Raw genomic sequence first — 457,965 nt, 5'->3', positions numbered from 1 at the left:
GGGACGAACGTGTTCTACCGCGACGGCACGCGCATCTTCCGCACCTATTTCGTCAAGAGTCGCGGCGACGAGCAGATGGGCGGCACCTGGAACTACCTCGACATCACCCCGCTCGGCCGTCAGGAGGTCTGGGAGGATTCGCCGCCAGGCTATCCGCAGACGCCGACCTACAAATGGTGGAACTGGCATGACAGCTACACGGAAGGCGCCGAGCCCGACAAGAAGTGGGTCGAGATCTCCGACGCCGGCGAGAAGGCCTTTCGCAAGGAGGCTGCGGAAGGACGTGACTAGTCCCGCCAGCGCAACCGCCGGCGCCGCTCGCGACGGCGTTGTGACGGCGCGCCATCTCGCCAGGTGGCTGGCCTTGTGGCTGGCCTTGGCGGCGACACCGACCTTCGCGATCATGGCCGTGCTGACGGTCATGATCGGGGGTGGGCCGGCAGACCTGCTGTGTGCCGCCGGGCAGGGCTCTCTGCTCGGCGGAATGGTGCCGATGTATCTCTTGATGAGCGCGTTTCACTCGGCAGCGTGGCTGAGGTTGATCGCGGAGCGGCGGGCGCGTCCGTGTCGTCCGTCCGTGTGAACGTCTCGCCCTTCGAGACGACCGCTCAGCGGGCTCCTCAGGATGAGGCTAACTACCAGCGGTCCCGCGGCGATATGTTGCCGCACACTCAGACCTGAGGGTCCGCCGCAGGCGGGCGTCTCGAAGGATGACTTGATGCGCGCTTTGCCAATTCATGGAGTTCGGCAAAATTGCCGCGCATGAAGGCTTCCTTCTTCGCGCGGCTCCACTTCTTGGGTTTCCGCTCGCATTCGATCGCGTCGGGATGCAATCGAACCATTGCGAGAAGATCAGCGTCACGGGGCGACGTGACTTTGTGTAGCCCTCGAACGTGCCGGCGTTATGCTGCGCAACCCTGATCTCGAGGTGGGTGCGCGTCGTGCCGATGTAGTAGCTGCCGTCCCGACATTCGAGAATGTAGAGCCACGCCCCGTCCGTCATCGTGAACGCCTCGTCCTTCGAGACGCGCGCCAGGGCGCGCTCCTCAGGATGAGGCTAACCGGCATCTTCGCCTTGGTGCAAGCGCTTCGTAGGGAAAGGCGACCGCACACTCCGCTCCTCATCCTGAGGGCCCGCCGCAGGCGGGCGTCTCGAAGGATGGCCACGATCGCCGACACAAAACGACCCGCTTCGCCTAGGTCGTTACTGCGAGGCCGACTGCAGATACGCAATCACCTTCGCCGCTTCCTCCGCCGAGACGCCGCCATAGGGCTGCATCTTGTTGCCCGACACCACGTCGTCCGGCTTCACCATGAAGCGCGTCAGCTTGTCCTGGTCCCAGACGAAGCCGGCTTCCTTCATCGACGAGGAGTAGTTGTAGTCCGGCAGCGAGCCGGCCTTGCGCCCGACGATCTTGTTGAGGTTGGGGCCGAGGCGGTTGTCGCCTTCCTTCGCCGAGTGGCAGGTGCGGCAGGAATTGTTGAAGGCTTGCTTGCCGGCCTCGTCGCTGGTCGGCTGCTGCGCGAGCGCGGAGGGAGCGGACACGAGCAGCGTCAGTGCTCCGACGATCGCGTGCAGCCGAGGGCTCGCTGGGGATTGCAGCCGTGATTGCATTTGCGCCTCCATGGAGGACCCGCGCCGCGGCGCGCGCGCCGGCATGAGAGCAAACGAAAGCGGCCCCGACGGGGTTCCGGGGCCGTTTGCGTCACAATGTCCAGACGGTTCAGCGCGTCGCGGTTCCGAGCTCCGCGCGGCGCTCGGTCATCGGCAGCACGATCACCTTGGTGCCGACGCTGACACGCGAATAGAGGTCGGTGACGTCGTCATTGGTCATGCGGATGCAGCCGGACGAGACGCGCTTGCCGATGGTCTCGGGAGCGTTGGTGCCGTGGATGCGGTAGATGGTGCCGCCGAGATACATGGCGCGGGCCCCTAACGGATTGCCGGGGCCGCCGGCCATGTGGCGCGGCAGATAAGGCTGGCGGGCGATCATCTCCGCCGGCGGGGTCCAGGCCGGCCACTCGGCCTTTCTGGACACCGACTGGACGCCCGACCAGGTGAAACCGTCGCGGCCGACGCCAATGCCGTAGCGCAGGGCCTGGCCGTTGCCGAGCACGTAATAGAGATAGGTGTTCGGCGTATCGATGATGATGGTGCCCGCTGCTTCGCGCGTCGCGTAAGCGACGGTCTGGCGGCGGAAGCGGGCAGGCATCTCGACGACGTCTTGATCCTCGGACGGCTCAGTCTGATAGGTCGGCGTCTGATAGGGTTGGTAGGGCTGGAACGGCTGCGGCGCGGCCATCGGCGGCAGCGGCTGGGAGAAGGGGAATATCTGCACCGGCGCGGCCTTGGCGCTACCCGCAAATGCGATTGCGGAGACCGCGACAGCACCTAGCGCAACGGCGCGCGAAAACGTCTTGAAAATATCCAGATTGAACATGTGATCGCCCCTGTTTGCTTGGTGGTTCTCGGCCACCATGGCACCGTTGCGGTGCTCTGTTGCGTAGATCACTAACGGCAAAACGTTTCGGGACATTTGCGCGGAAAACCCAAAACGGTTTCACGGCGGCAAGGATTGTTTCATGACAGTTTCGTGGCTCGGCCCGCCGGAGAGCGTACAAAACCGGCCGCCGACACTTCTGTGACGTCACACGCCTGAAATATCCATGGTTGATGGTCGAAAGCCGAGAATCATCAAACTCTCGGGATTTTCCCATGCGGGTATTAATCGCGACTGACGCCTGGCATCCGCAGGTCAACGGCGTGGTCCGGACGCTGACCTCGCTGGCAGGCGCCGCCAAGGCGCTCGATGTCGAGATCGACTTCCTGACCCCGGACGGCTTTCCGTCCTGGCCGCTGCCGACCTATCCGGGCCTGCGCATTGCGCTGCCGTCGGGAAAGGAGATCGCGCGGCGGATCGAGAGGTGCGCGCCGGACGCACTGCATATCGCTACCGAAGGCCCGATCGGCTGGGCCGCACGTGCCTATTGCCGCCGCAACCGGCTGGCCTTCACCACCTCCTACACCACGCGCTTTCCGGAATATGTTTCGGTGCGGACCGGCATCCCTGCGGCGGTCGGCTATGCCGTGCTGCGCCACTTCCACGATGCTGCCGCGATGACCATGGTGGCGACGCCGTCGCTGCGGCAGGAGCTGTCCGAGCGCGGCTTCAAGCGGCTCGGCTTCTGGACGCGCGGCGTCAACACCGAGCTGTTTCATCCCGACAGCCCGGCAAGGCTCGATCTGCTGGGTCCGATCTTCATGACGATGGGCCGCGTCGCGGTGGAAAAGAATCTCGAAGCGTTCCTCTCGCTGGACCTGCCCGGCACCAAGGTCGTCGTCGGCGACGGCCCGCAGAAGGCGGCGCTCGAAAAGAAATATCCCGACGCCGTGTTCCTCGGCGAGAAGAAGGGCGCCGATCTCACCGCGCATCTTGCCGCCGCCGACGTCTTCGTCTTCCCGAGCCTGACCGACACGTTCGGCGTGGTGCAACTCGAGGCGCTCGCTTGCGGCACGCCGGTCGCGGCGTTTCCGGTCACGGGTCCGAAGGACGTCATCGCCGATCATCCGATCGGCGCGATCGACCACGATTTGCGCACCGCGTGCCTGCGCGCACTCACCATGTCGCGCCAGCCCTGCCGCAACTTCGCACTGGAGCGCTCCTGGGAGAACAGCGCGCGCCAGTTCGTCGGCAACCTCACCTCACTTCAGCCCAGCCGCGTCTTGCGCGCCTCGCCCCGCATGGCGCGGCGGCCGGTGCGCGGTTGACCTTTCATTTGACCCACAGCGAGAACCTCATCGATGGCTAAGATCATGAACCTTGACGGCACCCAGCAGCTCGACCTCACGCGCGGCACGGTCGAGCAGGCTTATGACCGCTGGGCGCCCGTCTACGATCTCGTGTTCGGCGGCGTGTTCGCCAAGGGCCGTCAGGCCGCGATCGCGGCCACCAACAAGATCGGCGGCCGCGTGCTCGAGGTCGGTGTCGGCACCGGCATCTCGCTGCCGATGTACGCGCCGAACCTGCGCATCTTCGGCACCGACATTTCGGAAGCCATGCTCGACAAGGCGCGCCAGCGCGTCGCCGAGGGCAAGCTGAAGAATGTCGAGGGTCTTGCGGTGATGGACGCCGAGAAGCTCGAATTTCCCGACAATTCCTTCGACGTGGTGATGGCGCAATATGTCGTCACCGCCGTGCCGAACCCGGAGAAGGCGCTCGACGAGTTCGCCCGCGTGCTGCGTCCCGGCGGCGAGCTGATCATCCTGACCCGCGTCAGCGCCGATGCGGGCGTGCGCCGGTTCATCGAGCAGAAGCTGCAGCCGGTGGTACGTCCGCTCGGCTTCCGTACCGCCGAGTTCGCCTGGTCGCGTTATGCCAAGTGGCTGGCCGGTGCCCACGGCATCGAGCTTGCCGAGCGCCGCCTGATTCCGCCGCTCGGTCATTTCTCGCTGGTGCGCTTCCGCAAGGTCGACGTCGCGAAAGCGGCGTGACATCAGGCGCGTGTGTCGTGCGTCATCGCGCCGCTGCGTGTCATCACATGACAAGATGATGTTGTCACACGGCGTACATCGAATCCCTTTAACCCCGTACCCGAGAAGCATTTTGGGGAAGAGCATGATCAAGAATTATCTCGAGCAGCTGCGGATCCAGCGCTGGGACGACCATCGCTACTATCACCACAGCCGCATCAATCAGAGCCTGCACTTCGTCAGCGCGCTGAGCTTCCTCCTCGCCTATGTCTGGCTGTTCATCGATCCCGTGGTCTCCGCGCTGGTCGGCTGGCTGGTCTCGATGACCTCGCGCCAGGCCGGACACTTCTTCTTCGAGCCGCACACCTACGACCACATCAACCAGGCGACGCACGAGCACAAGGAAGAGATCAAGGTCGGCTACAACCTTCAGCGCAAGGTCGTGCTGATGGCGATCTGGGCGTTCTCGCCCCTGGTGCTGGTCGCCGATCCGACGCTGTTCGGCCTGTTCACGCCGTGGGCGAGCGCGACCGACTTCATGCGGCAGGTCGCCAAGATCTGGCTCGTGGTCGGCGGCGGCGGTCTGTTGTTCCGCACCGTGCACCTGTTCTTCATCCGCGACATCGAGACCGGCCTTGTCTGGATGACCAAGATCCTGACCGATCCGTTCCATGACCTGATGCTCTACCACAAGGCCCCGCTCGCCCTGATGCGCGGCGAGCTGATGGACCCCGGCCTGCACCTCAACCCGGAGCATACGCTCGGCCTCATCGGCGAGTCCTCGCTGGAAGAGCAGCACGCCTGAGCGCGCTGCGCACACAACACACTCCGATGTCTGATGGTTACGTCATGCCCGGCCTCGTGCCGGGCATCCACGTGTGGGGAGCTCTTATGTGCACCGTCATTCCGGGGCGATGCGAAGCATCGAACCCGGAATCTCGAGATTCCGGGTTCGGTCCTGCGGACCGCCGCGGAATGACGGCGATGATGAGGAGAGAGCCAGCCTCAGCGGCCAAAGCGCTTGGCCAGCATCTCTTTCAAGATCTGCCGCTTGATCTGCTTGTTGGTGAGCGCGCCGTCGTGCCACCAGAAGCCGTCGGCCTTCATCTTCTGCGCGGCGCGGACGAAGCGGTCTGCGACTTCGGCGAAGTCGGCGTCGGTGTAGTTGAGGCTGAAGATCAGCCGGCCGGTGCCGACCCAGCTCAAGGCCAGGCCCTCGGCGCGCAAGTAATATTGCAGCATCCAGTTGTAGCGGGACGGCGTGGTGTATTTCACCGTCCAGATCGAGGAGAAGTTGGCGAACCGGACCGGCAGGTCGGCGCTCTCCATCATCTGGTTGAGCTTCTGGACGCGGCCATTCCAGGTCGCCTCGAGGCCCTCATAGACCGCCCGAAAATTCGGGCTGGCGAGCCGGCTCAAGAACTCGTCCATCGCCGTCATGACGTAGGGGTGCGAATTGAAGGTGCCGCGGGCGAAGCAGATGTCGGCGGGACGGTCGTCGCGGAAGCGGCGCATCAGCTCGCGTCTGCCGCAGACGACGCCGACCGGCAGGGCGCCGGCGAGGCTCTTGCCGTAGGTCACCATGTCGGCCTTGACACCAAAGTATTCCTGGGCACCGCCGGCGGCGAGGCGGAAGCCGACGAAGACCTCGTCGAAGATCAGGACGATGCCGCGTTGGTCGCAGACCTCGCGCAGCTTCTTGAGCCATTGGGTGTAGGCCGGGCGATCGAAGTTGCCGCCGCGAGAGGAATCGACCAGCGAGGAATCGCCGGGCGCGTTGGCGTTGGGATGCAGGCCCTGCAGCGGATTGACCAGCACGCAGGCGATGTCCTTGCGCGTCTTCAGCACATGCAGCGTCTTCTCCGACATCTCGGCGAGCGTGTAGGTCTCGTGCGCGGGAATGGGATTGCCGACGCCGGGCTGCACGTCGCCCCACCAGCCGTGATAGGCGCCGGCGAAACGAACCAGATGCGCGCGCTTGGTGTGGTAGCGCGGGAGCCGCACGGCCTGCATGACGGCTTCCGTGCCGGACATGTGGAAGGAGACCTCGTCGAGGCCGGAGATCTGGCAGAGCCGGCTCACGTTCTCGAGGATCACGGGATGGTAGGGGCCGAGCACTGGGCCGAGCGCCTGTGCGCGCTTCTCGGCGCCCTCGATGCACTCCTTGTAGAAGTCGTTGCCGAAGATGTTGACGCCGTAGGACCCGGTGAGATCGTAGGAGGTGTTGCCGTCGACGTCCGTGACGGTGACGCCGCGCGAGGATTCCATGAAGGTCGAGGTGCCCAGATGCTCGCGGACGAGACGCGAGAACTGGAATGGCACGCGGTAGCTTTCGGTGAAGTTCAGATCGGAGATCTTCTCGGCCGCTTCCTTCGTCATCGCGCGGCCCTTGGGGTAGCGCTCGGCGTAAAGCCTGGCGAGACGGAAGAAGGCGTCCTTGCGCTGCTTCACGACGTTCGCCGGCGCGCCGTCGCAGCCGAAATATTTGTCGCCTTCGAACTCGTAGAACGGCAGCAGCCTCGCCCCCCGCCGCGACATCTTGGAGTGCCCGGCGAGCGAACGGTGCTTGGCGCGGGACAGTTCGACCCGTGCCTTGAGCTTCGGGAGGACGGCGGCAGCGGACGCTGCGGCGGCCACGGACATCGAGAGAATCGGGAGTGTCGTTTCCATGACAACAAGCGCTAATACTGTGAGCTGACAGATTCATGACAGTCAAAGCCCTCATCGCCTCTTTCACCCAGCAGGAAGATCTCAACTTCCTGTTGACCAACCGCATCCCCCGCGCCGCGCTGACCCGCTTCATGGGCTGGTTCTCCAAGATCGAGAATCCCCTGGTGCGAGACGTCTCGATCGCGCTGTGGAAGCTGTTCTCCGACCTCGACCTGTCGGAGGCGAAGAAGACCCATTTCAAGAGCCTGCACGACTGCTTCACCCGAGAGCTGAAGCCGGGCCTGCGGCCGTTCGATCCGGACCCCTCCATCGTCGCCAGCCCGTCGGACGGCATCGTCGGTGCGCATGGACGGATCGCCGACACGGAGCTGTTTCAGGTCAAGGGCGCGCCGTATTCGCTGCTCGATCTCGTCGGCGATTCCGCGCTGGTCGAGCAGCACCGCAACGGCTCTTTCGTCACGCTGCGGCTGACCTCGAGCATGTATCACCGCTTCCATGCGCCATACGATGCGCATATCGAGCGCGTGACGCTGATCCATGGCGACGTCTGGAACGTCAACCCGATCGCCTTGAAGCGGGTCGAGCGGTTGTTTTGCAAGAACGAGCGCGCGGTGATCCGCACGCATTTGTCGACCGGCGAGGCCGTGACATTGGTGCCGGTCGCCGCGATCCTGGTTGCCAGCATCCGCCTGCACTTCCTCGACATGGTGCTGAACGCGCAGACTCGCGGCCCCGTGAATTTCCCCTGCGATGTCAAGGTGGGCAAGGGCGAGGAGCTCGGCTGGTTCGAGCACGGCTCGACCATCATCATCCTCGCGCCCGGCGATTTCACCTTCTGCGACGGCATCGCCGAGGGCACGCGCATTCGCGCAGGCGAAGCGCTGCTCAGGAGAAAGTAGCCTTCAATCCGCCGTTCCCGCCGCCTATATGTTCGGCGGGGACGATTTGACGACACGGATGTGGCGATGGCGCGGGCGCCGGTCATGGCGGCGGGGGGGATTGTGTTGCGGCGAGGATCTGAGCCGCTGATCGCGGTCGTGCGCCAGCGCAAGCGCAATGAATGGGTCTTGCCCAAGGGCAAGCTCGACGACGGCGAGACGCCGAAGGAGGCGGCGCACCGCGAGGTGCTGGAGGAGACCGGCCACGACGTCGCCGTGCACGAATTTTTGGGCACGCTCGTCTATCAGTCCGGCGGGCGGTCCAAGGTCGTGCATTTCTGGCGGATGGAGGCCGACGGCGGGCCGGTCCGCAAGCTGATGAACGACATCAAGGCGGTGGACTGGCTGACGCTGGACGATGCGCTCAGCCGCCTCTCGCGCGAGTACGAGCGCGCTTTCCTCAACCAGGTCGGCCCGATCGCGCTTGCTTCAGCAGGGCTGGTGCCTGCGGCTGCGCCAACGCCTGTGCCGGAGCCGGCATTGGCAAACGACGATATCGATGCCGCCTTGCAGACGCTGACACCGGCGGAAGCCGCGTCCGTCGACGAGTTGCGTCACGGCCTGCTGCAGAAGGTGAAGGCCTGGCTGCGCGGCGAGGCGTGAGTTCTCGCTTCTCACCTCTCCGCCCTGCCGCGGGGAGAACTCGGATCGCGCAAGCGATCCGGGTGAGGGGCTGGGCACGTCATTGCCGAAAAGTGACGTCCATCGGATTCGCGCAACGATTGTCGAGCTGGATGCTCCGCCGACAATCGAGATCGAGCTCGCGGGAAGCAGCCCCTCTCACCCCAACCCTCTCCCCGCAAGAACGGGGCGAGGGAGCGCACCGAGCGCGCTGACGCAACGTCACCGCCGCTCTTTCTTCTCCTTCGAAGCGGGCGGCGGCTTTCGCGGCGCTGCGGGGCGAGGTGCGCCCGGCAGGCGCTGCTGGAAGCCGCCCGGGCGTTGCATGCCCGGCTGTTGTACCGCAGGCGGCTGGCCGGGCTGCATGCCTGTGCGCGGCAGTTGCGGCTGCGGGCCGGGCTGCGGTGGCACCACACCGCCAGGCTGAATCTGTCCGCCGCGCTGCGGTTGGGTTTGTGGCGCGCTGTTTGGGAGGGGGCTTTGTCCGGGCCGCGCTGGACGCCCCGCACCGTGCGGCTGGCCAGGCTGCTGGCCCTGCTGCCGCTGATTTTGCGGCTGTTGACCCTGACCCCCGCGCTGGCCACCCGGCTGCACGGCGCCTTGTCCTTGTCCCTGACCTTGGCCCTGCCGCTGCGGCGGCTGGGCGCCTTGCCGGCCCGGCGCGCTCGGCTGCTGTTGACCCGGGCGAGTGTCCTGGCCGGGCTGACCGTTCGGACGCTGCGGCTGCTGGCCCGGCGCCGCGTTTGGACGCAATTGCTGCTGCTGCGGCTGGAACGGCCGCGGGATGCGCGGGCTCGCGGCCGGATTGGCGCGGCGGGAGTCGCGCTGCTCGGTGACGATCTGCCGGCCGGCGGTCTGTGCCAGATGGACCTGGTTGACGAAGCCGCGGTCGCGCGCGATCTGCTGCGCGGGAATCGTGATCGGTACCGCGGCGAAGCGCATGATGCCGGCGGCGGCTGTGCCTGGCCGGATCGCAAAGCCGCTCGATGCTTGCGTCAGCGCGCCGAGCCGCGTGCCGCTGGTGCGGTCATCGACGTCGATGTGACCGACGCGGCCGTCGGCGTCGGGATAGAGCTTGATGTTGACGTTGCGCGCGCTGTTCGCTGCCGCGCCTTCAGGCACGTCGACGACGCCGGTGGTGCCGCGGATGCCGAGCGTCGCAGTCGGCGTCGTGATCTTCATGTTGCCGGTCTTTGCCACCGCGGCCGCAACGAAGGCGACGGTGCCCTTGCCGACGTCGAAGATCGCGGAGTTCTGCTTGCCGCCGTCCTCATAGACGTAATTGTCGATGGTGATCTTGGCGCTGGCGGAGAGATTGAACGTGGTCGCGTCGTTGAAGGTGATGCCGAGCGAGGAGTTCGACGAGGTCTGAACGACGTCGTTGAGATAGATGTCGTCGCGCACCCGCAGCGGATAGGAGTTCTTGTCGCGGATCACGGTCGCGATCCCCGTGACGGTCGCGACGTTGCCGATCGGCTCGACCGCGGCGGGTTGTGCGTCTGCGGCCGGTGCCAGCGAGACCGAGGGCGTCGGCGAGGGGGCCGGCGTCGGCTCGGCTTGTGGCTGCGCCTGCGCAAGCTCGATCGTGTCGGAAGCCGATGCGGCGCTCGCGCCCGCCAGCGGCAAGGCCAGCAGCGGAGCAGCAAGCAGGAAGCGGCGCCAAGCCACCATCAAAGCCACGAATGAAGTCCCGGTGAGAACGCGAGGTGAGGTCCACCGATATCAGCCGCGTCAGGCTGAATGGTGGATGAACATCTCTCGCACGGAAGGGGCGAACGTTCAAACGCCACGTCCCGGATGTCAGGGACGTGGCGTCATCATAAGAACGCGAAGGCTTGTCAGCCGCGATGTGTTCGCTATCAGCTCACGCGCTTCCAGATCTGGCCGCCGCAGAACATGCCGCCGAAGGCGCAGCCCTGCACGCGCATCGCATTCGGACCCTTCATCGCGATGGTCGAGTCGTAGTTGCGGCCGGAGTCGGGGTCGTGGATGCGGCCGCTCCACTTGGCGCCGTCGGGCTTCATGTTGATCAGGATGCGCTCGTTGGTCTTCTCGGCGTAACCGCAGAGATTGGCGCCGCACTGCTCGACGCGGACATTGCCCTTGTTCTCTTCGGTCGCCCACACGCCGATCGGCGAGTTCGGGGCGGCCACCGGAGCCGGGGCGGGGGCAGGAGCAACAGCAACGGGCGGGGCGATCGGAGCGGGAACTGCGACGGGCGCCGGCTGTGCCGTCGCGTCGACGGACGGAGCCGCGGCAACGGTCGGCGCGGGCGCGGCGGGCGCAACAACGGGCGCCGCCGGTGCGGTCGCCTGGACCGGCGCCTGCTGCACGGGCTGCTGCTGCACCGGACCCGGCGCGGGCTGCGCGGTCGTGGCCGGGGCCGGCGTGGTATCGACGTCGTCGTCCTTGAAGCCGCCGAGGCCCTTGAGGTTGATGTTGTTCAGCTTGATCGGCTTGTCCGACAGGCCCGGTGCGACGATGGTCACGCAATTGAGCGAAGCGCAGTTGCGCGGCGTCTCGATGCGGATGTGCTGGCCCTCGATCTGGAACGAGATCGAATTGCCGCCGGCATGCGCTGCGGCGGTTGACGCCAGGAAGAGCGCGGTGGCGGCGATGGTGAGCTTGTTCATGACAACCTCCGAAATGGCGTGGTCCCGATGGACTGAAGTCGCCGCTGGATGAAGCGTGGTTCGACCCTAGGCCGGGCGGACCGGGCGTTCTGTGATGAACCTCACAACGATCGCGCGTGGTCTTGATGACGCTGGAGAGCCCCGGCAAGCTCCACGTCGAAGCCTGCGTGTTCGGCCGTTTCAGGTGCTCCGGCAATGACTGGACACGTGTCGAGACATCGCGCGCAGCTCATCACGACGTCGGGGCAATGGGGTGCGCGGTCGTAGCATTTCGCTTAACGCTCCCCTGGAGGGCAAAGGCAATCGCATATGGGAGTGATATCGCTTGTGGCCATCCTTCGAGACGCCCGCCGTCGGCAGGCCCTCAGGATGAGGACCGCGTTGCGCCAGGTTCAAAGGGCTCTTGATGCCGCTTCGCCTCATCCTGAGGAGGCCGCGAAGCGGTCGTCTCGAAGGACGAGGCGCGTGTTCAGCTTTCGCAGAATGCCATAGGCAATAGCCCTTCCCTCCAGGGGAGGCTTAAGCAAACGCCGTGTGGTCGACTGCTGTCTTCTAGATCATGCCGAGCACGATAGCGCCGACGAAGGCCATGGCGAGGTACGCGGTGACAACACTCAGTCTCCCGGCGAACGTCATGAGGTCCCTCCATGCGCGTTCGTTTCGCGCAGGCATCATGGTTAACAGAGAGTCTCGTCGCGAAAAAGTCAGCCTTGCTGTCGCTCGCTCCTGCCGGGTTTTTCGGCAGCGCAGCCGGCATGGTTAAAGATCGATGAAATCAACGTGTTGAAGAGTCTTTAAGCAAATTCACCGAACCTGCGCGCATGACGCGCGGAGTTCGTTTGTATCTCGTCGGCTCCATCGTCCTTGTTTCGCTAGCGGGTTGCGGACGCGGCTTCTTCCAGGCCGAACGTGAGCCATGGCGGGCCGAGGCCGAAGCTGCATGCCTGAAATCCGGTGCGGTCAAGGAGACTGCGGACATCGTCCGCATCGACCCGATTTCCGGCCCTGGCCAGTGCGGCGCCGAATTTCCACTCAAAGTCGCGGCGATCGGCGAGGCCTCCGGCACCTATGGCTTTGCCGACGAGGAGCTGCGCCCGCCGGGCAGCATCGGCGCCCAGCCGCGCTGGCCTGTGACGCAGCCGCGATCGAATGACCCGCAGACCCAGAATTATCCGGCCTCGTCCTATCCGCAACGCTCGAACTATCCCGAAAGCCCGGCGCGCCAGCCCGCCGGCTATGGCGCCTCGTCCGGGCCGATGTCGCTGAACGCGCCCGGCGTGGCGACGCAGGAGGACGAGATCGACCTGCCGCCCGACGGCACCGACGCCGCCGGCGCGGCGCGCTACATGAATGCGCCGAGCTATCCTGCGCGGCCGGCGCCGTACTCGCAGGCGCCTGCGCAGCAGCAGCCGCTGCCGCGCCTTGGACCAGCGCAGGGCAACCCCGTCACGGCCGTCGGCCCGGTCGCGATCAAGCCGACCGCAACGCTGGCCTGTCCGATCGTGTCCGAGCTCGACCGCTGGCTCGCCGACACCGTGCAGCCTTCGGCGATGCGCTGGTTCGGCGTCCGCGTCGCCGAGATCAAGCAGATCTCCGCCTATTCGTGCCGCGGCATGAACGGCAATCCGCATTCACACATCTCCGAACATGCCTTCGGCAATGCGCTCGACATTTCCGCCTTCGTGCTCGCCGACGGCCGCCGCGTCACCGTGAAGGACGGCTGGCGCGGCATGCCGGAAGAGCAGGGATTCCTGCGCGACGTGCAGTCGGGCGCCTGCGCGCATTTCACGACCGTTCTCGCGCCGGGGTCGAACGTCTATCACTACGATCACATCCACGTCGATCTGATGCGCCGCGCCAGCCGCCGCCTGATCTGCCAGCCCGCCGCCGCCTCCGGCGAAGAGGTCGCCGCGCGTGCACAGTCGCGCAGCCCCTATGCCAATGCGCGCGATCCGTCCGTGACCGGCTCGCTGGGGTCACGCAAGAGCATGGCGCGCAAGCGCGAGGAAGACGAATACGCCGACGATTAGCACTGCCTCATGCCGGCTACGATCTACGCGGCCGGCTTCGACGGGACGGGGACCAGCCCCATGCATCGCTGTACCTCGCCGGGGACGTTGTAGGTGCGCATGATATGGCGGCTGTCGCGCAAGCCCGACGCCTCGCGTTGCACCACGAACATCCAGAGTGCCTGGCCGGCTTCCAGCACGAGCTTGCGCCTGGCCGGCTGCTTCGATGCCGGGACTTCCGCATGGGCGGCGTCGAACTCGCGCAATCGTGCAAGGCTCTGTTCGAGCGTGCGGCCCATTCGTCCAAGCGCGGAGGCCTGTTCCTGGACGATCTCGTAATGAAGGACATCGACAGGCGGGCGAAGATCACGGGGCATGGCCGCAATATAGTGCCGCCCGGCCCGACCGCGCAACGCGCGGCTATTTCGCCCGATACGCCGCCAGGAACATCCGCGTTGCGCTGTCGACCACCTCTGTCATGCGCTCTTCCGACGGCGCCGGCGCGGCCTGGAAGACAAAGGGCAGGAAGAGCGATGCCTTGCACAATTCCATGAACTGCGAGGCGGCAAGGTCGCAATCGTCGATGGCGAGATCGCCGGAACCAACGCGGGCCTGGAGATAGGAGGAGAGGCGGTTGATGCTTTTGTCGAGCACGCGCGCATAGTAGCGGCGGCCGACATCCGGCATGCGTTCAGCGATCGCCATCACGGTGCGGATCGCCGATCCGCCGCCGGGCCGGCAGACCAGGTGAAGGTAGGCGAGGCCGAACTCCTTCAGCGTGGTCTCGGCATCCCGCGCGGGATCGAAATTGAACACGACCTGGCCGTGCTGGAGCGCCTCCTGCTCGAGGATGGCTTCGAACAGCGCGCATTTGTCGGCGAAGTAGACATAAAGCGTGCCTTTGGAGACCTGCGCCGCACGCGCGATCTCGCCCATGCTGGCGCCGTCGAACCCGAGATCCATAAAGACCTTGCGGGCGCCGTCGAGGATCTGGCGGCGCTTGGAGCTGTCCTCCTCCTGGACGACGTGCAGATGTTCGCCGGCAGCTACAACCATTGGTTCAGGGTCTCGGAAGGTTTCTGGACGAGGTGCCAACCTTGAAACGCAAATAAAGGATTCGGGCCAGTAGGATCCGGCTAGGAATATTATGTATATTGACCGAACCGTTCGGTCAATGGTATTTAGGATCAGTGAGGGGAGCCGTCCCGCAGGACGGCCGTCCCTGACCGCACTTATTTTGGGGAGGCCGTGATGGCCGTATCGAGAGACCAGGCTGCGCGCGTCCTTCGCCAGGAAGCGGTGGAGGAGCAGGTGAGCGGCGATGATGCGTCCGAGGCATCCGCCCCCCCTAGCGAGCAGTTGCGTGCTCATGTGGCCGCGGAAACCAAGCGTCACATCGGCGAGAAGCCCGTGGCCGACAAGCCGGCCGCGCCCGAGGCGCCCGCCGCCGGTGCACCCAAATCCGGCAAGCGCAAATTCGTCCTGATGGGCGTCGGTCTCGTGCTGGCGCTCGCCGCCGCGAGCTATGCCGGCTACTACACGCTGGTCGGCCGTTTCTACATCTCCACCGATGACGCCTATGTGCGCGCCAATAGCACCATGCTGGGTGCGCGCGTTTCCGGCCACATCTCCTCGGTTCTCGCCGGCGACAACACCACGGTGCGCGCCGGCGACGTCGTCTTCCGCATCGACGAGGGCGATTACAAGATCGCCGTCGATGCCGCCGCAACCAGAATCGCGACCCAGCAGGCCACCATCGACCGCATCGGCCGCCAGGTCGCGGCACTCGACAGCCAGGTCGCACAGGCGAAGGCACAGCTCGTCTCCGCCGAGGCGGGCCTGAAGCGCGCCGATCTCGATTACGAGCGGCAACAGGCCCTGAGCACCAAAGGGTTCGCCTCGCGCGCCGTGTTCGAGAGCTCGGAAGCGGGACGCGATCAGGGCGCCGCCGCGGTCAAGGCCGCGCAGGCCGCCTACGATGTCGCCGTCAGCAATGTCGACGTCGCCAAGGCCCAGCAGGCCGAAGCGCAGGCCCAGCTCGCCGAGCTCAAGACCACGCTCGCCAAGGCCGAACGCGACCTCGGCTTCACCGCGGTGCGCGCGCCTGTCAACGGCACGTTCTCCAACCGCCTGGTCAACGCCGGCGACTTCGTCGCGGTCGGCCAGCGCCTCGGCAACATCGTGCCGCTGGACGACGTCTATATCGACGCCAATTTCAAGGAAACGCAGCTCAAGCGCATCCGTCCCGGCCAGCCGGTGACGATCAAGGTCGATGCCTATGGCATGCGCAAGTTCTCCGGCGTCGTCGACAGCATCGCGGCGGGCGCGGGCTCGGTGTTCACGCTGCTGCCGCCGGACAATGCCACCGGCAACTTCACCAAGATCGTGCAGCGCGTGCCGGTGCGGATCCGCGTGCCGAAATCGGTGGCGAAGCAGAACCTGCTCCGGGCCGGCATGTCGGTCTATGCAACCGTCGACACCAACAAGGGTGCCGCCGACGCCGACAGCGAGGTCGATCTCGACGATCCCACCGCGATCCACCCGCAGTAACCGCAAACCGAGCGCTGCGAGGTCAGACCATGGCCACCGCCACCACCGCTTCCCCTGCCATGATGGCGGCGCCGGCTTCGGAGCGCATCGCGCCGAAGCGGCTGTTTGCGTTCATCATCATGGTGTTCGGGATGTTCATGTCGATCCTGGACATCCAGATCGTCTCGGCGTCCTTGAGCGAGATCCAGGCCGGGCTGTCGGCAAGCTCCAGCGAGGTCTCCTGGGTCCAGACCGCCTATCTGATCGCCGAGGTCATCGCCATTCCGCTGTCGGGGTTCCTGTCGCGCGCCTTCGGCACGCGGCTGTTGTTCGCGATCTCGGCGGCCGGCTTCACCGCCTCGAGCCTGCTCTGCGGCTTTGCCACCACCATCGAGGAGATGATCCTCTGGCGCGCGCTGCAGGGATTCCTCGGCGCCGGCATGATCCCGACGGTGTTCGCTTCCGCCTATACCGTCTTCCCGCGCACGAAATTCCACATCGTCGGCCCCATCATCGGCCTGGTCGCGACCTTGGCTCCCACGATCGGCCCGACGGTCGGCGGCTACATCACCGACCTGATGTCCTGGAACTGGCTGTTCTTCATCAACGTCGTGCCCGGCATCGGCATCACAATCGGCGTGCTGGCGCTGGTCGATTTCGACGAGCCGCATTTCGAGCTGCTCGACCGCTTCGACTGGTGGGGCCTCCTCTTCATGGCCGGCTTCCTCGGCACGCTCGAATATGTGCTGGAGGAGGGCCCGCAATATGAATGGCTGCAGGATACCTCGGTCGCGATCTGCGCGTGGATCTGCGCCATCTCGGCGATCGCCTTCTTCTGGCGCGTGTTCACGGCGGCCGAGCCGATCGTCAATTTGCGCACCTTCTCCAACCGCAATTTCGCGATCGGCTGCCTGCTGCAGTTCTGCATCGGCATTGGCCTCTACGGCCTGACCTACATCTATCCGCGCTACCTCGCCGAAGTGCGCGGCTACAGCGCGCTGATGATCGGCGAGACCATGTTCGTCTCCGGCATCACCATGTTCCTGATCGCGCCGCTGGTCGGCCGGCTCATGGTGAAGTTCGACATGCGCTACATGATCGCCTTCGGCCTCGTCGTGTTCGCGATCGGCTCCTACCAGATGACGTGGATCACGCGCGACTACGATTTCTACGAGCTGCTGGTGCCGCAGATCCTGCGCGGCATCGGCATGATGTTCGCGATGGTGCCCACCAACAACATCGCGCTCGGCACGCTGGCGCCCGACAGGGTGAAGAACGCCAGCGGCCTGTTCAACCTGATGCGCAACCTCGGCGGCGCGGTCGGCCTGGCCGTCATCAACACCGTGCTCAACGACCGCACCGATTTGCACATTACCCGCCTGCAAGAGCGCGTGACCTGGGGCAACGCGACCGCGACCGAAACCCTGACCATGTTCATGCAGAAATTCCAGGGGCTCGGCGATTCCACGCTGATGGCGATGAAGCAGCTGTCCCAGCTCGTGCACCGCCAGGCCGTGGTGATGAGCTTCGGCGATGCCTTCTTCATCCTCACGCTGTTCTATCTCGGCCTCAGCCTGCTCGTGACGCTGCTGAACAAGCCGGTCTCGCCGACCGCCGGCGGCGACGCGCATTGACGGCAGCTATCTAGGGGGTGTCGTCGCCCGGCTTGCCGCCTTCGCTGAAGCTTCGCCGGCCGAGTATCATCGGGGCCCGGCGTTAGGACCGAGAGGCCGCGGCGTACTGGATTTCCCGGCTTCGCGGGGAATGACAGCGAGTGTGAGGCGACCCCGCACCAAATTGCAACACTCGTCCGTGAACTCGCGAGGGCCCCGTTGCAAATAGCCTGCGACACATCTATAAAGCGCACCTCATTCAATCGAACCGGGGAGATTTGCATGACTTCGTTGCTTTCGCAGATCGTACGCCCGCGCTCGATGATCTCCTGGTTCGGTATGTACGCGGCCTGTTAGAGGCCTCTTCCGCCAGTTTCGATTGGGCGCCACGTCCCGATCGCTCCGCTTCCCAAGTCAAAATCAGTCTTACGTGACGCCTCTCGGCCCTCGCGGCCAGCTTGCGTCCAGCGATGGAGCCGGCCCGCGCGATGCGGCCGGATGATGCCATGACCGCTCTGTCAAAGAAGCCCGCGGCTATCCGCGTGGTGTTGCCCTTCGTGTTCCGGCACTGGCTCAAGCAGCCGGGCCGCAGCCTCGTCGTGGTCGGCGGCCTGTTGGGCGCGACGGCCGCCGACCTGTTCATGCCGGTGTTCTCGGGGCATCTGATCGACGCGCTGACGCGCGGGCCGTCAGATCCTGATGCGCGCCACGCCGCCCTGGTCGCATTCGGCGCCATCGTGGCGCTGGGTGCGGCCTCGATGGTGCTGCGGCTGGCAGGGCTCCAGGCCATCGTGCCGTTCACGCTGAAAATCATGTCCGACCTGGCGCAGGATGCCTTCCTGCGCGTGCAGCGCTTCTCGACCGACTGGCACGCCAATTCCTTCGCGGGCTCGACCGTGCGCAAGATCACGCGCGGCATGTGGGCGGTCGACCTGCTGAATGACACCATCCTGCTGGCGCTGCTGCCGTCGCTGGTCGTGCTGATCGGCTCGATGATCCTGCTTGGTGTGCACTGGGCCTCGCTCGGCGCGGTGATCGCGCTCGGCGCGCTGGCCTATGTCACGATGACGGTGCTGTTCTCGACCCGCTACATCGCGCCGGCCGCGCGCGTCTCCAATGCCTGGGACACCAAGGTCGGCGGCACGCTGGCGGACGCGTTGACCTGCAACGCCGTTGTGAAGTCGTTTGGCGCCGAAGGGCGTGAAGATGCGCGGCTCGCCCGTGTCATCAGCCGTTGGCGCGTGCGGGTGCGACGAACCTGGTTCCGCTACAACTACACCGCCATGGCGCAGCTCTCGCTGCTGCTATGCCTGCGGGGGTCGGTGATCGGCGGCTCGGTGCTGCTGTGGATGTACGGGCATGCCTCGCCCGGCGACGTCACCTATGTGCTGACGAGCTACTACGTCATCCACGCCTATTTGCGCGACGTGGGCATGCACATCAACAACCTCCAGCGCTCGGTCAACGACATGGAGGAGCTGGTGGCGATCCATGAGGAGCCGATCGGGATTGCGGATGCAGCCGATGCGCGGCCGATCGCGATCGAGGGCGGCGAGATCGTGTTCGACGACGTCACGTTCCACTATGGCGGCCATCGCGCGCCGCTGTACGACGGCTTGTCGGTCAGGATCCGCGCCGGCGAACGCGTCGGCCTCGTCGGCCGTTCCGGCTCCGGCAAGACCACCTTCGTCAAGCTGGTGCAGCGGCTCTACGACGTCAGCGGCGGTCGCGTGCTGATCGACGGCCAGGACATCGCGCACGCCACGCAGCAATCGCTGCGCAGCCAGATCGCGATCGTGCAGCAGGAGCCGATCCTGTTCCACCGCACGCTCGCGGAGAACATCGCCTATGGCCGGCCCGGTGCCAGCTTGGAAGCGATCGAGCAGGCGGCGCGGCTGGCGAATGCGCACGACTTCATCCTGCGCCTGCCGAAGGGGTATGGCACCCTCGTCGGCGAGCGCGGCGTGAAACTGTCGGGCGGCGAGCGGCAGCGCGTGGCGCTGGCGCGCGCGTTCCTGGCTGATGCGCCGGTGCTGATCTTGGACGAGGCGACCTCGAGCCTGGATTCGGAATCGGAGGCAATGATCCAGCAGGCGATGGAGCGGCTGATGAAGGGCCGCACCTCGATCGTGATCGCGCACCGGCTGTCGACGGTGAAGAGCCTCGATCGGATCCTGGTGTTCGACCGCGGCGAGATCGTCGAGCAGGGCACGCATGCTCTGCTCGCGGGCAAGCCGGGGGGGATCTATCGCGGCCTGTTCGAGCGCCAGGTGGTGGAGCTCGGGCATATCGCGGCAGCGGAATGATGCGCGCGGCAGCAGGGCGAACGTTCTGCTGCCATCAAGGGTGCGCCCAAGGAATGCGTCGAGGACGGATTGACATGAAAGACCTGACGAACGGCTCCATCGTGAGACACATCCTGGTGATGGCGCCGCCGATCATGGCCGGCATGATCTCGATCATGGTCTGCCAGCTGGTTGACCTGTACTTCGTGTCGGGCCTGGGCGATGCCGCCGTGGCGGGCGTCGCCGCGGCCGGCAATGCCGGCTTTCTCGTCAACGGGCTGATGCAGGTGCTCGGCGTCGGAACGGTCGCGCTGATCGCGCATGCCGTCGGACGCAAGGACCGGCCGGATGCCAACCTGATCTTCAACCAGGCGATCGCGCTGTCGGTGCTGTTCGGCCTGTTGACCCTGGTCGCAGGTGCCGCGCTGTCGCGTGCCTACATGCGTTCGATCGCCGCGGATCAAGCCACGATCGAGGCCGGGACCACCTATCTGTTGTGGTTCATGCCGGCGCTCGCGCTGCAGTTCGCGACCCAGGTGATGGGATCTGCGCTGCGCGCCACCGGTATCGTACGTCCCTCCATGCTGGTGCAGGCGCTTGCCGTGGCCATCAATATCGCGCTGGCGCCGGTGCTGATCTCGGGCTGGGGCACCGGCCATCCGCTCGGGGTGGCCGGTGCCGGGCTGGCGAGTTCGATCGCGGTCGCCATCGGCGCCCTGATGTTGCTTGTCTATTTCCGAAAGGTCGAGCGCTACGTCGGCTTCGATCCGACGCAGTGGCGTCCACAGCTGCGCCATCTGAAGCGGATCCTCAATGTCGGCCTGCCGGCGGGCGGTGAGTTCGCGATGATGTTCATCTTCATGGCGGTGGTGTACTACGTGCTGCGTGATTTCGGCGCGGCGGCGCAGGCAGGCTTCGGCATCGGGCAGCGCGTGCTCGGCCTGATCAACATGCCTGCTCTTGCGGTCGGGCTGGCGGCCGGGCCGATCGCCGGTCAGAACGTCGGCGCCGCCAACGCTGCGCGCGTGCGGGAAACTTTCGTCAAGGCCGCTTTGATCGTCACGATCGTGATGGCCGGCTTCATGATCCTCGCGCAGGTGAAGCCCGAGCTGCTGCTTGCCGGATTCTCGAACGACCGCGAGACCATGGAGATCGCCTATCTGTTCCTGCGGATCATCTCGCTCAACATGGTCGCGCAGGGGCTGATCTTCACCTGCTCGAGCATGTTCCAGGCCCTCGGCAACACCAGGCCGGTGCTGCTGAGCTCGGCGACGCGCGTGTTCACCTACTCCCTGCCGGCGATCTGGCTCTCGACGAGGCCGGGCTTTCGCATGGAGTACGTCTGGTACCTCTCGGTCGCGACGACCACGTTGCAGGCGGGCTTGAGCCTGTGGCTGCTGCGCCGCGAGTTCAGGAAACGCCTGACACTGGCGCCCAAGGAGACGCCTGCGGAGCAGCAGAGCCCCGAACCCATTGCGCCTGTCGTCCGCGAGCCCGCGTGATGGCCTGCTGCCAGGCGGTGGTGATGGTGGGCTGCAGAAGAGCAATGACCGCAGTGACGAACGAGCAGCCTTTGCTGGCGGCATCCCCCGCCGCGAGAACATGAGGGCTAGAGCGCGGCGAGACTGTTCCAGACGAGGGTAAGACCCGACAGGAACAACAGGCCGAGCACGACATCGCCGAAATGCTTGTCGTTGAGGGCGTGATAGACACGCGCGCCGGCCCAGGCGCCGATCAAGGTGCCCGGAAATGCGATCATCGCGAGCCAGAGCACCCTCAGCTCGACGAGACCCGATGCGGTCTGCAGCACCAACGCGGTCGCGAGCACCGTGAAATTGAAGAGCTGGAAGATGCCGCGCCGTTCGTGCTTGTTCCAGCCGCGGATATTGGCCCACAGGATCGGCAGCGGCCCCGACAATCCGGCGAGGCCACCAAGGATGCCGCCGGCAAAACCGATCGCGCCGTCGGCGATGCGACCGCCGAACTTGAAGGCAAGCGGCCTCTTGTTCAGGTAGAGCGACGTCGAGAAGATCAGAATTAGAATGCCGACGCTCAGCTTGAACACCTTTGGATCGGCCGAGGCGATCAGCATGGTGCCAAGCGGCACGCCGATCAATCCGCCGATCAGGAACGGCCATACCAGCGACAGGTCGAAGCTCTTCCACATCGAGGGCAGCGTCGAGGTCTGCGCGATCACCGAGCAGATCAGCACCAGCGGCACCGCGAGCGAGGGCGGCAGCACGTAAAGCCAGATGCCGAGCGCCATCAGCGCCGTGCCGAATCCGGCCAGCCCCGAGACGAAACCGCCAGCCAATGCGCCGAACAGCAGCAGGACGTAGGTGAGCGTTTCCAACAGATTGTCCTTGTCGCCGGACCGATCCCGAATGGTTGATCCCGATTGCCCCCATAGCACGGGCCTTGCCGTGCAGGTCAATCCGTCCTGCACGCAAGCGTGATCTGCGGCGTCGGGCGTTCGCGGAAGACAGGCCTACATGATGGCCGTACTTCAATTCGGCCGGCCCGCCCGACACCATCGCGCACCGATCGGCCAGTTCCGAACGAGATGACGGAGAATGACCATGATCCGGACCAGCATCGCCGTTGCGGCTGCATTGTTGTCGGCAGCGGCCTTGATGCCGACAATGGCGCAGGCGCAGTTTTCCGAGCCGGCGGCCTATCAGGCCGCCCATCCCGACCGCGACGTGCTCAATGGCGGTCAGCTTACGCCTGCGGGACGCGCGGCCCGCGGCGAGATGGTAGCCCCGGCCGAGGCCTATGCGGCCTATCCGCCGGGTGCGACCCCGGCGGTTCGTCCGCGCCACCGCCGCCACCACCAGTAACCGGCAAGAAGAATCTAGACGATCTGCCTGGCGTCGGCGGGCGTGTGCAGCGCGCCGACCAGGATGCGCAGCGCTTCGGTCAATTCGGCCCTGTTGCGCGCCGCGCCCAGCGAGACGCGCGCAGCATGCGACGGCGTCCCGTCCACGGTGAAGGCCTCGCCGGCGACGACCGCAAGGCCGTTCCGCAGGAGATAGGCTGCCACATCAGGGCGTCCCTCCGGCAGCCGCAGCCATAGATGATGGGCGGCGGGCCTGGCGAGGAACTGAAACCCTTTCAGTGCGCGCTGTGCCAGTTGCTGGCGGCCGATGGCTTCGTTGCGAATGGCGGCGATGATGCGATCGGCAATCCCAGCTTCGATCCAATGCGTCACCAGTGCGACCATCAGCGGCGCCGGCATCTGCACCGTCGCCTGCAGGCATGTGCGCATCTCCCGCTGCGCAGCGCTGTCGGGCGTCAACAGATAGGCGACGCGGAGCGCCGGCGCGATGCATTTCGACAGCGTGGTCGCGAGATAAGTCCGCTCCGGAATCAGGTTCGCGATCGGTGCTGCCGAGCGGTCGAGCACGCCGTAGGCGTCGTCCTCGACCAGGATCGTGCCGGTATCGCGGATGATCTTTGCGATCGCGCTGCGCCGCTCGGGGAGAAGCGTCGCGGTGGTCGGATTGTGCAGCGTCGGAATGAGATAGACGGCCTTCGGCCGGTGCGTGCGGCAGGCCTTTGCCAGCGCATCGGGCAGGATGCCGCCATCGTCCATGGCGACGCCGACGAGCTCGATGCCGAGCCGCATCGCGGCCGCCTTGATGCCGGGGAAGGTCAGCGCTTCCGTCAGCACGATATCACCAGGCCGCGCAAGGTGTGCGAGCAGGTTGAACAGGATCGTCTGCGCGCCGGGAAAGATCACGAGCCTGTCGGCATGCGCGTGCGGAACGCGGGCGCGCATCCAGCGCGCGGCGACTTCGCGCTCATGCGCGCTGCCGCCGGGCGGCTGATAGTTGAGATACGCCGTCAGGCCCGATTGCGCGCGGATGGATTCCATTCCGGCGATGATGCGCTCGTCGAGCTGCGCCTCCAGCGGATGCGGCGGCACGTTCATGGAAAGATCGATCGCGACGGGATGCGGCAGGGCGACCGCGCGGCGCGCGCTGGTCTCCGACACGAACGAGCCCTGTCCGACCCGTGCCTCCATGAGGCCGCGCCGCCGCGCCTCCGTGTAGGCGCGCGTCACCGTGGTGAGATCGACGCCGAGCGCCTTCGCCAGCGCGCGCTGCGTCGGCAATTGCTGGCCGCGCACCAGCCGGCCGGCGGCAATGTCGGCTTCCATGGCCTCGACGATGCGCTGATAGCGCGGGCCTGACAGCTCCGAGATTGTCGGGATCAAATCCATGCAATGTTGGTCCATATCCTTTGAATGTATGGATGCAAGATATTATTGTATGGATCATCAAAACGGAAGAGGTGTGGTCATGGCGGCCGGTTCAGTCTCTCTGACGAAGGCGATGTGGCGCGGTTTCCGCGGCAAATGCCCGAATTGCGGCGAAGGGCATCTGTTCGGCCGCTTCCTCAAAGTCGCCCATAGCTGCGATCATTGCGGCGAGGAGCTGTTCCATCAGCGCGCCGATGACTTCCCCGCCTATCTCGTGATGGTCGTGGTCGGTCATCTCGTGGTGCCGGCGATCCTCGCGGTCGAAACCGCCTATGCGCCGCCGGAGTGGCTGCAACTCGCGGTGTGGCTGCCGGTGACGCTGTTCGCCTCGCTCGCACTGCTGCAACCGACTAAGGGCGCCATCGTCGGGCTGCAATGGCAGCTCGGCATGCACGGTTTCGAGCCGAGCAAGCTGCGGCGCGAGGCCGATGAGCTTGCACCGGTGCTGGTGAAGGCGGACGCGCGCGCGGCCTGAGCAGCCGCAGCGTTTACATCGCGCACCATGCCGCTACGCTCCATCGTATCAAGCAAGAACGATGGAAACGCCGATGGCCGCACGCGCGAAGACCTTCCTGCTCTGTCACGGCGCGTGGTCCGGCGGATGGGCCTGGAAGAAGATGCATCCGCTGATGGCGGCGGCCGGTCATCGCCTGGTGGCGCCGACCTATACCGGGCTCGGCGAACGCGTGCATCTCGCCAGCCCGGCGATCGATCTCGAGACGCATATCCAGGATATCCTCAACGTCATCGCCTTCGATGATCTCAGCGACATCGTGCTGCTCGGCCACAGCTACGGCGGCATGGTCGCGACCGCCGTCGCCGACCGCGCCCGCGAGCGCGTGACGCAACTGATCTATCCCGACGCCTTCGTGCCGCGCGACGGCCAATCGCTGTTCGACCTCAACGAGAGCGGGCGCGAGCCGATGCGCAAGGCGGCAGCGTCCGGTGACGGCCATCACATTCCGCCGAACCCGCCGCCGCCGGATACGCCGCAGGGCGATCTCGACTGGCTCAACGCGCGCCGGGTGGCGATGCCGATCAAGTGCTTCGAGGCGAAGCTGAAGCTCGCGCATGGCGAGCCGTCGATGCCGCGCAGCTACATCTACTGCACGCGCATCCCGCCGGGCGACGTGTTCGGGCAGTTTGCGAGGCGCACGAAGAATGAGGACGGCTGGCGCTATTTCGAGCTCGACGCGAGCCACGCGCCGAATGTGACGGCGCCGGAGGCGCTGATGAAGGTGCTGAACGCGATCGTTGCCTAGGTCAATGCAAGCTGGACGAACGCGAGATAGTTGGCCGCGAGTTTGTCGTATCGCGTCGCGATCCCCCGACAGTGCTTAATCTTGTCGAAGAACCGCTCGACCAGATTTCGCGCGCGGTAAAGATGCGGGCTGAAGCGCAATGCCTCAGTCCGATTTCTTCGGCGGGATATTCCCCCAGGCGCCGCACTGGCGAACAACCTGCCCCAACGGGGAAGTAATAAAGAGAGTTCCTCAAGGATCGACCTCTGGCGCGAGGAATTGTCTGGCTGAGGGGTCATGACACGAAGCCGATTGGTAGCGACAGACACTAGCGAAGATCAGAACTGGAGACAGAATGACAAAGTTCGCGCTGTACATTCCGCTTGAAGCCAAGCCGGGCAAGGAGAAGGAGGTCGCGGACTTCCTGCGGTCGGCGGTTCCTTTGGTGAAGGCCGAACCCGGAACGATCTCATGGTATGCGATTCAGGAAGGACCTTCCTCTTTCGCAATATTCGATACATTCGACGACGAGGCGGGACGCGAGGCGCATCTCAACGGAAAGGTCGCCGCCGGGTTGATGGAGAAGATCAAGGCAGGCGACATGTTCGCCAAGACACCGGAAATTCATAAACTGGGTATCATCGCGGACAAATCGGCGAAGTAAAGGGTGTTGCCATCTCTCCGGCAGCGGCTGCGTGGGTAGAGCGCACGCGCTACGCGCAGCACGAAACCATTCCTCCACCGACCCTGCAGCGCGATCCATTCCGGGCTCTCGCTTCGCGAGCCCTGGAATGACAGCGACGAAAATGGTGAGGGGTCCGATGCGGTTAGCATCGAACCCCTCGTCACTCTCGTAGGATGCGTCTTCTTCACGCGAACCGGAAACCCACTTCGCTCGAAAACGCCTTAGGATATCAGCCGGCCTGTAAGCCGGGTTCTGTAGGGCACCGTCCGCTTGCGCGAACGATACGTGACGGCCATTCCTCTGGGACCGTGTTTGCACATGGCCTCGAGCAACCTACCCGGACGGCGGGCCTGACATCGCCCCGCGGCGTTATCGCTCAAAGCGAACTGCCCGCTACGCCGTCCCTATTCGGTTTTGCTCCCGGTGGGGTTTGCCATGCCGGCTCCGTTGCCGGAACCGCGGTGCGCTCTTACCGCACCTTTTCACCCTTACCCCGCAAAGCCGAAGGCGAAGCGGGGCGGTTCGTTCTCTGTGGCACTTTCCCTGGGGTCACCCCCGCCGGACGTTATCCGGCACCGCATGTCAAGGGAGCCCGGACTTTCCTCCCCGGCGGCCTTTCGGCACCTGCCGGAGCGGCCGTCCGGCCGACTGACCGACAACGCATGGGGCATTTGTGACGGTTTCGTCAAGCCGATATCGCCACCCACCGGCGGTCCAAAATAATTTATCCTGAAGATGTCGTTTGACGCGTGGCCCGTTCGACTGGATGTCGGCGACCCAGCCGAACAACAGGAGTGAAGCGATGCAATATCTGCTGATGATCTACCAGAACGAAGTCGAGTACGCGAAGAACGACGCGGCCACCGCTCAGAAGCTGATGGCCGAATACCAGACCTTTACCCAAGGCATCATCCAGAGTGGCAATTTCAAGGCCGGCGATCGCCTGCGGCCGACCACGACCGCGACGACCGTCCGCGTGCGCGACGGCAAGGTGCTGACGACCGACGGTCCGTTTGCGGAGACGCGCGAGCAGCTCGGCGGCTATTACCTGATCGAGGCCAAGGACCTCGATGCGGCGATCGAGATCGCGGCGCGGATTCCGAGCGCGCGCATCGGATCGATCGAGGTGCGGCCGATCTGGGTGTACGACAAGTGACGGCCAGGCCGCGCGTCGGCGCATGACCCCGAGCGAGATCGAGACCATCTTCCGCGACGAGGCTGGGCGTGCGCTGGCCACGCTGATCCGCCTCGTCGGCGATTTCGATCTCGCCGAGGATGCGCTGCAGGATGCGTTTGCCGTCGCGCTGGAGCGCTGGGCGGCGGGCGCGGTCCCCGACAATCCGCGCGCCTGGCTGGTCAACGTCGCCAAGCACAAGGCGATCGATCGGATTCGCCGCCAGGCGGTCTTTCGCGGCAAGCAGCAGGCGCTGGTGCACGAGCTCGAGCTGAACGCGCAAACGGTCGACGAGCCTGCCTTGACGCTCGACGACGACGTGTTGCGGCTGATCTTCACCTGTTGCCATCCTGCGTTCGCAGCCGAGGTCCAGGTTGCGCTGACGCTGCGCACCGTCTGCGGGCTGTCGACCGCGCAGGTCGCGCGCGCCTTTCTCGTCGGCGAGGAGGCCATGGGGCAGCGGCTGGGCCGCGCCAAGCAGAAGATCAGGCTCGCCGGCATTCCCTACGAGGTGCCCGAGCAGGACGCGCTGGCGGCGCGGCTCGATGGCGTGCTCGCCGTGATCTATCTCGTCTTCACCGAGGGCTATGTCGCGACCGAAGGCGCGGATCTGATGCGGCCCGATCTTGCGACAGAGGCGATCCGGCTCGGCCGCTTGCTTGATCGTCTGATGCCGGATCGCGCCGGCATCAAGGGCCTCGTGGCCTTGATGCTGCTGCACGATGCGCGCCGCGCCGGACGCGAGACGACGGCCGGCGACATCGTGCTGCTCGAGGAGCAGGATCGCTCGCGCTGGGATCGCGCGCAGATCGAGGAAGGCCTGGGTCTGGTCGAGGACGCGCTGCGCATGCCCGGCCGGCCGCAGGCCTATGTGGTGCAGGCCGCGATCGCCGCGCTGCATGCGCGCGCGCCGAGCTTTGAGCAGACCGACTGGCCGCAAATCGCCGGGCTCTACGAGGTCTTGCTGCGCATCAACCCGTCCCCGGTCATCGAGCTCAACCACGCCGCGGCGCTGTCGATGGTCGACGGGCCGGCACGTGCGCTCGATCTCGTCGATGCGATCACCGCGCGCGGCGGGCTTCGCGGCTATGAGCTGTTGCCCGCGGTGAGGGCGGATCTGTTGCGGCGGCTCGGCCGCAAGGATGAGGCGCGAAAGGCCTATCGCGCGGCGACGGACGCGACGCAGCTGGAGCCGTTGCGGCGGCTCTATGCGCGGAGGATGAGGGAGATGGATTGAGGTTCCGCCATGCCCGGGCTTGTCCCGACCATGACGGAGCAAGAGATCACATTCTCGGAAGACGTCTGCTATTTCGACGCGACCGGCGTCCCCTCTGCCGGCAGGCTCGCCAGCAGCGCTCGCAACGTCGACAGCGTCGAGTGGTCCGCGACGCCGTCGAGCCGCGCCGGGCGGAAATGGCGCTGGAAGGCGGTGACGACTTCCATGGTCGCTGCGTCGTATTTGCCGGTCAGCGGAACGCCATAGCCGTATTTGGCGAGCGCCTGCTGCATGCTCAGCACCTCGTCGCTGATGGTGCCGAGCATCAGAGTCTGGCCACGCGTGATAGGAGCCGGCGTGACCCAATGACCGACGCCGGAGTTGGCGAGCGAGTGCCACGGAAATTTTTCGCCGGGGTCCTTCTTGCGTGCGGGCGCGACGTCGGAATGGCCGAGCACGCGGTGAGCCGGCACCTTGCGGCGGAGCATGATGCCGCGGCACAGTGCGATCACGGCGGCGATCTGGCGCAGCGGAAATTCGGGATAGCCCCAGTCATGGCCCCGATTGACGATCTCGATGCCGATCGAGCAGGAATTGACGTCGTCTTCGCCGGCCCAGGACGATACGCCGGCGTGCCAGGCGCGCATCGCTTCCGGCACGCATTGCACGATGCGGCCGTCCTCCAGCACGACATAATGCGCGGAGACTTCGGTGCCGGCCGTGCACAGCCGCGCCAGCGCGCCCTCGACATCAGGCATGCCGGTGTAGTGCAGCACGATCATGTCGGGCTGCCGTCCGTTGTTGCGCTCGCCATAGTTCGGTGAGGGGATGATGTCGGACACGATCGAGGAGTCCGGCTCGAACGTCCGCATGTTCGCCGCGGCCTTGGGAACCGGGAGAGCGCGCTGACGCTTCGAATCAGATCCAGACGGCGTGGACGAACCGGACGGCGGCATAGACAGCTCAAGTCGAACGAGAATGGGCCAAGCCCTTCTCTTTACTATTCCTTTACCCTCCCTTGTGCGCAATCGTCCGGCGCGGTTAACGGATCTATTTTGGCGCGGTGTGTGGATGAGGCATCACCGCTGCATCACCTTTTCGACTTGTCGCGAGCCGATCAACGCTTTCTTAACGCTAAGGGCCGTTACTGAGGGATGAAGAGCCGACCCGCGTCCGGAGGCGGCCAAAGCGTATTTTGGCTCGAAATCCCATGGCTGCCCGACAAATTCCACTGGCAACACTGGGTTTGCAGCCCGGGACGACCGGGCGCGATAACCATGCTGGACTAGGGCTTTGTCGTGGAACCGCCGCGACACGGAATGATTCGAGGCGTTATGGGCTTGTTCGTCCCCGATCTTGCTTGGACGTCAGGCCGGGCCTTCGGCAGGCTCAGGGTTGCAAGGCTTTGGGTCACAAGGCTTTGGGTCACAAGGCCTGGCGCATGAGCTCGGTCCCGCACATTCCCGTTCTCGGCCGCGAGGCCATCGCCCATCTCGCGCCGCGCGAGGGTGGCATCTATGTCGATGCCACCTTTGGCGCCGGCGGCTATAGCCGCGCGATCCTGGCGGTGCCGGGAACCCGGCTCATTGCCATCGATCGCGACCGCACTGCGATCGCGGGCGGTGCCGAGCTGGTCGAGCACTCCGCGGGCCGACTGACCCTGGTCGAGGACCGCTTCTCCAACCTCGCCGAGGTCTGCGCGGCGCAAGGCATCGAGGCCGTGGACGGCGTCGTGATGGATGTCGGAGTGTCCTCGATGCAGCTCGACCAGGCCGGTCGCGGCTTCTCCTTCCGCCTCGATGGTCCGCTCGACATGCGGATGGGGCAGGTTGGGCCGACGGCGGCCGACGTGGTCGCGCGCGCCTCGGAAGGCGATCTTGCCGACATCATCTATCAGCTCGGTGAGGAGCGGCAGTCGCGCCGCATCGCCCGGGCCATCGTTGCCGACCGGCAGGAGACGCCGTTCACGACCACGCGCGCGCTCGCCGATCTCATCGGCAGGATCGTGCGCTCCAAGCCCGGCGACATCCATCCTGCGACACGGACGTTCCAGGCCCTGCGCATCTTCGTCAACGAGGAGCTTGAGGAGCTGCAGACCGCGCTGGCCGCTGCGGAGCGCGTGCTCAAGCCGGGTGGCCGCCTCGTCGTGGTTTCCTTCCATTCGCTGGAAGACCGCATCGTCAAGAATTTCTTCGCCGCGCGTTCGAAGACCGGCGGCGGCTCGCGGCATCTGCCGGAGCTGGCGCAGGTTCCGCCCAGCTTCCAGCTGCTGACGCGGCGGCCCGTGATCGCCGGCGAAGAGGAAGTCGCGCAGAATCCGCGCGCGCGGTCCGCAAAGCTGCGCGCCGCCGAGCGTACCTCGGCACCCGCGCATCAGGATGACGAGCCATCGTCCTGGCCGAGACTCTCCGACGTGATGAGGGGCGGCTAGCGCATGCGCATCATCCACCTCCTCGTCATCGGCGCGCTGATCTTCGCTGCGGCCTATGTCTACCGGATCAAGATGGACTCCACGGCGCGCACCGAGAAGGTGTTGCGGCTGCATGCGGAGATCCGCGAGCAGCGCGACGCGATTGCGGCGCTGCGGTCCGAATGGGCCAAGCTCGACGCGCCGCTGCGGCTGCAAGGCCTGTCCGACCGGCATCTGCATCTGAAGCCCGTCAACGGCACGCAATACGATTCGCTGAAGAACCTGCCGGAGCGTCCGCCGCGGATGTTCAGGCCGGGCGAGCCCGATCCGATCGGAGCCATGCTCAACACCATCGAAGCCGCGAGCGATCCCGACAACGTGACGGGCTCCGTGTCTCAGCCCGAGGACAAGCAATGAGCGCTGCGACTTCGGCCAAACCTACAGAACCGTGGCGGCAGCGGCTGATCCGCAGCCTGCTCTACGGGCGCAATGTCGACCGCGCCGCGAAGGCGCGCGCGCGTGTGGGACTGGCGATGCTCGCCTTCGCCTCGATCTATGCCCTGATCGGCGGCCGACTCGTGATGTTTGCGATCGGTGCCGATGCCCATGGCGCCCGCCGCGCCGCGGCGCAGGAAGTGGTTGCGACCGCGCGCCCCGACATCGTCGACCGTAACGGCGCCATTCTCGCCACCGACGTCAAGGCGGCGAGCCTGTTCGGAGAGCCGCGCCGCATCATCGACAAGGACGAGGCGATCGAGCTGCTGACGGCGACCATTCCCGACCTCGACGAGGCCGAGGTGCGCGAGCGCCTGAGGACGCGCAAGGGATTCGTCTGGCTCAAGCGCGAGGTCACGGCGGCGCAGCAGCAGGCCGTCCACAAGCTCGGCATTCCCGGCATCGGCTTCCTGCGCGAGAACAAGCGCGTCTATCCGACCGGCAACGAGGTTGCCCACCTCATCGGTCTCGTCAACATCGACAACCAGGGCATCGCCGGCATGGAGAAGTGGCTCGACAATCAGGGCCTCGCCGATCTCCATCGCGCCGGCTTTGCCACCGACCGGCTGCAAAAGCCGATCGAGCTTTCGGTCGATCTGCGCGTCGAGCACGCGCTGCGTGACGAGCTGTTGAAGGCCAAGGACAAGTTCCACGCCAAGGCCGCCTCCGGCATCGTCTCGAACGTCAAGACCGGCGAGATCGTGGCGATGGTGTCCTTGCCGGATTTCGACCCCAACAATCCCAAGGAAGCGCACGACCCCGACCGCATCAACCGCCTGACCACCGGCGTCTACGAGATGGGTTCGACCTTCAAGGCGTTCACGCTGGCGATGGCGCTCGATTCCGGCAAGATCAATTTGAACTCGTCGTGGGACGCACGCGGAAATCTGCACTACGGCAAGTTCACCATCCACGACAGCCATCCGCTCGGACGCTTCATCAACACCAAGGAAGTGTTCACCTACTCCTCCAACATCGGCGCCGCGCGGATCGCGCTCGGCCAGGGCGTCGAGGCGCACAAGGCGTTCCTCGCCAAGATGGGACAATTGACGCGGCTGCGCACCGAGTTGCCGGAGAGCGCGGCACCGCTGATCCCGCGCCGCTGGAGCGAACTGAACACGGTCACCGCCGCATTCGGACAAGGGCTCTCCGTGGCGCCGCTGCAGGCGGTGATGGGCATCAACGCGCTCGTCAACGGCGGCTATTTGATTCCACCGACCTTCATGAAGCGCAGCGAGGCCGAGGCGGCGACATTGGCCAAGCGCGTGATCAAGCAGGATACCAGCGACAAGATGCGTTACCTGATGCGGCTCAATGCTGAGATCGGTACCGCCAAGACCGCCGACATCAAGGGCTATTACGTCGGCGGCAAGACCGGCACGTCTGAGAAGGTCATCAACGGCCGTTACGCCAAGAAGCGCGTGCTCAACTCGTTCACCGCCATTCTGCCATGCGATGATCCCAAATATCACGTCCTGATCATGCTGGACGAGCCGCAGGCGCTGCCCGAAACGCATGGTTTCATCACTTCGGGCTGGAACGCGGTGCCGACCGGCGGCAAGGTGATCGAGCGGATCGCGCCGCTCTTGGGCGTCGAGCCGCGGTTCGACCTGCCGCCCGCGGACCGCCTTATTCTTGCAGCATCCAGGACAACCCAGTAATCAACGGGTGGCCCATCGCCGCGGCTGAGTCGGGATTTTCCCCGGGGATTCGGCTTTCCGGCAGGCAAGTCGACTGGAAGACCATGAAGCTGCGCGACCTCTTAGGTCAGGATGTTCTGGGCCATGATACCGCGATCGAGCCCGCTGTCGCCGCGCTCGACGTGACCGGTCTTGCGCTCGACAGCCGCGCGGTCAGGCCGGGCGATCTCTTCTTCGCGCTCGCGGGCAGCAAGACCGACGGCGCACGCTTCATCGATGCCGCTGTGGCAGCAGGCGCGGTCGCGGTGGTCGGCGATCACGCGCCGGCCGCCTGCAAGGTGCCGTTTATCGCGGTGGCCAATCCGCGCCGCGCGCTGGCGCTGGCGGCGGCAAGCTTCTTCCCGTTGCAGCCCGCGACGATCGCCGCGGTGACCGGCACCAGCGGCAAGACCTCGGTGGCAGCCTTCACGCGGCAGATCTGGGAGCGGCTGGGGCACGCCTCCGCCAGCATCGGCACCATCGGCCTCGTCTCGCCCAGGCGCACGGTCTACGGTTCGTTGACGACGCCGGATCCGATCGCGCTGCACCGGCAGATCGACGAGATCGCGCGCGAGGGCGTCACGCATCTCGCCTTCGAAGCGTCATCGCACGGGCTCGATCAGTACCGGCTCGACGGCGTGCGCGTCTCCGCCGCCGGCTTCACCAATCTGTCGCGCGACCACATGGATTACCATCCGACGGTGGCACATTATCTTGCGGCGAAACTCCGCCTGTTCCGGGAACTGGTGTCCCCGGGCGGCGCGGCGGTGATCTCGGCCGACCATGATTGCTCGGCGGAAGCGATCGATGCCGCGAAGGCGCGCGGCCTGCGCATCATGGCGGTCGGCCGCAACGGTGACGGAGCAGGCGAGGGCATCCGTCTTGCCAGCGCCGATGTGGAAGGTTTTTCGCAGGTGCTCGCGCTCGAGCATCGCGGCAAGCGTTACGCGGTCAGGCTGCCGCTGGTCGGCGAATTCCAGATCGAGAATGCGCTGGTGTCGGCGGGGCTTGCCATCGGCACCGGCAGCGATGCCGCCGATGTGTTCGCAAGCCTCGAGCATCTCGAAGGCGCCAAGGGCCGCCTCGAACGCGTCGGCGAGCGCAACGGCGCGCCGATCTTCGTCGACTATGCGCACAAGCCCGACGCGCTGGCGAAAGCTCTGCAGGCGCTGCGTCCCTATGCCAAGCGCAGGCTGGTCGTGGTGTTCGGCGCCGGCGGCGACCGCGATGCCGGCAAGCGCCCGATCATGGGCGAGATCGCCGCTGATAACGCCGACGGCATCATCATCACCGACGACAATCCGCGCAGCGAGAAGCCGGAAGCGATCCGCGCCGCGATCCTCGCCACTGCGAAGGGCGCACGCGAGATCGGAGACCGCGCTGCGGCGATCCGCGCCGCGATCGAGGAATTGCAAGAGGGCGATGCGCTGCTCATCGCGGGCAAGGGCCACGAGACTGGACAGATCGTCGGCGGCCAGACGCTGCCCTTCAGTGATCACGAGGCGGTCGCCGCCGCATTGACGTCGAGGGTTACATGAGCGCGCCGATATGGACGGTTGCCGAAGTCGCGCGCGCGCTGGGCGCCGCCGGGTCGTTTCCGCAAACGGAGATCGACTTCGTCACGCAGGACAGCCGTCTGGTGAAGCCGGGCAGCCTGTTCGTCGCGCTCAGCGGCACGCCGAGCGGCTGCTTCATCTCGGCCTTCGCCAGCGCGCGCGACGGCTGGGAGTTCGCGGACAAGGCTGAAGCGTCGGGCGCGGTCGCGATGATCGTGCCGCACGAGATCGCGGGCATCCGCATTCCCCAGATCGTCGTCGAGGATACGCTGATCGACGGCCTCTGGGGCCTCGCTCGCGCCGCGCGCGCGCGCTACCACGGACCGGTGATCGGGCTCACCGGCAGCGCGGGCAAGACCAGCACCAAGGAATTTCTCGCCGCCTATCCGAACGCCTATGCCAGTCCGTCGAGCTTCAACAATTTCTGGGGCGTGCCGCTAACGCTGTGCAATGCCAGGCCCGATGCCAGCCTCTGGGTCGTCGAAATGGGTATGAACCAGCAGGGCGAGATCGCGCGGCTCAGCGAGCTCACGCGGCCGACGGTGGCGCTCGTCGTCAACGTCCAGCCCGTGCATCTGGAAAAGCTCGGCTCGCTCGACGCGATCCGGCGCGAGAAGGGGTCGATCGCGCTCGGCCTGCCCGAGGACGGGGTGCTGGTGCTGCCTGCGGGAATCAAGGCGCCCGACTGGAAGGGCAAGGTCGTGCGCTTCGGTGGCGAGCACGCCGAGGTGCACGAGGTCGCGCATGCGCCGCACGGCGACAGCTGGCAGGTCGTGGCCGCCATCGGCAAGAAGCAGATCGCCTTCAGCCTGACCCCGGGCGCGCCACACCGGGTGCACAACGCGCTGGCCGCGCTCGCCTCCATTCATGCCGCGCATCTCGATGTCGCGACGCTCGCGATCAAGCTCGACCGGGTCGGCATCATGACCGGCCGCGGCGTTGAGCAGGCGATCGGCGGCGTCACCGTGATCGACGACAGCTTCAACGGCAATCCGGCCAGCGTTGCCGCCGCGCTGCAAAGTCTGCAGGCGCGCAATGTGACCGGTGGCCGGCGTATCGCGGTGCTCGGCGACATGCTGGAGCTGGGCGATGATGCGCCGGACTATCACACCGCTCTTGCCAAGCATCTCGACGGCATCGACGGGGTCTACTGCGTCGGCCCGCTGATGCGCCCCCTCTACGATGTGCTCCCCGCCGGCAAAGGTCTCGGCTGGCACGACGATCCCGCCACGCTGAAGCCGGGCGAGGTCGCAAATCTGCTGAGGGCAGGCGATGTCGTGGTTGTCAAGGGCAGCAAGAAGATGTTCTGGGTCAACAAGTTTGTGCCGGGTCTGGTGGCCGCCTTGCAGGCAAAGGCGTAAACTGCTTGGAAGGCTGTTCCCGAATCCCACCCCTTGCGGCGCGAAGCCGTGCGGTTTCCCAGAGGTCGCGCGGCTCATGACGAAGACCAGCGAATGCGCTTGAGGCACGTAGAGGCCAGCATCAAGGCCGAGACAGCGTGCATCGGCGCCATAGGACCGACTGAATGTTTTACTGGCTGATCGAGCTCTCCAACACATTTCCGGGCTTCGGTGCCTTTCGCACCTTCCTGAACGTCTTCCGCTACATCACCTTCCGCACCGGCGGTGCTGTCGTCACCGGCGCGCTATTCGTGTTCCTGTTCGGGCCCTGGATCATCGATCACTTGCGCATCCGCCAGGGCAAGGGCCAGCCGATCCGGACCGACGGTCCGCAATCGCATCTTGCCAAGAAGGGCACGCCCACGATGGGCGGGCTGATGATCCTGTCCGGCCTCACCGTCGGCACCGTGCTGTGGGCCAATCCGCTCAACCCCTATGTCTGGATCGTGCTGGCGGTGACGCTCGGCTTCGGCTTCGTCGGCTTCTATGACGACTACCTCAAGGTGACCAAGCAGACCACAAGCGGGTTCGGCAGCAAGCTTCGGCTGCTGATCGAGGCGGCGATCGCGCTGGTCGCCTGCTACGCGCTGGTGCGGCTCAATCGCGATCCCGCATCGACCGCTTTGACGATCCCGTTCCTGAAGGACACCGTGCTGCATTTCGGCTGGTTCTTCGTCGTCTTCGGCGCCTTCGTCATCGTCGGCGCCGGCAATGCGGTGAACCTCACCGACGGTCTCGACGGCCTCGCCATCGTGCCGGTGATGATCGCGACCGCGAGCTTTGCGATGATCGCCTATCTCGCCGGCAACGCCGTGTTCGCCGAATATCTCCAGATCAAATACGTCGCGGGTACCGGCGAGCTCGCGGTGCTCTGCGGCGCGCTGCTGGGCGCCGGCCTCGGTTTTCTCTGGTTCAATGCTCCACCAGCTTCGATCTTCATGGGCGACACCGGCTCGCTCGCGCTCGGCGGCATGCTGGGCGCGATCGCGGTCGCGGTGAAGCACGAGATCGTGCTAGCGGTGATCGGCGGCCTGTTCGTGCTGGAGGCGGTCTCCGTCATCGTCCAGGTGATCTCGTTCAAGCTGACCGGCAAGCGCATCTTCCGCATGGCGCCGATCCATCACCATTTCGAGCAGCTCGGCTGGACCGAGCCGCAGATCGTGATCCGCTTCTGGATCATCTCGGTGATGCTGGCGCTCGCCGGCCTCTCCACCCTGAAGCTGCGTTGATGATGGTGACGGCCCTGTATCCCCATTCTCGTCATTCCGGACGGCGCGAAGCGGCGATCCGGAATCTCGAGATTCCGGGTTCTCGCTCTGCGAGCCCCGGAATGACGGGAGTAAAGTCATGATCCCGGTCACATCCTTCGCCAGCAAGACCGTCGCGGTGTTCGGCCTCGGCGGCTCCGGGCTCGCCTCCTGCCACGCGCTGAAAGCGGGCGGCGCCGAGGTGATCGCCGCCGACGACAATGCCGAGAACGTGGCCAAGGCCGCGCAGGCCGGCTTCGTCACCGCGGATTTGCGCAACGTCTCCTGGACGAACTTCGCAGCCCTCGTGCTCGCGCCCGGCGTGCCGCTGACCCATCCGGTGCCGCACTGGAGCGTGCTGAAAGCGCGCGAAGCGGGCGTCGAGGTGATCGGCGACATCGAGCTGTTCTGCCGCGAGCGGCGGCGCCATGCGCCGAACGCGCCGTTCGTCGCCATCACCGGCACCAACGGCAAGTCGACCACGACGGCGCTGATCGCGCATCTCACCAAGGTCGCCGGCTACGACACCCAGATGGGCGGCAATATCGGCACCGCGATCCTGTCGCTGGAGCCGCCGCGCATGGGCCGGGTCCACGTCATCGAGATGTCGTCCTACCAGATCGACCTTACGCCTTCGCTCGATCCCACCGTCGGCATTCTGCTCAATGTCAGCGAGGATCACATCGATCGCCACGGCACGATCGAACATTATGCCGCGGTGAAGGAACGCCTCGTTGCCGGCGTGCAGGACGGCGGCACCGCGATCGTGGGTGTCGACGACGGCTTTTGCCGCGACATCGCCGACCGGCTCGACCGCTCGGGCAAGAACGTGGTGCGCATCTCCGTCAAGAACCCGCTGGCATCAGGCATTTATTTCGAGCACGGCAACATCGTGCGCAGCTCGGGCGGTGCGCGCAGCGAGATTGCCGCGCTCGGCGGCATCGGCTCGCTGCGTGGGCAGCACAACGCGCAGAACGCGGCCTGCGCCGCCGCGGCCGCCCTCGCCATGGGCATCGGCCTCGATGTGCTGCAGAACGGCCTGCGCAGCTTTCCCGGCCTTGCGCACCGCATGGAGCAGGTCGGCCGCCGCGGCAACGTGCTGTTCGTCAACGATTCCAAGGGCACCAACGCGGACGCCACTGCGCATGCGCTGTCGTCCTTCGCCGATATTTTCTGGATCGCCGGCGGCAAGCCCAAGGCGGGCGGCATCACTGGCCTCACCGGCTTCTTCCCGCGCATCCGAAAAGCCTATCTGATCGGTGAAGCCGCGCAGGGATTTTCGGGAACGTTGGGCGCGCAGGTGCCGCACGAGATCAGCCAGACCTTGGACGTCGCGATCGAGCATGCCGCGCGCGATGCGGAAGCCTCAGGGCTTGCCGACGCCGTCGTGCTGCTGTCACCGGCCTGCGCCTCCTTCGACCAATATCGCAATTTCGAGATCCGCGGTACCAAGTTCCGCGAGCTGGTGCAGGCTCTGCCGGGCGTGAAGCCGGTGGTGTAGGGCCGTCTTTGTCCCACCAACTCGCTGTCGTCGTCCGGCTTGACCGGGCGACCCAGTATTCCGGGATGGTTGTGGGTCAGTCGAAAGGCTGCGGCGCCTTGGATGCCCAGTCGAGCCGGGGCGTGACAGTATGTTTTGTGACGGCAGTGAGGATCATCTCCAATCATCCGCGTTTCCTTAACCCCCCGGTAACCAACCTCGGCGACCAATGGACGGACCTCTGTCCGAAAGCGGCCGCCCATGCTCTCCCGTGAAGAACGCACCCCCTTTTCCGAGTGGTGGTGGACCGTCGACAAGCCGCTGATGGGCGCCATCCTGGCGCTGATGCTCACCGGCGTGATCCTGTCGCTGGCGGCGAGCCCGCCGGTTGCGACCCGCATCGGGCTCGATCCGTTCCATTTCTTCAGCCGCCACGTGTTGTTCCTGGTGCCGTCCTGCATCGTGCTGCTCGGCGTCTCCTTCCTGTCGCCGCGGTCGATCCGCCGCTCGGCGCTGATCATCTTCACCGTCAGCATCGTCCTGATCGTACTGACGCTTGCGATCGGCCCGGAGGTGAAGGGCTCGCGGCGCTGGATCACATTGCTCGGCGTCAACATCCAGGCGTCCGAGATCGCCAAGCCGTCCTTCGTCGTCATCGCTGCCTGGCTGTTCGCGGAATCGACCAAGCGGCCGGAGATGCCGGCGACCACCATGGCGCTGGTGCTGCTCATGATGTTGGTCGCGCTGCTGGTGATGGAGCCGGATTTCGGTCAGACCATGCTGATCCTGATGGTGTGGGGTTCGCTGTTCTTCATCGCGGGCATGCGCATGATCTGGGTGTTCGGGCTCGCCGGCCTCGGCGCGGCCGGCCTGTTCAGCGCCTATCTGTTCGTCCCGCACGTGGCGGGACGCATCAAGCGCTTCATGAACCCGGCCTCCGGCGACACCTTCCAGGTCGATACCGCCATGGAAGCCTTCTACAACGGCGGATGGTTTGGCCTCGGACCGGGCGAGGGAATTGCAAAACGCAGCCTGCCGGACAGTCACACCGACTTCGTGTTTGCGGTTGCCGCCGAAGAGTTCGGCATCATCCTGTGCCTGGCCATGCTGGCGCTGTTCGCCTTCGTCGTGATCCGCACGCTGTCACGGGCCTATGCCAACGAGGACATGTTCTCGCGCTTTGCCGCTTCGGGCCTTGCGATCCTGTTCGGCGTGCAGGCCGCAATCAACATGTCGGTGAACCTGCAGCTGATCCCCGCCAAGGGCATGACGCTGCCCTTTATCTCCTATGGTGGTTCCTCGATCGTGTCGCTGGCCTATGGCGTCGGCATGATGCTGGCGCTGACGCGGTTGCGCCCGCGTACCGAGGTCGAGGCCAGCGGCCATGCCGAGGCGATGCGGAGCTACGCCTGATCCTCCCCCTGACGAGCCGCGCTTTGAGCGGCATCTCGAAGGGCGAGGCCACCAGCCGGGCCTTCATCGTTCGAGACGCGCGTTCCGCGCTTCTCAGGATGAGGGTTTGATGGCGCCTTCGCTTCGCTCGCAATGCCCGAAAACTCCCTGTAAAACTCTCCACCATGGACACGTCCCCCCTGATTCTTCTCGCCGCGGGCGGCACCGGCGGCCATCTGTTTCCGGCCGAGGCATTGGGCGTCGAGCTGATCCGGCGCGGCTATCGCGTCCGCCTCGTCACGGACGAGCGCGCGCTGCGCTACAGCGGGCTGTTCAGCAAGGACATGATCGACGTCGTCAGAAGCGAGACCGCGCGCGGCCGCAATCCGCTTCAGCTCGCCTATGCCGGCCTCACGCTCGCCGCCGGCACGCTGTCGGCCTATGCCCTGATCAAGCGCCTGAGGCCCGTCGCCGTGGTCGGCTTCGGCGGCTATCCGACGCTGCCGCCGCTGGTCGCGGCGAAATTCGCCGGCGTACCCGGCATCATCCACGACGCCAACGCGGTGCTCGGCCGCGCCAACCGGTTCCTGTCGAGCCGCGTGCGCGCGATCGCGACGTCCTTGCCCGGCGTGCTCGACCGCGATCCCGCGTTGTCGGGCAAGACCACCACCGTCGGCACCCCGATGCGGCCGGCAATCCTTGCGGCCGCCGCGGTGAAATATGTCGCGCCCGAGGTGGGCGGTCCGCTGCGCCTGCTTGTCGTCGGCGGCAGCCAGGGCGCGCGCATCATGGCCGACATCGTGCCCGGTGCGATCGAGCGGCTCGAGCCTGCGTTATGGAGCCGCCTCGTCCTCACCCAGCAGGTGCGTGAAGAGGACATGAGCCGCGTGCGCGCCGTCTACGACAAGCTCAAGATCAAGGCCGAGCTTGCACCCTTCTTCACCGATCTGCCAGCGCGGCTCGCTTCAAATCATCTCGTGGTATCGCGCTCCGGCGCCGGCACGGTGGCCGAGCTTGCGGCGATCGGCCGGCCTTCGATCCTGGTGCCGTTGCCCGGCTCGATCGACCAGGACCAGTTCGCCAATGCCGGCGTGCTGGTCAAGGTCGATGGCGCGATCCGGATCCCGCAGACCGAGTTCACCTCCGACCGGCTGGCGTCCGAAATCTCCGCCTTCGCCGCCGAGCCCGCGCGCCTCGCCCGCATGGCCGAAGCCGCCCGCGGCGCTGGCCGGCTCGACGCGGCCGAGCGGCTGGCCGATCTCGTGGTCAAGATCGCGGGAATCTGACGCGAAAAAGCCCTTGTCTTCGCCTTCTAAAGCGGGGCATCCAGTAGGAAAGGCGCGCGGCTGATTTGGCCGTGACCTTCGCCAGATGCCGCCTGCGCAAGGCGGCGAGGTCAGGGAAAAGAGCATGAGACTGCCGCGCGAGATCGGACCCATCCACTTCGTCGGGATCGGCGGGATCGGCATGAGCGGCATCGCCGAGGTGCTGGTCAATCTCGGCTATGTCGTGCAGGGCTCGGACGCTTCCGACAATTACAATCTCGACCGCCTGCGCAAGAAGGGGGCGAAGGTCTCGGTCGGCCACAAGGCCGAGAATATCGACGGTGCCGAGGTCGTCGTGGTCTCGACCGCGATCAAGCGCGACAATCCGGAACTGATGGCCGCGCGCGAACGGCGCATTCCCGTGGTGCGCCGCGCCGAGATGCTGGCCGAGCTGATGCGGCTGAAGAGCTGCGTCGCCATCGCCGGCACCCATGGCAAGACCACGACGACGACGATGGTCGCAACGCTGCTCGATGCCGGCGGGCTCGATCCGACCGTGATCAACGGCGGCATCATCAACGCCTACGGTTCCAACGCGCGGCTGGGCGCCGGCGACTGGATGGTGGTGGAAGCGGACGAGAGCGACGGCACGTTCCTGAAGCTGCCGACCGATGTCGCGATCGTCACCAATGTCGACCCCGAGCATCTCGATCACTTCAAGACCTTCGACGCCGTGCAGGATGCCTTCCGTCACTTCGTCGAGAACCTGCCGTTCTACGGCTTTGCCGTGATGTGCATCGATCATCCGGTGGTGCAGAGCCTCGTCGGCAAGATCGAGGATCGCCGTATCATCACTTACGGCGAGAATCCGCAGGCCGATGCGCGGCTGGTCGATCTCACCGCGGGCGGTGGCGGCTCGAAATTCAAGGTCGTGATCCGCGACCGCAAGGCCGGCACCGCGCACGAGATCGCTGCCCTCGCGCTGCCGATGCCGGGCCGCCACAACGCCTCGAACGCGACGGCGGCGATCGCGGTCGCGCATGCGCTCGGCGTGTCGGACGAGGCGATCCGCAAGGCGATGGCCGGCTTCGGCGGCGTCAAGCGCCGCTTCACCAAGACCGGCGAGTGGGACGGCGTCACCGTGATCGACGATTACGGCCATCATCCCGTGGAGATCGCGGCCGTGCTGAAAGCGGCACGCGATTCCTACACCGGCAAGGTGATCGCCGTGGTGCAGCCGCATCGCTACCCCCGCCTGCAATCGCTGTTCGAGGAATTCTGCACCTGCTTCAACGACGCCGACGCGGTTGTTGTCGCTGACGTCTATGCCGCGGGCGAAGCGCCGATCGAGGGCATCGATCGCGACCATTTCGTCGAAGGCCTGCGCGCGCACGGGCATCGCGAGGTGGTCCCGCTGCCCAACGCCGGCGAGCTTGCCAAGATCGTCCACGGCATCGCCAAGAGTGGCGATCTCGTCGTGTGCCTGGGGGCGGGCAACATCACGCAATGGGCGTATGCGCTGCCCGGCGAATTGAAGGCGCTGGGATGAGCTGGCGAATGAGAGGTGCGCAGCCGGCGGCACGGCAAACTGCGCTCCCTCCCCCCTTGTGGGGGAGGGTGGGCGAGAGGGGTAGCCACAAACTTCGATCTCGCTTGGGGTTACCCCCCTCCCTGCCCCTCCCCCACAAGGGGGGAGGGAACGGAAAGAGCGTGCTTCCCTCACTCGAGGAAGCCGCATGAGCTTCCCCGACATCACCCCCTCACTCAAAGCCGCGATGCCTGACCTTCGCGGCCGGCTGCTCGCGAACCAATCGCTCGCCGAGCTCACCTGGTTTCGCGTCGGCGGCCCGGCGCAGGTGCTGTTCACGCCGGCGGACGAGGACGATCTCGCTTATTTCCTCGCGCATCTCGCCGCCGACATCCCGGTCTATGTCGTCGGCGTCGGCTCCAACCTCATCGTGCGCGACGGCGGCATTGCGGGCGTGGTGATCCGTCTTGCGCCGCGCGCCTTCGGCGAGGCAAGCGCGAGCGGCGATGTCGTCACGGCAGGGGCTGCCGCACTCGACAAGCGCGTCGCGGAGGTTGCCGCGTCGGCCAATATCAGCGGGCTCGAATTCTACTTCGGCATTCCCGGCACCATCGGCGGCGCGCTGCGCATGAATGCGGGCGCCAATGGCGGCGAGACCAAGGACGTGCTGATCGAGGCAAGGGGCGTCGGACGCGACGGCACCAAGCACGTCCTCTCCAACGCCGACATGAAATTCGTCTACCGCAACAGCGGCGTCGATCCCTCCATCATTTTCACCTCGGCGCGCTTTCGCGGTGAGATCCGGGATGCCGAGGCGATCCGCGCGCGCATGGCGGAGGTGCAAAGCCATCGCGAGAGCGCGCAGCCGATCCGCGAGAAGACCGGCGGCTCGACCTTCAAGAATCCGCCCGGCCACTCCGCCTGGAAGCTGGTCGACGCAGCCGGCTGCCGCGGCTTGCGCGTCGGCGGCGCGCAGGTCTCCGAGATGCACTGCAATTTCCTGATCAACACCGGCGACGCCACCGCGCGCGACATCGAGACGCTGGGCGAGACCGTGCGCGAACGGGTGAAGGCAAATTCCGGAATTGAGCTACACTGGGAAATCAAGCGGATCGGGATTCCTATTTAACAGTCATTCCGGGGCGCGCGACGCGCGAACCCGGAATCCATCGGACGGCAGCGACGGTGGAGATTCCGGGCTCGCGACTTCGTCGCGCCCCGGAATGACGAACGAGAGAGATTGCGGACTATGACCATGCGCATCACCATCCTCTTCGGCGGCTCCAACCGGGAGCGTCTGGTTTCCGTCGCCTCGGCGCAGGCGCTGCATCAGGCGCTGCCCGAGGCTGATCTCTGGTGGTGGGACGTCGAGGACAAGGTGCACGCCGTGCAGTCCAAGCAACTGCTCGAGCATGCCCGTCCATTCGAGGACGAGTTCAAGCCCGGTACGCGGGGGATTCCGCTGGCGCAGGCGCTCGACCAGGCCAAGGCCGAGGGACGCGTGCTGGTGCTCGGCCTTCACGGCGGACGGGCCGAGAACGGCGAATTGCAGGTGATGTGCGAAGCGCGCGGCGTGCCCTTCACCGGATCGGGCTCGGCGTCCTCGCATCTTGCCTTCGACAAGATCGCGGCCAAGCGCTTTGCCGCACTCGGCGGCGTGACGCCGCCGGCCAACCTTGCGCTCGATGACATCGACGAGGCCTTCGCCGAATACGGAAGGCTGATCGCGAAGCCGGCGCGCGACGGCTCGAGCTACGGCCTGATCTTCGTCAACGCCAAGCAGGATCTCGTTGCCGTCCGCAACGCGGCGAAGCACGAAGAGTACGTCATCGAGCCCTACATTGCCGGCGTGGAGGCGACCTGCGGCGTGCTGGAGCGCACCGATGGTTCGATCATCGCGCTGCCGCCGATCGAGATCATTCCGGGCGAAGGCAATTTCGACTACGCCGCGAAATATCTCCTGAAGTCGACCCAGGAGATCTGCCCCGGCCGTTTCGCACCCGAGATCACCGCCGCACTGAAGACGCAGGCGATGCTGGCGCACCGCGCGATGTCCTGCACCGGCTATTCCCGGTCGGACTTCATCGTCTCGGCCAAGGGCCTCGTCTATCTCGAGACCAACACGCTGCCCGGGCTGACCAAGTCCTCGCTCTACCCCAAGGCGCTGAAGGCCGAGGGCATCCAATTCGTCGACTTCCTGCACGGCCTGATCGAGCTCGCCGGGCAGAGCGTGCGGAAATAATTAGGACTGGTTAACGGCCGGACTGGTGAAATGGGCCAGTTTGGCGCCCAAAACCGGTAAAATGCCGGACATCGCGGCATAAATGCCTCACACGGCGGGGCAAAATGCGCCGGACGTTAACGAATTTTACCTTTTGTTTACCAGGACGTCCGAAGGTTAACGCTGGCGGCGCATATGGCGCTTTGGCTGCCGGCGCGTGAGCTGTCGCGGGTGATGTCACCTCCAGCGAACGCTGTGAAGGGGAGAGGCTTCATCTGCTGAAGACCAGCACCCGGCCCGGCACCCGGACGTCATGTTCGCCAGGATCCGCGCGATGTCGCGGGCAAACTGTTGACGAGCTCGTGCAATGGATGGAGCAGGAAGCCTCACCCGGTCGTTTTTCAGATCGCTGAGGCCCCAAGCTGACCTGAAGGCGGCCGCTGTCGGAGCGGTCGTGCTTCTGCGCGAGTGGATACAGGACAAGCGCGCCGAGGCGCGTGCCGCCGCCAATGACAGGATCAAGTCCAAGGCGAGGGCCAAGGCCGTCGTCGAGCGCGAGCCGCCGCCGCGTGTGGTCGCGCTGGTCGAGCGCTATCTGCCGCGCCGGGTCGGGATCAGCATGACCGTGCTGCTGCTGATCGGAAGCTGCGGCTTCGGCATCGTCAAGGGCGGCCATCTCCAGGATTTCGTCACCGCGGTCAGCGACGCGCGCAACGCGCTGGCCAATTCCGCCGGGTTCCGCATCACCTCCGTCGTGATCAACGGCCGCAAGCAGCTGACCCAGGACGAGATCCTGGCGATCGGCGGCGTCAGCGGCCGTTCCTCGCTGCTGTTCCTCGATGCCGAAGCCGTGCGCGACAAGCTCAAGGCCAATCCCTGGATCGCCGATGCCACCGTGCTCAAGCTCTATCCGGGCCAGCTCATGATCGAGCTCACCGAGCGCAAGGCGTTCGCGCTGTGGCAGGAGGCCGGCCGGCTCTCCGTGATCGCCGACGACGGCGCCGTGCTCGAGCCCTACGTCTCGCGTCGCTTCCTGTCGTTGCCGCTCGTGGTCGGCAAGGGCGCCGAGACCCAGGCCCGCGATTTCCTCGCGCTGCTGGCGCGCTATCCGCAGGTCAATTCGGTGACGAAGGCCGCGGTCTTCGTCGGCGAGCGGCGCTGGAATCTGAGGCTCAAGGACGGCCTCGACATCCGCCTGCCCGAGCAGGACGTCGGCAACGCGCTTGCGATGCTGTCCAAGCTCGACAAGGAGGACAGGCTGTTCTCCCGCGACATCGTCGCCGTCGATATGCGCCTGCCCGATCGGCTGGTGGTGCAGCTGTCCGAGGACGCCGCCAAGGCGCGCGAGGATCTGTTCAAGGACAAGAAGAAAAAGAAGGCCGGGGATTCCGCATGACCGGTCTCGATCGCACCCAGACGCCGAAGACGCGCCCGATGCCGCACAAGCGCGGCGGCCTCGTCGCCTGCCTCGACATCGGCACCAGCAAGATCGCCTGCATGATCGCGCGGCTGAAGCCGTCGCCGCCGAGCGATGCGCTGCGCGGCCGCACCCATGCGGTGGAGTTGATCGGTTACAGCCAGATCCAGTCGCGCGGCATGAAGGCCGGCGCGGTGATCGATCTCGGCGAATGCGAGCAGGCGGTGCGCCAGGCCGTCGCGCTGGCGGAGAAGATGGCCAAGGTGCGGGTCGAGTCCGTGCTGCTCTCGGTCTCCGGCGGCCGGCTCTCCGGCCAGCTGGTCGAGGCCGCGGCCGACATCCGTGGCGGCGCCGTGACGCAGGCCGATGTCAGCCGCGTCACCTCCACCGGTATGCGTCACGCCACCGGCGAAGGCCGCACCGTGCTGCACGCGCTGCCGGTCGGCTACACCCTCGATGGCGTCAAGGGCATCCGCGACCCCCGCGGCATGGTTGCCCATCAATTCGGCGTCGACATGAACGTCGTCACCTGCGACGCCACCGTGGCGCGCAACCTGATGCTGGCGGTCGAACGCTGCCACATCAATGTCGAAGCCATGGCGGCCAGCCCTTACGTGGCCGGCCTGTCGGTGCTGACCGACGACGAGGCCGACCTGGGCGCTGCTGTCGTCGAGATGGGCGCCGGCACCACCACGATTGCCGTCTATTCAGGAGGCCGGTTCGTGCATGCGGCGGGTTTTGCGGTCGGCGGGCAACACATCACGATGGATCTTGCGCGCGGACTCTCCGCGACCATTGCCGATGCCGAGCGAATCAAGACGTTATACGGGACCGTCATCACCGGCGGATCGGACTCGCGTGAGCTGATGTCTGTGCCGACAGCCGGTGACGAGCAGGATCTGCCGCAGATCGTTTCCCGCGCCACCATCGCCAACATCGTCAAGCACCGTGCCGAGGAAGTCTTCGAAATGGTTCGGGACAAGCTGAAGGATTCGCCCTTCGCCTCGGAGCCCAACGGCCGCGTCGTGCTCTCCGGCGGCGCCTCGCAGCTCACCGGCCTCGTCGAGCTCGGCACCCAGATTCTCGGCCGGCCAGTGCGGGTCGGACGTCCGCTCGGCTTCGGCCGGCTGCCCAACGAGGCGAAGAACGCCGCGTTCGCGGTGCCGGCCGGACTCCTCGTCTACCCGCAATATGTTCACCTCGAACATGTCGAACCGCGGCATACGCGGCAGCAGGTCAAGACAGGGACCGGCGGTTATTTCGGAAAGGTCGGACGATGGCTACGCGAGGGCTTCTGATGATTCATTTCCGCAATTCCCTGATTTCACCAACTCCCGCGGCCGCCGGCCGGGGCGAACCCACGCGCGCGTGATCGAGAGGCAACCATGACCATCAGCATCAATGTTCCTGATATTCACGAACTGAAGCCCCGGATCACCGTGTTCGGCGTCGGCGGCGCCGGTGGCAACGCCGTCAACAACATGATCACGGCCGGCCTTCAGGGCGTCGACTTCGTGGTCGCCAACACCGACGCGCAGGCGCTGACGATGTCGAAGGCGCAGCGCATCGTGCAGATGGGCACTGCGGTCACGCAAGGGTTGGGCGCGGGTTCGCAGCCGAACGTCGGCGCCGCGGCGGCGGAAGAGGTGATCGACGAGCTGCGCGACCATCTCTCGGGCGCCAACATGGTGTTCGTCACCGCCGGCATGGGCGGCGGCACCGGCACCGGCGCAGCCCCCGTGATCGCCAAGACCGCGCGCGACATGGGCATCCTCCCCGTCGGCGTCGTGACCAAGCCGTTCCACTTCGAGGGCGGTCGCCGCATGCGCACCGCGGAAGCCGGCATCGCCGAGCTGCACAAGGTCGTGGATACGCTCCTGATCATCCCGAACCAGAACCTGTTCCGGGTCGCCAACGAGAAGACAACCTTCGCCGACGCCTTCGCGATGGCCGATCAGGTGCTCTATTCGGGCGTTGCCTGCATCACCGATCTGATGGTCAAGGAAGGCCTGATCAATCTCGACTTCGCCGACGTCCGCGCCGTCATGCGCGAGATGGGCAAGGCGATGATGGGCACCGGCGAGGCCTCCGGCGACAAGCGCGCGCTGACCGCCGCGGAAGCCGCGATCGCGAACCCGCTGATCGACGACAGCTCGATGAAGGGTGCCAAGGGCCTCCTCATCTCCATCACCGGCGGCAAGGACCTCACGCTGTTCGAGGTCGACGAGGCCGCGACCCGCATCCGCGAGGAAGTCGACCAGGATGCCAACATCATCGTCGGCGCGACCTTCGACGAAGCGCTCGACGGCCTGATCCGCGTCTCGGTCGTTGCCACCGGCATCGAACAGGCCGCAATCGCCCGCAACAGCCAGGCGACCTCCGCGCCCGTCGCCAATGCCGCGCCGCAGGTGCAGCAGGCTCCCGCCGCGCCGGCGGCCGCCGCCGAGAGCCGTCTCGCCGACCTCACCGCGCGCCTGCGCGCCGACAATCAGCGCCTGGCCGAACGCGCCCAGAAGCTGGAAGCCCAGGTCCCGGCCGCCGCGCCGGCGCCTGCTGCTCCGGTCGCGCCGCGCCCGAACGTCGAGCGCGCAGCGCTCGCCGCCATCGCCGCTGCCGTCGCTGAAGTCCCCCAGGCGCCCGCGCCGCAGACCTATGGCGACGTCACCGTGCGGCCAATCGCGCAGAAGCCGACCCTGTTCCCGGAGCCTGACATGGCCCCGGTCGCGATGCAGGAGCCGATGACGCCGGAAAACTTCATCCCGCCGCAGGCCGAGCGTCCGCCGGTCCGGGCGCCGCGCATGCCGCGGATCGAGGAGCTGCCGATGCCGGCCCAGGCCGAGATTCGCCAGGCCCGCGGCGAGGTCGAAGAGGAGGTCCCGCAGAAGCCCCGCCTATCGCTGCTGCAGCGCCTTGCCAATGTCGGCCTCGGCCGTCGTGACGAGGAAAGCGAGCCGCCGGTCGCGGCCCGCCCCGCTGGTCCCGCCATGCCGCCGCTGCCCGAGCGCCGGTCGCAGAAGACCGTGGCGCAGCAGATCGCATCGAACGAGCCGGTATCTGAGTACGCCCGCCGTCCCGCGCCGCAGGGATTGGACATGCATGGCCGTCCCGCGCCTGTTGCGCCGGCGCCACAGGGCGACGACCATCTTGATATCCCGGCCTTCCTGCGGCGGCAGGCAACCTGAGGATTGTTACAATAAGGCAGACGAAAACGGGTCCCGGTAACAAGCTTGCCGGGACCTTTCCTTTTGGTCCGTGCATGCCCGGATTGCGCAGCCAAACAACTGATTTTAAATCATTAATTACGTGTTTGGGTGTTCAGTAAAATCGCCGGTAGCGCTCCAAAACCTCTGCGCAATTTGGTTAAGCCTTGGCGCGAATACGGCGGGTTTGGGGTAACAATCGGTAAAAAAGCGTGAGTTGGCGCTGTTTGGGGCAGTGACTATGGTTCGCCGTGACTTGGGGATACGGAGATTCGCAACCGGCGGCACTGACCGGCCAGGTGGGTCTCGTATAAGTCGCAATGGGTCGTAGTGGGGCGGGTTCTGATGAAATTTAGCCGGCAAACAACGCTTCGTGCGCAAGCCTCCGTGGCAGGCGTAGGCGTTCATTCCGGTCTTCCCGTAACTCTCACCCTCGGGCCTGCGCCAGTCGATGCGGGTTTTATTTTTGTCCGTACCGGCCTCGAGGGAAGTGATCGCGAAGTTCAGGCAACGGCCGGGCAAGTGGTCGCGACAGATCTGGCGACGGTGCTGGGTGACAGTGAAGGACCGCTGGTCTCCACGGCCGAGCACGTCCTTGCCGCACTGCGGGGCATGGGTGTCGACAACGCCACCATCGAGATCGACGGTCCGGAAGTGCCGATCATGGACGGCAGCGCCGCGGCCTTCGTTGCGGCGATCGATCAGGCTGGGATTGTCACCCAACCGGCGCCGCGCCGCTTCATCCAGGTTTTGAAATCCGTCTCCGTCGCAATCGGTGACTCCTTCGGCGAGCTGCGGCCCTATGCCGACGGCTTCCGCGCCGAAGTCGAGATCGACTTTGCCAATCCTGTCATTGGCCGGCAGAGCTACGCGCTGGACCTCGTGCCGGAGCGGTTCCGTCGCGAGGTCGCTCGCGCCCGGACCTTCGGCTTGATGTGCGATCAAGCGCGGCTTTGGGCTGCGGGCTACGGCCGCGGAGCCTCCTTCGGCAACACCGTGGTGTTCGACGAGGAACGGCTGCTCAATCCCGAGGGCCTGCGCTACGCCGATGAGTGCGCCCGCCACAAGGTGCTGGACGTGATTGGCGACCTCACGCTGGCCGGCCTGCCGCTGCTTGGCGCCTACCGCTCCGTGCGTGGCGGCCACAAGCTCAACCATGCCGTCCTGACCGCGCTGCTCGCCGACCGTACCGCCTGGCGGGTGGTCGAGGGCGAGGCGGCCCGCCGCACCACGCGTCCCGTGGGCGAGGTCGGTCGCGGCATCGTCGGCGGCCGGGTCGCCGCGGCCTACGGGCCGGACGTGTCCTGACCAGAGCTGTTGCCGCGGGCCTTTGGCCGCGACTCACCCCGGGAAACTCCTGGTAACCATGATCGGCTAGGATTGCGGCAAGTTCGCCTTAATCCGGGCGAAATGCCTGCCTATCCGATTGGTTAAAGATCGCTTTTCGGATCCATCGGCGTGGTCGCATGGCAGGCACCACGATTACATTTCGCGCCCGTGACGGAGTTCATGGGCTGGCGGGCACCGCATCACAGGGCGTCAGGTCTTAAACTCATGTCGGCACAGCGTATGACGCGCGAATATTTCTCGGTCTCGCCACGAGCCCGTGGGCTGCTTCAGGCCGTCACCTTCATGCTGCTCGCGCTGCCGCTGGCCGGCTGCGGCACCGGCTCGCTCTGGGACAAGTTCACCGCCAAGGACGATACCTTCGTCGAGGAGCCCGCCGACAAGATCTACAATGAGGGCCTGTACCTCATGAACGAGAAGAAGGACATGAAGGCGGCGAACAAGAAGTTCGAAGAGGTCGACCGCCAGCATCCTTATTCCGAATGGGCCCGTAAATCGCTGCTGATGTCCGCCTACGCGTCCTATCAGGGCGGCGACTATGACGGCTGCATCGGCGCGGCCACCCGCTATGTCACGCTGCATCCCGGCAGCCCGGACGCGGCCTATGCGCAATATCTGATCGCCGCCTCTCATTACGACCAGATCCCGGACGTCAGCCGCGACCAGGCCCGCACCGAAAAGGCGATTGCCGCGCTGGAGGAGGTGGTTCGCAAATATCCGAACTCGGAATATGCCACCTCGGCCAAAGCCAAGATCGAGGGCGCGCGCGACCAGCTCGCCGGCAAGGAAATGAATACCGGCCGCTATTACGCGCAGAAGCGCGACTACACGGCGGCGATCAACCGCTACAAGACCGTCGTCACGCAGTACCAGACCACCCGCCATGTCGAGGAGGCTCTGTTCCGGCTCACCGAGGCCTATATGGCGATCGGCATCGTCGGGGAAGCGCAGACCGCGGCGGCTGTGCTTGGGCACAATTTTCCTGACAGCCGCTGGTACAAGGACGCCTATAATCTTGTAAAATCCGGCGGTCTCGAACCGAGCGAGAATCAAGGGTCTTGGATCAGCCGGACCTTCAAGAAGATGGGTCTCGGCTAGGAAATTTGGTTCATGCTGGCGCGTCTGTCGATCCGTGACATCGTCCTGATCGAACGGCTCGATATCGAATTCGCCACCGGGCTCGCGGTTTTGACCGGCGAGACCGGTGCGGGCAAATCCATCCTGCTCGATGCCTTCGCGCTGGCGCTCGGCGGCCGCGGCGATGCCGGCCTCGTGCGTCACGGCGCGGAGCAGGGGCAGGTGACGGCCGTGTTCGATGTCCCGAAGAATCACCCTGCGACGAAGATCCTGGCCGAGAACGGTCTCGACGACACCGGCGAGATGATTCTCCGACGCGTGCAGTTCGCCGATGGCCGCACCCGCGCCTTCATCAACGACCAGTCGATCAGCGTGCAGACGCTGAAGGCGGTCGGCGCCGCCCTGGTCGAGATCCACGGCCAGCACGACGAGCGTGCGCTGGTCGATGCCGCCACCCATCGCCGCCTGCTCGACGCCTTTGCCGGCCTGGAGAAGGACGTCGCCGCGGTCGAGATGCTCTGGGACGCCCGCCGGATCGCCAACACCGCGTTGGAGGAGCACCGCGCCGGCATGGAGCGCGCCGCGCGGGAGGCCGACTATCTGCGCCACGCCTCCGACGAGCTGAAGCAGCTCGCGCCCAAGGACGGCGAGGAGACCTCGCTCGCCCATCGCCGCACCACCATGATGCAGGGCGAGAAGATCGCCTCCGATCTGCGCGAGGCGCAGGAGGCGGTCGGCGGCAACCATTCGCCGGTCGCGGCGCTGTCGGCAGCGGTGCGCCGGCTGGAGCGCCGCGGCGTCAACTCGCCGGCGCTGGTCGAGCCGGCCGTGAAGGCGATCGACGCGGCGATCAACGCGCTGGAGGAGGCCGACCAGCATCTCCAGGCGGCGCTGGCCGCGACCGATTTCGATCCGGCCGAGCTCGAACGTATCGAGGAGCGCCTGTTCGCCTTGCGCGCCGCCTCGCGCAAATATTCGACGCCGGTCGACGGGCTCGCCGCGCTGGCCGCCAAATATGCCGCCGACGTCGTGCTGATCGATGCCGGCGCCTCGCAGCTGAAGAAGCTGGAGCAGGCCGCCATCGAGGCAGATGGCCGCTACGCCGCCGCTGCCAAGAAGCTGTCGCTGGCGCGGCAGAAATCGGCGGAGAAGCTCAACAAGGCCGTCAATGCCGAGCTCGCGCCGCTCAAGCTCGAGCGCGCAAAATTCATGACCCAGGTCGAGACCGACGAGGCCGCGCCGGGGCCGCAGGGCTTCGACCGCGTCGAGTTCTGGGTTCAGACCAATCCGGGCACCAAGCCGGGCCCGCTGATGAAGGTCGCCTCCGGCGGCGAGCTGTCGCGCTTCCTGCTGGCGCTGAAGGTCGTGCTGTCCGATCGCGGCTCGGCGCCGACGCTGGTGTTCGACGAGATCGACACCGGCGTGGGCGGCGCGGTCGCCGACGCCATCGGCGGCCGCCTGGCGCGCCTTGCCGGCAAGGTCCAGGTGATGGCCGTGACGCACGCCCCGCAGGTCGCCGCCCGCGCCGACCAGCATCTGCTCATCTCCAAGGACGCCCTCGACAAGGGCAAGCGCGTCGCCACCCGCGTCAATGCGCTGGCCGCCGACCACCGCCGCGAGGAGATCGCCCGCATGCTGGCCGGCGCCGAGATCACAGCAGAGGCGAGGGCGGCTGCGGAACGACTGCTCAAGGCGGCGACGGCCTAGGCCACCATGTCCCGGACGCGGTGTGGCATGCGGTGCCACACCAAATAGCTGGGGAACAATGAAGCCAGCCCGCCTTTACCGCTCCGCCCGCTCCGTCGTATCCAAGCATCATGGCAAGAGCAGCAAAATCGAAACCGCTTCGCGACGTCGCCGACCTCACCAAGGCGCAGGCCAAGGTCGAGCATATGCGGTTGTCGCTCGAGATCGAGGGACACAACGAGCGCTACTATCAGGAGGATGCGCCCACCATCACCGATGCCGAGTACGACGCGCTGCGTCAGCGCCTCAACGCGATCGAAAAGCGCTTTCCGGAGTTCGTCAGCGCGGAATCGCCCTCGCAGAAGGTCGGTGCGGCGCCGTCGGGGCGCTTCAGGAAGGTGCGGCACGCCGTCCCGATGCTGTCGCTCGACAATGCCTTTGCCGAAGAGGACGTGCGCGACTTCGTCGGCCGCATCGTGCGCTTCCTGAAGCTCGACGACGACAAGGTCGATTTCTCCGCCGAGCCGAAGATCGACGGCCTCTCGATGTCGCTGCGCTATGAGGGCGGCGAGCTCGTCACCGCTGCGACACGCGGCGACGGCGCGGTGGGCGAGGACGTCACCGCCAATATCCGCACCCTCGAAGACGTGCCGCAGAAGCTGAAGGGCCGCAACGTCCCCGACATCTGCGAAGTCCGCGGCGAGGTCTACATGACCAAGAAAGCGTTCCTCGCGCTCAATGAGCGGCAGAAGGCAGCCGGCGACACCGTCTTCGCCAATCCGCGCAACTCCGCCGCCGGCTCGCTGCGGCAGAAGGATCCGACCATCACCGCCTCGCGGCCGCTCGGCTTCTTCGCCTATGCCTGGGGCGAGATGAGCGCGATGCCGGAAGAGACGCAGAGCGGCATGATCCACTGGTTCGAGCGTTGCGGCTTCAAGACCAACCCGCTAACCAGGCTCTGTCATTCCGTCGAGGAGCTGCTCACCTTCCATCATTCCATCGAGGAGCAGCGCGCACGGCTCGACTACGACATCGACGGCGTCGTCTACAAGGTCGACCGCATCGCCTGGCAGGAGCGTCTCGGCTTCGTCTCGCGCACGCCGCGCTGGGGCATCGCGCACAAATTCCCGGCCGAGCGCGCCATGACGGTGCTGCGCGACATCGAGATCCAGGTCGGCCGTACCGGCTCCTTCACGCCGGTCGGCAAGCTCGAGCCCGTCGGCGTCGGCGGCGTGATCGTGCAGAACGTCACGCTGCACAATGAGGACTACATCAAGGGCATCGGCAACAAGGGCGAGGTGCTGCGCGAGGGCCGCGACATCAGGATCGGCGACACCGTCGTGATCCAGCGCGCAGGCGACGTCATCCCGCAAGTGGTCGACGTCGTCCTCGACAAGCGGCCGAAGACGGCCAGGGAATTCCATTTCCCGAAGAAATGCCCGTGCCCGCTGCACACCGACGTCGTGCGCGAGGAGACCGCGACCGGCGAAGAGGGCTCCCGCGCGCGCTGCACCGGCGAGTTCGCCTGCCCCTATCAGAAGATCGAGCACCTCAAGCTGTTCGTCTCGCGCCGCGCTTTCGACATCGACGGGCTCGGCGAGAAGCAGCTCCAGTATTTCTTCGACGAGGGATGGGTCAAGGAGCCCGCCGACATCTTCACGCTCGAGAAGCGCAATTCCAAGCTCAAGCTCGAGGAGATCGAGGGCTATGGCGCGACCTCGGTGCGCAATCTGTTCGGCGCCATCGAGAGTCGGCGCAAGATCGCCCTGGAGCGCTTTATCTATGCGCTCGGCATGCGCCATGTCGGCGAGACCACGGCGCTGGCGCTGGCACGCGGGTACGGCTCGTGGGACGCCTTCCACGATGCCTGCCTTAAGGTCGCCAAGGGTGACGAGGAGGCGATGGCCGACATGGATGCGCTCGACCAGATCGGCGACACCGTGATCAAGAGCATCGCCGATTATTTCGGCGAGAGCCACAATCGCGGCATCGTCGAGCGGCTGACGAAAGAGGTCGAGATCGTCGACGCCGAGAAGCCGAAGGGCAATTCGCCCGTCGCCGGCAAGACCGTGGTTTTCACGGGGTCCCTGGAGAAGATGACCCGCGACGAGGCCAAGGCCACGGCGGAGCGTCTAGGGGCCAAGGTGTCCGGCTCGGTGTCGAAGAAGACCGATCTCGTCGTCGCCGGCCCCGGCGCCGGCTCGAAGCTGGCGGAGGCCAACAAGCACGGCGTCAAGGTGCTGACGGAAGAGGAGTGGCTGAAGCTGATCGGGGAGTGACGGGTTCAACCTCACATCATCCCGCTCTCTTCCTCCTCCGCCTGCTCGATCAGCGTCTCGCTCACCACGAGTTCGCGGCGGGGGACGACGAAGATCATCATGCAGGCGCAGAGCAGCGAAATGGCGAGGACGGCCGCGGTCAGCGGCAGCGTCGTGGCCGAGTGGCCGCCGAGATAGGCGCCGAACTGGGACATCAGCGCGCCGATGCCCTGCTGGAGGAAGCCCATCGCGCCCGACGCAGTGCCGGCCGCCTCGGGGCGGATGCTGATGGCGCCGGCGGCGGAGTTCGCCATCACGAAGGCATTGCCGACCATCACGATCATCTGCGTGCCGAACAGCCAGGCGGGAGCTTCGTTCCAGCCGGTGAAGCTCCAGAGCAGGTTCAGCAGGCTGCCGCAGAGCTGCAAGCCCAGCCCGAACCAGATCAGCTTCTCCAGCGAGTGCCGCGGCGCGAAGCGCACGCAGAGCAGATTACCGACCAGATACGCAAATCCCGTCGTTGCGAACCAGGCGCCGTATTCGGCGCTGGTCCGGCCCATTTGCGTGACGACGATGTACGGGCCGCCGCCGGCGAAGGTGAAGATGATCTGCGAGGCCAGCACCTGGCACATCACGTAGCCGATGAAGGCGCGGCTCTTGATGAGAGTGCCGACGTCGTTGCGAAATCCGCCACTGCCGGCTGCGCGGGAGCGGCGCGTCTCCGGCAGCGCGATCGCGATGCCGACGGCAACGGCGATCGCGCCGATCGTGACGGCGTAGAAGATCGCGCGCCAGCCGAACGCGGTCTCGATCAGGCCGCCGGTGAGCGGCGAGACCATCTGGCCGATCATCAGGGCGGCGATCACGAGGCTGATCATGGAGGCGACGCGGTCGCGCTCGTAGATGTCGCGGATGATGGCGCGGCTCACCACCATGCCGGAGGCGCCGCCGAGCGCCTGGAAGAAGCGCGCGGCAATGAGCTGCGGCAGGTCTTGCGCGAAGATGCAGGCGATGCTGGCCGCGACCATCAGCGCGAGGCCGCCAAGCAGCACTGGGCGCCGCCCGAACCGGTCCGACAGCGGTCCCATGATCAGCTGCGACAGGGCGATGCCGACCATGTAGAGCGACACCGTCATCTGCGCGATCGAGATGTCGCGGCCGAACGTGGTTGCGAGCACGGGCAGTGCCGGAACCAGTATATAGAGCGAGATCGGCGCGATCCCGGTCATGACGACCAGCAGCAGCAACACCACGCGCGAGGTCGCGATGTTCTTCGTCGCCACATCCGGCGGCCTGCTGATCATGCCGTGCATCGTCGTCCGTCTCTCGAAGTCGAATCGACTGTAGCGTGCTCACGCAAGACGGATATCGGCGTTTCGGAATGCGGCTATTCGGATTCCGGGACGGTTATGATGAGAGACGATGGCGACCGATTGGGCGCGTCGCTCGTGCCGCATCACAGGTGTCGTTCCCCGCGAAGGCGGGGAATCCCGTATTCCAGAGACGGCAAGGATTGAACCGAGAGGCTGCGGCCTAGCGGATGCCCTGCCTTCGCGGGACATGACAGCTGTGACTGGGGAAGCAGCATTGCGCAAATCGCGTAGTGCCATGCGCAATGACGAAGTTAGGCCTTCAGCTCCGCCGTCGCCTGATCGAGCCAGGCCTTCGTCGCCTCGTCGAGAGCCGGCCGCACCTCGGCCCGGACGCGTGCGTGATAGGCATTGAGCCAGTCGAGCTCGTCGCGGCTCAGCATTGCGACATCGATCAGCCGGCGGTCGATCGGCGCGAGTGTCAGCGTCTCGAACGCGTTCATCGGCTTCTCGGCGCCCTTGATGTCGGCGGCGACGACCAGCTCGAGATTCTCGATGCGGATGCCGAAGCCGTCGGTCTTGTAGTAGCCGGGCTCGTTGGAGAGGATCATGCCGCGCTTCAGCGGCGTGGTGCCGAGCTTCGAAATCCGTGCCGGCCCTTCGTGCACCGACAGATAGCTGCCGACGCCGTGACCGGTGCCGTGCTCGAAATCGACGCCGGCGGCCCAGAGATATTGCCGCGCCAGCGTGTCGAGCTGCGCGCCCGTGGTGCCGTCGGGGAAAATTGCACGCGCGATCGCGATATGGCCGCGCAGCACGCGGGTGAAGCGGTCGCGCATCTCCTCCGTCGGCTCGCCCACGGCCATGGTCCGGGTGACGTCAGTGGTGCCGTCCTCGTACTGCGCGCCGGAATCGATCAGCAAGAGGTCGCCGGGCGCGATCCGCCGGTTGCTCTTGCGGGTGACGCGGTAGTGCACGATGGCACCGTTCGGACCGGTGCCGGAGATGGTGGGAAACGAGACGTCCTTCAACGCGCCGGTGTCGCGACGGAACGTCTCCAGCGCCTCGACAGCGTCGATCTCGGTGAGCTTGCCGCTTGCAGCCTCGCGGTCGATGAAGGCGAGGAAGCGCGCCAGCGCCACGGCGTCGCGCCGGTGCGCCGTCTGCGTCCCCTTGACCTCGGTTGCGTTCTTGACCGCTTTGAGCAGGGCAATCGGATCGCTGCCGCGCACCGGCTTGCCGCCGGCGCTTGCGATCAGACGGCTGAGCGCGTCGGCCGCGGTGGCGCTGTCGAGTGCGATCGACCCGCCGCCCTTGGCGAGGGCCATCAGGGTCGGCGCCATCGCATCGGGTTCGCGCACGTCGGCGGATTGCTCGAGATGATCGCGCGTGAGGTTGGAGAGCTTGCGGTGGTCGATGAAGATGGTCGGCCGTCCGTCCCTCGGCACCAGCGCGTAGGACAGCGGCAGCGGGGTATGGGCGACATCGGCGCCGCGGATGTTGAAGGTCCAGGCGACCGCGTGGCTGTCGGACAGCACCAGCGCGTCGACGCCGAGCTTGCCGATCTCGCTTCGGATCTGCGTCAGCTTCTCGGCCTCAGTGATGCCGGCATGCTGGAGTCCGTGCACGGCGACGGGGGCGAGCGGCGGCTGCGGGCGGTCCTGCCAGATCGCGTCGACAGGATTGCTGTCGACCGCGACGAGCTCGGCACCGGCCCTGGCGCATGCGGCGGACAGGCGTTCGGCTGCCGCAAAAGTGTGCAGCCACGGATCAAATCCAAGGCGGTCACCGGCCTTCAGATGCGCCGACACCCAGCTTTCCGGCGGCGGGTCGATCAGCGATTCCACCGCCCAGGCCTTGGCATCGACCTGCTTGGCGGCTTGAAGGGTGTAGCGGCCGTCGACGAACACCGCGGCTTCCTGGGCCAGCACCACCGCGAGGCCCGCCGAGCCTGTAAAGCCGGTCAGCCAGGCCAGCCGCTCTTCCGATGGGGGCACATATTCGTTCTGCTGCTGATCGGCGCGCGGCACGACGAAGCCGGTCAGCTTGCGGCGGGCGAGTTCTTCGCGCAGTGCGGCCAGCCGTGCCGTCAATGCGACGCCGGCCTCCGGCTCCTCGAATGTCTGGAAGTGTGCTTCGAACATGGTGGATCACTTTAGGATCATGGGGGCGAGTCCGCAATCTGGACGCATTTGCATCGCATCTGGCATGGACTGTGCTTGAAATAGTTCCACTTGAATTGAGTGGAGTAAGGACGCGGCAGTCGCGCTTCGTCCGGATAACAGGGAAATTCGAGCAAGTGGTTCATCTCAACGACGAGGGGACACACGATGCCAGCGTTCACGTTTGAGAAGATTTCGCCACCGGCACGCCGCGCCCCGGCGGCTACGGCAGTACCGAAGAAGCCGCGCAGCGTCATCAGTCAGATGATCGAACGGATTGCCGAGCGCCGCGCAAGGCGCGCCTTGCTTGACGAGCGCGCAGTGCGTCGGGACGACAGGCCGGTGGAGTAGCGGCATCGAGAATGCCGTTGGGAGAGTTAGCCGAAGGCGTGACCCACCGCCGTTCTATCCGCGCAGACAGAAGAGGTGGGTTACGCCAAGGGACTGCGCGTCGCGCAGCCCGGGGCCAACCCACTCTACGAAAGCTTCCTCAACAACAGACTGCTCCACCCCTCGATCCGCAGATGCTTCAACGGCACGAGGCCGCGCGCGCGGTAGGCGGCGATCACGGCGGGGGCCTGGTGCGTCAACAGCCCGGAGAGGATGACGCGTCCGCCAGGCGCAAGATGCCGCGCCATCGGACCCGCCAATTGCCGCAAGGGGTTGGCAAGGATGTTGGCCAGCACCAGGTCGAACCGGCCGGCCTGTGCAAAATCCGGCGCGGCAAAGCCGGTGGCGCGGATCACCCGCACATGATTGCCAACTTCATTGAGCGAGGCGTTCTCGGCGGCCACCCGCACCGAGGGCGGATCGATGTCGGAGGCGAGCACGGCGCGATGCAGCGCCTTCGCGGCGGCGATCGCCAGCACGCCGGTCCCGGTGCCGAGGTCAAGCAGGCTCCTCGGGCGGGAACTCTTCAGGACATGGTCAAGCAGGAGTAAACAGCCACGCGTCGTGCCGTGATGGCCGGTGCCGAAGGCGAGGGCCGCCTCGATCTCGATGGCGAGCTTGTTCGGCGCCACGCGGTCGCGGTCGTGGCTGCCGTGGACGACGAAGCGCCCAGCCGGGACCGGGACGAGATCTTCCAGACTGGCCTTGACCCAGTCCTTGGCCTCGACGGTGTCGAAGGTGAGCGTTGCGGCGATCTCATTTCCTGCTGAAGTTACAACGAGTTCGCGCAGCCAAGCCTGATCGGGCGCATCGGCGAAATGGAGCGTGACGTCCCACTGTCCGTCCGGCCGCTCGAAGGCGGCGACCGCCGCATCGCCTTCGAAAAACACCTCGGTGAGCAGGTCGACGACGCGCTTGGCGTCGGCCTCGCTGCCGATCGAAAAGCTGGCGCGATGGGTAGGAGAAGGCTGCATTCGGGTGTCCGTTCAATTCAATTTTGGGAACTTTTGTCGCCAATGTTCCGAACAACTTGCGGTTCCCGGGTTAACCCGACCGAAGGGTGTGCCCCGTACATTCTCGGATGTCGAATTAAGGCAACACAGCCTGGAATTGAAACGGAGGCGAGTCTTGAAGAGCATGATTCAGAAGTTCTGGTCGGATGAGTCCGGTGCAACTGCGATCGAGTACGGCCTGATTGCCGCGGGTATCGCTCTGGCGATCATCACCGTGGTGAACAGCCTGGGCTCGACCTTGAACGACAAGTTCAGTTCGATTAGCAGCTCCTTGAAGTAATTTCCGCCTCCATTTCCCAGCGGGGGCTATTTTCTTCCGAGGTTATTCCTGATCAACGCCCGCGAGGGGGTCCCCCCTGGCGGGCGAGGTCGTTTCTACCGCGTGTGTTCCTCCGGGATCTTCACAGCTTGTCCCGCCTGTCGGCCGGGACTTATCCACCCGCTTTTCCCGTGATTGTCCTGACGATTTCCACCGACTTTTCCCCGGTTCGCCCCCGACCATCTGACCGAGCCATCCGCGGGCGGACCACAGACCTTTCGACAGCCTGTCCACAAGCCATCCACAGGCCTATCCACGGCTTCCGAACAGCGACCGGTGATCCCTCAAGATCGCCTGCGCGGCGTTATGACCGGGAGCGCCGGTGACGCCGCCGCCGGGATGGGCGCCTGAGCCGCAATGGTAGAGGCCCTTCAACGGTCCGCGATAATCGGCATGGCCCAGCATCGGCCGTGCCGAGAACAGCTGGTTCAAGGTCAGCGCGCCGTGGAAGATGTCGCCGCCGAGCAGGCCGAACTGCCGTTCGAGATCGAGCGGTGACAGGACTTGGCGGCCCAGCACGCTCGCCGCAAAGCCGGGCGCGTATTTATCCACCGTCGCGATCATGAGATCGGCGACCTCTTCGCGATGGTCGTCCCACGACCTTCCATCGGGAAGCTCCGGCGCGACATGCTGGCAGAACAGGCTCGCAACATGCTTTCCCGCGGGCGCCAGCGTGTCGTCGAGTGTGGAGGGGATCAGCATCTCGACGACGGGCGCGCGGCTCCAGCCCTGCGCCCGCGCATCGAGATAGGCATGGTCCATGTAGGCAAGGCTCGGCGCCAGGATGATGCCGGAAGAAAGATGATCGCCCTCGCCCGGCAGCGCCGTGAAGGAGGGGAGACGGTCCAGCGCCACATTCATGCGGAAGGTGCCGGAACCGTTCTTCCAGTTCCGGATGCGCGCGAGGAAGCCCGCAGGCAGGGCATCGGCCGCGACCAGCCGCGTGTAGAGCAGCTTCGGATTGACATTGGCCGCGACATATTTGGCGCGGACGGTTGAGCCGTTCTCCAGCACGACGCCGACGGCGCGGTCGCGCTCGACGATGATCTCACGGACGCCCGCATCGGTATCGATCACGACGCCGCGCTCGCGTGCCGCGCGCGCCATCGCCTGCGTGATCGCGCCCATGCCGCCGATGGCGTGGCCCCAGACACCCTTCTTGCCGTTCACCTCGCCGAAGGCGTGATGCAGCATCACATAGGCCGAGCCGGCGGCGTAGGGGCTGGCATAGTTGCCGACTATGGCGTCGAAGCCGAACAGCGCCTTGACCAGATCATGCTCGAAGCGCTCGTCCAGCAACTCGCCGGCGGAGCGGGTGAAGAGATCGAGCAGGCTGCGGCTCTGTTCCAGCGTGAGGCCGCGCAGGATGTTGGCGGTCTTCCAGGCGTTGAGGCCTTCGCGGACGGCCGCTGCGCCAAAACCGTCGACGAGGTTCGGCGGCGCGCGGAGCACGAACTGCCGCAGCACGTCGGCGATGTCTTCCAGCTCGCGCGAAAACCCGTCGAGCGCGCCTGCGTCAGGCGCGCTGAGCCGCGCGACGGACTGCTTCGTCCGTCCCTCGCCGGTGAGGAGATAGCTGCCGTCCGGCGCCGGCAGGAAGTTCTGGGCGCGCCGTTCGACGATCCGCAGACCCTGTTCGGTGAGCTTGAGGTCGCGGGCCACCTGCGGATTGAGCAGGCTCACGGTGTAGGCCGCGACCGAATTGCGGAATCCCGGGTGAAACTCTTCCGTGACCGCGGCGCCGCCGACCACCTTGCGGCGTTCGACCACGCGCACCCGCAGGCCCGCCATCGCGAGATAGGCCGCGCAGGTGAGGCCGTTGTGGCCAGCGCCGATGATGACGACGTCGGTTTCGCTCATGAGAGTTTCAAGTTGTTCCACCGTCATTCCGGGATGGTCCGAAGGACCAGACCCGGAATCTCGAGATTCCGGGTTCGCCTCTCCGAGGCGCCCCGGAATGACATCTCTATATCAAGCATTCCCCGCCGCAACATCACGACACCCTTTATTGCCCGTTCAGGCGCCTTGTGCTCCATTGCGCGCGCCCGGCGCCCGCTGGGTCTTGAGCCGGAGCTTCCATGGATTCGATCGTGCAACCCGCGGCCACGGAGCAGCCGTCCGCCTCGCGCAACCGGCTGCTGCTGACGGTCTACACCGCGGCGATCTTCGTCAGCGCGCTGCTGCTGTTCTCGGTGCAGCCGTTGTTCACGAAGATGGTGCTGCCGCGGCTTTGCGGCTCGCCGGCGGTGTGGTCGGTGGCGATGGTGTTCTTCCAGTCGCTGCTGCTGGCGGGCTATGCCTATGCGCATCTGTTGATGCAGGCGAGGAGCCGGGTCGTGCCGGTCGCCGTGCATCTGGTGCTGCTGATCGCGGCCTTCGCGACGCTGCCGCTCGGCATCGCCTCGGCCTACGGCGAGCCGCCGGCTTCCGGGTACGCGTTCTGGCTGCTCGGCTTGTTCGTGGTCTCGATCGGTCTGCCGTTCTTCGCGCTCGCCGCCAATAATCCGCTGCTGCAGGCCTGGTTCGTTCGCACCGGCCATCCCGCTGCGCACGATCCCTATTTCCTCTACGCCTCCTCCAATGTCGGCAGCTTCCTTGCGCTGCTGTCCTATCCCTTCCTGCTGGAGCCGGTGTTCACGCTGCATACGCAGAACCGGCTCTGGACTGGCCTCTACGGGCTGTTGATCCTCCTGATCGCGGCCTGCGGCGTGTTGCTGTTGCGCTCGCCGACGCTGCCCGTGGTTGATGCGCAAACCGAGAACGTCAATGCACCGGCGCCAACTTTCCTGACACGGCTGCGCTGGATCTTCCTCGCCGCGGTGCCGTCTGGCCTGCTCATCGCCGTCACCGCGCACATCTCGACCGATGTCGCGGCGGCGCCGCTGCTCTGGGTGCTGCCGTTGTCGCTGTATCTGCTCACCTGGGTCGTGGTGTTCCAGTCGCGGCCGCTGCTGCCGCACAAATGGATGCTGATGCTGCAGCCGGTGGCGATCGCGGGCGTGGTCGTCCTGCTTGCCTTCGGCGGCGAGCAGAACCTGCTGCTGACGCTCGGCGGCCACCAGCTCTGCTTCTTCGTCATCGCCATGGCCTGCCACGGCGAACTGGCGCGGACGCGGCCGGCCGCCAAATATCTCACCGGCTTCTATGTCGCCCTGTCGTTCGGCGGCATGGTCGGCGGCCTCTTTGCCGGTCTCCTCGCGCCCTTCACGTTCTCGTGGATCGCCGAATATCCGATCCTGATCGCGCTTGCGGCATTGTGCCGGCCGCCTGCCAACGAGCGGCTCGCCGGCATCGTCAAGTGGTACTGGCTGGTGCTCGCCGCGCTCGCGGTTGCGCTGGTTGCGCCGTCCACCACCACGGGCGGCCTCTCGACCTGGTTCGAGGATCACCGCGTCTGGGTCGCTGGCAGCGTCGGCGTGTTCGCCGCGCTGCTCGCGCTGGCGCTCAATGCCGGACGCTGGAAGATCTTCGCCACCGTCGTGCTCGCGTTGGCATTGATCCGCGTCTATCCGGCGGACGAGGGCCGCGTCACGACGGTGCGCAGCTTCTTCGGCGTGCACAAGATCGTGGTGACGCCCGGTGGCTACTTCCACGTGCTGATGCACGGCACCACCATTCACGGCGCCGAGCGCTTCCGCAACAATGACGGCACGCCGGTGACTGGCCGGCCCGAGCCGATCACCTACTATCACAAGGACGGTGGCATCGGTCAGGCCATCAGCGCGATCCGCGAGCGTAAGGGGACGCCGCTCAAGGTCGCCGCAATCGGCGTCGGCTCCGGCACGCTCGCCTGCGCCGCCGCGTCCGGCGAGGACTGGAAATTCTTCGAGATCGACCAATCCATGGTGGATGCCGCGCGTGACCCCAGGAATTTCCGCTACATCTCGAGCTGCCTGCCGGACATGAAGCCCGTGATCGGCGATGCGCGCCTGACCTTCGCCAAGGAGCCCGACGGCGCCTACGATCTCATCATCGTCGACGCCTATTCCTCCGATGCGATCCCGATCCACCTCGCCACCGAAGAGGCGATGAAGATCTACAAGGACAAGCTCGCGCCGCACGGCGCCGTGGTGATGCATGTGTCCAACCGGCACCTCGATCTCGAGACCGTCGTGGTCGGCATCGCCGATGCCAACGATCTCAAGAGCTGGGTCTTCAACGAGGATTCGGGGCGAGATGCCGACTACATCTTCTCGACCGACGTCGTCATCTCCGCGCGGGAGGACGCCGACATCGGCAGGCTCGCCTCGTCCAAGTCATGGGAGCAGACCGAAGCCGACGACAGGGTGCGGGTCTGGACCGACGACTATTCTAACATCCTGGGCGCGCTGTACCGGCGCTTGCGGGATGGGGAGTGATGGTCCATCCGGGTCACGAGGACAAAGGCCTACGGCTCGACCGGCGTCCCCGCCGGCAGCGCAATGCTCCTCTCGCCGGCCACCTCGCGCAACAAATCCGGCCTGTCCGAGATGATGCCGTCGACGCCAAGCTCGATCATCCGCGCCATGTCGTCACGCTTGTTGACCGTCCAGACCACGACGCGCAACCCGAGCGCTTGGGCTTCGGTGATCAATGACGCCGTCACATCGCCGAAATAGGGCGACCAGATCGCGCCGCCCGCCGACTTGATCGTCCGCGGCAACGAACCGCTGTGATCGGCAGGATTGAAGCCGGCCGTCCACCTGGTCGCCTTGTCCAGAACCACCGTCTGGCCCGCGCCGCGCTGGAGCGTCAGATACACCGTCGCCATCTTCGGTGCCTGCTGCTGGACGAGCTGCAAGGTCCGCCAGTCGAAGGACTGGATCATGACCCGGTCGGAAAATTTTTCGGCCTCGATCAGTCCCAGCAGCTTCGTGACGAAGGCCTGCGGGTCGAGCGTTTCGTCCGGATGGTTCGGATCGATCTTGGTCTCGATGTTGAAGCGCACGCGCGTGTTGCCGGACTTGCGCACCAGCGCGAACAGCTCGCGCAGCGTTGGAATGTGCGTCCCCGGCACGGCCCGCTGGTCGGGAAATTGTTTCGCGTAAGCACTGTCGGGGCGGATCTGGCCGACATCATAGGTCCTGACCTCGTCCAGCCGCAGCTTGACCAAAGGCGTGCCGGGCGCAGCAATGTAAGCGCCGTCGGCGCCGCGCGCGAGATCGGGATTGAGTCCGCGCTCGTGCGATATGACGACCTCGCCGTCCGCGGTTACGCCGACGTCGAGCTCCAGCGTGTCCACGCCCATCGACAGCGCGTTGGCGAAGGCCGGCAGCGTGTTTTCCGGCAGCAGCGCGCGCCCGCCGCGATGCGCCTCGATATCAAAGGCCATGGCTTGTCCTGCAGTGAGAACCGAGAGCACGATCAGAATGGTCGCGGCACGTGACGGCATCAAGGTTCGCAGCCCAAATGAAAAGATGAGCTTAGGAAATCTCTGCACGTTTCGTCCAGTCCAGCGGTTGACGGCGGCCACGAAAGGCGGAAACTGAGCCTCAAAAAAGCAACGGTGCAGGAGCCACTCACATGCGGCTTGTCTTCATCGCGATGATGGCGGTTCTCATGGTCGGACAGGCGGCAGCCGAGGACGCGCTTTCGGGCGCAAGACTCCATGAGGATGTGGCGCGCTATGCCTCCTTCGGTCTGCATCGCTTCGGCTCTGCGGGCGATCGCGCGACCGCCGACTGGATTGCCGGCGAGCTTTCCGCCGCGGGCTTTGCGATCAGCTTCCAGCCCGTCGTATTAGGCCGCCAATATGTCGTCGAGCAGGCCAGCGCCGAAGCCGGCGGCAGGACCATCGAGGCAACGCCGTTCTGGTGGCCGCCGGAGGACAGGGCGAGCTTCCAGCTCAGCGCGCCGCTTGCGCGGGACGGGGATGTCGCCGGCAAGATCCTCTGGGTGGAATTGCCGTTCGACCGGGGTGCCTATCTGGGGCCGGCCCATCGTGCGGCCATCGCCGCAGCGGCGGCGAAGAAGCCGGCTGCGATCCTGCTGATGATCGGCAATCCCGCCGATGATCGCTTCGCCTACAATGTCACGCAGGAGGATGCGCCCTGGCCGGTGCCGGTGATCGTGGTCGGCGGCAGTTCGCGAGCGACATTCGAGCGCGCGCTCGCCTCGGGCGCACCCGTCAGCTTCGACGTCAAGGGCCACTACGAACGCGATGTTGCCGGCCGCAACGTCGTCGCCGAGACCGGCGCCGGCCGGGGCCCGACCATCGTCGTCTCGACGCCGATGACCGGCTGGTACTCCTGCGTCTGCGAGCGCGGCCCCGGCATCGCCAACTTCCTTGCGCTCGCGCGCACAATCGCCGCCGAGAAATGGCCGGCGCATTTCGTCTTCATCGCCACCGCCGGTCACGAGATCGGTCATGGCGGCATGGAGCTGTTCCTGAAGCACGGTGCGCCCGCGCCTAAGGACACGTTGGCGTGGATTCATTTCGGTTCGTCGAACGCTTGCTATGGCTTTGCGGAGGGCGCCCGCACCGATCGGCCCGAGCAGGAACGCTATCTCGTGCTCAGCAAGTCCGCGGTCGCGTTGACCGACGAGGCCTTCGCTGGGGTCGAGGCAAGGCGCCTGGTGACGGAGAAGCAGGCGGTCGGCGAGCTCCGCGACGTGCACGCGGCGGGCTATGCCAATTTCCTCGGCATGGCCGGCCGCCACCGCACGTTCCACACGCCGTCGGACGATCTCGGCGCGACCGGACCCGAGATCCTCGCGCCGGTCGCGCGCGCCTTCGTCGATGCGGCGCGAAAGATCGTGGAACGCGGCGACGCCGCGTTCAGATGATGTCAGTTCTGATAGTAGTAGCCGCGCGGCTGATAAAGCTGCCGGGGCTGCGGCTGATAATAGTAGCCCTGCTGGCCGTAGCCCTGATTGTAATATTGCTGCGGCTGCTGCTGATAGACCTGCGCATCATAGAGCGGACGGCTGGCCGAGCGTGGCGCCGGGTAGCGCGCGCCTGTATCGCTGCCGTCGGCGGGATAGATGTAATTGTCGTCCTGCGGCATGTAGCGGCGTGCGGGCTGCGGCGGCGGCGCGAGATTCACGGGATCGCCCGTGTTGGCGTACTGCTCTTCGGTTGGCTGCTGCGGGGCGCGGGCCACTGCGGTGTTGGTGCGACCGCGCGGATTGCGCGCCAGCGCCACCTGCGCCGAGCCGGTCAGCGTCACCGTGGTGTTGAGCACGCCCTGCTGCTGCACCAGCGCATAGAGCGTCGATGCGTTCTGGCGCGACAGCCGCACGCAGCCGTGTGACGCCGGGGAGCCGAGCCGGCCGACTGAGTCGGTGCCGTGGATGGCGTGGCCGACCTTGGTGAAGAAGATCGCGTGCGGCATCGGCGCGTCGTCGAATTCCTTGGAGAAGTGATCCTCCTCCATGCGGAAGGCGCGGAACGCGCCGTTCGGGGTCTCGCGCGACGGAATGCCGGTCGACACCGGCCAGTGATAGCGCGCGACGCCGTCGACCGCGACGGTCATCTGCTGATTGTCCTTGTCGACGGTGATCTCGACCTTGGCCTGCGCGGTGCCCGCGCCCAAAAGCATCAGGGACGTGAAAGCAATGAAAAATGAACGCATCTGGAAACGCATTTGAAGTCCTGGCCTCCGGCCTGTTCACGCTAGGCGCCGCGGCTCTCCGTCCCCGGCGTGCAATATGTCTGCAATCCGGCTTTCGTTCCAGCGGCCTGACTGGGCATCGTTAACGCGATGCGGGGCGTAAGCAAGGCCGCTTTGTACCGCGCTGTGCGCGGCGGCGCTGACATTTTCGCGAGCGGATACGCATTCACAACGCCGACAATTCGTTACAAAGCGCAACCATTCAGCCGCCTCCGGCGTTGATGATGGCCGATCCAACGGCGGCACTCGCCGCCGTTTGCTCCTTTACTTCCCGTGGGACCGAAGATGAACAAAGCCCGTCTCGCCGCCGCGCCGTTGCCGGCCAGCTTGCCTGCCCGCCTGCTGTTTGCAGCCGCCGCCCTCCTGCTTGCGCTGCCGGCCCTGCCGCACGCCGGCCATGCCCAGGGCATCGTGCGCGGCGCGCAGGAGGGCTCCTATGAAGGTAACCGGATCGCCGGCCCCGTGGGCGGCGCAGTCGGAGGCGTCGTCGGTGCCGGTGTCGGCGGTGCAGTGGGTGCGGTCGAGGGCGTGTTCGGCATTCCCCATCGTCACTACCGTCACCGCTGCCGCGGGTATTATGACGGCTATCACCACTTCCACTGCTATCGGTGAATGCAACGCCGTCATTCCGGGCTCGCGCTACGCACGCCCCGGAATGACAGATCAATTCTTCAGCCGATAGCCAGTGCGGAAGATCCACCAGATGATGCCGAGGCAGATCACCAGGAACGCCAGCGTCATGCCGATGCTGACGGCGACGCTGACGTCCGCGATCTCGTAAAAGCTCCAGCGGAAGCCGGAGATCAGATAGACGACCGGGTTGAGCAGCGCCACCGTGCGCCAGGCCGGCGGCAGCATGTCGATGGAATAAAAGCTGCCGCCGAGGAAGGTCAGCGGCGTCACCACCAGCATCGGAATCATCTGCAGCTTCTCGAAACCGTCGGCCCAGATGCCGATGATGAAGCCGAACAGGCTGAACGTCACCGCCGTCAGCACCAGGAAGGCCAGCATCCAGATCGGATGGTGAATATGCAACGGAACGAAAAGTCCGGCGGTCGCCAGGATGATCAGGCCCAGGATGATCGACTTGGTCGCGGCGGCGCCGACATAGCCGAGCACGATCTCGAAATAGGAGATCGGTGCCGACAGGATCTCGTAAATCGTGCCGGTGAATTTCGGGAAGTAGATGCCGAAGGAGGCGTTGGCGATGCTCTGCGTCAGCACCGAGAGCATGATCAGGCCCGGCACGATGAAGGTGCCGTAGCTGACGCCCTCGACCTGGCTGATGCGGGAGCCGATCGCGGCGCCGAACACCACGAAATAGAGCGAGGTGGAAACCACCGGCGAGACGATGCTTTGCAGCAGCGTGCGCCAGGTGCGCGCCATTTCGAACAAATAGATGGCGCGGATGGCGCGATGGTTCATGACGTCCTCACGAGGTCGACGAAGATGTCCTCGAGCGACGATTGCGTCGTGTCGAGATCGTTGAAGCGGATGCCGGCAGTGCGGAGGTCGCCGAGCAGGCTGGTGATGCCGGTGCGCTCGCCCTTGGTGTCGTAGTCGTAGACCAGAGTGGCGCCGTTATCGCAGAGCTCGAGCTCGTAATGGTGGAGGCTCTCCGGCAGCGAGGCGATCTTGCCCTGCAGGTGCAGCGTCAGCCGCTTCTTGCCGAGCTTCTGCATCAAGGTGGTCTTGTCCTCCACCAGCACGATCTCGCCCTTGTTGATGACGCCGATGCGGTCGGCCATCTCCTCGGCTTCCTCGATGTAATGCGTGGTCAGGATGATGGTGACGCCGGACTGCTGCAGGGTGCGCACCACCTCCCACATGCCCTTGCGCAGCTCGACGTCGACGCCGGCGGTCGGCTCGTCCAGGAACAGGATCTGCGGTTCGTGCGAGAGCGCTTTGGCGATCATCACGCGGCGCTTCATGCCGCCGGAGAGCGTGATGATCTTGTTGTCCTTCTTGTCCCAAAGCGAGAGGTCCTTCAGCACCTTTTCGATGTGGGCAGGATTCTTCGGCTTGCCGAACAGGCCGCGGGAGAAGCTCACGGTCGCCCACACGCTCTCGAAGGCATCGGTGTGCAATTCCTGCGGCACCAGGCCGATCAGCGAGCGTGCCTTGCGGTAGGAGGTCTGGATGTCTTCGCCGCCGACGAGGACCCGGCCCTCGCTCGGGTTGGCGATGCCGCAGATGATGGAGATCAGCGTGGTCTTGCCGGCGCCGTTGGGGCCGAGCAGCGCAAAGATCTCGCCGCGCTTGATATCGAGATTGACGTTCTTGAGCGCCTTGAAGCCGGACCCATAGGTCTTCGACAGATTGGCGACGGAAATAATGGATGACATGATGGCCGCAAGGCTGAAGGGCAGGGCTGGGGAGGGGGGAGGCTGGAACCTGCCGCAAGGGCGGGTCAGCGGAACCCTGAAATAAGAACGCATTTGCCTGTCCGCAATTCCCCGGAGAAAAATGGTCTCAAAACCGGCTCTTCGGTGGCGGGTTTCGAGCAAGTGTTGCGCTATGGCCACGGGCTGCGGCTAAGATTGCCGTTCACGCGCCTCTTTGTTGCGTCTGCGAGCGGGCCATGGCTACGATTCCGGCCAATCGCAAAGCGTATTGTCCCCAGGGAAAAGATCGATGAGACCGAACGGCCGTCACACCGCCGGCGCCAGCCAATTGTCCGCCCTCCGCGTGTGGGCGATGGGCCTGCTCCTGCTGTCAGCTGTTGCCATGACTCCGGCCACCGCCAAGGCGGCGCCGACCCAGGCCGCGGTTGCGACCACGCATGTCTATCTGCTCCGCGGTGTGCTCAACATCTTCTCGCTCGGGCTCGACACGATCGGCGCCCGGCTCCAGGCCCAGGGCATCCCGGTGACCGTCGCGAACTTTGTGTCCTGGTCCTCGCTCGCCGACGAGGCCGCGACGGCCTACAAGGCCGGCCGTCTCAAGACCATCATCCTGGTCGGCCATTCCTCCGGCGCGACCGCGCTGCCCGACATGATCGCCAAGCTCAACCAGCTCGGCGTGCCCGTGAAGCTCGCCATCGGCCTCGACTCCGTGTTCAAGACCAAGCTCTCGACCGGCGCGGAGCGTTACATCAACATCTATATCGGCGATGGCCCCGGTGAGCCGGTACGGGCCGCAGCCGGCCTCCGCGGCAAGCTCGACAATGTCGACGTGCGCGGCACCGGCGTCGGCCACATCTCGATCGACAAGAACGAGGCGATCCAGCGCCGCGTCATCGCCGAGATCGACGCTGCGATCATGCGCTCGCGCGCGCCGGCGCTGCCGGTTGCTGAACCCGGCGCACCGCGGCAGGCCCGTTCGGCGGCGGCGACGGCGCCGGCGAGGAACTGAGCCGGTCTGCGCGACGGATTCGTCGCGCATTACTCTCTTGATAATGCCGACGCGCGCGAAGCTATCGCGCGGTCGTGCCTTCCGCCGTCACTTCAAGAATGCGCGGATGCTCGCCGCGATCTCTTTCGCATGCGTCTCCAGCGCAAAATGGCCGGTGTCGAAGAACTGCACCGCCGCGTTGGGATTGTCGCGCTTGAACGCCTCGGCGCCGGGCGGGATGAAGAACGGATCGTTCTTGCCCCACACCGCCAGGAACGGTGGCTTGTGCGTGCGGAAGTAGCTCTGGAAGAGCGGGTAGAGCGCGACGTTGCTCTTGTAGTCACCGAACAGGTCGAGCTGCACGTCATCCGAGCCTGGGCGCGCCAGGTAGAAATTGTCGAGGTTCTGGCCGTCCGGTGACACCAGGGTCGCGTCAGGGACGCCGTGCGTGTACTGCCAGCGCGTCGCCTCCGGCGTGAGGAAGGCGCGCAGCGCCTCGCGGTTCGCAGGAGAGGGATCTTGCCAATAGGCCTTGATCGGGGTCCAGCCATCGCTGAGGCCGTCCTCATAGGCGTTGCCGTTCTGCGAGATGATCGCCGTGATCCGCTCGGGATGGCTGAGCGCCAACCGAAAGCCCGTCGGCGCGCCATAGTCGAACACGTAGACGGCGAAGCGATCGAAGCCGATCACCTCGGTGAAGCGCTCGATCACATGGGCGATGTTGTCGAAATTGTAGACGAAGTCTTCGCGCGGCGGCATGTCCGACTGGCCAAAGCCGGGAAGGTCGGGTGCCACGATGTGAAACCGGTCCGCGAGCAGCGGGATCAGGTCGCGGAACATGTGGCCGGCGCTTGGGAAGCCGTGCAGCAGTAGCAGCTTCGGCGCGCCCTTGGGGCCGGCCTCGCGATAGAACACCTTGAAGCCATCGACGTCTTCGGTGCGGTAGTTGGTCGGGGTCATGAGCCGTCTCCAATAGTAACCTGTCAATAACGTTATCATAGGTTACTAACGCCTATCGTAACTTGTCAACTTCGGTTTTAGCGGTTACTTAGCCGTTGCCGCTCGCCGGCAGGTCAAGGACCCGCTCATGGACAGACCGCCCGCCATGTTCATCGCCGACTCGCTCGGCCTCGATTTCCTCAACTCGGTCGCCACACCGGTCGATACGCCTGTCGACTGGATCGACGATGGCGAAGGCCTGATCGACTGGCTGTTGCAGGCGAAGCTGGTGCCGGCGGGGGAGCTGGACGCGCTGAAGGCGCGGGCGAGGCCGGATGAGCTCGATGAGGTCGCCGGTCAGGCCCGGGCCTTGCGCGAGTGGTTCAGGGGCTTCGTTCTGAAGCATGCGGGGCGGCCTCTGTCCGCGCGGGCATTGCTGGAGCTCGGCCCGTTGAACAACATCCTCGAGCACGACGAGGCGTTCCTGCAGATCGTGCCGCCCCGCGGCGAGGGCCGACTTGCGCTGCAGCGGATGCGGCGCTGGCGCTCGCCGGAATCTCTGCTGCTGCCGATCGGCGAAGCGATGGCACGGTTCGTCTGCGACGAAGACTTTTCCGATGTGAAGGCGTGCGAAGGCCACAATTGCACGATGCTGTTCGCCGACCACACCCGCAGGCGTGCGCGGCGCTGGTGCACGATGGCGGTCTGCGGCAATCGCGCCAAGCAGGCTGCGCACCGGAGCCGACTCAAGGGCAAGCCGTGACGGCTGAGAGTGGGCGCATCCGGTCACGGAGCCTTGATGCGCGCGCGGTGCGTCGCGGCTCGGTTCCTGTGCCCCAAAATCCACCCAATCGGTGGTCACTAAGCCTGCCGGTGGAGGCCTTTGCCTCCCGTGGTGGGACTGCTGGACTGATGATTCATTCGAGGCGACTGGTCGCGTTGGCAGCAATCGTGCTGCTCGCCTTGAGCGGCGGCATGGCCGCTGCCTCACCTGCCAAGCAGAAGCCTGTCGCAGCCGCAGCCGCCCCGGCCGCGCCGCCGCCTCCACCGTTCGAGCCCTTGCCGCCGCCCAAGGTCTACCTATTCCGCGGCGCCATGGGCCCGATCTTCTCGACCGGCATGGACCGGCTCAGCGAGAAGCTGACCCAGGCTGGCTTCTCCGCTGACGTCTATGAATTCACGCTGTGCCAGCTGATCGGCAAGCGCGTGATGTCCAGCTACAAGGACAGTCCGGCGCCGATCGTGCTGATCGGCCACTCCATGGGCGGGCTGTGCTCGATCATCATCTCCGAGATGGCGGCCAAGGAGAACATCCCGATCAGCCTCGTCATCGCCATCGACCCCGCGCATGCGACCGGCGACGTGCCGCTCAATGTCGAGCGCTTCATCAACATCTTCCTGTCCGACAGCGTGCTCGGCGGCGGCGACGTCGTGGCCGTGCCGGGCTTTCGCGGCCACTACGCGAGCTACGACCTCAAGGAAAACAGCCGCGTCTCGCACATCAACATCGAGAAGTCCGACGACATCCATCGCCAGATCGTCGAGATGGTAACGCAGCTGCCGCGCATTCCGCCGCAGACCCCGGCCGATGCCGTGCCGCTACGCTATCTCGTGCCTGGCGATACCCTGGTCGAATTGTGGGATAGCGGCGTGCGGGTGCCGGTGCGCCGGGGCGACACCATGGAAAGCATCGCCGCCGCCAATCGCGTGCCGCTGTGGACGCTGGCGCAGAGCAATTCGCTTGCAGAGAACGCGCAGCTCACGCCGGGCCAGACCATCATCGTGCCCAGGCATCTGGCGCCGCCTGAGCCGGCGGCCGCGATGGCGACGCCGCCGCCGGCTCCGGCCAGGCGGCGGTAATCCGAGATCGTTGTCCTCTTCCGTCTGCGGGCGAGCCTCTTAAAGCATGATCCGGAAAAGTGCGAAGCGGTTTTCCGGAAAGATCATGCGCAAACAACAACCTAAAGCGCGATGACGATTCATCTAAATCTCATCGCGCTTTAGAACATTCCGGATCTTCTGCAGACCATTTCACACCAAGAGATCATGCGACGCATGAGCCCCGGCTAAGCCGAGAGCAACGTGAGCGCCGTGGTCCAGCTGCGAAACGTCGTCGGCGGCTGGTCTGCCATGCTCGCCGCCTGTTGCCGCGTGTTCGTGGTGATCGTGCGGCACCGAGAGATCGTCCAATATTATGGCGCGCAATTCCTCGATTGTCGGATCGTGCGGCGCATGAGCCTCGGCCAAGCCGGGGGCAACGTGAACACCGTGATCTAGCTGCGAAACGTCGGTGGCTAGCCTGCCATGTTCGTCGGCTGCTGCCGCGCGTTCGTGATGATCGTGCGCCGCCGCGGAATCGTCTGAGAATGTGGTCCGCGATCCCTCGATCACCGGATTCAGGAATTTGAAGGAGTCACCCAGTCCATGTGGATTTGCCTCCGCGTTTCCGGGTGAACCAGGCGCGCCACCGCCCGCAGGTTGCGATTGAGCAACGGGTTCGTCGTAGCCCTCGGTCGGAGCATGGCCATGTTTGCTGGTTTGAACGGGATCTGCGTGCGTGCCGCCGCCTCTTTCAGCTTCTTTCTGGGAAAGAGTATCCGGCGCATTCCCGGGTTCGGCAATGCTTGCCAGACCAGGGGCTTCTGCGGTCTTGCCGCCGACATGCTGCTCGGTTGAAAGGAATGCACCTGGCGTGACCCAAGAGACGTGCAGCATGGCATGATCGTCCTGTGCCATGCTGACCGAGCCGATTCCGGTGGTGTGGATGCCGTCGTTGGTCTCCCCCTGCTCGAAGGTGAATCTGAAGACGTCCATCGAGCGCGTGACGACCTTCGGTTCGGAGAGGATGAATTGCGTTGCAGTCTCGTCCGACGTGTAAGAGCTTGTCTCACGGCTCCAGCTCCAGGACTGGTCGACGAGGGAATAGCTCACATCGATCGCGGTGGAACTTTCGTCGAGCGAAAGTGTGCCGCTGCTGTCCGTCGAATTGGTCGAGGCGTCGGACGTGCTGGTCGTGACGAGCGCGGTGTCACTTTGCATTGCCGGGCTCGGATCGATGGCTGCGCTTACAGTCAGCGCCGGTGCCGCGGTCTGGTCCACGATGAAATCCGCCGAATCGATAGTAGCCACGCCCTGGAGATGGACTTCCAGCAGACTGGAATCGCCGATCTGGAGCGTGTGATCGGTCGGATTGACATACACGACGGTTTCGTTGGCTGAGCTGTCGTAAATCCAGGCGATGGTATGCGGTGGCACGGACGTGCTTGTGGAGCTTAGGGCCAGGATGACGAATCCGAGCGCGCCGAGAGCCGTCAAATCAATCCTGTCGGTTCCTGATGTGAAGTCGTTGATCGTGTCGAACCGGCCGGCGCTGGAATCTTGCACCGACAGATAGACGAAGACGTCATCGCCGTTGCCGCCCGTGAGCTTGTCCGCGCCGACCCCGCCGATGATCGTGTCGTTCTCGTTGCTGCCGTCGATAGTGTCTTGCCCGGAGCCGCCGTAGATGACGTCCGCCCCGTTGTTACCCTTGATGGTATCGTTGCCAGATCCGCCGAAAATGGTGTCGTTCACGCCGGTCCCGTTAAGGGTATCGTCGCCGGCGCCTCCATAGACGATCTGGGCAACGCTGCCGCCACCGGCGATGCTGTCGCTTCCAGGAGTGCCGTAGACAAATGGGGGAACGGATACGACGGTTGATCCTGTTGCCAGATCGTCGAAGTCATTGGGGTCCGCATCGCTGGCGCCATGGATGGCGATTGTCACCTCTTGTGTCGTGCCGTCGATTGTCGTGACTGTGAAATGATCTGTAAGCGTTTCGCCGGCGACCAGCGCGTCCACCACACTGTTGTTGTTGTCGAGCGTATAGGTCCACAGCCCGGATGCGGTCATCGTGAAAGTACCGTAGCCGCTATCGCTGGCCGTGGGCGAGGTCACCGCCGTGAAGGTGTTGGCCGGGTTGTCAAGATCGGTATCAGTGAGCGTGCCGGTCGCGACCGGCGCGCCGGAGGAGCTGCCGCCGGCTTCGAGCACCGATCCCGTCGTTGTCCCGGCAATGAATGCGGCGTCATTGCTGCCGTTGATCGTGATCGTCACCAACTGCGGCGTGCCGTCGATTGTGGTCACGGTGAACTGATCGATCAGCGTATTTCCGACGTTGAGCGCCTGCACTGTGGCGTTCGCATTGTCGAGCGTGTAGGTCCACGTGCCAAGCGCGGTCATCGTGAAGGTGCCGAAGCCGCCCGCGCTCGTCGTTGGCGTGGTTACCGCGATGAAGGTGTTGGCCGTATTGTCAGGATCGGCGTCGGTCAATGTCCCGGTCGCAATCGGCGCGCCAAGTGTGCCATTGGCGGCACCTCCGGCCTCGATCACCGAACCGGTCGCCGTTCCGGAGATGATCGCCCCATCGTTGCTGCCGTTGATGGTGATCGTGACCAGCTGGGCCGTGCCGTCGGCTGCGGTCACCGTGAAGCTGTCTGTCAGCGTGTCGCCATTGTTCAGCGCTTGCACCACACTGTTGTTGTTGTCGAGCGTATAGGTCCACAGCCCGGATGCGGTCATCGTGAAAGTACCGTAGCCGCTGTCGCTGGCCGTGGGCGAGGTCACCGCCGTGAAGATGTTGGCCGGGTTGTCAAGATCGGTATCAGTGAGCGTGCCGGTCGCGACCGGCGCGCCGGAGGAGCTGCCGCCGGCTTCGAGCACCGATCCCGTCGTTGTCCCGGCAATGAACGCGGCGTCATTGCTGCCGTTGATCGTGATCGTCACCAACTGCGGCGTGCCGTCGATTGTGGTCACGGTGAACTGATCGATCAGCGTATCGCCGGTATTGAGCGCCTGTACTGTGGCGTTCGCATTGTCGAGCGTGTAGGTCCACGTGCCAAGCGCGGTCATCGTGAAGGTGCCGAAGCCGCCCGCACTCGTCGTTGGCGTGGTCACCGCGATGAAGGTGTTGGCCGTATTGTCAGGATCGGCGTCGGTCAATGTCCCGGTCGCAATCGGCGCGCCAGGTGTGCCATTGGCGACGCCTCCGGCCTCGATCACCGAACCGGTCGCCGTTCCGGAGATGATCGCTCCATCGTTGCTGCCGTTGATGGTGATCGTGACCAGCTGCGCCGTGCCGTCGGCTGCGGTCACCGTGAAGCTGTCTGTCAGCGTGTTGCCATTGTTCAGCGCTTGCACCATGGTGTTGGTGCCGTCCAATAGGTAGGTCCACACACCGGCCGCTGTGATGGTGAAGCTGCCATAGTTTTGCTGGCTTGCCGTCGGCACGCTGACTGCAACGAACGCGTTTGCCTGATTGTCGACATCCGCGGCGAAAAGCGTGCCCGTCGCGATCGGCACGCCGGGCGAGGTGCTGCTCGCCTCGACGACCGAACCGGTCGTGGCTCCCGAGATGACGGCCGCGTCGTTACTGCCCTGGATCGTGATCGTCACGATTTGAGGTGTTCCGTCGATGCTGGTCACGGTCAGGGTGTCGGTCAGTGTGTCGCCGACATTCAGGGCCTGCACTGTGCTGTTGCTATCGTCGAGCGTGTAGGTCCACACGCCGCCGGCTGTCATCGTGAAAGTGCCGTACCCGCCGGCGCTCCTGGTCGGCGAGCTGAGCTCGGTGAACGTGTTCGGTGGATTGTCGACATCGGTATCTGTCAGCGTGCCGGTTGCGCTCGGTGCGCCCGTCGCCGAATTGGCAACGTCGCCGGCCTCGACCACCGCGCCGGCGGTGGTGCCTGAGATGATGGCAGTGTCGTTGACGCCTTGAATGTTGACGACGAAAGTCTGACTGCTCGAGAACTCACCGTCCGAAACGGTGATGACGAAACCCATGGTCGTCGACGACGACAGGGCGTTGATGGCAGCCGCATTCGGAACGAAGGCGTAGGCGCCGGATGCGCTATTAAGATAGAGGATGCCATACGGGCCGGTTTGCCAGAAATCGTATGTTTCTCCATTCAAGACCGTGATGCCGGCCGTCCCGCCGCTGAGACTGTAGGTAAGCCCGGCGTTGGACGTGCTGCTGGCCGTCAAGATTCCGGTTGTCGCCGAGAAAGTGTCGTCGAAGGCGGTCGTGTCGATTTCGGTGGGCCCGGCCGGCACATTCAGTGTCGGCGGCGGCCGTACGATCAAAGGCATGTCGACCGGCGGCAACGGCGCCGGAAGCAGATTGAGCGGAGCCGCCGAGTTATCCGAGTTGAAGTTGATATGCTGCAGCGGAAGTGCATTGATGGCAGGTGGCGTGCTGGACCCTGTCGCACCTCTCGTGAGATTGGTGAGCACGTCCTGTTGAGCTGCGTGCAACTCCTCCATGCGAGTAGCACTGTTGGTAACCTGATTCACGCTGATCGAGGAGCCGGCCCGGTTCAGGATGACGGTTTCACCTGGATCATCGACGATGATGTGCCGCGGCACCCGCTCCTTGGTGATGAGCTCGAAGGCGCCGTGCTGAAGGTCTTTGTAAGTGAGCGTATCGTTATCGAGAAAAGTGGCGTCGGGATCCGAGCCTTGCGCCTCGTCCACCATCGAAAAGGTCAGCGCCGCCATCGTCAGAAGGCCGAAGCCGTTTGCGTAGGAGCGGCCGCGGACGCTGCCCAGAGGCGTGTCGATCGTCAGCGTGCCGCTATTCGCCAGCCGGCCCGCCGCGAAAGCAAAGCTTCCGCTGGTGATTGCAACGATCGTCGAACGCGACGCGGTGTCGGTTTCGGAAGCGAACTCGCGCAATGCGACGCGAGCTCCGCTGGCGAGATTGAACACGGTATCGTCGAGAAGCCAAATCCCGATCTGCGCATCCGCAGCCGTTTCGATTATGTCACGGAGGCAGACAAAGTCGCCGATGTTGACCTGGATTGCAGGACCGTCATCACGCGTGAGCGTAACGTATCCCGACGCGCTTTGAATGATGCCGATGATCTGGAGGGGAAAAGCCTTGGTGACCCCATTCTGGAGTCCGACGTCGAAAGCAACTGACATGGCCGTGGCCTCGCGTGCCGAAAAATTCGGAGTCGGCGCGGTGCCGCGATCTTCTTGTCGGATTTGCTACGCCACGGGCGAAATGCGCATTTATTGGCGTTAGCAACCCCAGGCCTGCACGCCGAAGACACTTCGTAAAAAAATGATCTCTATAGGTCGAGCCGAGATAGTGGCCGGTTCAGCGGAGATGCCTCTCCGGGCTTGCAATTTGCGCTCTCAAGAAGTTGAGGGTCGAGCAACGAGAAATCTAGATCAGTTTCGCTAGCCAGGCAAACGGCTTGAGCCTAAGATCAAAATTGGAAGCATATTTTGCCTGGAGCGTATGCCGCCAGCACCGATCCAGGTCATAGATACTGACAATGCCTAGCTTGCAAGCCTGATCCTGAGTTCATTTAGCTCCTGTCAGGCTGCACGCAGACAAGATCTTCTCGGAAAGGGCTGATCATGTGCAGGCATGCAATTGCAGTTCTCGTGACGGGTTTCATCTGGGCATGGGCGGGTGTTCTTGCCGTGCCGGCCCAGGCTCAAGTCAGTCCCGTGGCGCGTGATCTTGACGGCGTTGTGCCAAAACCCATCGGCAAGATTGTCGCCATTGCAGGGTCGGTCTCGATCGAGCGGCCAGGTGCGGTCGTCGTTCAGGCCAACCTCGGCAATCCCCCTGCTCAAAGCAGGGTCGGGGATGCCGTGTATCTGCACGACGTGGTGCGAACCGACGCGGACAGCCGGGTCAGCATCAATTTCAGCGACGGCTCGTCTTTCAATCTGTCAAGCAATGCGCGCATGGTCTTGGATGAGTACGTGTACGAACCGGACGGCAAGTCCAACGCATCGTTTTTCAATCTGGCCAGGGGGACGGCAACCTTCGTCGCAGGCCAGGTCGCGAAGACCGGCGATATGAAGGTCGATACGCCCGTTGCAACGATGGGAATTCGAGGCACCACGCCGCATATCGAGATTTCGGATGACGGCGCGGTCAGGTTCTCGACGCTCATCGAAGAGGGTAAAAGCAAGTTGACGAAGAAGCGCGTGACGATTGCAGCGCCCGAACAGGGAATGGGTTTCGCGCCGAAAATCTGCCAAGGGTGTTGAAGCGAGAGGACATGCGGAGCAGGGGCGCCATCATCGACAGTGCAGCACTCGTTCTCGTGCTGCTGTCGCTCGGTTCGCCGGCGCACGCGCAGCCGCCGCAGAAGAATAGTCAGATCAAGAGCATTGAGCTGTGCAACGGTACGGATTCTACTCCGGTCCAAGCCCGGATCGCCGGCTGTACGGCACTCATCAAATCCGGTGATGCCAGGCCGGATGCGCTCGCTGTAGCCTATAACAATCGAGGCAGCGCCTATGTCGCAGCGGCGGAGTACGATCGCGCGATCAGCGATTTCGATCGGGCGATCGAAGCCGCCACTGGCTATGTCAAGCCGGTGAATAATCGCGGTGTGGCTTATCTGCGGAAGGGGGCGTATGAGGAGGCTGTCAGGTCCTTCGACGAGGCGATCAGGCTCAACCCCGACTATGGCGGTGCCTTCGCCAATCGCGCGGAAGCCCACCTGAAGCTGAACCGGTATGATCAGGCCTCGCGCGATTTCGACGAGGCCGTCCGTCTGGCTCCGAATTTGATCTGGGTCCGGAGCGGACGCTGCTGGACCCGAGCGGTCATCGGCGATCTGCAGGCCGGGCTCGACGATTGCGACAGGGCGATACAATCGGGATCGAACGATGCATCGACATACGATTCACGCGCGCTGATCCATCTCAAGTTGGGCCAGCTCGTTGCGGCCATTGAAGACTACAACTATGCCTTGCGCCTGGCGCCAAACCTGGCAAGCGCGCTCTATGGACGCGGACTTGCCAAGCTCAGGCGGGGCGACAATGCCGGTGGCGAGCGCGACATGGCGGCAGCTAAACTCATTGACGTCGGGATTGCCGATGCGTTCGTCCGCTATGGCGTGCATTGACCCCAGGAACAGCCCGCCGAGACTGGCCTTGATGTGCTAGACATTCGACCCGTGGATCGCGTCGATCACCGCATCCGTCACATCCTTCGTCGTCGCCTTGCCGCCGACATCGGGCGTCAGCACGCCGGCCGCGCAGACCTTTTCGACCGCCATCATCAGCCGTGCCGCTGCGTCCTTCTCGCCGAGATGCTCGAGCATCTGCGCGCCGGTCCAGAAGGTCGCGACCGGATTGGCGATGCCCTTGCCGGTGATGTCGAAGGCCGAGCCGTGGATCGGCTCGAACATCGAGGGGAAGCGGCGCTGCGGATCAATGTTGCCGGTCGGCGCCACGCCGAGGCTGCCCGCCAGCGCGCCGGCCAGATCGGAGAGGATGTCGGCGTGCAGATTGGTCGCGACGATGGTGTCGAGGCTCTTCGGGTGCAGCGTCATCCGCACCGTCATGGCATCGACCAGCATCTTGTCCCAGGTCACGTCGGGGAATTCGGTTGCGACTTCGGCGGCAATCTCGTCCCACATCACCATGCCGTGGCGCTGCGCGTTCGACTTGGTCACGACAGTCAGGAATTTCCGCGGACGCGACTGTGCGAGCTGGAAGGCATAGCGCATGATGCGGGTGACGCCGACGCGGGTGAAGACCGCGACCTCGGTGCCGACCTCTTCCGGCAGGCCCCTGTGGGCGCGCCCGCCCATGCCGGCATATTCGCCTTCCGAATTCTCGCGCACGATCACCCAGTCGAGATCGCCGACGCCGACATTGCGCAGCGGCGAGGCGACGCCCGGCAGGATCTTGGTCGGCCGCACATTGGCGTATTGATCAAAACCCTGGCAGATCGGCAGGCGCAGGCCCCACAGCGTGATGTGATCGGGGACATCGGGCGCGCCGACCGCGCCGAAATAGATCGCGTCGAACTTCTTCAGTTCTGCCAAGCCATCGGCCGGCATCATCACGCCGTGCTTCTTGTAGTAGTCCGAGCCCCAGTCGAACGTCTTAACGTTGAAGGCGAGGTCGCCGCTGCGCTTGGCAAGCGCCTCCAACACGCGGACGCCGGCCGAGATCACCTCGGGGCCGATGCCGTCGGCGGGAATGGCTGCGATCGAATGGGTGCGCATGGGAAGGCTCCGTGTGAGAAATGGCGCAGGCATATCCGACCGTCCGCGCCGGCGGCGAATCTAGAGCGGGTTCAGGGGCGGCTCAATTGCCGCTGGTTTATACAAAAAAATGATATAATCATCGCATCGCGCGGCGATGGGGATTTGCGGGATGGAATTGCATCAGCTTCGGTGCTTCGTGGCGGCGGCCGAGCAGCTGCATTTCGGCCGCGCGGCGCAGCAACTGCTGATGCTGCCCTCCGCGCTCGGCCGTCAGATCAGGCTGCTTGAGGAAGATCTGGGCACGCGGCTGTTCGCGCGAACCACGCGCGCGGTGTCGCTCACCGAGGACGGCGCGACGCTGCTGCGCGATGCTCGCGCCATCCTCGCCAAGGTCGAGGCGGTCGAGAGCAATTTGCGCAACCGCTCCCGCGCGGGGTCCGCGCGACGGCTGCGGATCGGCGCCATCGACAGCGCTGCGGCCGGGCTGCTGCCGCCGCTGCTGCGCGACTTCCGCGCCAAGCATCCTGACGTCGCGGTGCAGCTCCTCGAGGACAAGACGGTCCGGCTGCTGCCGAAGATCCTGACTGGCGCGCTCGATCTCGCTTTCGTCCGCCCGCCCGACCGCGCGGACAAGCGGCTCGAATTCCGCGATCTGCTGCAGGAGACCGCGATCGTGGCGTTTCCGCAGCGGCATGCGCTGGCCCGGCGCAAGTCGATCACGCTGGCCGACATCGCCGACGAGGCGATGCTGGTGCCGGACCGCCGCTCGCGGCCGCACAGCCACGACCTCACCATAAAGCTGTTCGAGCAGGCCGGCTTGACGCCGCGCATCGTGCAGGTCGCCGACGAGAAGCAGACCATCATCAATCTGGTGGCCACGAAGCTAGGCGTCGCGATCGTGCCGCGCTGGACCATGCGGATGGCGGTGTCAGGCGTGCGTTTCGTGCCGCTCCGCCCGAAGCAGAGCGGTCCCGTCGGCCGCCTGCCGCTCGCCGCCGCCTGGCTGCGCGGCTCGCGCGATCCGGCTCGCGATGCCATGCTGGCGGTGCTGGACACGCGCCTGCGCAGCTATGCGCGCGAGGCGTGACGGTTTAAAGACTTGGACCGCACAGAGAGGGACGCGATGACGGATCAAAAGGCAAAGAGCGATCTGCGGGTCGCCATCGCAGGCGTGGGCTCGATCGGCGCCAAGATCGCGACCGCGCTCGATCAGGGCATCGAGGGGCTGACGCTGTCGGCTGTCGCGGTGCGCGACCCCGCCAAGCATCAGGCTTTCATCAGGAGCCTGCGCCACCCGCCGCGGGTTGTGCCGGTCGACCAGCTTGGTGATGCCGCCGACATCGTGGTCGAATGCGCGCCGAGCCATCATCTGCGTGCCATCGTCGAGCCCGCGGTGAGGCGCGGCAAGGCGGCGGTCGTGGTCAGCGTCGGCGGCCTGCTCGAGAATTTCGATCTCGTCGATCTCGCCCGCGCCCATGGCGGCCGCATCATGGTGCCGACCGGCGCGCTGATCGGGCTCGACGCCGTCAACGCCGCCGCAATCGGCACCATCCATTCCGTGAAGATGGTGACGCGCAAGCCGATCGACGGGCTGAAGGGTGCCCCGTTCATCGTTCAGAACAACATCGACATCGACAATCTGCGCGAGCCGCTCAAGCTGTTCGAGGGCAGTGCGCGCGAGGCGGCAAAGGGCTTTCCGGCCAACGTCAATGTCGCCGTTGCCTTGTCGCTGGCGGGCATCGGGCCCGATCGCACCCAGATCCAGGTCTGGGCCGACCCGACCGTGACGCGCAACGTTCACCGCATCGAGGTCGAAGCGGACTCGGCGCGGTTCTCGATGGGCATCGAGAACATCCCGTCCGAAAATCCAAAGACCGGTCTGATTACGGCACTCTCCGTGATCGCGCTGCTCCGCAAGCAGCGCGCCACGTTGTGTGTGGGAACGTAATCCCCTACGCCCCCGTCACGCGCCAGATCACGTTGCCGACGTCGTCGGCCATCAGCAGCGACTTTTTGTCGGGGCCGATCACGACGCCGACCGGGCGGCCGTAGGATTCCTTCTCGTCCGGGGACAGGAAGCCGGACAGGATGTCGCGACCGGGGCCGGACGGCTTGCCGTTGGCGAACGGGATGAACACCAGCTTGTAGCCGGACAGCTTGCTGCGATTCCACGAGCCGTGCTGGCCGATCACCATGCCGTCGCCGAAGCCGGGCAGGGTGCCTGCGGGCATCCAGCACAGGCCGAGCGAGGCGGTGTGACCGCCGAGCGCATAGTCCGGTTGAATCGCCTTGGCGACCATCGCCGGGTCCTGCGGCACGCGGTCGTCCACCGTCTTGCCCCAGTAGCAATAGGGCCAGCCGTAGAAACCGCCGTCGCGCACGGATGTGAGATAATCCGGCGGGGTCTCGTCGCCGAGCCCGTCGCGCTCGTTGACGACGGTCCAGAGCACCTTCGTATTCGGCTCCCAGGCAAGGCCCACGGGATTGCGCAGGCCGGCGCCGAAAATGCGATGCGTGCCGGCGACGAGGTCGAGCTCGTAGACCGCGGCGCGGCCTTCCTCGACCTCGAACCCCATCTCGGCGATGTTGCTGAGCGAGCCGACGCCGGCATAGAGCTTCTTGCCGTCGGGGCTTGCAAGCAGGCTGCGCGTCCAGTGTCCGCCCGGCTTGAACGTCGTAAGCCTCTTGCCTGGCGCGGTGATGCGGTCGGCACCTGCGACATAAGGGAAGGCCATCACGCCATCGGTGTTGCCGACGTAAAAGGTGTCACCGACCAGCGCCATGCCGAACGGCTGGTTGAGGTTCTCCATGAACGCACCGCGATGTTCGGCGACGCCGTCGCCGTCCTTGTCGCGCAACAGCGTGATGCGGTTGGCGGACACGCCGAGCGCCGCGGCGCGCCGCATCGTCGCCTGCATCGCATAGTGGAACACGCTGCGCGGGGCGCCCGCGATCTGCGTTGCCTCCGCGATCAGCACGTCCCCATTGGGCAGCACCTCGATCCAGCGCGGATGGTCGAGACCGGTCGCGAACGCATTGACCTTGAGCCCGGGCGCCACCGTCGGCTTCTGGCCCTCGCTCCAGCCGCGCGCGGTCGGCATCTTCAAGGTCGGGATCGCGCCTTGCGGCTTGGCTTCGGGAATGGCGGGCTTCTCTCCCCAGGCCGGCGCTGGCTCGGTGCCCGTCATCTTGCGCCATTGCAGCGCGATGCCGCCGATGAACGCGACGAACTGCGCGAAGATGCTGGAAAAGGTCATGAGGAGCCCCTGTTTGCGGGCGCATCCAACTGGCTGACGGGGCCGACGTCAACCTATGCGGCATGGCGCCGGGGTCTATTCCTGCGGAATGGCTGCCGACCAAATTTGCATGGAGAGAGATCAGCGGCCGATCTGCCGCTCGAGCTGCCGTGCCGCGCGAAAATCATCGAGGTGATGAATGTTCGGCGCGAGCGCGGCCTCCCGCGACAACAGATGATAGACCCGCGCCACCGTGCGCTGCTTCTGCTTCGTCCGCCCGGGCGGCAGCGCCCGCGCCTTGCGGACGGCGGCAATCGCGTGCGCGCGAAAATAATCGTAGGCATCCGACATGGCTCGATGCTCTGCGGCAGGGAGCAGGTGTCGAGCGGACAACGGTCAGCGGCAGGGGCGGGTCCTTGGCACTACGGGTCTTGCGCTTAGGAGCTCACCGCGGCGACAGGAACGGGATGATCATCGGGACGCGGCGGCAATAGGCGCCGTAGGCGTCTTCGCCAAGCTCCTTGGAGAGGAACACTTCTTCCATCCGGCCCTTCTGCCACATGCCGAGCGAGATCAGGATCGCGCCGAGGATCGTCGTCACCAAGCCGATCGCAACACCGGTCACCAACATGCCGAAGATCAGCCCCGTGTAGATGGGGTGGCGCACGATGCCGTAGGGGCCCGTGTCGATGACACGGTGGTCTTCCTTGTGGGTGATGGTGTTGGACCAGAATTTCCCAAGATGCAGCCGGCCCCACCAGGCGAAGGCAATGCCCGCGGCCGAAAGGACCGCTGCAATGGCGATGCCCGTGTTGCCGAGCACCCAAAGCGGCTTCCAGCCCAGGATCTCCGCAACCCACGGCGTGTACAGGATGCCGCCGACCAGGATCGGCAGCCGATAGCGCTGCGACTCCAGCGTCATGACCTGCTTCTTGGTCCGCCCCTGCCAGAACGAGGCGCCGACCCAGCTGGCGAGAAAGGCCAGCCAAAGCAGAGCCAGAAGTTCGGTCGGCCAGGTCGTGGTCCAGCCACCCCAGGCGACAGAGAGAAGCTTGCTGAAATCGAAGGACATGAAGGTTCTTTGCGTTGGGCGGCGGCTTCAGCCGGCGCGCGAGGAGAGCGCGCGATGCTCGATGGCGCCGGAGGGCTGCTGGCCGTTGCGGGCGAGCAGATGGGTGATGGTTTCGCGCAACACGGGCTCGATCGGGCGCGGCGAATAGCCGAGCTCGTTACGGGCCTTGCCGATCGACAGATCGCTCGCGGCGAGCGCGATGCGCACGCCTTCGGCGGTGCCATTCGGCGGCCGGCGCGTGATGTGGTCGGAGATGGCTTCGAGCATGATCGCGGAGAGCTCGGCGATCTTGCCGGGCACGACGATCGGAAACTGCCGCCGGCCGCTCATGGCCGACATCATCCGCAGGATGTTGCCGAGCGGAACGCAGTCGCCGCCGAGGATGTAGCGCTGGCCGAGGCGGCCGCGCTCCATGGTCAGAACGAGGCCCATGGCGACGTCGCGGACGTCGACCAGATTGACCAGGAAGTTGAGATGCGGCTGCACCTTCTTCTGCAGGAAGTACCAGAGCATCGCGGTCGGCGGCGTCAGATTGTGGTCGGCAGCACCGATCGGCATGGTCGGCGTGCCGATCACGAGCGGAAAGCCACTGGCCGCCGCCTTGGCGGCATGATGCTCGGCGAGCGACTTCGAGCGCGTGTAGGCGCCGGGCATTGCATCGGCCGGCTGCAGCGCTTCTTCCGCGGGGACACCTTTCAGGTCGGAATAGGGGAACAGGATCGATTCCGTCGAGCAGTGCAAAAAGCGCGAGACGCCGCGCTTCATCGCGGCCGCGAGCACGATCTCGGTGCCCCGGCAATTGACGTCGTGGAAGTCCTGCTTGTTGGCGACCCACATGCCGGGCAGGCCGGCGAGATGATAGACCTGATCGACCCCGGCGATCGCGGCATCGACCGCGACGCCATCGAGCACCGAGCCGTGGACGTGTTCAACGTCGGCGTTCGCCGCTGCCGGCGCGCGGACGTCGAGAACACGCACCCGCTGCCCACGGGCGCGGAGCGCTTCGACGAGATGATGTCCGATGAAGCCACTGCCACCGGTAACCAGGACGAGAGCCATGCAGAAGGTTGCTGTTTCGCTTCTAGAGCTATCGGGTTGAAAGGGAATTGGCAGGAAGAGGCGCCAGAATCGCGGCAAGGTCGCGACGGAAGCCCAATGCAATGAACAATTTTGCCATCACGAACATCGGTCCGAGCAAAAGGTGCGACGGAAATGTGAACAGCGAGGCTTCGCGCCCCTCAAAAACCTTGTGGCCGATGGTCTGCGCGGCGAGGCCGAGCACGACCAGAGCGGCGAAAATCGCCCACATCATCGCGGTGCTGACCTGCGCCGCAATGGTCGTCGCAACCGAAAACAGCGCGATCGAGACCGCCAGAATACCGATCCCGAGCGCCACGTCGAGCAGCAGCCAATAGACCAGAACCGGCAAGGCCAGGATCACCGCCAGGCTGACATCGAAACCGAACAGCGGAAGCCTGACCAGGGTCAGCGGCAGCACGGCGCCGGTGAACAGCAGGAGAATACCGACCACATGCATCGCCGTGTTCCGGGGGTCGCGATGGTACTCGACGTAAACGGCAAGTTGGCGCTGGAAAAAGCCACCCATTTTGGTCTCATGCAGCATGGGGTCGGGAAGGGCGAACAGTCGCTATAGCACTGGACCGGGCGGTGCACAAACCGGTGCTTTTGTCGCGCAAAACCACATTCGTGCGCTCCGGACAGATAACAAAACGATCAGGACTTCAATGGGTTCCAGGCACGAAGCCGCGCTCGCTCAGCGCTTCTTGGCGGGCTTTTTCGCCGCAGGCGCAGGCGCGGCAGAAGGATGCGGCGCCTCCTCGGGCAGCTTGGCATAGGTCAGGATTTGCAACTGGCCGTTGACGGCTGACGTCGGCTTGGCCCGGTCGAGAAACTGCTCCTCGCCGAGACCGATCGGGTGCAGCCGCTTGGTCGAGATCTTGAACGTGTTCACCAGCACGTCGCGGATCGCATCGGCCCGCCGCTGGCTCAGGATTGCATTGGCCTCGCGCGTCTTCGCATTGGATTCGACGTGGCCGACGATGAGGAACGTGTAGGGCAGCAACGAGGAATGCACCAGCGCGTCCGCGATGCGGCCGACGGTCTGGTAGGACGCCGGCTGGATGATCGGCGTGTCGGCGTCGAACTGGATCTGCGCGTTGAAGGCGGGAAGCTTGGCGAGATCAGGCGCGATCGGCGGCCGGTTCACCGGACCGGGATCGTTCTTGATCCTGGCCTTGGCGCGCTCCATCACCTGCTGCTTCAGCGCGGGAAGATCGACCTCGGCGGCTTCCTCGAAATGGTTCAGCTTGCCGACGATGTCGTCGCGCGTCGGCGCCGCCGTCTGCGCGCTTGCGGCGCCAGCAAGCAAGGCGAGGCCGAGCGCGACCCATAGTCCGGTGGAAGACAGCCCGTTCGCGCGCATCAGCGATACCCCGCATCGTCGACGGCCTTCAGGCAGTTGTTGCTGATGCCCTTGGGCGTCGAGACCAGGCAGGGGACCGACTTGCTGGTCTCCTTCGTGGAGCCGCCGCAGACCTTGACGATCTCGCGCTGGCAGACATTCGCCACCGTGACGCGTGCCGCGATGCGCTTCTGGATGGCGTCGAAGACGCCGAGATAGTCGCTCGTGCACTGCGGCGACAGCACGTCGCGATTGCGCGACAGGCACTCCTTCAGGCGGGTCGAGTCCGGGTTGACGCCGCGGCAATTGGCGACGATTTCCGCACCGCAGCTCGCCGCCAGCTTTCCGATCGCGTCGCCAAAGCTCATGGTCTCCGCCGCCGCAAGCGACGGCATCCCCAATGCAAGCACGATCAGTGTGACGGAGCCCCGGACCATGATTGCATCTGATACGGGGAAGTTCGAGCTGGTCAAGGGCTGTTCGGGGGAGAACCGTCGAACGCCCGTCGAGTGCGGCGAACAGTCCTCACTCCGCGGCGTCGAGGGGCGGCCATTCGATCAGGGCGACGGTGTGGTTTCTGAGGTCGTCGGCCACATCAGGATCGGCCTTGAGCTCGTCCAGCGTTCGCGGCGGGGGAAGCTGGCGGCCGTCCGCGGTCAGCTCCTGCGCATAGAACGCCAGCGCCTCCGGCGCATTCTCCAGGGCCTCGTCGAGATCGTCGCCGCCGGAAATGCAGCCGGGCAGGTCGGGAAACCACAGGCTGACGGCGTCCGGATCGGCGTCCTCGATGATGGCAACGTACTGAGGCATGGCGGGGGTCACGCCCGCTGCACGAAGCTGTCCACGACCTTCTTCTCGCCGGCCTTGTCGAAGGCGATGGTGAGCTTGTTGCCGTCGATCTTGGTGACGCGGCCGTAGCCGAATTTCTGGTGGAAGACGCGGTCGTCGAGCGAGAATTCCGACGTCGTGCCGGTCGATTTGGCGACCAGCTCGCCTTCGATCGTCAGCGGCCCGCGCCGGCGCGAGGCGAAGCTGCCGAAATCGGGGCCGGATGAGGCGGAGGTCGAGAACGTCGCGGCCTCTTCCTCGAAGCCGCCGCTTCGGCCGCCGCCATTGCGACCGCCGCCGCGGTTGCGGTTGGCTTGCGCGCGCTGCCAGCCTGGCGTCGAATAGCTGGAGCCGAACGCCTCCATGTCGTCGAAGCGCGAGGCGCCGTAGCCGCCGGTGCCGCCCCAGGCCGAGCCGCCCTTGGATTCTGTGATCTCGACGTTTGCCGCCGGCAATTCGTCGAGGAAGCGCGACGGGATCGTGGTCGACCAGGTGCCGTGAATCCGGCGGTTGGTGGCAAAATAGATCATGGCGCGGCGGCGGGCGCGGGTCAGGCCGACATGGCCGAGCCGGCGCTCTTCTTCCAGGCCGGCGCGGCCCTGTTCGTCCAGCGTGCGCTGGCTCGGGAACAGGCCTTCTTCCCAGCCGGGCAGGAACACGTTGTCGAATTCGAGACCCTTGGCCGAATGCAGCGTCATCAGCGACACCGCGTCGTCCTCGGCGCCGCCCTCGCGGTCCATCACCAGCGAGATGTGCTCCAAAAACCCTTGCAGGTTCTCGAACTCCTCCATCGAGCGCACAAGTTCTTTCAGGTTCTCCAGCCGGCCCGCGGCGTCCGCCGAACGATCCTTCTGCCACATCTCGGTGTAGCCGCTCTCGTCGAGCACGATCTGGGCGAGATCGGTGTGTGCGGTGACCTCGCGCTGGGCGCGCCAGCGGTCGAACTGGGCGACGACGTCGCGCAGCGAGCCGCGCGCCTTCGGCTTCAGCTCGTCGGTCTCGACCACCGCGCGCGCTGCTTCGAACAAGGGAATGCGGCGCTTGCGGGCGTGGTCGTGCAGCATCTGAACGGTGGCGTCGCCGAGGCCGCGCTTGGGCACATTGACGATGCGCTCGAAGGCGAGATCGTCGGCCGGCGAGTTGATGACGCGCAAATACGCCAGCGCATCGCGGATTTCGGCGCGCTCGTAGAAGCGCGGGCCGCCGATGACACGATAGGGCAGGCCAAGTGTGACGAAACGGTCTTCGAACTCGCGCATCTGGTAGGAGGCGCGCACCAGGATGGCGATCTCGTTGAGCTTCTCGCCCCCGCGCTGCAGCTGCTCGATCTCCTCGCCGATGCCGCGTGCTTCTTCCTCCGAATCCCAGGAGCCCGTGACCGTGACCTTCTCGCCGTCCTCGTCCTCGGTGCGCAGCGTCTTGCCGAGCCGGCCTTCATTGTGTGCGATCAGATGCGATGCGGCGGCGAGGATGTGGCCGGTCGAGCGATAGTTGCGCTCCAGGCGAATGACCTTGGCGCCCGGGAAATCGTGCTCGAAGCGCAGGATGTTGTCGACCTCGGCGCCGCGCCAGCCATAGATCGACTGGTCGTCGTCGCCGACGCAGCAGATGTTCTTGGTAGGGGCGTTGGACGCAGCCGTCAAAGCCGCGCGCTCCGTCATTCCGGGGCGATGCGCAGCATCGAACCCGGAATCTCGAGCTGAGGACTCATCTCCGGATTCCGGGTTCAGGCCTTCGGCCTGCCCCGGAATGACGGCGGGAGTGGTTGGCTTCGCCGCTGACGGCGCCTGCGACAGCAACCGCAGCCACAGATACTGCGCGACGTTCGTGTCCTGATATTCGTCGACCAGGATGAACTTGAAGCGCTGCTGGTACTGCCGGAGGATATCCGGGTGCTCGCGGAAGATGCGGATGTTCTCCAGCAGGAGATCGCCGAAATCGGCGGCGTTCAAGATCTTCAGCCGCTCCTGATAGCTCGCATAGAGCTTGCCGCCCTTGCCGTTGGCGAAGGTGGCGGCTTCGCCCGAGGGCACCTGCGAGGGCATCAGGCCGCGGTTCTTCCAGCCGTCGATCAGGCCGGCCAGCATGCGCGCCGGCCAGCGCTTGTCATCGATGTTCTCGGCCTGCAGCAGCTGCTTGAGCAGCCGGACCTGGTCGTCGACGTCGAGCACGGTGAAATTCGATTTGAGCTGCGCGAGCTCGGCATGGAAGCGCAGGATGCGGCCGCCGATGGAGTGGAAGGTGCCGAGCCATGGCATGCCCTCGACGGCGTGGCCCAGCATCTGGCCGAGCCGGTGCTTCATCTCGCGCGCGGCCTTGTTGGTGAAGGTCACCGACAGGATCTCGGCGGGACGGGCGCGGCCCTGGCTCAGGATATGGGCGATGCGCGTCGTCAGCACCCGGGTCTTGCCGGTGCCGGCGCCGGCCAGCACCAGGACCGGGCCGTCCAGCGTCTCCACCGCCTCGCGCTGCTCCGGATTGAGCCCGGAGAGGTATTTCGGGCCCACCGAGGCGCGCGCACGCGCGGCGATGCCGCCGGCTGCAGGCTGGTGGTCGGGTACGCTTGTGATCTTGCTCGGCTCGGTCATGCGAATCATTGGCCCCACGATGGCACCGCGGGGAGGCGGAAGGGAGCCTTCTAACAGGGATCGGTGCCTATATGGGGCGGCTAAGAGAGGTTTTCCACGTGCGCGGCGGGCCAATTTGTTCCAGCGACAGGCGCGAATTTCGCCGTCAGGCGTGCCGGAACCATCGTTCCCGCCTCGAGATTGTCAGGGCAAGTGGCGCGGTCAGCCGCGTCGACGCAGACAACATCAAGACGAGGATTTGACCATGCTAGGCTGGGTTGTGACGTTTCTGGTTATCGCTCTGATCGCCGGCATCCTGGGCTTCGGCGGCGTTGCCGGCGCTTCGATCGAGATCGCCAAGATCATCTTCTTCATCGCGGTCGTCCTGTTCCTGGTCTCGGCCGTGGTCGGTTTGGCGCGCGGCCGCAACAGGGTTTAGGTGCTTCCCTGCGGCTCATCCTTCGAGACGCCCGCCTTCGGCGGGCCCTCAGGATGAGGGCAGAGTGTGGGGCGGCAGCTTCGACAGATGCTGCTTGGCCTCATCCTGAGGGACCGCGAAGCGGTCGTCTCGAAGGATGAGGCGCGCGCTCAGGTCGCTGCAAGATGCCGTGAACGATCGTCTGATTACCGCTTCGAGGGCATCGCCACGTTCCGGCCGATGCCCTCGGGGCGCGGCACCGCGCTGTGGGCCTTTGCGACGGCCGCGATGCGCTGGCTTATGTCGGGCGGAAACGGCGCGACGCGCCGGGCCGTCATGTCCATGTGCAGCGACATGTTCTCGGACGTGGCCGACAGCCAGCCTTCTGACGCGTGCCGCATCTCCTCGAACGTGTGCAGCCGCTTGTCGTCGGCCTCCAGCAGCCAGACGAAGATCTGCACGGGATCGCCGAGATGGATTTCGCGCAAATACCGCACATGGCATTCGGCGGTGAAGCTCGAGTTGCCTCGCTCCGTCATGTACGTCGGCCCCATCCCGAGCTCGAGCCAGAGCTGGTCGATCGCGCGGTCGAACATCACGTTGTAATAGGCCATGTTGAGATGGCCGTTATAGTCGATCCATTGCGGCTCGATCTGCATGACCGAAGCGCGGAACGGCTCGGGGGTAGGGGCGGGGGCGGCAGTCTCCGGCATGCTTCATTCCCTAGCTATGCGTCCGGTCGCTTGACTTGACCGGCTTTATGTCCTTTGCCACGGTTCTTCTGTCGGGAGGAATTCCGTGGGTACGACCATCACCAATAATCCGCCGCGGCCGGAGCCGAAAGCCCTCGCGAGCGCGCTGGAGCAGCTCGCCGCACGCTTCGGCAACCGCCTCATCACCTCGCAGGCCGTGCGCGAGCAGCACGGCCATACCACCACCTGGATTCCCAATCAGCCGCCTGATGGCGTGGTGATGGCACAGGAAACAGCGGACATCCAGGACGTGGTGCGGATCTGCGCCAAGAACCGCGTTCCCGTCATTCCGTTCGGGACCGGCACCTCGCTCGAGGGCCAGGTCAACGCCCCCGCCGGCGGCATCTCGATCGACCTGCGCGACATGAACAAGGTCCTCGCGGTGCATGCCGAGGATCTCGACTGCGTGATCCAGCCCGGCGTGACCCGCAAGGCGCTGAACGAGCACCTGCGCGACCAGGGCCTGTTCTTCCCGATCGATCCCGGCGCCGACGCCTCGCTCGGCGGCATGGCCTCGACCCGCGCCTCCGGCACCAATGCAGTGCGCTACGGCACCATGCGCGAGAGCGTGCTGGCGCTGAAGGTGGTGCGCGGCGACGGCGAGATCATCACGACAGGCACGCGCGCCAAGAAGTCATCCGCGGGCTACGACCTGACCCATCTGTTCGTCGGCGCCGAAGGCACGCTCGGCATCATCTCGGAGCTGACCATCCGTCTGCGGGGTATCCCTGAGACGATCGCGGCCGGCGCGGTGTCGTTCGAGACCGTGCACGGCGCCTGTCAGGCCGTCATCCTGGCGATCCAGACCGGCATTCCCGTGGCGCGCATCGAGCTGCTCAACGCCGCGCAGGTGAAGGCCTGCAACGCCTATTCGAAGCTGACGCTGCCGGAAACGCCGCTGCTGCTGATGGAATTCCACGGCAGCGAGATCGAGGTCGCCGAGCAGTCCAAGGCGTTTGGCGAGATCGCCAGGGATTGCGGCGGCGGCGATTTCTCCTGGACCACCAAGCCGGAGGACCGCACGAAACTGTGGCAGGCGCGGCACGATGCCTATTGGTCGGTGAAGGCGCTGCGGCCCGGCGACAGCGTCGGCGTGGTGGCGACCGACGTCTGCGTGCCGATCTCGCGGCTTGCCGACTGCGTCAGCGAGACCGAGGAGGATTTGAAGCGGCTCAACCTGCTGTCGCCGATCGTCGGCCATGTCGGCGACGGAAATTTCCACTGCTCGCTCGTGTGCGACACCAACGATGCGGACGAGATGGCACGCGGCGAAGAGTTCATGCATCGGCTGGTCGAGCGCGCGCAGGCGATGGACGGCACTTGTACCGGCGAGCACGGCATCGGCCAGGGCAAGCAGAAATATCTGAAGGCGGAGCTTGGCTCCGAAGCGCTCGATGCGATGCGGGCGCTGAAGAAGGCGCTGGATCCGCTCAACATCTTCAACCCCGGCAAGATCGTGCCGGAAGCATAGGCCGGCCGGTCCGACCCAGTGTCGGGCCGGAGGCCGTCCGGGTCGGGAACTTTCGGCAATCCTGTTGGTTCCCATTCCCGCCAAGTTCCGGTGCCTCAATGGCGCGGTTCGGCGGGAGGGTGCGATGGTGCGACCGGTCATTGGAATTGCCGCGATGGCACTGGCCTGCGTGCTGGCAGGCGCGGCTCTGGCCAAAGGGGGCCATGGTGGCGGACACGGCGGAGGGCATGGTGGCGGGCACGGTGGTGGCCATCACGGCGGAGGGCATTTCCGTGGTCACGGCCATGCGCATGGCGGCGGGTATCATCGCGGCGTGCGGTTCACCAGCGGTGCCCGGCGCGGCGGGCCTAACTTCGGTCAGATCCGTAACGCGGCGATCCGCCCCGCGAGCTTCCGCAACGCCCTGAACTCCAGCGCATTCCGCAATGGTCGGCTGATCAGCAATCCGGCGGCGCGCGCGCAGATCGCGGCCGCAGCCGCACTGGCCGGCTGGGGCGGCGCGAGCAGCGGATGGTGGCAGCATGCGGGGGGCGGCTATGGCTGGGTCGGGCCGCTGTTCTGGCCGTTCGCCTATAACGATCTCTACGACTACGCGATCTGGGGCGACGGGCTCGGCTTCTGGGGCTACGGCTATCCGGACGTCTATGCCGGCATTTTCGGGCCCTATGGCTATGATCGCCTGTCGGCCTATCTGCCGCAGCAGCCGCAGGGACGACGGCGGGCGCGTGGCGCGCCGCTCGATCAGCTGTGCGGCAGCGAGCGCCGCGACATCGTCGGCCTGCCGATCGACCAGATTGCAGCCACGGTGGAGCCGACCGACGCGCAAGGTGCCGAGCTCGATGCGCTCGGCAATGCTTCGATTGACGCTGCGGGGCTGATCCGCGCGTCCTGCCCGACGCAGGCGGCGGCGACGGCACCCGGCCGGCTCGCAGCCATGCAGCAACGGATCGAGGCGATGGAGAAGGCGGTCGATCTGGTTCAGCCCGCGCTGGAAAAGTTCTATGGATCGCTCAACGACGAACAGAAAGCGCGCTTCAATGCGCTCGCCGACGAGCAGCGGCGCGCAACCGCATCGAGCAATGCGGGCGGCTCATCAGTGCAGACTTGCACTGTGCCCGCCGCGTTCGATTGGCCCGGCGCCACGATCGAGGACAGACTTCGACCCAACGACACGCAGCGCGCGGCGCTGCAGGTGCTCCAGGATACCAGCGCCAGGGTCAGCGCATCGCTCAAGGCGGCGTGCGAGCCCAATGAGGTGATGACACCGCCGGCCCGGATGGCCACAATCCGCAAGCGGCTCGATGCCATGCTGGACGGGATCAAGTTGGTGCGCGCGGCGCTCGATGATTTCTACGCCACGCTCAACGACGAGCAGAAAGGGCAGTTCGAGGCGATCGGCCCGCGCCGCATGTCCTGAACGGCGCTAAGGCATGATCCGGAAAAGTGCGAAGCGGTTTTCCGGAAAGATCATGCGCAAACAACAACCTAAAGCGCGATGACGATTCATCTAGATCTCATCCGCTTTAGCCAACGAAGACCACGGGTGGGGGCAATGAGGTGGTTCGCAAGGCGGCAGCCGGCCGACATCTGGGATGAGCCGATCCAGGGAGCGATCGGCGACATCGAGGCGGCCGACCGCATTCGCAACATCTGCCAGGCGGCGAAGGCGATCTCCGAGAACATCGGAGAGTCCGCGCCGACCCGCGAGCGCTATGAACGCGCGGCCCGCGTCGCAATGGAGATCGCGATGAAGATGTCCGACGATCTGATGCGCGACGATGCGGTGCGCCGCATCGTCGATCTCTGCATGAAGGCCAACGATCTCAAGACAGCGCAGATCCTGTTCCGTGCGATCCAGGCCGGCTGGATCCGGGAGGCCGTCCAGCAGGACTATCCGGTGCTGTCGCAGTAGATCCGGCTCGCGCGCGAGCCGGATGCCGTGTTCGCGCCGGGCCGGCTCAGCTCAGTACCTGCGGTAGTCGCCGCGATAATTGTCACCACCGCCGCGGCCGCCCATTCCCATGCCGAGGCCGATCCCAACGCCGATGCCTTGCATCACAGCCTCCGGCGGCGGGCCGCGATCCGGTGGCGGCGCGCGCTCGTAGACCACTTGGTCGGACGGCCGTCGCTTGGGCGGCGTCTCGACCAGTTTGCGCTTCGGCGGCGTCTCGTCGACGCGCTTCTTGATCACGGGCCGGACCGAGGGGTTGACAGGCGTTGCCGGTGTCGCGGGCGTCGAGCACGGGCAGGTCGGCGCCATCGCGACCGCGACGGGCGTCGCGGCGGCGGCCGCCGCGGCCGCGACCGGCTGACCATAGTTGCGGTTCTGCACCCGCAGCAGCAGCCGGCGCGCGGTCGCGGCCAGATCGCTGTTGTCCCAATTGGCGAGATAGGCCTCGAACGAAGCGCGGGTATTGATCGCGGTGGCGCGCTCCCAGGCCAGCATCTGGCGCCGTCGTTCCAACACCCTGCGCAGGCGCGGCGTGCGGGTGTCCTGGGCGTACAGCTCGATATAGGCCTGATACGCCTCCACCGTGTCCTCGGTGATCACGAGCTCATAGGCGACCATGGCCGGCTTGCCCTGCAGCGTCTTGCGCCAGTCGTCGATGCTGCGCGTGCCGCTGGCGAGCGCCATCGCGTTGGCGCCCGGAAGGGCGGGTGTGCTGCCGCTGCTCTCGCCGAAGAACCTGAAGTCGGTCGTCAGCGACGAGCTTCCCCACGGGATCTGCCGGCTGTCGGTCGACTGCGCGACGGCGACGCGGATGCGCTTGAACACCTCCTCGATCGGCAGATTGGGCTGCTTGGCGATGGTCAGTGCGGCTGTGGTGTAGGGGCTGTCGATGCCGCTGCCGTCCTCGGCTTCGGCGCCGGGCGAGGTCGAATAGGAGATGAAGGAGCCGGGCGCGCCGGCCTTGGTATCGACGATCGCAAGCCCGTGGCCGGCGCCGCTCAGCGCCGGGAACGGATTGTTGCGGCAGGCATCGAGCATGAAGATGCGCGCCCGCGTCGGCAGCGCGCCGAGCGTGTTGAGCAGGTCGTTCAGCCGCACGCCCTGCAGCGGAATGTCGGCCTCGCGCTTGGGATCGAGATCGACCGGAACGAGATAGTTCTCGCCGTCGATCTGCAGGCCGTGGCCGGCATAGAAGACCAGCGCGACGGTGTCGGCGCCGCCGGCACTGACCTTGCCGGCGAAATCCGAGATCGCGGCGCGCATCTCGTTCTGCGCCAGATTGGCCGCCGTGGTGACGGCGAAGCCGGCATTGCCCAGCAGCTCCGCCATGCCCTTGGCGTCATTGGCGGCATTGGGCAGCTCGGGCACGGTGCGATAGGCGGATTGGCCGATCACTAGCGCGAGCCGCGCTTCGGCCGCGGCTTGCGTCGGGATCATCAACTGTGTGAGCGCAAGAAGGCCGGAAGCCAGAAGCAAACTGGAAAAGACTGGACGGCGCATGATGTCACCTCCATCCGCAATGCGTGCGATGATGTCACTTTTTCTAAGGAGCCGCCATGAGGCCGTCTGTGCTCTGGATCACGCTTGGCCGCGGCCAAATGGGGCAGGGTATCTGCCGGAGCGGAACGGCATCGTTCCAAGCTCATCCATGTGAATCGCGCATTGATCCATGCTCCATTTGGATTGATGCCGTGTTGTCGCGAAAAGATGCCTTTCGCAGAGCGGGCCGCAAGCCGATCATTGCAAGGAATCCCCGGGATTCCTCGGCGTTTTGCTCTGCGTGCGGACTGCGGGCAGGCGTCTCGCGCCGTTCTGCGATAGCCGGCGCCATGCTTGCCTGTGCCGTCGCTTTGGCCATACAGTCCGTGCAACAGGCGGCGGCAACGACCGCGGCGAACAAGAAAATGTGGGAGAGACCGCACCATGACCATCGTGCCCGTGAACCGTCGCGCGTTCATCAAGTCATCGGCGGCGGTCACCGCCGGTCTCGTGCTCTCCCCCGCCATCATCGGCCGCGCCGAAGCCGCGACGTTGAAGCTGAAATGTTCCTCCTCGCTGCCGAACGATCCGAAATATGCCAACGGACGCGTCTACTACGACAACCTGGTCAAGAGCCTGAAGGCGAACGGCCTCGGCGAGCAGGTCGAGGTCGCCTTCTTCCCCGACAACCAGCTCGGTCAGGAGATCGACGTCATCAACTCGGTGAAGCTCGGCGTCATCGACCTCATGGTGTCGGGCTCGTCGATATCGGCCAATCTGGTGCCGCTGGTCGGAACCTTCGACCTCGGCTTCCTGTTCTCGAGCTTCCCGCAGCAGACCAAGGCGTTCGACGCCGGCGCCGCCAAGCCGATCGAGGACGCGCTGCTCAAGGGCGGCAACATTCGCATCATCGCCTGGGCCTATAATTTCGGCTCGCGCAGCGTGCTGGCGAGGAAGCCGGTGAAGACGCCGGAAGATCTCGCCGGCCTCAAGATCAGGACGCTGCCAAATCCCGTCATCACGGAATGCCTGCGGCTGATGGGTGCCGCCGCGACGCCGCTGGCGTTCGGCGAAATCTACACGGCCTTGCAGGCCGGCGTGCTCGACGGCCTGGAGCACGATCCGCCGACGATCCTCGCCAGCAAGTTCTTCGAGACCGCAAAGTTCTACGCGCTGACGCAGCACAATTTCTCGCCGCTCGCGATCTATTTCAGCGACATGACCTACAACCGCATGGATCCGAAGCTGCGCGAGGGTTTCCTCGATGCCGCCAAGAAGGCCGCGGCCGACACCCGCGCCCATGGTCTTGCGGTCGAGAAGGAAGCGCTTTCGGCCTTGGCCGAGAAGGGCGTAACCGTGGCCGAATGCGACCGCGAGGCGTTCAAGAAGCGCGTTGCGCCGCAGACCGAGACCTTCATCAAGGCGAGGCCCGAATCCAAGGCCGTCATCGACATCGTCCGCGCCACGCAAGCCTGATGGCCAGGTCCGAGATGGTGATGCCCGCCGCCGTGCCCGTCGCGGGCGGCCGCCACGGCAGCATCGTCCTGCTGCTTCGGCTCAGCGACGCGATCGCGGCCATTCTGCTCGCCGCCGATCTCGTGGTGGTCTGCGTCTCCGTGCTGCTGCGATTCTTCTTCAACGCGCCGGTGGAATGGTCCGACGACGTCGCGCGCGGGCTGATGGTCGGCTCGGCCTTCTTCGGCGCGGCGAGCGCGCTGGCGCGCGGCGAGAATGTCGGTGTCTCCTTCTTCCGCGACCTCTTGCCGGTGCGGCTGCGCGCGCTGGTCGATGCCGCCAGCGCGCTGTTGATCGTGCTGATCTCCGGCTACGTCGCCTACAACGCCATCAAGCTGGGCTCGCTCACGGCCGGGCAGACCACGGGCTCGGGGCTGCCGCTGGAATTGACCTTTTACCCCATGGGTGTCGGCGCGCTGTTCATGACGGTGTTCGCGATCGATCATCTCTGCGCGCGGCCGCTGCCCGACATCGTCCGCGGCCTTGTTGCGATCGTCGCGGCGACCGGCCTTTATCTCGCTTGGGACTATCTGTCGCCGTCCTCGGTGCCGTCGGCGGGCACCTTGATGCTGATCGGCTTCTTCGCAACCCTATTCGGCGGATTGCCGATCGGCTTTGCACTGGCACTCGCCGCGCTGATCTTCATCTGGGTCGAGGGCGCGCTGCCCGGCGTCATCTTCGCCCAGCAGATGGCACGCGGCATCGACAATTTCGTGCTGCTGGCCATCCCCTTCTTCATCCTCGTCGGCTATCTCATGGAAGCCAACGGCATGTCGGTGCGGCTGATCGAGCTGTTGCAGCGCGCGGTGGGCCGCATGCGCGGCGGGCTGAACGTCGTGATGGTGGCGTCCATGGTGCTGTTCTCAGGCATCTCGGGCTCGAAGATGGCTGACGTCGCCGCGGTCGGCTCGGTGCTGATCCCGGCCGCGCGCCGTTCCAGGCAAAATCCGGGCGGCGCGGTGGCGCTGCTTGCGGCATCGGCGGGGATGGCGGAGACCATCCCGCCCTGCATCAACCTGATCATTCTGGGCTTTGTCGCCAATCTGTCGATCGGTGGCCTGTTCGTCGCCGGCCTGCTGCCGTCGGCGCTGATGGCGCTGGTGCTGATCGCGGTGTCCATCATCTTCGGCAAGCGGCCGGCGCGGGTCGAGGAGGTCGAGCCGCAGATGCCGGTGTCGGGCCTGTGGAGCGGCGCGATCGCCTCGTTCGGCCTGATCTTCATGATCTTCTTCGGCTTCAAGAGCGGCTTTGCCACCGCGACCGAGATCTCGGCCTTCGCGGTGGCCTATGCGCTCGTCGTCGGCAGCGTGGTGTTCCGCGAGCTCGGCTTCAAATCGGCCGCGCACAGTTTCGTGCAGGCGGCGACGCGCGCGGGCCTCGTGCTGTTCATCGTCGCCGCCGCGCAATCGCTGGCGTTCACGCTGACCCTGCAGCAGGTGCCGCACGCGGTCGGCGATTTCATGCTGGGGCTCTCCAAGACCTCCGGCGTCTGGCTCTTCATCCTGCTCGCCATCGCCGTGCTGATCGTGATGGGCTCGGTGCTGGAGGGCGCGGCCGCGCTGATCATCTTCGGGCCGCTGCTGCTGCCGGTCGCGGTGCAGCTCGGCGTCGATCCCCTGCATTTCGGCGTCGTCCTCGTCATCGCGATGGGCATCGGCCTGTTCGCGCCGCCGCTCGGGCTCGGGCTCTACGGCGCCTGCCTGATCGGCAACGTGCCGATCGAGCAGACGGTGAAACCGATCCTGGGCTATCTCGGCCTCCTGTTCGCCTGCCTGCTCGTCATCGCCTTCGTGCCCTGGCTGAGCACGGCGCTGCCGCGCGCGTTCGGTTATTGAAGGAGTTCGTCGTGAAGGTCCTACTCGCGCACACGCCGGAGATGCGGCGCAACTATTACGGCGACCGCAGCCTGACCGGCCTGCGCGCGACCGCGGAAGTGATCCTGCATGAGGGGGACGATCCGCTCGATGCCGCCGGCCTCGTGCGCGCTGCGCAACAAGCCGACATCATCGTCGCTGATCGCATGACCGAAGGGCGCGGCGAGATCTTTGCGCAATTGCCGCGTCTGCGGGCCTTCGTCCGCTGCGCCGTCGATATCCGCAACGTCAATGTGGACGCGGCCTCGGAGGCCGGCGTGCTCGTGACCCGCGCCGGCCCCGGCTTCGTTCAGGCGGTCGCCGAGCTCGCGCTCGGCTTCATGATCGACCTCTCCCGCGGCGTGTCGCGGACGACGGCCGACTACCAGGCCGGCCGCAAGGCGGAGGCGCGGATGGGCCGCCAGCTCGCCGGCAGCAGGATCGGCATCATCGGCTATGGCAGTATCGGGCGCTATCTCGCCGAGGTCGCAAAAGTCTTACGCATGGAGGTGCTGGTCTCCGATCCCTATGCAACCGTCCGCGATGGGGCGATCCGGCAGGTCGGTCTCGACGAGCTGCTCGCTGCTTCGGACTATGTCGTTTGCCTCGCCATCGCCAACGAGCAGACCGAGAACCTGATCGGCGAGGCCGCGCTGGCGCGCATGCAGAAACACGCGTTCTTCGTCAATCTGTCGCGCGGCAATCTCGTCGACGAGCCGGCGCTCGCGCGTGCGCTGCTGGAGCATCGCATCGCCGGTGCCGCGATGGACGTCGGCCGCGCGCCCGACCAGATGCCGACGCCCGAACTGGCGAAGCTGCCGAACGTCATCGCCACCCCGCATGTCGGCGGGCTGACGCCGCAGGCGATCGAATATCAGTCGCTGGAAACCGTGCGGCAGGTCGAAGCGATCGTCAAAGGCGAGGTGCCGCCGGGCGCGGTCAACGCCGATCGCTGGACACGGCGGCCCTGAACAGCCCTACAGCCGGCCCACCGCCTTGAACGTCCCGTCCTTCTGGATCACCGTCAAGAATACCTCCGGCGGCGTGTCGAGCGTGCGCATGCCGACGGTGATGGTGCTGCCGCTGATGTCGAAGCGGCCGACATCATTGATGGCGCGGAGCAGGCTCGCGCGGGGCGGTTTCGGCCCGGCCTTCTCCAGCGCGGCGGCCGCGAGGCGTCCGGAGAGATAGCCTTCCAGCGACACGAAGTCGGGAGCCAGCGTCGGATCGAACGCCTTCTGCGCCGCCTGGTAGTCGGCGACGAGCTTGAGCGAGCGGTCCCATGGAAACGGCACGACCTGCGAGACGATGACGCCTTCGCCCTCGGCGCCGAGCTCCATGGCAAGCGCATTGGCGCCGACGAAGGAGATGTTGACGAAGGTCGGATTGAAGCCGCTGCGGTGCGCGAGCTTGATGAACTCCGCGCTAGGCCCATAGGTCCCGACCATCACCACGGCTTCGGGTTCGGCGCGCTTGATCACTCGCAAGGCGGCCTTGACCGCGCGGGTGTTGCGCTCGAACGTGCCTTCGGCGGCAAGCTCGAGGCCACGCTTGGCGAGCGCGCGCTTCACGCCGACCAGGCCGTCGCGGCCGAAGGAATCGTCCTGGTAGAAGATGCCGATACGGGTGAAGCGGCGATCCTCGGTGAGGTGCTTGATCCACGCTTCGGCTTCCGCACCATAGCTCGCGCGGATGTTGACGACGTTCGGCAGCTCGAGGTCGCGCAGGAACTCGGCGCCGCTGAACGGGCCGATGAAGGGAACGTTCCTGGCGCTGGTGATGGGAATGGTCGCGATCGCGGTCGGCGTGCCCACTGCGCCGATCAACGCGAACACCTTGTCGTCCTCCATCAGGCGCAGCGTCTGCGCCACCGAACGATCGGGGTCGTAGCCGTCATCGCGGCTGATGAGCTGGAGCTTGCGGCCGTGAACGCCGCCCTTGGCGTTGATCTCGGTGAATGCGGCGACGATGCCCTGCCGCATGCGCTGTCCGAGCGCAGAGGAGGGGCCTTCCAGCGCGGCGGCCTGGCCGAACAGGATCGCGTCCTCACTGACGCCGGCCTCGTCGGCTTTCGCCGGAAGCATCGCTACGGCCAGCAATGCCATGGACAAGGCAAGATATGTCGCCGACCGCGATCGTGTCATGGGAATGGTTGCCGGGTGCTGGATGTGTCGGGAAGAACGATAAGTCTGCGAGGTTGAACAGGGTGCTAACTCCATGCCGCGCGGATGATCCGTAAGACTTCGGGGAAAACCGGCAACTTATCGCCAGACTGCGGTAACTTGCAGGGCAATCGTTAACTAAGCCGCGCAATGCGGAGCCGTCGGGTTCCGAAATTGTGCAGTTCTTAACCGCGATCCTGGTCCGATAGTCGCACCGGTCACTCAACCACAAGTTTGAGTCACCGCGTAATGGGGGACTTGCGGATCAAGATGGGCGATCGCGATCAGAATGACCGGGATCGGAGGCGTATGACCGGATGGTGGCGCGCCGCGCCGCTGCTCGGGCTCTATCGTCCTGCGCTCGTCGCGGTCGGGGTCGGTCTTCTGTTCTCGGTCGTGGGCGCGGCCGCGGTGGCGCGGTGGGAAGATCGCGTCAACAGGATCGAGTTCGAGAACGCGGCCGAAACCGAAGCGATCGTCATGCAGAACGGCATGGGCGAATACATCTCTCGGCTCGTCGCGCTGCGTACGCTGTTCGAATCGACCAACGACGAAGTCACCCGCAGCGAGTTCGAGACCTTCAGCGCCCGCCTGTTCGAGCGCCACCCGGGTATGCTGCGGATTGCCTGGCTGCCGCGCGTCAATCGCAAGGAGCGCTCCGATTACGAGGCCGCGGCGATCGCGGATGGCGTGTCCGGCTATCACATCAAGTCGCTTCAGGGTGAGAGCTTTACGACTGCACCGCAGAGCGACGAGTATTTTCCAGTGTTCTACTCGACCCAGCCGAAGACATCGTCGGTCTATGGCATGGATTACGCCACCGTTCCGGAGCGTCACGCGGCGCTGGAGCGCGCGCGCGACAACGACAAGGTCGCAGCCATTCGCACGCGGCTGTTCGAGCCGAGGGAGGGCAGCCGGCTGCCCGATGTCCTCGTTGCCATTCCGGTCTACGCCAAGGGAACGTCGCGCGAGACGGTGGCGGATCGGCGCCGCAATCTCGCGGGCTTCGTGGTCGGCATCTTCGACCTCCCGCTGCTGATCCAGGCCATTCGCGTGACCACCGGAGCAAGCCCTGCGGTCAGCATGAACGTCTATCCGCCCTTCACGGCGCAGATCGTCAGCCTGGAGCAGATGCTGCCGGATTATTCGTCCGCGGCCACGGCGCCGCAGTCGATGCGGGACGTCGCGCGGGCGCTGCACTGGTCGGGCAGTCTCAAGATCGGCGATACCGATTGGCAGGTGCGGGCTGTTCCCACCGCCGGTGGTCCGCTGGAGACGACGTATGATCGCGCCGGCGCGGTGCTGATCGTCGGCCTGCTGCTGACGCTGTCGCTGGCAACCTATCTCATGCTCGCGAGCCGCAATTCGCGGCGGCTGTCAGTGGCCAACCGGCGTGTTCTCGAACTCGCCCAAACCGACATCCTGACCGGACTACCGAACCGCGCCTTCTTTCTCACCCGGCTCGACGAGATGAACAGCCAGCTGGGCGTGCGTGGGCTGCCGTTCTCGATCCTGATGCTCGATCTCGACCGCTTCAAGAACGTCAACGATTCCCTCGGTCACGGCGCCGGCGATGCGCTGCTGCGCCAGGTGGCGCAGCGGCTGAAATCCGCCGTGCGCGCCAACGACGTGCTGGCGCGGCTCGGGGGCGACGAGTTCGCCATCATCCAGGAGGCCGGCGCGGATCAGCGCGCCTGCTCGACCGAGCTGGCGGCGCGGATCGCCAAGCTGTTGACCGAACCGTTCCTCCTGCCCGGCCATCGTGTCGAGATCGGCACCAGCATCGGCATCGCCATCGCGCCGGATCACGGCAGCGATCAGGAGCAGCTTCTGAAGAAGGCGGACCTTGCGCTCTATCGCTCGAAATCGGCGGGCCGCAACTGCTTCACCATCTACGACGAGGCGATGTCGGCCGAGCTGGAGGCCCGCAACACGCTGGAGGGGGATCTGCGCGACGCTATCGCGCGGTGCCAGCTGGAGGTCCATTACCAGCCGTTTGTCGACGCCCTCAGCGGCGCGCGGCGCGGCTTCGAGGCCTTGGTGCGCTGGCGACATCCGACGCGCGGCCTGATCCCGCCGGACCAGTTCATCCTGCTTGCGGAGGAGACCGGGCTGATCGTGCCGCTCGGCGAATTCGTGTTGCGGCGTGCCTGCGCGGATGCGGCCGGCTGGCCCTCCGACCTGACGGTCGCCGTCAACCTGTCGCCGATCCAGTTCAAGGAGGCCGATCTGTTCGAGATGATCTGCGCGGCGCTCGCCGATTCCGGCCTGCCGCCCCAGCGGCTGGAGATCGAGATCACGGAATCCGTGCTGCTGGAGCGCGGCGGCGAGAACCACGCCTTCATGCAGCGGCTGAAGCAGCTCGGCGTCGAGCTCGCGCTCGACGATTTCGGCACCGGCTATTCGTCGCTCAGCTATCTGACCGCGTTCCCTTTCGACAAGATCAAGATCGACAAGTCGTTCATCCGCAACCTCACGCATCAGTCGCGCAGCTCCGCCATCATCTCCTCGATCGTGACGCTGGCGCGCGGGCTGGACATGTCGGTCACCGCCGAAGGCGTCGAGACCCGCGAGGAGTTCGAGCGGCTGAAGGCGCTCGGTGTCAATTTTGCACAAGGCTATCTGTTCGGCCGCCCGCAGCCGATCGAGCGGATTCTGTTCGACGCTCCCGTCAAGCGGTCACGGCGCGACGCCGCTTGAGCGCGCGCCTTTTTGATTCTTGAACAAGAGCTCGTCATCCGGGCCTTCGCCTCGCCGAAGCGGCTTCGGCCGCGCAGGCGGCACACACCCGATCATGACGTTGTGATAGCATCGGATCTAGGCTCCGACATCATGTGAGTCCCTCGGCTCTCGCGAAAATAGCTTGACCCGGACGGCCCCGGATGTTCGGTAGAACCGTCTAGGGGTGAAACAATCATATCATGCGGCTTCCGTTCTTCTACGGCTGGGTCGTGGTCGCCGTGACCTTCGTCACCATGGCCATCGGCGTCAATGCGCGCACCGCCTTTTCGCTGTTCTTTCCGCCCATCATCTCCGAGTTCGGCTGGGAGCGCGGCGTCACCGCCGGCGCCTTCTCCTTCGGCTTCGTGGTGTCGGGTGTGGTCAGCCCGCTGATCGGCCGCCTGATGGACCGCGCCGGTCCGCGCGCGGTGATGGAGCTCGGTGTCGTGTTGATGGCCGGCGGATTGCTGCTTGCGCCGCTGACCAGCGCGCCCTGGCATCTCTATGTCACCATCGGTGTCATGGTCGGTGCCGGCTCGGTGTGTCTCGGCTATTCCGGCCAGTCGCTGTTCCTGCCGAACTGGTTCATCCGAAAGCGTGGCTTCGCCATCGGCATCGCTTTCGCCGGCGTCGGCATCGGCTCGGTGACGCTGCTGCCATGGGTGCAGCACATGATCGAGCAGACCGGCTGGCGCACCGCCTGCACCGCGATGGGCCTGCTCATCCTGGTCGTGCTGGCGCCGGTCAACCTGCTGCTGCACAAGCGTCCGCAGGACATCGGCCTCGAACCGGACGGTGATGCAGCACCGGCTGCGGGTGGCGCCCAACCGATTTCCAATGTCGTCGATCCCGTTTGGGTCAACACCGACTGGACGCTGAAACGCGCCGTCGCGACCGCGCGCTTCTGGTGGATCGCACTCGGCTATTTCTCCGGCCTGTACATCTGGTACGCGGTGCAGGTGCATCAGACCAAGTTCCTGCTCGACATCGGCTTCAGCCCTTCGGTCGCGGTGTGGGCGCTCGGTGTCGTCAGCCTGCTCGGCATTCCCGGTCAGATTGTGCTGGGCCATGTCTCCGACCGCATCGGACGGGAATGGGTTTGGGCGATCAGCTGCACGGGCTTCGTGATTTGCTTCGCGGCGCTGATCGCCTTGAGGTATCAACCCTCGCTCTGGCTCGTCTATGTCATGGTGTTCACGCAAGGCGCGCTCGGCTATGGCCTCACCTCGATCATGGGCGCGGTGGTGTTCGAGATCTTCCAGGGCAAGCACCAGGGCAGCATTTTCGGCACGATCATGCTGGCGGCGCTCGCGGGTGGCGCGGCCGGCCCCTGGCTCACGGGCCTGCTCTACGATCGCACCGGCGACTACACGCTCGCCTTTGCCATCGCTATGTTCGTGAGCGGCTTGTCGGCGCTCTCGATCTGGCAGGCTTCGCCGCGAAAGGTGCGGGCCGTCGCCGGCCGGCTGCAAGAGCTCCAGAGCCGAGCCTCGGGGTAGGTTTCGGGCATACCGCATTACCTGCGCGTCCTTCGCCGAATGTTAAGCATGTTGCGGCTTGGCAAATGCCGGGGCGATTGCAAAAACGTCTTGGACACCATCGGAGCGTTAGCCTCTGGCCGTTTGCCGTTTCTTCCCGATGCTTCGGGTCCACCGATGTCTGCCTCCGATAGTCCTGCGACAGAAAATCCGGACGTGCTGCTGGCTGCACTGGAATGCGCCGACGATGGCGTCGTCATCGTCGACGGCGCAGGTCGCATCACGCATTTCAACGCCGGTGCCGAGCGGATCTGGAAACTCGCGCGCGCCGACGTGCTCGGCCGCGATGCCGGAATTCTCGCTCTGAAGTGTCTCCAGGCCGATCCGACAGCGGAGTTCCGCGACGAGATCAGCCTCACACGTTGTGACGGCAGCCGCATCCGGGCGGCCATCTCGCTTTCGTCCATTGCAACCGGCGGGGTGATCCATCGCGTCGTGTTCGCACGCGACGTCACCGCGGATGCCGAGAGCCGCGTCAGAATCGGACTGCTCCACGCCGTCTCCGATCAGACCAACCGGGCGGTGATCATCACCGATACCGAGCAGAACATCGTCTACGTCAACTCGGCCTTCACGACGCTGTTCGGCTACACCAGCACCGAGGCCGAAGGCCGCCGCGCAGGCGAGCTCATCGCCGGCTGCTACACCGACCGTAAGGCGGTCGAGAAGCTCGTCAGGCGCCTGATGCATGGCGGCCGCCGCGGCGAAGCCGAAGTGCTTGCCTACGACAAGGACGGCGAGGAGATCTGGGTCTGCGCCAGGATCGACGCTTTCCGTGACAAGAAAGGCCGGGTCAAGCACATCTTCGCGCTGATCGAGGACATCACCGAGACCAAGCAGCTGCGCTCGCTGCAGCAGCTCATCATGAGCTCGCTCGCGGACGAGGTTCCGATTACCGATATTGCCGACAGGCTGTGCCGCCGCGTCGAGGAAATCGCGCCGGATGTCGTCTGCTCGCTGCTTCATGTCGACGCTGCGGGCCTGATCCATCCGCTCGGCGGCCCCAGCCTGCCTGACGTTTATTCTCGCGCGTTGGACGGCATCGCGATCGGCCCCAATGTCGGCTCCTGCGGCACTGCTGCCTTCTATGGCGAGCCGGTGCTTGCGACAGACCTCGAGACCGATCCGCGCTGGCAGCCGTACAAAGCGATGCCGCTCGCGATCGGCCTGCGTGCCTGCTGGTCGACCCCGGTCAAGGCCAAGGACGGCCGCGTCATCGCGACCTTTGCCTTCTACTATCGCGAGCCCCGCGCGCCGAGCAACTGGCACCGCCGCATCGTCGAGGCCTGCGTCAATCTCGGCGCCTTCGCGATCGAGCGCAAGGAGGCGCGCGCCGAGATCGCGCGGCTCGCTTACCACGATATCCTCACCGGTCTGCCGAACCGCGCGCAGCTGCGGCACCTGATCACCACGGCGATCGATGCCTGCCCGACCGGCAGCCATGTCGCGCTGGCGTTCCTCGACGTCGATCATTTCAAGGACGTCAACGACACCCTCGGTCACGCCGCCGGCGACGAGCTCCTGATCCTGCTCGCGCAGCGCCTGCGCGAGCAGATCGGCCCCGAGGACATGCTGGGACGGCTCGGCGGCGACGAATTCGTCATCCTGCTGCCGCAACGTAACGCCGAGAGTGCGGAGCGCATCGCGGCCGGCATCACCGAGGCGCTGGCTGCGCCCCTGCGGCTCGGATCGAAGCTGATGCAGATGTCGGCCAGCATCGGCATCAGCCTCTATCCTGATCATGCCACCGACATCGACACGCTGATGCAGCAGGCCGACGCCGCCATGTACATGGCCAAGCAGGCCGGACGCTCGACCCACCGCCTGTTCAGCCCCGAGATGAATGGGCTCACCGAGCAGCGGCTGGCGCTGATCGCAGCGCTCCGCGGCGCCATTGCGGAAGGAGCGTTGAGCCTCAGCTACCAGCCGCAGGTTCGCAGCTGCGACGGCGCGATCCACGGCGTCGAGGCGTTGGCGCGCTGGCACGATGCCGTGCTCGGCGATGTCTCGCCGGCAAAGTTCATCCCGCTTGCCGAGGAGTGCGGCCTGATCGAGCAGATCGGCCTGTGGTCGGTGCGCGAGGCTTGCCGGCAGATGGCGAGCTGGCGCCGCGCCGGGCTCAACATTCCCTGCGTCTCGGTGAACCTGTCGCCGATCAATTTCCGCAACGTCACCCTGGCTGCGCGGCTCAAGGACATTCTCGCCGAACACGAACTGCCGCCGGATGCCTTGATGCTGGAGATCACGGAAGGCGCGTTCATGCAGGACAGCGTCGCTGCGCTGGAGACGATGAACGCGATCCGGGCGCTCGGCGTCGGACTCTCCGTGGACGATTTCGGCACCGGCTATTCCAGCCTCAGCCGCCTCGCGCATCTGCCGATCCGCGAACTGAAGATCGACCGCAGTTTCATGCGCGACATCGAGCGTGACGCCGGCGCACTCGCGATCGCCACCGCGGTGGTGCGCGTCGGCCAGGGCCTCGGCATGACCGTCGTCGCCGAAGGCGTCGAGACGGAAGGACAGCGCAACACGCTGGCTGAGCTCGGCTGCGACGTCGTGCAGGGCTTCCTCTACGCCCCCGCGCTTCCCCCCGTCGCCTTCGAACGCTGGCTGATCGAGCACTGCGCCGAGCAAGCGAGGGCGATGCTGAGGCGGCTCGATGTGGCGGCAGGGAGCGATGCGGTGCGGCGGTCCGCTTAAGCGCAGCGTCGAACACAGGGCGCGAACTCACTCATGCGTTGAGCTCGCACCCCCGGTTCGGCTCTAACCCGACGAGCGGTCAGTAGTCCCAGAAGGCTGGCACCCAGCGAAAGTGGTCGCCGTCGACCGCCACCCGGCCGATGGACGGGAACGGCATGTGAGTGGCGACGAGGAGCTCTCCGTTCGCTGCCAGCTCCTGCAGAAGGCGGACGCGGACACGGGCAGCCTCTTCGGGATCATGCTCGAAGCCGTTGTGCCAGTCGGGGTGGTCGAACCCGACAGTGAACACGGCGTCGCCGGCGAATGTCAGCCGATCGCCGCCGGATGCGAGACGGACCACGCTGTGGCCGGGGGTGTGACCACCGGTGCGCGTGACCACCACTCCCGGCGCCACCTCGTGCTCATCCTCGAAAGTACGCAGCTGGTTGTGGTATTCTTTCGCGAACCGCTTGGCGGTCGCCCGAAGCGCGTCCGGGAAACCCGGCGGCATCGAGACGCGAGAGAAATCGGGCGCCTTCCAGAACGCGACCTCGGCGGCTGCCACGTGAATGCGCAGGTCCGGACGCAGCCGTTCCCTCACCTCGTCGACGAGCAGTCCGCCAATATGGTCCATGTGCATGTGCGTCAGCACCACGTCGGTCACGGCCTCGAGATCGATGCCGGCGGCATCCAGTCGCCTGCTCAGCTGCCCGGCCCGCGGCAGGTGCAAGTTCGGGTCGGATCCCAGGCCGGCGTCGACGAGGATCGTCTGGTCGCCGCTGCGCACCACGACCACGTTCAGGGCCCAATCAAAAGCATCCGGAGGCAGGAACATGTCCTTCAGCCACGCCGCGCGGACGGCCGGGTCGGCGTTATGGGCCAGCATTGCGCCCGGCAGCATCAGCACTCCATCGCTGATCACCATCACGTCGATCTCGCCGATCTTCAGCGCGTAGCGCGACGGAACCAGCTCTTGGGGCCCCGGCCCGTGGGGGCGTGTGGCGTCGTGCAGGTTCATGTTCGTCTCCTTCTGAGCGTTAGAGATCATCTGATTCATCTTTGAAGGCTCCTCTGTTCGCGTGCTTCGTGCTCTGGTTCTTGAAGGGCTGCGGTGGGGCCGCGCCCGCAGGGCGCGCGGCCAACATCAGGCCGGTGTCTACAGATCAGTTACGCGCTCCGGATCGGCGGACGCGAGCGCTGCGGCGCGCTCGGCGCGCGGCGGGTAGATCCAGACCGTGTTGATCTCCCGCTTCGTCTTCTTGGCGATGTCCCCGACCATCTCGACGTTGCGCTCCCAGCCGCGCGTGAACAGCGCGCCGGCTTCGCCGAGGTCGAGACAGGTGACGTAGGTCTTCTGGTGGTAAGGCCTGGTCGCGAGGCCGAGCAGCTCGGCCGCGGCATTGTTGCCGGCGAAAGCACCCATCCGCGTGGCGTGCTGGCACGACATCAGCGCGTAATTGCCCTCGTCGTCGCAGGCCGCACGCGCCGCGTCGCCGGCCGCGAAGACGCCCGGAACGCCGGTCACCTGCAGGCGGCGGTCGACCAGCAACCGGCCGAAACTGTCGCGCTCGGCGGGGATCTGCGTCGTCAGCGGCGCGGCGCGAATGCCCGCAGCCCAAATCACGGTCTCGGTTTCGATGTGTTCGCCACTCGACAGGTTGACGCCGGATTCATCGAGCGAGGCGACACCGGCGCCGATCCGTGTCTCCACGCCGACCTTGCGCAGGGCCTCCTCGATCACCGGGCGGGGGCCTGCGCCCATGTCGGGCGCGATCGCATCGTTGCGTTCGACGATGATGACGCGAGTCCTCGCGTTGGTGCCGAGGATGTCGCGAAGCCGCGCCGGCATTTCGGTGGCAGCCTCGATGCCGGTGAAGCCGCCGCCGGCGACGACGACCGTGTCGCGCCCGGTCGTCGCCGGTCGCTTGGCGAGGCCATGCAGGTGCTTGTCGAGCGCGATCGCATCGTCCAGCGAATCGACGCTGAAACCGTGCTCGGCAAGACCCGGAATGTTCGGACGGAACAGCCGGCTGCCGGTGGTCACGACGAGCCGGTCGTAAGAGAGCGTCTTTTTCGCGCCCTTCGCCGTGGCAATCTTCACCATGCTGGATTTGGTGTCGACCGTCTCGACCATGCCTTGCACATAGCTGACGTCGATGGCCTCGAGCACCCCCAGCAGCGGCGCCGTCAGGGTCTCCGGTTTCGGTTCATAGAGCCGTGGCCGAACCACGAGCGTCGGCTCGGGGGCAACCAGCGCGATCTCGAGCGCCTCTGGTGAGACGCCCTGGATCTCGCGCAGGCGGGCGGCGGAAAGGGCGGCGTACATGCCGGCGAAGCCGGCGCCGATGATGACCAGTCGCATGGGTTTTCTCCTTGATCTCTGCGTTTCGATGGTCTGCGCGCGAGCCGTCGCTGCCCCGCTCAAGGCAGCGTCCGGCGACGGCGCGAAGAGGTGACGTGAATCGCCGCTGTTAAGGCGCTAGACAGCGCGACAGCGGTGAACTCGGTGGCCCGTCTTGGCGAAACCAACCCTGGCGATGGACGACCGGCTGAGCCGTCCTCGGGCCCCGGTCCTGATAGGGAAGGCCGGTGCTATCCAGGGTCATGATGGAGACCAGCGGGTAGGTCGGGTGCATGGCGTGCGGCGGAATCTCGATCTCCTCGCCCGTCGCCGACGTGAAGCGAACGGCCAGCGAGAGTCCGTACAGGGTTGCGGTTGCAAGGCCTCGGCGGCGCGATGCGATCACCCGCCGGCCAATGAAGGTCTTCCAGGTCATCTTCGATCTCCCGTCGATTGGTCTGGACATGGTGATGGTCTAGCGGATCGAATCTGCCGCTGCGCCAGAGCGATTGCCGTGGCTGCATTGCGATTGCTGTTAACGCTGGCGCCTGCGCCAGTCGCTCGGCGTCTCGCCGGTCAGCTTCCTGAAGGCAGCTGCGAACGCCGTCTGCGACGAATAACCCAGCGCCGCGGCGATCGAGACGACCGTTTCGTCGCTGTCGCGCAGCATGTTCATTGCCTGCTCGAGCCGGTGTTGGCGCAGCCAGGCGTGCGGGGAGAGCCCGGTGCTTTCCTTGAAGGCGCGGCAAAAGTGAAAGCGCGATAGTCCGGCATCGGAAGCCAACGCATCAAGGGAGACGTCCGCATCGCTGTCCGAGCGCAACCGTTCGATCGCACGGAGCAAGACCTTCGGCGCCAGCCCGCCCACGGTCGGCTGGAGCGTGGTCGGCGAACCCGTGTGCGCAACCAAGAGGCGCGTGGCCAGAAGATCTGTCAGCTGATGCCGGAACAGCGTATCCAGGGCTTCATTGCCACCGAGCGTATCGGCCGCGCTCAAGAGCAGCCGGGACGTAATCGGATCAGGATGCGCCGTCCGTTCCAGCAAGTCGTCCGTTGCCGTGACCCCGGCTTCGCGAGCGACGCGCTTCAACGTTGCATCGGGAAGATACAGTTGAACCACATCGACGGGCTTCGGAATGTCCCATCGAGAGCTTGATCCTTCCGGAATGATGATCACGACCCCGCGCCGAAACGTACCGATCGCAACCGATTTTCCCGTCCGCCGCTCCATGCGCTGCATCACGCCGTTGTAGGCCATGATCACGTGGTGGTTCATGGGCTCGACGACGTCGTGCAATGGATCATGCTTCCAGTGAGCGATCCCGGCGCCGGAGGGCTCCAACGCGATGCGGAGTGGTTCGGTCCCGAGCACGCGCGCCATCTCCGTATCGGCGCGTCGCTCGGAACGCGAGCCATCGTGCGGCTGTGCGCCCGGCAAGGGCTTGTGCGAGGGATTGCGCATGAGTGCAGTGCTCCCGGTCATTGCGTGCCTCCTGCTGATCAGCTTCGAGCTTTCGATCAGTTGTCCGTATCCGTACGGGGCGGCGCGTGTTCTATGCGCTGCGAAGGCCCAGCGTATTTCCTGAAGCGATCATGCTTTGTCCGATCCTGCTCCAAGCTGGCGCGCGCTTTCACAAACGCACGATGGGCGGGTGACGCCTTGTCGGGGCGCTAAACGGAGACTGCGGAAAGGCGTCAAAGTTCTTTGAAATTGCTCGCGAAAAGCAGTTCGTGACGATGATGTGGCGAGCCGACGGACGGCTGTCGTTCTGGCGCGCCGGTCTGGACCGTCGCGTGACGATGCCCGATAATCGGGCGTGATTTGGCGATGGCGCTTGCGCTCTCCCAGTCTGCCCTTACGAGATCTACTCCCATGACACAGACGGGTGCCTTCGCGCAGAAGGTCGAACGGTTTCTGCATCTGAAGGATGCTCCGCCAACGCTGGTCACGCGTTCGCTGCGCAGCGCCGAGCTCGCTGTCACCGAAACGCGGGATGACCACCCCGTGGCGCGTCTTTCCGATTCGATGCCCTCGGAGGACGCCTATCTCGTCAGCCTCAAATTTCGCGATTTCGCCGATTGCGAGTGTTGGGAGCGCGGCCGTTGCGTGATCAAGCGCGATATCCGCGCCGGCGCCACGTACCTTTACGACCTGAAACGCGATCCGCGCTACGTGATCGACAAGCCTTTCCATTCTCTGTTCTTCCATCTGCCCCGTTCGGCGTTGGACGACATGGCAAGGCAAGGCGGCGCGCCACGGCTCGGTGAACTCGTCTATCAGCCCGGTGTCGGCCATGACGACATGACGATCCGTCATCTCGGCGCCTCGTTCCTGGCGGCGTTGCGCCAGCCTGATGAGGCCAATCAGCTCTTCGTCGACCACATGATGCTCGCGCTCACCGCACATGTTGCGGCGACCTACGGCGGATTGCGGCGCGCTGCCGAGCAGGCGCGGGGCGGCCTTGCCCCCTGGCAGGTCAAGCGGGCCTGCGAAAGGCTGGAGTCCGATCTCCGCGGAAAGCTCTCACTGGAACAGATCGCAGCCGAGTTCGATCTCTCCGTCAGTCATTTTTCGCGCGCGTTTCGCGTCTCCACCGGCCTGCCGCCGCACCAATGGCTGCTGCGCCGGCGCGTGGATACGGCCAAGCAATTGTTGACGGTGCGCGACCTGTCACTGTCGGAGATTGCGATATCGGCCGGGTTTGCCAATCAAAGCCACTTCACCCGGGTCTTTTCTGCGGTGGTCGGCATCAGCCCGGGAATGTGGCGCCGTGAGGCGCAGGGCGTGCCGGATAGCGAAACGTAGTCCGGGCTCGAGACGCCTTCCGCTCAGCGACGCCGTGTCTGAGAGATGGCGTAGGCGGCGCGCCGCGCCGCAAACATCTCGTCCGGCGGATGGCTTATGCCTTCGGCGAGATTGGCTGGATCGAACGCGGACCCGTCGCACGCTGCGTTGGATTCGATGCCTGTTATCACGATCGTTCCGAGGCGGACCGCTTCGTGCCCGTCCTCATCCGGCCAACGGATGGTCACGTCCATGACCGGGTCGGCGGGACGGCCGAGCAGCGCCATCACGCTGAACCTGACATCGCGTGCCGCGATCCGGGATTCGAGATCGCCGCACAGAAAGCCGGTGGATCTGGCCGCGACCGCGTCCACGGTCGGCCCGTCCGCTTCGCCGACCGGCGCGACCTTGAACTTGATGAACCGTGTCTCGCCCATGGCGTTGGTCGCAGGAAAGGCGTGCACGCCCCAATAGGTCGTGCGCGCAAGGCTTGCGGGCGGCGGATGCGCGGCAAGGTAACTTGCCTGGCGCCGTGTTTCGGGATTGGCGGCGGAGAATGCCTCCACTCGCGCCATGTCCGGCTTGCCGTCCTGCTCCGGCATGCGGGCCTGAAGGAAAGCCAGCATCTGGTCGAGCGTCCTGGCGAAATGAACCGGGGCGCTCTGAGTGAAAATGTCGGAGCGCTGGCCCTCGCTGCCGAGCCGGAAGCTGAAGCCACGCAGCGAGCACCTCTCGGTGTCCGCCGCGTTCGGGGGGCCGCCCTCCGTCGAGAAGCGCGCCAGCACCCGTGATGGCCTGGTGAAGCTGCGGGATGTGGTGATGTCCCTGGCTAGATGGGACGGGGCGTAGGTGCCGCGGACGCATAGGCCCCAGGCAAAGCTCGCGCGCGCCTTTGGCGGAAGCCCGGCAACCGCCTGCAGGGCATCGACAAGAGACGTCGGCGTGGCAGGGCCGCTGGGAAGTTGAGGCAGGACGGGAATCCTGGGTTCGAACGATGAGACTCCTTTGTGGCGCAGGGCAGATCGGACTTCTTTCCCAAAGCAGGCATGCCTTGTCCGATCCGGCGACAAACCTGGCAACCCGCTTGCACAGGGCGTCAGCGCCATGAAGACGCTCTTACTCCCCCGCCAGTCCCGTCCTCCGCCGCAGATCCGTGATCGCACGCAGAAAGCTGTCGGCCGGCGTTGTCTCGGGATCGATCAGCCGGTGCAGCCGAAAGCCGTCTTCGAGCGCGAGCACGACGGAGGCCATCCAGGACGGGTTCAGTCTGTCGTTCCTGCCGTTGCTCTGCAGCGTCGCCTCGATGATGTCGGCGATCAGCTTGCGCCGCGCGCGCAGGCGTTTTGCGAGCTCGGGGCGGCGCTTCTCGGCGCGCGCGACGAACAGGATCATCTCCATGTGCAGCAGCGGCGCACGGCCGAGCGGGTCCTGCTGCGTGCGGTCCATCGCCTTCAGCGCGGCGATGAAATCGTCGAGATTGTCGTGCTGCGCGAGGATGTCGAGGTTGCGCCGGATCGACTGCTCGACATGGTCCTCGAGCATGGCGATGATGAGTTCGTCCTTGCTCTTGAAGTTGGAATAGAACGCGCCGCGGGTGAAGCCGGCGGCTGCGGCGATCGCCTCGATGCTGGCGCCGCCGATGCCGTCCTCCTCGAACACGCGCGCGGCGGCCTCGAACAGCCTGTCGCGCGTATCGTCCCTGGTCGGCCTGGTTCTCACCCTTGACATCGGAGGAGGGTAGGGCAGAATGCAATTCGATACAACAATGTATCGAGTTATAAGCTCAAGGGATGGTTACGCCAGGCAGTGGGGCTGCGCTCGGCGTATTCGTGTCATGCGACAACCGATTTGAGGTCACCATGAACGAGCACGTGCAAGGCGCCGGCGGCGCGCCGCTGTTCAACCCGCTGTCGCCGGACTACATCCGCGATCCCTATCCGCACTACGAGCGATTGCGCACGGTCGATCCGGTCCATGTGACGCCGTTCGGCCAGTTCGTCACCAGCCGCCACGCCGACGTCAGTCTCGTGATGCGCGACAAGCGCTTCGGCAAGGATTTCGTCGAGCGCACAAAGCGCCGCTATGGCGAGAAGATCATGGACGAGCCGGTGTTCCGCAGCATGAGCCACTGGATGCTGCAGGCCGATCCGCCGGATCACACCCGCCTGCGCGGCCTCGTCGTGAAGGCGTTCACCGCGCGCCGCGTTGAGGACATGCGGCCGCGCATCCAGGCGATCGTCGACCAGGCCATCGACGCCGTGATCGACCGCGGCCACATGGACCTGATCGAGGATTTCGCCTTCCGCCTGCCCGTCACCATCATCTGCGAGATGCTCGGCATCCCCGAAGACCATCGCGAGGTCTTCTACAAGAGCTCGCGCGATGGCGGGCGGCTGCTCGACCCCGTGCCCTTGTCTGCCGAAGAAATCAGGAAGGGCAACGAGGGCAACCTGATGGCGCAGATGTATTTCCAGCAGCTGTTCGAGCTGCGCCGCAAGAATCCCGGAGACGATCTCACCACCCAGCTCGTGCAGGCCGAGGAGGACGGCAACAAGCTCACCAACGAGGAGCTGACCGCCAACATCATCCTGTTGTTCGGCGCCGGCCACGAGACCACGGTCAACTTGATCGGCAACGGTCTTTTGGCGCTCCACCGCAATCCGGACCAGCTTGCGCTGCTCAAGGCACGGCCCGAGCTGATGGAAGGCGCGATCGAGGAATTCCTGCGCTACGATTCCTCGGTGCAGATGACCGGCCGCGTCGCGCTGGAGGATATCGACGACCTCGGCGGCAAGAGGATCCCCAAGGGCGAGACCGTGCTGTGCCTGCTCGGCTCGGCCAATCGCGACCCGGCGGTCTATCCCGATCGGCCGGACCGGCTCGACGTCACCCGGACGAACGTGAAGCCGCTGTCGTTCGGCGGCGGCATCCATTTCTGCCTGGGGGCGCAATTGGCGCGCATCGAGGCCGAGATCGCCATCGCCACGTTGCTGCGGCGGCTGCCTGACCTGCGCATCGACGACGTCGAAAACCCGGAATGGCGGCCGACCTTCGTGCTGCGCGGCCTCAAGCAGCTGCCGGCGAGCTGGTAGGAGCTGACATCGCGGGCGCAGCTCCTCATCCTGAGGAGACCGCGAAGCGGTCGTCTCGAAGGATGGCCGCGGGCGACAGCCGGGCCTCGATGGCTCGAGACGGCGCTCCGCGCCTCCTCACCATGAGGGTCTTCCCCGTTAACCTCCGCGCGCAACAGTCGCTGTGACTTCGCCACACTTCCCCCTATATAAGGGGCTGTTCCGGCACGCCTGAAGTCCACGAAGGCCAGGGTTTGCAGGGCCAAGGTTTGGTCCGGGTGCCGGTTTGGCCGAGGGGAGACCCGTGCAGACGACGCTGCTCGGATTGGCGATTGCCTTCATCATTGCGCTGCTGGCCGCGCTGATCGGGCCTTACTACGTCGACTGGAACCAGTTCAGGCCCCAGTTCGAGGCGGAGGCCGGCAAGATCATCGGCGTGCCGGTGCGGGTCGCGGGCGAGCTCGACGCGCGGCTGCTGCCGGCGCCGACGCTGCGGCTTCGCCAGGTCACCTTCGGCGGCAACAACGATCTCGGCCGCCTGCGCGCCGACAAGCTCGATGTCGAGTTCAGCCTGGGCTCCCTGATGCGCGGCGAATGGCGTGCCACCGAGCTGTCGGTGGGCGGCATGGCGGTCGATCTCGGCCTCGATGCACGCGGGCGGGTCGATCTGCCGTCCACCGCGAGCGGCACCTTCAATCTGGCCTCGCTGGCCATCGAGCGGCTCAATCTCACCGGCCGCCTCGCCCTGCACGATGCGGCCAGCCGCTCGACGCTGGAGCTGAACGACATCGCCTTCTCCGGCGACGTCCGCTCGCTCGCGGGCTCGGTGCGCGGCGACGGCAGTTTCACCGCCAATGGGGTACGTTATCCGTTCCGTGTCTCGTCCGGCCCGAGCGCCGACGGCAACGCCACCCGTCTCCACCTCAACATCGATCCCGGCGAGCGTCCGGTCCTCGCCGATCTCGAGGGCGTGCTCGCCTTCGACAATCGCCAGCCGAAATTCGACGGCGCGCTGATGCTGGCCGTGCCCGCGGTCAAGAAGGCGGGCGAGACGGGGCCGACGCCCTGGAAGCTCACGACCAAGCTCAAGGCGGATCCCGCCGGCGCCAAGTTCGAGCAGATCGACGCGAGCTTCGGCACCGAAGACACCGCGCTGAAGCTCGGCGGCGTCGGCGACCTCAGATTCGGCGCCTCGCCGCTACTGCGCGCGGTGCTGTCGGCGCGCCAGGTCGACGCCGACAGGCTCGCCGCCAAGGACGATGCCGAGCCGCTGCGTATCCTGCCGGCGCTGCGGGCGGGGCTCGCCGCCATTCCACAGGCGCCGATCCCTGCGCAGATCGAGTTCAACTCCGACCAGATCATGCTCGGCGGCCGTCCGCTGCAGAACATCACCGCCGAGCTTGCGACCGACGGACGGTCCTGGACCTTCCGGCGGCTGGAGCTGCGCGCGCCCGGCATGACGCAGCTCTCGCTCAACGGCGCGGCTCCCGGTGCCGACAGTTTCAGCGGCCGTCTCAGCGTCGAATCCTCCGATCCCGATACGCTGGTGGCCTGGCTCCAGGGTCGCAGCGAGATCAACCGCCGCAGCACGCGGCCGCTGCGCCTTGCCGGCGACGTCACGATCGCCGCCAACCATCTCGCCATCGACAGGCTGAAAGCCGACATCGAAGGCGGTGCCGTCGAAGGCCGCATCGCCTTCGTGCAGACAGGCGCGAGCAAGGGGTCGCGGATCGACGCCGAGCTCAAGGCCGATCGGCTCGACCTCGACGCCGCCGCCAGCTTCGTACGCGCGCTCGCCGGCCCGCAAGGCGAGTGGCCGGAAGAGGCAAAGCTCTCGCTCGATATCGGCCGCGCCATCTCCGCCGGCCAGGAGCTGCGGCCGTTCGCGGCCAGGCTTGGCTACGGCCCCGCATCGCTGTCGCTGGAGCAATTGCGCTTCGGCCAGGCCGGCGGCGTCACCACCGAGGCGAGCGGCAGCTTCGACCGCGCCAAGGCCACGGGCAGGCTTGCGCTGAAATCATCCGCCAATTCGCTGCGCGAGCTCACCGCGCTGATCGAGCCGTTTGCGCCTGCGGTGCGCGCGCGCCTCGATACCCTTCCGTCGCTGCCCGGCGCCACGCGCCTCAAGCTCGACCTCAGCCTCGACAAGAACGCCGAGCATGCCGATCGCAGCAATGCCCGCGCCGTGCTCGATCTCGATGCGCCGCAGCTCAAGGCGACCGCGACGCTGGCCGCGCAGACGCCAGCGGCCGCCATTGGCGGCATCGACCTCGACCGCCTGCGCAACAGCGACTTCACGCTGGATTCGAAAGTCTCGACGCCACAAGCCGGCGCGCTGCTGGCGCTGCTCGGGCTCGATCGCGTGGTGGCTGCAGGCGAGGGCGGTTCGCAGTTCGAGGGCAAGCTCAGCGGTGCCTGGCAGCGTCCGCTGCAATTGAACGCAAAGCTGAGCGGTGGCGGGCTCGATGCCGATGCGCAGGGCAGCGTCGAATTGTCCGAGCCAAAAGCCAGCGTCAATCTGCGCGTGCGCAACGTCAATCTGGCGCCGCTGCTCGGCACCAGCCCGGCCGACAAATCGGGGCAGAACGTCAGCCTGTCTTCGCGCCTCACGCTGACGGGCAATCGCCTGACCTTCGACGATCTCGACGGCAATGCGGCCGGCTCGCATCTGCGCGGCCATCTGGCGCTGACGCTGGATCAGGACAAGAGCGTCGACGGCGAGGTCGGCCTCGATGCGCTCGATCTGGCGCCGGCGCTGGCGCTGGCGATCGGCGCGGCCGGGCACGACACGGGCGAGCCGCTGAGCGCGGGGCTCATCACCGGTTGGCGCGGCCGGATCGCCTTCCAGGCATTGCGCGGGATGTTGCCAGGCGGCATCGAGCTGCGCCCGTTCGGCGGCACGATCCGCAGTGACGGCCAATCGCTTGGGCTCGACGCGCTGAAGGGCGGCCTCGGCGGCGGCGAGATGTCGGGAAGCTTCGACGCGCGCAATGGCCCGGGTGGCCTTGCGCTGAACGCGCGCATCGAGCTCGGCAATGTCGATGCCGCCACGCTGCGCTACCGCGATCTCGCGCTGCCGAAGGGGCGCGCCTCGGTGCAGATGGCGCTGACCAGCCAGGGCCGCAGCGTCGCGGCGCTCACCGGCGCGCTCGCCGGCAACGGCACCGTGACGCTGGACTCCGCGGAAATCAGCGGCCTCAATCCGCGCGCTTTCGAGATCGCGATCCGCGCCAGCGACGGCGGCCAGGTTAGTGACGACAACCGCTTGCGCCAGCTGGTCGAGCCCGCGCTGGCCGCCGCGCCGATCACGGTGGCTTCGGCGCAGATCCCGTTCACCATCCGCGACGGACGCTTACGCGTCGGCGCAACGCCGCTGGAGGCCAAGAACGCCCGCGCCATCGTTTCGGGCGGCTACGACATCCCCGCCGACCAGGCCGATATCCGCGCCAGCCTGACGCCGATCATGACCGGCCTCTCCGGCGCTCCGCCGGAGATCCAGCTGTTCGCGGCGGGGCCTCCCGACAAGCTCAATCGCACCATCGATCTTGCGCCGCTGTCCTCGTGGCTTGCGGTGCGCACGATCGACCGCGAGACGCGCCGGCTCGATGCGATCGAGCGCGGCGAGCCGCCGCCGGCGACGGCGGCGCTGCCGACGCTGGTGTCTCCGGATGCGGCGTCCGAGCAGGCGCCTGCCAATGTGCCGGTGCCGGGGCAGGATCCGCGCCGCGCCCCGATGAAGCCCAAGGTCGAGCCCAAGGTCGAGCCCAAGGTTGAGCCCAAGGCCGCGCCGACGCCGAAGGCGCCGCAGGCGGCTCCCGCGGCCCCGAGCCCGCCACTCGCGAGCCAGCAGCTTGCGCCGCTGCCGCCCGCCATCGAGGTGAAGCCGGCCCCGGGCCCGCCGCCCGCAAAGCCCCGGCCGAAGCCTCCGCTGGTGCTGACCCCCCAGAATCCGTGAGGCGACGGTGCTCGCGGCTCGGCTTGGTCTTCACCTCTCCCCAGCGGGAGAGGTGAAGCAACACCTCTGCCGCCTCTTAATCCATTCGCTCGCATTTGAATGAATTTTGCCCGGCAAAACTGATTTGCCGATTTTACTGAATTCTCGCGTTTGATCTCTAGTCTTGGTTCCCAGAGGAATCCGGGGGCCCGCCACGAGCGAGGGATGGCTCGCCAGGAATAGCTCGCCAAGAATTGGGGTGATCGAGATGAACGGGGCGAAATCGCTTCTGCAGGATCTGGACGACGCGATCGCACGCGGCACTGAGGAAAGCCGGGCGAAGGCGTTGTGGCACGCGACCGACATTCTGATTACCGGCCGCTACAGCGACGACGAGATCAGCATGTTCGGCGAGGTCATCGGCCGGCTCGCCGAAGAGATCGAGGTCGCCGCGCGCGCGCAGCTCTCGGAGGTGATGTCGGCGTGCGATCACGCGCCCCTGAACGTCATCGAGAAGCTCGCGCTCGACGACGAGATCGAAGTCGCAGGTCCCGTGCTGCGCGATTCCAATCGCATCGACGAGAAGATGCTGGTCCAGAGCGCCATGACCAAGGGCCAGGCGCATCTGCTCGCGATCTCCCAGCGCCAGTCGATCGGCGAGGCCGTGACCGACGTGCTGGTCAAGCGCGGCAATCAAGAGGTCGTGACGTCGGTTGCGAGGAACGAGGGCGCGCGCTTCTCCGGCTCGGGTCTGCTGCACATGGTCCGCCGCGCCGAGGGCGACTCGATCCTCGCCGAGCAGCTTGGCCTGCGCAAGGACGTGCCGCGCCACATCTTCCAGCAGCTGATCTCGAAGGCCTCGGAAGACGTCCGCCGCCGCCTCGAGACCGAGCGGCCCGAGATGATGGCGCAGATCCAGAGCTCCGTGACCGAGCTCACCGGCGATCTCCAGTCCAAGTTCGGCCCGTCCTCGCGCAGCTATTTCGTCGCCAAGCGCGTAGTCACCACGCAATACCGGCAGGGCAATCTCAACCAGGATTCCATCTCGAACTACGCGCGCCAGCACCGCTTCGACGAGGTGCAGATCGGCCTGTCGCTGCTGTCCTCGCTGCCGGTCGACGTGATCGAGCGCGCGCTGATGGATCGCAACCGCGAGATGATCCTGGTCCTGTGCAAGGCGCTCGACTTCTCCTGGGACACCACGATGTCGCTGTTGTTCCTCGGCGCCAAGGATCATCTCATCACGGCGCGCGAGCTCCAGGACAACGAACGCGAGTTCGGCCGTCTCAAGATCGAGACCTCGCGCAGCATCTTGAAGTTCTACCAGTCGCGCAAGACCGGCGCGGGCGCCGACGCGGCCGGCCGTCAGCCCGAGCTCCAAGTTCACTGACAGGTACACTAAGGACAGGGGAGTATCTGCAATGTTGCCTCAATTCGGCACCGCCGTTCGCAAGAAGAGCCTCAACAACCCAGTCGCCGATCTCGGCGGCGGAGCACCCGACAAAGCCTCGGTGGATGCCGCCTGGCTCGCGCTCGAAGCCGCCAACGATCTCGGCGACCACGCCGCGATCGAAGCCTGTCGCCGCGTCATCGACGCCGAGCTGAACGGCACGGCGGCCCGCAGCGCGGATGTCGATCTCGTGCTGGGATATTTCCGGTAAGCTGTCTACACTGTCATTGCGAGTGCAGCGAAGCAGTCCAGACTGCCTCCGCGGAAAGATTCTGGATTGCTTCGCAGCGCTCGCGATGACGGAGTGCAGAGCGTGGTCCCCCTTCACAGGGTAATCAAGCTCTTGATCGCGCGCCGCTCGTCCATGGCGCGGTATCCTTGCCTCCTCCAACCGCGACAGCATCAGGTCGAACGCCTTGCCCGGCTTGATCTTGCCAGCGAGAACGCGGTCGATCAGGTCCGGCAGGAAGCGGAAGGCCGCGCCCTGCGGTGTGAGAGTCGGCATTTCAGCAAGGCACCCCTTCGATCCCGAATGGGCATGCGTCGAGCTCGCGCAATCGAAATCATGCTATCGTACTACCTGGGATAGCACTCGCTAATCCCTGGATTTGGGAGAGATAGTCATGAAGACCTTCGCGTTTCTCGTCGTCGGGCTCGCTGTCGTAACCCTGTCGATGCCGGCAGCCAATGCTCAATACAAGTGTTCCTGGAGCGGGGGCACCGTTTCCCCGGTCCCGTGTGCCAAGCGTTACGCCGTCAATTACGAAGCGTGCCGAAAATACGTCATTGAGCACGGCTCGACCTCGGCCGACGCCATGTGGTGGTGTACGAGCCAGGGTTACACGAAGTAGTTGCCCCGAAGTAGCTGGCCAAGCGATTTAATAGGCCGAGGCAAATCGATCGATCTGATGTCGGCCGGAGGCCGCCTCGCCGGGCGGCCTCATCCTTGCGTCCACATGTAAAAAAGGCCCGCCGAAGCGCGGCCTCCTTGTAGGCTCGCTCGCATCAATCGTCCTAATGATGATAACGGCGGACTACGACGCCGCGGGCTTGGCCTGCGTCCGTCGCGAGTCAACGATCGCCACCATCGCCTGTTGCAGGAACGGGCAAGAAACTTTCTTGAATGCTGTTCAGGTCGGTAGGATGGGTAGAGCGAAGCGAAACCCATCGTCCTCTCCGTGCGGCGATGAAGATGATGGGTTTCGCTTCGCTGTACACGTCCTGCGACGACAGGTCTTCACGGTCGAATACGATAGATCACCACGTCCTCGCCGTGACGGTTCGTGCTGCGCTCGAGGACGTAGTTCGATCTCTCCAGCACACGGCGGGATGTACCATTCGCAGCATTCACGATGCCGATGAGGGACGGCAGTTTCAATTGCGACAGGCCGATATCCGTCACCGCGGCCGCGATCTCGCTTGCAAATCCCCGGCCCCAGTACTCGCGCTTGAACGCGTAGAGGATCTCGATCTCGTCGATATCGTCGACGAGGATGTGCCGAATGCCCGCACGTCCCGCGAACGCGCCCTGCTTCGTTCGCAGTGTCCAGAGTCCGAAGCCGTGCTGGTCCCAATGCGCCATGTTGGTCGCGAGATAGGTCTTCGTGCCCTCGGCCGTTCGCCCCCCGCCGAGAAAACGGGAGACCTCGGCATCGAGATGCAGCGCGACGAGGTCGGCGAGATGACCCTCGTGCAATCGCTCCGCGGTCAGGCTCTCGGTGCTGAAATGGTCCATGGAGACAGTCACCGCTGCGGTGGCGGGTCGTCATTCACGCGGCTATTGCTGCGGGCTGATCATGTCATCATGCCCCTGTTTTGCCCGACCGGTCAATCAGGCTGGGCTCCATCCAAGCCGAGTCGAATGATGTCTCGCACAGGCGTAACCCATTGATTTCACAACCCCCGTCTACTGTGCATGGGGTTGTTTTCGCAGTTTTCGTTTTGGAAGAAGCTAGCCCGCGCCGAGCGCGACCGCGACATTGTAGGTCACGAGGCTCGCGGCATAGGCCAGCACCAGCATGTAGAAGAAGGTCACGGCCATCCAGGCCCAGCTGCCGGTCTCGCGCCGGATCACGGCCAGCGTGGAAGCGCATTGCGGGGCGAAGATGTACCAGGCCAGCATCGAAAGCGCGGTCGCAAGTGACCATTTCGTCGCCAGCACCTGGCCGATCTGCTCGGCCGCTTCCTTGCCGCCTTCGATCGCGTAGACGGTGCCGAGGGCGGCGACCGCGACCTCGCGCGCCGCCATGCCCGGGATCAGCGCCACCGCGATCTGCCAGTTGAAGCCGACCGGGGCGAGCAGCGGCTCGAGCGCCTTGCCGATCATCGCAGCCAGGCTGAAATCGATCGCGGGCTCGGTTGCGCCCGCGGGCGGCTGCGGAAACGAGGCCAGGAACCAGATCAGCACCATCATCGAGAAGATCGTGGTGCCGGCGCGGTACAGGAACATCTTGGCGCGGGTGAAGATGCCGATCGCGACCGATTTCAGGCGCGGCAATTTGTAGTCCGGCAGCTCCAGCATGAACGGCGCCGGTGCATAGTCGCGGATCAGGAAGAACTTGATCACGAACGAGACCAGTAGCGCGCTGACGATGCCGGTGGCGTAGAGCCCGAACATCACGAGGCCCTGCAGGTTGATGAAGCCCCAGATGTCCTTGGCCGGAATGAAGGCGGAGATGATCAGCGTGTAGACCGGAATGCGCGCCGAGCAGGTCATCAGCGGCGCGATCAGGATCGTGGTCAGCCGGTCGCGCTTGTTGTCGATGACGCGCGTCGCCATGATGCCGGGAATGGCGCAGGCAAAGCTCGACAACAGCGGAATGAAGGCGCGGCCGTGCAGGCCGGCGCCGCCCATGATGCGGTCCATCAGGAACGCGGCGCGCGCCATGTAGCCGAAATCTTCCAGCAGCAGGATGAAGAGGAAGATGAGGATGATCTGCGGCAGGAACACGATGACGCTGCCGACGCCGGAGATCACCCCGTTCTGCAGGAAGCTCTGCAACAGGCCGTCGGGCAGGGTGGCCTGCACCAGCTCCCCGAGCGCGTCGAAGCCGGACTTGAGCAGGTCCATCGCCGGTTGCGCCCAGGCGAACACTGCCTGGAACATCACGAACAGGATCAGCGCCAGCACGACGAGGCCGCCGACGGGATGCAGCACCACCGCGTCGATCCGGGCGGTCCAGGTGTCGGGCCTGGCAGGCAGGCTGACGCAGTCGGCGATGATGCGGTCGGCCTCGCGCTGGGTCGCGCGCAATTCGGAGACGCTGAGCGCGCGCCAGCTGTTCTTCTCCGCCTCGGCGGCGAGCTTGGCCGAGATCTCGTCGGTCAGCTTCAACAGATCGGCGGTGCCGCCCTTGCGCACCGCGATCGAGGTGACGACGGGCAGGCCTAGCTCCTTGGCGAGCCGCTCGACGTCGACGGTGATGCCGCGGCGGGCGGCGATGTCGAACATGTTGAGCACCAGCACCATCGGCCGTCCCGTGCGCTTGAGCTCGAGCAGCAGGCGGATGGTCAGCCGCAGATTGGTCGAGTCGGCCACGCACAGCACGAGATCGGGCACGGCCTCGCCGGAGGCCTTGCCGAGCACGAAGTCGCGGGTGATCTCCTCGTCCGGGCTGCGGCCGCGCAGTGAATAGGTACCGGGCAGGTCGACCACCGAGACCTGCCGTCCCAAGGGCGTGACGAAGAAGCCTTCCTTGCGCTCGACGGTGACGCCGGGATAGTTCGCGACCTTCTGCCGGCTGCCGGTCAGGGCGTTGAACAGCGACGTCTTGCCGCTGTTTGGCGTACCGACCAGGGCGAGATGCAGCAGGGGTGCTTCCATGGGATCAAAGGCCTGGGGGCAGATATCCGGTCGCTGTCTTACGCGACGATGATGGCCATGGCTTCGCGCCGGCGGACCGCGATCGTGATGCTGTCGACCCGCACCGCGATCGGATCGCGCCCGACCAGCCCCTCGTGCAGGACCTCGACCCTGGCGCCCTCGACGAAGCCGAGTTCGATCAGGCGGCTCTCGAGCTCGATGTCCGAGAGCGCCGAGCCCGCCTCGCGAGCGGACAGGTGCTGGATGACGCCGGTGTAGCCGCGCTGGGCCAGACCCAGCGGCATATGCGGGCGCGTGTCATTGGTGTCGGTCATGCCCTGTATTTTCAACGCAAGGCATTGAGGTCAAGCGGGCGCGCTCGTTGAAACCGCATCTTAGAGTGATTTTAAAGTGCGGTCGGCGGGGCGCCGTCCAAGGCGCCCCCTCCAGTTGGTTACTGGGCCGGGACCTTGTCGGGCTGGGTGGCCATGGCCCGGCTCTTGAAGTAGTCCAGCACGAACAGGCGGATCGCCGACGATAGATTGCCTTGCTGGCGGTTGTTGTCGATCTCGCCGACCAGCTCGGACAGCGTCATGTTGCGCAGGCCCGAGATCTCCTTCATGCCGTTCCAGAAAGCCTCTTCCAGGCTGACGCTGGTCTTGTGCCCGGCGACGACGATCGACCGTTTCACGACGGGCGACTTCATGGCTGCTCCTCGTGATCGATCTGATGCTGGTCCAGATGCGCCTTCGCCTTGTCCGCGCGCGCCTCCTCCGCCGAGCGTTCCGCCTTCGTGCGACCGAACTTCGTCCGGTTGGCGTCCGCCTGCTTCGCCGAGGCTTCCCGTTCGGCGCGCTTCCTGAAACGATTCAGGTTGATGACGTTCCCCATGCCGCGTCTCCATCATCCGATCCTCGTCAGGTTGGATGAAACATTCAGAAACAGGGTGCCGCGTTGCGCCCCAAAAGACTTGATCGCCATTCGCTCGTCCTCGTCAATCGGCCCCTCGGGCCATCAAACGATGAATTTTGCCCCCGTCGAGGGGCGGAAGGGCTGCGTAGCACGCCGTTCCGCCAGAACATTGACGGTAATCAAATCCCGCCCCCAAAGCCGCACATTTCTGGGCGTCGAGGCTCCGTATCATTACGGATGGCTATCGGAATTCGGAATTTTATCCCGGGCTGGTCATCTTCTCGGGGCGCACCAGGCGATCGAACTCCTCGGCCGAGACGAAGCCGAGCCGCAGCGCCTCCTCCTTCAACGTGGTGCCGTTGGCATGGGCCGTCTTGGCCACCTTGGCGGCGTTGTCGTAGCCGATCTTCGGGGCGAGCGCCGTCACCAGCATCAGCGAGCGCTGCATCAGCTCGTTGATGCGCTTTTCGTCGGCACGGATGCCGCTGACGCAATGCTCGGTGAAGGATCGCGCAGCATCCGCCATCAGGCGGATCGAGTGCAGCATGTTGTAGGCGAGCACGGGCTTGTAGACGTTGAGCTCGAAATGACCCTGGCTGCCGGCGACGGTGATCGCGGTGTGATTGCCGAACACCTGGCAGCACACCATGGTCATCGCCTCGCACTGCGTCGGGTTGACCTTGCCCGGCATGATCGACGAGCCCGGCTCGTTCTCCGGCAGGATCAGTTCGCCGAGCCCCGAGCGCGGGCCGGATCCGAGCAGGCGGATGTCGTTGGCGATCTTGAACAGGCCTGTCGCGACCGAATTGACGGCGCCATGCGCCAGCACATAGGCATCGTTCGAGGCCAGCGCCTCGAACTTGTTGGCGGCGCTGGTGAAGGGGAGCTTCGTGATCGCGGCAACGCGCCTTGCGAACAGCTTGGCAAAGCGCGGCTTCGAGTTGAGCCCGGTGCCGACGGCAGTGCCGCCCTGCGCCAGCGGATGCAGGTCCTTCACCGCGACCTTGAGCCGGGCGATCCCGCTCTCGACCTGCGCCGCATAGCCGGAGAATTCCTGGCCGAGCGTCAGCGGCGTCGCATCCTGGGTGTGGGTACGGCCGATCTTCACGATCTTGGAGAATTCCTTCTCCTTCTTGCGCAGCGCGCGGAGCAGTTCGCCGAGCGCGGGGATCAGATCGGCGGTGATGCGGCTTGCGGCCGCGATGTGCATCGCGGTCGGGAACGAATCGTTCGACGACTGGCTCATGTTGACGTGGTCGTTGGGATGCACCGGCTTCTTGGCGCCGAGCTCGCCGCCGAGCAGCTCGTTGGCGCGGTTGGCGATCACCTCGTTGAGGTTCATGTTGCTCTGGGTGCCGGAGCCGGTCTGCCACACGACGAGCGGGAAATGATCGTCCAGCTTGCCGTCGATCACCTCGCGCGCGGCGCGGATGATGGCATTGGCGCGGCGCCGGTCGAGCAGGCCGAGCTCCAGGTTGGACTGCGCCGCGGCGAGCTTGACGATGCCGAGCGCGTGCACGAGGGCGATCGGCATGCGATCCGTTCCGATGCGAAAATTCTGGCGCGAGCGTTCGGTCTGCGCGCCCCAATAGCGATCGGCGGGGACCTCGATGGGACCGAAACTGTCGGTCTCGGTGCGGGTCGCGGGGCGGGCGGGCTTCGAGCGTGACGTCTTTGCCATGAGCACATCCATTCCGCCGCACGAAATACCGCACGGCTCCTTCATGTGCTTCTCTATATAGGCAGTTTGGCGGGGCGCGACGGCTTCGCGGCCAACCTAGATCATTTCTTGCGGAAACGATCGAGCCGCACCACTTCGGCGCCGCCTTGGTTCGGCGGGAGCGGCTCTTCCGCGATCTCCGCCTTTTCAGCGGCGGCGGGGACCGATACGGCCGAAGGAGCAGGGGCCGCCGGCAAATTCTCCGGCGCGACCTCGGCGACGTCGGAGGTGTCGAACTGGAGGCCGAACTTCACGGACGGATCGAGGAAGCTCTTGATGGCGCTGAACGGCACCACCAGCCGCTCCGGAATGCCGCCGAAGGACAGGCCGACCTCGAAGCGGTCCTCGAGCACGGTCAGGTCCCAGAACTGGTGCTGCAGGATGATCGTCATCTCTTCCGGATATTGCGCGAGCAGCCGCGGCGACAGCTTCACGCCCTCGGCCTTCGACACGAAGGTGATGAAGAAATGGTGCTCGCCGGGCAGGCCATGGGTCGCGGCATCGGTCAGCACCTTCCGCAGCACGCCGCGCAGCGCGTCGCGGGCCAGCACATCGTATCGGATATGATCGGTCGCCATGGTGGTCCTGTTGCATCCCCGAAGCCGGACCCCGCGGGCTCGACTCGCAAAGCCGCAATACTATCGTGCCTGACGGGTCAGCAGGAGTCCCCGCCGGGTAAGAAATAAAGGCAAGTGGAGGCTTCTGTTGCCAGGTGCCTCCGAACCCCGCCTAGCGGAGCTTAACCCGCTAGGACTTTAGAGTGGTCTTTCAAACTGCGTTACGCAGCCTGAGCAACCGGAGCAAAGTTGTCGTTGGCAACTATTGCAGTAGCCCGATAACGGCGGAACAATACCGGGAAAAAGCACGCCCTTTACGCCCTCGTCGATCCTATTTCGCCCCCGCCAAAGCCCGCTTCCGGGATCGCCCGTTGGTGGGCTTTGGTGGAGGCGCCGGGTACCGCCCCCGGGTCCGAATGGTTTATTGCGACGACCGTTTATTTCCATAGCCGGCGAACCGGCACCCCCAATATAGGGGGCAAAGGTTTCGAAAAACAGGGGTTTTGAGCGACGATGCGCGGTTCCTTTTGGATAGGTTCCGCATGGCGGCTGATCTGATCTTGGTCGCACTGCGACCGCCGTTCTAAGCTTCTGAGATGTCCACCGATTCAGCACCGGCCGCGCAAAAGCCGGAGCAGCGGGCCTCACTTGCCGCTGCACCCAGCCTGGCCGGACTGTTCGTGGCCTTCGCCAGGATGTCGCTCGCCGGTTTCGGCGGGGTCCTGGTGTTTGCCCGGCGGGCCATCGTCGAGCAGCACCGCTGGATGACGGCCGACGAGTTCAACGAGACCTTTGCGCTCTGCCATTTCCTGCCCGGGCCCAACATCGTCAATCTGTCGATGGTGTTCGGATCACGGCTGCGCGGCATTGCCGGCGGGGTTGCCGCCCTTGCCGGGCTGTTGCTGCCGCCGACGCTGATCATGATGGTGCTCGCGATCATCTATGCCCGGTTTGGCGATCTCGACGTGCTGCGCCGCAGCCTCGCCGGCATCTCCTGCGCGGCGGTCGGCCTGTTGATCGCTGTGGTCTTCCGCATGATGACTCCTCTGCTGAAGCGGGCGGATCCCCTCGCGCTGATCCTGATGCTCGGCGTGTTCCTCGCTATCGGCGTGCTCCGCCTGCCGCTTCCCGCGGTGCTGCTGGTCGCGATCCCCGTCAGCATCGGCGCCAGTTTTTTCCTGCGGCAGAAAGTAGCAGCATGAATGCCGAGAACCCGATCTGGGCGCTGATCTCAACCTTTGGACTGATGTCGCTGTTTGCGGTCGGCGGCGCCGCGGCGGCGGTGCCCGAGATGCACCGCATCGCGGTCGAGGTGCAGCATTGGATGACCGACAAGCAGTTCACCGACGCCTATGCGATCGCGCAGCTCTCGCCAGGTCCAAACGTGCTTATCGTGACGTTAATCGGCTATGCCGTCGCCGGCATCCCCGGCGCGCTGGCGGCGACGCTGGCGATGTGCCTGCCGACCGCGCTGCTTGCCTATTATGTCAGCCGGCTGCTGAATCGGCCCAGCCAATCGCGCTGGCCCGGCCTGATTCAGGCTGCACTGGTTCCACTCTCGATCGGATTGATGGCCGCGAGTGCCTTGATCCTGGCCCGGTCGACCGATCGCACAATTGCTGCACTGCTTCTGAGCGCGATGGTTGCGGTGATCGCATCCGTCTCGCGCCTCAATCCACTGTGGCTCCTGCTCGCCGGGGGGCTGTTGGGTTTTGCTGGCATTGTGTGACGAAAATCGCTAGGCAGTGGTCCGGGCGGGGGATCCATTTCCAGCCGATTTAGAACAACAGTGCTCGTGACTTATGGGTCGCGGAGGAGACATGCATGGCCGATACGATGGGCCACTCAGCGACAGCCACCCGAAACACGCAGGTGGTGCTCGGATTCTGTCTGCTGGCGATTGCGCCGCAGATTTTCGAATTGATCTGGTCGATCGGGACGCTATTCGGCTGGGGCAGCGGCCGCGGCCCGGTCGCAGTCGTGACCAGCCACGTGACGGCGTTGCTCGTCGGAGCACCCGGCGCGCTGATCGGCGCGGCCAGCGGTGACACCAAGAAGTCGTCATCCGAGGTGCTGCTCGCGCTGATCTATTCCTACCCGCTGTTCGTGGTGGCGATCCTCACGCTGTTCATGACGATCCGGTCGGCGCAGGATTATGTCGGAGGCGTCGTCCTCATGGCGGTTGCCCTGTTCGCGCTGTGGGCAGGAAGCGACTTGCAGGGCATGCGGGGCTTCTCTTTCGGCGCCGGCACCGCGCCGCGCATGTTCGGCGGACTGCTGGTTGCCTTGTCGGCCGGCATCGCCTTGACCGGTCTTCTGTCCGATGGGCCTGCGATGGCCCATTATGCCTGGCGTGGGCCGCTGTTCGTGATGGCTGCGATCCTGTTCTTCGCGCTGGCGATCCGGCCGCTCGGCCTCGTGGTCACGGCCTTTGCCAGCTTCATGATCGCGGCCACGGGGTCGCACGAGACGCGCTGGCTGGAAGCCGCGATCGTCGGCGCCTGCCTGACGCTCGGCTGCGCAATCCTCTTTCCCTACGTGCTCGGGTTGCCGATGCCGATGTTTCCGCGTTTCCTGATCCAGTGAGGGTGTGATGGATATCTTTGCCAACCTCGCTCACGGTTTTGCCGTCGCGCTCTCTCCGATCAATCTCCTGATGTGCCTGATCGGCGCCCTCGTCGGCACGCTGGTCGGCGTACTCCCGGGCATCGGCACCATCGCCACGGTCGCGATGCTGCTTCCGATCACCTTCGGACTGCCGCCGGTCGGCGCGCTGATCATGCTCGCCGGCATCTATTACGGGGCCCAGTATGGCGGCTCGACCACGTCGATCCTGGTCAACATCCCAGGCGAGGCGACATCGGTCGTCACCGCCATCGACGGTCACCAGATGGCCAAGCAGGGCCGCGCCGGCCCGGCGCTGGCGATCGCGGCAATCGGTTCGTTCTTCGCCGGCTGCGTCGCGACCGTCCTGATCGCCATCCTCGGCGCGCCGCTCACGAAACTCGCGCTGGCGTTCGGGCCGGCCGAGTATTTCTCGCTGATGGTGCTGGGCCTGATCTTCGCCGTGGTGCTGGCCAAGGGCTCGGTGCTGAAGGCGATCGCGATGATCGTGTTCGGCCTGCTGCTGTCGATGGTGGGCTCGGACATCGAAACCGGCGCCTCGCGCATGGCCTTCAACATTCCGGAGCTCGCCGACGGTCTCGGCTTTGCGACGGTGGCGATGGGCGTGTTCGGCTTCGCTGAGATCATCCGCAATCTCGACCATGGCGCGGAGATGAACCGCGATCTCGTGCAGCAGAAGATCACCGGCCTGATGCCGACCAGGAAGGATTTGATCGATTCGACGCCGCCGATCTTGCGCGGCACCGTGCTCGGCTCGATCCTCGGCATCCTGCCGGGCGGCGGCGCGGTCATCGCCTCGTTCGCGGCCTATACGCTCGAGAAGAAGCTCGCCAGGAACCCGTCGCGGTTCGGCCGCGGCGCGATCGAGGGCGTGGCGGCACCGGAAAGCGCCAACAACGCTGCGGCGCAGACCTCCTTCATTCCGCTGCTGACGCTCGGCATCCCGCCGAACGCGGTGATGGCGCTGATGGTGGGCGCGATGACCATCCACGGCATCGTGCCGGGCCCGCAGGTGATGCAGAAGCAGCCCGATCTCGTCTGGGGCATGATCGCCTCGATGTGGATCGGCAATCTGATGCTGATCATCATCAACCTGCCGCTGGTCGGCATCTGGGTGCGGCTCCTGCGCGTGCCTTACCGGCTGATGTTCCCCTCGATCGTGATCTTCTGCGCGATCGGCATCTACTCGGTGAACAACGCGCCGGTCGACGTCATCCTCGCCGGCGTGTTCGGTCTCGTCGGCTACTGGCTGATCAAGCACGATTTCGAGCCGGCGCCGCTGCTGCTTGGCATGGTGCTCGGACCGCTGATGGAAGAGAACCTGCGCCGTGCGCTGCTGATCTCGCGCGGCGACTGGAGCGTGTTCCTGACGCGGCCGTTGTCGGCGGTGCTGCTCGCGGTTGCGGCCGGCCTCCTGCTGCTCACGGTGCTGCCAGTGTTGCGTTCGAAGCGCGACGAGGTGTTCACCGAATCCGAGAACTGAGGTCGCCGCCTTCCTGCGGCGCCCCCGCGCCCTGCGTCGGCGCGCCGCATGCGGAAGTCGGATCGACTTGTGTTACCGCTTCGTGAAATGAAAATGCCGGCCTTTGGGCCGGCATTTGTTTGTGTCCAAGGGGATCGACATGACCTTCACTCGCGCGCTCACGGGCGCATGCGCCGCGGCGCTCGCCTCGCTGTGCGCCATTGCTGCGCCGGCAGCGGCGCAGACCTATCCGACGCGCAGCATCACCACGATCGTGCCGTTTGCGGCCGGCGGCCCGACCGACGTCGTGGCGCGCATCGTCACCGGACACATGGCCCAGACTCTCGGACAGAGCGTCATCATCGAGAACGTGGTCGGCGCCGGCGGCACCACCGCGACCACGCGTGCCGCGCGCGCGGCCAATGACGGCTACACCCTGATCACCGGACACATGGGCACGCATGCGGCCTCTGTGCCGCTCTATCCGAAGCTCGCCTATCACCCCGAGAAGGACTTCGAGCCGATCGCGCTGCTCGCGGGCACGCCGATCCTGATCCTGGCGCGCAAGGACTTTCCGCCGAAGGATTTGAAGGAGTTTGTGACCTACGTGAAGGCCAACGCCGAGAAGGTCAACGCTGCGCATGCCGGCGTCGGCTCGGTCTCGCACGTCTCGTGCGAGCTCCTGCACTCGATCCTCGACATCAAGCCGGTCGGCGTGCCCTTCAACGGCACGGGACCTGCGATGAACGCACTGGTGGCGGGCCAGGTCGATTATATGTGCGACCAGATCGTCAACGCCGTGCCGCAGATCAATGCCGGCACCATCAAGGCCTATGCGATCGCAACACCGGAGCGCAATCCGTCGCTGCCGAACGTGCCGACCACCACGGAAGCCGGCCTGCCGAAATTCCAGGCCCAGGCCTGGAATGCGATGTTCGCGCCCAAGGGAACCTCGCCCGCGATCATCGCAAGCCTGAACGCTGCGGCCAGCAAGGCGCTCGACGACGAGACCGTGAAGAAGCGCCTGCTCGAGCTCGGCAGCGTCATCCCCACCCCGGCGGAGCGGACGCCGGAGGCGCTGGCCACCCTCGTCAAGAACGAGATCGCGAAGTGGACCCCGGTGCTCAAGCCGGCGACTTAAGCTGCACTTTCAAGCCGATAGGCAAGGGGCGGGACCTGAGTTCCGCCCCTTGCTGTTTGTGCGGGGGATGCTCACTTTTCCGGGTATAATCGGTGCGGACAGCGAATCGCAGCTGTTGCAGCGCGGGGGCGGCCGCTAAGTTCGCCGCCTCCCCAAAGGCTCATTGGCACATGCACCAGTATCAGGACCTGCTCGAGCGGATTCTTTCAGACGGCGCCGAGAAGACCGACCGGACCGGCACCGGCACGCTCTCGGTGTTCGGCCATCAGATGCGCTTCAATCTGTCGGCCGGCTTTCCGATGCTGACGACCAAGCGGCTGCCGCTGAAGGCGATCGTGCATGAGCTGTTGTGGTTCCTGAAGGGCGACACCAACATCAAATATCTGCGCGACAACGGCGTCACCATCTGGGACGAGTGGGCGGACGCCAATGGCGATCTCGGCCCGGTCTACGGCCATCAATGGCGCTCCTGGCCCACGGCCGACGGGCGCAGCATCGACCAGATCGCCAATGTCGTCGAGATGATCAAGCGCACGCCGGACTCTCGCCGGCTGATCGTCACCGCCTGGAATCCGGCCGACGTCGAGAAGATGGCGCTGCCGCCCTGCCACCTGCTGTTCCAGTTCTATGTCGCGAACGGCAAGCTGTCGTGCCAACTCTATCAGCGCTCGGCCGACGTCTTCCTCGGCGTGCCCTTCAATATCGCATCCTATGCGCTGCTTACCATGATGGTGGCGCAGGTCACCGGCCTGAAGCCCGGCGATTTCGTGCACTCGCTCGGCGACACCCATCTCTACTCCAACCATCTTGAGCAAGCGCGGCTCCAGCTCACGCGCGCGCCGCGCGCGCTGCCGGTGATGCGGATCAATCCCGACGTGAAGGATATCTTCTCCTTCCGCTACGAGGATTTCGAGCTCGTCGGCTACGATCCGCATCCGCACATCAAGGCGGAAGTCGCGGTCTAGCGCATGATCCGGAAAAGTGTGCAGCGATTTTCCGATATGATCATGCGGGCCCTTTAAAGCGATGTCGCTCAACATCCGCCGCGCACAGCCCGGGGAAGCCGGGCTCGTCCTCTCCTTCGTCCGTGAGCTCGCCGAGTACGAGAAGCTCTCGCACGAAATGGAGGCGACCGAGGCTGACATCGCCGACGCGCTGTTCGGCGAGCAGCCGCGACTCTATTGCGCAATCGCCGAGTGGAATGGTGAGCCCGTCGGCTTCGCGGTCTGGTTTGTGAATTTCTCCACCTTCAGCGGCCGCCACGGTATCTATCTCGAGGATCTCTACGTGCGGCCGTCGCATCGAGGCAAAGGTCTCGGTAAGGCGCTGCTGGTCTATCTCGCGAAGCAATGCGTCGACAACGGCTGGGCGCGCCTGCAATGGGCGGTGCTCGACTGGAATGCGCCGTCGATCGCGTTCTACAAATCGCTCGGTGCCGTCATGATGGACGACTGGACGCTGTGCCGCGTAACCGGGCCGGCGCTGACGCGGCTTGCCGGGAGCGCCGCCTGATGGAGATCGTTTTCGTCGTCGCGATCGCGGAGAATGGCGTTATCGGCACGGGCAATGCGATGCCGTGGCGATTGAAGTCCGACATGGCGCGCTTCAAGGCGCTCACCATCGGCAAGCCCGTGATCATGGGCCGCAAGACCTTCGAACCCCTGCGCCGGCCGCTGCCGAACCGCACCAACATCGTGATCACGCGCGATGCGGCCTATCGCGCCAATGGCGCCATCGTGACGACATCGGTCGCCGCCGCAGGTGCGGTTGCGCTCGGCGATGCCCTGCGGCGTTCGGTCACCGAGATCGCGGTGATCGGCGGTGCCGAGATCTACCGGCAATGGCTCGATCGCGCCGATCGCCTCGAAATCACCGAAGTCCACGCGCGGCCCGAAGGCGATACGCATTTCGACATCGACAAGGCAGAGTGGGACGAGGTTGAACGTGTCCGCCATCCTGCCGGACCCGACGACAGCGCGGACGTCTCCTATGTGACATATCGTCGGCGGCGCGGCCATTAACCGCTTTCGTCAATGTTTACATTGACTTTTTCGTGCCCGAGCATAGCTCGGAGGACGGTCAGGGCTGCGTTGTAAGGGACCTGCCTGTCCCCTATAAAGCCGGACCGGACAAAGCGGGCGGGGGCAATTCCACCCTGCCGAGGAGAGCGTCGAATGCCGTGGAAGAATCAGGGCGGTGGCCCATGGGGCTCGGGTCCAAAGGGACCATGGGGCTCAGGCCCGCAACCGGTCGGGCCGAGGCCGCCGGATCTGGAAGACCTTCTGCGGCGCGGCCAGGACCGCCTCCAGCAGATCATGCCGGGCGGTTATTTCTCCGGCATCGGCATCACGCTGATCGTGCTGCTGATCGTCGCGTTCTGGCTGTTGTCGGGCTTCTTCCGCGTCCAGTCCGAAGAGCTCGGCGTCGTGCTGCGCTTCGGCAAACATGTTCGCACGGTGCAGCCAGGCCTGAACTACCATCTGCCCTATCCGATTGAGACCGTGCTGCTGCCGAAGGCGCTGCGCGTCAATACCATCTCCATCGGCATGACGCTGATCGACGATCCGGCTCGGCGCGGCCGCTCCATTCGTGACGTGCCGGAAGAGAGCCTGATGCTGACCGGCGACGAGAACATCGTCGACGTCGACTTCACCGTGCTCTGGCGCATCAAGCCCGACGGCGTCGGCGACTTCCTCTTCAACATCCAGAATCCCGAAGGCACCGTGAAGGCGGTCTCCGAGAGCGCGATGCGCGAGGTGATCGGCCGTTCGCAGATCCAGCCGATCCTGACCGGCGCGCGCAACGTCACCGAGCAGGGCGTGCAGGAGCTGATCCAGAAGACGCTGGACAGCTACGGCGCGGGCATCCTCATCACCCAGGTGCAGATGCAGAAGGTCGATCCGCCGGCGCAGGTGATCGACGCCTTCCGCGACGTGCAGGCTGCGCGCGCCAATCTCGAGCAGTTGCAGAACGAGGCGCAGACCTACGCCAACCAGGTGGTGCCGCAGGCGCGTGGACGCGCCGCCAAGATCCAGCAGGATGCCGAAGGTTACAAGGAGCAGGCGGTCGCCGAGGCCAAGGGCCAGAGCGCACGTTTCCTGAAGGTTTACGAGGAATACAAGAAGGCGCCCGACGTGACGCGTGAACGGATCTATCTGGAGACGATGGAGCGCGTGCTCGGCGGCGCGGACAAGCTCGTCTATGACGGTGGCTCCTCGGGCCAAGGCATCGTGCCCTACCTGCCGCTCGGCGAACTGACGACCAAGCGGCCGCCTAGCGCCGGTCAGCCCTCGAGCGGAGGCACGCGATGAGGTCTCCGGTCACAGGTTTCGTCACGCTGATCGCGCTCCTGCTCGTCGTGATCGTCGGCTACATGTCGCTGTTCACGGTGCAGCAGACCGAGCAGACCATCGTGCTGCAGTTCGGCCGGCCCGTCGACGTCGTCACCGCGCCCGGCCTGCACTTCAAGGCGCCGTGGAACTCGGTGATCAACATCGACAAGCGGATCCTCGATCTGGAGAACCCGTCGCAGGAAGCGATCGCGTCCGATCAGAAGCGGCTCGTGGTCGATGCCTTCGCGCGCTACCGGATCAAGGACGCGCTGCGCTTCTATCAGAGCGTCGGCTCGATCCAGGCTGCCAACATCCAGCTCACCACGCTCCTGAACGCGGCGCTGCGCCGCGTGCTCGGCGAGGTCACCTTCATCAACGTGGTGCGCGACGACCGCGAGAAGCTGATGCTGCGCATCCGCGATCAGCTCGATCGCGAGGCCGACGGCTACGGCATCCAGGTCGTCGACGTCCGGATCCGCCGCGCCGACCTGCCGGAGCAGAACAGCCAGGCGGTCTATCTGCGGATGAAGACCGAGCGTGAGCGCGAAGCCGCCGAGTTCCGCGCGCAGGGCGGCCAGAAGGCACAGGAGATCCGCTCCAAGGCCGACCGTGAGGCGACCGTGATCATCGCGGAAGCCAATTCGCAGGCGGAACAGACCCGCGGCGCGGGCGATGCCGAGCGCAACCGCCTGTTCGCCGAGGCCTACGGCAAGGATGCCGACTTCTTCGCCTTCTACCGCTCGATGACGGCCTATGAGAACGGGCTCAAGTCGAACGATACCCGCTTCCTGCTGCGGCCGGAGTCGGATTTCTTCCGGTATTTTGGTAACCCGTCCGGTAAGACGGCGGCGACGCCGGCGAAGCCGTAAGCTAGACGGAGGGCGGCGGATTTCGCCGCCCTTCGTCCCGACAAGAACAGTGCAACGGGAGGTTCCAATCCGATGAGGTCCATAGCGTTTGCCGACTTCCTCATCGGCTTGGGCATCCTGTTCGTGCTGGAAGGCTTGATGTTTGCGGCAAGTCCAAACTGGATGCGCAAGGCCATGAAGAGCGCCATGGCCACGCCGGACAACATCCTGCGGGCCGTCGGCATCGGCTCGGCTGTGGCCGGTCTGATCCTGATCTGGGTGATGCGGCGCCCGGTTTAGCCGCAGAGCCAACGCCAAAGTGAAGGCGGCAGACGGGTTTTCGCCGTATTATCGGGGTCTTGAGGCCCGTTAAGCTCCGTGCTTGCGCCGTCCCCCTGTTCGAGCGCAGTCTGAGCGCCGAATCCTATTCTCTGGAGATCCCAATGCCCGCTGCCATCATTGCCCCGACCCGTTTGCGTTTAGGGCTGGCCGCGCTCGCCGTCAGTGCTTTCACTGCGTTCGGCACGCCGGCCCTGGCGCGCGGACCGGAGGGCATCGCCGACGTCGCCGAGAAGGTGATCGACGCGGTCGTCAACATCTCGACCTCGCAGACCGTCGAGGCCAAGGGCGGCGGCAGCAACACCATGCCGCAATTGCCGCCCGGCTCGCCCTTCGAGGAATTCTTCGACGACTTCTTCAAGAACCGCAGGGGTCCTGGCGGTGGCAAGGGCGGCGATAACGGCAGCGGCCCGCCGAAGAAGACCAACTCGCTCGGAAGCGGTTTCATCATCGACACCTCGGGCGTCGTCGTCACCAACAACCACGTCATTGCCGACGCCGACGAGATCCACGTCATCCTCAACGATGGCACCAAGATCAAGGCCGAACTGGTCGGCGTCGACAAGAAGACCGATCTCGCCGTGCTCAAGATCAAGCCGCCGAAGCCGCTCGTGTCGGTGAAGTTCGGCGACAGTGACAAGCTGCGGCTCGGCGACTGGGTGGTTGCGATCGGCAACCCGTTCAGCCTGGGTGGCACGGTGACGGCCGGCATTGTCTCGGCCAAGAACCGCGACATCTCCTCGGGTCCCTATGACAGCTACATCCAGACCGACGCCTCCATCAATCGCGGTAATTCAGGCGGTCCGCTGTTCAATCTCGACGGCGACGTCATCGGCGTCAACACGCTGATCATCTCGCCCTCCGGCGGCTCCATCGGTATCGGCTTCGCCGTGCCGTCGAAGACGGTGGTGGGCGTCGTCGACCAGCTCCGTCAGTTCGGCGAGCTGCGCCGCGGCTGGCTGGGGGTGCGGATCCAGAGCGTCACCGACGAGATCGCCGAGAGCCTCAACATCAAGCCGGCGCGCGGCGCGCTGGTGGCCGGCATCGACGACAAGGGCCCGGCCAAGCCTGCGGGCATCGAACCCGGCGACGTCGTCGTCAAGTTCGACGGCAAGGACGTCAAGGATCCGAAGGATCTCTCCCGCGTCGTCGCCGATACCGCGGTCGGCAAGGAGGTCGACGTTGTCATCATCCGCAAGGGCCAGGAGCAGACCAAGAAGGTCACGCTCGGCCGCCTCCAGGATCCCGACAAGGTGCAGGCCGCGGTGAAGACCGATGAGCCGGCGCCCGACAAGCCGGTGACGCAGAAGGCGCTCGGCCTCGATCTCGCCGCCCTGAACAAGGATCTGCGCACGCGCTACAAGATCAAGGAGAGCGTCAAGGGCGTGGTCGTCACCAATGTCGACGCCAATTCGGATGCGGCCGAGAAGCGCCTCTCCGCCGGCGACGTCATCGTCGAGGTCGCGCAGGAGGCCGTCTCCAGCGGCGCCGACATCCAGAAGCGCGTCGACCAGCTCAAGAAGGACGGCAAGAAGTCGGTGCTGCTGTTGGTCTCGAACGCGGACGGCGAGCTGCGCTTCGTCGCGCTGAGCGTGCAGTAAGAGGCCTGTCATTCCGGGATGGTGCGTAAGCACCAGACCCGGAATCTCGAGATTCTCAGGTGCGCAATTGCGCACCATAGTTCGATGCTTCGCATCGCCCGGGAATGACGGAAAAAGACTACCCCTCCACGAACTCCTCGCGCCGATACCCCTGCGCATAGAGCAGCGCGGTGAGATCGCCGTGGTCGATCCGCGCCGCGGCGGCGGCCGCCACCGCCGGCTTGGCGTGATAGGCCACGCCGAGGCCCGCGGCCTGGATCATCGCGAGATCGTTGGCGCCGTCGCCGACCACGACGGAGTCGATGTCGTCGAGATCGAACGACTCCATCAGATCGACCAGCGTGGCGAGTTTCGCGGCGCGGCCCAAAATCGGCTCCTTCACCTCGCCGGTGAACTTGCCGTCGCGCACGACGAGCTCGTTGGCGCGGTTCTCCTGGAAGCCGATCTTGGCGGCGACCGCGCTCGTGAACAGCGTGAAGCCGCCGGAGACGAGGCAGGTATAGGCGCCGTGGGCGCGCATGGTCGCGACCAGTTCGCGGCCGCCCGGGGTCAGCGTGATGCGCTTGGCCAGCACCTCGTCGACCGCGCTCGCAGGCAGGTCCTTCAGCAGAGCGACGCGCTCGCGCAGCGCCGGCTCGAATTCGATCTCGCCGCGCATGGCGCGTTCGGTAATGGCGGCCACATGCGCCTTCACCCCGACGAGATCGGCGAGCTCGTCGATGCATTCCTGGCCGATCATGGTGGAATCCATGTCGGCGAGAAAAAGCTTCTTGCGCCGGGCGCCGACTGGCTGCACGACGATGTCGACGGGCAGGTCGCCGCGAAGCTCGCGGAGCCGCTGCTCGATGGCGTGACGGTCGGCTTCGAGGTTACCGTCGGCGCCGAAGGGGATATCGACCGCGACCCCGTCGAACAGCCAGTGTGCGGGTGCCGCCTGCGGCAGCACGGCCCGGGCACCATCGACGATGGTCGTATCGAGCGCGGGATTGTTGGGGTTGCAGATCAGCGTGGCGACGAGGGACATTTGAGGTTTTCGTGAACGAGGAGCAAGTCGGCAGAAGGCGTGTTGGCGAGGCCGTGCTTATCGCAGGCCCGACCGCCAGCGGCAAGTCGGCGCTGGCGCTGGAGCTTGCGCTCGCCACCGGCGGTATCGTCATCAATGCCGATTCCATGCAGGTCTATCGAGACCTGCGCATCATCACGGCGCGGCCGACACAGGATGAGGAGGCCCGCGCTCCGCACCGCCTCTACGGGCATGTCGACGCGGCCGTGAATTTCTCGGCCGGCGCCTGGGTGGCCGACGCGGCGAAGGCGCTCGACGAGGCGAAAACGGAAGGCCGCCCGCCAATCTTCGTCGGCGGCACCGGGCTCTATTTCAAGGCGCTGACGGCGGGACTCTCCGTGGTACCGCCCATTCCGGCCGAGCTGCGCGAGGACGTGCGTGCGCGGCTGGAGCGGAACGGCGCGGAGGCGCTGCATGCGGAACTGGCGCGTCGCGATCCACGCGCCGCCGAGCGATTGAACCTGCGTGACCGCACCCGGATCGCGCGTGCGCTCGAAGTGGTCGAGGCGACCGGCCGTTCGCTGCTGGATTGGCATCGGGAGGGCCAGCCGCCGCTGCTGCCGAAGGACGGTTTTCGCGCCGTGTTTCTCGCGCCCGACCGCGACGCGCTCTATGCGCGGATCGATGCCCGTTTCGATGCCATGCTGGAGGCCGGCGCGCTCGAGGAGGTCGAGCGGCTTTCCGCCAGACAGCTCGATCCGCTGCTGCCGGCGATGAAGGCGCATGGCGTGCCGGCCCTGATCCGGCACCTGCGCGGCGAGCTCACCCTGGAGCAGGCCGCCACCATCGGCCGCGCCGACACCCGCCACTATGCCAAGCGGCAATTCACCTGGTTCCGGCACCAATTGCCGGCATTCGAATGGGTGAGGCCGGAGGAGGCGCGGCGGTGGCTCGCGACGGCCGTGAATGCTGCGTGGGAGTCCAAGTGACGGTGCGGGCGGGGACGAACGCTTTTCTGTCCGGGTTCCCGAATTTACCTCTCGCCGAACCCGGGGAACGCCGCTACACTGCCAAAATCGCGCGGAAGCGGCCGCATTGCCTTGACATCTGGGCTTTGGCCGCTATGTTTCGCGCAACCTTTGGGAAGCCGAGCGCCTGCCATGCGTAACATTATTACCAAACTCCTTATCGCCGTCGTACCCAGGCACACCGCCGGGGATGGCTAGCTGCCATCCACAAGACAGGCGGTGTGCATGGGCCCTCTTCGGGGCCTTTTTTATTTCCCGACCCCGACACGAATGAAGCCGCTGGCAACAGCGCATCCGGAGCAAGCCAATGAGCGACAAGAGCCACGATCCGAACCAGATGACCGGCGCCGCGATGATCGTTCGCGCGCTCATCGATCACGGCGTGACCGACATTTTCGGCTATCCCGGCGGCGCCGTGCTTCCGATCTATGACGAGATCTTCCAGCAGAGCGAGGTGCAGCACATCCTGGTCCGTCACGAGCAGGGCGCGGGTCATGCCGCCGAGGGCTATGCGCGCTCTACCGGCAAGCCGGGCGTCGCGCTGGTGACCTCCGGCCCTGGTGCCACCAACATGGTGACGCCGCTGACCGACGCGCTGATGGACTCGATCCCGCTGGTCTGCATCTCCGGCCAGGTGCCGACGCATCTGATCGGCAACGATGCGTTCCAGGAATGCGACACCGTCGGCATCACGCGTCCCTGCACCAAGCACAATTGGCTGGTGCGCGACGTCAATGATCTCGCCAAGGTGCTGCATGAAGCCTTCTACGTCGCGACCTCCGGCCGCCCCGGCCCGGTGCTGGTCGACGTTCCCAAGGACGTGCAGTTCGCGACTGGCACCTATCATCCGCCGCGCAAGTCGGACGTGCACCGCTCCTATGCACCGCGCGTGAAAGGCGATGCGACGCAGATCCGCAAGGCGGTGGCGCTGCTGGCGGGCGCCAAGCGCCCCGTGATCTACAGCGGCGGCGGCGTCATCAATTCCGGCCCGGAGGCGACCAAGCTGCTCCGCGAGCTGGTCGAGGTCACCGGCTTCCCGATCACCTCCACGCTGATGGGCCTCGGCGCGTATCCTGCGTCGGGCAAGAACTGGCTCGGCATGCTCGGCATGCACGGCACCTACGAGGCCAACATGACGATGCATGATTGCGACGTCATGCTGTGCGTCGGCGCGCGCTTCGACGACCGCATCACTGGCCGGGTCGATGCATTCTCGCCGGGTTCGAAGAAGATCCACATCGACATCGACCCTTCCTCGATCAACAAGAACATCCGCGTCGACGTGCCGATCATCGGCGATTGCGCCAACATCCTCGGCGACATCCTCCAGGTGTTCAAGGCGGAGGCCAAGAAGCCCGACGTCAAGTCGTGGTGGCAGCAGATCGCGCAGTGGCGCGCCCGCAACTCGCTGTATTACAAGAAGAGCAACGACGTCATCCTGCCGCAGCACGCGATCCAGGCCTTGTTCGAGCAGACGCGCGGCAAGGACACCTACATCACGACCGAGGTCGGCCAGCACCAGATGTGGGCGGCGCAGTTCTACGGCTTCGAGGAGCCGCATCGCTGGATGACCTCGGGCGGTCTCGGCACCATGGGCTACGGCCTGCCGGCCGCGGTCGGCGTGCAGGTGGCCCATCCCGACAGCCTCGTCATCGACATCGCGGGCGATGCCTCGGTGCAGATGACGATGCAGGAGATGTCGACGGCCGTGCAGTACGAGCTGCCGATCAAGATCTTCATCCTGAACAACCAGTACATGGGCATGGTGCGCCAGTGGCAGCAGCTGCTGCACGGCAACCGCCTGTCGCATTCCTACTCGGAAGCGCTGCCGGATTTTGTCAAGCTCGCGGAAGCCTATGGCGCGGTCGGCCTTCAGGTGCACAAGCCCGGTGATCTCGAGGGCGCCATCCAGGAGATGATCTCGGTCAAGCGTCCCGTGCTGTTCGACTGCCGCGTCGCGGCGCTCGAAAACTGCTTCCCGATGATCCCGTCCGGCAAGGCGCACAACGAGATGCTGTTGCCGGAGCAGGCCAACGACGAGGCCACGGCAAAGGCGTTTGCCGGCGGCAAGGCGCTGGTGTGACGAGAGAGATTTGAGGGGACGACAATGAACCAGCCCGCATCCGCCTATTTCATCGAGGAGCGTCACGATCCCAACGAGACCCACACGCTCGCGGTGCTCGTGCAGAACGAGCCCGGCGTGCTCGCGCGCGTCATCGGCCTGTTCTCGGGCCGCGGCTACAACATCGAGAGTCTCACGGTCTCGGAAACCGAAGCCCAGAAGCATCTGTCGCGCATCACCATCGTCACCACGGGTACGCCGATGGTGATCGCTCAGATCAAGAACCAGCTCGACCGCATGATCCCGGTCTACCAGGTCGTCGACATGACCCAGACCCGGCGCTCGATCGAGCGCGAGCTCGCCATGGTCAAGGTGCGCGGGCAGGGCGAGCATCGGGTCGAGGCGCTGAGGCTCGCGGATGCGTTCCGCGCCCGGGGGATCGACGCCACCACCGAGAGCTTTGTATTCGAGATCACAGGCAACACGGACAAGATCAATCAGTTTATCGACCTGATGCGTCCGCTCGGCCTCGTCGAGGTGTCGCGCACCGGTGTTGCCGCGATCGGTCGCGGGCCCGAAGGGATGTGAACCATGCTGGCGCGCGACTGGTACTACAACGAGCGGAACCGGATGGGGATCGAGCCCGCTGTGGCCTCGATCTACGACAACCATGACGATGCCGATCTGCGGGCGCGCGCCGCGCTGAAAATGCTGGGGGTCCAGCGCGGCTGGCGCATCGCCGACATCGGCTGCGGCAACGGCGTGCTCGCCACCGAAGCGGCGCTGATGGGGGCCGAGGTCGACGCCATCGACATTTCGCCGGCGATGCTGGCGCTTGCCGAGATCTACGCCCGCGATCGCAAGGCGCCCGTGCGCACCCAATCGGCGGGCCTGCTCAGCTTTTCCTACCGGCCGGAATCCTACGATTTGATCGTCAGCGAGTTCACGCTGCATCACCTGCCGGACTTCTGGAAGGCGGTTGCGATTTCGCGGATCTATCGCGCGCTGAAGCCCGGCGCGAGCTTCTATCTGCGCGACATCGTCTACGCTTCGATGCCCGACGCCATCGAGCGCGACGTCGAGCAATGGGCCGACTTCCAGATCAAGAATCACGACTTTTCGCGCGAAAGCGTTGTCGCGCATATGCGCGACGAATATTCCACCTTCGGCTGGGTGATGGAGCGGATGCTGACCGACGTCGGCTTCACGCTGGTCTCGGCCGATTATCACGCACCCATGCACGGCACGTATCTGCTGCGCAAATCCAATTCTTCCACGTAAGGGCCGGCGAGCAAGGCTAGACGAATAACAACAGGGCTGCACGACAGGGCAGAGCCGAGAACAACAATGAAGCCGGCCGATATCCTCATCGCCATCCTGGTGGCGATCATCTGGGGGCTTGCCTTCGTGGCGAGCCGGATCGCGCTCGACGAGCTTTCGCCGGAGCTGATGACGGCGCTGCGCTTCAGCGTGGCTGCGGTCCCATGCCTGTTCATTCGCAAGCCCAAAATCGCCTGGTCGCTGCTGATCGCAATCAGTTTCACGCTCTTCCTCGGCCAGTTCCTGAGCCAGGCCTATGGTATCGCGCATGGCGTGCCGGTGGGGCTGACCAGCGTGGTCGTGCAGAGCCAGGCGCTGTTCACGATCGGCTTTGCCGCGATCGCATTCGGCGAACGCCCGACACCCGTGCAGACGCTCGGCATCGTCATTGCCGCGGCGGGCCTGCTGATGATCTGCGGCACTGTCGGCTACGATTTCAGCGTCGCTGCGTTTGCAGTGCTGATGATCTCGCCGCTCAGCTTTGCCGTCGGCAATCTGTTGCTGCGCGGCGCCCGCGGCGTGCCGATGTTCGACCTGTTCGCGTGGTTGTGTCTGGCCTCGGCCGTGCCGCTATTCGTTCTGGCGCTGATCGCCAATGGGCCGGCGCTGACCTGGACGTCTCTGAGCCACATGTCGCTGACATCGGCTCTCTGCATACTGGCGCTCGGCGGCATTTCGACCAGCATCGCCTATTGGCTGTGGGGCCGGCTGCTGCGCGACTATCCCGCCGCGCAAGTGGTGCCGTTCGCGCTGCTGGTGCCGTTCGTCGGCTCGGCTGCGTCGAGCATCGCGTTCGGCGAGCGGTTCGGACCCTTGCGGCTTGCCGGCATGCTGACCGTGATCGGCGGTATTGCCGTGATGGTGCTGGCGAAGCGGCCCAACGCCTTACCCAAAGAACCGTTGCCGAAGACGGCGTGAGGTGAATATGTCTCAGTCGCTGCTCTATGCCTTCCTCATCTTCATGGTCGTGATGTATTTCACGCCTGGACCGAACAACATCATGCTGCTGTCCTCGGGCCTGACCTACGGATTCCGGCGCACCATCCCGCACATCGTCGGCATCGTGCTCGGCTTCGCCTTCATGGTCGCCGCAGTCGGCCTCGGGCTCGGCTCGGTGTTCCTGGCCTATCCGATCCTCCAGACCATCCTGAAATATGCCGGTGCCGCCTACCTGATCTACCTCGCGGCCGCGATCGCCATGTCCGGTCCGACCAAGTCGGGGGAGGGGGACGGCCGCGGTCCGATGACCTTCTGGGGCGCGGCGATGTTCCAATGGATCAACGCCAAGGGCTGGGTAATCGTGATCGGCACCATCACCGCCTATGCGGCGATCGCCCAATTTCCACTCAACATCGCGATCCAGACCGTGATCAGCCTCATTGTCGGCACGGTCTCGACCGTCGTCTGGGCCCTGTTCGGCTCCGCATTGCGGCCGGTTCTGACCTCCGAGCGGCTGGTCCGCGCCTTCAATATACTGATGGCGATCCTGCTGCTGGCCTCCCTCTACCCCGTTTTCATGGATGCATGATGTCGCGGATTTCCATGCAGAAACGGGTTTCCCTCAGGGCTGAAAATGCTCTAGACAGCCCCCGAAATCCGCAAATTTCACCCTTCGGACACTGACCATTGGCCGATTTCGGCCCTGAACGAGGAAACGACCTATGCGTGTTTATTACGATCGCGACGCCGACCTGAACCTGATCAAGGGCAAGAAGGTCGCCATCGTCGGCTATGGCAGCCAGGGCCATGCCCATGCGCTCAATCTGAAGGATTCCGGCGTCAAGGAAGTCGCCATTGCGCTGCGCAAGGACTCGAGCTCGGTGAAGAAGGCGGAAGCCGCCGGCTTCAAGGTGATGGAAGTCGCCGAAGCCGCCAAATGGGCCGACCTCGTCATGATGCTGACCCCGGACGAGCTCCAGGGCGACATCTATCGCGAGCACCTGCACGACAACATGAAGAAGGGCGCCGCCCTGGTGTTCGCGCACGGCCTCAACGTCCACTTCAACCTGCTCGACCCGCGCGCCGACCTCGACGTGCTGATGATCGCGCCGAAGGGCCCCGGCCACACCGTGCGCTCCGAGTATCAGCGCGGCGGCGGCGTGCCCTGCCTGATCGCGATCGCCAAGGACGTCTCGGGCAACGCCCATGACCTCGGCCTGTCCTATGCTTCGGCTGTCGGCGGCGGCCGCGCCGGCATCATCGAGACCACCTTCAAGGAAGAGTGCGAGACCGACCTGTTCGGCGAGCAGGTGGTGCTCTGCGGCGGCCTGGTCGAGCTGATCAAGGGTGGCTACGAGACCCTGGTCGAAGCCGGCTATGCCCCGGAGATGGCCTATTTCGAGTGCCTGCACGAAGTGAAGCTGATCGTCGACCTGATCTATGAAGGCGGCATCGCCAACATGAACTACTCGATCTCCAACACCGCTGAGTACGGCGAGTACGTCACCGGCCCGCGCATCATCACCGACGAGACCAAGAAGGAGATGCGCAAGGTTCTGGCCGACATCCAGGGCGGCAAGTTCGCCCGCGACTGGATGCTCGAGAACAAGGTCAACCAGACCTCGTTCAAGGCGACCCGTGCCAAGCTCGCGGCGCACCCGATCGAGGAAGTCGGCGCGAAGCTGCGCGACATGATGCCCTGGATCAAGAAGGGCGCGCTGGTCGACAAGAGCAAGAACTGACGGCTACGCCGTCATTCCGGGTCCGCGCTAACACGCGCCCCGGAATGCCGAGCGAAACACAAGCTTCGCTCGCCAAACCAAATCTTAAACCTTGGCGACTATGGTCGGGCGAGATCGCAAACAGCGGTCTCGCTCTTTTCGTCTCACGCCAAGCATTGCGGCTTCATTCAAACTCTTCGCGAGTTGAAGTGCTCTCCGAGCACCAAGAACTGACGCTTAAACCACATTCTTGGTTTTGCGCCGTTCTTGAGATTTTCCGCGCGGCGCCCGAACACTAAAACGCCTGCGTCTTCAGGACCAAGAACTCGGCTCTTCATCCGTGGTCTGATCTCGCGCTCCATCTCGTCGCTGACCAAGCGCCATTGCGTACCGGTACCCTTCTCCGTCATGATCACGGGAAATCAGGGGGAGATCATGCGATCCGTCGTCGTCACCGGTGCATCCACCGGCATCGGATGGGCTACTGCAAAATTCCTGATCGGCCGCGGTTATCGCGTCTTCGGCAGCGTTCGCAAGCGGGCCGATGCCGACCGGCTCAAGGCTGAGCTCGGCGCCAATTTTATCCCGCTCCTGTTCGACGTCACCGACGAGGCCGCCGTCCTTGCCGCCGCGCGAACGGTCCGCGAGATGCTGGGCGGAGAGACGCTGGCGGGCCTCGTCAACAATGCGGGCGTCGCGGTCGCCGGCCCCGTGCTCGAATTGTCGGCCGACGATTTCCGCCGCCAGATGGACATCAACGTGATCGGCCCGGTCATCGCGACGCAGGCGTTCGGGCCGCTGCTCGGTGCCGATCCGTCGCTGAAGGGGCCGAAGGGGCGGATCGTGATGATCAGCTCAGTCGCGGGCAAGAACGGCAATCCGCTGTCGGCGCCTTACTGCACCTCCAAGCACGCCGTCGAGGGACTATCGGAAAGCCTGCGCCGCGAATTGATGCTGTTCGGCATCGACGTCATCATCGTCGCTCCGGGTGCGGTGAAGACGCCGATCTGGAGCAAGGCGGAGCAGATCGATCTCTCCATCTACCAGAACTCGCCCTATCTGCCGGCGCTGAACAAGGTCATGGCGTTCATGATGGACCTCGGCGCCAAGGGCCTGCCGGCCGAGCGCATCGCCGAGGTCGTGTTCGAGGCACTGACGGCGGCGCGCCCCAAGGTGCGCTACCAGATCACGCCCGACCCGGTGCGCCACCTGATCGCGGCCGTGCTGCCGAAGCGGACGCTCGACCGCATCATCGCCAGACGGCTCGGCTTCCTGCCACGGTGAGGCGGGCGCCTAGCCCGCCGCTACGGCCCGCCCGCGTGGATGGCGAGCCATCGCGATCATGCGCAGCGCCAGCACGATCAGCAGCGGAATGAGGAAGGCGGCATAGAGCGGCATCGCCGGCACGCGCTTGCCGAACGAGACCATGAACTGAAGCCAGAGATAATAGCTGCCAGCAAGATGCAGCATGCGCCAGGCGCGCGGCCCGATCAGCGCGGCGGCGCGGTCGAACGAGGTCGCGCTCATGGCAATGATGATGGCATAGCCGATCCCACCGAAGATGTAGGAGGCGGACGAGGTCGCCTCCGCAAAACCGGCTGGATCCATCCAGGCGAAGGCGCTGATCGCGATTGCGTGGATGGTGTGGGAGGCCGCAAAACTCAAGCCGAGATAGCGGCGGTTGCGGCGCTGCCAGCGCGTCCAGCCATTGGGCCACAGCCGCGCTAGCGCCGCGGCGCTGAAGGCGAGGCAGAACAGCAGCAGCGAGCTGCGCGCGGTGAACCGGATCACCATCCGCACGCCCGCGACCTCGAACTGTCGCATCGCGGCGATCCACAGGCTGAGTGCGATCAAGCTGAGGGTGAGGGCGGCCAGCAGCCGCCAGCCTTCGAACCAGCCCTGACGTTGTGACATGGTGACTTCCTTCGTTATGTAATCATCGATTACATTTCGGCGTCGCTCTTTGGTCAACCGTGTAATCGCTGCTTACATTCACGTTCGGGTGATGCTAGGAGATGCCATGCCTGCCCGTCCTCAGTCCAAGCCGCGTGCGCGCCGTCCCGCCGCCCAGGCCAAGCCTTATCACCACGGCGACCTTCGCCGCGTCCTGATCGATGCTGCGCTGCAGCTCGCGGCAGAGGGAGCGGAGGTCTCTGTCCGCGAGGCCGCGCGCCGGGCTGCGGTGTCGCCGGGGGCGCCTTTCCGGCACTTTCCGAACCGCGACGCCCTCATGGCCGCAGTGGCCGGGGAGGCGCAGCGGCGCTTTCGTGCCGAGATCGAGGCTGCGCTGCGGGAGGCTCCGGCGGCCGGCCCGCTCGCCCGTTTCCGCGCCTTCGGGCTCGCTTATCTGCGCTGGGCGATGCGCAATCCCGCCCATTTCGAGATCATCTCCACCGGGCGTTATTTTGCCCATGGCAGCTCCGAGGAGCTGACGCGCGACAATGCCGAGTTGATCGCGCTGACCGAGAAAATCCTGGCCGAGGCGGCGGAGCAGCGCCTGCTACGGCCGGCCGACCTCAAGCGCATCCAGATCGCCGGCCGCGCCCTGGTCTACGGTCTTGCCCGGATGAATCTCGACGGCCACTTTCCGCGCTGGGGCGTCGAGGAGGGTGAGATCGAGCGGATGGCGGAAGGGGTGCTCGACCTGTTCATCGCCGGGATCGCCAAGCGTTAGGCCCCCGATCTCCAGATCGGCATTGGCGGACCACGCCGCTCCGCATAGATTGGCTGCCGATACTTGATCTGATTGTTTGAAACATACGGCGAAGATGAAACGACGCAGATTTGTTCTGGCGGCCGGCACTGCGCCGCTCTGGATTTGGCCAAGCTTTGCGCAGACCTCCCGCCCGACCATCGGCTTTCTGGCCAGCGGTTCGCCGGAGACATTCGTCACGGTCGTGTCAGGATTTCAGGAAGGTCTCAAGGCGGCCGGGCTTACGGAAGCAAGCAACGTCACCATCGAGTATCGCTGGGCGCAGGGACAATTCAGTCGGCTGCCGTCTCTCGCCGCAGAGCTCGTCCAGCAGCGGGTCGACGTGATCGTTACCATGGGTGGCAACGTCGCTGCCCTTGCGGCGAAGCAGGCAACGTCGAGCGTTCCGATCGTCTTCCTGACCGGAGACGATCCGGTCGCCACCGGATTGGTCGACAGCCTGAGCAGACCCGGTGGCAACATCACCGGTATCACCTGGCTTGCCGGCGAGCTCGGCGGAAAAAATCTGGAGCTGGTGAGCGAGCTGGTCCCGGCGGCCCTAACGATCGGCGTGCTGATCAATCCGAACAGGCCGACTGCAGAGGCCCAGCTCGAAGGCGCAAAGGCCGCGGCCAAAGCCATCGGGAAGACCATCCACGTGCTCAAGGCCAGTCAAACGGTCGAGATCGACCAGGCCTTTGCCGAGATGACGCAAGCGCGCGTCGATGCACTGTTCGTGACGGTCGATCCCGTCTTCATCGTCAACCGGGTTCAGATCATCAAGGCGGCGGCAAAACAGCGGCTGCCGACGCTGTACTTTCAGCGCGAGTTCGTCGACCTCGGCGGCCTCGTGAGTTACGGGGCCAGCGCGCATGACGCCGCGCGGCTCGTCGGGGGCTATGCTGCGCGCATCGTCAGGGGCGCCAAGCCGGCGGATCTTCCCGTTCAGCGTTCAACCAAGATCGAGACGATCATCAATCTGAGAACCGCCAGATCGCTCGACATGACAATTCCGTCAAACCTGCTGGCCCGAGCCGACCAGGTGATCGAATAGCCCGGTGTGGGCTGTTCGTGGCGTCCGAATATCCAATATTCGAGGGCAGTGGAGGAGCAGATCGCAATGGCAGCCTACGTGATTTTCGACGTCGAGATCAGGGATCCCCAGCAGTACCAGAGCTTCATGCTGGGCGTGAAACCCGCCTTGGAGGCGGCGGGGGCCAGGTATCTGGCACGCGGCGGCGTTCACAAGGTCTATGAAGGAGATTGGCAGCCCCGCAGGATCGTCATCCTTGAATTCCCATCCGTCGCGGCCTGGGAGGAGTTCTACCATGGCCCCACGTATCAGGGCCTCAAGTCCATCCGGGACGCCTGCAGCTCTGCCCGGCTGGTCAGCGTCGAAGGCATTTAGCCGACCGGCCTGCGCCGCGGCGATGACGGCCGAGGGCAGCGGCAGAGGGGGAAGTCCTCTTTGCCGTAAGTCACCAGAAGCGAAGCCCGGGTCACGGCACGCGTTGCCTGTTCTTGACTGTTCCGTTACAGTTTTGTGACAAGGTGCAGGCGTCCGGCTGCGCCGGAGCCCCTGGTCGCGTTCGGGCCGGCCAGACGGCTTGGCATCACAGCACCGGACCAGAGTTGCGTGTCCTCGATGGCGTCCGCGCCCAATCCAGGTCCTTCTGCCACGACCGCCGTGCTGGCGAGCGTCGCCGCGCTCGGCATCTGGCGGTTGCTCGCCGTTGCAGCGCCGCATCTGGCGGCGCTCGCGCTGATGTACGAGACCGAGACCGATTTCGGCTCCCGGCTGTCCTTCGTACTGGCCTGGGGCATCCTCAACTTCTTCTGGATCACGCTGCTGCGCCGCCCGGCACTGTCGGGCGCGCTGTCGCTGACCATGGTCGTCGTGCTGGTGCTGCTGTCGCGGCTCAAGCACGACGTGGTGCAGATGACGGTCAACTTCATCGACTTGATGATGATCGACCGCGACACCGTCGCTTTCCTGTTCACGATCTTCCCGAATTTACGCTGGTCGGTGATCCTCGCAGGCCTCGTCACGCTGCCGCTGATGTATGCGCTGTGGTGGCTCGATCCGTTCCGCATCCGCCGCCTGCCGGCGCTGGCCTGCAAGCTGGCCTGCCTCGCCGCGCTGGTCGGCTATTCGCTCTATCATCCGGACGAAGCCTGGCGCGGCTATTACGACGACGGCTATCTCTCGAAATTCTTCCGCTCCGGCGTCAGCTCGGTCTCCGACTTCGTGCAATACGGCTTCATGGAATCGGCCGCTGCGACCAATGAGCGGCTCAACATGCCGCTGGTCGATTCCTGCCATCCTGCCGGCCGCAGGCCGAACATCATCATGATCCATGATGAATCGAGCTTCGACATCCGCGCCGCCCAGGGCATCAAGGTGCCGCAAGGCTATGGCGGCCACTTCAAATCCTGGGACGGCAAGCAGCGCACATTCCTGGCCGAGAGCAATGGCGGGCCGAGCTGGTTCACCGAGTACAACGTGCTCGCGGGGCTCTCCTCGCGCTCGTTCGGCCGCTTCGCCTATTTCGTCACACGCATCGCCTCGAACCGCGTCGAGCGCGGGTTGCCGCTCGCGCTGCGCCGTTGCGGCTACGACACGATGTCGCTCTATCCCGCCCATGGCGGCTTCATGGGCGCCCGCAGCTTCCAGATGACGACCGGCATCGAGCGCTTCTTTGACTCGAAGGATCTCGGCGCCAAGGACGTCGAGCCCGACAGCTTCTTCTACGACAAGGCGCTCCAGCTGATGGGCCAGCAGCCGCCAAACAAGCCGCTGTTCACCTTCATCTATCTCGGCGCCAATCATTTCCCCTGGGAGACGCGCTTCCGTCCGGACCTGCTGCCGAACTGGCGCGCGCCGGGCAATGTGCCGTCGATCGACGAATATCTGCGGCGGCAGGCGATGAGCGCCGAGCAGTACAAGGCGTTCATCGCAGGTCTGAAGAAGAATTTTCCGGGCGAGCCTTTCCTGATCGTGCGTTATGGCGATCATCAGCCGGAGTTCGCGCCGCAGATCCTCGAGCCCGGGCTCGATGAGGGCGCGCTCGGCAAGAAGCTGGACGCTTATGATCCGCGCCTCTACGCGACCTATTACGCGATCGACGCCGTCAATTTCGAGCCGGTCAGAAGCGAGGCCGTGATGGACACGATCGACGGTCCCTATCTGCCGCTGGTCATCCAGGAGGCCGCCGGCATCCCGCTCGACCCGTCCTTCGCCGAGCAGAAGCAGATCATGCTCCGCTGCAAGGGCGCCTTCTACAGCTGCAAGGACGGCGCTGAAGCGCGGCGATTGAACCGCCTGCTGATCGAGGCGGGGATGATCAGAGGGCTGTAGGTTTTCGCTCGGATCGTAGACGCACCCGTTCGACCGTCACCCTGAGGTGCTCATCAAGCGGCGCGCCGCTTGGTGAGCCTCCAAGGGCGACAGCCCGGCTGCAGCGTGGCCGCTCATCCTTCGAGGCTCCCGATGGGGCGCTCTGCGCCCCATCGCTCGCGCCTCAGGATGACGGGTCTCGCTGCAAGCCTACTGCTTGATCTTCTCCCAGAACCACTTCGCCACAGCATCGGGCGACGAGTTCGCGTCGTTGCCGCTGGCGCGCAGATTCGCCTCGCGCATGGTGGCGATGTCGATCTTGCCGAGCAGCGGGCTGAGTGCGGCCCGCAGCCGCTCGTCACCGGCGCGCTTCGGCGCAAGCAGCAGGATGGCGTCGTAGGGCGGGATCGCGTTCCTGGGATCGTCGAGCGTGACCAGACCGTACTTTGCGATCAGGCCGTCGCTGGTGTAGCCGGCGATCACGTCGACCTCGCCGCTGGCGACCGCCGCATACATGAAATCCGGCTGCATCTGGCGCTGGCCCCGGAACGACAGGCCATAAGCCTTTTGCAGTGCCGCCCATTCGGGGCGCGAGAAGAACTCGTAGTCGCCGGCGATCGACATCGTCGACGCATGCGCGGCGAGATCGGCGATGGTGCGGATATGAAGCGCCTCGGCGCGTGTCCTGGGCATCACCAGCGCATAGGCATTCTCGAAGCCGAGCTCGCCGAGCAAGGTGATGTTGTCTTTCGCAAGCGCGCTCTTCAGCTCCGCGACCAGTTCGGCACGCGGTTTGATGTCGGTGCGATGCAGCTGGTTGGCCCAGAGCGTGCCGGAATAATCGACATAGAGATCGATGTCGCCGGCCTTCAGCGCCTGGAAGATCACGCTCGAGCCGAGGCCCGATCGTGCCGTCGCGGACAGTCCGGCGGCCTGAAGGCGGTCCCTCATCAAGGCCGACAGCACATATTGCTCGGCGAAGGTCTTGGCACCGACGACATAACCTTGCGACGACCGCCCCATCGACGGGACCAGCGTGGCGGCGACCAGCGCTGCGATGCCCGCTGCGCCGAGCGCGGTGCGGGCGCGGCTGCGCTGGCGCAGGCCACCCTCGATCAGGCCGAGCAGCTGATCGACGGCGAGCGCGAGCAGGGCCGAGGCCAGGCAGCCGAACAGCACGAATACCCAGTTCTGGGTCTGAAGCCCTGCAAAGATGTAATTGCCGAGACTGGTCTGCCCGATCGGCGTCGACAGCGTCGCGGTGCCGATCACCCACACGGCGGCGGTGCGGATGCCCGCCATCATCACCGGCAGCGCCAGCGGCAGCTCGACCATCACCAGCGACTGCCGCGCGGTCATGCCGACGCCCTTGGCGGCCTCGATCAGCGCGGGATCGATGCCGTTGAGCCCGGTGATGCCGTTGCGCAGCACCGGCAGCATCGAATAGAGCGCCAGCGCCAGCATCGCCGGCAGGAAGCCGAACGCCGAGAAGGACACGCCGAATGAGGCCAGCGTCAGGGACGCGGCCAGCAGCAGCAGCGGATAGAACAGCGCGAGCAGCGCCAGACCCGGCACCGTCTGCACGATGCTGGCGATCGCGAGCAGGATCGCTCGCGGCGCCGGGCGGTTGCGCGTCAGGATCGCCAGCGGCAGGCTGACGGCGAGACCGAGCGCGAGCGCGGCGAGACTCACCCGCACGTGGTTGCCGAGATAATCGGGCAGATGCGCCAACGCCTCGCCCCAGCGCGGATCGGCAAGGAGGCTCATGCCGCACCGCTTGGCAGCAGCGCGTTCAGCCGTTCGACCTGGCGGCGCGGCGTGCGCAACAGCTCGAGCACGTAAGCATCGCTGCTCTTCGACAGCTCGGCCGGCGTGCCCTGCGCGAGCAGCCGTCCGCTGCGCATCACCGCGATGCGGTCGGCGAGCAGGATCGCCTCCGTCATGTCGTGGGTGATCATCACGGTGGTCAAGCCGAGCTTGCGATGCAGCGAACGATAATCGTCGCCGAGCGCATCGCGGGTGAGGGGATCGAGCGCGCCGAACGGTTCGTCCATCAGCACGATGCGAGGCCTCGCCGCGAGCGCCCGCGCCACGCCGACGCGCTGGCGTTGGCCGCCGGAGAGCGCCTCCGGCAGACGGTCGCGATGCGCCTCACGGTCGAGCTGTACGAGCTCCAGCAATTCGTCGACACGCATTGCGATGTCCAGCGCCGGCTCGCCCAGCAGCCTCGGCGTGATTCCGACATTGTCGGCAACGCTCAAATGCGGAAACAGGCCGCCGCTCTGGAACACGTAGCCGATCCGCCGCCGCAGCGCGACCGGATCGACACTTTGCACGTCCTCGCCCTCGACCGTGATGATGCCGCCGTCGGCCTCGATCAGCCGATTGGCGAGCCGCAGCAGCGTGGTCTTGCCGGAGCCCGACCCGCCGACGATGGCCAGGAATTCGCCCTCGGCAATGTCGAGCGACACGTCGTCGACGGCAGCAAGGGAGCCGAAGCGCTTGGTGACGTGCTGGTAGCTGATCGCCGGCTTGGAAGACATCGTAGGTGAGCTCTCTTTTCTCTTACCCTCCCCTCCAGAGGAGGGTAAGAGCGCGGCAGAACGGCATGCGTAGCACGCTTGGCGGCTTGATTGAACTTGGCCGCGCGAGCGGCTAAGGCATCAAGCGAAATTCGGAGGAAGCAGATGTCGACGCCCACGGCAGTGGCGCTGGAAGATGCCAAGGTTGCGTTCCGGCTCGGGGACGGGCGGGTCTATACGGCGGTGGAGAAAGCCCATCTCACGGTTGCGCAGGGCGAGTTCGTGGCCATTGTCGGGCCCACGGGCTGCGGAAAATCCACGCTGCTGAACGTCGCAGCCGGGCTGCTCAAGCCCGCCGCCGGCAGCGTCAGGATCTTCGATCGGCCGCTCGTCGGGCTGAACCGGGATGCCGGCTATCTGTTCCAGGCCGACGCGCTGTTCCCGTGGAAAACCGCGCTCGACAATGTCGCGATCGGCCTCGAGATCAAGGGCACGCCGCGGGCCGAAGCGCTGCCGCGGGCGCAGCAATGGCTGACCTCCGTCGGTCTTGGCGCCTTTGCCAATCGCTATCCGCACATGCTCTCGGGCGGCCAGCGCAAGCGCGTGGCATTGGCGCAGGTGCTGATCCGCGATCCGAAGATCCTGCTGATGGAGGAGCCGTTCGGCCCGCTCGATGCGCAGACCCGCCAAGTGATGGGCAATCTGCTGCTCGATCTCTGGAACGCCGACCGCAAGGCGGTGCTGTTCGTCACCCACGACCTCGAAGAGGCGATCGCGCTCGCCGACCGCGTCGTGATCATGTCGGCCGGGCCGTCCTCGCGGATCATCGGCGACTGGCGGGGGAGCTTGCCGCGCCCGCGCGACATCTTCGAGGTGCGGCTGGACAAGGAATTCCACGAGCTTCATCGCGAGATCTGGAGCGTGCTCAAGGACGAGGTGATGAAGGGCTACGCCCAGTCCACGCAAGCGGCGGAGGCGGTCTGATGTCGCGGCCGACGCTGTTTGCGCTGCAAGTCCTGGTCGCGGTCGTCTGCATCGTGCTGTGGCAGGTGCTGTCGACCGTGCCGATGTTCGGCAAAATCCTGCTGCCGCCGTTCTTCTTCTCCAACCCGTTCGACGTGTTCAGCCAGATCGTGAAATGGTTCGTCTCCGGCGTGATCTGGAAGCATCTCGGCATCACGCTGGCGGAATCGATCCTCGCCTTCGTAATCGGTTCGCTCGGCGGCGTCCTGGTCGGCTTCTGGTTTGCGCGCCAGCCGCTGGTGGCGGCCGTGTTCGACCCTTACGTCAAGATGGTCAACGCTCTGCCGCGCGTCGTGCTGGCGCCGATCTTTGCGCTGTGGCTCGGGCTTGGGATCTGGTCCAAGGTCGCGCTCGGCGTGACGCTGGTGTTCTTCATCGTCTTCTTCAACGTCTATCAGGGCGTCAAGGAAGTCAGCCGCACCGTGCTCGACAACGGCCGCATGCTCGGCATGAGCGAGCGACAGCTGATGCAGCACGTCTATTGGCCCTCGGCGCTGTCCTGGATGTTCTCCTCGCTGCACACCTCCGTCGGCTTCGCCGTGGTCGGCGCGGTCGTCGGCGAATATCTGGGATCGGCGGCCGGGCTTGGCTACCTGATCCAGCAGGCCGAGGGCGTGTTCGACGTCGCCGGCGTATTCGCCGGCATGTTCGTGCTGTCGGCCTTCGTCATCCTGATCGACTATGGCGTGACGCTGGTCGAGCGGCGTCTGTTGGTCTGGCGGCCGACCGCGTCGGACGGGCGGGGCTAGGCGAAAGGACTTTTGGTTACGTCGATGCCAACCGAGGTGCGTCGTCCACCTGTCCGTTAGGGAGAGTTGGACACCGAGCGCTCAATCCAGCAGCTTGACGTCGTCGGGCGCCTGCGGTGGGGTCTTGATCGCGATGGCCTTGACCTGGCCGCTGATCGGCTTGGTGCCGCCATGCGGTGTGCCCTTGGGGATGATCACGAGGTCACCCGGCTTCACCGTCACTTCCTTGTCGCCGAGCCAGATCGTCCCGGTCCCGTCCAGGATGTACTGGATCTCGTTGGTGTTGGGATGCAGGTGCTTCGGCACGTTGCCGACCTGGATCGAGACGGTGGCGCCGTCGGCGGTCATGAACGTCTTGGAGCGGTAGCCGACCTTGTTGGCGGGGCCCAGCGCGTCGCCTTCCATCTCGCCGGTATGGATGATCTGCGCGGTGATGCTCTCGGCCGCGAGCGCCGGCCCGAGCAGGTAAGTTGCGCCGCATCCGGCGATGAAGGCGGCTGCAATCGACAGTCCGGCAACAAAGCGATTCATGGATGATCCTCCCCATCAGGAATTGTTATTGTCCGCGCATGCTATTGCGCCGAAGGATCGATGGCCAGCCCACTTCGGCAGCGCTTCTCAAGCCAGCCGGGCTGCTCTATGGTGCCGCCGGCCGAACGGAGGAAACCAATGAAGAACACGATTGCCAGGCTCGCCGGCGCGCTGCTGGCGCTGACGCTCACCACGGGCTTTGCCGCGGCGCAAAGCAAGGTCACCATCGCGGTCGGCGGCGGCTCCTGCCTGTGCTATTTGCCGACGGTGCTGGCCAGGCAACTCGGCGAATACGAGAAGGCCGGCCTGAATGTCGAACTGGTCGACCTCAAGGGCGGCTCGGACGCGCTCAAGGCCGTGCTCGGCGGCAGCGCCGACGTGGTCTCCGGCTATTTCGACCATTGCGTCAATCTGGCCGCCAAGAAGCAGGAGCTCCAGTCCTTCGTGGTCTATGACCGCTATCCCGGCCTCGTGCTCGTGGTCGCGCCCTCGCGCACCAACGACATCAAGTCGGTCAAGGATCTCGCCGGCAAGAAGGTCGGCGTCAGCGCGCCCGGCTCCTCCACCGACTTCTTCCTGAAGTACATGCTCAAGAAGAACGGCATCGACCCCACCAGCGCAGCCGTGATCGGTGTCGGCCTCGGCGCTACCGCGGTCGCCGCGATGGAGCAGGGCCAGATCGATGCGGCCGTGATGCTCGATCCCTCCGTGACCGTGCTGCAGGGCAGCCACAAGGACCTGCGCATCCTCTCCGACACCCGCACGCAGAAGGACACGCTCGAGACCTTCGGCGGCGAATATCCCGGCGGTGCGCTGTACTCGACAGCAGCCTGGGTCAACGGCCATGAAAAGGAGACGCAGGCGCTCACCAACGCCATCCTCGCCACGCTCGCCTGGATCCATTCGCACAGCCCTGAGGAGATCATGGCGAAGATGCCGGAGGAGACGGTCGGCAAGAACAAGGATCTCTATCTCGCCGCGCTGAAGAACACGATTCCGATGTACTCGGAGACCGGCAAGATGGACCCGAAGGGTGCGGACGCCGTGCTCGCGGTGTTCAGCGTCGGCTCGCCCGAGGTCGCCAATGCCAAGATCGACGTCAGCAAGACCTTCACCAACAAGTTCGTGGAGCAGGCGAAGAAGACCACGGGGAACGCCAAATAGCTGACGCGAAGGCTTGATAGTCAGGGGTCATGACGTCACTGACCATTCATCGCGTCACGACGCTTGATCTCGCTGTGCGGCCGCTCGTCTGGCCGTTTGCCGAGGAGCGGCGTGCCGACATCGCGGTGCATTTCGCCGAGAAGCAGCGGGAGCGGCCGAAACTCTGGAACGGCCGCGTCCTGCTGGGGCGGGACGCCGTGTTCACGGACGACCATCTGGCTGCGACCTATTTCGAGACCGATTTCGCCAGTTTTCTCGCTTGGCGCGACTGGGGCTTTCCCGACGCTGCCGTGTTCAATGGTTTCGGCATGGGCGCGTTGCGCACGTCCGACGGCGCCTTCGTCATGGGCGAGATGGCGCAGCACACCTCCAATGCCGGTCGAATCTATTTCCCATCGGGTACGCCCGACCTCAATGACGTCAAAGGTGGTGTGCTCGACATCCCCGGCAGCGTCGTCCGCGAGCTCGCGGAAGAGACCGGCCTGACCGCGGCCGACTACACGGTCGAGGTGGACTGGCACTGCGTCGTCAGCGGCCGCGCGATTGCGATGATCAAGGTCCTCAACCTGGACATGCCTGGCGACCAGGCTCGCGCGCGGATCGAGGCCAATCTCGCCCGTGAGGACGAGCCTGAATTGTCGGCCATCCATCTCGTGCGCGGGATGAGTGATCTCACGCCGACCATGCCGCGATTTGTCACGGCCTTTATCGAGCAGCAGTTCGCTTCGCGCTGATGCGCGAGGCTTGACATCCCTGCGCTCTGCCCATGTGATAGGGCAACCAAAAGCAAGACGAATGCAATGCACAATCGTCCAGGGAGGTTTTGATGCGCCTGCGCATGGCTGCCCGTTTGTTACGTGGGCTGGTGGTCGCGATATCAGCGACCGGGTTGGCGACATCCGCCCAGGCTCAGGACAAGAAGATCAAGATCGGCGTCGTCTTTGATTTGACCGGACCTCTCGCCGGCGGCGGCTCCGAGCTAGGCTATATCGGCGCAAAGATCGTCCTCGACCATTTCGCCAAGACCGGCGTCGAGGGCTACAAGGTCGAGGCGGTCTACGCCGACGCCCAGAGTAAGCCCGACATCGCCATCAACGAATCCGTCCGCCTGCTCGAGCAGGAGAAGGTCGACATGGTGCTCGGCTTCTTCTCCTCGGCGCAATGCGTGCCGGTCGCTGCCCGTGTCGAGCAGCTCAAGAAGTTCATGTGGATGACGACCTGCATCTCGTCGGCCGTGTTCAATGAGAAGGGCTACAAATACGTGTTCCGCCCGCAGGCGAGCGGCGACCAGTTCGGCATGATGACGATGGATTTCATCGCGCAGAACGCCAAGGAGAAATTCGGCAAAGAGCCGAAGGATCTGCGTGTTGCCATCATCCATGAGGATGGCGCTTACGGCGTCGACGTCTCCAAGGGCAACGAGGCCGGCGCGAAGAAGGCCGGCTTCAACGTCGTGCTAAAGGAGGGTTATTCGGCGACCGCCCCTGATCTGTCGCCGCTTGTGACCAAGCTGAAGCGCGCCAAGCCCGACGTTATCTTCCACACCGGCTACAATCCGGACATCACCCTGCTGCTCCGCCAGGCCCGCGAGCAGGGCCTGAAGTTCGGTGCGCTGATGGGGCATGGCGCGGGCTACGGTGTCTATGAGAAGTTGAAGGAAGGCATGGGGGCCGACGCCACCTATATCTTCAACACCGATCCGATCTCGATCTGGCTCGCCAATCAGAAGACCATGGATCCGAAGCTTCCGTCCGTCATCAAGATGGTCGGCGAGGAGTTCGACAAGATCCGGCCCGGCGTCGCCATCCGCTCCGCCCATGTCGGCATCGGCGCGTCCAACACCTATGTGTTCATGAGCGACGTGCTGCCCCGCGCCATCAAGAAGTATGGCGGCGTCGATCCCGACGCGCTGCGCAAGGCGGCGCTCGACACCGACATCCCAGAAGGCGGCACCATGCTGGGCTTCGGCGTGAAGTTCTACGGCGAGGGGACGCCCATGGCCGGGCAGAACGAGCGCTCGTTCCCCGTCGTGATCCAGTATATCGAAGACAAGTCCCATGTGGTGTGGCCGAAGAGCCAGGCGCAGCGCGACGCCGTGCTGCCGCTGCCGAAGGGCACCACCTACAGCAACCAGTAGCAGCGGAGGGCCTTGGTGCTGGAAGTCAGCGGACTGGTGAAGCGGTTCGGCGGCTTCACCGCCGTCAACAACGTGTCGTTCCGGGTCGACCAGGGAGAGATCCTCGGCCTGATCGGCCCTAACGGCTCGGGCAAGAGCACCATCTTCAACATGCTCTCCGGCACGCTGGCGCCGACATCGGGCTCGATCCTGTTCGGCGGCTCCGAGATCGCGGGCCTTGCGCCGCACCGGATCATCAACAGCGGCATTGGCCGCACCTTCCAGATCCCGCGGCCGTTCCGCCGCCTGACCATCTTCGAGAACGTCGCGCTGGCCGGCTTCTATGGCCAGGGACGCCACAGCCGTGTCAAGGCCGAGGAGGCGGCCGAGCGCTCGCTGGCAATGGTCGGCCTGCCGACCGACCGCCACGCCAGCGTCGATGGCCTCGGCGCGGCCGGTCTGAAGAAGCTCGAGCTGGCCAAGGCGCTTGCGACTGCGCCAAAGCTGCTGCTGGCGGACGAGAGCCTCGGCGGCCTCGACGAGGCCGAGATGGACCAGGCCGCCGACATGCTGCGCAACATCCGCGACGAGCTCGGCATCACCATCATCTGGGTCGAGCACATCATGGGCGTGCTGATGCGCGTCGTCGATCGCGTCATGGTGCTGGATCACGGCGAGAAGATTTCGGAAGGTTTGCCGAGCGTGGTGGCGGGCGACCCGCGCGTGATCGAGGTCTATCTCGGCACCGATGCCGAGACCACGCAGGCCGCGGCCGCCGAAGCGCGCCGCCGCGCGGGAGGCGCCTGATGCTGGAGCTCCGCGCCGTCAATGCCGGCTATGGCACGTTCCAGGCGTTGTTCGACGTCAATCTCGACGTCAAGGCCGGGGAGGCCGTCGGCGTCATCGGCCCCAACGGCGCCGGCAAGACCACCTTGATGCGCGTCATCTCCGGCCTGATCCGGCCTTCGCGCGGCGCGATCAAGATGGAAGGCGTCGACGTCGTCGCGACACCGCCGCACAAGATCGTCAGCCTCGGCATTGCCCATGTCCCGGAGAATCGGCGGCTGTTTCCGCAGCTCACGGTCGACGATAATCTCAAGATGGGCGCCTTCATGAAGGAGGCGCGCGCTCATTATGCCGAGCGGCTCGAGGTGGTGTTCGACCTGTTTCCGCGCCTGAAGGAGCGGCGGCACCAGATGGCCGGCACCATGTCCGGCGGCGAGCAGCAGATGTGCGCGATCGGCCGCGCGCTGATGTCCAATCCGAAGCTGCTGCTGCTCGACGAACCCTCGGCGGGGCTGGGGCCGGGCGTGGTGCAGCAGGTGTTCGAGCTGGTGAAGCGGATCCGGGCCAGCGGACTGACGGTGCTGATCGTCGAGCAGAACGTGCAGCAGGTGCTGAAAGTGGTCGATCGCGCCTATCTGATCGAGGCGGGCACGATCAGGGCGTCGGGCACCTCGGCCGAGATGCTGGCGAGCGACACGGTCAAGGAAGCTTATCTCGGGGTGTGATGGGCATGCAGGCGTTCCTGGACATTTTCGACATCTACCTGCTCGAGGCCGTGATCAACGGCATCCTGCTCGGCGGCGTGCTGGCGCTGCTCGCGCTCGGGCTCAACCTGATCTTCGGCGTCATCGACGTGACCTGGATCTGCTACGCCGAGCTGGTGATGATTGGCATGTACGCCATGTATTTCATGGTGCAGTACTACGGCGTCAGCTATTTTATCGCGGCTCCGCTCACGGTCCTGCTGGTCGCGGTGCTCGGCGCGGCGCTGCATTACCTGGTGATCGCGCCGCTGCTGACGGCGCCGCCGATCAACCAGCTGCTCGCGACCGGCGGCGTTCTGTTCGTGCTGCAGAGCTTTGCCACCGTCGCCTTCGGCATCGATTTCCGCAACCTCGGCATCCGCCTGCCGGTGCTCGCCTTCGGCGACATGAATTTCAGCTACGCCCGTCTCCTGTCCTTTCTGGCCGCGCTGGTCGGCATGGTCGCGGTCTATCTGTTCATGACGCGCACCTTCACCGGCACCGCGATCCGCGCCATCTCGCAGGACCGGCAGATCATGGCCCTGATGGGCGTCGACACCAAGCGGATCTATCTCATCACCTCGGCACTCGGCGGTGCGCTCGCGGGGCTCGCCGCCTGCCTCCTGGTGCTGCAATATGACGTGCATCCCTTCGTCGGCCTGTCCTTCGGGCCGATCACCTTCCTGATCTGCGTGCTCGGCGGGCTCGGCAATTTCATCGGCGGGTTCATCGCCTCGTTCGTGTTCGCCGAGATCATCTCGCTCGGCGGCCTGTTCTCCGATCTCGAATGGGGCTATGTGCTCGCCTTCGCCTTCTTCATCGTCATGATGTTCATCCGGCCCGCGGGCCTGCTGGCGAGGCGCCGATGACGCTGCAGGGGCGGCTTGCAGCATGGGGCGTCGGGCTCGCGGCGCTGGTCGCGCTGCCGTTCGTCTATCGGGATCCCTATCACCTGCACATCCTGGTGCTGATCCTGATCTGGTCGTTCGCCTACACCTCCTGGTCGATGATGGGGCGGTTCGGCCTGGTCTCGCTGGGCCATGGCGGCTTCATGGGGATTGGCGCCTATGTCACCGCGCTGCTTTGGAATCATTTGGGACTGTCGCCCTGGATCGGCATTCCCGTCAGCATGGTTGCGGCCGGCGCGCTGGCACTGATCGTGGGCTATCCCTGCTTCCGCTTCCGTATCACCGGGCACTATTTCGTGCTGGTGACGCTGGCGCTGTCGGGCATCGTGCTCCAGGTCATCACCGCAACGCGTGACTACACCGGCGGCTCGCTGGGCTATACGCCGAACCGCGCCTCTACCAACAAGCTGCTGGCGCTGCAGTTCGACGACAAGACCACCTGGTATCTGATCGCGCTCGGGATCTGGCTGTTCGGCATCGTGATCTGGCACTGGGTCGATCGCAGCATGGCGCGCTACGCGCTGGAGGCGATCTCGGAGGACGAGGACGCGGCGGCCGCGGCCGGCGTCGACGTCACCGCGGAGAAGCTGAAGATCACGCTACTCAGCGCCCTGATGACGGCGCTCGCGGGCGCGATCTACTGCCAGTACCAGATGTTCATCACGCCCGACACCGTCAGCGGCATCGCGGTGTCGCTACAGATGGTGTTCGCCGCCATCGTCGGCGGCCTGTTCGTCTCGCTCGGCCCGACCTTCGGCGCCGTGATTACGATTCTGCTGGCGGAAACCCTTCGCATCGGCTTCGGCACCAAGGCGGTCGGCTGGGACAATCTCGTCTACGGCGTGCTGCTCGTGCTTTTCATCATATTCCTTCCCAAGGGCATCCTTGGTAGCGTGCTTGACCGATTGAAGCCGCAACGCAAGGTGCCCCGCGCTCATGAGCAAGAAGTCGTCCAAACCGCTCGTCCAGGAGCTTGACCGCTACATCACGCCATTCCGCTACGATGGATCGGGCAAGTTTCATCTCAAGGACTACAAGACCAACGAGAAGGGCGATCTCGACAAGGAGAAGGCGCTGGCGCTTCTCGATGCCAACAAGAAGCGGCTGATCGAGTTTCAGGAGAAGCTCTACGCCCAGGACCGCTGGTCGCTCCTGATCGTGTTCCAGGCCATGGATGCCGGCGGCAAGGACAGTGCGATCAAGGCGATCTTCGAAGGCATCAACCCGCAGGGCTGCGAAGTCCATGCGTTCAAGGCGCCGAGCAGCAAGGAGCTCGACCACGATTTCCTCTGGCGCCACGTGATCGCTCTGCCCGAGCGCGGCCATATCGGCATCTTCAACCGCTCCCATTACGAGGAGTGCCTGGTGACGCGGGTGCACCCGGAGCTCCTCGCCAAGGAGAAGCTGCCGCAAGGGCTCGTCACCAAGAGCATCTGGAAGGAGCGGTTCGAGGACATCTCGGCGTTCGAGCGCTACCTTTGCCGCAACGGCACCGTGGTGCTGAAATTCTTCCTCAACGTCTCCAAGGCCGAGCAGCGCGAGCGCTTCCTCGACCGGCTGGAGGACCCGTCCAAGCAGTGGAAGTTCTCGATGGACGACATCAAGGAGCGCGCGCTGTGGCCGCGCTACCAGGCGGTCTACCAGGACATCGTCCGCCACACCTCGACGCCCCATGCGCCGTGGTATGTCGTGCCCGCCGACCACAAATGGTTCGCGCGCGTCGTGATCGGATCGGTGATCAATGCTGCGCTCGAAAAGCTGGATCTGCGCTTTCCCCGCGCCGACAAGGCCTCGCTTCGGGAATTCGCCGAGGTGCGCGCAGCGCTGGAGAAGGAAGAAAAAAGGGGCGGTACCAAGAAATCGCGAAAACAACCCCATGCACAGTAGCCGGCGGCAGCAAAATCAATGGCTTGCTAGCGGCTGGGAACGGCTGCTGATTTTTCGAAGTCGATTTGCGGCGTCGGGCAAATCAGGGGTATGATGTCATCATTGCCCCGCTCGATATCCGCGCGCCCCCGGCCTCCGTGGCGACCATCAAACGCCGAGTTTGCTCGGTCCACGGCGCTGCACTCTGCGGAGCGATGAATGAAGGTGAGGTTCTTGCCGTCGACATAACCGAGATCCCGCAGCGGCCCCTTGATCAGATCCGGATGCTCGCCGGAGTCCAATGTGAGCAAGGCGATCCGATATGATCGTGTTCGCCGGTTCCCTGTCAAAGCACTCAGCTGCGCACTTCACATTTGATGCCTGCACGATTGATCCCGCTTGACAGTCTTGTGTCACAGGAGGAGCATAGTGCTGGTCGCAAACAAGCGACGCGCAACGTTCATTCCATGAGCAAGGGGAGGTCTATGACGCCACCTCCGCAAATCCAGCCGCGTTAATTGCGATGGAGCTCGTTCGGATTATCGCATAGCGGCAGAAACCGCGAACGGCACGCCGGGTCAAGGTTTAGTGGGCTGCATCAGTAAGGCAGAGCCCCTACCTTCCCGGCGCTGTATTTTGCGTGACATCGATCGTGTCGGATGGCTGTGACGAGGCCGCCGCGATGGATGGGATTCGATATCCCCGTTTCTCCTCGTTCCTCTCCGCTGTCATTTCGGGGCCGACGCCTGGAATGACGGGGAGAGACATCACGCGTCACCTGCGCGTTAACGCTGGTCGCCTACCGCGATGCCCGGGCTCGGCCCGGCCATGACGGCTTGCTGTCTGGCACGAAGACCGTGGATGCCCGGGACAAGCGCGGGCATGACGACCTCTTCGTAACGTCGAACCGCGGTGATCTTGCAATGACGGATCGCGGTCCGTTGGCATCTCGACTCCGCCGATGTTGCGGTTCCCATCTTCGCATTGCGGTAAATGCCAAGAGAATGTCGTCACGCTGGCCCATTTCCGACACAGGACCGGGGCGAATAGCTGGCATCCGACATGACGCGCGCGGTTCGGCGGTGATCGTCTCCGATGCCGACGGCGCATTCATTTTTCCAGGGAATCCTCGTGTCGCATAAGCTTGTCCCGGCATTCCTCGCCGCCCTCTTCCTCGCCATCTCCTCTCTCTCCGGCGTCCGCGCCGAGACGCCCCGGCCGGCGACGAATGATGCGGCCGCATTGTCGCCTGAGGAAGCCAAGCGAGCGCTGGAGACGCTGCAGGACGACAAGAAACGTGCGCAGATGATCGATACGCTGCGCGCGATCGCCAATGCATCCGGTCAGCAGCCGCCCGCGCCCGAGCAGAAGTCGCCGATCCCGCTCGCTGCCGACGGCCTCGGTGCGCAACTCCTGCTCACGGTGTCGGAGGAGATCGGCGCGATATCGAGCGAGATTGCCAGCGTAGCCCGGACGCTCACGCATTTCCCGGCGTTCTACTACTGGATCGTCCGCACCGCGAACGATCCCGCGGCCTATAATCTGCTGATCGAGATCGCCTGGAAGCTCGCACTGGTGCTCGGCTGCGCCCTCTCGGCCGAATGGGTGATCTTCCGCCTGATCCGACGTCCTGTTGCGTTCCTGGAGGGCCGCGTGCCGCAAGCGGCGCGACTTTCGGCGCAGGCGCTGCCGATTGCCGATCCGCCCTCATCGGTCGCCGACGTCACGCCGGCGCCCGAACTGCACCAGCGCCGCCACAGTCTGGCGCGGGTCTGGCAGATCATGTTGCGGCTGCCCTTCGTGCTCGGGCGCCTCGTGCTCGAGCTGCTTCCGGTGTTCGCCTTCATGGGCGTCGCCTCCGCGCTGCTCGGAACGGAGATCGGGGAGCCCACGACCGTTCGCCTCGTGATCCTCGCGGTTGCCAATGCCTATGCGTTCTCGCGCGGCCTCATCTGCGTGGTCCGTGCGCTGGCGGGACCGTTCGGCCTGTTTCCGGTGCGGGCCGAGACCGCGGCCTATATCGAGATCTGGGCGCGCCGCATCGTCGGTGTCGGCGTCTCGGGCATCGCCTTCGCCAACGTGGCGCTGCTGCTCGGTCTCCATCGCGCCGGTTATGCCGCGCTGCTCCGCATGGTGATGCTGGTGGTGCATCTTTTCGTCGTCGTCATCATCCTGCAATGCCGCCGCCAGGTCGCCGAAGCCATCCGCGCACCGGCCGACCGGCAGGGCATCGCCGCCCGCCTGCGCAACCGCATTGCCGGCGGCTGGCATTATCTCGCCATCGCGCTCGATCTCGCGCTCTGGGCAGTGTGGGCACTCAACATCCGCAACGGCTATTCGCTGCTGCTGCAATATTTCGTCGGCACGATCGCAGTCGCCCTGATCACGCGCATCGCCATCATGCTGACGCTGAGCCTGATCGACCGCGGCTTCCGCATCAAGCCGGAGATCCTCCAGCGTTTTCCGGGCCTCGAGATCCGCGCCAACCGCTATCTGCCGCTGCTGCGCAAGATCATCTCCGGCGTGATTGCCTTCATCGGCTTCGTTGCCGTGCTCGAAGTCTGGGGCGTCGACGCCATCGTCTGGTTCTATGGCGGCCAGATCGGCAGCCGGTTGATCTCGGCCGTGGTGACGATTGGTCTCGCCGTGTTCATCGCGGCGGCGATCTGGGAAGCCAGCAACGCGCTGCTGGACCGCCAGATCAATACGCTCTCGCGGGATGGACACTACGCCCGTGCCGCGCGCTTGCGCACCTTCCAGCCGATGCTGCGCACCGCGCTGCTCTGCCTGATCGCCACAATCGTCGGTCTCACGGCGCTGAGCGAGATCGGGGTCAATGTCGCGCCGCTGCTGGCGGGCGCCGGCATCGTCGGCATCGCCATCGGCTTCGGCTCGCAGAAGCTGGTGCAGGACCTCATTACCGGGCTCTTCCTGCTGCTGGAGAACACGGTGCAGGTCGGCGACAATGTCAGCGTGTCGGGACTCTCGGGCGTGGTCGAGAACGTCTCGATCCGTACCATCCGCCTGCGCGCGGGCGATGGCGCCGTGCACATCGTGCCGTTCAGCGCGGTCACGACCATCACCAATGCGAGCCGCGGCGCCGGCAACGCCTCGGTCAGCGTCAACGTCGCCTACAAGGAAGACACTGATCGCGCCGGCCAGATCCTCAAGGACATCGTCGACGAGATGCGCCGCGAGCCTGAATTCCGTGCGCTGATCCGCGGCGATCTCGACCTGTGGGGCATCGACAAGGTCGACGGCGCGATGGTGTCGATCGTCGGCCAGATCCGCTGCACCGAGGCCGGACGCTGGCCGGTTCAGCGCGAATTCAACCGCCGCATGAAGCTGCGCTTCCAGCAGAACGGCATCGAGGTCGCATCCGCCACCCAGACCATCTTGATGCACATCGCGCCGCCGGCCGATGGCGCCGTCAGCCTGACACCGCGGCGCGCGGCCGGATAGTCGTTCGGCGGAAATTTCCGGCTTGCCTCTGCCCGCCCGGCAGCGTTCACTCAGCCTCCAGCCCGCTGCCAACATGCGGGCATAGAAATGGGTCGGGTGGAATGATACGAGGGCTGTGGGCCGCCTTGCGCGGCTGTGTGATCGTCTTGTGCGCCTTGGTCGGATCTGCGGCGTGGATTGCGCCGGGCTACGCGCAGCCGTTTCCGTCCCGCCCGATCACCCTCATCGTACCATTCGCGGCGGGAGGTCCGACCGACACGTTGGCGCGGATCCTGTCGGAACGGATCGCCGCCGAGCTGCACACGACGGTCGTGGTCGAGAACGTGGCCGGTGCCTCCGGCAGCATCGCCGGCGCCCGCGTCGCGCGTGCGGCTCCGGACGGCACGACGATCACGATCGGCCATTGGGGCACCCATGTGCTGAACGGGGCGATCCTCAAGCTGCCTTATGACGTCGTCGACGATTTCGAGCCGGTCGCTTTGATCGCGATGGGAACGCAGCTCATCGTCGGCAGGAAGTCGCTCGAGGCGGCCAACCTGAAAGAGATGATCGCCTGGCTGAAGGCCAATCCCGGCAAGGCCACCGCCGGGACGGCGGGCGCCGGCACGGGCGCGCATGTCGCCGGCGTCTTCTTCAAGGACAAGACCGGCACCGACTTCCAGTTCGTGCCTTATCGCGGCGCGGGGCCTGCCATGATCGATCTCGTGGCGGGGCAGATCGACATCATGTTCGACCAGGCCTCGAACTCGCTGCCGCACGTCAAGAACGGTGCGATCAAGGCATTCGCGGTGACCTCGCCGACCAGGCTTGCCTCGGCACCCGACGTGCCCACTGTCGACGAAGCAGGTTTGCCCGGCCTTTATATTTCCTACTGGCACGGCATCTGGGCACCGAAGAACACGCCGAAGGACATCGTCACCAAGCTCAACGCGGCGATCGCCACCGTACTTGCCGATGCCGCGGTCAAGCAGCGCTTTGCCGAACTGGGGCAGGAGATTCCGCCACCGGAGCAGCAGACGCCGGTAGCGCTCGCCGCTTTCCAGAAGGCCGAGACCGAGAAATGGTGGCCGATCGTGAAGGCGGCCAACATCAAGCCGGAATAGTTCGCGCATAACACGCCCGCATCCTGAAGGTTTCTTGTCATTCCGGGGCGCGCGAACCCGGAATCCATTTGCGCCGCCGTCTCTGCGGCCCGATAGATTCTCAGGTGAGCAATTGCGCACCATAGTTCGCGACTTCGTCGCGCCCCGGAATGACGAGGGGAGAGGGCCAATACCTGCCACCGACGTGAGAGTGCCTCGCCGCATTAACCTTTTTTCGCGCAACTGCCAGTCGTTCGCGGCAATCTCGCTGCGGTGCGAGATCACAATCGACGCCGCGTTCGCTACGTCCTTGATCTCGTTGGAGCTCTGGCCGACAATGTGCGCGGTTCAATGTGAAGCTTTTTGGGGGAATTCGTGAATAGACCTGCCCGGGTCGTTGCCCAATCGACGTCGTCCAATCCGCCGCAAGGCATGGCGCTGCTGCGCGATCCCCTGCTCAACAAGGGCACCGCCTTCACGGCGTCCGAGCGCGAAGCACTTGGCCTGCGTGGCCTGTTGCCGCCTTGCGTGCTGACGATGGAGACGCAGGCTCAGCGCGTCCTCACCAATCTGCGCGCGCTGCCGACGGACTTGGAAAAATATGTCGCGCTGAACGCGCTGCATGACCGCAACGAGGCGCTGTTCTTCCGCGTCGTCGTCGACAATATCGACGAGATCCAGCCGATCATCTACACGCCGACGGTCGGGCTCGCCTGTCAGAAATACGGCCTGATCTTCCAGCGGCCGCGCGGCATGTTCATCTCCTCGCGCGATCGCGGCCAGATCGCCGAGCTTCTGAAGAACTGGCCCTATCCGGCCAAGCTGATCGTCGTCACCGACGGCGAGCGCATCCTCGGCCTCGGCGATCTCGGCGCCAACGGCATGGGCATCCCGGTCGGCAAGCTCTCGCTCTATTCGGCCTGCGCCGGCGTGCATCCCGAACTGTGCCTGCCGATCGTCCTCGACGTCGGCACCAACAACGAAGAGCTCCTCAACGACCCCTATTATCTCGGCCTGCGCGAGCGGCGGCTCACGGGCGAAGCCTATGACAGCTTCGTCGACGAGTTCATGCAGGCCGCGCGAAAGACTTTTCCGGGCGTGCTGATCCAGTTCGAGGATTTCGCCAATCATTCGGCGTTCAAGCTGCTGCACAAATATCGCGAGGAAACCTGCGTCTTCAACGACGACATCCAGGGCACCGCGGCGGTGGCGCTGGCCGGTCTGTTCTCGGCATTGCGCATCTCCGGCGGCAACCTCAGGGATCAGCGTATCCTGTTCCTCGGCGCGGGCGAGGCGGCGACCGGCATCGCCGATCTCGTGGTGTCGGCCATGATGGCGGAGGGCGCTTCCGAGAAGGACGCGCTCCGGCGCAACTGGCTGGTGGATTCCCGCGGGCTTGTCGTCAGCGGCCGCGACGGCGTCACCGGCCACAAGCTGCGCTACGCCCATGCCGACCAGGCGCCGATCTCCGACTTCCTCACCGCGATCAAGACGCTGAAGCCGACGGCGATCATCGGCGTCGCCGCGGTCGGCGGCGCCTTCACGCCCGAGGTGCTCAAGGCGATGGCTGAGCTCAACGCGCAGCCGATCGTGTTCGCGCTCTCCAACCCGACCTCGAAGGCCGAATGCTCGGCCGAGGACGCCTATCGCTACACCGAGGGCCGTGCGCTGTTCGCCTGCGGCAGCCCGTACGATCCGGTCAAGCTCAATGGCCGCAGCTTCGTGCCGCGCCAGGGCAACAACTCCTACATCTTCCCGGGCGTCGGCCTCGGCGTCATCGCCAGCGGCTCCAAGCTGGTGACCGACGAGATGTTCATGGCGGCCGCCCCTACGCTCGCCGATTGCGTCGGCAAGGAGGACCTCGCGCAGGGCAGTCTCTATCCGGCGCTGCCGCGCATCCGCGAGGTCTCGGTCCGCATCGCGGCGGCCGTTGCGGACGTTGCCTATCAGCGCGGTCTCGCGGACGGCCCGGCGCCGAACGACGTCAAGGCGCTGGTCCAGTCCCAGATGTACGAGCCGAAATACTGACATCGCCGGATTGGCAGGCCGCCTCCGGGTGGCCTGTCTCTTTTCGGAACATGTCACTGTGGTGGAATCGCCACAGCTGACGCGAAACGGCGGCGGCCGCACGCCTGCTTTTGTTCCGACAAGGTTCTGCCCTCATTGCCCACCGAAAATCCGCCCCAGTTCGGAGGGGCGTACCATGTCTCGCATTGCACGTGCCGAAACTGCCCGGATTTCCCTCGCAGCCCCGTGCCGGCTGCTGCTCGCCATCATCGCCGCCGCCTCGCTGGCCGCCTGCGCGCAATCGCCGGTCGGCCGCCAGAAGGCCGATCTGGCGGCGACCGGCCGGCAGGCCGCCGTCGAGCGGCCGCACAGGGTGGCGGCGCTGCATCCAAGGCCGATCAGCCGGGCGCGCGTCCCCAGCTCCGAGGTCGAGGCCAAGCAGGCCTCTTCGCACGGCCTTGCCAGCTTCTATTCGGACACCGAGACCGCGAGCGGCGAGAAGTTCGACAAGAACGAATTGACCGCGGCGCATCCGAGCCTGCCGTTCGGCACCAAATTGCGCGTCACCGACGTTTCGTCCGGCCGCTTCGTCACCGTCCGGGTCAACGATCGCGGGCCCTATGTTCGCGGACGCGTGGTCGACATCTCGCCTTCCGCGGCCGAGGCGCTCGGCATGGTCGACAAGGGCATCACCAATGTCAGGCTCGACGTCGTACGATGAGTTCGATACATCGCCTTCGCCCGCCGCGTTTAACCGGCTGTTAGCGGCTTCTCAAGCACCATGCTCGTCCGAACAATTTGGGGCTGTTGGGGAGGCGGACGCTTGAAGACGATCCAGTATCTCGAAGATCAGGCCGCGCGCGCCGAGCGGCTCGCCAAACGGATCACGGATACGCTCACGATCGAAAAGCTCCTGACCTTTGCCGACGAGCGCCGCCGCGAGATCGAGGTCATCACCGGCAAGTATCGGCGCGCATAACTTCCGTAAACCATGCTCTGAGCGCATTCGTCCGTCCTGCGAAGCGCGGAACTTCTTCGCCTCTCCTGCGTCATCTGGACACGGAGAGAGAGGAGGACATCATGGGTTTTGGACGAGGTGCTTTGCTTTGGCTGCTTGGCGTGCCGCTGCCGATCGTTTTGCTGCTGGCATTGTTCTGGCACCACTGAGATTAGACACGAAGAGCGCCGCGCAAGCGGCGCTTTTTTGCTGCCTGCGGTGTGAAGCTTATCGACGACGTGGTGTCGTCAGGAATGGCTCTCGACGAAGTCGCTGAGATAGTCCGGCATCGTCACGCCATCGATATCGCAGCGCGCGCGGATCTCGCCGGCGACGTCGGTCGAGATGTCCTTCATCCAATGTTCGAGCGTATTGAACGAAATCACCTTGATGGGATCGTTGAAGCAGCCGGCGACGAGCTCGCCGATCGTGGCCTCGAGATCGCTCCGTTCGATCCGGATCTCGGTTGAATTGTCGCGGCGATCGATCACCACGAACAGGGTCTGGTCTGCGCCATAGGGCACGACGGGAGATGGTACGCCAGCTTCAAGCATCCTCAGGGCACTCGCGACTTGGCTTCCGATCCCCATTAACGGGAAGAACCGGACGAAGGTTCCTGCGCGTTGCTGTGAAGTGCCGTCAGAGAAATTCTCTCAAGCGCGCGAGCTCGATGACGTGCTCAGGTGAGAGGATTTCGGTGACGAGCGGCGGCTGCGCTGCGGTCCGGATCTCATAGAGGTGCCGGGTTGCCGCCGGCTTGTCCATGAACGCCGAGATGCACTCGTCGAGCGTGCCTTCGATGAGCTGATAAGGCTCCCGGTCGGGCTGGCGCTGATTGGCCAGCGACGGCCATTTGTTCAGCACTGCAAGCGCGCCAAAATCGACCTTTGACTCCGTAAACACGTCCCCCATCGCCCCGCCTCATGCAAAAAACGCCCCGGCACGCAGATTTGCGTGCCGGGGGTTACACCTGTCGCTACGTCTCAATGCCACACACGCTGAACGCAGCAGCCGGGAAAAGGTTCCCGGTCGCGGTGTCGTGATCAGCTCGCCGCGGCCGCGATTCTGTGCCCTGGGCTGGCCTGGCCATGGTTGTGCTCGTCACTGCTGCTGACCTCCGGCGGCAGACCGGCGAAGCGCCGCAAGGCTTCAGCCATCTGCACCCGTCCCGGCACGCCCGTGATCACCACGTCAACCATGGTGAAGGAGGAGTGGAAATGGCCGCGCGCGCTGAGCTGCTCGACCGGGACGCCTGCGGCCGACATCGCCTCGGCATAAGCGACGCCTTCGTCGCGCAGGGGATCGAACTCGCAGGTCACCACGAAGGCGGGCGGCAGGCCGGCGACCTTGCCGCGCAGCGGCGAGACGCGCGGATCGGTGCGGTCGGCCGGCGAGCAGTAGAGGTCCCAGAACCAGTACATCAGCGAGCGCGTCAGGAAATAGCCCGTCGCATTGTCGTTATAGGAGGGCCGATCGAAGGTGCAGTCGGTGACCGGACAGATCAGGAGCTGGCCGGCGATCTCGGGCCCGCCGCGGTCGCGCGCGAGCTGGCAGGTGACGGCGGCGACGTTGCCGCCGGCGCTCCAGCCTGCCACCAGCACCGGGCCCGGTCTGCCGCCGAGCTCGGCGGCGTGCTCGGCGATCCAGCGCGTGGCCGCATAGCCGTCCTCGGCCGCGGTCGGGAAGCGATGCTCCGGCGCGTGACGATAGCCGACGCTGACGAACATCATGCCGGTCCGCCGCACCATGTCACGGCAGAACGGCTCGTCCGACTGCTCGTCGCCGAGCACCCAGCCGCCGCCGTGGAAATAGACCACGACCGGATGCGGTCCCGGATTTGCCGGCTTGTAGACGCGGTACGGCAGCGCGCCGCCCGTCACGGGCAGGGTGCCGTCGACGATGTCGCCGATCGGCCGGCCCGCCGGGCGGCCCTTGTTGAACTCGTTCACGAACTCGCGGGCGCCGAGCGCGCCCATCGATTCGATCGGCGGCAGATTGAGCGAGGTGAGCAGGTTCAGCACCAGCCGCACGTCGGGCTGCAGCCGCACCACCTCGCCGTCATTGCATTGCACGGCGCCATTGGGGCCGGTGAGCTTGAAGCCGAGCATACCGCGGCTCACCACCTCGTCGCAGATGCTGCGATAGGGGCCGACGCCGCCGGTATAGGGCATCAGGCCCTGCACCTTGCCGGGCACGTTGGCACCCGTGTACCAGGTGTTGGCAAGCCGGTGCAGCGTCAGCATCGAGCAGTCGGCCATGTGCCTGTTCCAGCCGGCCTGCGCCGTCTCGGTCGGCTCTATCGTGGTGAAGCCGGCATCGCGCAAGCCGGCGAGGCGATCGACCACCCAGTCGACATGCTGCTCGATCGACACCGCCATGTTCGACAGCACCGACGGGCTGCCGGGCCCGGTGATCATGAAGAAGTTCGGGAAGCCCGCGACGGTGAGGCCGAGATAGGTCTGCGGTCCCTGCGCCCAGACATCGGTCAGCGACTTGCCGCCGCGCCCGGTGATCGGATGCACGGCGCGGATCGCGCCGGTCATGGCGTCGAACCCGGTCGCGAACACGATGACGTCGACGTCGAAGCTGCGCTTGCCGGTCGTGATTCCGTTGGCGGTGATCGCCTTGATCGGCTCCTGGCGCAGATTGACCAGCGTGACGTTCGGCCGGTTATAGGTCGCGTAATAATTGGTATCGAGGCAGGGGCGCTTGGCGCCGAAGGGATGGTCGTGCGGCATCAGCGCCGCGGCCGTTTCGGGATCCTTCACGGCCGCCGCGATCTTCTCGCGGATGAGATCGCAGATCAGCTGGTTGCCCTCGACGTCGACCGCCTGGTCGGCCCAGAGCTGGGTGAGGATGTAGACGAGATCGCCTTTGCCCCAGGCTTCCTCGAAGCGCGCGCGGCGCTCGGCATCGCTGAGCTGCCAGCTCACCGCCATCTGCTGCGGATAGGGCACGCCGGCCATCGACTGGCGCGCCTGCTCGCGATAGGCCGCGCGGTCGGACTGCAGCAGGCTCATGCGGTCCGACGGTGCGGGACCGTTATGGGCGGGCAGCGCGAAGTTCGGCGTGCGCTGGAACACGGTCAGATGTGCGGCCTGCTCGGCGATGAGCGGGATCGACTGGATGGCCGACGATCCGGTGCCGATCACGGCGACGCGCTTGCCCGCGAGATTGACGCCGCCATGCGGCCAGCGTCCGGTGAAATAGACCTCGCCGCCGAAATCCTTGACGCCGTCGATCTCCGGCGGCTTCGGCGCCGAGAGACAGCCGGTGGCCATGATGTAGTGATGGCAGGAGACAGGCGGCCCGTGGTCGGTGGTGATGAGCCAGCGCTCGGCCGTCTCGTCCCATCTGGCTTCGGTGACCTTGGTGCCGAAGCGGATGTCGCGCCTGAGGTCGTAGCGGTCGGCGACGAAGCCGAGATAGCGCAGGATCTCCGGCTGGGTCGCGTATTTCTCCGACCAGGTCCAGGCCGTCTCGAGTTCCGGATCGAAGGTGTAGCTGTAGTCGATGGTCTGGATGTCGCAGCGCGCGCCGGGATAGCGGTTCCAGTACCAGGTGCCGCCGACGTCGCCGGCTTCTTCGAGGGCGACTGTCGAAAAGCCGGCCTTGCGCAGGCGATGCAGAAGATAGAGGCCGGCAAACCCGGCGCCGACCACGGCGACGTCGACCTGCTGAGCGGTTCCGCGCTGTTCGGAGGCACGTGTGGCAACCATTGCGTCAGGCATCGCATTTCCTCCCGTATGTTGTTTTGCCTGCAGGCTATCGCTGCAGGTTCAGCTTGTCATCAGAGCAAGTGCAATCTTTGGTGGTTGTTTTGCGGCGGCATCGCGGCGGCGTGAATGTTGCGGCGCTACACGCATCGCGATGCACAATGGCCGTGATTACCCGGGCTAATCATGCTCGATCCCCCTGTGTATGCTTGCGGTTACAAGCCACGCGCAGCGACCAAGTGTGATGCCAGAGTTGAGTGAGCGGACCAAAGCGAACATGGACGTCGTCCTCGAGGAGACGTGCCGGCAATTGCCGCATGGCGGCGATCACGACAGCCGCAGATTCATCGCCGAGCGTCTGATCGAGGCAGCGCAGGCGGGACACTCCACGCTCGGTGAGCTCGGCATCGTCGCACGGCGCGCGCTGGCGGAGCTCATCGGCAAAAGCCGTTAGGCGGCCGCAACACTTGCCTCGCCGACCGTCGCGGGCATAACCTGCAGGGAGCCCGTCCGCGCATCGAGATGTCTCGAAGATGCGTTTCCTGCTTTCGCTTGTTGCTGTTTGCGCGCTGCTCTGTGCCGGCTCGGCCGTGGCTCAGCCGGTCGGACAGTTTCCATTCGCGTTGACGCGTGAAGGACAGATGCTCGGCGCAGTCGAAGGCGAGGTCGCCTCGTTCAAGGGACTGGCCTACGCGGCGCCGCCGGTCGGCGCGCTGCGCTGGCGCCCGCCGCAGCCGACGCCGGAAAGTTCGGAGATGCGCACCGCCTACGAGTACGGCGCGCCGTGCCTTCAGCCGGCGCTGCCCGATGCGGGCGAGGATTGTCTCACGCTGAACGTGTTCCGTCCGTTCGGGGTCGACGGCCCGCTGCCGGTGATGATGTTCATCCATGGCGGCAGCTTCGTCAGCGGCACCGCGAACGATCTTCGCTTCGACGGCGCCAGGCTGGCGCAGGCTGGCCTCATCGTGGTGACCGCCAATTATCGCCTCGGTACATTCGGCTGGCTCTCTTATCCCGCGCTGTCGGAAGGCGGCTCCGGCAATTACGGCCTGATGGACCAGATCGCGGCACTGCATTGGGTTCACGACAACATCGCGGCCTTCGGCGGCGATCCGAACAACGTCACGCTGTTCGGCAGTGGCGCAGGTGCGACGTCGATCGCGCTTCTGATGCTGTCTGCGCAATCGCGCGATCTCTTTCAGAAAGCCATTCTGCAATCGATCCCCGCTCGCGCCCGGCTGCAATCGGCGCAGGAGGCGGACACTGTCGGCCGGCAAGTCGTGGCAGCGCTCGGACCGAAGGTAGACTTGCGCGCTGCCGAGCCGCGACGCTTGCTGGCTGCCGAGAAACATCTGCTGGAGAAATCGCCGCGCAGCTTCGCGCCGATGATGGATGGAAGTCTGGTGACCGAGGATGTCGCGACGGGCTTTGCGGCCGGACATCAAAGCCGCATTCCCCTGATCATCGGCTCGAACGACGACGAGACCGGCTTCGACAGCGAGGCCGATGTCAAGAACGTCGCATCGTCAGGCATCACGGGCGATGAGCTGCGCGAGCTCTATCCCGACCTGCTCAGGCCTTCGGACCTTGCGGCAAGGTTTTATACCGACAAGGTCTTTTCCGAGCCCGCAAGACTGCTGACGCGCCTGCATGCCGCAGGCGGTGCGGCGACCTTTCGCTATCGCTTCGCCTATGTGCCGGAGGCCCGGCGCGCCAATCCCGAAGGCGGACACGGGCGCGAGCTGCAGTTCATTTTCGGTGCGGAGGGCGTGCCCGGGGCGGGCATCTTCTCGCGCGGTGATCGCGAGGTCGCAAGCCGCATGCGGTCCTATTGGATCAACTTCGCCAGGAGCGGTGATCCCAACGGTGCTGATCTGCCGCATTGGGACGCTGCGGCAGGCCGCGACCGCCTGCTGCTGATCACGAACGATCGCATGGCGAGCGGCGACGATCCCGTCGCGGAGCGTCTGGACCGGCTCGCGCGCTAGCGCGATGAAATGGAGTGGATTTAAGCCGCGAGCTCGACGCGGGGGGGCGGGGTCAGTCGGTCTTCCTCCAGATAGTCCATCGCGCCGTCCTTCTCGACGGCGTAGAACTGCTGGCCTTCCCGCGACTTGAAGGCGGCGCGAATGATGCCGCGGCGGCCCTTGTCACTGTTGACGACGTCCCCCCGCGCAAACTTCTTCATCTTACGTCTCACTTGTCTTCAGGCCGACTGCTTCGGCCACGGCTCAGATTTTGGGCGGCAAATCGTTAACGGCTTGCTAACCATCCCGGTTCGCCTATGCTCGCGCCGAGCGCGCGGGCGCTGGCACGCGCATATTGCCGACGAGACGAGTCCCATGACGCGATTTCCGACCCTCTTCCTGTCGCACGGCGGCGGGCCCTGGCCGTTCATGGAGGACAGGCGGGTGCAGTATGCCAGGACCGCCGCGGAGTTCGGCCGCTTGCCGCAGCTGCTCCCCGAAAGGCCGAAGGCCGTGCTCGTCATCACCGGCCACTGGGAGGCCGATGCCTTCACCGTGTCGACCTCGGCGCACCCGCCGATGGTGTATGATTATTACGGTTTCCCCGAGCACACCTACCACCTCAAATATCCGGCGCCCGGCCAGCCCGAGCTTGCGGCGAGGGTGAAGGCGTTGCTCGTCGGCGCGGGCCTCGATTGCCGGGAAGATCCCAATCAGGGTTTCGATCACGGCACCTTCGTGCCGCTCGGGCTGATGTATCCAAACGCCGACATGCCGATCGTGCTGCTCTCGCTGAAGTCTGCTTACGATGCGGCCGAGCATATCAAGGTCGGCCAGGCGATCGCAGCGCTGCGCGACGAGGGCATTCTCATCGTCGGCAGCGGGCTGACCTATCACAACATGCGTGGCTTCAATCGGCCGGAGTCCAAGCCCGTCTCCTACGATTTCGAGGCCTATCTGAACGAGGCGATCAGCAACCCGGATCCCGCTCGCCGCAACGCGATGCTGATTGACTGGGAGAACGCGCCGAGCGCGCGCCTTGCGCATCCGCGCGAGGACCATCTGCTGCCGCTGATGGTGGCCGCCGGCGCCGCCGGCAGCGACGTCGGCAAGCGCGTCTTCGTCGACGAGGTCGCGAGCGTGGCGATGGCCTCGTATGTGTTTGGATGATCTTCTCCCTCGCTCCGCTTGCAGGGAAAGGCGAAGAAAGCCTCACCCGTATTTCAGCTTCATGAACAAAATGCCGCCGGCGAGCACCATGGTGATGGCGTTGGCGGCGACGAGCGGCGCATCGCCGGATAGCAGGCCGTAGATCAGCCAGAGCGCCAGGCCCAGCACCATCACCAGAAACATGCCGAGCGAGATGTCGCCGGTGGAGCGGGTCTTCCACACCTTGATGGCTTGCGGCGCGTAGGCCACGGTGGTGCAGGTGGCGGCGGCAAAGCCGATCAGCTTGATCACGACGGGTTCCATGCCGGCTCTATAGCATGGATTCGGCGAGGATCGTGCTTCCGGGGCCGCGGGCCTGGCCGCCTCAGGCGCGCTCCGTCATCAGGCTGCGATACAGCGCGGCATAGTCGCCGGCGCGGTTGCGCCAGGAGACGTCGGTCGCAAGGCCGTTGCGTTGCAGACGCCGCCAGGTCTGCTTGTCGTGGAAGGCGGTGTTGGCCTTGCGCAGCGTGCCGGCGAGGGCCTCCGCCGTCACAGGCGCGAACTTGAAACCGGTGGCATCGCGGCCGGATGCGTCGGCCTCGCCGATATCGACGATAGTGTCCTCGAGCCCGCCGACGCGCGAGACGATCGGGACCGCGCCATAGCGCAGCGCGCAGAGCTGGGTCAGGCCGCATGGCTCGAAACGCGAGGGCACGATCAGCGCGTCCGATCCGGCCTGGAGCAGGTGCGCCAGGATTTCGTCATAGCCGATCACGACGCCGATCCGGCCGGGATTGGCGCGGGCCGCAGCCTGATAGCGGTCCTGGAGATCGCGGTCGCCGCTGCCGAGCAGCGCGAGCTGCATGCCTTCGCCCAAGATAGTCGGAATGGTCTCGAGCAGGAGATCGAGCCCCTTCTGCCACGACAGCCGGCTGATGACGCCGAGCAGCGGTGCCTCGTCCGAGGAATCGAGATTGAATTGCTGCTGCAGCACCGCCTTGTTGGCGGCCCGGAACGTGAGCTCGTCGGCGCCGTAACGGTAGGCGATGTGCGGATCTGCTTGCGGATTCCACACCGAGATGTCGATGCCGTTGAGGATGCCGCTCAGCACATGCGCGCGTTCGCGCAAGAGACCGCCGAGCCCCATGCCGCCTTCGTCGCTCTGGATCTCCCGCGCGTAGGTCGGCGACACCGTGGTGATGCGGTCGGCGAATTGCAGGCCGGCCTTCAGGAAGCTGATGCCGCCGAAATATTCGAGGCCATGAACGTTGAACGAGCCCCAGGGCAGGCCGATCGACCCGATCAGCTCACGTGCGAACTTGCCCTGATAGGCCATGTTGTGGATGGTCATCACGGTGGCCGGCCGCGGGCGATTGTCATAGTGCAGATAGGCCGGCGCGAGCCCGGCCTGCCAGTCATGGGCGTGCACGACATCCGGCACGAACGCGGGCACGAGGCCGTGGCCGATATCGGCGGCGACGCGCGACAGCGCCGCGAAGCGCAGGCCATTGTCCGGCCAGTCGACGCCATCAGGGGTGACATAGGGATTGCCCGGCCGCGCATAGAGATGCGGCACGTCGAGCACGAACAGGTCGAGCCCGTCGTAGGAGCCTGCGAGCAGCCGGCCAGGTCCGCCGAAATAGTTCGGCCAGCGCCAGATTTCCTGCGTGCCGGCGACAATCCGCATCACGTCGGGATAACCCGGCATCAAGGTGCGCATCTCGACGTCGTGTGCCTTCAACGCGACCGGCAGCGCACCGGCGACATCGGCGAGGCCGCCGGTCTTGACGATGGGATAGACTTCGGAAGCGACCGCGAGGACGCGAACAGGCGTCATGTATTGAGCCTGTCGAGCATCGGCTGGGTGATGAGCGAGATGCCCTGCTCGGTGGTGCGAAAGCGCTGGGCATCATGCTGCGGGTCCTCGCCGACGACGAGCCCTTCCGGAATCTCGACGCCGCGATCGATCACGACGTTCTTCAGCCGCGCACCGCGGCCGACATTCACATAGGGCATGATCACGGCGTTCTCGACATTGGCGTAGGAATTGACGCGCACGCCGGTGAACAGCAGCGAGCGGCGCAGCGAGGCGCCAGAGATGATGCAGCCGCCGGAGACCAGCGAGCTCACGGCCTGGCCGCGCCGGCTTTCCTCGTCATGGACGAATTTGGCCGGCGGCGTGATCTCCGCATAGGACCAGATCGGCCAGGCGCGGTCGAACAGATCGAGCTCCGGCACGACGTCGGTGAGATCGATGTTGGCGGACCAGTAAGCGTCGACGGTGCCGACATCGCGCCAATAGGCGCCGTTGTTGCTGCTGGAGCGCACGCAGGACGTCGAGAACTGGTGCGCGATGGCGCGGCCGTTCTTGACGAGATAGGGAATGATGTCCCTGCCGAAATCGTGGTTGGAGTTCGGGTCCTCGGCGTCGCGCTTCAGCTGGTCGAACAGGAGTTTGGCGTTGAACACGTAGATGCCCATGCTGGCGAGCGAAACGTCCGGCTTGCCCGGCATCGGTGGCGGATCTTTCGGCTTCTCCAGAAACTCCTGAATCCAGCCGTTCTCGTCGATATGCATGATGCCGAACCCCGAGGATTCCGCGCGCGGCATCTCAAGGCAGCCGACCGTGACGTCGGCGCCGCTCTCGACGTGCTGACGCAGCATCACCTCGTAGTCCATTTTATAGATGTGGTCGCCGGCCAGCACCACGATGAAGCGGCAGGCGTGGGATTCGATGATGTCGATGTTCTGGTAGACCGCGTCCGCCGTGCCGACATACCACATATTCTCCGACACGCGCTGGCTCGCGGGGAGGATGTCGAAGCTCTCGTTGCGTTCGGGACGGAAGAAGTTCCAGCCCATCTGAAGATGCCGGATCAGGCTGTGCGCCTTGTACTGGGTCGCCACCGCGATGCGGCGGATGCCCGAATTGACGGCGTTCGACAGCGCGAAATCGATGATGCGGGACTTGCCGCCGAAATAAACGGCAGGCTTGGCACGCCGATCCGTCAGCTCCAGGAGCCGGCTGCCGCGACCTCCGGCCAGGACGAATGCCAGCGCCTGACGGGCGAGCGGCTCATTACCGACGGCACTCATATTATCCTCCCACTCACGCCCGGCGCAGACCGAGGCCATTTGTCGCGAGAAGCCCCGCGCCCTTGGAACCGATAGTAACGGTACGCATAGTAAATCGTGAAGTAGGTTGTTGGTTGCGAACGCGGGAAGCTTAATGCTTTGCCCCTGCCGCCGGGCTCCGGAATCGCACCGCGGTTACGCGGGGCCGAGCGGGCGCGTCGGCCCGACCCGTGCGTCGGGGACCGTCTCGCGACGAGGCAGAAAACGAGGCGTGAAGGAGAGTTGTGCGCCGCACGCAAATCCGGCTTCGAAAGTCCGGACTTTGACTTGGCGCAAGGATGCCCGATCATGACGCTGCGATCCTTTTCCAAGCGAAACGTCAGACAGGAGTTGAGACGATGAGGATCTGGAAAACGGCAATTGCCTGTTCGCTCGCCGGCATGGTCGTTGCCGGCCAAATTCAGCAGGCGGCGGCGGCGCCTCTGCCGACCAACGTCGCGACCATGAAGGCCGCGGTCGGCGACGACGTCACGCAGGTGCATTGGCGCGGTGGCGGCTGGGGCTGGGGCCTCGGCGGTCTTGCGGCCGGCATGATCATCGGTGGCGCCATCGCCAGCGGCGCGCCGTACGGCTATGGCTATTACGGCGGCCCCTATTATGGCGGCTATGGCTATCCCGGCTACGGCTACGGCTATGCCCCGGCCTATTACGGCGGCTATGGATATGCCCCGGCCTATGCCTATCCCCGCTATTATCGGCCCTATCGTCCGTATTACAGCTATGGCTACTACCGGCCGTACCGGGTCTATCACCGACACTATTATCGCCGATATTGGTGATCGCACGCGCAGGCAGGCACCCCGATCAAGCGGGGTGCCGGCCGTGCGAGAGCGTTCCGATATTTGCGCTGCTCGCGGAGCGCTGAAAGCAGGCGGCCGGGCCTCCAGGCGCGCGGCGAGAGTCCCGATCCGGCGCGCTGATATGGACATACGCGGTTGCGAAAATCCCGATGCAGATCGCGGCGATGACCGCGATCTCGATGCACCATTCGAGCGGTCCCGAGTTCATGGCAGCGCGATGACGTTGGTGAGGTCGGCCCCGGACAGGCTGGGGCCGGCGCACGCAAGATAGATGGCAACGAGGAAAACGCGGCTGAGGACGGTGACGCTCAATATGACCCTGACGTCGTAACGGCGTACGGCGACGGCGACGGCGAGAGGCGAAATCGCCTGGGGCCTCAAAATGCTCATAGCCAACTCCCTGCCAAAATTCGGGCATCAACTGCCCGCCGATTGAAATGGCGGCACGATGAAAAGGCGGTCCGGCGCCTTGCCGGCGCCTCTGAAATGAACAGGGCGATGCTAGGGCCGGCGCAGGGCGCAGGTCTTTAGGGCGTCCTTACATTTGGCTGAGCTTTCCCTTAAGATCGGGCAGTATCCGGAGGTGGAAGCTGTGCGTAGAGACGCGCTTGCCTTTGGTGAATTCCGGCTCGATCGGGCCAACGCGCTGTTGTGGCGAGGAGCGGAGCGGATCGCGCTGCCGCCGAAGCCGTTCGAGGTTCTCTGCTGTCTGGTCGATCGTCCCGGCGAGCTCGTCACCAAGGACGAGTTGCTCGACGCGGTCTGGTCCGAGCTTCACGTCAGTGAGTCCAGCCTCGCCGTCGCCGTCAACGCGCTCCGCGCGGCACTCGGTGACGACAGGCAGTCCCCCAACTATATCGAGACGGTCCCACGGCGCGGCTATCGTTTCATTGCGGCGGTCGCGACCGCCGAACCGCCTGCGATCGCGCGGGCGGCTGACGTGGAGGGGGCTTCCGCCACGGAGCAGGCTATCGATCGACGCCGGCAATGGAGGGTGGGGCGCACCGGGGCGCTCGAGATGCTGGACAAGGCACTGCAACTCGCGCGTGCCGGACAGCGCCAGATCGTCTTCATCACCGGCGAGGCGGGGATCGGCAAGACCACCCTCTTGCAAATGACCCTCGACCGGATGAACCAGCAGGGGCTGGGCGTGCTGCACTGTGGCTGCAACGAATTGTTCGGCACCCATGAGGCCTTTCTTCCGCTGATCGGAGCGCTGAACGAGTGTTGCCGTCGAACCGATGGAGCATCGCTGCTGGCTTCCATACGCGAGCACGCGCCGACCTGGCTCGCGCAAATGCCCGGCTTCCTCGGCGAAGCAGACCGGGCGGCATTCCAGCATGAGGTCTTTGGCGCAACCCGCGAGCGCATGCTGCGTGAATTTGCCGATCTCATGGAACGTCTCGCCGCCCGGCGACCATGGGTGATCGTGCTGGAAGACCTGCACTGGAGCGACTTTGCCACCGTGGATGTGCTCTCGCGCCTTGCGCGCCGGGATGGGAAGGCGGCCATCCTCGTGTTGGCCACCTATCGGCCCATGGAAGTCGCGGTCGGCGGACATCCCGTTCGCGCGGTTCACCAGGATCTGCGGATTCACGGATACGCCACCGAGCTCGCGCTCGACCGACTGACCGATATCGACGTCGAACGCTATCTGTCCCTGCGCTTCAACTCCGCCGATTTCGCCAAGAAGCTGGTCGAACGCATCTTCGCGCGAACCGGCGGACAGCCCTTGTTCGTGACCTCACTCATCGACCATCTCGTGGCGCAGGGCGCGCTCGTGGAGAGCGACGCAGGCTGGCAGCTGGTCCGCGAAGACGCGGCCTCGCAAGACAGCATGCCGCGCGACCTGGAAGGAATGATCAGGCAGCAGATCGATCACCTCACTGCGGACGAACGCAGCCTGCTCGAGGTCGCAAGTGCGGCGGGCGCGGAGGTTTCCGCGCTCCATATCGCAGGCGCCCTCGACCGCTCCGTGCTGGATGTCGAGCAGATGTGCGAGGACCTGGCGCGAACCGATCGCATCCTCCTCGTCGACGGCATGACGGAGTGGCCGAGCGGAGACGTCTCCGGGCGTTATGCGTTCCAGCACGCGCTCTACCAGGAGATCCTGTACCAGCGGCTTGCGCCCGCGCGCCGCGCAAAAACCCATGCGCTGCTCGGAGCCGGGCTCGAGCAGGGATACGGGCTGCAGGCTCGGGAGATCGCCCCCGTGCTCGCCCGCCACTTCGAACTGGGCCGCGATTTCCCGAAGGCAATGCACTATCTGGGCGCTGCCGCCGAGGGCTCGGCGCGGCGGTTCAGCACGCGCGAGGCGGCGAGCTATCTATCCCGTGCCTTGGATCTGGTGCCGCATTTGCCGCCGGAGTTTCGGGTGGCGGCACGTCTGAAGTTGCTGCTTCAGCGCGCCTGGGCCTGGCGGGCCAGCGGAGATTTCCTGAATTCGCTGCAGGATCTCAACGCGGTCGTCGCGCATGCGGCGGAGAACGGGCACGAGCGCGAAGAGGTGAACGCACTGGTCGACCTCAGCCGGTTTTGTCTTTACGTCGATCGACGCCAGAGCCTGCCTATTGCCGAACAGGCCCTCGTGAAGAGCCGTGCGATCGACGACGCCGCGTTCAGCGCGCTGGTCCAGGGGAACGTTGCCAATTTGAAGCTGATGCTCTGCGGCTGGGACCGCGAGAATGCCTCCCTTTCCGAGCAGGCCTCAGCACTGATCACCGGAGAGCAGGACCTGAGCATGCGGTTGCGACGCTGCTCGATGGAGATGGTGCTGGAGTTCCTCCGCGCGAATTATCCGGCCTGCTGCGATGCGACGACCAGGGGCAAGGACCTCGCCCGCGCGGTCGGCGACGTCTATCTGTTCGTGCTCTATGAAGCCGTCGAGGCCTTTGCGCAGATCTATCTCGGCGAATGGGGGCGGGCGAAAAGAAACGTCGCCTCCGCGTTGGCCATCTCGGAGCGGAATGCAAATCCACAGGCCGTCGCGCTGTGTCAGCTCACCATTGGATGGCTGTATTCCGAGGCCGGGGAATACGGGAGCGCGGCGCGGCGTGCTGAGGACGCGCTCGGTGGGATGATCGAGGCCAATCCGTTCACCTTCTTCGTCGGCAGGAATTTGCTGGCGCGAGCCTATGTCAGGATGGGCGACCTGGCGCGGACGCGGCAGCATCTCGACGCGATGGAGCGGCGAATGGAGGTCGATCGCGTGCCGATGGAATCGCTGGTCATCCCCCATTATCTCCTGACTTGCTGCGACTATTGGATCGCGATCGGCGATCTGGATCGCGCCCGGAGTTCCGCCAGCCAGTTTCTTGCAGTGACGAGCGCGGCACCCGACCTCCCGTTTCTCGCGCTGTGCCACGAGGTCATGGCAAGAATTGCGATCCTGCAGCAGGATGCGCAACTCGCCGGGGAGCATTTGGCGGCGGCGGTTTCGATCGTCCGTCATGCCAGGCTGCCGCATGCAGCCTGGCAGGTCTACCGCACGGTCGCGGTGCTTTATGGGAGCCTCGGACATGCGCAAAGGGCTGCGAAATGGCGGGACCGCTCCCGCCGAGTGATCGCATCGCTGGCAGAGACGCTCGATCCGGGCGATCCGCTGCGGTCGGCGACCTTTTTCGACGCCGGCTGGGACACCGGCGCGAGATAATGACCGGTCAATCCGGCAGATCCGAGATCTGTCGCGGCTCTCCGGGGTGCTGTTTGAAGATGTATTGATTCTGCTGCTGCCGAAGCGTGCGGGAGGCACGGTAGGCATCCCTGCGCAACCGCATGATCGAGCCGAGCGGCTGATGCGCAGCGAGGCATCGCCATGGATCGAACGACAGCACCTCGTCGGAATAGACGCGACGGGCGGGACTGTCGGCGGTCTGGCGCGGAAGCGTGATCTTGCCGAGGGCTTGCGGCGGCGCGACGTCCTCGGGCCAGTCGATCGAGGCGTCTTCGATCGGCGTACGCTCCAGGTCGGTGCAGAGCTGGGCGAACAGTTCGTACTCGGCCGCATTGTCTCTGAAGAAGGTAACGACGGCGTCCCGCACGGCATGATCGGCGTCGTGGCACGGCTGGCCGGTTAGCCGGCGGACCGAGGCCGACATCGGCACCAGCCGAAGCCTTGCAATGTAGTCGCCGAACCGCAGCGCTCCCTCGGTGTGAAAGGTTTCTCCGAGAATATTGCTGCCGGCATCACCGAGCGCTTTCAGGACGATCGGGATCGGAATGCCTGTTCTGTCCGACGCGGCGACCAGGACGCGTGCGACAAAGCCGATGGGCGCGTACGCCAGGTCCGGCAGGATCAGGCTGCGCTCGACCTTGTGCTGCGCGTGCATATAGCTCATCGCATCCGCGAAATAGCTGGGATGATTGACGAGAAGGAGATCCTGGTTCGTCGAATCATCGTCGCCGAGCGCCTTGGGTCCAGTCACGCCCAGGACCTTGATGGCAAATCCGCGCGGCGAACGTACGCGGTCGCTCCTGTCGAATGCGGTGGAGAGCCGGACGATGATCGGGAAACGGCCGGGCTGTTTGAACAGGCCCTGCCGCAGATGATCCTGCAGATCGTCGTAGACGATCAGCTCGCCGCGGAGATAACCGGCGCCCTTGGCGTGCTGCTGCCGGGTGCCGTGCCCGTCCTTCGCGAAGCTGCGGGCGCTCGTCCGTGAGATCGAGGCGACGATCGCCTCGACGGCCTCCGCTTCCTCCGGCCGGATTTGTTCGACGGACGGGTCATAGCGAAGATACTGACCGGCTGACATGGCGCTGATCTCCAGCCCTCGCGTCGCCTTCCCATTGCAAGCATCGACGGCCGCAGGGCGGTTTGCAATGTAGACCCGTCCGGTCGGGATCGGCAATCTGAGAGCGAACTGCGGTTGCCTGCACAAGCCGCGGAATGAGGCATCCCGTTACCGACGAGATCGCAGAGTCGATGCTAGGCCAATGGCGTTCGCAAGTCCTTATGGGCGCCTTATGTTGTCCTGATCTTTCCCTTAAGTCCGCGCGGACGTCGCGGCCCGGGCCGGCAAGCGGCGACCCTGCTTGCGTCTATAGCGAGAGCCAGACGATCAGGCTCATGCAGGCGAGCTGCATGAGCACGATCCCGGCGAGATGCAGTGGGCCGGCTTCGAGGCGAAACTTGCGCATCCCGCCGCGCCTCAGCGCTAGTTCGACCCCGTCGCCGCGGCCGTGAAGCTGCGGTCGACGGCTCTGCTGACGTCGAGCTTTTTCGGCAGGATACCGTAGCGGGTCGAGCGGTCGGAGGCGTCCTGCACCTCCTTGACCACGTGCTCGTCGATCACGATCGGGCTGGTGCGCTGTGCGGTGTAGGCCGACAGCAACACGTCTTCCGGCAGCCTGGTCAGTTCGGCCGTGTTCCTGGCGTACTCGGCAACATGATCCAGCGACCATAGCCGAGCCTTGTTCAGCCGATGCACCAGATCCTGCACCGCCGCGCGCTTGGTGGCGATGGCGTTGTCGGAGGCGACGATGAAGGTGATGGTCGGCGTCAGGCCCTCGCCGTCGGCGATCACGCGGGCCTTGTCCTTCAGCGTGGCGAACGACACGTAGGGCTCCCACACGGCCCAGGCGTCGATCGAGCCCGCGACCAGCGCGATCTTGGCGTCGACCGGGCCGAGCGGAGCGAAGGTCGCATCCTCCAGCTTGATCTGCGCCTTCTCCAGCGTCGCATCGATCAGGAACTGGCCCCAGCCGCCGCGCGTGCCGGCGAGGCGCTTTCCCTTGAGGTCGGCGGCCGATTTGATCGGCGAATCCTGGCGCACCAGAATCGCCTGCGTCTTCGCATCCGAGCGCGTGCCGCCGATCGCCTTGATCGGCGCGCCTGCCGCATAGACCGAGAGGAAGGAGAGGTCGCCGGTGTAGCCGACATCGAGCGCGCCGGCGTTGAGCGCTTCCAGGATCGGTGCAGCCGCAGGGAATTCCGACCATTCGATAGTAGGGCAGGTCCTTCGCATAGCCGGAGATTTCGAGCAGCGAGCGGTTGCCGCCCTTCTGGTCGCCGACGCGCAGCACGACGGTGTCGGCCGCAAGCGATGCCGCAGCGGTCGATAGCGTAATGGCGGCGGCGAGCAGCGATGCCGCGAGCCGGCGCGTGATGGAATGGTCGTGGGAGTTGATGCTCATGAGGCCTGTCTTGTTGCTTGCTTGTTACTTTGGCTCACGACGCGTGAGCGAGCGATGCAGCGAGACGCTCAAGTCTATGAGCACGCGATCCGCCGTCAATGAAATGGCCGACCGTATTGCGCTTGCTTCAGGAAATGACGTTTCAGCGAAGGCTCGCTTTCGAGAATGTGCACTGTGGCCGGGTGAAGCTGCACAGGGATGCAGCAGGCGAGGGAGTCGCGGTTGACCTCGCATGTCGACGCATTTGCGGAAATCCTTTCATCGCTCCCGCATCCGCCGATGGAGAGAATGACCTCGCTGCGCGCTACATTCGAAATTCCATTTCATTGACGATGCGGCGAGCGCGCCGCATGATTTGCGCATCGCATCAACGCGGCGCCAAAGCGCCGCCGGAATGATTTTCTCTCAACGCAGCTCCGCACGGAACATGCGCAACGCGAACCGTTGCGCAGATGGCGGAGCCGTGCCAGCGCAGGAGTGGGGACGAATGAACAACGACACCAAGCGGAGCGGATCGGGGCTTGATCGGCGCCATCTGCTTCAGGCGGGGCTTGCAGCGGCTTTCGCCGCGCCGCTCGGCGCGCTGGGCGCACAGGCCTTTGCACCGCGCGCCGTCGCGCCCGGCGTCGACTTCTCGGAATTCCCGCTGTGCCGGACCGCGTCCGATGCGCCCGCGCTCACTGGGGCGCCGCGCAAGCTGAAATTATCCTGGAATGCCGGCGCTGTCTGCCTCGCGCCGGTACCGGTTGCCATCGAGCACGGCTTCTTCCAGAAGCACAATCTCGAGGTCGAACTCGTCAACTATTCGGGCTCGACCGACCAGCTGCTCGAGGCGATTGCGACCGGCAAGAGCGATGCCGGCCTCGGCATGGCGCTGCGCTGGCTGAAGCCGCTGGAGCAGGGCTTTGACGTCAAGATCGCCGCCGGCACGCATGGCGGCTGCATGCGCGTGCTGTCGCGCACCGATTCCGGCGTCGCCAAGCTCGCCGACCTCAAGGGCAAGATCGTCGCGGTCGGCGATCTCGCCGGTCCCGACAAGAATTTCTTCTCGATCCAGCTCGCCAAGCTCGGCATCGACCCGATCAGGGACGTCGACTGGCGCGCCTATCCGGGCAATCTCCTCAACGTCGCGGTGGAGAAGGGCGAGGTGCAGGCGTTCCTGTCGTCCGACCCGCTCGCCTATCTCTGGCTCAAGGATACGCAGTACAAGGAAGTCGCCTCCAACCTCGACGGCGAATTCCGCGAGAAGAGCTGCTGCATCCTCGGCCTGCGCGGCTCGCTTGTGCGCGAAGAACCTCAAGTCGCGCGCGCCATCACCCAAGCGCTGCTCGATGCGGCGATGTTCACCTCCCAGAATGCGTCGCTTGCGGCAAAATCGTTCCAGCCCTATGCGCCGAAGGCCGCCACGCTCGCCGATATCGAGGGCATGGTGCGCTACCACACCCACCATCATCATCCCGTCGGCGACGTGCTCAAGCGCGAGCTCAAGGCCTACGCCGACGATCTCAAGAGCGTGCAGGTCTTCAAGGCCAGCACCGACACGGCCAAATTCGCGGAGCGCATCTATGTCGACGTATTCGCTGTCTGACGGCCTCGCCTCCGGCGCGCCGCGCCTCTCGCGCGCGCCGCTGCTCGCCGGCTGGGTGCGGGAATCCGGCGTCGGCGTTCTCGGAAGCATCGCCTGGATCGCCTTCGGCCTGTCCTGCCTGTGGTGGACGGATGTCGGCGACTGGTCCCGGACGCATTCGCTCGGCATCGCGGCCTTCATCATCGCGGCCATCGCGCTGTTCGGCACCGTCGGCGCCGACTATCTCGGTTCGACCGGGAAGGCGTTGCAGAAGAGGGCACCGTGGCTGGTCGCGCTCGGGGCGTTTCTGACGGTTTGGGAGGTCGCGACCGCAAAGTTCGCCTGGTTGCCGCTGCCGTTCTTCCCGCCGCCGCAGGCGATCATCGAGGTCTACACCGATGATCTGCCGAAGCTGCTCGACAGCGTGTTCGCGTCCGTCAAGCTGCAGCTCGGTGGCTATCTGATCGGTGCGACGGTCGGATTCCTGACCGGCGTCTCGATCGGCTGGTCGCGCGCGGTCGGCTATTGGGTGCATCCGGTGTTGCGCTTCATCGGCCCGCTGCCGGCGACCGCCTGGCTGCCGATCGCCTTCTTCACCTTCCCGTCGAGCTGGAGCGCCTCGACCTTCCTGATCGCGCTGGCGACGGGCTTTCCGGTGACGGTGCTGACCTGGTCGGGCGTCGCGAGCGTCAGCAATGCCTATTACGACGTCGCGCGCACGCTCGGCGCCAAGCCGTCGTTCCTGGTGCTGAAGGTCGCAATCCCGGCCGCACTGCCGCATGTCTTCGTCGGCCTGTTCATGGGGCTCGGCTCGTCCTTTGCTGTGCTCGTGGTCGCCGAGATGATCGGCGTCAAGGCCGGGCTCGGCTGGTACCTGCAATGGGCGCAGGGCTGGGCTGCCTACGCCAACATGTATGCGGCGCTGATCGTGATGTCGCTGCTTTGCTCCGGCGCCATCACGCTGCTGTTCTCAATCCGCGACCGCCTGCTGGTCTGGCAGAAGGGGACCGTGAAATGGTAACCGCAGCAGCGTTGGCCGAAGCGATCACGCATCCGGCCGCCGGCGCCGCACTGGACATCGAGCAGGTCAGCCACGCCTTCGATATCGACGGCAGCGCGCTGCCGGTGCTGAGCGATGTCAGCATCTCGGTCGAGCCAGGCGAGTTCGTCGCGCTGCTGGGGCCCTCCGGCTGCGGCAAGTCGACCTTGCTGCGGCTGGTCGCCGGCCTCGACAAGCCCAAGGCGGGGACGCTGCGGGAGGATGAGGCTCGCATCACGCGGCCGCATCCGTCGCGCGTCGTCGTGTTCCAGGATCCCACCTTGTTTCCCTGGCGGTCGGTCTGGGACAACGTCGCCCTGGGCCTCGAGGCCCAGGGCATCCTGAGGAGCCAGCGCCATCGCGTCGATGCCGCGCTCGACCTCGTCGGACTGTCCTCGTTCCGCAACGCCTATCCGCACCAGCTCTCCGGCGGCATGGCGCAGCGCGTCGCGCTGGCGCGGGCGCTGGTCAACGATCCCAAGATCCTGATCCTCGACGAGCCCTTGGGGAAACTGGACTCGCTGACCCGCATCACCATGCAGGCCGAGATCGTCGCGCTCTGGCAGCGCAAGGGCTTTACAACGCTGCTGGTGACGCATGATGCGGAGGAAGCCCTGGTGCTTGCCAACCGCGTCATCGTGTTCAGCGACCGGCCGGCACGTGTCAAGGCCGACATCCGCGTCGACCGGCCCTATCCGCGCCATCGCGGCGATCCCTATCTCGCCGATCTGCGCCGCCAGATTCTCGGCCTTCTGGGACTGGACGCCACATGGTGACGCCTGTTGCAGAAGGGCGCGCGGCGCATCACGAACCGGATTATGTCGCGCGCGCCGAGGCGCTGGCCGAAGCTTTTGCGGCGCGTGCGGCGGAGCATGACCGGGCCGGCAGCTTTCCGTTCGAGAATTTTCGCGAGCTCTCCACGGCGGGCCTGCTGTCGCTGACCGTGCCGGCGGCCCATGGCGGGGCCGGTGCCGGCGCACAATACGCCGCGCGCGTCCTCGGCATTCTCGGCAAGGCCGATCCCTCGACCGCGCTGGTGCTGGCGATGCACTACATCAATCACCTCGTCATGGCGCGCAGCCCGAGCTGGCCGGCGCGGCTGTCGCGCAAGCTGGCGCGCGAGAGCGTCGAGGGCCTTGCGCTCATCAACGCCCTGCGCGTCGAGCCGGAGCTCGGCTCGCCCGCGCGCGGCGGCCTGCCGGCGACGATCGCGCGGCGTACCGAGACTGGCTGGCGCCTGTCCGGCCACAAGGTCTACTCGACGGGCTCGCCGATCCTGAAATGGTATCTGGTCTGGGCACGGACCGACGAGGTCGAGCCGCGCGTCGGCCAGTTCCTGGTGCCGGCGGGCCTGCCGGGCACCCGCATCGTCGAGACCTGGGACCATCACGGTCTGCGCGCCAGCGGCAGCCACGACGTGATCTTCGAGGACGTCGTGATCCCGCTGGGGTCCGAAATCGACCTGCGCAAGCCCGCGGACTGGCGTGGACCCGACGCGACGCAGGCGACCGCCCACACGGTCTTCGTCGCCGCGATCTATGACGGCATCGCCCGCGCGGCGCGCGACTGGCTGATCACGTTCCTGAAGCAGCGCGTTCCGGCCAGCCTCGGCGCGCCGCTCGCGACCTTGTCGCGCGCCCAGGAGATCCTGGGGGCGATCGAGGCGCGGCTTGCGGTCAACGCGCGGTTGATCACCTCCTTTGCCGGCGACTTCGACGATGGCGTCGAGCTCTCCGGCACCGAGTCCAACATCATCAAGCTGACGGTCACCAACAACGCAGTCGCCGTCGTCGAGGACGCGCTGTCGCTCACTGGCAATCACGGCCTGTCTCGTATCAATCCGCTGGAGCGGCACTATCGCGACGTGCTGTGCGGGCGGGTGCACACACCGCAGGACGATTCCACCCGCATCGGCCTCGGCCGTGCCGCACTCGGGCTCTAACAGTTCAACAGGGAGACGATCATGTCGATCGAGTTCATCGGCTTCATCAGCAACAACAATTCGTCAGAGACCATCGTGCGCGAGGGGCCGGTGCTCGATCCCACTCACATCGAGACGGTGGCGAAGGCGCATGAGAATGCCGGCTTCGATCGTGCGCTGCTGGCGTTCCATTCGACCACGCCCGACTCGCTCCAGGTCGCCCAGCACGTGCTCAACGTGACGTCCCGCCTCAACGTGCTGATCGCGCAGCGCCCTGGCTTCACCGCGCCGACATTGCTGGCGCGGCAGTTCGCGGTGCTGGACCAGCTTTCCCGCGGCCGCGTTGCGCTCCATGTCATCACCGGCGGCAACGCCACCGAGCTCCGGCAGGACGGCAACACGCTCGACGACAAGGACGAACGCTATGCCCGGACCTCCGAGTTCCTCGACGTGCTCAGGCTGGAATGGGGCAGCGACAAGCCGTTCAGCTACAAGGGCAGATACTACCAGGTCGAGAACGCCTTCTCGCAAGTGAAGCCCTATCGTCCCGACGGCATCCGCATCTATTTCGGCGGCGCCTCGGACGCGGCGATCGACGTCGCGGGCAAGCACGCCGACACCTTTGCGCTGTGGGGCGAATCCTATGCCCAGGTGCGCGACGTCACCTCCCGCGTCCATAACGCGGCGGTGCGGCACGGGCGGCCGACGCCGCGCTTCAGCCTCTCGGTGCGGCCAATCATCGCCCCGACCGAGAAGCAGGCCTGGGAGAAGGCCGAGGAGATCCTGGCCCGTGCCACCGCGCTTCAGGACAAGACCGGCTATCGCAAGCCCGCCGACGGCCATGCCACCGCCGGCGCGCGGCGCCTGCTTGCGCTCGCCGACCAGGGCAGCCGCATCGACAAGCGGCTGTGGACCGAGATCGCAAAGCTCACCGGCGCCAACAGCAACACCACGGCGCTGGTCGGCACGCCCGAGCAGGTCGCCGAAGTCTTCGGCGATTATTACGATCTCGGCATCAGCCATTTCCTGATCCGCGGCTTCGATCCGCTGATCGACGCCATCGAGTACGGCCGCGAGCTGATTCCGCTGACACGCGAGCTGATCGCCAAGCGTCAGGCGGTGCGCGGCGAGGCCGCCGAATGATCCGCCTCATGCTGGCCGGCGCGCTGCTGTTCGCTTCGCTGGAGGTGGCAGCTGCGCAAACCACATTGCGCGTCGGGGACCAGAAGGGCAATGCGCAGGCCGTGATGGAAGCGGCCGGCGTGCTCAAGGACGTACCTTACAAGATCGAGTGGAAAGAATTTCCGGCGGCCGCGCCGCTCCTGGAAGCGCTCAGCGCCGGCGCGATCGAGACCGGTCTCGTTGGCGACGCGCCCTTCACCTTCGCCGCCGCCTCCGGCGCGCCGGTGAAGGCGATCGCTGCCATCCGGCAAACGCGTGAGGGGCTCGCGATCCTCGTGCCCGAGACATCGCCGATCAAGAGCTTTGCCGATCTCCGGGCTAAGAAGATTGCAACCGGCCGCGGCTCGATCGGCCATCAGCTGATCCTGGCTGCGCTGGAGAAGAACGGCTGGAGTGCGAGTGACGTGCAGATCGCGTTCCTGGCGCCGTCGGACGCCAAGATCGCCTACACGCAAGGCTCGGTCGATGCATGGTCGACCTGGGAGCCTTATGTGAGCCAGGAGGAGGTGCTGTTCAAGTCGCGTCGCATCATCACGTCGGAAGGCCTGACACCGGGGCTGAGCTTCCAGGTGGCGCGGCCCGACGCAATCCGCGACAAGCGTGCCGAGCTGTCCGACTTCATCCGGCGCCTCACCACGGCGCGGGCCTGGTCGCTGAACAACGTCGACAGCTATGCTGCGACTTGGGGCAGGCTGATGAATATCCCGACCGCGGTGCCGCAGAACTGGTTGTCGCGCGCAAAGATCCGCATCGCGCCGATCGACGACGGCGTGGTCGCGGACGAGCAGAGCACGATTGACCTCTATCTACGCTGGGGCTTGATCAAGCAGAAGCTGGATGCCGCGGAGATCGTGGATCGCTCGTTTACGGATGCGATCGCGAAGGCGGGGTTGTAATGCTCCTTGCCGTCATTCGGGCGCGCGACGAAGTCGCGAGCCCGGAATCCATTCAACCACAAACTTTGCGGCCCGATGGATTCCGGGTTCGCCCTGCGGGCGTCCCGGGTTGACGACGGGGAGGCACAGAGCTCACGAGCCGCTCAAGCGTTCGTGAGAAGGAGATGGCTTCCAACTCAATCGCGTTCCTCGAAACAATCCTCCTGCATATAGCGCTCGCGACAACATCCCCGTTGCTATTTGCATCGCAGCTCTTGCGGCACGGTGAACTCCCGCAAAGATCAATTCGACGACCACATCGGGAGACCGGCCATGGGCCTGCAAGAAACAAGAATCGAATCGCTTCCTTTCGTCACTGCCGAACTCAACTATCTCGCCCCCGTTTCGGGCAAGCCGCGCACCTATGCCTTCGATCCGCCGCCGGGCGAGCCCAAGAGCACGGCGCTGCCGGAGCCGCATCAGGTGCCGATCTTCGATGCGCGGCCGATTGCGCAAACGTTCTCGCTCGATCGCGAGGGCTTTGCCCTGGTGCGTCATCCGACCCGGGTGAAGGATTTCTACAACGACGAAGAAGTGAGGGCGGTCTATTATCCCGCCGTCGAGGCGTTCCTGCGGGCCACGCTGAAGGCCGATCGCGTCTTCATCTTCGATCACACCGTGCGCAAGCGCGTCGAAGGCGCGCCTGATATCCGCGACGGTGGTCCACGCCAGCCGGCAACGCGCGTCCATGTCGACCAGACCGCGATCTCCGGTGCCAACCGTGTCCGCGAGCATCTGCCCGACGAGGCCGAGGAGTTGCTCGAGGGCCGCGTGCAGGTGATCAATCTCTGGCGGCCGATCCGCGGCCCCTTGCGGGATTCACCGCTGGCGATGGCGGACGGCACGACGGTCGCCCCCGACGATCTCGTCGCCTCCGACCTGATTTATCCCAGCCGACGCGGCGAGACCTATTCGGTGAAGTACAATCCGGCGCATCGCTGGTTCTACTTCCCGGAGATGACATCCGACCAGGCGCTGCTGCTCAAATGCTATGATTCCGCAACCGATGGCCGCACACGCTTCGGCCCGCACACCGCCTTCATCGATCCGACCACGCCGGCGAGCGCTGGGCCGCGTGAGAGCATCGAGGTCCGCACGCTGGTCTTCCACAAACGGTAACAATGTGTGATCGCACGGCCGCGCCCTGCGCGGCCGTGGGCGGGGAACTCAAGGGAACAAATCGACGTTTGCAGCGCCGGGCGGGGTCAACCGGGAGCGGTGCCGTGCGAGCGCGAACCACGCTATTCTTCTCTCTTGCCAGTTCTCTTGCCAGTTTTTCGCTTTCTGCCATTTCTGTCGCCCATGCCGAAAGCGGGCTTGCCTCGTATTACGGCTATGGAAAAGCCGGCAAGGGCGGCGAGCTGACCTGCGCGCACCGGACGCGTCCGTTCGGCAGCGTCCTCAGGGTGTCCTGGAGCGGGCGCACGATCCAGTGCCGCGTCAATGATCGCGGTCCCTTCATTCGCGGCCGCATCGTTGATCTCTCGGTGCCCGCTGCCCGCGCGCTCGGCATGATGAGTGCCGGCGTGGTGCGGGTCTCCGTGGAATAGGCCGCTCCACGCGCTATAGTGCCCCTCGAAAGCAAGGGAGGGGCGCCAATGGCTGGGATCAGGGTGGGACTCGTCGGCTGCGGTTTCGTGTCGGAGCTGCACATGTATGCGTTCCGGCGCGTCTATGGCGTGGATGTCGAGGTCGCAGCGGTGGCCGCGCGCGGCGATCATGTCGTCGAATTCGCCGGACGGCACGGAATCCCGCGCGTCTATCGCAGCTTCAGCGAGCTGGTCGCGGACCGCGAGATCGACGTCGTCGACATCTGCACTCCGCCCAATCTTCATGCCGAGATGATCGTCGGCGCCATGCAGGCCGGCAAGCATGTGATCTGTGAGAAGCCGTTCGCCGGCTATTTCGGCCGTGACGGCGACCAGCAGCCGATCGGCCGGCGGGTGCCGAAGGCGCTGATGTATGAGCGCGTGATCGAGGAGATGGACAAGACGCGCGCCGCAATCGAGCGCACCGGCAAGCTCTTCATGTATGCCGAGGACTGGATCTACGCACCGGCCGTGACCAAGACGGCGGAGATCCTGAGAGCGACCAAGGATAAGATCCTGTTCATGAAGGGCGAGGAAAGCCATTCCGGCTCGCACGCGACCCATGCTGCGCAATGGGCGATGACCGGCGGCGGCTCGCTGATCCGCATGGGCTGTCACCCGCTCTCGGCCGTGCTTTATCTGAAGCAGGTCGAGGCCAGGGCGCGCGGCGAGACCATCCGCGTTGCCAGCGTCATCTGCGATGTCGGCAATGTCACCGCCGGCCTCAAGCCCGAGGAGCGCACCTACATCAAGGCCAATCCGGTCGACGTCGAAGACTGGGGCACGCTCACCGCCACCTTCAGCGACGGCACCAAGGCGACCGTGTTCTCCGGCGACATGATCATGGGCGGGGTACGCAATCTGATCGAGACGTACACGTCCGGCGGTTCGCTGTTCGCCAACATCACGCCGAACAATCATCTAATGAGCTACCAGACCAGCGAGGAGAAGCTTGCGGGCGTCTACTTCACCGAGAAGGTCGATCGCAAGACCGGCTGGCAATATGTCTGCCTCGAGGAGGAATGGACGCGCGGCTATCTGCAGGAGATCCAGGACTTTATGGAATGCGCGGCGGCAGGGCGGCAGCCACTGTCGGACTTCGGGCTGGCCTACGAGACGATCAAGGTGAACTACGCGGGGTACTGGGCGGCGGAGGAGGGGCGACGGGTGGTGTTGTAGGGCGATCGTCGCCGCGACGGGACTGCGCTCCCTCTCCCCGCAAGCGGGGAGAGGCGAAGAAACCTCACTCACGCCCCGTAAGTCGATCCCTTCGGCAGCGGGAAGACCGGGTCCTGCGTCCTGATATTGGTCGGCCACACCACCGAGATGTGCTCGCCGGCGTTCTGCATCACCACGGGCGTGGAGCGCTCGTTCTGGCCGGACAGCGGCGTGCCCGGCGGGAAGAATTTCACGCCGTAGCCCTGGATGGTGCCGCCGGCGGGAATGTCGACGTCGAGCGCGGCCTTGCGGATCGCCTCGGGCTCGAAGCTGCCATACTTTTCTTTGGCGACCGGCAGCACGTTGTTGAGCAGCACCCAGGTCTGGTTGAAACCCATCGAGCAGTGCGGCGGCACATCGGTGGCGCCGGTCTTGGCCTTGTAGCGCGTGACCATCGCGTTGATCAGATCGCCCATGCCCGGCGCGAGCTTGCCGGGATCCAGCAGTTGCGCCGGCACTGGATCGATGTTGCAGAAATTGTCGATGTCGGCGCCGAAGGTGGCGCGCAGCTTGTCGAGCTGGCTGTAGCCCGCGCCGGCCCCGAACAACATCTTGAAGCGCAATCCGCTCTCGCGGGCCTGGCGCAGGAACAGGGTGATGTCGGGATTGTAGCCGGCATGGGAGATCACGTCGGCCTTGGCGCGCTTGATTTTTGTCACCAGCACCGACAGATCGGGTGCCGACGCCGAATAGCCTTCACGTAACACGACCTGGATGCCGGCCTGCTTGGCATAGGTTTCGTCCGCGGCGGCGACCCCGACGCCGTAGGGGCCGTCCTCGTGAATCAGCGCAACCTTGACGTCCTTGGGATCCATGCCGAGTTTTGCTTTCGCGTGCTCGGTGATGAAGCTGGCAAAGGCCTGGCCATATTGGTCGGAATGGATCTGCGCGCGAAACACATATTGCAGGTTCTTGTCCTTGAACACGGCGGTCGAGACCGCCGTCGTGATCCAGAGAATCTTCTTCTGCTGCTCGACCTTCGCCGCCAGCGGCACCGCATGCGAGCTCGCATAGACGCCGTTGAGAATGTCGATCTTCTCCTGGCTGATCAGGCGTTCGGCCTCGTTGATCGCAACGTCGGGCTTGCTCTGGGAATCCGCCGCAACCGCAGCAATCTTGGTCTTGCCGCCGATACCGCCTTTCTCGTTGACGAGATCGATCGCGATCTGGGCGCCGATTGACGAGGCGACCGAGCCGCCGGCGGCAAAGGGGCCCGTGAGGTCGTAGATCAGGCCGATGCGCAATGTCTCGGCCTGCGCCTGGGCCCTGGTCCAATCGAGGCTGAGTGTGGCGGCGGCAGCCGCCGTACCCTTCAGCAGCTGCCTGCGTGAAGTCGGCATTCTTGTCCTCCCTCAAAACCGTCGTTTGATCTTGTTATCTTTTTGCGAAGTATGGGGAGGGGGATCGCGGAAAGTCAACATGGCGAAAGTCGAGGTCGGTCTTCCACGGCCTGCAACGCAATTGCGAAATGCCGGCGCGGCGCCTTCGCCTGGCGACAATCGTCGCGGGATCACTGCCTCAAGCGGCGGGCCAGATAGAGCGCGGTCTTGCCGCCGGCTTTGGCGAGCCGTTCAGGCGTTCCCGCCGCGACGATGCGGCCGCCCTCGTCACCGGCGCCGGGGCCGAGATCGATGATCCAGTCGCTGTGCGCCACGACATCCATGTCATGCTCGACCACCACCACGCTGTTGCCGGCATCCACGATCCGGTCGAGCTGGGCGATCAGCCGTTCGACGTCTCTGGGATGAAGACCGGTGGTCGGCTCGTCCAGCACATAGAGCGTGTGCCCGCGTTGCGGCCGCATCAGCTCGGTCGCAAGCTTGATGCGCTGGGCTTCGCCACCGGACAATTCCGTTGCGGACTGACCGAGGCGGATATAGCCGAGGCCGACCTCGCGCACGACCGACAGCGCGCGAGTCAGCGTTGCATCGCCCTCGAAGAAATCGAAGGCCTCGTCGACGCGCATCGCCAGCACGTCCGCGATGGACTTGCCCCGGATCTTCACCTCGAGCGTCTTGTCGTTGTAGCGCGCGCCCTTGCAGGTCGGGCAGGGCGCATAGACGCTGGGCAGGAACAGCAGCTCGACACAGACGAAGCCCTCGCCTTCACAGGTCGCGCAGCGTCCCTTTGCGACGTTGAAGGAGAAGCGCCCGGCATCATAGCGGCGGGGTTTCGCCAGTGGCGTTGCCGCGAACAGCCGCCTGACGTGGTCGAACAGGCCGGTATAGGTCGCAAGGTTGGAGCGCGGCGTCCGCCCGATCGGCTTCTGGTCGACGACGACGAGACGGTTGATCTGGTCAAGACCGGCAACGATCCTGCCGCCCAGCGTCTCGACCGTCGGGGCAAGGCTGCCGTCGTCGGCGTCGGTGGCGAGCGTATGGCCGAGATGCGCGGCCACGGTCTCGACCAGGAACTGGCTGATCAGGCTCGACTTGCCGGAGCCGGATACGCCCGTGACGCTGGCGATGACGCCCAGCGGAATGTCGACGTCGAGGCCGCGCAGATTGTTGCGGACGACGCCTCTGACCTTGAGATGTCCCTTCGCCTCGCGCCGGATCGTCGGCAGCTTCTTGCGGGGATGGGCGAGAAAGCGGGCGGTGTGCGATTGATCGATGTCACCGAGTCCTGCGGGCGGCCCGCTGTAGAGGATGAGCCCGCCGCCGTCGCCGGCGTCGGGGCCGACGTCCACTAGCCAGTCCGCATGCCTGATCACCTCGATCTCGTGCTCGACGACGAAGATCGAGTTGCCGGCGTGCTTCAGCCGATCCAGCGCCCGCAGCAGCGCCTCGGTGTCAGCTGGATGCAGGCCGGCGGAAGGCTCGTCGAGCACGTAGACGACACCGAACAAATTCGAGCGGACCTGTGTCGCGAGGCGCAGCCGCTGCAGCTCGCCCGGCGACAGCGTCGGCGTGCTGCGTTCGCAGGCGAGATAGCCGAGGCCGAGGTCGAGCAGGACGGCAAGCCGGGCCGACAGATCCTCGCAGATGCGCCTCGCGACGACGGTCTTCTCGGATTTGTCCGTCGATGCTTTTGCGAACGGCTTGATCACCTCGTGCAGCTGCTTGAGCGGCAGGTGCGACATCTCGGCGATGTTGCGCCCGCCGAACCTCACCTTGAGTGCCTCGGGCTTCAACCGCGTGCCGTGGCAGGTCGGGCAATCCCGCGTGATCATGAACTGCGCGACGCGGCGCTTCATCATCGCGCTCTCGGACTTGGCATAGGTCTGCATCACGTAGCGCTTGGCGCCGGTGAAGGTGCCCTGGTAGCTCGGCTCCTCCTTGCGGCGCAGCGCCCGCTTGACCTCGGCTGCGTCGTAGCCGGCATAAACGGGAACGGTCGGCTGCTCCTCGGTGAACAGGATCCAGTCGCGGTCCTTCTTCGGCAGCTCGCGCCAGGGCTTGTCGACGTCGTAGCCCAGCGTCGTCAGGATGTCGCGGAGGTTCTGCCCCTGCCAGGCGCTCGGCCAAGCCGCGACGGCACGCTCGCGGATCGTCTTGGTGTCGTCGGGCACCATCGACTTCTCGGTGACGTCGAGCATCCGGCCGATGCCGTGGCAGGTCGGGCAGGCGCCCTCCGGCGTGTTCGGCGAGAACGACTCGGCATAGAGCATCTCTTGTCCGCGCGGATAGTCGCCGGCGCGGGAGTAGAGCATCCTGAGCAGGTTCGAGATGGTGGTGACGCTACCGACCGACGACCGCGTCGTCGGCGCGCCGCGCTGCTGCTGCAGCGCCACCGCGGGCGGCAGGCCTTCGATGTCGTCGACCTCGGGGATCTGCATCTGGTGGAACAGGCGCCGCGCATAGGGCGACACCGATTCCAGATAGCGCCGCTGAGCTTCGGCGTAGATCGTTCCAAAGGCAAGCGAGGATTTCCCCGAGCCCGACACGCCCGTGAACACGACGAGGGCGTTGCGGGGAATGCGGACGTCGACGTTCCCAAGGTTGTGCTCGCGCGCGCCGCGCACCCGGACGAAGCCGTCGTCCTGCATCAGGTCGGGTTGTCTGGGTCGATCGTCCATCTCGCTTCCTCCGGCTCCCCTGGGGATCAAACGGCAAGATCGCAGGATGGGTCCCTTGATGCCAGTGGGCGCAAACGCGTCGTTAAGCTGTCATGAAACGCACAAGCCAAGGGGTGTTTACGGCGATCGATCCGCAGATCGTGCCGCAGAAAGCAGTGCCATAGGGTGGGCAAAGGCGCAAATCGCCGTGCCCACCGTCGCGTTCCGTAGCAGCGGGATCGTGGGCACGCTTCGCTTTGCCTACCCTACGAGAGCGCTGCAAGCCTGCAGAATGCAGCGGCCTTGCCTCAGCCGGGCGCCGCGCCCTGCGTCGCCGTGAACACCGCATAAAGCGACTGGCTCCCGGCCATGAACAGGCGGGTGCGCTTGGGGCCGCCGAAGGTGATGTTGCCGCACACCTCCGGCAGGCGGATGCGGCCGAGCAGCTTGCCCTCCGGTGACCACACCGTCACGCCGCTATAGCCGACGGCGCGGCCGGCATTGCTGGACGCCCAGACATTGCCGTTGACGTCGCAGCGCACGCCATCCGGCCCGCACTTCACGCCGTCGATGACGCAATCGCTGAACTTCTTGGGGTTCGAGAGCTTGTTGTCGCTGCCGACGTCGAACACGAAGATCTCGCCCTTGCCGCCGGGGCCGGTGTCGCCCGGACCCTTCCCGGTCGAGGCGATGTAGAGCTTCTTGTAGTCGGGTGAGAAGCAGAGCCCGTTCGGATCGGGCACCTGCTCTTCGGTGACGACGAGGTCGATGCGACCGGAGGGATCGATGCGATAGCAATTGGTCGGCAGCTCGCGCTTGCCCGGCACGAAGCCGGCCGGCTGTCCGATCCGCGGATTGAGTTTGCCGCCTGCATTGCTCGGCCCGCCCGCGACGTCAGGCTCGCCTTCGTAGAGCTGGCCGCCATAGGGCGGATCGGTGAACCAGTAGCTGCCGTCGGGATGTGCGGCGACGTCGTTCGGCGAGTTCAGCTTCTTGCCCTGATAGGAGTCGGCGAGCACCGTGGCGGTGCCGTCGTGCTCGTAGCGCGTCACACGCCGCGTCAGGTGCTCGCAAGAGAGCTGACGGCCCTGGAAGTCGAAGGAGTTGCCGTTGGAGTTGTTGGACGGCGAGCGGAAGACGCTGACGCGGCCGTCGTCCTCGCTCCAGCGCATCTGCCGGTTGTTGGGAATGTCGCTCCACAACAGGTACCTTCCTTGCGCGCTCCACGCGGGGCCCTCAGCCCACAGCAGGCCGGTGTAAAGGCGCTTGATCGCGGTGTTGGGCTGGGCGAGGTCGTTGAAGGAGGGATCGACCGCGATAATGTCGGGGTCCCAGAAATAGGTGGTCGGCGCGCCGTGAGGGCTGAAATCGCGCGGTGGAATTGTGATGGTGGTCGGCGGTGCGGCGGGTCCGGTCTGGGCCAGCGCCGGGCCTGCCCCGGTCACCGTGGCCGCGGCGCCGAGCGCAAGCCCCCGGACAAGTGTTCGTCGTGAAAGCGCAGCATCCTGTTCACGCTGTTCTTGGCGTGTCATGGCGTCCTCCCGATCATGTTCGCTGGCCGGTTGATCCGGTCGAGCAACCTGAGGTTAATCCGGTCCGCGTCCTGTTGCGAGGGGTGGAATCGCGTTCGCTCGATGTCGGGCCGCAATCCCGTCATATTCGAATGGGTTTGAACCATGCGCTTAGCGTCCGCCTTGCGTCATTTGCAGGGCTCGAAAATGTGTCCGCGGGCTCGCGCAGATATTTGCTTGCGACAAAGCGCGACGCCGCGCATTCGGCCCGGCTCCAGCCATGATTTCGCGCGTATTGCTCCGCAGAAACCGAGCGGGGCGACGAACGGAGTTGAACGTGGCTGGCGTCATCGTATTGATCGTGTTGCTGGGAATCGCCTTCGCGGCCGGCTATTTCACGCGTGACTACATCTCCAACAAACGACGCGCGGAAGCGCGCCGCTGGCGCGAATATACCGAGCCGGATTGGCTTCCCACCAACGCGCCCGCCAACACCAACGAGATCGCGAGCGCCATCACGGCGATCCCCGTGGTCAGCGGCGAGCTCGGCCAGATGCTGAACCGCTGGGAGACCCGGGCCCGCGCCCGCCGCGCGGGGTAGGGGCGGCGTGGAGAGAGCTGGCGCCAACTCCGCTCTGGTGCGCCGGACGCGCCCCAAAGGCGTGTAAGGCCTCAACCAGGTCAGTCTCCCTGACCATCTTTTGGCGTTGCAGTTGCTGCCATTTCTCGTCTAGAAACGGGCCACTGAGCCTCCCGGCAACCAACCGTCAACGGTTTTGGCCGAGGATTTGAGGGCTCAAAAGGGTCCGGCAATGCTGATTCGTGGCCAAATCGAGGGGATTTCGGAGGAGGTGGCTGTGGCCGCCGCCACGATCCCGGCCGCGCTGCCCACCCTGCTTCTTGGCGGGCTTCTTCTTAGCTGCCCCTGAGGGCCGGCTGGGCGCCATGCGCCTGGGCGCTCAGGGGCTGGTCGAGATCACCGGACACCTCAAGCGCCAAGGGACTCATGGTCTGAACGGCGCAAAAGCTCAAAAGGAAATTTGAAATGGCCACCGTGAACAAGTCCGAGAAGGACCGCGTCATCATTTTCGACACCACGCTGCGCGACGGCGAGCAGTGCCCCGGCGCCACCATGACCTTCGAGGAAAAGCTCGAGGTCGCCGAGCTGCTGGACGATATGGGCGTCGACGTCATCGAGGCCGGCTTTCCGATCACCTCCGAAGGTGACTTCCAGGCCGTCAGCGAGATCGCCCGCCGCTCCAAGAACGCCGTCATCGCTGGCCTGTCGCGCGCCCATCCCGCCGACATCGACCGCTGCGCCGAGGCGGTGAAATTTGCAAAACGTGGCCGCGTCCATACCGTGATCGCGACCTCGCCGCTGCACATGCGGGTGAAGCTGAACAAGACCCCCGAGCAGGTGATCGAGACCTCGGTCGCGATGGTCGCGCGGGCCCGCAACCAGATCGACGACGTCGAATGGTCGGCCGAGGACGGCACCCGCAGCGAGATGGATTTCCTGTGCCGCATCGTCGAAGCCGTGATCAAGGCCGGGGCCACCACGGTGAACATCCCCGACACCGTCGGCTACACGGTGCCGGAGGAATACACCCACTTCATGAAGACGCTGATCGAGCGCGTGCCGAACTCGGACAAGGCGGTGTTCTCCGTGCACTGCCATAACGATCTCGGCATGGCGGTTGCCAACTCGCTGGCCGGCATCACCGGCGGCGCGCGTCAGGTCGAGTGCACCATCAACGGTATCGGCGAGCGCGCCGGCAATGCTGCGCTCGAAGAGATCGTGATGGCGATCAACGTGCGCAACGACAAATTCCCCTACTGGAACAAGATCGACACCACCCAGCTCACCCGCGCCTCGAAGCTGGTCTCGGCGGCAACCTCGTTTCCCGTCCAGTACAACAAGGCGATCGTCGGCCGCAACGCGTTCGCGCATGAGAGCGGCATCCACCAGGACGGCGTGCTGAAGGACGCCTCGACCTACGAGATCATGCGGCCGGAGATGGTCGGCCTGAAGCAGTCCTCGCTGGTGCTGGGCAAGCATTCCGGCCGCCATGCCTTCGTGCACAAGCTGGAGGAGATGGGCTACAAGCTCGGTCCGAACCAGCTGGAAGATGCGTTCACGCGGATGAAGGCGCTCGCCGACCGCAAGAAGGACATCTACGACGAGGACATCGAGGCGCTGGTCGACGAGGAGATGGCGGCGTCCCACGACCGCATCAAGCTGACCTCGCTGACCGTGATCGCCGGCACCCATGGCCCGCAGCGCGCGACCATGAAGCTCGACGTCGACGGCCAGATCAAGATCGAGGAAGCCGAGGGCAACGGTCCGGTGGACGCGGTGTTCAACTGCATCAAGCGCCTGGTGCCGCACGAGGCCAAGCTGGAGCTGTACCAGGTCCACGCCGTCACCGAGGGCACGGACGCGCAGGCGGAAGTGTCGGTGCGGCTGTCGCAGGACGGCCGCTCGATGACGGCCCGCGCGGCGGATCCGGACACGCTGGTGGCCTCGGCCAAGGCCTATCTCGGCGCGCTCAACAAGATCGTCATGAAGCGCCAGCGCGACAGCGTGACGACAGCGGCGGCGAGCTGATAAGCACGCTGCGCGTTGGCTTCGCCTCTCCCGCTTGCCTTGCGGGAGAGGGGGCGCAGCGGTGCTTGCAGCAGCATTCATCATGAATAGCTGCCCTGCTAAGGGCCAATAGCGGCTCCGTCTCAAAGCCGCTATTCATGCTGTCGGCATGAGGATCGGCTGCCCGTGCGCCGGGCGGCCCAATAACCAACAGGGAGAGACCATGCGCACCTTCGCGATCGCTGCGTCCATCGCGGCACTGGCATTCGGACTTGCCGGGCCGGCATCGGCCCAATCGCCGATCATCATCAAGTTCAGCCACGTCGTCGCCACCGACACGCCGAAGGGCAAGGGAGCGGAGAAGTTCAAGGAGCTGGCCGAGAAGTACACCGGCGGCAAGGTCAAGGTCGAGGTCTACCCGAACTCGACGCTGTACAAGGACAAGGAAGAGCTCGAGGCGCTCCAGCTCGGCAGCGTGCAGATGCTGGCACCGTCCAATTCCAAGTTCGGACCGCTCGGCATCCGCGAGTTCGAGGTGTTCGATCTGCCCTACATCCTGCCCGACCTGAAGACGCTGCGGAAGGTGACGGAAGGGCCGCTCGGCACGCGGCTGCTCAAGCTGCTGGATGCCAAGGGCATCACCGGCCTTGCCTATTGGGACAACGGCTTCAAGCAGATGAGCGCCAACAAGAAGCTGATCGCGCCCGCCGATTATCAGGGCGTCAAGTTCCGCATCCAGTCCTCGCGCGTGCTGCAGGCCCAGTTCAAGGCGCTCGGCTCGCTGCCGCAGGTGATGGCGTTCTCGGAAGTCTATCAGGCGCTGCAGACCGGCGTAGTCGATGGCCAGGAGAACACCTGGTCGAACATCTATACCCAGAAGATGCACGAGGTGCAGAAGTACATCACCGAGACCAATCACGGCTATATCGGCTACGTCGTGATCGTGAACAAGAAGTTCTGGGACGATCTGCCGGCCGACATCCGCGACCAGCTCACCAAGGCGATGAAGGAGGCGACCGATTTCGGCAACGCGCAGTCGCAGAAGGAGAACGACGACGCGCTCGCCGAAATCAAGAAGAGCGGCAAGAGCGAGATCATCAAGCTCACGGCGGAGCAGAACGAGGCGATGCGCAAGGCGATGGAGCCGGTCTACAAGGACGCGGCGAGCCGCGTCGGCCAGCCGCTGATCGACGAATTCCTCAAGGAATCCAAGAGCACGACGAACTGATCGTTTCGAGCGATGAACGAAGGGCTTCCGTGCGCTCGGCACGGGAGCCTTTTTGTTGCGAATGATGTCCGATTGCGGCTGGAGGTAAAATCGGCCGTTACATCTTGGTAAGGACGCGCTCCCTGTCCAAGTTGTAAGTTGCGTGTCGGTCGCACCGCGCCCATCTTCACGGACATCCTTCCAGAGGAGGTTCGGATGAAGAAGTTCACCATCGCTGCCATCGCCGTGCTCAGCATCGCCGGCTCGGGCGCGGTCTATGCCCAATATCATCGCCCGTGGATGGAGCACGTCCGCCACATCCGCATGAACCCGGAAGACCGCGCCGCCTTTGTCGATGCGCGGATCGCCGCCGTCCATGCCGGGCTGAGGCTCAACGCCGATCAGGAGAAGCTGTGGCCGCCGGTCGAGGCCGCCGTGCGGGAGTTCGCCAAGCTGCGCATCGCCCGCGCCAATGCGCGGATGAATGCCGGCCCGGGTGACGCTTCGAGGGACGCCGACAAGGCCGAGGACCCGATCGCCCGCCTGCGCCAGCGCGCCGAGGACATGGGCACCAGCTCCGCGGCCCTGAAGAAGATCGCCGACGCCGCCGATCCGCTCTACAAGACCCTGGACGACGGCCAGAAGCGGCGCCTCGCCGCGCTGACCCGCCACCGCGGCCCGTTCGGCGGCGGGGAGGACAGCCCATCCCGCCACTTCATGGAACGCGGCATGGACCGCATGATGGAGCACTTCCATCATAACCGTTTCGACCGCGACGGCGGCCCTGACCCGGACCGCGAGGGCCGGCTCTGAACGAGCCGGGTTCTTGCGGGGATCGACCCCAGCATTAACCTTGGCGAAGCCGCTGGAATCCAGCGGCTTTTCGCTTTTTGGGGACTGTGGAAAAACCTTCGCCGCATCGCTTGCCAGACCCGGATCGCTTTGCTAAACGACCGGCCTCGCAAGGCATTGACCGCCTTTCGGGCGCATAGCTCAGTTGGTAGAGCAGCTGACTCTTAATCAGCGGGTCCCAGGTTCGAGCCCTGGTGCGCCCACCATACAAATCAAGTCCCTAGCGAGAGAAACCGTTTGAGAAGGCCCAAAAACGGTTTCTCAAACGCTGGTTTTAGTGCAGCCGGGCGTCAGCTATTCGCGACAAATGGGATCGATAGTATTAGGCGCCAATGGGGTCGAAGAGCGGCTTCGCCGCTCGGTTTCCCGTGCCCAATAGGCGTACTGTCAGTTCGAGCCGCACCGTGCTTTGACGTAGAGAGGCCGAGAGTCCGCCGGTTTTCCTGCCACAAAAATCTGGTCCTCAATCCAGCTGGGCCTTCGATAGTCCTGGAGAACCGAATTTCTCGTAATCTCAATAGGCCGAGCCTCTCGCCCAGCCGATGACAACGTTTCCAGGGACTTCAGTTACCCTCGACTTCCGGCGCCTTCAGGCACGTTCCGATCTCGCTACGAATTTGGGATCAACTCTTGCCTAAGCGCAGTCAGCGCGGCTTGCCTGCGGCCTTGAAGCTTCTGCTGATGTCCGCCCTATTGCCGAACTAATTTAGCACGCATACCAGCCAGCAGGGTGTAGGCGAGACGCCGCCAAATCAGATTCATCAAAATTGCCATACCAACCTCCCCACATTTGAGAGGTCCAATTTCGCGCATCTCTGCTTCAGGGTGACTTCACGACGCAGATGAAATGGTTTCGTGGGCGCAATAGGGCGGCCTTTCGGAGTCGCGTAAAGTACCCCGCAAAGGCGTGAGCCGTCGTCATTGCAAATCGTGGTGAGCCTCAGCTGAGCTCAATGAACTGCCGCTCATGCTTGAGTGAAGTCGGACGATCTCTCGACGAAGCAAACGTCAGGAAATGCAGGCAAACTCCTGAAATCATCCCAGAGACGACGTGCCGATTGAGAGGTGTTTAAACACCGCTGAGCCGCAAATCTCTCGTCACCAGCTCTCGTTGCTCCTGCCGAGGTGGGCAACCACGTTTCGATTAAAATGAATAAGGCCTTTTAAGGGCAGGAATGTTGTGCAACATTATGCCAATTTTATAATTTTTTAACCCTTTGCAGGGGCTGTCGTGAATTATAGCGGGACCTTTTTTCCCTCAGGATCTCCTGAGGACGCCTACCATTCTGCATTTGGGGCGGCTGCAACACCGGCCATTCCGACTTTTGAGGTTGTCGACGCCCGCTTATTGTTCTCGGGCGATTATCAGCGCATCGGCTCAGATCTGATCATTTCGGATCAACTCAGCCGAGTTGTGGTGCCAGATTATTTCAAAGCTCACGGCCACACCCGCCCGCTCCTGGTTTCGCCTGAAGGTGCGCCGCTCCCTGCCGACTTTGTTGACGCTCTGACCGGCTACACGGCTTACGCTCAGGCGGGCGCGCAGAGCGCCGCAGGTAAAGTGGTCGGTCACGTCATCAAAATGACCGGCAGCGCGAGCATCGTTCGCAACGGTGTCACGATCGTCGCGAACGTTGGCGACGTCGTCTATCAAGGCGACGTCGTCCAGACGGGCAGTAACTCGACGATCGGCCTGGTGCTCGATGACGGGTCGGCGTTCAATCTGTCCGCCAATGCGCGCTTCTTGCTTGCCGATCTCACTTTTGACCCGAACAGCACCTCCAACAGTGCATTCCTCACTCTGGTGCAAGGCGCAGCGAGCTTCGTCGCGGGTCAAGTGGCCAAGACAGGCGACATGCGGGTTTCGACACCCGTTGCCTCAATCGGTATTCGCGGGACCGCCGTAAATCTCGAGATCTCTTCGAATGATGGAACGGTGTCGATCTCGGTCATCGATCAACGTGATGGCGCATTGCATGCAGTGGAAGTGTTCAACAATGCCGGCGTACTGATCGGAACCGTCACGAGCAACGGCGCGTCGCTAACACTTACTCCCACCGCAACCTTCGATGTGATCGCCCGGCAGATCGACAAGACAGCGGACCAGGTGGCACAGGAGTTCAATGCATTTCAGCAGGTGCTAAGCACATATGATGCGGCCAAGCAGATATTTCCAAATCTGCCGCAGCATACGGATAACAGCGATCATCAGAACAATGACGCTAATCCAAAAGAGGTCACAAGGTTCGCCAGCAGCGCCCCGCTCAACCCACCGGGCACAGAATACCACCCTCCCTCTGCGCAAAATCAGATCAAGAGCACAGAAACACCACCGACGATCTCGGTCACAATAAATCCCCCTGCGGCGACGGGTACACCTGCACCTGCGTCAACTTCGACACCGCTCGATGCTCTTGGCGAGACGCCAATCTTAGTGAAATTGACGTCGCTTCCGTTCGTTGTGACCCCAGGGCATCTGACCGCCATCACGTCCGCCCCCGGAGACCATACCGGCCCCGTCATGAGCGCCAGCGGTGATGTGGTCTATGATCCCGATGGTGCGATCTACTTCTACGATCGAGCAGCCAATACGACGACGACGATTGCTTCACCTGGAGGCGGTTGGAGCTACGGTTCGCCCACGATCAGCTCTGATGGTCGCTACATCCTGTACCAGGGGTCGAACGGAAACGGCAGCTACATCTTTGTCTATGGAACGGATCCGGCTGATTCCACTCACTATCACGTTCAGACACAACTTGCCCCAGGTGACGCCCCAGCAATCGATGGCGATGGCAGCACGATCCTGGCCCATAATATCGATGGCAGCATCGCGATCTACGGTCTCCAAGGCAATCTGAAGGGGACGATCACGCCCGCGGCGGTGGGGAGCTCCGGCGCCCTCTGGTCGCCGTGCATCAGCGCCGATGGTCACGTTATTGTCTTCTGGAATTCGGATTCACCCGCTGCAGGTGGTGCAGGACACCTGCTCTCATTCGATCTTTCGACCGGGCACTTCACTCATATCGGCGATACGTTCCTTGGAGCTGGGACGACACCACCTACGGTCAGTGCCGATGGTCACCTCATTGCCTATCAGAGTACGGATGCCGCGGGTCACTCGGAAATCTATCTGTACGATCTGAATGTCGGTGCTGTGGTTTTTCAGACTGCCGGGGCTTCCAGCAGCTACAGCCCCGTTCTCAGTCCCGACGGTCATTTCATCGTCTTCACCAGTGACGCGGCGCTGACGGACGACGACGACAATGCGGTCGCTGACGTCTACATCGTCGACGTCACGACTCCGGCGGCGCCCGCGTACAGGCTCGTGTCGGAAGGAGGCGGCCTCTCCTCTGCCGGCGGCGTGGCCATCAGCGCGGCAGGTCAATACGTCGCATTCGGCAACAACAGCCACATATTTCTCGCGGATCCCACCTCGGGGCATAGCGCTGTCATTAACGAGACCGCGAACTCTCCGGATATCCTGACGGCGAAGGGGTCTATAGCCGTCACGGGTGACTACAGCGGCGTGAAAATAACGACTGCGGATCAATTCGGCCTCGCAACTCCGTATTTCAAGGCGGACATTGATCAGCTCGGGAACATTCGTTGGGCTTTCACCGAACCAAAAAACGATTTCGCCTTCTTGAATTATGGTCAAGACGCGACGCAAAAATTTGTCATCACGCTCTCTGCCGATGACGGCACAGTCACCATCCCCATCTTTGTAACAGTTCATAACGGCATCCAGCCGGTCATCAATGTTGCTGATTTCGCGCCGGTCGCGAACCCGGTCACGTTGCAGGATGGTCAACAGGACGTGTCGTATACGATTACATCCAGCGCGTTGTTGGCTGGAGTCGTCGACGTTGACGGTCCTTCCCTGTCGATTTCGTCACTGTCGCTTCGAAGCGGTGGCGGAACTCTGTCTCAGGTTGATGGTCACACGTGGAGCTACACCCCGGCCCCCGGATTCAGTGGCCGCGTGATCTTCGACTACGATGTCACGGACGCCCTCAAGAGCGCGGCCTCGACCGCCAGCCTGGACATTGCATTGCCGCTGGCGATTGTCTCGATCGCCCCGGACAGTGGAGCGAGCGGGGACTTTATCACTAACGCCGCGAATTTGACTGTTTACGGAACGAATGGGAATCTCTTTGCCGGTGAAAAGATACAGGTCAGTAGCGACAACGGCGCGACCTGGATCGATGTCGCGCAGACGAGTGCGACGACATGGAGTTTTGTGGATCCGTTCCTGCACGGCTCGAATTTCTCTTACCAGGCACGGGTGATAGACTCCGCAAATATTACGATCAATTCGACCAGTCAGGCGATCGTGGTCGATACCACGGCGCCGGCGGCGGCGCTGGCGATCACGGCGATCAGCCAGGATAGCGGCACGGCGGGGGACTTCATCACCAGCGACACCACGCTGACGGTGTCGGGCAGCAATGGGGCGCTGGGCTCCGGGGAGAAGATCCAGCTCTCCAGCGATGGCGGAGTGACCTGGGTTGATGTCGTTCAGAACACGGCGACGAGCTGGAGCTATCTCGATCCGGCAACGCATGCCGTCAGCTTCACCTACCAGACCCGGATCATCGATGCCGCCGGCAATATCGGCACCACCGCTGCCCAAGCGGTGACGATCGATACCGCCGCCCCGGCCGCGGCGCTGGCGATCACGGCGATCAGCCAGGACAGCGGCACATCCAGCGACTTCATCACCAGCGACACCACGCTGACGGTGTCCGGCAGCAATGGGGCGCTGGGCTCCGGCGAGAAGATCCAGCTCTCCAGCGATGGCGGAGCGACCTGGGTTGATGTCACGCAGTCGACGGCGACGAGCTGGAGCTATCTCGATCCGGCAACGCACGCGAGCAGCTTCATCTACCAGACCCGGATCATCGATACCGCCGGCAATATCGGCACTACCGCTGCCCAAGCGGTGACGATCGATACCACGGCGCCGACGATCACGATCTCCAATGTTGGCGGTCCGACCAATCAGGCGAACCAGACCATTACCGGTCTGGTCGGCGTCGCCGATGCCGGCGCCACCGTGACTGTCTATGACGGCAGCACGGCGATCAAGACGGCCATCGTCCAGGCTGACGGCAGCTGGAGCGCCCAGGTCACGCTGGCAAACGGCAGCAACTCGCTGACGGCCAAGGTGAGCGATGTTGCCGGCAACACGACGACCAGCAACGCCGTTGTCTACACGCTGAGCACGACCGGCCCGGCGGTGACGGAGCATCTGACCTCCGATACCGGTGCTTCGGCGCTCGACCAGATCACCTCGAACCCCGCGCTGAGCGGCACGGGCCTGGCCAACACGACGGTGCACTTCACCATTGATGGGACTTTGGCCGCAACCACCGCTTTGGCGGATGCGAGCGGGAACTGGTCGTTCACGCCGAGCGGACTCGGTGATGGACTGCACACCATCGTGGCGAGCCAAACCGACACGTTTGGCAATACGGGCAGCGCCTCGCTGGCCTTTACGCTGGACACCATAGCTCCCTCGCAAGCGCTGGCGATCACGGCGATCAGCCAGGACAGCGGCAGCTCGTCATCAGACTTCATCACCAGCGATACCACACTGACGGTGTCCGGCAGCAATGGGGCGCTGGGCTCCGGCGAGAAGATCCAGCTCTCCAGCGATGGCGGTGCGACCTGGGCCGACGTCACGCAGTCGACGGCGACGAGCTGGAGCTATCTCGACCCGGCAACGCATGCCGGCAGCTTCACCTACCAGACCCGGATCGTCGATGCCGCCGGCAATATCGGCACCACCGCCGCCCAAGCGGTGACGATCGATACCACGGCGCCGACGGCGGCGCTGGCAATCACGGCAATCAGCCAGGACAGCGGCACGGCGGGCGACTTCATCACCAATGATACCACGCTGACGGTGTCCGGCAGCAATGGGGCTCTTAGCTCCGGCGAGAAGATCCAGCTCTCCAGCGATGGCGGAGCGACCTGGGCCGACGTCACGCAGTCGACGGCGACGAGTTGGAGCTATCTCGATCCGGCAACGCATGCCAGCAGCTTCACCTACCAGACCCGGATCATCGATGCCGCCGGCAATATCGGCACCACCGCCGCCCAGGCGGTGACGATCGATACCACGGCGCCGACGGCGGCGCTGGCGATCACGGCGATCGGCCAGGACAGCGGCACGGTGGGCGACTTCATCACCAATGATACCACACTGACGGTGTCCGGCAGCAATGGGGCCCTTAGCTCCGGCGAGAAGATCCAGCTCTCCAGCGATGGCGGAGCGACCTGGGCCGACGTCACGCAGTCGACGGCGACGAGCTGGAGCTATCTCGACCCGGCAACGCATGCCAGCAACTTCACCTACCAGACCCGGATCGTCGATGCCGCCGGCAATATCGGTACCACCGCCGCCCAGGCGGTGACGATCGATACCACGGCGCCGACGATCACGATCTCCAATGTTGGCGGTCCGACCAATCAGGCGAACCAGACCATTACCGGTGTGGTCGGTGTCGCCGATGCCGGCGCCACCGTGACCGTCTATGACGGCAGCACGGCGATCAAGACGGCCATCGTCCAGGCTGACGGCAGCTGGAGCGCCCAGGTCACGCTGGCAAACGGCAGCAACTCGCTGACGGCCAAGGTGAGCGATGTTGCCGGCAACACGACGACCAGCAACGCCGTTGTCTACACGCTGAGCACGACCGGCCCGGCGGTGACGGAGCATCTGACCTCCGATACCGGTGCTTCGGCGCTCGACCAGATCACCGCGAACCCTGCGCTAAGCGGCACCGGCCTGGCCAACACGACGGTGCATTTCACGATCGACGGCACGCCGATCGCGACGAGCGTGCTCGCCGATGCGAGCGGGAACTGGTCTTTTACCCCGACTGGTCTTGCTGACGGGCCCCACACCATCGTGGCGAGCCAGACCGACACGTTCGGCAACACGGGCAGCGCCTCGCTGGCCTTTACGCTGGACACCATAGCTCCCTCGCAAGCGCTGGCGATCACGGCGATCAGCCAGGACAGCGGCACGGTGGGCGACTTCATCACCAGCGACACCACACTGACGGTGTCCGGCAGCAATGGGGTGCTGGGCTCCGGGGAGAAGATCCAGCTCTCCAGCGATGGCGGAGCGACCTGGGCCGACGTCACGCAGTCGACGGCGACGAGTTGGAGCTATCTCGACCCGGCAACGCATGCCAGCAGCTTCACCTACCAGACCCGGATCATCGATGCCGCCGGCAATATCGGTACCACCGCCGCCCAGGCGGTGACGATCGATACCACGGCGCCGACGATCACGATCTCCAATGTTGGCGGTCCGACCAACCAGGCGAATCAGACCATTACCGGTACAGTCGATGTCGCCGATGCCGGCGCCACGGTGACCGTTTATGACGGCAGCACGGCGATCAAGACAGCCATCGTCCAGGGTGACGGCAGCTGGAGCGCCCAGGTCACGCTCGCAAACGGCAGCAACTCGCTGACGGCCAAGGTGAGCGATCTTGCCGGCAACACGACGACCAGCAACGCCGTTGTCTACACGCTGAGCACGACCGGCCCGGCCGTGACGGAGCATCTGACCTCCGATACCGGCTCTTCGGCACTCGACCAGATCACCGCGAACCCCGCGCTGAGCGGCACCGGCCTGGCCAACACGACGGTGCATTTCACGATCGACGGCACGCCGATCGCGACGAGCGTGCTCGCCGATGCGAGCGGGAACTGGTCTTTTACCCCGACTGGTCTTGCTGACGGGCCCCACACCATCGTGGCGAGCCAGACCGACACGTTCGGCAACACGGGCAGCGCCTCGCTGGCCTTTACGCTGGACACCATAGCTCCCTCGCAAGCGCTGGCAATCACGGCAATCAGCCAGGATAGCGGCACGGCGGGCGACTTCATCACCAGCGACACCACGCTGACGGTGTCGGGCAGCAATGGGGCTCTTAGCTCCGGGGAGAAGATCCAGCTCTCCAGCGATGGCGGAGTGACCTGGTTGATGTCGTTCAGAACACGGCGACGAGCTGGAGCTATCTCGATCCGGCAACGCATGCCGTCAGCTTCACCTACCAGACCCGGATCATCGATGCCGCCGGCAATATCGGCACCACCGCCGCCCAGGCGGTGACGATCGATACCACGGCGCCGACGGCGGCGCTGGCGATCACGGCGATCGGCCAGGACAGCGGCACGGCGGGCGACTTCATCACCAGTGATACCACACTGACGGTGTCCGGCAGCAATGGGGCCCTTAGCTCCGGCGAGAAGATCCAGCTCTCCAGCGATGGCGGAGCGACCTGGGCCGACGTCACGCAGTCGACGGCGACGAGCTGGAGCTATCTCGACCCGGCAACGCATGCCGGCAGCTTCACCTACCAGACCCGGATCGTCGATGCCGCCGGCAATATCGGCACCACCGCCGCCCAAGCGGTGACGATCGATACCACGGCGCCGACGGCGGCGCTGGCAATCACGGCAATCAGCCAGGACAGCGGCACGGCGGGCGACTTCATCACCAATGATACCACGCTGACGGTGTCCGGCAGCAATGGGGCTCTTAGCTCCGGCGAGAAGATCCAGCTCTCCAGCGATGGCGGAGCGACCTGGGCCGACGTCACGCAGTCGACGGCGACGAGCTGGAGCTATCTCGACCCGGCAACGCATGCCAGCAGCTTCACCTACCAGACCCGGATCGTCGATGCCGCCGGCAATATCGGTACCACCGCCGCCCAGGCGGTGACGATCGATACCACGGCGCCGACGGCGGCGCTGGCAATCACGGCAATCAGCCAGGACAGCGGCACGGCGGGCGACTTCATCACCAGTGATACCACACTGACGGTGTCCGGCAGCAATGGGGCGCTGGGCTCCGGCGAGAAGATCCAGCTCTCCAGCGATGGCGGTGCGACCTGGGCCGACGTCACGCAGTCGACGGCGACGAGTTGGAGCTATCTCGACCCGGCAACGCATGCCGGCAGCTTCACCTACCAGACCCGGATCGTCGATGCCGCCGGCAATATCGGCACCACCGCCGCCCAAGCGGTGACGATCGATACCACGGCGCCGACGGCGGCGCTGGCAATCACGGCAATCAGCCAGGACAGCGGCACGGCGGGCGACTTCATCACCAATGATACCACGCTGACGGTGTCCGGCAGCAATGGGGCTCTTAGCTCCGGCGAGAAGATCCAGCTCTCCAGCGATGGCGGAGCGACCTGGGCCGACGTCACGCAGTCGACGGCGACGAGTTGGAGCTATCTCGATCCGGCAACGCATGCCAGCAGCTTCACCTACCAGACCCGGATCATCGATGCCGCCGGCAATATCGGCACCACCGCCGCCCAGGCGGTGACGATCGATACCACGGCGCCGACGGCGGCGCTGGCGATCACGGCGATCGGCCAGGACAGCGGCACGGTGGGCGACTTCATCACCAATGATACCACACTGACGGTGTCCGGCAGCAATGGGGCCCTTAGCTCCGGCGAGAAGATCCAGCTCTCCAGCGATGGCGGAGCGACCTGGGCCGACGTCACGCAGTCGACGGCGACGAGCTGGAGCTATCTCGACCCGGCAACGCATGCCAGCAACTTCACCTACCAGACCCGGATCGTCGATGCCGCCGGCAATATCGGTACCACCGCCGCCCAGGCGGTGACGATCGATACCACGGCGCCGACGATCACGATCTCCAATGTTGGCGGTCCGACCAATCAGGCGAACCAGACCATTACCGGTGTGGTCGGTGTCGCCGATGCCGGCGCCACCGTGACCGTCTATGACGGCAGCACGGCGATCAAGACGGCCATCGTCCAGGCTGACGGCAGCTGGAGCGCCCAGGTCACGCTGGCAAACGGCAGCAACTCGCTGACGGCCAAGGTGAGCGATGTTGCCGGCAACACGACGACCAGCAACGCCGTTGTCTACACGCTGAGCACGACCGGCCCGGCGGTGACGGAGCATCTGACCTCCGATACCGGTGCTTCGGCGCTCGACCAGATCACCGCGAACCCTGCGCTAAGCGGCACGGGCCTGGCCAACACGACGGTGCACTTCACCATTGATGGGACTTTGGCCGCAACCACCGCTTTGGCGGATGCGAGCGGGAACTGGTCGTTCACGCCGAGCGGACTCGGTGATGGACTGCACACCATCGTGGCGAGCCAAACCGACACGTTTGGCAATACGGGCAGCGCCTCGCTGGCCTTTACGCTGGACACCATAGCTCCGTCTGCTTCGGTAATCAGTACGGTGACGGATAATGTATCGCCGGTGACCGGCACCATTGCCAATAACGGCTCCTCGAACGATAACACGCTAACGATTGCCGGCACGGCGGAAGCCGGCAGCACAGTGAAGATCTACGATACCGATGGCATTACGGTGGTCGGCAGCGGGCTCGCCACTGGCGGCAGCTATTCGATCACGACCTCGGCGCTGAGTGACGGCAACCATACGCTGACAGCCAGGGCCACGGATACTGCCGGCAACCAGGGTGCGGCTTCCACTGCATTCCACGTTGGCATTGATAGGGCATCGCCCACCGATATTACTTTGTCTAACGCCGCTATTGCGGAGAATAGCGCAGTTGGCACGGTGGTCGGATCTTTCTCGGATGTCGATCCGGGCGCCACTGGAACGGCAAGTTTTACGCTTATCGACGATGCCGCCGGCCAGTTTGGGATCAATGGTGTCAATCTAGTATTGGTTGGCAGCCTCGACTACGAGACTGCTCAATCGCATCAGATCACGGTGCGGGTGACCGACTCAGCCGGAAACACCTTCGACAAGACGCTGAGCGTGATTGTTACCGATGTCGCCGGCATCACGCTAAATGGTGACGCTGGCGCCAACGTGCTCGTGGGTACGCCCGAAGCCGATACGCTAAATGGCCTTGGCGGGAATGACCGTCTGCAGGGGCTTGGGGGTAACGACACCCTGGATGGCGGGGCCGGGTTTGATCGGGCGGTTTATTCGGATGCGACCGGCCCGATCACCGTGAACCTTGCGGCTGGAACCGGCTCCGGAGCTGGCGTCGGCAGCGATACGTTGATCAGCATCGAGGGCGCTGTGGGCGGCGACTTTGCCGACACGTTCGATGCCACCGGCTTTACGGGATGGAGTACTCAACCCGGTGTGGCCTTGGGCCAAAGCGCTTTCGAGGGCCGGGGCGGCGATGACGTGATCACCGGCCGCATCAACGCTCTGGGTCAATCGTTGACGCGGGTTGAGTATCTCAGCGCCTCGGCTGCCGTCACGGTCGATCTTGCCGCCGGCACCGGGCAGGGCACGGCGGCCGGCGATGTGGCCAATGTCGGCCACGACACGTTCACCAACGCATTGCAGGGCGTGTTTGGCTCGACCTATGGCGATACGCTCTACGGCAGCAACAACGCCAGCTTCACCTATGAGGTCTTTGAAGGTCGCGGCGGCAACGACTATATCGACGGCCGTGGCGGATATGACATGGCCGCCTACAACAACGATTTGGCGACCACGTCGGGTATCACGGTCAACCTTGCCGCGGGAACCGTTGTTGGCGATTCCAGCATCGGCACCGACACGCTGCGTGACGTGGAGGCGGTGCGGGGCACGAACTTCGACGATATCTTCGACGCGACCGGCTATGGCCTTGCCGGCGCGCTGAACGTCTCTTCGACCAACGGCAGCTTCAACGACTTCGCAGGCGCAGGCGGCAACGACACCATCATCGGCAACGGCAATACACGCCTTAATTATTCGAGCGCGCAAGCCGCCGTTACGGTCGACCTCCAGATCACCATCGGCACCGCCGTCACGGTGGCCGCACTGCCACGGGCACGACCGAGGGCACCGATACGTTCACCGGTGTCAATGCCGTACAAGGCTCGGTCTTCGCCGACACGCTGCTGGGCAGCAACTACAACAACAACTTCACGGCCCTGGGCGGCGACGACTACATCGACGGCCGCGGCGGGTTCGATACGGCAAGCTACAACAACCTGAACACGGTGACGGGCGGGATTGCAGTCAACATGGCAGCCGGCACGGTCACGGGCGATGCCTCGACCGGCACCGATACGCTGCGCAATATCGAGGCGGTTCAGGGCACCGGCTATGCCGACAGCTATGATGCGACCGGCTACGGCCTGGCAGGCGCCCTGAACGTCTCGACCAGCAACGGCAGCTTCAACCAGTTCGAGGGGCTTGGCGGCGACGACAGCGTGACCGGCAACGGCAACACGCGGGTGCTCTACAGCAATGCCACCGGCGCGGTCACGATTACGATCGGAGCGGGAGGCGCAGGTTCGGCGTCAGGCGATGCATCGACCGGCCACGATACCTTCAACAGCGGCGTCAACAGCGTGTTCGGCAGCAACTTTGCCGATGTCTACGACGCCAGCGGCTTCAACGGCGGCTTCAATTCGTTCCAGGGTAACGGCGGCAATGACACCATCACCGGCAACGGCTCGACCCAGGTTCAATACAGCAATGCCACCTTCAGTGTGGCCATCACGATCGGGGCCGGCGGCACAGGGTCTGCATCCGGTGACGTCTCTGTCGGATCCGATACCTTCGTCAGCGGTGTCAACAGCGCCGCCGGCGGCAACCTGAACGATACCTACAATGCCTCCGCTTACGGCGCAGGGTTGTACAATTCGTTTCAGGGCAACGGTGGCAACGACACCATCACCGGGAACGGCAACACTCAGGCCCAGTACTACAACGCCACCTCGGGCGTGACGATCACGATTGGGGCGGGCGGCGCAGGGTCTGCATCCGGCGACGGCTCCGTTGGGTCCGATACCTTCGTCAGCGGTGTCAACAGCGCCGCCGGCGGCAACCTGAACGATACTTACAATGCCTCCGCTTACGACGCTGGGTTGTACAATTCGTTTCAGGGCAACGGTGGCAACGACACCATCACGGGCAACGGCCAAACCCAGATCCAGTACTACAACGCCACCTCGGGCGTGACAATCACGATTGGGGCAGGCGGTGCAGGCTCGGCATCGGGGGATAGCTCCGTCGGTACCGATAGCTTCACCGGCGTCTACGGCGCTGCTGGTAGCAATTTCAACGACACCTACAACGCATCGGCGCTCACCCCTGGACAGTTCAATTCATTCCAGGGCAATGGCGGTAACGACACCATCACCGGCAATGGCTCGACCCAGATCGAGTATTTTGGCGCCACCGCCGGCGTGAACGTCAACCTGACCACGGGAGTCGCCTCCGGCAACGCATCGGTCGGTATCGACACGATTACCGGTGGTGTCATTGGTGTCCAGGGGTCGAACTTCGCCGACACCATTACCGGCAGCTTGGTCAACGATTTCCTGTTCGGCAACGGCGGCGACGACACGCTTGCCGGCGCAGACGGCAACGACTACTTGGCCGGAGGGGCAGGTGCGGACACGTTTGTCTACGCCAACGGTGGCGGCGTCGACTATATCGGTGACTTCAATCGCAGCGAGGGGGACCGGATCGATCTGACCGGAGTGGCGGGCATTTTTACCCTCTCCGACATCCAGGCCCACGCCACGCAGCAGGGTTTCAATACGCTGATCGATTTTGGCGGCGGCAATACGATCACCTTGGCCAACGTCACCCTTGGGAGCTTGGTCGCCGGCGACTTCGTATTCAACAACAGCATCACCGGTACGTCCGCCAATGACGTGCTGGTCGGCACCAGCCAAAACGAAGGTATCTTCGGCCTTGGCGGGAATGACCGTCTGCAGGGGCTTGGGGGTAACGACACCCTGGATGGCGGGGCCGGGTTTGATCGGGCGGTTTATTCGGATGCGACCGGCCCGATCACCGTGAACCTTGCGGCTGGAACCGGCTCCGGAGCTGGCGTCGGCAGCGATACGTTGATCAGCATCGAGGGCGCTGTGGGCGGCGACTTTGCCGACACGTTCGATGCCACCGGCTTTACGGGATGGAGTACTCAACCCGGTGTGGCCTTGGGCCAAAGCGCTTTCGAGGGCCGGGGCGGCGATGACGTGATCACCGGCCGCATCAACGCTCTGGGTCAATCGTTGACGCGGGTTGAGTATCTCAGCGCCTCGGCTGCCGTCACGGTCGATCTTGCCGCCGGCACCGGGCAGGGCACGGCGGCCGGCGATGTGGCCAATGTCGGCCACGACACGTTCACCAACGCATTGCAGGGCGTGTTTGGCTCGGCCTATGGCGATACGCTCTACGGCAGCAACAACGCCAGCTTCACCTATGAGGTCTTTGAAGGTCGCGGCGGCAACGACTATATCGACGGCCGTGGCGGATATGACATGGCCGCCTACAACAACGATTTGGCGACCACGTCGGGTATCACGGTCAACCTTGCCGCGGGAACCGTTGTTGGCGATTCCAGCATCGGCACCGACACGCTGCGTGACGTGGAGGCGGTGCGGGGCACGAACTTCGACGATATCTTCGACGCGACCGGCTATGGCCTTGCCGGCGCGCTGAACGTCTCTTCGACCAACGGCAGCTTCAACGACTTCGCAGGCGCAGGCGGCAACGACACCATCATCGGCAACGGCAATACACGCCTTAATTATTCGAGCGCGCAAGCCGCCGTTACGGTCGACCTCCAGATCACCATCGGCACCGCCGTCACGGTGGCCGGCACTGCCACGGGCACGACCGAGGGCACCGATACGTTCACCGGTGTCAATGCCGTACAAGGCTCGGTCTTCGCCGACACGCTGCTGGGCAGCAACTACAACAACAACTTCACGGCCCTGGGCGGCGACGACTACATCGACGGCCGCGGCGGGTTCGATACGGCAAGCTACAACAACCTGAACACGGTGACGGGCGGGATTGCAGTCAACATGGCAGCCGGCACGGTCACGGGCGATGCCTCGACCGGCACCGATACGCTGCGCAATATCGAGGCGGTTCAGGGCACCGGCTATGCCGACAGCTATGATGCGACCGGCTACGGCCTGGCAGGCGCCCTGAACGTCTCGACCAGCAACGGCAGCTTCAACCAGTTCGAGGGGCTTGGTGGCGACGACAGCGTGACCGGCAACGGCAACACGCGGGTGCTCTACAGCAATGCCACCGGCGCGGTCACGATTACGATCGGAGCGGGAGGCGCAGGTTCGGCGTCAGGCGATGCATCGACCGGCCACGATACCTTCAACAGCGGCGTCAACAGCGTGTTCGGCAGCAACTTTGCCGATGTCTACGACGCCAGCGGCTTCAACGGCGGCTTCAATTCGTTCCAGGGTAACGGCGGCAATGACACCATTACCGGCAACGGCTCGACCCAGGTTCAATACAGCAATGCAACATCGGGCGTGACGATCGACCTGATCGCAGGTACCGCCATCGGCAACGGTTCGGTCGGAACGGACATTATCACGGGTGGCGTCAACTCCGTCGTTGGATCCAATTTTAACGATGTGATTTCTGGGACTAACAATACGTCCATAACGGACGTCTATTTCGGCGGCGGTGGTAACGACACGATAAATGGTCGTGGCGGTTACGATCTTGCCAACTATAACGACAGCAGCGTTTCGGCGGCCATCACTGTCAATCTTGCAGCCGGAACCGTTGTGGGCGACAGCTCAGTGGGCAGCGACACATTGCAGGGCGTTGAACTTGTTCGAGGCACCAGGTTTGCGGACACGTTTGATGCCACGGGCTTCAATGGTAGCAGCACAAACGCAGGATCTTACGATACCTTCAATACCTTCGAAGGCATGGCGGGCAACGACACCGTTACCGGAAACGGAAACACCCGGGTTGATTACTCGCACGCACTCGCCGCAGTCATTGTTGATCTGGCTGCTGGAACGGGACAAGGCGTCGCGGCAGGGGATATTGCAGGCGTTGGCCTCGATTCTTTCACGGGAGGGGTAAACTCCATACGGGGATCAAATTTCAACGACGCACTCTTTGGCAGCAATAATGCCACCGGTGCTGAGGAATTCATCGGCGGCGCCGGCAACGACACCATTGACGGGCGGGGCGGATTTGATCGCGCCATGTATTCGGCATCGTCCGACGATACGACAACAGGAGGAATCATCGTTGATCTTGCAGCGGGCACCGTCTCCGGCGACGGCTCGATCGGCAACGATACATTGAAATCGATCGAATCTATCCGCGGGACCAATTTCGTTGACACGTTCAATGCAACGGGATTCAGCGGTTCTAGCGTGAATGCCGGCAGCAATGGCACGCTAAACGAATTCGAGGGGGAAGCCGGCAACGATACCATCACCGGAAACGGAAATACTCGTATAGCATTTTATCACGCGACCAGCGGCGTGAACGTAGACCTCAGCACTGGAACCTCCACGAGCCTTGCCAATGGAGACCTGGCAAATGTCGGAACAGATACGTTCACTGGAGTTTCTGCAGTGCGCGGCTCCGATTTCGGCGATCAGATCACTGGCAAATCAGGAAGTGTGACATTGGACGGCCGTGGAGGCGACGATATCCTCATTGCGAATGGAGGAGCGAACACGCTCATCGGGGGGGCTGGTAACGATCAATTCAAGTTCAAAGCTGGCCTCGCCGATAGCGCCATCATCTCTGACTTTGCTGGCAATGGTGCTGCAGCTGGAGACACCATCGCTTTTGAGGGGTTCGGTACGGCGGTGCAAGGTGCGACATTTACCTTCTTCAGCGCCGCAGGTGCCGATTCCGTTTGGCAAATTCACTCCGGATTGGATGGTCATAATGAGTTCATTACGTTGAAAGGCATCACAACGTCCGTTGGCGTTCATAGCAGCGATTATCTCTTTGCTCCCTAAACTTAACGCCGCCTAAACTCTAAGATGCTGGACCGCATTGATCGAAGCGATGAGACCATGCCGCTGAGCAGTCCCACTCCACCGTCCGTTGCTGAGCGAAGTTCAGTTGCCGAGCGACCGAGCAAGGGCAGCCGCATAATCGTAACCCCATCAGCTGGACCGAGGCTTGCCGGCAAGCGCGGGCTCGTTGTCGGAAACGGCGCGACTAAAAACCAACTCAGGGTTCTGTTGGACCGCTCCAAGCACTGCATAACCCTTCACGCGCGTTTCTTGAGCCCCGAATCTGAACCCTGGTCCGGCATTTTGATGCCCCCGTCCTTAACAGAACCAGACCGTTAGGAGCGCACTTGGAGGACCTGCTGCGCGAGGCAACATGCTCCCCCACGACTTTCTGTGTTGCTGCGGTAGAACCATTTTTGTCTCTCTCTGCTACCTACCAGCAGAAATCCGACAGATGGACATTGGTATCTTGCAAAAAAGCAGCAGGCTCACGACGGTCCGATCGTGGAGATCGATCCCGTGGCTGCATCTCACCTTGCGCGGTCGAGACGATGTCATCTGCTCGGATCAGTGACTTTCAGCCGGCTTCCTATCGTATGCCCCGCCTGGCGTGAGGCAATGGCCGGCACGAGCGTCGGCGACTCACCTGCTATGCGCAACGCGAAATAGGCGATCGTGGCTTGGAGACCATCCTTCAGCGCTACGCGCGGGCGCCATCCGAGCAGTCGCGCGGCGGTGTCGATGACCGGCTTGCGACGCTTCGGATCGTCCTTCGGCAGCGCCTCGAAGCGGAGCGAGGAGGTTGACTCCGTATAAGTCAAGACCTCTCGGGCGATTGCTTCGATCGCAACCTCGTGCGGGTTGCCGAGGTTGCAGGGACCGGTCACCGATGAGGGGCTTTCCATCAGCAACTGGAGGCCCCTCACGAGATCGTCGACGAAGCAGAAGCTTCTCGTTTGCGTGCCGCCGCCATAGATCGTGATCGGCTCTCCGCGTAGGGCTTGCACGATGAAGTTGGAGACGACACGGCCGTCGTTCTCCAGCATGCGCGGACCATAAGTGTTGAAGATGCGCGCGACCTTGATCTCGGTCCGGTGCGTGCGGTGGTAGTCGAACATGAGCGTCTCTGCGGCGCGCTTGCCCTCGTCATAGCAGGCGCGTGGACCGATCGGGTTGACGTTGCCGAGATAGGCTTCCGGCTGCGGATGTACCTCCGGGTCGCCGTAAACCTCACTTGTGGAGGCTTGCAGGACGCGAGCACCCTTCCGGCGTGCGAGCTCGAGCATATTGATCGTGCCGAGCACGCATGTCTTCATCGTGCCGACCGGATCCTTCTGGTAATGCCGGGGCGACGCTGGGCAGGCGAGGCTGTAGATGCGGTCGATTTCCCCGTCAATCTCGATCTCATCCCGCACGTCATGCTCGATGAAGCGGAAGCTCGGATGGTTGAGGAGCGGTCTGATGTTGTCGATCCTGCCGGTGAAGAGATTGTCGAGGCATATGACGGTGTTGCCGCGCTGCAGGAGCGAATCGCAGAGATGAGAGCCGATGAACCCGGCGCCGCCGGTGATGAGCACGGTCGGCGAACGACGGAGGGTGGGGACGCGGGACTGAAGTGTCATGGCAAGCTCTCTTGGAGTTCAGCGACCTGAACCGGACGGCCGCGGAGAAGACGCGCGGATTTGCGCCGATGGCGCGCGGTTGCTTCGGCGTAGTAACCCTCCAGCTGGCGGGCTCGGTGATCGGCGGTGTGATCGGCGAGAACGCGCCGGCGTGCGCTCTCCGCGATGGCGCGCCGACGCTCCTCGGGCATGTCGCGCAGGATCTCGATGACGTCGCGCGGGGTTGAGGCCAGAAGGATTTCCCGCGACGGCTCGAAGATGGTTTCGATGCCCGACCATCGATCTGAGATCACGGGCGTGCCGCAGGCGGCCGCTTCGAACAGCCGGACGCTCGGCGAAAAGCCCAGCGCACGCATGTCGGCGCGGGTGGCGTTCAGCGCGAACCGCTGTTCCGCGTAGAACTGCGGGTGCTGCTTCGGCGCGAGATGCTCGACCCGCGTGACATTGGCCGGCCACGCAATATCAGGGGGGTATTGCGCTCCCGCGACCGCAAACTGCACCGACGGCAGCGTACGCGCTGGAGACAGCAGCAATTGCTCGAGGATGGGCTGCCGATCCTCGCTATAGGTCCCGAGATAACCGAGCGCCCATCTCGTATGCGCCCGTTGTGGTTTGTAGGAGTCGGTATCGGCACTGCAATAGAGAACCCGGGCCATCGGGCTGCCGTAGCGCTGTTCGATCATGACCGGTACGGGTCCGCCGGAAAATGAAAGATAGAGGTCGAAACGGGGTATCATCGTCGGCGCAAGATAGTCGAGGCCCTGGTCGAGTCTCGCCAGCGTCACCGGCGTGTCGATGTCGTAGAAGGCGGTGATTCCCCGCGCCTGGCTTGTGATCCATTCGGAGATGGCGACACCGTCGGGCACATAAGAGCCGATGATGACGAGGTCTGCATCTCGGATCAGCTTGCCGAATCGGCGGGGCACGTCCCTCGGTGACTGATAGAGCTCGACAGTCCACGAGGACGGCTTGGTCAGATCGCGATGCTCGCGATACCAGGCGACGTCGCGTTCAAGGAACGTGACGCGGTGGCCTCGTCGCGCGAGGGCCTCGATCAGAGCGCGATAGGTCGTGGCATGACCATTGCCCCAGGACGATGTGACCGAAAGACCGACGACGACAATGCTCAGTTTCATTCTGCTGCCTCGATGCGCGAGCTGCTTCCGACAAAAAGATCGTTGAACTGGCGGGCACGGTGTCGATAGGTGTGGTGGCTGAGAATGCGTGCGCGGGCACGGCTCGCGATCGCGCCGGCGCGATCAGAGCTGAGAGCGCCCAGATGACTGGCCACCTCGGCTCCGCTCGCGGCCACCAGCACCTCGCGATCCGGCTCGAGGAAATGGTCGATGCCGTCCCATTGATCGGTGATCAGGCAGGCGCCGGCGCCGATCGCCTCGAATCCCCGCGTCGGCGGCGAGAAGCCGTAGCGGGCCATGCTGTCGCGATTGACGTTGAGGGTCGCAAGGCCGGAGCCGAAGAATGCGTTGTGCTCACCGGTGCCGACATGCCCGATTTTGCGGATGTTCCTCGCCGTGTCCTTGGTCTCCCAGCCGGAACCGCCGAGAACGAACGATTTGTCCGGCAGCTCACGCGCGACCTCGAGGAAGAAGTGTTCAACGCGCTTCTCGCGATCAGGCAGGCGATTGGCCAGCAGGCTGAGATCGCAGGCGAACTCCGGTTTGGTCGGGGACGGAAAATGCGTCTCGGGGTCGAGGGCGTTGTAGATCGGTACGCAATCCCGCGCGCCCATGGCGCGATAGGCCGATACGACGCCGTTGCCGCCGCCATAGGTCAGGACCATATCGTAGGAAGAAACGGCGCGGCGCAGATGATGCTCGGGATCGCTTGCCATGGCTTCCAGCGTGGCGGGGGCATCGACATCCCAGTAGATCCGCATGGTTCTGGATGGCAGGGCCGCCAGCGCGATCTCCAACTCCTGGTCGAAGACGCCGACGCCGCTCGCCTTGATCAGCATGTCAGCCGATCGCGCCGCTGTATCGAGCGAGCTGCGCCAGCCATCGGCCGTTGCGGGATAGACGATGACCTTCGCCCAGTCGGGATCCGCAATGTCGCGATGGGCTTGCCGCTCGAACGCGTCCGGCTCGAAGAAGGTGATGTCATTCCCGAGTGCCGCAATCTGCTTGAGCATGCCGCGATAATAGGTGGCGGCGCCGTTCCAGTAGGACGAGACGAGGCTGGATCCGAAGAAGCAAATCTTCATGCGGAGGCTCCGACGTAGCGCAAAGGCCGAGACGACGTCTCAGAGGCACGAATGCCGTCCACGATGGTCACAAGCTGTTGAGCGCGATGCCGGCAGGTATGGCGCTCCCGGATCGTTTGCAGCCCTGTGGCCACCATGGCGGCAGACAGCTCGCGATCATCGAGCACGGCACGGAGCGCACGCTTCATCTCCGCGCCGTCGGCGACCTGGAGATAAGCGCCTTCCGGAAACAGGCTTTCTGCGTCGGACCAGGGAGCCGAGATCAGGGGAATGCCGCAGGCGAGCGCCTCGAACACACGGATGGTGGGAATGCCCGGAAGCGACCGCACATAAGGGCCGCGAGGTACGTGCACGGTCGCGCGCGCTCCGGCGAACGCGACCGGCGCCCAGTGTGCCGGCAGCCAGCCGCCATGGCGGATGCCTGCGGCCCGGATGGTCTGGAGAGCGACGTCGGAGTAGCGAACGCCATACACGCTCGCGCGCAAACCCAGATCGGCAACGGGTTCGATCAGAAACTCATTGAGCTCGGCGCTGCGTTCGCCATCGCCCCAATTGCCGATCCAGACCAGATCGTCGGTACGCTGGACATGTGGCAGCGGGTGATACATGGCGGTATCGGCGGCCTCGTGCCAAGTATAGGCACGATCCGCCCAGCCGAGCTTCATGTAGATCTGGCGAAGCACCTCACCGAAGGCGAGTACGCCGTCGAACGCATCGAGGTCGAACTGCGCAAGCTCGTCCGGCGCAGTGATCGCCCGGTGATGAGTGTCGTGAAACAACAAAGTGAAAGGAGCGCCCTGTGTGCGCTTGGCGCCGATCTTCTCTATCACATCAGGTGAATTCCATTCGTGCACGATGACGAGATCGGCGCCATCCAGTGCCTCGTCGAGATCGAGCGAAGCATCGTAGCGGCGAATTGAGACGCCGGGAAAAAGCTGACCAATCGTCTGCAGCGCCTGACTGCCGCTCTCTCGGATGGCATTCAGCCGGCTCCAGCCATCGACCGGCTCGAACACGACGACCTCGTGGCCGAGCGCATGCAGCTCGCGGGCATAGCCGCGCAGGAAATGCGCGTTCCCATTGTTCCAGCAGGAGGTGAATGCGTGGTAGAACAGGACGCATTTCATGCGCGCACCTCGAGCTGGCTGGATCCCGATCGGACGTGACACGAGGCGAGCAGCTCTTCGTAGAGCTTGAGATAGGCGCTGGTCGTGCGCACCAGCGAGTAGCTCAAGGACTGTTCATAGGCGGCGCGTTGCAGGCGTGCCCTTCCGGGGGCATCGTCACAGAGCTCGGCGAGGAGTCCGTGCAAGGCCTCGCTGTGGTCGGGATCAAAGAACCGCGCGGCTCCGCTCCACAATTCCCGGAAAGTCGGGATGTCCGAGAGCACGAGCGCGCAGCCGGCGGCAGCCGCTTCCAGGACGGAGAGGCCGAACGGCTCGTACAGAGCGGGGCTGACGAAGATCGCCGCATGCTGAAGATGGCCACGCAGGACATTGTGCGGCAATTGTCCAAGCCAGGTGACGCCCACGGATGAATCTGCGTCAGTGGGTCCGGCGACTTGGACCGGCCAATCCAGTCCCGGTGCGGCGGCCGCCAAGATTTCGATGTTCTTGGCACGGTCCCAGAGCCGTCCCGCCGCGAAGATAAGGTCCTCCTTTCGGCTTGGAAGGCCCCCGGCAGCAATTCCATTCCAGATCACGGCTCCGGGTGAGCGGGGGTGATAGATCTCCACGATCTCATCGTGGAACGATCGGCTCCGGCAGACCCAGGTCTGCGTGCTGTTGAGCGCGGCGGCCACGCGTTCGGTGTATCGCGTCCAGCGGGGCTCGCCGAGCCAGGCCGTATCCCGACAAGCCAGCGCCCATGAGTTGACGCACGAATGCGCCACGAGAACCGTCGGCGCACGCCACGGCAGGGTCGCCTCCCGAAAGCTATTGAGGTGGACGATGTCGGGCCTGAGCCTCGCTTCGAGGCCGGCGAGGACACGTTCGGCCTTAGGAAAGTCGCGCCCCTCCGGATCCTGCCACTCCAAGGCGAGGTCGGTTTCGACCAGCCTGATCCCGGAGTCGCGCAGCGCCTCGCTCGGGTCGGGGCGCGCAGGTGGGCCCATCGTCGCCAAAGTGACGTCGGCGCCGGCGGCGGCAAGGCTTGCGGCGAGGTCGCAGGAAAAAGTCCACACGCCGCCGACAGTGTCGGTCGTCATCAGTATTTTGACGTCCGCTCCTCGGCTCATGGTGCCACCGGATGTTCGAGGGCGTCGAGCGGGATTGGCCGGTCGTTCTGCACGTCGCTGAACCGCTCGAACATTCCGAGATAGTGCAGGTGCGCGCGCTCCCAGGCGAAATCGTCCGCCTCGCCCCACAGCTTTCGGTAGTCCGGCGAGCCGGGATAGGGGTAGAGCGGCACCGGATCATTGGCCCAGATGCCGGCATCCTGCATCTTGCGGCGCCAGCGTTGCACGATGGGATCGTCGTCCTCAGGCACCTCGATCAGATTGGCCTGCACGAACGGGACGTGCCGGCGGGCCTCGACCAGCCGGTCGGCGAGCTGGTCGGTGGTCATCTTGCAGTTCTTGGCGAGCGCGGCGCGTCCCTCAACGGTGAGACTCTCGATTCCGGCCTCGATCGACACGCAGCCGGCGCGGCCGAGCAAAGCGAGCATATCGGGCTTCCAGAGATCGATACGGGTCTGCACGCCGAACTTGAGTCCGCGCGCGCTCAGCCCTTCCAGAAGCTCGGGGTTCGGAAGGAAAATCTCGTCGATGAAATAGATATACTCGACTCCTTGCCCACGCAGGCGATCGATCTCGTCGAGAATGATCGCGGGCGGCCGTTTGCGGTAGGCGTTGCGGAAATTCTCCTTGGCGCAGAAGGTGCAGTTATACGGACAGCCCCGCGACGCCTCGACCTCCGCTCCGGGTCCGACAGGTTTGGCCTCGAACCGGTGATGATGGTGATGATGCCGCTGGATCATTTCGTCCGGCCAGACAAGCGCAGGCTGATCCCTGAATTCGACCGCCTGCGGACCACCATTGACGCGGATCGAGGCATCGTCTGCAAAGCACAGGCCGGGAAAATCGCGCTCTCCGTTTGCCAGGCGCAGCAAGGATGCTTCGCACTCGCCCATCACGATGATGTCGACGCCGAGCTTTCTCAGTGCCGCTCGCGGCGTCGTCGAGCCGTGCGGCCCGACGGCGACCAGGACCGGTGCGAGATCGCGTACCGCCAGGGCAAGCTCCTGCGGAACGCGCAGCTCCGGCGGCGCGCAGCGCCAGAACAGATAGGTCGGCGCCGTCGTGATCACGATCAGGTCGGGCTTGAACGTGCGTAACTCGGCCTCGATATCTCCTAGCGACAGATCGAACATGTGCGCATCGAGCAGCAGCGTCCGGTGCCCGGCCGCTTTCAAATAGTGCTCGGAGATCCCGAGCTCGAGCGGAAGGTGGGGGGAGCGGCAGCCGAAATAGATGCTGCCGCCAAAATCCCAATCCGGATTGATCAGGGCGACGCGCGTCATGCCAGGGCCTCGCGGCTGCCGTGATTTGCTCCGAAGCGGCTGTCCAGCCATGCGTGAAGCGAGTGAAGGCCCTCGGCCACCGAAACCTGCGGTGTCCAGCCAAGTGCGGTCGACAGCGCCCGGGTGTCGGTGACGTACCAGGGCTGATCGCCCGGACGCCAATCGGCAAAGCCGTAAGCGATCTCGCGGCCCGTCAGTTCGGCAATGTGATCGATGAGCTCGCGAAGGCTGACCGCATTCGCCGGACCGCCGCCGAGATTGAACACGCGCCCGCGCGCGAGCGCGATCCGGTCGAGCACCGCGAGCCAGGCCGTCACTGCATCCGACACGTGCAAGGCGTCGCGAACCTGATGGCCGTCACCGTAGATCGTCAGCGGCTTGCCGCGGATCGCGCTCAGCAGGAAATGTGCGATCCAGCCCTGGTCCTCGGTGCCGAACTGCCGCGGCCCGTAGATGCAGCTCATGCGCATCACCACGGTCTGCAGTCCGTAGACCCGCGCGTAGTCGTGGACGTATTGGTCCGCGGTCCCCTTCGAGCAGCCATAGGGACTGTAGAAGTCGAGCGGCGCATTCTCGGAGATGCCGTCCGCCAGCATGGCGCTCGCGGGCATGTAACGGCGGCCCGCGAGCACGATCTCGCTGTCCTCGATCAGGCGGCCATAGACCTTGTTGGTGGACGCGAACACCACCGGCGCGCGGCTGTTGTGCAGCCGAACCGCTTCGAGCACGTTCAGGGTGCCGCGTGCATTGATCTCGAAATCCGTGGCTGGATCGCTCACGCTGTCGGTGACGGCGACCTGGGCTGCCAGATGCAGCACCGCGCGGGCCTCCCGCACGGCATCGATCACCGGGATCGGTTCGCGAATGTCGGATACCGTGATGGTGACGAGGTCGCCATGTCTCGATTTCAGCCAATGCGCGTTCTCGCGCACGCCGGCGCGGGCCAGATTGTCCAGCACCAGGACGTGCTCGCCGCGTTCCGCCAGCCGGTCGGCAAGATTGCAGCCGATGAAGCCGCAGCCGCCGGTGATCAGGACGGGCCTGTTGTCTCGCTCGTTCGTCACGCGACCAATCCTCGCTTTAGCAGTTCCTGGGTCGCCCGCTCGGCCTGGTCGTCGGCGATCTGGTCTGCGAGATAGTCCGCGAGCTCCTCGAGGCCGTCCTTGAAGATTACGTGCGGCTCGAAGCCGAGCAGATCGCGCGATTTGCCGATATCCGCGAAACAGTGCCGGATGTCGCCGGCGCGGTATTTCCGGGTGATCTCGGGCGCGATATCGCTGCGTCCCATGACTTCGGCGAGATCCTCCGCGACCGACAGGATGGTGCGGCTTTGGCCCGAGCCGACGTTGAAGACATCCTGCGCATGCTCCGCTTCCAGCGCGATGCGGCAGGCACGGGCGACGTCATGCACATGAACGAAGTCGCGACGTTGCTCGCCGTCCTCGTACACGAGCGGCGGCCGGCCGTTGAGAAGCCGCGCCGCGAAAATGGCGAGCACGCCGGTATAGGGATTGGACAGGGCCTGGCGGGGGCCGAACACGTTGAAAAAGCGCAGTGCCACGGTCGGGATGCCGTAAGCCTTGCCCGTGATCAGGCACATGCGCTCCTGTGCGAATTTGTTCAATGCATAGACCGAGCTCAGCGACGGCAGCTTTGTCTCCGGCGTCGGCACGGGATCGAGCGGACGGCCAGCCGTATCGCGCAACTCCCACTCTCCTCGACGGAGCTGCTCGATCGATCGCTCGTCGCAGGTAACGACGCTTTGATCCGGCCTGCGACAGAGGCCTTCGCCGTAGATGCTCATGGAGGAGGCGACGACCAGCCGCTCGACCGGCCGCTTCGACACCGCCTGGAGGAGGACGGCGGTGCCGAGCTCGTTCGTGCGGACATAGGGCTCGATGTCGTACATGCTCTGGCCGACGCCGACAGCGGACGCGAGATGCAGGACCATATCGGCGCCGCGCAGGGCGCGCTCGACGGCACCACCGTCGGTGACGTCACCGACGATGAGTTCTGCGTCGCCGGCGAGATAAGACGGGCGCTGACGGTTGCCGCCGTGGACCTGCGGCGAGAGATTGTCGAGAAGGCGCACTTCGTAGCCGGCGGCAAGCAAGACGTCCGCCGCATGGGAGCCGATGAAGCCCGCACCCCCCGTGATCAATACCCGCGTCATGCACCGCTCCGTACAACCGCAAGACCGGTCCGTTGGGATCGGTCGATGATGTCTGGTGAAGCGCACTTTGCTGACTGGTCGGACGACCCGCGCGCTGGTCACGTTTGGAGTTAGAAGCGATGCAAGGAATGTTCGTTCCTCGAAATTGTACAAACGAATATTTCTCTAACCTGGATCAATAACCCAGGTGAATCGACCGACTAGCTGCGGCTACTAGAAGTGCGCGCCGTGCAGGAGAGCGGGCAGCTCCAGATGCTTGGCCACGGTCGCGCCGATATCGGCAAAGCCGTCGCGACGGCCGATCTGCGCGGTTGCTTGCGTCGTCCAGCTCAGGATCGGCACCTGCTCGCGGGTGTGATCGGTGCCTGGCCACGTCGGATCACAACCGTGATCGGCGGTGATGATCAGAAGGTCGTCGCTGCGCAGGCGGGACAATAGCTCGGGAAGGCGATCATCGAAGGCTTCGAGTGCCGCGGCATAGCCCGCGACGTTGCGGCGATGGCCATAGAGCGTGTCGAAATCGATGAAGTTGGCGAACAGCACCCCTCCGTCCGCAAGCCGTGCAAGCCCCGCGAGCGTGGCATCGAACAGCGCCATGTTGCCGTTGCCGCGCAGGTTTCGCCCGGTCGCGCGATGGGCGAAGATGTCGTCGATCTTGCCGATGGTCGCGATGTCACGATCGGCGCTTGCGGCAAGATCGAGGATGGTGATTCCAGGCGGCGGCACCGAAAAATCGCGCCTGTGGGCGGTTCGCCTGAATTCGTTCGGGCGCGTTCCGACGAAGGGCCGGGCGATGACGCGGCCGATGTTGAGGGGGTCGATCAGGCGCCTTGCAATCGTGCAGATGTCGTAGAGGCGTTCGAGGCCAAAAGTCTCTTCGTGTGCCGCAATCTGGAACACGCTATCGGCGGACGTGTAGCAGATCGGCATCCCCGTTTGCATGTGACGCTCCCCGAACGCGGCAAGGATCTCCGTGCCGGAGGCGTGGCAATCTCCGAGGATGCCGGGTAATTCGGCCTGCTCGCAGAAGGCCTTTGTCAGATCCGCAGGAAAGCACGGCGTCGTTCGAGGGAAGTAGCCCCAGTCGAACGGGACGGGGACCCCGGCGATCTCCCAATGACCTGAAGGCGTATCCTTGCCTTTCGAGATCTCGCTGGCGGATCCGAATTGCCGGTACCACGCTTGGCCCTCCAGTCCCGGCGGCACGCGCCCGGTGGCGAGGTGGCAGGCTTCGCCGAGGCCCAGCGCGACGAGATTGGGAAGCCGGAGCGGCCCCTCGCGGGCGTTGCTGTCGGCGCGGCCAGCCGTGCAAGCATCCGCAATGTGACCGATGGTGTCGGCGCCGTCGTCGCCGTAGCGTGGGGCATCGGGCGCGCCGCCGATGCCGACGGAGTCCATCACGAGGATCAGGGCACGCATGTTGGCTCTCTGATGCGAGGATCAGTTGGCGCTGAGAAAGGCGAAAAGCCCGTCTTGGTGCAGTATCGATCGATCATCGATGCGCAAAAATCGGCGAATTCATTGACCTCAAGTGGGGGGCTGGTGTGATGCGGTGCGATGCCTCGATGCTCGGGCGTGAAGCAGAATGTCACTGTCACCTCAAATTCCGCCAGCGCATCCATCTGGCGATCGAACCAGGCGAGCGCATTGGGGCGGAAGCTGTCGGCCCACGACAGCCCTGTCCTGAGATGGGTCACGCCGAGGCGACGCAACCACTGCACCGCGTCTTGGAGCCGATGGTCCTCGAAATGGAACCACTGGCAGAGACCCATGGCCGGCGCATATGCGCCGAACAGATCGGCGGCCGCCTTCGGTGTGCCGTCCTCGCGCAGCAGGCCCATGTGAAAATGCCGGTAGTAGGAGGAGCCTTCGGCTTCCTTGTGCCGTGTCGTTGCTTCCCAGGCGGATGGCAGATCGTAGAGGCTGTACCAATGGATGCGCGGTGCGCGTCCGATCAGGAGCTCGGCGGTGCGCGACAGGCCCCAGGCTTGCACCTCTTCGGCACCGAACGAGGAGACGCCGACCTCCGTCACCCAGACGGGAAGCGTTGTGACCGCCTTGATCTCGTCGATCTTGGCCGGCCACTCGCCGATCTGCCACAGGTTCCAGTCGAGCGGGAAGCCGTGCACGGCGACGGCGTCGAAATTGTCGAGCACGCCGCGGCTCTGCATCTTGCGCATGAAGGACGGATCGATCGGCGAGATGCCGCCGAGCACGATGGGCAGCGCCGACCGTGCGCCGCGGATCGCCTTGCCAGCGGCGATGGCGAGATCCGCGAACATGACCCAATCCGGGTCGATCTGAAGATCCCAATGCGATTTGTTGTTCGGCTCGTTCCAGATCTTGGCAGCCTCGATCATCAGCTTGTGCTCCGGGATGGATAGACCGGGCCGTCGGCTTGTGGCCGCTCCGTCCGCTTGCAGAGATAGACTTCTTCTTCCGGATGCGCAGTGATGGCATAGCCAGCGCTGCGCAGCATGGCCTCGACACAGGCACGGTTCGGCACCCACCAATTGGTGGGGTCGTCGGCATATCTGTGCTCGATGAAGTGGAGCTTGGGGTAGCCGCTGGAATCGAACTGGTCGGTGGTCCAGAAATCGTAATTCTTGTCGATCGCGTCGATACGGCTGTCGCCGCGCTGCATCGATTGAAACAGCAGGAGGTCCTTGGCGACGTGCTCGTGGATGAGATCCAGCGCCAGCAGCGGATGACGCAGGTGATAGAGCACGCCCATGAAGATCACGAGATCGAATTTCTCGCGGAGCTGTCCGACATCATAGGCCGACATCCGGCGGAATTCGATCCTGAGGCCGTTCACTTCGGCGGCGAAGCGCGCCTGTGCGAGGTATTCTTCGTCGGTATCGAGCCCGAGCACGCGCTCGGCACCTCGCCGCTTCATCTCCATGGCATAGAACCCCGCGTTGCAGCCGATGTCGAGTACCGTTTTGCCTTCGAGGCGGTCCGGAATGATTCCGGAGAAGCGGCGCCATTTCACATTGGGATAATCGCCAAGGAAATGGCTTGGCGCGGTCGGCACGCCGTTGAGGTCGAGATTGTGAAACCACGGACCGAGCGCGTCAACGCGCCTGCGAATTTCCTCGCGCGTGAGCAGCGCTCCCGTCATGCCGTTGCTCCATCCGTTGCTCCATTGTTCGTTGCGGCGATCGATCGGGCTCCATCGGTCGAGCCTCCGGCCCGCAATCTCGACCGGGCGTCGGCGCCGCTGCTCTCCGCGAGAAGAGCCATCGCGGTGCGATAGCCATCGACGGTTCCCACATCGACATAGGACTCACCTGCCTTGATCCCGATGCCGGTGCCACCCGCCTGGAGATAGGCATTGACCAACGTGCCGAAATATTCGTCTTGCTTGTCCCGGTCGATCCAGAGTGCGTGCAATTGGCGAAAGCCGGTGGCCGACATCCTGAATGCACCCCAGATCCACCGTGATGCCGGATCCGGCTGCTTGACCTGGATCTCACGCACATTATCGCCATCGAGAACGACGGCATCGAAAAATTCCGGGCGCTCGACCGGGAAGAGCAGGAAGGAGAGTTCGGCATCGGGCAGGGCCTGTAGCGCGGCCTTTGGAAACCAGACGGTGTCAGGCAGGCCGACGACGACGTCCTCGTCATGGCCGACCACGGTGCCTGCCCTGAAGACGGCATCGCACAGGCCGGATGCGTCGGGCTGGACGACATAGGCGAGCTGGGCGCTGCCATAGTGATCGCCGAAATATTCCAGAATGTCGGATTTGCCGGACGAGATCACGAAGCAGATCTTGTCCGCGCCGCCGAGGATCAGACGCTCCAGCAGATATTCGGAGACCGCGCAGGGACGCTCCGTGCCGTCGTCGCGCCGGCTGCCGACAGGCAGTAGCTCCTTGGAGAAAGCCAGTGGCTGGATGCGGCTGCCGTGGCCCGCGGCCGGAACGATGCCCCACATGCTCAGGCCTCCTCGGATTGCTGCTGCCGATTTGCCCCGCTGGATGCCGCCTGCTCCAAGAGGGACACCAGCTCACGCGCGCGCTTGTCGGAGGTGTGCTGATCCATCGTGCGCTCATAGGCGCACTGGGCGATGGATTGCAGCTCCGGGCTTGGCATCGCGAGCGCGGCCAAGGCGTCCTGCGCGTCACGGGCAATCAGGATCTCCTTGTTGGGCGTGAAGAACTCCTCGATGCCTGGCCAGTGGTCGCTCAGCAGCGGAACGCCGCAGGCCGCTGCCTCGAACAGACGGCCGGAGGGGCACCAGCCCATCTCTGCCATGGCCTTGCGCGTGACGTTGAGGGTCAAGCGCGAGGAGGCGAAGAAAGGCGCATGCTCCGATGGCGGCAGATGCCGCACGAAATAGATGTTGGGCGACCATGGAAAGTCGTCGGGATATTGCGCCCCGCCGATCAGGAAGCGCAGATCTTGTCGCGTCCGCGCGGGTTCGACGAACAGCGCTTCAAGGCCACGCTGCCGGTCGTCGGAGTAGGTGCCGAGGTAAGACAGATCCGCACGGTAGTGCGGTTCGGGCGGCACCGGGCGGTGAATATCGCTATCCACATGGCCGTAGAGGGGGCGGATGTCGCGCGCGCCGAGCCGCTCGCGGAACTCATGGGCCACGCGCGGTCCGCCCGTGAAGCTGAGGACGAGCGCGAAATCCTTTAGGCCTTGCTGGCCGATATAGGAAACGGTTTCACCCGCCATGAGCCGCGCGAGCGTGATCGGCGTATCCAGATCGTAGAAGACGGGAACGGCTCGTCCCTCGGACATGATCAGGTCGGTCGCCGCAATCGCGTCGGGACAGTAGGACGTCACAATCGCGACATCCGCATCCCCGATGTCGCTGCGGGCCAGGGAGCGGGTCTCGCCCCAATTCGAAAACAGCCGCAGCTGACCGCCCGGCAATTCGTTGAAGTCGCGGCTTCCAGCGTAATAGGGCACGTCGCGCTCGTAGAAGACCACAGTATGCCCGAGGCGCGTCAAATGTTTGCAGAGACCGCGCCACAGGGTCGCGTGGCCGTTGCCCCAGGAGGAGGAGATAGTCAGGCCGAAAATGACGATCTTCACGCCGGCACCTGCTGATTGATTCCGGTGATCCTGAGCCCGCTTCGGTACGTGCTGAGAGTGCTGACGCTGGAAGGATCGATCTCGATCGAAAGAAAGTCATCAAGACGTATGCGGGCGTAATGCAGCAGGGCCGCACGGATCGGCTCGGCATGACTGACGACGATCACGGTGCCCGCAATAGGGTCATTGCGCAGCTGCTCCAGATGGTTGACGACACGGTTCTGAAGCGACCGCATGCTCTCGCCGCCCGGAGGCCGCGCGCTGCCGCGCCGCTTGTTCCAGCGCGACCATTGCGGGTCCTGACAGAGCTCTTCGAAGGCCCTGCCGGTCCATTCGCCATAGTCGAGCTCGTCGACGGCAGGAGCGATCTCGATCGGCAGTCGGAAATGCGCCGCCAGGATAGAGGCCGATTGCATGCAGCGCCGCTGCGGGCTCGACTGGATCAAGGATGGTCGCGGACTGAGGTTGGTCGCACAGCGTGCCATCTGGCTGCAGCCGACCTCATCGAGGGTGACGCCGTCCATCCGGCCGCACAGCGTGCGGCCGAGCAGGGCGTGACGGCCATGGCGGACAAGATGGATGATTTCGGCCATCAGCTGTACGCCTTGTCGTCGATGAAGGCGCGCGTTCGCCGCCCGGCCTCCTCGTCCGTGAACTGCTGCGGCGGCGACTTCATGAAATAGCTGGAGGGGCCGGTCAGGGCGCCGCCTCGGCCCCGGTCCATGGCAAGCTTGGCACAACGGACCGCGTCGATCACCACGCCCGCCGAGTTCGGGGAGTCCCACACCTCGAGCTTGACCTCGGCGCTCAGGGGAACGCCGCCGAACGTCGTCCCTTCCAGCCGGATGAAGGCGAGCTTGCGGTCAGTGAGCCAGGGCACGTGATCGCTCGGTCCGACATGGATGTTGTCAGGATCGATAGGGACGTCGAACTGGCTGGTGACGGCCTGGGTCTTGGAGATCTTCTTCGAGGTCAGCCGCTCTCGCTCTAGCATGTTCTTGAAATCGGTATTGCCGCCCACATTGAGCTGATAGGTCCGGTCGAGCCGAACGCCGCGATCGCGAAACAGATTGGCAAGCACGCGGTGCAGGATGGTGGCGCCAACCTGGCTCTTGATGTCGTCGCCGATGATCGGAAGGCCGGCACTCTCGAACCGCCGGCGCCACTCCGGATCGGAGGCGATGAAAACCGGGATGCAGTTGACGTAGCCGCATCCGGCTTCGATGGCGCGGGCGGCGTACCATTCGCTTGCGCGTTGCGAGCCGACCGGCAGGTAGGACACCAGCACGTCGGTGCGTGACCTCGCCAGGACCTCCGAAACATCGGCCTCCGGGACGTCAGCAATCGGGACGTCATCTTCGAGGTAGCGCCCGATGCCGTCCAAGACCGGGCCGCGCTGGACGATCACGCCGGACCGGTCGACGTCGGCGAAGCGATGCGTGTTGTTCGGCCTTTCAAAAATGGCCTCGGCGACATCGCGGCCAACCTTGCTGGCATTGACGTCGAAGGCGGATGCGATCTGGATATCGCTGATGTGGTATCCGCCGAGATCGACGTTCATCAGGCCGGGCACGGGCTCGTTCGACTTGGCGTTCCGGTAGTAGGTCAGCCCCTGCACGAAGGAGCTTGCGCAGTTGCCGACACCGATGATGCCGACGCGCACGCGGCGCCTGTCCTGAAGACGGGAATGCATGGACGAAAACCTCCGGGAAAGCGCATGGCGTCAACGTAAGTAGGTCGGCGAACGTGTCGGAAGGTATGTTCGTTCCTGTGCTGATGCCGCTGTGCGCGCGCACGGATCGATTCTGGGCAAAAAAATGAAGCGGGCTTAACCTGGGATAGAATCCGCCGCTGCATGAAGGGAACGAAGATCATCTTGGATGAAGATGAAGAAGATGATGCTGGTCGCCCCGCATGAGCCACGTGCCGCGAAGAACAAAACTTGCCGGCCCGCGTTTCACCGCAGACAGTCGACACGATGCCGTAGCGTTGCCAGGCCTGCCAACAAGCGAGGTACCACATGACGTCCAAAGCCCAGAACGGCGAAGCCCAGCAGACCACCGATCACGCAGCGATCCGCAGATGGGTGGATGAGCGCGGCGGACAGCCGGCGACGGTCAAGGCGACCGAAGAGGACGGCCATGCCGGCATCCTGCGCATCGATTTCGATCCGCCGGATGACGGGCTGGATCGCATCGGCTGGGATGAATTCTTCGACAAGTTCGACGAAGCCGGCATCGCCTTCCTGCACCAGGACCGGACCAAGGACGGCAAGCTGAGCCGCTTCCATAAATTTGTCCGTCGCTAGCCGGATCTCGGGGCGTGGCAAGCGACTGGGTGGAGGCGATGCGGACCGGCGATTTCGCGCGCGCCTGGGCCATCAACGACCGCGATCTCGCAATGCTGCCGCTTCCCCCCAAGCACACCGGGCCGCGACATCTCCAGCGCATCGGGCGCGGCGAGCCTCTCGCGGACAAGCACGTGCTCGTGCGTTGCTATCATGGGCTCGGCGACACGATCCAGTTCCTGCGATTCATGCAGCCTCTTCGCAGTCTGGCGCGCAGCGTGACCGTATGGTGTCAGCCTGCGTTGTTGCCGCTGATGGAGTGCACAGCCGGTGTCGATCGCGCGTTAGCGATCCACGAGGGCACGCCCGAAGCGGACTTCGAGGTGGATATCGAGATTATGGAAGTGCCGCACGCGCTTAAGGTCGGGCGAGAGCAGATCGAGCGCGTGCCCTATTTGAAGCTCCCACCGACGAGTGCTCGTGTCCCGGTCGATGACGATTGTCTGGCCGTCGGCTTGGTCTGGGAGGTTGGCCAATGGGACAAGCGTCGCGCTGTTCCACCCGTCTCCTTGCGCCGTCTCGCCGTTCCTGGCGTCGCGCTTTTTTCTCTCCAGAGAGAGGCTGCGACTGAAGAGCTCACGCAAGCTGGCGTTCGCGACATCAGTACCCCCGATATCGCCACGCTTGGCCATCTTCTCCGCCAGCTCGATCTCGTCATCTGCGTCGACACCATGGTCGCACACCTCGCGGGCGGTCTCGGATGCGAGGCCTGGGTGCTGCTGCACGCCGACTGCGATTGGCGATGGCCTTCGTCCGGATGCCGTTCGCTGTGGTATCCGAGCCTGCGGCTGTTCCATCAGACGACGATCGGCGATTGGGATGCCGTCATCCTGGAGGTGCGGGAAGCCTTGGAACAGCGCTCGAAGACCAGGCAAAGCATCAGGCCAGCGCGACGGCGTCCTTAGCCGTCTCCAATTCCCTTGGGCGCCTGCCTTGGTTACGTGGTCGAAGACCAAGATAGGCAGGATCAAAGCCGGCAAGCCGGACCAATCCGGGCCAGTCGGAAATCACCAGGGTCTTGCTTTGCCATTGCAGGAGATTGGCGCGCCGCAGTTCCTGGATGGTGCGGTTGGCGTGGACGGGGGAGATGCTGCAGGCCGCGGCGAGGTCGGATTGGTTGAACGGTGAAGACAATCTGAAATCTTTGGCGAGGCCGACATTTTGCAGGCGCGTCGTGATCTCGCAGAGCAGGTGCGCCACCCGCGTCAGGGCGTCACGGCTGCCGAGGTTTACCGTCCAGTTGCGCTGTATGGCGTGGTCTCGAAGTAGCATCAGCAGCAGAGTACGCGCGATCGTGGGCGAGCGCGCAGAAATCTCGCGAAAGAAGCGGTGCGGCACAAGTGCGATCACGGCGGGGCCGAGCGCAATGAGATTGCCGTTGACGCAAGGTCGGTAGAGTGTCTGGAGGGCGGCGATGTCGCCGGGGACCGAGATCGACGTGATCTGCCCATCTGCTCCCAGGGCGTCCTGCCAGGACAGGTACCCCTGGAGCAACAGGCAGCATTGATGGCTCTCGTCGCCGTGGCGCAGGATCGCCTGGTGTGAACTGAAATGTGCAATCGTGCTCGGCATATCCGCCAGCAGATCGAGGTCGTCGGCGGTCACGTCGGCGAGGCTCGCCAGATGATCCGCGAGTTTGGAAAAAGCAAATCCAGTCTGCATTTCTTGTCCGATCGCCCTGCCCATCTCAACTCTGACCCATATGAGAAACGTCAGGCAATAACCTGTGATACGATCTGAGGCTCGAGGATATGAGCACGGATGCACGTCGGCGTCCGCCGGTTCTCGATGTTCCCGGCGATAGGACGACGTCGGAAGGGCATCGTTTGCGCTGCGACGTGTCTGAAGAGCCCGAAGCATCCAGTCCGGACAATTTCGACCAATCAGCCGTTCGGTTATTAACAATGTTGAATTTCTCGCCGTCGCCGATGCTCTAGTGTGAGGTCATTCCGCTGGAGGCGACCCATGTTCGACACCGATACGACGGCGCTTCTGCGCGCCGTCCTCGAGGAAGTGTGCGAAAGCGTCTCGCGTCGCGAGATCGGTGCCAGGACTCACGTGGCCTCGAGGCTGCTCGAAGCGGCGACGAGAGGACAGACGTCTCTTGACGACCTCAGGCAAGCCGGTTCCAGGGCACTTTCCGAAGCCTCGGCCGTGCGACGGTAGCCGTGCGAGGAACGAGGGCCACCTCCAGGGACTTGAGCAAGGTTCGCACCGGAAGATGCTCATGCACACACCTGACGCCGTCTCATCGCATGTCACCCTCACGAGGGTGACGGACGACATTTTGATCGCGGACGATGCGCCGATCAGCGCCGCGGGCTTGCGTCTGCCTCTCCGCATGACGGTGATCCGGCTGTCGAATGGCGACCTCATCCTGCACTCGCCGGTGCGATACTCGCCTGTTCTGCACAATGAGCTGGAGCGGTTCGGGTCAATCAGATATCTGCTCGCACCGAACGTCGCGCACTGGATGTTTCTGCCTGAGTGGCAAAAACATTCGCCACAAGCGCTGACCTTCGCGGCCCGAGGGCTCTCAACGCGCAAGCAGGTGCGAGAGGCTGGCCTTCGCATTGACCGCGAGCTTGGCGGCGCGACCCCGGCAGAATGGTCGAGGGAGCTCGAGATCATCTCCGTGAATGCGCCGATGTTCTCCGAGGTGGAGATATTCGATAAGCGTAGTCGCACATTGATCCTGACCGATCTCGTGCAGAACCTGGAGACCAATCATCTTCCTCCATCAAATCAGATGGCCGCAAGCCTGCTTGGCATCGCCAAGCCCGACGGCAAAGCACCGGTCTATTTACGGCTGCTGTTGCGTCTTGGCGGCCGTTCGGTGGAGGCCGCGGCAGAGCGGCTCGTCGGTCTTGCGCCGGAGCGGGCCATTTTTGCCCATGGCGACTGGTTCGAAACCGGAGCAACCGATCGGCTCCGTCGCTCGCTGCGATGGCTGCTTCCCACGCCCGTATCGCACTCGATGTCCCGACCGATGGCCGGTACGCGCGTTGTCGTAACGGGGGCATCCAGCGGCATTGGCCGCGCCGCGGCGCTGGCGTTTGCGCGGGAAGGCGCAAGCGTGGCTCTCGCCGCACGGCGCGGCGAAATCCTGAGTGGCCTCGCTGCGGAGTGTGAGGCACTGGGGGGGCATGCCGTGGCGGTCCCGACCGATGTCACCGATGCCGAGGCGGTGCGGCGGCTGGCCAAGCAGACGGAAGATGCATTCGGGGGGATCGACGTCTGGATCAACAATGCAGGCACCGGCGTGTTCGGCGCTTATCAGGACGCAGATCTTGGGCTGCATCGCCGGACCATCGAGGTCAATTTGCTCGGAACCATGCACGGCGCTTACGCAGTACTTCCGATCTTTTTGCGCCAGAAGCGAGGCGTGCTCATCAACAACATCTCGCTCGGAGGGTGGGCGCCGACACCGTTTGCTGCCGCCTACACCGCGAGCAAGTTCGGCCTGCGCGGCTTCACGGCGAGCCTGCGCCAGGAGCTTGGTGCGCACCCCAATATTCATGTTTGCGGCGTGTTCCCGGCGATAGTGGATACGCCGGGCTTCCTCCACGGTGCCAACATGTCCGGCAAGCGGCTCGATCCGGGTCCGCTGTTGTACCAATCGGAAGACGTCGCCCAGACCTTTGTGAATCTGGTTCGCGCGCCGCGCGATGAAGTGGCGGTCGGATGGCCCGCACGCGCCGGCCAAATGGCCTATGCGGTCGCGCCGAGACTCACCGAGGATCTGCTGGGTGGCGCGTTCCGGTTCCTGCTGTCACGCGCCCGACGCGCACCCATCAGCGAGGGAAGTATGATCGAGGCGTCCCCGCCAGGCACGTCGGTTGACGGAGGCTGGCTGGCACGGAAGCAGCTTCCGCCGGCTGGGATTATCAGCAACGGGCTCGCTGTCGTTGGATTAGCTGCGTGCGCTGCTTTCGCGGCCTCGGCAATCGCCCGTCCACGCCGGCGGATCGGGACAGGACGGCGCCGGGCATAGAGGAGATATCCCGCGGGACGTCACGGCAGCGCGTAGGCCCGCACGTAATCGCCGAGCTTGGTGCCGAACGAACCGTGGCCGCCGTCGACCGTCACGACATATTGCTTGCCGCCAGCCTCATACGTCATCGGCGTCGATTGGCCGCCGGCGGGAAGACGATCCTGCCAGAGCTGCCTGCCGTCGCCGACGTCGAACGCCCTGATGTAGTCGTCCATGGTCCCCGTGATGAAGATGACGCCGCCCGCGGTCACGATCGGTCCGCCCAGCATGGGAACGCCGAGCTTGAAGGGAAGCGGCAGAGGAGCCTGATCGCGGATCGTGCCGATGCGGTGTTGCCAGACAACCTTGTGCGTTCTGAGGTCGATGGCCGCGATATTGCCCCACGGCGGAGCGAGACAGGGGATGCCGAGTGGCGACAGGAAGATGCCGAGATCGACTCCATAGGGGGCGCCATACATCGGCTGCACGCCGAGTTCGGTGCCGGGCGGATGCGCTGCGTTCGGCGCGGCCGGATTGTCTTTTCCCCGCGGCACGAGGCGGGAGACGAACGGAATCGATTGCGGGTTCGCGATGGCGATCTGGCGCTTCGGATCGACAGCGATGCCGCCCCACTCGAACATGCCGAAATCGCCCGGGAAGACCAGCGTGCCTTGCTCCGATGGTGGGGTGAACGGTCCTTCGTAACGCAGACGCTTGAATTTGATGCGGCAGGCGAGCTGGTCGAACATCGTGCTGCCCCACATCTGCGCGTCCGTCAGCATACCGGGCGGACGGAAGCTCAGCTCGGAGAAGGGTTGGGTGGGGGACAGACGGTCGCCGGACGCGGCGCCCTGCGGCACCGGCCTCTCCGGCGCGGGCACCAGCTGGTGCCCGTCGCGGCGGTCGAGCACGAAGATGTCGCCGGTCTTTGCCGGGATGTAGATCGCGGGCGCGGTGCTCCCGTTCGAGCGCAGATCGACCAGGCTCGGTTGCGAGGGCATGTCCATGTCCCAGAGATCATGGTGCACGTTCTGAAACGACCAGCGCAATTGTCCGGTGGCGATGTCGAGGGCGATCAGCGCCGAATCGTAGCGCTCCTTCTCCGGCGAACGGCCGCCGCCCCAGATATCCGGCGAGTTCGAGCCGAGCGGGACATAGACGAGCCCGAGATCTTCATCGACCGCCGAGATGCTCCACGAGTTCGGTGAGCCGGCCGTGAAATGGTGTGAGGCCGATGGCATCTCGTTCGGATCGGGATTGCCGGCGTCAAAGGCCCAGATCAGTCGCCCGGAATAGATGTCGAAGCCGCGGATGACGCCCGAGGGGACGCGGTCAGAATAGTTGTCGATGACCGCGCCGCCGACGATCAGGACCTTGTCGGTCACCACGGGCGGCGAGGTGCCCTCGTAGAAGCCGAGTGTCTGAATCTCGTTTCCCTCCTTGAGGTCGATCTGGCCCTGCTGGCCGAAGTTGGCGCAGGGCGTGCCGGTACGGGCATCCAGCGCGAACATCCGTCCGTCATTGGTCGGCACGAAGATGCGTTCCGCGCAATCGGTGGGAGCCGGCGCGCCGTCGGCCGTGACCGCGCCGGGCTTCGTCGCGTGATAGGACACGCCGCGGCAGGTCATGTGCTGGAAGGCTTTGTTGTGCTGGACTTGCGGGTCGAACTTCCAGCGCAACTGGCCCGTTGCGGCGTCGAGCGCGAACACGATCTGGTGCGGCGAACAGGTGTAGAGGAGACCGCCGATCTTGAGCGGTGTCGCCTGGTTGGTGATCTCGTCGGGGTCATCAGGTCCCTTGTGGTCGCCCGTGCGAAATTCCCAGGCGAGCTTGAGGTCCTTCACATTGGCCCTTGTGATTTGGCCGAGCGAGGAATAGCGCGTGCCGAAGCCGCTGCCGCCATAGGCCGTCCAGTTTTTGCCGGCGGTGAGCGGGGGCGCTTCAGAGGCGGCAACGGCGCCCGTCGTCTCGCTGTCCGGTACGGTGCCGGCAAGATCGTGGCGGTCGCGCGTCAGGGCGAGGGCGAGCACGCCGGCCGCAACGATCAGGACGAGCCCGAGCGCCCACTGCGCGGCCCGTAGATTGGGCGTCAGACGGCGAGCGATGAAGGGCAACAGCAGCCAGACGCCGAGCGGCGCAAGGACGTCGCCGCGGGGTGCCAGGGACCAAAAATCAAATCCGACTTCCAAGATCGCCCATGCCATCGTGCCCAGCAGCAGCGCGGCATAGACCCAGAGCGCCTCGGCGCGACGTTGTGCCAGCAGCCAGGCGGTGAGCAGCAGCATGATGCCGGCGAGGAGATAATAGGCGGAGCCGCCAAGCGCGGCGAGCCAGGTACCGCCAGCAACGAGGCCCATACCCATCATGGCAACTACTGCAATGGTGATGGCGAGCAATGGCGCGATGCGGAACAAGTCTGCCGAACGATGGATCAGTCTCATGTATTTCACTTCAGCGTATAGAGAAACGCCGCGATGTCGCGCGCGTCCTTCTGTGGGATGCCCATTCTCGGCATGGCGTTGCCCGGCAACGCTCGCTGGGGATCTTCGATCCAGTCGGCCATGCTGTCCGGCGAGTTCCGAATGTAGCCGGCGATGTAGGTCCGGGTGCCGATCCGGTGTAGTGGAGGACCGACATTGCCGTCGGCACCGGCGATGCCGGGAATGTCGTGACAGCCGCCGCACTGATATTGTTTCACGAGGTCTGTGCCCCGGCGCGCATCGCCGGCGAAATTATCGGGGCCGGCGGCCTTGCCAGGCTCGCAGGCAGCAGCCGTCATGGCGAACAGAGAGGCAATGAGCAATCGTGTCGTTGGATTGACCATCGGCTGCTCCGCTTTTCCATCAGGGCTTTTGACCGAAGTTGAACGACTTGGTGGCGGACCACGGATCGGTCGTCGAAACCTGCTCGCTCGGGACCTGCTCGACTTCAGGCGACAGTGGATTTGCCGAGAAGGTGCGGCCCCATTGCCGGCTCGGCTCGTTGCTGATCTTGCTGATATAGGTGACGAGATCCCAAATCACGCTGTCGGGCAGCACGCCGCCCCAGGCAGGCATGCCGTTCGGCCGTCCCTGGTAGATCGACAGGTAGATGTTCTCGGGCTGCGAGCCGTAGGTGAAGAGATTGTTGCTCAGCGCCGGCCCCATCCCCCCGCCGCCATTTGGCGCGTGGCAGCCGACACAGTTGAAATTAACATAATAGGTCATCCCGCGCTGCTCGGCAGTGGGATCGCCCTGGACCGGGTTCTTGATCTGAGGCGGATCCGGCTGCGCGCCTGGGAAGAGCGTGGTCACGGGCACCTGCATGAACACGCCCGGCCTGCCATTGCCGACGCTGCCACCGAAATTAGGGCGCGGCGCCACCGTCGGCATCTGCGCCTCCTGGGATTGGGGCAGGGTTTGCTGGCCAAGTACCGCATCGTCCGGCACAGCCAGCAGGAGAAGCGACAGTGCACTCGTGCGCAGCGCTATCGCAGACATCATTCTTGTCCTCCCGATGCCGTCACGGGCAGCTCCACCAGCGGCACGCCGTAGCTTCGCAGCAGCGCGGCGATCTCGGATCGATGCTCGTCGATGAACGCGTTCAGCCGGTCGCGCAAAACGTGGTCGCCCTTGCGAACACCCATCGAAATGGCGAACTGGAATTGTTGCGGCGGAAAGCGTTCGCCGTCCTGAATAGGGGTGACCGTCAGGGGCACCTTGGAATGCGCCGCGAAATAGCCGCCCAGCGGCCCCCAGGCGGCCGCGACATCGATCTCGCCAGCTTCGACCGCCTCGATCAGGCGCGCAGGCGGATCGGCTTGGCGATAATCTCCATAGATTGAATACCCACGGACATTGCCGACGATGCCAAGCTGGCCGAGAGCCTGCGCGGGCGGCGGATTGTTGCCGTCGTCGCCGACGAGGTGCACACCGATGGTGAGACGATGAAGACGCGGATCGAGCAGGGACGAGAGATTCAGATGCTCATCCCGGCGGCTGACGAAAACGTAGGTCGAGCGATAATAGGGTTTTGAGGTCTCCACGAGTTCGTAGCCGGAGGGCACGCCCATCACGACGTCGCATGTCTCGGCCCTCAGCGTGTTGCGGATGAAGCCGCGACGCTGTGCCCACCAGGTGTAGGATACCGACCGTCCCAGCGCGTCTGCTACCATCGATGCCAGCCTGTTTTCGAAGCCGGCCTCAGCGCTGTTCGAAAATGGCAGATTGTTCGGGTCAGCGCAGACACGAAGCTCGCCATCCGGTGTGGCCCATGCGGGCGACGCGATTTCGATCAGCCCGACAAGCGCGAGAGCAAGACCAAAGACGGCACAATCACTGCGGAGGCGCATGGCTGCCGTCCTGATTGTTGGCGCCGCCGAGCTTGAACACCAGAAGTTCGCTGCCACCGGCGGTGTAGAACGGCAGATCCTGCATGGCGCCGGTAAAGCCGAGCGCGCCATTGCGCACGCGCTGGTCGACCTCCGCATTCGCCACCGCGCCGGGCCAGCCGCCGACGCCCGAGAGGATGGCGATGTATTGCTGCCCGTCCGAGCCACGATAGGCGATCGGCTGGCCGATGAATCCCGAGCCTGCACGAAACTGCCAGAGCAACTTGCCCGTCTTTGCATCCACCGCCTTGAACAGACGGTCCATCGTTCCGTAGAACGCGACATCGCCTGCAGTCACCAGCGCGCCACTCCACACCGGGAGCTTCTCGTGGATCTCCCAGACCTTCTTGCGCGCGACCGGATCCCAGGCCATGAACTCGCCGCGATGGCCGCCCGGGCCGGCATACATGTCGACATCTGCGCCGACATAGGGCGTGCCGGCGATGTAGCCGACCTGCGAGGCCTTGAAGTCCATGCAGAGGTGCTGATGCGGAACGTAAAGTAGCCTGGTGCGGGGTGACCAGGCGGAGGGCTGCCAATCCTTCGCGCCCGGCGCGCTCGGGCAGATGTTCTCGACGGTCTTGCCGACCAGCGGCGTCTTCTCCTCATTGGGGATGATCTTGCCGGTCTTGAGGTCGACGCCCTTATAGGCATTCACGAACTCGTAGGCGTCCGCCGAGATCACCTCGCCGGTGGCGCGGTCCATGACGTACATGTAGCCGTTGCGACCAGGATGGATCAGCACCTTGCGCGGCTGGCCATTCAGCTCGAGGTCGACCAGCACGTTCTCGTTGATCTCGTCATGATCGAACAGGTCGTGCGGGTTGATCTGATAGGCCCATTTCGCGCGTCCGTTGTCGGGATCGCGCGCGAAGATGGTCGTGCTCCAGAGATTGTCGCCGCTGCGCTGGTTTGCGTTCCAGGGACTGGGATTAGCGGTGCCGTAATAGATCAGGTTGAGATTCGGATCGTAAGAGATCCATCCCCACATGGTGCCGCCGCCGACCTGCCAGCGGTCGGGAGGCCAGCTCTTGACGCCAAGGTCTTTACCCCTGAGGTTGTCGTAGAAAGGCTTGAAGTCGTCGCCGATCAGCACGTCCTTGTCGGGGCCGGTGGCGTAGGCGCGCCAGGCGATGGCTCCGGTGTTCTCGTCGAGCGCGGTCACCCAGCCGCGAACGCCCATCTCGCCGCCGCTGTTGCCGATGAGAACCTTGCCCTTCACCACGACGGGCGCCATCGTGATGGTCTCGCCCTTGTTGATCTCGCCCAGCTTGGTGTGCCAAAGCTCCTTGCCGGTCTTGGCGTCGAGCGCGACCGAGTGATTGTCCAGCGTGTTGAGGAAGACCTTGCCGTTGTCGAAGGCGAGCCCGCGATTGACGACATCGCAACATGCAACGCCCGCTGCGGCAGGCTCCGGCTTCGGCGCATAGGACCATTTCAGCTCGCCCGTCGCTGCATCCAGCGCGAACACGCGGTTGGGGTAAGGGCCGGCATAGGGGCCGACCACATACATGGTCCCATCGACGACGAGGGGGGCCGCCTCCTGACCGCGATCCGCTCCGATCGAGAACGTCCAGGCCAGCTGCAGGCGCGAGGCATTGCTTGCGTCGATCTGGTCGAGCTCGCTGTAACGGGTGTTGGCGTAGTCGCGCGCAGCCATCGGCCACTGGCTGGGGTCCTTCATGCGACTTGCCAGATCGGTCTGGGCAAAGCCAGGCGATAGCAATGCGAGGCTTGCCCAGAGTGTGCTCAGTACTCCCCATAGCAACCGCCTGAAACCGAAACTTAACATAAGTGAAGATCTCCACGGCATTGACGAGGCCGTGCCGCGTTGCAGGCCGATTTGCGAACGTACAAACGTTGCGCGCGTTCTTGGTTCCTAGTCCCCGAAGGGGCTATCTCACGACGTTCCCTGACATGCCGGCACCGAGATCGACGGCGATCTGGTCCTCCTTGCCGTTGCACTTGGGATGACCGAAGCCCGATGGGCTTTTGCCGTCGGGCCCGATGTCATAGATGATCGCGTCCTTCATGTTAGGGCTGACACCGGCCGGCACATGATCGAGGCCGAGAAAGTGTCGCACGCGCCAGGCGACATTGTGGTCGGCACATGAGCTGTCGCCGCTGATGCCGAGCGCGCCGGCAATGCCGTTGCCGTCATAGAGTGCGAGCCCGCCGCCGAACACGATCACGCCGCCAACGGGCTTGCCGACCATCGGATCCTTTGCCGTGCCGAACTCCTCCGGCGTGCCTGCATAGATAACTTCCGGAGACGGTGGATTGCTGAGCGCTGCGCCGAACAGGAAGCCGCCAGGTTGGGCGCCCGCGTAGAGATTGGCGGTGGCCATTGCCTTGTTCTTCAGGCTGAACGCGTTTGCCGTGTTGGCCTTCTCTGCGGCGATGGCGCGGCTGCCAAGCCATTGGTCGTCGACCTTGCTGCCGCTGTAGGCGACGGCACAAACCACGCCCTGCCGGTTCACCACGGCAGCCCACTCATTGTTGTCGAGGCCGCCATTGCTGGGGCCGCCGCCGGGCTTGACGCTCTTCTTCAGGATGTCCACCAGTTGATCATGGTCGACCGGACATGACATTCCCGCACGTGGCTGATCTTCCGCGGTCGCGGCTTGCGGTATCGCAAGGACAACCGCGAGGATGACTGTCGCCGGGACGGTTCGCTTGCGCATATGGCCTCCACAGGATTGCCGAAAGTCAGCAGGCGAACGCTGCATCAGACACGCAGTTCCTATGTTCGTCGCGAGCTTCAGGTCATTCAGCTGGCCTGCCGAGCGGCCGGCAGGTGGGGGCGCGCAGAAAACGCGGTGAGCCACCGATAGGCGAAGAGCAGTGCCGCGCCGGTGTAGAGCATGCCCATGGGCACCCACATCAGGATGCCTGCGAGCTGCTGATCCTCCAGGGGCGACAAGCCGAATTCGCCGGCGAGAGCGCCCTGTCCCGGGATCCATATGCGTGTCGACAACGTCAACAGTGCTCCGAGCACACCGGAATGAAGGACCGTGATGAACAGGCAGGCGATCGCGATGCCGTCCCGGATCCGCACGCTGCGACCTATGCCGCGGCCATGCAGCAGCACCCACCAGAACAACAGTGCCGTGGCGAAGAAGCTGATGTGCTGAAGGCGATGAATGGCGTTGTTTTCGAGCGCCCACGCATAGAGCGCTGGCGTATGCCAGGCCCAGAGCGCCAGGCCATGCAGGGCCGTCGCACTGATGGGATGGCTGACGAGCGCCCATGGCTTCGCCACAAGCGGCCAAGTGAGAGAGCGGCCGACCGCTGGGCGAAGCGAGGCGGGCAGGCTCCACATCATCGGCCCGTTGATCCGCGCGAAGGCCATCAGCGGCGCCCCGATCACCATGAGCAACTCGTGCTCGATCATGTGCGCGGTAAACAGGCGCTCGCCCAGCCAATGCAACGGTGAGGTGAGGGCAAGCGCGACGATCATCCATCCGGTCCAGAAGGCGCCGACCTGACGGAAGCTGACACCGCGGCCGCCACCGGCATGGCGCCAGAGCCGCTGCGTGCCGACATAGAAGCCGATGCCGACGACATAAAGCGGCGCCAGTAGCCAGGGATCGGAGTTCCAGAGCGAGCCCGTGTCGACGTCCGCGATGCCATGCGCCATTGCAGGCGTTGCAATCAGGTTGAGCAAAAGGGCTAGCAGGCTCAGCGCAGACATGGGCTGATCATCAGCGATGCCGCGAGCTGGTTCGCGATGACAAGCGCAAACAGCACGCCGGAGCCGACACCGAGCCAGGCCAAGAACGTGCGGGGACCACCGCCTTGAGGATCGGTCCACTCCGCTCCGGCGCCCCGACGAACCGCGCGCGCGGATATTGCCGTGCCGGCGAGGGCCACGACGGCCAATATGGCGCTCATGATCGTGCCGGTCAGCCTGGTTGTCTCGCACGAGAAATGGGCGAGCGCATAGACGCCTTGCAGGTTAATGCCCCAGGCGAGCGGTCCGAGCGCAACGCCAGCCCAATAGAGTAGTTTCGAATGTGGTTCAGTGTCGGTCATAGACGGGGCACCCAATCCAGCAGCACATAGAGCGGCAGCCACGCCAGCACGACAAAATTCCAGTAGAACACGTTGTCGGTGACGTCGCTGAACCGGCGCGGCTTGGCGTGGCGGGTGAACATCAGCACCGTCAGCACCACGGTGTCGCCGAGATCGGTGACGAGGTGCGTCGTGTGCAGCCCGAGAATCAGCCAGACGATCGATCCATAGGCGGTGTTATCCCAGCGGGTGTTGAGATGGGCGAACTCGAAACCGCGCAGGACAAGCAGGCCGATGCCGATCAGCGACATCACGATCAGGCCTGTGCGTACCTTGGCAAGATCCTGCCGGTGTGCCGCGCGGTTGGTCATCTCGTTCGGAATGATGCTGAGGAGATAGATGATAGTTTCGGCCGTGCCGGGCCACAGATCGGGCGGCGTGGCGCCGATCGGCCAGTTGGGATTGACGGCGTACAGATACAGATAGGCGCCGATCGCGATGGCGAATCCCATGCCTTCTAGCGCCATGAAGCCCATGGCTCCCCACCACGGGCCGCTTCGCGGGCCATAGCCATAGGTCGGCAACTCGGAGACGTCGCGGACGATGGTCTGTCTCACTCCTCATCCTCCTTGCTGCCCGCCGGCCAGAACCAGCCGATCAGGGTGACGGCCATCGGTGGCGTGCCCCAGAGCACGGCCCACGGCGTGAAGATCGAGCCGATGAAGAACACGGTGGTCGCAATGGCCGTCAGCAGCGGCCAGATGCTCGGCTCGGGAGACCCCTCCCGGATTTGTGGCTCTGCTTCGGCCAGCGACGTCAACAGCACTTCTCGCCGTTCCACGCTGAGGCCCGCGACGACAGGCAGGCTCGCACTGTCGAGCCAGAGCGGATCGCGATGCTTGACGACAGGAATGCGATCGAAGTTCTGCGGTGGCGGCGGTGAGGATGTGGCCCATTCCAGGGTCGACGCATCCCAGGGATTGTCCCCTGCAAGCGCGCCTGAGCGAAGGCTGCGGATCGCGTTGACAAGCAGCAGCGCAAAGCTGAGCGCAAAAATCACAGCTCCGCCGCTGGACAGCAGATTGAGGTGCGCCCAGTCCATGTCCGCGGTGTAGGTATAGACGCGTCGCGGCATTCCGATCAGCCCGAGGATGTGCATCGGGAAAAACGCGACGTTGAAGCCGACAAAGGCCAGCCAGAAGTTCCAGCGCCCGAGCTTCTCGCTCAGCATCCGGCCGGTGATCTTGGGAAACCAGTAATAGACAGCACCAATGAGCGGGAACACCGCGCCGCCGATCAGAACGTAGTGGAAGTGGGCGACGACGAAATAGGTGTCGTGCACCTGGGTGTCGATCGGCACCGAGGCGACCATCACGCCGGACAGGCCCCCCATAACGAAGATCACAATGAAGCCGACCACGAACAGGAGCGGGGTGCGATAGACCGGGCGACCATCCCAGAGCGTCGCCAGCCAGCAGAAGATCTGCAGCCCGCTCGGCACCGCGATCAGCATGCTGGAGGCAGTGAACAGGCCGGCGCCGAGCTGGGGCAGCCCTGTGACGAACATGTGGTGGACCCACAGGCCGAACGACAGAAATCCCGTCGCGATCAGCGAGAGGATGACGACGGGATAGCCGACCACTGGCCGCCGGGCGAAGGTTGCGAGGATCGCCGAGACCATGCCGGTGCCCGGGATGAAGATGATGTAGACCTCGGGGTGGCCGAAAAACCAGAACAGGTGCTGCCAGAGCAGGGAATGTCCGCCCGAGGAGGAGTCGTAGAAGCGCGTGTTGACCAGGCGGTCCAGGATCAGCGACGTTGATGCCACCATGATGGAGGGCATTGCGAACATCACCAGGAAGGCCGTCACCAGCATCGCCCATACGAACAGGGGAATACGATCGAGCGTCATACCGGGTGCGCGCTGCTTGAAAACTGTCACGACGATCTCGACGGCAACGGCCAGCGCGGCGACCTCGGTGAAGGTGATCATCTGTGCCCACACGTCTGGCCGTTTCGTCGGCGTGTACTGCAGCGAGGACAGAGGAACATAGGCAAACCAGCCGACATCGGGGCCGACATTGAGCGCGAAGGAAATCCAGAGGAAGCAGCCTCCGAACAGGAACATCCAGTAGCTGAACGCATTCAGGCGCGGGAACGCAAGGTTCCGCGTTCCGACCATTAGCGGCACAAGATAGACGGCGAACGCCTCCATGACAGGTACGGCGAACAGGAACATCATCGTCGAGCCGTGCATCGTGAAGATCTGGTTGTACTTGTCCGCCGATAGGAACGTGTTCTCGGGTCTGGCAAGTTGGACGCGCATAAGGACCGCGAGAAGCCCGCCGAGCAGCAGGAACGCGAAGGACGTGACGATGTAGCGGCGACCCACGACCTTGTGGTCCACTGACATCAATGCGCCGAGAAAGCCAGAAGGCGTGCGCCAGATGCTCTCGAGCCGCGTCGAAAGCTGCAGACCATTCAGCCCGTCGTCACGTAACGCGTGTTGCTCAGCGGCGATGCTCACTTGAGTTGCTCCAAATAGTGAACAATCGCGATAAGCTCGTCGGATTGCAGCGGCATCTTCGGCATATTGTTTCCGGGCTTGACGTGCTGGGGATCGGCAATCCAGGCGGCGAGGGTTGCCGACGACATCGGCAGCGTTCCGGCTGCGACCGTCGTCCGGCTGCCGATATGGGTGAGGTCGGGGCCGAGCTGGCCGCCGGCGAGCGTGCCACGGATCGCATGGCAGAGCGCACAGCCTCTTGCGCGGAACAGCTGTTCGCCCTGCTTGCCGAGCGGGTCGGCCGGACTGCTCGCGCTCTGGTTTTCGTGGTCGCGCCAGCGACCGAATTCGTCCGGCGACAGTGCGAACACAGCGAAGGCCATGTGCGCGTGCTGAAGCCCGCAGAATTCGGCGCACTGGCCGCGATAGACGCCGGCATTCTTCGCCGTGAATTGCAGCTCGTTCTTCTGCCCGGTGATGAGGTCCATCTTCCCGGTCAGGCTCGGCACCCAAAAGCTGTGGATCACGTCGGCGGTTTCAAGCTCGACCTTCACCGGCTGGCCGATCGGAATGCGGATTTCGTTCGCGGTCACGAAGCTCCTGTCGGGGCTGTCGTCCTCGTAACGGACCTCCCACCACCATTGGTGGCCGATGATCTTGAGGGTGAGAGCATGCTCGTCCTTGGCAAAGACGATGCGCTGACCGGCATAGCTGACGATCGACAGTCCGAGCACGACGACGAGGGTCGCGAGGCCCAACACGAAAACGATGCGACCGCTGGTCCGCTCAAAGGACTGGTGCAGCGCAAGCGGCCGGTCGGCCCCGTGCTTCCGGCGCAGCATACCGACGCAAAGCACGGTCACGACGGCAATCCATACGACGGCCGCGACGATCAGGAAGATGAAGAAGGTCTGGAAAATCTGCTCGGACTGAAGCCCCTGCGGATCGAGCGCGGACTGCCGGCCGGCGCAAGCGGCCAGCGGCAACGTCGCAAATGGCAGCAGAGCCGTTCGAATCCTGACAGGCATCAATGTTCGCCGTGCACCCCTGTTGGAGGGCGAACCGGTCAATCGTATGAAGGTTCCTATTCGTCGGAGCGGTTGGAGGAGTGGAAGCCGCCAAGCTCCGGGACGTCGGCAATCGCGGAGGCGCTGGATCCGAGCTGCTTGATGACGCTGAACTTGCTGTCGGCCTCGAGCACGACCGCGCCGACATCGTCAATGCGGTCAATGTCTTGGTGCCAAATGGCCGTCCGCACATCCGCTTCGGCATGGGCCACCTCGAAAGCGACGATGAATTGCAGACCGATTAAAATGAGGAGCCGACCAACGACTGCGCTACGCTGATATTGGGGATAGGAGGCTATTCGCGAAGGTGGAGCCGAGCGCGCCGCGCCGGTGAGATGATATGTCCAACATCAACCATCGGACCGCCTGATTAGAACGGCCATCCTCTGGTCGCGATGAAGATGGCCGCGTCGGCCGCTCCCATCAGGGCCAGCACGATGAAGACGGCGAAGATCGCGCCGGGCTGAATGATCGCACGCAGGTCTTCAAACATCCATCATCCTCGGTTCCGCCGCTTGTTCACGCGGCCATCGCCGCTATGCACCGTCGTGACGGTGTGCCACTTGCGTAATCCGGTCCAGTGCTTTCGCGCTAGAAAGACGGGCAATGCGAGCATGCCGTGGAGGTTCCTAACCCCGATGAAGGCCTCCGCAGTCCGACAGCAGGAGCGCTATAGTGAAGGCCGGAATGGTTTCGGATACGCATTGTCTCGCGTTCCTCCGCGCTGATCAACCGGGACTTCGTCATTCCGACAAAGAGAGTATCTGCTGAGGGTTCAATTCAGGTCTGACGGCTCAGTTGTCGGATTGGGCGTTGATTTTCCGGCCAAATCATCGGCCTCTTAATCAGCGGGTCCCAGGTTCGAGCCCTGGTGCGCCCACCAAGCTTTTCAATAGCTTAGGGACCTTGGTAGCCGGCCATTCCGACAGGCGATCGGCGGCTATATGGCCCACTTTCATTTGCGTTCGTGGCAAAGCCGAACGTGATCTCCGCGCCTTTCGTCTCGGCAAAATGCATGCGTCGGTGAACGCGAGGCCGTGCCGCTCGTGTGAAGATATTGCTCGACGCTTGATCAGATATTGGTCTTCCCGGCGCGCGCGCCACGGCTGGGTCGGATGATGCCGTCGCGCATCAAATCACCGCAAATCTCCTTCAAGAGCGCCATGGTCTCGCGCGTGGCCCGGCTGACGGGACGGCCACGCGGCAAGGCCAGGATGCGGTTTGCATTCATCCAAGACAGCGGAACGGCCGAAAGCGCGCCGGCCGCCACCTCGCGGTAGATTCCGGAATAGGGCATCAGCGCATAGCCGAGTCCCGAGGCCACCATGCGCTTCATTGAGCTCGAGCTGTCGACGCGCAATCGGCTCGCGACCTCCGGCGGGGATGGCGAGCGGCTCAGCGGCAGCACGGCGCGTGGCAGGGTCTTGAATTCGGCGCGCGTGAGCTTGCCACGCTTGAGCAGGGGATCGCGCGGCGGACCGATCAGGTAGGTCTGCTCGACGACAAGCGTGTCGTAATCGAGATGACCGTTCGGCATCGGCGAGGTGAGGATGGCGAGATCGAGCTGGCCGCGCAGCAGCCGATCGCTGGCCAATTCGGTCAGTCCCTCGCTGAGCTCCAAGCTCACGCGCGGAAGACGTTCGGCGACCAGTTGGGCGAGCGGCGGATAGAACACCTCACCGAGAGAAGGCGGCGCGCCGAGCCGCACGGTGCCGCTCGGCTCGCGGTTCTCGGTGCGCACCTCGGCCTTGATGTCCTCGACCAGGCCGAGCAGCCAGCGTCCGCGCTCGAGCAGCACCTTGCCTGATTCCGTCAAAGCGACCCCGCGCGCGGTACGCGTCAGCAGGACGCCGCCGAACTCATGCTCCAGCTCCTTGATGTGTCGGCTGAGTGCGGACTGCGCGACGTTGACGCTGCTCGCCGCAGCCCCGAAGCCGCCGCGCTCGGCCACGGCGATGAAATAGCGAAGTTGACGCAGGTCCATTGACGGCCCCCCATCTCGAAACGAGATCGGAAACATATCAAACATATTCTTGCGAGATGTCAAAATCGGCGCATCCTGCGGCCAACAAAGACCAACGGGGAAGGATACGCCAATGGGCACGTCTTCGGAGACGCAACGCCGCACATCTATCATGATCGTGGGCGGCGGGCCGGTCGGACTTGCGATGGGGCTTCTGCTCGATCGCTTCGGCATCGATGCCATCATTGTCGAGAAGAGCCCAACCACTACAGATCATCCGAAATCGCGCGGCTGCTGGGTGCGCACCATGGAAATCTTCCGCCAGTGGGGCATCGAGCAGGCGATCCGCGACCGTGGCCTGCAGGATTCCACTGATGTGTTCGTGCAGGTGGAGAGCATTGTCGGCCGCGAGATCAGCCGCTCGCGTCCCGAGCCCCATCTCGGGCAAACGCCGTCGTGGAAATCGCTGGTGGCGCAGGATGCGGTCGAAGAGGAGATCTACAAGGTCATCGCGCATTCCAACCTCGTCCAGGTGCAATTCTCCACCGAGTTCGTCGGCTTCGAGGAGGCTGAAGACGGCGTCGTCTGCGAGACCCGTTCGGTGGAAACCGGCCGCAGCGAATTCTGGCACGCGAAATATCTGCTGGCTTGTGACGGCGCCGGGAGCCAGACGCGGCGCCGCGCCGGCATCGACGTGGTGGGTCCATCGACCCTTGCGGTGATGCTGAACGAATATTGGCGCGCCGATCTGTCGCGCTTCCCGATCACGCGCGAGGCGGCCGGCTATCAGGTCTATAGCGACAAGCCGGGTGTGCCGCGGCGAGCCGCCATTCTCAACACCAACGGCCGCGACCGCTGGCTGTCGGTCATCCAGATCGGCGAGGAGAAGGACGAGCGGGCGCGGCCGTGGACCGATGCCGAGACGGTCGAGATCATCCGCACCCATGTCGGCGTGCCCGATCTCGACGTGACACTGCTCAATCGCTCGATCTGGCGCATGAGCAAGCAGGTGGCGTCGCAGTTCAAGAAAAACCGCGTGTTCGTGGTCGGCGATGCCGCACATCGCTTCCCGCCGACTGGCGGGGTCGGCCTGAACTCGGGGGGGCAGGATGCACACAACCTCGCCTGGAAGTTGGCTTACGTCCTGCGCGGGCTCGCCTCGGACAAGCTGCTCGAGTCTTACGACGCCGAGCGCCGCCCCGTGGCGCAATCCAACGCCGATTTTTCCTACGGCAACATGATCCGCTTCCGTCGTCTCGACGATGCGGTGCGCTCGGGCAATGAGGACCGCGTCCGCTTCTGGGTCAACGATCTCGACAATCATCTGCACTCGATCGGCCAGGGACTCGGTTTCTCCTATGAGGAAGGCGCCGTCATTCCTGACGGCACCCCGCGCGGCGGTCACCTGACGCGCTACTATTTTCCCTCGGATCGCCCGGGCGGCCGCTTCCCGCATCTGTGGCTCGACATGGCGCGGAAACACTCCACGCTCGACTGGTTCGACAAGGAGTTCACTGTGGTCGCCGGCCCGCTCGGCGAGGCATGGCTGGAGGCGGGCCGCGCCGTGTCGGAGAAGGCCGGCATTCGCCTCAACCTCCAGCAGCTGCCGAATGCGCATTCCTCCGACGGCATCCAGATGGGGCAGCGCGGCGCCGTATTGGTGCGGCCCGATGGCCATGTAGCCTGGCGCATTCCTTACATCCCGGAAAACCCCGCGCGCGAGCTTGTTGCCGCGCTGCAAACGGTGTTGCACTAGCCATGGAGCGCGTAGAGGCCGACGGCATCTCGATCAGCTTCAAGCGCACCGGCGGCGGCCCACCGCTGGTGCTGCTGCACGGCGCGGAAGCCGATCATTCCATGTTCGATGCGTTTGCTGCCCAGCTCGAGCCGCATTTCACCGTCATCGCCTATGACCAGCGCGATTCCGGCGGCACGCGCAATCCGGCCACGCCCTATGGTTTTGGCGAGCTTGCTGACGATCTCGCCGCCCTCGTAGCAGCCCTCGGCCTGGCCCGCGCCCACGTGTTCGGCACCTCGTTCGGCGGCGCCATTGCTCAGGTGGCGGCGGTCCGGCACCCCGCGTGCATCGACCGCCTGGTGCTCTCCTCGACGTTTCGCGTGGGCGTATCGGTGGCGTCGATCAATCCCGAAGGTTTTCCCCGGTTTGCCGAGCTGCGGGCGAAGTTGCCGGAGTCGCTGCCGGCCTTCGCCGAATATTTCTTCCCGCCGGACTACATAGCGGCCAACCCGCAGGCGCTCCGCATTTTCACGGGCAACAAGCGCGATGCCGGCCAGCGCGAGCGCCGCAGCGCGGTACTGGCGCAACCGACAGCGATATCGCTCGCCGACATCCACGCGCCGACGCTGGTGCTGGCCGGCCGGGACGATCACCTGATCCCACCGGCGCACACGCTGTCGCTGGCGCGCGAGATTGCGGGGGCACGAACCGCGGTGATCGACGGCGTCGGCCATGTCGGCATTATTCAGGATCCGGCCGCGGTTGCGGCACAGGTGATCGCCTTTCTAAAAAGCAAAAAAGCAGAAGATACCGCGGAGGAGAACGACCATGGTGGAAGTCAAGGAGGATCTGGTCACGGCCTATGACCAAGCGCGGCTCGATGCGCGCTATTGGATCAGCATCGCACTCAGCGTCTCTACCAGCATGTTCGACTATTTCGACTATTTCGTCGTCGGCTTCCTGGTCGCTGTTCTGGCGCCGCAATGGCAGCTGAGCTTCGGGCAGACCTCGCTGATCCTGCTCGCTGCAGGCGTCGGCGCCATTCTGGGATCGCTGGCATGGGGCGCGCTCGCAGATCGCTTCGGACGCAAGGCGCTGCTGGTGGCTGGCGTCACCTTGTGCGCGTTGAGTGCAGGCTCGGTCTCCTTCATTGCCGATGGCGCCTGGATCACCTTCGCCGTACTCCGCTTCTTCGTCGGTTTCGGCGTCGGTGCCGCTGCGTCCGTCGCGGTGCCTCTGATCGTCGAATATACGCCGACTCGCCATCGGACCGTGATCACCAGCGCCACCGTGATCCCGGTCTCGCTTGGCATCCTCGCTGCCTCGCTCTCGGCGGCGACGCTGCTGCAGCATATTGGCTGGCGGGGGCTTGCCGCATTGGGCTTCCTGCCGCTCGTGCCGGCGCTCCTGATCGCGTTGATCATGCCGGAATCGGTGCGCTGGCTGGTGTCGCGCGGTCGCGATGCTGATGCGCGCCGAATCGTGGCGCGGGCCCTGCGAGTAGCGCCCGATGCCTTGCCCCCGCCGGCGGTCGAACGCGCCGTCCGCCCGCACGGCGCGGGTTTCTCCGAGTTGCTCGCGGAGCCAAGGCGCTTCTGGCTGACGGTGATTGTCTGGTTCGGCGCCAGTACCGCCAACTACGGCGTGTTTCTGTGGGGACCGACGATCGTCGCATTGTTGACGGGAGTGTCGCCGGTCGAGGCCGCTCATTTGTTCGTGATCGTGTCGCTCACAGGCATGGTCGGACGGGCCATCTTCTCGGTGCTGCCGCAATGGATCGGACGGCGGCGTTGCGGCGCGATCATGGGCTACGGCATTGCGGTGTCGCTCGGCACTGCGGGTGTATTTTTCGACCGCACCCTGTTCGGCTATCCCGCCTTTGTCGTGCTGCTGATCCCGGCTGCCTTGTTCTTCGAGGGCGGCTTCTCCAACATCGCTCCCTACTCAGCCGAGATCTTCCCGGTTCGCCTGAGCGCGCGCGGCGTCGGCCTCGCGCAGGCGGCCAACGGCGTCGGCAAGATCGCAGGCCCGTTGTGTCTGGCACTTATCGCGGGCACCTCGAACCTGATCACGCCGAAAGCCACCATCGACGCGGTGACGCCCGCGTTCCTGTTTTTGGCCGCCTGCGGTCTTGCGATCGGGCTTGCCTTCACGCTGTTCGGCATCGAAACCCATGGCCGACCGCTGGCTTTGGATGCGCCACAAGATAGTGAGAACGCTGGAACCATGGTCAGCCTCAGCGGCGACCCGAAGGGCGTTGCGACACGGCCGACGCCAACTTAGCTTTCGCTTGAGCCTCCATGACAACATACAAGGAAACGCATAATGCAAGAGAGCGTTCACACCCGAACGGCCGTCCGTGCCATTCCCTTCGATACCGACAAGCTCGACCGGCTGATGGAGCAGACGGGGCTCGAGCTGCTGCTCGTCACTTCCAAGCACAATGTGCAATATATGCTCGATATCGAGCGTGCGATCTTCTTCGACTACATGGATGCGCTCGGCGTCAGTCGCTATCTGCCCGTGGTCATCTATGCCAAGGGCGCGCCGGACAAGGCCGGCTACATCGCCCATCGGATGGAGACCTATCAGCGCGAGCTGGAACAGCCATGGCTTAAAGAGGTGCGCATCTCCGGTAACGGCTCCGTCGATGCCATCGCAAGCGCGGTGGAGGTGATCCGCAAGAGTGGCGTTTCCGCCAAGCGCATCGGTGTTGAAATGGCCTTCCTGCCGATGGATGCCGGCAACGCGCTGCGTGACGCGTTTCCGGACAGTGAGATCAAGGACGCGCTGTTCGTGCTGGAGCGGCTGCGCGCGGTGAAGACGCCGGCGGAACTGGCAAAGCTGCGAACCGCTTCCGATCTGGTGATTGCCTCCATGCTCGACGTCATCGCCCACCACGGCCCTGGCACCACCAAGCGGCAGCTGTTCGATGCGCTGAAGGTGGCGGAGGTCAAGCGTGGCTTGACCTTCGAATATTGCCTGCTGGCGGCAGGCACGAGCCACAACCGGGCGCCGTCGGAGCAACGCTGGGAGCAGGGCGACGTGCTCTCTCTCGATTCTGGCGGCAATTATCACGGCTACATCGGTGATCTCGCCCGCATGGCCGTTCTAGGCGATCCCGATCAGGAACTGAAGGATATGCTTGCCGAGATCGAAGCCGTGCAGCGTGCTGCCTTTGCGGTGATCAAGCCCGGCGCGATGGGAGGGGCGATCTACACCGCCGCCGAACGCGCACTGAAGGAGACGAGCCAGCGCGACCACACCGAGTTCCTCGCCCATGGCATGGGCCTCGTCAGTCACGAGGCGCCCCGCCTGACCGCGACCGGCCCTGTTCGCTACGACGCCTATGATGCTGAGCGGCCGCTCGAGACTGGCATGGTGATTTCGGTGGAAACCACGATGAAGCATCCGAAGCGCGGCTTCATCAAGCTTGAGGACACGGTGGCTGTGAATGCAACCGGGCACGAGATCTTCGGCGAAGGCGGCCGGGGCTGGAATCTGGGTGGGACGGCGGTGCGGTAGAAACGCCGCTAGCGTGGCAGGACCGCCCGGATGGCGGCAATGCAATCGAGCGCATGGTCGTGCGACGAATGACCATGCGGCGCGCGTTAAGGACAGCGGTGCGACCCGCAAGTTATTGATTGCGCGTAATCCGTAGCTGACTCTTAATCAGCGGGTCCCAGGTTCGAGCCCTGGTGCGCCTACCAAATCAATGCCTTAGCTGGCAAAATCGCTTGTGTAGCTGATGTTTCAAACGGTTACTTTGCTATAATTGAGCGTCACTGCGAAATTGCTGTCGGAGATGATCGGCGCGTACTGCGATCGATAAAGGCGATCTTTCCAAGGATGGATTGGAGCAAGAGCTCAAGTTGTTCCAATTGGTCGGTAGGTCGCGTGTGCACGACGTGTGCCCCGGCACTCTATCTTGCAGCCCCACCTCGCCGAGGTCTTGCGTCGGCCACGCGGTCGTCAACTGCGCGGCGTCGGGGCAGCCAAGCTATAGGAACTGCCCACAGGTGCGCCGGTTTCCACGTCATGAAGAAACCCTTGGCGTCCCATCCAAAAGCTGCACCCGGGCTGACGCCGGCTCTCGAGCGGAACATCAACGCCCTGGTCGAGCGAAGGAAGCGCGAGCAATCCGACGCCTCGCTTCAGCAAAAGCTCGCCGATGCCATTACATCGTTTACCGGCAGCTGGCCCCCTTGTCGCGGATAGGAATGGCCTGCTTGCCGCTGCCACCGGGCATGTTCTCGCCCGCGCATTGACGGAAGTGGCCGAGGAAGAGGAGCCAAAGGCCGCGATCCGTGCCATCGCGCTTGAGGTATTTGACGCGATCGACGCTCACCCGTGGGTCGGCGCTCAGCTCTCCCGCGAACCGTGGCATCCCGCGGTCGGAGAGATCTTCGAACGAATCGGCGGACAGCTCCAGCCGCTCGGGGTACCCATCGATGCCCAATTCGACTGCGCCTCCGCACTGACGAATTACATCCTCGGCGTGGCCGGCCAGAATGCGGCCAACGCCCGGCTGCTTCCGGGCGGCATGGACCGGAGAGCGTGGCTGGCTGCCTTAGCGACGCGCTGGATTCAGGATGATCCGCAATCGCGTCCATTTCTTCGGCGAGTGGCGGCACAATTATGCGGGCATGATGATCGCCAACAGTTCATCGCCGGCATCGACTTCATCTTGGCAGGCGCCTGCACCAAGCCAAACGCTTAGGCCAGCTGCGCTCTGGTTGTATATGGCACGCAGCGTCCGCATGCTCCCATTGGCCATGTAGGGACCGTTCTCCCTGGTAAGCTGATCGTGCTTTTTGGCGACGCTAGCCGGATCGTTCGCGCTTTCCTCGTTGTCCAAGATCACCTTGAACAGTGAAGGTTCTTTTTCGCTTCCCGACAACCAGAAGACTCGAGCGTCGGCTTCGGAGTGCACGCTAACCTGCTAAAAAGCCGCCATCCACGGCAACGACGGTGCCGGTCGCATACTGCGAAGCCGGCATGCATAGGAATGCCACCGCGCCGGCAATGTCCTCCGGCTGTCCCCAGCGCTTGAACGCGGTGCGGTCGGCGATGCGCTGATAGTGGGCGCGATCCGTGCGGCCGGCGGCGTTGATCGCGGTTTCGATATAGCCGGGCGCAACCGCATTGACGCGAATGCCGTCCTCGGCCCATTTCAAGGCCAGCGCCTTGGTCAGCATCACGACGCCGCCCTTGCTGGCGCAATAGGCGGGGATCCGCGGCAGCGCCAATGTCGCGTTCATCGAGGCGATGTTCACGATCGATCCCTTCTGCTGCGCCAGCATCGGCCGGAACGCCATGCAGGTCCGGAACGTGCCGGTGAGGTTGACGTCGAGCACCTTCATGAAGGTTTCGATCTCGAATTCCTTGTCGCGCGCCAGGATCCCGGCGCAATTGACCAGTGCGTCGACGCGCTTGTGTCTTCCGGCAAAGGAGGTGACGGCCGCATCATCGGTGACGTCCAACGTCGCCAGCGTCAGGCCGCCGCGCGGCTTGAGCAGCGTGCGGGCGAGATCAGCCTCGTTGGCGCCGGTGGCCGTGACGGTTGCGCCGAGATCGCAAAACTGGTTGCTGATCGCCGCGCCAATGTCGCCGGCGCCGCCAATCACGACGGCGTGGAATCCGGGGACGAGAGAAAAATTCAAAGTCATCGGCAAGGTCTCACTTCAGGGATTTCGGCGGTGGCGCCGTCGATTCGCGGACCACGAGCGAGAAGTCGATCTCGCGGTGCATGATGGTCTGCTCGCCGGCGAGGCTACGCACCAGATATTCGCCGGCGCGCTGCCAGGTTTCTCCGGTCGGAACATGGATCGTGGTCAGGCTCGGCCGCAAATGCCGGCTCCAGTCGAGGTCGTCGAAGCCGACCACTGACAGGTCGCGCGGCACGGAGAACCCGTCGCGTTCCGCCTCGAGCAGCACGCCATAGGCGATGACGTCGTTGCCGCACACCACGGCTGTCGGACGGTCTTTCAAGTTCAGGAGATAGCGCGCTGCCTCGCGGGCGTCGTCGAGCGTGTATGGCACCTCGACATGCCATTGCGGAGGTAGCTCGAGGCCGCTCTCGGCGAGCGCCCGGCGAAATCCGGCGACGCGGGCGCTGGCGCGGTCGTTGTTGCGCTGGAGCGCCGAGACGATGCCGATGCGGCGATGGCCGAGCTCGATGACATGCGCGGCGGCGCGATGGGCGGCGGCTTCGTTGTCGGTGCCGACGCAAGGGTAGGGCCTGTCAGGCTGGTAGATGCCGACATTGATGAAGGGCACGGCGTTGTCGGCGAGCAGCTTTCGAAGGCCGTCGTGATGGCAATCGCCGCGCAGCACCAAGCCGTCGACGCCGCGGCTGATCAGATTGCGCGCCTGCTGCAATTCGACATCGAGATCGTAGCCGCTCGTGGTGAGAAACAGCATGTAGCCGACCGACGACAGATATTGCTGCAGCGAAGCGATGCCTCGCGCGAACATCGTGTTGTCGATGGTCGGCACGATCGCGCCGAGGGTGCGCGAGCGCCGCGACGAGAGAATGCGCGCCGGCGCGTGCGGGATGTAGCCGAGCGCATCGATAGCCTGTTCGATGCGCGCACGCAGCGAAGGGCTTACCGCATCCGGATTGTTGAGCGCGCGCGAGACCGAGGCAGTCGAAACGCCGGCACGGGCCGCCACGGCGCGGATACCCTGTTTCACGGACTTGTTCACAGACTTGGCGTTGGTCAGGCGCATGAATGTAACGTTACATCTGGCGGCGCGAGCGGTGTGGTAGCGGCTTTGAAGCAAATCTGCCGCAGATTGTGCGGCTTGTCCATCGCTTGACAGGCCGGGGGTGAAGTCTATTTTGTAACCGTTTTCAAGTTGTGTTCAAACGTGTCAAAATGGTCCGCCGGCTCAAGGCGGCCAGCCGGGAGGAGAGTTCGATGAAGGCCAGGATGCTCGCGACTCATGTCGCGCTGCCCGTTCTCGTCATTGCCGTCAGCGCGCAGGCGCGGGCTGCCGATTTCGACTGGATGAAGTTTAAAGGCAAGACCGTCACCTTCCTCGCCAACAACAATCCGGTCTCGCAGGCGCTGCTGACCTATAAGGCCGATTTCGAGAAGTTGACCGGCATGACCCTGAAGGTCGACGCCTATCAGGAGCAGCAGATGCGCCAGCGTCTGGTCACGGTCATGAATGCGAACAGCGACGAGGTCGACGTCTTCATGACGCTGCCCTCGCGCGAGGGCGAGCAGTTCGCCGCCGCCGGCTGGTACGGCGATCTCACCGCGATGGCCAAGAACGAGGTCGCCAAGGGCTACGATCCAGCCGGGCTGAGCCAGGCGCTGCTCAAGGCCGCGACCTTCGGCGGCAAGTTGACCAGCATGCCGATGAACATCGAGGGCCCGATCTTCTACTACCGCACCGACATCTTCAAGAAGTGCGGTCTCGAAGCGCCCAAGACCATCAAGGACGTCGAAACCGCCGCCGAGAAGATCAAGACCTGCGACAGCGCGGTGACGCCGTTCGTCTCGCGCGGCCTCAAGCCCGCGGTAGCCTATACGTTCAGCAACATGCTGCACAATATCGGCGGCACGTACATCGCCAATGGCAAGTCGAACCTCTGCTCGGCCAAGGGCAAGGAAGCGCTCGACACCTACAGCCGACTGCTGCGCGACTTTGGCCCGCCCGGCGTCGTCAACTACAGCTTCCAGCAAATCTCCGCACTTTACCGCAGCGGCCGCGCCGCGATGGCGTTTGAGTCCTCGAACGAACTGCGCACGGTGATGGACGGCGGCGCGCGCCTGAAGGATACCGGCCTGCTGCCGTTCCCGGCCGGCGAAGCCGGCCAGGTGCCGACGACGATCGGTTGGGGCATGGCGGTGTCCTCGCACAGCAAGCAGCCGGAGGCGGCCTGGTACTTCGTGCAATGGGCGACCAGCCCCGAAGTGCAGAAGAAGATGGCGCTCCAGGGCATCGCCCCGCCGCGCCCGTCGGTCGCCAAGGATCCTGAATATCGCAAGTGGATCGACGAGGAGCCGGTTCGCAAGGAATGGCAGGCCGCGCTCGACGTGCTCGCCACCAAGGGGTCCTCCGAGGTCGGCTATCCCATCGTCGCCAATCCGGAATCGCGTGAGTTCATTGGCCAGGCGGTGCAGGACCTCATCCTGAAGCAGAAGCCGATCGAGCAGGCCTGCGCCGATGCCGACAAGGCGCTCGATGCATTGATTGCCCAGAAGTAACGGCCTCACGTCGGCAGGCTTGCGGCCTGCCGGCTCTTCACTCCCAGGGACAAGGACGCATGTCGGACACGGCTGCGACACTCACGCAGGACCGGCAGAAGCTGGAGATGGCGGCGCTTTCGGCGCCGGCCGTGCTGTTCACGGTCGCGATGATCGCGTTTCCGGTCGTCTATACGATCTGGCTCGGCTTCCAGACGTTCACCTCGACCGGCAAGCAGTCGTTCGCAGGCCTCGCCAATTATTCCAAGCTGATCTCCGACGTCGAGTTCTGGCACGGGCTGTGGATCACCATCGCGCTGTTCGTGCTGTCGCTCGCGCTCCAGCTCGTGTTCGGCGTCTGGCTCGCGCTGGTGCTGTTCCATGCCAGGCGTCTGGCGGGCATCGTGCGCTCGCTGTTCATCTCGCCCTTCATGATGCCGCCTGTCGTGGCCGGGATGATGTGGCTGGGGATCCTCGACCCCTCGCTGGGCGCAGCCAACTACGTCCTGCAATCGTTCGGCCTGCCGCCGTCGGACTGGCTGGCCTCGCCGACATGGGTGATTCCGACCGTGGCGCTGATCGACAGCTGGCAGTGGACGCCCTACGTCGCATTGATCGTGCTGGGCGGCCTGCAGTCGCTGCCGCCGAGCGTCTACGAGGCCGCGCAGATCGACGGCGCCTCGGCGTTCAAGACCTTCCAGCGCATCACCTTGCCCTTGCTGCTGCCGACCATCGTCACCGCGGCGATTCTGCGCAGCGTCGATCTCCTGCGCTTCTTCGACATCATCTACATCACCACCCAGGGCGGCCCGGGCAATGCCTCGAACACGCTCAACATCTACGGCTTCCGGGTCGGTTTCGAGTTCTTCAATATCGGCTATGCCAGCGCCCTGATGCTGACGCTGACGGCGATCGTGTTCGGCGCCGTGCTCGCCTTCAATCGCCTGCGCGGCGCGGTGGCGTGGTGATCTCATGAGCGATGCCGCCAACACCGATCGCTGGATCCGCTGGCTCAACACGCTGCAGCTCGCGCTCGCCGGCGTGCTCATCATGGCGCCGACGGTGTGGATGGTGCTGTCGTCGTTCAAACCGTCCTTCGAGGTCACGGCCTATCCGCCCACGCTGATCTTCTCGCCGACGCTCGAGAATTACGTCGAGCTGACCAGGACCACGCCGTTCCTGAGCTACGCGCTCAACAGCCTCATCGTCACCGTCGGCTCGACCGCGCTCGGGCTGCTGTTCGGAATTCCTGCCGCCTTCGCCGTTTCCTGGACGCGGATCACGTGGCCGGCGATCCTGACGCTCGCCGCGCGCATGGCGCCGGGCACGCTGTTCCTGCTGCCGTGGTACGTCATGTTCCGGCAGATCGGCATGATCGGCTCCTACACCGCGCTGATCCTCAGCCACGCCGTGATCACGCTGCCGATCGTGATCTGGGTGCTGTTGCCGTCGTTCGACGCCATTCCGCGCAGCGTCTTCGAAGCCGCGCAGGTCGATGGGTGCAGCGTCATGCGCATCCTCTGGCGCATCGCGATGCCGCTGGTGGCGTCCGGGATCGCGGTCTCGGCGATCCTCGCCTTCGTGTTTTCGTGGAACTACTTCCTGTTTGCGCTGGTGCTCTCCAATGGCGACACCAAGACGCTGATCGCGGCGGCCTTCAACTTCATCGGCGAAGGCTCGACGCAATGGGGCGCCCTCATGGCCGCGGCGACGCTGATCGCATTGCCGCCGCTGGTGCTGGCGGCCCTGGTTCAGCGCTGGCTGGTGTCCGGACTGACGCTCGGCGCGGTGAAAGGCTGAATCTGATGAGCATATCCCCCCGTCCGAATTCAATCATGCAGGCCGCCGTCTTCCACGGCAACGACCGCATCAGCATCGAGCGCGTGGCGATTCCCGAGATCGGCGCCGGCGAGGTGCTGGTGCGCGTATCGCGCACCGCTCTGTGCGGCTCGGACTTCAAGCTCTGGCACAAGGGCGCCGAGTTTACCGCCGGCCACGAAATCTTCGGTGTCGTCGAGCAGCCCGGTCACAGGCTGCACAGCCGCCGCTGCGCTGTCTACATCCCCCTGCATTGCGACCGTTGCGCGGCATGCAAGCGCGGCGACACCCAGATGTGCCTGGAAGTCTCCAGCTTGATCGGCTGGAACAGGCCGGGCGGTTATGCCGAATATGTGCCGGTGCCGGAAAACTGCCTGCTACCGGTGCCCGATGATATCGAGGACAGTCTCGCGCCGCTGCTGCTCGACACCATCGGCACCTCGGGTCACGCCGTGCGCTTCGTCAGTCGCGTCGTGCCGCCACGCGAAGCCGGCCCGGTGCTCGTGATGGGGGCGGGGCCCGTCGGTCTCGGCGTCGTGCTGGCGCTCCGTGCGCTCGGCTACGACGATGTCCATGTCGCCGATCCCAATGCGGCGCGGCTCAAGATCGCGCAATCCTTCGGCGCGAAGGCCCACCCCGTCGGCGATACCTCCAGGCGCTTCGCGCTGATCATGGAATGCTCCGGCGCCCATCTGGCGCGTAATCTCGGCATCGAGCTCGTGCTGCCGCGCGGCGCCCTGGTGCTGGTCGGCGAGAATGCCGCGCCCTGGACCATCGAGGAAGGCAAGGTCTTCCGCCGCAAGGATTTCTACATGATCCGGACGTTCTACTTCCCGGTCTCGGATTTCGAGCCGAATGTCGAGCTGCTGCGCAAGTACAAGGACGAATACCGCGTCCTCGTCGACGGCGAGTTCGGCCTGTCGGCTCTGCCTGAGAATTTCGCCCGCTTCGCCAAGGGCGAGTTGATCAAGCCCGTGCTGGCGCTGGACTGAGCGATCATGGCCTCGATCTCGATCCGCAATCTCACCAAGCGCTATGGCAATTTCACCGTGATCCCCGATCTCAATCTGGAGATCGCGGACCATGAATTCGTTGTCTTCGTCGGTCCGTCCGGCTGCGGCAAGTCGACCTTGCTGCGGATCATCGCCGGCCTCGAGCCGATCTCGTCGGGAGACCTCTACATAGGCGACAAGCGCGTCAACGGCGTGCAGGCCGCGCAGCGCGATATTGCGATGGTGTTCCAGGACTACGCGCTCTATCCGCACATGAAGGTCTACAACAATATGTCGTTTGCGCTGGAGTTGCGTGGAGTGCCGAAGGCGGAGATCGACGCCCGCGTGAAGCGCGCCGCGGCGCTGTTGCACATCGAGCCTTATCTCGACCGCAAGCCGAAGGAACTGTCCGGCGGCCAGCGCCAGCGTGTCGCCATGGGCCGTGCCATCGTGCGCAACCCTAAGGCTTTCCTGTTCGACGAGCCGCTGTCCAACCTCGACGCCAAGCTGCGCGGGCAGGTTCGCGCCGAGATCAAGGCGCTGTCGCAGGAGTTGAAGACCACCATGGTCTTCGTCACCCACGACCAGATCGAAGCCATGACCATGGCTGATCGCATCGTTGTGCTCCAGAGCGGAACGATCCAGCAATACGACACGCCGGAGACGGTTTACGAGCGGCCGGCCAACCAGTTCGTCGCCGGCTTCATCGGCTCGCCCGCGATGAATTTTTTCCCGGTCGAGTGGCGCGGGGAGGGAGCGATCCTCTCGCAAGGCGCGACGGCGGTGCCGCTGGATGGCGGGACCGCGAGCCGACTCCGCCAGGCCGGCAGCGCCGTGCTCGGCGTCCGCCCCGAGCATTTCGCCGTCGCCGCCGATGCGGCCGATGGCATCGCCATCAACACCAGGCTGGTCGAGCCGCTCGGCTCGGACACGCTGATTCATTTCGATCTCGCCGGCGGCTCCGCCATCGCGCGGGTCGATCCGGCCCTGCGGCCGAAGGTCGGCGATCGCATCACGCTACGCCCGCAGCCAGGCAAGACGCATCTGTTCGATGCCGCCAATGGACAGGTCCTGCGGTGAGCGCGTCAGCCGACATTGCAGCTCTCTCGGCGCTGGCGCACGTCGCTTCCGGTGTGAAGGCCGTGCACGTGATCTGCCTCGGGTTGTCCGCGCTCGACCAGGTCTGGCGCGTCGATCGCCCGTTCGCTGGCGGGAGCGAGAAGATCAAAGCCACCGAATACGGTACGCTCGGCGGTGGCATGGCGGCCAACGCGAGCATCGCGGTGGCGAAGCTCGGCGCGTCCGTCGCATTCTGGGGCCGGGCAGGGGACGACGCCGCCGGTCACGAGATGACATCGGCTTTCACCGCCGAAGGCGTCGACGTCGAGAATTTCCGGCTGTTTCCTGGCGGCCGTTCGTCGGTCTCCGGAATCATCGTCGACAGCTCCGGTGAACGGCAGATCGTCAACTTTCGCGGCCTTTTTCCGGAAGCCGCGGGCTGGCTCCCGCTCGAGGCCGTGGCGCAGGCGTCCTCCGTGCTGGCCGACCCGCGCTGGGTCGAGGGCGCCGCGACGCTGTTCAGGGAAGCGCGCGCACGCGGCATTCCGACGGTGCTCGACGGCGACATGGCCGACGCCGAGGTGTTCGAGCGGCTGCTGCCGCTGACTGACCATGCGATCTTTTCCGAGCCCGCACTGACGGCTTTTGCGGGCTCCGCTGACGACAAATCCCTGGCAGGGCTTGCGCGCTTCGGCTGCCGCGTCGTCGCCGTCACGCGCGGCGAGGGCGGCGTGAACTGGTACGAGGACGCACAGCTACACCAGCAGGCCGCCTACGCGGTCGACGTCGTCGACACCACAGGCGCGGGCGACGTCTTTCACGGCGCTTATGCGCTCGCGATCGGCGCCGGTCTCGATGTGCGCGCTGCCATGGCGTTTTCGGCGGCCACCGCCGCCATGAAATGCCGTCACGCCGGCGGGCGCAACGGAATCCCTACCATCAACGAGTGTCTTGTATTCATGAGGAAGATGCCATGAGAACGATTGGGAAGAACCGCGGCCTGGCACGGCTTGCCGATGCGGATGGCCATTTTCGCATGGTCGCGCTGGACCAGCGGCCGCCATTGTTCGATGCCATCGCCAAAGCGAAAGGTATCACGCGGGAGCAGGTCGAATATTCCGACATCACGGCGGCGAAGCGCCTTCTCGTCGAGAACCTCGCGCCGCATTGCAGCTCGATGCTGTTCGACCCGAATTTCGCGGTCCCCGCCGCGATCGATCTGCTGCCGCCGCGCTGCGGCCTGATCATGACACTGGAGGAGCATCGCGTCGAGGAGACCGCGGGGGGACGCAAGTCGCGTGCGATCACCAACTGGAGCGTCGAAAAGATCCGCGCTATGGGCGGCGACGCCGTCAAGGTGCTGGCTTGGTATCGGCCGGACGCTGATGCCGCGGTGAACGAGCACCAGAAGAAGTTCGTGCGCGAGATCGGCGAGGAGTGCCCCCGCCACGACATTCCCTATGTTCTCGAACTACTGGTCTATCCGTTTCTCGGCAGTGCCAATCACACCGCCGACTACGTGGAATCACCCGGCAAGCTGCCCGGTCTCGTCATCGACAGCGTGCGCGAATTCGCCAAGCCGGAGTACGCGGTCGATCTCCTCAAGCTGGAGAGCCCTCTGGCGGCCAACAACCTGCCCGCCCGCGAGGGCAGCGCGGAAGCCGAGGCTGCGCAGAGGGAATTCGATGCGATCGGCGATATCTGCCGCGAGCGGAGCATCCCTTGGGTGTTGCTGTCGGGCGGCGCTGCGCCCGAAAAGTTCGAGCGCGTGCTCGATTACTCCTATGCGGCGGGGGCAGGCGGCTTCCTGGCGGGCCGCACCATCTGGCTCGATGCCGTGCTGAAGAATTTTCCGGATCGCGCCGCGGTGTCGGCCAGCCTGCGCAAGGATGGCCTCAACGTACTTGAGCGGCTCAACAAGCTGACCACGGCCAAGGGCACGCCCTGGAAGGCGCGCTTCCCGGTGTTCACAGACGTCAAGCAGGAAGGTGACTTCGCGCGCGCCTACTGAGATATTGGTGGCTCCGCGTCATCTCGCAGGATCTTGCACCTTGACTGACAGCTTCACTCTCCGTTCGATCGAGGCGTTCTGCTATCGCTATCCGGGCAACGCCGGTGGTGACGTCGTTCGGCAAGATGCTCGACCGCCCCGCCGTCTTCGTTCACGTTGTCGACGAAGACGGGGTCGAGGGCTGGGGTGAAGTCTGGTCCAACTTTCCGGCTTCGGGCGCGGAACATCGCGCCCGGCTCGTCAATGAAGTGCTCGCACCGGGCCTGTCGGGCGCAAGTTCAGCGGCTCCGCACAAGCCTTCGAGGCCCTCACCAAAGGCATCGAGGTCCTCGTACTTCAATGCGGCGAGCCAGGTCCGTTCGCACAAGCGATTTCAGGCATCGAGCTTGCGCTGTGAGATCTTTCCGCGCGACGTCGGCGCTTGCCGCTGTGGCGGCTGGTTGGTGGGCAATCGAGCAGAATCAAGGTTTATACCAGCGGCATCAATCCAGGCGGTGCCGCGCAGATGGCCGAGGCCGCGCTCAACCGCGGTCATCGCGCGCTGAAGCTGACGGTCGGCTTCGGTGCCGAAACCGACCTCGCCAACCTCACCGCGCTGCGCGCCATGGTCGGCGCGGGCATGCTCGCCACCGACGCCAATCAGGGCTGATCGGATGGGCGCTCGGCGCCGTCACCATCTCACGCGGGATCTGGAGTTGGTGGCAGGAATTCGCTCTATTAGGTGGAGACGCCGAACAGCTTGCGGACTGCCGGAAGCCACTCGCCAGTCATCGTGAACTCGAGGCCGAGCCGCGCTCCGCAGGCGATGGCCAGCATCGTGATCGGCGCCGAGAGAGCAAGCGTTGAGAACGCGCTCAATCCTTGGCCAACGGTGCATCCCATCGACATGATCCCTCCAATTCCCATCAGAAGCGCGCCGGACATGTGACGCTTCAATTCGCGCGCGTCGTCGCAGGCTTCCCAACGGAAGCCACCTGCGAGCAACGCGGCGGCAAAGGAGCCCGCCACAACCCCGGCAACGGAACCGATGCCGAAATTCAGGCGCGCGCCAGAGAAGGTGGCGACGTAGAGGATAGTGTCACCGAGTGGCGCGACAAAGGTGAGTGAGGCGACGCGGGCGGGATCGAATTCATCATCGGCGAGCCATCCGGTCGCGAACCAGCCGAATGCGATTGCACAGCCAACGGCAAGTCCGGAGGCCAGCAATCGCGGCGACCGAATCAGCCTGCCGTCCGCAAGCGCCCAAGAAGCGAGTACGGCGGCAATTGCCACGACGAGAATCGCACGTACGGCGCTGCCTGCGCCGAGCAGCGACGTCAGGGTCTGAGTGCTGCCTTCAGGAAGCCGCAGCGACAATGGTTCGATCAGCGTCACACGCAGCATGCCCGTGATGCCACGCATGGTCGCGAGCGCCGACAGGCCGAGTACGAGAAAGACGACGATGGCGCGCAGATCGCCGCCGCCGACGCGCACCAGCGTGCCGAAGCCGCAGGTGCCGACCAGCGCCATACCGATGCCGAACATCAGCCCGCCAATGATCGCGCCGCCCAGCCCGATCGATGCCGTCAGATAGATTGATCGCGACAGGTCGACGATGCCGAGCTCCGCGAGCGCCTGAGTCGCAAGCAGCGCCACGGCTGCCGCCAGTGCGAAGGATTTCAGCCGGCGATAGTCCGATCCGAAAAACGCATCTTCGAGCATCGCGAGCGTACAGAAACGGCCCGCTCGGCCGGCAACGCCAAGCACCGTGCCGGCGGCGAGCCCGCATGCGAACGCTATGGTCGATGGACTGAACATTCCTCCCGCAAGGTATTCGTTCTGCCTCTTTGGGCAGTCTGCGCCCGAGGGGCGCGAAAATCCAGAGCGGAGAATTACCGGCGTCGCCGGCGTACCGGCTCGCAGAACACGTCGTAAACGGCGGTGAGAATCTTGCGGACGTCCTCGCTGGCGAGACTGTAGTAGATCGTCTTGCCGTCGCGTCGGGTCGTCACCAGCCGATCGAGCCGGAGCCGCGCGAGCTGCTGCGAGACGGTCGATTGTCGTTCGCCCAGGAACTGCTCGAGCTCAGTCACGGATTTCTCGCCCTCGGCGAGGATGCAGAGCAGCAGCAATCGGGATTCGTGCGACAGCGCCTTGAGCATGTCGCTCGCCTCGCGCGCCTTCTCGATCATCTGCTCGAGTTCGGCGGAGCCTTCGATCTCCTTCAGCTTCGGCAACGGCATCGCGTCAAGTTCCTCTCGGCAAAATCTGCAAGACCGGTCACGACCTCTCGGGTTCCGATCCCGCATTTGACAGGATTCGGTCCAAGAGGCCGAAGAAGAAGGCATTCCCCGGATAGCCGCGGATGCGTCCAATCTCGCGGCCCTCTTGTACCACGACGAAGGTCGGCGTGAAGGGACCTGGATCGATCCCGGCGAGATCGGCTGGGAGGGGGGCCTTCAGGTCGATCCGGCGCAGCGGTGCGGTCCGGCTTTCCGCGGTCTTGCCGTAAATCGGCGCGATCTCGGCGTTGAAGCGCGCGCACCAGGCGCAGCCGGGCCGCTCGAACATGACGAGCTCGGCGGCGCGCGACGTGGTCGCTGGCAGCACGACGGCCACGGTGAGGGCGAAAGCGATGATTCTGTTCATGCTGCGTAACCGGCTTTTTGGACCCGCCTGACGGACTTGCCTTGTGAAGGTGCTTGGCGCTTTATATCATTAAATTCGTATATGTGCTAGGGATGGGGTGGAAATGACCTTGGACGTCACGCTGGGTGCGGCCTTCGTCGCGGGCCTCTTGTCGTTTCTGTCGCCCTGCATCCTGCCCCTGGTGCCGCCCTTCCTGTGCTACATGGCCGGCGTCTCGGCCACGGATCTGTCCAGCGGCAGGCCGGATCTGCGGCCGCGCATCCTGCTCTCGGCGCTTGCCTTCGTGGCGGGCTTCTCGCTGGTCTTCATCGCTCTCGGCTCGACAGCCTCGATCGCGGGACGTTTCGTCTCTGCGCATCTGTCGACGCTCGGCATCGTCGCGGGCGGGCTGATCATCGTCATGGGACTGCACTTTCTGGGGCTGCTCCGGATTCCGCTACTCTATCGCAGCGCCACCGTGCAGGTCGACAACCGCCCGGCCGGCATGGCAGGGGCTTTCGTCATGGGGCTGGCCTTTGCGTTCGGCTGGACGCCCTGTGCAGGCCCGATCCTTGCCGCCGTGCTGTTGATGGCGGGCTCGGAGGACACGACCGGACGAGGGGCGCTGCTGCTGCTCGCTTATTCGGTCGGGACCGGTATTCCCTTCCTGATCGCCGCGGCTTTCACCGGCCGCTTCATCGCCGCGCTCGGCCGTGTGCGCCGGCATCTCGGTCTGATCGAGAAGACGATGGGCGTCTTCCTGGTTGCGACAGGTCTGATGTTCCTGGCCGGATTGGTGCCCGCGGTCTCGGAATGGCTGCTCGAGCATTTCCCTGCGTTGACCAGCATCGGCTGAGGCTAGCCGTACCGGAAGTCGAGCAGCTGGGCGAAGGACTGCAGCTCGATCAGGTAGCGATTCACGAGGGAGCCGTCACCTGCCATCGCGGCATGCGCGATCTCGCCGCTGCTGGTGATTGCGCCGTCAATCAGGCGGCGGAACTCGCCTTGGGCGGCGATCTCGCCATTAGCCCATTCGTTGCAGCGTTGAAGCCGATCGCGGAACGCGCTTGCGGCGGCGACGGTCTCTTCGGCGTTTGCCGGCGCCGGTTGCCCGCCGTACCTGATCGCGGCGGCACGCAGCGTTTCCATGGCGGGCGCGATCTCGAAGATGCAATCGCCGAGATCGTAGAGGCCAGCGTGACGCCTGAGCGCGTGAAACGCTTGCCGAAGCGCCAGCAACTCGCGGCCGGCGGCGGCATCGTCGCCGCGGTCCAGCGCGGCCGCGATCATCATGAGCCGATCACGGCCCCGGTCGAGAAATCCCGCCAATTCGGCCGGTGCGTCGGCGGGCAGAGGATTGCGGTTCGGCACAAGCTGCTTCCAACGCGCGACCGCCTCGTCGGTCTCGATCTGCGCCAGCGCAACGTTTCCGGTCCGCGCATAGCTCGCGGCCGTGCGCAGATTGGCCAGGATCGGCGCCATGGCCGAGGTGACATCCGCAAGTCTGCCAGTCTCCCCGCCGAGCGCGAGCATGTTCGAGGCCAGCCACGCCAGGAGCGCGATGGTGCAGCGCAAGATAGGAATTCCTTGTCACATTCGTGTATTCGAATATCATAATAAAAATGAACAATGCGCAAGATGTCCCGACGCGGCAAATCCCGATGTCGCCGCGCACGCCGACGCGGCGCGGCCTCCTCGCGTTAGCAACCGGCGCGGCCTTCGCCGGTCGCGGCGCGGCGGCGGCCGAGCTCGCCGTCGGCGAAGACGGGCTCTATCACGAACCGTGGTTCTTGCAGAGCTTCCTCGATCTGCACGAGGATTTGGAGAGCGCTGCGGCCGGGGGCAAGCGCCTCGCCATCATGTGGGAGCTGCGCGGCTGTCCCTATTGCCGCGAGACGCATCTGGTGAATTTCGCCGATGTCGGAATCGCCAACTATATCCGCGACAATTTCGAGGTCTTGCAGTTGAACTTGGTCGGCTCGCGCAAGGTGACCGACTTCGACCGCGAGGAATTAGCGGAGAAGGATCTCGCCCGCAAATACGGCATCCGGTTCACGCCGACCTTTCAGTTCTTTCCGCCATCTGCCGACGGCCTCGATGCGAAGGACGCGATGGCGCGCGAAGTGACGCGGGCCCCCGGTTATCTCAAGCCGCCGCACTTCCTGGCGATGTTTCGCTTCGTGCGCGAACGTGCCTATGAGCGCGGCTCGTTCCGGGATTTTTTAGCTGCGAACGGCTGAGTGCAGGCGTCGCTCGAATTTCGCTTGACGGCGTCGGTTATATTCACATATCATAATAATTGAATTTGATGGATCGTGAGCCCGTCGTGGTCAAAGGCGGGCGTCACCCCGTCGACAAAGGGTAGGAAACATGCGGCACTCGCTTGTGGCTGCGTTTGCACTGTGCGTGTTGGCCGGCAGCGCCATGGCGCAACAGCCGGCCAAGGAGCCGATCAAGCTCGACATTGTCAGCGATTCGCTACCAAAATCCCTGACCGGTTCGCCCGGCAATGCCGATGCCGGCAAGAAGGTGTTTTTGACCCGCACGCTCGGCAACTGCCTGGCGTGTCACCAGGTCACCAGCCTGAAATCCGAGGAATTCCACGGCGAGTTCGGTCCGTCGCTCGACGGCGTGGCCGGCCGCTACACCGAGGCGCAATTGCGCCTCATCGTCGCCGATCCCAAGCGCATCTTCACCGACACCGTCATGCCGGCGTTCTTCAAGAACGAGGGCCTGAGCCGGGTGCGCCCGGAATTCGTCGGCAAGTCCATACTGACGGCCGCGCAGGTCGAGGACGTCATCGCATTTCTCAAGACGCTGAACTGACGGCGAGGAGGATCGGAATGAAAGCCATCAATCGACGGCAGGCATTTGCGCTCGGAGGCGGCTTCGTCATGCTGACCCTGATGCCCATGGCTGCGGACGCGGAAGTGACCAACGACGCGGCAAAGTGGATCGAGAAATTCACCGGCGGCAAGCAGCCTGCCAAGGGCAAGATCTCGCTCGACCTGCCGGAGATTGCGGAGAACGGCAACACCGTGCCGCTGTCGATCAACATCGAGAGCCCGATGACCGCGGAGTCTTACGTCAAGGACGTGATGATCATCGCGGACGGCAACCCGAACGCCGGCGTCGCGACGCTGTCCTTCACGCCGCTGTCGGGCAAGGCCGAAGCTTCGATCCGGATCCGGCTCGCGGCCACGCAGAACGTGGTTGCGATCGCGAAGATGAGCGACGGCGCGCTGTTCACGGAGCAGAAGACCGTCAAGGTCACGATCGGCGGCTGCGGCGGCTAAGGGCTTAGGAGAGAACAGATGGCAGACAAACCGCGCATCAAGCTTCCCAAGGAAGCGATCAAGGGCGAAGTCATCCAGATCAAGACGCTGGTTTCGCACGTTATGGAGTCGGGCCAGCGCAAGGACGCGCAGGGCAAGACCATTCCTCGCAAGATCATCAACAAGTTTGCCTGCGAGTTCAACGGCAAGCCCGTGTTCTCCTGCGCGCTGGAGCCTGCAATCTCCGCCAATCCGTATATCCAGTTTGATGCCAGGGTGGACGAGGCCGGAACGTTCAAGTTCTCCTGGACGGACGACGACGGCACGGTGATCGCGGCCGAAGAGAAGATCTCGCTCAAGGCGTAAGGCGCATGGTGCGTCGAGGGAGGCAGGGATGCTGACGCGATCTGTTTGGTTCGCTGCTGCGGTCGTTACTTTCGCATCGTTCGCAAGCTGCGCTTCCGCGCAGGATGCCGAGCGCAAGGGTATCCCGGCGCCGTCCGGCCACGTCTTCAAGACCATTATCTCCGGTTACGAGTTCCGCAGCAAGGAGACCCGCGCGTTGCAGGACGACGATCTCGAGAACCCGGGCTTCCTCGCCGTGGAGCGCGCCGCAGACCTCTGGAAGAAGGTCGAGGGCGCAGACGGCAAGTCCTGCATGAGCTGCCACGGCCAGGCTGAGGCGAGCATGAAGGGCGTCGGCGCCGCCATGCCGAAATGGGACGACAAGCTGAAGAAGCCGGTCAACCTGGAGCAGCGCATCAATATCTGCCGGACCGACCACATGAAGGCCGAGCCCTGGAAATTCAAATCCCAGGAGCTGACCGACATGACCGCCTTCGTGCGGTACCAGTCCCACGGCATGCCGGTGACCGTGAAGAGCGACGGCCTGATGTCGCCCTGGTTCGAGCGCGGCAAGCAGATCTACTACACGCGCTTTGGCCAGCTCGATCTCGCTTGCGAATCCTGCCACGAGCGCAACAACGGAAAGTTCATGCGCGCGGATTTTCTCAGCCAGGGCCAGACCAACGGATTTCCGACCTATCGGCTGCGCGACCAGCGCGTGGTGCCGCTGCATGAACGCTTCGAAGGCTGCATGTTCGACGTGCGCGCGGAGCCGTTCAAGCCATTGTCGGACGAGTTCCTCGCGCTCGAGCTCTACGTCGCGTGGCGCGGCATTGGGCTGCCGGTCGAGACGCCGTCGGTGCGCAACTGAAACGATGAGCATGCAGGAGCATCGCGCATGATTTCTCGCCGCGAGTTCATTCAGGTTGCAGCGGCAACCGCGGCGCTTTCGACCGGCGTCGGCTCCAGCCTGACCCGGGCATTCGCCCAGCAACGCCTGACCGAGAAGGAGTTGCTGGCGTTCGAGCCGCTCGGCAACGTCACGCTGGTGCATGTGACCGACATTCACGGTCAGCTCATGCCGCTCTATTTCCGTGAGCCTTCGACCAATCTCGGCGTGGGCGAGGCCAGGGGGCTTCCGCCGCACGTCACCGGCAAGGAATTTCTCAGCCGCTTCGGCATCGCGCCCGGCTCGTCGATGGCCTACGCCCTGACGTCGGAGGATTTCGAGGCACTGGCCAAGTCCTATGGCCGGATCGGCGGTCTCGACCGCGCCGCGACCGTGATCAAGGCGATTCGCGCCGAACGCGGCGACAAGGTCGCGCTGCTCGATGGCGGCGATACCTGGCAGGGATCGTGGTCGTCGCTGAAGACGCGCGGCCAGGACATGATCGACTGCATGGCCTTGCTCAAGCCCGACGCCATGACCGGCCATTGGGAGTTCACCTACGGCACCGAGCGCGTCAAGCAGGCCATCGAGGGGCTCGGCTTCCCGTTCCTTGGCCTCAACATCCGCGACACCGAATGGAACGAGGCGGCCTTCGACGCCTCGACCATGATCGAGCGCGGTGGAGTCAAGATCGCGGTGCTCGGCCAGGCCTTTCCCTATACGCCCGTCGCCAATCCGCGCTGGATGATTCCCAACTGGTCCTTTGGCGTGCGCGAGGAGGACGTGCAGGCGCAGGTCGACAAGGCACGCAAGGGCGGCGCGCAGCTCGTCGTGCTGCTCTCGCACAATGGTTTTGACGTCGACCGCAAGCTGGCGAGCCGCGTCAAGGGTATCGACGTCATCCTGACCGGGCACACCCACGACGCGCTGCCCGAGGCGGTGAAGGTCGGCAAGACCTTGCTGATCGCGTCGGGCTCGTCCGGCAAGTTCGTGTCGCGGCTCGATCTCGATGTCCGAGACGGCGAGGTCAAGGCTTACAGGTACAAGCTGATTCCGCTGTTCTCCGATGTGATCGCCGCGGACGCCGAGATGGCTGCCAAGATCGCGGAGGTGCGCAGGCCCTTCGCCGCCGATCTCGCCAGGGTGCTCGGCAAGACCGACTCGTTGCTCTACCGGCGCGGCAATTTCAACGGCACGTTCGACGATTTGATCTGCCAGGCGCTGCTGCAGGAGCGCGACGCCGAGATCGCATTGTCGCCCGGTTTCCGTTGGGGCACCAGCGTGCTGCCCGGACAGGACATCACCTTCGAGGACGTCACCAACGCGACCGCGATCACCTATCCGGCGGTCTATCGCATGGGCATGACCGGCGCGCGGCTGAAAGAGATCATCGAGGACGTCGCCGACAACCTCTTCAACATCGATCCCTATTATCAGCAGGGCGGCGACATGGTGCGGCTCGGCGGGCTTTCCTACGCGATCGATATAGCGAAGCCGCAAGGCAGCCGCATCTCGGACATGCAGCTCGTCAAGACAGGCGCACCGATCGATCCCGCCAGGGAGTATCAGGTCGCCGGCTGGGCCAGCGTCAATGAAGGAACCGAAGGGCCGCCGATCTGGGAGGTCGTGGCCAACTATCTGACCCGACAGAAGACGGTTCGCCTCGAACCCAACCGAGCTGTCAAAGTCACCGGAGCGTGAGAAGCGATGTCGAAGATGGACAGCCCCCGCCAATCCCGACGCAATTTCCTGGCCACCGGGGCCGGCGTTGCGGCGTCGGTGCTCGCAAGGCCTGCCTTGGCCGGCGGCGGCAATCCGGCAAACCAGCCGCCCAACGTCCCCGAATGGACCAGGTCGCTCGGGGAAGGCGTTGCCGTGCGTCCGTACGGCAAGCCGTCGAAATTCGAGAAGGACGTCGTCCGGCGCGACGTCGAATGGCTGACCGCCTCGCGCGAATCCTCGGTGAGCTTCACCCCGCTTCACGAGCTCGAAGGCATCATCACGCCGAACGGCTTGTGCTTCGAGCGGCATCACGGCGGCATCGCCGAGATTGATCCGGCCGATCATCGCCTGATGATCCATGGCCTCGTGGAGCGTCCGCTGATCCTTACGCTCGAAGAGCTGAAGCGCTATCCGCGCGTCAACCGCATCCACTTCATGGAGTGCGCGGCCAATTCCGGCATGGAGTGGCGCGGCGCCCAGCTCAACGGCTGCCAGTTCACCCACGGCATGATCCACTGCGTGCAATATACCGGCGTCTCGCTGCGCACCCTGCTCGAAGAAGCGGGCGTCAAGACCAACGGCAAATGGCTGCTGGTCGAGGGTGCCGATGCGGCTGCGATGGATCGCAGCCTGCCGATCGAGAAGGCGCTCGACGACTGCATCATTGCCTACAAGATGAACGGCGAGGCGCTCTACCCCGAGCAGGGCTATCCGATGCGATTGGTCGTGCCGGGCTGGCAGGGCAACCTCTGGGTCAAGTGGCTGCGCCGCATCAAGGTCGGCGATCAGCCCTGGCACACCCGCGAGGAGACCTCGAAATACACAGACCTGCTGCCGAACGGCAAGGCGCGTCGGTTCACCTGGTCGATGGACGCCAAGTCGGTGATCACGAGCCCAAGCCCGCAGGCGCCGATCAAGCATGGCAAGGGTTTTACCATCGTCTCGGGGCTCGCCTGGAGCGGCAACGGCAAGGTCAAGCGCGTGGACGTATCGCTCGACGGTGGCCGCAACTGGTGGCCGGCGCGGCTCGATGGGCCCGTTCTCGACAAGGCGCTGACGCGCTTCTACTACGAGTTCGACTGGAACGGCGAGCCGTTGCTGCTGCAGTCGCGCGTGCAGGATGAGACCGGCTATGTGCAGCCGAGCAAGGCCGAGCTGCGCAAGATCCGCGGCGTCAACTCCATCTATCACAACAACGGCATCCAGACCTGGCATGTGCAGGCCAATGGTGAGGTCGAGAATGTCGAAGTCGCCTAAATTCGCTGCCGCGGCACTGCTCGTTTGCGTGATGACCGCGCCCGCGCTCGCGCAGCAGAAGACCGATGCGAAAGCTGATCCGCGCTATCACATCGGCCGCGCGCCGACCGCGGCGGAAATCCGCGGCTGGGATATCGACGTGCGGCCTGACGGCCAGGGCCTGCCGGAGGGCAAGGGCACGGTTGCCCAGGGCGAAAAGCTGTTCATGGACAATTGCGCGTCCTGCCACGGCGAGTTCGGCGAGGGCAACGGCCGCTGGCCGGTGCTTGCGGGCGGCAAGGGCTCGCTGACATCGGACAATCCGGTCAAGACAGTGGGCTCGTACTGGCCCTATGCCTCGACCGTGTTCGACTATGTCCGTCACGCCATGCCCTATGGCAATGCGGAATCGTTCTCGGTCGACGAATATTATGCGCTGGTCGCCTACGTCCTCTATCTGAACGACGTCATCACCGACCAGAATTTTGAGCTGAGCAACAAGAACTTCACCAGCGTCAAGATGCCGAACGAGCAGGGCTTTGTGATGGACGATCGCGCCAGCAGCGAGAAATCGTTCTGGCAGAAGGATCCTTGCATGAAAGATTGCATCGCACCGGTGAAGATCACCGCGCGCGCGGCCGCGATCGACGTGACGCCTGAGGACAGCAAGGACAAGAAGTCGCGGGGCGTGGAGTGAGCCGTGGCCGGGCGAGTCGCCGCGGACTGTTTTGCGTCTTGCTCGCTGCCGCTTTCATCATGACAGGTCACGCTGCCCCGTGCCGGGCGGCGGAGCCGCACAAGCTTGCGCTGCAGATCAGCGACGACGACCCGGTCAAGATGCGCGCCGTCCTCGATGTTGCGGCCAATGTCTCGCGGCACTATTCCGGGCAGGGCGAGGATGTCGAGATCGTGGTGGTTGCCTTCAATGGCGGGCTCGACATGTTGCTCGACGACCGCTCGCCGGTGAAGGAGCGCCTGGCGAACTTCTTGAAATCGATGCCGAACGTGAGCTTCATCGCCTGCGGCAATACGCTGGAGACGCTCGCCGCGAAGGAGGGCCGACGGCCGCCGCTGATTGAGGGAGTCAGTGTCACCCAGGTTGGGGTTGCCGCGCTGATGGATCTGGCGGAAAAAAGCTGGACGATCGTTCGTCCCTGAGGAGAGTGCCGCCGATGCGATGGTTGATGGGACTGGTTGTCTTGGTCGCTCTTGCGCAGCCGGCCGGCGCCGCCGAGCAGGAGCTGGAACTGCAAGTCGATGGCCGCACGATGCTCGCCACGCTGCGCACGCCGGCGCCGATGACACCCGACACGCCGCTCGTCGTGATGACCCACGGCACGCTCGCGCACAAGGATATGGAGATCATTCAGGACGTCGCGAAAGCGCTCGAGCAGCGCGGCATCGCCTCGCTCGCGCATACGCTATCGCTGGGGCTCGATCGTCGCAAGGGCATGTATGACTGCGCAACGCGGCACGACTATGTCGTCGACGATGCGGTTGCCGAGATCGGCGACTGGGTCGCCAAGGCGAGGGGCATGTCCCGGTTCGTCGTCACCCTCGGTCATTCGCGCGGCGGCAACCAGGTCGCGCGCTATCTGGCGGCGAGCGAAGCCCCGCCGGTCGCAGGCGCGGTGCTGCTCGCGCCGGTGACGGCAAAGGCCGACGCCGACTTGCGCGCCTCATATGCCCAGACCTACGGCAAGCCGCTCGGGCCGCTCCTCGAGAAGGCGACCAAAGCCGTGGCGGCGGGACGCGGTGGCGAATGGATGGATGCGCCGGGCTTCATCTACTGCCGCAACGCCGTGGTGACGGCGCGCGCCTTTGTGTCTTTCTATGGCGCCGATGCCGGCCAGGACACCGCGGCGCTCGCGGCACGCTTGAAGCTGCCGGTGCTTGTGCTCGCTGCGACCAAGGATGCGGTCGTCCCCGATGTGATAGCGTCCTTCACGCCGCTGGCCGATTCGAGCGGCGGCAGGGTGCAGCTCGCGACAATCGAGGATGCCGATCATTTCTTCCGCGACCTGTTCGCGGAAGACGTCGCCGATCGCATCGCCGAGTTCATCAAGCAGGCACGATAGGAGGGACCATGCAGCGCCGATCCATGCTTCGCGCGAGCCTTGCCGGACTATTTGGCGCTCTTGCCATGCGCGAGGCGGCCGCAGCGACGGAAGTGCCGGCGCGACAGCGCGTCGTCTATCACCTCGCCGACGCCGAGCGCGTCGTCTTCGTGCTGGGAAATCTCCAGAACCACGTCGACGGCGTCGGCGGGCCGGGCAAGGCCGATATCAGGCTGGTCGTGCATGGACCGGCGCTGCGCGCCTTCCACGCGCTGGCCGCCGATGACCACACCGTTGCGATGATGACGAAGCTCGCAGAGGCCGGCGTCGGATTTGACGCCTGCGCCAACACCATGAAGGCGCAGGGCGTAAAGCTCGACGACCTCACGCCCGGCTTCGTGGTGGCCGAGAAGGGCGGCGTGGTGCGGCTCGCCGAGTTGCAACAGCAGGGATATGCCTATCTGCGACCTTGACCGCGCACCTGCCCGTGCGTCCGGGCCTTGATTTGGCTCATATGGCGAGGCCGCACCGCGCGATAGATTGGTAGATCTCGAAGGATCACTGAGGCAGCCGTGCTGACGACAGTCATCGATCTGCTGGGGGAAGACCGGCTGTCATGGCTGGGCGGCCTCCTTGTTGGCGGCCTGTTTGGATTTTTCGCCCAGCGCAGCCGGTTCTGCCTGCGCGCTGCGGCCGTCGAATTCTCCCGCGGCGAGGGCGGGCCGCGCCTTGCAGTCTGGCTCCTCACCTTTGCCGCGGCGCTCTTGGGCACGCAGGCTTTTGTCGCGCTCGGCTGGCTCGATGTTTCCGAGGCGCGCCAGCTCGCGCAGCAGGGCAGCATCTCCGGCGCGCTCGTCGGCGGCGTGATGTTCGGCTGCGGAATGATCCTGGCGCGCGGCTGCGCAAGCCGGCTGCTGGTGCTCTCCGCCAATGGCAATCTCCGGGCGCTGCTGTCGGGCTTGGTGTTTGCGGTGACGGCGCAGGCGTCATACCGCGGTCTGCTGTCGCCCGCACGCGAATGGGTGACCAATCTGTGGCTGGTCGACGGCGGGCCCTCGCGCGACATCATGGCGGGGTTCGGCGCAGGCTTGCCCGAGAAGCTCGCCTTCGGCGGATTGTGGCTGATCGCGGGGCTCGCCTTCGCCTTGCGAAGCCATCTGCCGCGCCAGCTTGTCTTCGCCGCTCTGGCAGCGGGCGCGGCCGTCGTCGCCGGCTGGCTCTTCACCTATCAGCTTTCGCAGGCCTCCTTCGCACCGGTGACGCTGAAGAGCCTCACCTTCAGCGGGCCGTCGGCCGAATTGCTGATGCTGGTGCTCAACAGCTCGCAGCTCCGGCTCGGCTTCGACCTCGGCATCATTCCCGGCGTGTTCCTCGGCTCGTTCGCCGCCGCGGCAAGCGCGGGTGAACTGAAGCTCGTGGGGTTTTCGGACGGACTCGGCATGCGGCGCTATCTGCTCGGTGCGGTGCTGATGGGGTTCGGCGCGATGCTCGCCGGCGGCTGTGCGGTCGGCGCCGGCGTGACCGGCGCCTCGGTGTTCGCGCTCACCGCCTGGCTCGTGCTCGGCGGCATGTGGCTGGGGGCAAGGCTCACCGATCTGCTCGTCGACCGTGCCGGCATGCCGCAACCACAGCAGACGGCGGGCTCGCCCGCGCCGGGCGGCTAGCGCAATACTTTATGCTTTGCTAAAATACGTTTATTGAATATGATTTTCGATGCGAGCCGAGCGCGCCGCTGGAACGCGCATCGGGCCGCTGCCCCGGGGAAACGCACATGACCACCATCACGGAAAGCTACGTTCGCGAAGCGAAGCGCGCCGCGCGGATCGACTGGTCGCCTTATCTCGTCGGCGCGGGGATCGGGCTGCTGAGCTGGATCGCCTTTGCGGTGTTCGGCGACCCGCTCGGCGTCACCACCGCCTATTCGCGCGTCGCCTCGCTGTTTGCCGTCCCGGCGATCGGACCGGAGGCGGTGGCGCAGAACTCCTACTGGAAGAGCATGCCGCTGAAATGGGACTACGGCGTCTGGTTCCTGGTCGGCATTCCCGCAGGCGCGTTCCTCTCGGCGGTGATGTCGGGCACGTGGCGGCTCGAGCTCGTGCCCGATGTCTGGAAGGAGCGGTTCGGGCCGTCGATCGCCAAGCGCTTCGTCGGCGCATTCCTCGGCGGCATCGTGATCATGTATGGTGCTCGGCTTGCCGGCGGCTGCACCAGCGGACACGGCATCTCCGGCGGGTTACAGCTCGCGGTGTCGAGCTGGCTGTTCCTGGCGGTGATGTTCGGCACTGGGCTCGGCATTTCCGCGCTCATGTTCCGCAAGCGCTGAAGGAGGGATCGAGATGACCGCAATGATGACGATCCTCGGCCCGTTGTTGATGGGCGGAGCGTTCGGCTTCCTACTGCAGCGCGGCAAGGTGACGAACTGCAACGTGATCGAGAACCAGTTTCGGCTGCGCGATTTCACCGTCTTGAAGGTGATGGGCACGGCAATCGTAGTCGGCGGCATCGGCGTGCTGCTGCTCGTCGACACCGGCAATACGAAGTACTACGTGAAGGATGCCAACATGCTGGCGGTTGCGCTCGGCGCTGCCCTGTTCGGCGTCGGCATGGTCGTCTACGGCTATTGTCCGGGAACGGCGCTCGGCGCCATCGCGACCGGCAGCGTCCATGCGCTGGTCGGTGCGCTCGGCATGGTCGCCGGCGCCATCCTCTACGCGCTGAGCTTCGACTGGCTGAAGGCGCATGTCCTCAACGTCTGGGCGCTGGGCAAGGTCCGCCTTCCGGACGTGACGAACATTCCGGATATCGCCTGGTTCGCCGTACTTGCGGTCGGCGCCGCGCTGTTCTTCTGGTGGGTTGAAGCTTCCGAAGCCAAGCAGAAGCGCGGCTAAAGCATGATCCGGAAAAGTGCGAAGCGGTTTTCCGGAAAGATCATGCGCAAACAACAACCTAAAGCGTGATGACGATTCGTCTAAATCTCATCGCGCTTTAGGTGCAAGCTTCCCGCCAGCGGGCGGGAACTCAGCGCTTGCGAGGGGCACAGAACAGCCGGTGCAGGGTCGAAAACAGCTCTTCGACCCGTTGGTCGGCGATGCGGTACCAGATGGTCTGGCTATCCCGTCGCGCCGCGACGACGCCTTCCGCCTTCAGCTTGGCCAGATGTTGCGACAGTGCCGAGGCGGACAGGCCGACCTCTTCGGCGAGCGCCCCGGCGTTAGCTTCGCCATATTCGACCAGCTTGCAGACGATAAGCAGGCGATGTTCGTTGGCGAACATGCGCATGAGGCTGGCCACGTCCTTGGCCTGCCGTTCCAGCGCGCGGGTGTTTGCTCTGCTCATAATGACGTTCAATAGCATCCAGCCGGTCGCCGTCAACAAGGCATCCACCCTCCTCCATTCCGAGCCTTGCAGCTGCGAGGTTTTCCTAGGTCGGGCCTCAGAACAAACGCGTCTCTGGCGAAGCTTTTGTTGAGCTGAATCAAGCAAGGGTCGCCCGCTCCTATTACCATTCGTGTTGTTGATGGTGATGGGAGAAGCAGGTTGGAGTTCGATCAAGGTTCACGGAAGCCGGGCATCGCATTGGCTGCCATTGTCGCGGGTGGCTTGCTGCTCGTCATGCTGCAGTTCGGCCTCGCCACGTACAATTCGACCGAAACCATTCCTTACAGCCAATTCGAGCAGCTGCTGGCCCAGGACAAGATTGCCGAGGTGGCGGTCGGCTCGGATACGATTCAGGGGAAATTGAAAGAGCCGCTTCCGAACGGCAAGTCCGCCTTCATCACCGCCCGTGTCGATATGGCCTTGGCCGAAAAGCTCGCCGCGAAGGGAACGCGTGTGACCGGCGTTCCCGGCGGTGGCGCACTGCAGAGTTTGCTGTCCTGGATCTTCCCGGTAATCGCCTTCTTCCTGATCTGGTTCTGGCTTGGCCGCGGCATCGGGGGCGGCCAGGGCCTGGGCGGGCTAATGGCGATCGGAAAGTCCCGCGCAAAGGTTTACGTCGAGAAGGACATCAAGGTCACTTTCGCCGATGTCGCCGGCGTGGACGAGGCGAAGTTCGAGCTCCAGGAGGTGGTCTCGTTCCTGAGGGATCCTGCGAGCTATGGCCGTCTGGGGGCGCATGTCCCCAAGGGAATCTTGCTCGTCGGACCGCCGGGGACGGGAAAGACGCTGCTGGCCCGCGCCGTGGCGGGAGAGGCCGGCGTTCCGTTCTTCTCGATCTCGGGCTCCGAATTCGTGGAGATGTTCGTCGGCGTCGGCGCCGCGCGGGTTCGGGATCTGTTCGAGCAGGCCCGCAAGGCCGCGCCATGCATCATCTTCGTCGACGAACTCGACGCGCTGGGACGCAGCCGCGGGCCGCAGTCGTTCGGCGGCTACGATGAGAAGGAGCAGACCCTCAACCAGCTGCTGTCCGAGCTCGACGGTTTCGACCCCAGCGCCGGCGTTATTCTGTTGGCGGCGACCAACCGTCCCGAGGTTTTAGACCCTGCGCTGCTGCGGGCCGGAAGGTTCGACCGACAGGTCCTCGTTGACCGGCCGGACAAGATCGGGCGCGTTGCGATCCTGAAGGTGCACGCCCCCAAGATTCGATTGAACAAAGACGTCGATCTCGACAAGGTGGCGGGTCTCACGACGGGGTTCACCGGGGCCGACCTCGCAAATCTCATCAACGAAGCCGCGATCGCAGCGACCAGGCGAAGCGGGGACGAGGTCACGTTCGACGATTTCGTCACCGCGATCGAGAGGATCGTGGCCGGCATCGAGAAGAAGAGCAGGGTGCTGAGCAAGGACGAACGGCGCCGGGTCGCCTATCACGAGATGGGCCATGCGCTCGTTGCGGCCAGCCTGCCCGGTGTCGACCCCGTGCAGAAGGTGTCGATCGTCCCGCGCGGCATCGGCGCGCTCGGATATACGATCCAGCGTCCGACCGAGGACAGGTTCCTACTGACCATCGAGGAGCTGAAGAACCGCATCGCGGTGCTGATGGGAGGACGCGCCTCGGAGCACCTGATCTTCGACGGGGCGATCTCGACCGGCGCGGCCGATGATCTTCAACGTGCGACCGAAATCGCCATCGAAATGGTCACCAAGTACGGGATGGACGAGACGGTCGGGCAGCGCCCCTATGCTGCAAAGCCGCAAGCGTTTCTCCTGGCGGCGCAGGACAAGATCGTAGCGGCGGCTGAGGCAACCGGCCGCGAGATCGATCTCGCCGTCCGCAACCTGATCGAGGAAGGGGACCGCCGCGCCCGGGATATCCTGCAGCGCCGGCGAGCCGATCTCGACACTGGTGTCGAACTGCTAATTGCAAATGAGACGGTCACGGCCGAGCAGTTTGCACCATTGCTCGGCAAGCGCAGCGGTGAAGGCGAATCGGTTGCCGCATGACGGTGCGGCGCGCCGGTGACGTTCGGTGCTCCTGCGCCGGATATGTTGAACGGACGGCCGAACTTCGCGCGACCGCGGCCGCCGGAGCGTCGATGGACGGCTGTCGGCGAACGGCTCCTGCCACACGACGATATCACCTTCGTCGCCACTCTTGCTCTATCTCAAATCCCGAGGCCCGGCTGAACGGTAACTTTGGCAAACACGAACCTCGCCAGGGCAAGAGGCCATGAATAGAGAAATGGAGCTGGCTCACCTCGCCATTGCGGAAAAAGCGGTGGCTATTGGTGAGCGCCACATTCTGCTTCAGGAACGGCGCGTCGCCGAGTTGGATCGCGACGGCCATGATACCAAGCAGGCCCTTGCAACACTAGCGACCTTTCGAAGGCTACAGGTCGAACATGTCGCGCATCGGGATTTGATCCTGAAGGTCTTGCAGCAGGGTGAGGCGAAGCTACGCGCGTCGAGCGAACCGGTGCTTCCGTCGGGGAAGGACGATGGTGCAGGAAAACAGCAGAAGCAGGACGGGAGACCTAAAGACCGCTTGATCTGATCCTCGCGTGCAAGCGATGACAAAAGTCCTCCAGCAGAGTCTGCAAATTCTCGACGTTCACCAGCAGCCTGTCGGCTTCTTGTCGCTCCGGCGTCCCGAAGGCAAATCTTCCGCAAAGGTTACGGATCTGATCGAGGCGTTTGCGTCCGGCTGCGGCCCGGCTCTCGGCGAACTCGATCTGCTCCAGGTCGTGGCTGAGCTTGTCCTCTTCGGCGATCAACATCTTGGTGATCGTGCTTCGGTTATCAGGGGCGAGATCACTGCCGTTCAACCGGGTGAGGTAGTGATCGATGTTCGACCTCGCGATGTAACGATCCATGGCGTCCTCTTCCCAACGTCCCGATTGCAGATAAGTAGCAAATGTTACCGCCGTCGAGATCAACGGCGAAAGAGCCTTCAGGGGCCAATTAAGTAATATGATACCGACGGTATCGGATTTGTTGGATGCCGCTGCTGAACTTGCGCGAACTTCCCGAATTGATGAGGTCTTGCAGAGGAAGCAGATGTGCGAAGACGGAGAGCGAAATGTCCAACATCCTGTTTCGCTGCCCCAATATCGGGATGAGGCGTCAGAAAAGGGACAGGGCAACTGGCGTTTGATCCGGCTCAAGCCTTGGCTCGGTTCGGCCACCTAAAGTGTGACTTGCGTAACTCGCCCTACAGTTACGTCCCAAGTCGCCGCCGAGGTCCATCCCCCAGCCTCGGCGGCAGCTCTTTCCCGGGAATGATGATTCCAACCGAGCCGCGTGCGAACGCGGGAATGAGTTCATGCCCACCTATTATTTCGATATGAAGGACGGCGTGCCCGTCCGGGACAGGTCCGGATTGGAGCTTGTGAGTGATGGGGCCGCCATCGCGCACAGCAAGAGCCTGGCTAACAAGGTGCGCCGAGAGAAGCCGAAGGGCCATCCCGGCCTCCGGATCGTGGTCGTCGACGAGAGCGGTCGGGAAGTTCACCGCGAGCAGATCTATCCGGACGCGACCTGACAATCGGCACGAGCGATTCAATCACCGAACGAAGAGTGCCTCCAGCCGACTGACGCGTTGGCTTGCGCGCAGGCATTTTCGTGACCGGTACGAATCCAATCGTCGTTTCGGGCGTTACGGCCCCGAGATTGCCAACCGCTTCGCGATATTCGCCGAGATCAGATAGGCAATCGCGATAGCGACGATCGTCGCAAGCAATGGAGTGGACGGCGCGACAAAGCCAAATGCGCCTCCCCATGGGCCGAGCGCAAGCGCCACGCCAGCAAGCAGGGCGCCGAGGGATGTCGCGATCAGGATGTTGTGGGGGCGGTTCGCGCGCCACGGCAATTTGCGCGACCTGATCACGAAGATCACCAGGATCTGGGTCGCGATCGATTCGACGAACCATCCGGTTTGGAACAGTGCCGCATCGGCATGGAACAGCTTGAGGAGAACGGCGAAGGTGATCGCGTCGAACAGGGACGACACCACTCCCATGATGATGGTGAAGCGAAGGATGCTTGCCATGTTCCAGGCTTCGGGCCGGGCAATGTCTTCGCGATCGACCTCATCGAAGGGGATGCCGATTTCGGAGAGATCGTAGATGAGATTGTTCAATAGGATCTGCAGCGGCAACAGCGGCAGAAATGGGAGAACGATCGACGCAAGGGCCATCGAAAGCATGTTGCCGAAATTCGAGCTCGTTCCCATTCGAACATATTTCAGGATGTTGGCGAAGGTTCTGCGGCCCTCGCGCACGCCGGCCGCAAGCACCGAAAGGTCGGGCGCCAACAAGATCATGTCGGCGGCCGCGCGGGCGACCTCGGTCGCGCCCGTGACGGATATGCCGACATGCGCTGCGTGGATCGCGGGCGCATCATTGACGCCGTCTCCCATGAAGCCGACAATATGATTGCGGTGCCGGAGCGCGGCGATGATCCGCCGCTTCTGATCGGGATCAATTCGGGCAAACAGATCGATGTGATCGACCCGGGCGACGAGCGCAGCATCCGTGAGCTCCGATATCTCGGCGCCGGTCATGATCCGGTCCGACCTAAGACCGACGGATCGCGCAACGTGCGAGACCACCGCGCCATGGTCACCGGAGAGGATCTTGATCGTCACTCCGAGCGCGCTGAGCGCGTCGATAGCCGAGGCCGCGTCCTGCTTCGGCGGATCGGCGAAGACACAAAAGCCGATCATGGTCAGATGGGTCTCGTCCTCGACGGCAATCGTCTGCTGGGCAACCGGAATGGACTTGGTGGCGACGGCAAGCAGCCGGTAGCCGTCGCGGGCATATCGAGCCTGGATGTCGGCCATCTTCTGTTGCCAGGCGGCATCGAGCGGGTGGGCCAGGCCGTCGATTTCCACGGCCACGCAACGCGACAGGATGGATTCCGGGGCCCCTTTTGCGATCAGGAGGTGTTCGCCATTCTGTACGATCAGGACGGATAGGCAGCGCCGCTCGAAGTCGAACGGGACTTCTGCAAGGCGAACGCAGCCGTCGAGATCATCGCGGCTCGCCGACAGGATCGCGTCGTCGAGGGGGCTTCTGATGCCGGCCTGAAAGCAGCTGTTCAGCCGCGCGAACCGCAGAACGCGATCGCTGGACCGCCCCTGCGGGTCGATATGCGCCGCCAACGTGATCCTGGCTTCCGTGAGCGTGCCGGTCTTGTCGACACAAAGCGTATCCATGGCTCCCAGATCGTGAATTGCCGACAACCGCTTGACGATGACCTTGCGTTTCGCCATGCGCAGCGCGCCGCGGGCGAGTGTCACGGTCATCACCATCGGCAGCAGCTCTGGCGTCAGGCCGACGGCGAGCGCGACCGCGAAGAGAAAGGACTCCATTGCGTTGCGATGCGCGACGAGATGAGCCATCAGCACAAAGAGAGTGAGAAAGAGCGTCAGTCGGAGGATCAGGAGTCCGAGTCTCCGGACGCCTTGTTCGAGCGCCGTTGGTGGTGCGTTGGCTGCCATTGCCGAGGCGATCGCGCCAAAGCGCGTCCGGCCTCCGGTCGCCACGACCAGCATCCTGCCGCTTCCGCCGACGGTACTGGTTCCCGCGAACAGGGCGTTCGTGGCGTCCGCCGGCAAGGCCGCGGAGCAGGGGCCGTCCGTCTTGAAAGCCGGAAACGGCTCCCCTGTCATCAAGGCTTCATTGACCTGCAATTCCTGGGCATCGAGGACGATGCCGTCGGCCGGGATCAAATCGCCGATGCGGAGCTTGACGACGTCTCCAGGGACGAGAGCCGTCACTGAAAGGGTCATATCCTTGCCGTCGCGGACGACGTCAGCCTGAATGGCGACCGATTCCCGCAACGCTTCGGCAGTAAGCTCGGCGCGGTGCTCCTGAACGATATCGAGCGTGATGGACAGGGAGAGCACGGTTGCGATGATTGCAAAACTCCCGATATCGCCGCTCAGTCCGGATACGAGCGCTGCCGCCAGCAGCATGGCGACCAACGGATTCCAGAGGCGTTGGCCGAGCTTGCGCAGGGCGGACCGGGTTTGCGAGGCGTCGGGGCGGTTTGCTCCGAGGATCGCCAGCCGTCGATCGGCTTCGATCTGTGACAGGCCTTCCGGGCCGGACCCAAGCGCGCGGTAGAGGTCGTCCTTGGGCGTCTGCCAGAAAGCAGCAGCCAAAGCCTTGGCCGGAATGGACTGTTCGATCATTGAAGGGGCTCGCCGGTCACGGATATCTGGGCCAGGCGATGGTAGGACGCTGCTCAATCCCTGGGTTGATACGGCTCAATTCGAGGGATGCGCGCAAGACTCGCATTCACCCCTCCCGAAGGGAGAGGTCGGAGCGCATCGCAGATGTACTCCGGGTAAGGGCTCCTCGTCCTACCGAGTGCCGCAGCGTCAAAACAAGAATCTAGAGGTTCGGTTCTGATTCAATCAGAACCGAAAATGCTCTAGGCGGCGCCTCCGCGCATCATTTCTTCCGACTATTGCCCGGCGGCGAAAAGATCTGATTGGCAGGAGGCTGCCCGCCGGTCGGAACGGCGATGGCAATGAAGCCGCGCCCCATCGAGTTGTGACAGGCGTTGCAGCCGTCGGTCAGCACGCGCATGGACACGGCGAACTTGCGATCATCGCCTGCCGTGATCGCGTCGGCGATGGAGAGCAGCGGCTCCTTCATCGTGGTCACGTTGGTCACGGGAATGGCCGGGTAGAAGATGGCTGCTTCAGCCAGGCTGTTTGTCAGCTGGCGTAGCTCATACGCGGCGAGATCCCAGTTTCCCGCCTTGCCTGCATACCAGAGCTTGAGATGCTGAAGCTGTGCCATGCTCATGACCTCGACGAGGCGAGGCGCATCTTGTTTTGCGCTCGGGGAGGGCGGAAACTCGGATTGAGCAATCGCGGATGTGACCGCCCCCGCCGAAATCGCCAGAACCGCGCACCAATTCTTCAACGTCATCCGACCATTCCCTGTTGTTGGAGGTCTGGATATCAGGGTTGCGCTCCGTGCTCTTGCGATGAATCAATACTTGCCGGGCTCCGGCGTGGGCGATCCTGCCCCTGTCGCGAAAGCTGCCGGAGTTTGCGCCCCGACAAAGTGGCCGTGACCGCAACCGCTTACCGTCTAACGCTGACACGGGACTTCGTGTGCAGGCGATGGGAAGCAGGCCGTGATCGGAACCAGCCTCTGTAGATGGGCCAATAGTTACTTCGCGGTCGCAATCCTGTGGCTGCTGCTCGCGGAAGGGCTGATTGTCGTCGGGTTCGGTTTTCCGAACAGCGACATCGGCGGTCCGGACACGCTCGTCATCGTCCATATAGTTTGCATCGGCTGGGTGAGCACGGTCCTGTGTGGCGCGCTGTTCCAGTTCGTGCCGGTGCTGGTCGCAAGGCCGCTCTATGCGGAGCGCCTGACGCTGCCGGCTCTCGCGCTGTTGACGCTTGGGTTGACGGTCCTGCTCGCAGGCTTTCTGGCTTTGGGCGGACACTTCAACGGGCCGCCCTGGCTGCTTCCCTTCGGCGCCAGCCTGCTGATTGCCGGTTTCGCGTTGGTCGTCGCCAATCTCGGCATGACGCTCTGGTCGGCTCGTCCACTGCCAGGGCCTGCACGGTTCGTCGCGGGCGGGCTTGCCTGCGTCTGTGTCACGGCGGTATTCGGCGGCATGTTCTCGCTAGTGCTGTCCGGGACCGCCATCGGTGCGCAATGGCCGGACCTGCTGGAATCGGGCGTTCCGATCCACGCAATTGCGGGGCTTGGCGGTTGGTTGACATTCACGGCCATGGGCGTCAGCTATCGCCTGCTCGCGATGTTCATGCTCGCTCCCGACGGCGATGCGAGGCTGGGCCGGCCCGCCTGGCTGGCCGGCGTCGCCGCGCTGACCATCGGGCTTGTCGGGGGCGTGCTCGCACTCTGGCGCATGACCGGGCTGAATCCGGCGCTTCTGCTTGCGGGCGCGTCAGCGTTGCTGTCGCTGGCTGCCTACGGTCGCGATGTGCTCGGTCTGTACGAAGCCCGGAAACGTCGCACCCTCGAGCTCAACACGCGCATGAGCCTTGTTGCGGTGGCGAGCCTCGTTGCAGCCGCGCTGCTTGCTGCCGCGTTGCTCGCGACCAGTTCTTTCCCCTTGCATGTCGGGACGATCGCCTTTCTTGTCGCATTCGGCTGGCTCACCGGTCTGGTGCTCGCCAATCTCTACAAGATCGTTCCGTTCCTGACCTGGCTCGAGACCTACGGTCCGGTGATGGGCAGAGTGCCGACGCCCCGCGTACAAGATCTCGTTGCCGAGCGCCGCGCGTTGAAGTGGTTCGTCCTGTTCTTTGCAGGAAGCTGGGCGGCAACGTTGATGCTCCTGATCGACGCTGCATTCGGCTTCCGCGTCGCTGTCGCGGTGGTGATGCTTGCGACGCTCGGCCTGAGCGAGGAGTTCATCAGGGCCCGGCGGCTTGCGGATGTGACGGGGCCGCTACGCCTGCCGGCGGGAGCTGCCGCGCCCCACCTCCTGGTCTCGCGAAACTGAAAGGAGACTGCAATGACCGAATTCATCGACGTCGATGTCCGACCGATCCTGCGCGCAGGCGGCGAGCCGTTCTCGGTCATCATGGCCGCGCTCGAGCGGCTCGAGCCGGGGGAGGGGCTGCGGCTCTACGCTCCCTTCAAGCCAGTTCCCCTGTTCGACGTCATGGCGAGCAAGGGCTTTGCGCATCGGGAAGCCGAGCTCGAAGGCGGCGAATGGGAAATCCGCTTCATGCGGGACGACGGATCGTGCGAAGCGGCTGAAGCGGCCTGCGCCACGTCGGGCGATAGCGACTGGCCGGAGCCCGTGGTTCATCTGGACAACCGCGACCTCGATCCGCCGGAGCCGATGGTGCGAATTCTGGCGGCCATGGGGCGGCTTGCACCCGGCCAGACACTCTGCGCCTTGCTCAGTCGTGAACCGGTGTTCCTGTTTCGGGAGCTGACCAAGCGCGGCCATCAATGGCGCGGCGGCTTCACGTCGAAGGATGCCTACCAACTGACGGTGAGGGTGCACGCATGACGATCGATGAGGATGACCTCGTGGCCCAGATAACGCAGGCGCTGAAGGTCGTGGTCGATCCCGAGCTCGGGCACAACATCGTCGATCTCGGCTTCATCTACGACGTGTCGATCGACGACGGCGCTGCGCACATTACCATGACAGCGACGACACGCGGCTGTCCCGCTGCGTCCTTTCTGAAGGAGGGGGTCGCCAATAGCGCGTGTCTCGTTCCGGGCGTGGAATCGGTCGACGTCACCATGACGTTCGAGCCGGCCTGGCAGCCCTCGATGATCTCGCCGGGTGTCAGGTCGTCGCTCGGCTTCGCCGAGGTGAATTGATTGATCCGGTAAGGAGGCCGGGTCCGCAGCCGTTCTGCCGGCTATGTGTCGTCGGCGCCTGGGCCGGACCAGATCCTGGCGGGTGGGCGAAGGTTCGTCAGGTCGAGCAGGTTGATCGCCCGGGCGGCGATCTGGTCGATCACCTCGTCCAGCGACTGTGGCTTGAGATAGAAGGCCGGCATCGGCGGGGCAATGATCGCGCCGATCTCGGTCGCCTGCAGCATCGTGCGCAAATGGCCGAGATGCAGCGGAGTCTCGCGGACCAGCAACACCAGCCGGCGCCGTTCCTTGAGCTGCACGTCGGCTGCGCGCGTCAGGAGGTTGTCAAGCTGCCCCCAGGCGATGGCCGAGAGCGTTCGGATCGAGCACGGCGCGACGATCATGCCCGCGACCGGATACGATCCGCTGGCGATCGCGGCGCCAATGTCCGAATGGAGATGGTGGCGAAAGGCGCGCGCGCGGAGCCGCGCGAGCGCATCGCCGCCAACTTCTTCTGTCAACGTGCGCTCGGCCGCGGGCGATACCACGAGGTGGACTGCGTAGCGCGGATCGTCGGCCAGCAATTCGACGATGCGCATGCCGATCGCAGCGCCCGAGGCGCCGCTGATGCCGACGATGATGCCTGGCCGCCCGCTCATGTGAAGACCGGAGCGCGTACGGGCATGCCGGAAAGGCCAAGGTTCGACCACATCGCATCGACGCGCGCGACCACGGCGGGGTCCATCGCCAGCGGAACGCCCCATTCCCGGTCCGTCTCCGGTGGGATCTTCGTGGTGGCGTCGATGCCGAGCTTGCCGCCGAGACCCGATTTCGGCGAGGCGAAGTCGAGATAGTCGATCGGTGTGTCGGTAAGCGTGACGAGATCGCGCGAGGCGTCGCTGCGCGTCGAGACGGCCCACATCACGGCACGCCAATCGCGGATGTCGATGTCGTCGTCGACCACGATCAGGAGCTTGGTGTAGCTGAACTGCGGCAGAATCGACCACAGGCCGAGCATCAGCCGCCGCGCTTGGCCGGGATAGCGCTTCCTGATCGCCGCGACCGCGATGCGGTAGGAGCACGCCTCCGGCGGCAGCCAGCAGTCGGTCACCTCGGGGAATTGCTGCCGGATCAACGGCACGAACAGGCGGTTGAGCGCCTCGCCGATCCGCGACGGCTCGTCCGGCGGCCGGCCGGTGAAGGTCGAGAGGTAGACAGGCTGGCGTCGGCTGGTGATCGCCGTCACCCGCATCACGGGGAATTCTTCGACGGAATTGTAATACCCGGTGTGATCGCCATATGGCCCTTCGGGCGCGGTTTCCGTCGCGGAAACGAACCCCTCGATGACGATTTCAGCCTCGGCCGGAATCGCGAGGGGGACGGTGAGGCAGGGCGCGAGGTCGGGCCGTTCGCCGCGCAGGATGCCGGCGAAGCGCAGCTCCGACATGGTCTCGGGCAGCGGCAGCACTGCGGCGAGGATGGTGGCGGGATCGGCTCCGATGACGATCGCGACCGGCATGTCGCGTCCGGCCGCTTTCCATTGCTGGTGATGCCGAGCGCCACCGCGATGCGCAAGCCAGCGGATGATGGCGCGGTCGCGTCCGAGCACCTGCATGCGGTAGACGCCGACATTCTCCTCCTGGTCAGCCGTCGCGGAATCCGGTGGCACAGTGATCACCAGCGGCCAGGTGATCAGCGGCGCCGGTTCGCCGGGCCAGCAGATCTGGACCGGCAGCTTTGTGAGATCGATGTCGGGCCCCATCGTGACGCAGTCCTGCACCGGTGCTGCGGCGCGCGTGCGCGGCCGCGTCGCCAGCGCGGCGCGGGCGAGCGGAAGCTTGTCGAAGGCATCCCTGATGCTGTTCGGTGGTCGCGGCGCGCGCAGCTCGGCCATCAGCTCGCCGAGCTGCTCGAGACGATCCGGCGCGATGCCCATACCCCAGGCGATCCGTTCGACCGTTCCAAACAGATTGGTGAGGAGCGGCATCTCCGAGGGCCGGCCGTCGGCCCTGACGGGCAGCTCGAACAATAGTGCCGGTCCGTGCGCCTCGAGCACACGCCGGTGGATCTCTGTGATCTCGTGGACGACGGAGACCTTCTCGCGAATGCGTCGCAACTGTCCCCGGCTTTCGATGAAGCGCAGAAAGTCGGACAGGTCGCGAAAGCGCGGCACATCACGTTGCAACTGAGCAAGCTCCCAAAAAAATCACAGCTAGCCGGCCTGTTTTTGGTCTTCATTGTTCCCGCTCAAATACAGCGGCATGCAATCCGTCCAGACGTGGGGTCATGAATGATCCGTCCGCTGCATCGCCCTGCCCATTGCCGACGATTCCGCCGCTTGTCGCATTGGCCATGCGTCCCCTGCCTCTGCTGCCGCTGCAGCTCGTTCTCGGCGGTGTCTTGCAGCGGATCCATCGGCGCAATCCTGCAATATTCGACCGGCTCGGTGAGCACGCTCGCGCGCGGTTCGGCATCAGGCCGATCGATCTGCCCTTTGCCTTCGTGATCGAGGCGAAGCCGCCGCGCCTGTCGGTCGTGCGCGAGCTGCCGAAAGGCCTCGACGCGCGCATCTCCGCTTCGCTCGCCAACCTGTTGGCTCTGCTCGAAGGCAGGGTCGATGGCGATGCCTTGATGTTCTCGCGCGAGCTCGTCGTCGAGGGCGATGTCGAGGCGGTGCTGGCGCTGCGCAATGCGATCGACGACGCCCAGCTCGATCTCGCAGCCGAGATGTCCTCGCTGTTCGGCCCACTGGGCGCGCCCGCAAGGCGCCTCTTCGAGGCCGCCCGTGGACACGTGATCGGTTCAGCGGGGCAAGGCGAGCAATCGAGATGATGGAGCTGATCTGTCCTGCCGGGACGCCGGCGGCGCTGAAGAGCGCCATCAATGCCGGCGCCGACGCAATCTATTGCGGCTTCAACGACGAAACCAACGCGCGCAACTTTCCGGGCCTGAATTTCAGCCGCGACGAGCTGCGCAAGGGGATCGCGCTGGCGCATCGCCGCGGCGCGAAGGTCCTGGTGGCCATCAACACCTTCCCGCGCGCCTCCGCCGTCGATATCTGGCATCGCGCGGTGGACGATGCGGTGAGCGCCGGAGCCGACGCGCTGATCCTCGCCGACATCGGATTGATGGACTACACGGCACGGCGTCATCCAAACCAGCGTCTGCACGTTTCGGTTCAGGCTGCGGCCGCGAATCCGGATGCCATCGCCTTCTACGCCGAGGCCTTCGGCGCGAAGCGCGTCGTGCTGCCGCGCGTGCTGAGCGTGCCTGAAATCGCCGAGATCACCCGGGATTCGGCCTGCGAGACCGAGGTCTTCGTGTTCGGCGGCCTTTGCGTGATGGCCGAGGGGCGCTGCTCGCTGTCGTCCTATGCGACCGGAAAATCGCCGAACATGCAGGGCGTCTGCTCCCCTCCGAGCCATGTGGCCTACGAACAGACCGCGGTGGGGACCAAGTCCAGCCTCGGCGGCTTCACCATCAACCAGTTCGGGGCGAGCGAGCCCGCCGGCTATCCGACGCTGTGCAAGGGCCGCTTCTCGACCGCGCAGGGCGCCGGCTACATTTTCGAGGACCCCGTCAGCCTGGACGCCACGACCCTGCTCAAGGACTTGCGCGATGCCGGCGTCGCCGCGCTCAAGATCGAGGGCCGCCAGCGCGGCCGCGCCTATGTCGAAAGCGTGGTGCGCCATTTCCGTCATGCGCTCGCCGCGCTCGAGAGCGGAAGTGAGGCGGACATCGCGAGCCTGAAGCCGTTCACCGAAGGCCAGGCTTCCACGCTTGGCGCCTATCGTAAGACCTGGCGCTAGCATTTTCGAAACATGAGAGGTCCAGCGATGCAACTCAGCCTCGGTCCCGTTCTGTACAATTGGGCGCCGGAGCGCTGGCGCGACTTCTATTTCCGTATCGCCGACGAAGCGCCGGTCGACATCGTATCCGTCGGCGAGATCGTCTGCTCGAAGCGCTCGCCGTTCTTCGCGGATCACATACCGGCCGTGGTCGAACGGCTGCAGAAGGCAGGCAAGCAGGTGCTGCTGGGCTCGCTGATCCTGGTCTCGCTGCGGCGCGAGCGCCGTCAGACCGAGGAGCTCGCCGCGGTCGAAGGTGTGTTGGTCGAGGTCAATGATCTGACCTGTCTCAGGGCGCTTGCAGGCCGGGCGCACGCGATCGGCCCGTTCGTCAACATCTATAACGAGGCGAGCGCGGCCTTTCACGCCGCGCATGGTGCGAAGCGCATCTGCCTGCCGCCGGAGTTGCCGCTGGCCTCGGTGGCGGCGATTGCGAAAGCCGTTCCCGACATCGCGGTCGAGGTGTTCGCGTTCGGCAGGGTGCCGCTGGCCATCTCTGCGCGCTGCTACCATGCGCGCCTTCACAAGCTCGCCAAGGACAATTGCCGCTTCGTCTGTGAGAAGGATCCGGATGGTCTCCTGCTGCACACGCTGGAGCAGCAGGACTTCCTGACCATCAACGGGGTGCAGACCCTGTCTCACACATGCGCCAACCTGCTGGGCGAGGCCGGCCTGTTGCACGGGAGCAATGTCGGCTCCCTGCGCCTGTCGCCGCAGGATTGCGACATGGTCGAGATCGTCAGGACCTTTCGTGACGTGTTGGACGGTCGTGACGATATCGACGGCGGCAACCGCCGGCTGGCGGCGGCCTATCCTGGTGTGCCTTTCTCGAATGGGTTCCTGTGGGCCGAGCCCGGTCACCTCTATCGTCAGCGCCGGTCAGGGGATGCGCAAGGCGCGGTGCGGCAAATCGGGGCTCTCTAACCCGGACCAAGCTGCGCCGCCGGCATCAGAAGGTCGTGGCCATTGCGGCCAGACGTCGGTGCGCCCTGTCCCGTGCGGCCTCGATCGGCTGCTGCGGTCCGGTGGTTGGCCCGATCGGCACGAAGCGGACATCGTCGATCCCGATGAAGCGCAGGATGTCTCGCAGGTAGGGCGTGGCCATGTCGATGCGGCCGCGGTTCATGCCGGTGGCAAAATCGCTGCCGCTGGCGAGAATCACCAGCGTCGGCCGGTCCTTGAGCAGCGGGAGATAGCCCTGAGACGGGTCGAACCGAAAGCTCAGCCCGGGCTGGACAATGAGGTCGAACCATTGCTTGAGCTTATAGGGAATGCCAAAGTTCCACATCGGCGTCGAGATCAGCACGCGATCGGCGAGCGACAGGCGCAGCGCCATTCGCTCGGCCTCGGCAAAGCCGTGGCGCTCCGCGTCGTTGAAGGCTTGCCCATTCATCCGTGCATATTTGGCCTCGACGATGGGGCCCGAGAATTCCGGCATCCGCTCCCGCCAGATGTCCACGACATCGACATCCCAGTCCGGCCGGGCCTGGCGAAAACCGTCGAGAAAGACGCGCGCGCCGGCACTCGAGAAGGAGTCAGCGCGGGGCGAGCAGGACAAATGCAGGAGCTTGGCCACCGCTCATCCCAGCGCTCTGATGACGGCATCTGCCCGGGTGACGATCGCGACGTTCTGCATGGCAAAATTGATCGAGGCGGCGTGCCAGTCCGCGTTCATGGTCGAGCAGCAATCCTCCGGCACGATCATGAAGTAGCCCTTGTCCGCGCCGGTGCGGGCGGTGTGCTCGACCGACATGTTGGTCCAGGCGCCGGTGTTGATGATCATGTCGCGCCCGGTCGCTTTTAGAATCGTCTCCAGCCGCGTGCCTTCCCAGGCGCTCATGCGCATCTTCTCGACCACGAAGTCACCGGGCCGTGGCTCGAGGCCGGAGACCGGCGCCGCGCCCCAGCTTCCGCGCACCATCGCCTTGCTGTCGACCAGGCCTTCGAACAGCGGTGCATTCAGCGTCACGCCAGGCGCGCCCGGCTCGACCACGAACCAGACATGAATGATGGCGACGCCTCGTGCGCGTGCGGCTTCCGCCAGGCGGCGGACGTTATCGACGACATGCTGTTGCTTCGCGTGGCCGGGAGCTCCGGACTCGGCGAACGCGCCGCCGTCCATGATGACGTCGTTCTGAAGGTCCTGGATAATCATGGCGCAACGCTGCGGGTCGAGCCGCATCTCGCCGTCGGCGAGGACGGGTGCCGCTGCCGAAGAGCTTGCGGTCGCGCCACCACCGCTTCGCCGGCCACTCATATAGGGCTCATGCCGCGGGCCGGCCTTGGTCGGGATCGCATAGACCGAATGGGTCGAGGTCAAATACAGCGTGCGGAAATCCGGTCCACCCCAGGCGAGGTTGGCGACGAGCTCGGGCACACGGACCTTGCCGAGCAGCTCGCCGCGCGGGGAGTAGACCCAGACGCCGCCCGGTGCGGTGACCCAGACATTGCCATGCTGGTCGCATTTCATGCCGTCGGGCAGGCCGGGCTCGAGCTCGGATTTGATGCCACTTGCGAACACCCTCGCATTCGACAGCGAACCGTCACCAGCCACGTCGAAGACGCGGATCAGCGCCTGAACGGTGTCGTTGACATAGAGCAGCTTCTCGTCCGGCGAGAAGCAGAGCCCGTTCGGCTGGTCGAACAGGTGACGGTCGACGACGAGCTTCGGTTCGCCGCCGGGTACGACGCGATAGACGCCCTGGAAGCCAAGCTGGCGTGGGCGCTCGACGCCATAGACCGGCATGCGGCCGTACCAGGGGTCCGAGAAATAGATCGCACCGGAGGAGTGCACGCAGACGTCATTGGGGCTGTTGAGCTCTTGTCCCCCAAAATGCGAGGCCAGCACCTCGCGCCGCCCATCCGGCCGTTCGCGGATCAGCTGCGAGGTCGCGTGCTCGCAGACGATCAGGTTGAGCTCGGCATCATAGGTCATGCCGTTGCACTTGTTCGAGGGACGCCTGACCTCGACCACTCCGCGCCGCGCATCCCAGCGCCGGCGCACGTCGCCCGGCATGTCCGAGAACAAGAGGTAGTGATCGACCGGATGCCAGATCGGCCCCTCTGTGAAGTCGAAGCCGGTACCTACCTGCGCGACGGGCGCGTAGGGGTCGATCAGGATCTCGAATTCGCTTCGCAAGGTGACGTGCGTCATCAGTTGATCCTCGAGCCCCGTTACGCCGGGAACCAATTGCGTGCAGGCAGCGATTGCACGATCGGGCCGGGGACCTGGTCGTGCAGGCGCCCGACGACGTTGCCGCCTTCGATCTTGGCGGGACGGTCATGCACCGGCAGCAGATAGCGCGAATTGCTGAGCAGCTTCTTGATCGAGGCCTTCTCCGCCCGCTTGCTGGTGCCGTGGTTGCCGGTCGTGCGCGGCTCCCAATCGTGAATCTCGTTGAACGGCGTGACGATCTGGTCGTTGAAATCGTAGATCACGTCGCCGCAGATAGTGGCGATCCCATCCGCAGTCTCGACGATGATGTTCATCGAGCCCTCCGTGTGCGCATTGGCGGCGTCGCAATAGACCCCGGGCATCAGTTCGATCGGGCCGGTGATCTCGAGATCGAGGAAGCGCAGCGCGCTCTTGGTGTGCAACCGGTCGATCAGATGCTTGATGTCCGGCGCCGGATATTGCGGGTGCATCAGGCCGGAGACCGAATATTCGAGCTCCTTGCGGTTGAGTACGACAGTCGTGTTCATCGGGAACAGATCGTCCTTGCCGGCATGGTCGATGTGCAGATGGGTGTGGCAGACGAAGCGGACGTCGCCCATGCGCACGCCGTGGCGTGCGAGCTGGTTTTCGATCATGTTCTCGTGGTACTGCAATCCGCGCATGCCCAGCGTCTCCATGATCTGGTTGGAGCGGTAGCCGGTGTCGACCACGACCGGATATTTGCCGCCGAGGATCAGGAAGCCGAGCGTGAGCACGCGGCGGGTCCGGCCGCAGTCGCGGCCGAGCACCAGAAAGCTCGATTCCAGCTCGATATCGCCATAGTCCAGGATCTTGATCTCCAGCGCCATTCATTGCCCTCCCTGTCCTGTTTCTTGTCTGTCAAAGCCGGTAGACGCGGATCGCCGTCGTCCTGAACATGGCATCCTGCTGCTCGGCGCTGAACGGCGCGGCGGCCGTGCGAAAGGCGCCGACGAACTCGCGATAGCTGGTCCACAATTTCTCGATCGGGAAGTTGGAGCCGAACAGGCAGCGCTCGGCGCCGAAGATCGCGACGGTATCGGTGAGCACGGCGGCGATGTGCGCGGGATCGTTGCGATGGATGAAGGTGCCGAGCCCGGAAAGTTTTGACACCACGTTCGGGCAGGCCGCGAGCCGGGCCATCCCGCCGCGCCAGGCGGAGCGGCCCGCAGGCGAGAGATCTTCGAGCATGCCGGCATGCTGGAGGATGAAGGTCACGCCGGGGCAGGACTCGGCCAGTGCTGCGGCCTGCGGCATTTGGGCCGTGAATACCTGCAAATCGAAGCTCCAGCCATACTCGGCAAGACGGGCGACATTGCGCTGGATCGTCGGGTCGGCGCAAAGATCGGCGCGGGCTGCAAAGCGGTAGAGCGGGTTCTCGTGCCAGTGCAGCTGCATGCGCACGCCGCGCACCAGCGGATACCGCTTCAGGCAATCGAGCTGGGGACGCACGTCCTCGACGGAAAAATTGGCATAGGCGACGATCGCGTGCGGCCAGCCGTGTTGGTCCGCCGTCTGTTGCACCCAGGCCGCCTCGTCCTCGAAACGGTCGTTGGCCCAATTGGTCTGCACATAGACCGAGCGGGTGACGCCGGTGCCCTTGAGGTCGTCGAGGTATTCTTGAATCGGATAGTCGCGCCGGATCGGCTCATACGGGCCGAAGATGCGCGGTTGCATCGGACCGATCAGCCAGGGCAGGTCGGCCTGCCGCCAGATGTGATGGTGGCCGTCGACAATATCGGTCACGCCGCTCTCCTTCGTCCCAGCGCCAGAATGTGCGCGACGATCGACGCGCTCGAACCGCCATCCACGAGGTCGTCGACGAAGCGCTCAATGGCGATGAGCGCCTCGGTTTGCGGGCGAAAGCCGGGGCTTGTCGCCAGCGGCGTCAGCCAGCTCAAGCGCCAGGCCCGCCGCGACAATTTCGCGACGGCGTCGCGAAGAGCGTCGGTCTCGCCGCGTTCGAGACCGTCGGATACGATGACCACGGCGGCGCCGCGGGCATAGCCCCCGAAGCGGGGCACGGCGAGGAAGGCCTGGAGCGCATCGCCGATCCGGGTGCCGCCGTCCCAGTCGCTGACCAGATGCGCGGCAGCGTTCATGGCCTGCTCGCGTCGCTTCAACCGCAACGGACGGGTGACGCGGGTCAGCCGGGTGCCGAAGGTGAACACCTCGACATCGGGCGCGGCCTGCACCAGCGCATGCGCGAGCTTCATGTTCTCCTCCGTGCGGCTCTTCATCGAGCCGGAAACGTCGATCAGCAGCAGCATCTTGCGCGGGCGCTGGCGCCGCCTCATGTGGCCGAGCCGCAGGATCTCGCCGTCGCTGCGGACGCTGTCGCGCAAAGTGCGGCGAAGATCGGCGAAGGGTCCGCGGCGCGCCCGCATGCGGCGGTGCCCGCGCCGACGCGGCAGGCGCCGCGGCGCCTCCCGCGTCAGGCGACGCAGCGCATCGGAGCCTGAGCTGTCGCCGAAGCGGCGCTCGACCAATGCCTCGCTTCGGGTCGCGGTGAGACCCGACTCGCTCGCCTCGTCCGAGAGCAGGGGCTCCTCGCCGTCACGGCGCTCCTCCTGAAGACGGACCGTCTCGTCGTCCTCGCCCTCGTCATCGCGCGTAATCGCCTCGCTGCCGCGGAAGTGCAGGTCGAACAATCGGTCGAAGGTCGCGCGTCGTTCGGGTGGCGGAGCCAGCGTCGCCAGGGCGGCTTGCCTGATCTGCTCGATGTCGCGTGGGCCGAGCAGCTCGATCGCGGCCAGGAACGTCGTGGTCTGCTCGGGCGCCACGGCAAAGCCGTTCGCGCGCAGCAGGGGGACGAAGGCGACGAAGACGCGGGCGGCGCGCGGGAGCTGCGGCTCGGGATTCATGCGGTCGCCTCCGCGAGCATGGCATCGAGCCGCGGCGAGATGAAATGCAGATCCTCTTCGTCCTTGAGCGCCACGCCGATCGAGCGCTTGAACGCATCCGGCCAGCGCGCGCCGCCCTTGTGCAGCAATGTCGCGGCCTCGGCCCAGTCGACTGCCTCGGCGATGCCGGGCGCCTTGCTCAGGGGTTCGCGCCGCAACTTCTCCACGGCTGCGACGACGGCGCGGGCCGTGGCCTCGGCGACGCTGGAGGCGCGCATCATGATGATCCGCGCCTCGCGCTCGGCGCTGGGATAGTCGATCCAGTGATAGACGCAGCGGCGGCGCAAGGCCTCGTGCAAATCCCGCGTCCGGTTCGAGGTCAGCACGACCACGGGACGTTCGGCCGCGCGAACCGTGCCGCGCTCGGGAATCGAGATCTGGAAGTCGGAGAGGAATTCCAGCAGGAACGCTTCGAACTCCTGGTCGGCGCGGTCGATCTCGTCGATCAGGAGCACGGTGGAATCGGGCGCGCGGAGCGCGGCCAGCATCGGCCGCTCGATCAGGAAGGTCTCGCCATAGATGTCGATGCTCTCGTCGCCCGCCTGGCGGATCGCGAGCATCTGGCGCGGATAGTTCCACTCGTAGAGCGCGGCGGACGCGTCGATGCCCTCATAGCATTGCAGGCGGATCAGGCGGCGGCCGAGCACGGCGGCGATGGCCTTGGCGGCCTCCGTCTTGCCGACGCCCGGGGCGCCCTCCAGTAGCAGCGGCTTGCCGAGCGCGAGGCCGAGATAGGCCGATGTCGCAAGGCCCTCGTCGGCGAGATAGTAGGCGGCGCGCAGCGCCTTCTCCAGCGCCTCCGGGCTGTCGATGCCGACGATGTTGCTGCGAACCGCCACGACCGATCCTCTAGCGTCGCGCCTGCGGCCGCGCGCCGCCCTGCGCCTTGATCGCGCGCAGCACCTTCTCGGGCGTGATCGGCAGGTCGTCGATGCGGACCCCGACGGCGTTGAAGATCGCATTCGCAACGGCGGGCAGCACCGGGTTGGCGCACATCTCGCCGGGACCTTTGGCGCCGAAGGGACCATCAGGCGCGGGGCGTTCCAGCACCGCGATGTCATGCGGGCAGATGTCGCCGGGGCCGGGCATCAGATATTCGACGAAATCGCGCGGCCCGTGAACGGGATCGGGATAATAGGGCTCCGGGGTCTCGTAGAGCGCATGGCTGACGCCCATCCAGGCGCCGCCGACCAGCTGCTGCTCGACCAGCCGCGGGTTGAGCGCACGGCCGAGCTCGTAAGCCGAGTCCATCCGCACCATCGCAACCTCGCCGGTCTCGTCGTCGACCTCGACTTCCGCGACGAGGCAGGCATGGGCATAGCAGGTTGCCGGCGACATCTCGCCGGTCTCCGGATCGACGTTGGAGAGCGGAACCAGGAAGATGCCACGCCCGGAGATGGTCTTGCCCTGCTTGAACTGCGCGGCAATCGCGACGTCCTTGGTCGAGATCGAGCGGTGCGGCGCACCCTTGACGTGGATGTTGCCGCGGCCGTCGGTTTCGAGATCGGCGGCGTTCACCTCGAGCTCTTCGGCCGCCGCCTCCATCATCACGCCACGGGCCTCCCGTGCGGCCGCCATCACGGCATTGCCGACGCGATGGGTGCCGCGCGAGGCGAACGAGCCCATGCAATGCGGGCCGGTGTCGGAATCGGCGGTGTCGACATAGACGTCCTCGACGGGCACGCCGAGCGTCTCGGCGCAGATCTGGCGCGTCACCGATTTCATGCCCTGGCCGAGGTCGATCGACGACAGCGCCACCGTGAACTTGCCGCTCGGGTTGGAATGCACCAGAGCCTGGCTCGGATCGCCTCCGAGATTCATGCCGATGGGATAGTTGATCGACGCCATGCCGCGTCCGCGATGCCGAGCCATCTAGCGCCTCCTGGTGCCGAACACGGAGGAGAACCGGGTCGCGCCGTGTGACGGTGCGGCCGGGCGTGGTGGGGAAGGCGGCGGTGCCGGTGGGGGCGGCTCGCGCGGGGGCTCGCGGGTGACGGTGGGCGGAAGCCGGTCGTAACTGGTGCGTTGCTGGACCGGCGCGGCTGGTCTCGTGCGCGAAGAGTCCGTCGGCGTGGGCGGAATGGCCGCGCGGCTGCCGCCGCCGTCCTTGCGGGATGACGCGCGCTTGAACTCGTCGCGGATCGGCCACTTGGCCTTTTCGGCCGCGACCTGGACGCATTCGATCAGCGCGGTGTTCTTGGCCTCGCGCCGATGCGCCTTCATGTCGCCGTCGCGATAGGCGTTCAGAATCCGGAACTCCATCGGGTCCATGCCGACGAGGTTGGCGAGCTTGTCCATCTGGCATTCGATGGCGAAATCCATCGCGGTGACGCCGAAGCCGCGCATGGCGGTCGCGGGCGTGCGATTGGTGAAGACGCAGTAGACGTCGCCATAGACGTTCGGAATGGTGTAGGGCCCCGGCAGATGCGCCGCGCATTTCACCGCGGCGTAGCTGGAGAGCCGTGTATAGGCGCCGCTGTCGAAATAGGCGCGGATCTTGCGCGCGACGATGCGGCCGTCGCGCATCACGCCGTCCTTGATGTAGATGCGCTCGGCGCCGCGCGGTGGGCCGTACTGCATCTCCTCCTCACGGCCAAACACGTAACGGACAGGGCGCCCTGTCAGCATGGCGCCGAGAATGGCGAGCGGCTCGGTCAGCGTGTCCACCTTGCCGCCGAATCCTCCGCCGACCGTGCCGCCGATGAAATGGAAGGTGTTGGAGGGCACGTCCAAAATCTTGGCGCAGGTGTCGACCGAGAAGAACAGCGCCTGGGTCGAGGTGTAGACGATGTAGCGGCCGTTGGTGTCGGGTGCCGCGATGGCGCCGTTGGTCTCGGTCGGCGCGTGCTCGATCGGTGACATCTGGTAGCGCTGTTCCATTACATGATCGGCGGTCGTGAGCGCCGCATCGGCATCGCCGAAGCGCAGGCGCTGGTGGTCGTAGACGTCGTGATAGATGAAGGCGTTCTTCGGGTAGGTCTCGTTGACGACGGGCGCGCCGGGCTTGAGCGCATCCTCGACGTCGAACACGGTCGGGAGCGGCTCGTAGTCGACCTTGACCTTTGCGATCGCCTCGAACGCCTCGCGCTCGCTGTCGGCGACGATGGCGAGAATCGGCTCGCCCCTGTAGCGGACCTTGTCGACCGCCAGCGACGGCTCATCGTCCTTGCCGAAATTGATCAGGCTGAGCAGCGTGTTGAGGTTGACCGGAACATCAGTGCCACGAATGATCCGGCGGACGCCGGCCGAGCGCTCGGCCTCGGTGATGTCGATGCGGCGCAGCCGTGCATGGGCCTGGGTTGAGCGCACGACCTTCAGGTGCAGCATCCCTTGCAGCTTGTGATCGCCAAAATAGCTCGACGTGCCCGTGACGTGGCCGAGCATGTCCTGGCGCTGCGTGCCCTTGCCGATTTCCTTCAAATTATCGTCGCGCTCGTCGGCGAAGATGTCCTTGCGCAGTTCCAGCATGGTTGACCTCAGGCGCTGACCCGGCCGCCGGCGGCGGCGAGGATGGCATTGATGATCGGCTCGTAACCGGTGCAGCGGCAGATGTTGCCCGAGATGGCTTCGACCACCTCGTCGCGGCTCGGAGCGGGGTTGCGATCGAGCAGCGCTTTTGCGGCCATCAGCATGCCCGGCGTGCAATAGCCGCATTGGGCGGCGAAATGGTCGGCGAAGGCACGTTGCAGCGGATGCAGGTTCGGGCCCTGCCTCATGCCGTCGAGCGTCTCGATGGAACGGCCGGCAACCGTCTCCGCCAGCGTCAGGCAGGACAGGTGCAGCTCGCCGTCGACAAGCACGCTGCAGGCGCCGCAGCCGCCTTGGCCGCAGCCGAATTTCGGTGTCATGTCGCCGATCAATTCGCGCAGCGCGACCAGCAGATTGGTGCCGCCGTCGACGAAGATCGCGACGTCGCGGCCGTTGTGACGAAATTGCAGGGGGATCTTTACCATGGCAACCTATTCCTGTCCCGACAGCAGGCGCCGCAGATGCACGCCGACGATCTCGCGGCGATACCAGGCGCTGCCGAGCGCATTGTCTGATGGCGATGTTCCCTCGGTCGCCGCGGATGCGGCGGCCGCGATGGTCGCGGCGTCCAGCGTGCGGCCCTCCAGCGCTCGCTCGGCGGCGCGGGCGCGGATCTGCGTCGGGGCCATCGAACCCACCCCGATGCGAGCGCCTGCGATCCGGCCGCCGCTGACCGGCAGATGTGCTGCGAGCGTGATGACCGAGCCGCCCTTCGGCTTGATCCGCGCGATCTTGCGATAGCGGAACGCCTCGCTGCTGGCCGGCCGGGTGCAGGAGACCGACAGCACCAACGTTCCGGCCTGACGCTCGCGCGCCTGCAAGAACTCCTCGATCGGAATATCGCGGGAGCCGAAGCCGCCTTGCACCGCGACGGTGGCGTCGAGCGCCAGTAGCGCCACTGTGAAATCGCCGTAAGGCGTCGGCGCGAAGAGATTGCCGCCGACCGTACCCATGTTGCGCACGGCGGGACCGCCGATCGAGCGGGCAGGGGCATGCAGGAAGGCGAGGTCGCGCTCGGCGAGTATGCGTGCGAAGGTGATGCCGGCGCCCAGCGTGACGCGCGGGCCCGAGGCGTCGATGCGGGTGAGCGCCTGATCCTGCGCGCGGACAACGGTCGAGATCGACACGTCGCCCTCGTTCAGCGCCCGCATCACCAGCGTGCCGCCGCCGAGATAGCGCGCGCTGCGATCGGAGGACAGCGCGCCGGCCGCTTCGCTGGCGCTTGCAAAGGTCTTTACCGTCACGGCCATGATTATGCGGCCTCCTTCAGATGTCGGCGGATCGCCTCGAATCCGGCCTGATAAATGTCTTCCGCAACCATGTTCGTGATGCGGTCGCGATCCTCCGGCTTCGTGGTAAAGCGGGATTCCCAGTGCCAGAAGGTCCGGTCGCCATCGGTGACCGGCAGCAGGCGGACATGGGCGACGTAGTTGAACATCGGGATCGGGGTATCGAGCAGGCAATAGCTGAAGGTCTGTTCGAGGTCGGACAGAGCCAGGAGCTGCTCGCGCAGCTCGGAGCCGTCCTTCAGCTTGAAACGCCTGACGCAGCCGACCTTGTCGGAGGACTGCGCGCGCTCGATCGAGGAGGTCGCCACCGCCGGATGCCAGCGATCATGCCCGTTGAAGTCGCGCAGCACGTTCCATACCGCATCCGTCGGTGCGTTCAGGATCGTGCTCTTGACGATATGCGACACCGTCCCCCCCCGAACACGCGCTTGAGGGCATCGAACCCGCCCTGGAACACGCCGCCGCCGATGCTGTTGACGAGCTCGGTTTCCCGCTCCGGGGCGCAGTCGAATTCGGCGGTCCATTCCATAAAAGTCTGGTCGCCGTCGGTGACGGGCGTGAGCCGCAGCGTCGCAACGTAATTCTCGACGCCCATCGGCGATTCCAGGATCGAATAGGTGCAGAACATGTCGTAGTCGGAGAGGCCCAGCAGCTTCTCGCGGATGCGGTCGCCGTTGCGCAGGCGGAAATCGCGCACACAGCCGATCTTGTCGGAGGGCTCACCGCCCTCGATGCGGCTTTCGGCGATGGCCGGATGCCAGTTCGGCAAACCGTTGAAGTCGCGCACCCGCGCCCAAACGCGGTCGTTGCGGGCGTTGACGACGGTGGAGACGTAGACGCGGGCCATGGCGCGACCTCAGCTCTTCTTCCGCGGCCCGCGCTCGGCCGGCGGCTCGCCGCCCTCGGCCGCAGGCGGGGAGGAAGCCGGCTTGTCGCTGCCGCCGCCACCTCCGCCGCTCTTCCGTGCGGACTCCTTGATGCCTTGCATGTCGCGGGCTTCGCGGATCAGGCCCGGCATCTTGGCGAGGCTGCCGCCTTCGACGCCGATGTCCGACAGGATCGAGTCGATCAGCGGCGCCTGGACTCGGTAGCGCAGCGCCGAGTCGATCACCTCGTCGGTGGCGCTGCGGCCGCCATTGCCGTTGCCGTGTCCGTTGCCATTGAGGCCGTCGACCTGGAGGATGCGGATACCCTCGATCTTCTCCATTGGCTTGACGCTCTCGCGCACGATGCCCTCGATGCGGTCGAGCAGCTTTCTTCGGAACAGCGAGTAACGCGCCTGATCGGTGAGAACGTTCTCGGCCTCGTTCAGCATCCGTTGCGCCTCGGCCTCCACCGCCGCGCGGACGCGCTCGGCCTCCGCAGCGATCCGCGTCTCCTCGGCCTGCTTCTCGGCAAGCAGGATCTCCACCGTCTTGCGACGCTTGGCGATCTCGCTCTCGCGCGCGGTGACGACGCGTTCGGTGGCTTCCGTCGCGCGCATCCGGGCCTCCTCGGCGGCGGCGCGCGCGGCGGACTCTTCCAGCGATTTCTGATGGATCGCAATCGCCTTCTCCATCAGGACGGTCTCGACGTCCTTCTCGCGGTTGACTTCGAGCTTGCGCAGCTCGCGCTCGCGGCCGATGCGGGCCTCGTCCAGGCCGCGATCCGACGCGATGCGGGCACGCTCGACCTCCTCGCGGGAGGCGATCTCGGCTTCCTGCAGGGATTGCACGCGAGCGACCTCCAGCTGCTCGATGGCGCGGCGCCGCTCGATGCGGGCGGCTTCCAGCGCCTGCTCGCGCGAGACGTCGGTGGTCTCGACCTCCTTGCGCGCAACGATCTCGGCCTGCTTGACCTGGCGATCGGCGTCGATGCGTTCGGAGCGCTTGGTCGACAGCGCGATGACGCGGTCCTCGTCAGCGATCTCGATCGCCTTCTTCTGCTCGATGTTGAGCACCTCGCGCTTCTTCGAGGAGTTGATGCGCTCGGCCTCGAGCGCCAGATCGACCGTGATGCGCTGGCGCTCGATGGCGTCGCGCCGCTTCAGCTCGGCGGCTTCCAGCACGCCTGTGCGCTCGATTTCGAGCGCGCGGGTGTCGCGCTCGGCCTGGATCCGCTCGGCCGCGACCGCCTTCTCCTGGGCGATGCGGGCTGCCTCAATCGCCTCGCGCGAGGCGATGTCGGCCTCTTCGACGGCGCGGTTGCGGGCGATCTCCAGCGAGCGCACGCGCTCCTCCTGGGCGATACGGCTGGCCTCCGTGGTCTCGCGCGCGGCGATGCCGGCAACGTCCAGCGCCTGGTTGCGCTCGATCTCCAGTTGCCGCGTGTTCTGCTCGGCGGCGATGCGTTCGGCAGCGAGCGTCCGTTCGCGCGCGATGCGGGCGGCCTCGACCGCGCGCTGGGCCTCGATCTCGGCCTCCTGGATGGTGCGCACCTGCTGGATCTCCAGCGCGCGGGTCCGCTCGTCGGAGGAGATGCGCTCGACATTGACGATCAATGTCTGGGCGATGCGGGCCTTTTCGGTGGCCTCGCGGGCGGCAATCTCGGCCTCGTCCACCGCGCGGGTCCGCTCGATCTCGCGGCGACGCGTCTCCTCTTCATTGGCGATACGGGCATCGGTGACGACGCGATCCTGCTGGATGCGGGCCTTCTCGATCGCCTCGCGCGCCGCGATCTCGGCTTCCTCCACTGTACGCATGCGCTCGATCTCGCGCTGGCGCACTTCGCGCTCGGAGGCGATCCGCGTCGTGTCGATCGAACGCTGGTTGGCGATCCTGGTCTTCTCGATCTCCTCGCGCGCCAGCAGCTCCTTCTCCTCGATGGTGCGGGTCCGCTCGATCTCCTTCTGGCGGGTCTCGCGCTCGGAGGCGATGCGGGCCTCGGCGATCGCCTGGTCATTGGCAATGCGGGCGCGCTCGATGGCCTCGCGGGCGGAGATCTGCGCCTGCTCGGCCTCGGTCTCGCGCAGCGCGCGCTCGCGGGCGACCTCGGTGCGCTGCAGGGCGCGCCGCATCTCGATGTCGCGTTCCTGCTCCAGGCGCGCAGTCTCGCTCTCGCGCTCGATCTCGAGTGCCTGCCGCTCGGCCTCCAAATTGCGGGCGCGGATCTTGATCATCGAATCCTGCTCGATGTCGTTGCGCAGCTTCCGCTTGGCCTCGATGTCCTGCATCAGCTGGGTCAGGCCTTCGGCGTCGAACCGGTTCGAAGGGTTGAAGAACTCGAGGTCGGTCTGGTCGAGATCGGTGATGGCGACCGATTCCAGCTCGAGGCCGTTCTGGGCGAGGGCTTCCGCGGCATTGGTCTTGACGCGCGCGACATAGTCGCCGCGACGCTCGTGCATCTCCTCCATGGTCATTTCGGAGGCGACCGAGCGGATCGCGGAGATGAACTTGCCGGCCAGCAGGGCATGCAGCTGCTCCGGCTCCATGGTGCGGCGGCCGAGCGTGGCCGCGGCGATCGAGACGGCTTCGCGGGTCGGCTGCACCCGGACATAGAAGTCGGCCTCGATGTCGACGCGCATGCGGTCGCGGGTGATGACGGCATCCTGCCGGGAGCGCACGATGCCCATCGGCAGCACGTTCATGTTGACGGGCGTGTAGTCGTGGATGAACGGCAGCACGAAGGCACCGCCGTTGATGACCACGCGTTCGCCGAGGAAACCGGTCCGGACGAACGAGGTCTCCTTGGAGGAGCGGTGGTAGAGCCAGTTCACGATATAGACGCCGACCACGATCACGACGATCGCGACGATCAGCCAGAGGATCAATTCACCGACCAACATCCCCGACATCTTTCCCTCCCTCGAACCTTCAGGCGTTATCGCGCGCCGATCGCCTTGAATTGACGTACCTGCTCCGTCAGCGCCCGCTCCACGGGAAGTCGCTCCATCGAGGACGCTCCGTAGAAGCCGTGGCAATGGCGGGGGTTCTTCATGATGAAATCGGCGTCAGCGGGATCGGCGATCGGGCCGCCATGCGCCAGCACCAGGATGTCCGGATTGACGCTCAGCGCAGCCGAGGCCCAGGTGTCGATCTGCGCCGGGCAGTCCTTGAGCTTTGGCGCGGTCTGCGCGCCGATTGTGCCGCCGGTCGTCAGCCCCATATGGCAGACGATGATATCCGCGCCGGCGATCGCCATCGCGGCGGCTTCCTTCTCGCTGAACACATAGGGCGTCGTCAGCATGTCCTTGTCGTGCGCCCTGGCGATCATGTCGATCTCGAGCGCATAGGACATGCCGGTCTCTTCGAGATTGGCGCGGAAAGTGCCGTCGATCAGGCCGACGGTCGGAAAGTTCTGCACGCCTGCGAAACCAAGGGCCTTCAACTGGTCGAGGAATACGTCCATCTCGCGGAACGGGTCGGTGCCGTTGACGCCTGCAAGCACCGGCGTGCGGGTGACCACGGGCAGCACTTCCGCCGCCATTTCGACCACGATGGCGTTGGCATCGCCGTAAGCCATCAGGCCGGCCAGCGAGCCGCGGCCGGCCATGCGATAGCGGCCGGAATTGTAGATGACGATGAGATCGACGCCGCCGGTCTCCTCGCATTTGGCCGACAGGCCGGTGCCGGCGCCGCCGCCGACGATCGGCTCGCCGCGCCTCGCCATGTCGCGAAACTTCTTCAGGAGGGCAGCGCGTTCAAACTTGGCCATCGGTCACCTCGCTTGTCTCCGCCGCGCGCCGGTGCGGCCGAACAGGGCTCGGAATGCACTGACAATGGCGGCGGCGAAGTCGGGATCGTTGATGTTCTTGGGAATCCGGATGAGCTGGCGGTTGCCGGTCTGCCGCACGGTGCGCTCCAGCGCGCGGAACAGCGCGGCGTCGGCATCCGGATCCCAGAATGGCTGGCCCCGTGCATCGAGTGCGGAAACGCCGCCCTCGGGCAGGAAGAAACGCACCGGGGCATCCATGTGGTTGAGCCGCTCGCCGATCCAGCGGCCCATGCGCTCATTCTCGTCCGCCGTCGTCCGCATCAACGTCACCTGCGGATTGTGGACGTGGAACTTGCGGCCGCGATAGCGCTCGGGAATGGTGTCGGGCGCGCCGAAATTGACCATGTCGAGCGCGCCGACCGAGCCCACATAGGGCAGCCGGCTGCGGATGATCGCGCCGAAGCGGTCCTCCGTCGCCGGAAACACGCCGCCCATTAGAAGGTCGCAGACTTCGGTTGTGGTGAGATCGATGACGCCGGCGAGCTGGCCGGACTCCACGAGCTTTTCCATGGAGCGGCCCCCGACGCCGGTGGCATGGAAAACCAGGCACTCGAAATCGTCGCGCAAATCGGCCGCGATCTTCTGCACCGCCGGCGTCGTCACGCCGAACATGGTGATGCCGACCGAAGGCAGGCTGCCGGTGGAGCGCGCGGTCGCGGCGCGCTGATCGAGCCGCGCCTTGACCATGCCGGCCAGCGCATTGGCGCCGTTGGCCAGCACCGCGCGCGAGATCGAGTTCAGCCCCTGCACGTCGGTGACGGAGTACATCATGGTGATGTCGGCAGGACCGACATAGGGGCCGACGTCACCGGACGCGACGGAGGAGATGATCAGCTTGGGCACGCCGACGGGGAGCGCGCGCATGCCCGGGGCAACCAGCGATGCTGCGCCCGAGCCGCCGGCCGAGATCACGCCGGCGACATTGCCCTGGCGCCGCAGCCAGTTGGCGAAGGCATCGGCCATCGCCGTCACCGCGACCCCGCGATCGGGGCCGAACACGGCGGAGCCGCCGCGGCCGTGGTTCAGTGCGATCTCCTGCGCGGAGACATCGCAGCTGGAATGCTTGCCGCTGGTCGAGACGTCGACCAGGCGTGTGCGCAGGCCGCTTTCGGCGATGATGTCCCGGATGAATCGCAGCTCAAGGCCCTTGGTGTCGAGCGTGCCGACCACGAGCACGACCGGCGGACCGCCAGTCTGCGCCGCCGCCGGCTCGCGCTTGCGTCGCGCCGTCTCGTCGAGCCGCGCGATCTGCGTGGAGAGCGTGCGCGCTGCGGCCTCGATGCGGGCGATCGGCACCGGCTGCGACCACCGTGTCGGCAGCGTCGGGTTGGAGACGTAGATGCGGACCGGCCCGTCGCGGCGTGGCGCGGGCACGGGTTTCGCCTCGGTGCCGGCCTCGGCGACGTCGAGATCCGGCTCGAGCTCGGCGTGGAGCCCGACGCCGAGCAGGCGCTGCTGCAGTTCGCGGTCGGCGGCGAGGCGCGCGGAGTCGATGATGCGGTTGATGCGCCCGTTGACCATGATCGCAACGTTGCGCGAGACCGCGGTGGCGACGCCAATGTTCTGCTCGATCACCAGCACGGACATATCCTCGTCCTCGCGGAGCCGCAGCAGCATCTCTTCGACTTGCGCCACGATAACGGGCGCGAGACCCTCGGTCGGCTCGTCCATGATCAACAGATGCGGATTGGTGAGCAGCGCGCGCGAGATCGCCAGCATCTGCTGTTCGCCGCCCGAGAGCTGGCCGCCGCCGTGGCCCTTGCGTTCGGCGAGGCGCGGGAAGGTGTCGTAGATGCGCTCGACTGTCCATGCGCCGGAGCGCATGCCGCCAGCGAGCTGCAGATGTTCGTCGACACTGAGCGAGCGCCAGAGCCGGCGGCCCTGCGGCACGTAACCGACGCCGAGCCGGGCGATCTGGGCGGGAGGCCGCCGCGTGACGTCTTCGCCGCGGACGCGGATCGATCCGCCGCTCACGCCGACCAGCCCCATGATCGCCTTGCACAGCGTGGTCTTGCCCATGCCGTTGCGGCCGACGACGGAGAACACGCCGCTTTCCAGCGTGAGGTCGACCTCTTGCAACGCGTGCGAGTGACCGTAGTAGACGTCGAGCCCGCGGACCTCGAGTGCGGCGGGAGATCGGCGGGTCTCACTCATGGCCGCCTCCGAGATAAAGCTCCTGCACTTCGGGGTCGGATTGGATCTCTTCCGGCAGGCCCTCCTTGAAGACGCGGCCGTTGTGCATCATCGTGACGCTTTCGACGACGCGCAGCGCTACGTCCATGTCGTGCTCGATGATGATGTAGCCGATATGCGCGGGCAGCGAGGTCAGGATCTCGATCAGCTCGGCGCGCTCGGTCGGCGACAGGCCAGCGGCAGGCTCGTCGAATAGGACGAAGCGCGGCGCGCCGGCGAGCGCCAGCGCGATCTCGAGCTGCCGCTGCTGGCCGTGGGCGAGCTCGGCCACGCGCTGGTTCTTCACGGCGGACAGATGCACGGCCTGGACGAGGTTGTCGGCCGCGTGCATCAGGGCATCGTTCTGTCCCGGTCGCAAGAACGAGAAGCGCCCGCGCGAGACGCCGCGGCAGGCAAGATAGACGTTATCCTGCACGGTGAGGCCGGGGAACAGAGCCGAGATCTGGTAGGTCCGGCGCAACCCGCGGCGGATGCGCTCATAGGGCGGGAAGTGGGTGACGTCCTCGCCGAAGAAGCGGATGGTGCCGGAGGAGGGCGGGAAGTCGCCGGTGATGCAGTTGAACAGCGTGGTCTTGCCGGCGCCGTTGGAGCCGAGCACGGCGCGCCGCTCGCCCGGACGAACGGTGATGGTGACGTCGGTCAGCGCGGCGAGCGCGCCGAACAGCCGCGTCACGCCGCGCAGCTCCAGCGCGGCGCCGGCACCGACGGCCGAAAGGCGCTGCGCGACGCTATCCATGGCCGCGTCCTCCGCGAGGTCGATCTGCAGCCCCACGCTGGCTCTGGCGCCAGCGCTGCCACAGGCCGATGACGCCGTCCGAGGACCAGAACACGATGGCGAGGAAACCGAGGCCGATCAGCAGGCGGAAGCGATTGCCGTCAAGTCCGAACTTGATCAGAACGTCGAGCGCAAAGGTGCGCAGCAGCACGAAGATCAGCGCGCCAATGAACGGGCCGATCGGGCGCGTGATGCCGCCGACGACGGCGATGATCAGCACGTCGATGCAGGCCCCGACGCTGACCGACCCGGGCGAGATCTGGCGATAGTTCCAGACCTGGAGGACGCCGGCGAGGGCGGCGATGAAGGATGCAAAGGCATAGGCGGCGACGCGGTGCGCATTGACGTTGAAGCCGAGCGCCGCCATGCGCCGCGGATTGTCACGGACGCCCTGGAGCGCGAGGCCGAAGGGCGCGCGCGACAGATATTCGACGGCGAAGTAGCAGAGCGCGGCGACCGCAAGCACGATATAGTAAAATGGAATGTCGGCGCGCCAGTTCACGCCCCAGAAATGCGGCGTGGCCACCGTGTTGATGCCAGTGTGGCCGTTGAAGATCGCCCAGTTCTGGTTGGTGAAATAGTAGAAGGCAGCTCCAATCGCGAGCGTGATCATGATGGTGTAGATGCCCTCGGTGCGCACCGCGAGCGCGCCGCCGAGCGTGCCGAACGCCGTCGCGAGCCCCAGCGCCATCGGCACCGCCAGCCACCACGGCCAGCCCAGGCTGATATTGGCGTTGCCGCTGACGCCGAACACGGCGACCATGTAGGCCGAGAAGCCCGCGATGGTGAGCTGCATCAGGCTGACCATGCCGCCGTAGCCTGCGAGAAACATCAGGCTGAGCGCCATGATGCCGAGGATGAGCGTGGTCGCGAAGATCTCGATCAGGAAGAAGCCGTTGGCGATCAGCGGCATGATCAGGAGAATGGCCGCGACGATCCAGGCGGCGGGATTGTTGATCTCAGGCCACGTCCGCGGGGGACTCTGCGCGACAGTGACGCGACGAACGGCAACGCGGGCATCGTGAGTGAGCGACATGTCAGCGCCTCGCCAACAGGCCTTGCGGCCGGATCGCCAGCACCAGCACCATGATCAGGAAGGTCACGACGATGGCATAGGTCGGGATGTAGACCGAGCCGAGCTGCTCGGCGAGGCCGATGATCAGCGCGCCGAGCGCCGCCCCCGGGATCGAGCCCATGCCGCCCACGATCACGACGACGAGGGAAGCGAGCAGGAAGCGGATGTCCTCGCCCGGCGACAAGGACTGGAAGGTGCCGCCGACCACGCCGGCGATCCCCGCAAGCCCCGCGCCGAACGCGAACACGGCTACGAAGACGAGCTGGATCCGCACGCCGGTCGCGGCGAGGATATCGCGGTCGTCGACGCCGGCGCGGATGATCATGCCGATCCGGGTGCGGTTGAGCGGGAGCCACATCGCGACGCCGATGATGACGGAGGCGAGGAAGATCACCAGCCGGACCATCGGATATCTGAGATAGACCGGCTCGCCCGAGGACTTGATCGCCGTGATCAGCGGCAGCTCCACGGGGCCGATCAGCCAGTTCGGCGTTTGGATCTGGTAGAAGTCGCCGCCGCAGGCCCAGAGCATGAGATCGGCAAACACGATCGACAGCCCGATCGTCACCATGGTCTGCCTGAGGTCCTGTCCCTCCATCCGGCGGAACACGATGACCTGGAGCAGGACGCCGACCAGCGCCGTGAGGATGAAGGCGACGATGAAGCTGAGCAGCCAGGAGCCGGTGGCGCTGCTGATGGCATAGCCGACATAGCCGCCGAACAGATAGAGCGAGCCGTGCGCGAGGTTGACGTTGCGCATCAGGCCGAAGATCAGCGTGAAGCCGCTGGCGACGAGGAAATAAAGTCCTCCGAGCGTGATGCCGTTGAAGACGGCGTTGAGGAAGACGCGCTTGCGGCCGATGGCCTCTTCCAGCCCCGGCGGCCAGACCGCGAAAATCAGCCAGAGCGCGACGGCTATGGCGATGATCACGATCAGCGCCCAGGCCGGATGGCGTTCGACGAAGCGGCTCATGTGTGCAGTCCGCTCTTCCCCTCTCCCCGCCTGCGGGAAGAGGCAGCAGGCAGACCGTCACAGGCCGCTAGCCTCGCCATGAACGTGCGCTCCCGTCGGTCGCAATCCACTTGTTGGGATCGCGTTGCGGGCATCCTAGCCGGGCGGTGAGGGCGACGTTTGATCGTGAGTATCTTTTCGTGGCCCGCGCTCAGGCGCGCAAAACCTTGGCTGCACGGCGATAATCGGTCGGAGCCATTCCGACATTGGCGGCGAAAAAGCGAGTGAAACCGCTTTGCGAGGAGAAGCCGAGATCGAAGCCGATATCGGCGATCGGCGCCTCGCTCGCCACCAGCGCCTCGAGCGCCTGTTCCATGATCAGCGTGTTGAGATAGAGGTTCGGGGTGACGCCGGTCTGGACGCGGAACAGGCGGTAGAAGTGCGGCCGCGACAGGCCCGATTCCCGCGCGATCGTGTCGAGCTCGATTTCCGCGCCGGGGCTCTCCGACATCATCTTGATGCATTTGCGCACGCGAAAGTCGGTGACGGAGCCATTTGCGCGTGGATCGCGCGCGACCTCGGCCTGCTGCCAGCTTTCGTCGTAGCAGATGTCGATGAGCCGCCGCAGCTCGGAATCGAGGCTGGAGAGGGACGGTGCGCCGCACACCAGCGCGGCAGTCCGCCTGATGTGCTTGTCGAGAGCAGGCGTGCGCCTGAACTGGGTACGGCCGAACCGCATTCGTTCGGTGCCCGAGGCATCCGGCGCAAACCATTCGGCATTGACGTAAAGCACGAAGAAGATCGCGCCGCCGTCGAGATCGGTCGGCAGGAAGTTGTGCGGCTCCCAGGGATTGACGGCGACGACGGAGGTATCGCTCAGATCGTAGTGCCCATCGGACACGTCGATGCACGCCGGCATGCCGCCGACATGGAAGATCAGATGACCTTCTCGATGGGCGTGAATATTGAAAGGGCGGTTCAACTGATAAACCGTCGCCCGACCAAACCGGCCGTGGAAGACGGCGAGCGCGCGGCTCATGCCTTCCCCTCCCGAATGTTCTTGTCTTTTCGCTCAGCGTTCAACAACGCCGCCGAGATTGCAAGAGCGGAGAGCGACCGCGTCAGCAAGTCGCTCCCCGGTTGCGTATTGCCGACGTGATGCGTCAGTATTTCTTACATTCCGGCACAGTACGGCTCGGCAGCCCGATCTTGGCGAACACCGCCGGATCGTAGCCGAGGGTCTGATTGACGTTCGGGATCACCTTCACCACCTTGCTGAACAGCGCGCCCTTGCCGTCGTCGACGACCTCGGTGACGAAGTTGGTTCCAATCGCCTGGCGGTTGGAGTCGAGCTTGATCTTGCCGTTCGGCGCATCGAGCTCGATCTTCGCCAGCGCTTCCCTGAACTTCCCTTGATTATTGGAGAGATCGCCATTGACCTGACGCAGCGCGAGGATCAGCGCCATCGTTGAATCATAGTAGTTGGTTGCCAGCAGCGAGGGGCTCGGGAAGCGCTTGTTGGGCGGGAAGGCGTCCTGATAGGCCTTCACGAATTTCTGCCAGCCCGGATCCTCCCAGGTGTCGGCTTGGCCGCTCGCCGCGATGGTGCCGATCAAGGCGTTCTTGGCATTGCCCTTGGACGACAGGATGGTCTGGTCGATCATGATGGAACCGCCCATCAGATGCGCCTTGCCGCCGGCCTGCTGATACTGATTGAGGAAGTTGACGGCGTCGGCGCCGCCGAGGCCGAGATAGATGGCATCGACGTCGTCGGGCAGCGCGGCGATCACCGAGGCGAAATCTTTTGTGCCGAGCGGCACCCATTGCCGGTTGGTGACCTGTCCGCCGGCGCCGCAGAACTCGAGCACGAGCCCGAACACCTGGGTGTAGATGAAGGAATAGTCCTCACCGACGGTTGCGATTTTGCGATATTTCTTTTCCTCATAGGCGTATTTGCCGAGGCCCACCTGCCACTGCGCGCCGTCCATGTTGTAGCGGAAGAAGTTCGGGGCGGGATCGACATAGGTGGTTTCCTGCGCGCCGGAGGCCGCATTGATGAAGGTCAGCTCAGGATGGGTCTTTGCGAAGTTCTTCACCGCAATGCCCTCGTCGCCGGAGAGCGGCGAGAGCAGAATCTGCACCTTGTCCTGCTCGATCAGCTTGCGCACGGCGCGCACGGCAGAGTCCGGTGTCGCGTCGGTCGAGGCGACGATGAATTCGAGCTCCTTGTCGCCGACCTTCTTGCCCAGCACGTTGAGCGCGGTCTGGTGGCCGCGCATGCCGTCCTCGCCGAGCACCGTGTAGGTGCCTTCGAGGGTGGCGGTCACGCCGACCTTGATCTTTTCCTGAGCGATTGCCGCGCCTGAAAGAAACAGGCTGCTCAGCGCGAGCAGTCCCACTCCGCATTTCGACATTGTGCTCCTCCCTGTGTCGTTGATTTATTGCCGCACCGGACCGGCGCGGTGCCCCGTGGCTTTCGAAGGCCCGCAGCTTTGAACAAAAGCTATCCGAAGTCGGATGCGCTGCACGCGTGGGTACCTCGTCGGGCTTGACGGGCAGTCTCATTTTTGAATGCTGCGGCGCAAATGGTTCTGCGGTGCAGCAGCGCGGCTACAGGAACACTTCCGGCGGGGCTCCGTTAGCGGAGCAAATTGCTGGAGTCGTCCATGATCGAATACCCGAAGCCGCCTTATCCTTCGCAGCAGCAGCCGATGCCCGGTTCGACGCGCGCAATGAATCCACGTCCCGATCATGGCGAGGAGAGCTACAGGGGTGCCGGCCGTCTGGCCGGAAAGAAAGCGCTCATCACCGGAGGTGACAGCGGCATCGGCCGGGCGGTCGCGATCGCCTATGCCCGCGAAGGCGCGGACATCGTCATCGCCTATCTGAACGAGGACGAGGATGCAGCCGAGGTCAAGGCCCTGGTCGAGCGGGAGGGACGCAAGGTGGTTCTAATGTCAGGCGATATCAGCAATCCCGATCACTGCCGGTCCGTCGTGCGCCGTACCGTCGAGGAGCTCGGTGGCATCGACATCCTCGTCAACAATGCGGCCCATCAGGCCACGTTCAAGGACATCGCCGACATCAGCGACGAGGAGTGGCAGCGCACGTTCGCGACCAACATCCACGCCATGTTCTATCTGACCAAGGCAGCCGTTCCCCATATGAAGCCAGGCGCGGCGATCATCAACACGGCATCGGTGAACTCTGACATGCCGAACCCGAGCCTTTTGGCCTACGCTACGACCAAGGGCGCCATTCAGAATTTCACGGGCGGTCTCGCGCAGATGCTGGCGGAGAAAGGCATTCGGGTCAACGCCGTGGCCCCGGGTCCGATCTGGACGCCGCTGATCCCCTCGACCATGTCGGAGGAAAGGGTCAAGAACTTTGGCAAGCAAGTCCCGATGCAGCGCGCCGGCCAGCCGGCCGAGCTCGCCACCGCCTATGTCATGCTGGCCGATCCGCTCTCGAGCTACACATCAGGGGCCACGTTGGCCGTCACAGGCGGAAAGCCGTTCATCTGATCGAACAGCGTCTGCGACGCCGAGAGCACACACAGTGTGGCGGCACCGGAAGCCGGGCCGCCACATGCGCCATCATCAGATCTCGATCAGGCGGCGCTGGACGCCTTGGCGTTGACGCCCTTGCGGAGCGCCACCGTGTTCAGCTTAGTGTTAGCGGCCTTCTCTTCATTGAGATTCGTCGTGAGGAAGCGCACGATATCGTCATGACCGAGCTCTTCCGCCCAGGCGATCAGCGTGCCGTAGCGGCACATTTCGTAGTGCTCTACGGCCTGCGCGTTGGCCACGATCGCGGCATCGAGCACGGCCTTGTCCTCGATCTCGCCGGCAGTCGCGTCGGCTTCCTCGATGAGACCGTCGATGGCCGGGCACTGCGTGCCGCTGGGCGCCTTGCCGAGCTTGGCGAACCCCTTGTCGAGCCGCTCGACCTGCTTGTTGGTCTCCTCCAGATGAGCTTTCAATCCGGCGACCAGATCCCTGTTGGTGGCCTTGTCGATCATCTTGGGCAGCGCCTTCAGGATCTGCTGCTCCGCGTAATAGATATCCTGCAGCCCATGCAGCAGCAGGTCTTCCATCGATTGATGTCCTTGGTGAAGAATCCCATAAAAGACGCCTCCTTTTCACAATGATGACACTGGAACGCTGCGCGGCCGCAGCTGTTCCATTCCAATGTGCAGACCGGGAGAGCCGAATGAACGACGGAATTGATCATCTTGCGGGCCTGCTCGGACGCGCGGCGATGGAGGTGTGGGGCGATATGCCTCGCGACATCCAGGAAGCGCTGTTCGAGACCGCCATGAAGGGACGCGCAACCGAGCGCGAGGAGCTCGCACGGCTGCTGCACGAGCGGCATCCGCGCACGCTGCATCCGGCCCGGCCGGGATGATGCGGCGATGCGGAACGATCGTGCGAGCTCATGATTGGTAAACTGAGTGGCGCGTCGCTCAACGGCTCAAGTGAAGCCGCGGCAGGCGCATCGCCAACCGTTGATCAAATCTGTGAGTTGATCGCCGTGACTGAGCTCAACATCGGCAAATGGTACGACCCGATCTCGGAGCGATGGATCGTGCCTCGCGAAACGCACACCATCGCCAGATATGATCAGTCCAGCGCCGAGAAGGTACCGGAGGGGCGCGAGAGGGGCGAGACGCAGCGGATCTGGCAGCTGCTGGTCGATTGCTGCGCGCGTGGATGATGCCGCTCCTATGTCCGGGCGGCAATGGCGGTCATCTCGAGCTTGACGCCCGGACCGAGATCGGCCACGCCGATGGCGGCGCGCGCCGGCAGATGAGCTTCCGCAAAGTGCGCTTTCCAGGCCGCGTTGAATTCAGCCTTCTCCTTGAGGTCGGTCATGTAGATCGTCACCTGCAAGACGTTGGCTGGATCGGATCCGAGCGTCTTTAAGAGCTGCGTCAATTGGCCGAGAACGTCCTTGGCCTGGCCGGACATATCGAGTTTGGTGTCCTCCGGGACGATGCCGCCGATATAGAGCACGCCATTGTGCTCGACCACTTCGTGGAGCAGACCTTCGTACGGCGAGATGCGATTGATCATGAGGAGTCCATTGTCGCTGTGAGAGGAGCGGCATATCGCACATTCTAGGGGCTTTGTCTGCGAATTGCCGCCGCATAGTCTGGCGACGGGTTTCCAGCCAGCTCTGCGCGCACGACAGCCCGGGCATTCTGCGGCGCTGATTTCGACGACATCCCGGCTTGGATCGGTATACTGCCGTCGCGTACCGGAACAAGGATCAGATGATGGACGATACGATTGGCTTTCCCGACCCCGGTCTCGATCTGTCGGATGGCTTCAGGCCGCACACCTCGCATTGGGGCGTGTTTTCCGCGCGTCAGGGCGCGGCGGGCCTCGAGGTCCGGGCCTATGCGGGCGACCCCGATCCAAACGGCATCATCGACAATTTCCCCGGCGCGCTCCGCCATCAGGCGCGCATCGCCCAGCCGGCGATCCGGCGCGGCTGGCTCGAGCGCGGACCGGGTCCCGACAATCGCCGCGGCCGCGACGAGTTCGTCTCGGTCAGCTGGGAGAAGGCCCTCGATCTGCTCGGCGACGAGCTCGGCCGCATCCGCGACACGCGCGGCCCCGGCGCCGTATTCGGCGGCTCCTATGGCTGGGCGAGTGCCGGCCGCTTTCATCACGCCCAGAGCCAGGTCCATCGCTTCCTCAACATCGCGATGGGCGGCTATGTGCGCTCGGTGAACACCTATTCCTCGGGCGCGTCCTCGGTGCTGCTGCCGCAGATTCTGGCAGGCTACGAGGACATTACCAAGCGCAACGTCACCTGGGAGCAGATCGCGGCCAAGACCGAGATCGTGCTGGCCTTCGGCGGCATGGCACTGAAGAACTCCATGGTGGCCGGCGGCTCCATCAGCAAGCACGTCGAGCGTGGCGCCATGGCGGCTGCGCGCAAGCGCGGCTGCGAATTCGTCCTGGTCAGCCCGCTGCGCGATGATCTGCCGGTGGAAGCCGGCGCGGAATGGATGAGTTGCGTGCCCGGCACCGACACCGCACTGATGCTCGGCATCGTCCATACGCTGGTCAGCGAAGGTCTGCACGATCAGGCCTTCCTCGATCGCTACACCGAGGGCTGGCCGGTCTTCCTGCGCTATCTCACCGGCGAGAGCGACGGCCAAGCCAAGCACGCCGAATGGGCTGCGGCGATCTCAGGCGTTGCGGCCGACACGATCCGCCAGCTGGCGCGGCGGCTTGCCGGAAAACGCGCGCTGATCACCGTCTCGCATTCGCTGCAGCGCGCCGAGCATGGCGAGCAGCCGGTGTGGATGGGCATGGTGCTCGCGGCCGCGCTCGGCCAGATCGGCCTTCCCGGCGGCGGCTACGCCTATTCGCTGGGTGCGATCGGCTACTACGGCCGCCGCGTCAACGACGTGCCGGGGCCGACGCTCGGGCAGGGTCGCAACGGCGTCGCCGATTTCATTCCGGTGGCGCGCATCGCCGACATGTTGCTCAATCCCGGCACCACCTATCGCTACAATGGCGAGACGCGCACCTATCCGGACATCCGCCTGGTCTACTGGGCCGGCGGCAATCCCTTCCATCATCACCAGGACATCAACCGCCTGCGCAAGGCGTTTGCGCAACTCGATACGTTCGTCGTGCACGAGCTGGCCTGGACCGCCACGGCAAGGCACGCCGACATCGTGCTGCCTGCGACCATGACGCTCGAGCGTGAGGACATCGGCTACTCCACCAACGATCCTCTGATGGTCGCCATGCACCAGATCGCCGAGCCGTTCGGGCTTGCACGCGACGATTACGACATCTTCGCCGATCTCGCCGAACGTCTGGGAGCCCGCGAACCCTTCACCGAGGGTCGCACATCGCGTCAATGGCTGGAGCATCTCTACGAGCCGACCCGAGCCTCGCTCGCCAAGCGCGGCCTGGAGGCGCCGGCCTTCGACGAATTCTGGGCGCGCGGCAGCCTGGTCGTGCCGCAGCAGCCCGATGACGGCGGCCGGCTGCGCCGTTTTCGTGAAGATCCCGTCAATCACGCCCTGCCGACTCCGAGCGGCCGCATCGAGATCTTCTCGGCGAAGATCGCAAGCCATGGCGATGCCGATTGTCCGGGACATCCGGTCTGGCTGGAGAAGACCGATATGCCGAAGCCCGGCTCACCGTGCTTCCTCGTCGCCAACCAGCCGGTGACGCGCCTGCACAGCCAGCTCGATTTCGGCGGCCATTCGCTTGCCGCAAAGCATCGCGGCCGCGAGGTCGCGCGCATGAATCCGGTTGATGCGGACGCGCGCGGCATCGGGGATGGTGACATCATCCGGCTGTTCAACGAGCGCGGCGCCTGCCTGGCCGCGGTTCACATCACCGACGGCATTGCGCCCGGCGTGGTGCAGCTTCCGACGGGCGCCTGGTACGATCCGATGGACCCCGAGGACGAGGCGCCGCTCTGCGTTCACGGCAATCCGAACGTGCTTACCCGCGACATCGGCACCTCATCCCTGGCGCAGGGCTGCACCGGTCAGCTGACGACGGTCGAGGTAGAGAAGTTTTCAGGCAATCTGCCGCCGATCCGCGCGTTCGATCCCGCGTAGGAGCGCTGGTATACGCCTCGTGCCGCGCACCAGGAAAAAAGGGGCCATCCTGTGCGGACGCAGGATGGCCCCAAGAGGCTCGCAGGTTCGGGAGGACGAGACGCGAGCCGGGTAGATTGATCATGCTGCGGCGCTGGCGATCCAATTCGTCTCCGGGGAAGGGCGGCGCGGTGCAGGCGCTTCGAGCGCGAGCTGCTTGCCCTTGCTGGCGAGACGCCAGCGCGCCGGAGACTCGCCGGTGATGCGCTTGAACACGGTCGAAAAATGAGCCTGCGTGCTGAAGCCCACGGCCAGCGCGATCTCCGCTAATGGACGCTCGGTGGTGGCGAGCAGCATCTTGGCGTGCTCGGTCCGGTGATGCAGCAGATATTCGCGGGGACGGAAGCCGGTCGCGGCGCGGAATTGTGCCGCAAAATGCATCCTGGACAGGCCGGCAACATTGGCGAGCTCGGAGAGACTGATACAGCGGTCGAAATGATTGGCGATGTATTGCTCGACGCGCCGCAGCCGCCATTTCGGCAAGGCATTGACCCTGACGCGCGGCGACTCCGGTTCCGTGCGTGGGCTCTCCCGGGTGATGAGCACCGTTGGGCGAAGAACCTCGTGATCTCGCGCGCCGGCCGGAAGATCGATCCAGGCATGCGTCGCGTGCAGATTGTTCGACATCGCTCGTCCTCTTCTGGCTTTGCGGCTGTTTGCGATGACTGGCAAACGCGCAAACTCAATGCTTCCCATGCTCGGAGGATAGGCGCGAGTTAGCCATGACGCCCGTTAGTGGTGATTAAGAAGTGTTAGATTTTGTGCGCGTGCACGGTGCGGCAGCCCGCCGCGGGCTTTGATTGTGTCAAATTTGTCAGGCATTTGCGTGCACCGGGCGGTCTCAGGCGAGCATCGGTCGATCGATGCCGGTGTGAGATCCCTGCCGCGCCCTCACTGGACCTCGCATCGTCACCTTGTATATTCGCCCCGCGTTTCGATGAAGCCTTCGTCAAGTTGAGCGGGGATGTGACCGAGCTCTCGGCAGAACATGGCGCTCGCAGCGGCGCTGCTAGTACGATCCTTGATCTCGGCACTGTTTCGTTCGGGCCGTTTTTGCTGCGCTCGCGGCTGCTGGAGAAGGATGGCGTGCCGGTCAAGCTCGGCAGCCGTGCAATCGATATCCTGCGCCTGCTCGTCAGCCGTGCCGGCGAGGTGGTCCCGAAGGGCGAGCTTCTCAGCTACGCTTGGTCCGGCCTTGCCGTCGAGGAGATCAATCTGCGGGTCAATGTCGTGGAGCTGCGCAAGGCGCTCGGCGACGGCAAGGACGGTACCCGCTACATCGCCAGCATTCCGGGCCGGGGCTATTGCTTTGTCGCGCCCGTGCGGCATGGCGAGCGCGCGGAGGTGCCTGGGGCGGTCTCGGCGGTGCCTAACAAAGCAGCGCCGCCGGCCCTGCCGCATCGGCTCGACCGGATGATCGGGCGGGACGAGGTCGTGGCTGAGCTGGTGCCGCGGCTGCTCCGCGATCGTTTCATCACGCTGCGTGGGCCGGGCGGCATCGGCAAGACCACCATTGCGACCGCCCTTGCGCACGAGATGTGCGACACATTTGATGGCAGCGTTCATTTCCTTGAATTCGGGCCGTTGAAGGATGCCGCGCTGGTCTCAAGCACGGTTGCCGCCGCGCTGGGCCTCGTCGTGCACCACAACGATCCCTCGGGCAGCATTCTCAATTTTCTGCGGGGACGGCGGCTGCTTCTCGTGCTCGATAGCTGCGAGCACGTCATCGACGAGGTCGCGCGCCTTGCGGAGGACATCTACCGTGAGGCACCGGGCGTCGCCATCCTCGCAACCAGCCGCGAGTCGCTGCTGGTGGAAGGCGAGCAAATCCTCGATCTGGTTCCGCTGCCCGGTCCGCCGCAGGACGCCCGCCTCAGCGCCCAGGAGGTCCTGAGTTATCCGGCCGCGCGCCTGTTCGTGGATCGCGCGGTCGCGGCAGGCCATCGGGAGGAGATCACGGAGGAGGATGCGGAAGTCCTGGCACGGATCTGCGGCAAGCTCGACGGCATCGCGCTCGCGATCGAGCTTGCCGCCGCGCGCGTCGGACTTTACGGACTGCGCGAGATGGCGGCGCTGCTCGACAGCCACCCGCAGCTCGAATGGCGCGGGCGGAGAACGGCGCCCCTGCGCCAGCAGACGCTCGGCGCCACGCTCGACTGGAGCTTTGGTCTGATCGGCGCGAGCGAGCGCGTCGTGTTTCAGCGGCTCGCCGTCTTCGCAGGCTCCTTCACGTTGAAGGGCGCGATAGCGGTGGCCACGGACGAGAAGATGCTGGAGGATCGCGTCGCCCACGCCCTGGAGCTCCTCGTGGCCAAGTCGCTGGTGTCCTCGCAGCCGGATGGCGCATCGCGGCGCTATCGCCTGCTGGATGTGACGCGCGCCTACGCCATGCAGAAGCTGACCGATGGCGGCGAGGCGAATGCGACCGCGCGACGACATGCCCTGTTCGTTCAGCGCACGCTCGAAGCCGGCATGAGCGAGAGCGGCGGCGGCCAGGCATCGCGCGCGCAGGAGCGGGCGGGCTTGCTCGCCGATGCACGTGCCGCGCTGGAATGGAGCTTCGTCAACGACGAGGGCGCCGATTTGCGCGTGCCGCTCGCCGGCAGCTGCGCAAGGCTGTTCGTCGAACTCAATTTGTTGAACGAGGCGCGCATCTGGTCCGATCGTGCCCTCGCAGGTCTCGACGGCGCCAGCCGGGGCGGCAGGTGGGAGCTCGAACTCCGGTCGACGCTCGGTCACGCCTTCATGTTCACCGAGCGCAACAGCGCGCAGGCCGAAGCGGCGCTGAGGCGCGGGCTGGAGATTGCCGAGGCGCTGGGCCGCCATGCCGACACGTTCCGGCTGCTGTCGCGGCTGAACATGTTCTACCGCCGGACCGGCGGTTACCGGCACCTGGTGCCGACGGCGCTTCACGCTGAGCGGATCGCCCGCCAGATCGGTGACATCGCGGGGATTGCCGGCAGCAAGGCGCTTCTCGGCGTGTCCTATCATCTCGCCGGGGATCAGGCCGAGGCCCAAGCCCATCTTGACGAGGGCGTGCGTGACGACGCGGCTCTGCGCGGAGCCGAGCCTGGACATTTCGCCTATGCGCGTACGCCGCAGATCCCGCTCGCGCGCGTGTTGTGGCTGCGCGGATATCCCGATCGTGCGCTCGAATGCGTCCGTCCGCTCGTCGGCGCGTCGGCGCCGCGCGACGTGGTCATGCATTGTATCGCTCTCTGCTGGTCTGCCTCGGTGTTCGGATGGGTCGGCGACTGGTCTGCCGTCGAGACCATGACCGACCGCTTGGCCGCGCATGCGAGCATGCACGGGCTCGTGCCTTACGAAGCGGTCGCGGCCGGCTTTCGGGCGCAGGGCATGATTGCGCGCGGCGAGGCGACGGGCGGTGTCGAGCTGTTGCGGAGCGCGCTTCCGCGTCTGCACGCCGACCGCTACGAGCTCTATGCATCGGCGTTTGCCGCGGATCTCGCCCAGGGGCTGGTCGCCCTGGGGCGGCTGCCGGAAGCCGGCGATATCCTGCACGAGACCATAGCGCGGCTCGAGCAGGAAGGCGGCGCCTTCGACATGCCGGAGCTGCTCCGCGTGCGCGGCGAGCTCGCGGCCCATCGTGGTGACCTCGAGGCTGCCGAGGCTAGTCTGGTTGCTTCGGCAGGGCTTGCCGAACGCCAGGGCGCATTGTCCTGGCGGCTGCGCACCGAGATGTCGCTGGTACGGCTTCGGAAGCGGCAGGGCGTACCGAATCCACTCGGAGAGCTTGCGAGCACCTATGCCCGCTTCTCCGAAGGTTTCGAGACCGCCGATCTCAGGGCAGCCCGGCTGATGCTGGATCAGCCGGCCTGATCGCATCGAAGCTGCGCGTCAGCCCTTGTGTCCATCCAGCCGTGCGAGAAAGTCGCGGACGAGCCGGGCGATCTCGTCGGTGGCTTCATCCAGCGCAAAGTGGCCGGCGTCCAGCATGTGCACCTCGGCATCAGGCACATCGTTGCGATAGGCTGTGGCGCCTGCAACCGTGAAGGACGGATCGTATTTGCCCCACACGACCAGCATCGCCGGCTGCGTCTTGCGCAACCAGTCCTGCCATTTGGGATAGGAAGCAACGTTGGTCCGGTAATCCAGGAACAACGTGGTCTGGATCTCGGCCTGGCCGGGGCGCGTCAGAAATGCGTATTCGTCCGTCCAGCTGTCAGGATCGTAGCGTTCGGGATGCGGGCTGGTGCCGATATGCCGCAGCCGTGTGGCCTCCAGCGAGGTGAAGTTGGCCTTGAGCGCCTCGAGCTCGTGGGCGGGATCGGCCCAATATTTGCGGCGCGCGTCCCAGAGCGGGCTCAAGCCCTGCTCATGCGACACCGCGTTCTGGATGATGATGCCGCGGACGCGCTCGGGGTGAGCCAGTGCGATGCGGAAGCCGACGGGACCGCCATAGTCCTGCATGAACAGGATATACTTGCCGAGGCCGAGCTTCGTCGTGAGCTCGCCGATGACGCTCGCGATGTTGTCGAACGTGTAGCTGAAAGCGGATGGCGGCGGCGCGCTGCTATTGCCGAAGCCGGGATAATCAGGTGCGATCACGTGATATTTGTCGGCGAGCAGCGGCAGCAAAGGCTCCCACATCCGCGACGAGGAGGGAAAGCCGTGCAGCAGCAGCACGGCCGGCGCATCGGCGAGGCCGGCCTCACGGTAGAAGATCTTGAGTCCGCCGACATCGACGGTGTGATAGCTGATCGAGCGGCGGCTCGACCGCAACTCCTGCGCCGAGGCCGGCACAGTTGCGCAGGCCATCGCGGCCGAGAGCGTGAGGATGGCTGGGATGTTCATGTCGTCGCTCCGATGTCACGCCGCAGCCCGGCCGTCGCCTCCGCGCGCGGCCACGTCCGCGCCTCGAACCACATTGGTGAGTTCGGGTGTGAAGCTGTCGTCGCCGTCCTCGATGTGTCCAGTCAGTCGCGCCGTGATTTCCTGGAACACCCAGCCGTTTCCGTCGGGATCACTGAACGTGGCAAAGGAGGCGTAGCTCTTCCGCTGCGGATTGGGGCCGGCGGCGAGATCGGTCGGGCTGGCGTGGTGGAATATGCCGCCGGGATCGTGGAACGGCTCACTGACTGCGATGCCGCGCCGACGCAGATCGTCACGTGCGGCCTCGATGTCGGAAACGATCAGATGCAGCCCTTTCACCGAACCGGGCGCCGACATGGTGACGTTGCTGCCAAAAATCACCGAACATCCAGAGCCCGGTGGCGTGAACTGGATCACCCGGTAATTGTCCTTGCCGGCGTAGTCGATGTCGAGCCTCCAACCGAGGTCGGCATAGAAGCGCTTGGCGCGCTCGACGTCGGAGACGGGGAGGACGACGACCTCGAGCTTCATTTCGACCGAGCTTGCGCTGGCGGATTCGTGCTGCGCCGATTTGGCGACATCCGATTGGGTAGGCAGATCCATGACTATGTCCTCTCTAAGAGAAAAGTCGGAGTCGGGATGCGCCTGTAATGACGCCTCCCGAGACGTCCGCGGCCAGAGCTCACGAAGCCTTTGCCATCGGCTTACCCTTGACGGCCGCCAGCAGCGCCTGCGCGGCCGGACCTGAGGAGTGCGGGTTCTGGCCCGTGATCAGCAGGCCATCGCTGACGACGTGCGGAACCCAATTGGCCTTCTTCGAGAAGGTGGCGCCGAGGCGCAGCATCTCGTCCTCGACCAGGAACGGCACCACCTTGGTGAGGCCGACTTCCTCCTCCTCGCCATTGGTGAAGCCGGTCACCTCCTTGCCCTGCACCAGCGGCTTGCCGTCAGGCGTCTTGACGTGGCGCAGCGCGGCCGGGGAGTGACAGACGATTGCGACGTGCTTGCCGGCTGCAAAGAATGATTCGATCAGCTTGACCGAGTTCGGGTCTTCGGCGAGGTCCCACATCGGGCCATGGCCGCCGGGATAGAACAGCGTGTCGAACTCCTCCTGCCTGACGCTGTCGAGGCGAAGCGTCTTGTCGAGCTGCGCTTCCGCAGCAATGTCCTTCTCGAAACGCAGCGTCAGGTCGGTACGGAACTCGGGTTCGTTGCTCTTTGGGTCGAGCGGTGGACGGCCGCCCTTGGGTGACACCAGCGTGATCTCCGCGCCGGCGTCCTTGAAGACATAATAGGGGGCGGCGAGCTCTTCGAGCCAGAAGCCCGTCTTGCGTCCGGTGTTGCCGAGTTGATCGTGGGACGTGAGAACCATCAGTACTTTCATGACCGTCTCCCTTGAGTGCGTTTGCTGAATGACGCGTTCCGGCCTGGAGATGCGTCGGCTTGTCTCGTGCGAGCAGCTCGTCCGATGCTCGCAAACGCAATCTGCACCCAAGGCAGTCTGTTGGCTCGTTATGTATTGTTAGACGTTGAAAGCGGCGGGCCAACATCCGGCTCGCGCGGGTTGCGTCATTCGAAGACGGCGTCGAAGATCTCGACGTCCATGAGCACGGGCCTGGCGATTACGGTTCCATCTGGCCGCAATGTCTGAGTGCGTCGAAGCGTCGGCACCACGATGCCGCCGAAGCTGTCATGGGCCCAGGAGATTTGTGCGACCTTCATCCCGAAGAGATCGTGATCGGTGCGCCGCTGCAGGGCGCTCTGGTCGAAATAGAAGGTCTGCTCCGGCGCGAGCGTGATGATGTGCGAGGGGAATCGCGCCCGCAGCCGCCGCCACGTTTCCTGACCCTCCTGCCATGGCGGCAGCTCCTCCACCGCGACATCCGGGTGGGCGAGCAGGAATGGGTTGGTCAGGTAGTTCCAGATCGCCACGCCGCAGAAGAAGACGAGATGCAGTTCGTCCGCGAGGGCAGGCGAGTCGACCTCGGGAAACGTGAGGCTCGGGTTGCGCCAGGTTCGCAGGACCTCACCATCCACGGTCTCGATGGTGACCATGTCCGGCTGAAAGGAGCCGGAATATTCACCGCCGGTGATCCCGGTGAAGCGAACCGACTGCGTTCGGGTCGAGCCCTCTGCAGTCACGTCCTTGAATTCCCCGGCATGTCCGGTGTTGGAAAATAACGTTCCGCCTACGGAAAGGTGGAGCGTGAACCGGTTCAAGCTATTCCAGCGGGCTATTCCGCCGCTGGCATCGATCACATCATCAAGAAGCGCCATGTCCCGCCATTTCCACCGTGCAGTGTCGTCACCATGGCGGGGCCCATGCGGCTTGGCGTGTTAGAAGTTGTTAGGAGTTGCGAGCGGCGGCATGGAAGGGATGTCGTTGAAGATGCTCTCAATTCAGCGCGCCCAGCAATTCCCGGGCGGCGATCAGATCCCGGGTCTGGAAGCCCTCGTCGTACCGGGCGGCGAGCGGGGCGAGCAGGGCGCGCGCATCGGCGGCCTTGCCGGCCCGCTGCCAGATGCGACCGAGGCTGATCGCCCCGCGGAGCTCCCAGCCGACCGCGCATTGCCGCCGCGACAGATCGAGCGATCTGCGCAAGGTGCTCTCGGCCTCCGTGGCGTTGCCCAATCCCGCGAGGATGTCGCCCTTGATCCTGAGCATCTCCGGCATGTCGAAGGATTCGCCATGATCGGGGATCTGGGCAATGGCCTCATTGATCGTCTGCAGGGCTTCGTCGGGCTGATTTTGGGAGGCGAGACCTTCCGCAAGCGCCGTCGCGAACACTGTCGTCATGATCCGGTGCCGTGTTGCGTAGAGCGTGGCCTGGCTGCGGCGAAGGTGCTCGATGCCCCCGGCAACGTCGCCGCGTCGCAGCAGCAGCTCGCCCTTCTGGCCAATGCCGACCGCGTGATAGGGGCCGAGGAAGTGGCGCGCGGAATGGTCGATCAGCCGCTCGATCAGGATTTCGGCATTGGCCCAGTCGCCGACCCAGAGGAACACATAAATCGTCCAGATCAGGGAGATGCCGAGGGTGAGCGGCTGTTCGAGCAGCTCGGCCTCGCGCACCGTGTATCTCGCCGCCTCGATCGCACGCTCGGGTCTGCCCGTGAGCCACAATCCGCGCGCCAGCGCCACAAGCGCGACGATGCGGTCGTCGTAGCCGAGATGCCCGATATTCAGCCGCTGCGAGCCGGGATTATGCATCATCGCGCTGGCGCAGAACTGCACGGCCTTGTCCTGGTTGCCGATCAGATGATGCGCGACGCCGAGCATCCATTCCACGTTCAGCGTGGCGGCGGGGTCGTTCAGCTTCCGCGCGACGCTCTCACCCTGTTCGCCGGTGCCGAGCGCGCCGTGAAAATCTCCGACCCTGGTCAGGTAGATGTGCAAGCCGCGCAGCAGCCAGAGCTGCCAGTGCAGGTCCTCGAGCTCCCGGGCCAGCTCGAGACTGCGCGTGAATGCCGCGCGGACCATCTCGGTGTTGCCCTGCGTGAACATCACGGAGACGCCAAGAGCAGCTTGCAAGGTCATCTCCCGGCGGCTGTCAACGGCGCTCGTTTCGCCTGAGGCCAGCGCCTGTTCGGTCCAGCGCAAGCACTCGGTCAGCAATGTTAGCTCGAGGAAGAACTGCGCAGCCGAGGCCGCCAGATCCACGGCGATCGTGCGGTCGCCGCCGTCCGAAAAGCTCCAGGTCAGCGCGGCCCGGACATTGGGCAGGTGGTCGGAATAGGGAAGAAAGCCGCCTGCGCTCTGCATGCCTGTCGATTTGACCGCGATATCGTGCAGGAAATCGCGAAAATATTCGGCGTGGGCGCGCGCGACGCGGGTCGTCTCACCGTTCTCGGCGAGCTTGTCCGCGACGAACGCCCGGGTGGTGTCGAGCAGGCGATAGCGCAGCCGCCGCTCCGCGGGCGAGGTCGCGATCAGCGATTTGGAGAGCAGGTTCGAAATCGCTTCCACTGCTTCGGGCTCGCTGATGCCCTGGCAGGCCGCCACGGCAAGCGCGGCCTCCAGCGTGAACGGGCCGACAAAGACCGACAATCCGCGCAACGTCGCGCTCTCGGCCGGCGGCAGCAGATCGTAGCTCCAAGCCAGCGCCGCGCCCAGGGTCTGGTGGCGCGGAATAGCGGTGCGCCGCCCCCGCCACAGCAGCGAGAAGCGGCTGTCCAGCAGCGAGGCGGTCCCGGCAATGCCGTAGGCGTTGACGCGCCCAGCCGCGAGCTCGATCGCGAGCGCGATGCCGTCCAGCCGCCGGCAGATCTCGGCGACGAGTGGCGCATCCTCATCGCTGAGCTCGAATTCGCTCAGGCTCTCGGCGATGCGTTCCACGAAGAGCTGGCTTGCGGGATATGCAAGGATGTCGGCGATGCCGAGCCCGTCACGCTGCGGCGGGCAATCCAGCGGAAACAGCCGATGGACGCGCTCGCCTTCGGTGCGAAGGGATTCGCGGCTGGTGGCCAGAATATGCAGCTCCGGCGCGTCCTGGATGATGCGCTCGGCCAGAGGGGCGAGTTCGTCGAGGATATGCTCGCAACTGTCGAACACCAGCAGCATCCGCCGGGAGCGCAGGAAGGTCAGCAGACCCGGCACCGGGTCGTCGGAATTGACGGTGAGGCCCAGCGCGGCCGCGATCGTCCCGGGAACCAGCCCGACATCCGTCAGCGCGCCGAAATCGACGAAACGCACCTGGCCCTCGAACGCCGCGAGCTCGCCATGCGCGATGGCAAGTGCGATCGACGTCTTGCCTATTCCGCCCGGGCCGACGATGGTGACGAAACGATGCCGCACAAGCTCGGCGGAAATCCTCTCGACCGCGTCATCCCGCCCGATCATCTTCGCGAGCGGCGCGGGCAGCGAGCGGGGGGAGGCGGGGGGATTGCTGGTCTGGCTCTCCAATGGCGCGGCGCGGAGCAGCGGGGCGGCAAAGCAATAGCCGCGTCCGGGAACGTTGACGACGTAGCGGGAGCCCTCGCCGGAATCCTCCAGGGCCTTGCGCAAGGTCGTGATGTGGAAACGCAGGCTGCCTTCGTCGACATTCACGTCGGCCCAGACGCGCCTGATCAGCTCCCGCTTGTCGACCACCTCGCCGGCGCGCTCGGCGAGAAACAACAGGATGTCGAGCGCGCGGCCGCCGAGATGAAGCGGGGCGCCGTCCTTCTCGAGCCGTCGCGACTTCACGAACAGCCGGAACGGCCCGAAGGCTATGACCGAATCCTGGTCGTTAGTATCTGGCACAGGCCAGTCATTCCAATTGAGAGGGCTGAAATCTGCAGGTTGATCTACCAGATCGACACGTTCAGTAAACCGGCCGAAAGTGGCGAAATCGCGTGGCGCTCGCCGCGCGCAACGAATTTGTCCGTTGCAAATTTTGCTTAAAGACGAGCGGCTTACGCCGCCGCCCTGACAATTTGTCAGCGTGCTTGACCATCGACGCCGGACGGTCCGCCTCGCGCCTGCGAGCATCGCTGATCATAACAGAATCTTGCAACGTCTAACGAGCAAAACGCGCGTGACGCATCCAGTATGGCCGTCGAGTTAGATCCTATTTCAACGGGGAGGCCATGATGTCCGGTATCGGCGCCCGGGCGAATGACCATGTCGTTCGACCTCAATTCGTCGCCAGTCTCGATGATCAGTCGCGTGATTGGGAGCTCGTGCTGCGGGAATCCCACCATCGCATGAAGAACACGCTGACGCTGCTCGGTGCGTCCGTCCGCCGCGATTTCACGCGGACGGGGAGCCATGATGTGTCGCTGGCGGCGGACCGGCTCGAGCGGCGCATCGTCGCCTTCGGCAGGCTCTATCAGCTCCTGTCCGACAATGACGACCCGTCAATGGTGTCCGTCGCGCCCTTCTTCGAAAATCTGTGCGGCGCGCTCTCCGAAGCGGTGCTGGAGCCGGCGGGCATCCGCTGCGAGGCCGCGATCGAAAGCGGCACATTGCCGGCCGCGCAGTGCCATCGGCTCCCGCTGATGCTGACCGAACTGGTCACGAATGCGGCAAAGCACGCTTTTCCGAACAAATGTGGCGCGCTGATCCGTGTCGACTTGGTCGACCGCGACGGCGCGTGGCTCTGCACGGTGGCCGACAACGGCATCGGCGCCACCGGTCCGCTGCAGGGCACCGGCAGCCGTATCCTCGAAGGACTCGCGCGCAGCATCCACGCGAAGCTGCACGGCGAGGCGGGGCAGGGCGGGACGCGCGTGACCATCGTGCTGCCGGCCGTTGTCTGAAGAATCGTACGTGCCTGCAATCCGCATTTCATCAGGGAGTTCGACATGGCCACCATCGAAATCGAACGTGAAACCGAAACCAGGCCCTCGTCATCGCGCAGCGTCGATCTGAAGCTTGAAGTCGTCGTGATCCCGGTATCCGATGTCGACCGCGCCAAGGCGTTCTACGCTCGCCTCGGCTGGCGACTGGACGCCGATTTCAGCTCGGGCAACGACTGGCGCGTGATCCAGTTCACGCCGCCCGGCTCGGCCTGCTCGTTGATCTTCGGCAGGAACGTGACGGCCGCGGCGCCCGGCTCGGCGCGCGGCCTGTACCTGATCGTCTCCGACCTGGAGGCGGCACGACAGGAGCTTCTCGACCGCGGCGTCGAGGTCAGCGCGCCATTCCACGGAGCCGGCGACGCTCATACCGGGTCGGACGAGCCGTATCTGTTCGGCAGTGTTCGGGTCGATGGTCCTGACCCGAAGCGCGGCAGTTACAGTTCATTCGCATCATTCAACGATCCCGACGGCAATGGCTGGCTGTTCCAGGAGGTCACCGCACGACTGCCCGGGCGCATCGCAGGCGGCCGCACGACGTTCGCCTCGGCGAGCGATCTTGCCGCGGCGATGCGCCGTGCCGCGGTGGCGCATGGCGAGCACGAGAAGCGAATCGGCGGGCACGACGAGAACTGGGCCGACTGGTACGCCGATTACATCGTGCGCGAGCAGGCCGGCCAGCCGCTGCCGTCCTGAAGCTGCTGCATTTTCTTCCCTGACGGCGCGCGATGATGTTTTCGTCGCGCGCCGTTTGCGTTGGGTCGCGCGGTCTTGCAACAAGCATCCATCACTCGCCTCGATCGCGCGGACTCGCAAGGGCTAACGCACTCTAACAACCCATAACGAGCAAATCGAAAGTGCCTGGGTCAATCTCCTTGCACGACGAGCCGACGTCTCGACGTCGAATCCGGTGAGCATCACCGGTCAAAGCAAGGGAGATCCGAAATGACCACGCAAGCACGCGCCGATATCCTCAACCCCGATCGCCGTCAATTGCTGGGCCAGGCCGCGATGACCGCGGTCGCGGCCAGCGTCTCCAGCCTGCTGCCGCTGCATTCGGCAAAGGCGGCCGTGAGCGGCGCGATCCGCCCCTTCCACGTCAACGTGCCTGAAGAAGATCTGCTCGATCTCCGCCGCCGTCTCGCCGCGACGCGATGGCCGGACCGCGAGATCGTCGCTGACCAGTCGCAGGGCGTGCAGCTGACGACGGTGCAGCAGCTCGTGCGCTACTGGCAGAGCGACTATAACTGGCGCAAGCTGGAGGCGCGGCTGAACGCGCTGCCGCAATTCGTCACCGAGATCGACGGCGTCGACATCCACTTCATTCACGTCCGCTCGCGTCACGAAAGCGCGTTGCCGATGATCGTCACGCATGGCTGGCCGGGCTCGATCATCGAGCAGATGAAGATCGTGGGACCGCTGACCGACCCGACCGCGCACGGCGGCAAGGCTACGGACGCGTTCGATCTCGTGATCCCTTCGCTGCCCGGATACGGCTTCTCGGGCAAGCCGACAGCGCTCGGTTGGGACCCCCAGCGCATCGCGCGCGCCTGGATCGTGCTGATGGAGCGGCTCGGCTACAGCCGGTACGTCGCGCAAGGCGGCGATTGGGGCAATGCCGTGACGGAGCAGATGGCGTTGATCGCGCCGCCGGGACTGCTCGGCATTCACACCAACATGCCCGCAACCGTCCCCGCCGACATCGCCAAGGCGCTGCAGCCCGGCGGGGCGCGGCCGTCGAATCTCTCGGCCGAGGAGCGCATTGCCTACGACCAGCTCGACGATTTCTACAAGCGCGGCCTCGGCTATGCCATCGAGATGTCGAACCGGCCGCAGACGCTTCTTGGCCTCGTGGATTCGCCGGCGGGGCTGGCGTCCTGGATGCTCGATCACGATACGCGCAGTGCGGCGATGATTGCGCGCGTGTTCGACGGCAAGGCCGAAGGGCTGTCGCGTGACGACGTGATCGACAACATTACGCTCTACTGGCTCACCAACACCGCGGTGTCTTCGGCGCGGCTTTATTGGGAGAACAAGCTGGTGTTCTTCGAACCCAAGCACGTCAAGATCCCGGTCGCCGTCAGCGTCTTTCCGGACGAGATCTATGCCGCGCCGCGCAGCTGGGCCGAGAAGGCCTATCCGAAGCTGATGCACTACAACCGCCTCGACAAGGGCGGCCACTTCGCGGCCTGGGAGCAGCCCGCGCTGTTCACTGCGGAAATGCGTAACGCATTCCGTCCGCTGCGCCAGTCGATCTGACATCGAGCGACGTCAGGAGTAAGGACCATGAACCGCCCCGAACGTACTTTCACGACGGATGAGATCCGCCTGGAGCGCCGCCTGCCGACCTATTGGCGGGGCACTTTCGACATGCCGCCGGTGAACATCTTCGGCCCGAGGCACCTTCCGCTGCTCAGCGACATCGTCACGGCGATCGAGACCGATCCGGAGGTGAAGGTGGTGGTATTCGACAGCGCTGTGGAAGGCTTCTTCATCACGCATTACGACTTCCTCGCGCCGCCGGAGGATTCGCTTGCCATTCCGCCTGGGCCGACGGGCCTGCAGTCGCTGCCTGACACGCTGGTGCGTCTCAGCCGCGCGCCGGTCGTCTCCATCGCTGCGATCCGTGGCCGCGCCACCGGAGTCGGCAGTGAGCTCGCGCTCGCCAGCGACATGCGCTTTGCCAGCCGCGAGAAGGCGATCCTGTCGCAATGGGAGGTCGGCGCCGGCCTCGTGCCCGGCGGCGGGCCGATGGCGCGCTTGCCGCGTCTGATGGGCCGCGGCCGCGCGCTCGAAGTGCTGCTCGGCGCCGACGACATCCACGGCGATCTCGCCGAGCGCTATGGCTATGTCAACCGGTCGCTGCCGGATGCCGAGCTCGACGGCTTCGTCGAGGCGCTCGCGATGCGGATCGCCTCGTTCGACAAGCAGGCAATCGCCGAGACCAAGCGTCTCGTCGACGTTGCGAGCCTGCCGCCGGATGTCGAGATCAAGCCGGAGTGGGACGCATTCCTGGCTGCGCTCGGTCGCCCCGCGAGCCAGCCCCGCCTCAAGGCGCTGATGGCGCGCGGCTTCCACCGCGCCGGCGACGTCGAGAACCGGCTCGGCTTCCACGTTGGGCAGATCGGCAGCTGACGGAACCGCCGCGGCGCTCGACCGGGTTTGAAGGGGTGGGGCGCCACGCCGATGTCGCCTTTTCCCGCTACGAGCGGCGATGCTCATAAACAGATCAGGAGAACCATGATGATCCGCAAGGCAAAAGCAGTCTGGAAGGGCACGGGCCGTGATGGCGCCGGCCATCTCTCGAGCGAATCCGGCGTGCTCGCGCAGACGCCCTATTCGTTCAAGACCCGCTTCGAGAACGAGAAGGGCACCAATCCCGAGGAGTTGATCGCGGCCGCGCATGCGGGCTGCTTTACGATGGCGCTGGCCTTCGGCCTTCAGATGGCCGGCTTCACGCCGGACGAGCTCTCGACCGAGGCCGCCGTCACGCTCGAGCCCGAAGGCAAGGGGTTCAAGATCAGCAAGTCCGCACTCACACTGCGCGCCAAGGTGCCGAACCTCGACGATGCCGGCTTTGCCAAGATCGCCGGCGAGGCGGAGAAGAATTGCCCGGTGTCGAAGGTGCTCAACGCTGCGATCACGCTCGACGCCAAGCTGGACTGAGCGAATAGAGGGAGTGGTGGCCGTGCCTCGCCAACATCAGCCGGATGAAGACAGGTTCCGCGCGATCCTGCCGGAGGACATCGCGTGGCAGCCGTTTCCCGCCTTCCCGCCGGGCGCTCGGCTAGCCGTGATGGTCGGTCACCCCAGTGAAGCCGGACCCTACGTGGTCCGGGTCAGGGTGCCCGGCGGCACCAAGCTGATGCCGCACAAGCATCCCGAGGATCGCATCTATACGGTGATGTCCGGTGTGTTCTACATCGGGCTCGGCGAGCGCTTCGACGGCAACGAGGTCAAGGCCTATCCGCCGGGCAGCGTCATCGTGCTGCCCGGCGAGACCTGGCATTTCCACTGGGCGAAATCAGGCGAATATGTCACGCAGGTCTCCGCCATTGGACCGCTGGGCCTCGAATATCACGACGACCAAGACGATCCGCGCTTGCATCCGGCTGCGGAGGAGCGCTGAATATCTCGACCAAATCAATGGAGCACCACATGACGACAGAGCGCGCAGTTTTGGCCGGGGGCTGCTTCTGGGGCATGCAGGATCTCATCCGCAAGCAGCCGGGGGTGATCTCCACCCGCGTCGGCTACACCGGCGGGCATGTCAAGAATGCGACCTATCGCAATCACGACGGTCACGCCGAAGCGATCGAGATCATCTTCAATCCCGCCAAGACCAGCTTCCGGACCATGCTGGAGTTCTTCTTCCAGATTCATGATCCCACCACGCTCAATCGCCAGGGCAATGATATCGGCACGAGCTATCGCTCCGCGATCTTCTACACCAGCAACGAGCAGAAGAAGATCGCCGAAGACACCATCGCCGACGTCGAAGCGTCCGGCCTTTGGCCGGGCAAGGTGGTGACGGAGGTCGCTCCCGCTGGTGAGTTCTGGGAGGCCGAACCCGAGCATCAGGATTATCTCGAACGTTATCCGGACGGCTACCCCTGCCACTTCATCCGGCCCGGCTGGAAGCTGCCGCGCCGCGCGGCGGCCGTAGGAGGCTAGAGCGCGGCGAAGGATTGGTTCAAGATCAACTCGAGCTCGCGCCCACCTCCCCCGTAGAGAGGTGAGCCAGCGCGACCGGCCCTAACATCACCACGTCATAGAGGGCATCGTTGTGTCGTCAAGCGCGCAATTGCCCGATCAAATCGCGGGCAGTGCGCATATCGGCGATCTCAGAGCCTTCGACAAACGCCTCGCAGACATGATCGAGAATCGCCTTGGCGTCCGCGCCCCGGCCTGTGCCGATCATGAGCCGCGCGAGACTGGTTGCACAGCGCAGCTGCCAAAAGCGGGCGCCCTGCCGGACGGCAATGTCGATCGCCTCGCGAAAGCGCGCCTCGGCATCCCCCGAATGCCGCGCGGTCCTCTGCATCAATTCTCCCTGGATGCGGATCAGCTCCGGCAGATACCAGAGTTCCTGCCGGTCGTTGCATCGGGTCAGGACGTCCTCGATCACGTCGAGGCCGCGGTCAATCTGGTCGGCCGCCAGGAAACATGCAGCGAGCTCGCCGAGCAGAGGAAGAAAGCGCGGCAGGAAGCGCGCATCGCCGGCGCGATTGAGCTCATCGCGCAGCAGCGGCAGGGCGGTCGCGATGTCGCCGCGCCTTGCCATGACCGCGGCGTTGAAGGCCCGTGCCCACATTCCCCATGGCCGGATCGCGTGGCGCTCGGTGTGCTCGAGCAGCTCGGCGCCGTGGCGCTCGGCGGCATCGAAATCGCCGGACCAGAATGCGATCGGACAGGCGGCCTGCCCCAGCACGCTACAGAAGGTCAGCGCGTGGCCGTTGGCACGGCCCTCCTCGATGTTCTTGGCGGCAAGCGCCTGGGCCTGATCGGCGAAGCCCTGCAGCCACAGGATGCGGGCCCGGAAATATTGCGTCGATATCCTGAGATCGAGCGGGAAGATTTTCGGCTTCTCCACCAGCACATGCAGCGAGGCGTTCACCCGGTCGATACGCTGCCGCGCCTCGTTCTGGTCGCCCAGATAATGCAGTGCGACCGCCATCAGCCGGTCGCTCAGCATGAGATCGGTGCTGTCGGATGAATTCATTGCGGCGTTCGCAAAGCGGTCGGCGAGCGCGCGGGCCCTGCCGAACTGCCCGTTGTTGAACTGGTCGATGCTCAAGCCCCAGAGCGCGCGCAGCCGGAAGTCCTTGTCGTCGAGACGCTCGGCCAGCTCCAGGGTCGTCTCGAGAATCGGACGCGCCTCGCGCGCGCGCCCCTCGCCATACATCAGCGACCAGCCGAGTGCCGACAGCAGCTGCATGCGGATGCGGTCATTGCCGCCGTCGTCGCCGAGCGCCGCCAGTGCCGTTCTGCAGCGCTCGCGGCATTCGGCGAACAGCGAAAGGCGTACCCACAGGGGCACCGCGGTCGCCGTCAGCGCGATGCCGAGCCGCGCATCGCCGTCGGGTGCGAAAGCCCAGTCCAGCGCCACGCGCACATTGTCCAGCTCCCCGCCATAGGTGCTCAGCCATTCGGGCAGCGGCATCGACGTGTCGGCCCCCGCGTGCGCGAAGAGATCGCGGAAATGCTCGGCATGGCGCCGCGCGAACTGCCTGTTTTCGCCGAGCTCGCTCAGCTTGCCGAGCGCATAGGTGCGCGTGGTGTCGAGCAGGCGATAGCGCAGCGTCCGCGAGCCGGAGGGCGAGATCAGCGATTTGGTGACCAGGCTGTCGATCGCCTCCAACGTCTCCGAGGGGCTGAGGCCGTCACCGGACGCGACCGCGGCCGCGGCCTCCGGCGCGAACGGGCCGGCGAACACCGACAGCCGGCGCAAGGTGGCGCTTTCCGCGGGAGGCAGCAGGTCGTAGCTCCAGTCGAGGGCGGCGGCGAGCGTTTGGTGCCGCGGGACGGCCGTGCGTCTCCCCCGCCATTGCAGCGAAAAGCGGCTGTCGAGCAGGGAGGCCGTGCCGGCGATGCCATACGCGTTGACACGGCCGGCCGCGAGCTCGATGGCGAGCGCGATGCCATCGAGGCGCCGGCAGATGCTCGCGACGAGCGGCGCCTCCTCGGCGCTGAGCTGGAACGGCCCCGAGCTCTGCGCGATACGCTCGACGAAGAGCTGGGCGGCGGGATAGGCGAGGACCTCGGCGACGTCGAGACCCACGCGTTCGGGCGGACAATCCAGCGGAAACAGCCGGAAAATCCGTTCGCCCTCGCTTCGGAACGACTCGCGGCTGGTTGCGAGAACACGAAGAAGCGGCGCTTCGCGAACCATGCGCTCCACGAGCGGGGCCAGGATGTCGAGCACGTGCTCGCAACTGTCGAAGATCAGCAGGGTCGGTCCGGCCTTCAGAAATGTCAGGATGGCCGGCGCCGGATCCTCCGAGCTGACGGTCAGTCCGAGGGCGGAGGCGATGGTGGTCGTGACATGGCCGGCGTCGCGCAGCGGGCCGAAATCGACGAAGAAGACGCGGCCGCCGAAATCCGCCGACCGGCGATGCCCCACGGCGACGGCGACGGCGGTCTTGCCGATGCCGCCCGGGCCGACCACGGTCATGAAGCGATAGAGCGTCAGGCCGTTCGAGATCTTCTCGATGACGTCCTCGCGTCCGACCATCTTCGCAAGCTGAGTGGGCAGTGAACGGGGAGGGACGATTTCGGCGGAGACGGATGCGGCCTGCGGCGCGGCCTGAGCGAAAGGGGCGACGAAGCAATAGCCGCGACCCGGCACATTGAGGACATAGCGGCCCGACTTGCCGGTATCGCCGAGCACTTTGCGCAACGCTGCGACATGAAAGCGCAGGCTGCCCTCGTCGACATTCACGTCGGCCCAGATGCGCTTGACCAGCTCTCTCTTGTCGACGACTTCCCCGGGGCGCTCGGCCAGCAGGATGAGAATATCGAGCGCGCGGCCGCCGACGTGAAGCGGCTCCCCCGCTTTCTCCAAGAGCCGGGATTTTGGAAACAGCCGAAATGGTCCGAACGAAATGACCGAGTCTTGGTTAGTCTGAGCTGGCACGCGCCATTGCCCCCGCAACGGGAGTCAAAAGGTATTTTATTGTGGTGTAACAGAACGAGGCGTCCAGTAAACTGGCCGAAAGGCGCATGGCTGGCAGACCTGTGCAGATGGCTTGGGTCGGTTTGGGCCCCGCCTGAATAATGCTTGAGGCGGAATGGCTTAGGCGGCAAGGGGGCGACCCGCGTCCTTTGTGACGATGCGCGCCGACAGCGTGACGAGGCCCGTCAGCGCGGCCAGCAGCCAGAACGCCATGGGCAATCCCCCAAGACGTGCGACGAAGCCGACGCCGGCAGGACCGATCAGGACTCCTGCATAGCCCGCAGTCGTGATCGCTGCGACCGCAAGCCCCGTCGGCATCACCGTTTGCCGCGCCGCCCGGCGGAAGAGCACTGGCACGAGGTTTGACGCGCCGAGCCCGACCAGCAGGAATCCGGCGATGGCGACCGCCGCAACAGGCGCCGTGAGCAAGACCACGAAACCCGCGATCGCAATCAGGCTGCCCCACAGCAATGTCGCGTGGTCCCCGATGCGCGCAACCACGGCGTCGCCGCCGAGCCGTCCCACCGTCATTGCGATCGAGAACACGATGTAGCCGGCTCCGCCTTGCGCTTCGGTGACGAGACCCGCGCCGATCACGAGCAGCGCGCCCCAATCGAGCATCGCGCCCTCGACCAGGAAGGTGATGGCGCCGAGCAGCGCGAGCAGCAGCACCGAACCATGCGGCAGCACGAACAGCGGGCCCTCCTGCACCTGCACGGAGCGGAGCAGGCGCGGCCAGGTCACGACCATCGCGATCAGCATCAGGACGGAGCAGGCCAGCGTGCAGGCGAGCGGGCCGAATTGCAGCGAGAGCAACGCCGTCATCAGCGCGGATCCGGCAAAGCCGCCGATGCTGAACAGCGCGTGGAAGCCTGACATCAGCGGGCGTGCCGCGGCGCGCTCCACCTCCACGGCGTGGATGTTCATGGCGACGTCGATCGAGCCGAGCGCGGCGCCAAATGCGAAAAGTGCCAGCGCCAGCGTTGCGGGCGAGCTTGCGACCGCGAGCAGGGGCAGGACCAGCGCCAGGCCGAAACCGCCCGCAACGATGACCGGCCTGCTGCCGTAGCGCGCGCTTACGATCCCGGTCAGCAGCATTGCGACGACCGAGCCGATGCCGAGGCTGAGCAGCAGCAGTCCAAGCACCCCGTCGTCGACGCCGAGCCGCATTTTCGCGAACGGCACAAGCGGCGCCCAGCACGCGATGCCGAAGCCCGCGACGAGGAACGCAAGCCGGGTCGCAAGGCGTGTCGAGGGCCGGTCGGCGGAAGACATGGGAACTCCGGGGGCGCAGAGGCGGGGCGGACGACAAGCCCGACGATTGTCGCGACTTTATGTCTGTTGGCGTGCACGAGGTGTCGCGGGTGCATGCGCGTCTAGTTCGGGTAAGCGCATGCCAAGCCCAACGACCGGCGGGCAGACGGGGGCAAGGCCGTCAGCCGCCGAAGGCGGGGGTGTGTCAGCACCAGCCTTGAGCTCGTCTGATCGCAGGTCTACTCCCGACCCCAGTTGCTCTTGGCTAAGAGGGCGAAGCGACGAAGCAAAGCTCGGGCGAAATAAGCCGTGAGGACGCGAAGGCATGTCTGTAGCCACACAATCGGTGTCATCGTCCGGATTGACCGGGCGATCCAGTACTCCGAGACGGCCGTGAGCGTCAGCCCTCGAGAATGCGCCGGCAGGCGTCGACGAACACCGCTGCCCCGGTGACGATGTCGGCGTCGGCGGTGTTCTCGGTCCAGTGATGGCTGATGCCGCCGATCGACGGCACGAACAGCATGCCGGCGGGCATGACGGTTGCCAGCATCTGCGCATCGTGGCCGGCGCCACTCGGCATGCGGATGGATCGTCCACCAGCGAGGGCCTTGCTCGCGGCTTCGATTGCATCCTGAAAGCCTGCGTTCATCATGGCGGGCGCGCCGGTGCGCAGTTTCTCGACGGTGACGGCGCAGGGACCGTTTGTGCTGGCCTCGTCCGCCATGCTCCGCAGCAGCTGCTCCAGCCGGGCGATGACGGCGGGATCGTCGTCGCGAATCTGGAACAGCATCTCGGCGCCGCCCGGGATGATGCTCGGCGCGCCCGGATCGAGCGTGATGCGGCCGGTGGTCCAGACCGTGCGCGGACCGCAGGCGGCCGGGAAACGTTCGTCGATCGCGACGCAGAATTTGGCCAGCGCCAGCCCGGCATCCTTGCGCGCGGCCATGCGCGTGGTGCCGGCGTGATTCTGCTCGCCGGTGAAATTGATACGGTATTGCCAGATGCCGACGATGGAGGTGACGACGCCGATCGCGAGCTTGCCGCTTTCGAGCGTGTCGCCCTGCTCGATATGCGCCTCGATATATCCGACATGGCGGCCCGGCTCGACGCGGACACGTGGGCGGCCGGCGAGTCCCGTCTCGGCGAGCGCATCGCGCATGGTGCGCCCGCTGGTGCGGTCGCTTGCGGCGTCGATGTCGGCTTCGCTGACCTGTCCGACATAGGAACGCGAGCCGAGGAAATGCCCAAAGTGGCCTTCCTCGTCGCACCAGGCGGCAACTTCCACGGCGCCCTTCACCGAGGGATCGGCATTGAGCACGCGCGCAGCCTCGAGCGCATAGACGACGCCGAGCGGGCCGTCGAGCCAGCCGGCGTAGTTCTGGCTCTCCAGATGGGAGCCGGCCAGCAATTTCGGCCCCGGCGTTGCGCTGGTGCCGATGACGTTGCCGATGCCGTCGATCGAAGCGGAAAGAGCCGCGCCAGACAGCTTGCGCACGAGCCATTCCAGCGAAAGCCTGTGGGGCTCGGAGAACGTCGGCTTGTGCACGCCGGTCTTGTAGGCGCCGATGGCGCGAAGCGCGTTGAGATCGGCAAGAACGCGCTCACCGTCGACGGAAGGACGATCGTCAGGCATGTTCGGCAACCCTGAGCGCCTCGGTGCGGATTTCCTCGACCAGCCGTTCCTTGAGCTGGACGAATTCGGGCGTGGTCTTGATCTTGTAGGAGCGCGGATGCGGCAGGGCCACATTGATCTCGGCCTTGATCCGGCCGGGACGCGCGCTCATGACGATGACGCGGCTGCCGAGGAAGATGGCTTCCTCGATGTCGTGGGTCACGAACAGCACGGTTTTCTGGTCGCGTTCCCAGATTCCGAGCAGCATCTCCTGCATCAGGGCGCGGGTCTGGTTGTCGAGCGCGCCGAACGGCTCGTCGAGCAGCAGGATCTTGGGATCGTTGGCAAGCGCGCGTGCGATCGCCGTGCGCTGCTGCATGCCGCCGGAGAGCTGCTTGGGCCAATGATTTTCGAAGCCTGACAGCCCGACCTGGCGGATGAAGGCGTCGGCGATCTTGTAGCGCTCCGCCTCGGACACACCACGCTCACGCAGACCGAAGGCGATGTTTTCGCGCACGGTGAGCCAGGGAAACAGTGTGTAGGACTGGAACACCATGCCGCGATCGGCGCCGGGGCCGGTCACCTCGCGCCCGTCGAGCGTGACGCGCCCGCTGCTCGGGCGATCGAGACCGGCGACGATGCGCAGAAGCGTGGACTTGCCGCAACCGGAGGGGCCGAGGATGGTGACGAAGTCGTTGTTGCCGATGATGAGGTCGGTCGGCTCCAGCGCCCTGGTCGGCGCGTTGCCGTGGCGCGCGGGGAAAGTGCGCGAGACCTGCTCGACCTTGAGGATCGTCATGCCAGCCTCCACGGAAACAGCCAGGCGTTGAACGCCTTGAACAGGAAGTCCGAGAGCAGGCCGATCAGCCCAATCACGATGATGCCGAAGATGATCTGGCCGGTGTTGAGCAGCGCCTGGCTGTCGGTGATCATGTGACCGATGCCCGAGGACGAGCCGATCAGCTCGGCGACGATGACGTAGGTCCAGGCCCAGCCCAGCACCAGCCGCAGGATTTCCGCGATCTCCGGCGCGGAGGAGGGCAGCAGCACGCGGCGGATGATGCCGCGGTCGCCGGCGCCCAGCGTATAGGCGGCCTCGACCAGATCGCGCCGCGTGGCGCCGACGGTCACGGCGACCATCAGGATGACCTGGAACACCGAGCCGATGAAGATGACGAGCAGTTTTTGCAGTTCGCCGATGCCGGCCCACAGGATCAGGAGCGGGATGAAGGCGGAGGCGGGCAGATAGCGCGCGAAGGAGACGAACGGTTCGAGGAACGCCTCGACCGGCTTGTAGGCGCCCATCAGCACGCCGAGCGGCACCGCGATGATCGCCGCGAGCGCAAAACCGCCGACGACGCGCCAGATCGTCATGCCGATATCGTAGACGAACCCCTGCTTGGCCAGCAGGTCGAAACCTTCCTGCACCATGGTCAAGGGGTTGGCGAGGAAGGTCTTCGACACATGGCCGCCGAGCGTCGCCCAGGACCAGAGAGCAACGAACAGCACGAAGAACGCGAGGCCATAGGCCACGCGCTGCTTCGATGTAACAGGGTCCAGGGGACGCATCGACGCTATATCCGAGCGGTGAACAGATTTGCCGGCCCCGTCGCGAGACGGGGCCGGCAGCTTCTGGGTGACTTACTTGATGAAGCTCGCGTCGAAGAGGTCCTCGACCTTCGGCGCGGCCTTGATGATGCCGATCTCGAGCAGCAGGTCGGCGGCCTCCTTGTTGAAGGTCAGGAAGTCGCCCGCGAAGAACTTCTGGTTGGCGGCCTTGTCCTGCCAGCGCAGATATTTTGCCGAGTTGCCGAACTGCTCGCCGGTCTGCTTCACGTCGGCGCCCATGATCTCGTAAGCCTTGGCCTGGTCCTTGGCGATCATGTCGAGCGCCTCGAAATAGCTGTCAGCGAGCGCCTTGGCGGCCTTGGGATTGTCGGTCAGGAATTTCGGCGTGCAGCCGAAGGTGTCCATCACTATCGGATAGTCCAGCGTGGTCGCGATGATCTTGCCCTTGTCGGGGGCGGCACGCACGGTCGACAGATAGGGCTCATAGGTCATGGCGGCATCGTTCTGGCCGGAGACGAAGGCCTGCGCGGCCGCGGCAGGCTCGAGGTTGACGACGGTGACGTCCTTGGTGGTGAGGCCGTTCTTCTTCAGCATCCAGGCCAGCGCAAAATAGGGCGAGGTGCCGGGCGCGGAGGCGGCGACGGTCTTGCCCTTCAGGTCCTTGATGGCGGCGACGTCGTTGCGCACAGCCATGCCGTCGGCACCATAGCTCTTGTCGAGCTGGAAGATCTGCTTGGTCGCCACGCCATTGGCGTTCCAGGAAATCCAGGTCTCGACCGTGGTCGCGGCGCACTGGATGTCGCCGGAGGCGATGGCGAGATGGCGATCCTTTTGCGGAATCTTCTTGATGGTGACGTCGAGGCCGTTCTTCTTGAAGATGCCAGCCTCCTTCGCCAGCGTCAGCGGCGCGAAGCCGGTCCATCCGGAAATGCCGACGCCGACCTTGACGTCGTCGGCGAGCACGGGAGTGGCGGCCGAAAGAGCAATGATTGTCACAAATACTGTCGAACTACGCATGATTGTCGTCCTCTTGCCCAAATGGATTGACGTCCTGTTGATCTCTGTCGGCCCAAATGGGCCGTTGCCCGAAGCGTTGCACGATTTGTGCCGACATATCCTCTCAGCCTCCCTTGAATCGCGCGACAAGGCGGTGAGAGTCACCGGGGTAGAGCAGGCGCACGGCCGTGATCGTGCGCGCGCTGCGCCAGGTGTAACGGTCGATCACGAGACAGGGGGCGCCGACGGCGATCGCGAGCGCGCCGGCCGTATGATCGTCCGCAACGATGGCGCTGATCGTGTGCTCGGCCTCCGTCCATGGCACATGGTGAAGCAACCACGAGCCGGGCGGCTCGCGCGAGAAGTCCGCGGTCGCAGCATCAGGCACGGACGACAGGTCGATCAGCCGGTCCTCGACGGCGAACGGCACGTTGTCGGCGCTGTGCCGGCAGGTGATTGCAATCACCTTGCCGGCCTTCTTCACGCCGAGACGATCACGGTCGGCGGTGGTGGCCGTGCGCAGCTTGCGGTGGATCAGCTCATAGCCGTAGGCGCGCCCCAGTGCGGTGATCTCGGCGCGGATGTCGGCGATCTTCAGCACTGCCGACATGTGCTGCGGCCGGCGCACGAAGGACCCCGCGCGCCGCCGCCGCTCGATCAAGTCAGCCTGCGCGAGTTCCGACAGGGCCTTGTTCACGGTCATGCGCGAGCAGCCGTAACGGGCGACGAGCTCATGTTCGAACGGAATGCGATGTCCGGGCGGCCATTCGCCGGTCAGGATGTGCTTTTCGATGTCGGCGCGAATCCGCTTGTAGAGCGTCGGCTTGTCGGTGGCATCGGTGGCGAGGCTCATGCAACGAGCCTCCGAACCGACGCGTTGAAACGCTCGCGAGCGGCCCGGCGCAGCCTGTGCCGGCCGCCTTCGACGACCTTCTCGCCCCCGGCCCAGACACAGTCGATCGTGCCGCCGCCCGCGGCAAAGATCCAGCCGTCAATGGCAGCATCGCCGTGACGCCCAGCGAGCGAAGGATGTGCGCCGTCGAGCGTGACGATATCGGCGCGCGCGCCGGGCGCGAGGCCAACGGACGTCTGCGCCAGCGCCTGCGCGCCGCCCGCCAGCGCATGGTCGAACAGCGCGCGTCCGGTCGAGCGGCCTGCGCCTGCGGAGAGCACGTTGCGCTCGCCATGCTTGAGTCGCTGGCCGTATTCAAGCTGGCGCAATTCGTCGGCAACGCCGACCAGCACGTTGGAATCGGTGCCGATACCGTATACGCCGCCGGCACCGAGGAATTCGCGCGCCGGAAAGATGCCGTCGCCGAGGCTGGCTTCGGTGATGGGGCAAAGGCCGGCGACCGCGCCGGTCGCGGCGAATGCGCTGACTTCCTCATCCGTCGTATGGGTCGCGTGAATGAGGCACCAGCGCCGGTCGAGCGGCGCGTGCTCCAGCAGCCATTGCACCGGGCGCCGGCCCGACCAGATCAGGCAATCCTCGACTTCCTTCACCTGCTCGGCGGCGTGGAGGTGCACCGGCCCGCCGTCGGCCAGTGGAATGATTGCGCTGAGCTCGTCCGGCGTCACGGCGCGCAGGCTGTGCGGGGCGATGCCGATATTGGCGCCCGGCAACGCGCTGATCGCCTTGCGCGATGCAGCCATCAGCGCCGCGAACCGATCGACCGAGCAGATGAAGCGGCGCTGACCGTCATGCGGCGCGGTGCCGCCGAAGGAGCCATGCGCATAGAAACTCGGCAGCAGTGTCAGCGCAATGCCGGAGGCTTCGGCCGCCTGCGCGATGCGCGCGCCCATCTCGGCGGGATCGGCGTAGTGCGAGCCGTCGCGGTCGTGGTGAAGATAATGGAATTCGCCGACGCGGGTGAAACCCTGCTCCAGCATCTCGACATAAAGCAGCGTCGCAACAGCTGCGACGTCGTCAGGCGTCATCGCCAGCGCGAAGCGATACATCGTCTCGCGCCAGGTCCAGAATGTGTCGGTGCTGTCGCCGCGCAGTTCGGCGAGCCCCGCCATGCCGCGCTGGAAGGCGTGGCTGTGCAGGCTCGCAAGTCCAGGCAGCGCGATGGCGTGGCGCTCGTCGCCGGCGGCAGGCTGCACGTCCGCTGTCACCGCCGCGATCACGCCGGCGGTGATCACCACCTGCACGTCATTGGCCCAGCCCGAGGGCAGGAGCGCGGAGGCGAAATGCAGTCGTGTCATGTTTCCATGGCGGCTGGACAGAACCGCCTTACGATTATATGTCTAGACATATAAGTCAAGCATCCCAGGGCGCAGGGGCATCCGCGAAGGGACCGTTGCATGGCAGAGCGTTTCGACCGGATCTGGCACAATGCTCGGCTCGCCACGATGCGGGTCGACCGTCCCGATCTCGGTGAGATCGAGCATGGCGTGATCGCCATCCACGGCGGCCATATCGTCTATGCGGGCGCGGCGGCAGACTTTCCTGTTGATGCCGACGCGATCAAGCGCATTGACTGCGAAGGGCGCTGGATCACGCCGGGCCTCGTCGATTGCCATACCCATCTCGTCTATGGCGGCAACCGCGCGCACGAGTTCGAGCTGCGCCTGAAAGGCGCGAGCTACGAGGAGATCGCCCGCGCCGGCGGCGGCATCGTTTCGACGGTGGCTGCGACGCGCAAGGCAAGCGAGGCCGAGCTGGTCGCAAGCGCGCTGCCGCGGCTAGATGCACTTATCGGCGAGGGCGCCACCACCGTCGAGATCAAATCCGGCTATGGCCTCGACACCGAGACCGAGATGCGTCAGCTCGCCGCAGCGCGCAGCTGCGGCCGCCAGCGGCCGGGGGCGATCCGCACGTCCTTCCTCGGCGCCCATGCCCTGCCGCTGGAAGCTGACGGCGACAAGGATCGCTACATCGATCTCGTTTGTAGTGAGATGCTGCCGGCAGTAGCGAAAGCGGGACTCGCCGATGCCGTCGATGCCTTCATGGAGGGCATCGCGTTTTCGGCCGAGCAGACCGCACGGGTGTTCGAGACGGCGAGGGGGCTTGGCCTACCGGTCAAGCTGCACGCCGACCAGCTCTCGAACCTTGGCGGCGCGGCACTCGCCGCGAAATTCTCGGCGCTGTCGGCTGATCATTTGGAGCATACCGACGAAGCCGGTGCCGCCGCGATGGCCAAGGCCGGTACGGTGGCCGTGTTGCTGCCCGGCGCGTTCTACTTCATTCGTGAGACGCAAAAGCCCCCCCTCGAAACGTTCCGCAAGCATGGCGTTCACATGGCGCTTGCGACTGACTGCAACCCCGGCAGCTCACCGCTGACCTCGCTGCTGCTCGCGATGAATATGGGCGCGACGTTGTTCCGGATGAATGTGGCCGAGTGCCTTGCCGGCGTCACCCGGGAAGGAGCGCGGGCGCTCGGTGTGCTCGATGAGACCGGCACGCTGGAAGCGGGGAAATGGTGCGATCTTGCGATCTGGGACATCGAGCGGCTGGCCGAGCTCGTCTATCGCATCGGCTTCAATCCGCTGCATCGGCGGGTGTGGAGGGGGCAATGACGGGCGAGGGCGCAGCGATCGTCGTTAAGCCGGGAGCGGTTGGCCCCGACGATCTCGCTCGGGTGCTTGCGGGCGCTCCCGTCATCCTGGATCCGACGTTCTGGCCGCGCGTGGAGGCGGCTGCGGAGATTGTTGCGAAGGCCGCGCAAGCCGACGCCCCCGTCTACGGCATCAACACCGGCTTCGGGAAGCTGGCCTCGAAGCGCATTCCGCCTGATCAGACCGCGCTGCTCCAGCGCAACCTGATCGTCTCGCATTGCTGCGGCGTCGGCCCGGCGACGCCGCAGCCGATCGTTCGCCTGATGATGGCGTTGAAGATCGTCTCGCTCGGCCGCGGCGCCTCCGGCGTGCGCCGCGAGGTGATCGAACAGCTGCAGGACATGTTGGCGCGGGGTGTCTATCCGCTGGTGCCGCAGCAGGGCTCGGTCGGCGCCTCCGGTGATCTTGCGCCGCTTGCGCATATGACGGCGGTGATGATCGGCGAAGGGCAGGCGATCGTCGACGGAAAGGCCGTGCCCGGCGGAGAAGCGCTGGCGGCTGCGGGCCTCGCGCCGCTGACGCTCGGCCCCAAGGAAGGCCTCGCGCTGATCAACGGCACGCAATTCTCGACCGCCTATGCCATCTCCGGCGTATTGCGCGCCTTCGGCTTGGCGCGCGCAGCGCTCGTTACCGGCGCATTGTCGGTCGATGCGGCGATGGCCTCCACTGCGCCATTCCGGCCCGAGATCCAGGCGCTGCGCGGTCATGCCGGGCAGGTCGCCGCGGCTGCGACCCTGACCGCGCTGCTCGACGGCAGCGACATTCGCCTGTCGCATCTCGAAGGCGACGAACGTGTGCAGGATCCCTATTGCCTGCGTTGCCAGCCGCAGGTCGCGGGTGCAGCGCTCGACCTGATCACGCAGGCCGCGCGCACCCTGATCGTCGAGGCCAATGCCGTCACCGACAATCCGCTGGTGCTGGTCGAAACCGGCGAGATCGTCTCCGGCGGGAATTTCCACGCCGAGCCGGTGGCCTTTGCCGCCGACGCGATTGCGCTGGCGCTATCGGAGATCGGCGCGATCAGCGAGCGGCGCATCGCGACGCTGGTCGATCCTGCACTGAATTTTGGCCTGCCGCCGTTCCTCACCCCCGATCCAGGCATCAATTCCGGTTTCATGATCGCCGAGGTGACGGCTGCCGCGCTCTATGCCGAGAACAAGCAGCGCGCGCTCGCCTGTTCGATCGATTCGACGCCGACCAGCGCCAACCAGGAAGATCACGTCTCGATGGCCGCGCATGCCGCGCGGCGTCTGTCCGACATGGCCGACAATCTCGCCGCCATCCTCGGCATCGAGCTTCTGGTCGCCGCCCAAGGCATCACCTTGCGCGCGCCGCATGCGACCAGCGGGCCGTTGGCTGCCGTCATCGCCGCGCTGCGCGAGCAGGTGCCCGTACTCGGTGCGGATCGCTATATGGCCGGCGATCTCGCCAAGGCTGCGGCGCTTGTCGAAGCCGATACACTACCGGCAGCAGCGATCGCGGCGCTCTCATCCGATCCGTTTCCGAGACTTGATTGAACAAGACTTGCCTAAGAGGTGGCCGCATGAACCGTCGACTGGACAATGACCGCACCATCCGCGCTCCCCGCGGCCGCGACATCAGCGCCCGGAGCTGGCTGACGGAAGCGCCGCTGCGCATGCTGATGAACAATCTCGATCCGGACGTTGCGGAGCGTCCAAGCGAGCTCGTCGTCTATGGCGGCATCGGACGCGCCGCGCGCGATTGGGAGAGCTTTGACCGGATCGTCGCGGCCCTGCGCAAGCTCGAAGCCGACCAGACGCTGCTGGTCCAGTCCGGCAAGCCGGTCGGCGTGTTCCGGACCCATGCCGACGCCCCGCGAGTGCTGATCGCGAATTCCAACATCGTGCCGCACTGGGCGACGCTCGATCATTTCAACGAGCTCGATCGCCAGGGCCTGATGATGTACGGCCAGATGACGGCGGGGTCTTGGATCTATATCGGCAGCCAGGGCATCGTGCAGGGCACCTACGAGACCTTCGTCGAGGTCGGCCGCCGCCACTATGGCGGCAGCCTCGCCGGCAAATGGATTCTCACCGCCGGGTTGGGCGGCATGGGTGGCGCGCAGCCGCTGGCCGCGACCATGGCCGGCGCTTCGATGCTCGCGGTCGAATGTCAGCCGAGCCGCATCGAGATGCGCTTGCGCACCGGCTATCTCGATCGCCAGGCCGCAACGCTCGACGAAGCGCTGGCGATCATGGCGGATGCCGCGAAGACGAAGAAGGCGGTCTCGGTTGGCCTGCTCGGCAATGCCGCCGAGATTTTTCCTGAATTGGTGCGCCGTGGCGTCAAGCCTGATGTCGTCACCGACCAGACCAGTGCGCACGATCCGGTCAACGGCTACTTGCCGAAAGGCTGGACGCTCGCCGAGTGGGAAGCCAAGCGCGGCTCCGATCCGAAGGCGGTCGAACGCGCCTCCAAGACGTCGATGGTCGAGCACGTCCAGGCCATGCTGGATTTTCATGCGCAGGGCATTCCGACGCTCGACTACGGCAACAACATCCGCCAGATGGCGCAGGACATGGGGTTGAAGAACGCCTTCGATTTCCCCGGCTTCGTGCCCGCCTATATCCGCCCCCTGTTCTGCCGCGGCGTCGGGCCGTTCCGCTGGGCGGCGTTGTCCGGCGATCCCGAGGACATCTTCAAGACCGACGCCAAGGTCAAGGAGCTGATGCCTGACGACAAGCATCTGCACAATTGGCTCGACATGGCCAAGGCGCGCATCAAGTTCCAGGGCCTGCCGGCGCGGATCTGCTGGGTCGGTCTCGGCGATCGCCATCGCCTCGGCCTAGCCTTCAACGAGATGGTGGCGCGCGGCGAACTCAAGGCGCCGATCGTGATCGGTCGTGATCACCTCGATAGCGGCTCGGTGGCAAGCCCCAACCGCGAGACCGAGGCGATGAAGGACGGTTCGGATGCGGTGTCGGACTGGCCGTTGCTCAACGCCCTGCTCAATTGCGCCAGCGGCGCAACCTGGGTCTCGCTGCATCACGGTGGCGGCGTCGGCATCGGCTATTCCCAGCATGCCGGCATGGTGATCGTCGCCGACGGCACGCCGGAAGCGGCCAAGCGGATCGAGCGCGTGCTGTGGAACGATCCAGCCACCGGCGTGATGCGTCATGCCGATGCGGGCTACGACATCGCGATCGACTGCGCCCGTGACAAGGGGCTCGATCTGCCGAGCCTTGCGAAATAGTCGCGCCTGGTCTTCACCTCTCCCCGCTGGGGAGAGGTGAAGAGACCGTGCTCTCACGTGTCAGGCTTTGAGCAGCTTCGGCATCGTCGTCTTCGCGCCGTCCATGAACGTCTGGACGGCGTCGCGGACGATTGCGTCGAGATCGGGCGGGATCGGCGTCTCGTAGATGAACTTGCGGATGGCGAGATAGAAGATGCGGCCGTGCAGGCCCCAGAACAGCTCGGTCTCGCGTTCGCTCAGGGAGTGAGCCTTTGCGTCGGGCAGCTTCAGCTCATGGCGCAGCTCGGCGGCCGCCGGCTCGATGATCTCGCGGCGGACGATGTCGAGATAGCGACTGGTGATGCCGAACGACTTCATGCCGGAGAACACGAAGATCCGCACCCAATTATATTCGAACACGCGTGCGACGTAGTCGAGATAAAAGCGTGTGAGCCTCGCTTCGAGCGACAAGGAACGATCGTGGATCATCGGCCCCCAGTCGGGCGACCAGCGGCTGAGATAGACCTCCTGGTAGACCCGCTCGATCAGTGCCTCCTTGCTGGGGAAGTGGCGATAGATCGCCGAATGCGTGATGCCCATGCGCTTGGCGAGCTCGCGGGTCTGTCCTTCGAAGCCGCGCTCGGCGAAGAAGCGGATGGCCTCGTCCACGATCGCGCGCTCGCGGTCGGCCGCGCGCATGTTGCGACGCTTTGGCGCGGACCTGCTGCCTGTCTCGGTCCACTTGCGTACCGGTCGCCTCGCCGTTTTCTGCGCTTTTCGGGCCATTTCGTCGCTGAATCAACGTACCTCTGTCTTCATAGCCCAAGGTGCTTTTGTGACCAAATGGTCATTTTCTGTTGACCGGCCTCGGGAGGCGTGTCAGGATTTTGAGACCAGATGGTTACAAATCTGGCATCCCGGCTGGTGAGCCGATGGATCGAGGAAACGGCGGTGAAGGCGAGGGCTTTCAGCTATTTTCGTGCTGCGACGATCGACGAGGCGCTGGACGCTCATGCGCGCGCCGGCGATGACGCGCGCTTCCTTGCCGGCGGCCAGAGCCTGGTGCCGGCGCTCTCGCTGCGGCTGCAGGCGCCGCGGCTCCTGATCGACATCACCCACATTGACGAGCTGCGCGGGGTCAGGCGCGAAGGCGGCCATTTGCGCATCGGGGCTCTGACGCGCCACTGCGAGATGCTGAGCGAGCCATTGATCGCCGAGTTCGCCCCGCTGCTGCACGCGGCGGCGCCGTTCGTCGCCCATCCCGCGATCCGCAACCGCGGCACCTTCGGCGGCAGCGTCGCGCTCGCCGACCCTGCATCCGAATTTCCCGCGATGACGCTGGCGCTAGATGCCGAGATCGAGATCGTCGGCGCCTCAGGGCGCCGGCGCGTCAAGGCGGACGATTTCTTCATCGACCTGTTCGAGACGGCGTTGCAGCCCGGAGAGCTGATCACCGCAATTCATGTTCCGCTGTTCAAGGCCGACCAGCGCTTTGCATTCGACGAGCTGGCGCGGCGGCGGGGGGATTACGCCTTGGTCGGCTGCGGGATCATGGCGACGTGCACGGCCAGCCGCATCGACGACATCCGCATCTCGTTCTTTTCAGTCGGCAATACCCCGACACGAGCGAAAGAGGCAGAACGCTCCTTGATCGGCTCCCGTCTCGACGCGGAGCGTATCGCGGCTGCGCAAGGGGGGCTCGAAGGCGATCTTGCGCCGCCTGATAGCGACGAGGTGCCACCCGCGATGCGATTGCACCTCGCCCGGGTGTTGCTGGGACGACTGCTCGGACGTCTAGGTGAGGGCGCATGAGCGGCTTCGGCGAGACCCTGCTGGATGCGACCGACGAGACCGTGCGGGTCCGCTTCGTCGTCAACGGTCGCAAGGTCGCCTGCGAGGTCGCGCCGCGCGACACGCTGGTCGATTGCCTGCGCGACAAGCTCGAGCTGACCGGCACCCACGCCGGTTGCGAGATGGGTGCCTGCGGTGCCTGCCTGGTGCAGATCGACGGCCGCGCCGCGCATGCCTGCCTGATCTTCGCGGTGCAGGCCGACGGCGCCCGGATCGAGACGATCGAGGGGCTCACCGAGAGCGGCGTGCTTGCGGACCTCCAGGCCGAATTCCATCGCCGCAACGCGCTGCAATGCGGCTTCTGCACGCAGGGCATGCTGGTCAATGCCCAGGAGCTGCTCTCGCAGGTGGCGCAGCCGAGCCGTGAGGAGATTCGCGACGCGCTGTCCGGCAATTACTGTCGCTGCACCGGCTATGAAGCGATCGTCGATGCCATCGACGCCGTGGCCAAGGAACGCATGAAGGCGCGGAGCGCGGGCGGAGGCGGAACATGACCACGCCGTTGACCTCGCTCGACCGTCCGAACTCTTACATCGGCCGCTCTGTGCCGCGGCCCAACGCCAAGCGGCTGCTGGCCGGGCGGGGGCGCTATGTCAGCGATCTCAAGCTGCCGCGCATGCTCTATGCCGCGTTCCTGCGCAGTCCGCATGCGCATGCGAAGATCGTCTCGATCAACACCGAGCATGCACGCGCGTCCGAGGGCGTGCATCTCGTTGCCACTGGGGCTGACCTTGCCAAGATCTGCACGCCCTGGACCGGCACGCTCGATCATTTCAAGGGCATGACCTCTGCACCGCAATGGCCGCTGCCGCTGGATCGCGTGGTCTGGGCCGGCCAGGCGGTGGTTGCCGTGGTGGCAGAGAGCCGGGCGATCGCGGAAGATGCCCTGGAGCTGATCGAGGTCGATTATGAGGACCTTCCACTCGTGGTCGATATCGACGGCGCGCGCGAGGCCGGCGCTCCACTGGTCAATCCCGGCAGCGCCCATAACATTTGCTTCCGTGGCCAGCTCGACAACGGCACCGTGGACGACGCCTTTGCGTATGCGGTCCATGTGGTGGAGGAGGAGTTCTCCTTCGCCCGCCATACCGCGGTGACGCTGGAGCCTCGCGCCATCGTCGCGGATTACGATCCTGCCGCCGGCATGCTCACCGTGCATCACGGCACGCAGACCCCGTATCAGTTTCAGGACCTCTATTCACGCCACTACGGCATTCCGGAGGCCCGCGTCCGCGTCATCGCGACCGATATCGGCGGCTCTTTCGGGATGAAGCTGCATGTCTATCACGAGGACATGGCGGTGGTCGGCCTTTCGATCCTGCTTGGCCGGCCCGTGAAATACGTTGCCGACCGCATGGAGTCCTTCGTCTCCGATATCCATGCCAGGGATCATCGCGTCCGTGCCCGCATGGCGCTCGATGCCAAGGGCGAGATTCTGGCGATGGACGTGCTGGATCTGACCGCGATTGGCGCGTTCTCGACCTATCCGCGTACCAGCGTGGTCGAGGGCAACCAGGTGATCCGCCTGATCGGCGCGCCCTACCGCTTCAAGAACTATCGCGCGACGCTGGAGGTGATCTTCCAGAACAAGGTGCAGCCCAGCCAGTATCGCGCCGTCGGCCATCCCATCGCCTGCGCCGTCACCGAGCGGCTGGTCGACATGGCAGCAAGCAAGATTGGCCTCGATCCCTTCGCCATCCGCGCGCAGAACGTCATTCCCGACGATGCCTATCCGCAGACCTCGCCGACCGGCTACCGCTTCGAGGCGCTGTCGCATCAGGCCTGCCTGAAGCGCCTGCGCGAGCTGATGGATTATGACGCACTCCGCGCCGAGCAGGCGGACGTGCGCAAGCGCGGCATCTATCGCGGCATCGGGATTGCGGCCTTCGTCGAGATCACCAATCCGAGCCCCGCGTTCTATGGTGTCGGCGGTGCGCGCATTTCCTCGCAGGACGGCGCGATCCTCAGTCTGACGCCGTCGGGGGAGGTGCGGTGCCTGATCTCGGTCACCGAGCAGGGTCAGGGCACCGAAGCGATCATCAGCCAGATCGTGGCCGATCAGCTTGGCCTGGCGCAGGAACACGTCAAGGTCATCACCGGCGATACTGAGGTGACGCCGCATGGCGGCGCCACCTGGGCCTGCCGCGGCGCCGGCATCGGCGGCGAGACCGCGCTGCAGGCCACGCGCGCGCTCAAGCGCAACATCCTGGAGATCGCCGCGCTCATTCTGCAGGAGCAGCCGTCGGCGCTCGACATCGTCGACGGCGAGGTCGTGGACGCCGGAACGCGCAAGCCCCGTCTGCCGATCTCAGAGATCGCGCGGATCGCCTTCTTCCGCTCCGACACATTGCCGCCCGGCACGCAGGCACAGCTCACCGTGAGCCATCATTTCGCGCCGCAGGGCTATCCCTTTGCCTTCACCAACGGCATTCAGGGCTGCTCGCTGGAGGTCGATGTCGAGACCGGCCTCATCAAGCTCCTGAAACATTTCATCGTCGAGGATTGTGGCCGCGTCATCAACCCGATGCTGGTCGACGAGCAGCTCCGCGGCGGTATCGTGCAGGGGCTTGGCGCCGCGCTGTTCGAGGAATGCCGCTACAGCGAGACCGGCCAGCTCATGAACGGCTCGCTCGCCGACTACCTCGTGCCGATGCCGATGGAGATGCCCGACATCGTCATCGCCCATGTCGAGACGCCGACCGCCGATACCGAGCTCGGGGCCAAAGGTGTCGGCGAGGCGGGCACGGCGGCGGCCTCGGCTTGCGTGCTCAATGCCGTCAACGATGCGCTCACGCCGTTCGATGCGACGATCAATTCGATCCCGATCACGCCCACCAAAGTCCTGAAAGCCCTGAAGCGTTTCTAGAAAAAAGACAATTGGAGGAAATCATGCCCAAAGCCGGCTCGACGTCGAGAATACCCCGCCGCACCGCGCTCGCTGGCCTTTCGGCCGGCGCCGCTCTGCTTGCCATGCCTCGTCTCGGCCGCGCCGCAGACGAGACGATCCGCATCGGCTTTCCGACGCCGCTGACCGGCCCGTTCGCCGCCGAAGCCCGCGACCAGGTCAAATGCGCCGAGCTCGCCGTCAAGCTCGTCAACGACAAGGGCGGCATCGGCGGTCGCAAAGTCGAGCTGCTGGTGCGCGACGACAAGCTCAATGCCGGCGAGGCCGCGACCCGCACGCTCGAGCTGATCGAGAAGGACAAGGTTCATGCCGTGGTCGGCGCGCTCTCCAGCGCGGTGCAGCTCGCGGTCAACGAGGTCACCCGCGCCCGTGGCGTGATCTACGTATCCATCAGCCAGTCCGACACCATCAACGAGGCCAAGGATTTCAGCAAATACACCTTCCACGAGGCGCTGAACCCGCACATGACGACGGCTGCGGTCGCCCGGCAGACACTGAAGAAGGGCATGAAGGTCGCTCATCTCGTTGCCGACTATGCCTATGGGCATGAGATGCTGCGCGGCTTCAAGCGGGCGCAGGCGGCGATCGGTGCCGACAGCGTCGGCGAGATCCTGCATCCGTTCGGCGCCGCCGACTATTCCACCTTCATGCCGCGCCTGATGTCGATGCGGCCGGACGTGCTCTGCATCTCCAATTTCGGCCGCGATCAGGCCAATGCGATCAAGCAGGCGGTTGATTTCGGCGTCAAGCAGCAGATGAAGATCGTGGTGCCGGTGATCCTGCACAACCAGCGGCTCGCAGTCGGCCCCGACGTGTTCGAGGGCGTGGTCGGCGGCGCCAACTATTATTGGGGCCTGGAGACGCAGAGCAAGTCGGCAGCCAGCTTCAACGCGGCGTTCAAGGCCGCCAATGGCGGTGCGATCCCGACCGATTACGGCGCCTATGGCTATTCCGGTGTCGGATCGTTGCTGGCCGCGATGCAGGCCGCCGGCGGCACCGACACCGATAAGGTAATCGATGCGCTGGAGAAGCTGCAATATGATCTGACCAAGGGCCCGCAGCATTATCGCAAATGCGACCATCAATCGGTGCAGTCGGTGCTGGTGCTGGAATCCAAGAAGAAGTCGGCGATGGCGGGCGACAACGATCTGTTCGCCATTCTCGCGAACGACAATGGCTCGGACGACATGCTGCGCAGTTGCAGCGAGCTCGGCCACGCCACGTAAAGCCTGGCCGATGGACCTGTCGCTGATCATCATGCAGCTTCTCTCCGGGATCGCGCTCGGCGCGGTCCTGGTGATCACTGCGCTTGGACTGACGATCGTGTTCGGCATGCTCGGGGTGGTCAATTTCGCCCACGGTGCGCTGTTCATGATCGGAGCCTATGCGGGGCTGTATCTGGCATCGCTCACCGGAAGCTTCTGGTGGGGATTGCTGCTTGCTCCCATCCTGATCGGCGTCTTCGGCATGCTGATCGAGTTCGTCCTGATTCGTCGGCTCTATGGACGCTCGATCGATGATCCGCTGCTGCTCACCTTCGGCCTCAGCTACATCCTGGTTGAGGGCGTGCGCATCGTGTTCGGCAGCGACGGAATTCCGTTTCCGACCCCGCCGCAGCTGATCGGCGTGCTCGATCTCGGCATCGGCTTCTTCCCGCGCTACCGCCTGTTCGTCATCGTGCTGGTGGCGGTGGTGCTGCTGGTCCTCTGGCTGACGCTGGAGAAGACCCGCGTCGGCCTGATCGTACGTGCGGGTGCGCGCGATCCCACCATCATGCAGGTGCTCGGGGTCGATATCGGCCGGGTCTGGCTCGCAATCTTCGGGCTCGGGGTCGGGCTCGCCGCGCTGGGCGGCGTGCTCGCCGGACCCATGCGCAGCGTCAATCCGGAGATGGGCTCGCTGGTTCTGGCCGAAGCCTTTGTCGTCACCGTGATCGGCGGCCTCGGCTCGATCGTCGGCGCGGTCGTCGCCGGCCTGATGGTCGGCATTTCCATCAGCATGGTGGCGCTGTTCGCTCCTGAAATGGCGACCATCGTGATGTTCGCGCTGATGGCGGTGGTGCTGCTGATCCGCCCGCAAGGCCTGTTCGGCGTGAGAGGGAGGACGGCGTGACGGGACCATCGAGCGGCGAGGCGCTCGCCAAACCTGCAGCCAGCGGGCTCGGCCGGGTCCTCGACCACCGCGTGCTGCTGTCGATCGCAGTGCTGGCGATATTGCCCTGGCTGCTGCCGTCCAAGGCGCTGGCCGTCAACGTCCTGATCTACGGCGTCGTGGTGATGGGCTACAATCTGCTATTCGGCTACACGGGGTTATTGTCGTTCGGCCAGGCGGCGTTCTTCGGTGCGGGGGCCTACTTCACCGGCATTGCGATCGGCCGCTATGGCGTGCCGTGGTTTGCCGCAGTCGCGCTCGCCGTGTTGCTCAGCACCTGCCTTGCGGCTCTGATCGGGGTCATCTCGACCCGCACCCGTGGCATCTATTTCTCCATGGTGACGCTCGCTTTGGCGCAGCTGGTCTACTACGTCGCGCTCCAGGCGGCGTCCATCACCGGCGGAGAGAACGGCCTGCGCGGCTTCACCGTCGACCGCGTCAGCCTGTTCGGCCTCCAGGTCAATTTCCTCGACCCCGTCAACAAATACTACGTGCTGATGGCCTTCGCGGCGCTGGCGCTTTGGTTCCAGTCACGCATCCTGAACTCGCCGTTCGGGGCCGTCATCGAGGCGATCCGGGAGAACGAACAGCGCGCGCGGGCCTGCGGCTACGACGTCGAACGCAGCAAGTTGGTCGTGTTCATGCTGTCGGGGGCGATCTCTTCACTCGGTGGCTGCATGCTGGCGCTGCATCTGTCGATCGTCCCGCTCGACATCCTGCACTATCAGACCTCGGGCATGATCGTGATGATGGTGCTGCTCGGCGGTGCGCGCAGCTTCTTCGGCCCCTTCGTCGGGGCGGCCAGCTTCCTGATCCTGGAAGATGTCATCTCGCTCTGGACGCCGCACTGGCAGATCTTCGTCGGCGCGATCTTCGTGCTGTTCGTGCTGTTCCTGCCCAAGGGCATCTGGGGCACGCTGCTGGATGGCTTCGGCATCGGAAAGGCGCGGCCATGAGCGGCGAACTGCTTCGTGCCGAGGGGATCGGCAAGCGCTTCGGTGGCTTCGTCGCGCTCGAAGGCATTACCGTGTCCTTTGCCGCCGGGCAGCTCACATCGATCATCGGACCGAACGGCGCCGGCAAGAGCACCTTCTTCAACATCCTCTCCGGCGCACTGACGCCGACGTCCGGCAAGCTGCATTTCAGAGGGCGCGAGCTGAATGGCCTGCCGCAGCACCGCTTCGTGCATCAGGGTATCTCGCGCTCCTACCAGATCACCAACATCTTTCCGGACCTGTCAGTGCATGAGAACGTCCGCGTTGCGGCCCAGGCTCTGACCGTGAGCTACGATATCTGGCGAAGCCGCGCCCGGCTGTCCGAGCTGAATGCGCGTGCCGATGCGGCGCTGGAAGCGGTCGGGCTGCTCGGCAAGCGTGCCGAACTGGCAAAATTTCTCTCGCATGGCCAGCAGCGCGCGCTGGAGATCGCGATCGCGCTGGTATCCGAGCCGGAATTGCTGCTGCTCGACGAGCCGACCGCAGGCATGGGCCCGGAAGAGACCAAGGACATGGTCGCGCTGCTGGAACGGCTCGCCGACAAGCGCACCGTGCTTCTGGTCGAGCACAAGATGAAGATGGTGCTGGGCCTGTCGAAGCGCGTCGTGGTGCTGCATCACGGCCAGCTGCTCGCGGACGGCGCGCCCGACGAGATCAGGAGCAATCCGGAAGTCCGCCGGGTCTATCTCGGACAGAGTGAAGGCTATGGCTGAGACCGCATTGCTCGAAATCGAGAACCTCCATGCCTGGTATGGCGCAAGCCATATCCTGCATGGCATCTCGCTGCACGTGAACGAGGGCGAGGTGGTCGCGCTGGTTGGCCGCAATGGCGCCGGCAAGACCACGACCTTGCGGGCGATGATGGGCCTGATGCCGAAGGCGACCGGCCACGTGCGCTTCGCGGGCAGGGATCTCCTGCCGTTGCGGGCCCATCAGCGCTTCCACCTTGGCCTTGCCTATGTGCCCGAGGAGCGCCGCATTGTGCCCGGCCTGTCCGTGCGCGAGAATTTGCGGCTTGGCCTCGTCGCGGCCGGCAGCGACATCGAGGAGCGAGCGGCAATCGACGAGATCGCCGAGACCTTTCCGCGCCTGAAGGAAAGGCTCGACCAGGAAGGCGTCACGCTCTCGGGCGGCGAGCAGCAGATGCTGGCGATCGCGCGTGCGCTGATCGCAAGACCCAAGATGATCCTGCTGGACGAGCCCTCGGAAGGCATCATGCCCGTCCTCGTCGAGGAGATGGGCGTGCTGTTCCGCCGCCTGCGCGACGAGGGCAAGACGCTGCTGCTGGTCGAGCAGAACGTCGAATGGGCGCTGCGGCTGGCCGACCGCGCTGTGATCATCGATCAGGGCGAGGTCGTGCACCAGAGCAGCGCCGCGGCGCTGCTCGCGGACAAGGACATCCAGGAGCGCTACTGCGCCGTCTGACGCTAAGGCATGATCCGGAAAAGCGCGAAGCGGTTTTCCGGAAAGATCATGCGCAAACAAAAAGCTAAAGCGCGATGACGATTCATCCAAGTCTCATCGCGCTTTAGGCCACACCTTGGCTCCGCTGCCGTCGAGGCGCTGGCGTTCGTTCGCCAGATAGTCGACGATCGCATCAGCCGGCATGGGTTTGGCGAAATAATACCCCTGGATGAAATCGCAGCCGAGCCGGCGCAGGCTGTCGAGCTGGGCGCGGGTCTCGACGCCCTCGACCACACAGGCGATCTCCATGTCGTCGCAGAGGCCCGCGAGCGACTTGACGATCTTGTGGCTCACCGGATTCTCGTTGATATCGGCGACGAAGCTGCGGTCGACCTTGATCTTGTCGAGCGGCAACCGGTGCACGTGGCTCAACGACGAATAGCCGGTGCCGAAATCGTCCAGCGATATGCCGCAGCCCATTGCCTTCAGCGTTGCGATCGACTGCTGCGCGCGCACGAAATCGAAGGTGACTGCGGTCTCGGTAATCTCGAAGTCGATTCGGCGCGGCGACAGGCCGCTTTTCTCGATGATCGAGATCAGGGGCAGGATGCCTTCGGCGGCACAGACGTCGTGAGCGGACAGGTTGAACGACAGGCGGATGTCATCGGGCCAGGCTCTGGCGGTTGCCAGCGCACGCGCCAGCAGGGCCTGCGTCAGGGGGCGGATCAGGCCGATGCGCTCGGCGGCGGGAATGAAGTCGGCAGGAGAAACCCAGCCGAGACGGGGGCTGTGCCAGCGCGCCAGTGCCTCGAAACCCGCGGTGTGCTCGCTCATCGCGTCGACGATTGGCTGGAACACCAGGCCCATCTCCGCGCCGAAATCGGAGGTGCGCAACAGGTTCTCGATGACGCCGCGGCTGCGGATCTCGGCTTCGAGCTCGCTCGAGAAGATCACGGTGCGGCCGCGCAGATGGCGCTTGGCGTGGTAGAGCGAATAGTCGGCACATTCATAGAGCGCTTCGGACGTCGTCGCGGAGTCCGGGAACAATGCGAAGCCGATCGAGCAGGACAGCCCGGTATGGGCGGTGTCGAGTTGATACGGCAGCTTGACCTGACTACCGATGCGTTCTCCGAGCCGCATCAGGTCCGAATCCTCGGGATCGCCGCATACGACGAGGCCGAACTCGTCGCCGCCGAGCCGGGCGAACTCCACGCGCTGCGGGCCGAAGCCCTCGCAAACCTCGCGGATGCGCAGGCCGGCCTCGATCAGGACGCGGTCGCCGACCGAATGGCCGTAATTGTCGTTGATCGGCTTGAAGCCGTCGAGGTCGATGATGCCGACAGCGACGCGAACGTTTCTGCGCTCGGCGTCGGCGAAGGCGCTCGACAGTTCGGCGAAGAAGCGGCGGCGGTTCGGCAGGTCGGTGAGGGAATCGAGATTGGCCAGGCGGAAATTCTCGTCCGAGAGCGCCTGCGTCGCCGCCTGTTGCGCGAGCAGCGACTTGCGGCTGGCGACGAGATCGGCGAAGTCGCGGGAATAGATGAACAGCACCGTCACCATCGCACCGGAAACCAGGAGGTTGTTGACGGCGATCGCCTTCAGCGTCGGCTCGCCCGTGGCGAAGAAGAACAGCACATAGGGCACGTCGACGATCAGCGTCACGATCAAGGCCGCCGAACGCAGATGCATCAGCGAAAAGATGCAGCCGATCACGGTGACCGCCATGTAGAAGGCAACCTGGCTCTTGGCGAAGGGATCGCCATAGGGGTAGAGCGCGAAGGACCAGGCGGTGAAGCCGGCGCCGATCGGCAGGGTCAGCCAGTTGGTGGCGCGCAGATTGCGCAGGACGTCGGCGTCGCTGCGCACGAGGTGACGCTGGTGCAGCCACCAATAGGTCCGCAAGCCGGCGAGCACGGTGAGCACGCTCGGCACGATCATCGTCAGCCAGTCCGGCGCCACGTTCACATAGGTGTAGGCCACCGCGATCGTGTTGCTCATGAGGATGAAGTAGAGCAGCGGGACCTGCTTGGAAAAGGCGTCGAACTGCGCACGCATCAGATCCGGATTGTCGGCCGGAACGCGAAACAACCGTATCGTGGCGGCGAGATGAGACTTCAAATCGGCGAAAGGCATTGAAATACGAGCCCGGATCCCCTGAAAACAGGGGCGATCTTGCACGGCGGGGGTAAAGGGCGCGTTAGATTGATCCCGCGCCGACGGGCCAGCGCGGGGTGCACGCTGGCAGATCCCTACCCGTCAAGTGCATTGGTGAGGCCGCGTTAACGATAAGAGGCCGCATCAGCAGACCTATCGGCAGCAAAGTCCTGCCAGAACCGCTACGGTCCGCTAACCATGTGCTCAGGCGCAACGTCTTGCCGCACCTCTCCCCTCGAAGGCAAGGCCATCGCGTATGGAGTGCACGATGCGGCGGCCCTGGGCTCCCTCTCCCGCAAGCGGGAGAGGCGGAGGCAAGTCCGCACACAGTCCTCGTGAAATCCATATGCGGTTGCCCTCCTCGATGGAAGAGAGGTGACAGACCGCATCCAATGACCGCTACTTCTTTTCGAGCGCCGCGGTCTGCTTGGCGAGTTGCTTGTCGAACTCCTGCGACAGGCCGGTCGCATAGGTTGCAAGCTCGTCCGGTTTGACGAACGGATTCGGCGCGCCGTCCTTCATCTGCGCGCGCTTGGCCTGCATGCCGTAGACCTCCGGATGGGGGCCGAGCAGCACGTCGATCTTCATCTCTTTTACCTTGGCGTAGGTCGCGCGATAGTCGTCGACGATACCGGGATAGGTCGGCTGACCGACCAGCCTGTTCAGGGCCACAGTGCCGCTGCAGAAGAACAGCACCTCGCGGCTCTGATTGCCGTCCTTGACGGTCATCTCCCAGCTCGTGCAACCCGGCGAGTGGCCGGGCGTCGCATGCGCAGTCAGCGTGGTGTCGCCGAGCGTTACCTTATCGCCTTCCTTCACCGTACGGTCGACCTTCACCGGTGGGAAGGCGAGGTTCTCGTTTTTCTCGTCGCCGGGATAGTAGCCGCCTTCGAGCAGCGGCTTGTCGCGCTCGCCGGCGATGAGCTGCGCGCCGGTTTCCTTCTTGATCTCGGCAAAACCGCCGGTGTGATCGAGATGCGCGTGCGAGTTGAGGACGATTTTGATGTCGGCGACCTTGAAGCCGAGCTTGGCGATGTTGTCCTTGATCATGCCGGTCGACTGGGGCATCGCCGTGTCCATCAGGATCAGGCCCTGCGATGTCTTGATAGCGTAGACGGCGATACCCTCGGTCCCGACATAGTAGATGTTGCCGATGAGCTGGAACGGCTCGAACGGCGCCGTCCACTTCTGCATGACCGTCGCCAGGAAATCCTCGATGGTCTGCGCTCGCGCGCCCGTCGCGAGCAGTGCCAGCGCGCACAATGCCGCCGTGATCGTTCTCATGGTTTGCCTCCCATCGTGTTCTTGTCGTTTTGATCGGGCGGATATCGCGGCTCGACCGCGCGCAGGTTACGTTGCGGCCGGCATTGCCGGCAACTGCTTCGTGTGAGGAACATTGATCCGCCGCGCGGGATAGCAGCCTGTCGGCGAAAAGCCGGGTGGGAGGCTTAGCGCCCGATGGTCACGCCGGCGATCGAGCGCATGGCGCCTCTGAGGCTGGTCGCGTTCATGTCGTCGAGCATCTGTCGCGTCAGCACGGTGGTCTGGCCCGGCGTGTTGAGGATCGACTCTCCGCGCGAGGAGGAGAGCCGGTCGGCCTTGTAGGACGCGGCTGGATCAGTGGCGCCAACGGTCGCGACGTCATGACGTGTCCGTTTGCCGGCAGCGACGGCCGGCTGTGAGATGCAAAATGTAGCGATCACGACCAGAAGCAACGGGCTTGTGTGCATATGCGATTTCCCATGTCGGGATATCAGCCTAGCACATCGCGGCGGTCGCAGGAGAAAGGATCAGGCGAGAGCAGCCTGGCGTTCCCGGGCCGGTTCGCGGACCCGCTCGAGTTTCCCGGGTTCGGCCAGCCGCGTGAAATTGCGATGGCTCGCCTGCACGGGGGCGTCCACGATGACGCCCTCGCAGACGATCTGTCCGCCGAGCAACTTGAATTCCAGCTTGTCGTAGCGCGGCATTGTCTCGCCGGGCGCGGGCGGCAGCAGCCCGATACTACCCTGGATGTTCAGCGTGGCTTCGCCGGTGCCGTGAAGCCGAGGATTCCACATTCTGATCCCGCTTTCCGCCCAGCGCTGCCGGATCAGCGTGGCGCGATCGGTAGGTTCGGCGGCTCTCGCACGTGCTTTCGGCGTGCTGCGTCGTTGCGGAGAAGGAGAGACGAGAACCGGAGCTGTCTCGATGTCGGTGACGACGCTGGCCGCTTCGGTGGAACTGTGCTGCGCGACGGCGGGCACAGCAAGATCCGCAGCAGCCGGCTCGATGACCATGGCATCGCCGAGCGAGGGAGCGCTGTCGCGGCGATTCTCGGGAGCAGGCTCTGCCGGCGCTTCGGCATCGGCAGATGTGACGCGCGACTCGCCTAGGGTCGGCTCAACGTCCACGTTGGCATCAGGCGAACAATCATCGTCCGTGACGAGGGCAGGAGCATCAACGGGAGCACCCTCGACGTCGAGGGGCGACGACGATGTCTCAGCCAGGACGTCGGCCTCGGCCTCGACCGGGATTGGATCGGTGCTGACGCCGGGTTCCGCGGCTTCGACCGGTTGGCTGACGGCATCGGTCGCAACCGGCTCCACGTCGACGGACTCGACCGTCACGGCGATTTCCACCGCAGGATCGTTGCTGATGACGGGCTCGGGAGCATCTTCTGTCGCGACTTCGATCTCGGCGGCCGGGACCGAAGACTCCGGCTCGACGACCGGCTCGATGTCGGACGGCGTCTCGCGGGAGGAATCGTCGTTAGCGCTGGCGTCGGTTGGCGCGGCCGGCGGACTCTCCGCGACAATGGAGATTGCAGTATCATCCTGGAGAGAAGGAGCCGCGAGGTCGGCGTCGTCGCGCGCCGAAACCGTGTTGGTCACGGTGACGTCAGCCGAGGCGGCTTCCGCGATGGTTTCGGCTGCGATGTCTTTTGCCGTAGTGTCTTCGTTGATGACAGGCGAGACGTCCTCGACGGCCGGCGGGACGTCGATGCTGCCGCCATGCGGCGCTGGCCGAAGCCGGGCGAAAGCCCATTTCACCGCAGGGATGCGGCGCAGCAACGATATCAGTCTCGAAAGCACTAGGAGTTGTCCAAGAGGTACTCGGGCGTGAGGCAATCGCTGATTCGTCAGCAATATCAAAAGCTGCCCCGGCCGTCACATCCCTGTCAATGTAGGCGAGATCAATTGCAGAACATCCACACGTTCCTCGCGTGGGTGGTGACCGAATGAAATGCAGCCGTCACCGAGAGGCTGCGTCGTCGTGAAGCCATAGCGTGACCGCATGCCGATGCCAAGATGAGCTTCTTCATCTCGTTCTCCTCCTGGGTTCACCGTCAACAACTTGCGCGGAAGGGTCGTTCCCAATCGACGCGCGTCGCAAGGATGGTCCAGGGAGTCATGCACCGAAGGTGGGGTTCCCTGCGTCGGCCGCTCCGGGTAGCTTGGAACACCCGCCATCTGGTGCGAGGACGAGGGATGAAGAGACGAGTTGCCATCGGAGCGGTTTTGCTCTGGTCCACGATCGCGGTTGCGCAGGATCGCGCCATCACTGTGGCCTCCACCACCTCGACGGAACAATCAGGCCTGTTCGGCCATTTGCTGCCGCTGTTCGCAGAGGAGGAGGGCATCAGCGTGAAGGTCGTTGCCGTCGGTACCGGCCAGGCGCTGGATATCGGGCGGCGCGGCGATGCCGACGTGGTGTTCGTCCATGACAGGGCAGCCGAAGACAAGTTCATGTCGGAAGGGCAGGGTGTGAGGCGCTTCGACGTCATGTACAACGACTTCGTCATCATCGGCCCGAAGAGCGATCCCGCCAAGATCACCGGCAGCAAGGACGTCACGGATGCGTTGCGCAAGATCGCGGCGGCCAAGGCGCCGTTCGTTTCGCGCGGCGACAAGTCCGGCACGCATGCGGCCGAGCTCCGGCTTTGGAAGGAAGCGGGCGTCGACGTCGGCGCGGCAAAGGACGGCTGGTATCGGGAGATCGGCCAGGGCATGGGCCCGGCGCTGAACATGGCTTCGTCGTCGAACACCTATCTGCTGTCGGATCGCGGCACCTGGCTGTCGTTCAAGAACCGCGGCGAACTCGCCATCCTGATGGAAGGGGACAAGCGGCTGTTCAACCAGTACGGCGTCATGCTGGTCAATCCTGAAAAGCACCCGAACGTGAAGGCCAAGGACGGGCAGGCCTTCATAGACTGGCTCCTCTCGCCGAAGGGACAGGAGGCGATCGCCGGGTACAAGGTCGGCGGCGAGCAGCTATTTTTCCCCAACGCGTCCCACTAGCAGGAAGGCGACGGTCGACACCGCGACGCTGAGCGCGAGCAGGATCAGCCCGAGCCCGAGCGCCAGCGGCAGGGCGCCCTTGCTGGTCTCCAGCGCGATCGCGGTCGTCATCGTGCGCGTGAAGCCGCGGATGTTGCCGCCGACGATGATGATGGCGCCGACCTCGGCGATGGCGCGTCCGAACGCGGCGAGAAAGGCCGTCAGCAGCGAAGTCCGGCCGAGCGCGAACAGAAGCGCCATGCTGCGGAAGGCCGACAGTCCGTCGATCCGCGCCAGATCGCCATATTCCGCCCATAGCAGGCTGGCGGGCCGATGCACCAGCGCCACCACGATCGGGGTGGCGAGCAGCGTCTGCGCGATCACCATGGCGGCCGGCGTGAACAGCAGTCCGGCCGCTCCGAGCGGGCCGGACCGCGACAGCAGAAGATAGAGCGCGAGCCCGACCACGACCGGCGGAAGGCCGAGCAGCGCATTGGTCAGCACGATGATCACCTGCCGGCCGCGGAAACGGGTGATCGCGAGCAAGGTCCCGATCGGCGCGCCGATCAGCAGGGCAATGATGCTCGCGGTCAGGCTGACACGAACCGACAATGCGACGATGCCGAGCAGCTCAGCGTCGGCTCCGCGGATCAGCGAGAACGCAGCGCCAATGGATCGTACGAAGTCGTTCATCCGGCCTGACGCTGTTGCGCCGGGCGGAATGGCTCCTGATCGTCGATATCGGCCGTTCGAAATCGCCTCACGGACTGGTTCCAGCGGGTTTTGTTGACAGCCACAGAATACCCGGGAGTGACGGTTTGAAAACGCGGTTCAATCAAAAAGCTGTTGGTGCCGCGTCATGCAGGCTCTTCTGACGTGATTCCCGGAGGGCTCCGCCTTTCGCAAGCCCAAAGCCATCGCGCGAGCAGGACGGCGAGAGCCGCCCCGACGAATTGAGCGGCAATGAAAGCCGCTACGCCTTGTGGGGCAATACCCGCGAATGTGTCGGACAGCGAACGGGCAATGGTGACCGCGGGGTTGGCGAACGACGTGGACGAGGTGAACCAGTATGCCGAAATGATGTAGAGGCCGACGGCGTAAGGAACAGCAGTGATGGTGCGATGTCCGACCCCGAAGATCGTCGATAGCAGACCGAAGGTGGCCACGGCCTCGGCCAACCATTGTCCGGCCCCGGCACGGTCTGTGAGAGAAAGCTGGAGGACAGGAAGCTCGAACATCAGGTGGGCAACCCCCACACCGGCGATCGCGCCGGTGATTTGGGCGATGGAGTAGGTCGCAGCGTCCGTCCATGGCACTTCGCGGCGCAAGGCGAATGCCAGCGTCACAGCCGGATTGAAATGGGCACCCGATATCGGGCCGAAGGTCAGGATCAGCACCACGAGGATGGCGCCGGTGGCGATCGTATTGCACAACAGCGCCAGTGCGACGTTTCCACCGGACAGTCGCTGCGCCATGATCCCGGAGCCGACCACGGCGGCGAGCAGGAACGCCGTCCCGAGCCACTCGGCGAAGGCGCGCTGTGCGAGGCTCGGCATCAGGCGTCGCGATCCAGCCGCACGCGCTCGCCGTCTTCCTTGACGAATTCGCCCCGCTGCGGTGGCAACAGATCCAGCACCAGTTCGGAGGGGCGGCAGAGTCTGACGCCGTTCGGCGTCACCACGATCGGCCTGTTGATCAAGATCGGATGCGCCATCATCCCGTCGAGCAGCTGATCGTCGGTCAACGCCGCGTTGCCGAGCCCGAGCTCCGCATAGGGTGCCGCCTTTTCGCGAACGGCCTCGCGCACCGAGATCCCCATGCGGGCGATGAGCTGCTGCAGCAGGGCCCGCGACGGCGGCGTCTTGAGATATTCGATCACGTGCGGCTCGATACCGGCGTGGCGGATCATGGCAAGCGTGTTGCGCGACGTGCCGCACTCGGGATTGTGGTAGATAATCGCGTCCATTGCGGATGCCCCCTTGCTCAGCAGCAGGCCCGCGAGGTCGCCGGCGCCACCTGCGGCGCACAGCAGGCCGACTGCTGCTCCGGCTTCTCGCGAGCGACCCGAGCCTGGTTCTCGCCGGTGCCGTCGCCGTAATCGGTGTCGATGGAACGGGGGAGATCCTCGACGGACACGTGAACGTGCAGGCGCTTCATGGTCTATCCTTTCAGGCTGCGGGCACTTTGCTGCGCTGTCGCGCCGGTTTCGACGGCTTTGTCGGAGCGCATGACCCCCCGCCGCAGCAGTTTTCGGTCAGGAAGCCGATGAGCGCGTTCATGGTCTCGAACCGCCCCGCATAGATCATCGAACGCCCCTCGCGCCGGACGGTCGCGAGCCCGGCCATCCGCAGCCGGTCGAAGTGGAAGGTCAGCGTGTTGGGGGCAAGACCCAGCGCCTCAGCCACGGCGCCGGCAGTCAGGCCGCCGGGACCGGCCTGCACCAGCAGGCGGAAGATGTCGAGGCGATTGTCCTGAGCGAGCGCGGCGAGTGCTGCGACGGCGTCCCTCTTTTCCATATTTCAACGAGTATTGAAATAATGGACGGCTGTCAATCGGGATTGGAGCCCGGTGAGCCCCGATCTCGATATTGCAATCGGCCTTCGAGGTTCAGCGTTTGACGGTCGCCGATGCCGAAATCGCGGGGACGGCGGCGATGCTCTGCTGCCAATAGCGTTCGATCTGGTCGATCAGGGCGGGCGGCAGCGGGACGTAGTTGAGCGTCTCGGCCTGGGACTTGCCGTTGTCCAGCACCCAGCGGACGAAGTCGACGGCGGCTGCGGAGCGCTCTGGATATTTCGGGGTCTTCGGCATCAGCACGAATGTCGTCGCCGTGATCGGATAGGCGTCTTCACCGGGCGCGTTGGTGAGCACGAGATGGAAGTCCTTCTCCGCTTTCCAGTCCGCGCTGGCGGCCGCGGCCTGGAAAGACGCGGCGTCGGGCACGACGTAGTTGCCGGCGCTGTTCTGCACGATTCCGAAGGAAATCCGGTCGAGCCGTTGCAGCGCGTAGGTGTATTCGAGATAGCCGATCGCGCCAGGAATAAGACCGACGAGCGAGGCGACGCCGTCATTGCCCCTCCCGCCGAGGCCGAGCGGCCACTCGACCGCGGTGCCTTCGCCCATGCTCGCCTTCCATTGCGGACTCACCTTCGCAAGATAGTTCGACCAGTTGAACGTCGTGCCGGAGCCGTCGATGCGATGGACCACCGTGATCGGCGCGTTCGGCAAGCCGATGTCGGGATTGATCGCGCTAATGGCGGGGTCGTTCCAGGACTTGATCTTGCCGAGGTAGATGTCGGCGAGTACCTGCCCGGTGAAGCGGACCTGGCCGGGCTTGACGCCGGCAATGTTGATTACGGGGACGACGCCGCCGATCACGATCGGGAATTGCATCAGGCCGAGCCGGTCCAACTCCTTCGGGTCCAGCGGCATGTCGCTGGTGCCGAAATCGACGGCTTCTTTCTTGATGAGGTTGAAGCCGATCCCGGAGCCGACCGCCTGATAGCTGACGACATTTCCGGTCTTGGACTTGTATGCGTCGGTCCATTTCGCCATCACGGGCGACACGAAGGTTGAACCGGCTCCTCTGATCTCCGCTGCCAGGCCTGGCGTTGCGACGAGCAGGGCGGTGAGGATGATTGGAAGTGCAATATGCTTCTTCATTTGCGCGACGCTGACAGCTGGGCACGAAGCCGATGTGGTCGATGTCACAATCGCTGCGCGAGGGATTCGCGCCGGCTATTGCGCGTCAACCACACCACACGGTCAGCGGCGCCGCGTCGTCCGATTGATGTAGATCGAGGATGGTCCGAAGCGTGCCTGGCCCAGCCGTCCCTCCGCCTGCGACGGGCAAGGGCAGGGGCAAATTCGGGGGTAAGCCGCGGACCGGAAGGCCAAATCATGCCTTTTTGCGGCTGGCGGCGGCTTTATTCCGGCCATGGATGCTTTAAGGAGAGGGCGGATCAGGTCGCAGCCGCCCCGTGGCGGTGCTAGACCCTGGTGCAGGAACAATGGGGCCGTGCCGTGCTGGCGCGCCCGCTAGGATGAGAAGGATATGAGGCAATGATCCAGACCGTTGGCATCATCGGGGCAGGGACCATGGGGAACGGCATCGCGCAAATCTGTGCGGCGGCCGGGCTCTCGGTCGTGATGGTCGATATTTCCGATGCGGCCGTGAACCGCGGGCTTTCGACCGTCGGCGGCAGCCTCGATCGCCTGGTCAAGAAGGAGAAGATGTCGGCGGCCGATCGCGAGGCGACGCTCAAGCGCATCACCGGCACCACCGACCGGGCGAAGCTGTCGGACTGCGACCTGGTCATCGAGGCCGCGACCGAGAATGAGGAGCTCAAGGTCAAGATCCTGAAGGACCTCTGCGCCACCCTGTCGCCGCGCACGCTGGTCGCGACCAATACGTCGTCGATCTCGATCACCAAGCTCGCTGCCGCGACCGACCGGCCCGACCGCTTCATCGGCATGCACTTCTTCAATCCAGTTCCGGTGATGGCGCTGCTGGAACTGATCCGCGGCTTACAGACCTCGGACGACACCCATGCCAAGGCGCTCGATTTCGCCCAGCGCGTCGGCAAGGTGGCGATCACCGCCAAGAACAGCCCAGGTTTTGCCGTCAACCGCATCCTGTGCCCGATGATCAACGAGGCGATCTTCGCGCTTCAGGAGGGCATCGCGACGGCGGAAGAGATCGACGCGGGCATGAAGCTCGGTTGCAACCATCCGATCGGGCCGCTGGCTCTGGCCGATCTCGTCGGGCTCGACACCATGCTTTCGGTGATGGAGGTCTTTTACAAGGGCTTCAACGATCCCAAATATCGGCCAGCGCCGCTGCTGAAAGAGATGGTCGATGCCGGCCATCTTGGCCGCAAGAGCGGGCAGGGCTTCTACACTTATAGCGCCTGATCAGGGCGACCGGCGGCGGGCTTATGACGTCCGCCGCCGCATCCCGCACTTTGCGCTGCGACAAAGACGCCGCGCGCAATTGGCTCGACAATGTCGAACGGCCCGCGGGCATAACGGAACGGACACAAAGGACATGTCGGATCGACTGAAGGCCGAGCGCGAGGCGGCGGCCGCACGGCGGAACCTGTTGACCCAGGATGCGATCGAACGGACCGGGATCACCGAGGAGATGATCGGGGAACTCGTGACCCGCTTCTACGGACGCGTGCGCGAGGACGCAAAGCTGGGGCCGGTGTTCGGGATCGTGCAGAACTGGGACGAGCATCTCGCCAAGCTCAGGGATTTCTGGTCCTCGGTCGTGCTGATGAGCGGCCGCTATCACGGCTCCCCGATGCGGGCGCATCTGCCGCTGAGCCTGGTGGGTGATCATTTCGACCGCTGGCTCGATCTGTTCGAGCAGACCGCGCGCGAGGTTTGCCCAACCCCGGCAGCTAGCCTGTTCATCGACAAGGCGCGCCGCATCGCCGACAGCTTCGAAATGGCGTCCGCAACCGTTGCCGGTTCGATCGCCGCGCCGCGCCACGTACTCAGGTCCTGATCCTGATAACGACCAGCGACCCGGCGCTCACAGAATATGCAGCTGTATTGCTCCGCTTGCTTTGCGCACCGCGACGGAGAGCGCGCTGCACCAATTCCGGCATCATTGGTCTGATCTGCAAAATCATCATGCCGATCGCGTGGTGCGACGTTGAAATTGCGAAAACGCGCATGAATGCGTTCACTGCCGTTCAATCAACACGAGCAAAGCCATATTGATGCACTGCGGTGCCAACTCTTCGCCTTGTTTTCGGCAGAGTTCCAGCGCCTGCTTGTGGACATGTCCCGCGCATCGATCACGTCCAGTTCTGCATCGTCCGAGAGCCCTACGGATTCCGACGTCGACGCGCGCGCCGCGCGGACGCGGCGGACGGTCCTGCTTGGCGCACTCGCCACCACCGCCTGCCTCGGTTGTTCCGCGCATGCCCGTGCGGACGAGGATCCGCCGGGCTCCGACGAACGGCCTCAGAAGGGTGATTTGCTGGTCTTCTCCGAAGGCGACAAGGAGGGAAAGCTCATCACGGCGGCCGACCTGCCCGCCGGCGGACCGCCGGTGCATGCCTGGCCGAAGGACCCCAAGACATCGGTGGTGCGCAGCGCCTCTCGGCTCAACGAGATCCTGATCATCCGGCTCGATCCCGCCGAGCTCGACGAGAAGACCAAAGCGCGCGCCGTCGACGGCATCATCGCCTATTCGGCGATCTGCGCGCATGCCGGCTGTCCCGTCACCGCCTGGGTGAAGAGCGATGTCGGCGACAAGGAGGTGTTCAAGTGCATGTGTCACAATTCCGAATACGATCCTCGTGCGGACGCACAGGTCGTGTTTGGACCGGCGCCGCGACGGCTCGCTGCGCTGCCGCTCGCGCTTGCTGACGGCTCGCTCAGCGTCGCCGGCAACTTCATCGGAAAGGTAGGTGGCGCGCAGCCAGGATGATGGCGGTGCGGGTCGTGCCCGCGTCACGAGAGGCCGTATCCGCCGATGGGCGGACAGCGGGACGAACGACAAGAATTCAAAACAAGAATTCAAACGGATGAAAAAGGGGAACGTCCATGAAAACGTCCATCACCAGGAAGCAATGGTACCTGTCCGGCTTCGTCGCCTTCACCTGCCTCGTTTCGACCGCCGCCGTGTCCGGTCCGATCGAGAACTACGCGCCGGTGACCGCGCAGCGGCTGGAGAATCCGGAGCCGAGCAACTGGATGCTCTATCGGCGCACCTATGACGGCCAGGGCTACAGCCCGCTCGATCAGATCAACGCCTCCAACGTGAAGAACCTCACGCCGGTCTGGACCTTCGCCACCGGTGTCGTCGAAGGCCACGAGGCGCCGCCGATCGTCAACAACGGCGTGATGTTCGTGGCGACCCCGATGGGGCAGGTGATCGCGCTGAACGCGAAGACCGGCGACGAATACTGGCGCTACAAGCGGCAGTTGCCCGACGATCTGTTCCAGTTGCATCCGACCAGTCGCGGCGTCGGCCTCTGGGAAGACAAGCTCTATCTCGCCACCACGGACGACCATGTCGTCGCGCTCGATGCCAAGACCGGCAAGGTGGTGTGGGATACCAAGGTGCAGGATTACAAGAAGGGCCAGTACATGACCCTGATGCCCCTGATCGTCGACGGTAAGGTCATCGTCGGTGGCTCCGGCGGCGAGTTCGGCGTGCGCGGCTATGTCGCCGCCTATGACGCCAAGGACGGCAAGGAGCTGTGGCGGACCTTCACCATTCCGGGCGAAGGCGAGCCGGGCCATGACACCTGGCAGGGCGACGACTGGAAGAACGGCGGCGGCTCGGCCTGGATGACCGGCAATTACGACAAGGAGACCAAGACGATCTATTGGGGCGTCGGCAACGCCGCGCCTTGGCCCGGCGAGACCCATCCCGGCGACAATCTCTACACCTCCTCGGTGCTTGCGCTCGATCCCAACACCGGCAAGATCAAGACCCATCACCAGTATCACCAGAACGATTCCTGGGACTGGGACGAGGTCGAGGCGCCGATGCTGATCGACCTGCAACGCGACGGCCGCAACATCAAGAGCTTGGTCCATCCGGGTCGTGACGCAATCTTCTGGATCCTCGAGCGCACGCCGACCAAGATCAACTACGTCGCCGGCTGGCCGTTCGTTTCCACCGACGTCTGGAAGGGCATCGAACCCGAGAGCGGCAAGCCGATCGTCGATCCCGCCCACAAGCCGGTGATCGGCAAGCGCGTCGAATTCTGCCCGTCGCTATGGGGCGGCAAGGACTGGCCGTCGGCGGCTTACAGCCAGAAGCCCCGCCTCGTCTATGTGCCCGCCAACGAGAACTTCTGCGGCGGGTTCACCGGCGAGAAGGTCGCGCTGAAGCCGGGCGAGCTCTGGCTCGGCACCAAGCCGGAGGATATCGGTCTGAAGACGAAGCCGGGCGCGGATCACTTCGGCGAGCTGCAGGCGTGGGATCCCACGACGGGCAAGAAGGTGTGGCAGCACAACTTCCCGAAGTCGCAGCTGTTCGGCTCGGTGACGGCGACCGCGGGCGATCTCGTCTTGGTCGGCGGCACCAATGACCGCAACTTCCGCGCCTTCAATGCCAAGACCGGCGAGCTCCTATGGGAGCAGAAGACCAACTCCGGCATCATGGGCATGCCGGTCTCCTATGAGATCGACGGCACCCAGTACATCGCGATCCAGTCGGGTTGGGGCGTGGACGCGCAGCGCATCCAGGATGCGCTGGTGACCAACAACATCGGCATCGAAGCCAACGTGCCTCAAGGCGGGGTCATCTGGGTGTTCGCACTGAAGAAATAGCTCCGCGGGCGGATCGAAGACAGCGGAGCAGCAAGGGGGGTGGCGAATGCGGCGGGCGGCAACGTCCGCCGCATTCTTGCGTGTGTTGGGTGGCCCGCGCGCCTCGTCCTCGTCATGCCGGACAAGCCCGGCCTGAGACGATGTGGGGCGACTTGCGCGCTTAAGCCCTCGCTACTTCCCCTCGCGCTCGACCTTGTCCTTTTCCTTCCGGTTCATCTCGCGAATCTTCGGATCGGGATTGTGCTGCCCGGTGGTCTGGGTGGTCGAGGCAGGCGGAGCGTTGGCGTTGGGAAGCGAGTTCTGGTCGGGCGCGGTGGGGCGCGTCGCGGTGGTCGGCGGCGTCGTGTTGCCTTGGGCCAACGCGCTGGAGGTCGTCAAAAGAAAGGCGCCCGACAGCGAGACTGCGAGCGCCCTTGAAATGTTGATCATCGATCTGCTCCTGTCAGATCGATGCAAACGGCGCGAGACCGCTTGTGTTCCGTCTCGCGCTGCTGTTCCGTCTCACGCCTCCAATTGCTTGCCGATCGGCAGCGAGCGGATGCGTTTTCCGGTCGCTGCGAAGATTGCGTTCATCAGTGCCGGCGCGAACGGCGGAACGCCGGGCTCGCCGACGCCGCTCGGCGGCGTGTCCGGTCCGGGCGGCACGATGTAGACGTTGGTCACGACCGGAGATTCGTCGATCCTGACGACCTGGAAGTCGTCAAAATTCTTCTGCTGCACCTTACCGTCCTTGAAGCTGATCTCGCCGTATTTGGCGAGGCTCAGCCCCATGATCGCCGCGCCCTCGATCTGCGAGGCGATGCGCTCGGGGTTGACGTAGGTGCCGCAGTCGATCGCGGTGTCGACCCTCGGCACCGTCAGCTTGCCCTTGTCGTCGACGGCCACCTCGACGATGGTCGCGATGTAGCTGACGAAACTGCGGTGCACGGCGATGCCGAGCCCATGGCCCTTCGGCACCTTTCGGCCCCATTCGCCCTTCTCGGCGACCAGCTCGACCACCTTGCGCAGGCGCGCGGTATCGATCGGGTAGCTCTCTTGCGGCTCGCCATAGTTCCACAGGTCCTTCACGTTAGGCTTGACGATGCGGGGCGAGCCGATCAGCTCGAGCAACATGTCTTTCTGGTCGCGGCCGGTCGCCTGCGCGATCTCGCCGACCATCGACTGAACCGCAAAGGCACGGGGGATGTTCGAGACCGAGCGGAACCAGCCGATGCGGGTATAAGCGGCCGCTTCCGGATTCTCGCAGGAGATATTGGCGATCTCGAACGGCACGTCGGCGAGGCCCATGCCGATTTCGAAGGGCGCCTGATGGACCGTACCGGCTGCAAAGGTCGAGGCGATGCTGGGTGCCACGCTGCGGTGGCGCCAGGCGACCACCTTGCCGCTCTTGTCGAGGCCGGCCTCGATTCGTTCGGCCGAGACGGTGTGCAGGAAGCCGTTACGAATGTCGTCCTCCCGCGTCCACTGCACCTTCACCGGCGCGCCGAGCTCCTTCGACAGCAGCGCGGCTTCGAGCGCAAAGTCGCATTTCGACTTGCGGCCGAACCCGCCGCCGAGCAGGGTCACGTTGACGGTGACATTGCCCTCGGGAATACCGAGCGTCTTGGCGACGTCGTCGCGGGTACCGCCCGGGCTCTGCACCGGCGCCCAGATTTCCGCCTTGTCACCCTTGACGTCGGCGACCGCCACCGGGGGCTCCATGCTGACGTGAGCAAGATGCGGGATGTAGTACTCGCCGACGATCACCTTGTCCGCGCCCTTCAGAGCCGCATCCGCGTCGCCGTCCTTGCGCACGACGAGACCTGGCTTTCGCGAGGCCTCCTCGAGCTCCTTGCGATAGGCGACCGAGTCGTACTTGCCGTTGGCCCCGTCGTCCCAGGTCAGCTTCAGCGCGTCGCGGCCCTTGATTGCAGCGCCGGTGTTGCGGGCGATCACCGCGACGCCGCCGAGCGGCTGGAACTTTGACGGCCACGGCCAGCCTTGAACCTTCATCACCTTCTCGACGCCGGGGACCTTCAGTGCGGCCTCCGGATCGAACGAAACCAGCTTACCGCCGGTCACCGGCGGGCGCGCGATCACGGCATATTTCATCCCCGGCAGCCGCACATCGGCGCCGTAACGCGCCTTGCCGGTGGTGATGTCGTGGAGATCGACGATGCCGATCTGGCCCTTGGTGAGATAGCGGAAATCCTTGGGGTCCTTCAGCTTCAGACCTTCGATGCTCGGCACCGATTCCTTGGCGGCATCGGCGGCGAGCTCGCCGAAGCCGAGCTTGCGGCCGCTGGCGCTGTGAACGACCTCGTGGTTGACGGCCTTGACCTCGGTCGCCGGCACGCCCCAGCGTTTCGCCGCAGCCTGCTCCAGCATGGTGCGCGCCGAGGCGCCGATCTGACGCATTGGGATCAAATAATGCCGCGTGCTGCGCGAGCCGTCGGTGTCCTGATTGCCGAACTTGACCTCGTCGCCATGGGCCTGCTGCACCTTGACCTTGGACCAGTCGGCTTCCATTTCCTCGGCCACGATCAGCGGAAGGCTGGTGCGCACGCCGGTGCCCATTTCCGAACGGTGCCCGACGATGGTGACGATGCCGTCGGGTGCGACCGAGACGAACACGCGCGGATCGACCACGACGCCGTGCGGCATCTTGCCGGCACCGGTCTCATAGGCAAACGCCTGGCGCGACATCACGGGGGCGGCGAGCACGAATCCGCCGGTGATGCCGAGCCCCTTCAGGATGCTGCGGCGCGAGACCTTCTCGACCTTGATGTGCTTTTCGAAGCCATGCTTTTCGAAGCCCTGGAGCTTGCCGGGATTGTCGATGAAATTCATGTCACACTCCCGTCGATGCGAGATGGACTGCGTTCTCGATGCGCTGATAGCAGCCGCAGCGGCAGATATTGCCGGACATCGCCTCGCGGATCTGGTCATGCGAGGGCTTCGGGTTGTCCATCAGCAGCGCGGCGGCCTGCATGATCTGGCCGGCCTGGCAGAAGCCGCATTGCGGCACGTTGACCTGGCGCCAGGCCTTCTGCACCGGATGATCGCCGTTGGGATGCAGCCCTTCGATCGTGGTGACCTCGCGTCCGGCGACGTCGTTGACCGACGTGATGCAGGCGCGCACGGCTTCCTTGTCGACAATGACCGTACAGGCGCCGCACAAGGCTTGGCCACAGCCATATTTGGTGCCGGTCAGCCCGGCTTCGTCGCGCAGGAACCAGAGTAGCGGGAGATCCGGGTCGCCGTCCCAGCTCTGTTCCTGGCCGTTGATCTTCACCTTGATCATGATCGTCCCTCGCTCTTCATAAGCATGCCAAATTCAAAGTTCGCCGACGCCGGTTGGCGACAGCTCACACCTCGTGTCGTCGCATCCCCGCCTTCGTCCCGCGCGGGCAAATCCCGGTGGGAGGCAGGAACGCCACTGGCGATGTCTGGATGTGCTCGATACCTCCCCGTTTTTGTTCTTAGTTGTTTGAACGTCGTGCGGCATCGTGACGGCCCGACCGTAGCAGAGATCGCGCCGGCCCGGCGTTCACAGCCGAGTGTTCTCACCGGGAAAAGATTGCATCGATGGTTTGTCAAAAGCAGGGCGCGTCGTCGCGCCGCGTGAACCGCGCATTCACAAACAGCGCTTGCGACGAAAAAAGGCTTCGTCCGCCAGAGGGACTGCGCGGACGAAGCAGGATGCCTCAGTCGAGGGAGGGAGAAACGCAGACGCCGGGGGGACTTCAAGACGGAAGTCGGCGGCACTGCGCAGTCATTCAGAGACCAGGACTGAGGAGCCAATCACCCTCAAATGCGCGCAAGGCTGGAGGCGGCGGCATCGCCGCCAACTCCGGGGCCGGGCCCGTCCGGCTCGCTGGCCCTCGTCGAGACCAGCGAGCCGACGGGGTTTGGCGAGTACCTGGCAGCCCTGCTTAGGCAGCCTTGGCCTTGGCGACGTGGGTCGCGATCGCGTCCATCAGCGCCGGTGACAGGCAATCATAGGGCTCGAGCCCGATTTCCTTCAGCCGTGAACGGATGCCCGCCATCTGCTCAGGCTTCACGCCCGATTCGATCACGGACGAGACGAAGGCGGCGAATTGCGGCGCCTGCGAGCCCTGCTCCTGGAACAGCTCGGGATGGATGAAGTCGAGACCGTAGAACGGGTGGTTCTTGTTCTCGATGCGGCCGTACATGTGGGTTCCGCAGGCCTTGCAGGCATAGCGCTGGATCACCGCGGAGGGATCGACGATCTGGAGCTTGTCGCCATTCTCGAGCACGGTGACGTTCTGGCGCGGCACCACGGCGACGACGGAGAACGTCGCGCCTTGCGGCTTCCAGCACTTGGTGCAACCGCAGGCGTGGTTGTGCGCGACGTCGCCCTTGATGCCGACCTTGACCGGATGGTCGCTGCATTTGCAGACCAGTGTGCCGCCGGCGAAGCTGCCGCTGCCCTGTTTGAGGCCGTTGTCGATCGATGGATGGAGTGCAACAGTCATGGGTCGATCCTCCTTGGTGTGACGCTTTCGAGCTAGAACACGACGACTGAACGGATGGACTTGCCCTCGTGCATGAGGTCAAAGCCCTTGTTGATCTCCTCGAGCTTGAGCACGTGGGTGATCATCGGATCGATCTGGATCTTTCCGTTCATGTACCAGTCGACGATCTTGGGCACGTCGGTGCGGCCGCGGGCGCCGCCGAAGGCCGTGCCGCGCCAGTTGCGCCCGGTGACGAGCTGGAACGGGCGAGTGGCGATCTCCTTGCCGGCCTCGGCAACGCCGATGATGATCGAGGTGCCCCAGCCGCGATGGCAGGCTTCCAGCGCCTGGCGCATCACTGTGGTGTTGCCTGTGCAGTCGAACGTGTAGTCGGCGCCGCCGTCAGTGAGGCCGACGAGATGCTGGACGATGTCGCCGGTGACTTTCTTCGGGTTGACGAAATGGGTCATACCGAACCGGCGGCCCCAATCTTCCTTGGAATCGTTGATGTCGACGCCGATGATCTTGTCGGCGCCCGCCATCTTGGCGCCCTGGATGACATTGAGGCCAATGCCGCCGAGGCCGAACACGACCACGTTGGCGCCCGGCTCGACCTTGGCGGTGTTGACGACGGCGCCGACGCCGGTGGTGACGCCGCAGCCGATGTAGCAGCTCTTGTCGAACGGCGCGTCCTCGCGGATCTTGGCGACCGCGATCTCCGGCAGCACGGTGAAGTTCGAGAAGGTCGAGCAGCCCATGTAGTGGTAGATCGGCTTGCCCTTGTAGGAGAAGCGGCTGGTGCCGTCGGGCATCACGCCCTTGCCCTGCGTCGCGCGGATCGCAGTGCAGAGATTGGTCTTCTGGCTGAGGCAGCTCTTGCACTGCCGGCACTCCGGCGTGTAGAGCGGGATGACGTGGTCACCCGGCTTCACCGAGGTCACCCCGGGTCCGATCTCGCGGATGATGCCTGCTCCCTCATGTCCTAGGATCGAGGGGAAAATGCCTTCGCTGTCGAAGCCGTCGAGCGTATAGGCGTCGGTATGGCAGATGCCCGTCGCCTTGATCTCGACCAGGACCTCGCCAACCTTCGGGCCTTCCAGATCGACCTCGACGATCTCAAGCGGCTTCTTGGCTTCGAAAGCGACGGCGGCACGTGTCTTCATTGGTAGCTCCTCAAATTCTCATAAGACGCCAGTAAGTAGTCTTGGCAGTCTTCGTAACGTTCACTTCTTGCCCATGCAGGCGTCTTCCGCCTTGGTGTAAGCCTCTGTTTTCTCCTCCTTCTTGGAGGGACGCTGCCGGCCCCATGCTTCGGTGGAGCGGGCGCGCAGATAGACATACAGGTCGTCCATGTAGCAGGCGACGTTCGGATTGTCGCCGAAGGCCGGCATCACGTTCTCCTGTGCGGTCGAGACGTTCTTGCGGCCGGAGGCGACCACGCCGAGGAAGTCGCCATAGCTCATCGACTTGACGGAATCCTTGAGCGCCGGCGCGTAAGTGGAGCCCATGCCGTCGGGCCCATGGCAGACATGGCAGTCGGAGTGATAGCGGCGGTATCCGGAATAGGTGAACCAGTCCACGGTGCCGTCGGCCGAAATCTTATAGGTCGGATTTCCTTCCTTATCGAGCCACTTTCCGTCGTCTTCCTTCTTCACGGCGGTCGGGTCGGCCGGACCGTCCGCGACCGCAATTCCTCCGGACGCAACCAAGATCAGCGCAGCAATGACAGAGCAGATTTTACGCAAGAGATTCATCCTCGAAGAAGCCCGGGGGAGACGAGCCGGCGCGTGGAGTTGATCCACGCGCCGGAGCGATGCTGATGGGCCTAGTTCGGCAGCGAGAACACGGTCAGCGTGCCGCCGAGTGCCGTATAGTTGCTGAGGGCCGCGTAGCCGCCGACCGCGCCGAGACCTGCGGTCGGATCGGTCAGGCCTGCCGCCAGACCGATGCCGGCCCAGCCGCCGACGCCGGAAAGCACTGCGACATACTGCTTGCCGCCGTTCTCATAGGTGGTGACGTTGCCGATGATGCCGGAGGGAGTCTTGAACTTGTAGAGCTCCTTGCCGGTCTTGGCGTCGACTGCCTTCAGATAGCCTTCGAGCGTGCCGTAGAACACCACACCGCCGGCGGTTGCGAGCGCGCCCGACCAGACCGAGAACTGCTCCTTGTTCGACCAGACGATCTTGCCGGTCTTGCCGTCCCAGGCGATGAAGTTGCCCATGTGGGTTTCACCCTGCGGCGGATACATCGAGAGCGTCGCACCCACATAGGGTTGGCCCGCGGTGTAGCTCACCTTGAACGGCTCGTAGTCCATGCAGACGTGGTTGGTCGGAACGTAGAACAGCTGCGTGTCCGGCGAGTAGGCTGCCGGCTGCTCGTCCTTGGTGCCGAGCGCGGCCGGGCAGATGCCCTTCACGTTGTGGTCCTCGCCCGCCTTGTCGGTCGAAGCTGCGTCGAGCACCTTCGGACGACCATAGGTCGGCGAGTTCTTGTCCATGTCGACGCCGGAGGTCCAGTTCACCTTCGGATCGTACTTTTCGGCAACCAGCAACTCGCCGGTGGCGCGGTCCAGGGTGTAGCCGAGGCCGTTACGGTCGAAGTGGGTCAGCAGCTTGCGCGCCTGGCCGTTGATCGACTGATCCGAGAGGATCATCTCGTTGACGCCGTCATAGTCCCATTCGTCATGGGGCGTCATCTGATAGACCCACTTGGCGACGCCGGTATCCGGGTTGCGCGCCCAGATCGTCATCGACCATTTGTTGTCGCCGGGACGCTGCTTCGGATTCCAGGTCGAAGGATTGCCCGATCCGTAATAGACAAGGTTCAGTTCGGGATCGTAGGAGATCCAGCCCCAGGTGGCGCCGCCGCCGATCTTCCACTGATCGCCTTGCCAGGTCTTGAGGCTCGAATCCTTGCCGACCGGCTTGCCGAGTGCGGTGGTCTTCTCGGCGTCGACCAGAATCTGGTTGTCCGGCCCTTCCGAATATCCGCGCCATGCCAGCTTGCCGGTCTTGATGTCGTAGGCCGACATATGGGCCTGGACGCCGAACTCGCCGCCGGAGATGCCGATCAGCACCTTGTCCTTGATGACCATGGGCGCCGATGTACCGGTCTCGCCCTTGCTCGGATCGCCGTTCTTGGCGGTCCACGCAACCTGGCCGGTCTTGGCATCGAGCGCGACGAGAGTGGTGTCGGCCTGATGCAGGAAGATCTTGCCGTCGCCGAAAGCCAGGCCACGGTTCACCGTGTCGCAGCACATCACCGGAATGACGTTCGGATCCTGCTTCGGCTCGTACTTCCAGACGATCTTGTTCTCCTGCGAAAGGTCAATGGCGTAGACCTTGTTCGGGAACGGCGTGTGGACGTACATGATGTTGCCGATGATCAGCGGGCCGCCTTCGTGGCCGCGCAGCACGCCGGTCGAGAAGGTCCAGGCAACCTGGAGCTTGCCGACGTTTTGTGCGTTGATCTGGTTAAGCTTGGAATATCGAGTATTGGCGTAGTCGCCGGTCGGCATCACCCAGTCTTTCGGGTTCTGCGACATCTTGTGCAACTCGTCATTGGCTGAGGCGTTCCCGACGGCGAGAGCCGCCGCTGAGCCAAGAAAGGTCGCCAGTAGCACCTTGCGCATAGTCATTCCTCCGTTGGTCTCGTTTATTTTTCCCGAAGCATTGGTAATTCACCGGGCTTCTCGTCCGGCGTCTGCTCGTGCAGGGCGGTCCATGTTTCGGACCAGAAACGATGCTGTGCTGTTTCCTCCTCCTGATGAGAGCCACGGGTCCACGTGCAGGAGCGGCCCGTTCTTGTTGTTCCTGCCGCAATCCCTAACCACTTCGCCATCGGGAAACTTGCCCAAGAGAGAAACCGGTTTGCTCGACAGCGCACGGACGCGAAGATTTTGTTTTGCAGTAGCGAATTCAGCGGCTTCTGCGTCCCTCTGACAGCGCCTTCAACGCGCAGGTTCCCCTTGACGGCGCTGCAACTAAGGCGGAGGATTAACTTTCAAGGGTGGCAATGGAACGATGGCGCTCGTGCCAAGAGACCGCTCAAATTCGAGGTAAACGTCACGCAATCACGGCTGAGGGCTCCGGCAGCGCTGGTCGCGATTCGCGTCGAATCTCCGGATCAAACCAGTGGCTGGATTAATGTCCGACACCATTCACACGCTCTCGACGACCGGCATGACGCCGAAGCGCCAGATCCAGAGCTGGATCGACGGGCTGACGAGCCTGTGTGGGCATTTCGACGTCGATCCGCTGGAGGCGTCCTCGCTCGAAGGCCGCATCGACTACACGAGCGTTTCGCGTCTGAAGCTCTGTCAGATCGAAGTGAGTCAGCATCGCATCGCGCACACGTTGGCGCGGGCCAAGGCCAACGAACATCCCTACATCAAGATCCACTTCCAGACCTACGGCGTGTCCTATTTCGAGCAGGAAGGCCGTCACATCGAGATCAACCCCGGCGACATCATCGCCTATGACGTCTCCTGTCCGCATTCGATCATCAGCCCGGCCTTCACGCGTCACGACGTGGTGATCGTGCCGAAGGCGTTGCTGCGCGACCGCGGATTTCCGTCACAGCGGATGCCGGCCTGCAAACTGTCCGCGAAGACGGGCACGGGGCGGATCGCCCACGATTTCGTCCACGCGACCTTCGACGAAGCGGCGAAGCTGTCGGCGAACAGCGCGGTCGGCGTCGCCGATTCGCTGATCGACCTGTTGCTGCTGCCGCTGCGCGAGGCCGATACGATGTTCGATCGTGTCGGACCCGAGGCGATGTATGTGCGCGCGCAGTTCTTCATCCGCGAGCACTTGCGCGATCCGGATCTTTGCATCGATCAGATCTCGGCCGAGCTCGGTTGCTCCAAGCGCTATCTGCACATGCTGTTCTCCGAGCGCGGCACCACGGTGAGCGACTACATCTGGCAGGCGCGCTTGCAGAACTGCCGCCAGGAGCTCGAGGCGCACGCCGGCAAGACCATCACCGACGTCGCCTTCTCCTGGGGCTTCTCCAGCTCGTCGCATTTCAGCCGCGTGTTCCGGAAATATTTCGGCGTGGTGCCGTCCTCGATCCACAAGGCGCAGCAGGGCATCGCGAGTTCGGGCGAGCATTAGGGCATGATCCGGAAAAGTGCGAAGCGGTTTCCGGAGAGATCATGCGCAAACAACAACCTAAAGCGCGATGACGATTCGTCTAAATCTCATCGCGCATTAGACGCGGGCCGAAGTCGCTCTGGACGATCAAGCCGCCCTGGTGGCCACTTGCCGTCTACGCCGAGGCCGCAATGTAGGGAATGCTGACCAGCAGGGCGGCAAGCAGCGCGGCGTTGCAAAGCATTCCGCTCCAATGCAGCCGCCGCAGCCGGCCTGCGGCATTGGTATCGCCGGCTTCGCCGGCGCTGAGCTGCTCGTCCATCCGTTGCATGAACCATCCGCGCCCGCCGATCGCAAGAGCTGCAAGCAGGCCCACGCCGATCGCGGCAAGCGGGCGGCCGTCGAGCAGCAAGGCGAGTGTTGCGATGATTGCGGCAAAGCGCATCACCAGAAAATGGGCGTTGAACATTCCGCGCAACAGCAGGGCGACCGGCCGGATATCGAGCTTCACCAGCAGGAAAGCGGGCGATGCCAGCGTGAAATAGCCCATCGGAAAGAGCAGAATGACCATAACGGCGACAGCGACGGCATCCGGTGTCATGCGATCGGCCCCTTGTTGTCCGCCGGGGCAGGTCGTCCGGCGGCGGAGCGCAATCATAACGGGAAAATGGGCTTCCGGCACTAGGCTTTGGTCGAATGCCGGGCCGCGGAGGCGGTCGGCGCGCTTGCCTCAAAGTTAGGCCGGCTCGAGGCCGAGCGATTTCGCGCTCTCAATCCAGATCGGCAGTTCGCGCTGGTAGAGTTCGTTGGTCTCCTTGAAGCCGATCGCGGGTTCGAGCACGAAGGTGGCGAGAACTTCCTTCACCTTGGGATCGTTGTTGGCCGCGACGCAGAGCTCCGCCAGGCGGCTGATAACGGCTTGTGGCGTTGCCTTCGGCACCGCCCATCCGGAGAATCCGCTCACGGTGAAGAATTTCGATGTCGCGCCCTGCTCGGGAAGGGTCTTGATCGCGGGGATCGCGTCGACTTTCTTCGAATGCACCGCGAATACGGTGCCACGGTCGCTCTGCAGGACCGATTGTGCCGCCGTGTAGCTTCCCATCGCGGCATCGAGCGTGCCTTCGAGCATTCCGGTCCACATCGGAGCTTCGCCGCGATAGTGCACAGGCTCGATGTTGAGCCCGTACTGCTTGTTGAGCTCGTTGATCGTCATGTGCGGGGCCGAGCCCGCGCTATAGGTGCCGAAGTTCACCTTGCCGCTCTTGCGGGCGAAGGCGACGAAATCCTCCAGAGTCTTGATCCCGGTCTTCGGGTTCGCCACCAGCAACAGGCCGGCGCCGGGAATGACGCTGACGAGGGTCAGGTCCTTGTCCATGTCGTAGCCGGGGTTCTTCATGACCACCCGGTTCATGATGTAGGTGGTCGAGATCGAGCAGAGGATGGTGTGGCCATCGGGTTCGGCGCGGGCGACCTCGGCCGTGCCGATCGCGCCGGAGGCGCCGGGCTTGTTCTCGACGACCACGGTCTTGCCCACCTGCTTGGAGATGAATTCGCCGTAGGCACGCGCGAGCAGGTCGGTCTGCCCGCCGGCGGGATAGCTGCAAATCATGCGAATTTGCCGCGACGGCCAGCTGCCTTGTGCGGAGGCGCTGCGCGAGACAAAGGGCATCGCGAAGGCGCCGGCTCCGGCGGCGATGAAGTGGCGGCGATCGATTTTCTTGGACATGATTCTCTCCCGGTTCCGGGCAGGGTACTGCACCAGGCTGGCGTCGCCATGGGCATCAGGCGAGACAGATTGGCGCATTCGCGGCGATCACCCATCACGCGGATGCGTGCGCAGCACGCAGGCCCGGGGTCATCGGTATCGTCTTAGGGCCGTCGGGCGCAGAGTTCGTGCTCCGGACGCAGCACAGCCCGAACAGGCGGTGCAGCGCATCGGGACACGAGCGCCCTTCCGGATCACCGCTGGATGATCTTCGTCCACACGTCGCCCAAAATCGCGGGCTCGCGCGGCGGCAGATAGGTGAGGCCGGCCTGCCTGCCGAACTCTGCGATCCGGCCCTCGGCTGCGAGCCCGCTCAACGCCTTGTTGACGGCCTCGATCAGTGCAGGATCGCTGCCGAGCCCGACATAGCCGCGATTGGCGCCGATCGGATAGTAATAGCCGGATGCGGTGAGCGCCGTGTCGGGGTGCGCGGCGCGGTGGGCGTCGAAGCGGGCGAGGTCGATCAGCGTCGCGTCATGGTCGCCGCGCTGGAGCGCGCCCAGGAGGTCGTCGCGGCCGGGGACGAGGTGGGTGATGCTGTCGATCAGCCGCCCCTTGTCGAAGGTCATCAGGATGGCATCGCCCAGCGACCCGCTTTCGATCACCAGGCGAAGCCCGGCGAGATCGCCGATATCGCCGATCTTGCGGCCGCTTGCCTTTGGTCCGAGCACCACCGTCATCGGCGAGTAGATGTATGGCCGGCTCGGCGCGAGCACGCCGAGCGCGATGCGGCGCCGCCGGTCGTCGCGGGTCGCGCCGGCAAAGTCCGGCAGGCGCGCCGTCTTCATGCCGGGCTTGACGAGCGAATCCTCCGTCAAGGCGTAGCCGCCGACCAGTGAGCAGCGTCCGTCCGATAGCAGCGCATTGGCCTCGAGCTGAGGGCTGGAATCCTCATCCAGCTTGCTTTCGAACCACTGGATCTTCAGCGGCCGTCCCATCCGCTCGGCGATCGCCTGCGCCAGCAACACGTCGAAGCCGGCATCCGGCTTGCCGCGGCGGTGCATCGAGAGCGGCGGCCGACCCTCGTCGAGACAAACCCTCAGCGGATCATCCGCAGCATGTGCGACTGTCGTTGCCGCGCAGATCGCGGCAACGCTCCACGCGGCGACCCGGCCCCTCACGGCTTCCTCCGGCTGGAGATGAAGGCCCAGAGATCGCCGATCTGGTCGTCGCTGAGGATGTCGCCCCAGGGCGGCATCTTGTTGTTCTTGCCGTTCTTCACCGTGGTGACGAAGCGCGTCTTGTCGTCGGGGAAAACGCGCAGGTCCGGCGTGATGGTGCCGGAGTTCATCAGGTTCGGACCGTGGCAGTGCGAGCATTTCTCGGCATAGGTCGACTTGCCGTGGTCGATTTGCGCCTGCATGGGATTGCTAGTTGCGTCATCGGCGGCACGGACAGTCGCCGCAAGCGCGACCGTCAGCACCGCGACGGCGGCGATCTTCGCCGCCGTCCTGTAAGATACGTCCTTCAGCATCGTGCCGTGATTACTGCTTGACCGCAAAGACCCACAGCGAGCCGCCGGGAGGCCCCTTGGAAAGCCGCTCGTCGCCGGAGAACAGCGAGTAGACGCCGCCATAGCCTGATGTCACCGCGACATATTGCACGCCGTCCTGCTGCCAGGTCACCGGCTGGCCTTCGATGCCGGACCCGGTCTGGAACTGCCAGAGCTTCTTGCCGGTGTCGGCGTCGAAGGCCTCGAACTCGCCGGTGAGCTGACCCGAGAACACGACGCCGCCTGCGGTCGACAGCACGCCCGAGAAGCGCGGAATGTCGCTCGGCGCTTCCCATTTCGACTTGCCGGTCATGGGATCGATGGCCTTGAGATGACCACGCGGGCCGTCGTCGAACTGCCAGGGATCGGTCAGGTCCATGCCGAGATACCATTCACCCTGCTTGAAGGTGACGGGTTCGGCCTTGTACTTGCCGCCGAAGTTGAGCGTGTTGGCGTAGGCCAATCCGGTCTGCGGATTGAACGACATCGGCTCCCAGTTCTTGCCGCCGAGGATCGACGGGTAGACCGTGACCTTCTTGCCCTCGCGCGCGTCCTTGCTGACGTCGGTCTCGATCGGACGCCCGGTCTTCATGTCGATGCCGGTTGCCCAATTGACCTTCACGTAAGGATTGGCCGCGAGCAGCTTTCCGTTGGTGCGGTCGAGCACGTAGAAGAAGCCGTTGCGGTTGGCGTCCATCAGCACCTTGGTCGGCTTGCCCTCGACGTTCATGTCGGCGAGGACCATCTCGGCCACGCTGTCATAATCGAACGGATTGTTCGGCGAGAATTGGTAGTGCCACTTGATCTTGCCGGTCTTGGGATCCATCGCCAGCACGGAGCAGGTGTAGAGGTTGTCGCCGGGACGCACCGCCGAATTGAACGGTCCGGGATTGCCGATGCCCCAATACACCGTGTTCAGCTCGGGATCATAAGACCCCGTGATCCAGGTCGAGCCGCCGCCGAGCTTCCAGGTATCGCCCTTCCAGGTGTCGCCGCCGGGCTCATCCGGCGAGGGGATCGAATGGGTCCGCCACAGATGCTTGCCGGTTGCCGGATCCCAGCCGTCGATGAAGCCGCGAGTGCCGAACTCGGCGCCGGAGATGCCGGTGATGACCACGCCGTCCGCGACCAGCGGGGCCACCGTCATCGAATAGCCTTCCTTGATGTCGGCCGCCTGCTGCCGCCACAGCTCCTTGCCGTTCTTGGCGTCGAGCGCGATCACGTTGGCATCGAGCGTGGTGCGGAACACTTTGCCGTCGTACAGCGCCGCGCCGCGGTTGATGATGCCGCAACAGACGATGCGCGGCGTCTCGGCGGGATATTCGACCTTGGTCTTCCAGATCTGCTTGCCGGTCTTGGCGTCAACCGCCATGGTGGCGTTGTGCGAGGTCACGTAGATCACGCCCTGGTACACCAGCGGCTGCGATTCCTCGCTGCGATCGTCGTTGAAGGAGTAATTCCAGACCGGGACGAGGTTCTTGACGGTGTCCTTGTTGATCTGGTTCAGCGTCGAGAAGCGCTGCAGATTGTAGCCCATCCCGTAATTGAGAACGTTCGATGTATCAGTCGCGCCCTTGACCAGTTGCTCGGTGGTCTGTGCGCTTGCACAAGTCGATGCAAGCATGACGAGGCTCGCGGCCATCGCAAAGCGTTTCATCCGTTCCTCCCAATATGCGCGCCTTTTGACGCTGCGGGTGTAACACTCCGCCCGAAAGCAAAACGCGTCAATACGAAAGTCGTAAGTGTCGTGCCGATATCGTTGGACGTAGCTGCCGGTCACCTGACGGAAACCTGACCGCAGCCGAGTTGGACTTGTGCGGAGACGCTGAGAAAATTCCGCGCCGCGAAGCGGCCGGACTCCGGTCCCTCGAGGCTGGTTTCCAGGTTGTCGCGCGTGCAAGTTGCAATTCAGGACTTGAACCGGGGGCCTCTTGTGGATTTATGTCGTTTCTATCCAGCCCGAACCAGGGCTCCTTGTCTGGGAGGTCTTGATGATTTCGCGTCGCTCAGTTGCGCTTGCGCTCACGATTGCATTGATGTCCGGTCCGGCGTGGTCGGCCTCCGGCAATGCGGTCAAGTTGTTCGATACCGACAATGACGGCACGCTCGATCTCGCCGAGGTGAAGAAGGCGGCCGCCGCCCTGTTCGCAAAGCTTGATCCCGATCATGACGGCACGCTCGATGCGCGTGAATTGCGCGGACGGTTGACGGCGAAAGAACTCGCCGCCGCCGATCCTGACCGCGACGGGACCCTGACGCTCGACGAATATCTGTCGGTGGTCGAGCAGCGCTTCAACGCGGCCAATCCCGACAAGGACGGAACGCTGGATGCGAAGGAGCTCAACGCGCCCGCTGGCCGCGCGCTGCTGCGATTGCTGCGGTGAGCGCTGCAAGCGGAACCGACGCAGCTTTCCGTGAGCATTTCCGCGCCGACCGCCGGAACATCAGGCAGCTCGGCCTGTTCTCCTCGCGATGTCCTGCCTGGCGCCGGGGCAGCGCGGCGGGAGAAGAGGAGATGCAGATGAACATGAAACGTTCCGTTCTTGCCGCCTGCGCGATCCTGACGTTGAGCGGCGGCGTCGCTATCGCCGGCCCATGCAACACGGGCAGTGCCAGCACCGACAAGGATGCCGGCTCTGGCCCGGTCACCGTTGGCTCGGCGCAATCGCACTGGTCCAGCTCAGCGGGTGACACCAGCCAGCACCCGCCGACCAGCACGATGAATCGCGCAAGCGGCGAAACGCCGGCGTCATCCGAAGATGCGCAGCGGCAAATGCAGAGTGAGCCGACGGCGGCTCAGCAGGCTGAAGGTACCAAGCCGAACGCCGCAACGGCAGACAAGGGCTGCTGACGGCGCGGCGTCGTTGATGTCGATTCGACGCGGAGTGCGTTGCACAAGCCTGTCCTCAGGTACTGCTTGACCAAGAGGGAACTGGCTTTGCCCGAGAGAGAAATGCAGCCGCGAAGAATCGACACAGACGAGCTCGAGAGTCGAATCGAGGCTTGAACTGCACCTGACGCAGCCCTAGGTTTTGCGCCGCGCGATGTCGCGCTCAATACCTTGGGAGACCCCGAATGGCTTGGAAAGCTCCAAAGATCGTGGAAGTGCCGGTCGGCATGGAAATCAACATGTACGCCTGCGCTTCGCGCAAGTAAGACTGACGACCTGCCGCGGCTTCGATGGCAAACGCCGTCGAAGCCGTGGTAGTGTCAGGAATGCGCGCGAGAGCCAACAGCTTCTGGACGATTGCTGCCTGCACGGTCGCGCTTCTGCCCGCATGTGTCAGTGCCGAAGAGGGCTTCGATACCGAGCATATTTTCGGCTTCATGATCGGCACCGATGTCGGCAATCCCGGCGAGCGCGAATTCCAGAGCCAGACGACCGGGCGGTTCGGCAAGGGCGGCGGGACCTATCGTGCTATCGAGAAAGAGGTCGAGATCGAGATCGTCCCGCTGCCGAACTTCCGCATCGAGGTCGGCGGCACCGCGAGCCTGCACGACATCACCGGCGTCCCCGATATCGACGACCGCCGCCAGTTCAACTTTCAGGGGGCTTCGCTCGACCTGCGCTATCGCCTGCTCGACCGCGAGCGCGCGCCGTTCGGCCTCACCGTCGCCGCCGAGCTCCATGGTGACCGCATCGACGAGACCAGCGGCGCGAAAGGGCGGATGTACGGCACCGAATTCACCCTCGCCTTCGATCGCGAACTCATCCCGAACTTCGCCATCGGCGCCCTCAATTTGATCTATCAGCCGGAATGGGCGCGCTTCGAGGTGGGAGGACTGTCCGAGAAGAGCTCGACGATCGGTGCGGCGCTGGCTGGCCTGGTGCGTGTGCGGCCCGACGTGCTGCTCGGCGGGGAGCTGCGCTACTTCCGGCAATATGAAGGCATCGGCCTCGGCGAGTTTTCGGGCCAGGCCCTGTTCGTCGGCCCGACGGCCTATTTCCAGCTGTCCGAGCGCTCACGGCTGACTTTGAGCTGGAGCATGCAAGCCTGGGGACGCCCGGCTGGATCGGGCGCAAATCTCGATCTCGTCAATTTCGAGCGCCACCAGGCCCGCATGGTGTTCGGGGTGAACTTCTAAAGCGCGATGAGATTAAGATAAATCGTCATCGCGCTTTAGGTTGTTGTTTGCGCATGATCATTCCGGAAACCGCTTCGCACTTTTCCGGATCATGCTTTAGCGGAGCCAGTTCCCTCAATCCCAGGTCTCACCCGGGTTGAAACTTCGCCCTCCGTGGAACGTAGCTTTCGTGCTAATCTCGATCGTCCCCGTGAGAGGATCCCGGCATGAACCCGATCGACCTGGTGGTGACTGTGTGTGCGGTGCTCTCGCCTGCGACCTGTGAGGAGCAGCATCTGGTGTTCAACTATGCGGGCTCGCCCCGCCAATGCGTGATGGCCGCTCCGCCCTACATCGCGCAATGGGTCGGCGAGCACCCGAAATGGCAGGCCGTACGATGGCGTTGCGAATATCCGCACCCGAACGACAAGGCGTAAGACGCCGCCCTATTTGGTGCAGTCCTTCAAATCCTTGTCGGCGATCGAAAACACCGCATCTGCCCTGATCTCGATGTCGCGAACGACGCATTGGCGTCCGTTGGGATAGCCGACCTTGGCGTCGTAGCGGCCGGGCTCGACGCCGGTGATGCGCAGCCGCTCGTCGTGGTCGACTTCCTTGTCCTTGTCGTTCAAGCACTGGTTCGGGCCCCAGTCGGTCTTGCCGGCGAGTGAGAGCTGGAAGCCGGAGATCGTCTCCGTCGTCAGGTTCCAGAGCCTTATGCCCTTGCCTTTGGCCTGCGCCAGCGCCGCGCCCGGCGCCGCGACCACGAGGATGCCGATCGCAATCAGCGTACGCCGCATTGGTGAACCTCCCTCGACGAATTGGCCCAGTTGACCACGGGTCTTCATTTCGATTCAAGCGGCAAGGCCGCGAGCTCGGCCCTGATCTTGCCGAGCGCGGCTTCGCTGCGCATCGCGCGCGGAACGGCAATCGGCACTTCCTGTACGATACGTGCGGGGCGCGGCGACAGGAAGAACAGGCGATCGCCGAGCCGCACCGCGTCATCGAGACTGTGGGTGACGAGCAACGTCATCACCGGACGGCTGGCCACCAGCGTCGCGATCTCGTCGCGCAAGCGGCCGGCGAGCGCGTCGTCGAGCGAGGCGAGGGGCTCGTCGAGCACCAGGAGATCGGGCTCGACGGCGAAGGCGCGGGCGAGCGCGACGCGCCGGGCGAGGCCGAGCGACAACTCGCCGGGAAAGTGGCTGCGGTGGGCTTCCAGCTCCAGAATCCTGAACAGCTCCGACAGCTTCGCGTCGGTCACCTCTGGCGCCGCCAGCCGTACATTCTGCTCGACCGAACGCCAGGGCAACAACCGCGGCTCCTGGAACACCATGCCGACCCGCGCCTGCGGCGGACGCGCGATACGACCCCTGAAATCGCTGTCGAGCCCGAGGATGATGCGCAGCATCGTGCTCTTGCCGCAGCCGGACGGACCGATGAGCACGCCGACCTCGCCGGAGCAAAGTGCGAATTTCAGCGGCGCCAGCACCTCGTGCGTTCCGCCCGCGGCACTCCTGAAGGTCTTGCCTGTGATGTCGACCTCAAGCCGCACGGGGCCGCCACCGTGTTGCGCGGGCTTCGAACGGCTGCACCAGCAAGGTTTCGATCACGAGCACGACCGCGGCGAATGTCAGCGAATAGGCGAGCAGCCGCGGTGTGTCGAACAGCTGGAAGGCAACACCGATCTCGAAGCCGACGCCGTTCGGGCGTCCGAGCAGCTCGGCGACCAGCACGATCTTCCACACCAGCGACAGTCCGGAGCGCGCGGCGGCCGCGATATAGGGCGCGAGCTGCGGCAGCACGACATGGCGGAAGGCGCGCCAGCGCGACATCGCGAACACGCTCGCCATCTCGTCGAGCGAGCGGTCGAGCGCGCGGGTGCCTTCGCGCAAGGTGACGACCGCGGTCGGCAGCTTGTTGATGGCGATCGCCGCGATCGCGGCGGCCTCAGTGAGGCCGGCCCAGATATAGGCCAGCACGATCACGACCAGCGCGGGCAGGTTGAGCAGCAGGATCAGCCAGGGATCCCCGAGCCGGTCGGCCAGCTTGACCCGTCCCATCAGGTAGCCGATGGCGCTGCCGAGCGACATCGCCAACGTGAAGGCGAGCGCAACGCGGGCCAGCGTGGCGCCGAGATGCAGGAACAGCGCGCCGCTTGATGCTTCCGCGATCATCACCTGAAGCACGGCCGGCGGGGAGGGCAGCTTTGCGCCGCCGACGAACAATGCGGCGGTCCACCAGATCGCGAGGAACAGGGTAAACGACAGAAGACGCAGCACCTCAGTCTCCGGGGACTGCGTGATAGAACGTGCCGGAGTCGAGCTCGGCTGCGGGGCCGACGAGGTCGCGGCCGCCGATCTCGGCGAGCACGCGATAGAGCACGCGCGCGTCCTGTTCCTCGTCGTTGATGCTCCGGCGCGGAATACCGTCGCGGTAGCGGTCGCGATAAGTCTTGAGCAGGGTGGCATCGCTCGTGCCGGTCAGCGGCGCGATCTGGTCCCAGGCCGCATCCGAGGTCACGAGCAATTGCTTGGCCTTGCGGGTCATGGCGATGAAGCGTGCCACGGCGTCGCGATGGCTCGCGGCCCAACGCTCGTCGAAGACGTAGCCGACAGCCGAGACCGCGCCCTTGGCGCCGAGCTTCGGCAAGATCTCTTCGATCCCGGCGAGGCGCCTAAAACCCTTGGCCTCGAGCTGGGCGCAGAAATTCCAGAAATTGAGGCTCGCATCCATCTCGCCGTCGAGCGCCTTGGCGGCGATCAAAGACGGGGCGCCATAGGCGATGGTCGCCTCCGACTTAAGGTCGATGCCGTCCTGCTTCATGCGCGCCTGCAGCAGCAGCCAGCTCTTGTCGATCGCCCCGCCGGCGACGGCGAGCTTGCGGCCCTTGAGGTCGGCGAGCGTCTTGATCGGCGATGACGCCGGTACCATTACCGCGCCGAGCGCACTGGAGTAGGGATAGAAGGTCAGCTTGGCACCGAGCGCCCGCTCGCGCGACACCCACAGCCAGTCCGACAGGATGATGTCGGCGCTGCCTGCGCGCATCGCGATCTTGCCGGCCTCCGTGCTCGCGAGCTCGGTGACCTCCAGCGCGAGGTCCGCCTCCTTGTCGAGGCCGCTCGCGCGGATTGCGGCCAGCTCCCAGGAGAATGTTCCGGTTTTCTGCACGGCAAGGCGGATCGTATCCGCGGCACGGCTTGGTGCGACCAGCGTCAGCGCCAGCGTCGTCGCAAGCGCCAATGTTCGACCAAATGCCCTCATCACACCAAGTGCTCTCATCACCTTGTGAGCCGTTTCCTCTGACAGAGTGCTTTTCAGGACAATACGCATAGCATAGCTTTGATCGCAACCAGCGGGAGGATGCGCATGAAATGGGCTGGACAGCTACGACCGATTGTCGCCGCATTGACGGTGCTGGCGGCGACGGGATGCGTGGCGCGGGCCGAGGACGCCAATGATTATCCCACGTCGGCGCGCGCGGAGTACGTCTATGGCTGCATGAAGGCGAATGGCGAGAGCCGGCAATCGATCGAGCAATGCTCCTGCTCGATCGACGTGGTGGCCTCGATCGTCCCCTATGAGCGCTATGTTACCGCGGAGACCGCGCTCAGCATGTCGCAGGTCCGCGGCAATCTCGGCGTCCAGTTCCGCACCTCGGAGCAGGCGAACTCGGCGGTGAACGATTTGCGGCGCGCGCAGGCGGAAGCCGAGGTGAGGTGTTTTTGATCTAGCTCTGTCATTCCGGATGGTCCGAAGGACCAGACCCGGAATCTCGAGATTCCGGGTCCGATGCTTCGCATCGCCCCGGAATGACGGCGTGACTATTAAGTCCCGGACTTCTCCACGTCCCACTCGTTGCGGAACACGTGTCCCTCCGTGTCCCTTGCTTCCGCGCGGAAACGCTTGGCGCCGTTGGACACGTAGGTGAAGCGCAGATTGGGATCTTCCGAGATCGAGATACCGCCCTCCATCGACAGCACGGGGCTGTCGTCCTGCGTCAGCTTCAGCTGGTTGATAAAGAAGGCGGGAATATAGAGCTGCGTGACCTGGTCCATCTGCAGGCCGGAATTGTTGGGGTGGCCGATCATGATCTGCGCTTCGCGGATGCGGCTCGCCGGCGCCTCCTCGCGCGCAAATTGCCGGTAGCGCATCTGGCCGAGCCGGTTCTGCGCCTCCTCGGCGTTCTTTCCCGCCGGCGCCGAGCAGCCGCCCGAGGCCTTCACATAGACTTTCGAGACATAGAGCTGGCCGTCGCTGAGCTCGGCCACCGCATGGACATCGGTGTAATTGTTGACGCGGACGCGCGTCGAGATCTCCGTGACATTGGCATCGGAGCCGAGCTCGAACTTCGCCGCCATCGGCGCCGGGTTACGATCGATCACGAGCGTGATCGAACGGATCCGGCGGCTATCTGCCGGCGACAGCCTGCTGCGCAAGGTCACCGGCACGATCGCCGCGTCCTCTGCGCGATACGGCATCTCGATGCCGATGACGGCGCTGCCGTCGTTCATCGGACGGTTATTGAAGATGTCCTGCACCAGGCCCGGCCAGGGATCGTAGGCCTCTTCAGCCTGCGCGGACGCGACGAAGGCGATGCCGAGCAATGCGGCAATCAAGGGCAGGCGGCGTGTCGATCGGGTCATGGTCATGATCCTCCGAGTCAGCGCATCTGATCTCGTCCCGGGGTCAGCGAAGCTGATCGCCAGCGCCTATCGTAGCGCGCCAGCTACTCCCATTCAATTTCCGAGAATGCTGCAGTTGCGTTGCGGGCGTTGTAGTCGCTGAACAGCTCCCAGCGCGGCCGCTCCCCGGCAGCCGCCTTGTCAGCGGCGGCCCGGATCGGCTCCCCGCTCTTGTTCAGTGCGCGAACGTCGGACAGCAGCGTTGACAGGTAGCGCCGTTCGTCGCTCAACGCGGCGGGCCAGTCACTCACGGGGCCGTGACCGGGAACGACACGTTGCGCGGGGATGGTCTCCAATTCCTTCAACGTGTCGAGCCAGCCGCGGATGCTCCCGTCCATGACCGGAATGTGGCGGAGAAAGACGAGGTCGCCCGTGAACAGGGTCTTGGTCATCTCGTCGTAGACGGTGACATCGCTGTCGCTATGCCCGGCCCGCCAGGCGCGCAAGGTCAGGCGGCGCGATCCGAGATCGAGCGTGATCGTGTCCGAAACCAGCAGGCTTGGCGCAACGATCTTCACGGGATCGATCAACTCGCTGCCCATGATGCGGCGAAAATTGTCGAGATAATAGGGGCCGCGCGTTGCGAGCGCCTGCGGCAGCTTGCTGTGGCCGACGAAGGTCGTGTCTGTCGCGGCGAAGGCCGCGTTGCCGAAGACGTGGTCGGGGTGGCCGTGGGTGTTGATGACATAGCGGATCGGCTTGGGCGTACGGGCCCGCACGGCGGCCAGCAGGGCCTCGCCTTCGCGCAAGCTGCCGCCGGTGTCGATGACGGCCACGGCGTCATCGCCCACGATGAAGCCGACATTGGCAATGTCGCCCTCATTCTCGCGGTTCATCAGGGCGATGGTCCCGGAGTGTACGAAGATTCCCGGTGCCACTTCGCTCACAGGCAATTCGGCCGCTCCGGCCCGTGCTAGCGTTGCTGTCCCCAGCAGGGACAAGGCTGCGATCACTCGAGCGATGCGAGACACTTTTCCGCCTCAGTTCAAAGGGTTCGTCGCGTTGCACTGCAACAAGTCAAAGCCAGCAAAGTTTGGCAATCATGGCGCGTCATGCGTTGCATGGATAGCATTCAGACAAAACGTGGAGGAAGCGCGATGACGGAGGCCGGACGACATCGTCGCTGGTTGTTTTCACTCTCGGTCCTGGTTGCGTCCTGTGCGCTCGGTGACATCGCCGTGGCGCAGACCAAGGACAGCGGCGATCTCTCATTCGAGCTGGTCGACCCGAACGTGCTGCGCGTCTGCGCCGATCCCCGCAATCTGCCGTTCTCGAACGAGAAGGGCGAGGGGTTCGAGAACAAGCTGGCGGAGCTGTTTGCCGACAAGCTCAAAAAGAAGCTCGATTACGTCTTCTTCCCGCAGGCCACCGGCTTCGTGCGCATGACGCTGGGTGCGCATCGCTGCGACGTCATCATGGGCTTCCCGCAGGGCGATGACGTCGTCCAGGGCACCAATCCCTATTACCGCACGACCTATGCGCTGGTTGCCAAGGCCGGCAGCGGGCTCGAGGACGTCGATACGCTCGAGGATCCGAAGTTGAAGGGCAGGCATGTCGGCATCGTCGCCGGAACGCCACCGGCGACCAACATGGCCCTTGCCGGCCTGATGGGCGATGCCAAGCCCTATCCGCTCATGATCGACACGCGCTACGACAATTCGGCGCAGGCCATGATCGACGACCTCGCTGCGGGCAAGATCGATGCCGGCGTGCTGTGGGGGCCCATGGCCGGCTACTACGCGAAGAAAGTCGGCTCGCTTCATGTCACGCCGCTGGTGAAGGAAACCACGGGGCCGAAGCTGGTCTATCGCATCGGCATGGGCGTGCGCCCCGCCGACCAGAACTGGAAGCGACAGCTCAACAAGCTGATCCAGGAGAACCAGGGCGAGATCAACAAGATCCTGGTCGATTTCGGTGTACCACTGCTCGACGAGAGCGACCGGCCGCTCAGTGCGGAGACGGCCAAGAAGACGCCATGAGACGGCCTCTTGCCGCGGCACTCGTCGCTGCCGCGTTCGCGGTGCCGGCGTTCGCGCAGCAGCAGGAGCCGTTCGAGCCCGAAGGCTATCGCACCGACAATTATCGCGCACCGGTGCCGGCGACGCTGGCCGGCGCGCGCGTGCTCGCCACCTCGGAGGCCGAAGCGATCTGGCGCGCCAGGAGCGGTGCGTTCGTCGACGTGCTGCCGCGGCCGCCGAAGCCGAAGAACCTGCCGGGAGGCACGGTGTGGCGCGATGCGCCGCGCAGGAACATTCCGGGCAGTGTCTGGCTGCCGGATACCGGTTACGGCAGTTTGCCGCCGGCCATGGAGGATTATTTCCAGCGCGGTCTCGCCCGCGTCTCGGGCGGCGACAAGGCCGCGCTGCTGGTGATCTATTGCCTCGCCGATTGCTGGATGTCCTGGAACGCGGCCAAGCGCGCGCTGGCCTATGGCTATTCCAACGTCGCGTGGTACCCCGACGGCACCGACGGCTGGGAACGCGCCAGGCTTCCAACCGACGCGGCCGAGCCCGAGCCGCGCCCCGAGCAATAAGCGTGTTGGGGCTCTGCGATCGCGGCGCCAGAAAGTGCCTCGCCTACTTCTGCTTCTCCAACTTCGTCAGCGTGCCCGTGCCATTGGCCTCGGTCGCAGAATAGGTCACCCTGTCGCCGGCATGGACGGCCTCCAGCATCGCGGCGTCCTTGGCCTTGTACTCCTGCAGCGCGCCGGCGCTGCCTGCACTGGCGCCGACCGTCCCTTTTTGCGTCTCCTGGATCGAGATCGTGCCGTTGAGCCGGTCGATCCGCGTGATCATCCCGGTCATGTCGTCAGCAAGGGCGCTGGTTGCGAGCATGCTGAGGGCGGCTGCGCCCGCGAACATGAATCTTGTGGTTCCCATCGAGGCCTCCCGACGTCTGGAGTTCACTTCGACAAGCCATCCTAGATCGATTTGGTTCCGGCAGATAGCAGGGCAAAGGTTAACCACGCGATCCGGGAACCTGTCGCGCCGGGCCAGTGATGCGAATCCTATTCCATTTCCTGCTGGATCACGCGGCCGAGCGCGAACAGGCGCTGGTCGATCGTGGTTGGAACCTCGCAGACGAACCGCACCACCTTGTTGCGGTCCTCGAAAATGCGGGTCTTCCAGATCAGCTCGTTGCCGAGCGCCTCGACCTTGGCCTCGTCGCGCGGCGTGGCGCCCTGAAGCGCCTGCAGCTGTATCGTCTCCTCGCGGATCTTGTCGGCGGCCTCGCGCTGCTTGCGGCTGACGCGTTCGAGCCCGTTCATGACCTGCGAACGCTGGGCGTTGAGCGTGTCGAACAGGCCGGCGAACAACAGCTTTGCGTTGGCGGTCTTGTCGGCGGAAGAGGCGGCCAAAAAGTCTTTCACCGACTTCTCGGCCTCGTCGATCGGCGTCTTGCGCGCCGACAGTTTCGCGACCAGCGCGGTGATTTTCGTATCGTTCTTCCATTTGGTCTCGGCGTCGTCGAGCGCAGGACCGGCCCAGACGGCGGCAAGCGAGATCTCCGGCACCTTGGCTTGCGGGCAGGGCCAATTGGGGTAGCGCGGATCGGCCGCGCCGGCGGCCGTGCCCGACAGCGCGAGCGCCAGAGCAGCCATCGCTAGAACCTTCATCCTTCGCCTCCTGCAGGCCCACGTCGCGCCAGCCCGCGCGAGGGATCATAGGCCAGAATTGCGCCGATCATGAAGACGATTGTGCAAGCCGCGACCACCGCCAGCGAGATCCAGTTGATTTGCCCGTAGAGCGCAAAACGTATCAGCTCGACCGCATGGGTGAACGGATTGGCCTCGCAGAGATAGTACAGATAGGGACTGCCTTCCTGCACCCGCCAGAGCGGGTAGAGCGCGGAGGAGGCGAAAAACATCGGGAAAATGACGAAATTCATCACCCCGGCGAAGTTTTCAAGCTGCTTGATGCCGGAGGAGATCAGCATGCCGAGCGAGCCCAGCATCAGCCCGGACAGGATCAGCGCCGGCAGCACGGTGAGATAGCCCGATGACGGCGGGGGGATATCCCAGAACCAGGCGATCAGGAGAAACGCATAGACCTGGAGCAGCGACACCGCGGTGCCCGCCAGCAGCTTGCAGAACAGCAGGAACCCGCGCGGCAACGGGCTCACCAAGAGCGTACGCATGTTGCCCATCTCGCGGTCGTAGACCATCGACAGCGAGGATTGCATGCCGTTGAAGAGCTGGATCATCGCCATCAGCCCGGGCGCGATATAGACCTCGTAGAGGATATAGGTCTCGTAAGGAGGGATGATGGAGATGCCGAGCACCTGACGGAAGCCGGCGGCAAAGATGAACAGCCACACCAGCGGCCGCACCAGCGCCGAGACGAAGCGCTCGCGCTGATGCAGGAAGCGCAGGCCCTCGCGCCAGACGATGCCGGTGAGGCAGGTCATGTATTCGCTGGCCGAGAAGCCGCGCGGGGCGTCTTGCGTGGTGATGCTGCTCATGCGCCGCCTCCCGGCATGGTTTGCGCGCCGGTCAGGCGCATGAAGGCGGTGTTGACGTCCTGCGCGCCGGCCTCGCTGATGACGCGGCTCATCGGTCCCTGCGCCAGCACCTTGCCCTGGTGCAGCACCACGAGGTCGTCATCGGGCATGATCTCGTCGAACAGATGCGTGGCCCAGAGCACGCCGATGCCTTGCTCCGTCACGAGCTGACGGACTTGGCCGATGATGTCGGCGCGCGCCTTGACATCGAGGCCGACGGTCGGCTCGTCGAGCAACAGCAGCCGCGGCCGGTGCAAGAGCGCCCGTGCGATCTCCAGCCGCCGCATCTGCCCGCCCGAGAGATCGCGCACCTTGCTGCGGGCGCGGTCGGCCAGTCCAATGCGGCCGAGCAGCTCGGCGCTGCGCGCGGCGGCCTCGCGGCGGCTGATACCATGCAGTGCCGCGTGATAGAGCAGGTTCTGCGTCAGCGACAGGTCGAGGTCGAGCGTGCGCGGCTGGAACACGCCCCCGAGCAGCCGCAGCGCCTCGCCGGGGCTCTTGCCGATGTCGTGGCCGAAAATGCCGACCCGGCCGGACTGGATGCCGAACAGGCGGGGGATCAGCGAGAACAGCGTGCTTTTGCCGGCGCCGTTGAGGCCGAGCAGGGCGGTAAAGCTCGCCGGCGGCACGTTGAAGGAGACATCGATCAACGCCCGCCGCGATCCATAGGCATGGCTGACGCGATCGATCGAGAGCGCCGGCGCCGCGGCCGGATCCGGGCCCGGCGCCTCGCGTGGCCCGGGTATCGGAGCGGGACTGGTCATGGCGCGATCGTGATGCCCCAGGGCAGCTCGCCCACCTGAATCGTCTTGATCACCTTTTGCGCGGCAACGTCGATGACGGAGACGTCGTTCGACACGCCATTGGTGGTCAGCAGATATCTTTCGTCGGGGGTGAACGCCATGTGCCAGACCCGCTGCCCGACCAGCAGATATTTCGTCACCTTGCGCGAGGCGACATCGACCACGGCGATGCGGTTGGCGGGGCCCAGCGCGATGAAGGCGGTCTTGTCGTCCTTGGTCATGCCGATGCCGACCGGCTGGATCGCCTCTTTGCGCAGGCCCGGAACCTCGAAATTGACCTTGCCGATCACCTCGTGCTTCCCGTGATCGATGATCGACACGGTACCGCCGATCTCGGAGGACACCCAGATCTCCGAGCTGTCGTGCCTGAACTCCGCAAAGCGCGGCCGCGCATCGACCAGCACGTTGGCGACGATCTGCCGCGTCGAGGTGTCGATGAAATGCGCCATGTTGGTCGTTTCCGACGTGTTGATCAGCGTCTTGCCGTCCGGGCTGATGGTCATGCCTTCGGGCTCGACGCCGACCTGGATGTCGCCGAGCCGGCTACGCTTCTCGAGATCGATCACGGTCACCGTGTTGTCGTTCTCGTTGGCGACGTAGAGTATCTTGCCGGCCGCATCCTGGGCGAACAACTCCGGGTCAGGCCCGGAGGGCAGGCTGTCCACCACGCTCTGCGTCTTGGCGTCGATGACCTGGATGGTGTCGTCGTCGCCGACCGCGACCATCACGAACTTGCCGTCGCGCGTGAAGTCGATGCCGCGTGGGCGCTGGCCGACCTTGATGGTCTTGGTGACGGTCCAGCTGTCGGTGTCGATCACCGAGACCGTGTTGCTCTTCTCGTTCGAGACATAGGCGATGAATGCGTGCGCGGGCGCAGCCACCAGCGCCAGTCCGGAGAGAAGCCCCACACGCCACATGCGCAACATCTGCGTTCTCACTTCAGCTTGCATTTGCTCTCCGGGCGATCGTATCCGAGCGTGTCGAGCTCGGAGACCTGGTGCAGGAATCCCTCCTGCGGCGAGACCGACACCACCATGCGGCCGTCGACCAGCAGGATCGGCTGACGCAGCTGCCAATTCCAGTCACGCAGGGTCAGTCGCGTGCCCTTGAAGGCGGCGACCGAGAAATCCGGTCCCTTGATGAAGTCGATGACCTTCTTGACGTCGCCGGAATTGGTGCGCGAGGTGGCTTCCCCGATCATGCGCACCGCGGTCCAGGCCTGCATGTCGAGGGCCGTCATGCGCCGCGAATTCAGCTTGACGAAGCGGTTCTGCATCTGGATCGCGCCCCACTGGTCCTGCGATGCGTCCCAGCTGCGCGGCACGAGGCCGGCGGAGCCCGCGACAGGCCGCGGATCCCAGGTGCGATAGGGCAAGTACGCGCCGAACACCTCGCTCTCGTCGGCGGCGACCAGCACGTCGTAAGCGGGCGCCTGTTGCGTGAATACCGGCATCTGCCGCTGGATCAGCGTCACGCCGCTATCGGTGCGCCGCGCGCCGCCCTTGTCCTCGAACGTGCGCTCCTGCACGATCTTGGCGCCGAACCGCGTCGCGGTGCGGCGCAGTGCGTCAGCGAACAGCTTGTCCTCATCGTGCGAGCCGACCACCAGCAGCCAGCGCGACCACTTCTTCCAGACCAGGTATTGCCCAAGTGCGTCGGCCAGCATCGCGCGCGTGGGCGCGGTGTGAATCACGTTGGCGCGGCAATCGGCCTCGCGCAACCGCTCGTCGATTGCCCCCGCATTGAACAGTAGCGTGCCGCGGTCGCGCAGGGCATCCGAGACTTTCAGCAGCGCGTCGGCCGGCAGGTCGGCGATGATGAATCCGTTTTTCTCGGCCAGCGCGGTCGCGGCCTGCACCACGTCCTCGTCTTCCCGAACGCGCCGCTCCTCCAGTGAAAAGCGCTGGCCGGTAAATTTCCCGGTGGTGTTGTTGTCCTCGATCGCGAGGCGCGCGCCGGCAACGCCGTCATTCTCCGCGGGCTGCTCGACCAGCGACAGGGTCGATCTGGTGCCGGCGATTCCGAGGTAGCCGACGCCGATCTGGACAGGCTCCGCCGCGAACGCGCTCGTTGCGGCAAGAGCTAGACCGATCAGACCGGCCAACCATCGGATCATGTTTCCTCCAGGCGTTCTCCCCGGCTTGACCGCAGGTGGAGAATTGTCTCAGCTTCAAGCATGACCAATTTGTCAGGGCATGCAACCCCGCATTTCGTCCCCGCGCGCGCCAGGCCGGGAATCACGATCATGCGAGCATTCATGATGCTCGCCGCTTTGCTGTTGACGCCTTCGGTCGCGTGCGCCGATCCGCCGAAGCTGGCCGTGTTCGATTTCGAGCTGATCGACACCAGCCTGCCGGGCGAGTTCTACGGCTCCAGGCCGGAGGAGGCGCGCCTGCTGCGCATCAGCGAGCAGCTGCGCAAGGAATTGGCTGACTCAGGCAAGTTCCAGGTGCTGGACATCGCGCCGGTCAGGGACGCCGCCCGCCTCGCCAACTTGCAGGCCTGCGGCGGCTGCGACCTCAAGCTCGCCGAACAATTGGGTGCCGAGCTCGAGATCACCGGCATGGTGCAGAAGGTCTCGAACCTGATCATCAATCTCAACATCTATCTGCGCGACGTGAAGACCGGCGCCATGATCACGGCGGCGAGCGCCGACATGCGCGGCAACACCGATGACGCCTGGACACGCACGATGAGCTACCTGATCCGGAACCGCTTGCTGGCGCCGAACTACGGCAAGCCGGAGTAGGGGCTCTTCACCCACCCTCCAGGGGAGGGTGAAGAAGATCACGCCTTCAGCTTCTCCGCGTGCCAGTGCAGATGATCGCTCATGAAGGTCGAGATGAAGTAATAGCTGTGGTCATCCCCCGCCTGCCGCCGCAGCGTCAGCGGGATGCCCGCCTTGGTGCAGGCGGCCTGCAGCAGCTCCGGCTTGAGCTGTTCTTTCAGGAAATTGTCGGCTTCGCCGACATCGACCAGGAAGCCGGAGAATTTCGCGCCGTCCTCGATCAGCGCCACGGTATCGTGGCTGCGCCAGGCGTCCTTGTTCGGTCCGAGATAGCCGGTCAGCGCCTTGATGCCCCAGGGCACGACCGAGGGGGCAACGATCGGCGCGAATGCGCTCGCTGCGCGGTAGCGGTGCGGGTTGCGCAGCGCCACCGTGAGCGCGCCATGGCCGCCCATGGAATGGCCCATCACCGATTGCCGCCGGGCATCGACGGGAAAATTTCCCGCCACGAGCTTGGGCAACTCGTCGGTGACATAGCTCCACATCCGGTAATTGCGTGCAAACGGCTCTTGCGTCGCATCGACATAGAAGCCGGCCCCTAAGCCGAAATCATAGGCGTTGTTGGCATCGCCTGGCACGTCGGGGCCGCGGGGCGAGGTGTCGGGCGCGACGAAGATCAGGCCGAGCTCGGCGCAGGCCTTGCGGAATTCGCCCTTCTCGGTGACGTTGGCGTGCGTGCAGGTCAGGCCGGACAGATACCACACCACGGGCAGCTTCGCGCCCTCGGCATGCGGAGGGACATAGACCGAGAAAACCATGTCAGTTCCGGTCGCCTGGCTCGTATGGCGATACACGCCCTGCACGCCGCCATAGGACTTATTGGTCGAGACAGTCTGAATCGTCATGCCGTAAGCTCCGTGGCATCTAACCACATCAACATTGCAACGCTTGTGTGACCGAATTTGTGGCGGCCGACCGCGCGTCAGGCGACGCCGCTGTCGATCGCCAGCCGCACCAGCTCGACCGAGGTCTTCACCCCGAGCTTCTGGCGCATGATCGACGAGGTGTTGGCGACCGTCTTGTACGACGACTGCACCAGCCAGGCGATCTCCGACAGGCTCTTTCCGGCGCTGAGCAGCCGCAGGATCTCCATCTCGCGCGCGTTCAGCTTCGACAGCGGGCTTTGCGCCAGCGTCGGTCCTGCGAACGCGATGCTGCGCGCGATCGCGCTCGGCAGGTAGGTGCCGCCACCGCCGACGGCGCGGATCGCCTCGACGAGGTCGTCGGGATCGCCGGTCTTGGAGACGTAGCCCTTGGCGCCGCATTCGATCGCGCGCGCAGCGAAAGCGGGATCGTCGTTCATGCTGAACATGATGATGCGGGCCTCGGGGGCGCGCTCGAGGATGCGGCGGGCAAGCTCGAAACCGGAGACGGTCGGCAAGTTGATGTCGATGATGCAGAGGTCAGGGCGTTCGACGATGAAGACGCACTCGCCGTCCTCGGCGTCGGCGGCCTCCAAAATCTCGATCTCGCCCTCGTCGGCCAGCACGGCACGGCAGCCGGAGGCGACGATGGGATGATCGTCGACGATCAGAATGCGCATAGGCGTTCCCCTGACAGCGCGTTCCCTGTGACAAACCTGCAGGCTCTGCGCCGCATGATACCGACATGGGACAGGCGCGTGAGCGATGTGTCCGAGGTCGCCTCATGCAACCCGGCCGGGATTGCTGTACGCTTCCGATTAGATATCCGCCGCTTCGCCTCTGTCAACGTCATCGGACAGGGCGGGCAAGGCTTCGCGAGGCACGGGCGATACCAATGTGGCAAAATCTATCCTTGCGCGGGCGCATCAACCTCCTGCTGGCGCTGCTGCTGGCGCTGGGGCTCGCCGTCAATATCGGCCGCCAGGTCGCGGAGGCAGGTCCCCGCGTGCAGGCCGAGGACCAGAGCGTGATCCGCCTCGCGCGCGAATTCATCGAGATGATCGTGGCCGATCTCAACGAGGCGCCCGATCCGGATGCCAGGCTGAACCAGATTGCGCGCGACCTCAGCCGTCTGCGCCATGTCAGCATCGCGCTCCGGGATGCCGGCGGCAATCCGTTGACGCCGCCGCGGGCCGACGCCGATGCCGAGACGCGCGGGCCCCCGGTCTGGTTCGTCAGCCTGGTTCATCCCGAGCAGACCGCGGTGAGCGTGCCGGTGTCGATCCATGGCAGGCCCGGCTCGCTCCTGATCACCTCGCATCCCGATGACGAGATCGCGGAGATCTGGGATGGCATCGTCACCCAGCTCGAGGTCGGCTCGGCGATCGCGCTGGCGCTGTTCTTCCTGATGATGAATGTGGTCGGCCGGGCGCTGGCGCCGCTGCGGTCGCTGGCGGATGTGATGACCGAGCTCGAGGCCGGGCGTTATCAGGCCCGTGTCGCGCCGGGCGGCGCACCGGAGCTCGCCGCGATCTGCACCAAGCTCAACCACCTTGCCGCAACCCTGCATGAAGCAGTCGAGGACAAGCGGCGCCTTGCCGAGCGCGCGGTGTCGCTCCAGGATATCGAGCGCAAGGAGATCGCGCGCGAGCTCCATGACGAGTTCGGGCCGTATCTGTTCTCGCTGCGCGCGCATGCCGGCGCGCTGGCGAAGCAGGCGGATGGACGCGTTCCGAGCGTGGAGGCCGTGCGAAAACATGGCAGCGCCATGCTGGAACAGATCAACGCGCTGCAGCAGTTCAATCGCCGCGTGCTGGAGCGCCTCCGCCCCGTGGGCCTTGCCGAGCTCGGCCTGCGTCAGGCGCTGGAATCGCTGTCGCGGCTGTGGCGGGAGTCGCATCCCGATGTCGCGATCGAGACCGTCATCTCACCCGCGCTGGGCGAGACGGGCGAGACCGCCGACCTCACCATCTACCGCATCGTGCAGGAGGCGCTCACCAACGTGTTCCGCCACGCCGGCGCGACCTCGGTCAATGTCGTCATCGAGCCGGCAGAGCGGACGGCTCACAACGGCCGCTTCTGCGCCCGGGTGCGGGTCAGCGACAATGGCCGCGGCATGGAGCCGGGCCAGAAGCTCGGCTTCGGCCTGGTCGGCATGCGCGAGCGGATTCTGGCGCTGGGCGGCACGCTCAACGTCGTCTCCGGCGCCGGCGGGCTGACGGTGGAAGCGCTGGTTCCGACCGCGGCCGTCTGATCGCGCCCGAGATGATCGGGAAGAATTCCCGATTTGGTCGGGAAAACGGGAGCGGATATTGCCCGACCTTTTGTGGCTGGCGCACCGATTACGGCCGAATAAACTCGTCTGAACCAATCGGCGAAAATCAAAACAGCCGGTGGTTACGGATGGGAAGGCGGGGATGGGCAAGTTTCTTTCGTTCAAGCGTCGTTTGTTGATGGCCTCGGTATCGACCGGTCTGGTGTCCGGGCTAGTCTTTGCGACCCCCGCCGCGGCCGCGCAGGACGAGGAGACCAATGTCCAGAACCTGCCGCCGGTCGAAGTGACGGCGCCGCCGCCGGCGGCGAGGCATACCGCGCCGACGCGACCCGTCGCGCGCATCGGGGCTGCGTCGTCCGCCAGTCCTCGGACGCGCATCTACGTCTACCCGACTGCCCCGGGCACCGGCAGGGGTCTTGATGTCGACAAGGTTCCGTCGGCGATCAACGCCGTCGATGCCAATCAGATCAAGCGCACCGGTTCGCTTAATGTCACGGACGCGCTGCGTGACAACATCGCCGGCGTCAACATCAGCGAAGTCACCGGCAATCCGTTCACGCCCGATGTCGAATTCCGCGGCTTCGTCGCTTCCCCCGTGACCGGCACGCCGCAAGGCCTTGCCGTGTACCAGAACGGCGTCCGCATCAACGAAGCGTTCTCGGACGCCGTCAATTGGGACCTGATCCCCACTGCCGCGATCAGGTCCGTGACGCTGGTGACGAACAATCCTGCCTTCGGCCTCAATGCGCTCGGCGGCGCCATCAACCTGCAAATGAAGGACGGCTTCACCTATCAGGGTGCCGAGCTCGATCTGATGGGCGGCTCGTTCGGCCGCATCCAGGGCTCGGCGCAATGGGGCAAGCAGGTCGACAAGAACTACGCCGTCTATGCCGCGCTCGAAGGCCTGCGCGACAACGGTTTCCGCAACTTCTCCGAATCGACCGTGCGGCGCTTCTACGGCGATGTCGGCTACAAGGCCGGCGACAGCGAATTCCACGCCAATATGGGCGTCGCCAAGAACGATTTCGGCGCCAGCGCCACCGTCCCGGCCGAGTTGCTCGACAAATATTGGGGCGCGACCTACACCACGCCGCAGACCACCGCCAACCGCGTCGGCTATCTCAACCTGACCGGAAAGGTCGACGCGACGCCGACCTGGACGCTCGAAGGTACCGCCCACGTGCGCAGGTTCGAGCAGAAGATCGTCGACGGCAATCCGACCGACGTGCAGGAGTGCACCGATCCGGCATTGCTCTGCTTCGGCAATGACACCACCGCCGCCAACGGCGCGAATGGCGCGCAGCTCGCCAATCCCTTTGCTCCGGGAACGATCCTCGGCGAGATCGATCGGGGCTCGATCCGCTCGACCACGTTCGGCGTGTCGGGACAGGCTACCAACACCGATCAAGTGTTGGGCCATGACAACCGCTTCGTGGCGGGCGCCACCTATGACGCCAGCGTGACGCGCTACAACGCCACCGCCGAGATCGGCTCGATGGGAGAGAACTACGTCGTCAGCGGCAGCGGGGGTTTCCTGGGCGCGACTCCCACATCAGATCCCGTTGCCGGCCCCGTCTCGCTGCGGACCGTCAATCAATATAACGGCCTCTATGCGATGGATACGTTCAACGTCACGGACGCCTTCGCCATCACGGGGGGCGGCCGTTTCAACGTGGCGCGGATCTCGCTGGAAGATCAGCTCGGGACTGCGCTGAACGGCGATCACACATTCACCCGCTTCAATCCCGTCATCGGCGGCACCTACAAGATCACGCCGGAATTGACTGCTTACGCCGGTTATTCCGAGGCCAACCGTGTGCCCACGCCGCTCGAGCTCGGCTGCTCCGATCCCGCCAGGCCCTGTCTCATTGCGGCGTTTCTGGTCTCCGATCCGCCGCTCAAGCAGGTCGTGTCCAAGACCGTGGAAGCCGGCCTGCGCGGCACCAAGGAGCTGAACATCGGCACTCTCGGCTGGAAGATCGGCGGCTTTCGCGCCACCAATTATGACGACATCGTCGCGGTCCCCGTCGTCGGGCGGACCGGCTTCGGCTATTTCTCCAACGTTGGCCGGACCCGCCGGCAGGGCCTTGAGGCGGAGGTCAACATCAAGTCACCGACGCTCCAGTTCCAGGCGAGCTACGCCTTCGTCGACGCGCGCTTCCTCGATCCGCTCGAGCTCGGCTCGGAAAGCCCGTTTGCCGATCCGGCCACCAACACCATCCACGTCGCACCGGGCAACCAGCTCCCCGCGATCCCGCGCCATCGGGTCAAGGTCGGTATCGACTACGCCGTGACCGACGTCTGGAAGGTCGGCGGCAACGCGCTGATCGTCTCCAGCCAGTATCTGGTTGGCGATGAGTCGAACCAATATGCGAAGCTGCCGTCTTATACGGTGTTCAACCTCCACACCTCCTACCAGGTCGCGAAGAACGTCCAGCTCTACGGCCGCATCGATAATGTGTTCGACAAGCGCTACGCGACCTACGGGCAATTCTTCGACCGCGAGGCCTTGCCCAACTTCACCAACGGCGGCAACGACTTCACCGACCCGCGCTCGCTGAGCCCGGCGAGGCCAAGGGCATTCTATGCTGGCATGCGGGTGACGTTCTAGGCGCGTCAAGCCGCAACCGTCTGCGCTCGGGCGGAGTTCCGCTCCGTCTCCGGGCGGATCGCTTGCGTAAATTATCCTGCTTCCGGCATCATGCTGCCGGAGGCTCGCTTTGCCGTGTCGTTGAAAAATCCGGATGCCGTCGCCGCTATCGTTGCAGCGCTCCGGCATGTCTATGGTGACGAGGTTGCGCGGCTCATGCTCGTCGAGGGCATGAGCCTCGCCAACCTGATCGATGCAATGTCGTCCGCCCCTTTGACGCATCGCGAGGCCATCAGGGCCATTACCGACGGTCTGGACGACTTCGTCATTTCGCCGGACCTGGGCCGCATGTGGCACCTCAAGTACATCTATGGAGACCAGCCCGGCTCTCTACATGTCGTGGACATGGAGATTGCCACCCCGAGCGGGACGTTGGCGAGCAAGGACATCTGGCTTCGTCTGTCCTCTTGAAGGGAGAACTCCTTTGGATGATGTGGCTCCGGCGCCGGGTTCGCGCGGCATTGTCTTTACCGATCAGCAACCATCGCAAATGATCAGAAAAGTTTAACGAAACGGATCGGCGATCTCCGCGTCGATATGTCGGAGGGCCCGTGTGATGACAGAGCGCCAATTGAGAGAGCAGGAATGCAGGATCGCGCGTTACAGGCGTTTGGAACGGGAGGTGACGGATCCGCTTGCCGCGTGTCTGCTTCACGGCATCGTCGAGGAGCTTGAAGCCGAGCTGCGCAAGGACAGGCCGGATTGGCACGGGCCGCGAGATTAACGGTTCCTTAGCGCTAATCGTGCGGATTATCGCGCGGGAATGGCCAAGGGAGACTGCTCCCATGCTGAAGGACGGGACATATGCGGCGTGGTACAAGACGCCGCTCGACCAGGGTACCGGCATCGTCCATGTCGCTGACGGACAGATTTGGGGCCGCGACAGCTTGATGACGTATCATGGCTCGTGTCAGGTCAATGGAGATCGCTTCACTGCCACCGTGTCGACCAAGCGCCATACCGACGGACGTGCAACGGTGTTCGGCGTGGAAGACGAGCTCACCTTGGACATCGAGGGAAGCTGCCCCGGCAAGATCGCGACTTACACCGCGACGGCACAACAGGTGCCGGGAATGATTCTCCAGGGAACGCTCATTCTCACCGAACAACCGCAGCTGGCATCTGAGCGAACCGAGCAGCACCCGGCGTTCAACCCCGGCAAGCTGCCAAGGCTGCCAAAGCGCTTGCGCTGATCAATGCCGGCGGCGCGTCGGCTGGCCCGCATCCCTATGTCGCGCCCCAGGCCGCTCGATTCTGCATCCGGTTCTTCCCAAAGCTTGCTTCTCAAACCGCTCCGGCCCCGCCATTGTGCCCCGCAACGGCTCGGAAGCTGAGGGGCATCAATGTCGGACAAGGTCTCGCGTCGCCGGTTCGCGAAAATGGCGGGGCTGTCTGCGGCCGGCTTGACCGGCTCGCGCGATGCAGCCGAAGCCAGGCCTCCAGCGCCGCCGCGCGGCGGAAGCGGCTTTCCGGCCGGCTTCGTCTGGGGCACGGCGACCTCATCCTATCAGGTCGAGGGCGCGGTCAACGAGGATGGGCGAGGGGCCTCGATCTGGGACAAGTTCGTGCGCCTCCCCGGCAAGATCGAGGACGGCACCACTGGCGACCGCGCCAATGAACACTATCACCGCTATAAGGAGGACATCGCGCTCATCAAAGCGCTCGGCTGCAAGGCCTACCGCTTCTCGGTGGCCTGGCCGCGGCTGTTTCCGGACGGCGACGGCAAGCCCAACCCGAAGGGGCTCGACTTCTACAACCGTCTCGTCGACGAGCTCCTGAAGAACGGCATCGAGCCGTGGCTGACGTTGTATCATTGGGATCTGCCGCAATCGCTCCAGGATCGCTTCGGCGGCTGGCGCTCCAGAGAGACCTGCAAGATCTTCGGTGACTATGCCGCCTATGTCGCCGAGCATCTGACCGATCGCGTCAGGAACGTGTTCACGCTGAACGAGAGCGGCCGCTTCGTCTATTTCGGCTACGGGATCGGCATCGACGCCCCGGGCATGACGTTGCCGCAAGCCGAGGTCAACCAGGTCAGGCACAACAGCGCGCTGGCGCACGGACTCGCGGTGCAGGCGGTGCGCGCCCACGGCCGGCGCGGCACCAGGGTCGGGCCGGCCGAGAATGTCGATGCCTGTGCGCCCGCGGTCGACACGCCGGAAAACGTTCGCGCCGCCGAGATCGCGTTACGCGAGATGAACGCCGGCTATCTCAACGTCATCATGACGGGCCGCTATACCGACGCCTTCCTGAAATTCGCCGGACCCAACGCGCCCAAATACACCGATGCGGAGCTGAAGATCATCTCTTCGCCGGTCGATTTCCTGGGCCTCAACATCTACGCGCCGCAGAATTATGTGGTGGCATCCGACCAGGGCCCGGGCTTCATGCCGTTGCCGATCCCGAAATCCTTCCCGCGCATGAATTCGGACTGGCTGCGTGTCGGGCCCGAGACGATCTACTGGGTGCCGAAGCTGGCGGCAAAGATCTGGAAGACGGATGCGATCTATATCAGCGAGAACGGCGCTTCCGGCGACGACGTCGTCACGCCGGACGGCAAGATCTACGACACCGATCGCATCATGTATTTGCGCAACTATCTCGCCCAGCTCCAGCGCGCCACGGCGGAAGGCGTGCCGGTGCGTGGCTATTTCCTCTGGAGCCTGATGGACAATTTCGAGTGGGTGTACGGGCTGAACAAACGTTTCGGGCTGTACCACGTCAATTTCGACACCCAGATGCGCACGCCGAAACTCAGCGCCAGCTTCTACCGCAATGTGATCGCGAGGAACGCGGCGGGGGCGTGATTGCTTTCTTCGTGGAGAGGCCGTCATGCCCGGGCTTGTCTCGCCTGCGCGGCCGAAGCCGCTTCGGCGAGGCGAAGGCCCGGGCATCCGCGTTCTTCGTGCCCATGGTAAGGCAAGGCGTGGATGGCCGGGACAGGCCCGGCCATGACGTCGCTGAGGCTTTCGCGTAGCGGAAAATCTGAGTGAGGGGCGGGAGAGGATGCGTAGCGCCGCGCATTGACTCCATTCTCTCCCTTATTCAAAACCGTCCTCAAGACCCATAAACAAGAGGACAACGCCAATGGCTGACGCGCTGATCATCGATGCCTGCCGGACCCCGCGGGGCGTCGGCAAGGCCGGCAAGGGAGCGCTTTCGGGCATTCATCCCCAGCAGCTCGGGGCAACCGTGCTGCGCGCCCTCGCGGACCGCACCGGGATCAACACCGCCGACGTCGACGACATCGTCTGGGGCTGCAGTGCGCAGGTCGCAACGCAAAGCGGCGACCTCGGGCGGATGTCGGCGCTCGACGCCGGCTACGACGTGCGCGCCAGCGCGGTGACGCTCGACCGCTTCTGCGGGAGCGGCATCACCAGCGTCAGCATGGCGGCAAGCTCGATCATGGCAGGGGCCGAAGACCTCGTCATCGCCGGCGGCTGCGAGATGATGTCGATGGAAGGACGCCGCGGCTCCGGCCCGATGATGATGGACAACGGCAATCTGCACCTGCGCGCGCGGCATCCGCAGTCGCATCAGGGCGTCTGCGCAGATGCGATCGCGACGATGGAGGGCATCACGCGGAGGGACGTCGACGCGCTCGGGCTGGAGAGCCAGAAGCGCGCCGCGTATGCGATCGCGAACGGGCATTTCAAGAAGAGCCTGGTGCCGGTCCACCGCGAGGACGGCAGCCTTGCGCTCGATCACGAGGAATATCCGCGGCCGCAGACCACGATGGAGGGACTCAGCAGCCTGAAACCGGCCTTCCCGGCCATCGCCGACTACGCGCTCGACGACAAGGGCACGACCTATCGCGGCCTGATCCTGCAGAAATATCCTGGTCTCGAGATCGACTTCGTGCATCACGCCGGCAACTCGTCCGGCGTCGTCGATGGCGCTGCCGCGATCCTCTTGGCCTCGCCAGCTTACGCCAAGGCACACGGCCTCAAGGCCCGGGCCCGCGTGGTCGCGATGGCCAACATGGGGGACTCGCCGACCCTGATGCTGAACGCGCCGGTGCCGGCGACGCGCAAGGTGCTGGCGAAGGCGGGCCTTGCCATCGACGACATCGACCTGTTCGAGATCAACGAGGCGTTCGCGGTAGTGGCGGAAAAATATATCCGCGACCTCAAGCTCGACCGCGCCAAGGTCAACGTCAATGGCGGCTCGATCGCGCTCGGTCATCCCATCGGCGCCACCGGCTCCATCCTGATCGGCACCGTGCTCGACGAGCTCGAACGGCGCGACCTCAAGCGCGGCCTCGTCACCATGTGCGCCGCCGGCGGCATGGCGCCGGCCATCATCATCGAGCGCGTCTAGCCGATCACCCCCTCACTTTCTCCCTGTTTTTACGGGGAGGAAGACAGGCGAGGTGCGATCCGACCCTTATTTTTCAGGGTGAAACACGCGCCTCCTTTCACAAAGAAGCCGGTCTTCGCTTGTCGAAAGCGGCGAATCAGTTCTAGCAAGATGTCGTGCGGGCCTTTGAAACAAGGCAAAATCCGCTGCCTGAAGCTTCTCCCGCTCGGGAAGCAGCTAAAAAGTAGGGTTTTTTGCCACAGAGGGCCAAAAATGCCCGTAAAACCGCGACAAAACTGTGCAGAAGGCTATAGGCCTTCGCCGGTTGGTCTAATATGCAGCCGTCACGAATCAGAGGAGACACGATGGCCACCCAAATGTCCAAATCGCAGTTGATCGAAAAGATTGCGACCGCCACAGAGCTTTCCAAGCGCGACGTCAAGAACGTCATGGAGACGCTGACCGACGTCGGTCACAAGGAGCTCAAGAAGAACGGCCTGTTCCTGGTGCCGGGCTTCGCGAAGTTCGTGGTGATCAAGAAGCCCGCGACCAAGGCGCGCAAGGGTACCAACCCGTTCACGGGCGAAGAGATGATGTTCAAGGCCAAGCCGGCCCGGAAGATCGTCCGCGCCCGCCCGGTCAAGGCGGCCAAGGACGCCGTGGGCTAACAACGCGAAGGCCTCCTCGGATCGGAGGAGGCCTTTTGTTTGGGGCAGCCGCGAGGGCCTGAGACGGAGGGCTCAACCCTTGCGGCGCTTCACCCGGATCGGAATGGGTTGAAGCTGCGGCCCAGGTGCCGCCAGCCCATCGCGAACCCGGTCGATCGCGCGATCGAGCAACTGGCGCAGCCGCTGCGTCTTCCGCGATCTTTTCGCTTTTTCCAGCAGTTTCTTCATCGCATTCACTCCGCCGCCTCGACCTTGGCTTCAGCCGGCTCGAGCGCCGCGGCGATGGCTTCGTCGACGCGCTCCAGCCAGATGAATTCGAGGTTGTCCCGCGCGCTCTTCGGGATGTCGTCATAGTCCCGCTTGTTGCGCGCCGGCAGCATCACCCGCTTTAGACCCGCGGCCGCGGCCGCGACCACCTTCTCCTTGATGCCGCCTACGGGGAGCACCAGGCCGCGCAGCGAGATCTCGCCGGTCATGGCGGTGTCGCTGCGCACTGTGCGATTGGTGAGCAGGGACGTCAGCGCCGTGAACATCGCGACCCCCGCGCTCGGCCCGTCCTTCGGGGTGGCCCCCGCCGGCACATGAACGTGGATGTCGCTCTTCTCGAACGCTTGCGGATCGATGCCGAGCTGGGAGGCTCGGCCCTTCACCAGCGTCATCGCAGCCTGCACGCTCTCGCGCATGACGTCGCCGAGCTGGCCGGTCAGGATCATGCCGCCCTTGCCGGGCACCTTTGAAGCCTCGATGAACAGGATGTCGCCGCCGACCGGCGTCCAGGCAAGGCCGGTGGCCACGCCCGGAATGCTGGTGCGCTGCGCGATCTCGCCTTCGAAGCGCGGCTGGCCGAGCACGGTCGCGATGTCCTTCGCCGTCACCACGACCTTCGCGGCCGTGCCCTCGGCGACCTGCACCGCGGCATGCCGGAACAGCTTGCCGATCTCGCGCTCGAGGTTCCGCACGCCGGCCTCGCGGGTGTAACCCTTGACCACCAGCTTGAGCGCCTCAGGCTCGATCTCGGCCTGCTCGGCCGAAAGGCCGTTGGCCTCGAGCTGCCGCCGCACCAGATAGCGCCGCGCGATCTCCAGCTTCTCGTCCTCGGTGTAACCGGCGAGGCTGATCAGCTCCATGCGGTCGAGCAGCGGACCCGGGATCTGGTCCAGCATGTTGGCGGTCGCGATGAACACCACGCGCGACAGATCAAAGGGCACGCCGAGGTAATTGTCCCGGAACGTCCCGTTCTGCTCGGGGTCCAGCCCCTCCAGCATGGCCGCCGATGGATCGCCCTGGACGCCACGGCCCATCTTGTCGATCTCGTCCAGCATCATGACGCAGTTCCTCGCGCCGGCCTTCTTGATGCCCTGGATGATGTTGCCCGGCAGCGCGCCGATATAGGTCCGCCGGTGGCCGCGGATCTCGGCCTCGTCATGCACGCCACCCAAGCTGACGCGCACGAAGGGGCGATCCATCGCGCGTGCGATGGATTGGCCGAGCGAGGTCTTGCCGACGCCGGGCGGACCGACGAAGCACAGGATCGGCGCCTTGCCCTGCGGGGCGAGCTTGCGCACCGCCAGATATTCGATGATCCGACTCTTGATCTTCTCCAGGCCAAAATGGTCGGCATCCAGGATGGCGCGCGCCTCCTTGATGTCGATCGGCTTCTCCGCGGGCAGCGCCCAGGGCAGCTCGATCAGCCAGTCGAGATAGGTGCGGACCATACCGGCCTCGCCGGCGGCCTCCGGCATGCGCTCGTAGCGGCGCAGCTCCTTCTTGGCGTGCGCGTCCGCCTCGGGCGGCATGTTGGCCTTGGCGATGGCAGCGGTCAGCTCGGCGACCTCGGCGGCCTTGCCGTCGCCTTCGCCGAGTTGGCGCTGGATGGTCGCCATCTGCTCGCGCAGGATCGCCTCGCGCTGGCGCTCGTCGAAGGAGGCCTTGGTCTTCTGGCCGATTTCGTTGGAGATGCGCAGCACCTCCAGCCGCTCGGCCAGGTGCTTGGACACCTTCTCGACGCGCAAGGCGAGGTCGATGGTTTCCAGCACCTCCTGCTTGTCCTGCGGCTTGATGTCCATGAACGAGGTCGCCAGATCGGCCAGCGCGCCGGGCGCACTGGTGCCCTGGAACATTGCCACCAACTCGGGCGGCGCCTGCGGCAGCAGCTCGATCGCCTCGATGGCCTGGCGCTGCAGGTTCAGCGCGCGCGCCTCGATCTCGGGCGAAGTCGTGGTGGGCTCGGGAATCTGCTGGATGCGGGCAGCCGGGAACGGCGTCCCCGGCAGGAAGTCGAGGATGCGCGCGCGCTGCACGCCCTGGCAGACGATGTGGTGGGTGCCGTCGGGCGCGGTGATGTAGCGCACGATGTTGGCGATGGTCGCGACCCGGTAGAGATCGTCCGCCCCGGGCTCCTCGGTTTCGGGGCTACGTTGCAGCACGACGCCGATCGGCCGCTGCTCGCGCAGGGCCTGCTGCGCGGCGGCGATGGACTTCGCGCGGCCGATCGTGATCGGCGCGATGGCGCCGGGAAACAGCACCATCTCGCGCACGGGGACGATGATCAGCGCGTCGTCGGGGATCTTCACGTCGGAGCCGTTCTGGGAATTGTTCTGCGTGTTGTTGTTCATCTGTTCGGTGGCCATGATCGACCTCAGGATTTGGCGAGGCGCAGTGCGACGCAGCCGTCCATCACGAAGCGGCTGATGGCGTAGCGGCCAAGGGGCAATGCAATGCGGCGCTCAAACCGCCCCTGCGGCAGCTCGAGCCGGTGGATGCGGGCGTTGCGGAGCTCCGGCGGAAGGGTGCGCCGGCCCGAGATGACGAGGACGCCGTCATGGATGACCGTCTCGACATTGTCCGGATTGACGCCGGGAAGCGCCACCAAGATCAGGAGCTCGTGCTCGGTTTCGAGCACGTCGATCGGCGGCTCCCAGCAGGCTTCCTGCCGGCCGAACTGCTGCCGCAGCCGGTCGGCGCGGGTCAGCGAGTCCAGGGCTTCGGACAGCATCCAGTCGAGGGGATTTTTGGGTTGCATGATGCGGGCTCTGGGGTGGGAAAGCCTGCATATGGGGCTGGTTCCCGGGAAATCCAGTGCGGTGGCGCCGACGTGCCATGCGCTGTCGTGCGATCGAAAACAAACGCCGCGGCATGGGCCGCGGCGTTCCGTGATCGTCCGGGGCAGGTCAGGCCGCGGCGCGGTATTCTTCTTCCGCCTCGAGGTTGATCACCGAGGTGGCGAGCTCGGTCAGCGTATGGTCCGTCGCCTCTTCCTCGTCCAGCGTCTCCTGCAGCAGCCTTGCGGCGTCCTGCATGCCAAGCTCTTCGGCCCAGGTGCGCAAGGTGCCATAGCGGGAGATCTCGTAGTGCTCGACCGCTTGGGCGGCCGCGAGCAGCCCCGCATCGAGCGCCGGTGCGCCCTTGAACTCCTTCATGATCTCGGCGCCCTCATCGGCAATGCCGTTGATGGCCTCGCAGGGCTTGCCGCGTGCCGGCTTGCCCAGCATCTTGAAGATCTGGTCAAGCCGCTTGACCTGGCCCTGGGTCTCGCGCAGGTGCTTGTTGAAGGCCGCCGCCAGATCCTTCGATTGCGCGGCCTTGGCCATCTTCGGCAGGGTCTTGATGATCTTGTTCTCGGCGAAATAGATGTCCTTCAGCGTCTCCAGAAACAGGTCGCTGAGCATCTTCGGCGCCTGACGCGGCCGGCGCGCCGCGGTCTTCTTGGTTGTGCGTTTCTTCGCTCGTTTAGCCATACGTCCTCCTCATGAGGCGACACGGGAAGGCCTCGCCTTCCTCAATCCTCAGGCGATCAAAGCCGCTTGCAGAACGAAAGTTCCAAACTGCAACCGGCGCGCCCGCGGGGCGAACGCTCAGGTGGGGCGCTTGTAAGGGTCTTCCTGGCGCTGGCGTGCCTCGGTGTTGCGATCGAGCTGCGCCCGCTCGCCGCGGCGCAGATGACCGGCCTTCATCACGCCGTAGACGAGGGCTCCGCCGAGCACGAAGGCGCCGATGAACCAGAGCCAAAGCATCTGGGCCGAGGCGTGGCCGAGCAGCATTCCGATTCCACTGTCGCTCATTGTCCTCTCCAGTGATTTGCAAAGCGGCTGTGCTGGGCTAAGTCTGCGCGGCAGCCATCGTTCCAGCGTCCGAGGACCACCCCGACACATGCTCGATTTCTCCCTGTCGGCCTTCGTGACACTGCTGCTGGTGATCGATCCCGTCGGTCTCGTGCCGGCCTTTCTGGCTGCCACAGCCGGCCTGCCCGACAGGGCCAAGCGGACGATCGCGTTGCGCGCGCCGCTGGTCGCGGCCTCGATCCTGGTGGTGATCGCCCTGGCCGGCAACTGGCTGCTCCGCCAGCTCGGGATCGGCATTCCCGCGTTCCAGATTGCCGGCGGGCTGCTGCTGTTCGGCGTGTCCTATCAGATGATCTTCGGCGATCGTCCGCATCGCGAGGCCCGCGAGGCCGACAAGGCGACTGCAGAGCACGCTTCCGATGTCGCGGTGTTTCCCCTGGCCATCCCCATGATGGCCGGCCCGGGCGCGATTGCGACGACGCTGCTCCTGTCGGGCGATGCCGGCTATGGAGCGAGGCTCGCGATCATCATCGCAGTCGTCCTCTCGGTCTGCCTGCTCTGCATGCTGTGCTTCGTCTCGGCGCAGCTGATCGCGCGCACGCTCGGACGCACCGGAAATGCGGTGCTCTCGCGCGTTCTCGGCATGCTGCTCGCCGCCTATTCCGTGCAGTTCGTGATCAACGGGGTTGCGGCCGTCCGGACCAGCCTGTCATAGGGCTGCGGCAATCGGTAATTCCATTGATTTTGCCGTCCATTTCGTGGTTTGGCAGGGGCGGCATCGGATCGGTGCCGCTTTCGCTTGCGCTGCCATGTTGGTTTGACGTACTTCCGCTCTAACAAGCCCATCGTCAGGAAATCGAAATGTCGATGACAGCGGACGAGCCCGCCAAAAGACAGGCCATCATCGACGCTTGCCGGCGCATGAACGCGCTGGGCATCAACCAGGGCACCTCGGGCAATATCTCTGTCCGGCATGTGGACGGGCTTCTGGTCACGCCGACCAGCGTGCCCTATGAGGCCATGATGCCGGACCAGATCGTCTTCATGACCATGGACGGCGCGCACGCGCCGGATCAGAAGCCGTCGAGCGAATGGCGGTTTCATCGCGACATCCTGAAGTCGCGGCCCGACGTCAATGCCGTCGTGCACGCGCATCCGACCTATTGCACCATCCTGGCGATCATGGGCATGGAGATCCCGCCGGTGCACTACATGATCGCGGCCGCCGGCGGCGACAGCATCCGCTGCGCGCCCTATGCGACGTTCGGAACGGCGGAGCTGTCCGAACATGCGGTGCGGGCGCTGCAGGGGCGGCTCGCCTGCCTGCTCGACCATCACGGCATGATCGCGATCGGCAAGACGCTGGACAAGGCGATGTGGCTGGCCGTCGAAGTCGAGACGCTGGCGCGGCAATATCACGGTTGTCTCCAAATCGGGCAACCGCCGCTGCTCCCCAGCGCCGAGATCGAGCGGGTCCGCCAGCGCATGGCCGGCTACGGCCTGTCGGAAGGGTAGGGGCAGGCAGAACGTGTTCGTGCGGATCAGGCATCTCGTCGATCGCAAGGGAACGAACCGGACCATGGTCCGGCTCCGTGCGCTCTTGCGCAGCAACGAGTTCTACCTGATCCCGCTGGCGCTGGTGATCGGCACGCTGGCCGGCGCGGTCGTGACGCTGATGGCCGAGATCGCGCAGATCGCCCATGTGGTGATCTACGGCATCCCCGTCGACGTGCGATTGTCCTCCAACGCCTATGTGAGTCCGTGGGCGGCGCTGATCGCGCCCCCGCTCGGCGGGCTGGCGCTCGGCATCATGGAATGGTCGCGGCGACGCATGAAGATTTCGAGCGCGGTCGACCCGATCGAGGCGAACGCGCTGCGCGGCGGCAATCTGTCGATGCGCGACAGCGTGGTGGTGTCGAGCCAGACGCTGATCTCCAACGGCTGCGGCGCCTCGGTCGGCCTCGAGGCGGGATATACCCAGATCGGCTCGGGGATCGCCTCGCTGTTCGGCAAGTTCTTCAATCTGCGCCGCAACGATCTGCGCCTGATGGTCGGTTGCGGCGCCGCCGCGGCGATCGCGGCGGCGTTCGGCGCGCCGATCACCGGCGCCTTCTATGCCTGCGAGTTGATCGTCGGCGTCTATTCGGTCGGCAGCGCGGCTCCGATCCTGGCCGCCTCGCTCGCCGGCGCGTTGACCGCGCAATGGCTCGGCGGCGCGCCCTATTCGCTGGAGATACCCAAGGTCAGCGCCGTCGGCGTCGAGCAATATCTGGCGCTGATCGGGCTCGCCCTCGTCACCAGCGGCGTCGGCATCGCCGTGATGCGCTCCTCGCCGACGTTTGAGCGCCTGTTCTCCTGGTTGCCGGTCTGGCTGCGGCCTGTGTTCGGCGGCCTCATCGTCGGCGGCTTTGCGATCGTCACCCCGCAGGTGCTGGCGGCCGGCCACGGTGCCATGGTGCTCGATCTGTTTCATGAGATGGCGATCGGCATGATCGCGCTGATCATCGCCTTGAAGGTGACGGCCTGCCTGATCTCGCTCGCCTCGGGCTTCCGCGGCGGTCTGTTCTTCGCCTCGCTGTTCGTCGGCAGCCTGATCGGCAAGTTCTTTGCCGCGGTGCTGCTCTTGATCAGTCCGAACTTCGTGATCGACCCGCTGGTCGCGATGCTGACGGGCATGGCGACGCTCGGTGTCGCCATCGTCGGCGGCCCGCTGACCATGTCGTTCCTGGTGCTCGAGATGACCCGCAACGTCGACGTCACCGCGGTGGTGCTCGCCGGCTGCATCGTCACATCGATCTGCGTCCGCTTCATGTTTGGCCATTCCTTTTCGACGTGGCGACTGCATCTGCGCGGCGAGACCATCCGCAGCGCCAACGACGTCGGCTGGCTGCGCAACCTCACCGTCGAACGCTTGATGCGCTCCGACGTCGGCAAGGTGCCCTCGACCACGACGATCGCGGCGGCTCGCCGCGAAATCGCGCTGGGCTCGCGGCCGGGCGTCGTGATCGTCAACAATGCGGACGAATATGTCGGGCTGGTCCTGCTGCCGGACCTGTTCTCCAGCGACCTCGACACCATCGCCGACGACATCCAGGTGATCGAGCTCGCGCGCCTCATCGACATCGTGCTGATCCCGGAAATGAACGTGAAGTCGGCGATGGCGGTGTTCGACGAGGCCGAGGCCGAGATGTTGGCGGTGGTCGATTCCACCGACAGCCGCAAGGTGGTCGGCTTCCTCACCGAAACCTTCGCCCGCCGCCGCTATGTCGAGGAGATCGACAAAGCGACGAGGGGCGTGCTGGGCGCGCTGTCGTAAACGCCGGTGCCGGTTATTTGCCTGGTTGAGGCGGGGATGCGACGAGGAACGTCACGATCCGCCGCACCAGCGGCAGCACCAGGAGCAGCGTTGGGAAGGCGACGAGCCAGGACAGCCCCCAGGCGCCGGGCCAGGTCGCGAGGAAGGCCGGCGTTGCCCCGAGGCTTCGGAGCGTCGAAATGATCGACACCACGGCGGTCATGAGGATGGACAGCACGAATGGCATCACGATCGGCGCATAGCGCGCCGGCAGTTTGCGAACCACAATCATCTGGTTTCTCTTGGAAAAGGACGCGTCGATCACGTTGAACCCTGCAATTGGCATCGATCCCGACCGCGTCGGTTGATGCGTTGGTTCACGTAAAACGCTTACGGCAGCCGAAAAACGGCGCGACTGTTCATTATCCGCTCAGGTTGGATGGTGCAAGCTGGGACTTGGCCGTTCGGTTTACAATTGTTCAAAGCGTGGCAGATCGCCGCGATCAGGAAACCATTTCAGTGGTTTGCGCGTTACGGACCGTTTTCTTACGTATGTTTTGAGCGAAAACAGAGGATGATCAAGATGAGGAATGCACCGACGATTTCCGCAGCCGGCCGCAATGTGGTTCTGGCCGCGTTCGCAAGTGTGGCGCTGCTCGCGGCCTCCGTCTCGCCCTCGGCCGCGGCATCCTCGGGATCGGCCATGTCCGTAAAGACTGCAGCGGCAGGGCAGGCGTCCTCCGATGTCACCGATTTCAGCGCAGTCCGACGTCGCCATTATTATCGACGCGGGCCGAACGCCGCAGGCCTCGCTTTCATGGGCGCGGCGGCGGGCATCATTGGCGGCGTGATCGCCGAGCAGCGGCGCCGCGACTATTACGAGAACCGCTATTATTACGGCTATGGCCCGCGTCCGTACTACGGTGGTCCCGGCTATTACGGCGGTGGCCCCTACTATTACGATCCGGGTTACTGATAGGGCCGGATCAGCTGGGATTTGGCAAAAGGGCGGTGCTTTGCGCCGCCTTTTTGTTGCCTTGGGACGGCCGACGGGCAAAACACCCGCACGGCTGTCAATCCATCTCCGGCAAAATATTCTGCTTTGCCGAAATTCTGTTCTATCGTACTTGTCGCCCATCCCGGCTCATCCTTGAGAGGCGATCATGTGGTCGTCATTTTCGCGAGCCGGGCTTGCGGTGGACGCGGCAGCGTCATGCACGAGAGGTGAAGGGCAGGGCGGATTGCTCTCCGTGACCCCGAGGCTTCGTGCGGACGAACGGCGCTGTCAGGTTCGTCTCGCCTGTAAGTTTCCGGCTCCGTCGACAGGGCTGGGAAAACTGCGGCGAACAAGCGAACCGCGCGTACGGCAAAACCGTGTGGTCCTGGCCGTCGTTGCTACGGTCAAGCCTTGGCGGATGCGGCAGTCGCGTCAACCGGCGCGGTGTCGGCGACTTTCGCGAAGGCGAGGGAGGCCAGAACGAACTCGGCTCCCGGGAGAGCACGGCATAAGCCGTCCGACCACCGCGCAGGGAAGGCCGTGTGTTGGGCTTCACCTGTATGCTGCTGTGCGGTTCCTTTGCGCTACCTTTCGCGCAGCGGACCGCGGGTGCCAGCCGGCACCCGGCCTTCCCTGCGCTCTCTTGGACAAGAGGGCGGAACGATCAATCAAGGCTCGGGCGAAATCAGCCGCGAGGATGCGTAGGCGTGTCTGCAATTCGAAATGCGCGCCCGCACCGGTGTGGAAGCAGTTGCGCTTGATCGCTCTAAGTTTCCAGTATCACCGTCCCGCCGGTGCCGACATTGCGCCGTTGGCGTAGCGTGACCAGTCAGGCGCAGTCGGCTGCGACGGCCACATGGCGGCGTTGGAATCGCGGATCGATTGAGTGATGGGAGCAGGGTGCGCCTTGCGGACGTGGTGACGATCGCCTGCGGCGGCGGTCTGGACGGTGGCGGCGGCAATCAGGGTGGCGCCGAGAATGGCAAACGTCTTTCGCATGGTTGTTTCTCCCGTGACGACGTCCCGGCTGTGTGAAATGTCGTCGTCGTCGAGGCTGACATGGCGATGTGTCCCGCCGAATATCAGCGGCGTCTCCATCACGTTGGGGCGAGCAAATTTTTTAGTCTCGGCTAAATATTCGGCAATCGGCCTGCGGCGCCGATGGACTTGCCCGCTGCAATCCGGTTCAATGGGGCGAATTGGCTTTCCAGGCGACAACGATGTCGAAATATCTGCTGGCCCTTCTCCTGATCGCCGCGCCGGTGGCGGCGCAGGTCAAACCCACGCCGAAGAGTTCGGCGGCGCATCCGGATCCCTGCGCGCCGATCGGGCGGACCGCGGACGGCAAGCTGGTCTATTCCATGAAATGCGAGAACCTGCCGGCACCACCTCCGCCACCGCCGCAGGCAGAACTGAAGGAGGCGCCGCCTCCGGCAGCCGCCGAGGCGGAGCCGGAGGTGCGGCGGAGCGGCATTTTCGGCTGGTCCTACGACCGCAGGTGATGCGGCTTCGCCCTTGCGCGAAGCCCGATGGAGTGCTTCTTGCTGAAACTTCCCTGCGGGGGAATCTGCCCCGCTCCAGAGAGATGAGATGAGCAAACTCGTTATCCGCGCCGGCGAATTCACCTTCGATGCCCGCTTCGAGGAGCAGCTGGCACCCAAGACCGTCGCCGCCTTCCGCAAGGCGCTGCCGTTCGAAAGCCACATCATCCATGTGCGTTGGAGCGGTGAAGGCGTGTGGATGCCGCTCGGCGATCTCGACTTTGGCGTCGGCTACGAGAACCACACCAGCTATCCCGCGCCCGGCCAGATCATTCTCTATCCCGGCGGCATCAGCGAGACCGAGATCCTGCTGGCCTATGGCGGCGTGCATTTCGCGAGCAAGATGGGCCAGCTCGCCGGCAACCATTTCATCACGTTGACCTCCGGCCTGGAGAATCTCGCCACCCTCGGCAAGAGCGTGCTGTGGAAGGGCGCGCTGCCGATCCGCTTCGAGGAAGTCTGAGTGACTGACGCTCGTTCCCCGCGCGATCTTCGCGGTTACGGCCGCACCCCGCCGCACCCGCAATGGCCCGGCAATGCGCGGGTCGCGGTGCAGTTCGTCGTCAATTTCGAGGAGGGCGGCGAGAACAACATCTTGCACGGCGACCGCGCGTCGGAGGCGTTCCTGTCCGATGTGCTCGGCGCGCAGCCCTGGCCCGGCCAGCGCCACGCCAATATCGAGTCCATGTTCGAATATGGCTCGCGCGCCGGCTTCTGGCGGCTGTGGCGCATGTTCACCGCACGCAACTGGCCGACCACCGTGTTCGGCGTCGCGACCGCCTTGAAGCGCAATCCCGAGATCGTCGCGGCGATGAAGGAGGCGGGCTGGGATATCGCCAGCCACAGCCTGAAGTGGATCGAGCACAAGGACATGACCGAGGCGCAGGAGCGCGCCGAGATCGCGGATGCGATCCGCATCCATACCGAGGCAACCGGATCGCGCCCGCTCGGCTGGTACACCGGGCGCTCCTCGATCAACACCAATCGTCTCTTGATGGAGGAGGGCGGCTTCCTCTATCTCTGCGACTCCTATGCCGACGACCTGCCCTATTGGATCAAGGGCGCGAGCGGCAAGCAGCTCGTCATTCCCTATACGCTCGATGCCAACGACATGCGGTTCATCAATCCGCAGGGCTTTGCCGAAGGCGAGCAGTTCTTCACCTATCTGAAGGATGCCTTCGACGTGCTCTATGCGGAAGGGCAGACAGCGCCGAAGATGATGTCGGTCGGGCTGCACTGCCGTCTCGCCGGCCGGCCCGGCCGCGCCGCGGGCCTGATCCGATTCCTCGACTATATCGGCGAGCACGAGCGCGTCTGGGTGCCGACGCGATTGCAGATCGCGCAGCACTGGCACGACAAGCACGCCCATCTCGCCGCCGATGCGTTCGAGATCGAGTGAGGACAATGCCGCAAATTTCACTCGCCGATCTCAATGTTGCCAGCAAGGCCGACTTCGTCGCCGCGCTCGCCAATGTTGTCGAGTATTCGCCGTGGATTGCGGAGAAGCTCGCGGAACAGCGGCCATTCACCGGCATCAACCAGCTGCATACGGCGCTGATGGCGGCGATCCAGAGTGCAGAGCCCGACGTACAGCTCGCGCTGATCCGGGCGCATCCCGATCTCGCCAACAAGACCCAGCGCGCAGCGGGCTTGACGGCGGAATCGACCGACGAGCAGACCGGCGCCGGTCTCGACCGCTTGTCGGATGCCGAATACGCCGCGTTCGAGCGCGCCAACAACGCATACCGCGAAAAATTCGGCTTCCCCTATATCGTCTGCGTGCGCCGTCACACCAAGGACTCCGTGCTGCGCGACTTCGAGACGCGACTGCTCAATATCGCCAAGACCGAGACGCGGCGCGCGATCGAGGAGATCGGCCGCATCTCGGCGCTGCGGCTCCATCAGCTCGTCGTCGCCGACGACAAACTGAAAGTGCATGGCCGGCTCTCGACGCATGTGCTGGACAATCACGCCGGCAAGCCCGCGCCCGGCATCCCGGTGGAGCTCGTCGAGCTCTCCGCGCTCGGCGAGAATCGGATTATCGCGCGCACCGTCACCAACGCAGACGGTCGCACCGACCAGCCGTTGATCGGCGGGCGTCCGCTGCCGATCGGCCGCTACGAGCTTCGCTTCAGCGTCGGCAAATATTACGCGGAGCGCAACCTGCAACTCGCCGCCCCGCCGTTCCTCGACGAAGTCCCGCTGCGCTTCGGAATCAGCGCGCCAGAAGATCACTATCACGTGCCGCTGCTGATCACGCCGTGGAGCTATTCGACCTATCGCGGCAGCTAGCCGCCGAATTTGTCGAGCAGGGCTGGAAACAGCCGATCCGGCTTGAAGGGCGGCGCGGTGAAGCGGATGCCGGTGGCATCGGCAATGGCGTTGCCGAGCGCGGCGGCGACCGGATTGTAGGGGCTCTCGCTCATCGACTTTGCGCCCAACGGGCCGATGGTGTCGGACGTCTCGGCAAAGAACACCTCGGTGCGTGGCACGTCGGCGAAAGAGGGCAGGTGGTAGTCACGGAATTTCGCGTTGGTGACGCGACCGGTCGCGTCGATCACCATCTCCTCGTACAGCGCCGCACCGAGCGCCTGCGCGACGCCGCCCTCGACCTGACCGCGGCACTGCATGGGATTGGCGACGACTCCTGCATCGGCGGCATGTACGCTCCTGAGAATCCTAAGCTCGCCGGTGCCCTTGTTCACGGCGACGCGAAAGCCCTGCACGTTGAAGCCGACCGACCGCGGCGTGCCGCCGGAATTGCCGCTGCCTGCAAAGGGCTGCCCGCGTTCGCGCGCAAGTTTCGCCAGCTCCAGGAAGGACATGCGCCGGACGCCGCTGACGACGGCATTGTCCTCGAGCACACAGGTCCCGACGTCACACAGCCACGCGCCTGCGGCGGCCGCCTTCAGCTCGGCCGCGAGCTGCATGGCCGCCGCATGCGTCGCCTTGCCGGCGACGAAGGTGCCCGCACTGCCATAGGCGCCGGTGTCGTGGCCGCCATGGGCGGTGTCGGATTGGCGCAGGCGCATTCTGTCGACCGTGGTCGCGAGCGTGGCGGCTGCGATCTGACGGTGCACGGTGCTGGTGCCGTTGCCGAACTCGGCGGTGCCGACGGTGAGATCGAAGCTGCCGTCCCCGTTGAGCGCGATCGTGGCGTCGGCGAGGTGTCCCGCCGGCGGCACCGTGTCGATCATGGTCAGAGCGAAGCCGTCGCCTATCAGCCATTCGGGCGACAGCTCCGGCCGCGGGCCGTCCGCCTGCATCGCGCGCTCGACGAGGTCGAGACACTGGTCGAGCCCATAGGATCCGTAGAGCACGTCGTGATATTCGGACGGCGGCGGCGACAGCATGGGATCGCCGGGCTTGACGATATTGCGTCGACGCATCTCGCAAGGGCTGATGCCGAGCTGCTTTGCCAGCTCGTCGATCGCTGCCTCGACCGCGATCTGTGTCTGCGGCAGGCCATAGCCGCGAAACGCACCCGCCGGCACCGTGTTGGTGTAGACCGCGTAGCCATCGACCCGCTTGTTCGGGCAATTGTAGACGGCAATGGATTCCGCCAGCGAGTGGAACATCACGGGCCCGGCATGATTGCCGTAGGCGCCGGTGTTGGAAAGCACCTCGAGCTGCAGCGCGGTGAGCTTGCCGTCGGCGTCCGCGCCGGCCTTGATGTGGACCCGCATCGGGTGCCGCGTCGATGTCGCGATAAACTGCTCCTCGCGGGTCAGCTCCAGCTTCACCGGGCGTCCGGTCCTGAGCGCGGCAAGCGCCAGGATATCCTCGACGAACATCTCCTGCTTGCCTCCGAAGCCGCCGCCGACGCGCTCGCAGAACACGCGGACCTTGTCCAGGGGAAGCTTGAAGATTTCGGACAGCGCGCGCCGGGTCAGGAACGGCACCTGCGTCGAGGTGCGGACGTTCAGCACGCCGGATTCATCGAGCCAGGCGAGGCCACCATGCGTCTCCAGTGCGGCGTGCTGTACGCGATGACTGTGGAAGGTGGCTTCATAGGTGGCGGCGGACGCCGCGAGCGCCGCCGCGACGTCGCCATACTCGCCATGCGTCTCCGCCGCGAGGTTACGCTCGGGATCTGCGATGCGATTGGCAGTGGTGCGGTCGGGATGAACGATCGGAGCGCCCGGTGCCATCGCCTTTTCAGGGTCGATCAGCGCCGGCAGGATCTCGTACGCGACCTTGATCCGCCGGCACGCCTCCTCGGCGGCGCCTTCGCTCTCGGCGACAACCGCGGCGACCTTTTGGCCGATGAAGCGGACCACGTCGTCGAGAACGCGGGTGTCCTCGGGGTCCATCCAGTCCTTTTCGTGGCGCGCGGTCGAGATCAGCACCGACGGCGCATCCTCATGCGTCAGCACCGCATGCACGCCGGGAACGCTCAGCGCGTCGGACTTGTCGATCGCGACGATCCTGGCGTGGGCGTGCGGCGAACGCAGCAGCTTGATGTGCAGCAGGCCGTCGATCGCGGTGTCGAAGGTGTAGCGCCCCCCGCCGCGGACGATGTCGGGGCCTGCCGGCGCCGGCAAGCTGCGGCCGAAGGCGGCGCCGGGCTCGACGCTCGACTCGACATTGGATTTGCCGAGCAGCGCATCCTCGATCGCCCGGTACCCGGTGCAGCGGCAGATATTGCCCTTCAGCGCGGAGCCGAGATCGGTGCGCTGCGCCTGGTTCAGCGAGGCGCAGGTCAGGATCATGCCGGCGGTGCAGAAGCCGCATTGAAAGCCCTGCGCATCGAGGAAGGCTTGCTGCATCGGATGCGTGCCATGCTCACCGCCGAGACCTTCGATCGTGGTGATGGCGCGTGCGTCGGCGCGGAAGGCCGGGATCAGGCAGCTGTGCACCGGCTCGCCGTCGAGCAGCACGGTGCAGGCGCCGCAGTCACCGGCATCGCAGCCCTTTTTTACGCCGAAATGGCCGAGCTCGCGCAGGAACGTGCGCAGGCACTGGCCGGCGCGCGGCCGCTGCGCAAACGTCTTGCCGTTGATCTCGAAGCTCACGGCATAGCTCCGAGCAATTCGCGGCGAATCTCCTCGGCAAGCCGGAAGGTCATGTGCTTGCGCCATAGCGGCTTGCCGTGGATGTCGGTGTGGTACAAATCATCCGTGATCTGCTGCGCGATGGCGTCGCAAAGCACATCGGCGTCCGGGGCCTTGCGGAAGGACAGCCGGATCGGCCGTACCGTCGATGCGGTGACCGTGAGCAGCAGCGTGCCATCGGTATCGAGGCTGCCGATCAGGAGCGCCGCCGAGCGGCCGACCGGTGCCAGCGAGATCTGGCGAAACGCCGTGCGGCGCTTCATCGCAGCGATCGGGATATCGATCTGCCGGATCAGGTCGCCCGGCGTCAGGCGATTGCGTTGGTTGCCGGTGACGAAGTCGACGACCGGAATCGTCTGCTCACCGCCACCGGCCTTCCAGATGGTGCAGACGCCGTCGAGCGCGGAGGTGAGCGAGATCATCGGTCCTGCCGGCAGCGACATGCAGAGATTGCCGCCGACGGTTGCGGTCTTCCAGATCTTGAACGAAGCAAGAAAGGCCCGGCAGCATTGGTTGATCAGCGGCGCGGGGAGCCAGTCGGACGGGCAGGCAAGCCCATCGAGCTCTGCGATGGTGCAAGTGGCGGCGATGGAGAGATGGTTGTCGGTGATCGTCAGCGCCGGCCATTTCAGGTCGGTCAGATCGATCAGCCGTTTCAGATGGACCTGCGGCTCCGAGAACAGCCACGTGCCGCCCGCGAGCCAGGCATCGCCTGCCGTCCAAGCCGGCAGTTGCGTACGCGTTTGCGGATGGGCGACCGCTGTGATGGTATTCAAATCCATGGCTGCGCCCATGCTTCGGTCGGGTGAATCGTCCGACGGAAAGTCTTGCAAGACCGGAGCCAAGTCGCAAGAAGAAGTCGCAACGACAGGTCGCAGCAAGGCCGCGATCGGACCCGCGTCCGCCTTGCGGCCCCGTCTCCAGCGAATGTGAGGAGAAAGTCGGATCATGAGCGATTCAAGGTCGATCTGGATCAGGGATCCCCTGGCCATACTCGCCGACGGTGCCGAGCGTGGCGTCGTGGTGCAGGCCGGCCGGATCGTCGAGCTGGTGCCGGCCGGCGCTACGCCCGCGGCCACCGATGTCGCGATGTTCGATGCCAGCGAGCACGTGGTGCTGCCAGGCCTGATCAACACCCATCATCACTTCTACCAGACGCTGACGCGGGCGTTGCCGGCGGCGCTGGACCGCGAGCTGTTCCCCTGGCTTCAGGCGCTGTATCCGGTTTGGGCGAGGCTGACGCCGGAAACGCTCGAGCTCGGCGTCACCGTGGCGATGTCCGAGCTCCTGCTGTCGGGCTGTACCACCACCACGGATCATCATTACGTGTTTCCGGCAGGACTCGAGGACGCCGTGGATATCGAAGTGGCGGTGGCCAAGCGGCTGGGCCTGCGCGTGCTGCTGACGCGCGGCTCGATGAACCTGTCGCAGCGCGACGGCGGCCTGCCGCCCGACAGCGTGGTGCAGGACGAGGACACGATCCTCGCCGACAGCGCGCGCGTGGTCGCAAAGCACCACCAGCGCGGTCCGGATGCCATGGTGCAGATCGCGCTGGCGCCGTGCTCGCCCTTTTCGGTGACGACGTCGTTGATGCGCGCGACCGCCGATCTCGCCGACAAACTCGACGTGCGTCTGCATACCCATCTCGCCGAGACCGAGGACGAGAACAGGTTCTGCGAGCAAATGTATGGCTGCCGCCCGCTCGACTATCTCGAGCAATGCGGCTGGCTCAATGCGCGAACCTGGCTCGCACACGGCATATTCTTCAACGCCGGCGAAATGAAGCGGCTCCGCAAGGCCAGGACGACCATCAGCCATTGCGCCTGCAGCAACCAGCTGCTGGCGTCCGGCTGTTGTCCGGTCTGCGAGATGGAGGAGGCTGGCGTCGGGATCGGCATTGGTGTCGACGGCTCGGCCTCCAACGACGGCTCGAACCTGATGCAGGAGGTCCGCGCCGCCTTCCTGCTGCAACGGGCGCGCTATGGCGTCACCAAGGTCAGCCACAAGGACGCGCTGCGCTGGGCCACCAAGGGCTCGGCGGGCTGCGTCGGCCGCCCGGAACTCGGCGAGATCGCGCGCGGCAAGGCGGCCGATCTTGCGCTATTCAAGCTCGACGAGCTGCGCTTCTCCGGCCATGGCGATCCGCTGGCTGCGCTGGTGCTGTGCGGGGCGCATCGGGCCGACCGGGTGATGGTGGCCGGACAATGGGCCGTGATCGACGGCGCAATTCCGGGCCTCGATGTCGCCGATCTCATCCGTCGCCACGGTTCCGCAGCGCGGGCGCTGCAGGCGGGATAGAGGAAGAAGATTGAAAGAGGGGGCGACCATAAGTGCCGGGTGCTTCTGGCCACCCCCTCCGAACCTCCTCCGGGAGGAGCAGGTGATTTGGGTAAAGCAAGAAGCGTGCTACTTGCCCGGCAGCTTGTCGTCGATGCCCTTGACGTAGAAATTCATGCCGAGGATCTGGCCGTCGTCGAGGTGATCGCCGCCCTTGCACTCGACCGGCTTGCCGTCCTGCCCAATCATCGGGCATTTGAACGGATGCAGCTTGCCTGCGGTGATCGCGGCTTGGGCATCCTCCGCCATCTTTTTCACGTCGTCAGGCATGTTGGTATAGGGCGCCATCGCGAACATGTGGCTGTCGAGGCCGCCCCAGCTATCCTCGGACTTCCAGGTTCCGGCCAGCTCGGCCTTGACGCGTTCGATGTAATAGGGGCCCCAGGTGTCGAGGATCGAGGTCAGCTGGGTCTTGGGCCCGAACTTGATCATCTCGGAATCCTGCCCGAAGGCCAGCTTGCCGCGCTCGCTGGCGATCTGCATCGCCGCTGGCGAATCCGTGTGCTGCATGATCACGTCGGCGCCCTGGTCGATCAGCGCCTTGGCCGCGTCGGCCTCCTTGCCCGGGTCGAACCAGGTGTTGGCCCAGATGATCTTGACCTTGATGTTGGGGTTGATGGTCTGCGCCGCCAGCATCGTCGCGTTGATGCCAGAGACCACCTCCGGAATCGGGAACGAGCCGATATAGCCGAGCACACCCGACTTCGACATCTTGGCGGCGATCAGGCCCTGGATGTAGCGGCCCTGAAACCATTTCGCCGAGTAGGTCGACATGTTCGGGTTACGCTTGTAGCCGGTGGCGTGCTCGAAATGCACGTTCGGATATTTCTTGGCGACCTTCAGCGTCGGATCCATGTAGCCGAACGACGTCGTGAAGATCAGCTTGTTGCCGGCGCGGACGAGCTGCTCGATGGAGCGTTCGGCGTCGGGGCCTTCGGGCACGTTCTCGAGATAGGTGGTCTCGATCTTGTCGCCGAGCTCCTTCACCAGCGCCTGGCGCCCGAGATCGTGCTGGTAGGTCCAGCCGAGGTCTCCGATCGGACCCAGATAGATGAAGCCGACCTTGAGCCTGTCGGCGGCGGAGGCTGCACTGATGCTGCCGGCGAGCAAGAATCCGGCGGCCAACGCAAGAAGTGATTTCCTCATCATCGATCTCCAACATCAGGGGAAAGCCTCGATCCGCAACGCGCGCGCCCCATCGCGCCCGTCGCGGAAATGAAATTCAGCGGTCAGGTACGAACACGGTGCCGAGCGCGGCCGGTGCGGTCGAGCCGCCGCTGCGCGCGCGGGAGAGCAGAATGAGAACGATGACAGTCGCAAGATAAGGCAGCGCCGACATGAATTGCGAGGGAATGCCGACGCCCCATCCTTGAGCATGCAGCTGCAGGATCGTCACGGCGCCGAACAGATAGGCGCCGACCACGAGCCGGCCGGGACGCCAGGACGAGAACACCACCAGCGCCAGCGCGATCCAGCCGCGGCCGGCGGTCATGCCTGGAATGAAAAACGGCGTATAGGCAAGCGGCAGATAGGCGCCGGCAAGGCCGGCGCAGGCGCCGCCGAACATCACGGCGAGGGTGCGGATGCGCAGCACGGGATAGCCGAGCGCATGCGCGGACACGTGATTGTCGCCGCAGGCGCGCAGGATCAGTCCCGCCCGCGTGCGGTACAGGAACCACCCGACGCCGACGATCAGCGCGACCGAGAAATAGACAAAGCCGTCCTCACCGAACAGCACACGGCCGATCAGCGGAATGTCCGTCAGCACAGGAAGATTGAGGTGCGCGGCCGGCGTGATGCGCTCGCCGACGAAGCCAGCGCCGATCAGGCCTGAGATCCCGACGCCGAGGATGGTGAGCGCAAGGCCTGTTGCGACTTGGTTGACGGCAAGCCCGAGCGCCATCAGCGCGAATACGAGCGACATCAGCATGCCCGCGATGATGCCGAACAGCGCGCCGATCAAGATCGATCCGGTGAGCCACGCACCGGCGAAGCCGCAGGCCGCGCCGACGATCATCATGCCCTCGACACCGAGATTGAGTACGCCGGAGCGCTCGGCCACCAGCTCCCCGGTCGCGGCGATCAGGAGCGGCGTCGATGCGGCGAGCACTGAAAGGATGATGGCTTCAACCAGCTCCACGGGGCACCTGTCGGTTCGGGAACACCAGCTTGAATCGATAGAGGATCAGGGAATCGCAGGCGAGCACGTAGAACAGCAAAATGCCCTGAAACACCTTGGTGACATCCAACGGAATCTTCATCGCGATCTGCGCCTGCTCGCCGCCGATAAAGGTCAATGCAAGGAAAAGGCCTGCAATCAATATTCCAAGCGGGTTCAAGCGGCCAAGGAAGGCAACGATGATCGCGGTAAAGCCGTAGCCCGGCGAAATCCCGGGCTGGAGATGGCCGACGGGACCCGCGACCTCGATGATGCCGGCAAGGCCTGCGAGCGCGCCTGATACCGCGAAGGTCAGGATGATCAGCTGGTTGGCGTTGAAGCCGCCAAACCGCGCCGCGCGGGGGGCCGCACCGACCACGCGGATCTCGAAACCCTTGATGGTTCGCCCGAGCAGGATTGCCGCTGCCGCGACGACAACGAGCGCGATGATCGCGCCGAGATGCAGCCGGCCGCCCTCGATCAGCAACGGGACGGTCGCCACCGGGTCGAACTCGGCCGTGGTCGGGAAGTTGAAGCCATGCGGGTCGCGCCAGGGGCCGCGCACGAGATAGTCAAGGAAGAGGTCGGCGACATAAACCAGCATCAGGCTGGTCAGGATCTCGCTGGCGCCGAATTTCACCTTGCAGATCGCCGGGATCAGCGCATAGAGCGCGCCTGCGGCGGCGGCGAGCATGAGCATGGCGGGCAGCACCCAGGCGCCGGCGTCGGTGCCCTGCGTCCTCACCGCGATCCAGCTGCCGGCCACCGCGCCGATCAGGAATTGGCCTTCGGCGCCGATGTTCCAGGCATTGGCGAGATAGCAGAGCGACAGCCCAATTGCGATCATCACCAGTGGCGTCGCCTTCACTGCGATCTCCTGGAGCGAATAGCCATCGGTCAAGGGCGCGATGAAATAGGCGTGCAAGGCAAGCAGCGGATTCTTGCCGAGGATCGCGAACAGGATGACCATGGTCGCGATCGTGAGGCCGACCGCGATCAGCGGCGAGACCAGCGCGATCGTGCCCGAGCGCTCGGCGCGCTTCTCAAGCACCAACTGCATGCGCGGCCTCCTTCGGCTCCAGGCTGCTGCCGCCCATCAGCAGGCCGAGCTTTTCGCGCGTCGCTTCGCTCGTGGCGAGCGGCGCTGACAATCTGCCGTGGAACATCACGGCGATCCGGTCGGCGATCTCCGTCAGCTCGTCGAGATCCTGGCTGGTCACGAGCACGGCGGCACCGGCGGTTGCGAGATCAAGCAGCGCCTGACGGATGACGGCCGCCGCGCCGGCGTCCACGCCCCAGGTCGGCTGGCTCACCACCAGCACGGCGGGATTGCGCAGGATCTCGCGCCCCACGATGAATTTCTGCAAATTGCCGCCGGACAGGCTCGCAGCTTCCGGATCGCGCTTGGCCTTACGGACGTCGAAGGTTTCGGTTGCGCGGTCAACTGTCTTCAGTGTCGCTGCGGTGTCGATGAAGCCGCGACGGACCATGCCGCTGGCGGCGTGCCCGGTGAGCAGTGCGTTCTCCGACAGCTTCATGCGCGGCGCGGTGCCGTGGCCGAGCCGCTCCTCGGGCACGAAAGCCGCGCCCAACTTGCGGCGCTGGGTAATCGAGAGGTGGCCGGCAGCGATGCCTTCGATCACCACGGTGCCGGGATCCTTGGACAGCCGCTCGCCGGAGAGTGCGGCGAACAATTCATCCTGGCCGTTGCCGGCGACGCCGGCGATGCCCAGAATCTCGCCGCCCTTCAACTCGAACGAGATGTGCTCGAGCCGTACGCCATGCGGCTCGCTTGGTGCGAGCGACAGATCGTTGACGACGAGCCGCGGCACGGTGGTCTTCCGGCCGGCCGCCGCCTTCACCTCCTTGACCTCACCACCGACCATCATGCGCGCGAGCGATGCTGCGGTCTCCAGCCTGGGATTGCAGGTCTCGACCTTCCTGCCGCCGCGCAGAATCGTGGCGGTATCGCACAGCCGCTTTACCTCCTCGAGCTTGTGGCTGATGTAGAGGATGGCGCGGCCTTCGGCCTTGAGTCGCTCCAAAACGATGAAGAGCTGATCGGCTTCCTGCGGCGTCAACACCGCGGTGGGCTCGTCCAGGATCAGGAACTTTGGATCCTGCATCAAGGCGCGAACGATCTCGATGCGCTGGCGCTCGCCGACCGACAATTGCCAGACCTCGCGCCGGGGATCGAGCGGAAGGCCGTAAGTCTTTGACACCTGCGCGAGCCGCGCCGACATGTCGTTGAAGGATTCCCGTCCGTCGAGGCCGAGTGCGACGTTCTCGGCGACTGTGAGATTGTCGAACAGCGAGAAGTGCTGGAAGACCATGCCGATGCCGAGGCGGCGTGCTTCCGAGGGGCCAGACAGCACGATCCGCTCGCCCTGCCAGCGAATCTCGCCGGCGCTGGGCTGGATCAGTCCGTAGATCGCCTTGACCAGGGTCGACTTGCCCGCGCCGTTCTCGCCGAGCAGCGCGTGGATTTCGCCGGGCCAGATATCGATGTCGACGGAATCGTTGGCGAGGAAATCGCCATAGCGCTTGGTCAGTCCGATCGTCCGCAGCAGCGGGGACTCGCCGGAAATCAGGTCCTCAGGTGTCGAATCCAACATTCGCTGGTGCGCTTGCATGATGAAGGGTCCCAATAGTGGGCCAGTTTGCTCCCCGGCGTAAGGTGTGAAAATGCGTCATCCCTTGCTCAACGCTTTGGCAGGCACCGGGTGGCAATGTGCCTGCTCTCGCCAGGACGACGACCGGTGTTCGAACGCCTGCGCATCGCCTTGCCGGCGCGGCTTCCGCGGACGCCTGTTGCAGATTTGTGACGATCCAAGGCAAATCGGAACCTGCTATGCAGACTTGACATCGCAGTGAGCAAAGTTGCGCCAGTACGTTCATGCGGTGCCGATCGGTGCAACATTGGCTCCCGGACATTGCGCCCCCGCAATATCCGCTCCTCACAAAAGAAGAGCGAAATCAAACGGGAAGGTCCGGCAATCGCTGGCCTCGCTCGGCCGCGTGTCCGCTATGAAAAACCTTCCAAATCCCGCGATGGAACGCCGCTTCATGCCAAAACAAGCGGCAGGCCTTGAAAAAACTTGAGGCTTCTTCATCCGGGAGATCGGCGCAAGTGTCGCACCCAAGGGCGTTCGTTGACGTGTCCAAACTTGGGGGTATTCAGGATGTCGTTTCGTTTCAGGGCAATTGCGGCTGCGGCGCTGTCGGTTGCTACACTCGCCACCAGCGGCCTGGCTCAGGCCGCGGACTTGCCGGTCAAGGCTGCCAAGAAAGCGCAGGACCTTCCGTTCTTCCTGGTGATCGATAACCGCGTCACCTTCTCCTACATTTTCGACGCCTCCCAACCCGGTGCGTGGTCGTTCCGGCCGGACGGGTCGATCGACAGCAAGACCACCAAGCAGGTCTACTCGTTCACGCATTTCGATCTCTGGGCGTACGGCACGAACTTCTTCACCATCTCCATGTTCAAGTCGGATCACAATGACCCGGCTGGGCCGTGCACCAACGCGGGTACAATCTTCGGCGCGCCGGCATCGTGCGCCGGTGCGACGGAGATCTACGGCTTGTTCCGCTCGACGTTCGGCTGGAATGAGCTCTTCAACACCAAGGCCTTCACCGCGGGGCCGCTTCACAACATCTCGTTCGAGGTTGGCATGGACGCCAATACCGAGAACAGATATTTCGGTGCCGCCAAGCGCGACGTCGTCGCCGGTCTGCAGTTTGCGTTCGATCTGCCCTACAAGGGTTACATCAACGTCGCGCCGCTGGTGTACTGGGAGTTCGCCAACCACAACTCGTTCAGCCAGTGCGGATTGTTCGGTCCGGGCGTTCCCGGCGTGACCTGCCTCGCAGACGGCAATACCTCGTTCAAGCCGACCTGGGCCGTCGAGATCAACTACTACATGGATCTCGGCTTCCTGCCGCCGAACATGCAGTATTTCTCGATCAGCGGCCGCGCCGGCTGGTACGGCAAGAAGGGCACGGACACCGAGCCGCTTCCCTACAGCCCGGCGAACGGCGTCTACAACACGGCGGTCGAGCTGAACTCGGAGCCCATCCGTCTGACCTTCGATGCCTCGAAGGCCGCCTGGGGCGACAAGTACTCGCACTTCGTGGACGTCTGGGTGGCTTATCGGTACTGGCAGAACAAGTTCGGTCTCGATCACAACCTTGCGGTCGGCTGCACCACGGCCCTCGGCGGCCGGACGGTGAGCACGGGGTCCTGCACCGAGTCCTCGCTCTACTCCGGTATCACCGTGAAGTTCTGATCGGGCAAGGTCTCGATGTCTGGATGGTGCCGTGCCGAAATGCGCGGCACCATTCGTGGTCGCCCAGAAAAATGCACCGCGGGGCGGGCTGAGCGAATGCGTGCCCAGCGCTCGTGCTTCCATTGCATGTCGATGGTGGGAGCGGCGCAAACGCGTCTTCGCTCACCCTACGATTTCGAGCTTGGAGCAAGGTCTACTTCGTCCATACGCCGTCGTGTAGCGCCTCGGCTTCGTCCTCGAGCAGCGGGCCAACGATTTCGGTTGGCCGCTGGCCGCTGGCAAAGACCTCGCGGC

Annotated in this window: 415 protein-coding genes, 2 tRNA genes, 2 other RNA genes and 6 pseudogenes (2 of these 425 only partly in view); 227 read left to right on the top strand and 198 right to left on the bottom strand. The window is 64.8% G+C overall.

What is annotated here, in order from left to right:
- On the top strand, positions 1 to 291 hold the final stretch of the coding sequence (locus X268_RS24750) for a DUF899 domain-containing protein (protein ID WP_430648428.1). The gene continues 501 nt to the left of window position 1, outside the view; 291 of the gene's 792 nt are visible here — the last part of the coding sequence; its start codon lies off the left edge, out of view; the stop codon is at positions 289 to 291.
- Positions 284 to 583: a hypothetical protein gene (locus X268_RS24745; protein WP_128927346.1), complete on the top strand. Its 300-nt coding sequence runs from the start codon at positions 284 to 286 to the stop codon at positions 581 to 583. The genes X268_RS24750 and X268_RS24745 overlap by 8 nt, the downstream gene beginning before the upstream one ends.
- 48 nt (positions 584 to 631) lie before the next feature.
- On the opposite strand, the gene X268_RS24740 is transcribed toward X268_RS24745, so the two are convergent.
- The 3 genes from X268_RS24740 to X268_RS24730 form a co-directional block, all read right to left on the bottom strand.
- The gene (locus X268_RS24740) at positions 632 to 1,003 is read right to left on the bottom strand and encodes a GIY-YIG nuclease family protein (RefSeq protein WP_347341902.1); all 372 of its coding nucleotides are present in this window, start codon (positions 1,001 to 1,003) and stop codon (positions 632 to 634) included.
- A 201-nt stretch (positions 1,004 to 1,204) separates the two neighbouring features.
- Positions 1,205 to 1,615, bottom strand: a complete 411-nt coding sequence (locus tag X268_RS24735) for a c-type cytochrome (RefSeq protein ID WP_245477641.1) — start codon at positions 1,613 to 1,615, stop codon at positions 1,205 to 1,207.
- A 109-nt stretch (positions 1,616 to 1,724) separates the two neighbouring features.
- The gene (locus X268_RS24730) at positions 1,725 to 2,441 is read right to left on the bottom strand and encodes a L,D-transpeptidase (RefSeq protein ID WP_164937918.1); all 717 of its coding nucleotides are present in this window, start codon (positions 2,439 to 2,441) and stop codon (positions 1,725 to 1,727) included.
- A gap of 275 nt (positions 2,442 to 2,716) precedes the next feature.
- On the opposite strand from X268_RS24730, the gene X268_RS24725 reads away from it, so the two are divergent.
- From X268_RS24725 to X268_RS24715, 3 genes are all read left to right on the top strand, one after another.
- The gene (locus tag X268_RS24725) at positions 2,717 to 3,769 is read left to right on the top strand and encodes a glycosyltransferase family 4 protein (protein ID WP_164937917.1); all 1,053 of its coding nucleotides are present in this window, start codon (positions 2,717 to 2,719) and stop codon (positions 3,767 to 3,769) included.
- 33 nt (positions 3,770 to 3,802) lie between these two features.
- A complete protein-coding gene (locus tag X268_RS24720) occupies positions 3,803 to 4,492 on the top strand; it encodes a class I SAM-dependent methyltransferase (protein ID WP_128927342.1) in 690 nt (229 codons plus the stop codon).
- A gap of 124 nt (positions 4,493 to 4,616) precedes the next feature.
- Positions 4,617 to 5,276 carry a hypothetical protein gene (locus X268_RS24715; RefSeq protein WP_128927341.1) on the top strand — a complete coding sequence of 220 codons (660 nt, stop codon included), beginning with the start codon at positions 4,617 to 4,619 and terminating at the stop codon, positions 5,274 to 5,276.
- A 200-nt stretch (positions 5,277 to 5,476) separates the two neighbouring features.
- Here X268_RS24715 and X268_RS24710 read toward each other — a convergent pair whose 3' ends face one another.
- Positions 5,477 to 7,141: an aminotransferase class III-fold pyridoxal phosphate-dependent enzyme gene (locus X268_RS24710; RefSeq protein ID WP_128927340.1), complete on the bottom strand. Its 1,665-nt coding sequence runs from the start codon at positions 7,139 to 7,141 to the stop codon at positions 5,477 to 5,479.
- Between the two features lie 35 nt (positions 7,142 to 7,176).
- Here X268_RS24710 and asd point away from each other — a divergent pair, with 35 nt between their 5' ends.
- Together asd and X268_RS24700 are read left to right on the top strand one after the other, a co-directional pair.
- A complete protein-coding gene (gene asd / locus X268_RS24705) occupies positions 7,177 to 8,040 on the top strand; it encodes an archaetidylserine decarboxylase (RefSeq protein WP_128927339.1) in 864 nt (287 codons plus the stop codon).
- Between the two features lie 66 nt (positions 8,041 to 8,106).
- Entirely contained in the window at positions 8,107 to 8,682 is a 576-nt protein-coding gene (locus tag X268_RS24700) for an NUDIX hydrolase (protein WP_128927338.1), read from the top strand.
- 240 nt (positions 8,683 to 8,922) lie between these two features.
- Here X268_RS24700 and X268_RS24695 read toward each other — a convergent pair whose 3' ends face one another.
- Both X268_RS24695 and X268_RS24690 read right to left on the bottom strand, forming a co-directional pair.
- On the bottom strand, positions 8,923 to 10,371 hold the full coding sequence (locus tag X268_RS24695; protein WP_164938184.1) for a FecR domain-containing protein: 1,449 nt from the start codon (positions 10,369 to 10,371) through the stop codon (positions 8,923 to 8,925).
- Between the two features lie 188 nt (positions 10,372 to 10,559).
- Positions 10,560 to 11,333: a DUF2147 domain-containing protein gene (locus tag X268_RS24690; protein ID WP_128927336.1), complete on the bottom strand. Its 774-nt coding sequence runs from the start codon at positions 11,331 to 11,333 to the stop codon at positions 10,560 to 10,562.
- An 821-nt stretch (positions 11,334 to 12,154) separates the two neighbouring features.
- On the opposite strand from X268_RS24690, the gene X268_RS24680 reads away from it, so the two are divergent.
- Positions 12,155 to 13,363, top strand: a complete 1,209-nt coding sequence (locus X268_RS24680; protein WP_128927335.1) for an extensin-like domain-containing protein — start codon at positions 12,155 to 12,157, stop codon at positions 13,361 to 13,363.
- A 23-nt stretch (positions 13,364 to 13,386) separates the two neighbouring features.
- Here the strand turns inward: X268_RS24680 and X268_RS24675 are convergent, their stop codons facing one another.
- Together X268_RS24675 and X268_RS24670 are read right to left on the bottom strand one after the other, a co-directional pair.
- Positions 13,387 to 13,719 (bottom strand): DUF6665 family protein, encoded by a 333-nt coding sequence (locus tag X268_RS24675; protein WP_128927334.1) that lies wholly within the window; start codon positions 13,717 to 13,719, stop codon positions 13,387 to 13,389.
- Between the two features lie 43 nt (positions 13,720 to 13,762).
- The gene (locus tag X268_RS24670; RefSeq protein ID WP_128927333.1) at positions 13,763 to 14,398 is read right to left on the bottom strand and encodes a TetR/AcrR family transcriptional regulator; all 636 of its coding nucleotides are present in this window, start codon (positions 14,396 to 14,398) and stop codon (positions 13,763 to 13,765) included.
- Positions 14,399 to 14,593: 195 nt separating this feature from the next.
- On the opposite strand from X268_RS24670, the gene X268_RS24665 reads away from it, so the two are divergent.
- From X268_RS24665 to X268_RS24650, 4 genes are all read left to right on the top strand, one after another.
- Positions 14,594 to 15,892 (top strand): HlyD family secretion protein, encoded by a 1,299-nt coding sequence (locus X268_RS24665; RefSeq protein WP_128927332.1) that lies wholly within the window; start codon positions 14,594 to 14,596, stop codon positions 15,890 to 15,892.
- Between the two features lie 29 nt (positions 15,893 to 15,921).
- Positions 15,922 to 17,505, top strand: a complete 1,584-nt coding sequence (locus X268_RS24660) for a DHA2 family efflux MFS transporter permease subunit (RefSeq protein WP_128927331.1) — start codon at positions 15,922 to 15,924, stop codon at positions 17,503 to 17,505.
- Positions 17,506 to 17,990: 485 nt separating this feature from the next.
- Positions 17,991 to 19,790, top strand: a complete 1,800-nt coding sequence (locus X268_RS24655) for an ABC transporter ATP-binding protein (RefSeq protein ID WP_128927330.1) — start codon at positions 17,991 to 17,993, stop codon at positions 19,788 to 19,790.
- 74 nt (positions 19,791 to 19,864) lie between these two features.
- The gene (locus X268_RS24650) at positions 19,865 to 21,271 is read left to right on the top strand and encodes an MATE family efflux transporter (protein WP_164937916.1); all 1,407 of its coding nucleotides are present in this window, start codon (positions 19,865 to 19,867) and stop codon (positions 21,269 to 21,271) included.
- Between the two features lie 107 nt (positions 21,272 to 21,378).
- Here the strand turns inward: X268_RS24650 and X268_RS24645 are convergent, their stop codons facing one another.
- Positions 21,379 to 22,122, bottom strand: coding sequence for a sulfite exporter TauE/SafE family protein (locus X268_RS24645; protein ID WP_128927328.1), 744 nt, complete (start codon positions 22,120 to 22,122; stop codon positions 21,379 to 21,381).
- A 226-nt stretch (positions 22,123 to 22,348) separates the two neighbouring features.
- Between X268_RS24645 and X268_RS24640 the strand changes: the two genes are divergently transcribed.
- Positions 22,349 to 22,609: a hypothetical protein gene (locus X268_RS24640; RefSeq protein WP_164937915.1), complete on the top strand. Its 261-nt coding sequence runs from the start codon at positions 22,349 to 22,351 to the stop codon at positions 22,607 to 22,609.
- A 14-nt stretch (positions 22,610 to 22,623) separates the two neighbouring features.
- Here the strand turns inward: X268_RS24640 and X268_RS24635 are convergent, their stop codons facing one another.
- A complete protein-coding gene (locus X268_RS24635) occupies positions 22,624 to 23,994 on the bottom strand; it encodes an aminotransferase-like domain-containing protein (protein ID WP_164937914.1) in 1,371 nt (456 codons plus the stop codon).
- 49 nt (positions 23,995 to 24,043) lie between these two features.
- On the opposite strand from X268_RS24635, the gene X268_RS24630 reads away from it, so the two are divergent.
- Both X268_RS24630 and X268_RS24625 read left to right on the top strand, forming a co-directional pair.
- Positions 24,044 to 24,508 carry a DUF983 domain-containing protein gene (locus X268_RS24630; protein ID WP_164937913.1) on the top strand — a complete coding sequence of 155 codons (465 nt, stop codon included), beginning with the start codon at positions 24,044 to 24,046 and terminating at the stop codon, positions 24,506 to 24,508.
- 73 nt (positions 24,509 to 24,581) lie between these two features.
- A complete protein-coding gene (locus X268_RS24625) occupies positions 24,582 to 25,295 on the top strand; it encodes an alpha/beta fold hydrolase (protein WP_164937912.1) in 714 nt (237 codons plus the stop codon).
- Here X268_RS24625 and X268_RS24620 read toward each other — a convergent pair.
- Positions 25,292 to 25,478 (bottom strand): annotated as a pseudogene (locus tag X268_RS24620) (transposase); the annotation flags it as partial. The gene X268_RS24625 and the pseudogene X268_RS24620 overlap by 4 nt on opposite strands.
- 151 nt (positions 25,479 to 25,629) lie before the next feature.
- Between X268_RS24620 and X268_RS24615 the strand changes: the two are divergent.
- Positions 25,630 to 25,938, top strand: a complete 309-nt coding sequence (locus tag X268_RS24615) for a putative quinol monooxygenase (protein ID WP_128927323.1) — start codon at positions 25,630 to 25,632, stop codon at positions 25,936 to 25,938.
- A gap of 246 nt (positions 25,939 to 26,184) precedes the next feature.
- Here the strand turns inward: X268_RS24615 and rnpB are convergent.
- Positions 26,185 to 26,611, bottom strand: an RNA gene (rnpB, locus tag X268_RS24610) — RNase P RNA component class A.
- A 150-nt stretch (positions 26,612 to 26,761) separates the two neighbouring features.
- Between rnpB and X268_RS24605 the strand changes: the two genes are divergently transcribed.
- Together X268_RS24605 and X268_RS24600 are read left to right on the top strand one after the other, a co-directional pair.
- Positions 26,762 to 27,115 carry a YciI family protein gene (locus X268_RS24605; protein WP_128929375.1) on the top strand — a complete coding sequence of 118 codons (354 nt, stop codon included), beginning with the start codon at positions 26,762 to 26,764 and terminating at the stop codon, positions 27,113 to 27,115.
- A 22-nt stretch (positions 27,116 to 27,137) separates the two neighbouring features.
- On the top strand, positions 27,138 to 28,370 hold the full coding sequence (locus X268_RS24600; RefSeq protein ID WP_128927322.1) for an RNA polymerase sigma factor: 1,233 nt from the start codon (positions 27,138 to 27,140) through the stop codon (positions 28,368 to 28,370).
- A gap of 68 nt (positions 28,371 to 28,438) precedes the next feature.
- On the opposite strand, the gene X268_RS24595 is transcribed toward X268_RS24600, so the two are convergent.
- On the bottom strand, positions 28,439 to 29,221 hold the full coding sequence (locus X268_RS24595) for an N-acetylmuramoyl-L-alanine amidase (protein ID WP_128927321.1): 783 nt from the start codon (positions 29,219 to 29,221) through the stop codon (positions 28,439 to 28,441).
- Positions 29,222 to 29,790: 569 nt separating this feature from the next.
- Between X268_RS24595 and rsmH the strand changes: the two genes are divergently transcribed.
- From rsmH to ligA, 19 genes are all read left to right on the top strand, one after another.
- Positions 29,791 to 30,780 carry a 16S rRNA (cytosine(1402)-N(4))-methyltransferase RsmH gene (gene rsmH, locus X268_RS24590; RefSeq protein ID WP_164937911.1) on the top strand — a complete coding sequence of 330 codons (990 nt, stop codon included), beginning with the start codon at positions 29,791 to 29,793 and terminating at the stop codon, positions 30,778 to 30,780.
- A gap of 3 nt (positions 30,781 to 30,783) precedes the next feature.
- Positions 30,784 to 31,176 carry a cell division protein FtsL gene (ftsL, locus tag X268_RS24585; protein ID WP_128927319.1) on the top strand — a complete coding sequence of 131 codons (393 nt, stop codon included), beginning with the start codon at positions 30,784 to 30,786 and terminating at the stop codon, positions 31,174 to 31,176.
- A complete protein-coding gene (locus X268_RS24580) occupies positions 31,173 to 32,915 on the top strand; it encodes a peptidoglycan D,D-transpeptidase FtsI family protein (RefSeq protein ID WP_128927318.1) in 1,743 nt (580 codons plus the stop codon). The genes ftsL and X268_RS24580 overlap by 4 nt, the downstream gene beginning before the upstream one ends.
- 83 nt (positions 32,916 to 32,998) lie before the next feature.
- Positions 32,999 to 34,471, top strand: coding sequence for a UDP-N-acetylmuramoyl-L-alanyl-D-glutamate--2,6-diaminopimelate ligase (locus tag X268_RS24575; RefSeq protein ID WP_128927317.1), 1,473 nt, complete (start codon positions 32,999 to 33,001; stop codon positions 34,469 to 34,471).
- Positions 34,468 to 35,850, top strand: coding sequence for a UDP-N-acetylmuramoyl-tripeptide--D-alanyl-D-alanine ligase (locus X268_RS24570; protein ID WP_128927316.1), 1,383 nt, complete (start codon positions 34,468 to 34,470; stop codon positions 35,848 to 35,850). Before X268_RS24575 ends, X268_RS24570 begins: the two co-directional genes overlap by 4 nt.
- Before the next feature lie 164 nt (positions 35,851 to 36,014).
- Complete coding sequence (mraY, locus tag X268_RS24565; RefSeq protein ID WP_128927315.1) at positions 36,015 to 37,118, top strand: phospho-N-acetylmuramoyl-pentapeptide-transferase; 1,104 nt, start codon at positions 36,015 to 36,017, stop codon at positions 37,116 to 37,118.
- A 118-nt stretch (positions 37,119 to 37,236) separates the two neighbouring features.
- Complete coding sequence (murD, locus tag X268_RS24560) at positions 37,237 to 38,637, top strand: UDP-N-acetylmuramoyl-L-alanine--D-glutamate ligase (protein WP_128927314.1); 1,401 nt, start codon at positions 37,237 to 37,239, stop codon at positions 38,635 to 38,637.
- A gap of 240 nt (positions 38,638 to 38,877) precedes the next feature.
- Complete coding sequence (gene ftsW, locus X268_RS24555) at positions 38,878 to 40,029, top strand: putative lipid II flippase FtsW (protein ID WP_128927313.1); 1,152 nt, start codon at positions 38,878 to 38,880, stop codon at positions 40,027 to 40,029.
- 164 nt (positions 40,030 to 40,193) lie between these two features.
- Entirely contained in the window at positions 40,194 to 41,294 is a 1,101-nt protein-coding gene (gene murG, locus X268_RS24550) for an undecaprenyldiphospho-muramoylpentapeptide beta-N-acetylglucosaminyltransferase (protein ID WP_128927312.1), read from the top strand.
- Between the two features lie 124 nt (positions 41,295 to 41,418).
- Positions 41,419 to 42,822, top strand: a complete 1,404-nt coding sequence (gene murC / locus X268_RS24545) for a UDP-N-acetylmuramate--L-alanine ligase (RefSeq protein WP_128927311.1) — start codon at positions 41,419 to 41,421, stop codon at positions 42,820 to 42,822.
- Between the two features lie 187 nt (positions 42,823 to 43,009).
- Positions 43,010 to 43,930, top strand: a complete 921-nt coding sequence (gene murB, locus X268_RS24540) for a UDP-N-acetylmuramate dehydrogenase (protein WP_128927310.1) — start codon at positions 43,010 to 43,012, stop codon at positions 43,928 to 43,930.
- A gap of 126 nt (positions 43,931 to 44,056) precedes the next feature.
- The gene (locus X268_RS24535; RefSeq protein ID WP_164938183.1) at positions 44,057 to 45,043 is read left to right on the top strand and encodes a D-alanine--D-alanine ligase family protein; all 987 of its coding nucleotides are present in this window, start codon (positions 44,057 to 44,059) and stop codon (positions 45,041 to 45,043) included.
- Positions 45,044 to 45,389: 346 nt separating this feature from the next.
- Positions 45,390 to 46,418, top strand: a complete 1,029-nt coding sequence (locus X268_RS24530) for a cell division protein FtsQ/DivIB (protein WP_128927308.1) — start codon at positions 45,390 to 45,392, stop codon at positions 46,416 to 46,418.
- Positions 46,415 to 47,737 (top strand): cell division protein FtsA, encoded by a 1,323-nt coding sequence (gene ftsA, locus X268_RS24525; RefSeq protein ID WP_128927307.1) that lies wholly within the window; start codon positions 46,415 to 46,417, stop codon positions 47,735 to 47,737. Before X268_RS24530 ends, ftsA begins: the two co-directional genes overlap by 4 nt.
- 87 nt (positions 47,738 to 47,824) lie before the next feature.
- On the top strand, positions 47,825 to 49,621 hold the full coding sequence (ftsZ, locus tag X268_RS24520; RefSeq protein ID WP_128927306.1) for a cell division protein FtsZ: 1,797 nt from the start codon (positions 47,825 to 47,827) through the stop codon (positions 49,619 to 49,621).
- A 363-nt stretch (positions 49,622 to 49,984) separates the two neighbouring features.
- Positions 49,985 to 50,947, top strand: a complete 963-nt coding sequence (gene lpxC, locus X268_RS24515; RefSeq protein WP_128929374.1) for a UDP-3-O-acyl-N-acetylglucosamine deacetylase — start codon at positions 49,985 to 49,987, stop codon at positions 50,945 to 50,947.
- Positions 50,948 to 51,193: 246 nt separating this feature from the next.
- Positions 51,194 to 52,084, top strand: a complete 891-nt coding sequence (locus X268_RS24510) for an outer membrane protein assembly factor BamD (protein WP_128927305.1) — start codon at positions 51,194 to 51,196, stop codon at positions 52,082 to 52,084.
- A 12-nt stretch (positions 52,085 to 52,096) separates the two neighbouring features.
- Entirely contained in the window at positions 52,097 to 53,770 is a 1,674-nt protein-coding gene (gene recN / locus X268_RS24505; protein ID WP_128927304.1) for a DNA repair protein RecN, read from the top strand.
- 110 nt (positions 53,771 to 53,880) lie between these two features.
- Positions 53,881 to 56,028: an NAD-dependent DNA ligase LigA gene (ligA, locus tag X268_RS24500; RefSeq protein ID WP_164937910.1), complete on the top strand. Its 2,148-nt coding sequence runs from the start codon at positions 53,881 to 53,883 to the stop codon at positions 56,026 to 56,028.
- Positions 56,029 to 56,039: 11 nt separating this feature from the next.
- Here ligA and X268_RS24495 read toward each other — a convergent pair whose 3' ends face one another.
- Both X268_RS24495 and X268_RS24490 read right to left on the bottom strand, forming a co-directional pair.
- Complete coding sequence (locus X268_RS24495) at positions 56,040 to 57,320, bottom strand: multidrug effflux MFS transporter (protein WP_128927302.1); 1,281 nt, start codon at positions 57,318 to 57,320, stop codon at positions 56,040 to 56,042.
- A gap of 311 nt (positions 57,321 to 57,631) precedes the next feature.
- On the bottom strand, positions 57,632 to 59,461 hold the full coding sequence (locus X268_RS24490) for an aminopeptidase P family protein (RefSeq protein WP_128927301.1): 1,830 nt from the start codon (positions 59,459 to 59,461) through the stop codon (positions 57,632 to 57,634).
- A gap of 186 nt (positions 59,462 to 59,647) precedes the next feature.
- On the opposite strand from X268_RS24490, the gene X268_RS40090 reads away from it, so the two are divergent.
- Positions 59,648 to 59,830 carry a hypothetical protein gene (locus tag X268_RS40090; protein ID WP_128927300.1) on the top strand — a complete coding sequence of 61 codons (183 nt, stop codon included), beginning with the start codon at positions 59,648 to 59,650 and terminating at the stop codon, positions 59,828 to 59,830.
- Between the two features lie 125 nt (positions 59,831 to 59,955).
- Here X268_RS40090 and X268_RS24480 read toward each other — a convergent pair whose 3' ends face one another.
- Positions 59,956 to 60,843: a 50S ribosomal protein L11 methyltransferase gene (locus X268_RS24480; RefSeq protein ID WP_128927299.1), complete on the bottom strand. Its 888-nt coding sequence runs from the start codon at positions 60,841 to 60,843 to the stop codon at positions 59,956 to 59,958.
- Between the two features lie 163 nt (positions 60,844 to 61,006).
- On the opposite strand from X268_RS24480, the gene X268_RS24475 reads away from it, so the two are divergent.
- Positions 61,007 to 61,162, top strand: coding sequence for a Flp family type IVb pilin (locus X268_RS24475; RefSeq protein ID WP_128929373.1), 156 nt, complete (start codon positions 61,007 to 61,009; stop codon positions 61,160 to 61,162).
- Positions 61,163 to 61,450: 288 nt separating this feature from the next.
- Here the strand turns inward: X268_RS24475 and X268_RS24470 are convergent, their stop codons facing one another.
- Complete coding sequence (locus X268_RS24470; RefSeq protein WP_164937908.1) at positions 61,451 to 63,061, bottom strand: phytoene desaturase family protein; 1,611 nt, start codon at positions 63,059 to 63,061, stop codon at positions 61,451 to 61,453.
- Between the two features lie 218 nt (positions 63,062 to 63,279).
- On the opposite strand from X268_RS24470, the gene X268_RS24465 reads away from it, so the two are divergent.
- The gene (locus tag X268_RS24465) at positions 63,280 to 65,559 is read left to right on the top strand and encodes a spermidine synthase (RefSeq protein WP_128927297.1); all 2,280 of its coding nucleotides are present in this window, start codon (positions 63,280 to 63,282) and stop codon (positions 65,557 to 65,559) included.
- 29 nt (positions 65,560 to 65,588) lie between these two features.
- On the opposite strand, the gene X268_RS24460 is transcribed toward X268_RS24465, so the two are convergent.
- Entirely contained in the window at positions 65,589 to 66,572 is a 984-nt protein-coding gene (locus X268_RS24460; RefSeq protein WP_164937907.1) for a glycerophosphodiester phosphodiesterase, read from the bottom strand.
- A gap of 131 nt (positions 66,573 to 66,703) precedes the next feature.
- Here X268_RS24460 and X268_RS24455 point away from each other — a divergent pair, with 131 nt between their 5' ends.
- On the top strand, positions 66,704 to 67,966 hold the full coding sequence (locus X268_RS24455; RefSeq protein WP_128927295.1) for a hypothetical protein: 1,263 nt from the start codon (positions 66,704 to 66,706) through the stop codon (positions 67,964 to 67,966).
- Between the two features lie 2 nt (positions 67,967 to 67,968).
- On the opposite strand, the gene X268_RS24450 is transcribed toward X268_RS24455, so the two are convergent.
- Positions 67,969 to 68,754 carry a L,D-transpeptidase gene (locus X268_RS24450; protein WP_164937906.1) on the bottom strand — a complete coding sequence of 262 codons (786 nt, stop codon included), beginning with the start codon at positions 68,752 to 68,754 and terminating at the stop codon, positions 67,969 to 67,971.
- A 324-nt stretch (positions 68,755 to 69,078) separates the two neighbouring features.
- On the opposite strand from X268_RS24450, the gene X268_RS24440 reads away from it, so the two are divergent.
- Complete coding sequence (locus X268_RS24440; protein WP_128927293.1) at positions 69,079 to 69,405, top strand: hypothetical protein; 327 nt, start codon at positions 69,079 to 69,081, stop codon at positions 69,403 to 69,405.
- 51 nt (positions 69,406 to 69,456) lie between these two features.
- On the opposite strand, the gene X268_RS24435 is transcribed toward X268_RS24440, so the two are convergent.
- Positions 69,457 to 70,218: an ABC transporter permease gene (locus tag X268_RS24435; protein WP_128927292.1), complete on the bottom strand. Its 762-nt coding sequence runs from the start codon at positions 70,216 to 70,218 to the stop codon at positions 69,457 to 69,459.
- Positions 70,215 to 71,138, bottom strand: coding sequence for an ABC transporter ATP-binding protein (locus X268_RS24430; RefSeq protein WP_128927291.1), 924 nt, complete (start codon positions 71,136 to 71,138; stop codon positions 70,215 to 70,217). Before X268_RS24430 ends, X268_RS24435 begins: the two co-directional genes overlap by 4 nt.
- A gap of 289 nt (positions 71,139 to 71,427) precedes the next feature.
- On the opposite strand from X268_RS24430, the gene X268_RS24425 reads away from it, so the two are divergent.
- Positions 71,428 to 72,147 carry a hypothetical protein gene (locus tag X268_RS24425; RefSeq protein ID WP_128927290.1) on the top strand — a complete coding sequence of 240 codons (720 nt, stop codon included), beginning with the start codon at positions 71,428 to 71,430 and terminating at the stop codon, positions 72,145 to 72,147.
- A gap of 87 nt (positions 72,148 to 72,234) precedes the next feature.
- Here the strand turns inward: X268_RS24425 and X268_RS24420 are convergent, their stop codons facing one another.
- Positions 72,235 to 73,086: an alpha/beta fold hydrolase gene (locus X268_RS24420; protein ID WP_128927289.1), complete on the bottom strand. Its 852-nt coding sequence runs from the start codon at positions 73,084 to 73,086 to the stop codon at positions 72,235 to 72,237.
- 127 nt (positions 73,087 to 73,213) lie between these two features.
- Between X268_RS24420 and X268_RS24415 the strand changes: the two genes are divergently transcribed.
- Positions 73,214 to 73,828, top strand: a complete 615-nt coding sequence (locus tag X268_RS24415; protein ID WP_128927288.1) for a CGNR zinc finger domain-containing protein — start codon at positions 73,214 to 73,216, stop codon at positions 73,826 to 73,828.
- Positions 73,829 to 73,977: 149 nt separating this feature from the next.
- Positions 73,978 to 74,925: a LysM peptidoglycan-binding domain-containing protein gene (locus X268_RS24410; RefSeq protein WP_164937905.1), complete on the top strand. Its 948-nt coding sequence runs from the start codon at positions 73,978 to 73,980 to the stop codon at positions 74,923 to 74,925.
- Between the two features lie 171 nt (positions 74,926 to 75,096).
- On the opposite strand, the gene X268_RS24405 is transcribed toward X268_RS24410, so the two are convergent.
- On the bottom strand, positions 75,097 to 80,028 hold the full coding sequence (locus tag X268_RS24405) for a beta strand repeat-containing protein (protein WP_128927286.1): 4,932 nt from the start codon (positions 80,026 to 80,028) through the stop codon (positions 75,097 to 75,099).
- A gap of 471 nt (positions 80,029 to 80,499) precedes the next feature.
- Here X268_RS24405 and X268_RS24400 point away from each other — a divergent pair, with 471 nt between their 5' ends.
- Positions 80,500 to 81,117: a FecR family protein gene (locus X268_RS24400; RefSeq protein ID WP_347341901.1), complete on the top strand. Its 618-nt coding sequence runs from the start codon at positions 80,500 to 80,502 to the stop codon at positions 81,115 to 81,117.
- A gap of 56 nt (positions 81,118 to 81,173) precedes the next feature.
- Entirely contained in the window at positions 81,174 to 81,983 is an 810-nt protein-coding gene (locus tag X268_RS24395) for a tetratricopeptide repeat protein (RefSeq protein ID WP_245477636.1), read from the top strand.
- Positions 81,984 to 82,019: 36 nt separating this feature from the next.
- On the opposite strand, the gene X268_RS24390 is transcribed toward X268_RS24395, so the two are convergent.
- Positions 82,020 to 83,093, bottom strand: coding sequence for a tartrate dehydrogenase (locus X268_RS24390; protein ID WP_128927284.1), 1,074 nt, complete (start codon positions 83,091 to 83,093; stop codon positions 82,020 to 82,022).
- A 151-nt stretch (positions 83,094 to 83,244) separates the two neighbouring features.
- Between X268_RS24390 and X268_RS24385 the strand changes: the two genes are divergently transcribed.
- Positions 83,245 to 84,162 carry a LysR family transcriptional regulator gene (locus tag X268_RS24385; RefSeq protein WP_128927283.1) on the top strand — a complete coding sequence of 306 codons (918 nt, stop codon included), beginning with the start codon at positions 83,245 to 83,247 and terminating at the stop codon, positions 84,160 to 84,162.
- A 36-nt stretch (positions 84,163 to 84,198) separates the two neighbouring features.
- Positions 84,199 to 85,023 (top strand): aspartate dehydrogenase, encoded by an 825-nt coding sequence (locus X268_RS24380; RefSeq protein WP_164937904.1) that lies wholly within the window; start codon positions 84,199 to 84,201, stop codon positions 85,021 to 85,023.
- 4 nt (positions 85,024 to 85,027) lie between these two features.
- Here X268_RS24380 and X268_RS24375 read toward each other — a convergent pair whose 3' ends face one another.
- From X268_RS24375 to X268_RS24340, 9 genes are all read right to left on the bottom strand, one after another.
- Positions 85,028 to 86,332: a PQQ-dependent sugar dehydrogenase gene (locus X268_RS24375; protein ID WP_128927281.1), complete on the bottom strand. Its 1,305-nt coding sequence runs from the start codon at positions 86,330 to 86,332 to the stop codon at positions 85,028 to 85,030.
- Between the two features lie 120 nt (positions 86,333 to 86,452).
- Positions 86,453 to 86,662: a hypothetical protein gene (locus X268_RS24370; protein ID WP_128927280.1), complete on the bottom strand. Its 210-nt coding sequence runs from the start codon at positions 86,660 to 86,662 to the stop codon at positions 86,453 to 86,455.
- Positions 86,663 to 86,756: 94 nt separating this feature from the next.
- On the bottom strand, positions 86,757 to 87,383 hold the full coding sequence (locus X268_RS24365) for a methyltransferase family protein (protein ID WP_128927279.1): 627 nt from the start codon (positions 87,381 to 87,383) through the stop codon (positions 86,757 to 86,759).
- A 27-nt stretch (positions 87,384 to 87,410) separates the two neighbouring features.
- The gene (locus tag X268_RS24360) at positions 87,411 to 88,442 is read right to left on the bottom strand and encodes an NAD-dependent epimerase/dehydratase family protein (RefSeq protein ID WP_128927278.1); all 1,032 of its coding nucleotides are present in this window, start codon (positions 88,440 to 88,442) and stop codon (positions 87,411 to 87,413) included.
- A 28-nt stretch (positions 88,443 to 88,470) separates the two neighbouring features.
- On the bottom strand, positions 88,471 to 89,007 hold the full coding sequence (locus tag X268_RS24355; RefSeq protein ID WP_128927277.1) for an Mpo1 family 2-hydroxy fatty acid dioxygenase: 537 nt from the start codon (positions 89,005 to 89,007) through the stop codon (positions 88,471 to 88,473).
- 150 nt (positions 89,008 to 89,157) lie between these two features.
- The gene (locus tag X268_RS39640; RefSeq protein WP_164937903.1) at positions 89,158 to 89,826 is read right to left on the bottom strand and encodes an OmpA family protein; all 669 of its coding nucleotides are present in this window, start codon (positions 89,824 to 89,826) and stop codon (positions 89,158 to 89,160) included.
- Positions 89,826 to 90,242 carry a hypothetical protein gene (locus X268_RS39635; protein WP_164937902.1) on the bottom strand — a complete coding sequence of 139 codons (417 nt, stop codon included), beginning with the start codon at positions 90,240 to 90,242 and terminating at the stop codon, positions 89,826 to 89,828. The genes X268_RS39640 and X268_RS39635 overlap by 1 nt, the downstream gene beginning before the upstream one ends.
- Positions 90,243 to 90,330: 88 nt before the next feature.
- The gene (locus tag X268_RS24345) at positions 90,331 to 90,615 is read right to left on the bottom strand and encodes a type II toxin-antitoxin system HicB family antitoxin (protein WP_128927275.1); all 285 of its coding nucleotides are present in this window, start codon (positions 90,613 to 90,615) and stop codon (positions 90,331 to 90,333) included.
- Positions 90,616 to 90,623: 8 nt separating this feature from the next.
- Positions 90,624 to 93,230, bottom strand: a complete 2,607-nt coding sequence (locus tag X268_RS24340; protein WP_128927274.1) for an ATP-dependent helicase — start codon at positions 93,228 to 93,230, stop codon at positions 90,624 to 90,626.
- 235 nt (positions 93,231 to 93,465) lie between these two features.
- Here X268_RS24340 and X268_RS24335 point away from each other — a divergent pair, with 235 nt between their 5' ends.
- Positions 93,466 to 93,639 carry a DUF1328 domain-containing protein gene (locus tag X268_RS24335; protein ID WP_028138034.1) on the top strand — a complete coding sequence of 58 codons (174 nt, stop codon included), beginning with the start codon at positions 93,466 to 93,468 and terminating at the stop codon, positions 93,637 to 93,639.
- A gap of 185 nt (positions 93,640 to 93,824) precedes the next feature.
- On the opposite strand, the gene X268_RS24330 is transcribed toward X268_RS24335, so the two are convergent.
- Entirely contained in the window at positions 93,825 to 94,331 is a 507-nt protein-coding gene (locus X268_RS24330; protein ID WP_128927273.1) for a thioesterase family protein, read from the bottom strand.
- Between the two features lie 85 nt (positions 94,332 to 94,416).
- Here X268_RS24330 and X268_RS24325 point away from each other — a divergent pair, with 85 nt between their 5' ends.
- The 3 genes from X268_RS24325 to X268_RS24315 all read left to right on the top strand — a co-directional run bounded on the left by X268_RS24325 (position 94,417) and on the right by X268_RS24315 (position 97,753).
- Positions 94,417 to 95,841: an FAD-binding oxidoreductase gene (locus X268_RS24325; RefSeq protein WP_128927272.1), complete on the top strand. Its 1,425-nt coding sequence runs from the start codon at positions 94,417 to 94,419 to the stop codon at positions 95,839 to 95,841.
- A gap of 124 nt (positions 95,842 to 95,965) precedes the next feature.
- Positions 95,966 to 97,258: a Spy/CpxP family protein refolding chaperone gene (locus X268_RS24320; RefSeq protein WP_128927271.1), complete on the top strand. Its 1,293-nt coding sequence runs from the start codon at positions 95,966 to 95,968 to the stop codon at positions 97,256 to 97,258.
- A gap of 135 nt (positions 97,259 to 97,393) precedes the next feature.
- Positions 97,394 to 97,753 (top strand): hypothetical protein, encoded by a 360-nt coding sequence (locus X268_RS24315; RefSeq protein WP_128927270.1) that lies wholly within the window; start codon positions 97,394 to 97,396, stop codon positions 97,751 to 97,753.
- A gap of 51 nt (positions 97,754 to 97,804) precedes the next feature.
- On the opposite strand, the gene X268_RS24310 is transcribed toward X268_RS24315, so the two are convergent.
- Positions 97,805 to 99,292, bottom strand: coding sequence for a caspase family protein (locus X268_RS24310; protein WP_128927269.1), 1,488 nt, complete (start codon positions 99,290 to 99,292; stop codon positions 97,805 to 97,807).
- A gap of 423 nt (positions 99,293 to 99,715) precedes the next feature.
- Between X268_RS24310 and X268_RS24305 the strand changes: the two genes are divergently transcribed.
- From X268_RS24305 to X268_RS24295, 3 genes are read left to right on the top strand one after another with little or no spacing between them, the layout of a single operon-like run.
- Entirely contained in the window at positions 99,716 to 100,747 is a 1,032-nt protein-coding gene (locus X268_RS24305) for a TRAP transporter substrate-binding protein (protein WP_128927268.1), read from the top strand.
- Positions 100,747 to 102,621: a TRAP transporter large permease gene (locus X268_RS24300; protein WP_430648236.1), complete on the top strand. Its 1,875-nt coding sequence runs from the start codon at positions 100,747 to 100,749 to the stop codon at positions 102,619 to 102,621. The genes X268_RS24305 and X268_RS24300 overlap by 1 nt, the downstream gene beginning before the upstream one ends.
- A gap of 11 nt (positions 102,622 to 102,632) precedes the next feature.
- Positions 102,633 to 103,610, top strand: a complete 978-nt coding sequence (locus X268_RS24295) for an NAD(P)-dependent oxidoreductase (RefSeq protein ID WP_128927267.1) — start codon at positions 102,633 to 102,635, stop codon at positions 103,608 to 103,610.
- 6 nt (positions 103,611 to 103,616) lie between these two features.
- Here X268_RS24295 and X268_RS24290 read toward each other — a convergent pair whose 3' ends face one another.
- On the bottom strand, positions 103,617 to 104,783 hold the full coding sequence (locus X268_RS24290) for an ABC transporter substrate-binding protein (protein WP_128927266.1): 1,167 nt from the start codon (positions 104,781 to 104,783) through the stop codon (positions 103,617 to 103,619).
- 327 nt (positions 104,784 to 105,110) lie between these two features.
- On the opposite strand from X268_RS24290, the gene X268_RS24285 reads away from it, so the two are divergent.
- The 3 genes from X268_RS24285 to X268_RS24275 all read left to right on the top strand — a co-directional run bounded on the left by X268_RS24285 (position 105,111) and on the right by X268_RS24275 (position 111,760).
- The gene (locus X268_RS24285) at positions 105,111 to 107,501 is read left to right on the top strand and encodes a bifunctional diguanylate cyclase/phosphodiesterase (RefSeq protein ID WP_245477634.1); all 2,391 of its coding nucleotides are present in this window, start codon (positions 105,111 to 105,113) and stop codon (positions 107,499 to 107,501) included.
- A gap of 221 nt (positions 107,502 to 107,722) precedes the next feature.
- Positions 107,723 to 109,021: an MFS transporter gene (locus tag X268_RS24280; RefSeq protein ID WP_128927264.1), complete on the top strand. Its 1,299-nt coding sequence runs from the start codon at positions 107,723 to 107,725 to the stop codon at positions 109,019 to 109,021.
- 156 nt (positions 109,022 to 109,177) lie between these two features.
- Positions 109,178 to 111,760 carry an EAL domain-containing protein gene (locus X268_RS24275; RefSeq protein ID WP_128927263.1) on the top strand — a complete coding sequence of 861 codons (2,583 nt, stop codon included), beginning with the start codon at positions 109,178 to 109,180 and terminating at the stop codon, positions 111,758 to 111,760.
- Positions 111,761 to 111,839: 79 nt separating this feature from the next.
- Here X268_RS24275 and X268_RS24270 read toward each other — a convergent pair whose 3' ends face one another.
- The 4 genes from X268_RS24270 to X268_RS24255 form a co-directional block, all read right to left on the bottom strand.
- Positions 111,840 to 112,796, bottom strand: coding sequence for an MBL fold metallo-hydrolase (locus X268_RS24270; RefSeq protein ID WP_128927262.1), 957 nt, complete (start codon positions 112,794 to 112,796; stop codon positions 111,840 to 111,842).
- A 99-nt stretch (positions 112,797 to 112,895) separates the two neighbouring features.
- Entirely contained in the window at positions 112,896 to 114,101 is a 1,206-nt protein-coding gene (locus tag X268_RS24265) for an NAD(P)/FAD-dependent oxidoreductase (protein ID WP_128927261.1), read from the bottom strand.
- A gap of 109 nt (positions 114,102 to 114,210) precedes the next feature.
- The gene (locus tag X268_RS24260) at positions 114,211 to 114,516 is read right to left on the bottom strand and encodes a hypothetical protein (RefSeq protein ID WP_128927260.1); all 306 of its coding nucleotides are present in this window, start codon (positions 114,514 to 114,516) and stop codon (positions 114,211 to 114,213) included.
- A 99-nt stretch (positions 114,517 to 114,615) separates the two neighbouring features.
- Positions 114,616 to 115,542 carry a helix-turn-helix transcriptional regulator gene (locus X268_RS24255; RefSeq protein WP_245477632.1) on the bottom strand — a complete coding sequence of 309 codons (927 nt, stop codon included), beginning with the start codon at positions 115,540 to 115,542 and terminating at the stop codon, positions 114,616 to 114,618.
- A gap of 411 nt (positions 115,543 to 115,953) precedes the next feature.
- Here X268_RS24255 and X268_RS24250 point away from each other — a divergent pair, with 411 nt between their 5' ends.
- Complete coding sequence (locus X268_RS24250) at positions 115,954 to 116,886, top strand: helix-turn-helix domain-containing protein (RefSeq protein ID WP_128927259.1); 933 nt, start codon at positions 115,954 to 115,956, stop codon at positions 116,884 to 116,886.
- 23 nt (positions 116,887 to 116,909) lie between these two features.
- On the opposite strand, the gene X268_RS24245 is transcribed toward X268_RS24250, so the two are convergent.
- Both X268_RS24245 and X268_RS24240 read right to left on the bottom strand, forming a co-directional pair.
- Positions 116,910 to 117,785 carry a catalase gene (locus tag X268_RS24245; RefSeq protein WP_430648426.1) on the bottom strand — a complete coding sequence of 292 codons (876 nt, stop codon included), beginning with the start codon at positions 117,783 to 117,785 and terminating at the stop codon, positions 116,910 to 116,912.
- 196 nt (positions 117,786 to 117,981) lie between these two features.
- Positions 117,982 to 118,593 (bottom strand): TetR/AcrR family transcriptional regulator, encoded by a 612-nt coding sequence (locus X268_RS24240; RefSeq protein WP_128927258.1) that lies wholly within the window; start codon positions 118,591 to 118,593, stop codon positions 117,982 to 117,984.
- A gap of 131 nt (positions 118,594 to 118,724) precedes the next feature.
- Here X268_RS24240 and X268_RS24235 point away from each other — a divergent pair, with 131 nt between their 5' ends.
- The 5 genes from X268_RS24235 (at position 118,725) to X268_RS24210 (ending at position 126,171) form a co-directional block, all read left to right on the top strand.
- Positions 118,725 to 119,957, top strand: a complete 1,233-nt coding sequence (locus X268_RS24235) for a cytochrome P450 (protein WP_164937899.1) — start codon at positions 118,725 to 118,727, stop codon at positions 119,955 to 119,957.
- Positions 119,958 to 120,240: 283 nt separating this feature from the next.
- The gene (locus tag X268_RS24230; RefSeq protein WP_128927256.1) at positions 120,241 to 123,891 is read left to right on the top strand and encodes an AsmA family protein; all 3,651 of its coding nucleotides are present in this window, start codon (positions 120,241 to 120,243) and stop codon (positions 123,889 to 123,891) included.
- A 247-nt stretch (positions 123,892 to 124,138) separates the two neighbouring features.
- Positions 124,139 to 125,260, top strand: coding sequence for a DUF2336 domain-containing protein (locus tag X268_RS24225; RefSeq protein WP_164937898.1), 1,122 nt, complete (start codon positions 124,139 to 124,141; stop codon positions 125,258 to 125,260).
- A 31-nt stretch (positions 125,261 to 125,291) separates the two neighbouring features.
- A complete protein-coding gene (locus tag X268_RS24220) occupies positions 125,292 to 125,531 on the top strand; it encodes a hypothetical protein (RefSeq protein WP_128927254.1) in 240 nt (79 codons plus the stop codon).
- Positions 125,532 to 125,943: 412 nt separating this feature from the next.
- A complete protein-coding gene (locus X268_RS24210) occupies positions 125,944 to 126,171 on the top strand; it encodes a hypothetical protein (RefSeq protein ID WP_128927253.1) in 228 nt (75 codons plus the stop codon).
- Positions 126,172 to 126,557: 386 nt separating this feature from the next.
- Here X268_RS24210 and X268_RS24205 read toward each other — a convergent pair whose 3' ends face one another.
- From X268_RS24205 to ssrA, 8 genes are all read right to left on the bottom strand, one after another.
- A complete protein-coding gene (locus X268_RS24205) occupies positions 126,558 to 127,055 on the bottom strand; it encodes a GNAT family N-acetyltransferase (protein ID WP_128927252.1) in 498 nt (165 codons plus the stop codon).
- 216 nt (positions 127,056 to 127,271) lie between these two features.
- On the bottom strand, positions 127,272 to 129,143 hold the full coding sequence (gene feoB, locus X268_RS24200) for a ferrous iron transporter B (protein ID WP_128927251.1): 1,872 nt from the start codon (positions 129,141 to 129,143) through the stop codon (positions 127,272 to 127,274).
- Between the two features lie 38 nt (positions 129,144 to 129,181).
- Positions 129,182 to 129,457, bottom strand: a complete 276-nt coding sequence (locus X268_RS24195; RefSeq protein ID WP_018319701.1) for a FeoA family protein — start codon at positions 129,455 to 129,457, stop codon at positions 129,182 to 129,184.
- A gap of 119 nt (positions 129,458 to 129,576) precedes the next feature.
- Complete coding sequence (locus X268_RS24190; RefSeq protein ID WP_128927250.1) at positions 129,577 to 129,828, bottom strand: ribbon-helix-helix domain-containing protein; 252 nt, start codon at positions 129,826 to 129,828, stop codon at positions 129,577 to 129,579.
- On the bottom strand, positions 129,825 to 130,013 hold the full coding sequence (locus X268_RS24185; RefSeq protein WP_128927249.1) for a DUF4169 family protein: 189 nt from the start codon (positions 130,011 to 130,013) through the stop codon (positions 129,825 to 129,827). Before X268_RS24185 ends, X268_RS24190 begins: the two co-directional genes overlap by 4 nt.
- A 280-nt stretch (positions 130,014 to 130,293) precedes the next feature.
- The gene (gene fumC, locus X268_RS24180) at positions 130,294 to 131,727 is read right to left on the bottom strand and encodes a class II fumarate hydratase (RefSeq protein ID WP_128927248.1); all 1,434 of its coding nucleotides are present in this window, start codon (positions 131,725 to 131,727) and stop codon (positions 130,294 to 130,296) included.
- Positions 131,728 to 131,816: 89 nt separating this feature from the next.
- Complete coding sequence (locus X268_RS24175) at positions 131,817 to 132,332, bottom strand: SspB family protein (protein WP_128927247.1); 516 nt, start codon at positions 132,330 to 132,332, stop codon at positions 131,817 to 131,819.
- Positions 132,333 to 132,445: 113 nt separating this feature from the next.
- Positions 132,446 to 132,812, bottom strand: a transfer-messenger RNA (tmRNA) gene (ssrA, locus tag X268_RS24170).
- 95 nt (positions 132,813 to 132,907) lie between these two features.
- On the opposite strand from ssrA, the gene X268_RS24165 reads away from it, so the two are divergent.
- The 12 genes from X268_RS24165 (at position 132,908) to X268_RS24110 (ending at position 143,659) form a co-directional block, all read left to right on the top strand.
- Complete coding sequence (locus tag X268_RS24165) at positions 132,908 to 133,513, top strand: chromate transporter (RefSeq protein WP_128927246.1); 606 nt, start codon at positions 132,908 to 132,910, stop codon at positions 133,511 to 133,513.
- On the top strand, positions 133,510 to 134,040 hold the full coding sequence (locus X268_RS24160) for a chromate transporter (protein WP_128927245.1): 531 nt from the start codon (positions 133,510 to 133,512) through the stop codon (positions 134,038 to 134,040). The genes X268_RS24165 and X268_RS24160 overlap by 4 nt, the downstream gene beginning before the upstream one ends.
- A gap of 95 nt (positions 134,041 to 134,135) precedes the next feature.
- Positions 134,136 to 134,897, top strand: coding sequence for a tripartite tricarboxylate transporter TctB family protein (locus X268_RS24155; RefSeq protein WP_128927244.1), 762 nt, complete (start codon positions 134,136 to 134,138; stop codon positions 134,895 to 134,897).
- A 7-nt stretch (positions 134,898 to 134,904) separates the two neighbouring features.
- The gene (locus X268_RS24150) at positions 134,905 to 136,419 is read left to right on the top strand and encodes a tripartite tricarboxylate transporter permease (RefSeq protein WP_164937897.1); all 1,515 of its coding nucleotides are present in this window, start codon (positions 134,905 to 134,907) and stop codon (positions 136,417 to 136,419) included.
- A gap of 139 nt (positions 136,420 to 136,558) precedes the next feature.
- The gene (locus tag X268_RS24145; RefSeq protein ID WP_128927242.1) at positions 136,559 to 137,539 is read left to right on the top strand and encodes a tripartite tricarboxylate transporter substrate binding protein BugD; all 981 of its coding nucleotides are present in this window, start codon (positions 136,559 to 136,561) and stop codon (positions 137,537 to 137,539) included.
- 170 nt (positions 137,540 to 137,709) lie between these two features.
- Complete coding sequence (locus tag X268_RS24140; protein WP_128927241.1) at positions 137,710 to 138,504, top strand: thymidylate synthase; 795 nt, start codon at positions 137,710 to 137,712, stop codon at positions 138,502 to 138,504.
- Between the two features lie 61 nt (positions 138,505 to 138,565).
- Entirely contained in the window at positions 138,566 to 139,051 is a 486-nt protein-coding gene (locus X268_RS24135) for a GNAT family N-acetyltransferase (RefSeq protein ID WP_128927240.1), read from the top strand.
- Positions 139,051 to 139,560, top strand: a complete 510-nt coding sequence (locus X268_RS24130) for a dihydrofolate reductase (protein WP_128927239.1) — start codon at positions 139,051 to 139,053, stop codon at positions 139,558 to 139,560. The genes X268_RS24135 and X268_RS24130 overlap by 1 nt, the downstream gene beginning before the upstream one ends.
- A 153-nt stretch (positions 139,561 to 139,713) precedes the next feature.
- A complete protein-coding gene (gene hflK / locus X268_RS24125; RefSeq protein ID WP_128927238.1) occupies positions 139,714 to 140,850 on the top strand; it encodes an FtsH protease activity modulator HflK in 1,137 nt (378 codons plus the stop codon).
- Positions 140,847 to 141,740 (top strand): protease modulator HflC, encoded by an 894-nt coding sequence (gene hflC, locus X268_RS24120; RefSeq protein ID WP_128927237.1) that lies wholly within the window; start codon positions 140,847 to 140,849, stop codon positions 141,738 to 141,740. Before hflK ends, hflC begins: the two co-directional genes overlap by 4 nt.
- 72 nt (positions 141,741 to 141,812) lie before the next feature.
- On the top strand, positions 141,813 to 142,019 hold the full coding sequence (locus X268_RS24115; RefSeq protein WP_128927236.1) for a DUF2065 domain-containing protein: 207 nt from the start codon (positions 141,813 to 141,815) through the stop codon (positions 142,017 to 142,019).
- 143 nt (positions 142,020 to 142,162) lie between these two features.
- Positions 142,163 to 143,659 (top strand): Do family serine endopeptidase, encoded by a 1,497-nt coding sequence (locus X268_RS24110; RefSeq protein WP_128927235.1) that lies wholly within the window; start codon positions 142,163 to 142,165, stop codon positions 143,657 to 143,659.
- A gap of 118 nt (positions 143,660 to 143,777) precedes the next feature.
- Here X268_RS24110 and serB read toward each other — a convergent pair whose 3' ends face one another.
- On the bottom strand, positions 143,778 to 144,683 hold the full coding sequence (gene serB, locus X268_RS24105) for a phosphoserine phosphatase SerB (protein ID WP_128927234.1): 906 nt from the start codon (positions 144,681 to 144,683) through the stop codon (positions 143,778 to 143,780).
- An 11-nt stretch (positions 144,684 to 144,694) separates the two neighbouring features.
- On the opposite strand from serB, the gene miaA reads away from it, so the two are divergent.
- From miaA to X268_RS24065, 8 genes are all read left to right on the top strand, one after another.
- Positions 144,695 to 145,651, top strand: coding sequence for a tRNA (adenosine(37)-N6)-dimethylallyltransferase MiaA (gene miaA, locus X268_RS24100; protein WP_128927233.1), 957 nt, complete (start codon positions 144,695 to 144,697; stop codon positions 145,649 to 145,651).
- Positions 145,652 to 145,997: 346 nt separating this feature from the next.
- A complete protein-coding gene (locus tag X268_RS24095; RefSeq protein ID WP_128927232.1) occupies positions 145,998 to 147,773 on the top strand; it encodes an acetolactate synthase 3 large subunit in 1,776 nt (591 codons plus the stop codon).
- A 24-nt stretch (positions 147,774 to 147,797) separates the two neighbouring features.
- A complete protein-coding gene (ilvN, locus tag X268_RS24090) occupies positions 147,798 to 148,340 on the top strand; it encodes an acetolactate synthase small subunit (RefSeq protein WP_128927231.1) in 543 nt (180 codons plus the stop codon).
- Positions 148,341 to 148,343: 3 nt separating this feature from the next.
- Positions 148,344 to 149,033, top strand: a complete 690-nt coding sequence (locus X268_RS24085) for a class I SAM-dependent methyltransferase (RefSeq protein WP_128927230.1) — start codon at positions 148,344 to 148,346, stop codon at positions 149,031 to 149,033.
- A gap of 66 nt (positions 149,034 to 149,099) precedes the next feature.
- Complete coding sequence (locus X268_RS24080; protein ID WP_128927229.1) at positions 149,100 to 149,990, top strand: EamA family transporter; 891 nt, start codon at positions 149,100 to 149,102, stop codon at positions 149,988 to 149,990.
- A 7-nt stretch (positions 149,991 to 149,997) separates the two neighbouring features.
- Complete coding sequence (locus tag X268_RS24075) at positions 149,998 to 150,600, top strand: LysE family translocator (RefSeq protein WP_164937896.1); 603 nt, start codon at positions 149,998 to 150,000, stop codon at positions 150,598 to 150,600.
- 133 nt (positions 150,601 to 150,733) lie between these two features.
- Positions 150,734 to 151,753, top strand: coding sequence for a ketol-acid reductoisomerase (gene ilvC, locus X268_RS24070; protein ID WP_018640837.1), 1,020 nt, complete (start codon positions 150,734 to 150,736; stop codon positions 151,751 to 151,753).
- Positions 151,754 to 152,167: 414 nt separating this feature from the next.
- Entirely contained in the window at positions 152,168 to 153,016 is an 849-nt protein-coding gene (locus X268_RS24065) for an SDR family oxidoreductase (RefSeq protein ID WP_128927227.1), read from the top strand.
- Between the two features lie 9 nt (positions 153,017 to 153,025).
- On the opposite strand, the gene X268_RS24060 is transcribed toward X268_RS24065, so the two are convergent.
- Positions 153,026 to 153,646, bottom strand: coding sequence for a ferric reductase-like transmembrane domain-containing protein (locus X268_RS24060; RefSeq protein ID WP_128927226.1), 621 nt, complete (start codon positions 153,644 to 153,646; stop codon positions 153,026 to 153,028).
- Between the two features lie 106 nt (positions 153,647 to 153,752).
- On the opposite strand from X268_RS24060, the gene X268_RS24055 reads away from it, so the two are divergent.
- From X268_RS24055 to X268_RS24040, 4 genes are all read left to right on the top strand, one after another.
- Entirely contained in the window at positions 153,753 to 154,406 is a 654-nt protein-coding gene (locus tag X268_RS24055; protein ID WP_245477629.1) for a TetR/AcrR family transcriptional regulator, read from the top strand.
- A 94-nt stretch (positions 154,407 to 154,500) separates the two neighbouring features.
- On the top strand, positions 154,501 to 155,478 hold the full coding sequence (locus tag X268_RS24050; protein WP_128927224.1) for an ABC transporter substrate-binding protein: 978 nt from the start codon (positions 154,501 to 154,503) through the stop codon (positions 155,476 to 155,478).
- 66 nt (positions 155,479 to 155,544) lie between these two features.
- Positions 155,545 to 155,832, top strand: a complete 288-nt coding sequence (locus X268_RS24045; RefSeq protein WP_128927223.1) for a DUF1330 domain-containing protein — start codon at positions 155,545 to 155,547, stop codon at positions 155,830 to 155,832.
- 237 nt (positions 155,833 to 156,069) lie between these two features.
- Positions 156,070 to 157,782 carry an LTA synthase family protein gene (locus X268_RS24040; RefSeq protein WP_164937894.1) on the top strand — a complete coding sequence of 571 codons (1,713 nt, stop codon included), beginning with the start codon at positions 156,070 to 156,072 and terminating at the stop codon, positions 157,780 to 157,782.
- 189 nt (positions 157,783 to 157,971) lie between these two features.
- Here the strand turns inward: X268_RS24040 and X268_RS24035 are convergent, their stop codons facing one another.
- Positions 157,972 to 159,528, bottom strand: a complete 1,557-nt coding sequence (locus X268_RS24035) for a glycine betaine ABC transporter substrate-binding protein (protein ID WP_128927221.1) — start codon at positions 159,526 to 159,528, stop codon at positions 157,972 to 157,974.
- A complete protein-coding gene (locus tag X268_RS24030; RefSeq protein WP_128927220.1) occupies positions 159,525 to 160,304 on the bottom strand; it encodes an ATP-binding cassette domain-containing protein in 780 nt (259 codons plus the stop codon). The genes X268_RS24035 and X268_RS24030 overlap by 4 nt, the downstream gene beginning before the upstream one ends.
- A gap of 144 nt (positions 160,305 to 160,448) precedes the next feature.
- On the opposite strand from X268_RS24030, the gene X268_RS24025 reads away from it, so the two are divergent.
- Positions 160,449 to 161,267, top strand: coding sequence for an ABC transporter ATP-binding protein (locus X268_RS24025; protein WP_128927219.1), 819 nt, complete (start codon positions 160,449 to 160,451; stop codon positions 161,265 to 161,267).
- The gene (locus X268_RS24020; protein ID WP_128927218.1) at positions 161,267 to 162,055 is read left to right on the top strand and encodes an ABC transporter permease; all 789 of its coding nucleotides are present in this window, start codon (positions 161,267 to 161,269) and stop codon (positions 162,053 to 162,055) included. Before X268_RS24025 ends, X268_RS24020 begins: the two co-directional genes overlap by 1 nt.
- Before the next feature lie 81 nt (positions 162,056 to 162,136).
- Here X268_RS24020 and X268_RS24015 read toward each other — a convergent pair whose 3' ends face one another.
- On the bottom strand, positions 162,137 to 162,586 hold the full coding sequence (locus X268_RS24015; RefSeq protein WP_128927217.1) for a cupin domain-containing protein: 450 nt from the start codon (positions 162,584 to 162,586) through the stop codon (positions 162,137 to 162,139).
- Between the two features lie 138 nt (positions 162,587 to 162,724).
- Between X268_RS24015 and X268_RS24010 the strand changes: the two genes are divergently transcribed.
- From X268_RS24010 to X268_RS23975, 8 genes are all read left to right on the top strand, one after another.
- Positions 162,725 to 163,750, top strand: a complete 1,026-nt coding sequence (locus X268_RS24010) for an ABC transporter substrate-binding protein (protein WP_164937893.1) — start codon at positions 162,725 to 162,727, stop codon at positions 163,748 to 163,750.
- A gap of 29 nt (positions 163,751 to 163,779) precedes the next feature.
- Positions 163,780 to 164,484: an NUDIX hydrolase gene (locus X268_RS24005; protein ID WP_128927216.1), complete on the top strand. Its 705-nt coding sequence runs from the start codon at positions 163,780 to 163,782 to the stop codon at positions 164,482 to 164,484.
- 92 nt (positions 164,485 to 164,576) lie between these two features.
- Entirely contained in the window at positions 164,577 to 165,887 is a 1,311-nt protein-coding gene (locus tag X268_RS24000) for an ABC transporter substrate-binding protein (protein ID WP_128927215.1), read from the top strand.
- Between the two features lie 15 nt (positions 165,888 to 165,902).
- Positions 165,903 to 166,673, top strand: coding sequence for an ABC transporter ATP-binding protein (locus tag X268_RS23995; protein ID WP_128927214.1), 771 nt, complete (start codon positions 165,903 to 165,905; stop codon positions 166,671 to 166,673).
- Positions 166,673 to 167,377: an ABC transporter ATP-binding protein gene (locus tag X268_RS23990; protein ID WP_128927213.1), complete on the top strand. Its 705-nt coding sequence runs from the start codon at positions 166,673 to 166,675 to the stop codon at positions 167,375 to 167,377. The genes X268_RS23995 and X268_RS23990 overlap by 1 nt, the downstream gene beginning before the upstream one ends.
- A gap of 5 nt (positions 167,378 to 167,382) precedes the next feature.
- The gene (locus X268_RS23985; RefSeq protein ID WP_128927212.1) at positions 167,383 to 168,264 is read left to right on the top strand and encodes a branched-chain amino acid ABC transporter permease; all 882 of its coding nucleotides are present in this window, start codon (positions 167,383 to 167,385) and stop codon (positions 168,262 to 168,264) included.
- Positions 168,261 to 169,280 carry a branched-chain amino acid ABC transporter permease gene (locus tag X268_RS23980; protein WP_128927211.1) on the top strand — a complete coding sequence of 340 codons (1,020 nt, stop codon included), beginning with the start codon at positions 168,261 to 168,263 and terminating at the stop codon, positions 169,278 to 169,280. Before X268_RS23985 ends, X268_RS23980 begins: the two co-directional genes overlap by 4 nt.
- Positions 169,240 to 170,190 carry a polyphosphate kinase 2 family protein gene (locus X268_RS23975; RefSeq protein WP_128927210.1) on the top strand — a complete coding sequence of 317 codons (951 nt, stop codon included), beginning with the start codon at positions 169,240 to 169,242 and terminating at the stop codon, positions 170,188 to 170,190. The genes X268_RS23980 and X268_RS23975 overlap by 41 nt, the downstream gene beginning before the upstream one ends.
- 26 nt (positions 170,191 to 170,216) lie before the next feature.
- Here the strand turns inward: X268_RS23975 and X268_RS23970 are convergent, their stop codons facing one another.
- A complete protein-coding gene (locus X268_RS23970; protein WP_128927209.1) occupies positions 170,217 to 170,480 on the bottom strand; it encodes a hypothetical protein in 264 nt (87 codons plus the stop codon).
- 820 nt (positions 170,481 to 171,300) lie between these two features.
- Here X268_RS23970 and X268_RS23965 point away from each other — a divergent pair.
- From X268_RS23965 to X268_RS39630, 5 genes are all read left to right on the top strand, one after another.
- Positions 171,301 to 173,631 (top strand): mechanosensitive ion channel domain-containing protein, encoded by a 2,331-nt coding sequence (locus X268_RS23965; RefSeq protein ID WP_128927208.1) that lies wholly within the window; start codon positions 171,301 to 171,303, stop codon positions 173,629 to 173,631.
- 104 nt (positions 173,632 to 173,735) lie between these two features.
- The gene (locus X268_RS23960) at positions 173,736 to 174,734 is read left to right on the top strand and encodes a tripartite tricarboxylate transporter substrate-binding protein (RefSeq protein WP_128929367.1); all 999 of its coding nucleotides are present in this window, start codon (positions 173,736 to 173,738) and stop codon (positions 174,732 to 174,734) included.
- A gap of 354 nt (positions 174,735 to 175,088) precedes the next feature.
- Positions 175,089 to 176,741, top strand: a complete 1,653-nt coding sequence (locus X268_RS23955; protein ID WP_128927207.1) for an NAD-dependent malic enzyme — start codon at positions 175,089 to 175,091, stop codon at positions 176,739 to 176,741.
- A gap of 175 nt (positions 176,742 to 176,916) precedes the next feature.
- Positions 176,917 to 177,441: a septal ring lytic transglycosylase RlpA family protein gene (locus X268_RS23950; RefSeq protein ID WP_128927206.1), complete on the top strand. Its 525-nt coding sequence runs from the start codon at positions 176,917 to 176,919 to the stop codon at positions 177,439 to 177,441.
- Between the two features lie 102 nt (positions 177,442 to 177,543).
- Positions 177,544 to 177,699 carry a hypothetical protein gene (locus tag X268_RS39630; RefSeq protein ID WP_164938179.1) on the top strand — a complete coding sequence of 52 codons (156 nt, stop codon included), beginning with the start codon at positions 177,544 to 177,546 and terminating at the stop codon, positions 177,697 to 177,699.
- A gap of 266 nt (positions 177,700 to 177,965) precedes the next feature.
- Here the strand turns inward: X268_RS39630 and X268_RS39625 are convergent, their stop codons facing one another.
- The 3 genes from X268_RS39625 to X268_RS23935 all read right to left on the bottom strand — a co-directional run bounded on the left by X268_RS39625 (position 177,966) and on the right by X268_RS23935 (position 181,448).
- The gene (locus X268_RS39625) at positions 177,966 to 178,271 is read right to left on the bottom strand and encodes a hypothetical protein (RefSeq protein ID WP_164937891.1); all 306 of its coding nucleotides are present in this window, start codon (positions 178,269 to 178,271) and stop codon (positions 177,966 to 177,968) included.
- 85 nt (positions 178,272 to 178,356) lie between these two features.
- Complete coding sequence (locus X268_RS23940) at positions 178,357 to 178,629, bottom strand: hypothetical protein (protein ID WP_128927205.1); 273 nt, start codon at positions 178,627 to 178,629, stop codon at positions 178,357 to 178,359.
- Positions 178,630 to 178,760: 131 nt separating this feature from the next.
- Positions 178,761 to 181,448 (bottom strand): flavin-containing monooxygenase, encoded by a 2,688-nt coding sequence (locus X268_RS23935; protein WP_128927204.1) that lies wholly within the window; start codon positions 181,446 to 181,448, stop codon positions 178,761 to 178,763.
- Between the two features lie 190 nt (positions 181,449 to 181,638).
- On the opposite strand from X268_RS23935, the gene X268_RS23930 reads away from it, so the two are divergent.
- Positions 181,639 to 181,887 (top strand): hypothetical protein, encoded by a 249-nt coding sequence (locus tag X268_RS23930; RefSeq protein ID WP_128927203.1) that lies wholly within the window; start codon positions 181,639 to 181,641, stop codon positions 181,885 to 181,887.
- A gap of 79 nt (positions 181,888 to 181,966) precedes the next feature.
- Positions 181,967 to 183,421 (top strand): carboxylesterase/lipase family protein, encoded by a 1,455-nt coding sequence (locus tag X268_RS23925; RefSeq protein WP_128927202.1) that lies wholly within the window; start codon positions 181,967 to 181,969, stop codon positions 183,419 to 183,421.
- A 20-nt stretch (positions 183,422 to 183,441) separates the two neighbouring features.
- On the opposite strand, the gene X268_RS23920 is transcribed toward X268_RS23925, so the two are convergent.
- Positions 183,442 to 183,621, bottom strand: a complete 180-nt coding sequence (locus X268_RS23920; RefSeq protein ID WP_128927201.1) for a hypothetical protein — start codon at positions 183,619 to 183,621, stop codon at positions 183,442 to 183,444.
- Between the two features lie 154 nt (positions 183,622 to 183,775).
- On the opposite strand from X268_RS23920, the gene X268_RS23915 reads away from it, so the two are divergent.
- On the top strand, positions 183,776 to 184,570 hold the full coding sequence (locus tag X268_RS23915; RefSeq protein WP_128927200.1) for a DODA-type extradiol aromatic ring-opening family dioxygenase: 795 nt from the start codon (positions 183,776 to 183,778) through the stop codon (positions 184,568 to 184,570).
- A gap of 42 nt (positions 184,571 to 184,612) precedes the next feature.
- Here X268_RS23915 and X268_RS23910 read toward each other — a convergent pair whose 3' ends face one another.
- The 3 genes from X268_RS23910 to glgC form a co-directional block, all read right to left on the bottom strand.
- A complete protein-coding gene (locus tag X268_RS23910; RefSeq protein ID WP_128927199.1) occupies positions 184,613 to 184,873 on the bottom strand; it encodes a SemiSWEET transporter in 261 nt (86 codons plus the stop codon).
- Between the two features lie 61 nt (positions 184,874 to 184,934).
- Entirely contained in the window at positions 184,935 to 186,389 is a 1,455-nt protein-coding gene (glgA, locus tag X268_RS23905; protein ID WP_128927198.1) for a glycogen synthase GlgA, read from the bottom strand.
- Complete coding sequence (glgC, locus tag X268_RS23900) at positions 186,386 to 187,648, bottom strand: glucose-1-phosphate adenylyltransferase (RefSeq protein WP_128927197.1); 1,263 nt, start codon at positions 187,646 to 187,648, stop codon at positions 186,386 to 186,388. The genes glgA and glgC overlap by 4 nt, the downstream gene beginning before the upstream one ends.
- Before the next feature lie 377 nt (positions 187,649 to 188,025).
- On the opposite strand from glgC, the gene X268_RS23895 reads away from it, so the two are divergent.
- On the top strand, positions 188,026 to 188,466 hold the full coding sequence (locus tag X268_RS23895) for a hypothetical protein (protein WP_128927196.1): 441 nt from the start codon (positions 188,026 to 188,028) through the stop codon (positions 188,464 to 188,466).
- 225 nt (positions 188,467 to 188,691) lie between these two features.
- Here X268_RS23895 and X268_RS23885 read toward each other — a convergent pair whose 3' ends face one another.
- Positions 188,692 to 188,877 carry a hypothetical protein gene (locus X268_RS23885; protein WP_128927194.1) on the bottom strand — a complete coding sequence of 62 codons (186 nt, stop codon included), beginning with the start codon at positions 188,875 to 188,877 and terminating at the stop codon, positions 188,692 to 188,694.
- 193 nt (positions 188,878 to 189,070) lie between these two features.
- Between X268_RS23885 and X268_RS23880 the strand changes: the two genes are divergently transcribed.
- Positions 189,071 to 192,139: an ATP-binding protein gene (locus X268_RS23880; RefSeq protein WP_245477972.1), complete on the top strand. Its 3,069-nt coding sequence runs from the start codon at positions 189,071 to 189,073 to the stop codon at positions 192,137 to 192,139.
- 7 nt (positions 192,140 to 192,146) lie between these two features.
- Here X268_RS23880 and X268_RS23875 read toward each other — a convergent pair whose 3' ends face one another.
- Together X268_RS23875 and X268_RS23870 are read right to left on the bottom strand one after the other, a co-directional pair.
- Entirely contained in the window at positions 192,147 to 193,241 is a 1,095-nt protein-coding gene (locus tag X268_RS23875; RefSeq protein ID WP_128927192.1) for a catalase family protein, read from the bottom strand.
- Positions 193,242 to 193,643: 402 nt separating this feature from the next.
- Positions 193,644 to 194,622 (bottom strand): annotated as a pseudogene (locus X268_RS23870) (ABC transporter substrate-binding protein).
- Positions 194,623 to 195,109: 487 nt separating this feature from the next.
- On the opposite strand from X268_RS23870, the gene X268_RS23865 reads away from it, so the two are divergent.
- From X268_RS23865 to X268_RS23825, 9 genes are all read left to right on the top strand, one after another.
- Positions 195,110 to 196,210 (top strand): ABC transporter substrate-binding protein, encoded by a 1,101-nt coding sequence (locus X268_RS23865; RefSeq protein ID WP_128927191.1) that lies wholly within the window; start codon positions 195,110 to 195,112, stop codon positions 196,208 to 196,210.
- Positions 196,188 to 197,210, top strand: coding sequence for an ABC transporter permease (locus tag X268_RS23860; RefSeq protein WP_128927190.1), 1,023 nt, complete (start codon positions 196,188 to 196,190; stop codon positions 197,208 to 197,210). Before X268_RS23865 ends, X268_RS23860 begins: the two co-directional genes overlap by 23 nt.
- Positions 197,204 to 198,004 (top strand): ABC transporter ATP-binding protein, encoded by an 801-nt coding sequence (locus tag X268_RS23855; protein ID WP_128927189.1) that lies wholly within the window; start codon positions 197,204 to 197,206, stop codon positions 198,002 to 198,004. The genes X268_RS23860 and X268_RS23855 overlap by 7 nt, the downstream gene beginning before the upstream one ends.
- Positions 197,998 to 199,170 carry an acyl-CoA dehydrogenase family protein gene (locus X268_RS23850; protein ID WP_128927188.1) on the top strand — a complete coding sequence of 391 codons (1,173 nt, stop codon included), beginning with the start codon at positions 197,998 to 198,000 and terminating at the stop codon, positions 199,168 to 199,170. The genes X268_RS23855 and X268_RS23850 overlap by 7 nt, the downstream gene beginning before the upstream one ends.
- Positions 199,171 to 199,191: 21 nt before the next feature.
- A complete protein-coding gene (locus X268_RS23845) occupies positions 199,192 to 200,292 on the top strand; it encodes an LLM class flavin-dependent oxidoreductase (RefSeq protein ID WP_128927187.1) in 1,101 nt (366 codons plus the stop codon).
- Complete coding sequence (locus X268_RS23840; protein WP_128927186.1) at positions 200,289 to 201,227, top strand: ABC transporter substrate-binding protein; 939 nt, start codon at positions 200,289 to 200,291, stop codon at positions 201,225 to 201,227. The genes X268_RS23845 and X268_RS23840 overlap by 4 nt, the downstream gene beginning before the upstream one ends.
- Before the next feature lie 312 nt (positions 201,228 to 201,539).
- Positions 201,540 to 202,385, top strand: coding sequence for a CmcJ/NvfI family oxidoreductase (locus X268_RS23835; RefSeq protein WP_128927185.1), 846 nt, complete (start codon positions 201,540 to 201,542; stop codon positions 202,383 to 202,385).
- A gap of 104 nt (positions 202,386 to 202,489) precedes the next feature.
- On the top strand, positions 202,490 to 202,816 hold the full coding sequence (locus X268_RS23830; RefSeq protein ID WP_128927184.1) for a septal ring lytic transglycosylase RlpA family protein: 327 nt from the start codon (positions 202,490 to 202,492) through the stop codon (positions 202,814 to 202,816).
- A gap of 48 nt (positions 202,817 to 202,864) precedes the next feature.
- Positions 202,865 to 204,034 (top strand): Gfo/Idh/MocA family protein, encoded by a 1,170-nt coding sequence (locus tag X268_RS23825; RefSeq protein WP_128927183.1) that lies wholly within the window; start codon positions 202,865 to 202,867, stop codon positions 204,032 to 204,034.
- Positions 204,035 to 204,102: 68 nt separating this feature from the next.
- Here X268_RS23825 and X268_RS23820 read toward each other — a convergent pair whose 3' ends face one another.
- The 3 genes from X268_RS23820 to X268_RS23810 form a co-directional block, all read right to left on the bottom strand.
- The gene (locus X268_RS23820) at positions 204,103 to 205,413 is read right to left on the bottom strand and encodes an ABC transporter substrate-binding protein (RefSeq protein WP_128927182.1); all 1,311 of its coding nucleotides are present in this window, start codon (positions 205,411 to 205,413) and stop codon (positions 204,103 to 204,105) included.
- 170 nt (positions 205,414 to 205,583) lie between these two features.
- Positions 205,584 to 208,091, bottom strand: a complete 2,508-nt coding sequence (gene uvrA / locus X268_RS23815) for an excinuclease ABC subunit UvrA (protein WP_128927181.1) — start codon at positions 208,089 to 208,091, stop codon at positions 205,584 to 205,586.
- Between the two features lie 287 nt (positions 208,092 to 208,378).
- A complete protein-coding gene (locus tag X268_RS23810) occupies positions 208,379 to 209,602 on the bottom strand; it encodes an SMP-30/gluconolactonase/LRE family protein (RefSeq protein WP_128927180.1) in 1,224 nt (407 codons plus the stop codon).
- Between the two features lie 316 nt (positions 209,603 to 209,918).
- Here X268_RS23810 and X268_RS23805 point away from each other — a divergent pair, with 316 nt between their 5' ends.
- The 8 genes from X268_RS23805 (at position 209,919) to X268_RS23770 (ending at position 230,993) form a co-directional block, all read left to right on the top strand.
- On the top strand, positions 209,919 to 210,182 hold the full coding sequence (locus tag X268_RS23805; protein ID WP_128927179.1) for a hypothetical protein: 264 nt from the start codon (positions 209,919 to 209,921) through the stop codon (positions 210,180 to 210,182).
- Positions 210,183 to 210,626: 444 nt separating this feature from the next.
- A complete protein-coding gene (locus X268_RS23800) occupies positions 210,627 to 212,189 on the top strand; it encodes a 2-isopropylmalate synthase (protein WP_128927178.1) in 1,563 nt (520 codons plus the stop codon).
- Positions 212,190 to 212,391: 202 nt separating this feature from the next.
- Complete coding sequence (locus X268_RS23795; protein WP_128927177.1) at positions 212,392 to 213,396, top strand: TRAP transporter substrate-binding protein; 1,005 nt, start codon at positions 212,392 to 212,394, stop codon at positions 213,394 to 213,396.
- A 195-nt stretch (positions 213,397 to 213,591) separates the two neighbouring features.
- Positions 213,592 to 214,188, top strand: a complete 597-nt coding sequence (locus X268_RS23790; protein WP_128927176.1) for a Spy/CpxP family protein refolding chaperone — start codon at positions 213,592 to 213,594, stop codon at positions 214,186 to 214,188.
- 169 nt (positions 214,189 to 214,357) lie between these two features.
- Positions 214,358 to 214,433, top strand: a tRNA-Lys gene (locus X268_RS23785).
- A 1,025-nt stretch (positions 214,434 to 215,458) separates the two neighbouring features.
- Complete coding sequence (locus tag X268_RS23780; protein WP_128927175.1) at positions 215,459 to 222,364, top strand: Ig-like domain-containing protein; 6,906 nt, start codon at positions 215,459 to 215,461, stop codon at positions 222,362 to 222,364.
- A complete protein-coding gene (locus X268_RS23775; protein WP_128927174.1) occupies positions 222,361 to 226,221 on the top strand; it encodes a beta strand repeat-containing protein in 3,861 nt (1,286 codons plus the stop codon). Before X268_RS23780 ends, X268_RS23775 begins: the two co-directional genes overlap by 4 nt.
- Complete coding sequence (locus X268_RS23770) at positions 226,122 to 230,993, top strand: hypothetical protein (protein ID WP_430648423.1); 4,872 nt, start codon at positions 226,122 to 226,124, stop codon at positions 230,991 to 230,993. Before X268_RS23775 ends, X268_RS23770 begins: the two co-directional genes overlap by 100 nt.
- Before the next feature lie 554 nt (positions 230,994 to 231,547).
- On the opposite strand, the gene X268_RS23760 is transcribed toward X268_RS23770, so the two are convergent.
- The 15 genes from X268_RS23760 to X268_RS23690 all read right to left on the bottom strand — a co-directional run bounded on the left by X268_RS23760 (position 231,548) and on the right by X268_RS23690 (position 247,272).
- Positions 231,548 to 232,615: a UDP-glucuronic acid decarboxylase family protein gene (locus X268_RS23760; protein ID WP_128927171.1), complete on the bottom strand. Its 1,068-nt coding sequence runs from the start codon at positions 232,613 to 232,615 to the stop codon at positions 231,548 to 231,550.
- Complete coding sequence (locus X268_RS23755) at positions 232,612 to 233,751, bottom strand: CgeB family protein (protein WP_128927170.1); 1,140 nt, start codon at positions 233,749 to 233,751, stop codon at positions 232,612 to 232,614. Before X268_RS23755 ends, X268_RS23760 begins: the two co-directional genes overlap by 4 nt.
- Positions 233,748 to 234,836, bottom strand: coding sequence for a CgeB family protein (locus tag X268_RS23750; RefSeq protein WP_128927169.1), 1,089 nt, complete (start codon positions 234,834 to 234,836; stop codon positions 233,748 to 233,750). The genes X268_RS23755 and X268_RS23750 overlap by 4 nt, the downstream gene beginning before the upstream one ends.
- Positions 234,833 to 235,963, bottom strand: coding sequence for a CgeB family protein (locus X268_RS23745; RefSeq protein ID WP_128927168.1), 1,131 nt, complete (start codon positions 235,961 to 235,963; stop codon positions 234,833 to 234,835). Before X268_RS23745 ends, X268_RS23750 begins: the two co-directional genes overlap by 4 nt.
- Positions 235,960 to 237,072: a glycosyltransferase family 4 protein gene (locus X268_RS23740; RefSeq protein WP_128927167.1), complete on the bottom strand. Its 1,113-nt coding sequence runs from the start codon at positions 237,070 to 237,072 to the stop codon at positions 235,960 to 235,962. Before X268_RS23740 ends, X268_RS23745 begins: the two co-directional genes overlap by 4 nt.
- Positions 237,069 to 238,355, bottom strand: a complete 1,287-nt coding sequence (locus X268_RS23735) for a TIGR04295 family B12-binding domain-containing radical SAM protein (protein ID WP_128927166.1) — start codon at positions 238,353 to 238,355, stop codon at positions 237,069 to 237,071. The genes X268_RS23740 and X268_RS23735 overlap by 4 nt, the downstream gene beginning before the upstream one ends.
- Complete coding sequence (locus tag X268_RS23730) at positions 238,352 to 239,419, bottom strand: NAD-dependent epimerase/dehydratase family protein (protein WP_128927165.1); 1,068 nt, start codon at positions 239,417 to 239,419, stop codon at positions 238,352 to 238,354. Before X268_RS23730 ends, X268_RS23735 begins: the two co-directional genes overlap by 4 nt.
- Positions 239,416 to 240,528, bottom strand: a complete 1,113-nt coding sequence (locus X268_RS23725; protein WP_128927164.1) for an NAD-dependent epimerase/dehydratase family protein — start codon at positions 240,526 to 240,528, stop codon at positions 239,416 to 239,418. The genes X268_RS23730 and X268_RS23725 overlap by 4 nt, the downstream gene beginning before the upstream one ends.
- Positions 240,529 to 240,741: 213 nt before the next feature.
- Positions 240,742 to 241,947 carry a phosphopentomutase gene (locus X268_RS23720; RefSeq protein WP_128927163.1) on the bottom strand — a complete coding sequence of 402 codons (1,206 nt, stop codon included), beginning with the start codon at positions 241,945 to 241,947 and terminating at the stop codon, positions 240,742 to 240,744.
- On the bottom strand, positions 241,935 to 242,888 hold the full coding sequence (locus tag X268_RS23715) for a glycoside hydrolase 5 family protein (protein WP_128927162.1): 954 nt from the start codon (positions 242,886 to 242,888) through the stop codon (positions 241,935 to 241,937). The genes X268_RS23720 and X268_RS23715 overlap by 13 nt, the downstream gene beginning before the upstream one ends.
- Positions 242,888 to 243,652: a TIGR04290 family methyltransferase gene (locus X268_RS23710; protein WP_128927161.1), complete on the bottom strand. Its 765-nt coding sequence runs from the start codon at positions 243,650 to 243,652 to the stop codon at positions 242,888 to 242,890. Before X268_RS23710 ends, X268_RS23715 begins: the two co-directional genes overlap by 1 nt.
- Positions 243,649 to 244,470, bottom strand: a complete 822-nt coding sequence (locus X268_RS23705) for a sugar phosphate nucleotidyltransferase (protein WP_128927160.1) — start codon at positions 244,468 to 244,470, stop codon at positions 243,649 to 243,651. The genes X268_RS23710 and X268_RS23705 overlap by 4 nt, the downstream gene beginning before the upstream one ends.
- A gap of 2 nt (positions 244,471 to 244,472) precedes the next feature.
- The gene (locus X268_RS23700; RefSeq protein ID WP_128927159.1) at positions 244,473 to 245,579 is read right to left on the bottom strand and encodes a CgeB family protein; all 1,107 of its coding nucleotides are present in this window, start codon (positions 245,577 to 245,579) and stop codon (positions 244,473 to 244,475) included.
- Entirely contained in the window at positions 245,576 to 246,172 is a 597-nt protein-coding gene (locus X268_RS23695) for a histidine phosphatase family protein (protein ID WP_128927158.1), read from the bottom strand. Before X268_RS23695 ends, X268_RS23700 begins: the two co-directional genes overlap by 4 nt.
- A complete protein-coding gene (locus tag X268_RS23690; RefSeq protein WP_128927157.1) occupies positions 246,172 to 247,272 on the bottom strand; it encodes an inositol-3-phosphate synthase in 1,101 nt (366 codons plus the stop codon). The genes X268_RS23695 and X268_RS23690 overlap by 1 nt, the downstream gene beginning before the upstream one ends.
- Before the next feature lie 327 nt (positions 247,273 to 247,599).
- Between X268_RS23690 and X268_RS23685 the strand changes: the two genes are divergently transcribed.
- Together X268_RS23685 and X268_RS23680 are read left to right on the top strand one after the other, a co-directional pair.
- The gene (locus X268_RS23685) at positions 247,600 to 247,887 is read left to right on the top strand and encodes a bifunctional DNA primase/polymerase (RefSeq protein WP_128927156.1); all 288 of its coding nucleotides are present in this window, start codon (positions 247,600 to 247,602) and stop codon (positions 247,885 to 247,887) included.
- Positions 247,888 to 247,901: 14 nt separating this feature from the next.
- Complete coding sequence (locus X268_RS23680; RefSeq protein ID WP_245477625.1) at positions 247,902 to 248,831, top strand: hypothetical protein; 930 nt, start codon at positions 247,902 to 247,904, stop codon at positions 248,829 to 248,831.
- Here the strand turns inward: X268_RS23680 and X268_RS23675 are convergent.
- Positions 248,806 to 249,612, bottom strand: coding sequence for a Crp/Fnr family transcriptional regulator (locus X268_RS23675; RefSeq protein WP_245477623.1), 807 nt, complete (start codon positions 249,610 to 249,612; stop codon positions 248,806 to 248,808). The two genes, X268_RS23680 and X268_RS23675, sit on opposite strands and share 26 nt — an antisense overlap.
- A 279-nt stretch (positions 249,613 to 249,891) precedes the next feature.
- Between X268_RS23675 and X268_RS23670 the strand changes: the two genes are divergently transcribed.
- Positions 249,892 to 250,092, top strand: coding sequence for a hypothetical protein (locus X268_RS23670; RefSeq protein WP_128927155.1), 201 nt, complete (start codon positions 249,892 to 249,894; stop codon positions 250,090 to 250,092).
- Between the two features lie 61 nt (positions 250,093 to 250,153).
- Positions 250,154 to 251,920, top strand: a complete 1,767-nt coding sequence (locus X268_RS23665) for an SDR family oxidoreductase (protein ID WP_128927154.1) — start codon at positions 250,154 to 250,156, stop codon at positions 251,918 to 251,920.
- 20 nt (positions 251,921 to 251,940) lie between these two features.
- Here X268_RS23665 and X268_RS23660 read toward each other — a convergent pair whose 3' ends face one another.
- From X268_RS23660 to coxB, 11 genes are all read right to left on the bottom strand, one after another.
- On the bottom strand, positions 251,941 to 254,340 hold the full coding sequence (locus X268_RS23660) for a glucose/quinate/shikimate family membrane-bound PQQ-dependent dehydrogenase (RefSeq protein WP_208764391.1): 2,400 nt from the start codon (positions 254,338 to 254,340) through the stop codon (positions 251,941 to 251,943).
- A gap of 5 nt (positions 254,341 to 254,345) precedes the next feature.
- Positions 254,346 to 254,723: a c-type cytochrome gene (locus X268_RS23655; protein WP_128927153.1), complete on the bottom strand. Its 378-nt coding sequence runs from the start codon at positions 254,721 to 254,723 to the stop codon at positions 254,346 to 254,348.
- Positions 254,724 to 254,742: 19 nt separating this feature from the next.
- Positions 254,743 to 255,378: a c-type cytochrome gene (locus X268_RS23650; protein WP_128929363.1), complete on the bottom strand. Its 636-nt coding sequence runs from the start codon at positions 255,376 to 255,378 to the stop codon at positions 254,743 to 254,745.
- Positions 255,378 to 256,229 (bottom strand): substrate-binding domain-containing protein, encoded by an 852-nt coding sequence (locus tag X268_RS23645; RefSeq protein WP_128929362.1) that lies wholly within the window; start codon positions 256,227 to 256,229, stop codon positions 255,378 to 255,380. The genes X268_RS23650 and X268_RS23645 overlap by 1 nt, the downstream gene beginning before the upstream one ends.
- A complete protein-coding gene (locus tag X268_RS23640) occupies positions 256,213 to 258,060 on the bottom strand; it encodes a methanol/ethanol family PQQ-dependent dehydrogenase (RefSeq protein ID WP_128927152.1) in 1,848 nt (615 codons plus the stop codon). Before X268_RS23640 ends, X268_RS23645 begins: the two co-directional genes overlap by 17 nt.
- Before the next feature lie 103 nt (positions 258,061 to 258,163).
- On the bottom strand, positions 258,164 to 258,952 hold the full coding sequence (locus X268_RS23635) for a heme-binding protein (RefSeq protein WP_128927151.1): 789 nt from the start codon (positions 258,950 to 258,952) through the stop codon (positions 258,164 to 258,166).
- An 86-nt stretch (positions 258,953 to 259,038) separates the two neighbouring features.
- Positions 259,039 to 259,962: a cytochrome c oxidase assembly protein gene (locus X268_RS23630; protein ID WP_128927150.1), complete on the bottom strand. Its 924-nt coding sequence runs from the start codon at positions 259,960 to 259,962 to the stop codon at positions 259,039 to 259,041.
- The gene (locus tag X268_RS23625; protein WP_128927149.1) at positions 259,950 to 260,303 is read right to left on the bottom strand and encodes a hypothetical protein; all 354 of its coding nucleotides are present in this window, start codon (positions 260,301 to 260,303) and stop codon (positions 259,950 to 259,952) included. Before X268_RS23625 ends, X268_RS23630 begins: the two co-directional genes overlap by 13 nt.
- Complete coding sequence (locus X268_RS23620; protein WP_128927148.1) at positions 260,300 to 260,899, bottom strand: cytochrome c oxidase subunit 3; 600 nt, start codon at positions 260,897 to 260,899, stop codon at positions 260,300 to 260,302. The genes X268_RS23625 and X268_RS23620 overlap by 4 nt, the downstream gene beginning before the upstream one ends.
- The gene (gene ctaD, locus X268_RS23615; RefSeq protein WP_128927147.1) at positions 260,896 to 262,809 is read right to left on the bottom strand and encodes a cytochrome c oxidase subunit I; all 1,914 of its coding nucleotides are present in this window, start codon (positions 262,807 to 262,809) and stop codon (positions 260,896 to 260,898) included. The genes X268_RS23620 and ctaD overlap by 4 nt, the downstream gene beginning before the upstream one ends.
- Entirely contained in the window at positions 262,806 to 263,816 is a 1,011-nt protein-coding gene (coxB, locus tag X268_RS23610; protein WP_128927146.1) for a cytochrome c oxidase subunit II, read from the bottom strand. The genes ctaD and coxB overlap by 4 nt, the downstream gene beginning before the upstream one ends.
- A gap of 80 nt (positions 263,817 to 263,896) precedes the next feature.
- Here coxB and X268_RS23605 point away from each other — a divergent pair, with 80 nt between their 5' ends.
- Positions 263,897 to 264,100 carry a hypothetical protein gene (locus X268_RS23605; RefSeq protein ID WP_128927145.1) on the top strand — a complete coding sequence of 68 codons (204 nt, stop codon included), beginning with the start codon at positions 263,897 to 263,899 and terminating at the stop codon, positions 264,098 to 264,100.
- A gap of 125 nt (positions 264,101 to 264,225) precedes the next feature.
- Here X268_RS23605 and X268_RS40570 read toward each other — a convergent pair whose 3' ends face one another.
- Both X268_RS40570 and X268_RS23600 read right to left on the bottom strand, forming a co-directional pair.
- Positions 264,226 to 264,348: a hypothetical protein gene (locus X268_RS40570; protein ID WP_283818274.1), complete on the bottom strand. Its 123-nt coding sequence runs from the start codon at positions 264,346 to 264,348 to the stop codon at positions 264,226 to 264,228.
- A gap of 579 nt (positions 264,349 to 264,927) precedes the next feature.
- Positions 264,928 to 265,839, bottom strand: a complete 912-nt coding sequence (locus X268_RS23600) for a LysR family transcriptional regulator (protein WP_164937889.1) — start codon at positions 265,837 to 265,839, stop codon at positions 264,928 to 264,930.
- A 112-nt stretch (positions 265,840 to 265,951) separates the two neighbouring features.
- Here X268_RS23600 and X268_RS23595 point away from each other — a divergent pair, with 112 nt between their 5' ends.
- The 7 genes and pseudogenes from X268_RS23595 (at position 265,952) to X268_RS39615 (ending at position 272,276) form a co-directional block, all read left to right on the top strand.
- On the top strand, positions 265,952 to 267,574 hold the full coding sequence (locus X268_RS23595) for an FAD-dependent monooxygenase (RefSeq protein ID WP_128927143.1): 1,623 nt from the start codon (positions 265,952 to 265,954) through the stop codon (positions 267,572 to 267,574).
- 68 nt (positions 267,575 to 267,642) lie between these two features.
- Entirely contained in the window at positions 267,643 to 268,422 is a 780-nt protein-coding gene (locus X268_RS23590; RefSeq protein WP_164937888.1) for an alpha/beta fold hydrolase, read from the top strand.
- Positions 268,385 to 269,839 carry an MFS transporter gene (locus X268_RS23585; protein ID WP_128927141.1) on the top strand — a complete coding sequence of 485 codons (1,455 nt, stop codon included), beginning with the start codon at positions 268,385 to 268,387 and terminating at the stop codon, positions 269,837 to 269,839. Before X268_RS23590 ends, X268_RS23585 begins: the two co-directional genes overlap by 38 nt.
- 42 nt (positions 269,840 to 269,881) lie before the next feature.
- Complete coding sequence (locus X268_RS23580; RefSeq protein ID WP_128927140.1) at positions 269,882 to 271,081, top strand: M24 family metallopeptidase; 1,200 nt, start codon at positions 269,882 to 269,884, stop codon at positions 271,079 to 271,081.
- A 78-nt stretch (positions 271,082 to 271,159) separates the two neighbouring features.
- Positions 271,160 to 271,266 (top strand) — tRNA-Lys (locus tag X268_RS39620).
- 328 nt (positions 271,267 to 271,594) lie between these two features.
- Positions 271,595 to 271,753, top strand: a pseudogene (locus X268_RS40870) (DUF1003 domain-containing protein); the annotation flags it as partial.
- The gene (locus X268_RS39615; protein WP_164937433.1) at positions 271,728 to 272,276 is read left to right on the top strand and encodes a TetR/AcrR family transcriptional regulator; all 549 of its coding nucleotides are present in this window, start codon (positions 271,728 to 271,730) and stop codon (positions 272,274 to 272,276) included. The pseudogene X268_RS40870 and the gene X268_RS39615, both read left to right, overlap by 26 nt.
- A gap of 214 nt (positions 272,277 to 272,490) precedes the next feature.
- Here the strand turns inward: X268_RS39615 and X268_RS23560 are convergent, their stop codons facing one another.
- Together X268_RS23560 and X268_RS23555 are read right to left on the bottom strand one after the other, a co-directional pair.
- The gene (locus X268_RS23560; protein ID WP_128927136.1) at positions 272,491 to 273,225 is read right to left on the bottom strand and encodes an SDR family NAD(P)-dependent oxidoreductase; all 735 of its coding nucleotides are present in this window, start codon (positions 273,223 to 273,225) and stop codon (positions 272,491 to 272,493) included.
- Positions 273,226 to 273,235: 10 nt separating this feature from the next.
- Positions 273,236 to 274,288 carry a LacI family DNA-binding transcriptional regulator gene (locus tag X268_RS23555; RefSeq protein WP_164937887.1) on the bottom strand — a complete coding sequence of 351 codons (1,053 nt, stop codon included), beginning with the start codon at positions 274,286 to 274,288 and terminating at the stop codon, positions 273,236 to 273,238.
- Positions 274,289 to 274,479: 191 nt separating this feature from the next.
- Between X268_RS23555 and X268_RS23550 the strand changes: the two genes are divergently transcribed.
- From X268_RS23550 to X268_RS40080, 9 genes and pseudogenes are all read left to right on the top strand, one after another.
- Complete coding sequence (locus tag X268_RS23550) at positions 274,480 to 275,778, top strand: ABC transporter substrate-binding protein (RefSeq protein WP_164937886.1); 1,299 nt, start codon at positions 274,480 to 274,482, stop codon at positions 275,776 to 275,778.
- Between the two features lie 59 nt (positions 275,779 to 275,837).
- The gene (locus tag X268_RS23545) at positions 275,838 to 276,725 is read left to right on the top strand and encodes a carbohydrate ABC transporter permease (RefSeq protein WP_128927133.1); all 888 of its coding nucleotides are present in this window, start codon (positions 275,838 to 275,840) and stop codon (positions 276,723 to 276,725) included.
- Positions 276,726 to 276,729: 4 nt separating this feature from the next.
- Positions 276,730 to 277,557: a carbohydrate ABC transporter permease gene (locus X268_RS23540; RefSeq protein ID WP_128927132.1), complete on the top strand. Its 828-nt coding sequence runs from the start codon at positions 276,730 to 276,732 to the stop codon at positions 277,555 to 277,557.
- 5 nt (positions 277,558 to 277,562) lie between these two features.
- Positions 277,563 to 278,567: a zinc-dependent alcohol dehydrogenase family protein gene (locus X268_RS23535; protein WP_128927131.1), complete on the top strand. Its 1,005-nt coding sequence runs from the start codon at positions 277,563 to 277,565 to the stop codon at positions 278,565 to 278,567.
- Positions 278,568 to 278,573: 6 nt separating this feature from the next.
- Positions 278,574 to 279,647 (top strand): ABC transporter ATP-binding protein, encoded by a 1,074-nt coding sequence (locus X268_RS23530; RefSeq protein ID WP_128927130.1) that lies wholly within the window; start codon positions 278,574 to 278,576, stop codon positions 279,645 to 279,647.
- The gene (locus X268_RS23525) at positions 279,644 to 280,603 is read left to right on the top strand and encodes a sugar kinase (protein ID WP_128927129.1); all 960 of its coding nucleotides are present in this window, start codon (positions 279,644 to 279,646) and stop codon (positions 280,601 to 280,603) included. The genes X268_RS23530 and X268_RS23525 overlap by 4 nt, the downstream gene beginning before the upstream one ends.
- Complete coding sequence (locus X268_RS23520; protein ID WP_128927128.1) at positions 280,600 to 281,637, top strand: tagatose 1,6-diphosphate aldolase; 1,038 nt, start codon at positions 280,600 to 280,602, stop codon at positions 281,635 to 281,637. The genes X268_RS23525 and X268_RS23520 overlap by 4 nt, the downstream gene beginning before the upstream one ends.
- A gap of 125 nt (positions 281,638 to 281,762) precedes the next feature.
- Positions 281,763 to 281,852: pseudogene (locus X268_RS40085) on the top strand (hypothetical protein); the annotation flags it as partial.
- 206 nt (positions 281,853 to 282,058) lie between these two features.
- Positions 282,059 to 282,286 (top strand): enolase-like domain-containing protein, encoded by a 228-nt coding sequence (locus X268_RS40080; RefSeq protein ID WP_245478012.1) that lies wholly within the window; start codon positions 282,059 to 282,061, stop codon positions 282,284 to 282,286.
- Positions 282,287 to 282,354: 68 nt separating this feature from the next.
- On the opposite strand, the gene X268_RS23510 is transcribed toward X268_RS40080, so the two are convergent.
- The 3 genes from X268_RS23510 to X268_RS23500 all read right to left on the bottom strand — a co-directional run bounded on the left by X268_RS23510 (position 282,355) and on the right by X268_RS23500 (position 284,265).
- The gene (locus X268_RS23510; RefSeq protein WP_128927127.1) at positions 282,355 to 283,434 is read right to left on the bottom strand and encodes a YeeE/YedE family protein; all 1,080 of its coding nucleotides are present in this window, start codon (positions 283,432 to 283,434) and stop codon (positions 282,355 to 282,357) included.
- A 74-nt stretch (positions 283,435 to 283,508) separates the two neighbouring features.
- Positions 283,509 to 283,859 (bottom strand): ArsR/SmtB family transcription factor, encoded by a 351-nt coding sequence (locus tag X268_RS23505; RefSeq protein WP_028137430.1) that lies wholly within the window; start codon positions 283,857 to 283,859, stop codon positions 283,509 to 283,511.
- Between the two features lie 37 nt (positions 283,860 to 283,896).
- Positions 283,897 to 284,265, bottom strand: coding sequence for a thioredoxin domain-containing protein (locus X268_RS23500; RefSeq protein WP_128927126.1), 369 nt, complete (start codon positions 284,263 to 284,265; stop codon positions 283,897 to 283,899).
- A gap of 103 nt (positions 284,266 to 284,368) precedes the next feature.
- Here X268_RS23500 and X268_RS23495 point away from each other — a divergent pair, with 103 nt between their 5' ends.
- Positions 284,369 to 285,100 carry a cytochrome c biogenesis CcdA family protein gene (locus tag X268_RS23495; RefSeq protein ID WP_128927125.1) on the top strand — a complete coding sequence of 244 codons (732 nt, stop codon included), beginning with the start codon at positions 284,369 to 284,371 and terminating at the stop codon, positions 285,098 to 285,100.
- A gap of 2 nt (positions 285,101 to 285,102) precedes the next feature.
- Here X268_RS23495 and X268_RS23490 read toward each other — a convergent pair whose 3' ends face one another.
- Positions 285,103 to 285,819 (bottom strand): hypothetical protein, encoded by a 717-nt coding sequence (locus X268_RS23490; protein ID WP_164937885.1) that lies wholly within the window; start codon positions 285,817 to 285,819, stop codon positions 285,103 to 285,105.
- Positions 285,820 to 285,905: 86 nt separating this feature from the next.
- Between X268_RS23490 and X268_RS23485 the strand changes: the two genes are divergently transcribed.
- The 14 genes from X268_RS23485 (at position 285,906) to X268_RS23420 (ending at position 296,656) form a co-directional block, all read left to right on the top strand.
- Positions 285,906 to 286,484: a SoxW family protein gene (locus X268_RS23485; protein ID WP_128929360.1), complete on the top strand. Its 579-nt coding sequence runs from the start codon at positions 285,906 to 285,908 to the stop codon at positions 286,482 to 286,484.
- A 130-nt stretch (positions 286,485 to 286,614) separates the two neighbouring features.
- On the top strand, positions 286,615 to 287,070 hold the full coding sequence (soxX, locus tag X268_RS23480; protein ID WP_128927124.1) for a sulfur oxidation c-type cytochrome SoxX: 456 nt from the start codon (positions 286,615 to 286,617) through the stop codon (positions 287,068 to 287,070).
- Positions 287,071 to 287,087: 17 nt separating this feature from the next.
- A complete protein-coding gene (gene soxY, locus X268_RS23475) occupies positions 287,088 to 287,540 on the top strand; it encodes a thiosulfate oxidation carrier protein SoxY (protein WP_128927123.1) in 453 nt (150 codons plus the stop codon).
- An 18-nt stretch (positions 287,541 to 287,558) separates the two neighbouring features.
- A complete protein-coding gene (soxZ, locus tag X268_RS23470; RefSeq protein ID WP_128927122.1) occupies positions 287,559 to 287,885 on the top strand; it encodes a thiosulfate oxidation carrier complex protein SoxZ in 327 nt (108 codons plus the stop codon).
- 28 nt (positions 287,886 to 287,913) lie between these two features.
- On the top strand, positions 287,914 to 288,735 hold the full coding sequence (gene soxA, locus X268_RS23465) for a sulfur oxidation c-type cytochrome SoxA (RefSeq protein ID WP_128927121.1): 822 nt from the start codon (positions 287,914 to 287,916) through the stop codon (positions 288,733 to 288,735).
- Positions 288,736 to 288,762: 27 nt separating this feature from the next.
- On the top strand, positions 288,763 to 290,454 hold the full coding sequence (gene soxB, locus X268_RS23460) for a thiosulfohydrolase SoxB (RefSeq protein ID WP_128927120.1): 1,692 nt from the start codon (positions 288,763 to 288,765) through the stop codon (positions 290,452 to 290,454).
- A 6-nt stretch (positions 290,455 to 290,460) separates the two neighbouring features.
- Positions 290,461 to 291,732, top strand: coding sequence for a sulfite dehydrogenase (gene soxC, locus X268_RS23455; protein ID WP_128927119.1), 1,272 nt, complete (start codon positions 290,461 to 290,463; stop codon positions 291,730 to 291,732).
- Complete coding sequence (locus X268_RS23450) at positions 291,716 to 292,408, top strand: c-type cytochrome (RefSeq protein ID WP_164937884.1); 693 nt, start codon at positions 291,716 to 291,718, stop codon at positions 292,406 to 292,408. Before soxC ends, X268_RS23450 begins: the two co-directional genes overlap by 17 nt.
- A gap of 59 nt (positions 292,409 to 292,467) precedes the next feature.
- A complete protein-coding gene (locus tag X268_RS23445; RefSeq protein ID WP_164937883.1) occupies positions 292,468 to 292,869 on the top strand; it encodes a DsrE family protein in 402 nt (133 codons plus the stop codon).
- 14 nt (positions 292,870 to 292,883) lie between these two features.
- Positions 292,884 to 293,789: an alpha/beta hydrolase gene (locus X268_RS23440; RefSeq protein ID WP_128927116.1), complete on the top strand. Its 906-nt coding sequence runs from the start codon at positions 292,884 to 292,886 to the stop codon at positions 293,787 to 293,789.
- 8 nt (positions 293,790 to 293,797) lie between these two features.
- Positions 293,798 to 294,241 (top strand): DsrE family protein, encoded by a 444-nt coding sequence (locus tag X268_RS23435; protein WP_128927115.1) that lies wholly within the window; start codon positions 293,798 to 293,800, stop codon positions 294,239 to 294,241.
- A 99-nt stretch (positions 294,242 to 294,340) separates the two neighbouring features.
- On the top strand, positions 294,341 to 295,432 hold the full coding sequence (locus X268_RS23430) for a YeeE/YedE family protein (protein ID WP_128927114.1): 1,092 nt from the start codon (positions 294,341 to 294,343) through the stop codon (positions 295,430 to 295,432).
- Between the two features lie 107 nt (positions 295,433 to 295,539).
- Entirely contained in the window at positions 295,540 to 296,091 is a 552-nt protein-coding gene (locus tag X268_RS23425) for a YeeE/YedE thiosulfate transporter family protein (protein ID WP_128927113.1), read from the top strand.
- Positions 296,092 to 296,104: 13 nt separating this feature from the next.
- Positions 296,105 to 296,656 (top strand): YeeE/YedE thiosulfate transporter family protein, encoded by a 552-nt coding sequence (locus tag X268_RS23420; RefSeq protein WP_128927112.1) that lies wholly within the window; start codon positions 296,105 to 296,107, stop codon positions 296,654 to 296,656.
- Between the two features lie 130 nt (positions 296,657 to 296,786).
- Here X268_RS23420 and X268_RS23415 read toward each other — a convergent pair whose 3' ends face one another.
- On the bottom strand, positions 296,787 to 297,104 hold the full coding sequence (locus tag X268_RS23415) for an ArsR/SmtB family transcription factor (protein ID WP_128929359.1): 318 nt from the start codon (positions 297,102 to 297,104) through the stop codon (positions 296,787 to 296,789).
- Positions 297,105 to 297,305: 201 nt separating this feature from the next.
- On the opposite strand from X268_RS23415, the gene ftsH reads away from it, so the two are divergent.
- Together ftsH and X268_RS23405 are read left to right on the top strand one after the other, a co-directional pair.
- Positions 297,306 to 299,150 carry an ATP-dependent zinc metalloprotease FtsH gene (ftsH, locus tag X268_RS23410; protein WP_128927111.1) on the top strand — a complete coding sequence of 615 codons (1,845 nt, stop codon included), beginning with the start codon at positions 297,306 to 297,308 and terminating at the stop codon, positions 299,148 to 299,150.
- A 226-nt stretch (positions 299,151 to 299,376) separates the two neighbouring features.
- On the top strand, positions 299,377 to 299,700 hold the full coding sequence (locus X268_RS23405) for a hypothetical protein (RefSeq protein WP_128927110.1): 324 nt from the start codon (positions 299,377 to 299,379) through the stop codon (positions 299,698 to 299,700).
- Here the strand turns inward: X268_RS23405 and X268_RS23400 are convergent.
- On the bottom strand, positions 299,681 to 300,019 hold the full coding sequence (locus X268_RS23400) for a hypothetical protein (protein WP_128927109.1): 339 nt from the start codon (positions 300,017 to 300,019) through the stop codon (positions 299,681 to 299,683). The two genes, X268_RS23405 and X268_RS23400, sit on opposite strands and share 20 nt — an antisense overlap.
- A gap of 449 nt (positions 300,020 to 300,468) precedes the next feature.
- On the opposite strand from X268_RS23400, the gene X268_RS23395 reads away from it, so the two are divergent.
- The gene (locus X268_RS23395; RefSeq protein ID WP_128927108.1) at positions 300,469 to 300,687 is read left to right on the top strand and encodes a DUF6894 family protein; all 219 of its coding nucleotides are present in this window, start codon (positions 300,469 to 300,471) and stop codon (positions 300,685 to 300,687) included.
- A 114-nt stretch (positions 300,688 to 300,801) separates the two neighbouring features.
- Here X268_RS23395 and mgtA read toward each other — a convergent pair whose 3' ends face one another.
- The gene (mgtA, locus tag X268_RS23390) at positions 300,802 to 303,342 is read right to left on the bottom strand and encodes a magnesium-translocating P-type ATPase (RefSeq protein WP_128927107.1); all 2,541 of its coding nucleotides are present in this window, start codon (positions 303,340 to 303,342) and stop codon (positions 300,802 to 300,804) included.
- Positions 303,343 to 303,604: 262 nt separating this feature from the next.
- Positions 303,605 to 304,090, bottom strand: coding sequence for a hypothetical protein (locus X268_RS23385; RefSeq protein ID WP_128927106.1), 486 nt, complete (start codon positions 304,088 to 304,090; stop codon positions 303,605 to 303,607).
- Between the two features lie 211 nt (positions 304,091 to 304,301).
- Between X268_RS23385 and X268_RS23380 the strand changes: the two genes are divergently transcribed.
- The 3 genes from X268_RS23380 to X268_RS23370 are packed head-to-tail and all read left to right on the top strand — an operon-like array spanning position 304,302 to position 306,487.
- Positions 304,302 to 305,648 (top strand): hypothetical protein, encoded by a 1,347-nt coding sequence (locus tag X268_RS23380; RefSeq protein WP_128927105.1) that lies wholly within the window; start codon positions 304,302 to 304,304, stop codon positions 305,646 to 305,648.
- A gap of 12 nt (positions 305,649 to 305,660) precedes the next feature.
- On the top strand, positions 305,661 to 306,167 hold the full coding sequence (locus X268_RS23375) for a DUF2249 domain-containing protein (protein WP_128927104.1): 507 nt from the start codon (positions 305,661 to 305,663) through the stop codon (positions 306,165 to 306,167).
- Entirely contained in the window at positions 306,164 to 306,487 is a 324-nt protein-coding gene (locus tag X268_RS23370; RefSeq protein ID WP_128927103.1) for a metal-sulfur cluster assembly factor, read from the top strand. The genes X268_RS23375 and X268_RS23370 overlap by 4 nt, the downstream gene beginning before the upstream one ends.
- Before the next feature lie 41 nt (positions 306,488 to 306,528).
- Here X268_RS23370 and X268_RS23365 read toward each other — a convergent pair whose 3' ends face one another.
- Together X268_RS23365 and X268_RS23360 are read right to left on the bottom strand one after the other, a co-directional pair.
- A complete protein-coding gene (locus tag X268_RS23365) occupies positions 306,529 to 307,125 on the bottom strand; it encodes a UbiX family flavin prenyltransferase (RefSeq protein WP_128927102.1) in 597 nt (198 codons plus the stop codon).
- A complete protein-coding gene (locus tag X268_RS23360; protein WP_128927101.1) occupies positions 307,122 to 308,651 on the bottom strand; it encodes a UbiD family decarboxylase in 1,530 nt (509 codons plus the stop codon). Before X268_RS23360 ends, X268_RS23365 begins: the two co-directional genes overlap by 4 nt.
- 167 nt (positions 308,652 to 308,818) lie before the next feature.
- On the opposite strand from X268_RS23360, the gene ubiT reads away from it, so the two are divergent.
- The 3 genes from ubiT to ubiV are packed head-to-tail and all read left to right on the top strand — an operon-like array spanning position 308,819 to position 311,238.
- Positions 308,819 to 309,298 carry a ubiquinone anaerobic biosynthesis accessory factor UbiT gene (ubiT, locus tag X268_RS23355; protein ID WP_245477618.1) on the top strand — a complete coding sequence of 160 codons (480 nt, stop codon included), beginning with the start codon at positions 308,819 to 308,821 and terminating at the stop codon, positions 309,296 to 309,298.
- Positions 309,298 to 310,275 (top strand): ubiquinone anaerobic biosynthesis protein UbiU, encoded by a 978-nt coding sequence (ubiU, locus tag X268_RS23350; RefSeq protein WP_164938175.1) that lies wholly within the window; start codon positions 309,298 to 309,300, stop codon positions 310,273 to 310,275. Before ubiT ends, ubiU begins: the two co-directional genes overlap by 1 nt.
- 27 nt (positions 310,276 to 310,302) lie before the next feature.
- Positions 310,303 to 311,238 carry a ubiquinone anaerobic biosynthesis protein UbiV gene (gene ubiV, locus X268_RS23345; RefSeq protein ID WP_128927098.1) on the top strand — a complete coding sequence of 312 codons (936 nt, stop codon included), beginning with the start codon at positions 310,303 to 310,305 and terminating at the stop codon, positions 311,236 to 311,238.
- A 25-nt stretch (positions 311,239 to 311,263) separates the two neighbouring features.
- On the opposite strand, the gene X268_RS23340 is transcribed toward ubiV, so the two are convergent.
- From X268_RS23340 to X268_RS23245, 20 genes are all read right to left on the bottom strand, one after another.
- On the bottom strand, positions 311,264 to 311,890 hold the full coding sequence (locus tag X268_RS23340) for an FMN-dependent NADH-azoreductase (RefSeq protein ID WP_128927097.1): 627 nt from the start codon (positions 311,888 to 311,890) through the stop codon (positions 311,264 to 311,266).
- A 3-nt stretch (positions 311,891 to 311,893) separates the two neighbouring features.
- Positions 311,894 to 313,468 (bottom strand): isochorismatase family protein, encoded by a 1,575-nt coding sequence (locus X268_RS23335; protein WP_128927096.1) that lies wholly within the window; start codon positions 313,466 to 313,468, stop codon positions 311,894 to 311,896.
- Positions 313,469 to 313,488: 20 nt separating this feature from the next.
- The gene (locus X268_RS23330) at positions 313,489 to 314,337 is read right to left on the bottom strand and encodes an MBL fold metallo-hydrolase (RefSeq protein WP_128927095.1); all 849 of its coding nucleotides are present in this window, start codon (positions 314,335 to 314,337) and stop codon (positions 313,489 to 313,491) included.
- A 31-nt stretch (positions 314,338 to 314,368) separates the two neighbouring features.
- Entirely contained in the window at positions 314,369 to 315,253 is an 885-nt protein-coding gene (locus X268_RS23325; protein ID WP_128927094.1) for an amidohydrolase family protein, read from the bottom strand.
- Positions 315,250 to 316,371 (bottom strand): vWA domain-containing protein, encoded by a 1,122-nt coding sequence (locus tag X268_RS23320; RefSeq protein WP_128927093.1) that lies wholly within the window; start codon positions 316,369 to 316,371, stop codon positions 315,250 to 315,252. Before X268_RS23320 ends, X268_RS23325 begins: the two co-directional genes overlap by 4 nt.
- Positions 316,368 to 317,249, bottom strand: a complete 882-nt coding sequence (locus tag X268_RS23315; protein ID WP_128927092.1) for an AAA family ATPase — start codon at positions 317,247 to 317,249, stop codon at positions 316,368 to 316,370. Before X268_RS23315 ends, X268_RS23320 begins: the two co-directional genes overlap by 4 nt.
- A 10-nt stretch (positions 317,250 to 317,259) precedes the next feature.
- A complete protein-coding gene (locus X268_RS23310) occupies positions 317,260 to 318,282 on the bottom strand; it encodes a xanthine dehydrogenase family protein molybdopterin-binding subunit (RefSeq protein WP_128927091.1) in 1,023 nt (340 codons plus the stop codon).
- Positions 318,283 to 319,878 (bottom strand): xanthine dehydrogenase family protein molybdopterin-binding subunit, encoded by a 1,596-nt coding sequence (locus tag X268_RS23305; protein WP_128927090.1) that lies wholly within the window; start codon positions 319,876 to 319,878, stop codon positions 318,283 to 318,285.
- A gap of 8 nt (positions 319,879 to 319,886) precedes the next feature.
- On the bottom strand, positions 319,887 to 320,363 hold the full coding sequence (locus X268_RS23300; RefSeq protein WP_128927089.1) for a (2Fe-2S)-binding protein: 477 nt from the start codon (positions 320,361 to 320,363) through the stop codon (positions 319,887 to 319,889).
- 6 nt (positions 320,364 to 320,369) lie between these two features.
- Positions 320,370 to 321,188, bottom strand: a complete 819-nt coding sequence (locus tag X268_RS23295; protein WP_128927088.1) for an FAD binding domain-containing protein — start codon at positions 321,186 to 321,188, stop codon at positions 320,370 to 320,372.
- A 2-nt stretch (positions 321,189 to 321,190) separates the two neighbouring features.
- Entirely contained in the window at positions 321,191 to 321,634 is a 444-nt protein-coding gene (locus X268_RS23290) for an SRPBCC family protein (protein WP_128927087.1), read from the bottom strand.
- Positions 321,604 to 322,074, bottom strand: a complete 471-nt coding sequence (locus X268_RS23285) for an SRPBCC family protein (protein ID WP_128927086.1) — start codon at positions 322,072 to 322,074, stop codon at positions 321,604 to 321,606. The genes X268_RS23290 and X268_RS23285 overlap by 31 nt, the downstream gene beginning before the upstream one ends.
- 9 nt (positions 322,075 to 322,083) lie before the next feature.
- Positions 322,084 to 324,999, bottom strand: a complete 2,916-nt coding sequence (locus X268_RS23280; RefSeq protein WP_128927085.1) for a flotillin family protein — start codon at positions 324,997 to 324,999, stop codon at positions 322,084 to 322,086.
- 26 nt (positions 325,000 to 325,025) lie between these two features.
- Positions 325,026 to 325,859: a phosphoenolpyruvate hydrolase family protein gene (locus tag X268_RS23275; RefSeq protein ID WP_128927084.1), complete on the bottom strand. Its 834-nt coding sequence runs from the start codon at positions 325,857 to 325,859 to the stop codon at positions 325,026 to 325,028.
- 3 nt (positions 325,860 to 325,862) lie between these two features.
- Positions 325,863 to 328,073, bottom strand: a complete 2,211-nt coding sequence (locus tag X268_RS23270) for an ABC transporter permease (RefSeq protein ID WP_128927083.1) — start codon at positions 328,071 to 328,073, stop codon at positions 325,863 to 325,865.
- Positions 328,066 to 328,848, bottom strand: coding sequence for an ABC transporter ATP-binding protein (locus X268_RS23265; protein ID WP_128927082.1), 783 nt, complete (start codon positions 328,846 to 328,848; stop codon positions 328,066 to 328,068). The genes X268_RS23270 and X268_RS23265 overlap by 8 nt, the downstream gene beginning before the upstream one ends.
- Positions 328,841 to 329,923: a branched-chain amino acid ABC transporter permease gene (locus tag X268_RS23260; RefSeq protein ID WP_128927081.1), complete on the bottom strand. Its 1,083-nt coding sequence runs from the start codon at positions 329,921 to 329,923 to the stop codon at positions 328,841 to 328,843. The genes X268_RS23265 and X268_RS23260 overlap by 8 nt, the downstream gene beginning before the upstream one ends.
- A 1-nt stretch (position 329,924) precedes the next feature.
- Entirely contained in the window at positions 329,925 to 330,935 is a 1,011-nt protein-coding gene (locus X268_RS23255) for a branched-chain amino acid ABC transporter permease (protein WP_128927080.1), read from the bottom strand.
- Positions 330,936 to 331,125: 190 nt separating this feature from the next.
- Positions 331,126 to 331,953 (bottom strand): helix-turn-helix domain-containing protein, encoded by an 828-nt coding sequence (locus X268_RS23250; protein WP_128927079.1) that lies wholly within the window; start codon positions 331,951 to 331,953, stop codon positions 331,126 to 331,128.
- A 124-nt stretch (positions 331,954 to 332,077) separates the two neighbouring features.
- Entirely contained in the window at positions 332,078 to 333,328 is a 1,251-nt protein-coding gene (locus tag X268_RS23245; protein WP_128927078.1) for an ABC transporter substrate-binding protein, read from the bottom strand.
- 252 nt (positions 333,329 to 333,580) lie between these two features.
- On the opposite strand from X268_RS23245, the gene X268_RS23240 reads away from it, so the two are divergent.
- On the top strand, positions 333,581 to 334,438 hold the full coding sequence (locus X268_RS23240) for an SDR family oxidoreductase (RefSeq protein WP_128927077.1): 858 nt from the start codon (positions 333,581 to 333,583) through the stop codon (positions 334,436 to 334,438).
- 86 nt (positions 334,439 to 334,524) lie between these two features.
- Here the strand turns inward: X268_RS23240 and X268_RS23235 are convergent.
- Positions 334,525 to 335,039 (bottom strand): annotated as a pseudogene (locus tag X268_RS23235) (YciE/YciF ferroxidase family protein).
- 87 nt (positions 335,040 to 335,126) lie between these two features.
- On the opposite strand from X268_RS23235, the gene X268_RS23230 reads away from it, so the two are divergent.
- Both X268_RS23230 and X268_RS23225 read left to right on the top strand, forming a co-directional pair.
- Positions 335,127 to 335,321: a hypothetical protein gene (locus tag X268_RS23230; RefSeq protein WP_128927076.1), complete on the top strand. Its 195-nt coding sequence runs from the start codon at positions 335,127 to 335,129 to the stop codon at positions 335,319 to 335,321.
- 30 nt (positions 335,322 to 335,351) lie between these two features.
- A complete protein-coding gene (locus X268_RS23225) occupies positions 335,352 to 335,630 on the top strand; it encodes a hypothetical protein (RefSeq protein WP_245477616.1) in 279 nt (92 codons plus the stop codon).
- Between the two features lie 8 nt (positions 335,631 to 335,638).
- Here the strand turns inward: X268_RS23225 and X268_RS23220 are convergent, their stop codons facing one another.
- Positions 335,639 to 335,989, bottom strand: coding sequence for a RidA family protein (locus tag X268_RS23220; RefSeq protein ID WP_128927075.1), 351 nt, complete (start codon positions 335,987 to 335,989; stop codon positions 335,639 to 335,641).
- 203 nt (positions 335,990 to 336,192) lie between these two features.
- Here X268_RS23220 and X268_RS23215 point away from each other — a divergent pair, with 203 nt between their 5' ends.
- Positions 336,193 to 338,514, top strand: a complete 2,322-nt coding sequence (locus X268_RS23215) for a molybdopterin guanine dinucleotide-containing S/N-oxide reductase (protein WP_164937882.1) — start codon at positions 336,193 to 336,195, stop codon at positions 338,512 to 338,514.
- A gap of 120 nt (positions 338,515 to 338,634) precedes the next feature.
- Here X268_RS23215 and X268_RS23210 read toward each other — a convergent pair.
- Positions 338,635 to 339,072 (bottom strand): annotated as a pseudogene (locus tag X268_RS23210) (helix-turn-helix domain-containing protein); the annotation flags it as partial.
- Between the two features lie 447 nt (positions 339,073 to 339,519).
- On the opposite strand from X268_RS23210, the gene X268_RS23205 reads away from it, so the two are divergent.
- Positions 339,520 to 342,393, top strand: coding sequence for an ATP-binding protein (locus X268_RS23205; protein WP_128927072.1), 2,874 nt, complete (start codon positions 339,520 to 339,522; stop codon positions 342,391 to 342,393).
- A gap of 18 nt (positions 342,394 to 342,411) precedes the next feature.
- On the opposite strand, the gene X268_RS23200 is transcribed toward X268_RS23205, so the two are convergent.
- From X268_RS23200 to X268_RS23180, 5 genes are all read right to left on the bottom strand, one after another.
- Positions 342,412 to 343,368, bottom strand: a complete 957-nt coding sequence (locus tag X268_RS23200; RefSeq protein WP_128927071.1) for an alpha/beta fold hydrolase — start codon at positions 343,366 to 343,368, stop codon at positions 342,412 to 342,414.
- A 15-nt stretch (positions 343,369 to 343,383) separates the two neighbouring features.
- On the bottom strand, positions 343,384 to 343,989 hold the full coding sequence (locus tag X268_RS23195; RefSeq protein WP_128927070.1) for a VOC family protein: 606 nt from the start codon (positions 343,987 to 343,989) through the stop codon (positions 343,384 to 343,386).
- Positions 343,990 to 344,068: 79 nt separating this feature from the next.
- On the bottom strand, positions 344,069 to 344,770 hold the full coding sequence (locus X268_RS23190) for a type 1 glutamine amidotransferase domain-containing protein (protein ID WP_128927069.1): 702 nt from the start codon (positions 344,768 to 344,770) through the stop codon (positions 344,069 to 344,071).
- Positions 344,771 to 344,955: 185 nt separating this feature from the next.
- Positions 344,956 to 345,663: a hypothetical protein gene (locus X268_RS23185; protein WP_128927068.1), complete on the bottom strand. Its 708-nt coding sequence runs from the start codon at positions 345,661 to 345,663 to the stop codon at positions 344,956 to 344,958.
- Between the two features lie 118 nt (positions 345,664 to 345,781).
- Entirely contained in the window at positions 345,782 to 348,625 is a 2,844-nt protein-coding gene (locus X268_RS23180; RefSeq protein ID WP_128927067.1) for an ATP-binding protein, read from the bottom strand.
- Positions 348,626 to 348,954: 329 nt separating this feature from the next.
- Here X268_RS23180 and X268_RS23175 point away from each other — a divergent pair, with 329 nt between their 5' ends.
- The 7 genes from X268_RS23175 (at position 348,955) to msrA (ending at position 354,336) form a co-directional block, all read left to right on the top strand.
- Complete coding sequence (locus tag X268_RS23175) at positions 348,955 to 349,623, top strand: sensor histidine kinase (protein WP_128927066.1); 669 nt, start codon at positions 348,955 to 348,957, stop codon at positions 349,621 to 349,623.
- 45 nt (positions 349,624 to 349,668) lie between these two features.
- Positions 349,669 to 350,358, top strand: a complete 690-nt coding sequence (locus X268_RS23170) for a VOC family protein (RefSeq protein WP_128927065.1) — start codon at positions 349,669 to 349,671, stop codon at positions 350,356 to 350,358.
- A gap of 249 nt (positions 350,359 to 350,607) precedes the next feature.
- Positions 350,608 to 351,921: an epoxide hydrolase family protein gene (locus tag X268_RS23165; RefSeq protein ID WP_128927064.1), complete on the top strand. Its 1,314-nt coding sequence runs from the start codon at positions 350,608 to 350,610 to the stop codon at positions 351,919 to 351,921.
- A gap of 27 nt (positions 351,922 to 351,948) precedes the next feature.
- Positions 351,949 to 352,797, top strand: coding sequence for an enoyl-CoA hydratase/isomerase family protein (locus X268_RS23160; RefSeq protein WP_128927063.1), 849 nt, complete (start codon positions 351,949 to 351,951; stop codon positions 352,795 to 352,797).
- A gap of 108 nt (positions 352,798 to 352,905) precedes the next feature.
- Positions 352,906 to 353,328: an OsmC family protein gene (locus X268_RS23155; RefSeq protein WP_128929357.1), complete on the top strand. Its 423-nt coding sequence runs from the start codon at positions 352,906 to 352,908 to the stop codon at positions 353,326 to 353,328.
- Between the two features lie 22 nt (positions 353,329 to 353,350).
- Positions 353,351 to 353,791: a cupin domain-containing protein gene (locus X268_RS23150; protein ID WP_128927062.1), complete on the top strand. Its 441-nt coding sequence runs from the start codon at positions 353,351 to 353,353 to the stop codon at positions 353,789 to 353,791.
- A gap of 29 nt (positions 353,792 to 353,820) precedes the next feature.
- Positions 353,821 to 354,336, top strand: a complete 516-nt coding sequence (msrA, locus tag X268_RS23145) for a peptide-methionine (S)-S-oxide reductase MsrA (protein ID WP_128927061.1) — start codon at positions 353,821 to 353,823, stop codon at positions 354,334 to 354,336.
- 118 nt (positions 354,337 to 354,454) lie between these two features.
- On the opposite strand, the gene X268_RS23140 is transcribed toward msrA, so the two are convergent.
- The 8 genes from X268_RS23140 to X268_RS23105 all read right to left on the bottom strand — a co-directional run bounded on the left by X268_RS23140 (position 354,455) and on the right by X268_RS23105 (position 364,976).
- The gene (locus X268_RS23140; protein ID WP_128927060.1) at positions 354,455 to 357,298 is read right to left on the bottom strand and encodes a winged helix-turn-helix domain-containing protein; all 2,844 of its coding nucleotides are present in this window, start codon (positions 357,296 to 357,298) and stop codon (positions 354,455 to 354,457) included.
- Positions 357,299 to 357,457: 159 nt separating this feature from the next.
- Entirely contained in the window at positions 357,458 to 358,612 is a 1,155-nt protein-coding gene (locus X268_RS23135) for an MFS transporter (RefSeq protein ID WP_128927059.1), read from the bottom strand.
- A gap of 379 nt (positions 358,613 to 358,991) precedes the next feature.
- Complete coding sequence (locus X268_RS23130; protein WP_128927058.1) at positions 358,992 to 360,224, bottom strand: Zn-dependent hydrolase; 1,233 nt, start codon at positions 360,222 to 360,224, stop codon at positions 358,992 to 358,994.
- Complete coding sequence (locus X268_RS23125) at positions 360,217 to 361,002, bottom strand: ABC transporter ATP-binding protein (protein WP_164937881.1); 786 nt, start codon at positions 361,000 to 361,002, stop codon at positions 360,217 to 360,219. The genes X268_RS23130 and X268_RS23125 overlap by 8 nt, the downstream gene beginning before the upstream one ends.
- Entirely contained in the window at positions 360,999 to 361,772 is a 774-nt protein-coding gene (locus X268_RS23120; RefSeq protein ID WP_128927056.1) for an ABC transporter permease, read from the bottom strand. Before X268_RS23120 ends, X268_RS23125 begins: the two co-directional genes overlap by 4 nt.
- A gap of 72 nt (positions 361,773 to 361,844) precedes the next feature.
- Positions 361,845 to 362,789, bottom strand: a complete 945-nt coding sequence (locus X268_RS23115) for an ABC transporter substrate-binding protein (RefSeq protein WP_128927055.1) — start codon at positions 362,787 to 362,789, stop codon at positions 361,845 to 361,847.
- 103 nt (positions 362,790 to 362,892) lie between these two features.
- Positions 362,893 to 363,621: a histidine utilization transcriptional repressor HutC gene (gene hutC, locus X268_RS23110; RefSeq protein ID WP_128927054.1), complete on the bottom strand. Its 729-nt coding sequence runs from the start codon at positions 363,619 to 363,621 to the stop codon at positions 362,893 to 362,895.
- Complete coding sequence (locus X268_RS23105; protein WP_128927053.1) at positions 363,618 to 364,976, bottom strand: formimidoylglutamate deiminase; 1,359 nt, start codon at positions 364,974 to 364,976, stop codon at positions 363,618 to 363,620. The genes hutC and X268_RS23105 overlap by 4 nt, the downstream gene beginning before the upstream one ends.
- Positions 364,977 to 365,075: 99 nt before the next feature.
- Between X268_RS23105 and hutI the strand changes: the two genes are divergently transcribed.
- Genes hutI through hutU form a run of 3 tightly spaced genes read left to right on the top strand, consistent with a single transcriptional unit; the run spans position 365,076 to position 369,543 of the window.
- Positions 365,076 to 366,290, top strand: a complete 1,215-nt coding sequence (gene hutI / locus X268_RS23100; RefSeq protein ID WP_128927052.1) for an imidazolonepropionase — start codon at positions 365,076 to 365,078, stop codon at positions 366,288 to 366,290.
- Positions 366,287 to 367,846, top strand: coding sequence for a histidine ammonia-lyase (hutH, locus tag X268_RS23095; protein WP_128927051.1), 1,560 nt, complete (start codon positions 366,287 to 366,289; stop codon positions 367,844 to 367,846). The genes hutI and hutH overlap by 4 nt, the downstream gene beginning before the upstream one ends.
- A gap of 26 nt (positions 367,847 to 367,872) precedes the next feature.
- Entirely contained in the window at positions 367,873 to 369,543 is a 1,671-nt protein-coding gene (gene hutU, locus X268_RS23090) for a urocanate hydratase (RefSeq protein WP_128927050.1), read from the top strand.
- 60 nt (positions 369,544 to 369,603) lie between these two features.
- On the opposite strand, the gene X268_RS23085 is transcribed toward hutU, so the two are convergent.
- Positions 369,604 to 370,221 (bottom strand): TetR/AcrR family transcriptional regulator, encoded by a 618-nt coding sequence (locus tag X268_RS23085; protein ID WP_164937880.1) that lies wholly within the window; start codon positions 370,219 to 370,221, stop codon positions 369,604 to 369,606.
- 252 nt (positions 370,222 to 370,473) lie between these two features.
- On the opposite strand from X268_RS23085, the gene X268_RS23080 reads away from it, so the two are divergent.
- The 8 genes from X268_RS23080 to X268_RS23045 are packed head-to-tail and all read left to right on the top strand — an operon-like array spanning position 370,474 to position 378,849.
- Positions 370,474 to 371,334, top strand: a complete 861-nt coding sequence (locus X268_RS23080) for an FAD binding domain-containing protein (RefSeq protein ID WP_128929356.1) — start codon at positions 370,474 to 370,476, stop codon at positions 371,332 to 371,334.
- A complete protein-coding gene (locus tag X268_RS23075) occupies positions 371,331 to 371,867 on the top strand; it encodes a (2Fe-2S)-binding protein (protein WP_128927048.1) in 537 nt (178 codons plus the stop codon). The genes X268_RS23080 and X268_RS23075 overlap by 4 nt, the downstream gene beginning before the upstream one ends.
- Entirely contained in the window at positions 371,864 to 374,239 is a 2,376-nt protein-coding gene (locus tag X268_RS23070) for a xanthine dehydrogenase family protein molybdopterin-binding subunit (RefSeq protein WP_128927047.1), read from the top strand. Before X268_RS23075 ends, X268_RS23070 begins: the two co-directional genes overlap by 4 nt.
- Before the next feature lie 23 nt (positions 374,240 to 374,262).
- Positions 374,263 to 375,504 carry an ABC transporter substrate-binding protein gene (locus tag X268_RS23065; RefSeq protein ID WP_128927046.1) on the top strand — a complete coding sequence of 414 codons (1,242 nt, stop codon included), beginning with the start codon at positions 374,263 to 374,265 and terminating at the stop codon, positions 375,502 to 375,504.
- A gap of 10 nt (positions 375,505 to 375,514) precedes the next feature.
- On the top strand, positions 375,515 to 376,390 hold the full coding sequence (locus tag X268_RS23060; protein WP_128927045.1) for a branched-chain amino acid ABC transporter permease: 876 nt from the start codon (positions 375,515 to 375,517) through the stop codon (positions 376,388 to 376,390).
- A complete protein-coding gene (locus X268_RS23055; protein ID WP_128927044.1) occupies positions 376,387 to 377,385 on the top strand; it encodes a branched-chain amino acid ABC transporter permease in 999 nt (332 codons plus the stop codon). The genes X268_RS23060 and X268_RS23055 overlap by 4 nt, the downstream gene beginning before the upstream one ends.
- Entirely contained in the window at positions 377,382 to 378,137 is a 756-nt protein-coding gene (locus X268_RS23050; RefSeq protein WP_128927043.1) for an ABC transporter ATP-binding protein, read from the top strand. Before X268_RS23055 ends, X268_RS23050 begins: the two co-directional genes overlap by 4 nt.
- Positions 378,130 to 378,849 carry an ABC transporter ATP-binding protein gene (locus X268_RS23045; protein WP_128927042.1) on the top strand — a complete coding sequence of 240 codons (720 nt, stop codon included), beginning with the start codon at positions 378,130 to 378,132 and terminating at the stop codon, positions 378,847 to 378,849. The genes X268_RS23050 and X268_RS23045 overlap by 8 nt, the downstream gene beginning before the upstream one ends.
- Positions 378,850 to 378,942: 93 nt before the next feature.
- Here the strand turns inward: X268_RS23045 and X268_RS23040 are convergent, their stop codons facing one another.
- The 5 genes from X268_RS23040 to X268_RS40565 form a co-directional block, all read right to left on the bottom strand.
- Positions 378,943 to 380,961, bottom strand: a complete 2,019-nt coding sequence (locus tag X268_RS23040) for a putative bifunctional diguanylate cyclase/phosphodiesterase (protein ID WP_128927041.1) — start codon at positions 380,959 to 380,961, stop codon at positions 378,943 to 378,945.
- Between the two features lie 420 nt (positions 380,962 to 381,381).
- Complete coding sequence (gene blaBJP, locus X268_RS23035) at positions 381,382 to 382,266, bottom strand: BJP family subclass B3 metallo-beta-lactamase (protein ID WP_128927040.1); 885 nt, start codon at positions 382,264 to 382,266, stop codon at positions 381,382 to 381,384.
- A 164-nt stretch (positions 382,267 to 382,430) separates the two neighbouring features.
- Complete coding sequence (locus X268_RS23030) at positions 382,431 to 382,712, bottom strand: Plug domain-containing protein (RefSeq protein ID WP_128927039.1); 282 nt, start codon at positions 382,710 to 382,712, stop codon at positions 382,431 to 382,433.
- A gap of 60 nt (positions 382,713 to 382,772) precedes the next feature.
- Complete coding sequence (locus X268_RS23025) at positions 382,773 to 384,032, bottom strand: hypothetical protein (protein WP_128927038.1); 1,260 nt, start codon at positions 384,030 to 384,032, stop codon at positions 382,773 to 382,775.
- Positions 384,033 to 384,154: 122 nt separating this feature from the next.
- Positions 384,155 to 384,283: a hypothetical protein gene (locus tag X268_RS40565; protein WP_283818273.1), complete on the bottom strand. Its 129-nt coding sequence runs from the start codon at positions 384,281 to 384,283 to the stop codon at positions 384,155 to 384,157.
- A gap of 166 nt (positions 384,284 to 384,449) precedes the next feature.
- On the opposite strand from X268_RS40565, the gene X268_RS23020 reads away from it, so the two are divergent.
- Positions 384,450 to 385,259 carry an ABC transporter substrate-binding protein gene (locus tag X268_RS23020; protein WP_128927037.1) on the top strand — a complete coding sequence of 270 codons (810 nt, stop codon included), beginning with the start codon at positions 384,450 to 384,452 and terminating at the stop codon, positions 385,257 to 385,259.
- Here X268_RS23020 and X268_RS23015 read toward each other — a convergent pair.
- The 6 genes from X268_RS23015 to pstS form a co-directional block, all read right to left on the bottom strand.
- Positions 385,233 to 385,931, bottom strand: a complete 699-nt coding sequence (locus tag X268_RS23015) for an ABC transporter permease (protein ID WP_128927036.1) — start codon at positions 385,929 to 385,931, stop codon at positions 385,233 to 385,235. The genes X268_RS23020 and X268_RS23015 overlap by 27 nt on opposite strands.
- Positions 385,932 to 386,095: 164 nt before the next feature.
- The gene (locus X268_RS23010; protein WP_128927035.1) at positions 386,096 to 386,794 is read right to left on the bottom strand and encodes an MIP/aquaporin family protein; all 699 of its coding nucleotides are present in this window, start codon (positions 386,792 to 386,794) and stop codon (positions 386,096 to 386,098) included.
- Complete coding sequence (gene arsC, locus X268_RS23005; protein ID WP_128927034.1) at positions 386,794 to 387,204, bottom strand: arsenate reductase (glutaredoxin); 411 nt, start codon at positions 387,202 to 387,204, stop codon at positions 386,794 to 386,796. Before arsC ends, X268_RS23010 begins: the two co-directional genes overlap by 1 nt.
- A 17-nt stretch (positions 387,205 to 387,221) precedes the next feature.
- Positions 387,222 to 387,395: a hypothetical protein gene (locus tag X268_RS23000; RefSeq protein ID WP_245477612.1), complete on the bottom strand. Its 174-nt coding sequence runs from the start codon at positions 387,393 to 387,395 to the stop codon at positions 387,222 to 387,224.
- Between the two features lie 11 nt (positions 387,396 to 387,406).
- Positions 387,407 to 387,754: an ArsR/SmtB family transcription factor gene (locus X268_RS22995; RefSeq protein WP_128927033.1), complete on the bottom strand. Its 348-nt coding sequence runs from the start codon at positions 387,752 to 387,754 to the stop codon at positions 387,407 to 387,409.
- A 91-nt stretch (positions 387,755 to 387,845) separates the two neighbouring features.
- The gene (pstS, locus tag X268_RS22990; protein ID WP_128927032.1) at positions 387,846 to 388,901 is read right to left on the bottom strand and encodes a phosphate ABC transporter substrate-binding protein PstS; all 1,056 of its coding nucleotides are present in this window, start codon (positions 388,899 to 388,901) and stop codon (positions 387,846 to 387,848) included.
- A gap of 399 nt (positions 388,902 to 389,300) precedes the next feature.
- Here pstS and X268_RS22985 point away from each other — a divergent pair, with 399 nt between their 5' ends.
- From X268_RS22985 to X268_RS22970, 4 genes are all read left to right on the top strand, one after another.
- The gene (locus tag X268_RS22985) at positions 389,301 to 390,152 is read left to right on the top strand and encodes a 3-hydroxybutyryl-CoA dehydrogenase (protein ID WP_128927031.1); all 852 of its coding nucleotides are present in this window, start codon (positions 389,301 to 389,303) and stop codon (positions 390,150 to 390,152) included.
- Positions 390,153 to 390,285: 133 nt separating this feature from the next.
- Positions 390,286 to 390,750, top strand: coding sequence for a group III truncated hemoglobin (locus X268_RS22980; protein WP_128927030.1), 465 nt, complete (start codon positions 390,286 to 390,288; stop codon positions 390,748 to 390,750).
- Between the two features lie 279 nt (positions 390,751 to 391,029).
- Positions 391,030 to 391,683 carry a QcrA and Rieske domain-containing protein gene (locus X268_RS22975; RefSeq protein WP_128927029.1) on the top strand — a complete coding sequence of 218 codons (654 nt, stop codon included), beginning with the start codon at positions 391,030 to 391,032 and terminating at the stop codon, positions 391,681 to 391,683.
- Between the two features lie 116 nt (positions 391,684 to 391,799).
- Positions 391,800 to 393,539 carry a methanol/ethanol family PQQ-dependent dehydrogenase gene (locus tag X268_RS22970; RefSeq protein WP_164937879.1) on the top strand — a complete coding sequence of 580 codons (1,740 nt, stop codon included), beginning with the start codon at positions 391,800 to 391,802 and terminating at the stop codon, positions 393,537 to 393,539.
- A 171-nt stretch (positions 393,540 to 393,710) separates the two neighbouring features.
- On the opposite strand, the gene X268_RS22965 is transcribed toward X268_RS22970, so the two are convergent.
- From X268_RS22965 to xoxF5, 7 genes are all read right to left on the bottom strand, one after another.
- Positions 393,711 to 393,968, bottom strand: a complete 258-nt coding sequence (locus tag X268_RS22965) for a hypothetical protein (protein WP_128927028.1) — start codon at positions 393,966 to 393,968, stop codon at positions 393,711 to 393,713.
- A gap of 72 nt (positions 393,969 to 394,040) precedes the next feature.
- Positions 394,041 to 396,368, bottom strand: a complete 2,328-nt coding sequence (locus X268_RS22960; RefSeq protein WP_128927027.1) for a xanthine dehydrogenase family protein molybdopterin-binding subunit — start codon at positions 396,366 to 396,368, stop codon at positions 394,041 to 394,043.
- A gap of 1 nt (position 396,369) precedes the next feature.
- The gene (locus X268_RS22955; RefSeq protein WP_028177985.1) at positions 396,370 to 396,822 is read right to left on the bottom strand and encodes a (2Fe-2S)-binding protein; all 453 of its coding nucleotides are present in this window, start codon (positions 396,820 to 396,822) and stop codon (positions 396,370 to 396,372) included.
- A 631-nt stretch (positions 396,823 to 397,453) separates the two neighbouring features.
- On the bottom strand, positions 397,454 to 398,017 hold the full coding sequence (gene gfa, locus X268_RS22950) for an S-(hydroxymethyl)glutathione synthase (protein WP_128927026.1): 564 nt from the start codon (positions 398,015 to 398,017) through the stop codon (positions 397,454 to 397,456).
- A gap of 32 nt (positions 398,018 to 398,049) precedes the next feature.
- Positions 398,050 to 399,159 (bottom strand): S-(hydroxymethyl)glutathione dehydrogenase/class III alcohol dehydrogenase, encoded by a 1,110-nt coding sequence (locus tag X268_RS22945; protein ID WP_128927025.1) that lies wholly within the window; start codon positions 399,157 to 399,159, stop codon positions 398,050 to 398,052.
- A gap of 60 nt (positions 399,160 to 399,219) precedes the next feature.
- Positions 399,220 to 399,750, bottom strand: a complete 531-nt coding sequence (locus X268_RS22940; protein ID WP_128927024.1) for a c-type cytochrome, methanol metabolism-related — start codon at positions 399,748 to 399,750, stop codon at positions 399,220 to 399,222.
- 71 nt (positions 399,751 to 399,821) lie between these two features.
- Positions 399,822 to 401,627 carry a lanthanide-dependent methanol dehydrogenase XoxF5 gene (xoxF5, locus tag X268_RS22935; protein WP_128929354.1) on the bottom strand — a complete coding sequence of 602 codons (1,806 nt, stop codon included), beginning with the start codon at positions 401,625 to 401,627 and terminating at the stop codon, positions 399,822 to 399,824.
- Positions 401,628 to 402,141: 514 nt separating this feature from the next.
- On the opposite strand from xoxF5, the gene X268_RS22930 reads away from it, so the two are divergent.
- Positions 402,142 to 403,110, top strand: a complete 969-nt coding sequence (locus X268_RS22930; RefSeq protein ID WP_128927023.1) for a helix-turn-helix domain-containing protein — start codon at positions 402,142 to 402,144, stop codon at positions 403,108 to 403,110.
- A gap of 154 nt (positions 403,111 to 403,264) precedes the next feature.
- On the opposite strand, the gene X268_RS22925 is transcribed toward X268_RS22930, so the two are convergent.
- The 5 genes from X268_RS22925 to X268_RS22905 all read right to left on the bottom strand — a co-directional run bounded on the left by X268_RS22925 (position 403,265) and on the right by X268_RS22905 (position 408,003).
- Positions 403,265 to 403,690 (bottom strand): hypothetical protein, encoded by a 426-nt coding sequence (locus tag X268_RS22925; protein ID WP_128927022.1) that lies wholly within the window; start codon positions 403,688 to 403,690, stop codon positions 403,265 to 403,267.
- Between the two features lie 135 nt (positions 403,691 to 403,825).
- Entirely contained in the window at positions 403,826 to 404,815 is a 990-nt protein-coding gene (locus X268_RS22920) for a Bug family tripartite tricarboxylate transporter substrate binding protein (protein WP_128927021.1), read from the bottom strand.
- Positions 404,816 to 405,048: 233 nt separating this feature from the next.
- Positions 405,049 to 405,975, bottom strand: coding sequence for a substrate-binding periplasmic protein (locus X268_RS22915; protein ID WP_128927020.1), 927 nt, complete (start codon positions 405,973 to 405,975; stop codon positions 405,049 to 405,051).
- A complete protein-coding gene (locus X268_RS22910) occupies positions 405,972 to 406,328 on the bottom strand; it encodes a c-type cytochrome (RefSeq protein ID WP_128927019.1) in 357 nt (118 codons plus the stop codon). The genes X268_RS22915 and X268_RS22910 overlap by 4 nt, the downstream gene beginning before the upstream one ends.
- Before the next feature lie 10 nt (positions 406,329 to 406,338).
- Complete coding sequence (locus X268_RS22905) at positions 406,339 to 408,003, bottom strand: methanol/ethanol family PQQ-dependent dehydrogenase (RefSeq protein ID WP_128927018.1); 1,665 nt, start codon at positions 408,001 to 408,003, stop codon at positions 406,339 to 406,341.
- Positions 408,004 to 408,337: 334 nt separating this feature from the next.
- Here X268_RS22905 and lanM point away from each other — a divergent pair, with 334 nt between their 5' ends.
- The 5 genes from lanM to X268_RS22880 all read left to right on the top strand — a co-directional run bounded on the left by lanM (position 408,338) and on the right by X268_RS22880 (position 410,848).
- Positions 408,338 to 408,730, top strand: a complete 393-nt coding sequence (lanM, locus tag X268_RS22900) for a lanmodulin LanM (RefSeq protein WP_128927017.1) — start codon at positions 408,338 to 408,340, stop codon at positions 408,728 to 408,730.
- 137 nt (positions 408,731 to 408,867) lie between these two features.
- Positions 408,868 to 409,197, top strand: coding sequence for a hypothetical protein (locus X268_RS22895; protein WP_245477610.1), 330 nt, complete (start codon positions 408,868 to 408,870; stop codon positions 409,195 to 409,197).
- 224 nt (positions 409,198 to 409,421) lie between these two features.
- Positions 409,422 to 409,502: a pyrroloquinoline quinone precursor peptide PqqA gene (gene pqqA / locus X268_RS22890; protein WP_008562446.1), complete on the top strand. Its 81-nt coding sequence runs from the start codon at positions 409,422 to 409,424 to the stop codon at positions 409,500 to 409,502.
- A 24-nt stretch (positions 409,503 to 409,526) separates the two neighbouring features.
- Positions 409,527 to 410,432 (top strand): DUF6662 family protein, encoded by a 906-nt coding sequence (locus X268_RS22885; protein ID WP_128927015.1) that lies wholly within the window; start codon positions 409,527 to 409,529, stop codon positions 410,430 to 410,432.
- Positions 410,433 to 410,638: 206 nt separating this feature from the next.
- Entirely contained in the window at positions 410,639 to 410,848 is a 210-nt protein-coding gene (locus X268_RS22880; RefSeq protein WP_063688494.1) for a hypothetical protein, read from the top strand.
- A gap of 9 nt (positions 410,849 to 410,857) precedes the next feature.
- Here the strand turns inward: X268_RS22880 and X268_RS22875 are convergent, their stop codons facing one another.
- Genes X268_RS22875 through X268_RS22860 form a run of 4 tightly spaced genes read right to left on the bottom strand, consistent with a single transcriptional unit; the run spans position 410,858 to position 413,693 of the window.
- A complete protein-coding gene (locus X268_RS22875; RefSeq protein WP_128927014.1) occupies positions 410,858 to 411,211 on the bottom strand; it encodes a hypothetical protein in 354 nt (117 codons plus the stop codon).
- 44 nt (positions 411,212 to 411,255) lie between these two features.
- A complete protein-coding gene (locus X268_RS22870) occupies positions 411,256 to 411,966 on the bottom strand; it encodes an ABC transporter ATP-binding protein (protein ID WP_128927013.1) in 711 nt (236 codons plus the stop codon).
- Entirely contained in the window at positions 411,956 to 412,693 is a 738-nt protein-coding gene (locus tag X268_RS22865; RefSeq protein WP_128927012.1) for an ABC transporter permease, read from the bottom strand. Before X268_RS22865 ends, X268_RS22870 begins: the two co-directional genes overlap by 11 nt.
- 1 nt (position 412,694) lies before the next feature.
- Positions 412,695 to 413,693 carry an ABC transporter substrate-binding protein gene (locus X268_RS22860; RefSeq protein WP_164937878.1) on the bottom strand — a complete coding sequence of 333 codons (999 nt, stop codon included), beginning with the start codon at positions 413,691 to 413,693 and terminating at the stop codon, positions 412,695 to 412,697.
- 87 nt (positions 413,694 to 413,780) lie between these two features.
- Between X268_RS22860 and X268_RS22855 the strand changes: the two genes are divergently transcribed.
- On the top strand, positions 413,781 to 414,140 hold the full coding sequence (locus tag X268_RS22855; RefSeq protein ID WP_128927011.1) for a hypothetical protein: 360 nt from the start codon (positions 413,781 to 413,783) through the stop codon (positions 414,138 to 414,140).
- Positions 414,141 to 414,238: 98 nt separating this feature from the next.
- Here X268_RS22855 and X268_RS22850 read toward each other — a convergent pair whose 3' ends face one another.
- Positions 414,239 to 415,057 carry a quinoprotein dehydrogenase-associated SoxYZ-like carrier gene (locus X268_RS22850; RefSeq protein ID WP_164937877.1) on the bottom strand — a complete coding sequence of 273 codons (819 nt, stop codon included), beginning with the start codon at positions 415,055 to 415,057 and terminating at the stop codon, positions 414,239 to 414,241.
- Between the two features lie 83 nt (positions 415,058 to 415,140).
- Entirely contained in the window at positions 415,141 to 416,067 is a 927-nt protein-coding gene (locus tag X268_RS22845) for a quinoprotein relay system zinc metallohydrolase 2 (protein ID WP_128927009.1), read from the bottom strand.
- Between the two features lie 126 nt (positions 416,068 to 416,193).
- On the opposite strand from X268_RS22845, the gene X268_RS22840 reads away from it, so the two are divergent.
- Both X268_RS22840 and X268_RS22835 read left to right on the top strand, forming a co-directional pair.
- Entirely contained in the window at positions 416,194 to 417,075 is an 882-nt protein-coding gene (locus tag X268_RS22840; RefSeq protein WP_164937876.1) for a substrate-binding domain-containing protein, read from the top strand.
- Positions 417,072 to 417,629: a PQQ-dependent catabolism-associated CXXCW motif protein gene (locus X268_RS22835; RefSeq protein WP_128927007.1), complete on the top strand. Its 558-nt coding sequence runs from the start codon at positions 417,072 to 417,074 to the stop codon at positions 417,627 to 417,629. The genes X268_RS22840 and X268_RS22835 overlap by 4 nt, the downstream gene beginning before the upstream one ends.
- Before the next feature lie 43 nt (positions 417,630 to 417,672).
- Here X268_RS22835 and X268_RS22830 read toward each other — a convergent pair whose 3' ends face one another.
- The 6 genes from X268_RS22830 to X268_RS22805 all read right to left on the bottom strand — a co-directional run bounded on the left by X268_RS22830 (position 417,673) and on the right by X268_RS22805 (position 422,515).
- Positions 417,673 to 417,975, bottom strand: coding sequence for a copper-binding protein (locus tag X268_RS22830; protein ID WP_128927006.1), 303 nt, complete (start codon positions 417,973 to 417,975; stop codon positions 417,673 to 417,675).
- Positions 417,976 to 418,103: 128 nt separating this feature from the next.
- Positions 418,104 to 418,712, bottom strand: coding sequence for a hypothetical protein (locus X268_RS22825; RefSeq protein ID WP_128927005.1), 609 nt, complete (start codon positions 418,710 to 418,712; stop codon positions 418,104 to 418,106).
- The gene (locus tag X268_RS22820; RefSeq protein WP_128927004.1) at positions 418,709 to 419,557 is read right to left on the bottom strand and encodes an ABC transporter permease; all 849 of its coding nucleotides are present in this window, start codon (positions 419,555 to 419,557) and stop codon (positions 418,709 to 418,711) included. The genes X268_RS22825 and X268_RS22820 overlap by 4 nt, the downstream gene beginning before the upstream one ends.
- Positions 419,554 to 420,360, bottom strand: coding sequence for an ABC transporter ATP-binding protein (locus X268_RS22815; protein WP_128927003.1), 807 nt, complete (start codon positions 420,358 to 420,360; stop codon positions 419,554 to 419,556). Before X268_RS22815 ends, X268_RS22820 begins: the two co-directional genes overlap by 4 nt.
- Positions 420,357 to 421,325: a YVTN family beta-propeller repeat protein gene (locus tag X268_RS22810; RefSeq protein ID WP_164938172.1), complete on the bottom strand. Its 969-nt coding sequence runs from the start codon at positions 421,323 to 421,325 to the stop codon at positions 420,357 to 420,359. The genes X268_RS22815 and X268_RS22810 overlap by 4 nt, the downstream gene beginning before the upstream one ends.
- Positions 421,326 to 421,333: 8 nt before the next feature.
- On the bottom strand, positions 421,334 to 422,515 hold the full coding sequence (locus tag X268_RS22805; protein WP_128927001.1) for an ABC transporter substrate-binding protein: 1,182 nt from the start codon (positions 422,513 to 422,515) through the stop codon (positions 421,334 to 421,336).
- Positions 422,516 to 422,575: 60 nt separating this feature from the next.
- On the opposite strand from X268_RS22805, the gene X268_RS22800 reads away from it, so the two are divergent.
- On the top strand, positions 422,576 to 423,148 hold the full coding sequence (locus X268_RS22800) for a DUF3280 domain-containing protein (RefSeq protein ID WP_128927000.1): 573 nt from the start codon (positions 422,576 to 422,578) through the stop codon (positions 423,146 to 423,148).
- Between the two features lie 38 nt (positions 423,149 to 423,186).
- On the opposite strand, the gene fghA is transcribed toward X268_RS22800, so the two are convergent.
- Positions 423,187 to 424,032, bottom strand: coding sequence for an S-formylglutathione hydrolase (fghA, locus tag X268_RS22795; RefSeq protein ID WP_128926999.1), 846 nt, complete (start codon positions 424,030 to 424,032; stop codon positions 423,187 to 423,189).
- Between the two features lie 77 nt (positions 424,033 to 424,109).
- Positions 424,110 to 424,730 carry a response regulator gene (locus X268_RS22790; protein WP_018320706.1) on the bottom strand — a complete coding sequence of 207 codons (621 nt, stop codon included), beginning with the start codon at positions 424,728 to 424,730 and terminating at the stop codon, positions 424,110 to 424,112.
- Between the two features lie 215 nt (positions 424,731 to 424,945).
- On the opposite strand from X268_RS22790, the gene X268_RS22785 reads away from it, so the two are divergent.
- The 8 genes from X268_RS22785 (at position 424,946) to X268_RS22755 (ending at position 433,942) form a co-directional block, all read left to right on the top strand.
- Positions 424,946 to 426,304, top strand: a complete 1,359-nt coding sequence (locus X268_RS22785; protein WP_128926998.1) for a histidine kinase — start codon at positions 424,946 to 424,948, stop codon at positions 426,302 to 426,304.
- A 163-nt stretch (positions 426,305 to 426,467) separates the two neighbouring features.
- A complete protein-coding gene (locus X268_RS22780; RefSeq protein ID WP_208764389.1) occupies positions 426,468 to 428,936 on the top strand; it encodes a TonB-dependent receptor in 2,469 nt (822 codons plus the stop codon).
- A gap of 90 nt (positions 428,937 to 429,026) precedes the next feature.
- Positions 429,027 to 429,386 (top strand): hypothetical protein, encoded by a 360-nt coding sequence (locus tag X268_RS22775; protein WP_128926996.1) that lies wholly within the window; start codon positions 429,027 to 429,029, stop codon positions 429,384 to 429,386.
- Positions 429,387 to 429,531: 145 nt separating this feature from the next.
- Positions 429,532 to 429,699: a hypothetical protein gene (locus X268_RS39610; protein WP_164937874.1), complete on the top strand. Its 168-nt coding sequence runs from the start codon at positions 429,532 to 429,534 to the stop codon at positions 429,697 to 429,699.
- Between the two features lie 61 nt (positions 429,700 to 429,760).
- Positions 429,761 to 430,168 (top strand): hypothetical protein, encoded by a 408-nt coding sequence (locus X268_RS22770; protein ID WP_164937873.1) that lies wholly within the window; start codon positions 429,761 to 429,763, stop codon positions 430,166 to 430,168.
- Positions 430,169 to 430,318: 150 nt separating this feature from the next.
- Positions 430,319 to 431,782, top strand: a complete 1,464-nt coding sequence (locus X268_RS22765; protein ID WP_128926994.1) for a GH1 family beta-glucosidase — start codon at positions 430,319 to 430,321, stop codon at positions 431,780 to 431,782.
- 280 nt (positions 431,783 to 432,062) lie between these two features.
- Entirely contained in the window at positions 432,063 to 433,295 is a 1,233-nt protein-coding gene (locus tag X268_RS22760) for an acetyl-CoA C-acetyltransferase (RefSeq protein WP_128926993.1), read from the top strand.
- Between the two features lie 344 nt (positions 433,296 to 433,639).
- A complete protein-coding gene (locus X268_RS22755) occupies positions 433,640 to 433,942 on the top strand; it encodes an HU family DNA-binding protein (protein WP_025037698.1) in 303 nt (100 codons plus the stop codon).
- A gap of 72 nt (positions 433,943 to 434,014) precedes the next feature.
- Here the strand turns inward: X268_RS22755 and X268_RS39605 are convergent, their stop codons facing one another.
- The 5 genes from X268_RS39605 to X268_RS22735 form a co-directional block, all read right to left on the bottom strand.
- On the bottom strand, positions 434,015 to 434,170 hold the full coding sequence (locus tag X268_RS39605) for a hypothetical protein (protein ID WP_164937872.1): 156 nt from the start codon (positions 434,168 to 434,170) through the stop codon (positions 434,015 to 434,017).
- 5 nt (positions 434,171 to 434,175) lie between these two features.
- Entirely contained in the window at positions 434,176 to 436,572 is a 2,397-nt protein-coding gene (gene lon / locus X268_RS22750) for an endopeptidase La (protein ID WP_128926992.1), read from the bottom strand.
- A gap of 8 nt (positions 436,573 to 436,580) precedes the next feature.
- On the bottom strand, positions 436,581 to 436,964 hold the full coding sequence (locus X268_RS22745) for an Hsp20/alpha crystallin family protein (RefSeq protein ID WP_100175437.1): 384 nt from the start codon (positions 436,962 to 436,964) through the stop codon (positions 436,581 to 436,583).
- Positions 436,965 to 437,112: 148 nt separating this feature from the next.
- Positions 437,113 to 437,679: a YciE/YciF ferroxidase family protein gene (locus tag X268_RS22740; protein ID WP_128926991.1), complete on the bottom strand. Its 567-nt coding sequence runs from the start codon at positions 437,677 to 437,679 to the stop codon at positions 437,113 to 437,115.
- 117 nt (positions 437,680 to 437,796) lie between these two features.
- On the bottom strand, positions 437,797 to 438,003 hold the full coding sequence (locus X268_RS22735) for a hypothetical protein (RefSeq protein ID WP_128926990.1): 207 nt from the start codon (positions 438,001 to 438,003) through the stop codon (positions 437,797 to 437,799).
- A gap of 88 nt (positions 438,004 to 438,091) precedes the next feature.
- Between X268_RS22735 and X268_RS22730 the strand changes: the two genes are divergently transcribed.
- The 3 genes from X268_RS22730 (at position 438,092) to X268_RS22720 (ending at position 441,319) form a co-directional block, all read left to right on the top strand.
- Positions 438,092 to 438,718 carry a MarC family protein gene (locus X268_RS22730; RefSeq protein ID WP_128926989.1) on the top strand — a complete coding sequence of 209 codons (627 nt, stop codon included), beginning with the start codon at positions 438,092 to 438,094 and terminating at the stop codon, positions 438,716 to 438,718.
- 146 nt (positions 438,719 to 438,864) lie between these two features.
- Positions 438,865 to 439,518, top strand: a complete 654-nt coding sequence (locus X268_RS22725) for an L-fuculose-phosphate aldolase (RefSeq protein ID WP_208764388.1) — start codon at positions 438,865 to 438,867, stop codon at positions 439,516 to 439,518.
- A 13-nt stretch (positions 439,519 to 439,531) separates the two neighbouring features.
- Complete coding sequence (locus X268_RS22720) at positions 439,532 to 441,319, top strand: chloride channel protein (RefSeq protein ID WP_128926988.1); 1,788 nt, start codon at positions 439,532 to 439,534, stop codon at positions 441,317 to 441,319.
- Positions 441,320 to 441,332: 13 nt separating this feature from the next.
- Here the strand turns inward: X268_RS22720 and X268_RS22715 are convergent, their stop codons facing one another.
- On the bottom strand, positions 441,333 to 441,590 hold the full coding sequence (locus tag X268_RS22715) for a DUF2798 domain-containing protein (RefSeq protein ID WP_128926987.1): 258 nt from the start codon (positions 441,588 to 441,590) through the stop codon (positions 441,333 to 441,335).
- Positions 441,591 to 441,881: 291 nt separating this feature from the next.
- Between X268_RS22715 and X268_RS22710 the strand changes: the two genes are divergently transcribed.
- Complete coding sequence (locus X268_RS22710) at positions 441,882 to 442,274, top strand: hypothetical protein (RefSeq protein WP_128926986.1); 393 nt, start codon at positions 441,882 to 441,884, stop codon at positions 442,272 to 442,274.
- An 801-nt stretch (positions 442,275 to 443,075) separates the two neighbouring features.
- Here the strand turns inward: X268_RS22710 and X268_RS22695 are convergent.
- Positions 443,076 to 443,294, bottom strand: coding sequence for a hypothetical protein (locus tag X268_RS22695; RefSeq protein ID WP_164937871.1), 219 nt, complete (start codon positions 443,292 to 443,294; stop codon positions 443,076 to 443,078).
- 221 nt (positions 443,295 to 443,515) lie between these two features.
- Here X268_RS22695 and X268_RS22690 point away from each other — a divergent pair, with 221 nt between their 5' ends.
- From X268_RS22690 to uraD, 4 genes are all read left to right on the top strand, one after another.
- The gene (locus X268_RS22690) at positions 443,516 to 443,797 is read left to right on the top strand and encodes a hypothetical protein (protein ID WP_128926985.1); all 282 of its coding nucleotides are present in this window, start codon (positions 443,516 to 443,518) and stop codon (positions 443,795 to 443,797) included.
- An 88-nt stretch (positions 443,798 to 443,885) separates the two neighbouring features.
- Positions 443,886 to 444,299, top strand: coding sequence for a DUF3830 family protein (locus X268_RS22685; protein WP_100175432.1), 414 nt, complete (start codon positions 443,886 to 443,888; stop codon positions 444,297 to 444,299).
- The gene (puuE, locus tag X268_RS22680) at positions 444,300 to 445,235 is read left to right on the top strand and encodes an allantoinase PuuE (RefSeq protein ID WP_128926984.1); all 936 of its coding nucleotides are present in this window, start codon (positions 444,300 to 444,302) and stop codon (positions 445,233 to 445,235) included.
- 5 nt (positions 445,236 to 445,240) lie between these two features.
- Positions 445,241 to 446,128, top strand: a complete 888-nt coding sequence (gene uraD / locus X268_RS22675; protein WP_128926983.1) for a 2-oxo-4-hydroxy-4-carboxy-5-ureidoimidazoline decarboxylase — start codon at positions 445,241 to 445,243, stop codon at positions 446,126 to 446,128.
- Here the strand turns inward: uraD and X268_RS22670 are convergent.
- Together X268_RS22670 and X268_RS22665 are read right to left on the bottom strand one after the other, a co-directional pair.
- Complete coding sequence (locus tag X268_RS22670) at positions 446,125 to 448,851, bottom strand: molybdopterin-dependent oxidoreductase (protein WP_128926982.1); 2,727 nt, start codon at positions 448,849 to 448,851, stop codon at positions 446,125 to 446,127. The two genes, uraD and X268_RS22670, sit on opposite strands and share 4 nt — an antisense overlap.
- On the bottom strand, positions 448,848 to 449,672 hold the full coding sequence (locus tag X268_RS22665; RefSeq protein WP_128926981.1) for an FAD binding domain-containing protein: 825 nt from the start codon (positions 449,670 to 449,672) through the stop codon (positions 448,848 to 448,850). The genes X268_RS22670 and X268_RS22665 overlap by 4 nt, the downstream gene beginning before the upstream one ends.
- 166 nt (positions 449,673 to 449,838) lie before the next feature.
- Between X268_RS22665 and X268_RS22660 the strand changes: the two genes are divergently transcribed.
- Positions 449,839 to 451,188, top strand: a complete 1,350-nt coding sequence (locus X268_RS22660) for an 8-oxoguanine deaminase (RefSeq protein WP_128926980.1) — start codon at positions 449,839 to 449,841, stop codon at positions 451,186 to 451,188.
- Between the two features lie 108 nt (positions 451,189 to 451,296).
- On the opposite strand, the gene X268_RS22655 is transcribed toward X268_RS22660, so the two are convergent.
- From X268_RS22655 to X268_RS22640, 4 genes are all read right to left on the bottom strand, one after another.
- Positions 451,297 to 452,373, bottom strand: coding sequence for a BMP family ABC transporter substrate-binding protein (locus X268_RS22655; protein ID WP_164937870.1), 1,077 nt, complete (start codon positions 452,371 to 452,373; stop codon positions 451,297 to 451,299).
- A 76-nt stretch (positions 452,374 to 452,449) separates the two neighbouring features.
- Entirely contained in the window at positions 452,450 to 453,367 is a 918-nt protein-coding gene (locus X268_RS22650; RefSeq protein ID WP_128926978.1) for an ABC transporter permease, read from the bottom strand.
- Entirely contained in the window at positions 453,354 to 454,445 is a 1,092-nt protein-coding gene (locus tag X268_RS22645; protein ID WP_128926977.1) for an ABC transporter permease, read from the bottom strand. The genes X268_RS22650 and X268_RS22645 overlap by 14 nt, the downstream gene beginning before the upstream one ends.
- Positions 454,429 to 456,000: an ABC transporter ATP-binding protein gene (locus tag X268_RS22640; RefSeq protein ID WP_128926976.1), complete on the bottom strand. Its 1,572-nt coding sequence runs from the start codon at positions 455,998 to 456,000 to the stop codon at positions 454,429 to 454,431. The genes X268_RS22645 and X268_RS22640 overlap by 17 nt, the downstream gene beginning before the upstream one ends.
- Before the next feature lie 567 nt (positions 456,001 to 456,567).
- Here X268_RS22640 and X268_RS22635 point away from each other — a divergent pair.
- On the top strand, positions 456,568 to 457,671 hold the full coding sequence (locus tag X268_RS22635; protein WP_128926975.1) for a hypothetical protein: 1,104 nt from the start codon (positions 456,568 to 456,570) through the stop codon (positions 457,669 to 457,671).
- Between the two features lie 193 nt (positions 457,672 to 457,864).
- Here X268_RS22635 and X268_RS22630 read toward each other — a convergent pair whose 3' ends face one another.
- Positions 457,865 to 457,965: the 3' end of a nucleoside deaminase gene (locus X268_RS22630; protein WP_128926974.1), read on the bottom strand. It continues 385 nt past the right edge of the window; the window shows 101 of its 486 coding nt (coding positions 386–486); its start codon lies beyond the right edge, outside the window; its stop codon occupies positions 457,865 to 457,867.

The sequence above is a fragment of the Bradyrhizobium guangxiense genome (assembly GCF_004114915.1).
Classification (GTDB): Bacteria; Pseudomonadota; Alphaproteobacteria; order Rhizobiales; family Xanthobacteraceae; genus Bradyrhizobium; species Bradyrhizobium guangxiense.
Note: the sequence above shows the minus strand (reverse complement) of the source record. Positions and strands in the feature narration are given on the sequence as shown.

Bases quoted from the DNA above. Each gene is read 5' to 3' on its own strand.
- X268_RS23215 (WP_164937882.1), top strand. From the start codon at position 336,193: ATGGACGATACGATTGGCTTTCCCGACCCCGGTCTCGATCTGTCGGAT.
- X268_RS24255 (WP_245477632.1), bottom strand. From the start codon at position 115,542: ATGCGCAATCCCTCGCACAAGCCCTTGCCGGGCGCACAGCCGCACGAT.
- X268_RS22925 (WP_128927022.1), bottom strand. From the start codon at position 403,690: ATGACACCGGATGCCGTCGCTGTCGCCGTTATGGTCATTCTGCTCTTT.
- X268_RS23075 (WP_128927048.1), top strand. From the start codon at position 371,331: ATGAGCGGCTTCGGCGAGACCCTGCTGGATGCGACCGACGAGACCGTG.
- X268_RS24010 (WP_164937893.1), top strand. From the start codon at position 162,725: ATGAAGAACACGATTGCCAGGCTCGCCGGCGCGCTGCTGGCGCTGACG.
- X268_RS23030 (WP_128927039.1), bottom strand. From the start codon at position 382,712: ATGCACACAAGCCCGTTGCTTCTGGTCGTGATCGCTACATTTTGCATC.
- X268_RS24085 (WP_128927230.1), top strand. From the start codon at position 148,344: ATGCTGGCGCGCGACTGGTACTACAACGAGCGGAACCGGATGGGGATC.
- X268_RS23710 (WP_128927161.1), bottom strand. From the start codon at position 243,652: ATGACGGGAGCGCTGCTCACGCGCGAGGAAATTCGCAGGCGCGTTGAC.
- X268_RS24390 (WP_128927284.1), bottom strand. From the start codon at position 83,093: ATGCGCACCCATTCGATCGCAGCCATTCCCGCCGACGGCATCGGCCCC.
- X268_RS23195 (WP_128927070.1), bottom strand. From the start codon at position 343,989: ATGGATCTGCCTACCCAATCGGATGTCGCCAAATCGGCGCAGCACGAA.
- rsmH (WP_164937911.1), top strand. From the start codon at position 29,791: ATGAGCTCGGTCCCGCACATTCCCGTTCTCGGCCGCGAGGCCATCGCC.
- X268_RS24030 (WP_128927220.1), bottom strand. From the start codon at position 160,304: ATGTCTTCCAAGCCGGCGATCAGCTACCAGCACGTCACCAAGCGCTTC.
- X268_RS23320 (WP_128927093.1), bottom strand. From the start codon at position 316,371: ATGAATCCCGAGCCGCAGCTCCCGCGCGCCGCCCGCGTCTTCGTCGCC.
- X268_RS22930 (WP_128927023.1), top strand. From the start codon at position 402,142: ATGTCCGACACCATTCACACGCTCTCGACGACCGGCATGACGCCGAAG.
- X268_RS22995 (WP_128927033.1), bottom strand. From the start codon at position 387,754: ATGGAAAAGAGGGACGCCGTCGCAGCACTCGCCGCGCTCGCTCAGGAC.
- ubiU (WP_164938175.1), top strand. From the start codon at position 309,298: ATGGAGCTGATCTGTCCTGCCGGGACGCCGGCGGCGCTGAAGAGCGCC.
- X268_RS24175 (WP_128927247.1), bottom strand. From the start codon at position 132,332: ATGGCGACCGATCATATCCGATACGATGTGCTGGCCCGCGACGCGCTG.
- X268_RS24735 (WP_245477641.1), bottom strand. From the start codon at position 1,615: ATGCAATCACGGCTGCAATCCCCAGCGAGCCCTCGGCTGCACGCGATC.
- X268_RS23875 (WP_128927192.1), bottom strand. From the start codon at position 193,241: ATGTCAGCCGGTCAGTATCTTCGCTATGACCCGTCCGTCGAACAAATC.
- X268_RS23450 (WP_164937884.1), top strand. From the start codon at position 291,716: ATGTCGAAGTCGCCTAAATTCGCTGCCGCGGCACTGCTCGTTTGCGTG.
- msrA (WP_128927061.1), top strand. From the start codon at position 353,821: ATGACGACAGAGCGCGCAGTTTTGGCCGGGGGCTGCTTCTGGGGCATG.
- hflK (WP_128927238.1), top strand. From the start codon at position 139,714: ATGCCGTGGAAGAATCAGGGCGGTGGCCCATGGGGCTCGGGTCCAAAG.
- X268_RS23600 (WP_164937889.1), bottom strand. From the start codon at position 265,839: ATGGACCTGCGTCAACTTCGCTATTTCATCGCCGTGGCCGAGCGCGGC.
- X268_RS22690 (WP_128926985.1), top strand. From the start codon at position 443,516: ATGTCGAAATATCTGCTGGCCCTTCTCCTGATCGCCGCGCCGGTGGCG.
- X268_RS22735 (WP_128926990.1), bottom strand. From the start codon at position 438,003: ATGAGCGACAGTGGAATCGGAATGCTGCTCGGCCACGCCTCGGCCCAG.
- X268_RS23270 (WP_128927083.1), bottom strand. From the start codon at position 328,073: ATGAGTGAGACCCGCCGATCTCCCGCCGCACTCGAGGTCCGCGGGCTC.
- X268_RS23895 (WP_128927196.1), top strand. From the start codon at position 188,026: ATGAGGATCTGGAAAACGGCAATTGCCTGTTCGCTCGCCGGCATGGTC.
- X268_RS23520 (WP_128927128.1), top strand. From the start codon at position 280,600: ATGAGAACGATTGGGAAGAACCGCGGCCTGGCACGGCTTGCCGATGCG.
- X268_RS23985 (WP_128927212.1), top strand. From the start codon at position 167,383: ATGCAGGCGTTCCTGGACATTTTCGACATCTACCTGCTCGAGGCCGTG.
- X268_RS24050 (WP_128927224.1), top strand. From the start codon at position 154,501: ATGAAACGACGCAGATTTGTTCTGGCGGCCGGCACTGCGCCGCTCTGG.
- X268_RS23735 (WP_128927166.1), bottom strand. From the start codon at position 238,355: ATGACGCGCGTCGCCCTGATCAATCCGGATTGGGATTTTGGCGGCAGC.
- pstS (WP_128927032.1), bottom strand. From the start codon at position 388,901: ATGAAGAAGCATATTGCACTTCCAATCATCCTCACCGCCCTGCTCGTC.
- X268_RS23160 (WP_128927063.1), top strand. From the start codon at position 351,949: ATGAACCGCCCCGAACGTACTTTCACGACGGATGAGATCCGCCTGGAG.
- X268_RS22985 (WP_128927031.1), top strand. From the start codon at position 389,301: ATGATCCAGACCGTTGGCATCATCGGGGCAGGGACCATGGGGAACGGC.
- X268_RS23645 (WP_128929362.1), bottom strand. From the start codon at position 256,229: ATGCGCCTCCGCAGTGATTGTGCCGTCTTTGGTCTTGCTCTCGCGCTT.
- X268_RS23640 (WP_128927152.1), bottom strand. From the start codon at position 258,060: ATGTTAAGTTTCGGTTTCAGGCGGTTGCTATGGGGAGTACTGAGCACA.
- soxY (WP_128927123.1), top strand. From the start codon at position 287,088: ATGAAAGCCATCAATCGACGGCAGGCATTTGCGCTCGGAGGCGGCTTC.
- X268_RS23915 (WP_128927200.1), top strand. From the start codon at position 183,776: ATGACGCGATTTCCGACCCTCTTCCTGTCGCACGGCGGCGGGCCCTGG.
- hflC (WP_128927237.1), top strand. From the start codon at position 140,847: ATGAGGTCTCCGGTCACAGGTTTCGTCACGCTGATCGCGCTCCTGCTC.
- X268_RS23755 (WP_128927170.1), bottom strand. From the start codon at position 233,751: ATGAAACTGAGCATTGTCGTCGTCGGTCTTTCGGTCACATCGTCCTGG.
- X268_RS23200 (WP_128927071.1), bottom strand. From the start codon at position 343,368: ATGAACATCCCAGCCATCCTCACGCTCTCGGCCGCGATGGCCTGCGCA.
- X268_RS24130 (WP_128927239.1), top strand. From the start codon at position 139,051: ATGGAGATCGTTTTCGTCGTCGCGATCGCGGAGAATGGCGTTATCGGC.
- serB (WP_128927234.1), bottom strand. From the start codon at position 144,683: ATGTCCCTCGTCGCCACGCTGATCTGCAACCCCAACAATCCCGCGCTC.
- X268_RS24195 (WP_018319701.1), bottom strand. From the start codon at position 129,457: ATGACCGACACCAATGACACGCGCCCGCATATGCCGCTGGGTCTGGCC.
- X268_RS24145 (WP_128927242.1), top strand. From the start codon at position 136,559: ATGACCTTCACTCGCGCGCTCACGGGCGCATGCGCCGCGGCGCTCGCC.
- X268_RS23545 (WP_128927133.1), top strand. From the start codon at position 275,838: ATGTCGGACACGGCTGCGACACTCACGCAGGACCGGCAGAAGCTGGAG.
- X268_RS23825 (WP_128927183.1), top strand. From the start codon at position 202,865: ATGGCTGGGATCAGGGTGGGACTCGTCGGCTGCGGTTTCGTGTCGGAG.
- glgC (WP_128927197.1), bottom strand. From the start codon at position 187,648: ATGAGTGCCGTCGGTAATGAGCCGCTCGCCCGTCAGGCGCTGGCATTC.
- ftsA (WP_128927307.1), top strand. From the start codon at position 46,415: ATGACCGGTCTCGATCGCACCCAGACGCCGAAGACGCGCCCGATGCCG.
- X268_RS24415 (WP_128927288.1), top strand. From the start codon at position 73,214: ATGGACAGACCGCCCGCCATGTTCATCGCCGACTCGCTCGGCCTCGAT.
- X268_RS22810 (WP_164938172.1), bottom strand. From the start codon at position 421,325: ATGTTGCGCATGTGGCGTGTGGGGCTTCTCTCCGGACTGGCGCTGGTG.
- X268_RS23185 (WP_128927068.1), bottom strand. From the start codon at position 345,663: ATGGCGCTTCTTGATGATGTGATCGATGCCAGCGGCGGAATAGCCCGC.
- ubiT (WP_245477618.1), top strand. From the start codon at position 308,819: ATGCGTCCCCTGCCTCTGCTGCCGCTGCAGCTCGTTCTCGGCGGTGTC.
- X268_RS24385 (WP_128927283.1), top strand. From the start codon at position 83,245: ATGGAATTGCATCAGCTTCGGTGCTTCGTGGCGGCGGCCGAGCAGCTG.
- X268_RS24060 (WP_128927226.1), bottom strand. From the start codon at position 153,646: ATGTCACAACGTCAGGGCTGGTTCGAAGGCTGGCGGCTGCTGGCCGCC.
- X268_RS23690 (WP_128927157.1), bottom strand. From the start codon at position 247,272: ATGCATTCCCGTCTTCAGGACAGGCGCCGCGTGCGCGTCGGCATCATC.
- murG (WP_128927312.1), top strand. From the start codon at position 40,194: ATGGACACGTCCCCCCTGATTCTTCTCGCCGCGGGCGGCACCGGCGGC.
- hutI (WP_128927052.1), top strand. From the start codon at position 365,076: ATGGCAGAGCGTTTCGACCGGATCTGGCACAATGCTCGGCTCGCCACG.
- X268_RS23695 (WP_128927158.1), bottom strand. From the start codon at position 246,172: ATGGCCGAAATCATCCATCTTGTCCGCCATGGCCGTCACGCCCTGCTC.
- X268_RS23440 (WP_128927116.1), top strand. From the start codon at position 292,884: ATGCGATGGTTGATGGGACTGGTTGTCTTGGTCGCTCTTGCGCAGCCG.
- X268_RS24480 (WP_128927299.1), bottom strand. From the start codon at position 60,843: ATGCAGCCTTCTCCTACCCATCGCGCCAGCTTTTCGATCGGCAGCGAG.
- X268_RS22640 (WP_128926976.1), bottom strand. From the start codon at position 456,000: ATGTTGGATTCGACACCTGAGGACCTGATTTCCGGCGAGTCCCCGCTG.
- X268_RS24020 (WP_128927218.1), top strand. From the start codon at position 161,267: ATGTCGCGGCCGACGCTGTTTGCGCTGCAAGTCCTGGTCGCGGTCGTC.
- X268_RS24165 (WP_128927246.1), top strand. From the start codon at position 132,908: ATGTCCACCGATTCAGCACCGGCCGCGCAAAAGCCGGAGCAGCGGGCC.
- X268_RS24335 (WP_028138034.1), top strand. From the start codon at position 93,466: ATGCTAGGCTGGGTTGTGACGTTTCTGGTTATCGCTCTGATCGCCGGC.
- X268_RS23275 (WP_128927084.1), bottom strand. From the start codon at position 325,859: ATGGCCAAGTTTGAACGCGCTGCCCTCCTGAAGAAGTTTCGCGACATG.
- X268_RS23660 (WP_208764391.1), bottom strand. From the start codon at position 254,340: ATGAGACTGATCCATCGTTCGGCAGACTTGTTCCGCATCGCGCCATTG.
- X268_RS24490 (WP_128927301.1), bottom strand. From the start codon at position 59,461: ATGTTCGAAGCACACTTCCAGACATTCGAGGAGCCGGAGGCCGGCGTC.
- X268_RS24315 (WP_128927270.1), top strand. From the start codon at position 97,394: ATGAGGTGGTTCGCAAGGCGGCAGCCGGCCGACATCTGGGATGAGCCG.
- X268_RS24235 (WP_164937899.1), top strand. From the start codon at position 118,725: ATGAACGAGCACGTGCAAGGCGCCGGCGGCGCGCCGCTGTTCAACCCG.
- soxZ (WP_128927122.1), top strand. From the start codon at position 287,559: ATGGCAGACAAACCGCGCATCAAGCTTCCCAAGGAAGCGATCAAGGGC.
- X268_RS24580 (WP_128927318.1), top strand. From the start codon at position 31,173: ATGAGCGCTGCGACTTCGGCCAAACCTACAGAACCGTGGCGGCAGCGG.
- gfa (WP_128927026.1), bottom strand. From the start codon at position 398,017: ATGACTGTTGCACTCCATCCATCGATCGACAACGGCCTCAAACAGGGC.
- X268_RS24605 (WP_128929375.1), top strand. From the start codon at position 26,762: ATGCAATATCTGCTGATGATCTACCAGAACGAAGTCGAGTACGCGAAG.
- feoB (WP_128927251.1), bottom strand. From the start codon at position 129,143: ATGGAAGCACCCCTGCTGCATCTCGCCCTGGTCGGTACGCCAAACAGC.
- X268_RS22730 (WP_128926989.1), top strand. From the start codon at position 438,092: ATGCTCGATTTCTCCCTGTCGGCCTTCGTGACACTGCTGCTGGTGATC.
- X268_RS24730 (WP_164937918.1), bottom strand. From the start codon at position 2,441: ATGTTCAATCTGGATATTTTCAAGACGTTTTCGCGCGCCGTTGCGCTA.
- X268_RS23230 (WP_128927076.1), top strand. From the start codon at position 335,127: ATGAACGACGGAATTGATCATCTTGCGGGCCTGCTCGGACGCGCGGCG.
- X268_RS23860 (WP_128927190.1), top strand. From the start codon at position 196,188: ATGTCGACGTATTCGCTGTCTGACGGCCTCGCCTCCGGCGCGCCGCGC.
- X268_RS23855 (WP_128927189.1), top strand. From the start codon at position 197,204: ATGGTAACCGCAGCAGCGTTGGCCGAAGCGATCACGCATCCGGCCGCC.
- X268_RS23650 (WP_128929363.1), bottom strand. From the start codon at position 255,378: ATGTCTGCGATAGCGCTGCGCACGAGTGCACTGTCGCTTCTCCTGCTG.
- X268_RS39615 (WP_164937433.1), top strand. From the start codon at position 271,728: ATGCCATTACATCGTTTACCGGCAGCTGGCCCCCTTGTCGCGGATAGG.
- lanM (WP_128927017.1), top strand. From the start codon at position 408,338: ATGATTTCGCGTCGCTCAGTTGCGCTTGCGCTCACGATTGCATTGATG.
- ftsW (WP_128927313.1), top strand. From the start codon at position 38,878: ATGCTCTCCCGTGAAGAACGCACCCCCTTTTCCGAGTGGTGGTGGACC.
- X268_RS23365 (WP_128927102.1), bottom strand. From the start codon at position 307,125: ATGAGCGGGCGGCCAGGCATCATCGTCGGCATCAGCGGCGCCTCGGGC.
- X268_RS23925 (WP_128927202.1), top strand. From the start codon at position 181,967: ATGCGTTTCCTGCTTTCGCTTGTTGCTGTTTGCGCGCTGCTCTGTGCC.
- X268_RS23000 (WP_245477612.1), bottom strand. From the start codon at position 387,395: ATGAAGCGCCTGCACGTTCACGTGTCCGTCGAGGATCTCCCCCGTTCC.
- soxC (WP_128927119.1), top strand. From the start codon at position 290,461: ATGTCGAAGATGGACAGCCCCCGCCAATCCCGACGCAATTTCCTGGCC.
- X268_RS22875 (WP_128927014.1), bottom strand. From the start codon at position 411,211: ATGCGGCGTACGCTGATTGCGATCGGCATCCTCGTGGTCGCGGCGCCG.
- xoxF5 (WP_128929354.1), bottom strand. From the start codon at position 401,627: ATGCGCAAGGTGCTACTGGCGACCTTTCTTGGCTCAGCGGCGGCTCTC.
- X268_RS22745 (WP_100175437.1), bottom strand. From the start codon at position 436,964: ATGCAACCCAAAAATCCCCTCGACTGGATGCTGTCCGAAGCCCTGGAC.
- X268_RS23910 (WP_128927199.1), bottom strand. From the start codon at position 184,873: ATGGAACCCGTCGTGATCAAGCTGATCGGCTTTGCCGCCGCCACCTGC.
- X268_RS24260 (WP_128927260.1), bottom strand. From the start codon at position 114,516: ATGACCTGGAAGACCTTCATTGGCCGGCGGGTGATCGCATCGCGCCGC.
- X268_RS24150 (WP_164937897.1), top strand. From the start codon at position 134,905: ATGGATATCTTTGCCAACCTCGCTCACGGTTTTGCCGTCGCGCTCTCT.
- X268_RS22660 (WP_128926980.1), top strand. From the start codon at position 449,839: ATGAGCGATTCAAGGTCGATCTGGATCAGGGATCCCCTGGCCATACTC.
- X268_RS22860 (WP_164937878.1), bottom strand. From the start codon at position 413,693: ATGAGAGCACTTGGTGTGATGAGGGCATTTGGTCGAACATTGGCGCTT.
- X268_RS23280 (WP_128927085.1), bottom strand. From the start codon at position 324,999: ATGTCGGGGATGTTGGTCGGTGAATTGATCCTCTGGCTGATCGTCGCG.
- recN (WP_128927304.1), top strand. From the start codon at position 52,097: ATGCTGGCGCGTCTGTCGATCCGTGACATCGTCCTGATCGAACGGCTC.
- ubiV (WP_128927098.1), top strand. From the start codon at position 310,303: ATGCAACTCAGCCTCGGTCCCGTTCTGTACAATTGGGCGCCGGAGCGC.
- X268_RS24280 (WP_128927264.1), top strand. From the start codon at position 107,723: ATGCGGCTTCCGTTCTTCTACGGCTGGGTCGTGGTCGCCGTGACCTTC.
- X268_RS23630 (WP_128927150.1), bottom strand. From the start codon at position 259,962: ATGTCTGCGCTGAGCCTGCTAGCCCTTTTGCTCAACCTGATTGCAACG.
- X268_RS22920 (WP_128927021.1), bottom strand. From the start codon at position 404,815: ATGTCCAAGAAAATCGATCGCCGCCACTTCATCGCCGCCGGAGCCGGC.
- X268_RS23535 (WP_128927131.1), top strand. From the start codon at position 277,563: ATGAGCATATCCCCCCGTCCGAATTCAATCATGCAGGCCGCCGTCTTC.
- X268_RS24135 (WP_128927240.1), top strand. From the start codon at position 138,566: ATGTCGCTCAACATCCGCCGCGCACAGCCCGGGGAAGCCGGGCTCGTC.
- X268_RS23840 (WP_128927186.1), top strand. From the start codon at position 200,289: ATGATCCGCCTCATGCTGGCCGGCGCGCTGCTGTTCGCTTCGCTGGAG.
- X268_RS23015 (WP_128927036.1), bottom strand. From the start codon at position 385,931: ATGAACGACTTCGTACGATCCATTGGCGCTGCGTTCTCGCTGATCCGC.
- X268_RS23040 (WP_128927041.1), bottom strand. From the start codon at position 380,961: ATGCCTTTCGCCGATTTGAAGTCTCATCTCGCCGCCACGATACGGTTG.
- X268_RS23190 (WP_128927069.1), bottom strand. From the start codon at position 344,770: ATGAAAGTACTGATGGTTCTCACGTCCCACGATCAACTCGGCAACACC.
- X268_RS23260 (WP_128927081.1), bottom strand. From the start codon at position 329,923: ATGTCGCTCACTCACGATGCCCGCGTTGCCGTTCGTCGCGTCACTGTC.
- X268_RS23675 (WP_245477623.1), bottom strand. From the start codon at position 249,612: ATGGGCAGGGCGATCGGACAAGAAATGCAGACTGGATTTGCTTTTTCC.
- X268_RS22910 (WP_128927019.1), bottom strand. From the start codon at position 406,328: ATGCTGAAGGACGTATCTTACAGGACGGCGGCGAAGATCGCCGCCGTC.
- X268_RS23300 (WP_128927089.1), bottom strand. From the start codon at position 320,363: ATGGTAAAGATCCCCCTGCAATTTCGTCACAACGGCCGCGACGTCGCG.
- X268_RS24040 (WP_164937894.1), top strand. From the start codon at position 156,070: ATGGCGTCCGCGCCCAATCCAGGTCCTTCTGCCACGACCGCCGTGCTG.
- soxX (WP_128927124.1), top strand. From the start codon at position 286,615: ATGCGGCACTCGCTTGTGGCTGCGTTTGCACTGTGCGTGTTGGCCGGC.
- X268_RS22710 (WP_128926986.1), top strand. From the start codon at position 441,882: ATGAGGAATGCACCGACGATTTCCGCAGCCGGCCGCAATGTGGTTCTG.
- X268_RS22770 (WP_164937873.1), top strand. From the start codon at position 429,761: ATGCTGAAGGACGGGACATATGCGGCGTGGTACAAGACGCCGCTCGAC.
- X268_RS24330 (WP_128927273.1), bottom strand. From the start codon at position 94,331: ATGCCGGAGACTGCCGCCCCCGCCCCTACCCCCGAGCCGTTCCGCGCT.
- ilvC (WP_018640837.1), top strand. From the start codon at position 150,734: ATGCGTGTTTATTACGATCGCGACGCCGACCTGAACCTGATCAAGGGC.
- X268_RS23165 (WP_128927064.1), top strand. From the start codon at position 350,608: ATGACCACGCAAGCACGCGCCGATATCCTCAACCCCGATCGCCGTCAA.
- X268_RS24355 (WP_128927277.1), bottom strand. From the start codon at position 89,007: ATGCTGCATGAGACCAAAATGGGTGGCTTTTTCCAGCGCCAACTTGCC.
- X268_RS22815 (WP_128927003.1), bottom strand. From the start codon at position 420,360: ATGACCAGTCCCGCTCCGATACCCGGGCCACGCGAGGCGCCGGGCCCG.
- X268_RS22840 (WP_164937876.1), top strand. From the start codon at position 416,194: ATGACGGAGGCCGGACGACATCGTCGCTGGTTGTTTTCACTCTCGGTC.
- X268_RS23405 (WP_128927110.1), top strand. From the start codon at position 299,377: ATGAATAGAGAAATGGAGCTGGCTCACCTCGCCATTGCGGAAAAAGCG.
- coxB (WP_128927146.1), bottom strand. From the start codon at position 263,816: ATGCCTGTCAGGATTCGAACGGCTCTGCTGCCATTTGCGACGTTGCCG.
- X268_RS22740 (WP_128926991.1), bottom strand. From the start codon at position 437,679: ATGGCTAAACGAGCGAAGAAACGCACAACCAAGAAGACCGCGGCGCGC.
- X268_RS23335 (WP_128927096.1), bottom strand. From the start codon at position 313,468: ATGACGCACGTCACCTTGCGAAGCGAATTCGAGATCCTGATCGACCCC.
- X268_RS24365 (WP_128927279.1), bottom strand. From the start codon at position 87,383: ATGTCCTTCGATTTCAGCAAGCTTCTCTCTGTCGCCTGGGGTGGCTGG.
- X268_RS24340 (WP_128927274.1), bottom strand. From the start codon at position 93,230: ATGATTCGCATGACCGAGCCGAGCAAGATCACAAGCGTACCCGACCAC.
- X268_RS23795 (WP_128927177.1), top strand. From the start codon at position 212,392: ATGCGCACCTTCGCGATCGCTGCGTCCATCGCGGCACTGGCATTCGGA.
- X268_RS24310 (WP_128927269.1), bottom strand. From the start codon at position 99,292: ATGCGCCGTCCAGTCTTTTCCAGTTTGCTTCTGGCTTCCGGCCTTCTT.
- X268_RS23125 (WP_164937881.1), bottom strand. From the start codon at position 361,002: ATGACGATCCTCAAGGTCGAGCAGGTCTCGCGCACTTTCCCCGCGCGC.
- X268_RS23400 (WP_128927109.1), bottom strand. From the start codon at position 300,019: ATGGATCGTTACATCGCGAGGTCGAACATCGATCACTACCTCACCCGG.
- X268_RS24455 (WP_128927295.1), top strand. From the start codon at position 66,704: ATGCGGCTTGTCTTCATCGCGATGATGGCGGTTCTCATGGTCGGACAG.
- X268_RS24510 (WP_128927305.1), top strand. From the start codon at position 51,194: ATGTCGGCACAGCGTATGACGCGCGAATATTTCTCGGTCTCGCCACGA.
- X268_RS39605 (WP_164937872.1), bottom strand. From the start codon at position 434,170: ATGAAGAAACTGCTGGAAAAAGCGAAAAGATCGCGGAAGACGCAGCGG.
- X268_RS24410 (WP_164937905.1), top strand. From the start codon at position 73,978: ATGATTCATTCGAGGCGACTGGTCGCGTTGGCAGCAATCGTGCTGCTC.
- X268_RS24080 (WP_128927229.1), top strand. From the start codon at position 149,100: ATGAAGCCGGCCGATATCCTCATCGCCATCCTGGTGGCGATCATCTGG.
- lon (WP_128926992.1), bottom strand. From the start codon at position 436,572: ATGGCCACCGAACAGATGAACAACAACACGCAGAACAATTCCCAGAAC.
- X268_RS24320 (WP_128927271.1), top strand. From the start codon at position 95,966: ATGGTGCGACCGGTCATTGGAATTGCCGCGATGGCACTGGCCTGCGTG.
- hutU (WP_128927050.1), top strand. From the start codon at position 367,873: ATGAACCGTCGACTGGACAATGACCGCACCATCCGCGCTCCCCGCGGC.
- X268_RS24205 (WP_128927252.1), bottom strand. From the start codon at position 127,055: ATGGACCATTTCAGCACCGAGAGCCTGACCGCGGAGCGATTGCACGAG.
- blaBJP (WP_128927040.1), bottom strand. From the start codon at position 382,266: ATGAGAACGATCACGGCGGCATTGTGCGCGCTGGCACTGCTCGCGACG.
- X268_RS23740 (WP_128927167.1), bottom strand. From the start codon at position 237,072: ATGAGCCGAGGAGCGGACGTCAAAATACTGATGACGACCGACACTGTC.
- X268_RS22645 (WP_128926977.1), bottom strand. From the start codon at position 454,445: ATGCAGTTGGTGCTTGAGAAGCGCGCCGAGCGCTCGGGCACGATCGCG.
- X268_RS23885 (WP_128927194.1), bottom strand. From the start codon at position 188,877: ATGAGCATTTTGAGGCCCCAGGCGATTTCGCCTCTCGCCGTCGCCGTC.
- X268_RS23495 (WP_128927125.1), top strand. From the start codon at position 284,369: ATGACCTTGGACGTCACGCTGGGTGCGGCCTTCGTCGCGGGCCTCTTG.
- X268_RS23370 (WP_128927103.1), top strand. From the start codon at position 306,164: ATGACGATCGATGAGGATGACCTCGTGGCCCAGATAACGCAGGCGCTG.
- X268_RS22760 (WP_128926993.1), top strand. From the start codon at position 432,063: ATGGCTGACGCGCTGATCATCGATGCCTGCCGGACCCCGCGGGGCGTC.
- X268_RS24405 (WP_128927286.1), bottom strand. From the start codon at position 80,028: ATGTCAGTTGCTTTCGACGTCGGACTCCAGAATGGGGTCACCAAGGCT.
- X268_RS24675 (WP_128927334.1), bottom strand. From the start codon at position 13,719: ATGCCCCGTGATCTTCGCCCGCCTGTCGATGTCCTTCATTACGAGATC.
- X268_RS23295 (WP_128927088.1), bottom strand. From the start codon at position 321,188: ATGGCCGTGACGGTAAAGACCTTTGCAAGCGCCAGCGAAGCGGCCGGC.
- X268_RS23505 (WP_028137430.1), bottom strand. From the start codon at position 283,859: ATGCCGTTGCCGAAGCTGAAGGAGATCGAAGGCTCCGCCGAACTCGAG.
- ftsZ (WP_128927306.1), top strand. From the start codon at position 47,825: ATGACCATCAGCATCAATGTTCCTGATATTCACGAACTGAAGCCCCGG.
- X268_RS23975 (WP_128927210.1), top strand. From the start codon at position 169,240: ATGAGCAAGAAGTCGTCCAAACCGCTCGTCCAGGAGCTTGACCGCTAC.
- glgA (WP_128927198.1), bottom strand. From the start codon at position 186,389: ATGACGCCTGTTCGCGTCCTCGCGGTCGCTTCCGAAGTCTATCCCATC.
- X268_RS22940 (WP_128927024.1), bottom strand. From the start codon at position 399,750: ATGAATCTCTTGCGTAAAATCTGCTCTGTCATTGCTGCGCTGATCTTG.
- X268_RS23665 (WP_128927154.1), top strand. From the start codon at position 250,154: ATGCACACACCTGACGCCGTCTCATCGCATGTCACCCTCACGAGGGTG.
- X268_RS23285 (WP_128927086.1), bottom strand. From the start codon at position 322,074: ATGGCCCGCGTCTACGTCTCCACCGTCGTCAACGCCCGCAACGACCGC.
- X268_RS23385 (WP_128927106.1), bottom strand. From the start codon at position 304,090: ATGACGTTGAAGAATTGGTGCGCGGTTCTGGCGATTTCGGCGGGGGCG.
- X268_RS22945 (WP_128927025.1), bottom strand. From the start codon at position 399,159: ATGAAGACACGTGCCGCCGTCGCTTTCGAAGCCAAGAAGCCGCTTGAG.
- X268_RS23305 (WP_128927090.1), bottom strand. From the start codon at position 319,878: ATGCTGGAACTGCGCAAGGACATCTTCGCCGACGAGCGCGACGATAAT.
- X268_RS39625 (WP_164937891.1), bottom strand. From the start codon at position 178,271: ATGCTTGAAGCTGGCGTACCATCTCCCGTCGTGCCCTATGGCGCAGAC.
- X268_RS24220 (WP_128927254.1), top strand. From the start codon at position 125,292: ATGTTGCCTCAATTCGGCACCGCCGTTCGCAAGAAGAGCCTCAACAAC.
- X268_RS23225 (WP_245477616.1), top strand. From the start codon at position 335,352: ATGATTGGTAAACTGAGTGGCGCGTCGCTCAACGGCTCAAGTGAAGCC.
- X268_RS23115 (WP_128927055.1), bottom strand. From the start codon at position 362,789: ATGCGTAGTTCGACAGTATTTGTGACAATCATTGCTCTTTCGGCCGCC.
- X268_RS24690 (WP_128927336.1), bottom strand. From the start codon at position 11,333: ATGAACAAGCTCACCATCGCCGCCACCGCGCTCTTCCTGGCGTCAACC.
- X268_RS23835 (WP_128927185.1), top strand. From the start codon at position 201,540: ATGGGCCTGCAAGAAACAAGAATCGAATCGCTTCCTTTCGTCACTGCC.
- X268_RS23220 (WP_128927075.1), bottom strand. From the start codon at position 335,989: ATGATCAATCGCATCTCGCCGTACGAAGGTCTGCTCCACGAAGTGGTC.
- X268_RS22655 (WP_164937870.1), bottom strand. From the start codon at position 452,373: ATGAGGAAATCACTTCTTGCGTTGGCCGCCGGATTCTTGCTCGCCGGC.
- X268_RS23980 (WP_128927211.1), top strand. From the start codon at position 168,261: ATGACGCTGCAGGGGCGGCTTGCAGCATGGGGCGTCGGGCTCGCGGCG.
- X268_RS23990 (WP_128927213.1), top strand. From the start codon at position 166,673: ATGCTGGAGCTCCGCGCCGTCAATGCCGGCTATGGCACGTTCCAGGCG.
- X268_RS24250 (WP_128927259.1), top strand. From the start codon at position 115,954: ATGACACAGACGGGTGCCTTCGCGCAGAAGGTCGAACGGTTTCTGCAT.
- X268_RS23060 (WP_128927045.1), top strand. From the start codon at position 375,515: ATGGACCTGTCGCTGATCATCATGCAGCTTCTCTCCGGGATCGCGCTC.
- mgtA (WP_128927107.1), bottom strand. From the start codon at position 303,342: ATGATCGAACAGTCCATTCCGGCCAAGGCTTTGGCTGCTGCTTTCTGG.
- X268_RS24570 (WP_128927316.1), top strand. From the start codon at position 34,468: ATGAGCGCGCCGATATGGACGGTTGCCGAAGTCGCGCGCGCGCTGGGC.
- X268_RS24475 (WP_128929373.1), top strand. From the start codon at position 61,007: ATGATTCAGAAGTTCTGGTCGGATGAGTCCGGTGCAACTGCGATCGAG.
- X268_RS24155 (WP_128927244.1), top strand. From the start codon at position 134,136: ATGGCCGATACGATGGGCCACTCAGCGACAGCCACCCGAAACACGCAG.
- X268_RS24300 (WP_430648236.1), top strand. From the start codon at position 100,747: ATGGCCAGGTCCGAGATGGTGATGCCCGCCGCCGTGCCCGTCGCGGGC.
- X268_RS22885 (WP_128927015.1), top strand. From the start codon at position 409,527: ATGGCAAACGCCGTCGAAGCCGTGGTAGTGTCAGGAATGCGCGCGAGA.
- X268_RS23950 (WP_128927206.1), top strand. From the start codon at position 176,917: ATGTCTCGCATTGCACGTGCCGAAACTGCCCGGATTTCCCTCGCAGCC.
- X268_RS24360 (WP_128927278.1), bottom strand. From the start codon at position 88,442: ATGGCTCTCGTCCTGGTTACCGGTGGCAGTGGCTTCATCGGACATCAT.
- X268_RS24740 (WP_347341902.1), bottom strand. From the start codon at position 1,003: ATGACGGACGGGGCGTGGCTCTACATTCTCGAATGTCGGGACGGCAGC.
- soxB (WP_128927120.1), top strand. From the start codon at position 288,763: ATGATTTCTCGCCGCGAGTTCATTCAGGTTGCAGCGGCAACCGCGGCG.
- murC (WP_128927311.1), top strand. From the start codon at position 41,419: ATGAGACTGCCGCGCGAGATCGGACCCATCCACTTCGTCGGGATCGGC.
- X268_RS23555 (WP_164937887.1), bottom strand. From the start codon at position 274,288: ATGCGCCTGACCAACGCCAAGTCTGTGAACAAGTCCGTGAAACAGGGT.
- X268_RS23245 (WP_128927078.1), bottom strand. From the start codon at position 333,328: ATGTCGAAATGCGGAGTGGGACTGCTCGCGCTGAGCAGCCTGTTTCTT.
- X268_RS22835 (WP_128927007.1), top strand. From the start codon at position 417,072: ATGAGACGGCCTCTTGCCGCGGCACTCGTCGCTGCCGCGTTCGCGGTG.
- uraD (WP_128926983.1), top strand. From the start codon at position 445,241: ATGCCGCAAATTTCACTCGCCGATCTCAATGTTGCCAGCAAGGCCGAC.
- murB (WP_128927310.1), top strand. From the start codon at position 43,010: ATGAGCTTCCCCGACATCACCCCCTCACTCAAAGCCGCGATGCCTGAC.
- fumC (WP_128927248.1), bottom strand. From the start codon at position 131,727: ATGGATGTGCTCATGGCAAAGACGTCACGCTCGAAGCCCGCCCGCCCC.
- X268_RS24465 (WP_128927297.1), top strand. From the start codon at position 63,280: ATGGATTCGATCGTGCAACCCGCGGCCACGGAGCAGCCGTCCGCCTCG.
- X268_RS23310 (WP_128927091.1), bottom strand. From the start codon at position 318,282: ATGGCTCGGCATCGCGGACGCGGCATGGCGTCGATCAACTATCCCATC.
- X268_RS23045 (WP_128927042.1), top strand. From the start codon at position 378,130: ATGGCTGAGACCGCATTGCTCGAAATCGAGAACCTCCATGCCTGGTAT.
- X268_RS23935 (WP_128927204.1), bottom strand. From the start codon at position 181,448: ATGCCTGACGCAATGGTTGCCACACGTGCCTCCGAACAGCGCGGAACC.
- X268_RS24420 (WP_128927289.1), bottom strand. From the start codon at position 73,086: ATGACCCCGACCAACTACCGCACCGAAGACGTCGATGGCTTCAAGGTG.
- X268_RS24160 (WP_128927245.1), top strand. From the start codon at position 133,510: ATGAATGCCGAGAACCCGATCTGGGCGCTGATCTCAACCTTTGGACTG.
- X268_RS23820 (WP_128927182.1), bottom strand. From the start codon at position 205,413: ATGCCGACTTCACGCAGGCAGCTGCTGAAGGGTACGGCGGCTGCCGCC.
- X268_RS23845 (WP_128927187.1), top strand. From the start codon at position 199,192: ATGTCGATCGAGTTCATCGGCTTCATCAGCAACAACAATTCGTCAGAG.
- X268_RS23810 (WP_128927180.1), bottom strand. From the start codon at position 209,602: ATGACACGCCAAGAACAGCGTGAACAGGATGCTGCGCTTTCACGACGA.
- X268_RS23435 (WP_128927115.1), top strand. From the start codon at position 293,798: ATGCAGCGCCGATCCATGCTTCGCGCGAGCCTTGCCGGACTATTTGGC.
- X268_RS23725 (WP_128927164.1), bottom strand. From the start codon at position 240,528: ATGACGCGGGTATTGATCACGGGGGGTGCGGGCTTCATCGGCTCCCAT.
- X268_RS23715 (WP_128927162.1), bottom strand. From the start codon at position 242,888: ATGATCGAGGCTGCCAAGATCTGGAACGAGCCGAACAACAAATCGCAT.
- X268_RS22775 (WP_128926996.1), top strand. From the start codon at position 429,027: ATGCTGCCGGAGGCTCGCTTTGCCGTGTCGTTGAAAAATCCGGATGCC.
- X268_RS24470 (WP_164937908.1), bottom strand. From the start codon at position 63,061: ATGAGCGAAACCGACGTCGTCATCATCGGCGCTGGCCACAACGGCCTC.
- X268_RS24425 (WP_128927290.1), top strand. From the start codon at position 71,428: ATGAGACCGAACGGCCGTCACACCGCCGGCGCCAGCCAATTGTCCGCC.
- X268_RS40570 (WP_283818274.1), bottom strand. From the start codon at position 264,348: ATGTTTGAAGACCTGCGTGCGATCATTCAGCCCGGCGCGATCTTCGCC.
- X268_RS23540 (WP_128927132.1), top strand. From the start codon at position 276,730: ATGAGCGATGCCGCCAACACCGATCGCTGGATCCGCTGGCTCAACACG.
- X268_RS24270 (WP_128927262.1), bottom strand. From the start codon at position 112,796: ATGAATCAGATGATCTCTAACGCTCAGAAGGAGACGAACATGAACCTG.
- X268_RS23130 (WP_128927058.1), bottom strand. From the start codon at position 360,224: ATGCCTGACGATCGTCCTTCCGTCGACGGTGAGCGCGTTCTTGCCGAT.
- X268_RS22685 (WP_100175432.1), top strand. From the start codon at position 443,886: ATGAGCAAACTCGTTATCCGCGCCGGCGAATTCACCTTCGATGCCCGC.
- hutC (WP_128927054.1), bottom strand. From the start codon at position 363,621: ATGAGCCTCGCCACCGATGCCACCGACAAGCCGACGCTCTACAAGCGG.
- X268_RS23550 (WP_164937886.1), top strand. From the start codon at position 274,480: ATGAAGGCCAGGATGCTCGCGACTCATGTCGCGCTGCCCGTTCTCGTC.
- X268_RS23375 (WP_128927104.1), top strand. From the start codon at position 305,661: ATGACCGAATTCATCGACGTCGATGTCCGACCGATCCTGCGCGCAGGC.
- X268_RS24110 (WP_128927235.1), top strand. From the start codon at position 142,163: ATGCCCGCTGCCATCATTGCCCCGACCCGTTTGCGTTTAGGGCTGGCC.
- X268_RS23395 (WP_128927108.1), top strand. From the start codon at position 300,469: ATGCCCACCTATTATTTCGATATGAAGGACGGCGTGCCCGTCCGGGAC.
- X268_RS23420 (WP_128927112.1), top strand. From the start codon at position 296,105: ATGACCGCAATGATGACGATCCTCGGCCCGTTGTTGATGGGCGGAGCG.
- X268_RS24460 (WP_164937907.1), bottom strand. From the start codon at position 66,572: ATGCCGTCACGTGCCGCGACCATTCTGATCGTGCTCTCGGTTCTCACT.
- X268_RS22800 (WP_128927000.1), top strand. From the start codon at position 422,576: ATGACCAATTTGTCAGGGCATGCAACCCCGCATTTCGTCCCCGCGCGC.
- X268_RS24275 (WP_128927263.1), top strand. From the start codon at position 109,178: ATGTCTGCCTCCGATAGTCCTGCGACAGAAAATCCGGACGTGCTGCTG.
- X268_RS24045 (WP_128927223.1), top strand. From the start codon at position 155,545: ATGGCAGCCTACGTGATTTTCGACGTCGAGATCAGGGATCCCCAGCAG.
- X268_RS23250 (WP_128927079.1), bottom strand. From the start codon at position 331,953: ATGAGCCGCGCGCTCGCCGTCTTCCACGGCCGGTTTGGTCGGGCGACG.
- X268_RS23595 (WP_128927143.1), top strand. From the start codon at position 265,952: ATGGGCACGTCTTCGGAGACGCAACGCCGCACATCTATCATGATCGTG.
- X268_RS24655 (WP_128927330.1), top strand. From the start codon at position 17,991: ATGACCGCTCTGTCAAAGAAGCCCGCGGCTATCCGCGTGGTGTTGCCC.
- X268_RS22695 (WP_164937871.1), bottom strand. From the start codon at position 443,294: ATGCGAAAGACGTTTGCCATTCTCGGCGCCACCCTGATTGCCGCCGCC.
- X268_RS22880 (WP_063688494.1), top strand. From the start codon at position 410,639: ATGAACCCGATCGACCTGGTGGTGACTGTGTGTGCGGTGCTCTCGCCT.
- X268_RS24435 (WP_128927292.1), bottom strand. From the start codon at position 70,218: ATGAACCATCGCGCCATCCGCGCCATCTATTTGTTCGAAATGGCGCGC.
- X268_RS23510 (WP_128927127.1), bottom strand. From the start codon at position 283,434: ATGTTCAGTCCATCGACCATAGCGTTCGCATGCGGGCTCGCCGCCGGC.
- X268_RS23920 (WP_128927201.1), bottom strand. From the start codon at position 183,621: ATGAAGAAGTTTGCGCGGGGGGACGTCGTCAACAGTGACAAGGGCCGC.
- X268_RS22635 (WP_128926975.1), top strand. From the start codon at position 456,568: ATGTCGTTTCGTTTCAGGGCAATTGCGGCTGCGGCGCTGTCGGTTGCT.
- X268_RS23850 (WP_128927188.1), top strand. From the start codon at position 197,998: ATGGTGACGCCTGTTGCAGAAGGGCGCGCGGCGCATCACGAACCGGAT.
- X268_RS24700 (WP_128927338.1), top strand. From the start codon at position 8,107: ATGGCGCGGGCGCCGGTCATGGCGGCGGGGGGGATTGTGTTGCGGCGA.
- X268_RS39635 (WP_164937902.1), bottom strand. From the start codon at position 90,242: ATGGTCCGGGGCTCCGTCACACTGATCGTGCTTGCATTGGGGATGCCG.
- X268_RS22905 (WP_128927018.1), bottom strand. From the start codon at position 408,003: ATGAAACGCTTTGCGATGGCCGCGAGCCTCGTCATGCTTGCATCGACT.
- X268_RS23705 (WP_128927160.1), bottom strand. From the start codon at position 244,470: ATGTGGGGCATCGTTCCGGCCGCGGGCCACGGCAGCCGCATCCAGCCA.
- X268_RS23580 (WP_128927140.1), top strand. From the start codon at position 269,882: ATGCAAGAGAGCGTTCACACCCGAACGGCCGTCCGTGCCATTCCCTTC.
- X268_RS24695 (WP_164938184.1), bottom strand. From the start codon at position 10,371: ATGGTGGCTTGGCGCCGCTTCCTGCTTGCTGCTCCGCTGCTGGCCTTG.
- soxA (WP_128927121.1), top strand. From the start codon at position 287,914: ATGCTGACGCGATCTGTTTGGTTCGCTGCTGCGGTCGTTACTTTCGCA.
- X268_RS22725 (WP_208764388.1), top strand. From the start codon at position 438,865: ATGTCGATGACAGCGGACGAGCCCGCCAAAAGACAGGCCATCATCGAC.
- X268_RS23800 (WP_128927178.1), top strand. From the start codon at position 210,627: ATGGCCACCGTGAACAAGTCCGAGAAGGACCGCGTCATCATTTTCGAC.
- X268_RS24000 (WP_128927215.1), top strand. From the start codon at position 164,577: ATGCGCCTGCGCATGGCTGCCCGTTTGTTACGTGGGCTGGTGGTCGCG.
- X268_RS23685 (WP_128927156.1), top strand. From the start codon at position 247,600: ATGACGTCCAAAGCCCAGAACGGCGAAGCCCAGCAGACCACCGATCAC.
- ftsL (WP_128927319.1), top strand. From the start codon at position 30,784: ATGCGCATCATCCACCTCCTCGTCATCGGCGCGCTGATCTTCGCTGCG.
- X268_RS24720 (WP_128927342.1), top strand. From the start codon at position 3,803: ATGGCTAAGATCATGAACCTTGACGGCACCCAGCAGCTCGACCTCACG.
- X268_RS23655 (WP_128927153.1), bottom strand. From the start codon at position 254,723: ATGGTCAATCCAACGACACGATTGCTCATTGCCTCTCTGTTCGCCATG.
- X268_RS24375 (WP_128927281.1), bottom strand. From the start codon at position 86,332: ATGACCTTTTCCAGCATCTTCGCGCAGTTCGTCGCGTTCATCGGCGGC.
- X268_RS23625 (WP_128927149.1), bottom strand. From the start codon at position 260,303: ATGACCGACACTGAACCACATTCGAAACTACTCTATTGGGCTGGCGTT.
- X268_RS23720 (WP_128927163.1), bottom strand. From the start codon at position 241,947: ATGCGTGCCCTGATCCTCGTGATGGACTCCGTCGGCATCGGCGGCGCG.
- X268_RS24240 (WP_128927258.1), bottom strand. From the start codon at position 118,593: ATGTCAAGGGTGAGAACCAGGCCGACCAGGGACGATACGCGCGACAGG.
- X268_RS23585 (WP_128927141.1), top strand. From the start codon at position 268,385: ATGGTGGAAGTCAAGGAGGATCTGGTCACGGCCTATGACCAAGCGCGG.
- X268_RS24290 (WP_128927266.1), bottom strand. From the start codon at position 104,783: ATGACACGATCGCGGTCGGCGACATATCTTGCCTTGTCCATGGCATTG.
- X268_RS24440 (WP_128927293.1), top strand. From the start codon at position 69,079: ATGAACAAAGCCCGTCTCGCCGCCGCGCCGTTGCCGGCCAGCTTGCCT.
- X268_RS24015 (WP_128927217.1), bottom strand. From the start codon at position 162,586: ATGAATCGCTTTGTTGCCGGACTGTCGATTGCAGCCGCCTTCATCGCC.
- X268_RS24190 (WP_128927250.1), bottom strand. From the start codon at position 129,828: ATGAAGTCGCCCGTCGTGAAACGGTCGATCGTCGTCGCCGGGCACAAG.
- X268_RS23560 (WP_128927136.1), bottom strand. From the start codon at position 273,225: ATGACTTTGAATTTTTCTCTCGTCCCCGGATTCCACGCCGTCGTGATT.
- X268_RS23065 (WP_128927046.1), top strand. From the start codon at position 374,263: ATGCCCAAAGCCGGCTCGACGTCGAGAATACCCCGCCGCACCGCGCTC.
- X268_RS23330 (WP_128927095.1), bottom strand. From the start codon at position 314,337: ATGGCGCTGGAGATCAAGATCCTGGACTATGGCGATATCGAGCTGGAA.
- X268_RS24600 (WP_128927322.1), top strand. From the start codon at position 27,138: ATGACCCCGAGCGAGATCGAGACCATCTTCCGCGACGAGGCTGGGCGT.
- X268_RS23530 (WP_128927130.1), top strand. From the start codon at position 278,574: ATGGCCTCGATCTCGATCCGCAATCTCACCAAGCGCTATGGCAATTTC.
- X268_RS24285 (WP_245477634.1), top strand. From the start codon at position 105,111: ATGACCGGATGGTGGCGCGCCGCGCCGCTGCTCGGGCTCTATCGTCCT.
- X268_RS24665 (WP_128927332.1), top strand. From the start codon at position 14,594: ATGGCCGTATCGAGAGACCAGGCTGCGCGCGTCCTTCGCCAGGAAGCG.
- X268_RS23105 (WP_128927053.1), bottom strand. From the start codon at position 364,976: ATGACACGACTGCATTTCGCCTCCGCGCTCCTGCCCTCGGGCTGGGCC.
- X268_RS23760 (WP_128927171.1), bottom strand. From the start codon at position 232,615: ATGACACTTCAGTCCCGCGTCCCCACCCTCCGTCGTTCGCCGACCGTG.
- X268_RS23070 (WP_128927047.1), top strand. From the start codon at position 371,864: ATGACCACGCCGTTGACCTCGCTCGACCGTCCGAACTCTTACATCGGC.
- fghA (WP_128926999.1), bottom strand. From the start codon at position 424,032: ATGACGATTCAGACTGTCTCGACCAATAAGTCCTATGGCGGCGTGCAG.
- X268_RS24065 (WP_128927227.1), top strand. From the start codon at position 152,168: ATGCGATCCGTCGTCGTCACCGGTGCATCCACCGGCATCGGATGGGCT.
- X268_RS24380 (WP_164937904.1), top strand. From the start codon at position 84,199: ATGACGGATCAAAAGGCAAAGAGCGATCTGCGGGTCGCCATCGCAGGC.
- X268_RS22790 (WP_018320706.1), bottom strand. From the start codon at position 424,730: ATGCGCATTCTGATCGTCGACGATCATCCCATCGTCGCCTCCGGCTGC.
- X268_RS23255 (WP_128927080.1), bottom strand. From the start codon at position 330,935: ATGAGCCGCTTCGTCGAACGCCATCCGGCCTGGGCGCTGATCGTGATC.
- X268_RS23050 (WP_128927043.1), top strand. From the start codon at position 377,382: ATGAGCGGCGAACTGCTTCGTGCCGAGGGGATCGGCAAGCGCTTCGGT.
- X268_RS23415 (WP_128929359.1), bottom strand. From the start codon at position 297,104: ATGAGCAGAGCAAACACCCGCGCGCTGGAACGGCAGGCCAAGGACGTG.
- mraY (WP_128927315.1), top strand. From the start codon at position 36,015: ATGTTTTACTGGCTGATCGAGCTCTCCAACACATTTCCGGGCTTCGGT.
- X268_RS40090 (WP_128927300.1), top strand. From the start codon at position 59,648: ATGCCAGCGTTCACGTTTGAGAAGATTTCGCCACCGGCACGCCGCGCC.
- X268_RS22970 (WP_164937879.1), top strand. From the start codon at position 391,800: ATGAAAACGTCCATCACCAGGAAGCAATGGTACCTGTCCGGCTTCGTC.
- X268_RS24715 (WP_128927341.1), top strand. From the start codon at position 4,617: ATGATCAAGAATTATCTCGAGCAGCTGCGGATCCAGCGCTGGGACGAC.
- X268_RS24225 (WP_164937898.1), top strand. From the start codon at position 124,139: ATGAACGGGGCGAAATCGCTTCTGCAGGATCTGGACGACGCGATCGCA.
- X268_RS24185 (WP_128927249.1), bottom strand. From the start codon at position 130,013: ATGGGGAACGTCATCAACCTGAATCGTTTCAGGAAGCGCGCCGAACGG.
- X268_RS24265 (WP_128927261.1), bottom strand. From the start codon at position 114,101: ATGCGACTGGTCATCATCGGCGCCGGCTTCGCCGGCATGTACGCCGCC.
- X268_RS24660 (WP_128927331.1), top strand. From the start codon at position 15,922: ATGGCCACCGCCACCACCGCTTCCCCTGCCATGATGGCGGCGCCGGCT.
- X268_RS24115 (WP_128927236.1), top strand. From the start codon at position 141,813: ATGAGGTCCATAGCGTTTGCCGACTTCCTCATCGGCTTGGGCATCCTG.
- X268_RS24450 (WP_164937906.1), bottom strand. From the start codon at position 68,754: ATGCGTTCATTTTTCATTGCTTTCACGTCCCTGATGCTTTTGGGCGCG.
- X268_RS22850 (WP_164937877.1), bottom strand. From the start codon at position 415,057: ATGACCCGATCGACACGCCGCCTGCCCTTGATTGCCGCATTGCTCGGC.
- X268_RS22830 (WP_128927006.1), bottom strand. From the start codon at position 417,975: ATGGGAACCACAAGATTCATGTTCGCGGGCGCAGCCGCCCTCAGCATG.
- X268_RS24370 (WP_128927280.1), bottom strand. From the start codon at position 86,662: ATGTCGGATGCCTACGATTATTTTCGCGCGCACGCGATTGCCGCCGTC.
- X268_RS39610 (WP_164937874.1), top strand. From the start codon at position 429,532: ATGACAGAGCGCCAATTGAGAGAGCAGGAATGCAGGATCGCGCGTTAC.
- X268_RS23635 (WP_128927151.1), bottom strand. From the start codon at position 258,952: ATGCGCAAGCGAACCGTCCCGGCGACAGTCATCCTCGCGGTTGTCCTT.
- X268_RS22765 (WP_128926994.1), top strand. From the start codon at position 430,319: ATGTCGGACAAGGTCTCGCGTCGCCGGTTCGCGAAAATGGCGGGGCTG.
- X268_RS22895 (WP_245477610.1), top strand. From the start codon at position 408,868: ATGAACATGAAACGTTCCGTTCTTGCCGCCTGCGCGATCCTGACGTTG.
- X268_RS40565 (WP_283818273.1), bottom strand. From the start codon at position 384,283: ATGAAGAAGCTCATCTTGGCATCGGCATGCGGTCACGCTATGGCTTCA.
- X268_RS23240 (WP_128927077.1), top strand. From the start codon at position 333,581: ATGATCGAATACCCGAAGCCGCCTTATCCTTCGCAGCAGCAGCCGATG.
- X268_RS24530 (WP_128927308.1), top strand. From the start codon at position 45,390: ATGGATGGAGCAGGAAGCCTCACCCGGTCGTTTTTCAGATCGCTGAGG.
- X268_RS22965 (WP_128927028.1), bottom strand. From the start codon at position 393,968: ATGATCAACATTTCAAGGGCGCTCGCAGTCTCGCTGTCGGGCGCCTTT.
- X268_RS22855 (WP_128927011.1), top strand. From the start codon at position 413,781: ATGAAATGGGCTGGACAGCTACGACCGATTGTCGCCGCATTGACGGTG.
- X268_RS23940 (WP_128927205.1), bottom strand. From the start codon at position 178,629: ATGGGGGACGTGTTTACGGAGTCAAAGGTCGATTTTGGCGCGCTTGCA.
- X268_RS23155 (WP_128929357.1), top strand. From the start codon at position 352,906: ATGATCCGCAAGGCAAAAGCAGTCTGGAAGGGCACGGGCCGTGATGGC.
- X268_RS23790 (WP_128927176.1), top strand. From the start codon at position 213,592: ATGAAGAAGTTCACCATCGCTGCCATCGCCGTGCTCAGCATCGCCGGC.
- X268_RS22715 (WP_128926987.1), bottom strand. From the start codon at position 441,590: ATGATTGTGGTTCGCAAACTGCCGGCGCGCTATGCGCCGATCGTGATG.
- X268_RS23930 (WP_128927203.1), top strand. From the start codon at position 181,639: ATGCTTGCGGTTACAAGCCACGCGCAGCGACCAAGTGTGATGCCAGAG.
- asd (WP_128927339.1), top strand. From the start codon at position 7,177: ATGACAGTCAAAGCCCTCATCGCCTCTTTCACCCAGCAGGAAGATCTC.
- X268_RS22755 (WP_025037698.1), top strand. From the start codon at position 433,640: ATGGCCACCCAAATGTCCAAATCGCAGTTGATCGAAAAGATTGCGACC.
- X268_RS22805 (WP_128927001.1), bottom strand. From the start codon at position 422,515: ATGATCCGATGGTTGGCCGGTCTGATCGGTCTAGCTCTTGCCGCAACG.
- X268_RS22820 (WP_128927004.1), bottom strand. From the start codon at position 419,557: ATGAGCAGCATCACCACGCAAGACGCCCCGCGCGGCTTCTCGGCCAGC.
- pqqA (WP_008562446.1), top strand. From the start codon at position 409,422: ATGGCTTGGAAAGCTCCAAAGATCGTGGAAGTGCCGGTCGGCATGGAA.
- X268_RS22665 (WP_128926981.1), bottom strand. From the start codon at position 449,672: ATGGATTTGAATACCATCACAGCGGTCGCCCATCCGCAAACGCGTACG.
- X268_RS24630 (WP_164937913.1), top strand. From the start codon at position 24,044: ATGGATCATCAAAACGGAAGAGGTGTGGTCATGGCGGCCGGTTCAGTC.
- X268_RS22980 (WP_128927030.1), top strand. From the start codon at position 390,286: ATGTCGGATCGACTGAAGGCCGAGCGCGAGGCGGCGGCCGCACGGCGG.
- X268_RS24640 (WP_164937915.1), top strand. From the start codon at position 22,349: ATGATCCGGACCAGCATCGCCGTTGCGGCTGCATTGTTGTCGGCAGCG.
- X268_RS23445 (WP_164937883.1), top strand. From the start codon at position 292,468: ATGACAGGTCACGCTGCCCCGTGCCGGGCGGCGGAGCCGCACAAGCTT.
- X268_RS23010 (WP_128927035.1), bottom strand. From the start codon at position 386,794: ATGCCGAGCCTCGCACAGCGCGCCTTCGCCGAGTGGCTCGGGACGGCG.
- X268_RS24075 (WP_164937896.1), top strand. From the start codon at position 149,998: ATGTCTCAGTCGCTGCTCTATGCCTTCCTCATCTTCATGGTCGTGATG.
- X268_RS24535 (WP_164938183.1), top strand. From the start codon at position 44,057: ATGCGCATCACCATCCTCTTCGGCGGCTCCAACCGGGAGCGTCTGGTT.
- X268_RS24650 (WP_164937916.1), top strand. From the start codon at position 19,865: ATGAAAGACCTGACGAACGGCTCCATCGTGAGACACATCCTGGTGATG.
- hutH (WP_128927051.1), top strand. From the start codon at position 366,287: ATGACGGGCGAGGGCGCAGCGATCGTCGTTAAGCCGGGAGCGGTTGGC.
- X268_RS24035 (WP_128927221.1), bottom strand. From the start codon at position 159,528: ATGAGCCTCCTTGCCGATCCGCGCTGGGGCGAGGCGTTGGCGCATCTG.
- X268_RS22975 (WP_128927029.1), top strand. From the start codon at position 391,030: ATGTCCCGCGCATCGATCACGTCCAGTTCTGCATCGTCCGAGAGCCCT.
- X268_RS24095 (WP_128927232.1), top strand. From the start codon at position 145,998: ATGAGCGACAAGAGCCACGATCCGAACCAGATGACCGGCGCCGCGATG.
- X268_RS22780 (WP_208764389.1), top strand. From the start codon at position 426,468: ATGGGCAAGTTTCTTTCGTTCAAGCGTCGTTTGTTGATGGCCTCGGTA.
- X268_RS24055 (WP_245477629.1), top strand. From the start codon at position 153,753: ATGCCTGCCCGTCCTCAGTCCAAGCCGCGTGCGCGCCGTCCCGCCGCC.
- X268_RS23670 (WP_128927155.1), top strand. From the start codon at position 249,892: ATGTTCGACACCGATACGACGGCGCTTCTGCGCGCCGTCCTCGAGGAA.
- ligA (WP_164937910.1), top strand. From the start codon at position 53,881: ATGGCAAGAGCAGCAAAATCGAAACCGCTTCGCGACGTCGCCGACCTC.
- X268_RS23175 (WP_128927066.1), top strand. From the start codon at position 348,955: ATGTCCGGTATCGGCGCCCGGGCGAATGACCATGTCGTTCGACCTCAA.
- X268_RS24495 (WP_128927302.1), bottom strand. From the start codon at position 57,320: ATGCACGGCATGATCAGCAGGCCGCCGGATGTGGCGACGAAGAACATC.
- X268_RS24345 (WP_128927275.1), bottom strand. From the start codon at position 90,615: ATGCCTCAGTACGTTGCCATCATCGAGGACGCCGATCCGGACGCCGTC.
- X268_RS24710 (WP_128927340.1), bottom strand. From the start codon at position 7,141: ATGGAAACGACACTCCCGATTCTCTCGATGTCCGTGGCCGCCGCAGCG.
- X268_RS23745 (WP_128927168.1), bottom strand. From the start codon at position 235,963: ATGAAATGCGTCCTGTTCTACCACGCATTCACCTCCTGCTGGAACAAT.
- X268_RS24210 (WP_128927253.1), top strand. From the start codon at position 125,944: ATGAAGACCTTCGCGTTTCTCGTCGTCGGGCTCGCTGTCGTAACCCTG.
- lpxC (WP_128929374.1), top strand. From the start codon at position 49,985: ATGAAATTTAGCCGGCAAACAACGCTTCGTGCGCAAGCCTCCGTGGCA.
- X268_RS22825 (WP_128927005.1), bottom strand. From the start codon at position 418,712: ATGAAGGTTCTAGCGATGGCTGCTCTGGCGCTCGCGCTGTCGGGCACG.
- X268_RS24140 (WP_128927241.1), top strand. From the start codon at position 137,710: ATGCACCAGTATCAGGACCTGCTCGAGCGGATTCTTTCAGACGGCGCC.
- X268_RS24305 (WP_128927268.1), top strand. From the start codon at position 99,716: ATGACCATCGTGCCCGTGAACCGTCGCGCGTTCATCAAGTCATCGGCG.
- X268_RS23750 (WP_128927169.1), bottom strand. From the start codon at position 234,836: ATGAAGATTTGCTTCTTCGGATCCAGCCTCGTCTCGTCCTACTGGAAC.
- X268_RS39640 (WP_164937903.1), bottom strand. From the start codon at position 89,826: ATGCGCGCGAACGGGCTGTCTTCCACCGGACTATGGGTCGCGCTCGGC.
- X268_RS24625 (WP_164937912.1), top strand. From the start codon at position 24,582: ATGGCCGCACGCGCGAAGACCTTCCTGCTCTGTCACGGCGCGTGGTCC.
- X268_RS24430 (WP_128927291.1), bottom strand. From the start codon at position 71,138: ATGTCATCCATTATTTCCGTCGCCAATCTGTCGAAGACCTATGGGTCC.
- X268_RS23485 (WP_128929360.1), top strand. From the start codon at position 285,906: ATGTCGCCGCGCACGCCGACGCGGCGCGGCCTCCTCGCGTTAGCAACC.
- uvrA (WP_128927181.1), bottom strand. From the start codon at position 208,091: ATGGACGATCGACCCAGACAACCCGACCTGATGCAGGACGACGGCTTC.
- ilvN (WP_128927231.1), top strand. From the start codon at position 147,798: ATGAACCAGCCCGCATCCGCCTATTTCATCGAGGAGCGTCACGATCCC.
- X268_RS23170 (WP_128927065.1), top strand. From the start codon at position 349,669: ATGGCCACCATCGAAATCGAACGTGAAACCGAAACCAGGCCCTCGTCA.
- X268_RS24725 (WP_164937917.1), top strand. From the start codon at position 2,717: ATGCGGGTATTAATCGCGACTGACGCCTGGCATCCGCAGGTCAACGGC.
- X268_RS24670 (WP_128927333.1), bottom strand. From the start codon at position 14,398: ATGGTTGTAGCTGCCGGCGAACATCTGCACGTCGTCCAGGAGGAGGAC.
- X268_RS24575 (WP_128927317.1), top strand. From the start codon at position 32,999: ATGAAGCTGCGCGACCTCTTAGGTCAGGATGTTCTGGGCCATGATACC.
- X268_RS23425 (WP_128927113.1), top strand. From the start codon at position 295,540: ATGACCACCATCACGGAAAGCTACGTTCGCGAAGCGAAGCGCGCCGCG.
- X268_RS23865 (WP_128927191.1), top strand. From the start codon at position 195,110: ATGAACAACGACACCAAGCGGAGCGGATCGGGGCTTGATCGGCGCCAT.
- murD (WP_128927314.1), top strand. From the start codon at position 37,237: ATGATCCCGGTCACATCCTTCGCCAGCAAGACCGTCGCGGTGTTCGGC.
- X268_RS23085 (WP_164937880.1), bottom strand. From the start codon at position 370,221: ATGCGCGCGGCCGACCGCGAGCGCGCGATCGTGGACGAGGCCATCCGC.
- arsC (WP_128927034.1), bottom strand. From the start codon at position 387,204: ATGGACGCGATTATCTACCACAATCCCGAGTGCGGCACGTCGCGCAAC.
- X268_RS23020 (WP_128927037.1), top strand. From the start codon at position 384,450: ATGAAGAGACGAGTTGCCATCGGAGCGGTTTTGCTCTGGTCCACGATC.
- X268_RS23265 (WP_128927082.1), bottom strand. From the start codon at position 328,848: ATGGATAGCGTCGCGCAGCGCCTTTCGGCCGTCGGTGCCGGCGCCGCG.
- X268_RS22785 (WP_128926998.1), top strand. From the start codon at position 424,946: ATGTGGCAAAATCTATCCTTGCGCGGGCGCATCAACCTCCTGCTGGCG.
- X268_RS22955 (WP_028177985.1), bottom strand. From the start codon at position 396,822: ATGATCAAGGTGAAGATCAACGGCCAGGAACAGAGCTGGGACGGCGAC.
- X268_RS24615 (WP_128927323.1), top strand. From the start codon at position 25,630: ATGACAAAGTTCGCGCTGTACATTCCGCTTGAAGCCAAGCCGGGCAAG.
- X268_RS22960 (WP_128927027.1), bottom strand. From the start codon at position 396,368: ATGAATTTCATCGACAATCCCGGCAAGCTCCAGGGCTTCGAAAAGCAT.
- X268_RS24595 (WP_128927321.1), bottom strand. From the start codon at position 29,221: ATGCGGACGTTCGAGCCGGACTCCTCGATCGTGTCCGACATCATCCCC.
- X268_RS24635 (WP_164937914.1), bottom strand. From the start codon at position 23,994: ATGGATTTGATCCCGACAATCTCGGAGCTGTCAGGCCCGCGCTATCAG.
- X268_RS24005 (WP_128927216.1), top strand. From the start codon at position 163,780: ATGACGTCACTGACCATTCATCGCGTCACGACGCTTGATCTCGCTGTG.
- X268_RS24025 (WP_128927219.1), top strand. From the start codon at position 160,449: ATGTCGACGCCCACGGCAGTGGCGCTGGAAGATGCCAAGGTTGCGTTC.
- X268_RS23120 (WP_128927056.1), bottom strand. From the start codon at position 361,772: ATGCGTCCCCTGGACCCTGTTACATCGAAGCAGCGCGTGGCCTATGGC.
- X268_RS23135 (WP_128927059.1), bottom strand. From the start codon at position 358,612: ATGTCTTCCGCCGACCGGCCCTCGACACGCCTTGCGACCCGGCTTGCG.
- X268_RS23500 (WP_128927126.1), bottom strand. From the start codon at position 284,265: ATGAACAGAATCATCGCTTTCGCCCTCACCGTGGCCGTCGTGCTGCCA.
- X268_RS24680 (WP_128927335.1), top strand. From the start codon at position 12,155: ATGACGCGCGGAGTTCGTTTGTATCTCGTCGGCTCCATCGTCCTTGTT.